Genomic DNA, 452,078 nt, shown 5'->3' with positions numbered 1-452,078 from the left:
TCCCAGCGGTCGGGGGCGTGGCTGGTGAGCGCCTCGTCGAGCACCGCCTTGGCGGCGATCTCGGCGATATGGAAGGCCGAGGTGGTGAACTGCCCCTGCGGGAAGTGCTTCATCGACCAGGCGACGCTGCCCACGCGGTAGGACTCCACCACCTCGGCCTCCAGCGCGTGGCCGATGATCATCTCGGTCGAGCGCCCGCCGATGTCCACCACCAGCCGGCGCTCGCGCGCCGAGGACTCGTTCTGCGGCAGCATGTGGGCCACGCCCTGGTAGATCAGCCGCGCCTCCTCGCGTCCGGGGATGACGTCGATGCCGAAACCCAGCACGGTGCGCGCGCGCAGCAGGAACTCGTCGCGGTTGCGGGCCTCGCGCAGCGTCTGGGTGGCGACGGCGCGGACCTGGGCGCGCTTGAAGCCGGCCAGGCGTTCGCCGAAACGCGCCAGCGTGTCCCAGCCGCGCTGCATGGCCTCGGGCGTGAGGTTGCGGTTGGCGTCGAGGCCGTTGCCCAGGCGCACGGTCTCCTTGAGGTATTCGGTGCGCCGGATTTGCTCGTGATCGACCTGGCCGATCTCGAGGCGAAAGCTGTTGGAGCCGAGGTCGATGGCCGCGAGGAGGGAGCCGTTTTGCATGGAGGAGGATGCGAAGAGGAGGGAGGAACGACCCGGCGGGCGAGGGCGATGCCCCGGTTCGGAGGGAGCCAGTGAGAACCTTTGATGGTATCTCCGGCCATCGCTCACGGCGGTGACAGTTGTGTGACGCCGTCACGACGTCCGGGCCGGTCCGCCGTGCTTTTCCCTCTGGAGATGCTTGTCACGAGGGCGTCACACAAGCTTTCTAAAGTCCGCCGCAATGCCGAAAACCCGTTCCGGGGAATCGGTGGAACCCCTTACAGGAAGCCTCATGACAACGACTTTCCGATTCGCCGCCGCCACGCTCGTCGCAGCCGCCGCCTCCTTCTCCCACGTCGCCTCCGCGCAGGACATCACCGGCGCCGGCGCCAGCTTTCCGGCGCCGCTCTACGCCAAGTGGGCTTCCGACTACAACAAGGCCACCGGCGTCAAGATCAACTACCAGTCGGTCGGTTCGGGCGCCGGCCTGAAGCAGATCGAGGCCAAGACGGTCGATTTCGGCGCCTCCGACGCGCCGCTGAAGGACGAGGAACTGCAGGCCAAGGGCCTGATCCAGTTCCCGACGGTGGTCGGCGGCGTCGTGCCGGTGGTCAACATCCAGGGCATCAAGCCCGGCGAGCTCAAGCTCAACGGCCAGGTGCTCGGCGACATCTACCTCGGCAAGATCACCAAGTGGAACGACCCGGCGATCAAGGCCCTGAACGGTTCGCTGGCCCTGCCCGACGCCACGATCGCCCCGGTGCGTCGCGCCGACGGTTCCGGCACCAGCTTCGCCTTCACCAACTACCTGAGCCAGGTCAACCCGGAGTGGAAGTCCAAGGTCGGCGAAGGCACGGCGGTGAACTGGCCCACCGGCGCGGGGGGCAAGGGCAACGAGGGCGTCGCCGCCTTCGTGGGTCGCCTGCCCAACTCGATCGGCTACGTCGAGTACGCCTACGTCAAGCAGAACAAGATGACCTTCGCCCAGCTGCAGAACGCCTCGGGCGCCTACGTCTCGCCCGACGACGACACCTTCAAGGCCGCCGCCGCCGGCGCCGACTGGAACAAGAGCTTCTATCAGATCCTCAACAACAAGCCGGGCAAGGACGCCTGGCCGATCACCACCGGCACCTTCATCCTGGTGCACAAGGTGCAGGACAAGCCGGCCAACGCCGCCGCGGTGCTGAAGTTCTTCGAGTGGGCCTACAAGAGCGGCGACAAGACCGCCATCGACCTCGACTACGTGCCGATGCCCGACAACGTGAAGGCGATCGTCGAGAAGGCCTGGACCGACAACGTCAAGGACGCGTCGGGCAAGCCCGTCGCCTTCAAGTAAAGCGCCCCCGCCGACGCGCATGAACGGCCCCACGCCCCCCGGCGCGTCGACCCCGTCACTTCCGGAGCGACCCTTGTCATCCACCTTCCCCGCCCCAGGCGCCGCGCTCGACCTCGCCGTCGAGCGCCCGCGCGCATCCGTCAATCCGCCGCCGGCCCGGCGCCCGCGCACCGGCGCCGCCACCGACCGGCTGTTCGGGCTGGCCGCCAAGGGCGCGGCGCTGCTGACGCTGGCGCTGCTGTTCGGCATCCTGCTGTCGCTCGTCGCCGGCGCCTGGCCCGCGATCGCCAAGTACGGCCTGGGCTTCCTGACCAGCACCGTCTGGGATCCGGTGCAGGAGGAGTACGGCGGTCTGGTGATGATCTACGGCACGCTCGCGACCTCGTTCATCGCCCTGGTGATCGCCGTGCCGGTGAGCTTCGGCATCGCGCTGTTCCTCACGGAGATGTCGCCCTCGTGGCTCAAGCGCCCGCTGGGCACCGCCATCGAGCTGCTGGCGGCCGTGCCGTCGATCGTCTACGGCATGTGGGGCCTGCTGGTGTTCGGACCGATCCTCTCGACCTACGTGCAGCAGCCGCTGCAGAGCCTGTTCGCCGGCGTGCCCTACCTGGGCGCGCTGGTCTCGGGTCCGCCGGTGGGCATCGGCATCCTGTCGGCCGGCATCATCCTGGCCATCATGATCATCCCGTTCATCGCCTCGGTGATGCGCGACGTCTTCGAGGTCACGCCGCCGCTGCTCAAGGAATCGGCCTACGGCCTGGGCTCCACCACCTGGGAGGTCGTCTCCAAGGTGGTGCTGCCCTACACCAAGGCCGGCGTCATCGGCGGCATCATGCTCGGCCTGGGCCGGGCGCTGGGCGAGACGATGGCCGTGACCTTCGTCATCGGCAACATGAACCAGCTCAATTCGCTGTCGGTCTTCGAGGCCGCCAACAGCATCACCTCGGCCCTGGCCAACGAGTTCGCCGAAGCCGGCGCCGGCCTGCATCAGGCCGCGCTGATGTACCTCGGCCTGGTTCTGTTCTTCATCACCTTCGTCGTGCTGACGCTGTCGAAGGTGCTGCTGCAACGCATGAAGAAGAGCGAAGGAACGACATCGTGAGCACCGCCGAGAAACTGCTGAGCGCGCGAGCGCTCGACGAGACCCGCGCCGCGCGCTTCGCCAGCCGCAAGCGCGTCAACCAGGTCGCGCTGACGCTGTCGCTGATGGCGATGGCCTTCGGCGTCTTCTGGCTGATGTGGATCCTGTGGGAGACGCTGCGCCTGGGCCTGGGCGGCCTCGCCCTGGCGACCTTCACCGAGATGACGCCGCCGCCCAACGAGCCCGGCGGCATCGCCAACGCGATCTTCGGCTCGCTGGTGATGGTCGGCCTGGCGACCTTCGTCGGCACGCCCATCGGCATCATGGCCGGCATCTACCTGGCCGAGTACGACCCCAAGGGCTGGCTCTCCTCGCTCACGCGCTTCGTCAACGACATCCTGCTGTCGGCGCCGTCGATCGTGATCGGCCTGTTCGTCTACGCCGTCGTGGTGGCCTACTTCAAGACCTTCTCGGGCCTGGCCGGCGCCCTGGCGCTGGCGCTGATCGTCATCCCGGTGGTGATCCGCACGACCGAGAACATGCTGCAGCTGGTGCCCCCGGGCCTGCGCGAGGCGGCCTACGCCCTGGGCACGCCGAAGTGGAAGGTGATCATCAGCATCACGCTGCGCGCGGCGCGCGCCGGCGTCGTGACCGGCATCCTGCTGGCCGTCGCCCGCATCGCCGGCGAGACCGCGCCGCTGCTGTTCACCGCGCTGAACAACCAGTTCTGGACCTCCGACGTGAGCCAGCCGATGGCCAGCCTGCCGGTGACGATCTTCAAGTTCGCGATGAGCCCGTACGAGAACTGGCAGAAGCTGGCCTGGGCCGGGGTCTTCCTGATCACCGTCGCGGTGCTGGGCCTCAACATCCTCGCGCGCGTCGTCACGCGCTCCAAACACTAAGACACCGACCGGCGCAACCACCATGCCCACCACACTCGTTTCCCCTCCCGTGCGCTCGAAGATCTCGGTCAAGGACCTGAACTTCTACTACGGCAAGTTCCACGCCCTGAAGGGCATCAATCTCGAGATCCCCGAGAACAAGGTCACGGCCTTCATCGGCCCTTCGGGCTGCGGCAAGTCGACCCTGCTGCGCACCTTCAACCGCATGTTCGAGCTCTATCCGGAGCAGCGCGCCGAGGGCGTCATCTCGGTGGACGGCGAGAACCTGCTGACCTCCAAGCAGGACGTGGCCATCATCCGCGCCAAGATCGGCATGGTGTTCCAGAAGCCGACGCCGTTCCCGATGTCGATCTACGACAACATCGCCTTCGGCGTGAAGCTGTTCGAGAACCTCAGCGCGAGCGACATGGACGACCGCGTGGAGTGGGCGCTGAAGAAGGCCGCGCTCTGGACCGAGGTGCGCGACAAGCTCCAGCAGAGCGGCTCGGGCCTCTCCGGCGGCCAGCAGCAGCGCCTGTGCATCGCGCGCGGCATCGCCATCAAGCCCGAGGTGCTGCTGCTCGACGAGCCGTGCTCGGCGCTCGACCCGATCTCCACCGGCAAGGTCGAGGAACTCATCGCGGAGTTGAAGAGCGACTACACCGTCGTCATCGTGACGCACAACATGCAGCAGGCGGCCCGCTGCAGCGACTACACGGCCTACATGTACCTGGGCGACCTGATCGAGTTCGGCGAGACCGAGCAGATGTTCTTCAAGCCCAAGCGCAAGGAGACCGAGGACTACATCACCGGAAGGTTCGGTTGAACGTGGCTCACCCCCAGGCTTCGCGCACTTCGTGCGCTTTCGCCTTCCCCCTTCGAGGGGGCAACACCGATCGCCCGGCAAAGCCGGTTCGATGGTGTTCCTTGCACTGACAGCGTGACGATCTTGGAGCAAATGTCATGACAGAAAAACACCTTTCCAGCCAGTTCGACAGCGAGCTCAACGGCGTGTCGTCGCGCGTGATGGAGCTCGGCGGGATGGTCGAGTCGCAGATCCACCAGGCGGTCTACGCGCTGTCGGAGTTCGACTCCGACGCCGCCGACCGCGTCGTGGAGACCGAGGCGCGCGTCAACGCGATGGAGATGGAGATCGACCGCGAGCTCTCGTCGATCATCGCGCGGCGCCAGCCGACCGCGCGCGACCTGCGCCTGCTCATCGCGATCTCCAAGACCACCGCCAACCTCGAGCGCGTGGGCGACGAGGCCAACAAGATCGCCCGCATGGTCAAGTCGATCATCGAGAGCGGCGCGGCACGGGCCTTGCCCTCGACCGAGCTGCGCATCGCCGCCGACCTGGCCTCGGGCCTGCTGCGCAAGGCGCTCGACGCCTTCGCGCGCCTGGACACCGCCGCGGCGCTGTCGATCCTCAAGGAGGACGACCAGATCGACCAGGAGTTCGACGGTTTCGTGCGCAAGCTCGTGACCTACATGATGGAAGACCCGCGCACGATCTCGGCCAGCCTCGACCTGCTGTTCCTGGCCAAGGCCATCGAGCGCATCGGCGACCACGCCAAGAACATCGCCGAATTCATCATCTACATCGTCAAGGGCGCCGACGTGCGCCACACGTCGATGGCCGAGATCGAATCGGCCTTGGAATAAGCTCGCCCCCAGGATGCGCGCACTGCGTGTCGCTCCTCCAACCCCCGGCCGGGGGCGACACCGGCGGCCCGGCGGAGCCGGTTCCGCGGTGTCCCGCGAAGAAATCCGGTCGAATTGAGCCGGTCAAGATTGGACCATCCGTCGTCATGAAGAAGCCCAGAGTCCTGATCGTCGAAGACGAGTCATCGATCGCCGAACTGATCGCCGTCAACCTGCGCCACAACGGCTTCGAGCCGATCTGGGCCGAGGACGGCGCGGCGGCGCAGCGCGAGATCGACACGCTCGCGCCCGACCTGATCCTGCTGGACTGGATGCTGCCGGGCCAGAGCGGCCTGCAGCTCGCCCGCCAGTGGCGCAAGGAGGCGCGCACCAAGGCGATCCCGATCGTCATGCTCACCGCGCGCGGCGACGAGCCCGACAAGGTGGCCGGCCTGGACGCCGGCGCCGACGACTACATCACCAAGCCGTTCTCCACTCAGGAGATGCTCGCGCGCATCCGCGCCGTGCTGCGCCGCCGCGCGCCGGAGGCACCGGACGAGCGCGTCGTCATCGGCGAGCTGATGCTCGACACCGCCACGCACCGCGTGACCTGGCAGGGCACGCCGTTGAAGGTGGGTCCGACCGAGTTCAAGCTGCTGGGCTACCTGATGCAGCACGCCGAGCGCGTGCACAGCCGCTCGCAACTGCTCGACAACGTCTGGGGCGACCACGTCTACATCGAGGAGCGCACGGTCGACGTGCACGTCAAGCGCCTGCGCGAGTCGCTGGGCACCGCCGCGCCGATGGTGGAGACGGTGCGCGGCGCGGGCTACCGCCTGACGGCGCAGGTCACGGTGTGACGCGCGGCCGACCACGGGCCGCCGGCGCTTCGCGCCCCGGGTGATCGGACGCCATGCCGTTTCGCATCGCGCTCTTCCTCCTGGCGACGCTCGCCGGCACGGTGTTCGTCGGCCTGACCTCCGGCTGGCCGCAGTCGGGGTGGGGCGCCTGGGCCGGGGCCGCCCTGTGGTTCGCGCTCGACAGCGTGCGCGGCCAGCGTTTCCTCCACGTGATGCGCAAGGACGTGGCCGGCCTGCCCACGCGCGGCGGCGGCATCTGGGGCGAACTCTCCGAACGCATCCGCAAGCTCCTGCGCGAGCGCGAGCAGCAGACCCGCCAGGCCGAGGAGCGACTGCAGGAGTTCCTGGCCGCCATCCAGGCCTCGCCCAACGGCGTGGTGCTGCTCGACGAGCAGGGTCGCATCGAGTGGTGCAACCAGACGGCGGCCGGGCAGTTCGGCATCGACGCCGAGCGCGACCTGCTCCAGCACCTGTCCAACCTCGTGCGCGATCCGGCCTTCATCGCCTACCTGGCCTCGCACAACTACAGCCGCGACGTCGTGATCGACGCCACGCACGCGCGCCACGGCGCCGGGCATCCGCCGATGCGCCTGTCGGTGCAGGTGCATCCCTACGCCGGCAACCGGCGCATGCTGCTCACGCGCGACATCACGGCGCTGGAACAGGCCGAGGCCATGCGGCGCGACTTCGTGGCCAACGTCTCGCACGAGATCCGCACGCCGCTGACGGTGCTCGCGGGCTTCGTGGAGACCCTGCAGAACCTGCCATTGGACGCCGAGGAGCGCGCGCGCTACCTGGCCCTGATGGCGCAGCAATCGCATCGCATGGAGACGCTGGTCAACGACCTGCTGACGCTGTCGCGCCTGGAAGGCAGCGCCGCGCCCAAGATCGGTCAGTGGACGCGCGTGCGGGCCCTGCTCGCGCAGTGCGAGGACGAGGCGCGCGGCCTGTCGAGCCGCCTGTCGCCGGGCCAGGCGCACCGGCTGGTGTTCGATCTCAAGGACGACGCCGAGATCGCCGGCGCGCCGACCGAGCTGCAGAGCGCCATGTCGAACCTGCTGAGCAACGCCATCCGCTACACCCCGGGTGGCGGCGAGGTGGTCGTGAGCTGGCGCGTGCTGGGCGACGGCCGCGGCGAGTACGCGGTGCGCGACAGCGGCCCCGGCATCGCGGCCGAGCACGTCCCGCGCCTGACCGAGCGCTTCTACCGCGTCGACCGCAGCCGCTCGCGCGAGACCGGCGGCACCGGCCTGGGCCTGGCGATCGTCAAGCACGTGGCGCAGCGCCATGGCGCCGAACTGCGCATCGAGAGCACGGTGGGCAAGGGCTCGCGCTTCGCGCTGCTGTTCCCGGCGTCGCGCCTGCGGCCGTTGCGCCCGGCGGCGACCGGCGCGGCCGTCAAGCCCGTCAGCGCGTCCGCCTGAGGGTGCGCAGGAGCAGCGCGGCGAACAGCAGCGCCGTCGCCGCCAGCGCCACCGCGCTCATGAGCCAGAAGGCCAGCGGCGAGCGCATCGCCTCCCACGGACCCAGACCGCGGTAGGCCAGCAGGTAGCTGCCGCCCAGGCCCACGCCCCAGAGCAGGCCGCAGTACAGGATCAGCGGCACCACCGTGATGCGGTAGCAGCGCAGGACGAACACGCACAGCGTCTGCACGGCGTCGGCGAGGTGGTAGAGCGCGGTCGCCAGCAGCAGCGTCGCCGCCATCGCGACCACGGCGGGACGCTCGGAGTAGACGCCCGCGAGCTGCCAGCGCAGCCCGACCATCGCCGTCGCCCAGACCAGCGCGCACAGCAGCGTGAGCTCGAAGCCGCGCCGGCAGGCCAGCCGCGCCCGTGCGTCGTCGCCCGCGCCGAGCCAGAAGCTCACGCGCGCGCTGGTGGCGATGGCCAGCGACAGCGGGAACATGTAGGCCACGGCGGTGAGGTTCGACGCGATCTGGTGCGCCGCCGAGGCCACCGTGCCCAGCCGGGCGATGAACAGCGCCATCAGCGTGAAGGACGTGACCTCCACCAGCACCGCCAGGCCGGCCGGAATGCCCAGTCGCGCGAACTGCGCGAGCGCGCGCCGGTCGGGTGGTTCCATGCGACGCCACAGGTCGTAGGCGGCGTAGAAGGACTCGCGCCGCAGCACGACGACGGCGCAGGCCAGCATGGTCCAGTTCACGGTCAGCGTGGCCCAGCCGCAGCCGGCCAGGCCCAGGGCCGGGACGCCCGCGCCGCCGAAGGTCAGCCACACCGACAGCGGCAGCTTGACGGCCAGCGCGCCCAGCTGCAGCCAGGTCACGAGCCGGGGCTTGCCCAGGCTCTGGTTGAGCGTGCCGAAGACGCGGAACAGCAGGGCCGGCGGCAGCGCGAAGGCCAGGATGGCGAGGTAGCGCTCGACGTCGCCGCGCAGGGTCGCCGGCACCTCGGTCCATTGCAGCAGCGCGCCGGGCATCAGCAGCACCGCCATGCCGACGGCGATGGCGAGGGCGCAGACGTAGAGCGACTGGCGCACCGAGCGGCCGACCTCCGCCGTGCGCCGCGCGCCGTGGAGTTCGGCCCACACCGGCAGCAGGGCCTGCACCACGCCCATGAGCGAGACGAAGACGCTGATGAAGATCGCCGAGCCCACCGACAGCGCGGCCAGCGCGCCCTCGGCGTAGCGGCCGGCCACGATGGTGTCGGTGACGCCGAAGGCCATCACCGCGAGCTGGCCGACCAGCACGGTGCCGGCGTGCCCGACGATCAGGCGACGCTCGCTGGCCGCCGGCGCGGTGCCGGCCGTCACGGGCCGGCGCGCTGGTAGAGCAGCAGGTCGTCGCTGGCGCTGCTCGGACGGCGCAAGGTGCCGACCAGTCGCCAGCGCTCGAAGCTGGCGACGTCCTTCAGACTGCCGATGGCGTCGGGGCCGACGACCATCCAGCCGCACGATGTGTCCGCCGCGAACGGCCGCAGGTCGAAATTGCCGTGGTGGCGCAGCGCCGCGATCTGCGAGCGCCCGACGCCCAGGAGCGCGAGGCAGGCGCCGGGCCGATCGCGCGCCGGGCCGTCGACGCGCTCGATGCGCTCGGCGATGGCGCGCACCTGCGGCGCGTAGCTCAGGGCGTAGTCGAGCGAGGGCAGCCAGAGCGTGGTGCCCAGCAGCCAGCACAGCGCCGCGCCGCCGCCGGGCAGCACCAGCGACTTCCACAGCGCCGCCCGGTGCCGGCCGCTGCGCCAGCGCACCAGCGCGCACCACGCCAGCGTCGCCGCGATGGCGAAGATCAGCGTGAGCCAGGAGAACTGCGGCACGAAGCCCGGCGTCAGCCGCGCGACGCTGGCGGCCATCTTGGGCGGCGTGCCGGTCTGCATGGCGATCCAGTAGCCCCAGATGATGACGGCGGCGCTGCTGAAGAAGAGCAGGGTGAACCAGTCGACCAGCGCCGCCACGCTGCGCCGCAGGGTCGGCAGCGCGAAGGCGGCCAGGGTGGCGATGGCGGGCAGGCCCAGCAACAGCGAGCGGTCGGTGAAGTCCGTGGTCCAGGTGGCCGCCAGGGGCACCGCCATGAACAGCAGCGGCAGCGCCAGGTGACGCGCGGCCAGTTGCCCGCGCCAGCGCCACAGCGTCCATACCACCAGCGGCCACGCCGGCCAGGTGAACCACAGCATCAGCCGGATCAGGCTGCGCAGGTCGGAGCCCAGCGACTTGCCCGGATCCGTGCCCGGCAGCGAGATCTGCCAGTGCCACAGCCCCAGCACGGCCCCGAGCCCGGCGACGGCCAGCGCGACGCCGCCGATGCGCAGCGCCGTGTCGGCGGGATAGAGCGGGGCCTCGCGCGTGATGTCGGCGTAGAGCGTGGTGGTGTCGCTCGCGCGGCGGGCATGGCGCCGGCGGTCGATGGAAACGACCGCGGCACCGCCCAGCCCGAGCGCCAGCGCCACGGCCGGCGCGCCGCTCAGGGTCAGCCCGAGCAGGCCGGCCGCGAGCGCGGCCCAGGCAACGCGCCGGTGGTAGGGCACGGCGGCGACGCCGTAGAGCAGCCAGGAAGCGAAGAAGAGCTGCGCCAGCGCCGGCGTGGTCTCGTGGCCGAGCTGCGCCAGGCCCAGGCAGGCGATCAGCGCCAGCAGCGCGCCGTCGGCGATGGCGCGGGCGTAGTCGGTGGGCCGCGCCTCGCCGCCGAAGGCGAAGGCGACGGGCTGCGCGTCGGGCGTGCGCGCCAGGTGGTAGACCGCGTACCAGGTCGCCGCGAAGACGCCCCACAGCAGCAGCGCGAAGGCGATGCGCACCGCGAGGTCGGGCGTGATCCAGCCTGGCGCGATCTTGATCGCCAGCGCGCCGAACCAGTAGGGGAAGAGGGCGGGCGTGTCGGGCCGCAGGCCCAGCAGCAGGGGATCGAACCAGCGCGCGAGGCCTTCGGAACTGCGCGCGAGTTCGGCCATGTAGCCGTAGCTGGCGATGTCGGCGCTCTTCCAGGGACCGCGCCCGAGCAGGCCGGGCATCAGGTAGGCGGCGCACAGCAGGAGCAGCGCGAGGCGCGGCATCCGGCGCGCGGCGCTCTGGGCAACGATCGCGGGCGTCGGTTGGCTCAAGGCAGGAGGAAAGGAAGAGGGATCGGGAAAGAAAAAGGGCAGCGCGGTAAACCGGGCTGCCCTCGACTGGAAGCGATCGCCTTACTTGGCGACGGCGCCGGTGGTCTTGCCGAAGCGGTTGCGGAACTTCTCGACGCGACCGCCCATGTTGTCCACCGACTTCTGGGTGCCGGTGTAGAAGGGGTGCGATTCGCTCGTGGTGTCGAGCTTGAACAGCGGCAGTTCGCGGCCGTCGTCGGTGGTGCCCATCTCGCGGGTGTTCGCGCACGAACGGGTCACGAACTTGAAGCCGTTCGACATGTCCTGGAACAGGACTTCGCGGTAGTTCGGGTGGATGCCTTCTTTTGCCATGGTGTGTTTCCTTGCGGGGTCGATGCGAGAGCCACAGGCCGGCGATCGTGCGTGATCGCGGACCGTCCCTGACGGGGCAGGACGGAGTTGCCCTGCTGCACTTTTCGCGGAGCCCATAATTATCGCATACTGAAGGAACATGAACACGTCGAACACGTCACCCCTGCGCGTCGGCCTCGTCGGCTACGGCTTCGCCGGCCAGACCTTCCATGCGCCGGTGCTGGCGTCCGTTCCGGGTCTGGAGCTGGTCGCCGTCGCCAGTTCGAAGCCCGAGCGCGTGCGCGCCGACTGGCCCGGCGTCGCCGTCGAGCCCGACGCCGCCGTGCTGTGCGCCCGCGACGACGTCGACCTGGTCGTGATCGCCGCACCCAACGACCAGCACCACCCGCTGGCGGCGCAGGCGCTGCGCGCCGGCAGGCACGTCGTGGTGGACAAGCCCTTCGTGCTCGACGCCGCGCAGGCGCGCGAACTCGCGGGCCTGGCGAAGACGCACGGCCGCGTGCTCTCGGTCTACCAGAACCGCCGTTTCGACGCCGACTTCCTGACCCTGCGCGACCTGCTCGCGAGCGGCGTGCTGGGCCGTCCGGTGTACTTCGAATCGCATTTCGACCGCTTCCGCCCCGAGGTGCGCGAACGCTGGCGCGAGCAGGCCGTGCCGGGCGCGGGCCTGTGGCTGGACCTGGGCTCGCATCTGCTCGACCAGGCCGTGCAGCTCTTCGGCCGCCCCGACGCCCTCCGGCTCGACACCGCCGCCCTGCGCGACGGCGCCGTGGTCGAGGACCACTTCCACGCCGTGCTGCGCTACGACGCCGGCCCCCACGCCCCGCTGCGCGTCGTGCTGCACGCCACCACGCTCGCCGCCCATGCCGCGCCGCGCTACGTCCTGCACGGCACCCGGGGCAGCTACGTCAAGCATGGCGTCGATCCGCAGGAGGACGCCCTGCGCGCCGGCCGGCGCCCCGGCGCCGAGGACTGGGGCGTCGACCCGCACCCCGGCGCCCTCAAGGTCGCGGCCTTCGAGAACTGGTTTCGCGACAGCACCGTCCCCAACCGCCGCGGCAACTACGCCGACTACTACGCCGCCGTCCGAGACGCCATCCGCGGCACCGCCCCCAACCCCGTCCCGCCCGAACAGGCCGTCGAACTCATGGAGTTGCTCGACGAAGGCCGGCGCAGCGCGGCCGAAGTGCAAGGCCAAGGCAGATCCGGCGCCTGACGGATCACGTCGTCCTGGCCCAGCCTCCACACCGCACGTCGGCCACGCGGCCGGCACGGTTCCAGACCATCCGGACCCAGACGCAAAAAAGCCCGTCGCAGACGGGCTTTTTCGTTCGCGGACATCGAGGAGCCGGCTCCGCCGGGCCTCCGGTGTCGCCCCCTGCAAGGGGGTAGGCGAAGCGACACGAAGTGCGCGCAGACTGGGGGTCAGCCACCTCTTCTCATCATGTCGAAGAACTCCACGTTCGTCTTCGTCGCCTTCATGTTCTTGAGCATCAGCTCCATCGACTCGATCTCGTCCATGTTGTACATGAGCTGGCGCAGGATGCGGGTCTTCTGCAGGATCTCCGGCGGCAGCAGCAGCTCCTCGCGGCGCGTGCCGCTGCGGTTGAGCTGGATCGACGGGAACACGCGCTTCTCGTAGAGGCGGCGGTCGAGGTGGATCTCGGAGTTGCCGGTGCCCTTGAACTCCTCGAAGATCACTTCGTCCATGCGGCTGCCGGTGTCGATCAGCGCGGTGCCGATGATGGTCAGCGAGCCGCCTTCCTCGACGTTGCGCGCCGCGCCCAGGAAGCGCTTGGGACGCTGCAACGCGTTGGAGTCCACGCCGCCGGTCAGCACCTTGCCCGAGGAGGGCACGACGTTGTTGTAGGCGCGGGCGAGGCGGGTGATCGAGTCCAGCAGGATCACCACGTCCTTCTTCAGTTCGACCAGGCGCTTGGCGCGCTCGATCACCATCTCGGCGACGTGCACGTGGCGCGCGGCCGGCTCGTCGAAGGTCGAGGCGATGACCTCGCCCTTGACGGTGCGCTGCATCTCGGTCACTTCCTCGGGCCGCTCGTCCACCAGCAGCACCATCATGTGCACCTCGGGATAGTTGGCGCTGATGGCGTGGGCGATGTGCTGCATCATCACCGTCTTGCCGCTCTTGGGCGGCGCCACCAGCAGGGCGCGCTGGCCCTTGCCGATGGGGGCGATGATGTCGATGATCCGGCCGGTGATGTTCTCGTCGCCCTTGACCCCGTCGCGCTCGAGCTTCATCTGCTCCTTGGGGAACAGCGGCGTCAGGTTCTCGAACATCACCTTGTGCTTGTTCTGCTCCGGCGGGCCGCCGTTGACGGCGTCGAGCTTGGTCAGCGCGAAGTAGCGCTCGCCGTCCTTGGGGGTGCGGACCTCGCCCTCGACCATGTCGCCGGTGTGCAAGTTGAAGCGGCGCACCTGGCTCGGCGAGATGTAGATGTCGTCGGTGCTGGCGGTGAAGCTGGTGTCGGGGCTGCGCAGGAAGCCGAAGCCGTCGGGCAGGATTTCGAGCACGCCGTCGGCGAAGACCTGTTCGCCGGCCTTCGCGCGCTTCTTGATGATCGCGAACATCAGCTCCTGCTTGCGCATCCGGCCGGTGTTTTCGATCTCAAGGGCCTCGGCCTGCTTGAGGACTTCAGACACGTGGAGTGCCTTGAGTTCGTTTAAGTGCATGGAGCGACCCCACACGGGGGCAATGTCGAACGGGAAACGGGGGGAGGTTCGGGAAGAGGCGAGAACGGCCTCGGGAACCGGGGAACTCAAACCGGGCGGGCCGGTGATCTGTTCGGGATTATGACAGGAAAAACCGGGGCGGCCGCCGCGTTGCGCGGGGGCCGCCGCTCCAGAACGCTCAGGCGAGCTGCTGGTCGATGAAGGCGGTCAGCTGCGCCTTGCTCATGGCGCCGACCTTGGTGGCGGCGAGCTGGCCGTCCTTGAAGATCATCAGCGTGGGGATGCCGCGGATGCCGAACTTGGCCGGGATGTCGCGGTTCTCGTCGACGTTCATCTTGGCGATCTGCAGCTTGCCCTTGTAGGTGTTGGAGACCTCGTCGAGGATGGGCGCGATCATCTTGCAGGGACCGCACCACTCGGCCCAGTAGTCCACCAGCACGGGCTGGCCGGACTTGAGCACGTCGGCTTCGAAAGAGGAGTCGGAGATGTGTTTGATGAGTTCGCTGGCCATGATGGGGGTCCTTGAAGCGCTGGGGGTACGGCGCCCGTCCGGGTACCGCTAAAGTGCGGTTCATTGTGACAGAAACGCCTCTGTCGACGTGCGGCGCGGGACACCGCGTTCGCTATGGGCGCCATGGGTGGGACGAGGGTGGAAACGCAGCGGTCCGCCCCCATGTCGCGACTCGCCCGCCCGCCGCGCCTCCCCCCCCGCTTCCTCTCCGATTCCCGATGACACCACCTCCCACCGTCCATCCCGTGCAGGCCCTCTGGTCCGACCCCGACCACGGCGTGGTGGCGCGCATCGACGAGGTCATGGCGCGCCACGGCGTGCGCCCGGCGCGCTGCGTCGTGCTCGTGCCCTATGCGCAGCTGATGGGCGTGGCCGGCGCGATGTGGGCGCGCTGCGCGACCGCCGGCGGCGCGCCGCGCTTCGAGACGACGCGCAACTGGGCGCGCGGGGCGGGCGAATTCATCCCCGCCGCGCACGACCTCTCCTTCGACATGGCCCGCGACTTGGTCACGGCCCAGGCGCTGCTGGCGCAGACCAGCTTCGGCGCCGACAAGCAGACGCTCGCCGGCAGCCTGGTCGAGCTGGCCTGCCAGCTCGCGCCGCTGGCCGCCGCGCGGCACCCCGACGCACGCGCCGCCTGGATGCTGGAACTGCAGTCGGCCCTGCGCATCGAGGGCGATGCCGAGTGGTTCAAGACCGAGGGCGCGCTCAACGCCATCGCGCTGGCCTGGGTCGCCACCACGGCCTACGCCACCGACGTGCTGCTGCAGGGGCCGGACGCGACGCACGTCGACCTGCTGATCGTGCTGGAGGGCCTGCAGGCCGATCCGCTCGCGCTCGCGCTGTGCGAGCGCTGGGGCGAGTCGGCGGAGCGCATCCCGTTCCCGGCCTGCGAGGCGCCGGCCGGGCCGGCCCGGCTGCACGCCGCGGCCGACCCCCAGGACGAGGCCGAGCGCGCCGCCGCCTGCGTGATGCGCCGGCTGGCCGAGGGCCACGACGCCGTCGCGCTGGTGGCCACCGACCGCGTGCTCACCCGCCGCATCGCCGCGCAGCTGCAGTCGCTGGGCGTGCCCACGCACGACGAGACCGGCTGGAAGCTCTCCACCACCCGCTCGGCCGCGACGCTGATGGGCGCATTGCGGGCCTGCGCCCGCGAGGCGACGAGCGACGAGGTGCTCGACTGGCTCAAGAGCACCGGCGACCTGCCGGCCGAGGAGGTCGACGCCCTGGAGACGCGCCTGCGCCGCGAGGGCCTGCGCGAATGGCGCCGCTGGTCGCGCGCCATCGCCGCCGGCACGCGCGACGAGGACGCGCCGTTGCGCCGCCTGACCGCCACCGTCGACGCGCGCCGCGCCGGCCTGTCGAAGGCGCGTTCGCTCGACGACTGGCTGCGCGACCTGCGCCGCCTGCTGGAGGCGACGGCGGCCTGGGACGCGCTGGCCGCCGACGCCGCCGGCGCCGGGGTCGTGACGGCGCTGTGGCTGGACGACGGCGGGAGCGAGGGCGACGCGACGCCCGTCGCCGGTGGGGAGGGCCGCGTCCACGGCGCGCCGGCAGGGGCGTCCGACGCCGGCCCCGCCGCCGCGCCCGGCCACCGCCTCTCCGACGGCCGCTTCACCCTCGGCGAATTCACCGGCTGGGTGCGCGACGTGCTGGAGGCCGGCAGCTTCGTGCCGCCGGCCGGCGGCGCCGCGTCGCACGTCATCGTGCTGCCGATGCAGCAACTGCTCGGCCGCGCCTTCGACGCGGTGGTGATGCCCGGTTGCGACGAGCGGCGCCTGCCGGCCTCGCCCGAGCCGCCCGGCGCCTGGACGGCGGCCCAGCGCCTGGCGCTGGGCCTGCCCTCGCGCGAGGCGCTCGAGGCCGCCCAGCGCGCCGCCTGGGCGATGGCGCTGTGCCAGCCGCGCTGCGAGCTGCTCTGGCGCGTGGCCGATTCGACCGGCGAGCCGATGCGCCCGAGCGCCTTGCTGCAGGCGCTGCGGCTCGACGGCGGCGCGGTCGACGGCGTCGACCCCCGCGTCGCCGACGCGATTGAACTGCGACCGACGGCGCGCCCCGCGCCCAGCGGCGCCGCCCTGCCGCTGGCCACCGTCTCCACCAGCGTCTACGAGGACCTGCGCCGCTGCCCGTACCGCTTCTTCGCCCTGCGCCAGCTCGGCCTGCGCAACGCCGACGAGATCGACTCGCAGGTCGACAAGCGCGACTTCGGCAACTGGCTGCACGCGGTGCTCGGCCACTTCCACGAAGCGCTGCGGCACGTCCCCGACGCCGACGCAGCGGCGCGCCTGGCGCTGATCGAGCAGGCGGCCGAACGCGCCACGCGCGAGGCGGCCCTGGGCGCGGCCGAGTTCCTGCCCTTCGCCGCCGCCTGGCCGGCGGTGCGCGACGGCTACCTCGACTGGCTGCGCGCGCACGAGGCCGAGGGCGCCGTGTTCGTCGAGTCCGAGCCCTGGATGCGCCAGCCGCTCGGCACGCTCGAACTGGTGGGCCGGCTCGACCGCATCGACCGCACCGCCGACGGCCGCGCCTTCGTCATCGACTACAAGACCGAGGCGCTCAAGACCACCGAGGACCGCGTCAAGGACCCGGCCGAGGACACCCAGCTCGCCTTCTACGCCGCGCTCATGGCCGACGACACCCTGCGCGCGGCCTATGTCAACGTCGGCGAGCGTTCGCCGGGCACGAAGACGGTGGAGCAGCCCGAGGTCGTCGCCGCGCGCGACGCGCTGGTCCACGGCCTGATGGACGACTTCGCGCGCATCGCCGACGGCGCCCCGCTGCCGCCGCTGGGCGAGGGCGCGGTGTGCGACCACTGCGACGCGCGCGGCCTGTGCCGGCGCGATTCGTGGAGCGACGAGGCCGTCGCCACCGCGCCGCAGGGCGGCGGGGGGCTGGCGGCCGACGACCGGGTGGCGGCGGCCGAGCCCTCGCCGCCGGAGGCCGAGGACCTGCCGGTGGCCGCCGCGCCGGCCTACGAGCACAACGGGCGACCGGTCGCGCGCGAGGCCTTCTACCGCATCGCCTGCGACCCGCGCCGCAACGTCGCGGTGGAGGCCTGCGCCGGCGCCGGCAAGACCTGGATGCTGGTCTCGCGCATCGTGCGCGCCTTGCTGGAGGAGGGCGAGGGCGCCTGCGAGCCGCACGAGATCCTGGCCATCACCTTCACCCGCAAGGCCGCCGGCGAGATGGGCGCGCGGCTCGACCAGTGGCTGGCGCAGTTCGCCGGCCAGACGCCGGAGGCATTGACGACCGAGCTGGTGCTGCGCGGCATGGCGCCCGGCGCCGCCGCCGCCGCCGCGCCGCGCCTGAAGGGGCTCTACCGGCGGCTGCTCGACGGCGGCCGGCCGGTGCAGTTCCGCACCTTCCACGCCTGGTTCGCCGGCCTGGTGCGCAACGCGCCGATGGCCGCGCTGACGGCGCTGGGCCTGCCGGCCCACTACGAACTGCTGGAGGACGACGCCGAGGCGCGCGGCCAGGCCTGGCGCCCGTTCTTCGAGGCCGTCGCCGCCGATGCCGACGCGCTGGCCGACTACCGCGCGCTGGTCGCCACGCACGGGCGCTCGCAGATCGCCAAGGCGCTGGGCGAGGCGCTGACGCGGCGCGTGGAGTTCACGCTGTCGGAGCCGGAGACGGCGGTGCAGCCCTTCGGCGTCCTGCACCCGTCGCTCGACGGCCTGCGCGAGCCCGCCGACGCCCTGGCCACCGAGGCGGCGCGGCGCGACTGGCTGGCGCGCGCCGCCGCGCTCGGCCGCGAGACCAACAAGACGCCGCAGAAGGCGGCCGAGGCGATCGTCGCGGTCTTCGGCGACGGCGTGCCGGCCACGGAGGACGGCCCCGCGGCGCTGGCGCGCCTGCGCAAGGCCTTCTTCGTCGCCGCCGAGGACCGCCTGACCAACCACCTGCGCAAGTACGAGGCCGCCCAGTCCGCCGAGGCCGATCTGCAGGTGCTGTGCGCGGCCCAGGCCCAGCACGCGGCGTGGTGCCACCAGCAGCGCATGACGCGGCTCACGCGGCTGCTGATCGACGCCTTCTCGCAGGTCAAGCGCCGCAACGGCTGGATCGACATGAACGACATCGAGCAGGCCGCGCAGCTGCTGCTGGGCCAGTCGGCGCTCTCGGGCTGGGTGCAGGAGCGGCTCGACGCGCGCGTCGCGCACCTGCTCATCGACGAGTTCCAGGACACCAACCCGCTGCAGTGGCAGGCGCTGCACGCCTGGCTGAGCGGCTACAGCGGCGCCGGCGCGCGGCCGCCGGGCGTGTTCGTCGTCGGCGATCCCAAGCAGAGCATCTACCGCTTCCGCCGCGCCGAGCCGCAGGTCTTCATCGCCGCCAAGGACTTCGTGCGCGCCGGTCTCGGCGGCGAGCTGCTGAGCTGCGACCACACGCACCGCAACGCGCGGCGCGTCGTCGGCCTGGTCAACCACGCGATGCGCGCGGCGCAGGCGCAGTTCGAGGGCTTCCGCGACCACAGCACCCAGCGCGACGACGACGGCGCCGTGCAGAAGCTGCCCGCCATCGCGCGCGACGCCGTGACGGCGCTGGCGGACGCCGACCCCGATGCGGGCGATGGCGCCCTGCGCTGGCGCGACAGCCTCGCGACCCCGCGCGTGCTGCCCGAGACGCGCCTGCTGCAGCTCGAGTGCGAGCAGGCCGCGCGCTGGGTCGCCGCGCGCATCGCCGAGGGTGTCGCGCCCCGGGAGATCATGGTGCTGGCCCGCCGCCGCAGCCGCCTGGCGGCCATGCAGGACGCCCTGCGCGCCCGCCGCATCGCCACCGAGCAGCCCGAGAAGAACGACCTGCACGACGCCCCCGAGATCCAGGACGTGGTCGCGCTGGTCGACGCGCTGGTCTCGCCGTCGCACGACCTGTCGCTGGCCCGCGCGCTGAAGTCGCCGCTGTTCGGGCTGGACGACGCGGCGCTGGTGGAACTGGCGCTGCGCCAGCGGGCGCGGAAGGGCACCGGCTGGTCGGCGCTGTTGGGCATCGACGAGGCGGCGGCGGACACCGCAGGCGCGTCGATGGATGCGGGCACCGAGGCGGGCGGGGGCGTGGAGGAGGTCGGAGACATCGCGATGCCTTCGATGGCCGGCACGGCCGACGTCGGCGCCGGATTCGATCCGGCGGGAGACGACCGCTTCGACGACGTGCCCGACTTCGGCGATGCGCTCGATCTCGGCGACGTGCCCGACTTCGGCGACCGGTCCGACGTCGAGGAGGGCCTGGGCGTCATGGCGCGCGAGGCCGACATCGACTTCGGGGACCCCGTCGACAGCGGCGTCGCCGCGCGCGCCAATGCCGATCGCGCCGTCGCCGCCGTGTCATCGAACGCCGGGCCGTCGAAGGTGCCGGCATCGTCGTCGACCGCACGGCCGCCATCGCCCCTGCCGCCCGCGCTCGCCGCCGTCGTGCCGGTGCTGCGCCGCTGGCGCGGCTGGCTGCGCGCTCTGCCGCCGCACGACGCGCTCAGCGCGATCTACGAGGACGGCGACGTGCTGGCGCGCTTCGGCGCCGCCGCGCCACCGACCCTGCGCGATGGCGTGCTGGCCAACCTGCGCAGCCTGCTGGGCGCGGCGCTGGACATCGAGGGCGGACGCTTCGCCACGCCCTACGCCCTGGTGCGCGCCCTGCGCGCCGGCGGCGTGCGCGCGCCGTCGGTGGCCGGACCCGACGCCGTGCGCCTGCTGACCGTGCATGGCGCCAAGGGGCTGGAGGCCGACCACGTCCTGATGCTCGACTGCGACGCCGCCGCGCCGCGCGCCCAGACCATGGGCGTGCTCATCGAGTGGAAGGGCGACCGGGCGCGGCCCGGCCGCTTCGTCTTCGTGGCCAGCGAGAAGCATCCGCCGGCCTGCGCCGCGACCCTGCTGGACGAGGAGCAAGCGGCGCGCCTGCGCGAGGAACTCAACGGGCTGTACGTGGCGACCACGCGCGCGCGCGACCGGCTCGTGCTGTCGTCGGTGCAGCCCGCGCGCCCGGCCGACGGCAGCTGGTGGCTGCGACTGCAGGGCCAGTGCGAGCCCGTGACCGCGCGGGAACCGCCGCGCGACACCGCCGCCGGGCACGCCGGCCGTGAGCGGCGCGGCGACGCCGTCGGCACCGGCTCCGGTGGCCTCGGCCATGAAGGCGGCGCGGACCGCGGCGCCGCCGCGACTTTCGTATTGAAGCGTCCGCCGCGCCGGCTGGCGTCGGCACGCCCGATGACGGCCCCGGCCGGAGGCGCCGCGACCGCGGCGTCACCGACCGGACCGGATGAACCTGTGACCCCTGAATGAACGACAACGAATCCCCTCCCGCTTCCGTCCCCACGTCCGCCGCCGCGTCGCCGCTGGCGTCCGTCCCGTCCCCCGTCGTCGTCGTCGGCGGCGGTCCCGCCGGCCTGATGGCCGCCGAGGTCCTGAGCGCGGCCGGCGTGCCCGTGCACGTCTACGACGCCATGCCCTCGGTCGGGCGCAAGTTCCTGCTGGCCGGCCGTGGCGGCCTGAACCTCACGCACGCCGAGCCCTTCGAACGCTTCGTCGCCCGCTTCGGCGAGCGGCAATCCGTCGTCGAGCCGATGCTGCGCGCCTTCGATCCCGACGCGCTGCGCGCCTGGGCCGCCGGCCTGGGCGTCGAGACCTTCGTCGGCACGTCCGGCCGGGTGTTCCCTGTCGGCATGAAGGCGGCGCCGTTGCTGCGGGCCTGGCTGCAGCGCCTGCGCGCGGCCGGCGTGCGCTTTCACATGCGGCACCGCTGGACCGGCGGCATCGACGTCGTCACCGCTCCGAACGCCGCCGATGCCCGGCCGGCATCCGCGGGCGATCCCGCCGTCGAGGCGGTCCCGACGGCGGCGTCCGGGCCGGTGCTCCGGCTGTGCTTCGATGCGCCGACCGGTCCCGTGGCGGTGGATGCCGGCGCCGTCGTCCTGGCGCTCGGCGGTGCGAGCTGGCCGCGCCTGGGGTCCGACGGCGCCTGGGTGCCCTGGCTGCGCGAGCGCGGGGTCGCCGTCGATGCGCTGGTGCCGGCGAACTGCGGCTTCGACATCGGCTGGAGCGCGCACTTCGCCGAACGCTTCGCCGGCCAGCCGCTGAAGTCGGTGGCCATCGATTTCACCGACGCCCGGGGCCGGCGCTTCGCGCGCAAGGGCGAGTTCGTCGCCACCGCCACCGGCATCGAGGGCAGCCTGGTCTATGCCGCCTCGGCCCTGCTGCGCGACGAGATCGCCGCCCGTGGCCACGCCACGCTGCACCTCGACCTGCTGCCCGACCGCGACGCGGCGCAGGTGCTCGCCGCCGTCGCCCACCCGCGCGGCTCGCGCTCGCTCGCCAGCCATCTCAAGGGCCGGCTGGGCCTGGAAGGCGTCAAGGCCGGGCTGCTGCACGAGGCGCTGTCGCGCGAGGCGATGCACGATCCGGCGCGGCTGGCGGCGGCGATCAAGGCGCTGCCGCTGCGCCTCGTGGCGGCGCGTCCGGTGGCCGAGGCCATCAGCAGCGCCGGCGGCGTGCGCTTCGAGGGGCTCGACGCCGGCCTGCAGGCCCATGCGCTGCCCGGCGTCTTCTGCGCCGGCGAGATGCTCGACTGGGAGGCGCCGACCGGCGGCTACCTGCTCAGCGCGAGCATGGCCAGCGGCCTGGCGGCGGCCCGCGGCGTGCTGCGCCGGCAGGGCATCGCGCCGTCCGCCTCGGACCCTGGGTAAGCCATCCGGCTAATAGGCAGACCGGACGCGACGCCGGACAATCGCCGGGTTCAGACAAAGGCCCGGCGCATGCATCCGCAAGTCGACATCACGAAGATCGCCGAGGGCGAGTACGGCTACAGCGTGAGCATGGCGGACGCCGACAAGCGCCACGTGCGCGAGGGCCTGGCGTCGATCGCCGAGTGCCTGCACGACGCCGCAACCGCGCTCGCGGGGCATTTCGACATCGCCGCGCTGAGCTTCGAGGGCCGTCCGCTCGGGGCCTATCACGTCGCGGCGATGGAGCACCGCACCCTCGCGCTGGCCGAGACCCTGAGGCTGCGGCTCGCGGCCCGGGACGTCCGGGGCCAACGCCCCTGAGGAGCGCCCCGCCGGGGGGCGAAACCTATAATCGACGGGCATTCCAGCCCCTCGAATCCAGCGGCCGGCGGGCCTTCCAGGACCGGCGGCGCGAGCACCTCCACATCCCATGAGCCAGCCCACCTTCACGGTCGCGGACATCCGCAAGACCTTCCTCGATTTCTTCGCCTCGAAGGGCCACACGATCGTCGCGTCGAGCCCGCTGGTGCCGGGCAACGACCCGACGCTGATGTTCACGAACTCGGGCATGGTCCAGTTCAAGGACGTGTTCCTGGGCGAGGACAAGCGTCCCTACGTGCGCGCCACCTCGGTTCAGGCCTGCCTGCGCGCCGGCGGCAAGCACAACGACCTGGAGAACGTGGGCTACACCGCGCGCCACCACACCTTCTTCGAGATGCTGGGCAACTGGAGCTTCGGCGACTACTTCAAGCGCGAATCGCTGCAGTGGGCCTGGGAACTGCTCACCCAGGTCTACCGGCTACCGGCCGAGCGCCTGCTGGCCACCGTCTACGAGGAAGACGACGAGGCCTACGACATCTGGACGAAGGACATCGGCCTGCCGCCCGAGCGCGTGATCCGCATCGGCGACAACAAGGGCGGGCGCTACAAGTCCGACAACTTCTGGATGATGGCCGACACCGGCCCCTGCGGCCCGTGCAGCGAGATCTTCTACGACCACGGCCCGCACATCCCCGGCGGCCCGCCCGGCAGCCCGGACGAGGACGGCGACCGCTTCATCGAGATCTGGAACAACGTGTTCATGCAGTTCGACATGGCCGCCGACGGCAGCGTCACGCGCCTGCCCGCGCCCTGCGTCGACACCGGCATGGGGCTGGAGCGCCTGGCCGCCATCCTGCAGCACGTCCACAGCAACTACGAGATCGACCTGTTCGACGCCCTCATCAAGGCCGCCGCGCGCGAGACCGGCACGACCGACCTGGGCCACAACAGCCTGCGCGTGATCGCCGACCACATCCGCGCGACCGCCTTCCTGGTGACCGACGGCGTGATCCCCTCCAACGAGGGCCGCGGCTACGTGCAGCGCCGCATCGTGCGCCGCGCCATCCGCCACGGCTACAAGCTCGGCCGGAAGAAGCCCTTCTTCCACAGGCTGGTGCCCGACCTGGTCGCGGTGATGGGCGAGGCCTACCCGAAGCTGGTGGCCGACGAGGCGCGCATCGTCGAGGTGCTGAGGACGGAGGAGGAGCGCTTCTTCGAGACGCTGGCCAACGGCATGGAGATCCTCGACGCCGCGCTGGGCGGCGGCGCGACGACGCTGCCGGGCGAGGTCGCCTTCAAGCTGCACGACACCTTCGGCTTCCCGCTCGACCTGACGCAGGACGTCTGCCGCGAGCGCGGCGTGAGCGTCGACGCCGCCGGCTTCGCCGCCGCGATGGAGAAACAGAAGGCCGCCGGTCGCGCCGCCGGCAAGTTCAAGATGGACCGCAACGTCGACTACGCCGGCCACGGCAACGTCTTCACCGGCTACGAGCGCCTGGAGGAGTCCGCCCGCGTCGTCGCGCTCTACGCCGACGGCGTGGCGGTCGGCGAACTGAAGGAAGGCCAGCCGGGCATCGTCGTGCTCGACACCACGCCGTTCTATTCGGAGAGCGGCGGCCAGGTCGGCGACCAGGGCGTCATCGGCGCCGAGGGCGTGCAGTTCGGCGTCGAGGACACGCAGAAGATCAAGGCCGACGTCTTCGGCCACCACGGCACGCAGACGCAGGGCACGCTCCGGGTCGGCGACGCGGTCCGGGCGGCGGTCGACGGCGACCGCCGCGCGGCCACGCAGCGCAACCACAGCGTCACCCACCTGATGCACAAGGCCCTGCGCGACGTGCTGGGCACGCACGTGCAGCAGAAGGGCTCGCTGGTCGACGCCGACAAGACGCGCTTCGACTTCGCCCACAACGCGCCGGTCACGCCGGCCCAGGTGTCGGAGATCGAACGGCGCGTCAATGCCCAGATCCTCGCGAACGAGGCCAACGTCGTGCGTGTCCTGCCCATCGAGGAGGCGCAGAAGACCGGCGCCATGATGCTGTTCGGCGAGAAGTACGGCGAGACGGTGCGCGTGATCGACATCGGCGACAGCCGCGAACTCTGCGGTGGCACGCACGTGCGGCGCACCGGCGACATCGGCCTGTTCAAGGTGACGGGCGAGGGCGGCGTCGCCGCCGGCGTGCGCCGCATCGAGGCCGTCACGGGCGCCAACGCGCTGCACTACCTGCAGGACCTGGAGTCGACCGTGCACAGCGTCGCCTCGACCCTGCGCACGCCGGCGGCCGAGTTGCAGTCGCGCCTGGGCCAGGTGCTCGACCAGATGAAGTCGCTGGAGCGCGAGATCGGTGCCCTCAAGGGCAAGCTGGCCGCCTCCAAGGGCGACGAGCTGGTGGGGCAGGCCGTCGACGTCGGCGGCGGCGTCCAGCTGCTGGTCGCCCGGCTCGACGGCGGCGACGCCAAGACCCTGCGCGACACCATGGACAAGCTCAAGGACAAGTTGAGCTCGGCCGTGCTCGTGCTGGCGGTGGTCGAGGGCGCCAAGGTGCAGCTGGCCGCGGGCGTCACCGGCGGCGCGCTGGGCAAGGTCAAGGCGGGCGAACTGGTCAACTTCGTCGCCCAGCAGGTCGGCGGCAAGGGCGGCGGCAAGCCCGACATGGCGATGGCCGGCGGCACGGACGCCGGCGCGTTGCCGGGCGCGCTCGCGTCGGTCCGGGACTGGGTGGCCGGTCGCCTCTGAACGTCGGCGACGCTCGCCGGTGCGGCGTCCGCGGCGCCGGCGACGTCCGGTGGCTGCCGACGCCGCGGTTTTCATTCCGCCTACACCCCGCACGGCCGACGCGGCCGATGAAACGCCTTTCGTCGATCCATCGACATGCGAAGGAGCGTTCCATGCCCAGAGGTGACAAGTCCGCCTACACCGACAAGCAGAAGCGGCAGGCCGAGCACATCGAGGAGAGCTACGAGCAGCGCGGGGTGCCCGAAGCGGAGGCCGAAGCACGTGCCTGGGCCACGGTCAACAAGGAGAGCGGCGGCGGCAAGAAGAGCGGTTCGGGTCGGGGCCGGCCCGAGAACCACGCGCCGTCCCGCGAGGGCGGCAAGGTCGGCGGGGCCGCATCGGCCGCCCGCACGCCGGAACAGCGATCCGCCTCGGCGAAGAAGGCCGCCGCGACGCGCAAGCGCAATGCCGCTGCCGCCGCCACGGCGTCATCCTGAAGTCGTGGCCGGGCACGGCCTCGACGATCGACGGCGGCCCGGTCACCCGTGCCTTCTGTCGGAACGGCGCCACGGTTTGCGGGCCAATGCAGGTCATCGCGTCACGAACCTGTGACGACCGACGGTGATCGATGACCAGCGTCGACCAAGGGGCAGGCTTGACGCCCGAAGAGTCCAATGTTGTGATTTAGTTCACACAACAATCGGAGCCTCTCCATGTACCCCCTCGATTCCTCGCGCCGCTCGTTCTTCCGTCTGGGCTACGGCGCGCTCGGCATGGCCGCCAGCCTCGGCGCCCTGTCGTCCCATGCCGCCGAGGGTCCGAAGACCACCATGACCCCGGCCCAGGCGCTGGCCAAGCTCAAGCAGGGTCACGAGGACTTCCTGAACGACAAGCCGACCCTGAAGACCGCGCGCGACAGCGATCGCCGCCTGGCCATCGCGCGCGCGCAGGTGCCGTTCGCGGTGCTGGTGGGGTGTTCCGACAGCCGCGTGCCGCCCGAACTGCTGTTCGACACCGGACTGGGCGAACTCTTCATCGTGCGCAATGCCGGCAACACCATCGACACGGTCGCCATGGGCAGCATCCAGTACGCCGTGCAGGTGCTCAACGTACCGCTGATCCTGGTGCTGGGCCACGAACGCTGCGGCGCGGTGGACGCGGCGGTGTCGGTGGTCGAGAAGAACACGGTGTTCCCGGGCAGCATCGGGCAGATGGTCGAGCCGATCATCCCGGCCGTGCTCAAAGCCAAGGCGATGGGCGCCGCGGCGGGCGAGGACCTGCTCGACGGCGCGGTGCGCGAGAACGTGCGCCGCACCGTCATGCGGCTGCGCACCGCGGAGCCGACGCTGGCCGATCCGATCCAGGCCAACAAGCTGATGGTGGTGGGTGCGCGCTACGACCTGGACGACGGCAAGGTCGACTTCTTTATTCAGTAGGCTCACCCCCAGTCTTCGCGCACTGCGTGTCGCTTCGCCAACCCCCTTCCAGGGGGCAACACCGGTGGCCCGGCGGAGCCGGTTCCACGGTGTTTCTGGTCTCTGGCCGTGACGGTTTCATGGCGCGCGCGGGCGCTGTCGGCTTCTTCTCAGCGGACGAAGACGAGGTCCCAGACGCCGTGGCCGAGGCGCAGGCCGCGGTTCTCGAACTTGGTGAGGGGGCGGTAGGCGGGCTTGGGGGCGTAGCCGGCGGCTGCCGATCCGTCCGCCGTGGCGGCGTTTGCCGGGGGCGCCGAGTTGCGCAGCAGGGGCTCGCCGGAGAGCACCTCGAGCATCTGCTCGGCGTAGGGCTGCCAGTCGGTGGCGCAGTGCAGGTAACCGCCCGGGGCGATGCGCTCGGCGAGCTTGCGCACCAGCGGCGGCTGGATCAGGCGGCGCTTGTTGTGGCGCGCCTTGTGCCACGGGTCGGGGAAGAAGATGTGCACGCCGGCGAGCGTGGCCGGCTCGATCATGTGGTCGAGCACGTCGACGGCGTCGTGGGCGCAGATGCGGATGTTGGTCAGGTTCTGCTCGCCGATGCGCTTGAGCAGCGCGCCGACGCCGGGCTCGTGGACCTCGCAGCACAGGAAGTCGGTCTCGGGCATCAGCGCGGCGATGTGCGCCGTGGCCTCGCCCATGCCGAAGCCGATCTCCAGCACGGTCGGCGCCCGGCGCGAGAAGGCGGCCTCGAAATCGAGCGGCTCGGCGCGGTAGGGCAGCAGGAAGCGCGGGCCGACCTGCTCGTAGGCGCGCTTCTGGCCGTCGGTGGTGCGGCCGGCGCGCTTGACGAAACTCTTGAGGCGGCGGTGCAGCGGGTGGGGGCTGTCGGGATCGAGGGCGGTGCGGGGAGCGTCGGCGTCCTCGGGGCGGCCGATGTCGGGGGGAGTTGGGTTCGTCACGGGCGCGGATTGTAGAGATCGCGCCACGGCGCGACCCAGCCCGCCAGGGCCGTGGCCGGATCGCGCGCCGTCCCGGCCGACGTGCACGCCGCATCGGGCAGCCCGAGCGCATGCGCCGCCGCCGCCAGCGCGGCGAGGGCCTCGGCCGGCGTGCCGGTGTCGATGGGTCGGGCGCCGTTCTGCTTGGAGAGCTTCTGCCCGTCGGCCGCCAGCACCAGCGGCGTGTGCAGGTAGCTCGGCGTGGGCAGGCCGAGGGCGCGCTGCAGCAGGATCTGGCGCGCCGTGTTGTCGGCCAGGTCGGCGCCGCGCACGACGTCGGTCACGCCCTGGTCGGCGTCGTCGACCACCACGGCGAGCTGGTAGGCCCAGGGGCCGTCGGCGCGCTGCAGCACGAAGTCGCCGACCTCGGCGACCACGTCCTGCCGCTGCGCGCCGAGTCGGCGGTCGGTCCAGTCGACGACGGCGTGGGCGTCCATGGGGATGTCGGCGACCGGTGCGTCGGCGGCGCCTGGCGTGCCGCCGGCCGCCGACACCGGGTCGTCGCACAGGCCGCCCGCGTCGTCGCCGAGCGGCCGCACGGCGAAGCGCCACGCGCGGGGCGGACGGCCGCGCAGACCGCAGCGGCAGGTGCCGGGATACACGCGCTCGCCGTGGCGCCGGTGCGCGACCCCCCGCCGCGCGAGGGCCTCGTCGATGTCCTTGCGCGAGCAGGCGCACGGGTAGGCGCGTCCGGCGGCGGCCAGCCGGACCAGGGCACGCTCGTAGCGGTCGGTGCGATCGGTCTGGCGCACGGGAGGCGCGTCCGGGACCAGTCCGCAGGCGGCGAGCTGGCGCAGGATGTGCTCGTCGAGCCCCGGCAGGCAGCGCTCGGTGTCGGCGTCCTCGATGCGCACCAGCCAGCGGGCGGCGGGGCCGCGCGCGCGCACGTCCAGCCAGCTCGCCAGCGCCGCGACCAGGGAGCCGGCGTGCAGCGGGCCGGTGGGCGACGGTGCGAAGCGGCCGACGGCGCGCGATCCGGTCGACCCGATCACACGCGTTCGCTCAGAGCGCGGCGAGCGCGAGCGAGAGTCCCGAGAGGAAGGCGTCCTCCACCCGGTGGCCCATGCACCAGTCGCCCGCCAGGCCGATGCGCGCCTTGGGGTCCCACAGGTGCGGCTGTCCCAGCGGCGCCTGCGTCTGGGCCTCGGGCCAGCAGCGCGCCCGCGCGTAGCTGGGCGTCGCGTGGATGCCGGTGATCTCGGAGAAGGCGCGCAGCAGCTTGGCCTCGACGCGCGCGGCATCGTCGCGCAGGTGCTCCTGCGACCACGCGGGGCTGGCCTGCAGGGTCCAACGCTCGACGGCGTCGCGCCCCGGCTTGGAGGATTCGCGCGCCAGCCAGGCCACCCGGTGGTGCGTGCTGCGCGCCACGTTCCACTGCGGCCCCAGGTGCGACAGCGTCGCCTGGTTGGCCTGCGGGAAGGCGATCATGAGCGTCCAGCAGGGTGAGGCCTGCACCTTGGCGATGGCGCGGGCGAGCGCCGCCGGCAGGGCGGACTTCGCCGTCGCCGCCGTGCCGGACGCCGTCGCGCCCGGGCCCAGCAGCAGGCGCGCGCAGGCCGGCGGCACGGTCAGCAGCACGGCGTCGAAGTTCGAATGCACGCCGGTCGCGCCGTCGGCACCCTCGGTGCGCAGCTGCCAGCGGCGGCGGTTGAGCGCGTCGGGCTCGATGCGCGTCACGCGCGCGCCGGACACCAGCCGCTCGCCCAGTGGCGCGGCCCAGCGTCCGACCAGCGCGCCCATGTTCGGCTGTGCCACCCAATGCTTCTCGAGCGAGGGCAGGGCGGCCTCGGCCACGCGGCCGTGGGGGTCGAGCACGCGCACGAGGTTGGCGCTCCACGGCTTGCACACGCCCGGCGCGGTCTTCAGCGCCAGTTCGAAGCGCGGGTCGCGCACGGTGAAGTACTGCGCGCCGCTGTCGAACGAGCCGAAGGGCGTCGACTCGCTGGCCATGCGGCCACCCGGGGTGGCTTCGCGCTCGAACACCGTGACCTCGTGCCCGGCCTGCAGCAGCGTGCGCGCGCAGGCCACGCCCGCGATGCCGGCGCCGACGACGGCGAAGCGGCGCGGCGCCGCCGCAGCGGCGTCCGGGGCCGGGGCGGGATCCGGCCGTGGGCGCGACGCGGCGGCGGGTGCGGGGGCGGCGGCGGCGGCGGGAGTTCGGTGGCGGTCGGGGCGGCGGCGGGTGGACATGGACGGGTCTCTTTCTTCGTGCTGACGTTCGATGAGGGGACGGAAGGAGGGGGCGCGGTTGACTCTACCTCGGCTTGCGACGCGCTTAGCGGTGGCGCTCGAGCAGCGCGCGGCGCGTGGCCTCGGGTTCGAGCCGCGCGAGCCACCATTCGAGCGCGCGGCCCGGCCGTCCCGTCGCCGGCGGGCGCCAGGCGATGTGCAACTGGCCGATCGGGTTGGCGCGCTCGGTACGGCGCTCGACCAGGTGCCCGGCCTCGATCCACGGTCGCGCCATCGGCTCCGACAGGAAGCCGCCGCCCAGTCCGCGCAGCTGCGCCTCCAGCTTGGCCTGCATGGTCGGGACAGTCAGCACGTCCTGGCCGCCGACGAGGTTGACCGTCATGCCCTCGCCGTCGCGCGCCGAGTCCGCCACGGCGACGGCCCGGTGCGCGCGCAGCGTGGCGTCGCCCAGCGGCTCCGGCTCGGTGGCGAGCGGATGGTGCGGCGCCACGGCATAGACGAAACGCAGTTCGCCCAGCGGCCGGGTGCGCACGCCCTGCGCCGTGAAGGCCAGGCTCGACGCGTCGAGCACCGAGCCGATGGCCAGGTCGGCCTGGCCGCTGGCCAGCGCGCCGATGGTGCCCAGCAGGGTCTCGTCGCGCAGCTTCAGGCGCGTGGGTAGGCGCTCGGCGTAGAAGTCGCCGACCAGGTCGAGCAGCGGGGCGCGCGCGACGACGCCGTCGAGCGCGATGGTGAACAGCGGCTCCCAGCCGGTGGCCACGCGCCGTACCCGGTTGGCGACCGCCTCCAGGTCGGCCAGCATGCGCGGCGCCTCGCGCAGCAGCTCGGCGCCGGCCTCGGTCAGGCGGGCCTGGCGCGCGCTGCGGTCGAACAGCAGCACGTCGAGCGCGTCCTCGATCTGGCGCACCCGGTAGCTCAGCGCGCTGGGCACCAGGCCGAGCTCGCGCGCCGCCCCGGCGAAGCTGCCGGCGCGCACCACGGTCTGCAGCATCGCGAGGGCGTCGGGCGTCAGGGCGTCGCGGGCGGCGGGCATGCGGTTTCCTTCATCAAAAAATTCGAATGATGCCTTCAAAGCGTGCCGCTCGCCAGCCGGCCCCGGCGTCCTAAAGTCACACACATCCGCCGCGCATCCGGCGCGGCATCCCGGAAAGGCCCTCGGGGCCAAGGAGTTCAACGATGTTGACGATTCGCAAATCCCAGGACCGTGGCCATGCCGACCACGGCTGGCTCGATTCCTTCCACAGCTTCTCGTTCGCCGGCTACCACGATCCCGCGCACATGGGTTTCGGCAACCTGCGCGTGATCAACGAGGACCGCGTCGCCGCGGGCGCCGGCTTCGGCACGCACGGCCACAAGGACATGGAGATCATCAGCTACGTGCTCTCGGGCGAACTGGCGCACCGCGACAGCATGGGCAACGTCGAGACGATCCCGCCGGGCGACGTCCAGCGCATGAGCGCGGGCCGCGGCGTGATGCACAGCGAGTTCAACCACAAGGCCGACGAGACCACGCACTTCCTGCAGATCTGGCTGCTGCCCAACCAGCGCGGCATCGCCCCGGGCTACGAGCAGAAGCGCTTCGACGCCGCCGACAAGCGCGGCCGCCTGCGCCTGGTGGCCTCGCCCGACGGCGCCGAGGGCTCGGTCACCGTGCACGCCGACGCCCGACTGTTCGCCGGCCTGTTCGACGGCGACGAGGCCGCCGAGCTGGCGCTCGACCCGGCGCGCAAGAGCTACGTGCATCTGGTGCGCGGCGCGCTGGAGGTCAACGGCCGCGAGCTCGCCACCGGCGATGCCGCGATGATCGAGGGCGAGTCGGCGCTCCGGCTCGCCGCCGGCCGCGAGGCCGAGGTGCTGGTGTTCGACCTGGCCGCCTGAGGCGCCGTTCGAACCGGGCCGACGTCCGCCCGCCGGAGGACGTCGGCCCGATGCCGGCCTGTCGTTTTTTTGTGTTCCACTTTTTCCTCTCAATCGAAGGAGTCCCTCCATGGCCAGCACCCTCTCCGCCTCGCGCTCCACCGGCGTGACCACCACCTCCAGCCGCGACGTCGTCGCGCTCGTCGCGCGCGTGCTGATCGCCGCGCTGTTCATTCCCGCGGGCTTCGGCAAGCTGATGAACTTCGCCGGCACGGTCGGCTACATCACCTCTGCCGGGCTGCCGCTGCCGCAGGTGGCCGCCGCCATCGCGATCGTGGTCGAGCTGGGCCTGGGGCTGCTGTTCCTGCTGGGCTTCAAGACCCGCTGGGTCGCGCTGGCGCTGGCGCTGTTCACCGTGGCCGCCGCCGTCGGCTTCCACCACTACTGGTCCCTGCCGGCCGACAAGGTCATGGTCAACCAGCAGATGTTCTTCAAGAACCTCGCGATCGCCGGCGGACTGCTCGCGTTCTGGGCCTTCGGACCCGGCCGCCTGAGCGTCGACGAGCGCTGAGACCGGCATCGCCTCCCGCCTCCCGCCTCCCGTCCCGTTTTCCCCTTCTCAGTTTTCCATCGCTCTTCCGAACCGCGCAAAGAACCATTCCATGTCGAACATCGCAGTCATCTTCCATTCCGGCTACGGCCATACCCAGCGCGTGGCCCAGGCCGTGGCCGAAGGCGCCGGCGCCGAACTCATCGCCATCGACGCCGACGGCAACCTGCCCGAAGGCGCCTGGGAGACCCTGGCCGCCGCCGACGCCATCGTCTTCGGTTCGCCGACCTACATGGGCGGGGCGAGCTGGCAGTTCAAGAAATTCGCCGACGCGTCGTCGAAGGTGTGGTTCGCGAGCGGCTGGAAGGACAAGCTGTTCGCCGGCTTCACCAACAGCGCCTCGATGAGCGGCGACAAGTACGCCACGCTGGCGGCACTGTGGACGCTGGCCATGCAGCACGGTGGCCTGTGGGTCGGCCTGGGCATGATGCCCGGCGGCAATACCAAGGTCGTGTCGCGCGACGCGCCCAACTTCGTCGGCGCCTTCGGCGGCCTGATGACGCAGTCGCCCTCCGACGCCAGCCCGGCCGAGATGGCGCGCGGCGACCTCGACACGGCGCGCGCCTTCGGCGAGCGCATCGCCCAGGCCGTGCGCGCCCGCGCCGGCGCCTGAGTCCCCGAGTCCTTTCCCGACCCTCCCCAGGAGAACACCCATGACCTCGCCCCAGCTGCTGCATCCCGCCGACAAGGACCTCGGCGGTGGCTTCAAGGTCCGGCGGCTGCTGCCGGCGGCCAAGCGCCGCTCGGTCGGGCCGTTCGTGTTCTTCGACCATTTCGGCCCGGCCACGGAGCGGCCCGGCGAGGCGCACGACGTGCGTCCGCACCCGCACATCGGCCTGGCCACCGTCACCTACCTGTTCGAGGGCGCGATGATGCATCGCGACAGCCTGGGCAGCGTGCAGGAGATCCTGCCCGGCGCCATCAACTGGATGACCGCCGGACGCGGCATCGTGCATTCCGAGCGCAAGCCCGAGCGCCTGAAGGGCGACGAGTACGTCAACCACGGCCTGCAGCTGTGGGCCGCGCTGCCGCGCGAACTGGAGGAGGTCGAGCCCGGCTTCTCGCACACCGGCAACGGCGAGATCCCGGAGCTCGACGAGCAGGGCGCGCGCGTGCGGGTGCTGATCGGCGAGGCCTTCGGCGCCGTGTCGCCGGTGCCCACGCTGATGCCCACGCTCTACCTCGACGTCGCGCTGCCGGCCGGCGCGCGCTTCGAGCTGCCGGCGCTGGCGCCCGAGCTGGCCGTCTACACGGTCGACGCCGACATCGTGATCGACGGCGTGGCGGTGGAGGCGCACACCATGGCGCTGCTGCCCGACGGCCGGGGCGCGACCATCGAGGCCGCCGCGCCCGCGCGCCTGATGGTGGTCGGCGGCGCGCCGCTCGACGGCCCGCGCTTCATCACCTGGAACTTCGTCTCCAGCCGGCGCGAGCGCATCCTGCAGGCCGGCGCCGACTGGCAGGCGCAGCGCATGGGCCGGGTGCCCGGCGAGACCGAGTTCATCCCGCTGCCGGGACCGCCGTTCCAGGTCGCGAGCCCGGCGCCGGACACGGGCACGACGCCGGTCTGACATCGGCGCACGGCGCGGCGACGCGAGCCCGGGACGGGGCCGGCGGCCCCGGCGTCGCGGCATTTTTTTCGTTGATGCCGCGGCATGTCGTCACGGCGTGACGGGAGCCTGATAGGGTGCGGGTCCCGCGACCGCCGCCGGTCGCGCGGAATTCCTCCCGTCCCGCCTTCTCGCTCCTTTTCATGCAGATCCCACGCTTCCCGTTCCTGGCGTCGCTCGTCCTGTCCACGCTCTGCTGCGCCGCCGGCGTGGCGACGGCCGCCGCCCCCGAAACCTCCGGCGAGGCCGAAGCCGACGGCACACCCGAGACGTGGAACCTCCACGGCCAGTCGACCTACATCCGCCAGTTCAAGTCCTCGCTGAATTCGCCCTATGCCGGCGCCAACAGCCTGTCGCCCGGCCGCGAGGGCAGCTACTCGTTCACGGCGACGGTGTTCGCCGGGCTGCGTCTCGCGCCGCAGACCGAGCTGTACTTCAACCCCGAGTTCGTCCAGGGCGTGCCGCTCTCGCGCCTGACCGGCCTGGGCGGCCTGACCAACAGCGAACTGCAGAAGACCGGCGGCCCCAACCTGATCGGCTACCGCGCGCGCCTGTTCGTGCGCCAGACCTGGGGCCTGGGCGGCGGCGACGACGCCGTCGAGTCGGGCGCCAACCAGCTCGCGGGCCGCTACGACAAGCGCCGCGTCACGCTCACCGTGGGCAACCTGGCGGTGTCGGACCTGTTCGACGGCAGCCGGTACGCGCACGACGGCCGCACGCAGTTCATGAACTGGTCGCTGCTCACTCACGGCGCCTACGACTTCGCCGCCGACTCGCGCGGCTATTCGTGGGGCGGGGCGCTCGAGTACCGCAACGGCGACGACTGGAGCCTGCGCGCCGGCCGCTTCGCGATGCCGATCGAGTCCAACGGCCTGAAGCTCGACCGCCACCTGATGGCGCGCCACGGCGACCAGGTCGAATTCGAGCACCGCCACACGATCGACGGCCGCGACGGCGCGGTGCGCCTGCTGGCCTTCCGCAACGTCGCGCGCATGGGCGGCTTCCAGGACGCGCTCGACTACGCGGCGCAGAACGGCACCGACCCGGACGTGGCGCCGGTGCGCAAGCGCCGCACCAAGGCCGGCGCCGGCATCAACGTCGAGCAGGAGATCGCCGACGGCGTCGGTGCCTTCGCGCGCCTGGCGACCAACAACGGCCGCTCCGAGACCTACGCCTTCGCCGAGATCGACCGCTCGTTCTCCGTCGGCACCGTGGTCACCGGCGGGCGCTGGGGGCGCGCCGACGACGCCGTCGGCCTGGCCTACGCGCAGAACCAGCTGTCGTCCTCGCACCGCGACTTCCTCGCCGCCGGCGGCTACGGCTTCTTCGTCGGCGACGGTCGTCTGACGTACAAGCCCGAGTCGATCGCCGAGGTGTACTACCGTGCCGGCTTCCGCGGCCCGCTGCGCCTGCAGAGCGCGCTGACCCTGGGCTTCCAGTTCATCCGCAACCCGGGCTACAACGCCGACCGCGGGCCGGTGCGCACGGTGGCGGCGCGGTTCCACACGGAGTTCTGAGCATTGGCAAAGGTCGGCCCCTGATGCCGGCCGGGCCGGCACCGTGGATCAACTCATGTTCGGCTGCCCGTTCGACGCCCCCAGGCCGCCGTCGACCGGCAGCATCACGCCGGTGACGAAGCTGGCGTCGTCGCTGGCCAGGAAGGCGATCACGGCGGCGACCTCGTGGGGCTCGGCCGGGCGGCCCATCGGAATGCGCTCTTTGAACTTGGCCATGAGCTCCTCGTTGTCCTCCATGTCCTCGGCCATGGGGGTGCGGGTGAAGCTCGGGCAGACGGCATTGACGCGCACGCCGTCGGCGCCGTGGTCGAGCGCCAGGGAGCGCGTCAGGTTGACGACCGCGCCCTTGGAAGCGTTGTAGAAGCCCATCGCCCAGTCGCCGCCCAGGCCGGAGACGGACGCCGTGTGGACGATGCAGCCCTTGCTCGCGATCAGGTGCGGCATCGCCGCCTTGGCGCCGTGCAGGACGCCGCCGGCGTTGACGCCCATCACGCGGGCCCAGTCCTCCAGCGAGCCGTCGACGGCCTTGCCCTGGACCGCGACGCCGGCGTTGCTCACCAGCACGTGCAGGGCACCGAAGCGCTCGACCGTGGCCTTTACCAGCGCCTCGACCTGGGCGTGGTCCGCGACGTCGGTCTCGTGGACCAGCGTGCGGTCGGCGGGCAGGTCGGCGGCGACCTTGTCGAGCTTGGCGCGCGTGCCGCCGGCCAGCACCACGCGGGCGCCTTCCTGCGAGAAGCGGCGGGCGGTGGCCTCGCCGATGCCGGAGCCGGCACCGGTGACGATGACCACGCGGTCGGTGAAGCGGTGGAGGCCGTGGCGGTTGCCGTCGCTGTGGGTTGCGCTGTCGTTCATGGTCGGATTCCTCGGTTGGACACAGGTCGGCGAGCCTGCGCAACGGGTCGTCCGAGCCGCGTCGGAGAAAGGCGATGCGGTCTGTCGCCTTCGGGGGCGTTCGCGACTGCCGACGCGTCGGCCCCGGCCGGTCCGCGCGTCGACGCGCCGGCTAGCGCTTGAGCGCCAGGTCCGGGTCCTCGGGTGCCCGCGCGCTGACCTCGCCGCCGGTGGCGCTCAGGTCCGGCGCCAGGGTGCGCCGGCCGTCGAAGACGAAGCAGTCGCCGTGGTAGTGCGCGCCGCCGACGTCCTCGAAGTACTTCAGGATGCCGCCCTCGAGCTGGAGCACGTGCTCGACGCCGACCTCGCGCATCAGGATGGCCGCCTTCTCGCAGCGGATGCCGCCGGTGCAGAAACTGACGACGGTCCTGCCGGCGAGCTCGTCGCGGTGCGCGAGGAGGGCGGCCGGGAACTGTGTGAACTTGTCGATGCGCCAGTCGATCGCGCCGTCGAAGCTGCCGTGGTCGACCTCGAAGGCGTTGCGCGTGTCGAGCAGCGCGATCGGCCGGCCGGTGTCGTCGTGGCCCTGATCGAGCCAGCGCTTGAGCGTCGCGGGCGCCACGCCCGGCGCGCGGCCGGCGGCCGGCTTGATGGCCGGGTGGTCCATGCGGATGATCTCGCGCTTGACCTTCACCAGCAGGCGCCGGAAGGGCTGCGCGGCCGACCAGCTCTCCTTGGTCTCCAGGGCGTCGAAGCGCGCGTCGGCGCGCAGTTCGGCGACGAAGCCGCGCACCGCGTCGGCCTCGCCGGCCAGGAACAGGTTGATGCCCTCGGTCGCCAGCAGGATCGTGCCCTTGAGGTCCAGGGCCGTGGCGCGCGCGAGGAGGTGCTCGCGCAGCAGGAGGGGTTCTTCGATGTCGCTGAAGAGGTAGGCGGCGATGTTGAGGATGGAGGGCACGGCGGCGATTCTAGGAGGCCGTGCATCGGCCCCTAGCACGGCGGGCGGCGCGGCGCAGGGGTGGGGGCGCGGCGTGGCTTCCTACAATGCCGCCATGTTTGTCCACCTGCGCCTGCACACCGAATTCTCCGTCGTCGACGGCACCAACCGCATCGACGAAGTCGTCCAGGCCGCCCGCGCCGACGGCCAGCCGGCCCTGGCGATCACCGACCTGAACAACCTGTTCGGCGCCGTCAAGTTCTACAAGGAAGCGCGCGGCGCCGGCGTCAAGCCGGTGCTGGGCGTGGAAGTGTTCCTCGAGGGGCTGGGCGCCGATGCCGCCGCCGTCACCCGCATCGTCCTGCTGGTGCAGAACACCACCGGCTACCTGCACCTGTCGGAGCTGCTGGCGCGCGCCTGGACGCAGAACGTCGGGCGCGGACAGTCGCAGGCGCTGGTCAGGCGGGCCTGGCTGGAGGAACTGGGCGAGGGCCTGATCGCGCTGTCGGGCGCGCAGGCCGGCCCGCTGGGCGCGGCCCTGCTGCAGGGCCACGCGTCGCGCGCTGACGACCTGGCGCGCCAGCTGGCGGCGCTGTTCCCAAACCGCTTCTACGTCGAGTTGCAGCGCGCCGGCCGGCCCGACGACGAGCCGCACGTCGTCGCCGCCGTGCAGCTCGCCGCCCGGCTGGGCCTGCCGGTGGTGGCGACGCACCCGGTGCAGTTCGCCACCGCCGACGACTACGAGGCCCACGAGGCGCGCGTGTGCATCTCCGAGGGCGAGATCCTGGGCAACCCGCGCCGCGTGCGCAAGTTCACCCGCGACCAGTACTTCAAGTCGGCCGCCGAGATGGAGGCGCTGTTCGCCGACGTGCCCAGCGCCGTCGCCAACACGTTGGCGATCGCGCGGCGCTGCAGCCTGACGCTGGTGCTGGGCAAGCCGCAGCTGCCGGATTTCCCCACCCCCAATGGCATGCCGATCGGCGAGTATTTCCGCCTGGCTTCGTTCGAGGGCCTGGAGGAGCGACTGGCGCACCTCTATCCCGACGCCAGGAAGCGCGACGCCGAGCGGCCGCGCTATGTCGAGCGGCTGGAGTTCGAGATCAACACGATCCTGAACATGGGCTTCCCCGGCTACTTCCTGATCGTGGGCGACTTCATCAACTGGGCCAAGAACAACGGCTGCCCGGTCGGCCCGGGCCGGGGCTCGGGCGCGGGTTCGCTGGTGGCCTATTCGCTCAGGATCACCGACCTCGATCCGCTGCAGTACAACCTGCTGTTCGAACGCTTCCTGAACCCCGACCGCGTCTCGATGCCCGACTTCGACATCGACTTCTGCCAGGGCAACCGCGACCGCGTGATCGACTACGTCAAGGACAAGTACGGGCGCGACGCCGTCAGCCAGATCGCCACCTTCGGCACCATGGCCGCGCGCGCCGCCATCCGCGACGTCGGCCGCGTGCTGGACATGAGCTACATGTTCTGCGACGGCGTGAGCAAGCTGATCCCCAACAAGCCCGGCCAGCCGGTGACGATCCAGTACCCGCCCGATCCTCCGGTGGCGGGCGACAAGAACAACTACGCCATCTCGATGGAGCCGCAGCTCGCCGCGCGCATCGAGAAGGAAGAGGAAGTGCGCATGCTCGTCGAACTGGCGCAGAAGCTCGAGGGCATGACCCGCAACATCGGCATGCACGCCGGTGGCGTGCTGATCGCGCCGGGCAAGCTCACCGACTTCTGCCCGCTCTACCAGCAGCCCGGCAGCGACTCCGCCGTGAGCCAGTACGACAAGGACGACGTCGAGGCCGTCGGCCTGGTCAAGTTCGACTTCCTGGGCCTGGCGACGCTGACCATCCTGGAGATCGCGCGCGAGTTCATCGTCGCGCGCCACAAGGACCAGCGGAACTTCAACTACGAGGACATCCGGCTCGACGATCCGGGCACCTACCGGCTGTTCTCCGACGGCAAGACCGAGGCCGTGTTCCAGTTCGAATCGCGCGGCATGCAGGGCATGCTCAAGGACGCGCGGCCGACGCGGCTGGAGGACCTGATCGCCCTCAACGCGCTCTACCGCCCGGGTCCGATGGACCTGATCCCCAGCTTCGTCGCCCGCAAGCACGGCCGCGAGCCGGTCGAGTACCCGCATCCGCTGGTCGCCGAGATGCTGTCGGAGACCTACGGGATCATGGTCTACCAGGAGCAGGTCATGCAGACCGCGCAGATCCTGGGCGGCTACTCGCTCGGCGGCGCCGACCTGCTGCGCCGCGCGATGGGCAAGAAGAAGGCCGAGGAGATGGCCGAGCACCGGATGATCTTCCGCGCCGGCGCGGCCAAGAACGACATCCCGCAGGAGAAGGCCGACGAGATCTTCGACCTGATGGAGAAGTTCGCCGGCTACGGCTTCAACAAGTCGCACGCCGCCGCCTACTCGCTGCTGGCCTACCACACCGGCTGGCTGAAGGTGCACTACACGGCCGAGTTCTTCTGCGCCAACATGACCGTGGAAATGGACGACACCGACAAGCTCAAGGTGCTGTTCCAGGACGCCGTGAAGCACTTCGGCATCACCTTCGAGCCGCCGGACGTCAACCGCGGGAACTACCGCTTCGAGCCGGTCACGGACAAGGTCGTCCGCTACGGCCTGGGCGCGGTCAAGGGCACCGGGCAGCTGGCGGTGGAGGCCATCGTGCGCGCCCGCGAGGCCGGCGGACCTTTCAGGAGCCTGTACGACTTCTGCGTGCGGGTGGACCGCCAGCGCATCAACAAGCGCACCGTGGACGCGCTGGTCAAGGCCGGCGCCTTCGACTCGATCCACGACAACCGCGCCTCGCTCATCGCCTCGATCGACCGCGCCTTCGAGTTCGGCGCCGCCACCGAGGCCAACGCCTCGCAGGTCGACATCTTCGGCGACTGCGACCACGGCTCGGCCGCGCAGGAGCCGGCGCTGGTGCCCGCCACCCCGTGGGGCGTCAAGGAGCGGCTGACCTTCGAGAAGACGGCCGTCGGCTTCTACCTCTCGGGCCACCTGTTCGACGAGGTCGCGCAGGAGGTGCGCCGTTTCTGCCGCCGCGAGATCGACGAACTGCTCGACAGCCGCGAGCCGCAGGTGATCGCGGGCATCGTGAGCGACCTGCGGGTCATCAACGGCCAGCGCGGACGCCTCGCCATCTTCAAGCTCGACGACAAGTCTCAGTCCATCGAGGCGACGGCCGACGAGGCGGTCATGAACGCCAACCGCAACACGCTCAAGGACGACGAGCTGGTCATCGTCAGCGGCCGGCTGCAGCCCGGGCGCGGCGGCTTCGAGGCCCGCTTCCAGGTGCAGCAGGTCTGGGACCTGGCGACGGCGCGCTGCCGCTTCGGCAAGTTCCTGCGCGTGGCCGTCAACGGCAAGGCGCCCGACATCGCGCGGCTGGTGAAAGAGCATCCGCCGCGCCTGGAGACCACGGAGGCCGGCGAGTTGCGCCAGGGCCTGCCGGTGCGGCTGTCGCTCGCGCGCAGCGGGGCGCGGGTCGACCTGCAGCTGGGCGAGCGCGCGAAGTTCTTTCCGACCGACGCCGCGCTGGCCAGCTGGGTCGCCCAGGCCGAAGCCGGGCAGGCCGCCATCGTCTACGAGTAGCCAATGCGTCGATTAGTGGGCATTTGCAGGCATTTGTAAACTTCTGCAAATTTTTTTGTCGTCGTGCAGTAAGCAGTTTTTATTAAAATCAGCACGCGCTTTGTAACAACAAATCACTTCACTTCGCAAGGCCGCTTTTCGTTCCATCCAAAAAGATCACCGGCCATGCACTGTTTCCAGGATTCCCCGTCGTTCAGCCAACTCGACCGTCAGCCTTTCAAGTTCGGCCACAAACTCCTGGGCCATCCCGCCCTGGGTCTCGAGAACCTGGCCAAGGTGCTGCCCGCATTGTCGAAGCAGCGCGTCCACTACTCCAAGGGCTTCCTGAAGAACGGCGACGATTTCGAGTCGGCCCTGTGCAAGGGGGAGCGGCGCGTCCTGACCATCGAGGAGACCATCGAGCAGATCCGCGTCTCCGACTCGTACATCATGGTCGACGGGCCCCAGGAGCACGCGTCGTTCGCACCGCTCTACCGCGAGCTGATCGGCGACGTCGAGGCCGTCATGCGGCGCTGCGGCGTCGGCCACCGGGTCGCCGATCCGCGCCTGTTCCTGTTCATCGCCTCGCCCAACAGCGTGACGCCGTTCCACATCGACCGGTACTCGAACTTCCTGATGCAGTTCCGCGGCAGCAAGGAGGTCTCGGTCTTTCCCCAGTGGGACGAGCGCCTCGTGTCGAGCGAGAACAAGGAGGCCTATGTGGCCCTGGCCAACACCAAGCTGCCCTGGAAGCCGGAATTCGACGCGCTGGGCACGAAGTTCGATTTCCGTCCGGGCGATGCCGTCCACATTCCGTTCACCGCCGGCCATCACGTGCGCAACGGCGCGGACGACATCTCGATCTCGCTGTCGATCTTCTTCAGCACCCGCGAGAGCCTGGCCTGGCAGAACGCCCTGCGTTTCAACCACGCGTCGCGCCGCGTGCTCCAGCGCGTCGGCATGAAGCCGGCGCCGGTCGGTCACCAGGCGTGGCGCGATGTCGGCAAGTCGTACATGTGGCGCGCGATGCGCAGCGTTCGTCAGAAGGTGCGTTGACGCGTCGGGCACCGCCCGCGGTGCCCGGACGGCGCGATGCGACGGACATCGGCGTCGGTTTTCTCGGACGGCGATTCGCGACAGATCGACGATCCGACCATCTTTACAAGACAAGGGATGGATGCCGACGTATCAATGAGTAAAAAAGGATTAGATTGCGTTGGAACGACGGAGATTTCCAATGCAATGCTTCGAGAACGGAACCGACTTCCTCAAGTTCGACCGCGCGGCCTTCAAGTTCCAGCACAGGCTGATGGGCCATCCGGCGCTGAGCCTCGAAAACCTCGCGCGCGTGATTCCCGCGTTGCCGAAGAAGCAGGTCATGCAATCGATGGGACGCCTGAAGAACGGCGACGACTTCGAAGGCACCTTTCGCGATCAGCCCAGGGACCGGAGCATCGAGCGGACGATCGAGGACATCCGCACCTCCGATTCGTACGTGATGGTGAGCAGCCCGGAGGTCGATCCGTCGTTCGCGCCCCTGCATCGCGAACTGGTCGCCGACGTCGAGGCGCTCATGCGGCAGCAAGGCGCCGGATCGCGGATCGTCGAGCCTCAGCTCTATCTCTTCATCGCCTCGCCGGGCAGCGTCACGCCGTTCCACATCGACCGCTACTCGACCTTCCTGATGCAGTTCCGCGGTAGCAAGGAGGTCAGCGTGTTCGATCAGTGGGACGACCGCGTGGTGAGCCCGACGCATCGCGAGGCCTACATGGCCTACGCCAACACGCGATTGCCCTGGTCGCAGGAGACCGACGCGCTGGGCACCTGCTTCAAGTTCAGTCCGGGCGAGGCCCTGCACATTCCCTTCGTCGCCGGCCACCACGTGCGCAACGGCGACGACGACGTGTCGATTTCGATGTCCATCATCTTCAACACGCCGCAGTCGATGGCGTGGCGCCGCGCGCTGGCGTTCAACCACACGGCCCGGCCGGTGCTCGGGCGCGTCGGTCTGGCGCCCGCGCCGGTCGGCGTGCAGCCGTGGCGCGACGCGGCCAAGTCGCGCCTGTGGGGTGCGGCGCAGTCCGCGCGGCGGACGCTGCACAGCCTGAAGTCGGGCGACGGCGGCGGCAAGGCGCTGCACCGACACCAGGGTTGAACCCAGCGTGGGCGGCGGTCCGGGCGACATCGCCACCCGGCTCCGCGAGGTCGCTCAGCGCTTGGGCTTGAGCTGCACGATCAGCGCCGGCGGCACGCGGCCGTCGATGTCGCGCGGCAGGCGCTCGGTCTTCTGCAGCGCGCGCAGGGCCGCCTGGTCCCAGGCGGGCAGGCCGCTGGACTTCACCAGCCGGGGCGTGCCGACGATGGTGCCGTCCGGCGCCAGGCGGACGTCGAATTCCGCGCCCGGATTGCCGCTGACCAGGTCCGCATCGGGGAACACGACGTTCGGCCGCACCGCCGCCGCGACGCGGCCGCCGTAGCTGCCCGACGGGCCGGAGGACTTCTGGGCATTGCCCGTGGCGCTGTCGTCGCCGCTGGCGCCGGCGAGTCCCTGCATGCGCTTGAGCGTGGCGGCACGGTCGGCGGCGGCCTGCTTGGAGGCCGCGGCGGCCGAAGCCGCTGCCGCCGCGTCGGCCTTGGCCTTGGCGTCGGCCTTCGCCTTGGCTTCCGCCTTGCGGGCCTCGGCCTGCTTCGCTTCCGCCGCCTGCCTGGCTTCGGCCTGTTTCGCCTCGGCCTGCTGGCGGGCCTCGGCCTCCTTCTTGCGGCGGGCGTCGGCCTGGGCCTTCTGCTGGGCTTCGCGGCGGTCCTCGGCTTCCTCCTCGGCGCGCCGCTTGGCTTCCTGTTCCTTCTTGTCCTGGGCGGCCTTCTTCGCCGCTTCCTTGGCGGCCTCGCGCTTCTTCTCCTGCCGCGCTTCCTCCAGGTCGCGCTCGCGCTCCTTCTGCTCCTTGAGCTTCTTCTCGCGTTCGAGCGCGATGTCGGGGGCGCGCGGGGCGGGGGTGGGATCGGGCGGGCGCACGGCCGGCGCCGGCGGGGGCGGGGGCGCCGGACGGGGCGCCGGCGCGGGAGCCGGTGCCGGTGGAGGGGGCGGGGGTGGTGGGGGAGGCGTGGGCGCGGGCGTGGGTTCGGGTGCCGGCGCAGGCGGCTGCGACAGGCGCGGCGCGGCGCGCTGCACGGTCGACGACCAGATCTCGGCCTCGACGGCGTCGCTCTCCTCGGCGTCGCGCTTCCAGCTGACGCCCCAGGTCAGCGCGGCGATGAGCACCACGTGCGCCAGCAGCGCGAACACCACCGCGCGCGGCGTGCCGCGCTGGGGCGGCGGCGCGAATTCGGGGCGGTCCGATGCGAGCGACATCCCTTACTTCGCGCCCGTGGTCGTCACCGAGAGGCCCACGCGCTCGACGCCTTCGCGCTTCAACTCGTTCATGGCCTTGACCACCGTCTCGTACTTCACCGACTTGTCGGCGCTGATGACCACCGGCCGCTGGGCGTCGCCGGCCTGCGCGGCCGTGACGGCCTTGCCGATCTGGCCGAAGGGCACGTTGCGGCCGCCCGAACCGGTGGACGGGTCCTTCTTGACCTGGATCTCGTCCTCGCTCTTGATGACGATCTCGATGGGCTTGTCGGGCTGCTTGTTGGCGCGGTCGACGCTGGGCAGGTTGATGACGCTGGGCGTGATGAGCGGCGCGGTGACCATGAAGATGATCAGCAGCACCAGCATCACGTCGATGAACGGGACCATGTTGATCTCGTTGATCGTGCGGCGGCCACGGCCTCGGGATGAAACGGCGGGCATGGGGTTCTCCGGTGCTTCGCGTGAGAGGTCGCGGCGCGGCTCAGCGGCCGGTGGCGGAGACGCCGCCGGCGGCCGGGGCCGGGTTGGCCTGCAGGTGCGTCGACAGGTTGCGCTGCAGGATGTTGGAGAACTCCTCGATGAAGGTCTCCAGGGCGATGGCGATCTTGTCGATCTCGCGGGCGAAGCGGTTGTAGCTGACCACCGCGGGGATCGCGGCGAACAGGCCGATGGCCGTGGCCACCAGGGCCTCGGCGATGCCGGGGGCCACGGTGGCGAGCGTCACCTGCGCCAGCGCGGCCAGGCCGGTGAAGGCGTGCATGATCCCCCAGACCGTGCCGAACAGGCCGACGTAGGGCGACACCGAGCCGACGGTGGCGAGGAACGACAGGTTGGATTCGGCCACGTCGAGCTCGCGCTGGAAGCTCGCGCGCATGGCGCGGCGGGCGCCGTCGAGCAGCGTGCCGGCGTCGGAGACGTGGCGCTCGCGCAGCTTCTGGTACTCGCGCATGCCGGAGGCGAAGATGCGCTCCATCGGGCCCGAGAGCTTGGCGTTCTGCGCCGCCGCCGAGAACAGCTCGTTCAGGCTGGTGCCCGACCAGAACTCGCGCTCGAACTCGTCGTTGAGCGCGCGCATGCGCTTGAGCGCGAAGAACTTGCGGAAGATCGCGGCCCAGCTGGCGACGGAGATGCCCACGAGCAGGAGCACGACCAGCTGCACGACGAAGCTCGCGTGCAGCAGGAGGGTGACGATGGAGAGGTCTTGGTTCATGGCTTGGATGGAGTGATTCATGGAGCGCAGTGGCGCTCCAGGGTTCCCGCGACGTGCCGGGGGATGCGCGCGGGCCGCAGCGACGCGGCGTCGACCCAGCCGATGCGGATGGCGCCTTCGCACAGCGGCGCGTCCGGCGCGGCCTTCGCCAGCACGCGCTGGGCGATGGTGAGGGAAGCGGCGCCGCGCTGGGTCAGCTCGGCCGTGACGACCAGCAGGTCGTCGAGGCGGGCCGGGCGATGGTATTTGAGCTGCGTCTCGCTGACGACGAACATGCCGCCGGTGGCTTCGCGCAGGGCGTGCTGCTCGATGCCCATGGCGCGCAGCCACTCGGTGCGGGCGCGCTCCATGAACTTCAGGTAGTTGGCGTAGAACACGATGCCGCCGGCGTCGGTGTCCTCCCAGTACACCCGGATGTCGAACGCGAAGCTCATGCGTGGGCCAGGGCCTCGAGGCGGCCGATGGCCTCCCGCAGGTGCGCCATCGAACTGGCGGTGGAGAAGCGCACGAAGTCCGCCGTCCCGGCATGGCCGAAGTCGCGCCCCGGCGTCACCGCCACGTGGGCGCGGTCCATGAGCGCGTAGGCCAGGTCCCAGCTGCCCTCGACGCCCAGCCCGCGGGCGAACGCGCGGCAGTCGGCCCAGGCGTAGAAGGCGCCGTCGGGCATCACCGGCACCGGCAGGCCGAGCGCCTCGAGCCGCGGGATGAACCAGTCGCGCCGGGCCTTGAACTCGGCGCGGCGGCGCTCGTATTCGGCGATGCTCTCGGCCTCGAAACAGGCCAGCGCCGCGTGCTGCGCCACCGTGCTCGCGCAGATGAAGAGGTTCTGCGCCAGCCGCTCGACCGCCGGCAGCAGGGCGTCGGGCACCACCAGCCAGCCCAGGCGCCAGCCGGTCATGTGGAAGTACTTGCTGAAGCTGTTGATGCTGACGACCTGGTCGTCGAGGGCCAGCGCGCTCCGGCCGAAGCGCTCGTCGTGCGACAGGCCCAGGTAGATCTCGTCGACCAGCGTGACGCCGCCGCGCCGCGTCACCACTTCGTGGATGCGCCGCAGTTCGTCGGGCGCGATCGAAGTGCCGGTCGGGTTCGACGGCGAGGCCAGCAGCACGCCGCGCGTGCGTTCGCCCCAGGCGGCCTCGACCTTGTCGGCGCTGAGCTGGAAGCGCTCGGCGGCGGTGGTCGGGATCAGCACCGGCGTGCCCTCGGCGGCGGTCACGAAGTGCCGGTTGCAGGGGTAGCTAGGATCGGGCAGCAGGATCTCGTCGCCGGCGTCGATCAGCGCCAGGCAGGCCAGCTGCAATGCCGCCGAGGCGCCGGCGGTGATCACGATGCGGCGCGCCGGCACGTCGATGCCGAAGCGCTGGCGATACCAGCCGGAGATGCGCTCGCGCAGCGGCTCCAGCCCGGTCGCGGCGGTGTACTGCGTGGCGCCGGCGCGCACGGCCCGCAGGGCCGCTTCCTGCACCAGCGGCGGCGCCGTGAAATCGGGCTCGCCGATGTTCAGGAAGATCATCGGCCGGTCGGTGTGGGCGACCTCGCGCGCCAGGGCGCCGGCCGCCTTGGCGACCTCCATCACGTAGAACGGCTCGATGCGCTCGGCGCGCCGCGAGATCCTCATGCGCGGGCCTTGCCCGTGGCGCGGTCGGCCTCGACCTCGCCGCCGCGCAACTGCGGCGCCAGGCCGTTCAACACGGCGTTGACGTACTTGTGGCCGTCGGTGCCGCCGAACTCCTTGGCCAGCTCGATGCACTCGTTGAGCACCACGCGCCACGGCACGTCCAGGCAGTGGCGGAACTCGTAGGCGCCGATCCACATGACGGCGTGCTCGATGGGCGAGATCTCGGCCATCTTGCGGTCGAGCAGCGGCACGATCAGCGCGTCGAGTTCGGCCTCCTCGCGGATCGAGCCGTGCAGCAGCGCGTCGTAGTGCGCCGCGTCGGCCTTGTGGAAGCCGGCGAGGTCGCGCGTGAAGTGGTCGATGTCGGTCGGGTCGTTGCGGCCCACCAGGTGCTGGTAGAGCGCCTGCAGGGCGAACTCGCGCGAGCGGCTGCGGTTGGACTTGGCCGAGGCCTTGCGGGCGCCGGTGCTGGTCAGGCCGCTGCGCGACTGGCGCGGCGGGCGGCCGTCGGTCGCGGCGGGGGAGGGGGTCGGGCGGGCGTCGTCGGTCATGAGAGTTGCGCCAGCAGCCGGACCATCTCGACGGCGACGCGCGCGGCGTCGCGTCCCTTGTCGGTCTGGCGGGCCACGGCCTGTTCGATGTTCTCGGTCGTGAGGATGGCGTTGGCGATGGGCAGCGCGTGGTCGAGCCCGACGCGGCTGACGCCGGCGCCCGACTCGTTGGCCACCAGCTCGAAGTGGTAGGTCTCGCCGCGCACGATGCAGCCCAGCGCGACCAGCGCGTCGTAGCCGCCGCGCTTGGCCATCGCCTGCAGCGCCACGGGCACCTCGAGCGCGCCGGGCACGAGGACGTGGTCGATGTGGTGGTCGGCGACGCCGAGGGCCGCGAGCTCGGCCATGCAGGCCTCGGCCAGGGCGTCGGTGATGTCGGCGTTGAAGCGCGCCTGCACGATGCCGATGCGCAGGCCGGTGCCGTCGAGCGCCGTCTCGGCGCCCTGGTTCGCGTGAAGCATGGGGATTCAGTCTTTCTTCTGGATGTAGCCGGTGATCTCGAGGCCGTAGCCCGCCGCCATGCTCGGCATGCGGCGCGGCGTGCCCAGCAGGTGCATCTTGTGGACGCCGCATTCGCGCAGGATCTGGGCGCCCACGCCGTAGCTGCGCAGGTCCATGCGGCCGCGCTCGGGCGCCTGCGCCGGCCGCGCGGTGCCCTCGAACTGCGCGAGCAGCTCGTCGCCCGATTCGCCGCAGTTCAGCAGCACGGCCACGCCGCGGTCCTGGGCGGCGATGTGGGCCAGGCTGGCGTCGAGGCCCCAGGAATGCATCGGCCGGCCGACCTCGAGCGCGTCGAGCACCGACAGCGGCTCGTGCACGCGCACGGCGATGGAGTCGTCCGCGCCCCAGGCGCCGCGCACCAGCGCCAGATGGACGCCGCCGCTGGGCTTGTCGCGGAAGGCGTGGGCGGTGAAGGTGCCCCAGGCGGTCCGGACGGCGCGCGAGCCGATCTTCTCGACCAGCGACTCGGTGCGGCTGCGGTGCTCGATGAGCGCGGCGATGGTGCCGATCTTCAGGCCGTGGACGGCGGCGAAGACCTGCAGGTCGGGCAGGCGCGCCATCGTGCCGTCCTCGTTCATGATCTCGCAGATCACCGACGCGGGCGAGCAGCCGGCCATGGCGGCGAAATCGCAGCCGGCCTCGGTGTGGCCGGCGCGCATGAGCACGCCGCCGTCGACCGCCTGCAGCGGGAAGATGTGGCCGGGCTGAACCAGGTCGGCGGCGACGGCGTCCCGCGCCACGGCGGCCCGGACGGTGCGGGCGCGGTCGGCCGCGGAGATGCCGGTGGTCACGCCCTCGGCGGCCTCGATGGAGACGGTGAAGGCGGTGGCGTGCTTGGCGCCGTTGCGCGCGACCATCGGCGGCAGGTGGAGCCGCTCGCACATCTCGCGCGAGAGCGTCAGGCAGATCAGGCCGCGCGCGTGGCGGGCCATGAAGTTGATGGCCTCGGGCGTGACGTGGTCGGCGGCCAGGACGATGTCGCCCTCGTTCTCGCGGTCCTCCTCGTCGACCAGGATCACCATGCGGCCGGCGGCCATCTCGGCGACGATCTCCTCGACCGGGGAGACGGGGGCGATCGGCGGCGCGGTCGTCGCGCTCGCGGGGCGTGGGAGGGCGGCGCCGATCGGGGTCACGGAAGCGTTCATGCGTACAGGTCCTTCGGCGCGGTCGGCGCCGGGGCCGGACTTGCCAGGGGTGGGATGCCAATCGCGCCGGCCTGGAGCATGCGCTCCACGTAGCGCGCGACCGTGTCGATCTCGAGGTTGACGCGGCCGCCGGCGGCCAGCGTGCCCAGCGCGGTGTTCTCGACCGTGTGCGGGATCAGGTTGATGCTGATCTCGGCGCCGTCCTCGGTGTCGCGCACGCTGTTGACGGTCAGGCTCACGCCGTTGACCGTGATCGAGCCCTTGTAGGCCAGGAAGCGGGCCAGCGACGGCGGGGCCAGCACGCGCAGCTCCCAGCTCTCGCCGACCGCCTCGAACTTCGCCACGGTGCCGATGCCGTCGACGTGGCCCGAGACGATGTGGCCGCCGAGCCGGTCGCTGGCACGCAATGCCTTCTCCAGGTTGACGCGGCCTTCGGCCTCGGCGAGACCGGCGGTCTTGTCGAGGGATTCGGCCGAGATGTCGATGGTGAAGGAGGCATCGCCCGGGTCGAGCGAGGTGACCGTCATGCAGGCCCCGTTGAGGGCGATGCTGTCGCCCAGGCCGACGTCGTCGAGGTAGCCGGCGGGCGTGGCGATGCGCAACCGCTTGCCGTGGGATAAGGAGCTTCCGAGGTCGTGGACGGCGGCGATACGCCCCACGCCGGTGATGATTCCGGTGAACATCGTTGCATTTTCGCACGGGCCGGAACACCGACCCGGGCACCGACCGATCCGCCCCTCCATGGAACTGCGCCAACTCCGTTATTTCGTCCGCGCCGTCGAGCTCGGCAGCCTGGGGCGCGCCGCCGTCGACCTGGGGGTGGTGCCGTCGGCATTGAGCCAGCAGCTCAGCCGGCTGGAGGGCGAACTCGCCACCCGGCTGCTGCAGCGCAGCGCGCGCGGCGTGCTGCCCACCGACGCCGGCGCCGCCTTCTTCCGCGAGGCGCAGCTCACCCTGCGCCATGCCGAGCAGGCCCAGCGCGCCGCGCGTTCGGCGCGGTTGACGGGCACGGTCAGCGTCGGCCTGGCGCCCACCACCGGGGCCGTGCTGGCCCTGCCGCTGATGCGCGCCCTGCGCGAGCGCTATCCGGACGTGCGCCTGCACATGGTCGAGAGCCTGTCGGGTCACCTCGCGGCCATGCTCGACGCCCGCCGGCTCGACCTGGCGGTGCTGTTCTCCACCCAGGCCGGCCGGCGCTGGAGCGTGATGCCGCTGCTCGACGAGAAGCTGCTGCTGATCCGGGCCCGGCGCCACATGCCCGCCGGGGCCGGCACCGGCACCCGGCCGGTGTCGCTGCGCGCGCTGGCCGCGCAGCCGCTGATCCTGCCCACCGGCGGCCACGGCCTGCGCGCGACCATCGACGCCGCCGCGCTGCGTGCCCGCGTGAGCCTGCAGCCGGTGGCGGAGATCGACTCGCTGGCCATGCTGATGGCCGCGGTGGACGCCGGCTTCGGCGCCACCGTGCAGCCCGGGGCGGCGGTCGGGCGCTATCCGGACGCGGCCGAGCGCTTCCACCTGGCGCCGCTGGCCGACCCGCAGGCGCACCGGCGCAACGCGATCTGCAGCCTGTCGGACGACGAACTCTCGCCGGCCGCGCTGGCGGTGCGCGTGGTGCTGGCCGACGTCGCGCGCGGACTGGTAGCCGCCGGGCAGTGGCCGGGCGCGACGCTGGTGCGGCCGGACTGACGGCGGCGACGCGGCCGCCGCCGGGCGCGGCGGGCCGTCACGGATCGTGACGGGGCCATGCCGGAACCGGGCTGTCGCGCCGGAACGCCGCGACCTAGAGTGACGGCTCTTCCGCGGCCTCGACGCCGCGGCTCCCCGCTTTCCCCACGAGACGACCATGGCCCTGAACGGCAACCCTCCACCGGCGGACGTGCTGGTGATCGGCGGCGGCAACGCCGCGCTCTGCGCCGCCCTCATGGCGCGCGAGGCCGGCGCTTCCGTGCTGCTGGTCGAATCGGCACCGCGCGCCTGGCGCGGCGGCAATTCCATGCACGTGCGCAACCTGCGCTGCATGCACGACGCGCCGCAGGACGTGCTGATCGAGGCCTACCCCGAGGAGGAGTACTGGCAGGACCTGCTCAAGGTCACCGGCGGCCTGACCGACGAGGCCCTGGCGCGGCTGGTGATCCGCCATTCGGCCGGCTGCCGGCCCTGGATGCGGCGCCACGGGGTGCATTTCCAGCCGCCGCTGTCGGGCGCGCTCCACGTGGCGCGCACCAACGCCTTCTTCATGGGCGGCGGCAAGGCGCTGGTCAACGCCTACTACCGCAGCGCCGAGGCGCTGGGCGTGCGGGTGCGCTACGACACGCCCGTCGAACGCCTGGAGCTCGACGGCGACCGTTTCGTCGCCGCCGTCACCGCCGGCGGCGAGCGCATCGCGGCGCGCAGCTGCGTGATGGCCTGCGGCGGCTTCGAGTCCAACCTGGCCTGGCAGCGCGAGGCCTGGGGCCAGAACGAGCGCGGCGAGTGGCCGGCCGAGAACTTCCTGGTGCGCGGCACCCGCTTCAACCAGGGCGTGCTGCTGAAGTTCATGCTGGAGGAGGCCGGCGTGGACGCCGTCGGCGACCCGACGCAGGCGCACTGCGTGGCCATCGACGCCCGCGCGCCGCGCTACGACGGCGGCATCTGCACCCGCATCGACTGCGTGTCGCTGGGACTGGTGGTCAACCGCGAGGCCGAGCGCTTCTACGACGAGGGCGAGGACTTCTGGCCCAAGCGCTATGCCATCTGGGGCCGGCTGGTGGCGCAGCAGCCGGGGCAGATCGCGTACTCGGTGATCGACCGCAAGGCCATCGGCCGCTTCATGCCGCCGGTGTTCGAAGGCACGCGCGCCGACACCCTCGAGGAACTGGCCGCGCTGCTGGGCCTGGACGTTGCCGCCTTCATGAAGACCGTGAACGACTACAACGCCGCCTGCCGCGTCGGCACCTTCGACCACACGACGCTGGACGACTGCCGCACCGAGGGCCTCGCGCCGCCGAAGACCCACTGGGCCCGGCCGCTGGACACGCCGCCGTTCTACGGCTATCCGCTGCGCCCCGGCATCACCTTCACCTACCTGGGCCTGAAGGTCGACGAGACCACCGCCGTGCGATTCGGCGGCCGGCCGAGCGGCAACCTGTTCGTGGCCGGCGAGATGATGGCCGGCAACGTGCTGGGCAAGGGCTACACCGCCGGCGTGGGCATGAGCATCGGCACCGCGTTCGGCCGCATCGCGGGGGTGGAGGCGGCGCGGTCCTGCGGCCATCGGCACGCGGGATTCGACGAGGAGATGAAGGCCGTCCGGTCGAGCGGATCGCCGTCTTCCCCCACCCGGACCACGACCACGACCACGACCCGGGAGGTGGCCCATGCCGACGCTCGCTGAGACCATCGAACGCGTCCGGGCCGAATCGGACCCGCTGGGCGAGGACGGCCGCCCGAGCACCAGCCCGCGCGTGATCCCGATCCGCCCGGCGGGGCCGCTGTCGGCGCCCGAGCAGGAGGTCGCGCGCATCCTGCAGATCTGCAACGCCTGCCGCTACTGCGAAGGCTTCTGCGCCGTGTTCCCGGCCATGACGCGGCGGCTCGAGTTCGGCAAGGCCGACACGCACTACCTGGCCAACCTCTGCCACAACTGCGGCGCCTGCCTGCACGCCTGCCAGTACGCGCCGCCGCACGAGTTCGCGGTCAACGTGCCGCAGGCCATGGCGCGGGTGCGGGTGCAGACCTACCACGACTACGCCTGGCCGCCGGCCATGGGCCGGCTCTACGAGCGCGCGGGGCTGACGGTCGCGCTGGCGCTGGCGGCGGGACTGGCGTTGTTCCTGGTGCTGGGACTGGCGATGGCCGGGCCGCTGCTGCACCGGCCGCTGGCGGGGAATTTCTACGCCGTCTTCCCGCACGACTTCCTGGCGCGGGTCTTCGGCGCGGTGTCGCTGTTCGTGGTGCTGGCGCTGGGGATGGGGGTGCGGCGCTTCTGGCGCGAGGTGACGCCCGCCGTCGGCGTGCCCGCCGCCGCAGCCGCCGAGGCCGCGCACGACGCGCTGCGACTGAAATACCTCGGCGGTGGCCACGGGCAGGGCTGCAACGACGCCGACGACGCGTTCACGCTGTGGCGCCGGCGCTTCCACCACTTCACCTTCTACGGCTTCATGCTGTGCTTCGCGGCGACGTCCGTCGCCACGTTCTACCACTACCTGCTGGGTTGGCACGCGCCGTATCCGCTCTTCAGCGCACCCGTGATCCTGGGCACGCTCGGCGGCATCGGCCTGCTGATCGGCCCGACCGGGCTGCTGTGGCTCAACCTGCGGCGCGATCCGCAGCACGGCGACGCGGCGCAGAAGCCGATGGACCGCGGCTTCATCGCCCTGCTGCTGCTGACCAGCGCCACCGGCCTGGCCCTGCTGGCCTGGCGCGACAGCGCCGCCATGGGCCTGCTGCTGGCGGTGCACCTGGGCGTGGTGATGGCGCTGTTCCTGACCCTGCCGTACGGCAAGTTCGCCCACGGCGTGTTCCGCAGCGCCGCGCTGCTCAAGTTCTCGATCGAGAAGCGCCTGCCCAGCCGGCTGCAGCTGGGCAGCGACTGAACCCGATCCGCGACCCGATCCCACCACGACGACCCCCGATGGAGACGAATCCCATGCCAATTCGACGACGAAGGCTGACCGCCGCGGCCCTGATGGGCCTGGGCGCGCTCGGCGCCACGGGCGCCATCGCCCAGACGGCCGCGACCGCGGACTTCCCGCCGAGGAAGCCCATTACCCTGGTGGTTGGCTTCGCGCCCGGCGGCGCCGCCGACGCCGCCGCGCGGCTCATCGCGAAGAAGCTCGCCGAGAACATCGGCCAGACCGTGGTGGTGGACAACCGGGGCGGCGCCGGCGGCAACATCGCGCACCAGTACGTCGCCCACGCGGCGACCGACGGCTCGGTGCTGCTGTTCGGCTCGATCGGACCGCTGACCATCGCCCCGCACCTGATGAAGCTGCCCTACGACCCGTTCAAGGACCTCGCGCCGGTGTCGGGCGGCGTCAATTTCCCGAACGTGCTGGTGGTGAACAAGGCCGTGGGCGCGAAGACGCTCGCGGAATTCGTCGCGCTGTCGAAGAAGAAGCCCGGCAGCATCGACTTCGCCTCCACCGGCGCGGGCTCGGCCTCGCACCTGGCGGGCGAGCTGTTCAACCAGCGCGCCGGCATCGACATGACCCACGTGCCCTACAAGGACGGGGCGCCCGCCCTGCAGGACCTGCTGGGCGAGCGCGTGGCGTCGTACTTCTCGGCGCCGCCCACGGCGATGCCGCAGGTCGAGGCCGGCAAGCTCGTGCCGCTGGCCACCACCGGCCTCGTGCGGCCGGCCTACCTGCCCGACATCCCGACCGTGGCCGAGGCCGGCTATCCCGGCTTCGAGGCGCTCAACTGGTACGCCTTCGTCGCGCCGGCGAAGACCCCCGCGCCGCTGCTCGACCGCTGGAACGCGGAGATCGTGAAGGTGCTCGTCGACCCCGGCGTCAAGGACGCCCTCGACAAGCATGGCCTGACGCCGCAGCCCATGACCCGGGCCGAGCTGGCGGCCTTCATGCGTGCCGAGTCGGACAAGTGGGGCAGGGTGGTGCGGGAGCGCAAGATCAGCGCCGAGTGAAGACGCGTCGGCGGGAGGGGCGGCAGAAGGACGAAGAGCACGGGCGGCATGACGCCGCGGATGGCCGCCGATGCGAGGTCGGCACTGGACCTGCCCAATTCCTCATAATCGATGGGAATCAGCATAATTTCCCATAATCGAATCGTCCCATGGCCGTGAAGTCCCTGTCTCTGCGGCGCGACCGCGAGCACATCTTCCACCGCACCAGGCCTTCTTCTACGCCCGCCAGGAGCACCTGCCCGAACTCGACGACACTTGCCTGGCCTGGGTGCTCGGTCATTCGATCCTCGGAAAGCACTTGAGCCTGGACGTGCTCCACGAGGCCTTCGAGATCTTCCACCGCACGGCCCGGCTGGGTCGCGACTTCACGCCCTTCGACGGCGCGGCGCTGGAGCATTACGCGGCATCGATGCGGGCGTCGGCGCCGGGCACCGACGTCGCCGTGCCGGGCCCGTCGGCCGTGCAGGTGGCGCTCGAGCGGCTGCGCAGGGAGTCGCTGATCTGGAACGCGGGCCGGGGCCTGTGGTTCGTCGAGGATTCCCGGCACGCCGCGTGGGCGCTGGCCGGCGGCGTCCCGCCCGACCTGCCCGCGAGGTGACGCCCGGATCCCGGGTTCACGCGGACGGGTACTTCATGTCCCGCGGACCGTGCGCGGCGATGTCGCGGCGCTGCTCGGCGATCGCCTCCCGATACGCCGGCCGGGCGAAGCAGCGGTCGCGATGCGCCGCGACGGCCGCGTGGCGCGCCAGCAGGTCCGTGTGACCGACGATCTTCATCACCGAGGACATCATCAGGTCGGCCACCGTGAAGGCGTCGCCCACCAGGTACGCCCGGTCCTGGAGGACCACGTCCAGCTGGCCGAGGCGCGTCTCGATCATCTCGATCACGCCCGGGCGCCGCCGGGCCTTGTCCGCCTCGTCCTTCATGAAGAAGTCGACCTCCGCGAGCTGGGCGAGGAAGAGCTCGACCGAGTTCAGGGCCGCGAACAGCCAGCAGACGGCGCGTGCGCGGTCGGCTTCGGCCTCGGGCAGCAGCCGGCCCGATCGCGTGGCGACGTCCAGCACGATGGCGCCGGTCTCGAACAGCGTCGGCCGGCCGTCCTCGCGCAACAGGGGAACCTGTCCGAAGGGCTGCTCCAGGCGGTAGCCGGGGTCCTGCTGGACGACGGTGTCGATCAGTTCCACCCGGTAGGGCCAGCCGACCTCCTTGAGCACCCAACGGATGCGGTGGTCGCGGACCTGGCCCTGTGCGAACGGCGGAACCCATTTGAGCGCGGTGAGGGTGATCATGAAAAGCTCCTGAAGTCGATCGGAGGCATCCATGCAGCGTCCGTGACCGGCGCTGCCGACGCTAGGGTGACGGAACCGCGAGTGTTCCGTGTCCGGCCACGCGCGCGAGGATGCGCAGGTCGTCTCCGACGCGGTCGACCGCCGTGAACGCCAGCGCCGTCGCATCGGCCAGCCGCGCGAGGGGCCCGCCCGCGAAGGGTTCGTGGGCCAGTCCCAGGCCGTCGCCCAGCAGCTTGGGCGCGAGGTAGAGCAGCAGTTCGTCGACCAGCCCCTCGCGCAGCAGCGAGCCGTTGAGCTTGTGGCCGGCCTCGACGTGCAGCTCGTTGACCTCGCGCGCGGCGAGGTCGCGCAGCAGGGCCGGCAGGTCGACCTTGCCGCGCGCGTCGCCCAGGCAGGTGACGGTCGCGCCGCGCGCCTCCAGCGCCGCCGCGCGGGCCTCGTCGCGGCGCGCGGCGTAGATCCAGACGCGGCGCTCCGGCACGTCGAACAGCCGGGCCGTGGGCGGCGTGGCCAGGTCGCTGTCGACGACGACGAGGTGCGGCTGGCGCGGCGTCCCGATCAGGCGGACGTCCAGGCGCGGATCGTCGTCGCGCACCGTGCCGACGCCGGTGAGCACCGCGCTCGCCCGCGCCCGCCAGGCGTGGCCGTCGGCGCGCGCGGGCTCGGCGGTGATCCACTGGCTGCTGCCGTCGGGCAATGCGGTGCGGCCGTCGAGCGAGGCGGCGATCTTCATGCGCACCCAGGGCGTGCCGCGCGTCATCCGGCTCAGGAAGCCGGGATTGAGTTCGCGCGACGCCTCGGCGCCGGGGCCGACCTCGACCGCGATGCCGGCCGCGCGCAGCCGCTCGAAGCCGCGCCCGGCGACCAGCGGATTGGGGTCGGCCAGCGAGGCGACCACGCGTGCGATGCCGGCGGCGACGAGGGCGTCGCAGCACGGCGGCGTGCGACCGTGGTGCGCGCAGGGCTCCAGCGTGACGTAGGCGGTGGCGCCGGCGACCGACCGGCCGTGCGCGGCCGCATCGCGCAGCGCCATCACCTCGGCGTGCGGGCCGCCCGCGCGCTGGGTGTGGCCGCGGCCGAGCACGGTGCCGTCGGGGGCGGCGACGACGCAGCCCACGCGGGGGTTGGGGTCGGTCAGCAGGAGCGCGCTGCGGGCCAGCGCCAGCGCCTCGGCCATGCAGTCTTCGGGCGTGAGTTTCATCGGTGGGGAAGCGGGGCGGAACAATGCCGCCGGTGCGGCGGGAGCGGCTCAGGAATCGACGGCGAGCGGTTCGCAGCGCTTGTCGCGCTCCGAAGCCGGTGTGCAGATCCGCAGGCGGCCGGTGCGCGCGATGAAGATGCGCCGGCTCTGCGTGAAGGCGTCGGTGCCGGAGACATCGTTCCTGGAGATGCTGATGCTGAGGTTGCTGGGGCTGTCGTCGGCCTTCTTGGCGAAGCCCGAGCCATCGTAGCGCACGTAGGCGGGGTTTCCCTTGAAGCTGCCGGTGCCCGCGATCGTCAGGTAGGGCGCGTCCAGCAGTTGCCTGAGCACGGTGAGGTCGACGCCTTCGGTGTAGCGGCCGTCGCGGTCGACGTCGACGAAGGCCACGAAGCCCCGGGTCCAGTCGCGGCGGCCGGGTTCGAGCGGCACGACCAGGGCCGGCAGGTTGCGCTTCATGGCCTCGGAGCGCGCCGCGTTGAGGCTGGCGACGAACGAATGGGCGGCGGACGCGAGTTGCGCATTGCGCAGGAAGGCCATGAAGCTCGGCGTCGCCAGGGCCAGCAGGAGGCTCATGATGGCCAGTACCACCATCAGCTCGACCAGTGTGAAGCCGGGCGAGCCGGTCCTTGCCCGCGGGTCCTCCGACGGACGGCGGATGCGGCGCATCAGGGCCAGCACGTGCGCGTTTCCGACCGGGCGGTGCCCTCGCAGCCCCGGGCGCCGGAGCTCTCCATCCAGAGCGTGTCGACGGCGGGGTCGGCGCGGGCCGGCGTCGCCTTGACGCGCACGCATTCGCCGAGCGACGGCGTGGCGCCGTCACCCGCGTCGCAGGCGGTGGCGCCCAGCAGGTAGGCGGCCGTGGCGGGATCGTCGCCCGAGTGGGTCTTGAACGGCGTGCCGGTCGCGCCGGGCGTCTTCACCGCCACGTAGGTGCCCGTCTGCGTCATCACGCGCTCCTGCTGCTGCAGGAGGTCGAGGATCGCCGCGCGCGCCTCGGCGCGACGCGCCTTCAGGACCGACGTCTGATAGGCCGGCAGCGCGATCGTCGCGAGCAGGGCGACGATCGCCACGGCGACGACGAGTTCGATCAGCGTGAAGCCGCGCGTTCCGGTACCTGCGCCGGCGTGGTCAGTCCCTGGCATGGTGGAGGGCCTGGTAGTTGGGGATGCGTCGCCAGCTCAGGGTGCCGAAGACGCTCGTCCGGGTGAGCGAGCCGAAATCGCCGGCGGCCGTCGAGCCCAGGGCGTCGTTGCCGCCGGAACCCCGCGCGACGACGCGGCCCCGGGTGGTGGTGGTGCCGCGGCCGGTGCCGTCGACCGGACCGTGGACCGACGGTCCGCTGCGCAGCACCATCGGCGTGCCCGGCACGCCCACGGTCGAGGCCATGGACCGGCCCTCGCCGGTGACGAGGCTCACCTGGTAGACGTTGCCGGAGCCGCCGCCGCACACGTCGCCCGTGGCGGCCGGTGGCACCAGCGAGGCGAAGACCAGCGTGTCGCCGAAGGTCGCCATGTCGCTGACCTGGCGTTCGCCCGCGGCGGGCAGGTCGACGTACCAGCCGGCGCGCCGGGTCGGGTCGTCGTCCTTTCCCGGGCGGCCCCAGGCGAAGGCCGGGACGGTGACCGCGCCCCCGCGCGCGACGCCGGCGGCGAGCCGGGACCGGCCGGCGATGGCCCCGCCGTCGCCGCCGTCCACGGCGGCCGAGGCATCGTCGTAGAGCACGTAGACGGACTGCCGCTGCGCCGATCCGGCGCTCTGGTTGTCGTCGGCCTCGAGGTACTTGCCCGTGCCGAAGGCCACCAGGATGCTCCGGTCCGGTCCGGCGATCAGTCGGGGCGCCGTGCCGATGGGTTGCGGCCGGCCGGCGGCCGATCCGTCGCCCGCGTCGCGGGCGACGAACAGCGGCAGCGCGGCGCCGTTGCGGGCGAAGGCCGAAAGCGCCGGCATCGTCCAGTCGGCGCTGCCCTTCCTCGAGAAATCGAGCTTCCAGAGGCGGCCGTGGAGGTCGCCGAAGTACAGCGACTCGACCTCGCCGGCGCGGCCGATCACGGGGTTGAAGTCCACGATGCCGGGCGCCACCGTCCGCGCCAGCGCGGCATCGACCGGCACGGACAGGCGGAAGTAGTTGGCGCCGAGCCGCCAGGGCGTGCCGACGGGCTTGGACAGATCGAGCAGGAAGATCGCCGGCGCGCCGTCGGCGCTCGCTCGGCCGTCGGGCCGGGCATTGTCGACGCCGCCGGCGACGACCACGTAGGTGCGGTAGGTCGGCGCACCCGTGGCGGCGACGGCGCTGGTGCGGAACTTCAGGATCTGCGGCCGCCCGATCACGTTCCCCAGGGCCGGATCGTCGCGGTCGGTGAACTCCCACAGGACCTTCGAGGCGTCGAAGGCGGCCGGATCGCTGACGTCCAGCGCGTAGACGCCCTGGCCGCCGCCGCCCGTGCCGCCGGCGAGCACCGTCTTCCAGCCGCCGTCGGCGGTCTCGGCCTCGGCCACGCGCGGTGTGGCGTCGACATAGGCGCGGTGCAGCCCGGCGTCGTAGGCCGGCGAGGTCAGCGTGGCGAGCTGCGGGCCCATCCAGCTCGGGATGTAGCCGAACAGCTCGTCGCCGGTGTCGGCGTCGAAGGCGTGGAGCATGCCGTCGTTGGCGCCGGCGAACACTGCCTTCCTGCGCCCGGCGTGGCGGTCGTGGAACGCGACGTACGACGTCGAGCCGTGGCGGGCCGTCGGCGCGCCGGAGAACGCGACGCCCGAGTTCACGAAGTCGCCCAGGCGGCTGGTGCGCCGGCGGAACCTGATGCCCTCCAGGCTGCGATCGCCGCGCAGGAAATCGACGCGCTGCGATCCCAGCGCGTCCGGCGGCGTCGCCGCGTCGATCCGGTCGAGCAGCGCCTTCGGACGGTCGGCGCCGCCGTCCTCCAGCAGTGCCCAGCGGAATTCGTCGGCCGTGCGCTCGGACGCGTCGACCCGCCCGATGAAGATCCGGCGCCGATCGGGGTCGAGCGTGGGGGCGTCGAGGCGTTCGGCCGCCGACCAGCGGGCCTCGGCCCGGGTGCTGCCGGCCTGCACGCGGCCCGTGGTGTCGAGCGCGAGCGGCAGGGCCAGCAGGTCGCCGCGCCAGCCGTCGCTGTCGAAGCTCGTGCGGTAGACGGAAGCCGTCTCGCCGGCCGTGAGCGCGGCGGTCGGGGCGTCGCCCGCGGCGATGGTGTCGCTGCGCGAGGCGAGGCTCGCGAAGATCTCGTCCAGGCCCTTGAGCACGTCGCCGGCGCTGCTCGCGAGGTAATAGGTGCGCGGATCGCCCTGGCCGGCGGCGCTCTCCCATGCGCCGTTGTCGAGCCCGCCCTTCTCGCCGACGAAGGGACTGCCCGTGCCCGACCGGTCCTGGAAGCCGCCGTACTTGGCCGCCAGGAAGAACTGGTTGCGCCGGCGGTCGTCGAGCCGGGTGCTGTCGCCGTATTCGTTCACGTCCAGCACGTAGGTCGTCACGCGCATGCCGGGGCGCTGCCGCGCCGGCTCGGCGGTCCACGAGGTGCCGCGGATGTCGTGCGTGCGGGCCCAGTACGCCATGCCGGCGATGTCGTAACCCGGGCCGATGGTCGCCAGGTCGGCGATCGGCGAGCGCGGCGAGCCGGCCGGGTTGGGATTGGCGCTGGCATGCGCCGGATCGCCGGGGTAGGGCACGCGCGTGTCCGACTCGAAACCGCCGACGACGCGCGTCCAGGCGGCGAAGTCGGGCTCGTTGCCCGAGGGGTCGGCGGGGCGCGCGAATTCCTCGGGGTCGGTGCTCGCGCGGCCGGGAATCGACGCGTCCTTGTGCGTGTGGATGTCGCCGATCACCAGGATGTTGTTGCGCAGGCAGGACTGGTCCCGCGTCGCGCTGCCGCCCGCGTGCGGGTCGTCCCAGCGGTCGTGGACGGGGAAGCCGTCCTTCATGGCGTCGGTCATGCCGGCGGTGGCCTGCGGGGTCGGCGGCAGACCCTGCAGGTAGCGCAGGGCCTCGTAGTAGAGCTCGCTCACCGGGTCGTAGCGCTTGTACATGCCGGGCACGGCCCCGGTGCGGCCGAACCGGTTGAGGTAGTTGACGACGCCGCTCACGCCCTCGGCCGCGCCGTCCGGGTTGGCGACGAACACGCCGGTCGACGGGTCCCATTCGACGTGCGGATTGGACGGCTGCCGCACGCCCGCCGCGTCGCGGCTCGTCGCGCCGACGAACTTCATCGGCGCGCGCAGCACGCCGCCGTAGCGCGCGTTGCTCGGATCGAGCAGGTAGCCGAAGGCGGCCACGCGCAGGCGGTCGGCGTATTTCTGCAGGTTGCCCACCGGCTTGAAGTTGCCCGCCGGCTGGAGCGCGCACAGGCCGGCGCGCGGATCGGTCAGCGCGCGCGCGCCGTCCGTCTCGCACACCCGCACCCGGGCGTAGAAGAAGCGGTCGCTCGACAGCCGCGTCGAGCCGTGCGCGGTCGTCGAGGTGCCGTCGAGCGCCGGCAGGCCGACGCCGAGATCGGCGTTGTCGCCCGGCGTGGTGCAGCTGCCGGTCCCGACGGTGCCGAACTCGACCCGGTCGAGGCAGTTGCCGATGAAGACGTCGCCGTCCCAGTCGCCCAGCAGCGCCCGGGGCACGGCGTCGGCGGCGGCGGCGCGCGCGAGCCGCTTGCGTGCGAAGTTGCCGTCGAAGGGCGCGTAGAGCACCGCGCGCTGCAGCACGGTCATCTCGGGCGTGTCGACGATGCGGTCGCCGCCGGTCAGGCCCAGGCGCAGCACGTCGATGGCCGAGCTCGTGGCCCAGTTCATGAAATTGCCGCTGAAGCCCGCCCCTCGGCAGCCGTGCGAGACCGCCGCGCCGATGCGGTCGAAGCGGCGCAACGCCGCGTCGGTATCGTCCACGTAGGCGTAGCAGCTCGCGGCGTCGAAGTAGCCGACGTAGGTGTCGCCGGCGTCGTAGACGGGGTTGAGGTACTGGGCGCCGACGGTCGGGTATTCGACCGACAGGGCCAGGGTGAGCGTCGGCCGCTGGCCACCGGCGCCGGCGTAGAGCGGCTCGGCGGACAGCTCCACCTGCCGGACGTCCGCGCTCTGGCCGAACGCCAGCCAGGAGGCGACCGATGCCAGCAGGAGGGCGAGCGGCGGCACCCATCGCACGACGATGTGGCGGGGAGGATTCTTCATGCGGTTCAGTCCTTCTTCCTGCGGTAGAGCGCCTGCACGACGGCCTGGATGTCGCGACGCGGTCCGAAGCCCATCGCGGTGATCCGGTAGACCTTGGGCGCCGGGCCCGACAGGTCGCCCAGCAGTTCCCGGTCGTCGACGGCCTCGACGACGTAGCGCGGCGCCATCGCCGGCCGCACGCCTTGCTCGACGCCCGCGCCGCTGGCGAAGGTGCGGCCGGTGAAGTCGCCGAAGCCGGCCGTGCGGGTGGTGTCGGTGAAGTCCACGTCCTGCCAGACCGGCTTGCCCGCGAGCTTCTGCACGCACAGCCCCCGGTTCCTGGGGCCGGTGCCGCAGCCTTCGACGAAATCGATGCCCGCGCCGTCGGCGAAGGCGTCGGCGCGCGCGACCGCACCGGCCGGACCGTCGATGTCGCGGATGGCGTCGGCCAGACCGGCGTCGGCGGCCTGGAGCGCCGACTGCGCGTCGCGGTCGTTGCGCGCGCCGCGTTCGTTCATCGTCGCGATCTGCGCCGCGCCGATGCCCAGGATCGAGACCAGCAGCAGCAACTGCAGCACGACGATCAGCGACAGACCGCGCTGCGCCGGCGCGGTTGGAATCCGTGCGCGCCTCATGGCAGGTCCTGCCGGTTGCGCAGGTGGACGGTGAACGCCGCGGTCCGGCGCAGTCGTCCATCGGCCTCCGGCACGAAGCGGGTGCCCGGGTCGTCCGTGGAGGACATGGCTTCGCCCAGCGGATACAGCGTGGGTCTCGACGTCCGGTCCTGTACCGCACCCGGCAGGCCGCGCAGCACCATGCCGATGCGCAGGGACCGCACGCGCGACCAGTTCTCTCGCGTCGCCGCGTCGTCGCCGGCCACCACCAGCTGATCGGCGCGCAGGTAGCGTTCCGCGACGCCGTCGGCCGGGGTGGCGGCCGGCGTCTTCGCGTTCGGCTGCACGCCGTCGACGCCGTAGAGCACCTGGAAGCTCTCGACGCCCTGGACGGTCGGTTGCGGCGGGCCCAGCGTCGCCCCGGACGCGCCCATCGTCCCGGCCGCGCACATCAGCGAGGGTTCGGCGTCGTTGCCGACGGCGACGTAGAACACGCTGACGCTCCGGTCGATGCGCTCGGCCGGGGGCGTCTTCACCGCGTCGCCCATGCAGTCGAGGGTGGCGTGATCGGTCTCGCCGGCGCCCGGCGCGCGCGCGGCGGCCTGGGTGCGCAGCACGAGGACGTCGCCGCCCTGGCGGCAGGACGCGCCGGCCGACGCCGTGCAGCCGCTGGCGCGGCTGCCGTTCACGCCCGCCGGGCCGAGGGCGTCGTCGTAGCCCTGGACGTCGCTCGGCGACGACGGCGCTCCCGCGAGGGGGAGGACGGTATGCCGCGTCTGCACGGCGTGGTCGTCCGCCAGATAACCGCTCTGGGCGGCGATCCGCTGCACGAGATCGACGGCGAAGCGCGTGTTGTCCTGCAGCTGGCCGACGGCGTCCACACCCTGGAAGCCGCGCCGCGTGGCCAGCAGGGCGGTCACGGCGGCGAGCACGACGACCAGCGCCAGGACCAGCGTCACCATCAGCTCGATCAGCGTGAGGCCGTGGTCGCGCCGCTTCACGGTGTCACCCCCGCCATCACCGGCACCGACACCGATGGGCGGCTGTCGGTGTCGTCGACGCGGTCGAATGCCGCGCCGCCGGTGCGGGAGCGGTCGGTGCTCGCGCGGCGCCATCCGAGCTTGATCTGCAGGACGTCGCCCGTGCCGCTGCAGCGCCAGACCGGCAGGCCGTCGCCGTCGTAGGGTTGCTCGTCGAAGCAGACCGTGACGCGCGCATCGGGCAGGCCGCCCTCCGGGGCGAACACGCGCTGCAGCCATTCGCCGATGTCCCACGCCGCGACCTGCTCCGGCGTGGCGCAGGTTGCGGTCACGCAGTCGGCCGTGGTGCCGGCCGGTGCCGCGCGCGTGCGCGACTGCAGGTAGGGGTTCGATCCGGGACTGCGGCGCAGGGCGACGACGGGGTTGCCGCGCATCCGCTCGGCCAAGTCCGTGGCGAGCCGCACGGCGCTCGCCTGCAGCCGTGCCTCGCGGTTGTTGCGCAGCGCGGTGGCCTGCAGGCCCGCCATGCCCAGCAGACCGAACGACAGGATGACGATCGAGACGAGGACCTCGATCAGCGTCGAGCCGGCCGCCTCCCGCGGCCGACGATGGCTTCTTTGTCGCACACGTTTCCCCAGCTTCTTGGTGCCGCCTCCCTGGATGGCGACTTGTGCGGGGGATTCTGGCCGCCCTCGGGGGCCGTTTCGCGCCGCCCGGCGAGGGCTGGGCGCCATTCGGCGGCCGGGCTCAGATGTCCTTGAGCAGCTGGCGGAACTCGTCGACGTCCTCGAAGCTGCGATAGACCGAGGCGAATCGCACGTAGGCGACCTTGTCCATGCCTTCGAGCTCGCGCATGACGAGGCCGCCGACATCGGTCGTGGCGATCTCGCGCAAGCCGCTCGAAAGCAGTTGCTGCTCGATGCGCAGCAATGCCCCGTCGATCTGTTCGATGCCCACCGGGCGCTTGCGCAGCGCCAGCATCATCGAGGCGCGCACCTTCTTCGAGTCGAAGTCGGCGCGGCTGCCGTCCTTCTTGACGACGACGGGAAAGCCCACGTCGGGGCGTTCATAGGTGGTGAAGCGCTTGTCGCAGGCGCCGCACTGGCGGCGGCGTCGCACGAAGTCGCCGTCCTCCGAGACGCGGGTCTCGACGACCTGCGTCTCGGCATGACGGCAGAACGGGCACTTCATGCGGTCGTGCCGGGCACGGCGGTCAGCGGTAGACCGGGAACCGGCTCGTGAGCGCGTGCACCTTGGCGCGGACCGCCTCGATGTTGGCGGCGTCGCGCGGGTTCTCCAGCACGTCGGCGATCAGGTTGGCCGTCAGGCGCGCTTCCTCGTCCTTGAAGCCGCGCGTGGTCATGGCCGGCGTGCCGATGCGCACGCCGCTGGTGACCATCGGCTTCTCGGGATCGTTGGGGATCGCGTTCTTGTTGATGGTCATGTGGGCGCTGCCCAGCACGGCCTCGGCTTCCTTGCCGGTGATGCCCTTGGCGCGCAGGTCGACCAGCATGACGTGGCTCTCGGTGCGGCCGCTGACGATGCGCAGGCCGCGCTCGGTCAGCGTGTCGGCCACGATCTGCGCGTTCTTCACGACCTGCTGCTGGTAGGCCTTGAACTCCGGCGCCATGGCTTCCTTGAAGGCCACCGCCTTGGCCGCGATCACGTGCATCAGCGGGCCGCCCTGCAGGCCGGGGAAGATGGCGCTGTTGATCGCCTTCTCGTGCTGCGACTTCATCAGGATGATGCCGCCGCGCGGGCCGCGCAGGCTCTTGTGCGTGGTCGAGGTGACGACGTCGGCGTGCGGTACCGGGTTGGGGTACACGCCCGCGGCCACCAGGCCGGCGTAGTGGGCGATGTCGACCATGAAGATCGCGCCGACGTCCTTGGCGACCTTGGCGAAGCGCTCGAAGTCGATGTGCAGCGAGTAGGCCGAGGCGCCCGCGATGATCAGCTTGGGACGGTGCTCGTGCGCCTTGCGCTCCATCGCGTCGTAGTCGATGGCTTCGTTGGCGTCCAGGCCGTAGCTCACGACGTTGAACCACTTGCCGCTCATGTTGAGGGGCATGCCGTGCGTGAGGTGGCCGCCCTCGGCCAGGCTCATGCCCATGATGGTGTCGCCGGGCTTGAGGAAGGCCAGGAACACGGCCTCGTTGGCCGAGGCGCCGCAGTGCGGCTGCACGTTGGCCGCGTCGGCGCCGAAGATCCGCTTGACGCGGTCGATGGCCAGCTGCTCGGCCACGTCGACGTGCTCGCAGCCGCCGTAGTAGCGCTTGCCGGGGTAGCCCTCGGCGTACTTGTTGGTGAGCTGGGAGCCCTGGGCGGCCATCACGGCGGGCGAGGCGTAGTTCTCGCTCGCGATCAGTTCGATGTGGTGTTCCTGGCGAGCGTTCTCGGCCTGGATGGCGGCGAAGAGTTCGGGGTCGGTCTGTTCGACCAGGATGTCGCGGTGGTACATGGCAGTCCTTTGAAGACGGTGGTCCTTGTTCTTCAAGCAAACAAGGGCTGCCCAGGCGAACGGCTGAACACCCGTCCGTTCATGGAGGGGCGGCACGCTTCCCAGTGGTGTTCCACGTCAGCGCCATCCGCCGGAAAAGGGGCGGCGCCTATCGCCAGTCGCGCACCCGACGAGTGTAGCCGAGGGCCCCATGACCGTCCGGCGGCACGGGCTCTCAGAAATCGGACAGCAGCGCGACCTTCTGCGGAACCGGCGCGGGTGCCGAAGCCGGCAACGGTGCCGCGTCGGCCTTGGCCGTCGGTGGCGTCGCGGCCGGGATTGCCTGGGCGCGCAGCAGCGGTGGGTTGGTCGTCGGCACGGAGGCGCCGCCGGCGACCTGGCGCAGCCGCTCGTGTTCGGCCAGCACCTTCGCGGCATAGCCACCGTCGCCCTCGAGGTTGGCGGCGCCGACGTAGTAGCGCAGACCGGCTTCCAGCGAGCCCGCACGGGCGATGCATTCCTGCAGCACCTTGACGCCCACGCGCATGTTGGTCACGGGGTCGAAGGCGGTGAGCGAACCGCCGGCGCGCTCGTACTTGTCGACGTGCACGCGCGTCATGACCTGCATCAGGCCCTGGGCACCGACGTGGCTCTGCGCGAACGGGTTGAAGCTCGACTCGACGGCCATGATCGCCAGGATCAGCGTCGGGTCGAGCTTGGTGCGCTTGCCGAGCGAATAGGCTTCGGACACCAGAACGCTCAACGGCTCGGCCGCCACGCGGTATTTCTTGCTCAGCCAGTAGGCCACCGCGGCTTGCGACTTGGGCAGTTCGTGCGGGCTGGCCGCGGTCGTGCGGTCGATGGCGGTGGGTTCCGGCGCCGTGGCATCGACCACCACGACCGGCTTGCGCGATTCGAGCCAGCCCATCAAGTGCTGCTCGCCGGTGGCGCGCAGGTCGGGGCGCGCCGTGAGGGCGAGCACGGCGAACACCGTCGCCAGGCCGACCAGCGCGGAACCGTTGTGGGTGATCTCGAAGAAACCGTCGACCACGTCGGACCCGAAGGTCCTGAGCCCTCGGCCCGTGGTCTTCAACGCCTCGTTCATCGCTTTCCTTTCGGTGCGGAGCTCCGGGGCACGGCGCACTTCGAGGAAGGACGACGGTCTCGGGGCAGGGCACTTGGATTGGCAAAAGCCAGGTCCGCGCGAGGACATCTTGGGAGTGAGCGCGGTCGCCTGACGGAGCCGACGTACGTTGTGGTCGGCAGCGGAGCCTGATGCTCTAGTACTTAGGTTGTACCGAGTGATTGGGCGACAGGCATTCTAAAAAGCTCTAAATAACGAGTCAAGAATAAAGAAATCTTTCTTTATGCATATAAATGACTTTCGTGTAGGCGCAGGCGACATGGGCTTGACATCGCCGTGACATCGGGACCCCGACGGCTTTGCGGCAAACTCGACCGATGGACGTGTCTTCGGTGAAACAGAACAAATGGGTACGACGCGGCGCGTTCGCGCTGATGGCGGTGCTCGCGACGGGGCTGCTGCTGTGGTTGGCGGTACCGCCGCTGCTGAAGGGTCAGCTGGAGCGCATCGGCAGCGAGAAGCTCGGCCGGGCGGTGACGGTCGAGCGGGTCGATTTCAAGCCTTGGACGCTCGAACTCAGCCTGGAAAACCTGCGCATCGCCGGGGCCGAGGGCGCCGAGCCGCAGCTGACGATCCGGCGCATCTACGCGAACGCGGAACTGCAGTCGATCGTGCGCCTCGGGCCGGTCATCGACGCCGTCGCGATCGAGGCGCCGGCCGTGCGGCTCACGCACCTCGCGGACGGCCGCTACGACGTCGACGACATCCTGGCGAAACTCGCCGCCGGCCCGGAAAAACCCGCCGGCGACCCGCTGCGCTTCGCGATCCACAACATCACCGTCTCGGAAGGATCGGTCGATTTCGATGACCGGACGGTCGGCCGCACACACGAACTGCGCGACTTCCGGCTCGACGTGCCGTTCCTGAGCAACTTCGGTGCGTTGCGCGACGTCGTGACCGAGCCCCGGCTGGCCTTCGTGCTCGACGGCAGCACGTTCGACTCCAGGGCGTCGAGCACGCCCTTCGCCGAGACGCGCAAGACCGACGCCAGCCTCGTCGTCAAGGACCTCGACCTCGCGCCCTACCTCGGCTACCTGCCGGCCGGGCTGCCCGTGCGCCTGCAGGCCGGGCGGCTCGACGCCGACCTGCGCATCGATTTCGAGCGCAGCGGCGGTTCCAGCCTGCGCATCGGCGGCACCGTGGCGGCGCGCGGCGCGAAGTTCGCCGATGCGCGCGCCAACGAACTGCTGAGCTTCGATTCGTTGAAGGTGACGCTGGCCGACGTGCGGCCGCTCGAAGGCGTGATCCACCTCGGCGAGGTCGCGCTCGCAGCACCGCGACTGAAGCTGGTGCGCGATGCGGCCGGCCGGCTCGAACTGCTGGCGACCGATCCGGCCACCGGCGCCACCCGCCCGGTCGCGACCCCGCGTCCGGCGGCCAGCGCCGCCGACCCGGCCGCGGTGCCGGCCGCCAAGCCCGCCCTGCGCGTGCAGGTCGACAGGGTCGCGCTCACCGGCGGCCACGTCGGCTGGCGCGACGAGACCACGCGTCCGGCGGCCGTCGTCGATGTCGACGAGCTCGCCCTCGACGTCGCCGCCATCGCCTGGCCGATGACGACGCCGGCGCGTTTCGAAGGCTCGGCCGCCGTCGGCGGCGCGCCGCTCAAGTTCGATGGCGAGGCCACCGACAAGGTCGCCCGCGCGCGCGCCGAGGTCGCCGACCTGCCGCTGTCGCTGGCCGCGCCGTACTTGGCGCAGAGCCTGGTGCCGACGCTCGACGGCAAGCTCGGCGGACAGGTCGACGTGGCCTGGGACGTGACCGCGACGCCGGCGCGGCTGACGCTGAAGGCGCCCCGCCTGACGGCCGACGGCCTGGCCCTGACCCAGGGCAAGACCGCGCTGGCGAGCGCCGGCCGCTTCGAACTGGTCGACGCCGAGGTCGACCTGGCCGACCACACGCTCGCCATCGCCTCGGCGACGGCCATCGCACCCAAGGTCCGCGTCGAGCGCGACAACGAGCGGCGCTGGATGTTCGAGCGCTGGCTGCGCACCTCCGACCGGCCCGACGCCGCCCGCGCCCCGGTCGCCGCGGCCAAGCCCGCCGTGGCCGCCGCCGCGCCGCCGTCGGGCGCCGACACCCGGCCGTGGCGGCTCTCGCTGGGCGCGCTGGCGGTCGACGGCGGGACGGTGTCCTATGCCGACGCGGCGGGCAGCGCGCCGGTGGCCGTCGAGGTCACGGCGCTGACGCTGGCGGCGCAGAAAATCGCGCCCGGCAGCGCGAACGTCTCGCCGGTGCGGCTGTCGGCCCGCATCGCGGCCGGCCGCGCCGATGCCGGGCGCCTCGACTATCAGGGCAACGTCGTGCTGCAGCCGCTCTCGGCCGAGGGCCGGCTCGACGTCGGCGGCTTCCCGGCGCACGCCTTCAAGGCCTACTACGGTGATCCGCTCAACGTCGACATCCGCCGCGCGTTCGCCAGCTACCAGGGCACGGTGCGCTTCGCGAGCGCCGCGTCGGGCATCACCCTGCGGCTGGCGGGCGACACCGCCGTCGAGGATTTCCGCGCCAACAGCGCCTCCCTCACGCAACCCGGCGCGCCGGGACTGGAGCGCGGCAACGACCGGCTGCTGAGCTGGAAGTCGCTCAACCTGCGCGGCTTCCAACTGGCGCTGGCGCCGGGCGCGCCGCTCTCGCTCGACGTGCGCGAGACCACGCTCACCGACTTCTTCGCCCGCGTCATCGTCGACCCGACCGGGCGCGTCAACCTGCTCGATCTGGGGCGTGGCAGCAAGTCGACGCCGAGCGCGCCGGTCGCGGCCGGCGCGGCGCCGCCGGGGGCGGTGGCCGTCACGCAGCAGCGCCTGCCCGACGGCGAGACCGTGACCCTCGCGGCGCCGGCCGCGCCCGCCGCATCGGGCGCGAGCGCCGCCGCCCCCACGGCGGGCGTCGCGTCCGCGAAGACCACCACGGCGGCGGCGTCCGGCCCGGCGGCCGTCCTGCGCTTCGGCCCGATGCGCCTGGTCAACGGCAAGATCGACTTCACCGACCTGTTCGTCAAGCCCAACTACTCGGCCGACCTGAGCGAGCTGACCGGCAAGCTGAGCGCCTTCACCTCGCGCCCCGGCGAGAAGGCCGAGATGGCCGACCTCGAACTGCGCGGCAAGGCGCAGCAGACGGCCTCGCTGGAGATCGTCGGCAAGATCAATCCGGTGGCCAAGCCGCTGGAACTGGACATCACCGCGCGCATGCGCGACCTCGACCTGGCGCCGCTCACGCCGTACTCGGTGCGCTTCGCCGGCCACGGCATCGAGCGCGGCAAGCTGAGCATGGACATCAACTACCGCATCTCGCCCGACGGCCGGCTCGCCGCGACCAACAAGCTGGTGCTCAACCAGCTGCGCTTCGGCGAGGCCGTGGAGGGCGCGCCCAACAGCCTGCCGGTGCGGCTGGCGGTGGCGTTGCTGGCCGACCGCAACGGCGTGATCGACGTCGACGTGCCCATCAGCGGTTCGCTCAACGATCCGCAGTTCAGCGTCGGCTCGCTGATCATGCGGGCCCTCGGCAACCTGATCGTCAAGGCCGTGACGTCGCCGTTCAGCCTCATCGCCCGTGGCCTGAGCGGCGGCGGCGGCGCCGGCGAGGCCAGCGTGGTGACGTTCGACACCGGCAGCGCGGTGCTCCCGGCGGCGGCGAAGGAGAGCCTCGACGGCATCGCCAAGGGCCTGCTGGAGCGGCCCACCCTGCAGATGACCGTGGTGGGCACGTCCAATCTGGCGATGGAGCGCGAGGGCTACAAGCGCCAGCGCCTGCGTCAGCTCGCGCAGGCCGAAAAGCGCCGGGCGGCGGCCCGCTCGGGCGAGGACGCGGCCGACGTGGCGCCGCTGACCGACGCCGAGTACCCGGCGCTGCTCGCTGCCGTCTACAAGCGCTCGGAGGTGACCAAGCCGCGCAACCTGATCGGTCTGGCCAAGGACCTGCCGGTGGCGGAGATGGAAGCGCTGCTGCTGGCCGACATCGCCGTCGACGAGGAGTCGATGCGCCAGCTCGCCGTGGCGCGCGGCGCGGTCGTGCGCGACCATCTGCTGGCTCAGAAGCTGCCCAGCGAGCGGCTTTTCATCGGCGCGGCGCGCGTCCGCACGGCGGCGGAGGAGGGCTGGAAACCCTCTGCCCAGCTCAATCTGGCGACCCGATGAAGACGGGGGGCCTCCGGTCGGTGAAAATGACGCCATTCACCGGCCGTCCGACCCCGGGACCGGCCCGGTTTTCCCTTCCATCCAGACAACGATTCAGCAGCGCGCAGTGACTTCCAATTCCTCCAAGCACCAAGACATCCCGTCCCTCGACGCCCTGACCGGCGGCGCCTTCACCGCGCCGACGTCGGGCGAGAGAGCCCAGCGCATCCGCGACTGGCTCGCGACGAATCCCACGACCGAGCAGATGCAGGGGGTGTTCAAGGAGCTGAGCGGCCGCGACAAGGGCGCCGCCCGGCTGCTGCGCGAGAAGCTCGACGAGATCAAGCGCGCCAAGGGCCAGGAGGCCATCGGCGCCGAATGGGCCGCCAAGGCCGAGACGCTCCTGGGCCAGTCCAAGCTCAACATCGCCGATGCGATGGCCTGGCAGCGCGATGCGGCCCGTGCCGGCGCGCCGCTGTCGCGCGAGCCGCTCGCCGGACTCAAGAACCGCCTGGCCGAGCGCGTCAAGAGCATCGAGGACCTGCAGCACCGCGCCCAGGTGCAGCGCGAGGCCGCCGTGCTGCTGGCGCAACGCTTCGAGGTGCTGTCCACCAAGGGCTGGCGCAACGCCCAGGCCGCCGAGGAAGCCCTGCGCGGCGACGTCGCCCACTGGCAGCAGCAGGTCGGCGAACTCGCCGGCGATCCCAACTGGAGCAGCCTCGACGCCCGCTTCGCGCCGCAGCTCGAGGCCTCCAAGGCCCAGTTGCTGGTGGTGTCGGACGCGTTCCACGTCGCGCTGGCCCAGACCGTCACGGCCGCCGCCGATGCCGCCGCGCCGCTGCCGCCGGTGCCCGTCTGGGCCGACGAGCTGCGCGCCGCGCGCGGACTGCCGACCGAAGCCGCCACGCACGCCGCCGCCACGGCCGCCGCGTCGGCCCCGGTGAAGACCGTCAAGACCGGATCGGCCAAGGCCGATCCCGAGAAGTTCGCCGCCGCGCAGACCGCCGTGGAGGGCGCGCTCGCCACGCTGGAGAAGGAAACGGCCGAGGGCCATGGCAAGGCCAGCGCCGGTGCCGCCGCCGCGCTGCGCGCCGTGCTCAAGGATCACGGCAAGCTGGTCGAGCCACCGCTGGAGGCGCGCGTGCATGCCGCGCTGGTCGCCGCCGGCGAACTCGAGGGCTGGCAGCGCTGGAGCGCCGACAAGGTGCGCGAGGAACTGGTCGCCAAGGCCGAGGGCCTGCTCAAGCGCCCCGAGGGCCAGGCCTTGGGCGGCCGCAAGATTCAGGAGAGCCTGCGCGCCCTGCGCGACCAGTGGAAGCAGGCCGACCAGGGCGGCATGCCCAACCACGCGCTGTGGAAACGCTTCGACGAAGCCTGCAACGAGGCGCACAAGGTCGTCGAGGCCTGGCTCGACAAGGTTCGTGCCGATGCCGCGGAGCACCGCGCCCATCGTCTTGCGTTGATCGAAGAGGTCAAGGCCTGGGCGGCCGAGCACGCCGACGCCGCCGACCTGAAGGCGCACAACCGCGCGCTGCACCAGTTCGCCGATCGCTGGCGCGACGCCGGCCACGTCGGCGAGAAGCTCTTCGCCGAGCTGCAGCCGCAGTGGAACGAGGCCTTCGGTGCCGCTCGCGCGCCGTTCGAGGCCGCCCAGAAGGCCAGCGTCGAGCGCCGTCAGGCCATGATCGCCGAGGCGGTCGAGCTGGGCGCCGCGCCGGTGCTGCGCATCGACGCCGTCAAGGCATTGCAGCAGCGCTGGCAGGCCGAGGCGCAGGGCGTGCCGCTCGACCGCCGCCACGAACAGAAGATGTGGGACGCCTTCCGCGCCCCCATCGACGAGGCCTTCAACCGCAAGACGGCCGAGCGCGAGAAGGCGTCGTCCGCCATGAGCGAGCACGACCGCCACGTGCTCGACGCCTCGAAGGCGCTGGAGGCGGCCAACGCCACCGGCGACGCGCAGAAGATCCGCGCCGCCATCGCGCGTCTCGAGGGCGCCATGCGCGGCGAGGCACCGCCGCCGGCGCCACCGGCACCCGCCGTGTCGACACCGCCGGCACCCGTGTCGGACAGCGACGGTCCCCCGGTCGGTGCGACCGAGGTCGTGGCCCCGGGTCAGGCCGCCGCCGAATTCGGCGAAGGCGCCCACGTGCAGCCGAGCGCCCAGGAAGCGGCCGTGCCGGCACCGCTGGAATCCGTCGAAGGCGAAGACGCGCCGGCGCCCGCCGCGGCGTCCGGCCCGGTCGACCTGATCGCCCCGGCCGACAGCTCCGACGCCGGCGCGCGCGCCGATGCCGGCGACAACGCGGCGGGTGCCGTGCCCGACGCGGCTCCCGCGCCGGTGGCGCCGCCCAAGCCGCCCGTCAAGGCGGTGGTGGCGCGGCGTGGCGACGACCGTCCCGCCACGCGCAAGGCCGAGGCGGTGCCCGCCGGTCGCGATGGCCGCTTCGGCGGCGATCGCCGCGACGGCCGCAGCGGCCCCGGTGGCCGGCCCAACGACCGTGGACCGCGTCCGGACGGCGGTCGCTCCGACGCCCGGGGTGGCCCGGGTGCCGGTCGCTTCGGCGATCGTCCCCCGCGCTTCGAGGATCGCGGCCCGCGTCTGGGCGACGCGGCCTTCCGCGCCCAGCGCGAGGCCCTGGAGCATGCCGAGATGTCGCTGCGCAAGCTCGCCGCGCAAGCGCACGGCGAAGCGCTCACGCAACTGCTCGGCGCCTGGGAGAAGCGCGATGCGGCCCAGCTGCCGAGCGTGCAGGAACTCGGCCGCGCCGTGTCGCCGTCGGTGCGCGGCAGCTGGTCGCAGGCCCTCGGTGCGGCGCCCGCCGCGTCCGCCGATGCCGCTTCCGAAGCGCTGCTGCGCCTGGAGATGGCCGCCGAGGTGCCGACTCCGGCCGACCAGATCGATGCCCGCCGCGCGCTGCAGCTCAAGCTGCTGACCCGCCGTGGCGACCCGGCGCCGGTCCAGACCTGGGGCGAGGACGCCGGCAAGGTGCTCGCCACCTCGCACGATGCGAACGCGGCGCGCCGCCTGCAGAACGCGCTGAAGGCGCTGCTGCGCAAGTAGACGGTCTGGCTCGGCCAGCGGGAACTCGACCAAGGTCTTACGCCTTTCCGAAAGACGACGACCGCGAAGGCGGCTCGATGGCTGTTGCAGGCCGCCGAGCCGCTTCTTTGTTCAGTCTCTCGCGGGTTCGAAGAACGCGTCGAACAAGGCCCGCACGGTCGGAAACTCGCGTTTGAAGACCGGCCGGTTCACGAAATAGGCCTCGCAGGCCACGGCGAAGAACTCGCTGATCGATTCGGCGCCATAGGCGTCGAGCCAGGGCGTCGCACCGCCGAAGCGCTCGGCGATCACGGTGCGCTCATGGAAGTCGTCGAAGGCCGGTCGCAGCACGGCCATCCAGGCCGCTCGTGCATCGCGCGCGCTCGCCGTGCCCAGGAAGCCCGGCGGCAGGGGCGGGCAGCCGTCAGCCTCGCCGCCGCGCATGTCAATCTTGTGGACGAACTCGTGGACGACGACGTTGTAGCCGGCGACCGAGCCGCTCGCGAGCACGTCCTGCCAGCTGAGCATCACCGGACCGCGGTCCATCGCCTCGCCGGCGACCACCTCGTCGTACTCGTGCACCACGCCCGCCTCGTCGGTGGTGCGACGCCGCGCCACCACTTCGGAGGCGTGGACGACGATGCCGACGAAGTCGTCGTACCAGGCGAGGCCGCCGTCGAGGTGCAGCACCGGCAGCACCGCCTGCGCCGCGATCGCCAGCGCGACCTCGTCGGTGATCGTGAAACCGCGCGCGCCGTGGAATTCCTTGTCGCGCAGGAACTCCGCGCTCAGAGCGCGCAGCCGGACGAGGTCGTCGGCGTCGCGGTCGGCGAGGAACGGGTAGCGCGCCAGCGTGGCGTGCCAGAGCGCGTCGGCGATGTCAGGAGCGGCGCGAAGGCCACGGAGCCAGCGGAACATGGCCGACCGGCTCAGCGCACGTCGACGCGCTGCGCCCCCACGGCCGACAGACACAGCAACTGTGCACGCGGCGGGTCGGCGGCGGCGTCCCAGTCGCTCAGGACGATGCGGCGGAAGGCGCCCATCGCGTCCATCGAGTGATCGGCCGGACGATGCGTGTGGCCGTGGATGAGCGTGTGCGAGCGCGTCTGTCGCAGCCAAGCGAGCGCGGCTGGCGTGTCGACATCGGCCCAGACGGCATCGGGATCGCGCTTGCGGTCCTCGCTGCGGGTGCGCATCGAGCGGCCGAGCGCACGGCGTTCCGCCAGCGGCCGGGCGAGGAAGTCGCGCTGCCACTCGGGCGAGCGGACGCGTTCGCGGAATGCGAGGTACTCGGTGTCGGCCAGGCAGAGGAGATCGCCGTGCGAGAGCAGCCAGCGTTCACGCTGGAAGATCAGCACGGTCGGATCGTCGACGAGCGTCATGCCGCACCGCGCCGCGAAGTCCGCGCCGACGAGGAAGTCGCGATTGCCGTGCATGAAGAACAGTGGCCTGCGCTCGGCGGCCTGCCGCAGGATGTCGGCGCATTCGGCCTCGAAGCCTGCCGCGTCCGCCGCGTCGTCGCCCACCCACAGCTCGAACAGGTCGCCCAGGAAGAAGACCGCATCGGCCGGGGTGGTCTCCAGGTAGCCGCGCCAGGCCTCGAAGGTCGCGGGCTCCGAGGCCTGCAGGTGCAGGTCGGAGAGCAGGTCGACGGTGCGCCAGGCCGCGGGCGCGACGATCTCGGCGAAGGGGTGGCCGGGCATGCCGTCGTCTCGCGGAAGCCTTACTCCGACAGGATGGTGGCTTTCTCGATCACCACGTCCTCGAGCGGCACGTCGTCGTGGAAGCCCTTGCGGCCGGTCTTGACGGCCTTGATCTTGTCGACCACGTCCGTGCCGCCGACGACCTTGCCGAACACGGCATAGCCCCAGCCCTGCGCCGACGGCGCGGTGTGGTTGAGGAAACCGTTGTTGGCGATGTTGATGAAGAACTGGGCGGTGGCCGAGTGCGGCGCGCTGGTGCGGGCCATGGCGACGGTGTAGGTGTCGTTCTTCAGGCCGTTGTTGGCCTCGTTCTCGATCTCGCCGGCCGTCGGCTTCTGCTGCATGCCGGGTTCGAAGCCGCCGCCCTGGACCATGAAACCCGGGATCACGCGGTGGAACACGGTGTTGTCGTAGTGGCCCTTCTTGACGTAGGCGAGGAAGTTCTCGACCGACTTGGGCGCCTTGGCGCGATCGAGTTCGAGCGTGATCGTGCCGTGGTTCTTGATGCTGAGTTCGACTTGGGGGTTGCTCATGGAAAGAAGCTCCTTCGTTATTTCGCCACGACGGTGGCGGACTGGATGGTGATGGGTTCGACCGGCACGTTCTGCATGCGGCCCTGGCCGGCGGTGCGCACCGCGCGGATCTTGTCGACCACCTCGGCGCCCGAGACGACCTTGCCGAAGACCGTGTAGCCGTGGCCGTCGGGGTTGGGCGCGTCGAGGTTGGCGTTGTCCTTCACGTTGATGAAAAACTGCGAGGTGGCGGAGTCGGGGTTGGCGGTGCGTGCCATGGCGACGGTGTAGCGCTCGTTCTTCAGGCCATTGCCCGCCTCGAGCGGGACCGGCGCGCGCGTGGGCTTCTCCTTGAAGTCGGCCGTGTAGCCGCCGCCCTGGATCATGAAGCCGTCGATCACGCGATGGAACACCGTGCCGTCGTAGTGCCTGTCGCGCACGTACTGCAGGAAGTTGGCGACCGTCTTCGGGGCCTTGTCGGGCGCGAGTTCGAGCACGATGTCGCCGGCCGAGGTCGCCAGCTTGACGCGCGGCGCGGCGCCCTGGGCCAGGACGGGTCCGGTCAGTGCGAGCGAGAAGGCCAGGAGGGCGGTGGCGCGCAGGACGATGCGGCGCGAGCGGCGGACGTACGACGAGGTGGACAAAGGCATGGACGGGACCTGATGGGATCGGAAGCGAGCCGGCGGAGACGAAGCCGGCTCAGCGATTGTTGTTCGGGACGCGGCGGGGCACCGGCGTGGCCGGGGGCAGGGCCCCCGAGGCGGGTGTCGCGAAGACCTGGCGCAGCGATGCGAGCTTGGGTGCGATCGTGGAATTGGCCGGTGCGAGCTTCTGCGCGCGGTCGTAGGTCTGGGCCGCCAGACGGGCGTACACGTCGCCGAGGTTCTCGTAGGCGGTCGAATAGGCGGGACTGAGCCGGATGGCGGTCTCCAGCGCGTCTCGGGCGCGTTCGAACTGGCTCTGCTGCGCGTAGAGCGCGGCGAGGTTGTTGTAGGGCTCGGGCAGCTCGGGGAAGTCCTGCGTGAGCTGCGTGAAGGCGAGCGTGGCATCGGCGGTGCGGCCCTGCTCGGTCAGGATCACGCCGCGCAGGAAGCGCATCTGCGGATCGCGCGGTTTGCCGGCGATGTAGGCGTCGGCCTTGGCCAGCGCCTCGGTGGGCGAACCCTGGCGCAGCAGCCGGTTGACGTCGCCGTAGTCGTCGGCGTGCGCGGCCAGCGCCAGGAGCGAGAGCACCGGAAACATCAGCGCGGCGGCCGACCGCCTCAGGGCGGCGCCGGACGCGAAGGAAGAGAGGGCGGCGTGCTTCATGGAGTCTCGAGGAAAGCGGCGTGCGCGGGAGTGAGAAAGACGACGCGGGCGGTGGGAGCAAGGCCCGGACGGAACCCGGAGGCCGGCCCGTCGAGGGCCGTTTATACTGGTCGGATTGTAGCCGAGGGGCCATGCCCAACCCCTCGTGCCGAGACCTCCCCCCACCTCTGAAAAACCGATCGCACGCCTGCTCCCGGCCAGGTGCGAATTGACGCTTCCCGAATCCCATGAGTTTGCGCATCTACAACACGCTGTCGCGTGAAATGCAGGAGTTTTCTCCGATGCAGCCCGGCCGTGTGCGCATGTATGTTTGCGGCATGACGGTGTACGACTTCTGCCACATCGGACACGCCCGTTCGATGGTCGCGTTCGACGTCGTGCAGCGCTGGCTGCGCACGAGCGGCCTGGACGTGACCTACGTGCGCAACATCACCGACATCGACGACAAGATCATCCGCCGCGCGGTGGAGAACGGCGAGACCGTGCGTTCGCTGACCGACCGCATGATCCGGGCGCTCCACGAGGACGCCGACGCGCTGGGTATCGAACGGCCTACGCACGAACCGCGCGCCACCGATCATGTTGCGCAGATGCTTTCGATGATCGGCACGCTGGAGGAGAAGGGACTGGCCTACCGCACGCCGTCCGGGGACGTGAACTACGCGGTGCGCAAGTTCGCGGGCTACGGACGTCTGAGCGGCAAGTCGCTCGACGAACTCCATGCGGGCGAACGCGTCGCCGTCCTCGGCGGCAAGGACGACCCGCTCGACTTCGTGCTCTGGAAGGGCGCCAAGCCCGAGGAACCGCAGGAAGTGAAGTGGGCGAGCGACTTCGGCTCCGGGCGGCCCGGCTGGCACATCGAGTGCTCGGCCATGGCCTGCGCGCTGCTGGGCGAGACCATCGACATCCACGGCGGCGGCGCCGACCTGCAGTTCCCGCACCACGAGAACGAGATCGCGCAGAGCGAGGGCGCGAGCGGTCACCCGCTCGCGCGCTACTGGATGCACAACGGCTTCATCAACGTCGACGACGAGAAGATGTCCAAGAGCCTGGGCAACTTCTTCCTCATTCGCGACGTGCTCAAGAGCTTCGACCCGGAGACCGTGCGCTTCTTCGTCCTGCGCGCGCACTACCGCAGTCCGCTCAACTACAGCGACGCGCACCTGAACGACGCGCGTGCCTCGCTCAAGCGGCTCTACACGGCGCTGCACGGCGTGACGCCGGAGCCGCTGACGCCGGCGTCGATCGACTGGTCCGAGGGACACGCCGCGCGCTTCAAGGCCGCCATGGACGAGGACTTCAGCACGCCCGAGGCCGTGGCGGTGCTGTTCGACCTGGCCGGCGAGGTCAACCGCACGCGCTCGGCGCCCCTGGCCGGCCTGCTGCGCGCGCTGGGCGGCTGCGTCGGCATCCTGCAGGACGACCCGCAGCGCTTCCTGCAGGCCGGCAGCATGCTCGACGATGCCGCCATCCAGGCACTCATCGGCCGGCGGGCCGAGGCCAAGGCGAACCGCGACTTCGCGGCGGCCGATCGCATCCGCGCCGAGCTGCTCGCCCAGGGCATCGTGCTCAAGGATTCCGCCAGTGGCACCACCTGGGCCACCGCGCAGTGAAGACACCCATCTCCCAGGTCGTCCTGGCGGCGACCGACATCCCGGTGCGGGTCATCACGCCCGACTACTGGGAGGAGGCCTGCCGCCATCTCTCGAAGAAGGACCGCGTGATGAAGCGGTTGATCCCGCAGTTCGGCGACGCGTGCCTCGAATCGCGCGGGGATGCCTTCATCACATTGGCGCGCAGCATCGTCGGCCAGCAGATCTCCGTGAAGGCGGCGCAGGCGGTGTGGGATCGCTTCGCCCGGCTGCCGAGCGACATGACGCCTGACAGCGTCCTGAAGCTGCGGGTCGACGACATGCGCGCGGCCGGTCTGTCGGCGCGCAAGGTCGAGTACCTCGTCGACCTGGCGATCCATTTCAATTCGGGTGCCGTGCACATCGACGCCTGGCAGGACATGACCGACGAGATGATCGTCGAGGAGCTGGTGGCGATCCGCGGCATCGGTCGCTGGACGGCCGAGATGTTCCTCATCTTCCATCTGATGCGGCCCAACGTCCTGCCGCTGGACGACGTCGGCCTCATCAACGGCGTGAGCCGAAACTACTTCTCGGGCGAGCCGGTGAGTCGCTCCGATCTGCGCGAGGTGGGGGTCGCCTGGGCCCCCTATTGCAGCGTGGCGACTTGGTATATTTGGCGGTCGCTCGACCCGGTGCCGGTCGCGTACTGACCACAACAAGGAGAAGACGTTGGCCAAACGAACCTTCCTGGACTTCGAGCAGCCCATCGCGGAACTCGAAGGCAAGATCGAGGAACTGCGCTACGTGCAGACCGAATCCGCCGTCGACATCTCCGACGAGATTGACCAGCTCGGCAAGAAGAGCCAGCAGCTCACCAAGGACATCTACAGCGACCTGACGCCCTGGAAAATCACCAAGATCGCCCGGCATCCGGAACGCCCCTACACGCTCGACTACATCCACGAGATCTTCACCGATTTCGTCGAACTGCACGGCGACCGGCACTTCGCCGACGACCTGTCGATCGTCGGCGGTCTGGCTCGCTTCAACGGCACGCCCTGCATGGTGCTGGGTCACCAGAAGGGTCGTGACACCCGGGAACGCACGCTGCGCAACTTCGGCATGAGCAAGCCCGAGGGCTATCGCAAGGCATTGCGTCTGATGAAGACGGCGGAGAAGTTCAAGCTGCCCGTGTTCACCTTCGTCGACACGCCCGGTGCCTATCCCGGCATCGACGCCGAGGAGCGCGGCCAGTCCGAAGCAATCGGCCGCAACATCTTCGAGATGGCGCAACTGGAGGTGCCGGTCATCGTGACGATCATCGGCGAGGGTGGCTCCGGCGGTGCATTGGCGATCTCGGTGGGCGACCAGCTGGTGATGCTGCAGTACTCGATCTACTCGGTCATCAGTCCCGAAGGATGCGCGTCGATCCTCTGGAAGACCAGCGACAAGGCGCAGGAAGCCGCCGATGCGCTGGGCATCACGGCACACCGCCTCAAGGCGCTGGGCCTGGTCGACAAGATCGTCAACGAGCCGGTGGGCGGGGCGCATCGCGACCACCGCCAGATGGCCGCATTCCTGAAACGCGCGCTCAACGACGCCTTCCGCCAGGTGAGCGACCTGCCGGTGAAGGAACTCCTCGCGCGGCGTTACGAGCGGCTGCAGGGCTACGGCCGCTTCTCGGACACCAAGACCGAGAACGCGCGCTGAGCGACGCGCGGTGCGCGGCATGCGCATCCGCGATTCCGTTCAACTCGCCACACGCGATGCCGCTGTCCAACCCCGCGTATCGCGCGTTGCTCGATTGGACGATTTCTGCAGATGAACCCCACCCCGGGATTTTCGTAGGCATTGCCTACAGCGGCGGAGCGGACTCCACGGCTTTGCTGCATGCCGCGGCACACCGTTGGCCGGGAAGGGTGCAGGCACTGCACGTGCATCACGGATTGCAAGCCGCGGCCGACGATTTCCAGCGTCATTGCGCGGCCGCCTGCGCCGCACTGGACGTTCCCCTGCACACGGGCCGTGTCGACGCACGTCATCGGCCGGGGGAAAGTCCGGAAGACGCCGCGCGGCGTGCCCGCTACCTGACGCTCGCCGATCTGGCCCGGTCGCGAGGTCTTTCGCACGTGCTGCTGGCCCAGCATGCCGACGATCAGGTCGAGACGATGCTGATCGCGCTCGGGCGCGGCGCCGGTCTCGACGGACTGGCGGGCATGCCGCGCGAGATGCAACGCCACGGCGTCGTCTTCCATCGGCCCCTGCTCGACGTGCGCGCCGATGCCCTGCGACGGTGGCTGCGCGAGACGGGAGTCTCCTTCGTCGAGGATCCGAGCAACGTCGACGAGCGCTACACCCGCAACCGCATCCGCGCGCGCCTGATGCCCGTGCTGGACGAAGTGCTGCCGCAGTTCCGCGAGACCTTCGCCCGCTCCGCGCGCAATGCCGCGCGGGCTTCTCGACTGCTCACGGCCGTCGCGATCGACGACCTGGCCGCGACCGGCACGCCGCCCGCCATCGACGCTCTGCGGCGCCTGCCCGAGGAACGCCGTGCCAACGCGCTGCGGCACTGGCTGCGCAGCGCTCACGACGCGGTGCCCAGCGAGGCCCAACTGCGCCAGCTCCTCGTGCAGGTGCAGGCGTGCAGCACGCGCGGCCATGGCATCCGTCTCAAGGTGGCCGACGGCTTCGTCGAGCGCGAGGGGGAGAAACTGCGTTGGTACAATGCCGCGCCTTCTCCCTGACCCTCGGCCCCGCGTCGATGCGGCCGACTTTTTTCCCCTGTCCTGATTTCTTTCATCCACATGGCATTGATCGTTCACAAATACGGCGGCACGTCGATGGGCTCCACCGAGCGCATCAAGAATGTCGCCAAGCGTGTGGCCAAGTGGTCGCGCGCCGGCCACCAGATGGTGGTGGTCCCGAGCGCGATGAGCGGCGAGACCAACCGCCTGCTGGGCCTGGCCAAGGAACTCGCCACGAGCAGCGCCGGCACCGAACACTTCCGCGAACTCGACATGCTGGCCTCCACCGGCGAGCAGGCCTCGTCGGCACTGCTGGCGATCGCGCTGCAGGCCGAAGGCGTGCCGGCGGTGAGCTACGCCGGCTGGCAGGTGTCGGTTCGCACCGACAGCTCGTTCACCAAGGCCCGCATCGAGCGCATCGACGACGAGCGCGTGCGCGCCGACCTCGAGGCCGGCCGCGTGGTCGTCATCACGGGCTTCCAGGGTGTGGACGACGCCGGCAACATCACCACGCTCGGACGCGGCGGCAGCGACACTTCGGCCGTGGCCATCGCCGCGGCGATGAAGGCGAGCGAATGCCTGATCTACACCGACGTCGACGGCGTCTACACCACCGATCCCCGCGTCGAACCCGACGCGCGCCGCCTGACCACCGTCAGCTTCGAGGAGATGCTGGAGATGGCGAGCCTGGGCTCCAAGGTGCTGCAGATCCGCTCGGTGGAATTCGCCGGCAAGTACAAGGTCCCGCTGCGCGTGCTCTCGAGCTTCACGCCCTGGGACATCGACATCGATGAAGAGGCCAAGTCCGGCACGCTGATCACTTTCGAGGAAGACGAAAACATGGAACAAGCCGTCGTATCCGGCATCGCATTCAATCGCGACGAGGCCAAGATCTCGGTGCTGGGCGTGCCCGACAAGCCGGGCATCGCCTATCACATCCTGGGTGCCGTCGCCGATGCCAACATCGAGGTCGACGTCATCATCCAGAACCTGAGCAAGGACGGGAAGACCGACTTCAGCTTCACGGTCAACCGCAACGACTACGCGCGCACGGTCGACCTGCTCAAGGCCAAGGTGCTGCCCACGCTGGGCGCGGCCGAGGTCGTCGGCGACACCAAGATCTGCAAGGTCAGCATCGTGGGCATCGGCATGCGCAGCCACGTCGGCGTGGCGAGCAAGATGTTCCGCGTGCTCAGCGAGGAGGGCATCAACATTCAGATGATCTCGACCTCCGAGATCAAGACCTCCGTCGTGGTCGACGAGAAGTACATGGAACTCGCCGTGCGCGCCCTGCACAAGGCCTTCGATCTCGACCAGCCGGTTGCATAAAGTCCTGACGAAGCCGGGAAATCGGCTTCGGAGATGGCATAATCGACGGCTCAGGAACTGTGACCGAGTGGCCGAAGGTGCTCCCCTGCTAAGGGAGTATGGGGTGTAGAGCCTCATCGAGGGTTCGAATCCCTCCGGTTCCGCCAAGACGAAGCCCTGCCGATCTCCGGATCGGCAGGGCTTTTTCCATGGGATCGACGATCGGTTTCAGGGTAATCGATGACAGGCCGGATCGGATGTCTCTGCAATAAACGACCCATGACCGACGACACCACGCCATCATCCGGCTTTCCGCCTTCCTTCCTGGCCGCCCGAGAAAGGGCGAACGCCGCAGCCGATGCGGAGCGGGGCGCCTGGGAAGCGCTGGCTCGCCGAACGGGCACGGGTCACGAGGAAACCCGTGCCTGGCAGAAGGCTCACGAAGAATCGCGTGCCGCGCAGGACGCCTTCGCCGACGAAGTCAAGGCTTGGTTCTCGCACACGACGCTTGACTGATCCCGCATCGCATCGCCGGCTGAGGGTCGATCAGCACCGATGCCGTTCCAGTTCGACGGCGACGATGCCGGCGACGTACCGCAGCGCATCGATCTGCCGGCTGCCCAGGGCCGAACGCGCGGCGTGGCTGATGCAGCACAGGGTGCCGTAGACGCTGCCGTCGCGCAGGACGACCGGTGTGCTGAGGTAGGCACCGATGTTCAGGGCTTGCGGGGAGGCGAGGAGTTCCGCCAGCAGGGGCTCGGCCCGCGCGTCCGCGAGTTGTTCCGGAAGGCGGCCGTCGACGACCCGCTGGCACAGCGTCGTTTCCCTGGGAACCGCATCGCCGGTCTTGACGGGCAGCTCGGCGTTGTCGGCATGGTCGATGTGGCGATAGATCTTGCGATCGTCGACGAACTCGGCGACGAATGCGATGTCCATCGCCAGCAGGACACGCAGGTTATGCAGCAGGTCGCGCAGCGCGTCCGCCGATCGGGTCGATGCATCGGCCGTGGCGATGATGAACTGGTTGGCGATGTCCACCGCCGCGAGAGGCAGGCCGGCGTCGGCAGTCGCTGCCATCTCGTCGCTTCCCGACTTCGGCGCCAACGTTGCAGGATCCAAGGTACCGAGGCGTCGGCGAAGCTCCGCTTCGTGGCGGCGTGCTTCACCGAGGGCGTCCGCATTGCCGGCGAGCGCGAGGCGTCGCCACTGGTGCGAATTGTCGATGAGTTGCTGGTCGGAGAGGTTGCGGGTGTTGGGCATGGAGGGTCACCGTCGCTCGGAGAAGGGGCAAGGGTCTTCGTCGACATATCGGCACCGGCAAGCGCATCTTGAGCACCGGCGTCGACTTTCCCCACCGCAATGCGCTGAACGCACCTACACGCCTTATCTCCGGAAAGGGCAGGCTGCAGTCATCTTTTCCGATCATTTCCACGCAAGGAGACCTTCCATGAGACACCTGTCCACGCTCGCACTCTGTTCGATCCTGGCCGCCACCGGCTTCCAGGTGCAGGCCCAGTCGACGCAGGCCAAGGCTCCGGCCGGCAGCACGGCGCAGTGCAACGACGGCAGCTATTCCAAGGAGGCGCAGCGTTCGTCGGCATGCACCGGGCACAAGGGAGTCAAGACCTGGCTCGGCGTCGCCGGAGAGGCGGTACAGACCCAATCGCCGGCCGTCAGCGCCACGCAGGCCGCTCCCACGACGGGCCTGCCGTCCCGCACGCCGGGCACGCCCGAGAATCCCGTGACGTCACCGGCACCTGCACCGCGCTCACTGCCGGCATCTGCGCCGAGGTGAGCGACAGGCCCGATCGTTCGCCCGGCGGGCCATGTGTCGAGCGAAGCGCAGGAGACCGCACGGTCGTTCCAATGTGATGCGCTTGTCGAATTCTGAAAACTTATTGACAAAAATCGCCAAATCTTTCGAGGTTCCTGGGAAAGTATGAACTAAATACTTCATTTTGGTCGCTGCATCTCTTACAAACGAGACGTTGTTGCCCATGGAACCCAAGAGATGACGAAGAACCACAGCGAATTGCGACGCCTTGCCTTGACCGTCGACGAACCCGTTCCGGGTCTGTACTTCTGGGTGGTGCAGGAAGAGGACGACGAGATGGGCATCTACGAGCCGATCGAGTCGGCGGAAATGCCGGTGGAAAGCTACGTCGCGGCGCTCGCCGCGGGCTATGTGGCCATGCAGGCCCTGTGCGGGCCGAACGGGCCGCGCCAAGGAGAGGTGGCACCGCCCTTGTTCATCAGCCCTTTCATGGAGCTGAGCCAAGGCAAGGGCACATTGCAATAGCGGTCGGAAAGTGGCGTTTTCAGTGCTGACGCGCGCCCTGAAAACGATCTCGCTCGAAAGAGAACAGGCCAGCGGGAATGGCATTGGCCGGCTCGAGCACCATCGGCATCGTGGGTGCGAACGCGACGCGATCGTGCAGCATGGCGCGTCGCTCGCGGGCTTGACGCAGGGCGACGCTGCGGCGGGCGACCAAGGTGCGCACGACCTCCTCGGCCGCGACCAGGGCCATCCGGGCACGTGCCATGGGGCTCGCCTTGACCGCTTCCGGCCACATCGGCACCGGTTGCAGGCCCCAGGAAGACTTGGTGTCGTCCTTCAAGGTCGCGTAGGCGCGGACGTCGGTGTCGTAGGCGATCTCCAGCGCCGCGACGGCCTTGGTGAAGTCAGTTTCCCATTGGTTCATGTGTCTCTCCGAGCAGATGGGCGTCAGTATCTGCGGACCGATCGTTCAACCACTGTCAAATTGTTCACGTTGAATTAGTAAAAAAACGCTCAGTTCTTTATAAAAAACTTTCGTATTACATACAAAAGATTATTTAGAAACGACGTTCGAAAGGCGACTCGGAACGTCCGGTGCCGTCGAGCGACGAGCTAGCGTTCCTCGCCGTCTTCCAGGCTCGCGCTCCAGCGGTTTCCCCAGCCGCGCGACGCGTCGTCGAGGTCGCGACGTTCACGCTTGGTCGGTCGCCCCTGGACGATGGAGAGGGCGGGTTCGCTGCCGAGGCGGCGCTGCTCGCGCGCCTGCTCCTGGGCCAGCAGACTCTCGGGCGTCTCCTCGTAGAGCAACTGGGCCGTGGGCGCCGGTCCGCGCTGCTTGCTCAATCCGCGCACGACGACCGTGCGGATCGTCGCGTTGTGGCGCACGGCCACCGTGTCGCCGGCCTTGACCTCGCGCGAGGCCTTGGCGATGTCGCCGTTGACCTGCACGCGGTGCTTGCCGATGTCCTCGGCCGCGAGCGAGCGCGTCTTGTAGAAGCGTGCGGCCCAGAGCCATTTGTCGATGCGGAGTCGATCCATCGTGTCCTTGGTTGATGTCGATGCGGTGGCCGGCGGGGAGCGCGCCTCAGTCCGGTTGTCGCGGCAGTCGCACCGTGACGTCCAGTCCTTCGATGCGATCGCCGGCCGAGCGATTGTCCAGCGCGATCCGGCCGTCGAGCGCCCGGACGATCTCCCGGCAGATGGTCAGTCCCAGTCCCGAGCCGCCGGGCATGCCGCCCGTCGCGAAAGGCGTGAAGAGGCGTTTCTGCAGGTCGGGCGGGATGCCCGGACCGTCGTCGCGCAGCCGGAGCACCGCCGTCGCCGAGTCCTCGCGACGCACCGCGACGCTCAGCGTGCCGCCCTGCGGGCTGTGGCGGATGGCGTTGTGCAGCAGGTTGCGGGTCAGCTCCTCCAGCATCCAGCGATGGGCGCGGACCGTCACCGGCGCGTCGTCGGTGTCGAGCCCGAAATCCAGCGCCCGCTCGGCGATCAGCGGCGAGACGTCCAGCACCACCTGCCGCACGATCTCCACGAGGTCCAGCGGTTGCGAGTCCGGCTGCTGGCGCAATTGTTCGACCTTGGCCAGCGAGAGCATCTGGTTGGCCAGCGTCGTGGCGCGCGCGACGGTGCGGTCGATCTCGGCGAGCGCCTGCTCGGCCGGGAGGTCGCCGCGACGCGCCGACTGCACCTGCACCCGGAGCACGGCGAGCGGCGTGCGCAACTGGTGGGCGCTGTCGCGCACGAAGCGGTTCTGGTGGTCGATGAGGCCCTGCAGCCGACCCATCACGCGGGTCGTCGCGTCGATCAGCGGGCGCAGTTCGCGCGGCGCGTCGGGCGCCTCCACCGGCGAGAGGTCGTCGGCGGCGCGGTGCTCGATCGCCTCGCCCAGGCGCCGCACCGGCAGCGTGGCGCGCTGCACGACGATCACCGTCACGGCCGCGATCACGCCCAGCAGCACGAGCTGGTGCCAGAGCGTGTCGACGAGCAGGCTGCGCGCCAGCGTCTCGCGCAGTTCCAGCGTCTCGGCCACCTGCACCACCGCCGTGCCGCGTCCGCGCCCGCTCGCCACCGGCTGCAGCAGCACGGCGACGCGCACCGGCTGGCCGCGGAAGGTCTCGTCGTAGAAGTCGACCAGCGACGCGTAGGGCGGCTTCATCGGCAGGCGGCCGTGCCAGAAGGGCAGGTCGGCGAAGCCCGAGACCATCTCGCCGTCGAGCGCCGAGACGCGGTAGTACATGTGGCTCTGGTTGTCGGCCTCGAAGGCTTCGAGCGCCGAGTAGGGCACCACCGAGCGCAGCAGCGCCTGCCCGTCGTAGCCCTCGACGTCGAGCTGCTCGCCGATGGTCTTGGCCGAGGCCAGCAGGGTGCGGTCGTAGGCCACGGTGGCGGCGGCGAGGCTGTCGCGGTAGAGGCTCACGCTGTTGATGCCGATGACCGCCGCCACGGGCAGCAGGATGCCCGCGAGCAGCCGCGTGCGCAGCGAGGCCGTCATGCGGTCGGGGCCGTGTCTTCGCGCAGCAGGTAGCCCAGGCCGCGCAGGGTCATCAGCACGGCGCCGGTGCCGGCGAGTTTCTTGCGCAGGCGATAGACGACGACCTCGATCGCCTCGTACTGCACCTCGGTCGCGCCCGGGAACACCAGCTCGAACAGGCGCTCCTTGGTCATCGCGTGGCCGGGCCGGACCATCAGCGCCGAGAGCAGCGCCAGCTCGCGCGGGGTGAGTTCCAGCACGGCGGCGCGGTGGTAGATGGCACCGCTGGAGGCCTCGTAGCGCAGGCCGCCGACGTCCTGCGGACCGGGCGGGGCATCACCGGCCGCGCCCTGGTGGCGCCGGCGCAGGGCGCGCAGCCGGGCCTCGAGTTCGTCGAGGTCGAAGGGCTTGGGCAGGTAGTCGTCGGCGCCGGCGTTGAGCCCGACGATGCGGTCGCCAACCGTGCCGCGGGCTGTCAGCAGCAGCACCGGGGTGCGCAGCCCGGCGGCGCGCGCGGCGGCCAGCACCTGCAGGCCGTCGACGTTCGGCAGGCTCAGGTCGAGTGCCACCACGTCGGGCTCCAGCGCCTGCCATTGCGCCAAGGCCAGCGCGCCGTCGCCGCACACGCGCACGTCGATGCGGCGGCGCTCGAGCGCGCGCTGCAGCGTCGACTGCATCGACGCGTCGTCTTCGACGAGCAGCAGCTTCATGGAGGGTCGGGTGAGTGTTAACCCCAGTCCGGCGGACAGCCAACTGACAGGAGCGCGGCGCATCATAGCGGCCGACCCGGCATTGCCGACAAACATTCCCAGGAGACACCCCCATGCGTCGCGATACCTTCCTCAAGTCACTGGCCGCACTCGCCGCCGCCGGTGCCCTCCCGCTGTCGGCCCGTGCCGCCACCAACGTCAAGATGATGATCCCGGCGAACCCCGGCGGCGGCTGGGACACCACCGGCCGCGCGCTGGGCAAGGCCATGACCGACGGCAAGCTGGCCGACACGGTCACCTACGATAACAAGGGCGGCGCCGCCGGCGCGCTGGGCCTGGCGCAGTTCATCAACGGCTCCAAGGGCGACCCGAACGCGCTGATGGTCATGGGCGCCGTCATGCTCGGCGGCATCATCACCGGCAAGCCGCCGGTCAACCTGTCGCAGGCCACGCCCATCGCCCGCATCTCCAGCGAATACAACGTCTTCGTGCTGCCGGCGAACTCGCCCTTCAAGACCATGGCCGACGTCGTCGCCCAGCTCAAGAAGGACCCGGGCAGCGTCAAGTGGGGCGGCGGCTCGCGCGGTTCCACCGAGCACATCGCCGCGGCCATGATCGCGCAGAAGGTCGGCGCCGATCCGTCCAAGATCAACTACGTCGCCTTCCGTGGCGGCGGCGAGGCGACGGCGGCCGTGCTCGGCGGCAACGTCACCGTCGGCGGCAGCGGCTACAGCGAGTTCGCCGAGTACATCGCCGCGGGCAAGATGCGCGCCATCGCCGTGACGTCGGCCAACCGCCTGCCTGGCGTCAACGTGCCCACCCTCAAGGAGCAGGGCATCGACGTCGAGATCGGCAACTGGCGCGGCGTCTACGGCGCGCCGGGCATCTCGGCCGAGCAGCGCCAGAAGCTGACCGACCTGGTGCTGGCGGCGCTCAAGACCCCGTCGTGGGCCGAGGCGTCGAAGAAGAACGACTGGACGCCCGCCGTGCTGGCCGGCGAACCCTTCGCCAAGTTCGTCGACGACGAGTTCGCGAGCCTGCGCGCGACCATGACCAAGTCCGGCATGGTCTGACCGGCCGGGTCGCACGGCCCCGGCACCCCCCGAAGGCACGTCGCGCGACGTGCCTTTTTTCAGTCCCCTTCCTCGCTGCTCCGGAGATTCCTCCATGACCCCTGCCGACGCTTCGGCGAATCCCTTCGCGCCGCACGATCCGCCGCCCGCCGCGGTGGCGACCTGGCCCCAGACGCTGGTGGGCGTCGGCGTGTTCCTCACCGGCCTGGCGCTCGCCTTCGGCGCGCTGAGCATCTCGTCGGACGCCGGCTACGGCGGCGTCGGCCCCAACTTCCTGCCGTGGCTGGTGTCGATCGTGCTGACGCTGTGCGGCGCCTGGATCGTCTGGGAGTCGCGCACCGGCGGCTTCCGCGAGATGGATCCGCCCTCGGACGCCGTCGGCGCCTACTGGCCCGGCTTCGTCTGGGTCACGGCCGGCCTGCTGCTCAACGCGGCATTGATCACCACGCTCGGCTTCATCCTGAGCTGCACGCTGTGCTACCTGCTGGCCGTGCAGGGCCTGCGCCGTGCCGCCGGCCAGCCGCAGGTGAATTCGCCGCGCGCCTGGATCGTCGACGCCGTCACGGGGTTGCTGATCGCCGCGCCAGTGTTCTGGATGTTCACGCAGTTCCTGGCCATCAACCTGCCGGGTCTCACTTCCACGGGATGGCTCTGACATGGAAATCTTCGACGCACTCATGGCCGGGTTCGCCTCGGCCATCACCCCGGCGAACCTGCTGTGGTGTCTGGTGGGCTGCGCCCTGGGCACGGCCGTCGGCGTGCTGCCGGGCATCGGCCCGGCGGTGGCGGTGGCGATGCTGCTGCCCATCACCGGCAAGGTCGACGTCACGGCCTCGATGATCTTCTTCTCGGGCATCTACTACGGCGCCATGTACGGCGGCTCGACCACCTCGATCCTGCTCAACACCCCCGGCGAGACCGCCAGCATGGTGACCGCGATGGAGGGCAACAAGATGGCCAAGAGCGGGCGCGCCGGCGCGGCGCTGGCGACGGCGGCCATCGGCTCGTTCGTGGCCGGCAGCATCGCGACGGTCGTCGTCACGCTGTTCGCGCCCTTCGTGGCCGAGTTCGCGGTCAAGCTCGGCCCGCCGGAGTACTTCCTGCTGATGCTGCTGGCCTTCACCACCGTCAGCGCGGTGCTGGGCAAGAGCACGCTGCGCGGCATGACGGCGCTGTTCATCGGCCTGGCCGCGGGCTGCATCGGCCTCGACCAGATCTCCGGCCAGGGCCGCTACACCGGCGGCGTGCCCGAACTGCTCGACGGCATCGAGATCGTGCTGGTCGCCGTCGGCCTGTTCGCGGTGGCCGAAGTCCTCTACGCCGTGCTCTACGAGGGGCGCGTCGTCGAGGGCCAGAACAAGCTGAGCCGCGTGCACATGAGCGCGCGCGACTGGAAGCGCTCGATCCCGGCGTGGCTGCGCGGCACCGCCATCGGCACGCCCTTTGGCTGCATCCCGGCCGGCGGCACCGAGATCCCGACCTTCCTGAGCTACGCGATGGAGAAGAAGCTGGCCAAGGATCCGGCCGACCGCGCCGAGTTCGGCACCAAGGGCGCCATCGAAGGCGTGGCCGGCCCCGAGGCGGCGAACAACGCGACCGTCACGGCCGCGCTGATCCCGCTGCTCACGCTGGGCATCCCGACCTCCAACACCACCGCCATCCTGCTGGGCGCGTTCCAGAACTACGGCATCCAGCCGGGTCCGCAGCTGTTCACCACCTCCGCCGCGCTGGTGTGGGCGCTGATCGCCTCGCTCTACATCGGCAACGTCATGCTGCTGGTGCTGAACCTGCCGATGGTCGGCCTGTGGGTCAAGCTGCTGAAGATCCCCAAGCCCCAGCTCTACGCCGGCATCCTGATCTTCGCGACGGTCGGTGCCTACGGCATGCGCCAGAGCGCGTTCGACCTGTTCCTGCTCTACGCCATCGGCGTGCTGGGCGTGATCATGCGGCGCTTCGATTTCCCGACCGCCCCGGTGGTCGTGGGCATGATCCTCGGTCCCCTGGCCGAGGCGCAGCTGCGCAACGCGATGTCGATCGGCGAGGGCAGCGCGATGGTGTTCCTGCAGCGGCCGATGTCGATCGCGCTGGTGATCGTCGTGCTGGCGGTGCTGACGCTGCCGCGCATCGCCAAGCGCATGAGCGAGCGCAAGGCGAGGGCGCTGGCGCAGGTCGACGCCTGACGGACCGGCCGGCCCGTCTTCCGGCAAGACGCCCCGCACCTTTCATGGGTGCGGGGCGTTTTTCTTGGCGCTTCGTCGCACCCGAAGCCATGCCGCCGCTCAGCGCGGCGTGCCGATCCCGTCGGCGGGCACCACGATGGTGGCGCGGCCGTCGCCCGAGGTCACGGTGTCGGAGCCCGCGCGCGGCGCGATCGAGCCGCTGGGTGCGATCACGGTGGCACGGCCGTCCTGCGTGTCGATCTCCGTGTTGGCGGGCGGGCCACCCAGCGTGCGGTCGAGCAGGAGGCCGGCGTTGCGGACGCAGGCGTTGCGCGCCGGCGTCGGCATGCCGCTGCCGTTGCATTCGGCGATGCGGGCCTCGTAGCGCCGCTGGGCCTGGGCCGGATCGCTCGTCGCGGGTGATGGCTGCGCGAAGCCGCTGCTCCCCATCACGAGGGCGGCGGCGACGGCGTATCGGATGCGGATGGCTACGGGCATGGCGAACTCCGGATTCTTGCGAGGAGATGGATGTTCACTGGCCGGCCGCCGGTCACGGGTGCGAACCCGCAGCGTGCGACGGTAGGAAGAGGACCGGTCGTGGCCGTCGCCGGTCGAGGAGCGGCGACGGCCTCTGGTTCACGACTCGCCGCGCGGCAGGGCGGCCCGGGTCGGAACGCCCGCCGGAGAAGACGCCGACCCGCCCGGCGGCGCCGCGTCGCCGTGCCCGCGCAGGCGCCGCACACCGCGCCGCAGCCACTGCTCCAGGTCGTCGACGTAGGTGAAGACGGCCGGCACCACCAGCAGGCTCAACACGGTCGAGGTGATGAGCCCGCCGATCACCGCCATCGCCATCGGCGAGCGGAAGCTCGAGTCGGCCGCGCTCCAGCCGAAGGCGATCGGCATCATCCCGGCGCCCATGGCGATGGTGGTCATCACGATCGGCCGGGCGCGCTTATGGCAGGCGTCGCGCAGCGCGTCCCAGCGGCTCATGGGCGCGACGACCGGATGGCCGTCGGCGCCGTCGTTGCCGCGCCGCGCGACGATGGCGTACTCCACCAGCAGGATCGAGTTCTTGGTGGCGATGCCCATGAGCATGATCAGCCCGATGAGGGAGGGCATCGACAGCGCCTTCTGCCCCAGCAGCAGGCCGACGAAGGCGCCGCCGAGCGCCAGCGGCAGCGCGCACAGGATGGTCACCGGGTGCAGGAAGTCCTTGAACAGCAGCACCAGCACGATGTAGATGCACAGCACGCCGGTCAGCATCGCCAGGCCGAAGCTGTTGAACAGCTCCGTCATGACCTCGGCGTCGCCGACCTCCGCCACGCGCACGCCCGGGGGCAGGGCGCGGATCGAGGGCAGGGCCATCGCCATCGTCTTGGCGTCGCCCAGGCCGACGCCGGAGAGCTCGATCTCGAAGTTGACGTTGCGCGAGCGGTCGTAGCGGTCGATGACGGCCGGTCCGCCCTCCATCGTCAGGTCGGCGACCTGGCCGAGCAGCACCGGCCCGCGCGCGCCGGGCACGGCCAGGCGTTCGAGCAATGCCAGGTCCTGGCGCGCCGAGTCCTCCAGCTTCACCACGATCGGCACCTGGCGCTGGGCCAGGTTGAGCTTGGGCAGCAGTTGGTCGTAGTCGCCCACGGTGGCGATGCGCAGGGTCTCGGCGATGGCCGAGCTGGTCACGCCCCGGTCGGCGGCGCGCGCGAAATTCGGGCGCACGGCGATCTCCGGGCGGATCAGGCTGGCGGTGGAGGTGATGGCGCCCAGGCCGGGGATGGTGCGCAGGTCGCGCTCGACGGCGCGCGCGGCCGTGGTGAGCGCCACCGGGTCCTCGCCGCTGAGCGCCAGGATGTACTTCTCGCCCGAGCCGCCCAGCCCGACCGTGCTGCGCACGCCCGGCAGCGATTCCAGCGCCGAGCGGATCTCGTTTTCCACCACCTGCTTGCGCGGGCGCTCGCCGCGCGGATCGAGCTTGACGGTCAGCGTCGCCTTGCGCGTCTCGGGCGTGCCGAAGCCGGCGAACGGATCGCCGCCGGCGCTGCCGCCGCCCACCGTGGTGTAGACGCTGCGCACGTGCGCCACCTTCATCAGGCGCAGGCGGGTCTCCTCGGCCGTGGCGCGGGTCTGGGCCAGCGTGGCGCCGGGGGGCAGCGAGAGGTAGACCTGGGTCTGCGAGTTGTCGTCCGGCGGGATGAAGCCGGTCTTGAGCAGCGGGATCATGGCGATCGAGCCGATGAAGAACAGCGTCGCCATCGCCACCGTGGCCAGCCGGTGGCGCATGCACCACTCGGCCATGCGCATGTAGACGCGCAGCCAGCCGGCCTCCTTCTCCTGGCCGACGATGGGCTTGAGCAGGTAGGCCGCCATCATCGGCGTGAGCACCCGCGCCACCACCAGCGAGGCGAACACCGCCAGCGAGGCGGTCCAGCCGAACTGCTTGAAGAACTTGCCCGCCACGCCGCTCATGAAGGCCGTCGGCAGGAACACCGCGATCAATGTGAAGGTGGTGGCGATGACGGCCAGGCCGATCTCGTCGGCCGCCTCCATCGCCGCGTCGTAGGGCGATTTGCCCATGCGCAGGTGGCGCACGATGTTCTCCACCTCCACGATGGCGTCGTCCACCAGGATGCCGATCACCAGCGACAGCGCCAGCAGCGAGATCACGTTGATCGAGAAGCCCAGCAGGTGCATGCCGACGAAGGCCGGGATCACCGACATCGGCAGCGCCACGGCCGAGACGAAGGTCGCGCGCCAATCGCGCAGGAACAGCCACACCACGACCACCGCCAGGATGGCGCCCTCGTAGAGCAGGTGCAGCGAGCCGTCGTACTCCTCCTGCACCGGCTCGACGAAGTTGAAGGCCTCGGTCAGCTGGATGTCGGGGTGCTGGGCGCGCAGTTCCAGCAGGGCCTGCTGGATCAGCGCGCCGACGGCGACCTCGCTCTGGCCGCGGCTGCGCGCGACCTCGAAGCCGACCACCGGCCTGCCGTCGAGCAGTGCCGCCGCGCGCGGCTGGGCGATGGTGTCGGTGATGCGCGCGACCTGGTCGAGCCGGATGCGCCGGCCGTCCGACAGCGGGATCTGGATGTCGCGCAGGGCGTCGGCCGAGCGCACGGTGGCCAGGGTGCGCACCGGCTGCTCGCTGCCGCTCAAGTCGGTGCGCCCGCCGGCGCTCTCGGTCTGCACCAGCCGCAGCTGGCGCGAGATGTCCGAGGCCGTCGCGCCCAGCGCCTGCAGCCGGGCCGGGTCGAGGTCGACGTGGACCTGGCGCGTGACGCCGCCCACGCGGTTGACCGCGCCCACGCCGGGCAGCGCCAGCAGCTTCTTGGTCACGTCGTTGTCGACGAACCAGGACAGCGACTGGTCGTCCATCTTCGACGACGCGATGGTGAAGGCCAGCACCGGCTGGGCGGCGAAGTCGAGCTTGGTGATGACCGGGTCGCGCACGTCGGCGGGCAGGTCGGCGCGCACGCGCTGCACGGCCGAGCGCACGTCGTCGACCGCTTCCTGCACGGGTTTCTCCAGGCGGAACTCGATGATCAGCGTGACCGCGCCGTCCTGCACCTTGGTCGTGATGTGCTTCAGGCCCGTGACGGTGGCGATCGAGTTCTCCAGCTTGCGCGCGACGTCGGTCTCCAGTTGCGAGGGCGACGCGCCCGGCAGCGCCGCCGACACCGTCACGGTGGGCAGATCGATGTCGGGGAAGTTCTGCACCTTCATGGCGTTGAAGGACAGCAGCCCGCCGAAGGTGAGCAGCACGAACAGCATCACCGCCGGGATCGGGTTGCGGATGGACCAGGCCGAGACGTTCATGGGGCCACCACCCGCACCAGGTCACCGTCGTTGAGGAAGCCCGCGCCCTGCACGACGACGCGCGCGTTCGCCGGCAGCGGCGTCAGCACCTCCACCCGGTCGCCGACGCGCCGCCCGGTCTCGATGCGCAATTGCGCGACCCGGTCGTCGCCCTGCAGCAGCATCAGGTGGTTGAAGCCGTCGCGCGGCACGACCGAGGCCTGCGCCACGGTGGCCGCGTTCGTGCGGCCGAGCTGGAAGTCGCCGCGCGCGAACATGCCGGCCTTGAAGCCGCCGCCGCCGCCCGACGCCGTGGCCTGCGGCACGGCCGGCAGGTCGACGTAGACCAGCGCGGCGCGCGTCTGCGGATCGACCGTCGGCGCGATGCTGCGCACCTTCCCCTGCAGCTGCGCACCGCTGGCGGCCACCACCACCGCCGGCGTGCCGATGGCGATGCGGCCTAGTTCGGTGGCGATGACCTCGGCGCGCCACTCGAGCCGGCCCTGGCGGATCAGGCGGAACAGCTCGGTGCCGGCGCCCACCACGCCGCCGACCGTCGCCGCGCGCGCCGAGATCACGCCGTCGTCCGGCGCCAGCACCTGCGTGTTGCGCCCGCGCACCTGCTGCGCCGCGAGCACCGCCTCGGCCGCCGTCACGCGCGCCCTGGCGGTCTGCTCGGCGGTCTGGTACTGGTTGATCTGCTGCTGGCTCAGGGCGCCGGTCTGCGCCAGCGTGCGGGCGCGCGCGGCGTTGCCGGCGGCGTCGGCGGCCGTCGCGCGGGCCTCGGCCAGCGAGGCGCGCGACTGGGCGACCTCGGCGTTCACCGTCTCCGGCGAGAAGCGCGCCAGCACCTGGCCCTTCTTCACGACGTCGCCGACGTTGGCGCGCACCTCGGCCAGGCGCAGCCCGTTCGACTCGGAGCCGACGATGGCCTCCTGCCAGGCCGCGACGTTGCCGTTGGCCGCCAGGGTGACGGTGAGCTCGGTGGTCTCCGGGGCGGCGACCGTGACGGTGAGCACCGGGCGCGCCGGGGCGCCCTTGCCGTCCTCGACCGCCGACGCGGCCTGGCCGCCCTCGGGCGTCCTGCCGCGCACGGACCAGAGGGCGACGCCGCCGGCCACGACGAGTGCGATCGCGAGCGCGGCGATCAGGGTGGAGCGTTTCGGGGTCTTCATGGGAGCTGGGCGGGGGAGGAGGCCGGGGTGCCGGGCGTGGTCGCGACGGGCGTCGACGCGGTGAGGGTGGTGGTGTCGGGAGAGGGGAGCGCGGCGACGGCGGCGCCATCGTCGCCCGGGCGCGTCCAGCCGCCGCCGGTGGCGCGGTAGAGCGCGACCCAGGCCTCGGCGCGCTCGCGCTGCAGCGCCACGCGCGCGGTCTGCGTGCCGAACAGCGTGCGGCGCGCGTCCTCCAGCTCGAACAGGCTGGCCAGGCCGCTGTCGTAGCGCGCCTGCGTGGCGTCGAACGAGACCTGGTAGTTGCGCACGGCGGTGTCGGCGTCGCCGGCGCGCGCCTCGGTGCCTTGCAGGTTGACCAGGGCCTCCTCGACCTCGCGCACCGCCTGCCGGGCGCCGGCGCGGTAGAGCGCCGCGGCCTCCTCGTAGCGGGCCCGGGCGGAGCGGGCGTTGGCCGCGCGCACGCCGCCGTCGAAGATCGGCAGGCTGAGCGCGACCGGGCCGAAGGTCCAGGTCTGCAGCGACTGGTGCACGCCGCCGCTGCGCAGCTGCAAGGCGGCGATCGAGCCCTGCAGCGTGAGGGCGGGATAGCGCTCGGCCTCGGCGGCGCCGACGTCGGCGCTGGCCGCCGCCACCGCCAGTTCGGCCGTGTAGACGTCGGGCCGCTGGGCCAGCACCCGGGCCGGCACGCTGGCGACGGCGGGCACCGGCGGCGGTCCGCGGTCGGCGGGCGCGGCGTCGAGCAGCGCGTCGAGCGCGCGGCCGTCGATGGCCGTCAGCGCGGTCAGACCCTTGCGCAGGAGGGTGCACTGCACGCGCTGCTGCGTCAGGCGGGCCGAGGCGTCGGCCGCGCTCGCGCGCGCCAGCGCGGCGCTCGCCGGCGCCGTGAAGCCTGCGTCGGCCGACAGGTCGGTCAGCCGCGCGGTCTCGGCGCGCGAGCGCGCGTCGGAGGTCGAGACGAGGAGCTGGCGCTGGCAGGCCCGCTCGCCGAAGTAGAGATTGGCCGTCTCCGCTGCGACCGAGACGCGCGCGTCGTGCCAGCGGGCGTCGGCGCCGCGCAGGCGGGCGTCGGCCGCGTCGCGACCGGCGCGCAGGCCGCCGAAGAGATCGAGTTCCCAGCGCGACTGCAGGCCGCCCTGCAAGGTCGTCAGGCCGGGCAGCGAGGCGCCGTCGCCGCCGGCCGCGACGCCGGTGCCGAAGGGCGAGTTGCTGCGCTGCGCCGACAGCGTGCCGTCGAGCGCGGGCAGCAACGCGGCGCCGGCCTGCGTGCGGGCACCGCGCGCCTCGGCGATGCGCGCGGCGGCGCTGGCGACGTTGGGATTCGCGGCCTGGGCGGCGTCGATCAGCACGGCCAGCGCCGGGTCGTCGAAACGGCGCCACCAGGCCGCCAGCGATGCCGTCGAGCCGCCGTGGGGCAGGGCGGAGGGCGGGACGCCGGGCTCGGTCGCCGGGGTCGGCGTGGCTGTCGATGTCGCCGGCGCCAACGAGGTCGCCGAGGTTCCGGGCAGCGGCGCGTTCCATCGCGTCGGCGTCGCGGCATCGATGCGCGCCGGAGGACGCGCGAGGCCGCACGCTCCCAGGAGCAGGCAGAGGGTCAGCGGCAGCGCGCGCCGCAACGGACCGGGAGTCGTCGCCGTCGGTGCGGGAGCGAGGGAGGCGAGCTTCATGGCCGGGCCTCCGCGACGGCGCCGCGCCGAACGGCCTCGGCCTCGATCAGCGCCATCGCATAGCCGTGCAGGCGTCGCGACCACGCGTCGACGGCCTCGGCCGAAGCGAGCAGCGCCGGGCGCAGCGTCCCGACCGCGTCCTGCATCACGAACAGCTGGATCGCCATGCCGATCACGGCCAGCGCCAGCCGGTGCACGTCGTCGTCGGCGCGCGGCAGGCCGAGGTGGCGGCACAGCAGCCGCACCATCGCCTCGTGCGGGCCGCGGATGTCGCGCTCGACCTCCTCGGCCCAGCGACCGGTCGGCTCGATCATCTCGCGCATGTGCAGGCGCATGCACTGGCGGGCGGTCTCGCCGTGCTTGAGCGGCGCCACGTAGGCGTCGAAGAAGGCCTGCAGGAGCGCCGACGTCTCCAGGCCGGGCGCATCGATCAGCGCCACCAGCTCGCCGACGCTGCCGCCCATGGGCTCGTTGAAGGTCGCCGCGTACAGGCCGGCCTTGTCGCCGAAGTAGTAGGCGATCGCCGCGATGTTGGTGCCCGCGGCCTGGGCGATCTCGCGGGTCGACGTGCCGGCGAATCCCCGGTCGGCGAACAGCGCCAGGGCCGTGTGGAGCAGGCGGTTGCGCGCTTCGGCGCCGTCGCTGCGTGTGGCGCGCGGCGGCGCGGCGGGAGGGGCGGGAGAGGCGGGGGGACGTTGGACGACGGTCGGCATGGACGTGGATTACAGCACGAGATCAATCGATCGATTGATCTTGGACGCCATCCGCCGACGAATCGGATAAAACAGCAAGGCCGCCCTCGGTCTCACCGACGAGGTGAGGCCGAGGGCGGCCTTCGTCCACGGCGCGGCGGATCGGCCCGATGCCGACCCGCCGCGCCGAAGGGGCGGGGAGCGACCGTCGCTTAGAGCGAGATCTCGCTGATCTTCGCGCCCTGCACCGACACGCCGGCTTCCAGGCCGACGTTGGTCAGCACGAAGCCGACCACGGGCTGGCGGATGGTGTTGGTGTCGACCGAGCCGTTGGCACCGATGGTGGCGAGGGCCACGGTGGCGTCGGCGCCGGCGGTCCAGCCCTTGCTGCTGCGGAACTTGGCCAGCGATTCCTGGGTGGTGAACAGGTAGATCACGGCCTTGGACTGGGCGCCGGCCTGGAAGCCGATGGAACCGGCCGTGGTGCTGTAGTAGGCCTGCGAGCGGCCGCCGGTGCGCAGCACGCCGCGGCCGTATTCGGCGCCGACGCCCAGGCTGGCGCCGACGACGGCCGGGAACACCAGCACGCCCTGCGACTTGGCGACCAGCTCGCGCGAGCCCGGCACGGTCTGGTAGAGCTTCGACAGGGCCGCGTCGGCCTGGGCGTCGAGCGAGGTGCGGGCCGACGAGGTCGATCCGGTGTCGCCCGGGCGCGTGGTGGTGCAACCGACGAAGGCGACGCTGCAGGCCGCGATGGCGGTGAGGGTGGCGAGGGTGCGAATGCGCGATGTGACTTGCATGAGACAACTTTCCTTTGAAATGAACCAGGCCTGTCGTCGCCGTGCTTGAGGTGGGCTGCCGGCCTGCCTGCGCATCCTAGTGGTCCGGATCGCCGGTTTTCGGCCGAACGGGACGATGCCGACGCTCGCCTACGCGAGGTCGCGCCATCGGCCCCCGTGTCTGCCGGGCCGTCGTCCGACCCCGATTTCGGCGTTCTTCGACCGAAACCCCGGGCTCGACCCGCCGGTCCCGCCCGGCCCGCGACACGCGAGCGGGCGCCGCCGACGACCGGTTCAGCGCGTCTTCTTGCCGCCGAAGATGCCCCCGAGCACGCCGCGCAGGATCTCCCGGCCGACGCTGGTGCCGATGGTGCGCACGGCCGACCGGGCCATGGTCTGCGCCAGGCCGTCGTGGCGGCCCCCGCGCGGGCCGGTGTGGCCGAACAGCAGGTCGTTGAGGCCGCCCATCAGCCCGCCGCCGGACGCGCCGTCCGCCGGGGCCCCGGCACCGATCGGACCGGCGGTGCCGACGGGACCCGCCGCGCCGGGCGACGCCGGCGCGGACGGCGCGCTCGCCGCGCGCACCTGCAGCTTCTCGTAGGCCGATTCGCGGTCGACGGCCTGCTCGTAGACGCCGGCGACCAGCGAACCGGCCATGAGCGCCTGGCGTTCGGCCGCCGTGATCGGGCCGAGCCGGCTGCCCGGGGGCAGGACGAACACGCGCTCGGTCACGCTCGGGCGGCCCTTGTCGTCGAGCAGGCTCACCAGGGCCTCGCCGACGGCGAGTTCGGTGATGGCGGCCTCCAGGTCGAGGCCGGGTTTGGGGCGCATGGTCGAGGCCGCCGCCTTGACGGCCTTCTGGTCGCGCGGGGTGAAGGCGCGCAGGGCGTGCTGCACGCGGTTGCCCAACTGGGCCAGCACGGTGTCGGGGATGTCCAGCGGGTTCTGCGTCACGAAGTACACGCCCACGCCCTTGGAGCGCACCAGTCGCACCACCAGTTCGATGCGCTCGACCAGCGCCTTGGGCGCGTCCTTGAACAGCAGGTGCGCCTCGTCGAAGAAGAAGGCCAGCACGGGCTTGTCGGGGTCGCCGATCTCCGGCAGGTGCTCGAACAGTTCCGACAGCAGCCACAGCAGGAAGGTGGCGTAGAGCCGCGGCGCGTTCATGAGCTTGTCGGCGGCCAGGATGTTGACCACGCCCTGGCCGCCGACGGTCTGCATCAGGTCGCGGATGTCGAGCATCGGTTCGCCGAAGAATTTACCGCCGCCCTGGCTCTCGATCTGCAGCAGGCCGCGCTGGATGGCGCCGATGCTCGCGGCGCTGACGTTGCCGTAGGCGGTGGTGAACCGGCTCGCGTTGTCGCCCACGTGCTGCAGCATGGCGCGCAAGTCCTTCAGGTCGAGCAGCAGCAGGCCGTGGTCGTCGGCGATGCGGAACACCAGGTTGAGCACGCCGGCCTGGGTGTCGTTGAGGTCGAGCATGCGCCCGAGCAGCAGCGGACCCATGTCGGAGACCGTGGCGCGCACCGGGTGGCCCTGCTCGCCGAACACGTCCCACAGCGTGACCGGGCAGGCGAGCGGGGCGGGCGGCTCGATGCCGCGCTCGGCCAGCGTCGCGGCCAGCTTGCCGGCGACGGCGCCGGTCTGGCCGATGCCGGCGAGGTCGCCCTTGACGTCGGCCAGGAACACCGGCACGCCGATGCTCGAGAGCCGCTCGGCCAGCGTCTGCAGCGTGACGGTCTTGCCGGTGCCCGTGGCGCCCGTGATCAGTCCGTGGCGGTTCGCCAGTCCGGGCAGCAGGAAGCATTCGGTGGCGGCGTGGCGGGCGATCAAGAGCGGGTCGGCCATGGGGGCTCCGGGGTGGTCGGGGCGGCCAGTCTAGCGAAAACCCCCTCCTATAATTCGCCGCCCTCGCGGGCATCCCGTGCAACCGTTTTCAGGAGCTTGCGTGTCATCGATTCCCCCTTCCGTTCCCGCCGTCGACAGTGCTTCCGGGCAGACGCCCCTGGAGCACGAGCTCGCCGTGCTGCTGGTCGATTCGCTCAATCTCGAGGTCGCCGCGGCGGACGTCGATCCCAACGCGCCGCTCTACGGCGAGGGGCTGGGCCTGGATTCGATCGACATCCTGGAAGTGGCCCTCGAGGTCTCGCGCCGCTACGGCTTCCAGCTGCGCTCGGACGACGAGCGCAACCAGCAGATCTTCCAGTCGCTGCGCACGCTCGCCACGCACGTCGAGCAGCACCGCGCGCCGGCCGCCTGAATGGTCCGCCCGCACGTGCGACGGGTCGGGTCGGCGGCGCGTTCCCGCAAGCGCCGCACGGCGCCGGACTGACCCATGTCGCGCGCGCGCCTGGCCTCGATGCTGCTGGCGGGAATCGTCTACGCCGGCCTGTCCCACTGGATGATGGTGTTCCATCCGCACGCGCCCTGGGCCATGGCGGTGCTGCTCGGCCCGCTGTGGCTGACGGCGCTCGCCCTGGGCGGCGCGCGTTTCGGCGGCTGGGGCGTGGCGGCGGCGGTCGCCGCCGGCGCGGCGGCGTTCTGGCTGATCGCGCGCGGCGCGGTGGGCGACCCCGACCGGCTCTACGTGCTGCAGCACTTCGGCATCAACGCCGTGCTGGGCTGCTGGTTCGGCGGCACGCTGCGCGGTGACCGGCTCTCCCTGATCGGCGAGTTCGCGAGCCGCGTGCAGTCCATGGAACCGGGCCTGCGCGCGTACACCCGGCAGGTCACCTGGGTCTGGACCGTCTACTTCGCGCTGACCGCGCTGGGCTCGATCGCGGTGTACCTGTGGTTGCCGTTCCCGGCCTGGTCGCTGCTGGCCAACGTGATCAGCCCGGTCCTGGTCGGCGTGCTGTTCGTCGGCGAGCACCTGCTGCGCCATCGCATCCACCCGGAATTCCAGCGCACCCGCATGATCGACGCGGTGCGGGCGTTCTACGGCGTGTCGTCGGTGGCCGAGCCGCCGGCCAAGTCCTGAAGGTCCGCGCCGTTCGCCACCCCGGTCGCACCGCGCGCCTTCAGCCCTTTCTCCAGTTCGCGGCTCCCGCAGACTTCGCAGCACCCGCACACCCCGGCATGTCGAACGAACCGTCCTCCACTCTTTCCTCCTCCCCGTCGTCCGCGACCGCCGCGGGTGCCGCCGGCCTGCCGGCCGCGCTGCTGCCGCTGCTGGCCGCGCGCGACCTGGACGCGCCGCTGGCCTGGTGCGCCGGCGTGCCCGTGAGCGGGCGCACCTACCTGAGCGACGTCGCCTGGCTGGCGGGCGGTCTCGCCGCGCGCATGCCCGCCGGGGGGCCGATCGTCAACCTGTGCAACGACCGCTACGCCTTCGCCGTCGCGCTGGGCGCCGCGCTGGTGAACGGGCAGCCCAGCCTGCTGCCGCCCGACGCCCGGCCCGACACGCTCGAACGCCTGCGCCGGTCGCACGGCGACCTGGTCGCCCTGACCGACGAGCCCTCGCTGGAGACGCACGACCTGCCGCGCGTGCTGGTGCCCTTCGGCGCGGCCGGGGCCGGCGGCGCGAAGGTCTCGACCGCGGGCGAGGGCACCGCATCCGACGTCCCCGTGCCCGGCATCCCGGCCGGCCTCCATGCCGTCAGCCTGCTGACCTCCGGCTCCACCGGCGTGCCGCAGCCGCACGCCAAGGCCTGGACCACGCTGTGCGGCGACGTCGCCGCCGCCGTCGGCCGCCTGGCGCGCTTCATCGGCCGGCCGTCGCTCGACGAACTGACCCTGGTCGCGACCGTGCCGGTGCAGCACAGCTACGGCCTCGAGTCCTCGGCGCTGCTGGCCCTGCTGGGCGGCGCCGCCTTCGACAGCGGCCGCCCGTTCTTCCCGGCCGACATCGCCGCTGCGCTGGCGTCCGTGCCGCGGCCGCGCGCGCTGGTCACCACGCCGTTCCACCTGAAGACCTTGCTGCTCTCGGGCATCGCGCTGCCGCCGGTCGATCTGATCCTGTCGGCCACCGCGCCGCTGTCGCCGCAGCTCGCGGCCCAGGCCGAGGCCGCCACGGACGGCGTGCTGGTCGAGATCTACGGCAGCACCGAGTCCGGCCAGGTCGCCGCGCGGCGGCCGACGGTCGGCGAGGTCTGGGAGACCTTCGGCGCGATCCGGGTGCGCGCCGACGCCGCGGCGGACCTTCCCGGTGCTTCCGGCGCTCCCGTCGGTGCCGGCGCCGCCGAGCGTTTCGTCTTCGAGGGCGACTTCATCCCCCAGCCCACGCCGATGGCCGACGTGCTCGAGCTGCTGGACGACCGGCGCTTCCGCCTGCTGGGCCGCTCCAACGACCTGATCCACGTCGCCGGCAAGCGCAGCTCGCTCGGGCACCTGAACTACCACCTCAACAGCATCGCCGGCGTGGACGACGGCGCCTTCTGGCTGCCCGACGAGCAGGCCGACGGCGTGGTGCGGCCGGTGGCCTTCGTCGTCGCGCCGACGCTCGGCGCGGCCGAGGTGGTCGCGGCATTGCGCCAGCGCGTCGAGTCGGTCTTCGTGCCGCGGCGCGTGGTGCACGTGGCGTCGCTGCCGCGCGAGGGCACGGGCAAGCTGACGGCGCGCGCATTGCGCGAGTTCGCGCTGGCGCAGCTCGCCGGCGACGACACGCCCGTGCGCGTCACGCACGAGGTGCCGGTCGACCATCCCGCCTTCGCCGGGCATTTCCCCGGCCAGCCGCTGTTGCCGGGCGCGCTGCTGGTGGCCGAGGTGACGGAGGTGCTGCGGCGCGTGCCGGCCATGGTGGCGCGACTGGGGCCGACGCCCACGCTCGCCGCCGTCAAGTTCCTGGCTCCGGTGCGCCCCGGCGCCGAACTCCTCGTCGAACTGCTGCCCGAGAGCGGCGCGGCGCGCGGCGTGCGCTTCGAGGTCCGCCTGGGCGACACGGTGGCCGCCAGCGGGCGCTGGGTCGCCGGCGCGGCGGTGCCCGTGGCGGCACCGGCATCGGCGGGAGCGCGCTGATGGAGCACACGGCGGGCGACTGGACCCGCAGGCCCGAGCGCAGCAACATGCTGGCGCTGCGCTTCATGTGCTGGATGGCGCTGACCTTCGGACGCCGCGCCACGCGCTGGCTGCTGCCGCCGGTGTGCGCCTACTTCCTGGTCTCCTCCCCGGCGTCCCGGCGTCACGTGCGGCACTACCTGCGCCGGGCGATCGGCCCGGAGGCCGGCTGGATCGACGCCTACCGGCTGTTCCACACCTTCGCCTCGACCCTGCTCGACCGCGTCTACCTGCTGCGCGGGCGACTCGACCTGTTCGACGTCCGCGTCGCCGGGCAGGCGCCGGTGGAGGCCGAGGCCTTCGCCGGCCGCGGCGCGTTCCTGATCGGCGCGCACTTCGGCAGCTTCGAGGCCCTGGGCGCCTGCAAGCGGCAGAGCGCCGACCAGGAGGCCCTGCGCGTGGCCATGCTGATGTTCACCAGCAACGCCCAGCGCATCGTCGCCGTCCTGGAGGCGATCAGCGTGCCCGAGATGCGCCCGCACGTCATCGCCCTGGGGCAGCCGCATTCGATGCTGGCGCTGCGCGACTGGCTCGACGGCGGCGGGCTGGGCGGCCTGCTGGCCGACCGCACGCTGCCGGCCGACGACGGCCCGTCGGCGCCGCCGCGCGAGCACCGCGGCGGCACGGTGGTGCTGCCGTTCCTCGGCCGGCCGGCGGCCTTCAACGACGGCCCGTTCCGGCTCGCGGCGCTGCTGCGGCGCAAGGTGTACTTCATGGCCGGCGTCTACCGCGGCGGTGCCCGCTACGATGTGACGTTCGAGCCGCTGGCCGACTTCGGCGAGCGCGTCAAGGACCCGGCCGAGCGGGAGCGGCGCATCCAGGCGGCCGTCCAGGCCTATGTCGCGCGGCTGGAATCCCTGTGCCGCGCCCACCCCTACAACTGGTTCAACTTCCATGATTTCTGGCTTGAAGACGCGCCTTGACGCGCTGCGGCGGCGGCGCTCCGGCGGCGGCATCCGGTCCTCCGCCATGCCCGGCGTTTCCGTCGCGCTGGCCGCGCTGCTGTGGTTGGCGGCGGCGCCGGCCTGGGCCTTCGACCTGCCCGAGCTGATGGGCCTGCTGGCCAAGCGCCAGCACGCCGAGGCGCGCTTCGTCGAGCAGCGCCACGTGCGCGGCTTCGACGGCCCGCTCAACGCCGCCGGCACCCTGAGCTTCACCGCGCCCGACCGGCTGGTGCGCCGCACCACCTCGCCGCGCGCGGAGACCATGGCCGTCGACGGCAACAACCTGACCCTCACGCGCGGCGGCCGCACCCGCAGCATGACGCTCGACAGCGTGCCCGAACTGCTCGGCCTGGTCGAGGCGATGCGGGCCACGCTGGCGGGCAACGGCACGGTGCTGGAGCGCTACTTCAAGCCGACGCTCGGCGGCAGCGCCGCGCAATGGACGCTCGACCTGGCGCCGGTCGACGCCCGCCTGGCGCAGCAGATCGACGCCTTCCGCCTGAGCGGCAGCGGCGGCGAGGTGCTGGGCGTGGAGATGCAGTTCCGCGGCGGCGACCGCTCGGTCATGACCATCTCGCCCGACCGATGAGGCGGCCGGCCGGTTCGCGCGTGCCGTCGCCGTCGGCCGGAGCCGGGCCGGGCCGGACGCGCCGTGCCGTGGTGCTGCTGGTGTGGCTGGCCCTGGTGCTGGCCGGCGCGGCGGTCATCGCGCGCACGCCCTTCAGCGCCGACCTCTCGGCCTTCCTGCCGGCCAGCCCCGACGCGCGCCAGCGCGTGCTGATCGAGCAGCTGCAGAGCGGCGTCGCCTCGCGCACGCTGATGGCGGGCGTGGAGGGCGGCACCGGCGCGGCCCAGCGCGCCGACGTCTCGCGCGCGCTGGGCAAGGCGATGCGCGCCAGCGGCCTCTACGAGCAGGTGCAGAACGGCGACACCACCGACTGGAAGGACGCCGGCACCTTCGTCTTCGACCGCCGCTACCAGCTCTCGCCCGACGTCGCCGCCGGGCGCTTCACCGCCGACGGCCTGCGCGACGCCATCGGCGACACGATCTCGATGCTGGGCACGCCGGCGGGCAACCTGATGCGCCCGCTGTTCGAGCGCGATCCGACCGGCGAGACCGCGCGCGTCGCCGAGGTGCTGATCCCGGCGACCTCGCCACGCACGGAGGAGGGCGTGTGGGTCTCGCGCACGGCGCCGCGCGCGCTGCTGCTGGCCACGACCAAGGCCTCGGGCAGCGACATCGACGCGCAGGCGGCGGCGGTGGCGCGCATCCGGGCCGAGTTCGATCGCGCGGTCGCCACGCTGGCACCGGCCCCCGCGGGCGCCGGCGGCGCGTCGGCCACGGCGCCCAGGCTGCTCCTGAGCGGCGCGCCGGTGTTCTCGGTGGAGAGCCGCGACAAGATCAAGGGCGAGGCGATCCACCTGGCCGTCGTCGGCGCCCTGGTGATGGGGGCGCTGCTGCTGGCGGCCTTCGCCTCGCCGCGCGCGCTGGTGATCGCGGTGCTGCCGGTGCTCACCGGCGTGGTGGCCGGCACCGCCACCGTGGGACTGGTCTTCGGCTCGGTGCACGGGCTGACGATGGGCTTCGGCAGCACCCTCATCGGCGAGACCGTCGACTACGCCATCTACTACCTGATCCAGGCGCGCGGCGCCGCCGTGCCCGGCACCGGCTGGCAGCGCTGGCGCGACCTCAACTGGCCGACCGTGCGGCTGGGCCTGCTGACCTCGGTGGTCGGTTTCGCGGCCTTGCTGTTCTCGGGCTTCCCGGGGCTGGCGCAGCTGGGCGTGTTCTCCATCGCCGGCCTGGTGGCCGCCGCCTTCGTCACGCGCCACGGCCTGCCGATGCTCGCGCCCGACGGCGCCACCGGGATGGGCATGCGCCACCGCATGGCGCAGCTCGCGGGCGGCATCGTGCGGGTGCTGCCGCGCCTGCGGAGTGTCTTCGTCGCGCTGGGCATCGGCGCGCTGGGATTGATGGCCTGGCAGGGCGGTCACCTCTGGCGCGCCAACCTGTCCTCGATGAGCCCGATCTCGCAGGCCGCGCAGGACCTCGACGCCAGCCTGCGCGCGGACATCGGCGCGAGCGACGGCGGCACGCTGGTGGTGGTGCAGGCCGACGACGTGCAGTCGGCACTGCGCGCCACCGAGGCCGCCGGCGAGCGGCTCGACGCGCTGGTCGCCGAGGGCCGGCTGGCCGGCTACGAGAGCGTCGCGCGCCTGTTGCCGAGCGAGGCGGTGCAGCGCGAGCGCCTGGCCAGCCTGCCCGACGCGGCGACCCTGCGCGCCCGGTTGGCCGAGGCCGCCACCGACCTGCCGCTCGCGCCCGAGCGCCTCGAGCCCTTCGTCGCCGCCGTCGAGGCCGCGCGGGCCATGCCACCGGTCACGCGGGCGGATTTCACCGACGGCACGCTGGCGCCGATCGTGCGGGCGCTGCTGTTCGAGCGCCCTGGCGGCGGCTGGGCCTCGCTGATCGCGCTGCACACCACCGAGCGCTTCGACGCCGCGAAGCTCGCCGCCGCGCTGGCGCCCCTGCCGCAGGTGCAGGTGGTCGACATCGGCCGCGAGCTGGGCAGCCTCTACGACCGCTACCTGCACGAGGCCTTCGTGCAGGTGCTGCTGGGGGCGACGGCGGTGGTCGTGCTGCTGGGGCTCTACCTGCGCTCGCCGCGCCGGCTGGTCGCGGTGTGCCAGCCGCTGCTGCTGGCGGTGGTCCTGACGCTCGGCGGGATGGCGGCGCTGCACGTGCCGCTGGGCATCCTGCACCTGGTGGGGCTGCTGCTGATCGTGGCGGTCGGCTCCAACTACGCGCTGTTCTTCGACCAGCTGCAGGTCACCGGCCGCGCCGACGAGGACACGCTGGCCTCGCTGATGCTGGCCAACCTGACCACCGTGGTGTCCTTCGGCCTGATCGCCGTCTCCGACATCCCGGCGCTGTCGGCCATCGGGCGGGTCGTGGCGCCGGGGGCGCTGCTGGCGCTGCTGCTGTCGGCCGCGTTCGCGCGCCGCGGTCCGTCGATCGGGGAGGGCGCGCGGGTGGACGCCGTGCCCCCGGTGCCGCGCTGAACCTCGTCGCACCGACCCACCCTCCACCGACCCGATTCCCTCCGCCCCGCCATGTCCTCTTCCGCCCCTGCCTCCGACACCGGCGCTCCGTCGCCTGGGCGCTGGCCGCTGCCGCGCCTGGTGACCGCCAGTGCCGGCCTGCACGTCGCCGCGCTCGGCGCCGCCGTGTGGGTCCCCGGCGCGGGGCCGTGGGCGCTGGGCGCGGTGGCGCTCAACCACGTCCTGATCACCGGCGTCGGCCTGACGCCGCGCAGCCGCTGGCTGGGCGCCAACGTCACGCGGCTGCCCGCGGCGGCCGTCGCGCGCCGCGAGGTGGCCCTGACCATCGACGACGGCCCCGACCCCGAGGTCACGCCGCAGGTGCTGGACCTGCTCGACGCGCATGGCCAGCGCGCGACCTTCTTCTGCATCGCCGAGCGCGCCGCCGCCCATCCGGCGCTCGCGCGCGAGATCGTCGAACGCGGCCACAGCGTGCAGAACCACACCGAGCGGCATCGCCACGACTTCTCCTTCCTCGGCCCGCGCCGCTACGCCGCCGAGATCGCGCGCGCGCAGGCGATGCTGGCCGGCATCACCGGCGAGACGCCGGGCTGCTTCCGCGCGCCGGCCGGATTGCGCAACCCGTTCCTCGCCCCCGTGCTGCACCGGCTGGGCCTGCGGCTGGTGAGTTGGACGCGGCGCGGCTTCGACACCCGCGATCGCGATCCACGGCGCGTGCTGGCGCGCCTGACGCGCGATCTGGCGCCCGGCGACATCCTGCTGCTGCACGACGGCAACGCCGCGCGCACTGCGCAGGGCCGGCCGGTGGTGCTCGAGGTGCTGCCGCGCCTGCTCGAGCGCTTCGAAACCGACGGCCTGCGCGCCGTCACCTTGACCCAGGGACTCTCCGAATGAAGGTCGACGCACCTCCGCCCGCCACCGTGACCGCCGCCACCGCGCCGCCGCCCACGGCCGACGCCGCCTGGCACCGCCTGCACGACGAGGCCACGGCGCCGTACCGCCAGGGCGGCCGCTTCGCCTGGCACTTCGCGCGCGGCAAGCTCGGGCGCGACCCGGTCTTCCGCGGCCTGATCGAGCGCGGGCTGATCGGCCCGCAGCGCGAGCGCGTGGTCGACATCGGCAGCGGCCAGAGCCTGATCGCCAGCCTGCTGTCGGTGGCCGCGGCGATGCAGGCGCAGGGCCGCTGGCCGGCGCGCTGGACCTCGACGCCCGCGCGCGTCGACTACACCGGCATCGAACTCATGCCCAAGGACGTGGCGCGCGCCCAGGCCTCGCTCGCCCACCTGCGGCCATCGCCGCACATCGTCTGCGCCGACATGTGCACGGCCGAGCTGCCGGCCTGCGACCTGGTGGTGATCCTGGACGTGCTGCACTACGTCGACCTGACGGCGCAGGAGGGCGTGCTCGTGCGGGTGCGCGACGCGCTCGGCTCGGGCGGGCGGCTGCTGCTGCGCATCGGCGACGCGTCGAGCGCGCGCGGCTTCGCGGTCAGCCAGTGGGTCGACCGCACCGTCACGCGCGTGCGCGGCCACCGCGTCTCGCCGACCTGGGGCCGCACGCTGCCCGAGTGGAAGGCGCTGCTCGCCCGGCTCGGCTTCACCGTGCAGAGCGTGCCCATGAGCGAGGGCACGCCGTTCGCCAACGTGCTGCTCGTCGCCGACCTGCCCGCCGCCCACGACACCTCCTCGCACCGCCCGACATGACGCAGCCCCAGACCCTCGACCGCGCCGGCATCGCCCGACGCATCCCGCACGGCGGCAGCATGTGCCTGCTCGACCGCCTCGAAGCCTGGGACGCCGAGGCCATCCACTGCGCGACCGCGAGCCATGCGAACGCCGACAACCCGCTGCGCACGGCCGGCGGCCTGCTGGCGCCCAACCTGATCGAGTACGCGGCGCAGGCCATGGCGCTGCACGGCGGCCTGCTCGCGCCGCCCGACGCCGAGCCCTCGGCCGGCTTCCTGGCGAGCGCGCGCAACGTGCGCTTCTCGGTCGCGCGCTTCGACGACATCCCGGGCGAACTGCGGATCCACGCCCGGCGGCTGTCGGGGGATGCGCAACAGATCCTCTACGAATTCGTGGTGAAAGACACGAAGGACGCCGTCCTGGCCGAGGGCCGGGCGGTGGTGGTGCTCAACCGGGCGATCCCGTGACCCACATCTGCCAGAATCCGTGTCGAATTGTGACCTGACCGGTCCACCGCGAAGAAGATCCCCATGAAAACCTTGTTGCGGCGCGCCCGCGCCCATCCCAAGTACGCCAAGATCTTCGAGTGGGGCATGCTGATCTCGGTCATGGGATCGGCCCAGATGATCGTCCAGGGCGTCGGCGTCCTCAGCGGCTTCCTGATCGTCCACATGCTCTCGACGCAGGAGTACGCCTACTACACGCTGGCCTACACCATGTTCGGCACGCTGGTGACGCTGGCCGACGCCGGCATCTCCAACGGCGTGTTGGCGCACGGCGCGCGCTGCTGGCAGGACAAGGCCGCGCTGGGCGAGGTGGTGGCCACCGGGGTCGAACTGCGGCGCAAGTTCGCCGCCGCCAGCCTGGCCGTGTCGGTGCCGATCCTGTTCGTGCTGCTGACCAAGCACGGCGCGGCCTGGCAGTTCGCCGTGCTGATCGTCCTGGCGTTCGGACCCACGTTCTACGCCGCGCTGACAGAGGACCTGCTGGAGGTCCCTGTGCGGCTGCACCAGGACATCATCCCGCTGCAGAAGAACCAGATCCAGGTCAACGTCGCCCGGCTCGCCCTGCTGGTCGCCGGGCTGTTCGCGCTGCCCTGGGCCGCCGTGGCCATCCTGTCCAACGGCCTGCCGCGCATCTGGGCCAACATCCGGCTGCGCAGGATCTCGGAGAAGTTCACGGACTTCTCCCGCCCGGCCGATCCGGTCGTGCGCAAGGACATCCTGAAGATGGTCAAGCGGGCGCTGCCCGGCGCCATCTACTACTGCCTGTCGGGCCAGCTGTCGATCTGGCTCATCTCGATCTACGGCAACACCGAGTCCATCGCCCAGATCGGCGCGCTCGGGCGGCTCGCGGCCATCCTGACGGTGGTCGGCTCCATGTTCTCGACGTTGGCCATCCCGCGCTTCGCCCGCCTGCAGGAGGATTCGGCCACGCTGGTCAAGGGCTTCGGCATCGTGATGGGCGTGCTGTTCGGGATCAGCGCGGTGGCGTCGCTGCTGGCCTGGTTCTTCCCGGCGCAGATGCTGCTGCTGCTGGGCAAGAACTACCAGGGGCTCGATTTCGAGCTGTTCCTGAGCGTGCTGGGCAACTGCATCTCGATGATCGTCGGCATCATCTACGGCCTCCTGATCGCCCGGACCTGGATCCTGATGCCGGTCATCAACATCGTCTCCAGCGTGCTGGTGCAGGTGCTGCTGATCATGACGCTCGACCTCTCCACGGCCGAGGGCGTGCTCGTCTACTCGCTGTGGAACGCCGTCTGGGGCCTGGTGATGTACCTGGCCTATTTCTTCTTCCGGATCGTCGTCCTGCGCAAGGCCGAGAAGACCGGCGCTCCGACCTGACCGACCGCCGCGACGCCGCCGTCCGATCCATCCACCCGACGTCCTTCTTCACCATGACCCTCACCGGCAAACGCGCCCTCGTCACCGGCGCCAGCGGCGCGCTCGGCACCGCCATCGCCCGCCGCCTCGCCCGCGACGGCGCCACCGTGCTGCTGCACGCCAGTTCGCGACCGGAAGCGGTCGAGGCCCTGGCGGAGGCCGTCCGCGCGGACGGCGGCACGGCCGAGTGCCACGTCTTCGACCTGCGCAGCGACGAGGCCACGGCCGCGGGCTGCGCGGCCATGCTCGCGGGCGGCCCGGTGCAGATCGTGGTCAACAACGCCGGCGTGCACGACGACGCCGTGATGCCCGGCATGCGGCCCGAGCAGTGGCACAAGGTGATCGACGTCTCGCTCAACGGCTTCTTCCGCGTCACCCAGCCGTTGCTGCTGCCGATGATGCGCACGCGCTGGGGCCGCATCCTGAACATCTCCTCGGTCGCCTCGCTCACCGGCAACCGCGGCCAGGTCAACTACGCCGCCGCCAAGGGCGCGCTCAACAGCGCCACCAAGTCGCTCTCGCTGGAGGTGGCCTCGCGCGGCGTCACGGTCAACGCCATCGCGCCGGGGATCATCGCCTCGCCCATGGCCGACGCCGTGTTCGACCCGGCGGTGATCCAGCAGATGGTGCCCATGAAGCGCGCCGGCACGCCCGACGAGGTGGCCGCGCTGACCGCCTTCCTGGCCGGCCCCGACGCCGCCTACATCACCGGCCAGGTGATCTCGATCAACGGCGGGATGATCTGAGCCCGCGCCCGGCGGCTCAGCAATTGGCGCGGATGCTGCGGATCACGGTCTGGTCGGCGACGCGCTCGGTCCGCACCAGCGCCACGCCTTCGCAGACGGAGCGCGTCGCGCGGTAGGTGTAGCGCGCCTCGACGGCGTGGGCGTCGATCTGACGGATCGAGCGGATCGACAGCGGCTCGCTGAACGAACCGTAGAACCGCGTCATGCGTTCCTTCGAGAAGCGACCGACGTCGCGCTTGGCCGGCGTGATGACCGCCGCCGCCGCCTCGCCGTCGCCGGCCGCCAGCGCGCCGTAGAAGGCCGCGACGACGCGGGCCGGGGCGTCGGGTCCGATGTCGTCGCGCGCCAGGGGCGCGGGGACCAGCGGCGTCAGCGGCGCCGGCGAGGACGACGGCGACGTGCCGGTCAGGCGCGGAACCACGCTGTCGACGAGTTCCTCGGCCTTGTCGAGCCATTCCTGGGGCGACGGGATCGCATCCGCCACCGGTACCGGAGGTGCGGCCGACACCGCAGCCGGTGCCGGGCGTGTCGCCGAGGATGCCGACGCGGCCGGCGCTGGATCTCGGGCGGCGCCGGCCGCCGCGAGGTTCTCGCTCGTCGACGTCGGCGTGCCGGCACCGGCGCGTCGGTCGAACAGGTACCCGCCGGCCGCCATCGCCACGGCGACCAGGCCCGCCAGGCCGAGCATCAGCCAGAACGCCGGGGTCTCGGCCACCGTCGCGACGCCGGCGCGCGGACGCTCCGCGCGGGCCGGCGTACGCACGGCGGGGGACGGGACGCCCATCGCCTCGAGGGCCGACGGTCCCGTCGCGACAAACGCCGGCAGACGTCCCGCGCAGCCGATGCAGAACATCGCCGTGTCGCGATTGGACGTTCCGCAAGTCTCGCAAACGACCGACATGCTGTCCACCTCCTTCATTCGATGAATGCTTTCAGCTTACTACTTATCAGGGTAAGCCCGGTGGCGGGATGTTTCCTGGGCGGCTCGACAGGAAGGCCGCACGGACGTGTCGCCCGTGGAATGCCGCCTCAACGCCACTGCAGCAGCAGCGACCAGGGTTGCCGGCTCAGGTGACGGTCGACGCAGCCGTCCGCGCCGACCGCGCAGCCGTCGGGCCGGTAGCTCGGATCGAGCCGACGGGTGCCCGGAGCGAACGCCAGGCGGCGCAGGGTGACGGATTGCAGCACGTTGCCGCCCACGGCGTCGAAGCCGTCGGCGTCCACGGCGGTCACGACGTCGCAATGCATCGGCACGGCCTCGCCGCCGGTCGGACGCTCGGCGAGCACGCGGCCCAGGGCGTCGAAGCTGTCGAGCCCGGCGCCGGCGCCGCGCGTCTGGCAGGCCAGGTCGCCGACGCGTGGCGGGGTCGTGGTCAGGTCGCAGGCCCGCAGGGCGGAGCGCGTGTCCTGGCCGGCCGCCTCGGCGACGCCGGCCCGCCACGCGGCACCGGCGTAGTCGGCATGCGCTTCGGAGAACGCGAACTCGCCGGCGTTCAGGCCGGCGGTGCGCGCCAGCCAGCTGACGAAGGCGGCCGACCAGGGCGTGTCCATGACCGCGACGCGGTCGAGCGCCACGCTCGCCGCGCGCAATTCGGTCGACTCCAGCCCCTGGCCGGGTCCGGCGCCCAGGCCGCGCAGGCGCGGTGCCGTGGCCTGGTCCAGCGCCTGGGTCAGCAGGCGACGTGAAGCCGGGCGCAACGCGCCGAAGCGCACCTGGTCGGGCAGGCCGGACGCTCGGCCGTCGGCATCCTGGACGGCCTGCCAGTAGCCGAGCACGCGCTCCCACGGCGCGGACGAGAGGATTCTGCGACGCCCCGGGAACATGTCCTCCGCCTCGGATGCGCCGGCACGCACCATCCGGCCTTCGGCATCCAGGGCCTGACCGCCGAACAGGGCGTGTTCGGCGGCCGCCGCCTCCGCCATGGCGATCGCGCGGGGCGGCGTGGGAAGCGTCGCCGTGTCGAGGCATCGTGAAGCCTGCGCCGAGGCCGTCCCGGCGGCGGCGAGCAGCAGGGCGCCGAGCGCCGGGGCGGCATGCGCGGCAGCCGTTCGAAGGCGTCGACCGACCATCGGCAGCGGCAGCGGCAGCGGCAGCGGCAGCGGCGACGGCGTGCCGGCCGGCCGAGCGCTCATGCGGGCCGCGTGAACGCCAGCACCGAGTTGCTGCCGCCGAAGGCGAACGAGCTGCTGATCGCGGCTCGGAGGTCGGGCGCCGCGTGGCCGGCATCGCGCATCAGGTTCAGGGGGATCGCCGGGTCCACGGTCTCGCAGTGGGCGTTGGGCGGCAGCTCGCCCCGACGCAGGGCCAGCACGGTGACGACCGCCTCCAGGGCCCCCGCCGCGCCCAACAGGTGGCCGTGCAGCGCCTTGGTCGAGCTGACGCGCAGCCGGTCGAGGTCGTCGCCCCAGACCTGCGCCAGGGCCTCGCTCTCCACGGCGTCGCCGATGCGCGTCGCGGTGCCGTGGGCGTTGCAGTAGCCCACGTCCTTGGGCGCCAGGCCCGCCATGGACAGGGCCGCGCGCAGGGCGCGGGCCTGACCGGCGGCATCGGGCTTGGTGAGGTGGGTGGCGTCGCAGCTCGCGCCCCAGCCGGCCAGCGTGGCGTGGCTGCGGGCGCCGCGCCGGGCGGCGTGGGCGGCGGACTCCAGGATCAGGAAGGCCGCGCCCTCGCCGAGCGCGAAGCCGCTGCGCTCGGCGGCGAAGGGCCGCACGGCGCTGGCGGCCTCGCCCGGAGCGAAGCCCGCGAGCGTCTGCATCGCCTGCCAGGCCAGCACCACGCCGGGCACGATCAGCGCCTCGGCGCCGCCGGCGATGGCCAGGTCGACCTCGCCGCTGCGCACCGCCTTGGCGGCCTCGGCGATGGCGATGGCCGACGACGCGCAGGCCACCGAGTAGCTCAGCACCGGTCCGTGCACGCCGTGGCGCATGGCGACGTGCGCGGCCGGCGCGTTGGGCATGAAAGCGGGGATGGTCAGCGGCGGCACGCGCGCGCCGCCGCGGTAGGCGGTCTCCAGGGCCGTGGCGCCGCCCATGCCGCAGCCGACGAAGACGCCGATGCGCGTGGCGTCGATGCCGTGCGGCGCGCCGGGCGGCAGCCCGGCGTCGGCCAGCGCCAGGCTCGACGCCGCGACCGCGAGCTGGCTGACGCGGTCGACGCCCGGCAACTGCAATTTGGTGAACCAGCGCCGAACGTCGAAGTCGACCGTCGCGGCGGCGGCCGGGCGGGGCAGCTCGTCGGCGAACACCGGCCGCAGGGCCGATTCGCCGCGCATCAGCGCCTCGAACACCCGCTCCGGATCGTCGCCGTGCGGCGCGGCGACGCCCAGGCCGGTCACCACGACCGCGTCGCGCGAGGAGGTCATGCGGGCGTCGACGCCTTCGCGTCCTTCGGGTCCCGCGCGAGTTCGTCGGTCGGGGCGACGGCGCCGTCGGCCGCATCGCCGCCGCTCGCCGGGTCCGACCCGGTCGGCTCGACCTTCGCGGCGGCGCGTTCGGTCTTGTCCGCCTTCTCGGCCTTTTCGACCAGCAGCCGGTCGACCACCGCCGCCAGGCCGCCGAGCGACATGATGGACGGATCGTCGTCCGGCACCACGACGTGGAAGTGGTCCTCGACCGCGAAGATGAACTCGGCCAGCGCGAGCGAGTCGAGGCCCTTGTCGCGCATGGAGGCTTCGGGATCGAGCTCGGACATCGGGATGTCGTATTTCTCGTGGATGAGGTCCTGCAGTGCCTTCAGCGAACTCATGATGTGTTTTCTTCCGTTTTCTGAGCGGGATTGGATGATATCGACGGCCAGCGGGCAATCCGCCATCGCGGCGCCGCGTCGTCGCGCGGGCGCCAGCGCATCGAGGGCACCGCGAAGGCCAGGCCCAGCAGCGCGCCGGCCAGGGCGTCGAGCGCGACGTGCTGGCGCGTCGCGAGTGTCGACCAGGCGATGGCCGCGAACCACGCGACGTTGACGACGCGCCAGGCCACGGGCACGCCGGCCGTGCGCAGGATCTCGGCGAGGCGCACCACCGTGAACATCGCCGCGGCCACGTGCATCGACGGACAGGCGTTGCCCGCCGCGTCGACGCCCTGCAGCAGGGCGAAGCCGGGGTATCCGGAGGCGTCGAAGCCCATCGGCGGCACGGCGGTCGGCCAGAGGTAGAACAGCACCAGCCCGGTGGCGCACATCGCCACGATCCACGCCGCGTAGGCCACCAGCGTCGCGAGACTGCGCTGCAGACCGGGGCCGAAGCCGACGTAGACCCACAGCGAGAGGTAGGCGAACAGCGCCTCGGGCCGGAAGGGAATCCACCGGTCGACGAACATCAGCGGCATCGTCGTCACGTCGCCGCCCGGGTGGCGCAACAGGTGGAAGTAGGCGACGAAGAACAGGCAGGTGAACGCCGTCGTGCCCGCGAACTTCAGCAGGAAATGTCGCCGCATGCGCAGCGCGATCTCCGCCGCCCAGGGCGATCGATCGGCGCTCAAGGCTGGAACGGCGGCCGTCGGCGCAGCCGCCGCGCCACCAGCAACGGCAGCCGCAGCACGAACTCGACCATCAGGCGGGCGTGCATCCAGCTGAGCAGGACGTTGTCGCGCAGGTAGTTGAAGTGCGAGACGCCGCCCTCAGCGGCGCTGAGGTACTTCACGGGCGCGTCGACGTTGAGCGGCTTCACGCCGTTCCAGACCAGGCGTACGACAGCCTCGGGGTCGAAGTCGAAGCGGCGCATCCAGGGCTGGCGCTCCATGACGTCGATCAGCGCCGGGATCGGATAGACCCGGAAGCCGTAGAGCGAGTCGCCGACGCCGGCCCACAGCGTCTCCAGGTTGGCCCAGCCGTTGGAGATCTTGCGACCGCGCACCCGCAGGAGCGGCGCGCTGGCGTCGAACACCGGCCGGCCGAGCACCATGGTGTCCGGGCGCTTCTGCGAGGTGCGCATGAAGTCGGGGATCAGTCCGGCCGGGTGCTGGCCGTCGGAATCCATGGTGAGCGCGTGCGTGAAGCCGGCCTCGCGTGCCAGGCGCAGGCCGTGCAGCACGGCGGCGCCCTTGCCCTGGTTCTGAGGCAGCAGCACCACGCGCAGGCCGGGGTCGCCTTCGGCCAGCGCGCCCAGGCGCTCGCCGGTGCCGTCGGTGCTGCCGTCGACCACGACCCAGACCGGGCTCCAGCGGGCCCGGGCCTCGCGCACGGTGGAGAAGAGGCGTTCGCCGGTGTTGTAGCTCGGGATCAGGACGAGGTGGGTGCGCGAAGGGTCTGGCATTCGGGAGGCGCTTCGGAGGGGCGCGGTTCCATGGTGTGGCGGAAGTACTGTTCGACCTGCTGCAGCAGCGCCGCGCTGTCGGAAGCCGGCGCGAAGCGTTGGCCGAGCCGCAGGGTGAAGACCAGCGGCAGCGGCGGCACGCGCCACAGCGGCCAGCCTTTGCCCAGGTAGGGCGAGTCGGTTTCGATGAAGACGGTCTGGATCGGCGCCTGCGCCAGCTTGGCGATCAGCGTCATGCCGGGGCGGAACGGGTTGAGCGGCGACTCGACGGTGCGGGTGGCCTCCGGGAAGATCACCAGCTGGCCGCCGCGGCGCAGGTCCTCGACGGCCAGGCGCACCATGCTGTGGGCCGAGTCGTTGCTGATGTAGTGCGCCAGCCGCGCGCCGGCGCCGATGAAGACGTTCTTCGTCAGCCCGGCCTTCATGATGCAGGCGCTGCGCGGCAGCCGCGCCACCATCAGCAGGGCGTCGAGCATGGTCGGATGGTTGGCCGCGAGGATCAGCCCGCGCTCGTCGCGCAGGGCGTCGAGGCAGCGCGCGTCGATCCGCATCATCCCGCAGGCCGTGGCCAGCGACCAGAACACCCGGTAGGCGAAGGAGATCATCCAGCGCCCGAGCGCACGGCCGCGTTCCGGCGACAGTAGCGGCCGCAGGACGAGGGCGACGACGTTCCAGCCCAGCGAGACCACGCCCAGGATCGACAGCAGCACGTAGAGCGGCACCGCCAGGAGCAGGCGGGCCGACTGGCGCAGCGCGCGCAGGAGGCGCGTCATCGGCGGGCGTCGCCGCGTCGCCGCGCCGGTGCGCGGGCGCATCCGCCGATCATGGGTGGCCCAGCGTGCCGGGCGCGGTGGCGTGCGCCTCGATCTCCACCAGCAGGTCCTGGCGGCAGATGTCGGCCTCGAGGTAGACCGCGTGACGCACGGTGTGCGCGTCGGCGCCCAGCACCTCGTCCAGCACCGCGCGCACCACCGGCGCGTCGGCCACGTGACGCACGTACACCACCGCCTCCAGCCGCGCCAGCTCGAAGACGGCGCTGGTGCGGTCGTTGGCCGCGGCGATCACGGCGGCGAGGTTGCGCAGGGTCTCGTGCGTCTGCGCGCGCACGTCGCCCAGGTGCACGGTTTCGTGACCGACGATGCTGGCGGTGCCGGAGATGAACAGCGCGACGTCGCCGCCGCCGAGCGCGGCCAGCGCGGCGCGCGAGAACGTGGGCGCGCGCGGGCCGTAGGTCTCGGGATAGCGGTAGGCCGAGACCTGGCGCGGGTTCTCCACCGGCACCGGCGCGACCTGGCCGGCGAGGAAGCGCACGCACAGCGATCCCTGGCGGATGCCCAGCGCGCACGCGGCCGGCGCGCCGTCGAACGCGGCCTGGCCGGCGTCGAGGAAGGCCTGCTGGCGGCCCATGTTGAACTGCCGGTAGCGCTCCAGTCCGCCGCCGTCGCCGTTGATCTGGGGCAGGTAGTTCCAGATGCGCTGCAGGTGCGGGCAGCCGGTCTCCTCGAGCGTGCGGAACAGGTCGTGATAGGCCATCTCCGACAGGTGCGCCAGGCCGCGGTGCTCGGCCGACTCGTCCAGGTCGATGGCGCCGAGCACCCAGTGGCCGTCGGTGCGCCAGCGCACCACGCCGGTCATGCCGGAGCGCACCGCGCCCTCGGCGTGCCAGATGTCCGCCATCGGGCCGCGCTCGGAGAGCACCCGGGCGTTGACCATCGGCATCCAGGGCAGGTCGTCGGGCGTGCCGTAGCCGAGGCCGCCGAAGGGTGCCGCGCCGCGCGCCGACAGGGCCAGGCCGTCGGTCAGCGACAGGCGCTCGATGCGCAGAGGGGGAAACACCGGATCGCGTGCACTCATTTCGGCTCCTGCATAGACATGGATGATTCCTTCCCCTGGAACGGGTTTTGCTCATGGATGAAGAATTCGCGTTCGATCGAACGACGTCTCCCGGCGGGCGCAGGCGGCGGATGGCCGCATTACCCATGCCGGGCCGGTGGATTATCTCCAATGCGTCCGGCGACGCGGCGAGCGGCCGGACCGTCGTGGGCCGGACAGTAAACTCGCCCCGGTATCAGAAACACGCGACAGCGAGAAGAGAGAGTCATGGCCGGACACAGCAAATGGGCGAACATCCAGCATCGGAAGGGGCGCCAGGACGAGAAGCGGGGCAAGCTCTGGACCCGCGCCATCCGTGAGATCACGGTGGCCGCGCGCACCGGCGGCGGCGACCTCAGCGCCAACCCGCGGCTGCGGCTGGCGGTGGAGAAGGCCAAGGCGGTCAACCTGCCGGCCGATACCGTCAAGCGCAACATCGACAAGGCCACCGGCAACCTCGAGGGCGTGAGCTACGAGGAGATCCGCTACGAGGGCTACGGCATCGGCGGCGCGGCCATCATCGTCGACACCATGACCGACAACCGCGTGCGCACCGTGGCCGAGGTCCGCCACGCGTTCAGCAAGTACGGCGGCAACATGGGCACCGAGGGCTCGGTGTCGTTCCAGTTCAAGCACTGCGGCCAGTTCGTCTTCGCGCCCGGCACCGACGAGGACAAGGTCATGGAGGTCGCGCTCGAGGCCGGCGCCGAGGACGTCGTGACCGGCGAGGACGGCGCGATCGAGGTGCTGACGGCCGTGGCCGACTTCGAGGCCGTCAAGAACGCCCTGGAGGCCGCCGGCCTCGTGCCCGAACTGGCCGAGGTGACCATGCGCGCCGAGAACACCATCGAACTCGCGGGCGAGGAGGGCGCGCGCATGCAGCGCCTGCTCGACGTCATCGAAGACCTGGACGACGTCCAGGACGTCTTCCACAACGCCGCGATATCGGAATGACGGGGAGCGAACCATGAAAGTCCTCGTGATCGGCGGCGGTGGCCGCGAACATGCGCTGGCCTGGCGGCTGTCGCAGTCCCAGCGGGTGTCCCGCCTCTACCTCGCGCCGGGCAACGGCGGCACGGCGCTCGACCGGCGCTTCGAGAACGTCGACATCACCGATGTCGTCGCGTTGCGCGAGTGGGCGCAGAAGGAGCGGATCGCGCTTACGGTCGTCGGCCCCGAGGCGCCGCTGGCCGCCGGCGTGGTCGACGAGTTCCGCGCCCACGGCCTGCGCATCTTCGGCCCCACGAAGGCGGCGGCGCAACTGGAGAGCTCCAAGGCCTTCTCCAAGGCGTTCATGAAGCGCCACCGGATCCCGACGGCCGCTTACGAAACCTTCACCGACGCCGCCGCGGCCCATGCCTACGTCGACGCCCGAGGCGCCCCGATCGTCGTCAAGGCCGACGGCCTGGCCGCCGGCAAGGGCGTGGTCGTGGCCACGACCCTGCAGGAAGCGCACGAGGCGATCGACTTCATGCTGGTGGACAACAAGTTCGGCGTCTCGCACAACGCCGGCGCCGACGGCCAGGCCGTGCCGCGCGTGGTCATCGAGGAGTTCCTGCAGGGCGAGGAAGCCAGCTTCATCGTGCTGTGCGACGGCCGCAACGTGACCGCGCTGGCGACCAGCCAGGACCACAAGCGCCTGCTCGCCGGTGACGAGGGCCCCAACACCGGCGGCATGGGCGCCTACTCGCCGGCGCCGGTGGTGACGGCCGAAGTCCATGCCCGCGCCATGCGCGAGATCATCCTGCCGACCGTGCGCGGCATGGAGAAGGACGGCATCCCCTTCACCGGCTTCCTCTACGCCGGCCTGATGATCGACGCGACCGGGCATCCCAAGACGCTCGAATTCAACTGCCGCATGGGCGACCCCGAGACGCAGCCGATCATGATGCGGCTCAAGTCCGACCTGTTCGAGCTGTTCTGGCACGCCACCGACGGCACGCTCGACACCGTCGACCTCGAATGGGATCGCCGCGTCGCGCTGGGCGTAGTGCTGGCCGCGCACGGCTATCCGGAAGCGCCGCGCAAGGGCGACGTCGTCCGCAACCTGCCGCCCGAGGCGCCCGACGCGGTCGTCTTCCATGCCGGCACCACTCTGGCCGACGGCGAACTCAGGACCAGCGGCGGGCGCGTGCTGTGCGTGACCGTGCTGGCCGACAACGTCCGCCTGGCGCAGCAGCGCGCCTACGAAGTCGCCGCGCGCATCCAGTTCGACGGCGTGCAGTACCGCCGCGACATCGGGCACCGCGCGCTCCAGGCCCGCGGCAACGGCTGATGCAGGCCGATCCGGCGGCGGTCGGCGACTACCTGCGCGGTCTGCAGCAGCGCATCGTCGGCGCCGTCGAGGCGGCCGACGGCGCCGTCGCCGTGCGCGACGCCTGGGAGAAGCCGCCCGGGGAGCCCTTGCAGGGCAGCGGCCTGACCTGCATCCTCGAAGGTGGCGCGCTGTTCGAGCGCGCCGGCTGCGGTTTCTCGCAGGTGCGCGGCCCCCGGCTGCCGCCCTCGGCGACGCAGCACCGCCCCGAACTCGCCGGCGCGCCCTTCGAGGCGATGGGCGTGTCGCTCGTCTTCCACCCGCGCAATCCCTACGTGCCGATCGTCCACATGAACGTGCGCATGCTCGCGGCGCTGCCCGCCGAGGGAGCGCCCGTGTGCTGGTTCGGCGGCGGGCTCGACCTGACGCCGATCTACGGCTTCGAGGAGGACGCGACGCATTTCCACCGCACCTGCCGCGAGGCACTGTCGCCCTTCGGCGCGGACAAGTACCCCCGCTTCAAGACATGGTGCGACGAGTACTTCTTCCTGAAGCACCGCAACGAGCAGCGCGGCGTCGGCGGCATCTTCTTCGACGATTTCTCGGAGCTGGGCTTCGAGGACAGCTTCGCCATGCTGCGCGCGGTCGGCGACGCGCTGCTGCCGGCCTACCTGCCCATCGTCGAGCGGCGCCGCGACATGCCCCATGGCGAGCGCGAGCGCGGATTCCAGCTCTACCGGCGCGGCCGCTACGTGGAATTCAACCTCGTGTGGGACCGCGGCACGCACTTCGGCCTGCAGTCCGGCGGTCGCACCGAGTCGATCCTGCTGTCGATGCCGCCACTGGCGAGCTGGGCCTACCGCAGCGAACCGGTGCCCGGCACGCCGGAAGCCGCGCTCTACAGCGACTTCATCGTGCGGCGCGAATGGGCATGACCCGGCGGCGCGTGGGCGTCTTCGGCGGCGCGTTCGACCCGCCGCACGTCACCCACGTCGCGCTGGCGCGGGCGGCCATGGCCCAGCGCGATCTCGACGCGTTGCGCATCTTTCCCACCGGCCACCCATGGCACAAGGCGCGCGTCCTGAGCGCCGCCGCGCACCGCATCGCGATGGCCGAGCTGGCGTTCGGCGACATCGCGGGCGTGGTCGTCGATCCCCGCGAAACCCTGCGCGCAGGCCCGACCTACACCCTCGACACCCTGCAGGAACTGCAGTCCGAGCAGCCCGACGCCGAGCTGGTGCTGATCATGGGCAGCGACCAGGCCCGGGCGTTGCCGGGCTGGCACGGCTGGCGGGAGATTGTCTCGGCCGCCGTCGTGTGCGTCGCCGAGCGACTAGAATCCGCCCCCTCCGTCGTCGCGGCCGAGCCGGCAGGCTCATCCACCCGGCCCGCGTCGCGTTTCGATCCCGCGATGCTGCCCGGCCTGCCTGCCGGAGCCCGCTTCGAGTTCCTGGAACTCCCGCCGGTGGCCACCAGCGCCACCGACATCCGAGCCCGCCTGGCGCGGCACCAGCGCATCACCGGTCTGGTTCCGCCAGCGGTTGAACGCTATATTGAACAACACCACCTCTACGCCCCCCCGCCTGATGACCACTGAAGCCGCCGCCAAGAAAGACACCCACAAGCTCCAGCGAGCCATCATCGACGGGCTCGAAGACGTCAAGGCGCAGGACATCCAGGTTTTCGACACCGAGCATCTGTCCCCGCTGTTCGAGCGCGTGATCGTCGCCTCGGGCACCTCGAACCGCCAGACCAAGGCGCTCGCCGCCAGCGTGCGCGACGCCGTGCGCGAGGCGGGCTTCCCCAAGCCGCGTACCGAGGGCGAGGACAACGGCGAATGGATCATCGTGGACTGCGGCGCCGCGGTCGCGCACATCATGCAGCCGGCGATCCGCCAGTACTACCACCTGGAGGAGATCTGGGGCGACAAGCCGGTGCGCCTGAAGCTGGGCGCCGCCAAGCCGGCCGCCGCCAGCGCCGAAGAGACCGCGCCCGCGAAGAAGCAGCCCGCCGCGGCCAAGACCCTGCGCCGCGCCAGCGCCGCCAAGACCGCCATCCGCGAGGCCGAACAGGTCGCCAAGGCCGAGAAGGCCGAACGTGCCCGCCCGGCCGCCCGCAAGACCGCGGCACGCAAGCCGGCCGCCGCGTCGTCGGCGCCGGCTCGCAAGCGCGCGGCAACGGCTTCCGCCGCTCCGGCCGCACCCGCCCGCAAGCGCGTGGCGGCGCCCGGGAGCGCATCCACGGCATCGGCCACGACGGCCGACCCGGCCACCCTCGCGGCACCGGCCAAGCGCACGACGAAGGCTGCCGGCACGGCCGCGCCGGCCAAGACGCCCGTCAAGGTCATCGGCAAGCCGGCCGCCCGCAAGGCCACGTCCGCCAAGGGCGCGGCCGCCAAGACCACCGCCGCGCCGCGCAAGGCACCGGCGCGCAAGGCCGCTCCGCGCAACCCATGAGGCTGCTGGTGGTCGCGGTCGGGCAACGCATGCCCGACTGGGCGCAGACCGCCTGGGACGACTACGCCAAGCGCTTCCCGCCCGAACTCAAACTGGAACTGCGCGCCGTCAAGACCGAGCCGCGCGGATCCAAGACGCTGGAGACCCTCTACGCCGCCGAGCGCGAGCGCATCGAGGGCGCCATCGCCCGCAACATGCGCATCGTGGCGCTGGACGAGCGCGGCACCGCGCTCACCACCAAGGCCCTGGCCGCGCGCCTGCAGGCCTGGCAGGGCGAGGGCGACGACGTCGCGCTGGTGATCGGCGGCCCCGACGGGCTCGACCCGGCCTTCAAGGCCGCCGCGCACGAGCGCATCCGCCTGTCCGACCTGACCCTGCCGCACGCCATGGCGCGCGTGCTGCTGGTCGAGCAGCTCTATCGCGCCTGGTCGGTCAATGCCGGTCACCCGTACCACCGCGAATAGGCGGATGCCCGCAATGCCCGGCGGCGGGACGGGCGCAGCATCGTCGTCGTCCGACATGCCATGAATTCCATGATCGCCATGCCCTTCATTTATCTCGCCTCGCAAAGTCCGCGCCGAGCCCAACTGCTCGACCAGCTCGGCGTGCGCCACGAACTCCTGCTGGCCGGTCCCGACGAGGACGCCGAGGCGCTCGAGGCCGTGCGTCCGGGCGAATCGCCCGGCGCCTACGTGCAGCGCGTCACCGCCCTCAAGCTCGACGCGGCGGTCGAGCGCCATCGGCGCCGGGGCCTGGCGGCCGCGCCGATCCTGTGCGCCGACACCACCGTCGCGCTCGGCCGTGCCATCCTCGGCAAGCCGGCGGACGCGGCCGACGCGCGGCGCATGCTCTCGCGCCTGTCGGGCGCCACGCACCGCGTGCTGACCGCCGTGGCGCTGCAGCACGGACCCCACCGCCACGCCGCGCTCCAGGTCTCGCGCGTGCGCTTCGCCGCGCTGTCGGACGCCGAGATCGTCGCCTACGCCGCCGGCGGCGAGCCGATGGGCAAGGCCGGCGCCTACGCGATCCAGGGCCGCGCGGGCGCTTTCGTCGAACACATCGCCGGCTCCCATTCGGGCATCATGGGACTGCCCCTCCACGAGACCGCGCGGCTGCTCCGGCAGGCCGGTTTCACGACCTGACCGCCCACGCGCCCACGCCATGCAAGACATCCTGATCAACTGGTCGCCCCAGGAAACCCGCGTCGCGCTGGTCGAGCACGGGGCGGTGCAGGAGCTGCACGTCGAGCGCACGCTGGAGCGCGGCCTGGTGGGCAACGTCTACCTGGGCAAGGTCTCGCGCGTGCTGCCGGGCATGCAGTCGGCCTTCATCGACATCGGCCTGGAGCGCACCGCGTTTCTGCACGTGGCCGACATCGTGGCGCCGTTCACGCCGGGCTCGCGGCCGTCGACGCAGGTGCCCGAGCGCGACCACCGCGGCCAGGCCACGACCGTGGTGCCGATCGAGAAGCAGGTCTTCGAGGGCCAGGCGCTGCTGGTGCAGGTGATCAAGGACCCCATCGGCACCAAGGGCGCGCGGCTGTCGACGCAGATCAGCATCGCCGGGCGGCTCCTGGTGTTCCTGCCGCAGGACAACCACATCGGCGTCTCGCAGAAGATTCCCGGCGACCTGCGCGACGCATTGCGCGCGCGGCTGCAGGTGCTCATCGACGCTGCGGCGGTGGCCGACGCCGCCGGTGCGCCGCCCGGTCCCACCGGCGGCTTCATCCTGCGCACCAACGGCGAGGATTCCTCCGACGCCGAGCTGGCCGAGGACATCGCCTACCTGCGCAAGACCTGGTCGCGCATCCGCGACCGCTCCACGCGCCTGCCGCCGGTGTCGCTGCTGCACCAGGACCTGAGCCTGCTGCAGCGCGTGCTGCGCGACCTGACGACCGAGGAGACGCAGACCATCCGCATCGACTCGCGCGAGCAGTTCGAGGCGCTGAGCGCCTTCGGCGCCGAGTTCATGCCGCAGGCCGTGGCGCGGCTGCAGCTCTACAAGGGCGAGCGGCCGATCTTCGACCTCTGTTCGATCGACGAGGAGATCGTCAAGGCGCTCGGGCGGCGAGTCGACCTGAAGTCGGGCGGCTACCTGGTGGTCGACCAGACCGAGGCGCTGACCACCATCGACGTCAACACCGGCGGCTTCGTCGGCGCACGCAACTTCGACGACACCATCTTCAAGACCAACCTGGAAGCGGCGCAGGCCATCGCGCGGCAGCTGCGGCTGCGCAACCTGGGCGGCATCGTGATCGTCGACTTCATCGACATGGCGCGCGAGCACCACCGCGAGCAGGTGCTGGCCGAGTTCAGAAAGCAGCTGGCGCGCGACCGCGTGAAGACCAGCGCCGGCGGCTTCTCGCCGCTCGGGCTGGTCGAGATGACGCGCAAGCGCACCCGCGAATCGCTCGCCCACATGCTGTGCGAGCCCTGCGTGGCGTGCGGTGGCCAGGGCATCGTCAAGACCGCGCGCAGCGCCGCCTACGACGTGATGCGCGAGATCCTGCGCGAGGCACGGCAGTTCACGCCGCGCGAGTTCCGCATCGTCGCCGCGCCGCAGGTGATCGAACTGCTGCTCGACGAGGAGAGCCAGCACCTGGCCGGTTTGAGCGACTTCATCGGCAAGCCGATCTCGCTGCAGTCGGAGCCGGCGATGGGGCAGGGCCAGTTCGACATCGTGTTGCTCTGACTCGCCCCCAGGCTCGCGCACTTCGTGTCGCGGCGCCCACCCCCTTCCGGGGGCAACGCCGGCGGCCGGGCTGAGCCCGTTCCGCGGCGTTCCTGACTCGCCTTCGGGCTTGCGCATTTCGTGTCGCGGCGACCACCCCCGTCGGGGGCAACGCCGGCGGCCGGGCTGAGTCCGTTCCGCGGTTCGGTTCCGGCTGGGCGCGGCTACACTCCGGGCGTCGAAATGGCAGGCTCGGTCTGGGTAGGCCCGGGCCCTTTCCCGATCCGGGAAAGCACTTTCCGCGCCGCGCAGGCGCGGTACCCGACAGTCCCGCGCCGCCGTGCGCTTTGCGGGCCTGATCGGTGCCATCGACGGCGATGTCGCTCCATCGGGCCTTCTCCCAGGAGCCCTTCCATGACCGTCGCCGATCCCTCCAGACCCCTCGTTCTCGTCCATCTCGCCACCGGCGTGCAGGGCAGCGCCGTCGTGCGCGCCGCGCTGGCGCGCGGGTTCCCGGTCCGGGCGCTGGTGCGCGACCGCGCCCGGGCGCCCGCGTTCCCGGCGGATCGCGTCGAATTCGTCGAGGGCGATCTCGACGACCCGGCCTCCCTGCACGCGGCCAGCGCGGGCATCGGCCACGCCGTGCTCCAGGTGCCCACCGGACCCGCCGAGACGATGGCCATGCGGGCGCGGCACGCGGCGTCCGCGTGCGTCGCGGCGGGCCTGCGCCACGTCGTGCTCAGGCTCGCCAGCGCCAGCCGGGCCGCGCCGTGCGCGGAGCCGAGCTTCGTGGGCAATGCCCGGGTCGAGGACGCGCTGCGGCAGGTCGGCCTGGCGTTCGCCGCCGTGCGGCCCACGATGTACCTCGACAACCTGCTCAAGCCCTCGGTGCGCGACGAGATCGCCGGCAGCGGCGTCTTCGCCCCGCCCGTCGACTCCGCGCAGCGCATCGCCTGGACCTGCGTGGACGACTGCGCCCGCGCGGCGATCGCGTTGATGGAACGAGGCGCCACCGGCGACCACCGCATCGCGGGTCCGCGCGGCCTGACCGGCGACGAACTCGCGGCGTGCCTCTCCGAGGGCCTGGGGCGCCGCGTCGCCTACCGGGCGCAGCCGATCGATGCCTTCGAGCGCGAGGTCGATGCCGCGATGGGTGCGGGCACGGGGCGCCGGGTGGCCTCCAAGTTCCGCTATTTCGCTCGCCATCCCGAGGAGGCCGATGCGATCCTCGCGAGACCGTTCGAACGTCAGGTCGGCTTGGCCGGCTTCCAGCCCACGGACGTGGCGACGTGGGCACGCCGGCACCGGCACGACTTCGTCGACGGTGCCGAAAGCGCGTAGCGCTACGCGTCCACGCCGACGAGCGCCAGGCCGTCGTCGCAGGCCTGCCGCAGCGTGGCGGCGAAGCGCATCGGAATGCCGAAGGCTTTCTCCGCCAGCGCCGACCGGGCGGCCAGGGCCGTGCGCCGCGCGTCGTCGGCCTCGACGCCGATCACGGCCTTGCAGCAGGCGCCCAGTGCCTGCTTGTTGTGCTTGAGCCAGATGCCCCGGCGCTTGCGGTCTTCGTGCGCTTCCTCCGCGCGCGCTCGGGGCTGTATCAACACGAAGGCCTCGCCATGGGCGACGAGCGCCTCCATCTCGCGCTCCCACCGGGCCGCGTAGCCGGGCGAGACGTCGCCGTGCGCCAGCACCAACGGGAAGCGCGAGACGTCGTGAAGGGTGAAATCTGCCGGATTCAAGGTCATGGTGTGTTCCTGCAAGGACGTTCGAAGGATCGGTGGTTCGAGGAATTCAGGCCCGCCGGCCCAGGCGCAGCGAGATCAGCCCGCACGTCAGCGCCAGGCCCGCGGCGACGAGGAAGGCGGCATGGCTGCCGGCCAGCGAGGCGCTGCGCGCGTCGATGCCCGCGGACTGCATCCGCGCGACCGCACCGGCCAGCGTGGCGAGCGCGGCCACCCCCAGCGCGCCGCCCAGCTGGCGCGCGGTGTTGGCCAGTCCCGAGGCCAGGCCGGCGTCCTCCATCGGCACGCCCGAGGTCACCGCGTGCGTGGCCGCCAGGATCAGCAGGCCCAGGCCGGTGCCCACCAGCAGCGTCGGACCCAGCACGTGCCGCGCGAACGCCGCCTGGACGGGCAGCCCGCCCAGCCAGGCCAGTCCCGCGGCGGCGGCCAGGGCACCCCACAGCGGCAGGTGCCGGACGGTGCCCGCGCCCATGGCTTTCGTGAACAGCAGCCGCACGGCCGCCAGCGCCAGGCCCATCGGCAGCAGGGCCAGTCCCGTCTCGCGCGCGCCGTAGCCCGCCACCTGCTGCAGGGTGATGGAGAGCAGGTAGATCGACGCCGCCAGCAGTGCGCCCAGGCACAGCATCAGCAGGTTGCCCGCGGCCAGGCCGGGCAGCCGGAAGATCGACAGGCGCAGCAGCGGACTGGCGCTGCGCCGCTCGATGGCGACGAACAGCGCGAACAGGCCCAGTGCGAGCACCAGCGCGCCCATCACGATCGGCGAGCCCCAGCCCCGCGCGATCGATTGCGTGATGCCGTAGACCAGCAGGGCGCTGCCCAGCGTAGACGCCAGCGCGCCGGGCACGTCCAGCCGGGGCCGGGGCACGCCGGCCGACGGCGCCAGCAGGCTGGCGGCGATGCCCGCCATCAGCGCCAGCCCGACCGGAACGTTGACGAACATCACCCAGCGCCAGCCCGCGCCCTCGGTGAGCAGGCCGCCGATGACCACGCCCAGCGCGAAGCCGGCCGAGTTCAGCGCCGCCCACAGCGACAGCGCGCTGGTGCGTGCCTGCCTGTCGTGGTGCGTCGCGGCCATCACCAGCGTCATGGAGGATGTCGCCAGCACCGCCGCGCCGACGCCCTGCACGGCGCGCGCCGCCAGCAGCAGCGCGGCGCCCGAGGCCAGGCCGCCGGCCAGGCTGGACAGCGTGAAGAGGAACAGGCCGGCCAGCAGCACCGGCCGCCGCCCGTAGAGGTCGCCCGCGCGTGCCGCCAGCAGCATGCAGCCGCCGAAGCTCAGCAGGTAGGCGTCGATCACCCACTGCTGGGCCTCGTGCGACAGCCGCAGGTCGTGTCGCATCGCGGGCAGGGCCACGTTCACGATGGAGCCGTCCATGACCACCATGAAGGAGGCGAGGGAGGCCATGGCGACGACGAGCCATGGCGGCAGGTGGGCGCGCAGCAGGGGCGCGGGGGCGGGCGGTGCGGCGGTGCGCATGGAAGGACTCCGGTGGTTCGAGAGGATCCAGTGTCCGGGCGGACCGGGTGATGCTGATAACGTCGTATGGACGTAAAACAATGGAATCCGGCCATGTCCGCAACCCGCGCGCCCGCCGCCGTCCCCGGCTCCGCCGTCTCGCCCAACGCGGCGCTGTTCGAACTCAGCGAACGGGCGGACGGCCCGGCACTGATCGCCGTCCGGGGCAGCGCGCAGATCGACAGCGAGTTCCAGCTCGGCACGCGCGAGACCGCCTGGCACCGTCACCTGCGCGGCCAGCTCTTCTGCATCGAGAACGGCCTGGTGCACGTGCGCACCCGGCAGGGTTCGTGGCTGCTGCCGCCGCACCGCGCCGGTTGGGTGCCGCCGGGCATGCCGCACATGGCCAGCATCAGCGGGGTGATGAGCGGCTGGAACGTGCTGGTGACGCCCGAGGCCGCGCGGGGGCTGCCCGCCGAGCCTTGCGTCGTGGGCGTGAGCGAGCTGTTGCGCGCGCTGGTGCGCCGCGCGGTCGGCTGGAGCGGCCAGGACCGGCTCACCGCCGCGCAGCGCCGGGTGACGGCCGTGCTGCTCGACGAGCTGCGCGACGCGCCCCGCGAGCCGCTGCACCTGCCCATGCCGACCGACCGGCGCCTGCTGCGCATCGCCGATGCCGTGCTGCGGGCACCCGGCGATGCGCGCACGCTCGACGCGTGGGCCGCCTGGGCGGGGCTGTCGCCCCGCAGCCTCACCCGCCTGTGCCAGGCCGAGCTGGGCATGAGCTTCGCGCAGTGGCGCCAGCAGGCGGGGCTGGTCCATGCGCTCGAGGCCCTGGCCCGGGGCGCATCGGTGGCCGGCGTGTCGGACGCGCTGGGCTACGCCACGCCGAGCAACTTCATCGCGATGTTCCGGCGCGCGTTCGGCGAATCGCCGGCCCGGTACTTCGCGAAGCGCGCGGCGCCGCACCCCGACCGATAGGCCCGGGCGCGTCGGCCGCCCACCGGAGCGGTTCGCGCCGCGGCGAAGGCGTCAGAGCGTCGGTGTCCGGCCGGCCGGCGTGGCGCGCACGGCGTTGTTCTGCAGCCGCGCGTAGAGCCCGTCGAGCGCCATGAGCTGCGCGTGCGAGCCCTGTTCGGCGATGCGGCCGCGCTCCATCACCACGATGCGGTCGGCATGCTGGATGGTGCTCAGGCGGTGCGCGACGATCAGCGTGGTGCGGCTCTGCATCAGGCGCTGAAGGGCGTCCTGCACCAGCCGTTCCGACTCGGTGTCGAGCGCCGAGGTGGCCTCGTCGAGCAGCAGCACCGGGGCGTCCTTGTAGAGCGCGCGGGCGATGGCCAGACGCTGGCGCTGGCCGCCGGAGAGCTGCGTCGCGTTGTGGCCGAGCACCGTGTCGATGCCCTGCGGCAGGCCCGCGACGTGATCGGCCAGGTTGGCCGCGGCGACGCAGCGCGCGACGCGCTCGCGGTCGACGGCCGCGCCCAGCGCCACGTTGGCCGCGAGCGTGTCGTTGAGCATCACCACGTCCTGGCTGACCATGGCGAACTGGGCGCGCAGGCCGGCCAAGCGCCAGTCCGGCAGCGCGTGGCCGTCGAGGCGCAGTTCGCCGGCGCTCGGCAGCACGAAGCGCGGCAGCAGGTTGACCAGCGTGCTCTTGCCCGACCCCGACGGCCCGACGAAGGCCACGATCTCGCCCGGCGCGATGTCCAGGCTGACGCCGTCGAGCGCATGGCCCTCGTCCTCGCCGCGGTAACGCACCCGCACGTCGCGCAGTTCGATCCGCCCTGTGGCGCGTTCGAGCGTGAAGCCGCCCCCGGACTCCGAGGGCACGTCGTCGACCAGTGCCAGTCCGCGCTCCAATGCCGCCAGGCCGCGCGTGATCGGGTTGGCCATGTCGGCGAGGCGGCGGATCGGCGCGATGAGCATCAGCATGGCGGTGATGTAGGCGACGAAGCCGCCCACCGTCAGTCCCTGCTCGCTGCTCTGCCAGAGGGCGATCATCACCACCACCGACAGCGCCACGGCGGCCAGCAGCTGGGTCAGCGGCGTCATGGCGGCCGAGGCGATGGTCGACTTGACGGCCAGGCGGTTGAGCGTGCGGCTCAGGCGCTCGAAGCGCTCGGCCTGGGCGGCCTCGGCGCCGTGCAGGCGCACCACCCGGTGGGCCAGCACGTTCTCTTCGACGACGTAGGCGAGGTCGTCGGTGGCCGTCTGGCCCAGTCGCGTGAGGTGGTAGAGGCGCTTGGAAAGCACCTTCATGATCCACGCCACGCCCGGCACCAGCAGGCCGACGATGAGGGTCAGCTTCCAGTTCAGGTAGATCAGGTAGCCCAGCAGCGCCACCAGCGTGAAGCCGTCGCGCGACAGCCCGAGCAGGGCCTGCACCAGCAGCATCGAGCCGGTCTGCACCTCGTAGACCACGGTGTTGGACAGCGTGCTGGCCGACTGCTTGGAGAACAGCGCCAGCTCCGCCGCCAGCAGGCGCTCGAACAGCATGCGGCGCAGGCGCTGCATGCCCTCGTTGGCGATGCGCGCCAAGGCGTACTGCGACACGAACTGCGCCAGACCGCGCACCGCGAACAGGCCGACGATGGCCGCCGGCACCATCCACAGGGCCAACTGGCCGCGTGTGAAGCCGCGGTCGAGCAGGGGTTTGAGGAGCGCCGGCATCAGCGGTTCGGTGACGGCGGCGAGGAGGGCGGCGCCCAGGGCGAGCGCCCACCAGCGCCGCGAGCCTCCGAACCAGGTCATCAGGCGGGCGAGGCGGCGGGTCAGGGGAGGCCGCGCGGCGTCGCCAGGGGGGGAAGGAGGCATGGCGGCGGATTCTAAAGGCGCCTTCCGCGCGCGCCGGACGTGCCATCCGGTCCCGCGAGACGCGCTGCTGCTGCCGGGGCGCCACGCCCGGTGTGTACCATGTCGCCTGCTCCCGACCGGTGAAACTTTGTTGCCGGCAACCTCTCCGAACCGCATGAACAAGCCGCTGCCCGATCCCTCCCGCACCCTTTCTTCATCGTTCCTCGCCCGCCGTGGCCTCGTCGCCGCCATGGCGGCCTCCCCCCTGGTTCCCGCGCTCGCCCAGTTCCGGGTCGAGGTCTCGGGCGTGGGGCTGACGCAGCTGCCGATCGCCCTGGCGCCCTTCAAGGGCCAGGACGCGTCGCCGCAGAAGATCTCCACCATCGTGCAGGCCGACCTCGAGCGCAGCGGCCAGTTCCGCGGCGTCGACGCCTCGGGTCAGGCGCTTGACGAGTCCTCCCGCCCCGACCTCACCCTGTGGCGCCAGCGCACGGCCGACTCGCTGGTGGTGGGCAGCGTGAACCGGCTCGCCGACGGCCGCTACGACGTGCGCTTCCGGCTGTGGGACGTGGTCCGCGGCCAGGACCTCGGCGGCCAGAGCTACACCGTGCCCCAGGGCGACCTGCGCCTGGCCTCGCACCGCATCGCCGACTACGTCTACGAGAAGCTCACGGGGGAGAAAGGCATCTTCTCGACCCGCATCGCCTACGTCACCAAGAACGGCGGGCGCTACAACCTCTGGGTCGCCGACGCCGACGGCGAGAACTCGCAGGCCGCGCTGGCGAGCCCGGAACCCATCATCTCGCCCGTGTGGTCGTCCAACGGCGGCCAGCTCGCCTACGTGTCCTTCGAGTCGCGCAAGCCGGTGGTCTACGTGCACAACGTGGCGAGCGGGCAGCGTCGGCTGCTGGCGAACTTCCGCGGCTCCAACAGCGCGCCGGCCTGGGCGCCGGACGGCGCCTCGCTGGCCGTCACGCTCAGCCGCGACGGCGGCTCGCAGCTCTTCACCATCCCGGCCGGCGGCGGCGAGCCCAGGCGCCTGACGCAGAGCAACAGCATCGACACCGAGCCGGTGTTCTCGGCCGACGGCGGCACCATCTATTTCGTCAGCGACCGGGGCGGCGCGCCCCAGATCTACAAGATGGGCAGCAGCGGCGGCACGCCCACGCGCGTCACGTTCAGCGGCACTTACAACATCTCGCCTTCCATCAGCGGCGACGGCCGGTGGTTGGCCTACATCTCGCGCGTCGGCGGGGCCTTCAAACTGCACGTCATGGAACTGGCGACGGGCAACGTCGCCGCCATCACCGACACGAGTGCCGACGAGAATCCGAGCTTCGCGCCCAACAGCAAGCTGATCGTCTACGCGACGCAACTGCAGGGCCGCGAAGCGCTGATGACCACCACGCTCGACGGCAAGATCAAGGCCCGACTGGCAGGGCAGGCCGGCGACATCCGGGAGCCGGACTGGGGTCCGTTCCAAAAGCAATGATTCATAAGAGGAGTTCGAAATGTTGAAACGTACGATCTATTCGCTCGCCATCGTGGCGCTCATCGCCGGTTGCTCGTCGGGCACCAAGCTCAACGACACGCCGGTGGTCGATCGCGTCGGCGGCATGGCCGGCCAGGGCAGTGGCAGCGGCGGTGCCGCCAGCGGCGTGGCACCGGTCACCATCGATCCCAACGCGCAGAACGCGGCCGGCCCGGTGGGCGTGGCGCGCATCGTGTACTTCGACTACGACAGCTACACCGTCAAGCCCGAGTACCAGTCGCTCATCGACGGCCATGCGCGCTTCCTGAAGGCCAATGCCCAGCGTCGCGTGTCCATCGAAGGCCACACCGACGATCGGGGCGGCCGCGAATACAACCTCGCGCTGGGCCAGAAGCGTTCCGAAGCCGTGCGTCGCGCCCTGACGTTGCTCGGGGTCAACGACGCCCAGATCGAAGCCGTCAGCTTCGGCAAGGAAAAGCCCTCGGTCCAGGGCGGCGGCGAATCCGCCTGGGCCCAGAACCGCCGCGCCGAGATCAGCTACCGTTGATGATGCACGGCACCCCTTTGAGCTGGAAGCGCGCGGCCCTGGCCGCCGCGCTGTTCTGCGCCTCGCTGGGTGCGAACGCCGCGCTGTTCGAGGACGACGAAGCGCGGCGCGCCATCCTCGACCTGCGCCAGCGCGTCGAGGCGCAGCGTGTGCAGACCGAGCAGCGCCTGACCGACGAGAACGCCCAGTTGCGGCGCAGCCTGCTCGACCTGCAGACACAGATCGAGGCCATGCGCGGTGATTTGGCACGCATGACCGGGCAGAACGAGCAGCTCACGCGTTCGGTGTCCGAGGTCCAGCAGCGCCAGACCGACGTCGACGAGCGGCTGCGCAAGACCGAGCCGTCGAAGATCACGGTCGACGGCCGCGAGTTCACCGCCGACCCGCGCGAGAAGGCCGAGTTCGATGCGGCGCTCGGCGTGTTCCGCTCCGGACAGTTCGCTCAGGCACAGACCGCGTTCGCCGATTTCGTGAAGCGCTATCCGCAGAGCGGCTACAACGCGTCGGCCCTGTTCTGGCTGGGCAATGCCCAGTATGCGACGCGCAACTACAACGAGGCGATCGCCAATTTCCGTTCCATGCTGTCGCTGGCGCCCGATCACGCCAAGGCGCCCGAGGCGGTGCTGTCGATCGCGAACTGCCAGATCGAATTGAAGGACACGCGCGCCGCGCGCCGGACGCTGGAAGACCTGACCAAGGCCTATCCCCAGTCCGAGGCGGCACAGGCGGGTCGCGAACGCCTGTCGCGGCTCAAGTGACGAGACCTCCGCATGGTCGATGCAGCCGGCGTTGAAGACGCCCTGGCCACGACGGCATCGTCCTTGCCGTCGAAGACTTCCGACAGCGTCGCGGACCCCGCCCGGCGGTTCGGCGGGCTCGAGCGGCTGTACGGCGTGCCGGGTGCCACGGCCATCCGTGCCGCGCACGTCATGGTGGTCGGCATCGGTGGTGTGGGTTCGTGGAGCGTCGAGGCGCTGGCGCGCTGCGGCGTCGAGCGCCTGACGCTGATCGACCTCGATCACATCGCCGAATCCAACATCAACCGGCAGATCCATGCCCTGGACTCGACGATCGGCCAGGCCAAGGTCGAAGCCATGCGGGACCGCATCGGCGGCATCAATCCGGACTGCCGGGTGCTGGCGATCGACGATTTCGTCGAACCAGCCAACTGGTTGGCACTGGTGCGATCGGCCGAGGAGGCGCAAGGGCCCATCGATGCCGTGATCGACGCTTGCGACCAGTTGAAGGCGAAGCTGGTGATGAGCCAATGGGCGCGTGGCCATCGATCGACGGCCTACGTCACCGTCGGCGCGGCGGGGGGTAAGCGACACGCGCACCGGGTGGAGATCGACGATCTCTCCGTGGTCACGCACGACCCGCTGCTGGCGCAGTTGCGTCATCGCCTCCGCAAGGAACACGGCGCGCCGCGCGATGGCAAGAAGATCAAGCTCGCCTGCGTCTTCAGCCGCGAAAGCGTGGCCGGACCGGACGCATCCTGCGCGGTCGAGGGCGATGGAACGCTGAACTGCAGCGGCTACGGCTCGGTGGTCAGCGTGACGGCCACTTTCGGCCAATGCGCGGCCGGATGGATCGTGGACAGGATCGCCTCGGCGAAGACGCTATAATCGCAGGCTTTGCCGGACTCGACGCTGGCGAAAATCAGAAGTCAGTCGGATTGCTCCTCGGTGATCCACGGGACGTTAGCTCAGTTGGTAGAGCAGCGGACTTTTAATCCGTTTGTCGTGGGTTCGACCCCCGCACGTCCCACCAACAACCCGAAGGGTCAGCCGGCCGATGCCCGCTGACCCTTTGTCTTTGGATCTGTGGCCTGATTGCCACCACACCGACATCGCAAGCGTGCATGCTTCGTGGTCATGGGTCGACCCTGTCAGGGCTTCCAGCGAGTGAACCACTCCGTCGCAGGAGGCTCCAAGGGTCTCGCATGAGGAAGCGGTTGCTTGCAAACCCGCCGATTGTGGGACGTTGTGCGACAAAGTAGCAATTTTTGTTTACATTTAAAACATAAAATTACGCGTGCCGTGATCGGCGTTCCTCTTTTCCAAGTCACCGAAACATTCAATCACGTATGTCTGCCGAGAGAAAAAAACTGCTGATCATCGGCTCCACGCAGGGCGTCTACGGGGGCATCGAAGCCTTCATGATGGCCGTGGCCGAGGCCGCCCAGAAGTGGCCGGAACTCGACGTGAAGGTGTGTTTCAAGCTGGTCAAGGGAGTCCAGGCCGACGAGCACATCGTCAGCATGGCACGCAAATACTGCCACTCGGTGCATTTCGTCCGCCGCGGTTCGCGCGAACTGATGAATCTCGTGCGGTGGGCCGACATCGTCCATGCGCAGAACATGCCGCCCGACATCGTGATTCCTGCCTTCCTGAAGCGCAAGAAGATCCTGCTGACGGTGCACAACAAGAAATTCCCGCAGGCGAGTCTTCATCGGTTGATGTGGGGTCTCACGATCCGGTTGGCCGACAAGCGATGGTTCAACTCCAATTTCGTCTGGAACACCTGGGAGCCCGGCGAGAAGGACAAGAACAGCGCCTGCATCCCGACGGTGTGCCGCTTTCCGGATGAATACGTTCCACCGCGAGACCGCAAGGGTTTTCTCTTCGTCGGTCGCTGGATCGAGAACAAGGGCCTCGAGGAACTGATCCAGGCCTACAAATCGATCGACAACCCGGAGTGGCCCCTGACGATCCTGGGCGATGGCCCTCTGCACGATCGCGTGCACGGCCTGATCGAGAAGACGGGTGTGGAGAACGTCACCCTGCCTGGCTTCGTGAGCGACAAGACCAAGCAGCAAATGATCGCCTCGTGCAAGTGGCTGCTGGCGCCGGCCAAGACCCAGGAGGACCTGGGACTGACGCCGATCGAGGCCCGTTGCGCGGGGGTTCCTTCCATCGTGACCCGCGACGGAGGGCTGCCCGAGTCAGGTGGCCGGGCCGCTCTGGTGGCGGAGCCGGGGAATGTCCAGGATCTGGCGCAGCGCATGAACGAGGCTATCCGCATGAGCGAGGAAGCCTATGCGAAGCGGAGCGCGTTGGCCAAGGCGTCGCTCGCCGAGTTCCTGAAACCGATGGAGTTCTACCGGAAAGCCTACGAGTGAGACGAAGGCTCAGGCCGCCAGATCGTCGATGCCCGACATCGACACGGAAGTCGTGAGCGACGTCACGATGCCGATGGCACTGGCCCTGAGCAACTCCTGCTTGATGGCGTTCTGGAGACGGTGACGAGCGGAGTTCGGCTGATCGTGGTCGTACTCCTCGTCGAGCTCGCAATGAAGGTAGTAGTCGACTTGCGCCATGAGGCGGTCGACCGAGGCGGCAAGCTCTGTGTTGTTCATCCGATATCTCTGTTGTTGAGCTTGGTAAGTCCTTCGTCAATGCCCGCTTGACGAACTGAATTCACAACTTCTTTCTACAGAGTATCACGGGTTCAGCTTTTGTTCAGTCTCGTGCGCGGTAACAGATGACGGCCGAAGGGGCGGCAGCAGGTGCTGCGCAGCCACGGCGACCCGCACGCAATCCTTGATGTGGTGCTCTCCCAGGGCCCTGAGGGCGGCATAGCCCAGCATCGCCGAGACGGCCTGGCCGGCGAGAGGCACGTATTTGGTGGCCTGCTTGGCCGTCAGTCGCATTCCGGCGTGCTTCGCCAGCGTGACGAGCAGGTCGCGCGTCACCAGCCGCCCCACCAGCAACGCACCCACCGTCCCCACCGCCTGCTGGATGCGCTCCTGCCTGTGCGGTGAGAGCCGGTCGATCTGCGTCGGCGACAGGCCGAATTCGGTGCTGATCTGCGGCACCAGACGGGACAGCAAGGCCGCATCGGCGGCCCAGTCGACGCCGGGCAGCGGCACCGCGCTGGCGGCCGCCGCGATCAGTGCCTTGCGGCCGATGAGGCGCCGGCTGCGCCGGATCGCCTCGATCAAGCGGGGATCGCCTCGTGCGAGTTCGATGGCGGAGGGCATGCGGCGGCTTTCTGTCGATGGGTCAGGCGGCCAACGTTTCGAGCTGGTCGGAAAGCGCGAGCCAGCGCTCTTCCAGCCGCTCGACCTCGCCGGCCAGGACCTTGAGCCGCTTGCCGACGTCGGCGATCTCGGCCGCCGGCAGGCGCTGCGCGAGGCGCTGTTCCAACGCGACCTTTTCCGTGCCGATGGCCGAGAGGCGTTCGTCGATGCGGGCGATCTCGCGCTTGAGCGGTTTTTCCTGTTCGGCGCGCTGCTGGCGTTCCTGGGCCCCGAGCCGGCGTTGGTCGCGTCCGGCGCCGGCGGTTGCTTCCGCGCGTTCGACCGCGGGCGCCTTGACGGGTGCGGAGGGCGCCGGCGTGGCGATTGCCGGAACGGCCGTCGCATCGCTCGCCGTCTTCCGCACCGTTTCCTTTGCTTCCTCGCGCTGGCGCTTGGCCTCGTCGAGCAGGTAGCGCTGGTAGTCGTCGAGGTCGCCGTCGAAGTCCGTCACGGCACCGCGGCCCACCATCCAGAACTCGTCGCAGACCGACCGCAGCAGCGCACGGTCGTGGCTCACCAGCATCAGCGTGCCTTCGAACTCGTTGAGCGCCATGGCCAGGGCCTCGCGGGTGGCGAGGTCCAGGTGGTTGGTGGGCTCGTCGAGCAGCAGGAGGTTGGGCCGCTGCCACACCATCATGGCCAGCACCAGGCGTGCCTTCTCGCCTCCGCTCATGGTGCCCACGGCCTGCTTGACCATGTCGCCGTTGAAGTTGAAGCTGCCCAGGAAGCCGCGCAGCGCCTGCTCGCCGGTCGGCTCCTTGGCCGCCGCGCCCAGGTCGCGCGCCATGCGCACCATGTGCTCGAGCGGCGTGTCCTGGGGACGCAGCACGTCGAGTTCCTGCTGGGCGAAGTAGCCGATGTTCAGGCCTTTGCCCTCGGTCACGGTGCCGGCGACGGCGCCCATCTCGCGCGCGATCGTCTTCACCAGGGTCGACTTGCCCTGGCCGTTGGCGCCCAGGATGCCGATGCGCTGGCCGGCCAGCACCGAGCGGTTGACGCCGCGCAGGATGGTGCGCGGCGCGGCGTCCTCCATCCGGTAGCCGAAGCTCGCGTTGCTGATCGACAGCATCGGATTGGGGATGTGGCCGGGTTCCTTGAACTCGAAGGTGAAGTCGGCCTCCGCCAGCAGCGGCGCGACCTTCTCCATGCGCTCCAGCGCCTTGACCCGGCTCTGCGCCTGCTTGGCCTTGCTGGCCTTGGCCTTGAAGCGGTCGATGAACTTCTGCAGGTGGGCGATCTTCTCCTGCTGCTTGCCGAAGGCGGCCTGCTGCTGCTCCATGTGCAGGGCGCGCATCTCCTCGAACTTGCTGTAGTTGCCGCCGTAGCGCGTCAACTGGGCATTGACGATGTGCAGCGTGACGGTGGTCACGGCGTCGAGGAACTCGCGGTCGTGGCTGATGACGATCATCGTGCCGGCGTAGCGCTGCAGCCAGGCCTCGAGCCAGACCAGGGCGTCGAGGTCCAGGTGGTTGGTCGGCTCGTCGAGCAGCAGCAGGTCGCTCGGGCACATCAGGGCGCGGGCGAGCTGCAGGCGCATGCGCCAGCCGCCGGAGAAGCTGTTGACCGGCAGGTCGAGTTCGTGGAGCTTGAAACCCAGGCCGAGGATCAGCGCCTGCGCGCGCGGCACGGCGTCGTGCTCGCCGGCATCGGCCAGGTCGGTGTAGGCATGGGCGAGCGCCATGCCGATGTCGGCGTCGTCCGGGTCGGCTTCGTAGGCGGCCTCGGTGGCGGCGAGCGCCTCGCGCAGCTCGACCAGGCGGGTGTCGCCGCCGACCACGAAGTCGGTCGCCGACTCGTCGGTCTCGGGCATGTTCTGCGCCACCTGCGCCATCCGCCAGTGACGCGGCAGCGAGAAATCGCCGCCGTCCTCGTGCAGAGTACCGTTGAACAGCGCGAAGAGCGTCGACTTGCCGGCGCCGTTGCGGCCCACCAGGCCGACGCGCTCGCCGGGGTTGAGGGTGACGTTGGCGCCGTCGAGCAGGACTTTGGCGCTCCGGCGCAGGACGACGTTCTTCAGATGGATCATGGACGGGACGGAATGAGGCTCGGGGCTTCGACCGCAGCCGGGACCGGGGACGGCCTGCGTGTCGTGGGCTTGGATGAAACGGTTTCCCGCCACGGTTTCATCGGGAAAACTCGGGGATCGGGCAGCGGGGGTGGGGCGGGCGTCCGGGGCGGCCGGTCTCGCCGGTGCCGCGAGGCCGTGCCGTGGAGGGCTTCGGATGCGAGCTCGCCAGCCCTCGTATTGTAGGTGGCGCACCGTGCGGCGTCGAAGACCCCGGATGGATGGGGGCCGCCCGAGACCCGGTCCGCGACCCGTGGCGCGGGGAAGGCGCCGTCAGCGCGGGGCCAGGTCGGCCAGCGCGTCGCGCGTCGCCAGCAGCACCTGGTCCTCGCCGGCGGAGGTGTCGAGCCAGAAGACTTCCAGCGTCGGGAAGGCGGCCTCGAAATGGTCGCGTTCGTTGCCGATCTCCAGCACCAGCACGCCGCGGGGACTCAGGTGCGCCGGGGCGTCGCGCAGCAGGCCGCGGACGAAGTCCATGCCGTCGGCGCCGCCGGCCAGCGCCAGTTCGGGCTCGGCGCGGTACTCCGCCGGCAGCGCGGCCATGCTCCGCGCGTTCACGTAGGGCGGGTTGCACAGGATCAGGTCGTAGGGGCCGCGCACGTCGGCCAGGCCGTCCGAGGCGAGCAGCGTGACGCGTTCGTCGAGCCCGTGGCGCGTGACGTTGATCGCCGCCACCTCGAGCGCCGGGGTCGACAGGTCGGCCGCGTCGACGACCACCTCCGGGTAGGTCAGCGCCGCCAGCACGGCGAGGCTGCCGTTGCCGGTGCACAGGTCCAGCACGCGCCGCGTGTGCTCGCCCAGCCAGTAGTCGATGGTGCCTTCGGCCAGCAACTCGGCGATGAAGCTGCGCGGGACGATGGCGCGCTCGTCGACGTAGAAGGGCACGCCCTGCAGCCAGGCCTCCTTCGTGAGGTAGGCGGCGGGCTGGCGGGTCTCGATGCGGCGCGCGACGAGCGCTTCCACCCGCCGCGCGTCGGCCGGCGACACGGGCTGCGCAGCGACGGCGTCGAGATCGTGCAGCGGCAGGCGCAACTGCCACAGCACCAGCCAGGCGGCCTCGTCGAAGGCGTTGGCGGTGCCGTGGCCGAAGGCCACTCCCGCCGCGTCGAGTCGCGCGGCGGCGTCTTCGACGAGTCCGATGACGGTCGGGGTCGATCCGGCGGTCATGCCGTCGCCTTCGGCTGCAGCGCCGCCAGGCCCTCGAGCGTGCGGCGGTAGATGTTCTTCAGCGGTTCGATGTCGGCCACGGCGACGTGTTCGTCGATCTTGTGGATGCTGGCGTTCACCGGTCCCAGCTCGATCACCTGCGTGCAGATGCGGGCGATGAAGCGGGCGTCGCTGGTGCCGCCACTGGTCGAGCGCTCGGTCTGGATGCCGGTCTCGTCGCGGATGGCCTGCTCCACGGTCGTGACCAGCTCGCCGGGCTGGGTCAGGAAGGGCAGGCCGCCGATGGTCCAGGCCAGCGTGTGCTCGACGCCGTGCGCCGCCAGCACCGACTCGACGCGCCGCTGCAGCGACTGCGGCGTCGATTCGGTCGAGAAACGGAAGTTGAAGTCGATCACGGCGGCGCCGGGGATCACGTTGCTCGCGCCGGTGCCGGCGTGGAAGTTGCTGATCTGCCAACTGGTCGGCTGGAAGTGCGCGTTGCCGGCGTCCCAGTCGCCCGACGCGTTGATGGCGACGAGCTCGGCCAGCGCCGGGGCGACGGCGTGCACCGGGTTCTTCGCCAGGTGCGGGTAGGCGATGTGGCCCTGCAGGCCGTGCACGGTGAGGCGGCCGCTCATGGTGCCGCGCCGGCCGTACTTGATCATGTCGCCGCAGCGTTCGACCGAGGTCGGCTCGCCGACGATGCAGTAGTCGATCGCCTCGCCGCGCGCGGCCAGCGCGTCGCAGACGACGACGGTGCCGTCGATGGCCGGGCCTTCCTCGTCGCTGGTCAGCAGCAGCGCCAGGTTCAGGCAGGGCCGCGGATCGTTCGCCAGGAATTCCTCGATGGCGACCACGAAGGCGGCCAGCGAGGTCTTCATGTCGCAGGCGCCGCGCCCGTACAGGCGGCCGTCGCGGTGCGTGGGCGCGAAGGGGTGGTGGGTCCACTGGTCGAGCGGGCCGGTGGGCACGACGTCGGTGTGGCCGGCGAAGGCGACGGTGCGCGGCGAGACGACGTCGGCGGCCGCCGGGCGAATGGCCCACAGGTTGGTGACCCGGGCGTCGGCCGGGCCGCTCTCGATGGTTTCCAGCCGGAAGCCCAGCGGCGCGAGCCGTTCGCCGATCAGGCGCTGGCAGCCGGCGTCGTCGGGCGTGAGGGAGGGCAGCGAGATCAGTTGCTCGGCGAGCTGCAGGGTGCGGGACATGGCGTGGGTGGAATCGGGTCGGAACGGAAAGCGGAGGGACGAAGGGTCAGAAGCGCACGTCGAGCGTGATGTCGGTGAACGAGGGCTCGTCGTCGAGCCGGTTCTGCTGCTGTTCGCGCTGCTCGTCGGCGCTGGGGGCCGATGGCGTCGCGCGGTTCTGCAGGCGCCAGGTCAGGTTGATCGGTGAATCGGCATGGGCGAGGCCTTCCTCGCGGGTGACGCTTCCGGTGTCGATCAGGCGGGCGATGTCTTCCTCGAAGGTCTGCGAGCCCTCGGCCATCGACTGCGCCATGGCCTCCTTGACGGCCGTGAAGTCGCCGGCCTCGATCATCTCGGCGATGAGCGCCGTGTTGAGCATGACCTCGACGGCCGGAACGCGCGAGCCCTGCGGCGTGCGCAGCAGGCGCTGCGCGACGATGGCGCGCGTGGCGCCGGCCAGGTCGCCCAGCAGCGTGGTGCGCACCTCCGCCGGGTAGAAGCTCAGGATGCGGTTGAGCGCGCGGTAAGCGTTGTTGGCGTGCAGCGTGGCCACGCACAGATGGCCCGACTGCGCATAGGCGATGGCCGCGCTCATGGTGTCGCGGTCGCGGATCTCGCCGATCTGGATGACGTCGGGGGCCTGCCGCAGTGCATTCTTCAAGGCGATGCGCAGCGACTGCGTGTCGCTGCCGACGTCGCGCTGGTTGACCACCGACTTCTTGTTGGTGAAGGTGAACTCGATGGGTTCCTCCACCGTCAGGATGTGGCCGGTGGCGTGGGCGTTGCGGTGATCGAGCATCGACGCCAGGGTGGTCGACTTGCCCGCGCCGGTGGACCCGACCATCAGGATCAGCCCGCGCTTCTCCATGATCAGGGTCTTGAGCACCTCGGGCAGCAGCAGCGCATCGAGCGAGGGGATGACCGACGCGATGTGCCGAACCACCACCGCGTAGCAGCCGCGCTGGCGCATGCCGCTGATGCGGAAGTTGCCCGCGCCCTCGATCTGCACGGCCATGTTGAGTTCGCCGGTCGATTCGAGCTCGGCGATCCGGCTCTCGTGCACCACCTCGGCCAGCAGGTTCAACGGCGCTTCCGGCGGCAGCAGCTGCGAATTGACCGGCACGCAGTTGCCGTTGATGCGCATGAGCACCGGCGCGTGCGGCGACAGGTACAGGTCGGAGGCCTTGCGATCGGCCATCAGCCGCAGGAATCGTTCCATCGTCTTCATGAGCGTGTTCCCGGGCCGGTGGCCGCTGCGGTTGGAGGGCGGGGCCGGCGACGATCCAGCGAGCTGCCGGTCAATCGCGCAGCAGGTCGTTCAGGCTGGTGGTCGAGCGCGTCTTGGCGTCGACCTTCTTCACGATGATGGCGGCGTACATGCTGTAGCGGCCGTTGTCCTTGGGCAGGCTGCCGCTGACGACCACCGAGCCGGCCGGCACGCGGCCGTAGGTGGTCTCGCCGGTGGCGCGGTCGTAGATCGGCGTGCTCTGGCCGATGTAGACGCCCATCGACAGCACCGAGTTCTCCTCGACCACCACGCCCTCGACCACCTCGGAGCGCGCGCCGATGAAGCAGTTGTCCTCGATGATGGTCGGGCCGGCCTGCAGCGGCTCCAGCACGCCGCCGATGCCCACGCCGCCCGAGAGGTGCACGTTGGCGCCGATCTGCGCGCACGAGCCCACGGTGGCCCAGGTGTCGACCATCGTGCCCTCGCCGACGTAGGCGCCGATGTTCACGTAGGACGGCATCAGGATCGCGCCCTTGGCGATGTAGCTGCCGCGGCGCGCGACCGCCGGCGGCACGATGCGCACGCCGGCTTCCTTGAGCTCGGCGGCCGACAGGTGCGAGAACTTGGTCTGCACCTTGTCGTAGAAGCCCAGCGCGCCGGCCTGGATCTGCTCGTTGTCCTTCAGGCGGAACGACAGCAGCACGGCCTTCTTGATCCACTGGTGCACGGTCCACTGGCCGACGGCCTCGCGCGTGGCCACGCGCAGGTGGCCGTTGTTGAGTTCGGAGATCACGTGCTCGACGGCCTCGCGCACCTCGGCCGGCGCCTGGGCGGGGGAGAGGTTGGCACGGTCGTCCCATGCGGCGTCGATGGTCTGCTGGAGTTGCTGGGTCATTGGAAGACTCTGGAAGTGAGAGGGAACGGATACGAGGGAAGGATGTGCAGTCGAGGCGCTTCAGCGCCGCACGAAGTCCACGATGCGGCGGGCGGCCTCGACGCATTCGTCGGTGCCCGCCACGAGCGCCATGCGGATGCGGCCACGGCCCGGATTGGGCGCCGGCGGTACGGCCACCGAAGGCGTGGGCGCCGGGGCGGCGCCGCTGCCGGCATCGCGGGCCAGGAAGCTGCCCGGCAGCACCGTCACATTGTATTGAGCGTAGAGCGCGCGGGCGAAGCCGGCGTCGTCGCCGTTCCAGGACGCCGGCACGCCGGCCCACAGATAGAAACCGGCATCGGGCAGGCGCACGTCGAGCACGGGTTCGAGCAGCGGCGTCACGGCCGCGAACTTGGCGCGGTAGAGTGCGCGGTTCTCCACCACGTGCGACTCGTCGCCCCAGGCCGCGATGCTAGCCGCCGCCACGGCGCCGCCCATGGCGCTGCCGTGGTAGGTGCGGTAGAGCAGGAAGGCCTTGATGAGCGCGGCGTCGCCGGCGACGAAGCCGCTGCGCAGGCCGGGCACGTTGCTGCGCTTGGACAGCGAGGTCAGCGCGATCAGGTTGCGGAAGTCGTGCCGGCCCAGGCGCTGGGCGGCTTCGAGGCCACCGAGCGGGGGCACGTCGCGGAAGTAGATCTCGCTGTAGCACTCGTCGGAGGCGATGACGAAGCCGTGGCGGTCCGACAGCGCGAAGAGCTTCTGCCACTCCTCCAGCGGCATCACGGCGCCGGTCGGGTTGCCCGGCGAGCAGACGAAGACCAGCTGGGTGCGGGCCCAGACGGCGTCGGGCACGCTGTCCCAGTCGACCGCGAAGTTGCGCTCGGGCACGCTCGGCACGTAGTACGTCTCGGCACCGGCGAGCAGGGCCGCGCCCTCGTAGATCTGATAGAACGGATTGGGCGACACCACGATCGGCCGGCGGCTGGCGTCGACCACCGTCTGCGCCAGCGCGAACAACGCCTCGCGCGAGCCGTTGACCGGCAGCACCTGCGTCGCCGGGTCGAGCGAGAGCCGGTAGCGCTTCTGCAGCCAGGCCGTGAACGACTGGCGCAGCTTCAGGTCGCCGGCCGTGGCCGGGTAGGCGGCCAGGGCGTCGAGCCCGCCGGCCAGGGCGTCGCGGATGAAGGCCGGGGTCGGATGCTTGGGTTCGCCGATGCCCAGGCTGATGGGGCGGTAGTCGGCATTGGGCACGACGCCCGCGAAGAGTTGGCGCAGCCGCTCGAAGGGGTAGGGCTGCAGCTTGGCGAGCAGGGGATTCATGGGACGGGATTATCGGTGGGGTCCGCCGCGGGCGTCGGCGGCCCCGCGGCCGATCCGGTGTCAGCGCGCGGCGGCGCGCCAGTCGACCTGCGCCGGCCGGCCTTCCAGCCGCAGCCGGGCCGTGGCCGGCGGCGTCTCGGCCAACAGCGCGCCCCGGCGGAACACCGCGAGCCGCGTCGCGCGCAGCCGGATCGCCTCGACCGGATCGCGCGCCTGCAGCAGCACGAAGCTGGCGTCGCAGCCGACCTCCAGGCCGTAGCGCGGCAGGTGCATGACCGCCGCCGCGTTCGTCGTCACGGCCTCGAAGCAGCGCCGGATGCCGGCCTGGCTGGTCATCTGCGCCACGTGCAAGCCCATGTGCGCGACCTCCAGCATGTCGCCCGAACCCATCCCGTACCACGGGTCCATCACGCAGTCGTGGCCGAAGGCGACCGTCACGCCGGCGGCCATCAGCTCCGGCACGCGCGTCATGCCGCGGCGCTTGGGGTAGGTGTCGTGGCGGCCCTGCAGCGTGATGTTGATGAGCGGGTTGGCGATCACGGCGACGCCGCTCTCGGCGATCAGCGGCAGCAGCTTGCTGACGTAGTAGTTGTCCATCGAGTGCATCGACGTGCAGTGCGAGCCGGTCACCCGGCCCTGCAGGCCCAGGCGATGGGCCTCGGCGGCCAGGGTCTCGATGTGGCGCGAGAGCGGGTCGTCGGACTCGTCGCAGTGCATGTCGACCAGCAGCCCGCGCGCGGCGGCGATCCCGCACAGCCGCCGCACGCTGTCGGCACCGTCGGCCATGGTGCGCTCGAAGTGCGGAATGCCGCCGACCACGTCGACGCCGAGGTCGAGCGCGCGCTCCAGGTTGGCGACGCCACCGGGCGAACGCAGCACGCCGTCCTGCGGGAACGCCACCAGTTGCAGGTCCAGGTACGGCGCGACGCGGCGCTTGACCTCCAGCAGCGCCTCGACCGCCAGCAGGCTCGGATCGCTGGTGTCGACGTGCGTGCGGATCGCCAGCAGGCCCTTGGCGACCGCCCAGTCGCAGTACGCCAGCGCGCGCTCGATCAACGCCTCCTGCTTGAGCAGCGGCTTGAGCTCGCCCCACAGCGCGATGCCCTCGAGCAGGGTGCCGCTCTCGTTGACGCGCGGCAGGCCGTAGCTGAGCGTGGCGTCCATGTGGAAGTGCGGGTCGACGAAGTGCGGCGCGACCAGCTGGCCGGCGGCGTCGAGCGTGCGCAGCGCCGGCGCGTCCAGGCCGGGCGCGACCTCGACGATCAGGCCGTCGCGCACGGCGATGGACATGCCGGTGCGGCCGTCGGGCAGGGCGGCGTCGCGGACGAGGAGCTGGAGCATGGCGGACGTTCTTTCGGCGGCGTTGAGGGGGACGGCGGGGCGGGGCGGCGGGGCGCCGACGATTATGTTGGCGGGGGCCGATGGCGTGCGGCACGTCGGGTATCCGAAGGAAGGTCGGCACGCATGCCGCCCCGCCCCTGCGTGTCGGCGACGGCTTCGCCCGTGCCGGAGCAGCAGCCGGCTCAGTCCAGCCGGAGGTCGCCCAGCCGCCGGACCACGAGGTCGTGCAGCGTCTGCGCCGCCACCGACAGGCCGCCCTCGCGGCGCCGCACCAGGTAGACGTCGCGCCGCAGCCCCGGCACCGGCAGGGGCCGCGTGACCAGCCCCTCGCGCCGGAAATGGAACAACGTCAGGGCCGGCACCACGCTGATGCCCAGCCCGGCCTCGACCAGCCCCATCACCGTGGACAGGTGCTCGACCTCGAACACGGCGTTCAGGCGCAGCGGATGCAGCGCCGCGTCGAGCGACTGCCGCACGCTGCTGTGGCGCGCCATCTGGACGAAGGGCCACGGCGCGAGCTTGCGGGCGGTGAGGGCCGGCTCGGCCGCCAGCGGGTGGTCGGCGCGGCAGACCAGATGGAAGCCGTCGCTGCACAGCCGGCGCCCGACCAGGTCGACCTCCGCGACGCTGCCGGCGCCCGAGGACGCCAGCGCGAAGTCGGCCCGTCCGTTGCGCACGTGGGCGACGCAGGCGTCGGACAGGGCATCGTCGAGTTCCAGCGCGATGCCCGGCCACGTCGCCATGAACTCCGCGAAGACCGCCGGCAGCCAGCCCGCCGCCAGCGAGGGCAGGGCCGCCACGCGCACCCGGCCCTTGCGGCGCTCCACGTGGTCGGCCAGGCCGGCCAGGGCCGCGCCCATGTCGTCGAGCAGGCGCCGGGCGGACGGCTCGAACAGCCGGCCCTCCGGCGTGAGCGCGACGCTGCGCGTGTCGCGGTCGAACAGCCGCGTGCCCAGCGCGTCCTCCAATGCCTTGATCAGCGCGCTGAAGGCCGGCTGCGACAGGTGGCAGGTCCGCGCCGCGCGGGTGAAGTTGCGCTGCGTCGCCAGGGCCAGGAAGGCGCGCAGTTGCCGGGCGGAGAGATCGGGAGCGGTCATGTGGCGATCCGGAAAACAGATGAATCGATCCGAATTTTCGATTTTACGGATGGCCGACCGCCTCCTACAGTGGCCGCTTCCCAGACCGACGACCACGAAGACGACGAGGAGACACGGGACCATGAACGATCCTGCCCGAACACCCCTGCCACTGCTGATCGGCTGCGCCGCCGGCTTCTCAGGCGACCGCACCGACGCCGCCGGGCCGGTGGTCGACACGCTGATCGCGCGGCTCGGCGCGGCGGCGTCGACCGATCCCGCCGCCGCGCCGCGCGCCTTCCTGATCTTCGAGACCCTGGCCGAGCGCACCCTGGCGCTGGCCCAGCTGCGCCGCCGCGCCGACCCCGAGGTGGGCTACGAACCCCTGCTCGATGCCATGCTGCGGCCGGTGCTCGCGCGCTGCCTGGCGCACGGCATCCGCATCGTGAGCAACTTCGGCGCGGCCAACCCGCGCGCGGCGGCGCGCCACATCGCGCGGATGGCGCGCGAACTGGGCCTGGTCGCGCCGCGCATCGCGGTGGTGGAGGGCGACGACCTGTCGGCGCCGGGCTTCCGCGCGCTGCTGCGCGAGCGGATCGGCACGGCGATGGACGGTCTGCGCATCGTCAGCGCCAACGCCTACATCGGCGCCGAGCCGATCGCCCGGGCGCTCGATGCCGGCGCGCAGATCGTCGTCTGCGGGCGCGTGGCCGATCCGTCGCTGACGGTCGGTCCGGCGATGTCGCACTTCGGCTGGCGCGCCGACGACTGGGAGCGGCTCGGCCGCGCCACCATGGCCGGCCACCTGCTCGAATGCGGCGCGCAGGTCTGCGGCGGCTACTTCGCCGACCCGGGCTTCAAGGACGTGCCGGGGCTCGGCCACGTCGGCTTCCCGATCGCCGAGATCGACGCCGACGGCCGCTGCACCATCGGCAAGGCCGATGCGACCGGTGGCCTCGTGACGGAGGCGACGGTCAAGGAACAGCTGATCTACGAGGTGCACGATCCGGCGGCCTACCTGACGCCCGACGTGGTGGCCGACATCGCCGAGGCGTCGGTGCGCTCGGTGGGTCCGGATCGCGTGACGCTCTCGGGCGTGCGCGGGCATCCGCGGCCCACGCACTACAAGGTCAACGTCTGCCACGAGGGTGGCTGGCTGGCCGAGGGCGAGATCTCCTATGCCGGCGCGCGTGCCGAGGCCCGCGCCCGGCTGGCGGCGGCGGTGCTGCGCGAGCGCCTGCCCGCGCTGGACCTGCGGGTCGACCTGATCGGCGCCGTCAGCATCCTGGGCGACGACGCCGGCCGCGCGCTGGCCGCCACGCCCGACGGCGGCGCGCGCGACGTGCGCCTGCGCGTCGCCGCGACCCACGCCGAGCGCGCCGTGGCCGAGACCCTGGGGCGCGAGGTGATGGCGCTCTATACCTGCGGTCCGGCCGGCGGCGGCGGCGTGCGCAGCACGCTCACGCCGCGCCTGAACACCGTCTCGTGCCTGCTGCCGCGCGATGCGGTGCCGGTCGGCTTCGAGATGATGGAGGCGGCCGCATGAACGCCGGTCGCACCGGACCCGTCGACGACGACATCGTCGTCGTCCCTCTCCACCGCGCGGCGCACGGCCGCACCGGCGACAAGGGCGACCGCTCCAACATCAGCGTGATCGCCTGGCACCCGGAGCTCTGGCCGTTGCTGCTCGACCAGGTCACGCCGGAGGCGGTGGCCGCGCAGTTCCGCCACCGCGCGCCCAGCCGCGTGCAGCGCTTCGTCATGCCGGGGCTGCAGGCGATGAACTTCGTGCTCGACGCCGTGCTCGACGGCGGCGTCAACGACGCGCTCAACCTCGACACGCATGGCAAGTCGCTGTCGTTCCTGCTGCTCGACCTGCCGCTGCGGGTGCCCGCGCACCTGCGGCACCGACTGGTCGGCCCGGACGACCACCGAGGCGCGACGGTTTTCCCTTTCCCCATTCCATAGAACCATCCAGGAGAAGAGACCCATGAACCCCTTCCGCCCGATCGCCCTCGCGGCCGCCGTGCTGAGTGCCGCCGCGCTGGTGCCCGCCGTCGCGCAGGCGCAGTCCTTCCCGGAGAAATCCATCACCTTCGTCGTGCCCTTCGCCGCCGGCACCGCCACCGACCAGATCGCCCGCGCGCTGGGCAACGGCGTCACCGCCGAGAGCAGGCAGGCGGTGATCATCGACAACCGGGCCGGCGCCAGCGGCTTCATCGCCTCGCAGTACGTCGCCAAGGCGGCGCCGGACGGCTACACCGTGCTCGTCACCACCAACACCACGCACGCGGCCAACGAGCACCTCTACAGGAAGATGCCCTACGACCCGGTGAAGGACTTCGCCCCGGTCGCGGCGCTGGGCAAGGGCGGCCAGATCATGGTGGTGCGTCCGGACTTCGCCGCCAAGACGGTGGCCGAATTCGTCGCGCTGGCGAAGAAGGAGCCGGGCAGGTACAGCTTCGGCAGCGGCAGCTCGTCGAGCCGCATGGCCGGCGAACTGCTCCAGCAGATGGCCGACGTCAAGCTGCTGCACGTGCCCTACAAGAGCAACACGCTGGCCGTGACCGACCTGCTGGGCGGCCAGATCGACATGATGATCACCGACACCGCGACCGGCCTGCCGCAGGTCAAGGCCGGCAAGCTGCGCGCCATCGGCGTGTCGAGCGCGGCGCGCTCGCCGCTCGCGCCGGACGTGCCCACCATCTCCGAAGCCGGCGTCAAGGGCTACGAGATGGGCTACTGGTTCGCCGCCTACGCCCCCGCGAAGACCCCGCCGGCGGTCGTCAGGCGCCTGAACGAGCTGCTGGTGAAGGCCGCCCGCAGCGAGGCCGCGAAGAGCGCCTTCTACGAGCCGACCGGCACCGAGGTCTTCACGACCTCGCCGGAAGAGCTGGCGAAGTTCCAGGCCGGCGAATCGCAGAAGTGGGGCCGCATCGTGAAGGCCGCCGGCATCGAGGCGGAATGAGCGGCGGCCCGCCGCGCGGCCCAGGCGCGGCTCCAAGAACACAAGATCGACCAACGGAGACAACGACATGCAACGCCACCCAGGACTTTCCACGCCCCGCCGCCGGGTCCTCCCGGGCCTGACGGCAGGCCTCGCCGCGCTGGTGCTCGCCGCGTGCGGCGGCAGCGACGGCGACGGCAGCGCCGCCGTGCCGCCGGCGACGACCACACCGACCACGCCCACGACGCCGGTCGCCGCCAAGCCGCAGCTCACGCTCACCATCGCCTCGACCGTCGACTATCCCGGCAGCTTCGGCGCCGTCGGGGCCTACGAGCAGGTCACCGGCACGATCGCCGGCGAGGTCGACCCGAAGGACGCGAAGAACGCCATCATCCAGGACCTCGAGCTGGCCCCGGTCAACGCGCGCGGCATGGTCGAGTACAGCGCCGACTTCACGATGCTCAAGCCCAAGGAAATGAGCAAGGCGGGCGGCGTGCTGCGCTACGACGCGCCCAATCGCGGCAACATCCTCACGGCGCCCAACCTCGCGGCCAATCCGGGCGACGCGATCTACTTCGAGCGCGGTTTCGTCTGGCTGTTCTCGGCCTGGCAGGGCGACGTGCCCAAGAGCTCGCCGCAACGCCTGACGGCGACGGTGCCGATCGCGAGGAACAAGGACGGCAGCGCGATCACCGGCCCCTACACCGCCGAGCTGCTGACCTCCGTCGCGGCGCCCGCGCTCACGCTGCCCGGCGGCGTGTTCAACGGCAGCATGATCCCGTACGCCCCGGCCAGCCTGGACAACACCCGGAGCGGCTACCTGCTGACCCGCCGCGTCAACGAGGCGGATCCGCGCATCCCCATCCCGGCCTCGGACTGGAAGTTCGCCAGCTGCAACGCGACCGACAGGCCGTTCCCCGGCACGGCCGATCCGGCCTCGGTCTGCCTCAAGGGCGGCTTCCAGCCCGACACCCTCTACGAGGTCAGCTACGTCGCCAAGGACCCGCGCGTCATGGGCGTCGGCCTGGCGGCATTGCGCGACACCGTCGACTTCTTCCGCAACGCCACCGCCGACGCCGCCGGCCGGCCCAATCCGCTGGCCGGCCGCATCAAGGCCACGATCGGGCAGGGCACCTCGCAGTCGGGCAACGCGCTCAAGACCTTCCTGCACCTGGGCTTCAACCAGTCGCTCGCCGGCGGCAAGGTGTTCGACGGCCTCTACACGCACGTCGCGGCGCGCCAGACCAACATCAACACCCGCTTCGCCGTGCCGGGCGGCGGCGGCGGCGTGCGCACCGACCACCGCGCGTTCGGGCAGACCGCGCCGCGCGGCCTGGCGGCCGACTACCGCGACGACGTGGCCGGCCGCACGGGCGGCGTCATGGCCCGCTGCCAGGCCACGGCCACCTGCCCGAAATACTTCCTGGGCCTGTCGGGCACCGAGTTCTGGCAGCTGCAGGGCTCGCCGGTGCTGACCGACGCCTGGGGCTTCCGCGACCTGGTCCAGCCGGACAACGCCCGCGTCTACTACTACGCCGGGACGCAGCACGGCGGCGGTACCGGCGGTCTGGAAGCCGGCATCGCCTACGCGCCGGCGGGCGCGGTCTACCCGCGCGGCAACATGGTCGATTTCGCCGACACCTTCCGGGCGCTGTTCGTGCAGCTGACCGACTGGGTGACCACCGACAAGGCCCCGTCGCCCAGCCAGACGCCCCGGCTCGCCGACGGCTCGCTGGTGCGTCCCGACCAGCTGCGCTTCCCGGTCATGAAGGGCGTGAGCTTCCCGCGCGCCAACGGCGTGGCGCTGCCCGACTTCGCCTACCGCGGTCTCTACAACGAATTCGCGCTGCTGGACTTCGGCCCGCTGTACCGGCCGCAGGACGAGTCGGGCATCCCGACACTGCTGCCGCCGGCGAACCTGGGGCGCAGCTACGCCATCCTGGTGCCCAACGTCGACGCCCGCACCGGCCTGCCCGTGGCGGGCATCCGCAACGTCGACGTGCAGGCGCCGCTGGGCACCAGCATCGAGTTCAACTACGTGCCGACCCCGGGCATCGTCGACCTCGTGAACCTGACCGGCGCCTACATTCCGTTCCACGCCACCGAGGCAGCGCGCCTGGCCGCCGGCGACACGCGGCCGTCGCTCGAATCGCTCTACGGCAGCCCGGCCGGCTACGTGGCGGCGGTGACGGCGGCGGCCGACGCGCTGGTCGCCCAGGGCTTCCTGCTGCGCGGCGACGCCGATCGCCGCATCGCGCGGGCGCAGGGCGTCACGTTCTGACTCCCGGTCTTCGCACTTCGTGCCGCCTGGCCAAGTCCCCTGCAGGGGGCGACACCGGCGGCCCGGCGGAGCCGGTTCCGAGGTGTTTCCGGGATCTGGAGGTGAGGGTTTCGCAGGAGCTGGTCCGTATGCCTTGCTTCCATTGCCGGGCCGGTGCGTGCAGACTCGGCGGGTTTCGCGGACCGTGCCGCGATCGACACCAGGAGAACGACGATGGCCGACGAGACATTCACGCTGTGCATCGAGCGCCGGATCGAGGCACCGGTCGCGCGGGTCTGGCAGGCGATGACCGAGCGCTTCGAGGAGTGGTTCTGTCCCCGTCCCTGGCGGGCCGAGGCCCGTGTGCTGGAGTGGCGTCCGGGCGGTCGGAGCCTCGTCGTGATGCACGGGCCCGACGGCGAGGAGATGACCAACGAGGGCACGGTGCTGGCCTTCGAGCCCCTCAGGCGCTTCGTCTTCATGGATGCCTTCAAGGGCGACTGGCTGCCCGCCGGGCCCTTCATGGTCGGCACTTTCGAGATCGAGGCCGACGGCGACGCGACGCGCTACCGCGCCAGCGCCCGCCATTGGACGCGTGAGGCCATGGAGCAGCATCGCCGGATGGGCTTCGAGGCCGGCTGGGGCGCTGCGGCGGACCAGCTCAAAGCCCTGGCGGAGACCTCCTGACTTCGCGACTTTCCGACGAAACGCTTCAACGACGAAGGCCCCGCGATGGGGCCTTCGTCATGTCTTCACGTGTCGAGCGAGCCCGTCCGGGGCTCGATCCGATCCTGCGTCAGCGGGCTGCTTGGCCCTGGCCTTCGGCCTCGGTCTCGATGTCGCGTTCGCCGAGCTTGCGGTTGATGAACAGTGCCGCCAGCGTCGCCGCGCAGCCCGACAGCAGGTAGACGCTGATGTAGGCCAGACCGAAGTGCGCCGACAGGCCCAGCACCACCAGAGGTGCGAAGGCCGCGCCGATCAGCCAGGCGACGTCGGCCGTGAGCGCAGCGCCGGTGTAGCGGTACTTGCCGGAGAAGTTCGACGTCACCGCGCCGGCGGCCTGGCCGTACGACAGGCCCAGCAGCACGAAGCCCACCAGGATGAAGACGTCCTGGCCGAGCGAGCCGCCGCCCATGAGCGTCAGGCCGAAGCCGCTGAAGACGGCGATCAGCACGGCCAGGGTGCCCAGCGTGTTGCGACGGCCGAAGCGGTCGGCGATCTTGCCCGAGGCCACCATGGCCACGCCGCAGAGCGCCGCGCCCACCAGCTGCACCACCAGGAACTCGCTCACGCTCTGGTCGGAGTAGAGCGTCACCCACGACAGCGGGAAGATCGTCACGACGTGGAAGAGGGCGTAGCTCGCCAGGGCGGCGAAGGCGCCGATCAGGATGTTCGAGCCCTGGGCGCGGAAGATCTCGACGACGCCGGTGGGGGCGAGTTCGCGCTCGTCGAGCAGCTTGACGTAGGTCGTCGCGGCCACCAGGCGCAGGCGGGCGAAGAGCGCGACCACGTTGATGGCGAAGGCCACGTAGAACGGATAGCGCCAGCCCCAGGACAGGAACTCCTCGCGCGTCAGGCTCGCCGTCAGGTAGGCGAACAGGGCGGCCGCGACGCCGAAGCCCAGCGGGGCGCCGAGCTGGCCGAGCATGGCGTACCAGCCGCGGCGGTTCTTGGGTGCGTTCAGCGCCAGCAGCGAGGGCAGGCCGTCCCAGGAGCCACCGAGCGCGAGGCCCTGCAGGATGCGCAGCACGCCCAGGAGCACGATCGACGCGTTGCCCAGGCTGTTGAAGCCCGGCAGGAAGGCGATGCCCGCCGTCGACGTGCCCAGCAGGAACAGGGCGATCGCCAGCTTGGCCTGGCGGCCGTAGCGGCGCTGGACGCCCATGGAGATCGCCGTGCCGAAGGGCCGCGCCAGGAACGCCAGCGAGAACACCGCGAAGGAATAGAGCGTGCCGGTCAGTGCGTCGGCGAAGGGGAAGAAGATCGTCGGGAACACCAGCGCGGAGGCGATGCCGTAGACGAAGAAGTCGAAGTACTCGGAAGCGCGCCCGATCACCACGCCGACCGCGATCTCGCCGGGTTCGACCTGACCGTGGTCGCCACCCACGGCATGCGCGATGTCCTTGTCGGTCGATGTGTTGCTGCCGTGTGGGCCGAGAGTGGACGTCGTCATGGTTCTAGGCGGAGTTTTCCGGTTGTAATTGCTGCACGCCCGAGCGTCGCACCGCTGGGCGATTGTGACCATAGGACAAAACGTCCAATGACAAAGTCGACTCATTGGCCGTAAATTCGCCGGGTGCTCCTGCAGCACGCTCTCCATTTTTACCGCATGCCCACCTTCAAGAACCTCCGCGGTCTGCTGATTGCCCCCGCCATGCTGTTGGCTGGTTGCAACACAGTCCTGCTCAATCCCTCCGGCGACATCGCCAACCAGCAGGGGCGGCTCATCGTCATCTCCACGGTGCTGATGCTGCTGATCATCATCCCGGTGATCTTCCTGGTGTTCTATTTCGCCTGGCGCTATCGCCACGGGAGCGAGACGGCGAAGAAGGAGTATTCCCCCAACTGGGACCACTCCGTGCAGCTGGAGCTGGCGATCTGGGGCGCGCCGCTGCTCATCATCATCGCGCTCGGTGCGGTGACCTGGATCAGCACCCACACGCTCGACCCGTACCGGCAGCTCACGCGGCTCGACGCCAAGCGTCCGATCCCGGCCGATGCCCAGCCGATCAACGTCGAGGTGGTGGCGCTCGACTGGAAGTGGCTCTTCATCTATCCCGACCAGGGCATCGCGCTGGTCAACGAGCTGGCCGCGCCGGTCGACGTGCCGATCCACTTCAAGATCACGTCGTCCTCGGTGATGAACTCGTTCTTCATCCCGGCGCTGGCCGGGCAGATCTACGCCATGCCGGGCATGGAGACCAAGCTGCACGCGGTCATCAACCAGCCCGGCGTGTTCGACGGCTTTTCCGCCAACTACAGCGGCGAGGGCTTCTCGGGCATGCGCTTCAAGTTCCACGGCATGAACGCGGCCGACTTCGGCCGCTGGGTGGAACGCACCAAGGCCGGTGGCGGCGCGCTCGACCGCGCGGCCTACCTGAAGCTCGAGCAGCCGAGCGAGCGTGATCCGGTGCGTCGTTACGGCACCGTGGCGCCGGACCTGTACCAGGCCATCCTGAACCGCTGCGTCGACACGACCAAGATGTGCATGAACCAGATGATGGCCATCGACGCGCAGGGCGGCATGGGCAAGCCCGGCGCGCACAACACGGCATCCAAGCCCTGGCAACCCGACAACAACAAGTCGCCGATGCGGACCTACGTCGCGGCGATGTGCACCCCTCGAGATTGAACATGCCCGAATCATCCGAACTGTTGAAGCTGATCTTCGGCCGCCTCACCTGGGAGGCGATCCCGCTGCACGAGCCCATCCTCCTGGTCACCTTCGCCGCCGTGCTGCTCGGCGGGGCGGCGGTGGTCGCGGGCCTGACCTATTTCCGCCTGTGGGGACCGCTGTGGCGCGACTGGATCACCAGCATCGATCACAAGAAGATCGGCATCATGTACATCATCCTAGGCCTGGTGATGCTGCTGCGCGGCTTCGCCGACGCCCTGATGATGCGCACCCAGCAGGCCATCGCCTTCGGCGACAACCCGGGCTTCCTGCCGCCGCACCACTACGACCAGATCTTCACGGCGCACGGCGTGATCATGATCTTCTTCGTGGCCATGCCCCTGGTCACGGGCCTCATGAACTTCGTCGTGCCGATGCAGATCGGCGCGCGCGACGTGGCCTTCCCGTTCCTCAACAACTTCAGCTTCTGGATGACCGCCTTCGGCGCCGTCCTGGTGATGGCGTCGCTGTTCGTGGGCGAGTTCGCGCGCACCGGCTGGCTGGCCTATCCGCCGCTGTCGGGCATCGCGTTCAGTCCTGACGTGGGGGTGGACTACTACATATGGTCGCTGCAGGTGGCGGGGGTGGGGACGACGCTCTCGGGCATCAACCTGCTCGCGACGATCGTGAAGATGCGCGCGCCCGGCATGACCTTCATGAAGATGCCCATCTTCACGTGGACCTCGCTGTGCACCAACGTGCTGATCATCGTGAGCTTCCCGGTCCTGACCGCGGTGCTCGCGCTGCTGTCGCTCGACCGCGTCGTCGGCACCAACTTCTTCACCAACGATCTCGGCGGCAACGCCATGATGTACGTGAACCTGATCTGGATCTGGGGCCACCCCGAGGTCTACATCCTGGTGCTGCCGGCCTTCGGCGTGTTCTCCGAGGTGGTGTCCACCTTCTCCGGCAAGCGGATCTTCGGCTACGCGTCGATGGTCTACGCGACGGTGGTGATCACCATCCTGTCGTACCTCGTGTGGCTGCACCACTTCTTCACGATGGGCTCCGGGGCGAGCGTCAACTCGTTCTTCGGCATCACGACCATGATCATCTCGATCCCGACGGGCGCGAAGATCTTCAACTGGCTCTTCACGATGTACAAGGGCCGCATCCGCTACGAGGTGCCGATGCTCTGGGCGATCGGCTTCATGTTCACCTTCACGATCGGCGGCATGACCGGCGTGCTGCTGGCCGTGCCTCCGGCGGACTTCGTGCTGCACAACAGCCTGTTCCTGATCGCCCACTTCCATAACGTGATCATCGGTGGCGTGGTGTTCGGCATGTTCGCCGGCATCACCTACTGGTTCCCGAAGGCCTTCGGCTACAAGCTCGACACGTTCTGGGGCAAGTGCTCGTTCTGGTTCTGGCTGGTGGGCTTCTGGCTCGCCTTCGCGCCGGTCTACGTGCTGGGCTTCATGGGCGTCACGCGCCGCCTGAGCCACTTCGAGGATCCGTCGTTCCAGATCTGGTTCCAGATCGCGGCCTTCGGCGCCTTCCTGATCCTGTGCGGCATCGTCTGCATGGGCATCACGCTGGTGGTGAGCTTCATGCGCCGTGAATCGCTGCGCGACCACACGGGCGATCCGTGGGACGGCCGTACGCTGGAGTGGTCGACCTCGTCGCCGCCGCCGGCCTACAACTTCGCGTTCACGCCGCAGATCCACGACAGCGACGCCTGGGCCGACATGAAGGCGCGCAACTACCAGCGTCCGAGCGCGGGCTTCATGCCGATCCACATGCCCAAGAACACCTGGGCCGGTTTCGTGATCTCGGCGCTGGCCGGAGCCTTCGGCTTCTGCATGATCTGGCAGATGTGGCTGCTGGCCGGCGCATCGTTCGCGCTGCTGGTGCTGGTCTCCATCGTCCACACCTTCAACTACAAGCGCGATTACTACATCCCCGCGGACGACGTCGTCCGCATCGAGGGCGATCGCACCCGCCTCATGGCCGCCCATGTCTGATTCCGCCGTCATGACCACTTCCTCCACCGCCACCAGCGTCGACGCGCCGGACAACCTGCGCTTCTACGTCCCGGGCGAGCATCACGTGGAGAACGGGACCCTGCTGGGGTTCTGGTTCTACCTGATGAGCGACTGCCTCATCTTCGCCTGCCTGTTCGCCATCTACGGCGTGCTGGGCCGCAGCTACGCGGCCGGGCCGTCGGGCGCGGACCTGTTCGACCTGAAGCTGGTGGCGATCAACACCTCGCTGCTGCTGTTCTCCTCCATCACCTACGGCTTCGCCATGCTGGAGATGCAGAAGCGGCAGAAGGGCAAGACGCTGGCCTGGCTGGCGATCACCGGGTTGCTCGGCTTGGGGTTCCTGGGACTGGAACTCTACGAGTTCGCGCACCTGATCCACGAGGGCGCGGTGCCGCAACGCAGCGCGTTCCTCTCGGCCTTCTTCGTGCTGGTGGGGACCCACGGCCTGCACGTGTTCTTCGGTTGCATCTGGCTGGTGGTGCTGATGGTGCAGGTCGGTCGCACCGGCCTCATCGCCGAGAACCGCCGCCGCCTGATGTGCCTGTCGATGTTCTGGCACTTCCTGGACGTGGTCTGGATCGGCGTCTTCACCTTCGTTTATTTGATGGGAGTGCTGAAATGAGCACCAGTCCGAGCGCCGCGGCGCCCTTCGAGAACAAGGCTCCGCGTGGCATCCATGCGCCGCCGGACAACGTCGACCACAGCCACGACAAGGACCACGGCCATGGCCACGGCCACGGCCACGACGACGATCACCACGACGGCGCCAGCCACAGCACGCTCAAGGGCTACGTGACCGGTTTCATCCTGGCGGTGATCCTCACGGCGATCCCGTTCTGGCTCGTCATGAACGACGTCATCGAGAGCCCGCGCACCACGGCGATCGTGATCCTCGCCTTCGCGGCGGTGCAGATCGTCGTGCACATGATCTACTTCCTGCACATGGACACGCGCTCCGAGGGCGGGTGGAGCCTGCTGGCCCTGATCTTCACGCTGGTCCTGCTCGTGATCATGCTGGCCGGTTCGCTGTGGGTGATGTATCACCTCAACACGAACATGATGCCCGGCATGATGGACCACGGGATGCACGCGCCGTCGTCTTGAGCGTCGAACCGGCGTCGCGGTCCCCGTCCGCCAGCATGGCTGCCGAACCGCATCGCCGGTCCGATGCCGGAGCGCCGCGCCGGCGGTCCGGCCCGTTGCTTCGCGGGCTGGCGGCGATCGTGGCGCTCGCCGTGTTCGCCGGTCTTATGGCACTGGGCACGTGGCAGGTCGAGCGCCGCATTTGGAAGCTGGCGCTCATCGAACGTGTCGAACGGCAGCTGCGCGCCGCGCCGATCGATCCCCCGACGACCATCGACCCGAAGCGCGACGAATACCGTCGCGTGCGCCTGACCGGCACCTTCCTGGACGACCGCGAGACCCTGGTGCAGGCCAGCAGCGAGCTCGGTGGCGGCTTCTGGGTGCTGACGCCGCTGCGCCTGGCCGATGGTCGGCAGATCCTGGTCAATCGCGGCTTCGTGCCGCCGGAGCGACGCGATCGTGCCGTGCGCGGCGAACGCACGCCGGCCATGGGTGAGGGCGGCACCGCGACGCTCGTCGGCCTGCTGCGCCTGAGCGAGCCCGGCGGCGGCTTCATGCGACACAACGACCCGGCCGCCGATCGCTGGCATTCGCGCGACGTCGCGGCCATCGCCCGGGCGCGGGGTCTGGGCGAGGTGCTGCCTTATTTCGTCGATGCCGAGGCGACCGCCGCCGAGCGTGCCCAGCCGCAGCTGATGGCCGACGCCGACCGCATCTGGCCGGCGGCCGGACTGACGGTCATCCGCTTCAACAACCATCACCTGGTCTATGCGCTGACGTGGTACGGGCTGGCGCTGATGGTGGCGCTGGCCGCCGGCTACGTCGGGCGCGAATGGTGGCGCGAGCGCCGCGCCGGCCCTGGCGCGCGAACGGTGGTCGCAGCCGGCGCCGGTCCGGACCGGCCATGATCCGCCTGCCTTCGCTGCGTCGCCTGTCGCGGCGCGAGGCCAAGCTGCCGCGCGGCGGCCACGCGATCGAGTCGGCCGCCGGCCTGCGCAACCTGGAGCAGCTCGTCCAGCTGCGCTGGATCGCCGCCTTCGGCCAGATCGTGACGATCGGCGTGGTGCATTTCGGCTTCGACATCCGATTGCCGCTGGACCAGATGACGATCGTGCTGGGCTGCCTGATCGTCTTCAATTTCCTGAGCCTGCAGCGCGCGCGGCTCGGCCGCAAGGTCACCAACGGCGAGCTGTTCCTGAACATGCTGGTCGACCTGGGCCTGCTCACCGCGCAGCTCTACCTGAGCGGCGGCACGACCAATCCCTTCGTCTTCCTCTACCTGCTGCAGGTCATCCTGGGCGCCGTGCTGCTCAAGGCCTGGTCGAGCGCAACCATGGCGGTGGTCACCATCCTGTGCCTGGCCGGGCTGGCGATCTTCTCGGTGCCGCTGCCGCTGGCGCTCGATCACGATCAGGGCCTCTCGAGTCCCTACATCCAGGGCCTGCTGGCGTGCTTCGCGTTGGACGCGGCGCTGCTGATCGTCTTCATCAGCCGCATCAACGCCAACCTGCGCTCGCGCGACGAGCGGCTGGCCGAATTGCGCCAGCGCGCCGCCGAGGAGGAGCTCGCCGTCCGCATGGGCCTGCTGGCCTCCGGCGCCGCGCACGAGCTGGGCACGCCGCTGGCCACGCTCTCGGTCATCCTCGGCGACTGGCGGCGCATGCCGGAGTTCAAGGGCAACCCGGAACTGCTGCAGGAGATCGGCGAGATGCAGGTGCAGCTGCAACGCTGCAAGTCGATCGTCAGCGGCATCCTGCTGTCGGCCGGCGAGGCGCGTGGGGAATCCTCGGCCGCGACCACGGTGGCGGACTTCCTCGACGACGTGGCGCGCGAGTGGCGGGCCACGCGGCCGGTGGTGGCCTTCGACTACGCCAACCATTTCGGCGAGGACCTGTCGATGGTGTCCGACTCGGCCTTCAAGCAGACCATCTGCAACGTGCTGGACAACGCCCTGGAGGCCTCGCCCCGCTATGTCGCGCTCGAGGCGACGCGCGCGGGCGACACGCTGGTCATCACCGTCACCGACACGGGCCGTGGCTTCGCGCCGCGCATGCTGGCGCAGCTGGGCAAGCCCTACCAGTCGAGCAAGGGGCGCCCCGGCGGCGGACTGGGCCTGTTCCTGGTGGTCAACGTGCTGCGCACGCTCGGCGGCAGCGTGACGGCCGCCAACCGGCCGGGCGGGATCGGTGCCATCGTGACGATGCGCCTGCCGCTGGCCGCGATCGCGCTCGACGACGAACTGGAGCAGCTGCTGGCTGCCGACAAGCAGAAAGGATCCGCCGATGGCCGATGACGACACTCCCGCGCGCCACCTCCTGATCGTCGAGGACGACGCCGCCTTCGCGCGCATCCTCGGACGCTCGTTCGAACGCCGCGGCTACACGGTGAGCCTGGCCGACAGCTTCGACCAGGTCGCCGCGCTGCTGCAGCGCGAGCCCGGACCGGGCTATGCCGTGGTCGACCTCAAGCTCAACGGCGAGAGCTCCGGCCTGGCCTGCGTGCGGCTGCTCAACGCGCACGATCCCGGCATGCTGATCGTGGTGCTGACGGGTTTCGCCAGCATCGCCACGGCGGTCGAGGCGATCAAGCTCGGCGCCTGCCACTACCTGGCCAAGCCGTCGAACACCGACGACATCGAGGCCGCCTTCGGCCGCGCCGAGGGCACCACCGAGGTCGAACTGACCAACCGCGCCTCGTCGATCAAGACGCTCGAATGGGAGCGCATCCACGAGGTGCTGGCCGAGACCGGTTTCAACATCTCCGAGACCGCACGCCGCCTGGGCATGCACCGGCGCACCCTGGCGCGCAAATTGGACAAGCAGCAGGTGAAGTAGGGCCCGGCGGGCGGGACCGGAGGGGTCAGTGGCCCGGCCGGTTCGCCTGCAGCGCGGCCTTCAGGCGCCGGACCTCGTGCTGGAGGTCGAGGATCAGCGCGGCGGCGTCGAGCTCGACGCCGAAGTCGCGCTGCAGCCGCCGCGCTTCCAGTGCGCGCTGCAGGTCGGCGTCGCGGAAGCGCCAGCGTTCGGGTTCGGTCCCGGCATCGGGCGGCGCGTGCTCGACGATGCCGATCTCCACCAGCTGGACCACCCAGGCGACCTCGGCGCCGCAGGCGTGCGCGAGATCGCGGGCGGCGAGCGACGGCGTGGCGTCGACCACCGAAGCGGTGACGGAGACGGCGCCGGCCGAGCGCGAGGCGGTCACCGACGAGACGGAAAAGCGGGCCATGGTGTTTCAGCCTTTCAGGTGTTGGCGCGGATCGAAGCCGGCGGTGGCGGCGGCGAGCTGGCGGTAGGCCTCGCGCGCGGCATCGTCGGTGGCGGGCGGCAGGGCGATGTCGAGAAGCAGGTAGAGGTCGCCCGGGGTCGTGCCCGGGAAGCCCCGGCCCCGGAGCCGCAGCTTCATCCCGCTGCGCGACTTCGCCGGCACGGTGACTTCCACCGCGCCGCCGCCGGGCACCGGCACCTCCACCGACGCGCCCAGCGCGGCCTCGCTCGGCGTCACCGGCAGCGTCATGGTCAGGTCGCGGCCGTCGATGCGGTAGAGCCGGTGCGGGGCGATGCGCACTTCCAGGAACAGGTCGCCGGCGGGCTCGCCGCCATGGCCGGGCATGCCCTGGCCGGCCAGGCGGACGTACTGGCCCGGATGCACGCCGGCGGGGATCTTCACCGCCAGGGTGCGCGTGGTGAAGGCCGGCTGGCCGTCGGCGCCGGTCTCGACCGCGCGCAACGAGATCTCGCGCTCGCTGCCGCGCAGGGCGTCCTCCAGCGTGATCTCGATGGCGGCGTGGTGGTCCTCGCCCTTGGCGCGATGGTTCTGCCGGGCGGCGCCGCGCCGTTCGGCCGCGCCGAAGAGCGAGGAGAAGAAGTCGCTGAAGTCGGCCTGGTCGGCCGGTCCGCCCGCGCCGGGGCCGGCGGCGCCGCGATGGAACTCGTAGCCTTCGTCCCAGCCGGGCGGCGGCTGGAAGTCGCCCTCGGGCCGGCCGCCGCGCGCCACGCGGTCGGCCAGCGCGTCGTAGGCGGCGCGCTTCTCCTTGTCGCGCAGCACGTCGTTGGCCTCGTTGACGTCGCGCATCTTCTGCTCGGCGTCGGCCTCCTTGCTGACGTCGGGGTGGTACTTGCGCGCGAGCCGACGGTAGGCCTTGCGCACGTCGTCTTCCGACGCCGTGCGCTCCAGACCGAGCACCTGGTAGTAGTTCTTGAAGTCCATGGCGTTGAACGTGGCGGTGGGAGTGGAAAAGAAAAGGGGCGGGCAGCGGCGGCGGTGCGGGACGCGGGGCGGATCGTTCAGGCGATGGCGGCGCCGGCGTCGCGTCCCCGCTCCTCGGGAAGGGACGGCAGGACCAGCGTCTCGACGCTCCAGGTCCCGTCGCGGCGCGCGAAGCGCAACGGCTGCGCGTTGCCGAGCGCGCCGGTTTCCAGCGCGACCCCCAGCAGCGCCGCCAGCGCGTAGAGCGTGCCGCCGTGGGCGACCACCAGCACCGGGCCGGGCAGCGCCAACGCCGCGTCGAGCGCGGCGCGCTTGCGCTCGACGAACTGCGCCAATGTCTCGCCGCCCTCGGGTTCGCAGGCCCAGTCGATGTTCGCCGACGAGGTGCCGATCAGCGCGCCGAAGTGGCGTTCGCGCAGGCGCGGCTGCGACGCCGGCACGAGCCCGAGCCGCGCCGCGACCGTGTGCGCCGTGTCGAAGGCGCGGCGGGCGTCGCTGCAGACCACGGTGCGGATCGGCTCGCCGGCCAGCCGCCCGGCCGCGCGCGCCGCCTGGGCGAGGCCCAGCTCGCTCAACGGCTCGTCGACGTCCTGGAAGATGCGCGCCGCGTTGCGGCCGGTCTGACCATGGCGCAGGAAGTAGAAGTGGTCGCAGCCCGGGTCGAGCGGATGGGCGGCGCCGAGCTGCACGATCTGCGCGAGTCCGGGAACGGCTTGGGGCATGGGACGGGTCATGGCGGGGTGGTCGTCGGAAGTGATGGTGTAGGAAAGTGGAGGAAAGCGTGTCGGACTCAGTAGGCCAGCCGCAGCGGCGGCCCCTCGCGCTGCGCGCGCACGTCCTCCGGGTGGAAGGGCAGCGGCAGCCAGCGCTTGGCGGCGAACAGCGGCAGCTGGTCGTAGGCGCGCGGCGAGGCCGGGTCGCTGCTCTGGCCGTAGGTGAGCAGACCCTGGGCCACGGGACCGCGGGCGTCGAAGGTCACGACCTGCAGGTAGCTGCTGCCGTAGTTGATGCGCCAGCCGCCCGGCGCGATGCGCGGCTGGCCCTGCGATTCGAGCTTGTTGAGCACGCCCTCGAACTCGTCGCCGCCATGCAGCGCCACGCGCCGGCCACGCACCTCGTGCCACTGCGCCTCGCCCAGCGCCGCGTCGGGCGCATAGCCGGCGGCGCGCAGGGCCGCCACGGCATCGCCCAGGGCCTCGAAGACGGCCTCGCGCGTGGCGGGCACGGCCATGTCGAGCCCGGACGGGGTCGTCACGGGCTGGCGCGCATCGAAGGGCACGCGCCAGACCTTCGGCACGTCCCGGGCCTGGCGCCAGAACTCGCGGAACAGGGGCGCGCCGCGCGCGTCGGCGTCGCTGGTGCGGTTCCAGCCGGCCAGCACGCGGCAGCCGGTGGCCTGGTCGGCGCTCAGGCCTGCATGGCCCGGGGAGCCGCAGGCGGCGACGAGGTCGTCCATCACCAGTGCGCCGGCCAGGTTGCGATTCCTGAAGATCACGCTGCGGACCTCGTCCGCACCCATGCGGTTGCCCGGCAGGCCATCGGTGCCGGCGAGCCGGGCGCGGATCTCCAGGATGCCGCTGCGCGTGCGCAGCCGCTGCGGCGTGCCCACCGGCCCGACCAGCGGCGAGACGTCGGCCGTCGGTGCGACGTCGGGGTTGCTCAGCCAGAAGCCGTCGTTGCTGTTCTGCACCCAGGCGTCGGTCACCAGCACCGGCATGCGCGCCGGCGGGATGCGTCCTGGCGCGGCGGCCGACGGGTCCTGGCGCCAGGCGCAGGCGCTGCGCGAGCCGTCGAGCACCGGCAGGCCGGCCGCCTTGAACAGCGCGGCGGCGGCGGGCGAGGGCGCGCAGGCGCGCAACTGCCCGGCCGACACGTCCGGCACGACCGACAGGTCGGCGTACAGCGCCCGGCCGTGACGGTCGGCCGCGAGGGTGTTGATCCACGGCATGCCCTGGTTGCCCATGGCGTCGCGCAGTCCGGTCACGTCGCGCGCCCGGGCCATGCGCATCCAGCTCTCGATGGAACGCACGTTCAGCGTGTTGGCGTCGCGCAGGGCATAGGCCTTCTGGGTGGTCCAGCCGAGGCCGGCGCGTGGCAGCGCGATGACCGGTCCCCAGTCGGTCGAAAAGAAGGTCTGCCGGAGGGTCGTCCCGCCGGGCAGCGGCACCTCGACCGTGCGCGCCGTCATCGTCCGGGGCTGGCCGTCGACGAGGTAGACGGTCGGGTCGGCCGGGTCGAGCGCGAGTTCGTAGAGCGTGAAGCGCTTGCCGGTGGAGACGGTGTGCGTCCAGGCGACGTCCTTGTTGAAGCCGATGGCGACCACCGGGCTCAGGCCGCCGGTCGCGCCCATGACGTCGACCTGGCCGGGAATCGTGAGGTGCAGCTGCCAGAAGCGGTTGGTGCCGTTCCACGGAAAGTGCGGGTTGCCCAGCAGCACGCCCTTGCCGTCGGGCGTGGCCTCGCGGCCGAAGGCCCAGCCGTTGGAGCCCGGCTCGCCGCCGTCGGGTCTGGCGTCGAAGCCGTGACGGGCGATCTCGATGGCGGCCTCGCGCGGGTCGACCGGCCGTTCGTCGGCGGGGGCGGCGCCCAGGGCCGTCGCCTTCGGTGGCGGCCTGGCGGCCAGCACCGCGCCGGCCAGGGCGCCCAGGCCGCCCTGGATCATCGACAGCTCGGTGGCGCGCGCCAGGTCGGCCGGCGTCATCGGTCGCACCCAGGGGCGGTCGCGGCAGGCCTCGGGCAGGCCGCCGGGGCCGACGTCGCGCAGGTGGCGGTTGTAGCCGGCGACGTAGCCGCGCAGGGCCGCGCGGGCGTCCGGGCCGAGCGCCTCGGCGGCGCGCGCCAGTGCATCGTCGTCCATGTGCCGGCGCACGAACAGGTCGATCTGCGCGTTCGACAGGCGCCCCAGGCCCAGGTCGCCCATGGCCTGCGGTCCGAGGAACAGCGAGCGCTCGCCGCGCACCGTGAGCAGGTGCTCGGCGGTCTGGCAGACGTTGTCCTGCGCGTGAGCGTAGGCCGTGCCGTAGGCCAGACCCTCGTGGTCCGGCGCGGTGACGTGCGCGATGCCGTGGGTCGTGCGCTCGATCACGACGCTGCGCGTGCCGTCGGCGGACGGCGGGGCGGCGCAGCCCGACAGGACCCCCGACAGCATGGCGATGCAGGACAGGAGCGGTCCGCACCGGCGCATCCGGTGGCGGCGGTCTGGCGGGGGCGGTGGGGTCATGGCGCGGCTCCTTGGCGGGTTCGGGCGGTTCGGCGGCCTCTTCGGATTCGTCGGCGCCATCGAGCGGCGGATCGTCCGCATCGCCGCCAGGTGATCGCGACCCCGTCGGTCAGAACTTCGGGATGCGCAGCGTCTTGCTGATCATCAGCGTGCCGGAGAGCGCGAACAGCAGCACCAGCGGATGCAGCACGGCCGGGCCGACGCTCCACGCGCCGCCCCAGATCGCGTCGCCGACGCGGCCCTGCCAGGCGGCCCAGGCCAGGACGCCCACCAGCACGACGCTGGTCGGGATCGGCGTGCCCTCGAAGTATTTGACCTTGTCGGCGCCCTCGGACAGCGCCTCGGCCGTGACGTTGTAGCGCGCGAGCCGGCTGACGCCGCAGCAGACGAAGTAGATCAGCGCGACGCAGTCCCAGCCGCCGTCGAGCCCGGCGGCGAAGGCCAATGCGGCCGGCGCCACACCGAAGGAGATCACGTCGGCCAGCGAATCGAGTTCGCGCCCGAGCGCCGAATGGGTCTGGCGCCAGCGCGCGACCCGGCCGTCGAAGACGTCGAAGACGAAGGCGGCCGGCGCCAGCGCGGCGGCCCAGAGGAACAGCTCGGTCGACCGGCTGGCGACATAGGCCATCGCCAGGAACACCGCGCCGACGCCGCAGGCAGCGTTGCCGAGCGTGAAGGCGTCGGCCAGGTGGAAGCCGCGGATCATCGAGAAATGCCGGGGCGCCGGGCGCGTGGCCGAGGGAGGAAGTGGAGCCATGGTGCGATCGATTGCCGGTGGACGAGGAAGGCCGTCACCTTAGCGCAAGCGCGCTCCGGGCCTTGTAGTCGCAGGTCGATCAGGCCGGCGTCGCGGCGGCGGCCGGGGCGCCCTGTGCCTCCGGCGCATCGGCGCCGCGCAGTGCCGTCTCGACGCGCCGGGCCACGATGGCCACCAGGGCCTGGCGCTGCGCCGAGGCGCTGGCGCGCCAGCGCGGGCCGTCGGCCTTCGATTCCCAGTCGGCATGGTTGCGCGCCGGTCGCGCCGCGCGCACCGCGAGGGCGATGTCGCGCATGCCCGGACCACCTGTGGCGGGTGCGCCCGCGACCGCGTCGGCCGCGTCGGCGACGACCGGCCCGGTGGCGCCGTGACCGCGGCGTTCCAGCGCCCGCACCAGCGCGACCTGCCACTCGGCGATCAGGTAGAGCGCGCCGTCCTCCACGCTCAGTTCGCGCACGTCGCGCAGCGCATTGACCATCTTGCGGCCGAGCGGTCCCCAGCCCTGCGCGAGCGCGCCGCCGATGGCGCCGCCCAGCGCCGCCCCGGCGCCCAGCGACAGCCCGCCCACGGCCAGGTCGGCCGCCACGCCGACGGCCACGCCCACCGCGGCGCCCTTGCCCAGGCGCAGGCCGGCGTCCTTCAGGGCCTCGGGGCTGAAGAAGTCCATCGACCAGCGTCCTTCCAGCAACGGCAGCGGCGCCTCGCTGGCATCGCCTTCGCGAAAGCCGTGCAGCGCCAGCAGGTCGGTGGCGCAGCGCTGCGCCTTGTCGAACACGTCCCGGCGCAGGGTCGCCAGCAGCGGCGCGCGGCGTGCCTCGTCGTCGAACTCGGCGACCGTGGCCGTCCGGCGCATGGCGGCGGCGTCGACCAGCAGCTCGGCGATGCGCTCGCCGGCGGCGGTCCGACGTGCGGCGGCTTCGCGCTCCAGGAAGGCGATAACGCCCTGGAGTTGGCCGCGCCGCTCGCGCAGCAGGGTGACCAGGTCCTGGTAGAGGTCGCGCTCGGCGCCGACGAAGGGCGCGGCGGCGTCGAAGCGCACCACCGCGTGCATGCCGTAGGCCGCCAGCAGGGCGCGCCATTCGGGCTCGCGGTGGTCGGCGGCGCGCACGAAGTTCAGCACCGGCAGCACCGGGCGGGCGCAGGAGCGGATCAGCTCGATCTCGTCGCGGAACTTGGGCAGCACCGGTTCGCGCGCGTCGATGACCAGGAAGGCCGCGTCGACGTCGAGCAAAGTGCGCAGCACCTTGGCCTCCTGCTCGAAGACGCCATGGGCCTCGGGACCGTCGAGAAAACGGCGGATGCGCTCGGGCGGCGTCGCGGCGGTGGCGGCACCTGCTGCCGCACCGTCGGCCGGGGTGACGCGCTCGACGTGCTCGCGCAGGGCGACGGCGTCCTCCAGCCCGGGTGTGTCGAGGAAGCGCACGGCGGCACGGCCGTCGACCGTCAGATCGATGCGCTCGACGTGGCGGGTGGTGCCGGGGCGATCGGACACCGCGCCGAAATCGACCCGCCGCGTCAGCGTGCGCAGCAGCGAGGTCTTGCCGGCGTTGGTGTGGCCGACGACGGCGATGCGCAGGGCCTCGGTCGTGCCGGCGTGGCTGGTCGTGTCGGGCGACGGACGCGGATTCATGCGATGGTTTCCGGGTGCGTGGCCGTCAGGGCGTCGGCCAGCGTATCGCTCGCCGCGATGGCGTCGAGCCCGGTGTCGACCAGCCACTGCCGCCAGCGGGCGCGCGACGCGACGTCGGCAGATGCGGCGGACGCATCGGACACCAGCCACAGGCGGCAGGCGCCGCTGTGGGCGAGCAGTTCCCGCAACAGGCGTTCGGTGCCGCGATCCGGGCTCGATGCCGCGCGGACTGCCAGCACCAGCGCGGCCGGCCGCAGGCGGGCGACGGCGTCGAGCAGCGCGCGGCGGCTGCGCGCATCGCCGTCGGCCTGGGGCAGTGCCGTCGCGTCCCGGGGCAGGTCGGCGGGAGGCCAGGGGTGGCCGGGCGCGAGTTCGAACGCCGCCACGGCGAGCGCGTCGCCGACGGCGGCGCCGTCGGGCGATGGCCGTGCAGCGGACGGCGATCTGCCAGGATCGGCATCGACGATGTCGGGCGGTGCCAGGGCCTCGAAGCGGGCCGCCAGGCGCCGGTAATAGGGCCGTGACAAGTCGGGGGCCATGGCGGTCCGGCGTGCACGCCACATCGCCAGACTCAGGGCCAGCAGCACCGCGCGCGGCAGCAAGCCGTAGACGACGATGCAGCCGACCAGCCACAGCGCCCAGGTGCGCTGCACGGTGGCATCGGTCGCGGCGGCGTCCGTGCGGGGCGCCAGCACGGCAACGGCGTCGGGCACCGGAAAACCCAGCCACGACGGCGCGTGGCCGAGGAATTCGACCGTGCGCTGGAAGAAGCGGGGCTCGAGGATGGTGGTCTCCCAGTCGAGCGTGTAGCGATGGAAGGCCAGCGCGAACAGCATGGCGCCGAGGACGGCGACGAACGAGAGCGTCCAGAGGCCGTGGCTGGCGATGCCGGTCGCCCAGGGCAGCAGCCGTGCCCGCGCCAGCAGCCGGCTCGCCGCGCGCACCAGCACCGGCGCCTGGCCCTGGCGGCCGCCGGCCACGCGCGCCGTGAGCGTCGCCCACAGCCAGCCCAGCGACGCGCGCGGGCGGTCGGACAGGCGCAGCGGCAGAACCAGGCCGAACAGCCAGGCGATCAGGGTGAGGAGATGCACGCCCAGCAGGCTCACGAGGGCGGCGATGACGTTGATGCGGCGGTCGCCGCCGCCGGTGACGCCGCCGGCCAGCGCCAGGCCGGCCGCCACGATCAGCACCACCAGGGCGGCTGCGATCCAGGGCGCCCAGTGCCGCGCGCGGTCGATCTCGTCGTCGAGCCCGATGCGCCGGCCCAGGATCCGGGCGCGCATGGCGATGCGTTCCTGCATCGTGCCGTCCGTCGCGTACGCCGTGCGCAGGGCGCCGTCGTCGTCGAGCGGTCCTGTTTCCTCGATGAGCCGGACGGCCTCGGTGACCAGCGCATCGCGGCGTGCCGATGGAATGGAAAAGTCGACGTCCGGTGCCATGTGATCGTCAGTGACGCGTCGGAAAACGAAACGGGGCCGCGATGGCGGCCCCGTGCGATCCCGGCATGCAGGACGTTGGAAAGAAAGGGTTCAGCGCAGGCCGAAGAACGACAGCACGGCCACCACGACCACGACCAGACCGACGATGTAGATGATTGAATTCATGAAGGCGCTCCTCGTGATTGACGATGGAATGACCTTCCCATCGTCGCGGAAATCGACTGTCGGCAACGGGCAATGAGCCATGTAGGACTTCCGACTTAATGGTCACTTCGCTAAACCATCGGTATTCAGGCATCCTCGCCAAGGAAGCCGCCGCTCTGGTGCGACCACAGGCGCGCATACAGGCCGTTCTGCGCCAGCAGCGAGGCATGGTCGCCTTCCTCCACCACGCGGCCCTCGTCGAGCACGATGAGGCGGTCCATCGCGGCGATGGTCGAGAGCCGGTGCGCGATGGCGATCACCGTCTTGCCCTCCATGAGGCGGTAGAGGCTGGCCTGGATCGCGGCCTCGACCTCCGAGTCGAGCGCGCTGGTGGCCTCGTCGAGCAGCAGGATCGGCGCGTCCTTGAGCATCACCCGTGCGATGGCGATGCGCTGGCGCTGCCCGCCCGACAGCTTCACGCCGCGCTCGCCGACATGCGCGTCGTAGCCGATGCGGCCCTTGGCGTCGCCCAGCGAGCGGATGAAGACGTGCGCCTCGGCGCGTTCGGCCGCGGCCTCGACCTCGTCGTCGCTCGCGTCCGGGCGGCCGTAGGCGATGTTGTCGGCCACCGAGCGATGCATCAGCGAGGTGTCCTGCGTGACCATGCCGATGTGCTTGCGCAGCGAATCCTGCGTGACGCGGGCGATGTCCTGGCCGTCGATCAGGATGCGCCCGCTCTCCAGGTCGTGGAAGCGCAGCAGCAGGTTCACCAGCGTCGACTTGCCCGCGCCGGAGCGTCCGACCAAGCCGATCTTCTCGCCCGGGCGCACGGTGAGGTTCAGGTCGTCGATGATGCGACGGCCGCCTTCCTTGCCGTAGGCGAAGCTCGCGTGCTCGAAGCGCACCTCGCCGCGCGGCACCGCGAGCGTGGGGGCGTCCGGCACGTCGAGCACGCTGCGCGGCTGCGACAGCGTCTTGACGCCGTCCTGGACCGTGCCGATGTTCTCGAACAGGCTGGTCATCTCCCACATGATCCAGTGCGACATGCCCTGCAGCCGCAGCGCCATCGCCGTCGCCGCGGCCACCGCGCCGACGCCGACCGTGCCCTGCGACCACAGCCACAGCGCCATGCCGGCCATGCCGGCGGTCAGGCCCATGCTGAGCGCGTGGTTGACGATCTCGAAAGCGCTGACCAGCCGCATCTGCGCGTTGCCGGTGACCTGGAACTCCTGCATGGCCTCGCGCGCGAAGCCGGCCTCGCGGTGCGTGTGCGAGAACAGCTTGACGGTGGCGACGTTGGTGTAGGCGTCGGTGATGCGACCGGTCATGAGCGCGCGCGCGTCGGCCTGCGCCTTGCCGACCTTGCCCAGCCGCGGCACGAAGAACCACAGCGCCGCGACATAGAGCACCAGCCAGACGGCGAAGGGCCAGATCAGCTGGCGGTCGAGCACGGCGGCCAGCACGATGATGGTCGAGACGTAGACCACCATGGCGATCAGCACGTCGGCCAGCACGAAGATCGTGTCGCGCACGGCGATGGCCGTCTGCATCACCTTGGCCGTGATGCGGCCGGCGAACTCGTCCTGGTAGAACGCCATGCTCTGGCCGAGCAGCAGGCGGTGGAAGTTCCAGCGCAGCCGCATCGGCAGGTTGATGGCCAGCGCCTGGTGCTTGACGATGGTCTGCAGCGCCACCACGAAGATGCTGGCGAACAGCGCGACGGCGATCCACGTCAGCGTCGTGCCGCGGTCCTCCCACAGGCGCGCCGGCGACTGGCTGCCGAGCCAGTCGACGATGCGCCCGAGCATGGCGAACAGCCAGGCCTCGAAGGCGGCGATGACGGCCGTCAGCAGGCCCATCGTCGCGATCAGACCCCGGGTGCCCTGCGTGCAGGCCCAGAGGAAGGGGATGAACCGGGCGGGTGGCACGGCCGGCTCGGCCGCGGGGTAGGGGGGAAGGAGCTTCTCGAAGAAACGGAACACGATCGGGGAATTCTCTGTGACGTGCCCCCCACCATGACGGTGCCGCCGTCCACCGCCGTAGACCGGATGGCGACGTCGAGAGCGCTTCAGCGGCGTCGCTGCAGCGCTTCGGGATTCACGATGTTCGTCGGATTGTCCTGCACGAAGTTGACGACATTGTCGAAGGCCTGACCGAAGTAGGACTCGTAGCTGTCGAGTTCGACATAGCCGAGGTGCGGCGTGCAGATGCAGTTTTCAAGGCGCAGCAGCGCATGGCCCTGCAGCGGCGGCTCGCTCTCGAAAACGTCCACCGCCCCCATGCCCGGCCGGCCGCGATTGAGCGCGGTCAGCAGGGCGTCGGGCTCGACCAGCTCGGCGCGCGAGGTGTTCACGAATAGCGCGGTGGGCTTCATGCGCGAGAGGTCGTCGAAGCCGACGATGCCGCGCGTGGACTCGTTCAGGCGCAGGTGCACCGTCAGCACGTCGGAGGTCTCGAAGAAGGCCTCGCGGCTGGGCGCGACCTGGAAGCCGTCGGAGCGCGCCTGTTCGCGGCTGGCCTCGCGACCCCAGATCACCACCTGCATCCCGAAGGCCTGCCCGTAGCGCGCGACCAGCTGCCCGATGCGCCCGTAGCCCCAGATGCCCAGCGTCTTGCCCTTGAGCACCGAGCCGAGACCGAAGTTCGGTGGCATCGAGGCCGACTTGAAACCCGACTGCTGCCAGGCGCCGTGCTTGAGGTTGCTGATGTATTGCGGCAGCCGGCGCATGGCCGACATGATCAGCGCCCAGGTCAGCTCGGCCGGCGCCAGGGGCGATCCGACGCCCTCGGCCACCGCGACGCCGTGGTCGGTGCAGGCGGCGATGTCGATGTGGGAGCCGGCGCGGCCGGTCTGGGAGATCAGCCGGAGCCGGGGCAGCTTCTCGATCAGCTGGCGCGAGATCGGCGTCCGTTCCCGGGTCAGCACGATCACGTCGGCATCCTTGAGCCGGATCGAGAGCTGGCCGATGCCCTTGACCGTGTTGGTATAGACCTTGGCCGTGTAGGGATCGAGCTTGGCGGCGCAGCGCAGCTTGCGCACCGCATCCTGGTAGTCGTCGAGGATCACAATGTTCATGGCGTGTCATTGTGCCTCGCCATTCGGAGCGCGATTTCCAGCGCCGTCGAAGGGAATCGGCCGCCCGTGCCGACCCGCCCGACGGCTCGTCCCGCTCAGTGCAGCGTGCCGGCGCTGCGCGACAGTTCGGCGGCTTCCAGGGCCGCGAGCCGGTCGAGTTCGGCGCAGACGTCGACCAGCCGGCCCGACAGCACCAGTCGTCCGGTCACGCCGCCGCAGCGCTGGGCGTCGACCGTGCGGACGACGCGCAGGGGCCGCGGCGTCGCGACGGCGTGCGGCGGCAGGCGGTCCGCTTCGACGACCGCCCCGGCGCGGGGGCCACGCAGCGGACGTGCCGGAACGCGACGTGGTTGCGCCGTGTCGTCGGGGCTCGACGGGCGCGTCGGCATCCATCGGTTGGCGAGGGACTGCAGCGGCGAGAGCAGGTCGACCAAGGCGAGCAAAGCGATTCCCATGCGGATCTCCAGTGGACTGAGGGGTTGTCGAACGGTGGCGGACACCGGCGGATTCAGGATCGTCGGGGCGTGACGGAGCCGTGGCCGGGCGCCCAGCGCCCGCCACCCGTCGTGCCGCAGGAGCGCGGACCGGCTACATGAGCATCGTGTTGCGGATCAGGCCGACCGCCAGTCCTTCGATCTCGAAGGGCTCGCCCGGCTGCACGAAGATGGTCGGGTAGTCGGGGTTCTCGGCATGCAGCTCGACGGCTTCGCCGGTGCGCTTGAGGCGCTTGACCGTGACTTCCTCGCCCAGACGCGCCACCACGATCTGCCCGTTGCGGGCCTCGCGCGTGGACTGCACCGCCAGCAGGTCGCCGTCCATGATGCCGGCGTCGCGCATCGACATGCCGCGCACCTTCAGGAGGTAGTCGGGCTGGTGTTGGAACATGGTCCGCTCGACGTAGTAGGTCTGTTCGACGTGTTCCTGCGCCAGGATGGGCGAGCCCGCCGCCACGCGGCCGACCAGCGGCAGCGGCAGCTGGGAGGTGCCGGGCAATGCCAACGAGAACTGGTTGTTGCGCGATGCGTTCAGCGAACGCAGGGCGTCGCCCTTGAGGCGGATGCCGCGCGACGTGCCGCTGACGAGTTCGATGGCGCCCTTGCGCGCCAGGGCCTGAAGGTGCTCTTCGGCTGCGTTGGCGGAACGGAATCCCAGCTCGGCCGCGATCTCCGCCCGTGTGGGCGGCGCCCCCGTGCGGGCGATGGCCGCGCTGATCAGGTCGAGGATCTGCTGCTGCCGGGTTGTAAGCTTGATGGGAAATGGCATGGAAGCTCCTTGCGGTACTGTCTGGACATCCAGTATCTGTATTTTTGAACAGTTTTTGAAAGTTTGCAAGACATGGTCGACAACCCTCTGAACCGAAGGTCGCGCATCGTGGTGCTCGGCACTGGCGGCACCATCGCCGGCAAGGCGTCCGCCACGGGCGACAACGTCGGCTATGTCGCTGGACAGATCGGCGTCGCGGACATGCTCCACGGCATCGACGCGCCGCCAGGCGTGGTGCTGGTCACCGAACAGATCGCGCAGCTCGACAGCAAGGACATGGATGCGGCGACGTGGCAGACGCTGGCGCTGCGTTGCGCCGCCTGGCTGGCCGAGGCGGACGTGGTCGGCGTCGTTGTCACGCACGGCACCGACACGCTGGAGGAGACCGCCTTTTTCCTGCAATGCGTCCTGGCGCCGATGAAGCCGATCGTGCTGGTCAGCGCCATGCGCCCGTCGACCGCGTTGGCGCCCGATGGTCCGCAGAACCTTCGCGACGCGATCGCCGTGGCCGCCACGCCGGGCGCGCGGGGCGTGTGCGCGGTCGCCGCCGGCGCCGTGCACGGTGCCCACGACGTGCGCAAGGTGCAGACCTACCGGCTCGATGCGTTCGATTCCGGCGATGCAGGAGTGCTCGGATACGTGGAGGAGGAGGTGCTGCGCCGGCTGCGTGACTGGCCGGAATCCGATCGGGACGCCGCGCGACGGCGTTTCGAGGCGATGGCCCGGATGCCGCCCGCGAATTGGCCGCGCGTGGAGATCGTGACCAGCCATGCCGGGACCGACGGCCGACTCGTCGATCTGTTGGTGCGCGAGAACGCGATGGGGGCTCCCGCCGACCGGCTGCACGGTCTGGTCGTCGCCTCGACCGGCAACGGCACCGTCCATCGGGATCTGCAGGCTGCGGCATTGCGGGCGCAGGCAGCAGGGATCGCCGTGCTGCGGGCCACGCGCTGCGCCGGCGGGCGGATCGTGAGCCCGCCCGGAGAGGAAGAGGCAGTGCCGGGCGAATCCGCTCGGCTGCGCAGCGCGAACGATCTCACGCCCGTCAAGGCGCGGATCGCGTTGTTGCTGGAGTTGATCGGTTCGAGGGACGCGTGACGGCGATCGACGACGACCTCGTCGCCATCGATCCGCCGCGTGTGCGTTCGATCGCCGGGTCATGCGCTCCCGGCGATCCGGGGGTCAGTCGCTCAGGGCCGCCAGCGCGCGCTGCGTGATCTCGTCCACGGTGCCGACGCCGCTGATGGCGCGGTACTTGGGCGCGGCGTCCGGTTCGTTTTGCGCCCATTGCGAGTAGTAGTCGACCAGGGGACGGGTCTGCTGGCTGTAGACGTCGAGTCGCTTGCGGACCGTGTCCTCGTGGTCGTCGTCGCGCTGGATCAGGTCCTCGCCGGTGACGTCGTCCTTGCCTTCGACTTTCGGCGGGTTGAACTTGACGTGGTAGGTGCGGCCCGATGCGGGATGCGAGCGGCGTCCGCTCATGCGCTCGATGATGTCGCCGAAGGGCACGTCGATCTCCAGCACGTAGTCCAGTTTGACGCCGGCGCTGCGCATGGCGTCGGCCTGGGGCAGGGTACGGGGAAAGCCGTCGAACAGGAAGCCGTTCGCGCAATCGGGCAGCGCCAGGCGTTCCTTCACCAAGTTGATGATCAGATCGTCGCTGACGAGCGCGCCCGAGGCCATGACGGCCGCGGCCTCGCGGCCCAGTGGCGTCCCGGCCTTGACCGCCGCACGCAACATGTCGCCGGTGGAGATCTGCGGAATCGAAAATTGACGGCAGATGAAGGCGGCCTGCGTGCCTTTGCCCGCGCCGGGGGCGCCCAACAAAATGAGTCTCATGGTGTCCTCGGACGTTTTTTGGAATTCTTTTTCGCCCCGTGAATACTTATTGATTCCACAAGGCAGGTTATCTTGAGAATAACATGCGTCAACATCAGTGAATTCCCGACATCGACACTCGCCGTCGACCGTCTCCGAAGATCAAGCCCGTTCGATCAAGGCGCGCACGCGGACGAGGTCTTCCGGTGTGTCGACGCCCGGACCGGGGCGCAATTCGCTCACATGCACAGCGATGCGGAATCCATGCCAAAGCGCACGCAGTTGCTCCAGGGCTTCGGTGGCTTCCACCGGTGCCGGTGCCAGAGTCGGAAATCGGCGCACGAAGCCGGCCCGGTAGCCGTAGATCCCGATGTGTCGCAACGGCGCGGGTGAAGTGGGCAGGGCGCGCAGCCCTGCCGCGTCCTTTGCGCCATCGCGCCACCAGGGAATCGGCGCGCGGCTGAAATAGAGCGCGTGGCCCCGCGCATCGAGCACCGCCTTCACGACGTTCGGATTGAGGAAATCCTCCAGCGAGTCGATGGCGTGCGCGGCTGTGCTCATGGCGACGTCGGTGTCGGACCGCAGGGTTGCCGCCACGGCGTCGACCAGCGCCGGATCGATCAACGGCTCGTCGCCCTGCACGTTCACCACGATCTCGTCGTCGTCCAGGGCGAGTCGGGCGCAGGCTTCGGCCAGGCGGTCGCTGCCGCTCGGATGGTCGTCGCGTGTGAGCAGTGCCTCCACGCCGTGCGTCTCGCAGGCCTCGACGATGCGCGGGCTGTCCGCCGCGACGACGACGCGGCGGGCCTGCGAAAGGCGGGCGCGTTGCGCGACGCGCACCACCATCGGCACGCCGGCGAGATCGGCGAGCGGCTTGTCGGGCAGCCGGGTGGAGGCGAGCCGGGCCGGGATCAGGACGACGAAGGGCGTCACCGGCGTCAGAGCCCGAGTTCGTCGTCGGACAGCGGGCGGGCCTCGTTCTCGAGCAGCACCGGGATGCCGTCGCGCACGGGGTAGGCCAGGCGCGCGCTGCGCGATGCCAGCTCCTGCCTCGCGGCGTCCCAGGTCAGCGGTCCCTTGGTCACGGGGCAGACGAGCAGTTCAAGCAGCTTGGAATCCATCGACCGATGATAGCTTCGCGTCCAGTGCCTCGAAGAAGGCCGGCTCGGGTTCGAATACCAGCGGCACGGCCAACGCAGCAGGCCACCGGCGCCACAGCTTGACGGCGTCCTTCTCGGTGCAGACGACGGTCGGTGGCGCCGCACCGGTGATGGATACCGGCGGCGTCCAGCCGGCGAAGTCGTCGTGGTCGGGGAGGGCCATGCACGCCATGGGCTCCAGTCCCCGCTCGCGCAGCATCGAGAAGAATCTCTCCGGCTTGGCGATGGCGGCGACCGCCACCAGCGGCAGGTCGCGCAGATCGGCCAGCGGCACGGTGGTGCCGTCGCCGCGCAGCGCGTGGTCGGCCAGGGCGCGACGCGCGCCGAAACCGGGGATGGCGCGGGCGGCCGACGTGTCGGCCCGTCCGCCGGTGTGCAGCACGAGGTCGCACGCGCGCGGCCAGGGTTCGCGCAAGGGTCCGGCCGGCAGCAGCCAGCCGTTGCCGACGCCGCGATCGTCGAAGACGCAGATCTCCACGTCGCGGCGCAGCGCCAGGTGTTGCAGGCCGTCGTCGCTGACGATCAACCGCACGCCGGGATGCCGTGCCAGCAGGGCGCGCGCCGCCTCCACGCGCCGACGCGCGACGAAGACCGGCGCCCCGGTGGCGCGCCGCAGCAGCGCCGGTTCGTCGCCGACCTCGCGCGGGTCGCTGTCGTCGTGTACCTCGCGGCAGTCGTCGGTGCTGCGGCCATGGCCCCGGGAGACGATGCCCACGGTCATGCCGCGCGCCTGGAAATGCCGCGCGATGGCCATCACGACCGGCGTCTTGCCGGCGCCGCCGGCCACCACGTTGCCGACGACGACGACCGGCACCGGCACGCCTTCGCGTTGGAGCCAGCCCAGGGCGAAGAACGCGCGTCGCAGCGCGGCGAGGACGCCGAACAGCCATGCCACCGGCCGCAGCGCCCAGGCCGCGGCGCCGCGCCGCGACCACACGTGCCGCAGCGCCACCTCAGCCGCCCGGTGCGTTCGACGAACGCGCGGCGAAGGTCACATGCGTCAGCCCGGCGCGGCGCGCGGCCTCCATCACACGGACGACGGATTGGTGAGTGGATCGCTCGTCGGCGTCGATGACGACCACGCTGTCCGGCCCGTCCGCCGCCGCGCCGATCGCGGTGGCCAGGGCGGCCACGCCGGACTCGGCCAGCGGCGCCTTGCCGATCAGGTAGCGCCCGTCGGCGGCCACGGCGACGACGACCTGCCGTGGCTGCTCGCGCCGGGTCTCGGTGTCGGCCACGGGCAGGCGCAGCTGGATCTCCGTGAAGCGGCTGTAGGTGGTCGACAGCATCAGGAAGATCAGCACCACCAGCAGCACGTCGATGAACGGGATCAGGTTGATCTCCGGTTCGTCGCGGGACGCGCGGCGGAACTGCATGCGTGGGCGCGTCATGGCCTCAGGTCCGCAGCGTGCCGAGGTGGCGGGCGAAGCGTTCGCCGGCCAGTTCCAGCTGCAGCAGGTAGCCGTCGACCCGGGTGCGGAAGTAGCGCCAGAACATCAATGTCGGAATGGCCACCATCAGGCCGAAGGCGGTGTTGTAGAGCGCGATGGAGATGCCCTGCGCGAGCTGGGCCGGATTGCCCGATCCCATGCCGCCCGCACCCGACTGCGAGCCGAAGATCTCGATCATGCCGATGACCGTGCCCAGCAGTCCCAGCAGCGGCGCGGCGGAGGCGATGGTGGCGAGTGCCGGCAGCCAGCGTTCGAGCTGGTGCGCGACGCGCCGGCCGGCGGCTTCCATGGTCGCGCGCAGGTCGTCGTCGGTGCAGTGCGGGTCGCTGACCAGGGCCCGGAAGCCGGCCGCCAGCACCTGCCCGAGGGCCGAGCTGCGTTCCAGCTTGGCGACCACCTCCGGCCCCGGAACGCCGTTGCGCGAAGCCGTGATGGCGTCGTCGAGCAGTCTGGAGGGCACGACGCGCGCGCGCTGCAGGCTCATGAAGCGCTCGATGACCAGCGCGAGCCCCAGGATCGAACAGGCCAGCAGGGGCCAGATCGGCCAGCCGGCGGCAACTATGATGGAAAACAAGACGGGTCCCTCCCAATGCGCGGCGATTATGACCGCCGTGCCGACCGCACCCCGGCATCCGAAAACGCCAACTTTGGCACACAGAATCTGTGGATAACTTTGTGAGCAAGTACGCTTGAAAGTCGCTCCGAGGCCCGCCGGCCGGGGCTCGCCTTAGGTCGAACGAATTTTGAGCACCACTTTTCCCAATCGAATCAACAAGTTGCACGACAACCCGGGCGATTCCCGCGTGTCTCCGTCCGCCCTTCCGCGCCCGTCGAGGGATTGTGGAAGAGTCGGCTTTTCCGCCGGAGCAGCGTCGTGAGCGCGCGTCCTCCGAACCCCCGTGTCTGGGACGTCGGCGCGCTGTGCCACGCGGTGGCGGATGCGCTCGACGCCCGGTTCAACCCGGTCGGCGTGCGTGGCGAGATCTCGGGCTTTTCGCGCGCCACCAGCGGGCACTGCTACTTCTCGCTGAAGGACGCGAGCGGGCAACTGCGCTGTGCGATGTTCCGGCGCGCGGCCAGCCTGCTCGACTTCACGCCACGCGAGGGCGACCAGGTCGAGGTGCGCGGCCGCCTGGCGGTCTACGAGCCGCGCGGCGATCTGCAGCTGATCGTCGAGAGCCTGTCCCGGGCCGGGCAGGGCGCGTTGTTCGAGCAGTTCCTGCAGCGCAAGGCGCGCCTGGAGGCGCAGGGCCTGTTCGATCCGGCTCGCAAGCGGGCCCTGCCGCCGATGCCGCACGCGGTCGGGCTCGTGACCTCGCTGGGTGCCGCGGCGCTGCACGACGTCGTTACGGCATTGCGCCGGCGGGTGCCGCACGTCCGGGTGGTGATCGCGCCGGCGGCGGTCCAGGGCGGCGGCGCCCCAGTCGCGTTGGTGGCCGCACTCGAGGCGCTTTACGCGCTCGATCCGCCGGTCGATGCGATCCTGCTGGTGCGCGGCGGCGGCTCGATCGAGGACCTGTGGGCCTTCAACGACGAGGCGCTGGCGCACACGATCGCACGCAGTCCGGTGCCGGTGGTCAGCGGCGTCGGCCACGAGACCGACTTCACGATCGCGGATTTCGTCGCCGACCTGCGTGCGCCCACGCCGACGGCGGCGGCCGAACTGGTCGCTGCGCCGCGCGAGACCTGGCTCGGTGCGCTGGACCTGATCGGACGCCGGCTGGCCGATGGCGTCGACACGCGCCTGGACACGCTCGGCCAGCGGCTGGACCTCGCCGCCGCGCGCCTGGGACGGCCCTCCCAGGCGGCGGTGCGCCAGCAGCTGCATCTGGCGCACGAGGCCCAGCGGCTGAGCCACGCCGTGGCCGCCCAGCGCATGCGGCTCGCGCTGCGCGAGCAGGCCCTGCGCGCAGCGCTGCCGGCGGCACTCGCCACCGACACGGGTCGACGCCGCGACCGCCTGGAGCGGGTGGCCGCGCGGCTGCGGCTGCTCGACCCGGCGCACGTCCTGCAGCGCGGCTACGCCTGGCTCGCCGACGGCGAAGGATGCGCCATCACGAGCGTGAGGCAGGTCGCGCCGGGCGAGGCCGTGTCCGCGCGCCTGGCCGACGGCGAACTGCCGCTGACGGTCGCCGGTCCGGCGCGGTCGCGGCCCGTGTCGCCGGACGGCGATTGATTCCTAGAATCCGGACGTCTCGGCAATCGCAGCGATTGCGGGATTCACACGAACACGAATCAACCCACGAGGAAAAAAGCATGGAACACACCCTTCCGCCATTGCCGTACGCGATGGACGCCCTGGCGCCCGACTATTCGAAGGAGACGCTCGAGTACCACTACGGCAAGCACCACAACGCCTACGTCGTCAACCTGAACAATCTCCAGAAGGGCACCGAATTCGAAGCCATGCCCCTGGAGGACATCGTCCGGAAGTCCAGCGGCGGCATCTACAACAACGCCGCCCAGATCTGGAACCACACCTTCTTCTGGAACTGCATGAAGCCCCAGGGCGGTGGTGCGCCGAGCGGCGCGCTGGCCCAGGCCATCGATGCCAAGTGGGGGTCGTACGACGCCTTCAAGGAAGCCTTCGCGAAGTCGGCCGTCGGCAACTTCGGCTCCGGCTGGACCTGGCTGGTCAAGAAGGCCGACGGCTCCGTCGACATCGTCAACACCGGCGCGGCCGGCACGCCGCTGACCACCGGCGACACGGCGCTGCTGACCATCGACGTCTGGGAGCACGCCTACTACATCGACTACCGCAACCTGCGCCCGAAGTTCGTCGAGACCTTCCTCGGCAAGCTGGTGAACTGGGAATTCGCCCAGAAGAACTTCGCCTGACCGACGCCTTCGGCGTCGGATGTGCGCCATCGCGCATCGGCCTGAGAGCCGGCTTCCGGGCCGGCTTTTTCCATGGCGACGGTGCGTCGGCCGGCGGTGACGTCAGCGTTGCGCGCCGTCGAACGGCCGGCCGCCGAGCTTCGTGCCGCTGCGCAGGTTCTTGCGTTCGAACCAGCCCTGATTCATCTCCAGCACGTAGCGCACGGGCTCCTTCGAGCAGTGCGAGTCCAGGGTCTGGGGTTGCATGTCGACCAGGTTGACGATGCGGCCGTCGTCGGCGACGAAGGCGGCCGTCAGCGGCAACAGCGTGTTCTTCATCCAGAAGCATTGCGTGGCCGGCTGCTCGAAGACGAACAGCATGCCCTCGGCCTGGGGCATCTCCCGACGGTTCATCAGGCCGATCTCGCGCTGGCGCGGCGTGGCCGCGACCTGGGCGTCGATCTGGTACATGCCGGCCGTCAGCCGGGTGCGCGGCAGGTCGAGCTGGGCATCCTGGGCGCTGGCGTTCGAGAGGGCGGCACAGGCGAGGGCGAGGGAAACGGCGAGGCGCGGGAACATGGGGGTCACTTTCGAGAGCGATGGAGCGGTGGCGGGAGTGCGCTTTGTAGCAGTGTCGACCCTTTCGCGGCCCTAGAATTCCGCGGCTCGCGGTCGGCCCGTCACAACGCTCGGGCATCGGCCGCCTTTTTCCCTCCCGTCGCCTCCCGTCCCAATTCCCAATGTCCAGCTACCAGCACATCCAGGTTCCCGCCGAAGGCCGGAAGATCACGGTCAACGCCGACAACTCGCTCAACGTGCCCGACGAGCCGGTGATCCCGTACATCGAGGGCGACGGGACCGGCGCCGACATCACGCCCGTGATGCTCAAGGTCGTCGATGCCGCCGTCGCCAAGGCCTACGACGGACGCCGGAAGATCCACTGGATGGAGGTCTACGGCGGCGAGAAGGCGACCCGCGTCTACGGTCCCGACGTCTGGCTGCCGGAGGAGACGCTGCACGCCGTGCGCGACTACGTGATCTCGATCAAGGGGCCGATGACCACGCCGGTGGGCGGCGGCATCCGCTCGCTCAACGTCGCGCTGCGCCAGGAACTCGACCTCTACGTCTGCCTGCGTCCGGTGCGCTATTTCGCCGGCGTGCCCTCGCCGGTGAAGCAGCCCGAGAAGATCGACATGGCGATCTTCCGTGAGAACTCCGAGGACATCTACGCCGGCATCGAGTTCGAGGCCGGCAGCGACAAGGCGAAGAAGCTCATCGCGTTCCTACGGGACGAGTTCGGCGTGCGCAAGATCCGCTTTCCGGCCACCTCGGGCATCGGCATCAAGCCGGTGTCGCAGGAGGGCACCGAGCGCCTGATGCGCAAGGCGATCCAGTACGCCATCGACAACGACAAGCCCAGCGTCACGATCGTGCACAAGGGCAACATCATGAAATACACCGAGGGCGCCTTCCGCGAATGGGGCTACGCCCTGGCCGCGAAGGAGTTCGGCGGCGAGCCGATCGACGGTGGTCCCTGGATGAAGGTGACGAACCCCAGGACGGGGCGCGACATCACCATCAAGGACAGCATCGCCGACGCCTTCCTGCAGCAGATCCTGCTGCGCCCGGCGGAGTACTCGGTGGTCGCCACGCTCAACCTCAACGGCGACTACATCTCCGACGCCCTGGCCGCGCAGGTCGGCGGCATCGGCATCGCGCCGGGCGGCAACCTGAGCGACACGGTCGCGATGTTCGAGGCCACGCACGGTTCGGCGCCGAAGTACGCCGGCAAGGACTACGTCAACCCCGGCTCCGAGATCCTCTCGGCCGAGATGATGCTGCGCCACATGGGCTGGACCGAGGCCGCCGACCTGATCATCGCGTCGCTGGAGAAGGCCATCGCCAGCAAGCGCGTGACCTACGACTTCGCCCGGCTCATGGAAGGGGCGGTCCAGGTCAGCTGCTCGGGTTTCGGCGACGTCATGATCGCCAACATGTAATCACTAAGTACGCGCGTGCTTCGGCTCGGCCGGATCGCGCCGGAATTCCGAGGGCCCCGGCACGACATGTGCTGGGGCTTTTTCGTTCGGCCTGGTTGATTCCTGCTGCCGCGTCTCCACTTCCCAGGCTTCCCACAGGGCGCGACAGGGCTCGATAGAATGATTTTCATGGCAACCAGAAACCCCACGAATCCCCCCACGCCGTCAGTGCAGAAGCCGGGCAAGGGAGATGGCGACTCGGTCGTCCTGGAGCGTCGTCCACTGAAGACCGCGCCTCCGCAGATGTTTCAGGTCGTCATGTTGAATGACGACTTCACGCCGATGGAATTCGTGATCGTGGTGTTGCAGGAATTCTTCAGCAAGGACCGCGAGACGGCGACGCAGATCATGCTGAAGATCCATCTCGACGGCCGCGGCGTCTGCGGGGTCTATTCCCGCGATCTCGCCGCCACTAAGGTCAACCAAGTGATGGAGGCCGCGCACCAAGCCGGACACCCGCTGCAGTGCGTCAGCGAACCCGTCGGCTGAACAAGGCTTGATTTCGGTGCGGGTCGACCCATATCCGAAAAGTTCTCAGAAGTTATTTACAGCAAGGCAAAAGGAAATCTCATGATTGCCCAGGAACTGGAAGTCAGCTTGCACATGGCCTTCGTCGAGGCCCGGCAGCAGCGTCACGAGTTCATCACCGTCGAGCACCTGCTGCTCGCTTTGCTGGACAACCCGAGCGCAGCGGAAGTCCTCCGCGCGTGCTCCGCCAACGTCGACGACCTGCGGTCGTCGCTCACCAATTTCATCAAGGACAACACGCCCCAGGTGGCCGGGACCGACGACGTCGACACCCAGCCGACCCTCGGGTTCCAGCGCGTGATCCAGCGCGCCATCATGCACGTGCAGTCCACGGGCAACGGCAAGAAGGAAGTGACCGGTGCCAACGTGCTGGTCGCGATCTTCGGCGAGAAGGATTCGCACGCCGTCTACTACCTCCACCAGCAGGGAGTCACGCGCCTGGACGTGGTGAACTTCATCGCCCACGGCATCAAGAAGAGCGATCCGCCCGAGGCCGCCAAGGGCGCGGCCGAGTCGTCTTCCAACGAAGGCGAAGAAGGCGGTGGCGAGAAGAACGAGAAATCGTCTCCGCTCGAGCAGTTCACGCAGAACCTCAACCAGATGGCCAAGGACGGCAAGATCGATCCGCTCATCGGCCGCGAGTACGAGGTCGAGCGCGTGATCCAGATCCTGTGCCGTCGGCGCAAGAACAATCCGCTGCTCGTGGGCGAGGCCGGCGTCGGCAAGACCGCCATCGCCGAGGGCCTGGCCTGGCGCATCACGCAGGGCGACGTGCCCGAGATCCTGGCCGAGGCGATCGTCTACTCGCTCGACATGGGCGCGCTGCTGGCGGGCACCAAGTACCGCGGCGACTTCGAGCAACGCCTGAAGGGCGTGCTCAAGTCGCTCAAGGACAAGCCCAACGCGGTGCTGTTCATCGACGAGATCCACACGCTGATCGGCGCTGGCGCCGCCTCGGGCGGCACCTTGGACGCATCCAACCTGCTCAAGCCGGCGCTCTCGAGCGGCCAGCTCAAGTGCATCGGCGCGACCACCTTCACCGAGTACCGCGGCATCTTCGAGAAGGACGCGGCCCTGTCGCGGCGTTTCCAGAAGGTCGACGTGGTCGAGCCGACGGTGCAGGAGACGGTCGATATCCTGAAGGGCCTCAAGAGCCGCTTCGAGGAGCACCACGGTGTGAAGTACGCGGTCGCCGCGCTGCAGGCCGCCGCCGAGCTAAGCGCCAAGTACATCAACGACCGGCACCTGCCCGACAAGGCGATCGACGTCATCGACGAGGCCGGCGCGGCCCAGCGCATCCTGGCGCCGAGCAAGCGCAAGAAGACGATCAGCAAGACCGAGGTCGAGGAGATCGTCGCCAAGATCGCGCGCATTCCCCCGGCCAACGTCAGCAACGACGACCGCGGCAAGCTGCAGACGCTGGAGCGCGACCTCAAGAGCGTGGTGTTCGGCCAGGACAAGGCGCTGGAAGTGCTGGCCTCGGCCGTCAAGATGGCGCGCTCGGGCCTGGGCAAGGGCGACAAGCCGATCGGCTCGTTCCTGTTCAGCGGCCCGACCGGTGTCGGCAAGACCGAAGCGGCCAAGCAACTCGCCTACATCATGGGCATCGAGCTGATGCGCTTCGACATGTCGGAGTACATGGAGCGCCACGCGGTCAGCCGCCTGATCGGCGCGCCTCCGGGCTACGTCGGTTTCGACCAGGGTGGCCTGCTGACCGAGGCCGTGACGAAGAAGCCGCACGCGGTGCTGCTGCTCGACGAGATCGAGAAGGCGCATCCGGACATCTTCAACGTGCTGCTGCAGGTCATGGACCACGGCACGCTGACGGACAACAACGGGCGCAAGGCCGACTTCCGCAACGTCATCATCATCATGACGACCAACGCGGGTGCCGAGACCATGAACAAGGCGACCATCGGCTTCACCAACCCGCGCGAGTCGGGCGACGAGATGGCCGACATCAAGCGCCTGTTCACGCCCGAGTTCCGCAACCGCCTGGACGCGACCGTGAGCTTCAAGGCGCTGGACGAGACGGTCATCCTGCGGGTGGTCGACAAGTTCCTGCTGCAGCTGGAGACGCAGCTCGCCGAGAAGAAGGTCGACGTCACCTTCACCGACGCCTTGCGCAAGCATCTGGCGAAGAAGGGATTCGATCCGCTCATGGGTGCGCGCCCGATGCAGCGCCTGATTCAGGACACGATCCGTCGCGCGCTGGCCGACGAACTGCTGTTCGGACGCCTGCAGGACGGCGGCCGCCTCACGGTGGACCTGGACGACAAGGGCGAGGTGCAGCTGGACATCCAGCCGCTGCCGAAGAAGGAAGGCCGGGCCAAGCCCGAGGCCGAGGAAGCCGCCACGGGCTGACCTCGGGGCTCGTGCCGATCGGTGCTCTCGAAGGAGCGCTGCGGAAGGCCGGTAGCATCGCGCTACCGGCTTTTTTTTCGGCCGTCCGATTCTTCCGTCCCGATCGCATCCGCATCTTGATCCTTCCCGAAATCAGCGCCGAATGGCGCACCGGCCTGTCCTTCGCGTGGAGCGGCTACATCGCCGTGCTGTCGATCTGGATCGTCATGCAGAAGCGCGCGCCGGTCTCGACGATGAGCTGGATCCTGTCGCTGGCATTGCTGCCGTTCGCCGGCTTCGTCATCTACTACTTCCTGGGACCGCAGCGCCTTCGCAAGCAGCGGCTGCGGCGCGTGCGCAGCCGGGCCAAGGCGCAGGCGCCGGCGGACGTCGCCAAGCTGCGCCAGGCGGCCGAGGGTGCGCCGCCCGCGCTGCGCCAGCTCGCCGAGCTGGGCACCGCGTCGTGCGGCATCCCGTTGTCGAGCGCGGTGCGGGTCGACCTGCTCTCGGGCGGCTCGCGCACCTTCGACGCGATCTTCGACGCCGTCCGCGCCGCCCGGGACCACGTGCATCTGGAGTACTACATCTTCGAGCCCGACCGCATCGGCACGGCCCTGCGTGACCTGCTGGTCGAACGCGCGAAGGCCGGCGTGGCGGTGCGACTGCTGGTCGACGCGCTGGGCTCCAAGCGCCTGGGCCGGCGGTTCATGGCGCCGATGCACGAGGCCGGCATTCACGTCGCGCTGTTCCACGACACCCGCATCGGACGCCGGCTGCGGCCGGTGACCAACTACCGCACCCACCGCAAGATCGTGGTGTGCGACGGGCTGGTGGGTTTCACCGGCGGCGTCAACATCACCGACGACGAGGACCGCCGCACGCGCCCCGACGCCTACCACGACGTGCACCTGCGCATCGAGGGCAGCGCGGTGCGCTGGCTGCAGGCGACCTTCCTGGAGGACTGGAGCTATGCCACCGGCGAGAACGTCCATCAGATGGTGGACGAGTCGATCGCGCGGATGATGCCGCCGAGCCAGGCCGGCGACATCGCCACGCAGATCGTCACCAGCGGGCCCGACACGCCGCTGGAGGCGATCCACCGCATGCACGTCGCCGCGATCCATTCGGCCAGCCACCGCGCCTGGCTGACCACGCCGTACTTCGTGCCGGGCGAGCCGGCGCTGATGGCGCTGACCAGCGCGGCATTGCGCGGCGTCGACGTGCGGCTGCTGGTGCCGCGCCGCAGCGACTCCCTGATCGTCAGCGCCGCGGCGCGCTCCTACTACGACGAACTGATGGCCGCCGGCGTCAAGGTCTGGGAGTACAAGGCCCGCATGCTCCACTCCAAGACGCTGGTGGTCGACGACCACTGCGCGATGGTCGGCACGGCCAACTTCGACAACCGCAGTTTCCGTCTCAACTTCGAGGTCATGGCCGTGGTCTACGGGCCGGCGCTGGCCGAGGCGCTGGAGCACCAGTTCAGGACCGACCTGCGCAATTCCTCACCGGTGCAGGCCAACCGCCGGCAACCCTTCGTGCGCCGGCTGGGCGATTCGCTCGCCCGGCTGACCTCGCCCCTTCTCTGACGCTTCCGATCGCAGGATCGAACGACAACCCCATGCCCGCCCACACCTTCCTCTGGCACGACTACGAAACCTTCGGCGCCGTGCCGCGCCGCGACCGGCCCTCGCAGTTCGCCGCCATCCGCACCGACGCCGACCTCAACGAGATCGGCGAACCGCTGATGCTCTATTGCCGTCCGGCGCCGGACTACCTGCCCAGTCCCGAGGCCTGCCTGATCACCGGCATCACGCCGCAGGTGGCGCTCGAGCGCGGTGTGCCCGAGCACGCGTTCGCCGCGCGCATCGAGCGGGCCTTCGCCGAGCCCGGCACCATCGGCGTGGGGTACAACACGATCCGCTTCGACGACGAGGTCACGCGCTTCCTGTTCTGGCGCAACCTGATCGAGCCCTATGCGCGCGAATGGCAGAACGACTGCGGCCGCTGGGACCTGCTCGACGTCGTCCGGCTGACCCATGCCCTGCGCCCCGATGGCATCCAGTGGCCCAAGAAGGAGGACGGACGTCCCAGCTTCAAGCTCGGCGACCTGACGCGCGCCAACGGTCTGGCGCACGAGGCCGCGCACGACGCGCTCTCCGACGTGCGCGCCACCGTCGCGCTCGCGCGCCTGATCAAGGAGAAGCAGCCGCGCCTGTTCGATTTCGCCTTCGGTCTGCATCGCAAGGACCGCGTCGCCAGCGAGATGGGCCTGCCGGCGGCGGTCGGCGCGACCAAACCCTTCCTGCACGTCTCGGGCATGTTCCCGCCCGAGCGCGGCTGCCTGGCCGTGATGTGGCCGCTCGCCGCCCACCCGACCAACCGCAACGAGGTCATCGCCTGGGACCTGGCGCACGACCCGTCGGAGCTGATCGACCTCGACGTCGCCACCCTGCGCCAGCGCATCTTCACGCGCGCCGCCGAGCTGCCTGAGGGCGTCGTGCGCCTGCCGATCAAGAGCGTGCACCTGAACAAGTCGCCGATGGTGGTGGGCAACCTGAAGACGCTCACGCCCGCGATGGCGCAGTGCTGGGGGATCGACATGGCCGCCGCCCTGGCCAACGCCGAGCGCGCCGCCGGCCTGCCCGACATGAGCGCCCTGTGGCCGCAGGTGTTCGAGCGGCCGAAGGCGGAGGGCGCGCCGGACGTTGACGAGGATCTCTACGGCGGTTTCGTCGGCGATGCCGACCGGCGCCGCCTGGTGCGCCTGCGCGCCCTGACGCCGGCCGAACTGGCGCTGGACCGGGGGGGCTTCGACGATCCGCGCCTGGCCGAGCTGGTGTTCCGCTACCGCGCGCGCAACTTCCCGGAGACGCTGTCGAGCGAGGACGCCGAGCGCTGGGAGGCGCACCGTGCCGCGAAGCTGCTCGAAGGTGAGGGCGGCGCGCGCAACGTCGACCAGTTCTTCGCCGAGATCGACACGCTGTCCGAGAACGCCGACGAGCGCGTCGAGGAACTGTTGGGGCTGCTGTACGAGTACGCCGAGGCGATCGCGCCGTCGATCTAGGCCGACGCGGGCGCCGGAACGACGACGGATCCGGCGGCTTCAGCGGTCGCGGGAACGGCAGGTGGACGGGTCTGCGGCGGGATCGGCCAGGCGACCGCTCGCCACGGCGTCGGCGACCACGTCCCAGAACGCCGTGGAGACCGTCGGATCGAGCGGTGCGTCGTGCGGGAGATCGTCCAGTACCACCAGGCGGCGCGGGCGCCGTGCGGCCTCGCAGAGCCGCAGGGCCTGCGCGAGCGGCACCACCTCGTCGTCGCGGCCATGGACGATCAGCAGCGGCAATGCGACGTCGGCCAGGCGCTTCTCGCTGTTCCACAGGTCGGGCAACACCCAGGCGGCCCAGGGCGCGACCAGTCCGGTCGCCACGGCCATCTCGCGGGCGGAGGCGAAACCGGCGGCGATCACCAACCCGTCGAGCCGGGGCCGGAGATGCTCGGCGACGTCGATCAGAACGGCCGAGCCGAGCGAGAAGCCCAGCGCATGGTGCGACGAGGCCCGCGGCGTCAGGGCGACGAACTGCGCGTGCGCGGCGTGCGCGTCCTGGGCGAGCCGCGCCACACCGGGCCGGCCGGTGCTGCCGCCATAGCCGCTGTAGTCGAAGACGAAGGACGACACGCCGGCTTCATACAGACGCGCCTGCGCGGCGGCCCAGCGAGAGATGTCCTCTTCGTCGCCGTGGAAGATCAGCAGCGCGGGCGCCTCGGGGCGGGACACCGCGACGAAGCTGGCGCGCAGGGTGCGGTCGCCGCTGGCGAAGGTCAGCTGCCGCGACGGCGCGCCGAAGCGGTCGGGCGTGAGGTGGCCGGCCGGCGGCGTGACGAAGGCTTCGCGCTCGACCAGCAGGAAGACGGCGTGGCGCGCAGCCAGTGCCAGGCATCCGAGCACGACCAGGACCACGATGCACCACAGCATCCGACGACGGCGCAGGGCCGTCGAAGGCGCGCGGTCGCGTGGATGGCCGGAATTCGACATCGGGCCATCCTGGTCCATCCGCGTATCGGCTCCCTCGAGAGCGCGTGGCCTACAGCGCCGCTTCCAGCATCGCCCGGTAGTCCTCGCGCGTGGCCAGGCGGGGATTGGTCTTGTGGCAGTGGTCGGCCATCGCGCCGTCGATGACTTGCTCGAAGACCGCCGGCGTGACGCCGACCTCGGCCAGGCCGGCGGGCAGGCCCAGCCGCGCGCCCATGTCGCGGATCGCCTCGCCGATGTCGCCGGCCGAATCCAGGTTCATCGCGCCGGCCATGCGCTGCAGGCGGCGGTCCTTCTTGACCGACTCGGCGCCGGCGTTGAAGGCGATCACGGCGGGCAGGAACAGCGCGTTGAGCGTGCCGTGGTGCAGGCGCGGGTCGACGCCGCCCAGGCTGTGGCTGAGCGAATGCACGCAGCCCAGGCCCTTCTGGAACGCCATGGCGCCCTGCATCGAGGCGCTCATCAGGTTCAGGCGCGCCTCGCGATCCGTGCCGTCCTTGGTGGCGCGCTCGATGTGGCTCCAAGCGCGTTCCAGGCCGTCGAGTGCGATGCCGTCGGCCGGCGGATTGAAGGCGGCCGACATGAAGGTCTCCATGCAGTGCGCGATGGCGTCCATGCCGGTGGCGGCGGTGAGCCGGGGCGGGAGGCCGAGGGTGAGCTCGGGGTCGCAGATCGCCACCTTGGGCATCAGCGACCAGCTGTGGAAGCCCAGCTTGCGGTGGTCGTCCACGATGAGGATGGCGCCGCGTGCGACCTCGCTGCCGGTGCCGCTGGTGGTGGGCACGGCGATCAGCGGGGCCACGTTCTCGGTGATCCTGGGCGAGCCGCCCTCGATGGTGGCGTAGGTCTTGAGCGGCCCCTCGTGCGTGGCGGCGATGGCCACGCCCTTGGCGCAGTCGATGGCGGAGCCGCCGCCGACGGCGATCAGGCCGTCGCAGCGGCCCTGCCGGTAGGCCTCGACGGCGGCGCGCACAGCGGCCTCGGTCGGGTTGGAGGGCGTCTGGTCGAACACCGTGGCTTCCAGATCGCCCAGGGCGTCGAGCGCCCGCTGCAACACGCCGGCCGCGCGCACGCCGGCGTCGGTGACGATCAGGGGACGCGTGATGCCCAGCCGGGTGCATTCGGCACCGAGCAGGCGGATGGCGCCGAATTCGAACTGGATCTGGGTCAGGTACTGGATGAGGGCCATGTCGGGAGATGGGTGTCTGAGGGGGAGAGGAGCGGAGGCGGGCGGTACGATGCGCGGCCCCCAATCTAGCCAACGGAGCCCGGCTTGCCCATGACCGAAACCCTACCCGTCCGTGTCGCGCGCGGCACACCCGCGCCATGCTGACGCCGAAGATGCACGGCGTGGTGGAGCGCATGGCGCGCGCCCGGCAGCCGGCGTTGCACACGCTCACGCCCGCCGAGGCCAAGGCCGCCTACGAGAAAGGCGCCGGGGTGCTGGAAGTGCCCAGGCCCGACCTGGGCCGTGTCGAGGATTTCGTGCTCCCGGCCCGCGACGGTTCCGCGCTGCCGGCGCGGCTGTACGCCCCGTCGCACGACCGGCTGCCGGTGCTGGTCTATTTCCACGGCGGCGGCTTCACCGTCGGCAGCATCGCCACGCACGACACCCTGTGCCGCGTGCTGGCGGTCAAGACCGGCTGCGCGGTCGTGTCGGTCGACTACCGGCTCGCGCCCGAGCACCGGTTCCCGACCGCCTCCGACGATGCCTGGGACGCCGTGCGCTTCGTCGCGCGCGAAGCGGCCGCGCTGGGGCTCGACGGCGCGCGCCTGGCCGTGGGCGGCGACAGCGCCGGCGGCACGCTCGCCGCCGTCTGCGCCGTGATGGCCCGCGACGCCGGCCTGCCCGTCGCGCTGCAGCTGCTGTTCTATCCCGGTACGACGGCGCACCAGGACACCGCCTCGCACCGCCGCTTCGCCTGCGGGCCACTGCTCGACGAGACGCTCATCGCTTGGTTCTTCGACCAGTACGTGCGCACGCCGGCCGATCGCGAGGACTGGCGCTTCGCGCCGCTCAACGCCGACGACGTCGATGGCGTGGCGCCGGCCTGGATCGGCCTGGCCGAGGCCGACCCGCTGGTCGACGAGGGCATCGCCTACGCCGACAAGCTGCGCGCCGCCGGCGTCGCGGTCGACCTGGAGATCTACCGGGGCGTGATCCACGAGTTCGTCAAGATGGGCCGTGCCATCCCCGAGGCATTGCAGGCCCACGAAGACGCCGCGCGCGCGCTGCGGCGAGCCCTTTTGCCCTGAATCTCCCGAATCCCTGGAGCCCCCGACACCATGAACTCCCCGATCGCGTCCGCCGGACGCCCCCGCCGCGCCGACTTCCGCTGTTTCCACCGCCTGCGCGTGCGCTGGTCGGAGATCGACATGCAGGGCATCGTCTTCAACGCGCACTACCTGATGTACTTCGACACCGCCGTCGGCGACTATTGGCGCGCGCTGGCGTTGCCGTACGCGGCGTCGATGGCGGCGCTGGGCGGCGAGCTCTACGCACGCAAGGCGACGCTCGACTTCCACGCCTCGGCGCGGCTGGACGACGTGCTCGACGTCGCGCTGCGCTGCGATCGCGTGGGCACCTCGTCGATCACCTTCGCCGGCACGCTGTTCCGCGCCGACGAGGTGCTGGCCCAGGTGGAACTGGTGCATGTCTTCGCCGATCCGGCGACGCAGAAGTCCAGGCCGGTACCCGACGCGCTGCGCGCCCTGTTCGAGCGCCACGAACGCGGCGCGCCGGCGTGCGAGGTGATCGTCGGCGACTGGCAGCGCGTCGGACGCGAGGCCGGCGTGCTGCGCCGGGCGGTGTTCGTGAAGGAGCAGGGCGTGCCCGAGGACCTGGAGTGGGACGCGCACGACGCCACGGCATTGCACGTCGTCGCGCTCAACGGGCTGGGTCGTGCCGTCGCCACCGCGCGCCTGGTGACGCAGGCGCCTGGCGTGGGGCGGGTGGGGCGCATGGCGGTGGACCGCGCCCTGCGCGGCGGCGGCCACGGCCGCACAATGCTGCGCGCGCTGGAGGACGCGGCCCGCGCGCGGGGCGACCACGAGATCGTGCTGCACGCCCAGCGCAGCGCGCAGTCGTTCTACGCCGGCCTGGGCTACGTGCCGCACGGCGATCCCTTCGAGGAGGCCGGCATCGCGCACATCGAGATGCGCCGGTCGCTGCGCCCGGCGTGACCGAGCGCCACGCGGCCGCCCCGGTCACCTCGCCCCGATGAACCTTCGCACCAAGATCGTCGCGCTGGCGGTCGCGCCGCTGCTGGTCGCGCTGGCGCTGGTGGCCGCGGCCGTCTGGCACCAGGAGCGCGACCTGGCGGCGCGGGAACGGTCGCTCGTGGAGCGCAGCCTGCTGGCGCAGCGGCGCTCCGAGCTGCGCAGCTATGTCGAGCTGGCCGTGAGCACGGTGCGTCCGCTCCACGACACCGGCCGCGACGACGCGGCCACGCGCGACGAGGCCCTGCGCCGGCTCGCCGCGCTCGACTACGGCGACGACGGCTATTTCTTCGTCTACGACCTGCAGGGCAAGTCGCTGATGCATTCGCGCCAGCACGAGCTCGAAGGACGCAATCTCTGGGACCTCACCGACTCGCGGGGCCGGCGCACCATCCAGGACCTGATCGCGCAGGCCGTGGCGGGCGGCGGCTACGTGGAGTACGAATGGCGCAAGCCGTCGAGCGCGCAGCGCGCGCCCAAGCTCGGCTATGTGACCGCGTTGCCGCGCTGGGGCTGGATGCTGGGCACCGGGCTCTACCTGGACGACGTCGAACTCGCCATGCAAGCCCTGCAGCAGCAGGTGGCGGACAACGTGACGACCACCATGCTCTGGATCGCCGCCATCGCCGCGGCGTGCCTGGGCGTGGTGAGCGCCGGCGGACTGCTGCTCAACCTGAGCGAGCACCGTGTGGCCGAGGCGCGGCTGCGCCTGCTGGCGCGTCAGGTGGTGCAGTCGCAGGAGGACGAGCGCGCCCACCTGGCGCGCGAACTGCACGACGGCGTCAGCCAGACGCTGGTGTCGGCCAAGCTGCTGATCGAGTCGGGCGTCGATGCCCTGGAGCGCGCCGACCATCCCGCGCCGCCCGCGCTGGCCAAGGCGCTGCTGCGCCTGAACGACTCGCTCTCGGAGGTGCGCCACCTGTCGCACCGGCTGCGCCCGGCGCTGCTCGACACCCTGGGGCTGCCCGCCGCGCTCGAGCACCTGGGCGCCGAGTTCGACGAGGAGGGGCCGCTGCGCGTCGACGTCGCCGTGCGCGGCGAATCGCTGGAGCTGCCGCCGGAGGTGAAGACGGCGCTGTTCCGCGTCGCCCAGGAGGCCCTGACCAACGTCCACAAGCACGCCCAGGCACGCCGCGTGGCCATCGTGCTGGACGCCGACGCGGCCGGCGTGCGGCTGGAGGTCAGCGACGACGGCCGGGGCTTCGACGCCGAGGCGCTGGCGCACGACCCGCGTCGCGGCATCGGTCTGCGCAACATGCGCGAGCGGCTGGACGCCATCGGCGGCGAGCTCACCGTGCGCACGCGCGACGGCGGCGGGGTCGGCACGCAGATCATCGCCGCCGTGCCGCTCGGCCTCTTGCACCTGGGAGCTTCCGCATGACGATTTCCGACCCGGTCGACACGACCTCGACCACCCCGGCCATCCGCCTGTTCCTGGTCGACGACCACCCCCTGGTGCGCGACGGCCTGCGCGCCCGCCTGGACAGCCTGCCGGGCCTGGAGATCGTCGGCGAGGCGGGTTCGGCGCAGGAGGCGCTGACGCTGGTCGATGCGGTACGACCCGATCTGGTGCTGACCGACGTCGGCATGAAGGACATGAACGGCATCGAGCTCGCCGGCCTGCTGCTGGCGCGCCAGCCGGCGCTGCACGTGGTGATGCTCAGCATGTACGACAACCCGGAGTATGTGCAGCGGTCGCTGCAGGCCGGCGCGCGCGGCTACGTGCTCAAGGACGCGCCGGCGGCCGAGATCGTCGCGGCGATCCACGCCGTGACGGCTGGCGGCACCTTCCTGAGCCCGGCGGTGTCGCAGCGGCTGTTCCGCAACCAGGCGCCGCGCCCGCTGCTCACGCCGCGCGAGAGCGAGATCCTGAGCGCCCTGGGCCGGGGCGCGTCGAGCAAGCAGATCGCGCGCGACCTCGACCTGAGCGTGCGCACGGTCGAGGCGCACCGCCAGAGCATCAAGCGCCGCCTGGGGCTGGAAGGCCAGGCCGAGCTGATCAAGTACGCGGTCGAGCACGCGCGGCAGTTCGACGGCGGCTGACGGGTCGGACACCCGGCACGGCACGCAGGGCCTCGGCGGGTTTTCCCTTACGAGGTGACGCGTACTCCCTGTGCGCGGTCCGACGGATGCCCCGGGGCGCCAAGGCGGGAACACTCCAGGAACTTTTCCTCTACTGGAGACAACACCGATGCCAAGCATCCGCCGCCACCTCGTGTGGTTCCTCGTCGCGATCGCCGGCGCCTTCTCGCTGGGCACCGTGGCGCTCTCGCGCGGCGAGGCCATCAGCGCCCTCTGGATCGTGGTGGCCGCCATGTGCGTCTACCTGATCGCCTACCGCTACTACAGCCTGTTCATCGCCGATCGCGTGCTCGGCCTGGACCCGTCGCGCAAGACGCCGGCGCACCGCCACAACGACGGCCTGGACTACGTGCCGACCGACAAGAACGTGCTGTTCGGCCACCACTTCGCGGCGATCGCCGGGGCCGGTCCGCTGGTCGGGCCGGTGCTCGCGGCGCAGATGGGCTACCTGCCCGGGCTCCTGTGGATCCTCGCGGGCGTGGTGTTCGCGGGCGCGGTGCAGGACTTCATCGTGCTGTTCATCTCGACGCGGCGCGACGGCCGGTCCCTGGGCGACCTCATCAAGCAGGAGATGGGCATCGTGCCGGGGATGATCGCGCTCTTCGGCACCTTCATGATCATGATCATCATCCTGGCGGTGCTGGCGCTGATCGTGGTGAAGGCGCTGGCCGAATCGCCCTGGGGCGCCTTCACGGTGGCCGCGACGATTCCGGTGGCGCTCTTCATGGGCGTCTACCTGCGCTACATCCGCCCCGGGCGCATCGGCGAGGTGTCGGTGATCGGCTTCGTGCTGCTGATGCTGGCCATCTTCGGCGGCCAGGCCGTCAGCCAGAACCCCGCGTGGGCGGCCATGTTCACCTTCGACGGCAAGGCCCTGACCTGGATGCTGATCGGCTACGGCTTCGTCGCCGCCACGCTGCCGGTGTGGCTGCTGCTGGCGCCGCGCGACTACCTCTCGACCTTCCTGAAGATCGGCACCATCCTGGCGCTGGCCATTGGCATCGTCTTCGTCGCGCCGACGCTGCAGATGCCGGCCGTCACGCAGTTCGCCCAGGGCAACGGCCCGGTGTGGTCGGGCAGCCTGTTCCCGTTCCTGTTCATCACCATCGCCTGCGGCGCGGTCTCGGGCTTCCACGCGCTGATCTCATCGGGCACCACGCCCAAGATGCTCGACAACGAATCGCATGCGCGCTTCATCGGCTACGGCGGCATGCTCGCCGAGTCCTTCGTCGCCGTGATGGCGCTGGTGGCGGCCTCGTGCATCGAGCCGGGCATCTACTTCGCGATGAACAGCCCGGCCGCGCTGGTGGGCGGCGATGCGGCCACCGTGGCGCAGACGATCTCCAGCTGGGGCTTCGTCGTCACGCCCGAGATGCTGATCCAGACCGCCAAGGACGTCGGCGAGACCACCATCCTGGGCCGCACCGGCGGCGCGCCGACGCTGGCCGTGGGCATGGCGCACATCCTGCACCAGGCGCTCGGCGGCCCCGGCATGATGGCTTTCTGGTACCACTTCGCGATCCTGTTCGAGGCCCTGTTCATCCTGACGGCCGTGGACGCCGGCACGCGCGCCGGCCGCTTCATGCTGCAGGACCTGCTGGGCAGCTTCGTGCCCGCGCTGGGCAAGACCGACTCGCTGCCGGCCAACCTGATCGCCACGGCCCTGACCGTCGCGGCCTGGGGCTATTTCCTCTACCAGGGCGTGGTCGATCCGCTGGGCGGCATCAACACGCTGTGGCCGCTGTTCGGCATCTCCAACCAGATGCTGGCCGCCGTGGCGCTGCTGCTGGGCACGGTGGTGCTGTTCCGCATGAAGCGCGAGCGCTACGCCTGGGTGGCCGTGGCGCCGACCGTGTGGCTGCTGGCCTGCACGCTGACGGCCGGCTGGCTGAAGATCTTCTCGGCCGACCCGAAAGTGGGCTTCCTGGCGCACGCCGCCCGGTACGCCGACGGCCTGGCGCAGGGTGTGCTGATCGCGCCGGCGAAGACGCCCGAGGCCATGGCCCGCATCGTCTTCAACGACCGGCTCGACGCCGGGCTGTGCGCGCTGTTCATGTTCGTCGTGCTCAGCGTGCTGGTCTACAGCGTCAAGGCCTGCCTGGCGGCCCGCGCGGCGAACCATCCGACGGTGCACGAGACCCCGTTCGAGGCGCTGGCGGCGATGCCGGCGAAAGCCTGATGACGGGCGGCGCCGCCGGCCTGGGCGGCATGAGCTTGCCGGAGGCCGGGCGCTACCTCGGTCGCTCGCTGGCCCGGTCGCTGCGGTTGATGGTGGGCCAGCCGGACTATGGCACCTACGTCGAGCACATGCGGCTCACGCATCCCGACCAGGCGCCGATGAGCTACGAGGCGTTCTTCCGCGAGCGCCAGGACGCCCGCTACGGCGGCGGAAAAGGCCGCTGCTGCTAGCTCGCCCCCCAGGTTTCGCGCACTGCGTGTCGCCTTCGCAGACTCCTTTCCGGGGCGGTGCCGGTGGCCCGGCGAAGTCGATGCCACGGTGCCCTCGGCGGCGCATGCGTCGGTCTCAGGCCACGCGAGTCAGATGTCGGCGAGCAGGGGGTAGGGCAGGGGCTCGACGGTCAGGGCTGGTCCGGCCGGGCTGCCGGCGTGCAGGGGGCCGGCTTCGGTCGCCGAGGTCTGCATCGACACCAGGGCCGACCAGCGGCCGTCGGGGGCCAGAGCCGACTGGACGACCGTGCCGACGGGCTGCTCGGCATCCTGGGCCGTGAACACCTCCTGGCCGGCTTCGACGGCGGCATCGGCCGCGACGAGGTAGGTGCGGCGCTTCAGGGTGCCGCGGAACTGGCTGCGGGCGACGACCTCCTGGCCCGGATAGCAGCCCTTCTTGAAATTGACGCCGCCGACGGACTCGTAGTTGAGCATCTGCGGGACGAAGGCCTCGACCACCGGTGCCGTCAGGGTGGCGATGCCGCTGCGGACCTCGCTCCACCGCCAGGTGGACGGTTCCAGCGCATCGCCCACCGGCGCGGCGGCGTCCGCCGGCGCGATCCACAGGGCCCGCGGCACGCCATCGGCCGGATACAGCGAGACGACCGAGGCCGGACCCGCGTCCACGCGTCGACCGGGGGACGCCGTGGCGTCGAGGCCGTTGGCCACCAGCGCCGTGCCGCCGAGGCCGTAGAGCGCGAAGTCGTCGCTGGCGTCGGTCAGCTTCACCTTGGCGCGCAGCACGAACATCGACAGGCGTTTCAAGGTCTGCGCCAGGATGTCGCGGCTCATGACCAGCAGGATCCGCTCGGGCGTCGGCCGGATGCCGACGAAGCTGGCGATCATGCGGCCCTTGGCCGTGCACAACGCCGCGAGCCGGGCCTCGGCCGGTGTCAGCAGCGCGAAATCCTGGGTCAGCTGGCCGTGGAGGAAACCGGCGGCATCGGGGCCTTCGGCGCGGATCACGCCGAGGTGCGAGAGGGTGGTTACACCATTCAAAACGACAGGGGTCATGGCTGAATTATCATGGTCGGCGTCGTGCCATCGAGACCGCAGGGCCAAGCGCCGGAGGGTCCGGTCGAGCGGGTCGGTCCTCCGATCCCGACACCTTTCACCACGCGACGCGACGGCCTTTCCGTCACGTCGCTCCCACTTCGTTCCCGACCCACTCCACAGCCCTGCCGTGCGCCGTTTTCTACTCACGCTGTTCCTGTTCGTCGCCTTCGTCGTGCTGGGCGGGGGGGCCCTGGGACTGTGGTGGGTCAACCGGCCGATCGCGCTGCCCGCATCCACCGTCGACCTGACCGTCGAGCCCGGCACCACGCCGCGTGGCATCGCCGAGGCGGTCGCCGCCACCGGGGCGCGCGTGCCGGCGCAACTGCTCTACGGCTGGTTCCGTTTCTCCGGTCAGGATCGCCGCATGCGCGCGGGCAGCTATGAACTCGAGACGGGCGTCACGCCACGGGGGCTGCTCGACATGCTGGTGCGCGGCGAGGAGGCCACGCGCAGCGTCGCCCTGGTGGAGGGATGGAACTTCCGCCAGGTGCGCGCGGCGCTGGCCAAGGCCGAGCAGCTCAAACCCGATACCGTCGGCGAGAGCGACGAAGCGCTCATGACGCGACTCGGGCGGCCCGGTGTCCATCCCGAAGGGCGCTTCTTTCCGGACACCTACACCTACTCGAAGGGATCGAGCGACTTCGCCGTCCTGCAGCGCGCCATGCGCGCCATGGACCGCAAGCTTGAAGCCGCCTGGGCCGCGCGCGGGAGCGACCTGCCGCTCAGGACGGCCGACGAGGCGCTCGTCCTGGCGAGCATCGTCGAGAAGGAGACGGGCCAGGCTCGCGATCGCGCCGAGATCTCCGCCGTCTTCAACAACCGACTGCGCGTGGGCATGCCGCTGCAGACCGATCCGACCGTCATCTACGGCATGGGCACGGCCTTCAGCGGCAACCTGCGCAAGAAGGATCTTCAGACCGACACGCCCTGGAACACCTACACGCGTGGCGGTCTGCCGCCGACGCCGATCTCGATGCCGGGAAGGGCGGCGCTGCTGGCGGCGGTGCAGCCGGCGCAGAGCAAGTCGCTCTACTTCGTCTCGCGCGGCGACGGCAGCAGCCACTTCAGCACCTCGCTCGACGAGCACAACCGGGCGGTGAACCGCTATCAGCGCGGCATCGAGGCGCCGTCGCCCGCCGCTTCGTCTGCGGCACCCGCGTCCGGTGCGGCGTTGGCGCCCGCTGGCGGCGTGTCCGGCGAAGCCGCCGCGACGTCCCCGGTGCCGGCCACACCGGCGTCAGCACCCGCATCGACACCCCGAACCGGTCCATGAGCAGCTCTTCCTCCTCCCTTTTCCTGACGCTCGAAGGCATCGACGGCGCGGGCAAGTCCAGTCACATCGACGCGCTGGAAGCCTTCTTCGCCCGCCATGGCCGGCGGGTCGTCCGCACGCGCGAGCCGGGCGGAACCCCGTTGGCCGAGACCCTGCGCGAGCTGATCCTGTCGCGGCCGATGGATGCCCTGACCGAGTCGCTCCTGGTCTTCGCGGCGCGACGCGATCACATCGAACAGGTCATCGCACCGGCGCTCGCACGGGGCGACGTGGTGCTGTGCGACCGCTTCACCGATGCCACCTTCGCGTACCAGGGTGCCGGTCGAGGGTTCGATCTCGATCTTCTGCTAACGCTCGAGAGGTGGGTGCAAGCGCCCGTGGAGGCGGACACGCGGAGCCTGGATGCGACGACCGGTTCGCTGCAGCCGGATCTCACGCTCTGGTTCGATCTGTCGCCCGAGACGGCGGCCGAGCGGCTGGCCGGAGCCCGGCTGCCGGACAAGTTCGAATCGCAACCGGTGGATTTCTTCCGCCGCGTGGCTGCCGGCTATGCCGATCGGGCCGCCGGCGCCGGTTCGCGTTTCGCCCGCATCGACGCGGCGTTGCCGCGCGAACAGGTCTGGACGCAGATCGAGACGGTGCTGCAGCGGCGCCTGGGGCTGGCATGACGCCTTCGCCGTCGGCCACCCGGATCTCGCCCTGGCTCGCGCGCCCGCTGGCCGAACTGCTGCGTCAGCGCGGCCATGCCTGGCTGCTCCAGGGACCGTCCGGCCTGGGTCAGTACGAGCTGGCGCTGTCCCTGGCGGCGGCCTGGCTGTGCGAGCGGCCGGGCGAGCAGGGCGCCTGCGGCCATTGCCCAAGTTGCCATGCCATCGCGGTGCGCACGCATGCCGACCTGTGCGTGCTGATGCCCGAGGTCGCGATGCTCGAACTCGGCTGGCCGCTCGACGAGAAGTCGCAGGCCGACATCGACGACAAGAAGCGCAAGCCGAGTCGCGAGATCCGGGTCGAGGCGATGCGCGAAGCGATCGGCTTCGCCCAGCGCACCAACGCACGCGGACGCGGCAAGGTGGTGCTGGTCTATCCGGCCGAGCGCATGAACGCCATCACGGCCAATGCGTTGCTCAAGACGCTCGAGGAACCGGTGGGCGACGTGCGCTTCGTGCTGGCGAGCGAGGCGGCATGGCAATTACTCCCCACGATTCGAAGCCGCTGCATCGGCTTCAATGTGCCCTGGCCCGACGCGATGGAGGCCACGGCGTGGCTGGTGTCGAACGGCGTGACCCAGGTCGATGCGCCGGCACTGCTCGGTGCGGCCGGCGGACGTCCGCACGAGGCGCTGCGCCGGGCCCGCGCCGGTCAGTCGCCGAAGGCATGGTCGCTGCTGCCCAAGGCGTTGCTGCGCGGCGAGGTCGCGGCGCTGGCCGATCAGGCACCGTCGCAGGCGATCGATGCGTTGCAGAAGGTGTGCCACGACCTGATGGCCGTCGGCGTGGGGGCCGAACCCCGGTTCTTCCTGCCGGCCGAACTCCCGCCGCCGCCGTCGCAGGGCGCGCTCGCACGCTGGTCGAAGTCGCTGGCCCAGGCAGCGCGGACCGCCGAACATCCTTTCAATGCGGGGCTCATGCTGGAGGCGCTGGTGAGCGAGGCGCGCGTCACCCTAAACTCGGTGACCCGCCCATGAGCATTCCACCGACGATCCCCGCCTACGAGCCGAGCCAGCGCGCGCCGCTCTCGCCGCGTCCGAGCGTGATCCAACTGGCGATCAGGGAGAAAGGCGCGCTGCATGCGGCCTACATTCCGCTGTTCGCCGAGGGCGGCATCTTCATTCCCACCGCGCGCGAGTACCGCCTGGGCGACGACGTCTACGTGCTGCTCACGCTCCCCGACGACACCCAGCGCTATCCCGTGGCCGGCAAGGTGGCCTGGATCACGCCGGCGCGCGCCACCGGCAACCGCGCGCCGGGTGTCGGCATCCGTTTTCCGGCCGACGAGAAGTCGCGCGAACTCAAGGCGCGGATCGAGAGTGCCCTGGGTGGCGCGATGGCTTCCGACCGGCCGACGCAGACCATCTGATCCCGGATCGACCGGTTCCTCTTCGTCCGTCCGAATCGACGTGCCCCTCATGCATCGTCGCCTCAGAAAACATCTCCCATGTTCACCGACTCGCACTGCCACCTGACCTATCCCGGACTGATCGAACGCATCCCCGAAGTGCGCGCCGCCATGGACGAAGCGCGTGTCGATCGTGCACTGTGCATCTGCACGCGGCTGGAGGAGTTCGACGCGGTGCAGGCACTGGCCGAGCGCTACGACAACCTCTGGGCCAGCGTCGGCGTGCATCCGGACAACGAGGACATCGCCGAGCCGACCGTCGACGACCTGGTCGAGCGATCGCGTCGCGCCAAGGTGATCGCCATCGGCGAGACCGGTCTGGACTACTACCAGATGGACGAGCGCAAGGGCGGACGCACCATCGCCGACATGGAATGGCAGCGGGATCGCTTTCGCGTCCACATCCGCGCCGCGCGGCAGGTGGGCAAGCCGCTGGTCATCCATACGCGCGAGGCGTCGGTCGACACGCTGCGGCTGCTGAGGGAGGAGGGCGAGGACGGCTCGGCCGGCTCGGCGGGTGGCGTGTTCCACTGCTTCACGGAGACCGCCGAGGTTGCACGCGCGGCACTGGACCTCGGCTTCTACATCTCGTTCTCCGGCATCATCACCTTCAAGAAATCCCAGGACCTGCGCGACGTCGCCGCCTTCGTTCCGCTCGATCGCATGCTGATCGAGACCGACAGTCCCTATCTCGCGCCGGTGCCTTACCGGGGAAAGACCAACAGTCCGGCCTACGTGCCGCTGGTGGCCCGGCAGATTGCGGAACTGCGCGGAACCGATGTCGAGGCCATCGCCGAGATCACGAGCCGCAATTTCGACGCCTTGTTCACTGGCGCCACATGATCGGAGATCGCTTGAAAAAACTGCTGTGCCTCATCGCGCTCGTCGCATCCTTCGCGTCGGACGCCGGATCGTTCGAGGACTTCTTCAGGGCCGTTCGCGCCGACAACGCCAGTGGGGTCGCGTCGCTGCTCAACCGCGGCTTCGATCCGAACACCCGAGACGAGAAGGGACAGACGGGCCTGTTGCTGGCGCTGCGCGAGCCCTCGCCCAGGGTCATCGACGTGCTGCTGGCTTCGAACAAGACCGACATCGACGCGCGCAATGCCAACGACGAGAGCCCTCTGATGCTGGCATCGCTGCGCGGCCAGGAGGATGTGGTTCGCAAGCTCATCGCGCGGGATGCGGCCGTCAACAAACCGGGCTGGACGCCGTTGCACTACGCCGCGACCAATGGCCACATCGCCATCATGAAACTGCTGCTCGAGAACCATGCCTTCATCGATGCGACATCGCCCAACGAAACGACGCCGCTCATGATGGCCGCGATGTATGGATCGAGCCAGGGCGTCGAACTGCTGCTGGCCGAAGGCGCTGATCCCTTGCAGAAGAACCAGCAGGGCATGACGGCAGCCGACTTCGCGAAGAGAGGTCAGCGGCCCGACGCGATGGAATTGCTGAATGCGGCCGTGAAAGCCAGAAAGCCTTCCGGCGGCACATGGTGACTTACAAGGTCAGAAGCTTTCGGGCATGGTCTCCATGAGCCGGCCATACTGACTCATCGAGTCCGGCTCGACGCCCAGCCACATCGCGACCTGCTCCGACGAGGTGCCGCGACGCAATTGGCGCAAGGCGAAGGTGTGACGCAGCCTGAAGGAGCCCCCTTCGATGCTGTCGATTCCTGCTTCTTCCAGCACCTTGTTGGCGCACATGTAGTGCGAATCGCGGCTCCATTGCTTGCCTGTGCGCGTCGACGGAAACAGGAAGTCGCCGACGATGGCGGCTTCCTGCCGGACCTTGACCCAATGGTGAAGCAATTCGCCGGCCCATGGAGCGATGGGAGTCTCGCGCGCCGGCCAGTTGCCATGGTTCGGTATCGCGATCTTCCAAGGTCTGTCCTTGACTCGGCCACCCTGGGCGATCGGCGATCGCAGGGTCAAGGCACGGACGTCGGCCGGTGTGAGTCCGCCGCCCAGTTGGAGACCGACCGCCGCACGGTTGCGTACCTGCTGCCAGCTCAGGCCGACCGGATTTTCGCGTGCCGACCCCGCAGCACCGGGTCGAGGGCGTGCTGCCGAGAGGAACGTGATCAGATGACGTGTCTCCGAGATCGACAGGAAGTCGGGGAGGGGATCGGCTTGGGACGCTTCCGCGTAGCGAACCTCCGGTTGAGCAGAAATCCATTCCGAAGCTGCCTCGTTCGCAGGCTCTCCGCTCTGCGCCGCCTGATGTTTGAGCACTCGATCCACGAGTCGCAGTAGACGGAGTGCGTGGCGAGGCGACAGGGATAGGTCGGAACTTTTCATGCCGAAGCGCGCCGTCTGGAAACTTTGGAGGTCGCTGACCGTGATGTGCGCCAATGTCACGGGCGGGGTCTGTGCCAGTGCCCAGCTCATGAATCCACCCCACATGTCCCGATAGACCTGGATGGACGACGGCTGTCTCAGTGTGCCTTGGGCCACCTGATCCGAAAGCCAATCCTCGAAGGGTTGTTTGAGACCTTCGAGGGGCGAGTCTTCTTCGAAAGGAAGTAGGGATTGCATGTATCTGCTAACGGCTTTGGCGACTCAAAGGTTATACCTTAGAAACTTACACAAAAAAGAGAAAATAACGTTAGCAGATTTAATTTGATCTGGCAGATGGCATTTCCCAAACGACCGACAGGCGCCGGTTCATTTGGGAATAGGGCGCTTGCAACCGGTGTTTGGAGATGGCCACTCGATGCGGGCAATGTGGTGGATCACAGGCGGCATACAGGTCACGCGCGTGAAGACGGCGCTGTTCAGCGTTACCCAGTAAATCACGACCACTGTCCATGAGCACGCGCAGAGGCACCGCATGGTCATCTGTGCTGGATGTCGACGCGGCCGCTGGGCGCTTTGAGGTGAGCGTCGATGGACGAGGCTTCGATGCCGAGGAACTGCCGCATCACGATGTGCAGGAGAACGTTGGCTTGCACCATGGCCGGTGGCTTGACTGGTTTCGAGATGGTTCATTTCGCACATCGTCGTCACGAACCTTACTTCCGCACATGCGTTCACATATCAAAAATACAATGTATATTATGTTAAACAACGGATATGCAGCCGAATTTTCCTGTCCTGTGGCCTTCCGTTCGCTTCAGAGCTTGGTCTGGCAACACTGGAGGCTTTCTGCTGATCAGCGCGCAAAAGCTGTCAGCCCCCCTGTCGCATGGAAATTGATGGTCGGTGCGCTCAGCTCGCTCAGTGGTGCGCCAAGACCGATCTGACCACTGCCATGAAGCACGCATTCGTCTCGCCGCAAGGCGATCTCAGTGCTCGAACCTGTGGAGTTCTGGAACTGCACCCACGTGCCATAAGTGCTCACATCCACGAGTACGCAGCTCCCCTTCCTCGATTCGATGCGTGCATGCAGTCTCGAGACACGCGGATCGTTCACGACGAACTCCGCATCGTCGACACGGCCTAGGTAGATGGGCAGTTGAGCCGCACTGAAAACCTGTCTCACGTCCATCCAGGTCAGCTCGATCTTTCCAAAAGAAGTTTCTGCGGGCCGATGCATCTGTGCCAAGGTCGCCGGCATCGTCAGAAATTCGACCGATTCGTCCTGCCAATCGATTCGGTGCACGATGGGCATTTCGTTCTTCCCTCGGATGTTGATCGGCCCCAGGCTGCGGTGACGAGCCTCATGCCCTTCGAGTTGATCGATGACCGATTTCGTCGCCCAGATCTGTCGCGGTCCTGCCAGATCGCTGAGTCTCGACGCGAGATTGACGGCATCTCCGTAGCAATCGCCATCGACTTCCAACACATCGCCGCTGGCCAAGCCGATCTGAAGTTCCATCCGTAATGCAGCCGGCCAATTCTGGAGCCGTTTTTGATGGTTGCGCTGCATCTCCAAGGCCGCACGTGTCGCAGCTCCGCCCGACTGGAAGATCGCCAGCACCCCATCGCCCAGCATTTTCACCACGCGCCCTTGATGGGCCTCGCAGACAGCCGCAATCCACTGCGTGAGACGTGTGACGGTTTCAGCAGCTCGTACGTTGCCCATCGACTCGAAGACACCTGTACTTCCTGTCAGATCTGCGAAAACTACGGTCGAATGAACACCCATATCGTGATTTTTTTGTTGGCAACTGTTGGTCGATTATGGCAACTCCACGCTTTGGAAAGTCCCGCGGCTCTCGATCGCGCATGAAAGAGACTTGTGCCCTCGGCGGATTGGCTGGTCAACCCAAGGCCCAGCAAAATCTCCATATTTCGCAAAAAACTGCACTATTTTTAAAACAAAAGAATTCATTATTCAGTCGAATTTTGAAGTGAGTGTGAGAAATGTGAATTTGCGGAAAGTTTTGTATTTCAGAGGTCTTGCTTGCCGCTCCGACCCGTCTTACCGTTGGACTGGTCTGTCGAAACCCCATCCTTGTCCATGTCTCGTCCCAGCTTACTTCGATTGCTCGCGCTTCCAGATTTTGTACAGCGTCGCACGAACGAGCATCGGTTCCGACACATCAGGGCAAGCATGCTTTCATTGCTCGAACCCTATGCCAGCGAACAGGTCAGCCGCGCCCGTCAGCGTGTCCTTTTCGCCCAGGATGTGGAAGCGCTTTGGTATTTGCGGCAGGACTTGGTTCTCGTACTGACCGAGTTCGAAGGCGACGAAGTGGCGCGCAAGAGAACCATGAAAATCAACGGATCTTTCCGGGGCCGTTTGCCGTCGACGATGAAACCCCGTTTACATCGTCGGCATGACCTGAAGCAGCAATAGCAGGCTCAATGCGTGTGTGAATGCCGATGTTCATGCGAGTGCATGTGCCCCCACATGATGACCACTTCCCTCCCCTGGCCCTCCATCGCGATCTCCGCACCTACCGGCAGCAGCACCTTGGTCGGTACATGTCCAAAAGGCAGTCCGGTCAGCACGGGCACATCGAGAAGCGATCGCAGCCGGTTGGAGACCGTTGTCAGGCTGAACCCCCGGTCGTTTGGCACTTTCTTGAACGCCGTGAACTGACCCAGCAGAATGGCTTGCTGACGCTGCAGCACTCCTGCGTGCCGTAGTTGATCCAGCATGCGTTCGATGCGATAGGGATGCTCTCCCACATCCTCCAGAAACAAGACTCCGTCCTGGATGTCCGGAAAGTGAGGGGTTCCTAGCAGACTCACCAGCACGGTGAGGTTGCCGCCCCAGAGTTTCGCGTGCCTGACGTGATCCAGATCCGGGGCATCTCCTTCGCGCGCCGGCAGCCGCCAGCCCGTACCTTCACCCTGCCCATCCAGCAAGTCCTCGAAGCAGGCTTCCATGATGTCGTCGGGGCCTCCAGCGGCTCCGAAATCCTCCCCCACCGAAGGTCCGGCCCAGGTGATGGAGCCGGTTTTCGTCAGCAAGGCATTCTGAAAAGCGGTGAAGTCGCTGAATCCCACGAACTTCATGCCGTGCTCGATGGCCTTGGCGACCTTCGCATAAGGAATGGCATCCAGGATGCGCGTGATCCCATATCCCCCGCGTGTGGTCAAAGCCACGTCGGCACCACTGGCCGCTGCACGACCGATCGCGGCCAACCGCGTGGCATCGTCACCCGCGAAGCGTTGATGAACCGCCAAGGCCGCTTCGTCGATTTCGACTTGATGGCCCTGAGCCTCCAGGCGCTTGACGCCCCTTTTGAAAGCTGACTTGTCGCGCACTGCGCTGGACGGTGAATAGATGTAGATATGTTTGCTCACGGGCGGCAGTATCCCATCGTGTCGGCCGCCCAGCCCGCGATGCCGTTGGCGATCCCTTCTGCCTGCTCAAGGGATGGACCGGAGGATGCTGCATCGGTTCGACCCAAGGCTCGCAAGGCGGCCTCGTGACCCCGATCAGGAAACGGTGCTCTCCAGATATCGGAAACGTCGCCTGTTTTCGCGTCCGGTATCGAAATGACGGATGTGGCGGCGAAAAGATCGGTACCTTCAGCCAGCAGCAGCTCGGCGAACGGTTCAGTCCCCTCTGCGCAAGCCAGAAGCATCGGCCCGGTCTCCAGGCTTTTCGCCCACTCGAGCAGCACATCGCGATGCCAACTCCATGCATGCACCGTTTCGCGCTTGGGTTTGTCGCTTCTGCCGAATCCGATCAAATCGGGGACGATGAAACGTATTTTTTTCATTGACATCAGACTTCGGAAGTAGTAACCCCATTGCCCAAAGCCATGAAGGCATAGAACAGAAACGCTGGAGCCGTTAGCAGAAGTATCGAGCCAATGCATGCGCCATCCTCGCTGCAAGGCCCCTCCCACAGACCAGAACGATCGCACTCCTTGATCGATCAATCCCGCGAAGCGCTCCTCCGGCGTGCGCAATGCATCGTCGCGCAAGGGCATGGATGCCTGACGCTTTTCCAAGCGTCGCCTTTGAAAGAAAGCCTGAAGCAGGCCGCCACAGGCATCGGAGAGAACCTGACCCTGGACTCGCGTGCGATGGTTGAGCTGTGGCAACCCGAACAGATCCACCACGGAACCGGCAGCCCCGGTCTTGGGATCGCGCGCCCCGTAGACCACGCGTGCGAGCCGTGCATGCAAGATGGCTCCAGCGCACATGGCGCACGGCTCTAGCGTGACGAAGAGTTCGCAACCGTCGAGTCGATGGTTCCCCAGCGCTGCGGATCCGGCCCTCAAGGCGTTGATTTCGGCATGCGCGCTCGGATCGTGAGAAGCCCGTGGCGTGTTGCGGCCCGTGGCGACGATCACGCCATCCTTTACCAGTACGGCGCCCACTGGCACTTCGCCCTCTGCGTCGGCCGCGTTCGCCTGCTCTAAGGCATGGCGCATCCACTGCTCGTCCGACGGCATCATGGCTCGCCCGGAATGTCTCGCGATGCGCGCATGACGGTGTCGAGGGAGCGCTGGATATCCTGCTGCACCTGCCGCGTCCGGACAGCGGTGTCCGATCCCGGAGAGATTGCACCGGCGCCAACTGCCATGGATCCCTCGTGTCCTGATGCCTGCTTCCTGGCCACGAATCCGACGATCACCAACACCAGTACGAGACCGACGAGTCCGAAGATGCGCACGCGATTTGCTCCTTGTTGAAAGGCGAATTGTCCCCCACCCCTGCAAGCCGACCCGGAAAGCGCTGACCTGCAACGCTACGAAGTTCGATCATCATCTCGGATCTAATTCGAGATCGATCATGCAGGATTCGCTTTTCCCGGAAGAAACCGATGCCGCCAAGGACGGTGGCGTCCATCGCGAGGCGAGCTGTCGCAAACCGCGCGTTCGACCCGATGTCGCGCCGCACCCGGCCGATGCGGAAGTGACGGCATCGGCAGCCGCGCTCGCCCCCGAGATTCGGCTGGGCACGTCGTCCTGGGGATTTCCGGGCTGGGCAGGCCTCGTCTGGGCCGAAACGTACACGACGACCCAACTGGCACGCCAAGGTCTGGCAGCCTACGCGTGCCATCCGCTCCTTCGTACCGTAAGCCTCGATCGCGCGTTCTACAAACCGCTGAGTATCGAGGAGTACGCAGGTCTGGCGGCGCAGGTGCCGGAAGACTTTCGTTTCGTCGTCAAAGCCCCCAGCATCGTCTCCGATGCGATGGTGCGCGACCATGGTCATGGCATGCGGCGCAATACGGATTTTCTCGATCCGGAGATCGCGATGCGCGAGTTCTTCCAGCCAGCGCTCGAAGGACTCGGATCGAAGATCGGCGCGATGGTCTTTCAACTCAGTCCCCTGCCCCCGTCGATGCTTTCAAGGATTCCGGAAGTTCTCGACAAGCTGACCGCCATGCTGGCCGCTCTCCCCCCACTGCACCCCATCGCGCCGGATGGCGTCGTGGCCGTGGAGGTGCGCAATCCCGAACTCGTCACGCCGGAACTGGCCGATGTGTTGCGGAACGCCGGCGCCACCTATTGTCTGGGTCTGCACGCCAAGATGCCTCCCATCGATGCCCAGTTGCCGATGCTGCGGGCGCTGTGGCCCGGTCCATTGGTCGCTCGTTGGAATTTGCATCAATTGCATGGCGCCTATGGCTACGAAACCGCGAAGGATCTTTACGAACCTTTCGACCGCCTGGTCGATCCGGACCCGGACACCCGCGATGCATTGGCTCGCGTCATCGCAGCCACGGCCGCGGCGCACCACCCGGTCTACGTCACGATCAACAACAAGGCTGAAGGGTCGGCACCCTTGAGCGTCATGGCGTTAGCCGAAGCTTTGCACAGTCGGCCTTGAATCGGCGCTCACCTCTATCGTGCTTCTCAAGATCAGCTTCGAACGGGATCGTTGGATGCGATCGAAACCGGAACGACCGTCGGATCACCCAGGGCAGGCATGTCCACCAGTTTCTCGCGAGACGTCACCTGATGGATCCGTACGATCCTCACCGCATCCGGCTGTGCCACGACGACGCACGCCTTGCCGGTGCGCTTGCAATGATCCTGCACCCGCCAATAGTCGTCGTGACTGAGGCAGCCCGTCTGGCAGATCACGAGATCGGCCTCCGCCAGGCTCGTTTCGAAGCCAACCGGATCTTCCACCGGCTCCGCTCCGCCGGTCGGCATCGCGATGGCTTCGGTCGGATCGGATGCAACAGTACCGGACATGACCGACGGGGGCGCGTGATCCGTCGAACGGCGCCATTGCCAGTGCAATCGTTCCCGCATCAACTCATGGACGCGTTCGACCAGTTGGTCGACCCGGCGCGCAAGCGCCATGCGACGCGGCAACCCGGGAATCAGCGCCCTCAATGCCGCCCGATCCTCACGTTCCCAAGCCAGGGTCGTTTCTCGAACGATGACGGCCGCGCGCAGACGCACCGCCTGCGACCGGAGTTCCACCAGTTCGGCTGCCTGGATACGCACCAGATCGCTGCAGCGCGCCTGCGCCCTGCCAAAGTGCCGCATCAACGTCCGATGCTCGTCGATCAGTTGGTCGATCTGGTTCGATGCGGATTTCATGGCGGCTGGATGGAAAGTGACAGTCGAAGAAGATATGAATGAGAATTTTTCTCATCCACGATACCTGACCAGTGCCTGGAAAGGCAAGACCACCGGAATCACCCGCCAGGAAAAGTCGTCATCCAGGGATGAACACCTCCTCCTGCACTACCCAGCCCCTGCTCATCGCGGTCGGACACGATTCAGGATCGATGGGTCGATGCCGAAATGCATGCAATGGCCGTTCGGCCGCGATCTCGCACGCCTTCACCCGAAGCACGGCGCTCTTCGATTGCCCTTCGAAAGCAGGCGCCGGTTCCTCTACATCGCGCGAGCGGCGATGGCCCATGAAAGATCCGATTTCACTCCCACTCGATCGTCGCGGGCGGTTTGGAGCTCACGTCGTAGGTCACGCGATTGATGCCACGCACCTCGTTGATGATCCGGCCCGAAACCTTCTTCAGCAAGGCATAGGGCAGCTCGGCCCAGTCGGCGGTCATGAAGTCGCTGGTCTGCACGGCGCGCAGTGCGACGACGTAGTCGTAGGTACGGCCGTCGCCCATCACGCCGACGCTCTTGACCGGCAGGAAGACCGTGAAGGCCTGGCTGGTCAGGTCGTACCAGCTCTTGCCGGTTTCCGGATCGTGGAAGTTGCGCAGTTCCTCGATGAAGATGGCATCGGCCCGGCGCAGCAGGTCGGCGTACTCCTTCTTGACTTCGCCCAGGATGCGGACGCCCAGCCCCGGGCCGGGGAACGGATGGCGGTAGACCATCGCGGGAGGAAGCCCCAGCGCCACGCCGAGTTCGCGGACCTCGTCCTTGAACAGGTCGCGCAGGGGTTCCAGCAGCTTCAGGCCGAGCTGCTCGGGCAGTCCGCCGACGTTGTGGTGGCTCTTGATGGTGACGGCCTTCTTGCTCTTGGCGCCGCCGGACTCGATCACGTCCGGGTAGATCGTGCCCTGAGCCAACCACTTGGCGCCCTTGGCGCCGGCGCTGGTGAGCTTGGCCGCCTCCTGCTTGAAGACGGTGACGAATTCGCCGCCGATGATCTTGCGCTTGGCTTCGGGATCGCTCACGCCGGCGAGCTTGCCGAGGAACAGTTCGCTCGCATCCACGCGGATGACCTTGGCGTGCAGCTTGCCGACGAACATGTCCATCACGGCATCGCCCTCGTCGAGCCGCAGCAGGCCGTGGTCGACGAAGACGCAGGTGAGCTGGTCGCCGATGGCGCGATGGATCAGCGCCGCCGCCACCGACGAATCGACGCCGCCCGAGAGCCCCAGGATGACCTCCTCGTCGCCGACCTGCTCGCGGATCTTCTCCACGGCTTCCGCGATGTGGTCGCGCATGACCCAGTCGGGCCGGGCCTGGCAGATTCCGAGCACGAAACGCTCCAGGATGGCCTGGCCCTGCTTCGTGTGCGTGACCTCGGGATGGAACTGCACCCCGTAGAAGCGGCGCGTCTCGTCGGCCATGCCGGCGATCGGGCAGTTGCCGGTCGAGGCCATCAGCCGAAAGCCCGGTGGCAGTTCGGTCACCTTGTCGCCATGGCTCATCCAGACGTCGAGCATGCCGAAGCCTTCGTCCGTCGTGGCGTCGGCGATGCCTTCGAGCAGCGCCGTGTGGCCGCGCGCCCGCACGGAAGCGAAACCGAATTCACGCTGATGGCCGCTTTCCACCTTGCCGCCGAGCTGGTGCGCCATCGTCTGCATGCCGTAGCAGATGCCCAGCACCGGCACGCCGAGTTCGAACACCGCCTGGGGCGCCTTGTCGGTCGACTCCTCGTAGACGCTGGCATGGCTGCCCGAGAGGATCACGCCCTTGAGCGAACCGTCTTTCGCATAGTCGCGGATCCACTCGTCGGTGACGTCGCACGGATGGACTTCGCTCAGCACGTGGGCCTCGCGCACGCGCCGCGCGATCAGCTGGGTGACTTGCGAGCCGAAGTCGAGAATGAGGATTTTTTGATGCATCGGTGGTGATCGCCGAAGCACGCCGGAACGCTGGTCCCGGCGTGCGAAGTGTGAATGGAGATGACGCGCTCAGGAAGCCCGGTAGTTCGGCGCTTCCTTGGTGATCTGCACGTCGTGCACGTGGCTCTCGCGGATGCCGGCCGAGGTGATCTCGACGAACTCGGCGCGCTCCTTCATCTCGTCGATGGTGGCGCAGCCGCAGTAGCCCATGCTGGCGCGCACGCCGCCGGCCATCTGGTAGATGATAGAGACGATCGAGCCCTTGTACGGCACGCGTCCCTCGATGCCCTCGGGCACGAGCTTGTCGGTGTTGGGATTGCCGGTGCTCGACTCCTGGAAGTAGCGGTCGGCGCTGCCCTGCTGCATGGCGCCGATGGAGCCCATGCCGCGGTAGCTCTTGTAGCTGCGGCCCTGGTACAGCACGATCTCGCCGGGCGCTTCCTCGGTGCCGGCGAACATGCTGCCCATCATCACCGTGCTCGCACCGGCGGCCAGCGCCTTGGCGATGTCGCCCGAATAACGCACGCCACCGTCGGAGATCAGCGGCACGCCGGTGCCCTGCAGCGCCGTCGCCACGCTGTCGACCGCCATGATCTGCGGCACGCCCACGCCCGCGACGATGCGCGTGGTGCAGATCGATCCCGGACCGATGCCGACCTTCACCGCGTCGGCGCCCGCGTCGGCCAGTGCCCGCGCGGCGTCGCCGGTGGCGATGTTGCCGCCGACCACGTCGATCTGGGGGTAGTTCTGCTTGACCCAGCGCACCCGGTCGATCACGCCCTTGCTGTGGCCGTGAGCCGTGTCGACCACGATGGCGTCGACGCCGGCGCGCACCAGCGCCTCGACGCGCTCTTCCGTGCCTTCGCCCACGCCGACCGCCGCACCGACGCGCAGGCGGCCGTTGGCGTCGCGCGCGGCGTTGGGAAAGGTGGTCTGCTTGGTGATGTCCTTGACGGTGATGAGCCCCTTGAGCTCCCAGTCGTCGTTGATGACCAGCAGGCGCTCGAGCTTGTACTTGTTGAGCAGCGCCTTGGCGTCCGCGAGCGTGGTGCCGTCGGGCACGGTGATGAGCCGGTCGCGCGGCGTCATGATCTCGCTGACCGGCACGTCGTGGCGGTTCTCGAAGCGCAGGTCGCGCCCGGTCACGATGCCGACCACCTTGCCGGCGTCGACCACCGGAAAACCCGAGATGCCGAGCTGGTCGGACAACGCCATCACCTGGCGCACCGAATGGCCCGGCGTGATGACCACCGGATCGCGCAGCACGCCCGACTCGTAGCGCTTGACGCGGGCGACTTCGGCCGCCTGCTGCTGCGCGGTGAGGTTCTTGTGCACGATGCCGATGCCGCCTTCCTGCGCGATGGCGATCGCGAGGCGGGCTTCGGTCACGGTGTCCATGGCCGCCGAGATGAGCGGCAGGTTCAGCGAGATGTTGCGGGAGAACCGGGTAGCGAGGGAAGTGTCCTTGGGCAGGACCTGGGAGAACGCTGGCACCAGCAACACATCGTCGAAGGTGAGCGCTTTGCCTAGAAGGCGCATGGGTGAGGCTCCAAAAGACGGATTGTAACGAGGGCGCCATGCGCTTCGACCCGCAGGGACCCGCCGTCGCCCTCGACCTCGGTGATCACCGATCGACGTTTCCGAGCATTCGGGATGGACAGGCGAGCGCTAAACTGCCGTGGATGAAAGTTTCCCACCTCCTGGTCGCGGCGTGCCTGGGCATGCTGTCGTTGGCAACCACCGCGCAGTGGCAATGGATCGACGGCAACGGCAAGAAGGTGTTCAGCGATCAGGCACCGCCGATCAGCGTTCCGGAGAAGGACATCGTGCGACGTCCCGGTGGGACATCCGCGCCTCGGATTCCGGCGCCGTCCCAGTCGCAGTCCCAGCCCCCATCGCAACCTGCCACCACCGCCGCATCGGCGGCCCTGCCGCGTGCGAGCGCATCGGCCGCACTTCCGAGGCCTTCGGGCGTGGACCGCGACCTGGAAGAGAAGACACGCCGGGCCGAGGACGCCGACAAGGCCCGTCAGGCGGCGGAAGCCGAACGCGTCGCCAGGGCCAAGGCCGACAACTGCGCGCGCGCCCGTCAGGGAAGATCGACCTTCGACAGCGGCATCCGCATGGCTCGCATCAATGCCAACGGCGAGCGGGAGATCATGGACGACACGGCGCGAGCGGCGGAAACCCAGAGACTGCAATCGATCATCGACAACGAATGCAGCTGAGCACTCGATCGAATACTCAATAGCCGGCTTTTCCGCCTTCCCGCCGGCGAGCGAAAAGTCCCGTGGCACGGGCCCCCTGGCGCTGGAAGCGTTCGCGCCGGGCGACCTTGGGATCGACGGTCAACGGTCGGCACAGTTCCAACCGATCGCCTTCGACGAGCACCCGGTCCCAATCGACGGGCTTGCCCCAGACGCCGGGCGTCATCGCCCGCCAGTCCAGGCCGGGATGGCACTCGTGCAACCGGCTGTCGGCCACCAGGGCCGCGGCCGTCGTTCCCGGGGCGATCTCGATCGTTTGTTCGAACACCTCGCGGGCGGCCGGCGAACACAGCAGCATGACGGCGATGGTCATGTCGGTCAGGGCGTCACGTCGCGCCGTAGACCTGCTCGGCGCGCTTGACGAAGGCCTCGACCAGACTCGACGCCACCTTGTCGAACACCGGTCCGACCACCGCCTGCAGCGCGAAGTTGCTGAAGCCGTAGCTCAGATCCAGGTCGACGCGGCAAGCGCGCTCGCCCGCTTCGCCGACCGGCTCGAACTTCCAGATGCCGTCGAGGTTGGAGAACGGGCCGTCGACGAGCTTCAGACGCACTTCGCGTCCGGGAACGTGCGTGTTGCGGGTCGTGAACTTTTGATGCATGCCGCCGAAGGAGAGCCCGATCTCGGCGGTCATGCCCGTCGCGTCCTCGTCGAGCACGCGGGTCTTGTCGCACCAGGGAAGGAATTCGGGATATCTCGCCACGTCAGTGACCAGGGAATACATCTCATCGGCGCTGTACCAGATGAGGACTGACTTGTGGACGGTTTTCATAGAATCGGCACGGTGTGTGCGCTTCGATTGTATTGATGCCATGCGACCCCACTTCAGACAGCCATGGCCACCAAGAAAACCCAAGACCCCTCCGCCCGCATCGCCGACAACAAGAAGGCCGCGTACAACTATTTCTTCGAGGAGCGCTTCGAGGCCGGCCTGGTGCTCGAAGGCTGGGAAGTGAAGTCGCTGCGCGAAGGCAAGGTGCAGTTGACCGACGGCTACGTGATGATCCGTGACGGCGAGATGTTCATCGTCGGCTGCCAGATCAATCCCTTGCGCAGCGCCTCCACGCACACCACGCCCGACTCGGTACGCACCAAGAAACTGCTGCTGCATAAGGAGCAGATCCGCAAGCTCACCGGCAAGATCGAGCAGAAGGGCTACACACTCGTGCCGCTCAACCTCCACTGGAAGGCCGGCAAGGTCAAATGCGAGATCGCCCTGGCCAAGGGCAAGGCCGAACACGACAAGCGCGACACCATCAAGGACCGCGAAGGCAAGCGCGAGGTCGAACGCGCCATGAAGAGCCGAAGCCGCTGACCTCCCAACGCCTCTCCACCGACTCCATTCCCATCGACCCGACCCACCTCATGGCACTCCAACCCCTCGACGCCGAGCAATCGAATCCCCTGGGGGGCGGTCCGAGCTTTCCCCTGTCCAACCGCCTGCTGCGCGCGCTCTGGATGCTCACCTGGGCGGTGCTCGCATCCTGGACGCCGCCGCCCCTGCGCGCCTGGCGCCGCTTCCTTCTGCGAACCTTCGGCGCGACGATGGCCGCGGGCAGCGACGTGCGCGGTACGGCCAAGGTCTGGTATCCGCCGCACCTCCACATGGACGAACGCGCGCTCATCGGGCCGCGCGTCAATTGCTACAACATGGCACCGATCCGCATCGGTCACGACGCGATCGTGTCGCAAGGCGCGCACCTGTGCGCCGGCTCGCACGACATCAGCTCGCCGGCCTTCCAGCTGACGACGCGGCCGATCACCATCGGCGCGCAGGCATGGATCGCCGCCGAGGCCTTCGTCGGACCGGGCGTGGACGTGGGCGAAGGCGTGGTGCTGGGTGCGCGGGGCGTGGCGTTCCGTTCGTTGGAACCCTGGGGCGTCTATGCGGGCAATCCCGCCAAACTGATCAAGCACCGCGAACTGCGACAGCGAGGCGGCTAGACTGCCCATGTCATCAGATTCCGTTTCGTTCTCGACCATCCACCCCAGGAGATATCCCATGAAACTGCTCAGCGCATCGATCCTCGCCGCCGCCCTCCTCGCCGGCTGCGGCAGCTATTCGCCGATGTCGAAGTCGGCGTCTTCCACGATGCCCGACACGCCCACGCGCACGGCCGACGGCGTGCTCGTCGGCCCGAACGGCATGACGCTCTACACCTTCAGCCGCGACACGGTGGGCAGCGGCAAGTCCGTGTGCAACGGTCCCTGCATCACCAACTGGCCCGCACTCACCGCGCCGGCGACCGCCAAGCCGATGGGCGACTACAGCATCGTGACGCGCGACGACGGCGCGAAGCAATGGGCCTACAAGGGCGCGCCGCTCTACTATTGGACCAAGGACACGAAGGCCGGCGATCGCACGGGTGACGGCGTCGGCGGCAACTGGAAGGTCGCACGGCCCTGATCCCCCCGATCCGAAGCCAATGAAAAAGCCGGCCCATGGGCCGGCTTTTTCATTGGAGCGAACGAGTCGACTCGGCACGCTGCTCGCCGGGCGCCACGCGCCCGGCGAAGACCGATCAGTCGCGGCTCGCGCGCTTGCGCTCGTGTTCCTTCAGGAAGCGCTTGCGCAAGCGCACGCTCTTAGGCGTGATCTCGACCAGTTCGTCGTCCTCGATGAATTCCACGCCGTATTCCAGCGTGAGCTCGATCGGCGGGGTGATCTTGATGGCGTCTTCCTTGCCGGAGACACGGAAGTTGGTCAGCTGCTTCGTGCGCGTGGCGTTCACGACCAAGTCGTTGTCGCGGCTGTGGATGCCCACGATCATGCCTTCGTACACCGGATCGTTCGCCTTGACGAACATGCGGCCGCGGTCGTCGAGCTTGCCCAGGGCGTAGGTGAAGATCTCACCGTCGTCCATGGAGATCAGCACGCCGTTCTTGCGGCTGGCGATCTCGCCCTTGTGCGGCTCGTAGCTGTCGAAGATGTTGGAGATCAGGCCCGAACCGCGCGTCAGGTTCAGGAACTCGTTGGTGAAGCCGATCAGGCCCCGCGCGGGGATGCGGTATTCCAGGCGCACGCGGCCGCGGCCGTCGGACTCCATGTTCACCAGCTCGCCCTTGCGCTCGCCGAGCGCCTGCATCACGCCACCCTGATGGTTCTCCTCGATGTCGGCGGTGACGAGTTCGATCGGCTCGTGCTTCACGCCGTCGACGTCGCGGAACACCACGCGCGGCTTCGACACGGCCAGCTCGTAGCCTTCGCGGCGCATGTTCTCCAGCAGGATGGTCAAGTGCAGTTCGCCGCGACCCATCACTTCGAAGATGCCTTCCTCGTCGGTTTCCTTCACGCGCAGCGCGACGTTGTGCTGCAGTTCCTTCTGCAGGCGGTCCCAGATCTGGCGGCTGGTGATGTACTTGCCTTCGCGACCGGCCAGCGGGCTGGTGTTGACGCAGAAATTCATGGTCAGCGTCGGCTCGTCGACCTTGAGCATGGGCATCGGCGCCGGATTGGACGGATCGGTGATCGTCACACCGATGCCGATGTCGGCGATGCCGTTGATCAGCACGATGTCGCCCGGGCCGGCTTCGGTCGCCTGCACGCGGTCGAGGCCGTGGAACTTCAGCACCTGGTTGACGCGGCCCTTGACGACCTTGCCGTCCGGACCTTCCATGACCACCACGTCCATCATCGGCTTGAGCGTCCCGGCGCTGATGCGGCCGACGCCGATGCGGCCGACGAAGGTCGAGAAGTCCAGCGCGGAGATCTGAAGCTGCAGGGGCGCGGCCGGGTCACCCTTCTGGGACGGTACGTGCTTGAGGATGGTGTTGAAGAGCGCGGACATGTCCGGGCCCCACTGCTCGTTGGGCGCGCCCTCTTCCAGCGACGACCAGCCGTTGATGCCCGAGGCGTAGACGACCGGGAAATCGAGCTGCTCGTCGGTGGCGCCGAGCTTGTCGAACAGGTCGAAGGCGGCGTTCACGACCTTGTCCGGGTTCGCGCCGGGCTTGTCGACCTTGTTGACCACGACGATGGGCTTCAGGCCGAGGGCGAGCGCCTTCTTGGTCACGAAGCGCGTCTGCGGCATCGGGCCTTCCTGGGCGTCGATCAGCAGCACGACGCCGTCCACCATGGACAGCGCGCGTTCCACTTCACCGCCGAAGTCCGCGTGGCCGGGGGTGTCGACGATGTTGATGTGGGTGCCTTCCCAGCTCACCGCGCAGTTCTTGGCCAGGATGGTGATGCCGCGCTCGCGTTCGATGGCGTTGTTGTCCATCACGGTGTCGACGACCTTCTCGTGGTCGGCGAAGGTGCCCGACTGGCGCAGCAGCTGGTCGACCATCGTGGTCTTGCCATGGTCCACGTGGGCAATGATGGCGATATTGCGGATTTGCTTGGTACTCATGGTGTCGTTTCGCAAAGGGTTGCGTTCACAGGTGCGTTCAAAAGGATCTGCTGGATTTCGATGGGGTTCAGCAAGCGCCCCGGGATCAGTTCGCGGGCCCGCGCATGGGCGGTCCCGAGGAATGCCGCCGGCTCGCTGCCGAACACAGCGATCGTTTCGGCATCGGCCCACGCTCCGCGCCGGCGCAGTCCGGAGAGGAAGCGCGCCGCATCTTCGGCGCCGAGCGTGACACGGTCGTGGCCGGCCACCAGCGACTCGACCGGCAGCAGTTGCGCCTGCCGTTCGTCTTGGCCCATCGCTTCGAGCGCGTCGAGCGTGACACAGCGCGCCACGTCGAAATCGCCCGTCGCCAGGCGCCGCAGCGAGCGCAGGTGCGCACCGCAGCCGAGTGCCTCGCCGATGTCCTCGCCGAGCGTGCGGATGTAGGTGCCCTTGCTGACGGTCGCGACGATGCGGATCAGGTCGGGCTCGATCATCGTCAGCGACAGCGAACGAATCACGACATCGCGCGGCGCGCGCTCGACCTCGATGCCGTCGCGGGCGTACGCGTAGAGCGCCTTGCCATCCTTCTTCAGGGCACTGTGCATCGGCGGGATCTGACGCAGGGGGCCGGTGAAACGTGCCTCGACACGGAAAAGATCGTCCGGCGTGACGCTCACGGCGCGTTCGGCGATCACGTCGCCCTCGGCATCGCCGGTGGACGTCTTGACGCCGAGCCGGGCCGTAGCCTCGTAGGTCTTGTCGGCTTCCAGATGGAGCTGACTGAATTTCGTCGCCGCGCCGAAGCACAGCGGCAACACGCCGCTGGCGAGCGGATCGAGCGTACCGGTGTGGCCGGCCTTCTCGGCGCGCAACAACCACTTGGCCTTCTGCAAGGCCTGGTTGCTGGAGAGACCGAGCGGCTTGTCGAGCAGCAACACCCCATGCACGGGGCGCCGCTGCACCCTCGTGCGTGGCGCGTTCATGACTAGTCGTCCTTCGAACGGGAGGCGACGGCCTGGGCGATGAGGGCGTTCATGTCGGCCGCACGCTCGGTGGTGCGGTCGAACACGAAATGCAGGGTCGGCACGGTGTGGATGTGCAGACGCTTGAACAGGCCGCTGCGCAGGAAACCCGCGGCTTGGCCGAGCGCTTCGGTCGTCTCCACCGGGTCACCGGTGAGGACGCTGAAGAACACCTTGGCGTGCGCGTAGTCGGGCGTGACCTCGACCGCCTGGATCGTGACCATGCCCACGCGCGGGTCCTTGAGTTCGCGCGCGATCAACTCGGTCAGATCGCGCTGGATCTGGTCGGCGACCTTGAACGAACGGTTGGGCGCGGCGGCTTTTCTCTTGGGCATGTGCGTCGATTCGCCGGCTTACAGGGTCCGGGCGATTTCGCGGATCTCGAAGAACTCCAGCTGATCACCTTCCTTGATGTCGTTGTAGTTCTTGAGCTTGATACCGCACTCGAAACCTTCGCGCACTTCGCGGACGTCGTCCTTGAGGCGCTTGACCGAGTCGATCTCGCCCGTGTAGACCACGACGTTGTCGCGCAGCAGGCGGAAATGCGCGCTGCGGTTGACCGAGCCCGAGGTGATGTACGAACCCGCGACCGTGCCGATCTTGGAAGCGACGAACACCGTGCGGATCTCGGCCGTGCCGATGACTTCCTCGCGGCGTTCCGGCGCCAGCATGCCCGACATCGCGACTTTGATCTCGTCGACGGCGTCGTAGATGATGCTGTAGTAGTTCAGCTGCACGCCATTGTTCTCGGCCAGCTTGCGCGCACCGGCATCGGCACGCACGTTGAAGCCGATCACGACCGCCTTGGAAGCGATCGCCAGGTTGATGTCGTTCTCGCTGATGCCGCCGACGCCGGCGTACACCACCTGCACCTTGACTTCCTCGGTCGCCAGCTTGAGCAGCGACTGGGCCAGCGCTTCCTGCGAACCCTGCACGTCGGCCTTGATGATCAGGCGCAAGGTCTGCACCTCGCCCGCCGACAGGTCGGTGAACACGCTCTGCAAGTTGGCGGCCTGCTGCTTGGCCAGCTTGGTGTTGCGGAACTTGCCGGCACGGTAGGTGGCGATCTCGCGCGCACGGCGCTCGTCGGCCATCACCATGAACTCGTCGCCGGCCTGTGGCACCTCGGTCAGACCCTGGATCTCGACCGGGATCGACGGACCGGCCGACTTGCTCGCGCGGCCGTTCTCGTCGAGCATGGCGCGCACGCGGCCATAGGTCGAGCCGGCCAGCACCACGTCGCCCGTCTTGAGCGTGCCGGACTGGACCAGCACGGTCGCGACCGGACCGCGACCCTTGTCGAGCTGGGCTTCGATGACCAGACCCTTGGCGGCGGCTTCGACCGGCGCCTTCAGTTCCAGCACTTCGGCCTGCAGCAGCACCTGCTCGAGCAGGTCGTCGATGCCCTGGCCGGTCTTGGCCGACACCGGCACGAACGGCACTTCGCCGCCGTACTCTTCGGGCACGACCTCCTCGGCCACCAGCTCCTGCTTGACGCGGTCGAGGTTGGCATCGGGCTTGTCCACCTTGTTGATGGCGACCACGATCGGCACACCGGCCGCTTTCGCGTGCTTGATGGCTTCCTTGGTCTGCGGCATCACGCCGTCGTCCGCCGCCACCACCAGGATGACGATGTCGGTGGCCTGGGCACCGCGGGCACGCATGGCGGTGAACGCCTCGTGGCCGGGGGTGTCGAGGAAGGACACCATGCCGCGGTCGGTCTCGACGTGGTAGGCGCCGATGTGCTGGGTGATGCCGCCGGCCTCGCCCGCAGCCACCTTGGCGCGCCGGATGTAGTCCAGCAGCGAGGTCTTGCCGTGGTCGACGTGGCCCATGACGGTCACGACCGGTGCGCGCGGCAACGACTCGCCGGCCTGGGCACCGACGTCCTCGTCGGTGAAGGCTTCCGGATCGTCCAGCGCGGCGACCACGGCCGTGTGGCCCATGTCCTCCACGATGATCATCGCGGTGTCCTGGTCGAGCGACTGGTTGATGGTCGCCATCATGCCCAACTTCATCAACTGCTTGATGACTTCCTGGGCCTTGACGGCCATCTTGTGCGCCAGTTCGGACACGGTGATGGTCTCGGGCACGTGAACTTCGAGCACGCGCACTTCCGCCGGTGCCGACTGGACGTGCTGATCGTCGTGGCCACCCCGGTCGTTGCTGCCACGGCGTCCACGCGGACCCCCGCGCCAGTTGCCTCGTCCGACACCGCCGCTGGCATCGCCACGGGTCTTGATTTCCTTCTTCTTGGCCGGATCGCCCGCCCAGCTCGACGAGAGCTTGGCCGACTTGACTTCCTTGCCGGCGGCCGCGCCGGGCGCCGCAGCGGCTCCCGGTGCGGCGGGCGCGCCCGGGCGGGCCGCGGGAGCGACCGGCTTGTGCAGCGTGCCCTTGACGGCGGGCTTGGGCACTTCCTTCTCGGGCGCCTTGTGCGGCACCAGCACGCGGGCCGGTGCGTTCATCATGGCGCGGATGGCTTCGGCTTCGGCCAGGGCCTTGCGGCGACGCTCGTCCAGGTCCTTGGCGCGCGCGGCTTCCTCGTCGGCACGGGCCTTGGATTCGGCGGCGGCCTTGGCCTTGGCATCTTCGCGCGACTGCGCTGCGGCGGCCGAGGCAGCCGCGGCGGCGGCGGCCTTCTCGGCAGCGGCCTTTTCAGCGGCGGCCTTCTCGGCAGCAGCCTTCTCGGCGGCAGCGGCGGCGGCGCGGTGCGACGGCGCGATGCTCTTTGAGAAGGCGTTGGTGGCGGCCGTCGCGGCGGCGGCGGCTGCGGCGGCCTTGCGACGCGCTTCCGCATCGGCTTCCACCTTGTCGCGGGCCTGGCGCTCGGCCAGTTCGGCCTGGTCGACACGCTCGGCCTGTTCGCGGGCGCGAGCTTCGGTTTCCTCGCGCTGGCGACGCTTCTCGGCCAGTTCCTCTTCCTGCCGGCGGATCAGCTCGGCCTGGCGACGCGCTTCTTCCTCTCGACGCGCGAGTTCGGCTTCGTCGACCTTGGGCACCACCGGCTCGGGCGCGGGCGGCTCGACCGGCATGGCCTGCACCGGCTCGGGTGGCGACGCCGGGGCGTCGTCGCGCTGGATGAAAGTGCGCTTCTTGCGCACTTCGACCTGGATCGTGCGTGCACGGCCCATGGCGTCGGCCTGCTTGATTTCGCTGGTGGATTTCTTCACGAGCGTGATTTTCTTGCGTTCCGGCTCGGCCGTGCCGTGGCTGGCCTTGAGGAAACCGAGCAGCCGCTGCTTGTCGGCTTCGGTCAGGGCGTCGGTGGGCGCCGCCTTGGGCACGCCGGCGCTCTTGAGCTGGTCAAGCAGGGTTTCGGGGGTCTTCTTGAGTTCGTTCGCGAACTCGGCGACTGTGGTGCTGGACATATGTGCTTCGTGCCTCCATGACCGTCACTCTTGGCCCGCGAACCAATGTTCGCGGGCTTTCAAGATGAGGGCTTTGGCGTCATCGGCGCTGTGGCCGGTGATCTCGGTGAGTTCGTCGACCGCGAGGTCGGCCAGGTCGTCGCGGGTATGGACACCCGCCTCGGCCAGTTTCGGAATGAGTTCGGCGTCGAGGCCTTCGAGGTCGCGCAGGTTCTGCGAGACGCCCTCGGCGCTTTCTTCCTTGGCGATTTCCATCGTGAGCAGCGCATCCTTTGCACGGGTGCGCAGCTCGTTGATCGTGTCCTCGTCGAAGCCTTCGATCTCGAGCAGTTCGGAGATCGGCACGTAGGCCACCTCTTCCAGACTGGTGAAGCCTTCGTTGATCAGGATGTCGGCGATCTCCTCGTCGACGTCGAGCTTCTCGATGAAGAGCTTGCGGCTCGAATCGGTCTCGAGCGCGAGCTTCTGGGCCGACTCGTTGGCGTCCATGATGTTGATCTTCCAGCCCGTGAGGTCGGAAGCCAAACGCACGTTCTGGCCGCCCCGGCCGATGGCGATCGCGAGGTTCTCCTCGTCGACCACCACGTCCATGGCGTGCTTTTCCTCGTCGACGACGATCGAGGAGACGTTCGCCGGCGCCAGGGCGCCGATCACGAACTGCGCCGGGTCCTCGCTCCACAGCACGATGTCGACGCGCTCGCCGGCGAGCTCGTTGGTCACGGCGTTGACCCGCGTGCCGCGCACGCCGACGCAGGTGCCGATCGGGTCGACGCGCTTGTCGTGCGAGAGCACGGCGATCTTGGCGCGCGAGCCGGGGTCGCGGGCGCAGCTCTTGATCTCCAGCAGGCCCTGCTCGATCTCGGGCACTTCCTGGCGGAACAGCTCGATCATGAATTCCGGCGCCGAGCGCGACAGGATGATCGGCGCGCCGCGCAGCGTCAGGTCGACCTCCATGATCATGGCGCGCACGCGGTCGCCGTTGCGCAGGTTCTCCTTGGCGATCATCTCGCTGCGGCGCAGGCGTCCCTCGACGCGGCCGGCCTCGACGATGATGTCGCCCTTGTCCAGGCGCTTGACGGTGCCGACGAAGATCTTGTCGCCGCGCGACATGAAGTCGTTGAGCAGCATCTCGCGCTCGGCGTCGCGGATCTTCTGCAGGATCACCTGCTTGGCCGCCATCGCGCCGATGCGGCCGATGGGCACCGACTCCACCGATTCCTCGATGTACTCGTCGACCTCGATGTCGGGCATCTCTTCCTTGGCCTCGAACAGCAGGATCTCCTGCTCGGGCAATTGCAGGCCGGCCTCGTCCGGGACCACGTGCCAGCGGCGGAAGGTCTCGTAGTTGCCGCTGTCGCGGTCCACCACCACACGGATGTCCACTTCGCCTTGATAGAGCTTCTTGGTGGCCTGCGCCAGCGCGGATTCGACCGCGCCGAAGACGACGTCGCGCTCGACGTTCTTCTCGCGCGAGATCGCATCCACCAACATCAACATTTCGCGATTCATTGCCACTAGCTCCTCTTGTCAGTCCGACACTTGCGTGCCGCCATCCTCCGAAGAGGCTCCATCCGGACCCTGCTCCGGCAACCCTTCGGCGGCCTTGGCCCTGCGGCCCTTGAAATCCACGATCGGCGCGAGCCGCGCTTCGCGCAGTTCGTCCAGCACGAAGCCCAGCGCCTGCAGCGGTGCGAGCGCGCGCTTCTTGCCGATCTTCTGTCCCGGCTTCACGGCCGGCGCGTCGCTCCAGACGATCTGCCAGCCTCCGTCGTCGGCGCGCTCGAGCGTGCCGCGAAACTTCTTGCGATTGGCCGCCACCTGGCCGCCCGCGGCGGCACCCATCGGCGCCTTGAGCGTCACGTCGACGACTTCACCGACGAAACGTTGAAAATCCTGTTCGTTGCGCAGGGGCCGGTCGATGCCCGGCGACGAGACCTCCAGCCGCTTGTAGTCGACACCGTCGACCTCGAGCGCGAACTGCAGCTGCCGGGTGACCTTCTCGCAGTCCTCGACCGTCACGAAGGGTTCGGGGACACCTGCCGCCACAGCTTCCGAGCTGGGGGCGGTCCAGGGCAAATCAATCGTGACACGCAGCAGTCCGCCCGCCGATCGTTCGATTTCGACGAGGTCGTAGCCGAGACCGGCCACGGTTTGTTCCACTGTCTGCTGCAATGCCACGTGTCTGTAATCGCCTTTGGAATGCGGGGGTGCGTCCGATGCCGCGTCGCCAGCCCGCGAACGCCACATCGGAAATGTTTCGACCCATAAAAAAACGGGCGGTGAGTACCCGCCCGTTTGGTCGTGAGCTTCGGATTATATGCCAAATGGTTACGTCGCCGAGCGGTCTCGGCCGATGTTCAGGCCCGGACCGCCTTCATTTCGCTGCGCGAACGCCACCAGACCCGGGCGAACAGCAGCGAGCCGATGCCCAGTCCCAGCGCGGCCACCAGGAGCGGCACCGCGAACGAGCCGGTGCGGTGCGCCAGCGGCGCCGCGAACAGCGGCCCCAGGATCTGCCCGACGCCGTAGGACGCGGTGGCGTAGCCGATCAGCCCGGCGGCGGCGTTGCCGCGCAGGCGCCGCGCGTCGCGCACGGCGAACAGCGTGATCGCGGTGAACGGCATGCCCAGCAGCAGGCTGCCCAGCGCGAATCCGGCCACCGTCGGCCAGGCGACCGTCAGCACCACGCCCAGTGCCTGCAGCGCATAGGCCACCGACAGCAGCAGGCGGTTGTCCCATGACGGCGGTGCGCGCGAACCGATCAGCGCGCCGGGCACGATCGCCAGGCCGAACAGCGGCCAGAAGAGGTCGGGCCAGGACGAGCCTGGCAATGCCTGGCGCGCGATCAGGGGCAGGAAGGTGGCCGTGATGATGTAGCCGAAGCCGGCGAGACCGTAGAGTCCGACGAGCCAGCCGGCATCGACGCGGTCGCGTGGTGACGCCGGAGGCGCGACCACGGACGGGTTCGCTCCCCCCGTCGCCGCCACGACGCCGTCGTCGAAGATGCGCCAGATCGCGGCGATCAATCCCAGCGCCAGGACGCCGAAGCCGATCCAGGCGGCGTCGGCGCCCCAGCGACCGGCAACGCCCCCCAGCAGCCCCGTCGCGGCGATGCCGATGCCCGGACCGCAATAGATCACGCCGGCGAGCTGCGACGCGCCGGTCTCGGCCAGGCGGCGCAGGCCCCAGCCGGAGGCGAAGACGAAGACCCAGGCGCTCATCACGCCGGCCAGGGTGCGCAGCGCGCCCCAGGCGGTGAAGCCGTGCAGCAGTCCCATGCCCAGCAACAGCGCGGCCGTGGCCAGCAACCCGCCGCGCACCATGTTGGCCGGTCGCACCCGCAGCGCGGCGCAGGTCACCGCGCCGAGGAAATAGCCCAGGTAGTTCAGCGACGCCAGCAATCCCCCACCTTGGAGGTTGATCCGTCCCTCGTGCAGCATGATCGGAAGCATCGGCGTGAAGGCGAAGCGGCCCAGGCCCATCGCCACCGACAGCGCCGCCATGCAGGCCAGCGCCGCGCGCCAGGCGGCGCGCCGGTCGTATACAGGGGTCGGCATACGCGTCTCCGTCCGTCTCCGTTCGATCTAGGCGAGCCGCGCGGCGGACACCAGCTGGCGGGTGTACGGGTGATCGGGCGCGTCGAGCACGCGAGCGACGGGTCCCGACTCCAGGATGGCGCCGTCCTTCATCACGATCACGCGATGCGCCATGGCGCGGATCACCTCGACGTCGTGCGTGATGAGCAGGTAACCCAGGCCGCGCTCGCGCTGCAGCCGCTGGAGCAGGCCCAGCACCTGCTTCTGGATCGTGACGTCGAGCGCGCTGGTGGGCTCGTCGAGCACCAGCAGGCGCGGGCCGACGATCAGCGCCCGCGCGATCGCCAGGCGCTGGCGCTGGCCGCCGGAGAACTCGTGCGGGTAGCGGTCGAGCAGCGCCGGGAACTGCGCCTCGGTCAGTCCGACGTCGGCCAGCGCCGCGAGCGAACGCACGCGGCGCCCGGCGAGATCGAGCGCGGGCTCGTGCACCGTCAGGCCCTCGCCGACGATGTGCTCGACCGTCATGCGCGGCGACAGCGACGAGAACGGGTCCTGGAACACGACCTGCATGGCGCGCCGCAGCGCCCGGTCCTCGTCGCGCCCGGCGCCCCACGGCCGCCCCTCGATCGCCAGGGAGCCGGTATGGCGCAGCAGCCCCAGCGCCGCCAGCGCGAGCGTCGACTTGCCCGAGCCGGATTCGCCCACCACGCCCAGTGTCTCGCCCGGCGCGATGTGGAGGTCGGCGTCCTTCACGGCGACGAAGGCGCCCTTCCGGAACCAGCCGCGCAGGCCCGGCAGCGGGATCGGGTAGGTGACGCGCAGGCCCTTGGCCTCGAGCAGAGGCACGGCCACTTCTTTCGCGGGTGGTGGCACGACATCGCGGGTCGGCAGGCTGTCGATCAGGCGGCGCGTGTAGGGATGGCGCGGCGCGTCGAAGACGCCGCCCACCGGGCCCTCCTCCACGATGCGCCCACGCTCCATCACGGCCACCCGGTCGGCGAAGCGGCGCACCAGGTTCAGGTCGTGCGTGATGAGCAGCACCGCCATGCCGTGGCGCCGCTGCAGGTCGGCCAGCAGCTCGAGGATCTGGGCGCGCACGGTGACGTCGAGCGCCGTCGTCGGCTCGTCGGCCAGCAGCAGGCGCGGCTTGCAGGCCAGGGCCATGGCGATCATGGCGCGCTGGCGCTGGCCGCCGGAGAGCTGGTGCGGGAAGGCGCGCGCGCGCCGCTCGGGCTCGGGGATGCCGGTGTCGGCCAGCAGCTTCACCGCGGCGTCGTGGGCATCGCGCTTGGACAGTCCTTCGTGCAGTTCCAGCACCTCGGCGATCTGGTCGCCGACGGTGTAGAGCGCGTTGAGGGCGGTCATCGGCTCCTGGAAGATCATGGCGATCTCCTTGCCGCGGATGCCGCGCAAGGCGTGCTCGGACAGGGACAGCAGGTCGCGCGACGCATCGGCCGCGCTGCCGTCGCCGGCTGCGGAGAAACGCGCGGTGCCGGCCACGTCGGCGTTGGCCACCAGCCGGAGCAGGCTCAGCGCGGTCACCGTCTTGCCGGAGCCGGACTCGCCCACCAGCGCCAGCTTCTCCCCCGGCGCGATGTGGAAATCGACGCCGTGCACCACGTCGCGCCCGCCGAAGCCCACGCGCAGGCCGCGCACGTCGAGCAGCAGGGGCGAGGTCGCCGGCGCGCTCATCGCTCGGCCTTCCGCGGATCGAGCGCGTCGCGCAGTGCGTCGCCCATGAAGGTCAGCAGCATCAGCGTGACCACCAGCACGGCGAAGGTGGACAGCGAGATCCACCAGGCGTCGATGTTGGCCTTGCCCTGGCTGAGCAGTTCGCCCAGCGAGGGCGTGCCCGGCGGCACGCCCAGGCCGAGGAAGTCGAGCGAGGTCAGCGCCAGGATGGCCGCGCTCATGCGGAACGGCAGGAAGGTGACGACCGGCGTCATGCTGTTGGGCAGGATGTGGCGCCACATGATCTGCAGGTTCGACACGCCCAGCGCGCGGGCGGCGCGCACGTAGTCCATCTGGCGGTTGCGCAGGAACTCGGCGCGCACGTAGTCCGACAGGCCCATCCAGCCGAACAGGCTCAGCAGGATCAGCAGCAGCGCGACGCTGGGCGCGAAGATGGCGCTGAAGATGATGAGCAGGTAGAGCTCGGGCATCGAGCCCCAGATCTCGATGAAGCGCTGGAACGCCAGGTCGGTCCGGCCGCCGAAGAATCCCTGGAGCGCGCCGGTGACCACGCCCAGCACCACGCCGATGACCGTCAATGCCAGCGCGAACAGCACGCTGACGCGGAAGCCGTAGATGAGCTGCGCCAGCAGGTCGCGCCCGCGGTCGTCGCTGCCGAGGAAGTTCTCGCGCGAGGGCGCCGCCGGATTGGGCGCGGAAGCGAAGTAGTTGAGCGTCTTCGGGCCGTAGGGATTGGGCGCGTAGACGGCCCAGTTGCTCCCGGCGGTGATGCGCTCGCGGATGAAGGGATCGAGGTAGTCGGCCGGCGTCTCGAAGTCGCCGCCGAAGGTCTTCTCCGAGTAGTCGCGCAGCACCGGAACGTAGGTCCGGCCCTCGTAGCGCACGATCAGCGGCTTGTCGGTCGACAGGACCTCGGCGAACAGGCTCAGCACCACCAGCACGCCGAACACCCACAGGCTCCAGAAACCCAGGCGGTTGCGCCTGAAGCGCTGCCAGGCGCGACGGCCCGGACTCACCGACACCGTGACCGGCATCGGGGACACCGGCGCGGGCACGACCGGCTCAATCGAACTTGACACGGGGATCGACCCAGACATAGCAGAGATCGGAGACGAGCTTGGTCACCAGCCCGATCAGCGTGAAGAAATAAAGCGTGCCCAGCACCACCGGATAGTCGCGCCGGATCACGCTCTCGTAGCTCAGCAAGCCCAGGCCGTCGAGCGAGAACAGGGTCTCGATGAGCAGCGAGCCGGTGAAGAACGCGCCGATGAAGGCCGCCGGGAAGCCCGTGACGATCGGGATCAGCGCGTTGCGGAACACGTGCTTCCACAGGACCTGCCGCTCGGCAAGGCCCTTGGCGCGGGCGGTCAGCACGTACTGCTTGCGGATCTCCTCCAGGAACGCGTTCTTGGTCAGCATGGCCGTGACGGCGAAGCTGCCCAGCACCATCGCCGTCACCGGCAGCGCGATGTGCCAGAGGTAGTCGACGATGCGCGCGCCCCAGCTCAGGCTCTCCCAGTTGGGCGAAGTCAGCCCGCGCAGCGGGAACCACTGGAGCTGGCCGCCGAAGATCACCAGCAGCGCCACGCCCAGCACAAAGCCCGGGATCGCGTAGCCGATCAGCACGAACAGCGTGGTCACGAAGTCGAAGCGCGAGCCGGCCCGCACCGCCTTGGCCACCCCCAGCGGCACCGCGACGAGGTAGCTGATGAGGAAGGTCCACAGGCCCAGGCTGATCGAGACGGGGAGTTTCTCCTTGATGAGCTGCCAGACGTCCTTGCTCTGGAAGAAGCTCTTGCCCAGGTCGAAGCGTGCGAACTGCTGGAGCATCTGCCAGAAACGCTCCGGCGCGGGCTTGTCGAAACCGTAGAGCGCCTTGATCTCCGCGACCTGCTTGGGATCGAGCGTGCGCACGCCGGGCCCGCTCGATGCGCGGTTCTCCTTGTTGGTGAGCTGGGAGAGCAGCTGCTCGGCCGGTCCGCCCGGCACGAACTGGACGATGGCGAAATTGATCAGCAGCACGCCCAGCAGCGTGGGGATGATCAGCAGCAGGCGTCGAAGGACATAGGCAGCCATGCGATGGGTCGATGTCTACTTTGCCGGATCGATCCACCACATCGTCAGCATCGCCGAATCGACGAGCAGGCGTTGCGGCAAGGCGGCGGCGGGACGCCGCATGTAGCGCTTGTGGGCCATGAAGTACTGTTTCCCGTAATACATCGGCACCACGTAGTGCTGATGCAGCAAATAACGATCGAGCACCCGCGCGGCCGCGGCGAGGGATCTGCGATCCGGACTGTCGACGATAACCTCCAGGATCTCGTCGATCACCGGATCGCTGATTCCGCTGAGGTTCTGACTGCCCTTCTCGGCCGCGGCCTTGGAGCCCAGATCGTCGAACAATTCGTTGCCCGGGCTCGTCGAACCGCCCAGGACGCTGATCGCCATGTCGAAGTCGAAATCGTCGAGCTTCTTCTTGAGCAGGCTGGGGTCGCGCAGACGATAGTTGAGCGTGATGCCGAGCTTGCCGAGGTTGCGGGCATAGGGCGCGAGCACCGTCCCCGAGCTCCTGTCCGCGATGTCGAGGTCGATCACGAACGGCTCGCCTGCCGGGTCGCGCAGTGCGCCGTCGCGGTAGGTCCATCCGGCTTCGCCCAACAGGGCCTGGGCTTCGACCAGGTTGCGCCGCAGACCCGCTGCGGTGTCGCCCGTGCTGGCAGGCCGGGGCAGTTCACCGCGCGTGTTGTCGAGGTAACGCTGCCGGCTCTTGAGGGCATCGATGATCGCCTGCTCGTCGGGGGTGACGTCGCGCCGTGCCATGAGGTCGTCGCTGTTCTGGAAATAGCTCGTCGTGCGGGCCCGACGACCGTAGAACAGGTGCTGGTTGAGCCAGTCGAAATCGAAGGCCAGCGCCAGCGCCCGGCGCACCCGGACATCGGTGAACCGGGGCTGTCGCAGGTTCACCGCGATGCCCTGCATGCCGGTGGCGCGACGGTGGGGAATCTCTTCCTTGATCAGTTCGCCCGAATCGAAGCGGCGCCCGGTATAGCGCCTCATCCAGGCGATGATCGATCGCTCTTCCAGCGCATCGAACATGCCCGCCTTGAAGGATTCCTCCTCGCCGAGCCGGTCCTTGAAGTACTGGTAGGACACCGTGGCGTAATTGAACATGCCCTTGCGCACGGGCAGGTCGGCCGCCCAGTAGTCCGCACGGCGGCGGTACGACACGTGCTTGCCGAAGTCGACCCGGTCGACGACGTAGGGGCCGCTCGCGATTGGCGGTTCGCTCACGATCTGGTCGATCGGCTTGCCGCCTCCCCAGGCCCGCGAGAACACCGGCATCTGCCCGATGATCATGTGCAGTTCGGAATTGCGGCGCTTGAAATCGAAGCGCACCGTGCGATCGTCGACCACCACCGCGCCCTTGATGTCGACCCAGTAGGAGCGGAACGTCGGCCCGGCCTGCTTGCTCACCAGCGTGTCGAAGGAATGCTTGACGTCCTGCGCCAGCACCGGCGAGCCATCGGAGAAGCGCGCCTTGGGGTTGAGCCGGTACGTGACGCTCAGACGGTCGGCGGCGAGTTCGACGTCCTCGGCGAGCAGGCCATAGCTGGAGAACGGCTCGTCCTCGCTGGGCGTCATGAGCGACTCGAAGACCAGCCCGTATTCCGAGAAGACGAAGCCGTTGGCGCTGTAGCCCATGCCCGCCGGGGGCACGCCACGCAAGGTGAACGGATTGAGCTTGTCGAAGGTTCCGCTGGCCGACAGCATGAGGTCGCCGCCCTTGGGAGCGTCGGGATTGACGTAGTCGAAATGCTTGAACGACGCCGGGTATTTGGGCTCGTATCCCATCCCCAGTCCATGCGCCGCCCAGGACGGGGACGCCGAGAAAGCCAGGAGCGCCAACGCCGAGAGCAGCCAGATTCGCATGCGAGAATTCTGCCCCACGATTTTCAGGAGACGGATCCATGGGTTTTCTCACCGGCAAGAAGCTGTTGATCACCGGCGTGTTGAGCAATCGCTCGATCGCCTACGGCATCGCCCGCGCGTGCCACCAGCAGGGTGCCGAACTGGCGTTCAGCTATGTCGGCGAGCGCTTCAAGGACCGCACCGCCGAGTTCGCGGCCCAGTTCGATTCCACGCTGATCTTCGACTGCGACGTCGCCGACGATGCCCAGATCGACAAGCTCTTCGCCGACCTGTCGCAGACCTGGCCGAAATTCGACGGCTTCGTCCACAGCATCGGCTTCGCGCCGCGCGAGGCGATCGCCGGCGACTTCCTCGACGGCCTCTCGCGCGAGGGCTACCGCATCGCGCACGACATCAGCGCCTACAGCTTCCCGGCCATGGCCAAGGCCGCGCTGCCCTACCTGAACGACAGGTCGGCCCTGCTCACCCTGACCTACCTCGGTTCCGAGCGCGCCCTGCCCAACTACAACACCATGGGCCTGGCCAAGGCCAGCCTGGAGGCCTCGGTGCGCTACCTCGCCGAGTCGATGGGACCGAAGGGCACCCGCGTCAACGGCATCAGCGCCGGCCCGATCAAGACCCTGGCCGCCAGCGGCATCAAGGGCTTCGGCAAGATCCTGTCGGTGGTCGCCGACGTGTCGCCGATCCGGCGCAACGTGACGATCGACGAGGTCGGCAACGTCGCCGCGTTCCTGCTGAGCGACCTCGCCAGCGGCGTGACGGCCGAGATCACCTACGTCGACGGCGGCTTCAGCCAGGTGGTCGGCGGCATCGCCGAGGCCTGAGAAGGCCGTCCATCCCGAGCGCCATCCTGGAGATCGACTTCCCCGTCGTTTCCTGATGCCCGAACGACGCGCTCTGCTCCGGGCGGCGATCGCCGCCCTGATCGCACCGGCGGTCCTGGCCAGCCGTGCGGCATCGCCGCCGGCGCTGATGCTGGCCGACGTCTACCGCCAGGGCGTACCGCTCGAAGACTACTGGGTCAGCGAGAAGTACGACGGCGTGCGCGGCTACTGGGACGGCAGCGCCCTGTGGACGCGCGGCGGCGAGCGTGTCGCGGCACCGGCCTGGTTCACGGCGCCGCTGCCGCGCATGCCGCTCGACGGTGAACTGTGGGCCGGGCGCGGCCGCTTCGCGCTCGCCGTCTCGACCGTGCGCAGCCAGACGCCCAACGACCTCGCCTGGCGCGAGATGCGCTTCATGGTGTTCGACCTGCCCAAGCAGCCGGGCGACTTCACGACCCGCCTAGCGGCATTGCGCAAGCTCCTGCCCATCGTCGGCGCGCCGTGGGTCGTGCCGGTGGCGCAGGAGCGCGCGACCACGCACGAGGCGTTGCACGCGCTCATGGACAAGACGGTGCAGATGGGTGGCGAGGGCCTGGTGCTGCACCGCGGCGCGTCGCTCTACCGCGGCGAGCGCAATGCCGACCTGCTCAAGGTCAAGCCCTACGACGACGCCGAGGCGCGCGTGGTGGCGCACCTGGAAGGCAAGGGCCGGCATGCCGGACGGCTGGGGGCGCTGCTGGTGGAGATGCCCGACGGCCAGCGCTTCCGGCTGGGCGGTGGCTTCACCGATGCGCAGCGCGACGATCCGCCGCCGATCGGCGCCTGGATCACCTACCGCTACAACGGCACGCACCCCGACGGGCTGCCGCGCTTCGCGCGTTTCCTGCGCGTGCGCGAAGACATGCCGGCAACGCCGGCGAACTGAACGCCCGGCCCGGGAGCCGACGGACCACCGGCCCGCCGCCCCCGTCTTCGACGGTCTTCAGTCCGGCTTGCGCACGCAGTCGGCGTAGTAGCGCTTCTTGCCGGTCTCGTCGATGCGCGCCACCAGGCCGTGGATGTCGGTCTCGAAACCCGGGCACTCGCGGTTGAACTCGCGGGCGAACTTCAGGTAGTCGACGATCTTCTTGTTGAAGACCTCGCCCGGGATGAGCAGCGGGATGCCCGGCGGGTACGGCGTGATCAGGCTGGTCGTGATGCGGCCTTCGAGCTCGTCGATCTCCACGCGCTCGGTCTTGCGATGCGCGATGTGGGCGAAGGCGTCGCTCGGCTTCATGGCCGGCGTCAGGTCGCTCAGGTACATCTCGGTCGTCAGGCGCGCGACGTCGTAGCGGGCGTAGAGCTTGTGGATGTGCTGGCACAGGTCGCGCAGGCCGAGCTTCTCGTAGACCGGGTGCTGCTGGCAGAACTCCGGCAGGATGCGCCACATCGGCTGGTTGCGCGCGTAGTCGTCCTTGAACTGCTGCAACGCCGTCAGCAGCGTGTTCCAGCGGCCCTTGGTGATGCCGATGGTGAACATGATGAAGAAGCTGTAGAGCCCCGTCTTCTCGACGATCACGCCGTGCTCGGCCAGGAACTTGGTCACCACGCTGGCCGGGATGCCGGTGTCGGCGAACTTGCCCTGCAGGTCCAGTCCGGGCGTGACGATGGTCGACTTGATGGGGTCGAGCATGTTGAAGCCGTCGGCCAGCTTGCCGAAGCCGTGCCAGTTGCGCTTGGCGCTCTTGGCCTTGCTGTCGGTGCTGCCCTCGCCCTTCATGATCCAGTCCTCGGCGCGGCCGATGCCCTCGTCGACGAGCTTCTCCGGGCCCCAGACCTTGAACCACCACTCGTCCTTGCCGAACTCCTCCTCCACCTTGCGCATGGCGCGGCGGAAGTCGAGCGCCTCCAGGATGCTCTCCTCCACCAGCGCGGTACCGCCGGGCGGCTCCATCATGGCCGCGGCGACGTCGCAGCTGGCGATGATCGCGTACTGCGGGCTGGTCGAGGAGTGCATCAGGTAGGCCTCGTTGAACAGGTCGCGGTCGAGCGCGCGGTTCTGCGAGTCCTGCACCAGCACGTGGCTGGCCTGGCTGATGCCGGCGAGCAGCTTGTGCGTCGACTGGGTGGCGAACACCAGCGACTCCTTGGGCCGCACGCGGCGCTTGCCCATCGCGTGGTAGGCGCCGTAGAACGGGTGGAAGGCGGCGTGCGGCAGCCAGGCCTCGTCGAAGTGCAGTGTGTCGACGTAGCCGTCGAGCATCGTCTTGATGGTCTCGGTGTTGTAGATCACGCCGTCGTAGGTCGACTGGGTGAGCGTCATCACGCGCGGCTTGACCTTGTCGTGGTCGACGCCGGCGAGCAGCGGGTTGGCCTTGATCTTGGCCTTGATCGCGGCGGGCTCGAACTCGCTCTTCGGGATCGGGCCGATGATGCCGAAGTGGTTGCGCGTGGGCTTCATGAAGACCGGAATGGCGCCGGTCATGATGATCGCGTGCAGGATCGACTTGTGGCAGTTGCGGTCCACCACCACCACGTCGTCGGGTGCCACCGTGTGGTGCCACACCATCTTGTTGCTGGTGCTGGTGCCGTTGGTGACGAAGAAGCAGTGGTCGGCATTGAAGATGCGCGCCGCGTTGCGCTCGCTCGCGGCCACCGGGCCGGTGTGGTCGAGCAGCTGGCCCAACTCCTCCACCGCGTTGCAGACGTCCGCGCGCAGCATGTTCTCGCCGAAGAACTGGTGGAACATCTGGCCGACCGGGCTCTTGAGGAAGGCCACGCCGCCGGAGTGGCCGGGGCAGTGCCACGAGTACGAGCCGTCCTCGGCGTAGTCGATCAGCGCCTTGAAGAACGGCGGCTGCACGCCTTCGAGGTAGCTCCTGGCCTCGCGGATGATGTGGCGCGCCACGAACTCCGGCGTGTCCTCGAACATGTGGATGAAACCGTGGAGCTCGCGCAGGATGTCGTTGGGGATGTGGCGCGAGGTGCGCGTCTCGCCGTAGATGTAGATCGGCACCTCGGCGTTCTTGCGCCGCACCTGCTCGATGAAGCTGCGCAGGTTGAGCACGGCCGGATCGAGGTCGGGGCCCGGCGTGAACTCCTCGTCGTCGATCGACAGGATGAACGCGCTGGCGCGGCTCTGCTGCTGCGCGAACTGGCTCAGGTCGCCGTAGCTCGTGACGCCCAGCACCTCCAGGCCCTCGCTCTCGATGGCCTGCGCCAGGGCGCGGATGCCCAGTCCCGAGGTGTTCTCGGCGCGGAAGTCCTCGTCGATGATGACGATGGGAAAGCGAAATTTCATGCGGCAAGGCTCCAGGAAACGGGCGACGGGACGGTGGTGGGGGATCGGGAAAGGCGCGAAGTGTACGGAATCCGCATGACAGAACGGGACGGACCGATGCGCCGAGAATGACAGCCATTGCGCAAGGAGGAACTGCACATGGCCAATTCCACTTTCTGGTGGCTGGTTTCAGGCGGCACGATCGTGCTGGAACTGCTCTCGGGCACGATCTACCTGCTGCTGCTGGGCATCGGCTTCGCGGCCGCCGCGCTGATGGCGCACGCGGGCTTCGGGCTCGGCGCGCAGATCTCGACGGCGGCGGTGGTGGGTCTCGGCGCGGTGGCCGCGTGGTACGCCATCCGCCGGCGCCGGCCCGCGCCACCGCCCAGCCGGGCCAATCGCGACGTCAACCTCGACATCGGCTCGCACGTCCACATCGAATGCTGGAACGCGGACGGCACCGCCAGCGTGCGCTACCGCGGGGCGCAGTGGACCGCCATCCCGCGCGACGGCCATGCGCCCGAACCCGGCGAACACCGCGTCGGCGAGATCGTCGGCAGCCGGCTCGTCGTCGACCGGCTCTGAGGCGTCGCCGGTCCATCGCCCCTTCACTTCCTCCACCGAAAGCGCCGCATGGAATATTCCGTTCCCATCGTCTTCCTCGTCATCGCCGTCATCTTCATCAGCCAGTCGGTGAAGTTCGTGCCGCAGCAGAACGCCTGGGTGCGCGAGCGCCTGGGCAAGTACCACAGCACCATGACGCCCGGGGCCAACTTCCTGATCCCCTTCATCGACAAGGTGGCCTACAAGCACAGCCTGAAGGAGATCCCGCTGGACGTGCCCAGCCAGATCTGCATCACGCGCGACAACACGCAGCTGCAGGTCGACGGCATCCTCTACTTCCAGGTCACCGATCCGATGCGCGCGAGCTACGGCTCGTCCAACTACATCGTCGCCGTCACGCAGCTCGCGCAGACCTCGCTGCGCAGCGTCGTGGGCAAGCTCGAACTGGACAAGACCTTCGAGGAGCGCGACGTCATCAACGCCCAGGTGGTCGCGGCCATCGACGAGGCGGCGCTCAACTGGGGCGTGAAGGTGCTGCGCTACGAGATCAAGGACCTGACGCCGCCCAAGGAGATCCTGCTGGCGATGCAGGCCCAGATCACGGCCGAACGCGGCAAGCGCGCCCTCATCGCCGCCTCCGAGGGCCGGCGCCAGGAACAGATCAACATCGCCACCGGCGAACGCGAGGCCTTCATCGCCCGTTCCGAGGGCGAGAAGCAGGCGCAGATCAACAACGCCCAGGGCGAGGCGGCCGCGATCACCGCCCTGGCCGAGGCCACGGCCGGCGCCATCGAGCGCGTGGCCGCGGCCATCCGGCAGCCCGGCGGCGAGCAGGCCGTGCAGCTCAAGATCGCCGAGCGCGCGGTCGACGCCTTCAGCAAGGTCGCCGCGGATTCGAACACCACCCTGATCGTGCCGGGCAACATGACCGAGACCTCGGCGCTGATCGCCTCGGCGATGCGCATGGTGCAGGCCGGCAAACCGACGACCATGAACTGAAACGCTGCTATAGTCGAGGGCTTCGCGGAGCGGTGGATGAGCGGTTTAAGTCGCACGCCTGGAAAGCGTGTGAGGGTTAACAGCCCTCCGCGGGTTCGAATCCCGCCTGCTCCGCCAGAAGACATCGAGACGAACGACCCGGCCTTCCAACCCGGATGTCGGACGCTCAGGAAAAGGCCCTTCACGGGGCCTTTTTTTTCGCCCCGACGAGACGGCCTCACGACGAGGCGGGATGCCCGCCTTCGAGACGTGCATTTCGAAAACGATATCCAATGGGACCTGCGACTCGCCGATCGGTGTCGCCGCCGTTCTCATCGTTGTCATCGACCGCCGTGCCCCCCTTCCTCGCCAACACCCTCATCGTCCTCGCCACCGTCGCCGGCATGGAGGTCTTCGCCTGGGTGGCGCACAAGTACGTGATGCACGGCTTCGGCTGGGGCTGGCACGCGTCGCACCACGAGGCCCGGCGCGGCTGGTTCGAGGCCAACGACCTCTACGCAATCGTCTTCGCGGGGGTGGCGATCGCATTGATCTGGTTCGGCACGCGGGGTGCCTGGCCGCTGCAATGGATCGGCGCGGGGATGACGCTCTACGGCGCGCTGTACTTCGTGGCGCACGACGGCATGGTGCACCGGCGCTGGCCATTGCGCTGGACGCCGCGCGGCGGCTACCTCAAGCGGCTCTACCAGGCGCATCGCCTGCATCACGCGGTGCAGGGGCGCGAGGGCTGCGTGTCCTTCGGCTTCCTGTGGGCCCCGTCGCCGCAGCGCCTCAAGCGGCAGCTGCAGGCGGCTCAGGTGCGGCGCGCCGACCAGCGGCGCCGTCCCGACCAGGAAATCTAGTTTCGCTCTGTCAGACCGGTCGCCGCCACAGCTGCGGCGCCCGCGAACGCGGCGGCAGCGCGCGCGACAGCAACGCCACCATGCCACCCCGCGCCACGAAGCGCAGCTTGTCCCAGCGCGACGTGGCGGCGCGCTGGTCCCAGGCCCGGGCACCCCGCTCGCGCACCAAGTGCCCGATGTGCCGGTACACGCCCCGTGCGGTGGCGATCGACCAGGCCGAGCGGATGGGCAGCGTGGCGATACCGGTCATGGACGAGCGGTAGTACGGCTCCGCCGCCTCCACCAGCCGCGCCGCCACGGTGGCCAGCGCCGCGCGGTGCTCGCGCCGCGCGAGCGCCGCCGGATCGCCCACCGGCAGCCCCGCCTCCCGCAGCCATTGGGCCGGCAGGTAGACGCGGCCGATGCAGGCGTCCTCCACGATGTCGCGCGCGATGTTGGTGAACTGGAAGGCCACGCCCAGGTCGCAGGCGCGATCGAGCACGCTCGCCGGCACCGCGTCGCCGCCGCGCGTGCCCATCAACAGCGCCATCATCACGCCCACCACGCCGGCGACGCGCCAGGCATAGCGCAAGGTGTCGTCGATCGACTCGTAGCGCACGTCCGGATCGACGTCCATCGCGAAACCGGCCAGGTGCTCCATCAGGTAGTGCTCGGGAATGCCGTGGGTCCGCACGATCTCCTGCAGGCCGACGAAGGCCGGGTGCGTCATCGGATCGCCACGGCAGGCGGCGCGCGTGAGGGCGCGGAGTTCGGCGATGCGCGCGGCGCCATCGCCGCGATCGCCCTCGACCTGACCGTGTCCGAGGGACTGGCCGTCGATCACGTCGTCGCAATGCCGGCACCAGGCATAGAGCTTGACGGCGCTGTCGCGCGTGGCCGGGTCGAACAGCCGGGCGGCCGCGGCGAAGCTCTTGGAGCCCTGGCGGATGGCCTGCTCGGCGTGGATCGAGGTGCTGTCGACACCGGGTCGACGCACAGCGGACCTCTGATTGCTCATGCACCCTCCTCCAGCATCAGCCCCGCCGTCGCCTTGGCCGACCCCACGACGCCCGGCACGCCCGCGCCCGGGTGCGTGCCGGCACCGGCGATGTAGAGGTTGCGGATCAGCCGGTCGCGGTTGTGCGGGCGGAACCACGCGCTCTGCGTCAGCAGCGGTTCCAGCGAGAAGGCCGAGCCCAGGTGCGCGCCCAGTTCGTCGCGGAAGTCGGCGGGAGTGAAGATTCGGCTGGTCACGAGGTCGGCCTGCAGATCGGGGATGTAATACTTTTCCAGGTATCGAAAGATACGGTCCCGGAAGCGCGGACCCTCGACGGCCCAGTCAATGTCAGCGTTGCCAAGATGGGGAACGGGTGCCAGCACGTAGTGCGCGCCGCAGCCCTCGGGCGCGAGCGACGGGTCGGTCACGCAGGGTGCGTGCAGGTAGAGCGAGAAGTCGTCGGCCAATTCCTTGCCGTGGAAGATCTCCTGGATCAGCTCCCGATAGCGCGGGCCGAAGCACACCGTGTGGTGACGCAGGTGCTCGTGTCGACGCTTCAGGCCGAAGTGGATGACGAACAGCGACATCGAGAAGTTCTTGCGTTTCAGACGCTTGCTCTCGAGCCGACCACGGGGCTCGTGGCCGAGCAGCGCCTCGTAGGTGTGGACCACGTCGGCGTTGCTCGCCACCATGTCGGCGGCGATGCGCTCGCCGGCCGATGCGCCGCCGAGCACCACGCCCGTGGCCCGGCGCTTCTCCAGCTCGATGCGCTCGACCGGCGCGTTCAGGCGCAGCGTCCCGCCCAGGTCCTCGAACAGGCGCACCATGCCCTGCACCAAGGCGCCGGTCCCGCCGCGCGGGAACCACACGCCCCATTCGCGCTCGAGCGCGTGGATGAGCGCGTAGATCGACGAGGTGGCGAACGGATTGCCGCCCACCAGCAGCGAATGGAAGCTGAAGGCCTGGCGAAGGTGCTCGTCCTTGATGAACTTCGACACCATGCCGTAGACGCTGCGCCAGGCCTGCAGCTTGGCCAGCGCCGGCCCGGCCTGCACCATGCTGCGGAACGACAGGAAGGGCACCGTGCCGAGCTTGACGTAGCCCTCGTCGAAGACGGCGCGCGAGTAGGCCAGGAAGCGCCGGTAGCCCTCGACGTCCTCGGGCGAGCGGGCGGCGATCTGGGCGTCGAGGTCGGCCTGGTCGTTGGCGTAGTCGAACGGCGGCGCGTCCTCCCAGCACAGGCGATAGAACGGCGCCACGGGCAGCAGTTCGACGTAGTCGGCCATGCGGCGGCCGGAGAGCGCGAACAGTTCCTCCAGGGCCGAGGGATCGGTGATGACGGTCGGCCCGGCATCGAAGGTGAAGCCCTGGTCGCGATAGACGTAGGCCCGCCCGCCGGGCTGGTCGCGCCCCTCGAGCAGGGTGGTCCGGACGCCGGCGGACTGGAGGCGGATGGCCAGCGCGAGGCCGCCGAAGCCGGCTCCCACGACGACGGCACTGCGGGCGGGTTTCATGACGTGTGTTCCTGGAGTTCGGGCGCGCCGCGCAGGTCGGTCGCCAGGGCGGCCCGCAGCGCGGCGCCCAGCGGCACCGGCGGCTTGCCCGTGAGAATTCGGAGTTGATCGGACAAGGTCGGCCGGGCCGCGTAGAAGCGGGCGATGAGCGGTGCCGGCAGGCCGTAGAAGCGTTGCATGACGCGCCAGCGCCGCGATGGCTCGGCGGCGCGGAACAGCATGCGGTTGAGCAGGCGGAAGAAGCCCCGGTCGTTCCAGGCGCGCAACGCGTGCCCGCGCACGGCTGCACGCACCGACGCCACGTCGACCGTGGGCAGCGCCGCGATCAGGTCGGCCAGGCGGACGGCGTCGGGCAGGGAGTAGCCGGTGGTCGGATGGAACAGCGCCGCCGCCAACCCGACCGGCACCGCGCCCTCGGCCGCGTCGCACCAGAAGGCCTCCATGTCGCCGGCCAGCACGATCGGCAGCACGCCGCGTTCCTCGCGCAGCACCTCGGCGATGCGCCAGCCCTGCGAGCGGGCGTAGTCGGCGATGCGCTCGCGCAGCACGGCGTCGTCGAAGTCGCCGCCGTCGGCGTAGTAGGTGTCCTCGACGAGCAAGGTGTCGGCCGTGAACGGCAGCAGGTAGACGAAGCGGTAGGCATCGTGCTGATCGACCGTCGCGTCCATGAGCACCGGCTCGGTCAGGCCGTGCGGTGCGGCCGTGCGGATCTCCTGGCCGAGGAATTTCTGGAAGCCGAGCGCGACGTGCGGACCCGGCCGCGCGCCGCGGCCGTCGAGCACGCAGCCGGCCGTCAGCACGCGGCCGTCGGCCAGGGTGACGGAGCGCGCATCCAGTCGCCGCACCTCGGCACCCAGGACCAGTCGGTCGCCCAGGCGCTCGCGCAGCACGGCGTCGAAACGCGCCGAGGGGATCGACGCATAGCCGCCCTCGACCCGGCGCCGGCGCTCCGGAAATCGCACGGCGTGGGCCGGCCAGCGATGCGCCACCAGGGGATCGACCCAGGCGTTCTGCGCCGCGTCGAGGTCGGCGTCGTGGAACGACCACGTGTGGTTCCCGCCGGCCGTGTCGCCGCGCTCCAGGACGATCACGCGCAGTTCGGGACGCCGCTGCGCCAGGCGCAGGGCGATCAGGCCATTGCTCAGGCCGCCGCCGACGAGCAGCAGGTCGCAGTCCGTCGCCGGCATCGTCGTCCGCTGCATCGTCGCCGGCGCGGCGGCCGGACGCTCGATGGCTCGCCCGGACAGCATCCGCTCGATCAGATCGGCCGCCAGCATCGTGCCGCCGGCCGCACGGACCGCCGGCGCCAGCGACCGCGCCGCCTCGGCGAAGCGGGGCTCGTCCAGCAGGCGCCGGAGCGCGTCGCGGATCGCGCCGGTGGTGGTCAGTCCCGGAAAGAGCCGCAGTCCCGCGCCCGCGTGCACCACCCGCGCCGCGCAGCCGGGCTGGTCGAAGGCGATCGGCAGCGCCAGCATCGGCTTGCCGGCGGCCAGGGCGTCCATGACGGTGTTGAGTCCGGCGTGGGTGACGACGACGTCCGCTCGTGCCACGGCGGCGTGCTGCGGCGCGAAGCCGGTGACCCACGTCGCTCCGGCGCGACGCAGGGCCTCGGCCTGACGCTCGTCGAGCCGGTCGCAGTGCGCCACCAGCAGCTGCGCGCCCAGCGCCCGGCAGGCGCGCGCGATCCGCAGGAACAGCCGGAACCGGCCACCCTGCAGCGTGCCCAGCGAGGCGAAGACGACGGGACGGTCGGCGACGAGGCCGGGCGCATGGCGCTCCAGCGTGTCCTGCTGTCCGGCCACACCCCGCAGGGGGCCGACCGCGTGCAGCGTCGGCGGCGCGGCCTCGCGCGCGAAGTCGAAGCCGTCCACCGTCTGCGCGATCTGCAGGGTCGGCGACAGGCACTGGTCGAGCCGCGTGCGCGGTGGCAGTCCGAAGGCGGCGGCATGGCGCGCGATGACCTCCGCGTGCGGGCGCATCAGCCAGTCGTACACCCGCTCGCTGCCCTGGTTCATCTGCAGCCCGGCCGGATCGGTGGCGGCCATCCAGTGCATCACCGGCAGGGGAATCCGGGGCTCGCGATCGACCGGCAGGGCACAGGCGACCGAGACGAACGGCAGCCCGAGGTGCGCGGCGACCAAGCCGCCGGCGGCCTCCATCTGGTCGGCGACGACCGCATCGACGCCCAGCGCCCGCAGCCGCGCGGGCGCCTCGCGGCAGAGCATGTCGGTGGTCGCGGCGACGTCGCGGATCACGCGTCGCAGGCCTGACGGCCCGCCCGGTCGGGCGGCGCGCGCCACGACAGCGTCGAGCGAGCCGGCCGGATGCGTGGCCGCGCCCAACGCATGGAATTCGATGCGGGGACTACGGATCAGCGCGCCGACGTCGGCCTGGTGGAGCCAGCTGACGCGGTGGCCGCGCTCGTGCAATGCATCTGCCAATGCCTCGAGGGCGCGAACATGGCTGGTGAAGGGAGGCGCGATGATCGCGAGGTGAGGCATGGAGGGCGGAGGGACGATCGGTCGATTCTGGGCAGTCGCGGGAGCGTGCGCTGTCGGCCGACACCGCTTTGACATTTGTCACGCTATAAAAAGCCGCTCATGCTGCCCTCCTCCGTCCTCCGCCCCTTCCCGGCACTCGATGTGATCGCGTCGATCGGTTTCGCAGCCCACGTGGAGGCCTTGCATGCGCGCATCGACGAACGCCTGCTGGCCTGGATCCCGGCGCCGCAGCCCGACACCGACACCGTCTCCCGCGCGATGCACGACTGCGCCCTGGCACCGGGCAAGCGGCTGCGCCCGCTGCTCCTGCTGCTGGCGGCCGGGGACCTGGGCGTGGAGGCCGGCGACGTGATCGACGCGGCCTGCGCGCTGGAAATGGTGCATGCCGCGTCGCTCGCCCTGGACGACCTGCCCTGCATGGACGACGCGCGGCTGCGCCGCGGCCGCCCCGCCCTCCACGTGCTCCACGGCGACGACATCGCCATCCTGGCGGCCGTCGCGCTGCTGGGCCAGGCCTTCGCCGCGGCGGGCAGCAGCACGCTGGCGCCCGCCGTGCGGGTGCGCTGCATGACGGTGCTGGCCGAGGCCATCGGACCGCGCGGACTGGTGGGCGGCCAATGCCGCGACCTGCACGATGGACGCATCCAGCGCAATGCCGAAGCGATCGTCCAGACCAACCAGCTCAAGACCGGCTCGCTGTTCACCGCCGCGGTGGAAATGGCCGCGCTGGCCGCGCAGACCGACGCCGCCACGCGGGTGGCGCTGGCGGCCTTCGCCGCCGAATTCGGCCAGGCGTTCCAGCTCGCCGACGACATCGCCGACGCCTGCGGGACCAGCGCGACGCTGGGCAAGGACGTCGGCCGCGACGCCGACAAGTCGACCCTCGTCGCGCTGCTGGGACTGGCGGCCACGCGCGGTCGCTTGGCGGAGCACATGGCGCGGGCCCAGGCCTCGCTGCTGGTGGCGCTGGGGCCCGACGCGTCGCTGGCGCGCTACGTGCGCCAGTTGATTCCCGACGGCGCCTGAGCCCGGGTCCGCGCCGGCGCGACGAAAAGCAAAAAAGGGGCGCGAGGCCCCTTTTTCCGTTGCGCACCGGCCCGGAGACCGGTGGAAGTCCGTCGCGCTCAGCGCACCACGGAGATCTGCGTGCGGGCGCCGCCCTTGTACGTGAAGAGCGTCAGGGCGCCGTTCTTGATGTCGCCCTTCTCGTCGAACACGATGGGACCGGTCAGACCCTTGTAGTCGATCTTGCCGACCTCGGGCAGGTACTTCTCCGGGTCGGCGGAGCCGGCCTTCTCCATGGCCGCGGCCAGGACCTGGACGGCGTCGTACACGTAGGGCGCGTAGATCTGCACGTCGACGCCGTTCTTCGCCTTGAACTTCGTCTTCCAGGCATCCAGCGGGCCCTTGAAGTCGCCGTCGACGCCACCGGCCTCGGCGCACACCACCATGTCCTCGCCGATGGCGTCGCCCGCGAGCTTGGCCAGCTCGCCCGTGCACAGGCCGTCGCCGCCCATGAACTTGACGTTCAGGCCCAGCTGCTTGACCTGCTTGAGCATCGGGCCGCCGACGGCGTCCATGCCGCCGAAGAACAACACGTCGGGCTTGGCGCCCTTGAGCTTGGTCAGGATGGCGTTGAAGTCGGTCGACTTGTCGGTCGTGAACTCGTGGCCGACGATGGTCGCGCCGGCGGCCTTGGCGGCTTTCTCGAACTCCTCGGCGACGCCCTGGCCGTAGGCCGTGCGGTCGTCGATGACGGCGATGTTCTTGGCCTTGAGCGTGTCGACCGCATAGCGGCCGAGCGTGCCGCCGAGCTGCGTGTCGTCGGCGACGACGCGGAATGTCGTCTTGAAGCCCTGGCGGGTGTACTTGGGGTTGGTGGCCGACGGCGAGATTTGCGGGATGCCGGCGTCGCTGTAGAGCTTGGAGGCGGGGATCGTGGTGCCGGAGTTCAGGTGGCCGACCACGCCGTTGACCTTGCTGTCGACCAGCTTCTGCGCCACGGCGGTGCCCTGCTTCGGATCGCCGGCATCGTCCTCGGGCAGCAGCTCGAACTTGGCGGTCTTGCCGCCGATCTTGATGCCCTTGGCGTTCAGGTCCTCGATGGCCATCTTGGCGCCCAACTCGTTGTCCTTGCCCAGGTGCGCGATCGCCCCGCTGACGGGAGCGACGTGGCCGATCTTGACGGTGATGGTCTCGCCCGCGGGGGCGGCGGCCGGTGCGGCGGCCGTCGGCGTCGCGGTGGGTGCCGCTGCCTCTTCCTTCTTGCCGCAGGCCACCAGGGTCAGGGCGGCCAGTGCGACCGCGGTCCATTTCAATTGCATGAGAAAACTCCAGGAAACGAGTTGAGAGTGACGGGAAACCGGTCGTTGAAACCACCTTGGGCAGCGGAGCAAGTTCCGCGCCGTCGTGCGTCCGGGCCCTTGCGTGCGTGGCCGAGCCGGGCGCAGTGTAGCCCGCGCGCGACGGGGTTCAGACGGCGGGCGACCGGGGGTTTTCCGCAAGTTCTCGCGCCATCGCCTCGCCGATCAGGACGCGCAGCGCGGCCTGCATGTCGCGGCGCAGGCGCGGCACCATGACGTCGAGCTGCGCCTCGACCGCGGCGGCCACGGCGTCGCCCAGGCGGGTTTCCAGTTCACCGTCGATCTGCGCCATGAGGCGCTGCAGGATGCGCTCCTCCATCGGGTCCGCGTCGGTGGTGTCGGCGCGGCCGGCTTCGATCACCGACGTCAACGTGGGCACGAAGCGCGGCGGCGTGCGGGTGGGAATCGGTTCGGTCATGCGCGGCCTCCGGCCTGGAAATCGTGCCGAGTGATGGCATAGCCGCGGTCGGCGTAGTGGCGCCAGCGCGCCCGCGCCGCCTGCCGGTCGGTCTCGTCGTCGCTGACGATGTCGATCAGGCGCTCGAAGCGGCCGAACCCGGCCGGGACCTCCGCGCCCAGGTTCAGCAGCACCTGGTGGTGCGGCACGCCCGCGTCGCCACCGGCGGCCGACAGCACCACGGGCGAGCGCGCGAGCATGCCGGACGCGGCGTCGGCGCGGCAGTGCGCGATGAAGTCGGCGGGCGACAGCTGCCACAGCGCGGCGTCCACGGCATCCAGCGTCGCGGCGTCGCCGATCACCACCACCCGGGCCCCATGCCCCGCCACGGCCTTGCGCAGCAGGCGGCAGGCGTGATGGACCTTGTCGGGCGTGTTGAAGTGGAAATCGATGCCGGTCACGGCGCGTTGCGCGCGGACTTCGCGGCGGACTGCGACGACTTGGCTGCCGCCTTGCGCGCGCTCTTGCGCGGCGTCTTCGCCACGGCCGGTTCCGCGGCGCCACCGTCCGTGCCGGCGACACCCGCTTCCGCCTGCGCCAGCAGGTAGGCCAGCAGCAGGCCCACCGGCCGGCCGGTCGAGCCCTTGGCCGCGCCGCTCTTCCAGGCCGTGCCGGCGATGTCGAGGTGAGCCCACGGGACATCGACGGCGAAGCGCTGCAGGAACTTGGCCGCGGTGATCGCGCCGCCGGCCCGGCCGCCGATGTTGGCGACGTCGGCGTAGCTGGTCTTCAGACCGTCGGCGTACTCGTCGTCCAGCGGCATGCGCCAGCAACGGTCCAGGGCGCGCTCGCCGGCCTCGGCCAGCGCGGTGGCGAGCGCGTCGTCGGACGCGAACAGGCCGCTGCGCACGCCGCCGAGCGCCACCACGCAGGCGCCGGTGAGCGTGGCGATGTCGATCACCGCGCGCGGCGAGAAGCGCTGGGCGTAGGTCAGGGCGTCGCACAGCACCAGGCGGCCCTCGGCGTCGGTGTTGAGCACCTCGATGGTCTGGCCGCTCATGCTGGTGACGACGTCGCCGGGCTTGAGCGCCCGGCCGCTGACCATGTTCTCGCACGAGGGAATCAGACCGACGACGTTGATCGCCGGCCGGATCTCGCCGAGCGCGCGGAACACGCCCAGCACGCTGGCCGCGCCGCACATGTCGTACTTCATCTCGTCCATGTCGGCGGCGGGCTTGATGGAGACGCCGCCGGTGTCGAAGGTGATGCCCTTGCCCACCAGCACGACCGGCGCCTCGCCCTTGCCCGCGCCCTGGTAGCGCAGCACGATGAAGCGCAGCGGCTCGTCGGAGCCCTGCGCGACGCCCATGAAGGAGCCCATGCCGAGCTTGGCGACTTCCTTGGGACCGAGCACCTCGCACTGGATGCGCGGCAGCGCGGCGAGTTCGCGCGCGGCCTCGCCCAGCAGGGTGGGCGTGGCGTGGTTGGACGGACGGTTGCCCCACTCCTTGGCCAGCTCGATGCCCGCGACCGTCGCCGAGGCCTGCGCGAACGCATCGGCCGCGGCGCCCGAATCGGGCAGGCCCAGCACCAACTGGCGCACGCTGCGCGCCTCGGCCTTGGGCTTGGTGGTGACGTAGACATAGGTGGCATCGGCCACGGCGAGCACCGCCGCGTGCACCGACGGCGGCTGCGTCGCGCCGGCGAAGACGATCGTCAGGCGCTTGGGATTGGCCGCCTTGACCGCGCCGACGCCCGCCAGCACGGCGCTGCGCACCGACCCCGGCAGGCCGTCGCCGGTCGAGACCAGCACCACGCGCGGTGCGGCGATGCCCGCTGGGCGGTAGAGCGACAGCAGCTTGCCCGCCTTGGCCGGCAGGTCGCCGGCCTCGCGGACCTGGCCGATCAGCGCGGCGAGCGCGTCGTCCTTGGGCGCGGCGGCAGAGGAGGAGGACTTCGCCACCGCCTCGACCCCGGGTTGTTCGGCGACGAGCACGATCAGTGCGTCGGTCTTGTCGTTCGCCGCCTGGGCGGTCGTGAGGGTCTTGAGCTGGAAGTCCATAATCCTTTTTTTCCTCCGACGATGTTATTTCATTCCTCCCTACGCAAGGAGCTGTCGCGCAGCTTCAGCGCCACCCTGGTGGTCCTGGCCACCATCGTGATGACCATGATGCTGATCCGCACGCTCGGCCTGGCGTCCAAGGGCAGCGTCGATCCGTCGGACGTGCTGCTGGTCATGGCCTACACCGTGCTCGGCTACATGCCCACCATCCTGAGCCTGAGCCTGTTCGTGGCCATCGTGGGCACGCTCTCGCGCATGTACGCCGACAGCGAGATGGTCATCTGGTTCTCCAGCGGTCGCGGACTGGTCGATTTCGTCAAGCCGCTGTTCCGCTTCGCCTGGCCGGTGCTGGTGCTGGTCGGCCTGCTGGCGGTCTTCGGCTGGCCCTGGGCCAATTCGCAGACTCAGGGCATGCGCGACCAGTACGAGCGCCGCGGCGACCTCGAACGCATCACGCCCGGCGAGTTCCGCGAGTCGGCCGGCCGCAACCGCGTCTTCTTCATCGACAAGGACACACCCGACGGCGCCACGGCGACGAACGTCTTCATTTCCTCGATCGAGCGTGGCAAGCAGCTCGTCACGTCGGCGCGCAGCGGCCGCATCGACACCATCGACGACGCGCGCTATCTGCTGCTGAGCAACGGTCAGCGGCTCGAACGCCCGCTCGCCGCCGGGCCTCTGAAGATCAGCGAATTCGGCACCTACGGCGCCAAGGTCGGGGGGGACGCGGCGAACTCGCTGCAGGCCAAGCCGGCGCGCTCGCTGCCCACGACGGCGCTCCTGGCCGATCCGACGCCGATCAACCGCGGCGAACTCGGCTGGCGCCTGGGCATGCTGCTGGCCGGCGCCAACTTCGTGCTGCTGGCACTGACCCTGACCAGCGTGAACCCGCGCGTGGGCCGCAGCGGCAACCTGATGCTGGCCTTCTTCGCCTTCGTGGTCTACCTCAACATGATCAACCTCGGCCAGAGCTGGGTCGGCTCGGGCCGCATCGGCATGGCCGCTTACCTCGTCGTGCTGCACGGCGGCGTGCTGGCACTGACCTCGCTCTGGCTGGCCAAGCGCAACAACAACTGGGTCCGACGCACGCGCCAGGCCGCCGTGCCCTCGACCCCGACCCCGGACCCGCGCCCGTGAGAACCATCCGCCGCCTGATCTACGCCGAGGTGCTGAAGTCGGTCGCCTTCGTCACCCTGGGCTTCCTGGCCCTGTTCTTCTTCTTCGACTTCATCGACGAGCTCTCCAGCATCGGCCGCTCCGACAGCCTCGACTACGGCGTGCCGCAGGCCCTGCTCTACGTCGCCCTGCTGGTGCCGAGCCATCTCTACGAACTGCTCCCGATCGCGGTGCTGATCGGCACCATCTTCGTGATGGCGCGGCTGGCGCAGAGCTCGGAATACACCATCCTGCGCACCAGCGGCCTGGGACCCTGGCGCGCCCTACGCACCCTGCTGCTGCTGGGACTGGGTTTCGTGGTGCTGACCTTCGCCGTCGGCGACTACGTCGCGCCCTATGCCGACCGCGCCGCGCAGCTGGTCAAGTCGCGCTACCGGGGCGAGATGTACGCGGCCGCGACCGGCATCACCGGCGCCTGGCTCAAGGAGAAGCAGGGCGACATGTCCTACGCGGTCAACGTCTCGGCCCTCAACCGCGACGGCATGCTGGTGGCACCGCGCATCTTCGAGTTCGACGCCAAGGGCTACGTGTCGTCGCAGACCTCGGCCGCCTCGGCGCGCATCGTCGACGGCGCCTGGGTGCTGTCGCAGGTCGAACGCCAGCGCTACGACACGCGCAACGCCAAGGACACGGCGAGCATCCAGACGACCACCCTGCCCGAATGGCGCTGGCCGACGTCGCTGACCAACGAGATGATCTCGGTGGCGCTGCTCAAGCCCGAGCGCATGCCCACCATCGACCTGTTCGAGTACATCCGCCACCTGGAGGCCAACGCGCAGACGGCGCAGCGCTACGAGATCCAGTTCTGGCGCAAAGTGTTCTATCCGCTGTCGTGCCTGGTGATGGTGGTGCTCGCCCTGCCCTTCGCCTACCTGCATTTCCGCCAGAAGGGCATCACCAGCTACGTCTTCGGCGGCGTGATGATCGGCATCAGCTTCTTCCTGCTCAACAACGTGTTCGGCTACATCGGCAACCTGAGCAACTGGCTGCCGTGGCTGACGGCGGCGGCGCCGGGGCTGATCTACACGGTGCTGTCGCTCGCGACCTTTGGCTGGCTGGTGCTGCGGCGCTAGCATGGCATCCGCGTCCTCGTCCTCGTCGCCACCCTCATTACCAACCTGCGGCCTCCGATGACCGACCTCCGATCCTCTTCCACGACCACGACCGCCGCCGCGCGCCGCGGCGTCCTGCTCTTCGCCCACGGCTCGCGCGACGCGCGCTGGCGCGAACCGGTCGAGGCCGTGGCCGCGCGCATCCGGTCGCAGGACCCGCAGGTCCTGGTCGCCTGTTCCTACCTCGAGATGGTCGAGCCCGACCTGCCCACTGCCGCGGCGCGACTGGCGGCCGAGGGTGTGACGACGCTGCGCATCGTTCCGCTGTTCCTGGGCATCGGCAAGCATGCGCGCGAGGACCTGCCGCTGCTGGTCGACGCCTTGCGCGCCGCGCATCCGTCGGTGGAGGTCGGCGTGGCGTCGGCCGTCGGCGAAGACCCGCGCGTGATCGATCTGCTGGCGCACATCGCGCTCGACGGCTGAATACAACAGTTCCTATAGATTCTTACGGCATAATGAATTACATATAAAAACAAATTCGTTATGAACCTGCATCAATTCAGATTCGTCCAGGAAGCCGTCCGGCGCAACCTCAACCTGACCGAGGCCGCCAAGGCGCTCCACACGTCGCAGCCTGGCGTGTCCAAGGCCATCATCGAGCTGGAGGAGGAGCTCGGCGTCGAGATCTTCGCGCGCCACGGCAAACGCCTCAAGCGCGTGACCGAGCCCGGCCAGCACGTGATCGAGAGCATCGGGCTCATCATGCGGGAGGTCGGCAACCTCAAGCGCATCGGCGAGCAGTTCAGCGCCCAGGACAGCGGCACGCTGTCCATCGCCACCACGCACACCCAGGCGCGCTACGTGCTGCCGATCCCGGTGGTGAACCTGCGGGAGGCCTATCCCAAGGTCAACGTCAGCCTGCACCAGGGTTCGCCCGACCAGGTGGCGCGGATGGTGATTGACGAGGTCGCGGAGATCGGCATCGCCACCGAATCGCTCGACGGCTATGCCGAGCTGGTCACGCTGCCGTGCTACGAGTGGCAGCACGTGCTGGTGCTGCCCAAGGAGCACCCCCTGGCGGCCAAGGAACGCCTGACGCTCGAGGACCTCGCGGCCGAGCCGATCATCACCTACCACCCCTCCTTCACCGGGCGCACGCGCATCGACCACGCCTTCGCGCAGAAGAAGCTGACGCCGCGCATCGCGCTGGAGGCGATCGACTCCGACGTCATCAAGACCTACGTGCGGCTCGGCCTGGGCATCGGCATCGTGGCGGAGATGGCGGTGCGCGACGACTCCAACGCCGACCTCGTGGTACGGCCGATGGGACAGCTCTTCGGCAGCAACGTCGCGCGCGTCGCCTTCAAGCGCAGCGCCTACCTGCGCAACTTCGTCTTCAAGTTCGCCGAGCTGCTCAGCGACCGGCTCGACCGCAACCTGATCGCCAAGGCCCTGAGCGGCCACCCCGAAGACTACGAACTGTGAGCATGCCGGCGATGTCGACCTCCTCCGTCTCCACACCCCGCACGCCGGCCGTCGCGACCAAGCTGCCCGCCGTCGGCACGACCATCTTCACCGTGATGTCGGCGCTCGCCACCGAGCACCGCGCCGTCAACCTCGGCCAGGGCTTCCCGGACTTCGGCTGCGACCCGGCCCTGCCCGCGGCCGTCGGCGCGGCGATGGCCGCCGGCCACAACCAGTACCCGCCGATGCCCGGCGTGCCGGCCCTGCGCGAGGCGATCGCCGCCAAGATCGAGGCGCTCTACGGCCACCGCTACGACCCGGGCAGCGAGATCACCGTCACCGCCGGCGCCACGCAGGCCATCATCACGGCGGTGCTCGCCGTGGTGCGCCCGGGCGACGAGGTGATCGTGCTGGAGCCCTGCTACGACAGCTACGTGCCTAACATTGAGCTGGCCGGCGGCACCGTCGTGCGCGTGCCCCTCACCCCCGGCACCTTCCGCCCCGACTTCGGCCGCATCGCTGCGGCGCTGACGCCCCGGACGCGCGCGATCGTCGTCAACACGCCGCACAACCCCAGCGCCACCGTCTGGAGCGCCGCCGAGATGCGCGCCCTGGAGGACCTGCTGGCGCCGACCGACGTGCTGGTGATCGCCGACGAGGTCTACGAGCACATGGTCTTCGACGGCGAGCGCCACCAGAGCGCGGCGCGCTTCCCCGGCCTGGCGGCGCGCAGCTTCATCGTCAGCAGCTTCGGCAAGACGTACCACGTGACCGGCTGGAAGGTCGGCTACGTGGCGGCGCCGGCGGCGTTGACGGCCGAGTTCCGCAAGGTGCATCAGTTCAACGTGTTCACGGTCAACACGCCGATGCAGCACGCGCTCGCGCACTACATGGCCGATGCGCGGCCCTACCTCGACCTGCCGGCGTTCTACCAGCGCAAGCGCGACCTGTTCGCCGCCGGCCTGGCGAAGACGCGCCTGAAGCTGCTGCCCAGCGCCGGCACGTACTTCCAGTGCGTGGACATCGCCCCGGTCACCGACCTCGACGAGGCGGCCTTCTGCCAGTGGCTGGTCGAGGAGATCGGCGTGGCGGCGATCCCGCTGTCGGCCTTCTACGGCGACGGTTTCGACCAGCGCGTGGTGCGCTTCTGCTTCGCCAAGCAGGATGCGACGCTGGAACTGGCGCTGGAGCGGCTGGCGCAGCTCTGACTCCCACGGCGGGCACCCACACCCGTCCGGGAACCGTGGGAAGGCCGTGCGCAGCGGCCCGCAGGCCGCCATCGGGGCGAGGCCTTCACATCGGCTCTCGGCGTCAGTTCCGATCCACCGAATTCCGGCTGGCGTTCGTCGGCTCGTTGACCCTGACCGGCACCGGCACCGGCACCGGTACCGACGCACCCCCCGACCGGCCGAACGCGAAGCCGCGCTTTCCGGCCGCCGGCGCGTCGACGACGACGGGCCGCTGCTGCGAATAGAAGTCGACCGTGCGGTAGAGCACCGCCGCCGCCGCGATGGCGGTCAGGAAATAGAGCACCGGCGACTTGAATCCGGTGCTGTCGAGCAGCGTGAAGATCGGGTAGTGCACGAGGTACAGCGGAAAGGAGATGTCGCCCAGCCACCGCATGACGTGCGACGGCGTGCGCTCCACGTCCGGCCGCAGCACGCGGGCGAACAGGTAGACCACGACCGCGAGCGTGGCCGCCTGCATCAGCAGGCTCCAGACGTCGCCGCTGAAGAACAGCGGCAGCTTGCCGTTCTTCAGCCGGAAGCCGAACTGGATCGTCGCCGTCAGCAGGATGTGCAGGCCGAACAGCAGGCCGATCATCTTCAGCACGGGAACCGTGGCATCCGGCCGCCGGGCCAGGCGGAGTCCGGCCAGCCAGATGAAGGCCAGGAACGGAAGGTTCAGGCCGTACCCCACGCCCGCATAGAAGTCCCAGTGGAACAGCGTCCGGCCGCAGGTGTAGACGCAGAAGGCGACAAAGGACGCGGCGATCAGACGCACGATGGTCTTGTCCGACAGGCCGAAGAGCAGCGGCGTCAGGCAGTAGAGCCAGAACTCCAGCGACAGGCTCCAGGCCGGCCCCACCAGCGAAGTCGAGGTGACGATCTGGTTGAGGAACAGGACGTTGACGACGACCTCCCAGAAACCGGGCCACTTGCCGCCCAGCAGGACCGCGGATACGCACACGATGACCATGCTCGCCAGGTAGACCGGATAGATGCGGCGGGCGCGCCGCCAGATGAAGCCCTTCGATTCCTTCTGATAGGACGCCCCGATGGAATAGCCGCTGATCACCAGGAATCCGGCGATGGCTTCGAAGGCGCCGAACATCGGGATGAACGCCCACACGCCCAGCGGCCCGAAATCCGAGAGGTGGGTGATGGCCACGATGGAGGCCAGCGCGAACCTCATCAATGCCAGAACGCTCCATTTGTCGTTGAAACAGCGGGACAGGTTGGATGCGTGCATGGAGGAATCAGAGGTGGAAGCAGGCAAGGCGTGCGGGTTTACCTTGATTGAATTCGTAGTACATCATGCCTACATCCGACCAAGTTGTTATTAAATGTTAACTATAAAGTTGTAGCCATGCCTTGTCGAGGCGCTTGACGCTGACGGGTTGAGGCGTTCGCAGTTCCTGTGCGAAAAAGCTCACTCGGAGTTCTTCGAGCAGCCAGCGGAACTCCAGCATGCGCTCGTCCACCACCCCTTTTCGCTCGGTGACGAGGCGCCAATAGCGCTGTTCCTGCGGCTGCAGCTCGGCCAGGCGCGCCGCGTCGCGCGCCGGGTCGCCACGCAGCTTGTCCAGGCGCAGGGTGATGGCCTTGAGGTAGCGTGCGAAATGTTGCAACTGCGCCCAGGGTGTGTCGGCGATGAAACGCTTGCCCATCAGCTTCTGCAGTTGCTGGGTGGCATCCGCCGTGGCCGCGGGCTGCGCCTTGGTGTCCTTGATCTTGCGCACCGCCGCCGCGTAGTCGACCAGGATCGTGCCGGCCAGCCGCGCGACCTCGACGGCGATGAGCGTGAGGCGGCCGCGTCCCTCGTCGAGCCGGCGCTTGAAGGCGAACTCGTCGGTCGGCAGCGGCTCCTGCAGGAAGGCGCGGTCGAGGGCCACGTCGACGATCTGCTGGCGCAGCTCCTCGGCCGTGCCCAGCGACATGTAGGCGGCGGCCATCTTCTGCAGGTCGGGGACGTTCTTCTCCAGGTACTTGAGGGCGTCCTTCAGCTGCAGCGCGAACAGTCGGCGCAGGCCGACGCGATGCTTCGCCGCGGCGACGGCGGGCTCGTCGAAGACCTCGATGCTCACGGCGTCGCCGCCGTCGACCAGCGCCGGAAAGCCGATCAGCGACTGCGCGCCGCGCCGCACCTCCATCAGTTCGGGCAGTTCGCCGAAGGTCCAGGCCGTGTAGCGGGCGCCGGCCGGCAGCGACGGCGTCGCCGGCGCGGCGGGTGCCGTCGCGGCCTTGCGCCGGGCGCCGGGTGCGCCCGGGGCATCGCCGCCGACCGGCGACGCCCCGGCGGCCTCGGCCGGCGTCGCGCGCACGTTGAGCCCGGCCAGCGCCTGGAAGGCCCCGCGCGCCTGGGCGCCGAGTTCGGCCTTGAGCGCGCCCAGGTTGCGCCCCATGCCCAGCTGGCGGCCGTGCTCGTCGACCACGCGCAGGTTCATGAACAGGTGCGGCGGCAGCATGTCGAGCTTGAAGTCGGCGCGCAGCACGTCGACGCCGGTGAGCTCGCGCACGCGCTTGAGCAGCGCGTCGGTCAATGAGCCGGCGCCGAACACCTCGGGCGCCGACAGCGCCTCGGTCAGCCGCGCGGCCGACTCGGGCAGCGGCACCAGGCGCGAGCGCGGGCGCTGCGGCAGGCTCTTGAGCAGCGCCTGCACCTTGTCGCGCAGCATGCCGGTCACCAGCCACTCGCAGCGCTCCTCGCTGACCTGGTTGAGCACGAACAGCGGCACGGTGGCCGTGAGGCCGTCCTTCGCATCGCCGGGCTCGTGCAGGTACGCCGCCACGCAGTCGACGCCGCCCAGGCGGATCGTCGGCGGGAACGACTGCACCGTGATGCCCGCCGCCTGGTGGCGCATCAGCTCGTCGCGCGAGAGATGCAGCAGGCGCGGCTGGGCGCGCGAGGCCTCGCGGTACCAGTGCTCGAAGGAGGCGCCGCTGGCCACGTCGGCCGGCAGCTGGGCGTCGTAGAAGGCGTAGATCAGCTCGTCGTCGACCAGCACGTCCTGCCGGCGCGACTTGTGCTCCAGCCCCTCGACCTCCTTGACCAGCTTGCGGTTGGCCGCCAGGAACGGCAACTTGCTCTCCCATTGCCCGCCGACCAGCGCCTCGCGGATGAAGATCTCGCGCGCACCGACCGGGTCGATGGCCGCGAAGTCCATGCGCCGGCCGCTGTAGACCACCAGCCCGTAGAGCGTGGCGCGTTCCAGCGCCGTGACCTGCGCGCCCTTCTTCTCCCAGTGCGGGTCGAGCAGCTGCTTCTTCAGCAGGTGGCCGGCGACCTGTTCCAGCCACTGCGGCTCGATGTTCGCGATGCCGCGTCCGAACAGGCGCGTGGTCTCCACCAGCTCGGCCGCGACGATCCAGCGACCCGGCTTCCTGCGCAGGTGCGCGCCCGGATGCGGGTAGAACTTGATGCCGCGCGCGCCCAGGTACTCGCCATTGCCGCCCGAGCCCGATGGTCGCCCCTGCCCGGCCGCCGGTGCCTGGCCGCCGGTGGCGACCGGGTCCTCCATCTTCCAGCCGACGTTGCCCAGCAAGCCGGCGAGCATCGACAGGTGCAGCGCCTCGTAGCTCGCCGCCTGCTTGCCGAGCGGCCACTTGTGCTCGGCCACCACCGTCAGCAGCTGCGAGTGGATGTCGCGCCACTCGCGCACGCGGCGGATGTTGACGAAGTTCTGCCGCAGCAATTGCTCGTACTGGCGGTTGGTGAGCTTGTGCGTGGGCTGCGCGGCGGCCTCGGCCGGCAATGCCTCCACGGTCGGGCGCGACAGGCGCTGCGCCACCGGCAGCACCGCCGCGCTGGCGCGCCTCGGCCCGCCCTGCTGCTGCGCCATCTCGCGCCGCGAGGTCGCCACGGGCGCGCCGCCGCGCGCGTCGTGCAGCCATTTCCACAACGTCAGGTAGCCGCTGAACTCGCTCTTCTCGTCGTCGAACTTGGCGTGCGCCTGATCGGCCTGCTGCTGGGCGTCCATCGGCCGGTCGCGCACGTCCTGCACGCTCAGCGCGGCGGCGATCACCAGCACCTCCTCCAGGGCGCCGCGCTCGCGCGCCTCCAGGATCATCCGGCCGACGCGGGGATCGAGCGGCAGCCGCGACAGTTCGCGCCCGACCGCCGTCAGCTCGTTGGCCTCGTCCACCGCGCCGAGCTCGGCCAGCAGCTGGTAGCCGTCGGCGATGGCGCGGCGCTGCGGCGGTTCCAGGAACGGGAAACGCTCGACGTCGCCCAGGTGCAGCGACTTCATGCGCAGGATCACGCCGGCGAGCGAGGAACGCAGGATCTCGGGGTCGGTGAAGCGCGGCCGGCCCTCGAAATCCTTCTCGTCGTAGAGCCGGATGCAGATGCCGTTGGCCACGCGGCCGCAGCGCCCGGCGCGCTGGTTGGCCGCCGCCTGGCTGATCGGCTCGACCAGCAGCTGCTCGACCTTGCTGCGGAACGAATAGCGCTTGACGCGCGCCGTGCCGGTGTCGATCACGTAGCGCGTGCCGGGCACGGTCAGCGAGGTCTCGGCGACGTTGGTGGCCAGCACCACGCGCCGGCCGGTGTGGCCCTCGAAGATGCGGTCCTGCTCGGCCGGCGACAGGCGGGCGAACAGCGGCAGCACCTCGGCATCGCGCATCACCGGCTGGTTGGCAAGGTGACGGCGCAGGTGGTCGGCGGCCTCGCGGATCTCGCGCTCGCCGGGCAGGAAGACCAGGATGTCGCCGGCGTTGTGCGGATCGCGCCAGAGCTCGTCGACGCCGTCGGCGATGGCGTCGTTCATGTCGTACTCGCGCGATTCCTCGAACGGCCGATAGCGCTGCTCGACCGGGAAGGTGCGGCCCGACACGTAGATGACCGGCGCCGGCACCATGTCGCCCCCACGCTCTCCCACTTCGTGCGGATCGCCGCCCCCCGAGGAGGCCGCGCCCGCCTTGGGACGGCCCGACGCCGGGCGAGCCGACCGGAAGTGCTGCGCGAAGCGCTCGGCGTCGATGGTGGCCGAGGTCACGATCACCTTCAGGTCGGGCCGGCGCGGCAGGATCTCGCGCAGGTAGCCCAGCAGGAAGTCGATGTTGAGCGAGCGCTCGTGGGCCTCGTCGATGATGATGGTGTCGTAGGCCTTGAGCAGCGGGTCGGTCTGCGTCTCGGCCAGCAGGATGCCGTCGGTCATCAGCTTGACCGAGGCGTCGCGCGAGAGCCGGTCCTGGAAGCGCACCTTGAAGCCGACGACGTCGCCCAGCGGCGTCTTGAGTTCCTCGGCGATGCGCTTGGCCACCGAGCTCGCGGCGATGCGCCGGGGCTGCGTGTGGCCGATCAGCCGGCCCTGCCCCGGCGGCTTGCCAAGCTTGCCGCGCCCGAGCTGCAGGGCGATCTTGGGCAGCTGCGTGGTCTTGCCCGAGCCGGTCTCGCCACAGACGATGACGACCTGGTTCTCGGCGATGGCCCGGGCGATCTCGTCGCGCCGGGCGGAGACGGGCAGCGATTCCGGGAATTCGATGGTGAGGGATTGCATTGCCGTCGATTATCGATGCCACACGAGTTCACGTGTTCTCGTGTAAAGTGAATCCTCTTTTTCGGAGGCCCGCATGTCCAACCTCACGATCTCCATCGACGACCACCTGATCAAGCAGGCGCGCGTGCGCGCCATCCAGCAGGGCACGTCGCTGAGCGCCAAGATCCGCGAGTACATCGCCGCCTACGCCAGCGGGACCGCCGACCGCCTCTCCGGCGACGCCACGACCGACCTGCTGCGGATGATCGACGACGTGCGCACGGAAGTGCGGCAGAACGCCGCCGCGGATGCTTCCGGTTCCGGCGCGGGTTCCGGGCCGTCCACCCCCGCATCCCGTTCGCTGCGGGAAGAACTCCACGAGGGCGACTTCAGGGCGCGCGACCGGCTCCGCGGCGCCTTGGCGGATCGGGCATGACCTCGGGCGACCGCTGCTTCCTCGACACCAATGTCCTGCTCTACGCGTTCGACGACACCCAGCCGACCAAGCAGGCCATCGCCCGGAAATTGATCGAGCGGCTGGGCCGCGAGCGCAAGGCGGTGCTGAGCACGCAGGTGCTCATCGAGCTCTTCCACGACCTGGTGCGCAAGTTCAAGGTGGCCGCCCCGACGGCGTCCCTGATGACGGCCGCCTTCTGCGAGTGGCCGGTGATCGACAGCGACAACGCACTGGTGCTCAAGGCCATGGCGCGCGCCTCGGAGCACGGCCTCTCGATCTGGGACGCGATGGTGGTCGAGGCGGCGATACGCTCGGGCGTCGGCACGCTCTACAGCGAAGACATGCCGCACGGCCAGCGCTTCGGCGACCTCGTCCTCCTGAACCCGTTCACCGCCCTCGCCTGAGGCGCACCACCGACAACCCTCCCACCCTCCCATGTCCGCCGTCTTCAACTTCACCTTCGTGCCCTGGTTCCGCTCGGTCGCGCCCTACATCCACACGCACCGTGGCAAGACCTTCGTGGTCGCCCTGGCCGGCGAGGCCATCGCGGCGGGCAAGCTGCAGAACATCGCCCAGGACCTGGCGCTCATCCAGTCGATGGGCGTGAAGATCGTGCTGGTGCACGGCTTCCGTCCGCAGGTCAACGAGCAGCTGCGCGCCAAGGGGCACGAGGCGCGCTACTCGCACGGCCTGCGCATCACCGACGAGGTCGCGCTCGACTCGGCCCAGGAGGCCGCCGGCCAGCTGCGCTACGAGATCGAGGCCGCCTTCAGCCAGGGCCTGCCCAACACGCCGATGGCCGGCTCGACCGTGCGCATGATCTCGGGCAACTTCATCACCGCCCGGCCCGTCGGCGTCATCGACGGCATCGACTTCAAGCACTCGGGGCTGGTACGCAAGGTCGACGCCGTGGGCATCCGCCGCACGCTCGACTTCGGCGCCATGGTGCTGATGTCGCCCTTCGGCTTCTCGCCCACCGGCGAGGCCTTCAACCTGACGATGGAAGAAGTCGCCACCAGCGTGGCCACCTCCATCCAGGCCGACAAGCTGATCTTCCTCACCGAGATCCCCGGCATCCGCGTCGACAGCGAGCTGCCCGAGAGCGAGGACAACCCGATCGACACCGAGCTGCCGCTGGACGTCGCGCGCAAGCTGCTCGCCACGCTGCCGCCGCCCCAGCGCCCCACCGACACCGCGTTCTACCTGCAGCACTGCGTGAAGGCCTGCGAGGCCGGCGTCGAGCGCAGCCACATCCTCCCCTTCTCGGTCGACGGCGCGCTGCTGCTGGAGATCTACGTGCACGACGGCATCGGCACCATGGTGATCGACGAGAAGCTCGAATCGCTTCGCGAGGCCACGGTTGACGACATCGGCGGCATCCTGCAGCTCATCGAGCCCTTCGAGCGCGACGGCACCCTGGTCAAGCGCAGCCGCACCGAGATCGAGCGCGACATCCACCAGTACACCGTGATCGAGCACGACGGCGTGATCTTCGGCTGCGCCGCGCTCTACCCCTACCCCGAGGCGCGCACGGCCGAGATGGCGGCGCTCACGGTGTCGCCGCAGGCCCAGTCGACGGGCGACGGCGAGCGCATCCTCAAGCGCATCGAGCAGCGCGCCAAGGCGCAGGGCTTCGACAGCATCTTCGTGCTCACCACGCGCACCATGCACTGGTTCATCAAGCGCGGCTTCGTGCAGGTCGACCCCGACTGGCTGCCCGAGGCGCGCAAGCGCAAGTACAACTGGGACCGGCGCAGCCACGTGCTGGTCAAGAAGCTGGGCTGAGGCCCGCCGCCGACCCGCCGGCCGGGCGGCCGCTATTGGCCGGTCAGTTCGCGGTAGGCCTTGCGCGTGGCGGGCGAGACCGAGTCGAGCAGCAGCGCGTACGAGGTCTGGTGGCGCGCCAGCATGCGCGCCGAGGCCACCGCCTTCGAACGGCAGTACCAGTGGCAGGTGTGCTGCATCAGGAACAGCTCGGCCGACATCGTGAAGGCGCGCGCCTTGGCACTGCGGCCCTCCCGCTGGGTCGCGGCCTCGGCGATGCCGCGCGCGTGGATCGCGAAGGCCTCGCGCACGTCGAAGCTCAGACCCGGGAAGACGTGGCCGGCATAGGGCAGCGCCACCGGCAGCCGGCTCACGCGGGCCTGCGCGGCGTCGACCTTGGCGAAGTCCCGGGCGAAGCGCCCGAACTGCGAGGCCAGCGACTTCTCGCTCGGCTCCAGCAGGGCCCAGATCTGTTCGCGCCGCACCGGATCGTCCTCGCCCAGGCAGCGCAGGTAGCCCTGCGTCACGGTCTCCATGAGCTTCTCGATCTGGTACTGCCCGAGGTGGCTGCCCAGCAGGGCGATGCGGCTGCGCTGCTGCTTCGACTTGAGCACGAAGGCGCCGGCGGCGAACAGGGCCGCCAGTAGGAAGAAGTCCATGAACGGGAGAAAGGCGGATGCCGGAGGAAAGGGTGGCCCTCATTGTCTCCGACGACGCGCACCCGACGCCCGGGACACCGCGCAACCGGCTCCGCCGCGCCGCCGGCGTCGCCCCTGGAAGGGGGCGGGCGAAGCGGCAGGCGGTGCGCGAAGACGGGGGGCGACCCCTCAACGCCTCATGGGCATGCGGTCGATCTCGGCGAACACCGTGGCCAGATCGACGTCCGATCCTTCGGTCATCTTGGTGCCGCCGTCCTTGCCCACGAGCACGAAGGTCGGCGCGCCTTTCGCGTCGAGCCCCAGGGCGGCGAGCAACGCCCGCGTCTGACGCTCGGTCAGGGGCTGGTCGTCGCGGCTGCCCCGACCGGCGACGACGGTGTAGAGCACCATCTCGCGGTCCCGGAAGGCCTCGCGCGTGGCGGTCTCGCGCAGCGCGGCCCGCACGCGGCGCAGCAGCGGATCGTCCTGCGACGGCACGACCAGCACCACCGGCCGCGTCTTCCAGCGCTCGGCGACCAGGGGGTTGTCACCGGCCGCCGACGCGGGCGCGGCGAACGCCGGCGCCAGCCAGAGCGGCGCCAGCGCGAAGGCGATCGCCAGGGTCCACAGCAAGGCGCGCAGTCCGGGAAACTTCGACGGGTTCATGGGCAGGGTCTCCAGGTCGGGGTGGGGGTCGGGTCGGAGCGCCATGCCGATCGGCTCGGCGCCAACGGAAGAAGGGCGCGCCCCGGATCGTTGCCGATCCGCGGCGCGCCCTCCTCGCGATCATCGGCGGCAACGATGCGTGCGGCGCTCGCCCCGCGCATCATCGCCGCCCGGCGCGAACGTCGATCACTTAGGCAGCAGGACCTTGTCGACGACGTGGATGACGCCGTTGGACTGGATCACGTCGGCGATGGTGACGTTGGCCGTGCCGCCCTTCTCGTCGGTGATCATGACCTTGCCGCCGCTGCTCTTGGCCGTCAGCGTGCCGCCGGCGACCGTCTTCAGCATGGCGGTGCCCTTGCCTTCGGTGATTTGCTTGGTCAGGGCGGCGGCGTCGATCTTGCCCGGCACCACGTGATAGGTCAGCACGCCGGTCAGGGCGGCCTTGTTCTCCGGCTTGAGCAGCGTGTCGACCGTGCCGGCCGGCAGCGCGGCGAAGGCGGCATTGGTCGGGGCGAAGACCGTGAACGGACCCGGGCCCTTGAGCGTGTCGACGAGACCGGCGGCCTTGACGGCGGCGACCAGCGTCGTGTGGTCCTTGGAGTTGACGGCGTTGTCGATGATGTCCTTGGTCGGCGACATCGGGGCGCCACCCACCATGACGTCGGCGGCCATGGCGGATACGGCACCCACCGACAGGGCGGCGGCGAGGGCGATGGAGGCGAGGCGGGAAAGCTTGGCTGGCATGGATGACTCCTGGGTTGGGATGGGTTCGGCTGTCACGGTTCGCGTGGCAGTTGTCATCCATACGGGCGCCCTCGCCCGGCGGATTCAATTTCCGTGAAAGATTTGCTGATTCGCTCGACGGCTCACTTGCGCAGTCCCTGCAACTTGGCGAACGCACTGGCCATCTGGCCGGCCGGCTGCGGCGATGCGTCGCGCCGCGGGGCGCTCGCCTGGCGGCCCCGGCCAGCGCTCTCGAAGCGGTTGTCGCGCGGGGCGTCGCGGCGCGCCGGGGCGGCGTCGAGCTTCATCGACAGCGCGATGCGCTTGCGCGCCGCGTCCACCTCCAGCACCTTCACGCGCACGATGTCGCCGGTCTTGACCACCTCGCGCGCGTCGGCGACGAACTTGTGCGCCAGCTGGCTGACGTGCACCAGCCCGTCCTGGTGCACGCCGAGGTCGACGAAAGCGCCGAACTGCGCGACGTTGCTCACGGTGCCTTCGAGCACCATGCCCTCGACCAAGTCGGCGATGTCCTCGACGCCGTCGTTGAAGCGCGCGACCCTGAAGTCCGGGCGCGGATCGCGGCCGGGCTTCTCCAGCTCGCCCAGGATGTCCTTGACGGTGATGACGCCGAAGGTCTCGTTGGCGAAGAGTTCCGGCCGCAGGGTGCGCAGCATCTCGGCGCGGCCCATCAGTTCGGCGACGGGCCGGCCGGTGCGCTCGATGATGCGCTGGACCAGCGGGTAGGTCTCCGGATGGACGCCGGTCATGTCCAGCGGATCGGCGCCGCCGCGGATGCGCAGGAAGCCTGCGCTCTGCTCGAAGGCCTTCGGCCCGAAGCCGCCGACGTCGAGCAGCTGGCGGCGGGTGGAGAAGGCGCCATGCGCCTCGCGCCAGCGCACCACCGCGCGCGCCACGCTCGGCGACAGGCCCGAGACGCGCGAGAGCAGCGGCACGCTGGCCGTGTTCAGGTCCACGCCGACCGCGTTCACGCAGTCCTCGACCACCGCCTGCAGGGTGCGGGCGAGCGCGCCCTGGTCGACATCGTGCTGGTACTGGCCGACGCCGATCGACTTCGGGTCGATCTTCACCAGCTCGGCCAGCGGGTCCTGCAGCCGCCGGGCGATGCTCGCCGCGCCGCGCAGGCTGACGTCGACGTCGGGCATCTCCAGCGAGGCGAACTCGCTGGCCGAGTAGACCGACGCACCGGCCTCGCTGACGACCACCTTCTCCAGTGCCTTCGCCCCCGACGCGGCGACGGCGCCGCCGGCGTCGGCCGCCTGCCTGGCCAGCCGCTTGATCAATTCGCCGGCGAGCCTGTCGGTCTCGCGGCTGGCCGTGCCGTTGCCGATGGCGATCAGGTTCACGCCGTGCTTGGCGCACAGCTTCTCCAGGGCGTGCAGCGCGCCGTCCCAGTCGCGGCGCGGCTCGTGCGGGAAGACCGTCGCCGTCTCGACCAGCTTGCCGGTGGCGTCCACCACGGCCACCTTCACGCCGGTGCGGATGCCCGGGTCCAGGCCCATGACGACGCGCGGCCCGGCCGGCGCGGCCAGCAGCAGGTCGCGCAGGTTGTCGGCGAAGACCTTGATGGCGGTCCGCTCGGCCTCCTCGCGCAGGCGGGCGAACAGGTCGCGTTCGGTCGACAGCGACAGCTTCACGCGCCAGGTCCAGGCGACGCACTTGCGGATCAGGTCGTCGGCCGGGCGCTTGGCGTGGCTCCAGCCCAGGTGCAAGGCGATGCGGCCCTCGGCGATGGAGGGCTGGCCGGGCTCGGGCTCGACCGGCAACACCAGCCGGGCGTCGAGGATGTCGAGCGCGCGGGCGCGGAAGACGGCCAGCGCCCGGTGCGAGGGCACGCGGCCGATCGGCTCGTCGTAGGCGAAGTAGTCGCGGAAACGGGCGACGTCGGCGTTCGCCTCGTCCTTGCCGCTCATGAGGCTGGCGCGGAACAGGCCCTCGGCCCACAGCCACTCGCGCAGGCCCTGCACCAGCACCGCGTCCTCGGCCCAGCGCTCGGCCAGGATGTCGCGCACGCCGTCGAGCACGGCGGCCACGGTGGAGAAGTCCGGGCCGGGCTTGCCGTCGTCGAGCGTCGTCGCCGGCCGCAGGAACGCCTGCGCCTCGACCGCCGGATCGCGCGTCGGGTCGGCCAGCAGCCGGTCGGCCAGGGGCTCGATGCCGGCCTCGCGCGCGATCTGGCCCTTGGTGCGGCGCTTCTGCTTGAAGGGCAGGTAGAGGTCCTCCAGCTCCTGCTTGGTGGGGGCGGCGGCGATGGCGGCACGCAGCGCGTCGGTCAGCTTGCCCTGCTCGTCGATGCCGCGCAGGACCACGGCGCGGCGGTCCTCGAGTTCGCGCAGGTAGGACAGGCGCGCCTCGAGCTCGCGCAGCTGCACGTCGTCGAGGCCGGCGGTGGCCTCCTTGCGGTAGCGGGCGATGAAGGGCACCGTGGCGCCGCCGTCGAGGAGGTCGACGGCGGCCTTCACCTGGTGCTCGCCGATCCGGATCTCGGTGGCGAGCTGGCGAATGATCTGTTGCATGGCTGGAGGGGTCCGAAGGAGACGCGGCAGGCGATGCCGGCCCGGTGAGGCGAACGAGACGGGTCGGCGGAGCCACGGGACTCCGGCGACGGAAGCCGGAAAGTTTGCCATAGCGCCCACGGACCGGAAGCCCGTCGCGTCGGGTCCCGGAGGACCCGGCATCGTGCAAGCTTTAGGCTACATTCCCTGCAGATGTCCGACGCCACCCCGCCCCCCAGCCCCGAGGACCGACGCCTCGACGCGCTGCGCCGGCTGGACCTGATGGACAGCCTCCCGGAGGAGGACTTCGACGACATCGTCACGCTGGCCTCGGAGATCTGCGGCACGCCCATCGGCCTGGTGTCGCTGGTCGACGGCGAGCGGCAGTGGTTCAAGGCCCGCGTCGGCCTGGCGGCGCAGCAGACGCCGCGCGACCAGGCCTTCTGCGCCCACGCCCTGCTCGAACCCGACCGCCTGATGGTGGTGGAGGACGCGACGCAGGACGCGCGCTTCGTGGGCAATCCGCTGGTCACCGGCCACCCCGACATCCGCTTCTATGCCGGCGCGCCGATCTTCTCGCCCGATGGCTTCGCGCTCGGCACGGTGTGCGTGATCGATACGGTGCCGCGCACCCTGACCGCCTCGCAGGCCGCCGCCCTGCGGGCCCTGGCGCGACAGACCTCGGCGCTGATCCGGCTGCGCGCCATGAACATCGCCCAGCGCCGGCACTCGGAGGAACTGCAGCGCCAGGTCACGGCCGCATTGACGGACGACTCCGGCGCCCACGCGGCATTGCAGCAGCGCCACCGCGTCGCCTCCATCGGCCAGCTCACCAGCGGCCTGGCGCACGACTTCAACAACCTGCTGCAGACCATCAACGGCAGCCTGCAGCTGATCCTGCGCAAGGCCGAGCGGCCCGACCTGAAGCGCTGGGCCGGCGGCGCCATGGACGCGGTGGCGCGCGGCGCCAAGCTCACCTCGCACCTGCTGGCCTTCTCGCGCTCGAACGTGGCGCAGCGCTCGGTGGTCGAGGTCGACGCCTTCGTCGCCGGCATGCGCGACCTGCTCGATCGCGCCCTGGGCCCGGAGATCCAGCTCACCCTGAGTCCCGGCGCCGCCGGCGTCACCGTGAACCTGGACGTGACGCAGCTCGAGGCGGCGGTGCTCAACCTGTGCGTCAACGCCCGCGACGCCATGTGCGGTGCCGGCGCGCTGCGCATCGCGACCTCGGTCGTGGAGTTCGAGGGCGACGCCACGCTGCCGCGCGACCGCTACCTGGTGCTGGAGGTCGGCGACAGCGGCCCGGGGATGCCGCCGGAGGTGGTGGAGCGCGCCTTCGAGCCTTTCTTCACCACCAAGACCGGCGCCGGCGGCACGGGACTCGGGCTGGCGCAGGTCTACGGCTTCGCGCTGCAGGCCGGCGGCACCGCCCGCATCCGGGTCGTCCCGGGCCGCGGCACGACCGTCGCGCTGTGGCTCAAGGCCTCGCCCGGCACCGGCGCGGCGCGCGGCGCCGCCGAGACGCCCCGCACCGCCGTGCCGGCCTCCGGCGCGCGCGTGCTGCTGGTCGACGACGACGCGGTGCAGTGCGCGACCTGGTGCGAGCTGCTGGTCGACGCCGGCTACCGGGCGCGCGGCGTGTTCACGGGCCGCGCGGCGCTCGATGCCATCGCCGCCGAGCCGCCCGACGTGATGATCGTGGACTGCGGCATGCCGGTCATGAACGGTTCGATGCTGGCCCAGGAGATCGGCGCGCGCTGGCCGGCGCTGCCGCTGGTCTTCGTCACCGGCCAGGCGGAGGTCGACGGCGTGCGCCCGTCGATGACCGGCGACGCGCAGCTGCTGACCAAGCCGCTGCTGCTCGAACAGGTCACGCACGCGATCGAGACCGCGCTCGGGCGCTGAAGGCACCCGGGCCGGGTCCGGCCGATCCCGCCGTCCGGCCCACAATGGCGGCCATGTCCGCCTTCCGCAAGCTGCTGCACGCCCTCGTCGGGGTCCTGCTCGTTCCGGTGCTGCTGTTCGAGGAATGGGGCTGGAACCCGCTGGCCGCGCAGGTGGCGAAGCTGGCGCGCCTGCCGCTGTGGGCGCGCCTGGAGCATCGCCTGCGCACCATGCCGCCGTGGGGCGCGGTGCTGGTGTTCCTGGTGCCCGTGCTGCTGCTGTTCCCCGTCAAGCTGCTGGCGCTGGTGCTGTTCGGCAACGGGCACTACGCGGGCGGCGTCGCGCTGCTGGCGGGCGCCAAGCTGGTCGGCACGGCGATGGTGGCGCGCATCTTCCAACTGGTGCAGCCGGCGCTGATGCACCTGCCCTGGTTCGCGCTCTGGTATCCGCGTTGGACGGCCTGGAAGAACCAGTGGCTGGGCATCGTGCGCCGCAGCGCGCCCTGGCGCGCGGTGCGGCGGTGGCGCTCGGGCACGCGGCGGCGCTGGCGGGTGTTCTGCCGTGGGTTCTGGCGGGTGTCCTGAAGCGGAATTTCAAGCATCAGTCGTCGGTGCCAAGCGCATCGATCACCGATGCGTGCTCGAACAAGGCATTTTCCCGATCCACTCAAGGCCAAAGCCTCGGCAAGCGAGAGCGCAGCCAGTCGAGACGCGACGGTGGCATGCGCACCCTCCTTTCCGGACCTTGGTCTTTCATGCGATAGGCAAGGGAATCATCCTCATATTTCAACGGAGTGACCGGCTCCCCCATGGCCAACAATGGACTGAAGAATCTTTCAGCGAGCAATTCGTTGTCCATGGACAGCACTCGGAGGCGCACTTCGTCGTCAGGAAAATTTTCCGGCTGAATGAATCCGTTGAGGCCACAGAGTTCGATCACGTACGGCACCCCTCGAAACACATGGACTCCACCTTTCATTTGCCTGGTATAAAAATCACATTGTCGATAATCATTCGAACTTGGCAACAATGCGAACCAAATCGCGCAAAAAGCAAGGACCGAAAAAAATACCGACGCCAACACCCCGGGAATAAATGCAATCTTTTCGACAATCCATTTTATCGAGAGATAATTGATGGAGACAAGGATCAAAATGAAAATCGCAGTTGGCAAGTAGAGGGAGAGAAATTCGCTGCCAGAAGGCACCGAGAATTCCCAATACAGAAGCATTGCGACGTAGGCGAAGGCATAGACAGGAACGGCACAAGCCAATAAAAAAATCGACTTGAAAACAGTAGTACACTTTTTTTTCATCTTACGTAATCGTGGTATCTTTCACCCAGATCGATGGTGATCGGCACCGGAAGCTTTACCATCTCGAGATCGGAAAATATCAAAAAATCGCCGCCTCTGTTTTTTTATTTGTCGCCAGCTTCTGAAATCACGATTCCTCACAGGATAAAAAACCTCTTTGTCCTTCAAACTGCTTCCCACATCGACTGGCTTGTCGAGATTCGGTGGGATAGGAGGAAGATACGACCTCGAATCATCTCCTGCTTTCAACTTCAATTTTTCGGCGGCATAGACGTCATAGGCAACAATGACACCATGACGATTCCAATGCCCAAGATACTGAGAAATATCAGTCTTATCATTGAATGAATAAATATCTTTCGCATACAAAAAAATGTGAGTGACCTCCGCCACGGTATGGCGTCGCACCTTCCAAGGATTTGTGCCGTAGTACATGTTCTGCGTCGTCGAAAATCTCGCTTTTGCAATCGCCGCATAAAAATTGAAGTTGGCCAGAGAAGCCGCCAAATCGTTCATTGGAGAAATTCCGCGCAATTCATTTTCTGCGATCTTCCATTTATCACCCACTGCATCGAGCATGGAAACACCAGCAAACTGAAACTGAAAATTCCTATGCAACTCCTGTATGTCTTTGTTGCATTTGTCCCAAGCATTCAGAACATCAGGACAACGATCGCGGTAGTGAGCCATGAAATCCTTCAATATTTTGGCCAGCTTCTCTCGAGCAGAATCGTTGTATATGTTTTGAGATTCGTTTTTCTTCAGTTTTGTTGACTGGAGGTGTTCGTATCGCCGCCGCACGGTACCAAACTTCAAGAGCCAGTTGATTTTTAGATTTTCGGCATCCACGTATTGCGGAAACTCGATGACCCTGGACCCGTCTGAAATTTCATGAGATTTGCCATTGAACCATCGTTCCGCACAACGCGCAGAATACTTGAAACCCAATTCATTCATGGCCTGCGGCAGATCCATCATATCGAAAGGCGGAAGCTGCGGACATTCTTCTTTCTTGTTCGAATTCATGTCTGACTGCAATGAATTCTTTGAGTCATTCGATACCAGCGATTTTGATTCAACCGTACCGCGACCATCCGTGCTCTTCTCGATAGACCGGGCATGCGCTGGCATGTGGGTTGGCCCGGCCAAGGGAATTTCCTTCGGAAGTGGCGCAGGATTTTTTTCCATGAGCATGGTTTTTTGAGTCTGTACGGGCCGACAGCCGTCAGCGCCTCGCATTACTTTCCATGCGACACCGAATAATCCTGCTTGCGGCATCAGATAAGGATGCCTGTCTCGATGAACTTCATCCAAATAATCCTGGAGATCCGACTTGATTTTTTCCAGAAACGACATCCCAATTCCTTGTATGTTTAATTCCAATTCCAAGACCAGCGATTCTATCGATCGCCATCCATATCAATCCATCGGAACCATTTCATTAACTATCGTGCATTGAACGTTTTGATATATACTTTTGCAGCAAGTCTCCAATCCAGAAAACTCGAATCTTCAAACAATTGCATTAACGATTTGCAAATCGAATCGAAGAGACATCTGGATTTCAAAGAATTGCTTCTACGTTCTCCGTTGCAGGCCGCCACCGCATGACCCCCACCCTCCACCCCACCCTCGCCGCCGGCGGCGAGCGCCCGCTCTGGAAGACCTTCGCCTTCTTCCTGGCGCCGATGCTGCTGAGCAACATCCTGCAGTCGCTCTCGGGCACGCTCAACAACGTCTACGTCGGCCAGATGCTCGGCGTGGGCGCGCTGGCGGCGGTGTCGAGCTTCTTTCCGGTGATGTTCTTCTTCATCGCCTTCACCATCGGCCTGGGCGCGGGGGCGTCGGTGCTGATCGGGCAGGCCTGGGGGGCGCGCGACACGGGGCGCGTCAAGGCCATCGCCGGGACCACGCTCGCGGTGGGCATCGCCTTCGGCCTGGCGGTGGCGGTGTTCGGCGGCTTCTTCACCACGCCGCTGCTGCGCTCGCTGGGCACGCCGCCGGACATCCTGGCCGACGCCACCCGCTACGCCCGCATCATGCTGATCGCGATGCCGGGCCTGTTCGTCTTCCTGCTGTCGACCGCCATGCTGCGCGGCATCGGCGACACGGTGACGCCGCTGTTCACGCTGGGTCTGTCGACCGCGCTCGGCCTGCTGCTGACGCCGGCGCTGATCCGCGGCTGGGGCGGCCTGCCGACGCTGGGCGTGGCCAGCGGCGCGGCTGCCACGGTGGTGTCCTTCGTCGTCGCCACGCTGTGGCTGGGGTGGCGCCTGCGCGCGCGCCGCAGTCCGCTGGCACCCGACGCCGAGTTCGCGCGCCACCTGAGGGTCGACCTGCCGCTGCTGCGCGCGGTGCTGAAGATCGGCGTGCCCACGGGCGTGCAGATGATCGTCATCGCCATCGCCGAGATCGCCCTGCTCGCGCTGGTCAACGGCTTCGGCTCGCAGGCCACGGCGGCCTACGGCGCGGTCAACCAGGTGGTCGCCTACGTGCAGTTCCCGGCGATCTCGATCGCCATCACGGCCTCGATCCTGGGCGCGCAGGCCATCGGCGCCGGCCGCGTCGACCGGCTGGGCGCCATCGCGCGCACGGGGCTCTTGATGAACCTCGTGCTGACCGGCGCGCTGGTGCTCGCGGGCTACCTGTTCTCGCGCCGGCTGATGGGCTTCTTCATCACCAGCGAGCCGGTGATCGAGGTGGCGCAGACGCTGCTGCACATCATGCTGTGGGGCACGGTCGTCTTCGGCATGGCCTCGGTGCTCTCGGGCGTGATGCGCGCCAGCGGCTCGGTGCTGGTGCCCACCGCGATCTCCATCGCCTGCATCGCGGTCATCGAGGTGCCGGTGGCCTGGTTCGCCAGCCGGCAGATCGGCCTGAACGGCGTCTGGGTCGCCTATCCGGTGACTTTCGTGGCGATGTTCGCGCTGCAGGCGGCCTACTACCGGCTGGTGTGGCGCAAGAAGCCGATCCGCAAGCTGATTTGACGTGTCGAACGACAATCAGTGTAACTATTTTAGCGATTTTGCAGCCAATTCGATGAAATAATGGCCTTCATGGCCCAGAAAACCGCCGCCTTGCTGCCCGTCACCGGAGAACTGCTGCGCCGGTTCGGCGATCGCCTGCGCCTGGCCCGGCTGCGGCGCCGGCTCTCCGCCAAGCAGGTGGCGGAGCGGGCCGGCATGGCGCCCATGACCCTGCGCAGCCTGGAGCGCGGCGGGTCGGGCGTGACCATCGGGGCCTACCTCGCCGTCATGCAGGTGCTGGGCATCGAGCAGGACCTCGACCTGCTCGGCCGGTCCGATCCCGTCGGGCGGGAACTCCAGGATGCGCGGCTGCCCGCACGCGCGAAGACGTCCCGATCCGACGGGCCAGCGACGGTCGGACGGCAGGCATCGGACCGGAGACCGTCGTCGCCCGCCAGCGATCCGCCGAAACGTCGCCCTGTCGGTGAAACCTCGCTGCACCCGCACGAGCCCGAGGTCATCGCGGCGCCCGACGAGCGGCTCACGGAAACGCCCCGCGCGCCCTCGGACACCGCCGTGCCGGACTGGATCACGGAAAGCGGTTTCACCAGCGCCGATGCCCTGGCCGGCCTGATCGAGCCTCCAGCGCCACCGAGGGACGAGGACCGCTGAGCCCATGGCCACGACCATCGCCGTCCATGCCGACTGGGTCGGCCTCGCGGGACCGTTGCGGCTGGGATGGCTGCATGCCCGGCGCGGCGCGGGCCGGGAGATCTTCGAGTTCGAGTTCGACGCCCCGGTACTGGCCCATCCCGCCATCGTGCGGCTGCACCTGGATCCCCGCCTGGGCCTTTTCGAGGGCCGGCAGCACCCGCCGCAGGGGCACGAGACCTTCGGCGTGTTCGCCGATGCGAGCCCGGATCGCTGGGGCCGGTTGCTGATGCGCCGCCGGCTGGAACGCGCGCAGCGCGCCGGGCAGGTCGGCAAGGACGTTCGCCTGCACGAATCGGACTGCCTGCTGGGCGTGCACGATGTCTATCGCTCCGGGGCCCTGCGTTTCCGGCTCGACGACGCCGGCGACTTCCTCGACGATCGACACGGCTCGGCCGCGCCACCGTTCGTGAAGCTGCGTGAACTGGAAGCCGCCAGCCTGGCGCTGGAACGGGACGCCGACAACATCGCCGCCGCCGGCGACGACTGGCTGCGCATGCTGATCGCGCCGGGCGGATCGCTCGGTGGCGCGCGACCCAAGGCCAGCGTGGTCGATCCCGAAGGACATCTCTGGATCGCCAAGTTCCCCAGCGTGCGCGACGAGCACGACGTGGGGGCCTGGGAGCTGCTGGTGCAGACCCTCGCCCGGGGCTGCGGCTTGGACGTGCCGCCGGGCCTGGCGCGCCGTTTCGCCAGCCCGCATCACACCTTCCTCGTCAAGCGCTTCGACCGCGCGCCCGGGGGCCGATTGCACTTCGCCTCGGCGATGACGCTGACCGGCCACGTCGACGGCGAGGACGCCGCCACCGGCGCGAGCTACCTGGAGATCGCGCGCGTGCTGATCGAGCACGGCTGCAGGACGGCCGAAGACCTGCGCGAGCTGTGGTCGCGGATCGTGTTCAACATGCTGGTGTCCAACGCCGACGATCACCTGCGCAACCACGGCTTCATCCTCGTGCCCGGCAAGGGCTGGCGCCTGTCCGAGGCCTACGACATGAATCCCGTGGCCGTTGCCCATGGCCTCAAGCTCAACGTGAGCGAGGCGGACAACGCCATCGACCTCGATCTGGCCCGCGCCGTGGCGTCGTATTTCCGGCTTCGCGGCCCCCAGGCCGACGAGGTCATCGCGCGTTTCCGCTCCGTCGTGAGGCAATGGCCGAGGATCGCCGAGCGTCTGGGGATTCCCGCACGGGAGCAGGAGCGCATGGCCGATGCCTTCCGACGGGCCGGTTGACCGGGGGCGCTCCCACGGTCCCGTTCCTCAGCCCCCCGGACAAGCCGCGGCCGGATCGGCCTGGAGCGCCTGGACGTGGCGCGCGATCTGCGCCGACACGCCGCCGGTCAGGCGCCGCGCGCCCAGCGCCAGCGCGTCAATGCCGCCGGCGGCGCTCTCGCTGCCACGCCACTGGCAGGCCGTGCCGCGCTCGACGTCGGCGCGGCGCACGGTCCAGGAGAACGACGCGTCGGCGCGTTCGCCCTCGACCAGGTCGAGCCGCTGCAGCTGCACCGCGATGCGCCAGGCCGGTGCCCCGGCCAGCCGCGCGCCCTTGGTGACGTCGACGGCGCCGAGCCGCGCCGCGATGCCCGCGCCGAGGGCGTCGCGCAGTTCGCTCTCGAACGAAGCGGTCCAGCGGTGCTGTTCCAGCAGCGCGACCTCGGCCGTCGAGGCGCCGCCGCGGCGCACCACCAGCTGCGGCCGCGCCAGGCGCTCGGGCATCGCGACAGGGGCGATGTCGATGAAGGTGGCGGAGGCCGACGGCAGCGACGTCTCGGCGACCGGCTCGGCCAGGGTGTAGTAGCGGTCGGGCGAGTTGGCGCAACCGGTCGCGAGCACCGCCATCACGGCCGCCAGCACGGTCGCCGCGGATCGGGCGGATTTCATCGTCATCGTTTTCATGGACCCCCTCTTCATTTCCTGTCCTCCGGTTTGCCGCGCAGCAGCGACTCGGGGTGGCGCTCCAGGTAGTCGGTCAGCACGCGCACCGAGCCGGCCGCGCGGGTGAGTTCCTGCATCGTCTGGCGGATGTCCTGCTGCAGCGGGGCGTCCTGCTGCAGCAGCGAGCGGTCGGCGCTGTCGAGGGCGCGGCCGGCGCTGTCGATGGTCTTGCGGGCGTCCTTCATGGCGGCCCTGATCTCGGGCGAGATGTCGTCGTTGAGCGTGCGCGTGAGCTTCTCGGCGCCCTTGAGCGTCTTGTCGAGCGTCGCCAGCGTGGTGCGCAAGTCGTTGCCGATCTGCTCGATGGGCACCTTGTTGAGCTTGGCGGCGATCTCCTGCACCTGCGACTGGATCTCGTCGAGGCTGCCGGGGATCGTCGGCAGTTCGACCGGGTCCTTGCTGAAGTCGATGGTCGCCTTCGGCGCCTTGGGGAAGAAGTCGATCGCCACGTAGACCTGGCCAGTCAGCAGGTTGCCGGTGCGCAGCTGCGCACGCAGGCCCTTGCCGACCATGTAGCGCAGGCGCTGCTCCTCGGTGTAGCGCGACTCGGGCGGCTGCGCGTTCATGCCGCGGCGCAGGCGCTCGGGGTAGATCTGCACCAGCACCGGCATGCGGAACTCGCGTTCGCTGCGGTCGAAGTCGATGCCGATGGACTTCACCTCGCCGATCACCACGCCCCGGAAATCCACCGGCGCCCCGGGCGAGAGCCCGCGCAGCGACTGGTTGAAGTACAACAGCACCGTCTGCGCCGGGCCGTCCGGGCGCTTCATGGCGGCGCCCTCGTCGCCGGCCAGCACGAAGGCGGTGTTCTCCGAGGCGATCGGACCGGCGCCCTCCTCCGGCGCGCCCAGGGCGATGCCGCCGAGCAGGATGGTCGCGAGCGACTGCGTGCGCAGCGTCAGGCCGCTGGCGCTCAGCTGCATGTCCAGGCCGCTGGCGTGCCAGAAGCGCGTGTTGGCGCCGACGAACTTCTCGTAGGGCGAATTGACGAAGACGCGCAGCGTCACGCCCTTGCCGTCGGGGTCGAGTTCGTAGGCCGCCACCTGGCCGACCTTGATGCGGCGGTAGTAGATCGGCGAGCCGACGTCGAGCGAGCCGATGTCGTTGGCGCGCAGCATGAACTGCCGCCCGGAGGCGTCGCGCGTGACGGTGGGCGGCGATTCGAGCCCGGTGAACTCCGAACTGCTCTCCTCGGAGACGCCGGCGTCGGCGCCGATGTAGGCGCCGGAGAGCAACGTGCCCAGCCCGGAGATGCCCGAGGTGTCCAGCCGTGGCCGCACGACCCAGAACGCGGTGTCCTGCGCGGTGAAGGCGTCGGCGTCCTTGTTGAGCTGCACGCGCACGCGCACGTGCGAGCGGTCGCGCGCGAGCCGCACGCTCTCGACCAGGCCGATCTGCACGTCCTTGTACTTGACGATCGTCTTGCCGGCCTCCAGCCCCTCGGCGGTGCGGAAGTTCAGCATGATCTCCGGACCGCGCCCGAACAGCGCCTTGGCCACCAGGGTGACGCCCACCAGCGCCGCCACCACCGGGATGAGCCAGATCAGCGAGGGCAGCCAGGCGCGGCGGCGCGCGACGCGCGGGCGCGACAGCGCGGGCGGCGCGGCGGCGACGGGTGCGCCGTCGTCGGCGGAAGGGGCGGCGGGCGGGGGCGCGGGAGGTTCGCGGTCGGTCATCGGTGGAGGGTCCTTGCGGGCGCGGTGGCCGGCATCTGTGGAACGGGTGCCGGGACGGCGTCGGTGACGGCGGTGGCGGGATCGTCGGCTTCGTCGTCGAGGTCGTCGGAGTCTTCGGGGTCTTCGGCGGCGCCGTCCCAGGTCAGCTTGGGATCGAAGCTCAGCGACGCCAGCATCGTCAGCACCACCACCATGCCGAAGGCGGCGATGCCGACGCCGGCGGTGATCTCGGCGAAGCCCTGGATGCGCACCAGCCCGGCGAGCAGCGCCACCACGAAGACGTCGAGCATCGACCAGCGGCCGATGATCTCGATGACGTGATAGAGCTTCGAACGCTCGCCGCGCCGCCAGTTGGTCCCGCGCTGGGCGTTGAGGACCAGCACGAACAAGGCCGCCAGCTTGAACAGCGGCACCAGGAAGCTGGCGATGAAGACGATGGCCGCGAGTTCGTAGTCGCCCGTGACCCAGAAATAGATGATGCCGCTGAGGATGGTGTCGTTCTGCGTGCCGAAGAGCGAGCGCGTGACCATCACCGGCAGCAGGTTGGCCGGCAGGTACATCGCGCAGGCGGCGATCAGGAAGGCCCAGGTGCGGTTCAGGCTGTCGCGCTTGCGGGTGCGCAGGGGCGTGCCGCAGCGCCCGCAGGGCGAGTCCTCGGCCGCGCCCTCCCACACCGTGCCGCACTGGCGGCAGCCGAGCAGGCCGACGTCGATGGCGCGCGGCGCGGCCGCCGCCTGCGCGCGCTCGTCGGCCGAGACGGGCCGCCGCAGGCCGCGCAGCGGAAAGGCCAGCCGCCGCAAGGTGCTCGCCTTCATGCGACGCGCTCCGGATCGATCGCGGCCGGCGGCGCGGGGACGTCCGTGTCGGCCGCCGGCGTGCTGTCGAGCTTGTGCTTGGCCATCTCCCAGAAGCCGCGCGGGTCGAAGGCCAGCACCGCCGTCAGCAGCAGCGTGAGCGCCACGAAGGCCCACAGCGCCGGTCCGGGCAGCACGCTGGCCATGCTGGAGAGCTTGACCAGCGCCACCAGCACGCCCAGCAGGAAGACCTCGATCATTCCCCACGGCCGCAGGGCCTGCATCAGCCGCACCAGCAGCGCGAAGCCGAGCGCGCGGCGATGCCGGCGCAGCGGCACCAGCAGCCAGACCAGGATCAGCAACTGCATCAGCGGGAACAGGATGGTGGTGGCCAGCACCAGGAACGCCACCAGCGACATGTCCTCCCCCGTCAGCGCGACGACCGCGCCGGCGAGCGTGGTGTGGCTGCGCAGGCCGCGCAGCTCGATCTCGACGATCGGGAACAGGTTGGCGATGGCGAACAGGATCAGGCAGGCGAGCGTGAGCGGGAGCATGCGCTCGCGCTGCGCGCCGGGATGGCGGTCGAGTTCGGTGCCGCAGCGCGGGCAGCGGGCGATCTCGCGCGCGTGCAGCGGCGTGCGGTGCCAGACCGCGTCGCAGCCGTCGCAGACGATCGCCGTGGGGACTTCCTTCATGGGCGGAGGGTGACTTGCATCGATTCGTAAGCCGTGAATCTAGGGGTGAACGACGGGTGCCGTCCTCAGACGCAGACTACTGAAGATGCCGGCCACCGCCGCACAGACCGCCGCCAGCACCAGGGCGATGAAAGGACCCCGGCCCTGGTGCGGGTTCCAGACGCTGAAGACTGCCGCCACCGCCACCGCGCCGATGGTCTGGCCCGTGAGCCGCGCCGTCCCCAGCATGCCGCTGGCCGCGCCGCTGCGATGGCGCGGCGGCGAGGTCACGATGGTGTGGTTGTTGGGCGACTGGAACAGCCCGAAGCCCGCCCCGCACAGCGCGAGCCGCCAGGCGATGTCGAGGTTCGACGGCGCCGTCGGCAATGCCGCGAGCAGCGCCAGGCCGGTGGCCAGCAGGCCCAGCCCGATGCCGCCGAGCAGGCCGTCCGGGTAGCGCCCGATGAGCCGCCCGGCGATGGGCGCCATCACCACGATCGCCAGCGGCCACGCCGTGATCAGCAGCCCGGCCTGCAGGTGCGTGCGGCCGTAGACGTCCAGCAGCAGGAACGGCAACGCGATGTACGACAGCATCTGGGCGCAGAACGCCGCCACCGAGGTGCCCATCGACAGCGCGAAGACCGGGATGCGCAGCAGGTCGACCGGGAACAGCGGCACGGCCAGCGTGCGCTGCCGGCGCAGGTAGACGAAGCCGACGCCCAGCCCGCCGGCCAGCAACGCCCAGGCGATCGGCTGCGCGCCTCCCGCCGCCGCGGCGTCGCCGCGCACGCCCAGGCGATCGACGCCGACGAAGATCAGCGCGAACATCAGCACGTTGAGCGCCACGTCGCCCCAGGAGAAGCGCGACCCGGCCGCCGGCTTCGCGACGTTGCGCGGCAATGCCCTGCGCCCGATCAGCACCACCGCCAGCCCCAGCGGCACGTTGAAGGCGAACAGCCAGGGCCACGACGCCACCGACAGGATGCCCGCGGCCACCGACGGCCCGGCCACCGAGGCGATCGCCACCACCATCGAGTTGATCGCCACCCCGCGCCCGAGCCGGTCGGCCGGGTAGATCAGCCGCACCAGCGCGGCGTTGACGCTCATGATCCCGGCCGCCCCCAGCCCCTGCAGCGTGCGCGCGGCGATCAGGGTGGGCAGCGAGTCGGCCAGTGTCGCGCCCAGCGACGACAGCGTGAACAGCGCCATGCCCCAGAGGTACACGCGTCGGTAGCCGACCAGATCGCCCAGCGAGGCCAGCGGCAGCAGCAGCACCAGCGTGGCGATCTGGTAGGCGTTGATGACCCAGATCGAATGCGAGGCGCTGGCATTGAGTTCGCGCGCGATGCCCGGCAGCGCCAGGTTGACGATGGTGCCGTCGAGCACCGCCACCGAGATGCCCATCACCATCACCACCATCGCGCGCAGGCGCTGCGGCTGCGGCAGGCCGTCCTGGACGGGCGGCGCCACGGCCGGGTCGGCGGAGGATGCCGCGGGACGGGCGCCGTGGACGGGAATGCTGTCGTCGGTTTTCATGTCGTGTCGGAAGTACGGGCCGGTGGCTGCTTCGGATGCGGATGGCGCTCAGTTCGCGGCGCAGGCCGCCGAACGCGCCGCGCCGCCCAAGGTGCCCCAGGTCAGCAGCCCCGCCACCAGCGCGCCGCCGGCCATGCCGGCGACCATGGGCAACGGCGTGCCGTCGGTGAACAGGCCCACCACGCCCATCACGATGGCACCGGTGAGCATCTGCAGCGTCCCCAGCAAGGCCGAGGCCGTGCCGGCGATGGCGCCGTGCTGCTCCAGCGCCAGCACCGCCGTGGTCGGGATCACCAGTCCCATGCAGCCGCTGGCGACGAAGTACAGCACGATCAGCACCCACAGGGCGTCGCCGCCCGCCGCGTAGTAGCCGAACATCGCCACCATGACGGCGCAGCATCCCGCGACGCCGCCCTTGACCACGCGCACGAGCCCGAAGCGCTCGCCCAGCGCGCCGGTGAACTGCGAGACGGCGATGAACGCCGCCGCGTTGACGCCGAAGGCGATGCTGTACATCGTCGGCGTGAGGCCGTAGTGGCCGATCATCACGAAGGACGAGTTGGCCAGGTAGGTGAAGAAGCCCGCCATCGCGAAGCTGCCGATGAAGACCAGTCCCAGGTAGTGGCGGTCGCGCAGGAGCAGCGCGTAGGCGGCCATGGCGCTGGCGAAGCCGCTCTCCACCCGGTCGGCCGCCGGGCGCGTCTCGCGCAGCGAGGTAGCGATCAGCACCACCCCCGCCAGTGCCGCCGCGCACACGAACCAGAACACCGCGCGCCAGCCCGCCAGCGCGATCACGGCGCTGCCCGCGAGCGGCGCCAGGATCGGCGAGACGCTGAAGACCAGCATCAGCAACGCCATCAGCCGCGCCGCGTCGTTGCCCGTGTGCAGGTCGCGCACCACCGCGCGCGGGATCGCCATCCCCGCCGCGGCGCCCAGGCCCTGGAGGAAGCGCATCGCGATCAGCGTGCGGATGTCGTCGGCCAGCGCGCACCCCACGCTCGCCACGCCGAACAGCACCAGCCCGAAGACCAGCGGCGCACGGCGCCCGACCATGTCCGAGACCGGCCCGTAGAACGGCTGCCCCACGGCCAGGGCCAGGAAGAAGGCCGTCAGGCTCCACTGCACGGCGCCGATCTCCGCGCCCAGGCTGGCGCCGATGGCCGGCAACGCCGGCAGGTACATGTCGATGGCGAAGGGTCCGATGGCCGAGAGCAGGCCCAGCACGAGGGCCATCTTGAGGAAACGCGAGGAAATCATCGGGACGATTGTCCTCGCCACGGAAATGCCGTGCATGGCGCCCCGCGCGATGTCGGCCGATGACATCCCGGAATCGATGCCGGAACGCGAACGAAACGATTAGAAAATCAATTCATCGATGCGTGAATCAATACAGACCAATGACAAGCGATGCAATGAATCAATGCCAAAAGAATGGCGGGGAGATATCGATCGGGCAATCTTCAGGGTAAATACGGGACTTAATCGAATCAAATCCACGGCCTATATTCGACCGGACCGGAACCCGACTCGATCGCAATTCCATTGCAATTCCAATTGCGACTCCAATTCCGATCGGTTCGCCTCATGCATTTCGATGGCCTTCCCGGATGGCATCGGGTCCCGGATCCAACCATGAAAGAGACGAACATGAATTCGATGAAGAGACTGGCAAGGGCCGGTGTGACCCTGCTGGCCGCCGTGTCCCTGCTGTGGGCTTGCGGCGGCGGATCGGACGAACCGGCCGGTGCATCGGCCCAGGCCAATCCGTCGGTGGTGACGACCAAGACCGATGCGTCCAAGACCGGTGCCACGCGCCTGGCCAAGACCGGCGACATCGCGCCGGACACCAGCCCCGACACCTCGGTGGCCTGGGTGATGACCTATTTCGGCCCCAACCAGGACCTGCCCAACGACTCGCTGCACCTGGCCTTCAGCACGGACGGCCTCCACTGGACCGGTCTGAACGACGGCAAGCCCGTCTACCAGGCGCCCACCACGATCGGCGGGGTCGACGGCTCCGGCCACATCCGCGATCCGTTCGTCCTGCGCAAGAACGACGGCAAGTTCGTCTACATCGCCACCGACTGGACATTGGCCGTCAACGACTCGAATTACTGGAGACGGCCGAGTTCGCGCATCTTCGTGGCCGATTCGGACGACCTGATCACCTTCACCAACCCCCGTTTCCTGAACCTGGCCCCGTCGGGACTGGGCGGCAACACCACGCCGCACGCGTGGGCGCCGGAGGCCTACTACGACGCGAGCAAGCGCAGCTACGCCATCGTGTGGACGGGCGACGCCGACCGCAACCGCACCTACGTGAGCTACACCCAGGACTTCGTCAACCTGCTCGATGCGACCCCGCAGGTCCTGTTCGATCCCGGCTACGACGAGATCGACGCCACGGTCGTGCCCCACGACGGCTACAACTACCTGTTCTACAAGGACGAGACGGGCTCGGGCAAGGACATCCAGGTGGCCAAGTCCTCCGGCTCGGGGCTGGTGGCGGGTTCCTTCACCCGCATCTCGCCCAACTACCTCACGCGCGGCGGCAACCAGGGCATGATGCAGGGGACCGAAGGGCCGCTGGTCGTCAAGGTGCCCGGCCAGCAGAAGTGGTACCTCTACGCCGACTACTACGGCAACGGCGGCGTCTTCGGCTGCTGGACGACCACCGACCTCGACGCCGACCCGGCCACCTGGACGAAGCTCACCGACGAGGTGGATTTCAACCTGCCCGCCGGCGTGCGCCACGCCAACACGGTGCGCGTGACCCAGGCCCAGCTCGACGCCCTGAAGGCGCGCTACGGCGCGGCGTCGCCGGCCACCCGCATCAAGACGACGTACGCCGAGGGCGGCGTACCGTTCTACGTCGCCCACTCCTGGTTCCACGGCATGATCACCACGCCCGACGACACCCGCAACGGCCAGTCGCCGACCGACTTCAAGTGGAAGGCCGTCCCCGGCCTGGCCAATCCCGGCGACGCCAACCTCGTGTCCTTCGAGTCGGTGGGCTACCCCGGCCGCTACCTGCGCATCGACAGCGCCGATTCCACCCGCTGGCCCGCCGGCGACAGCGCCAGCCAGGCCAACCGCGGCTACGGCCTGGACTGGGTGGCGACGGCCGACCGCAAGAACCTGACCTGGGTCGACACCTACGCGGACAACGCCGCCTTCAGGAGCGACGCCACGTTCCGCAAGACCGCCGCCCTCAACGGCGACACGGGCATGGTCTCGCTGCAGTGGTACGGGAACACCTCGCTCTACCTGCGGCACTTCGACTACCAGCTCCTGGCCATGCCGAGCACCGGCAACGCGCAGCAGAAGACCGACGCGTCGTTCACGCTGGAAACCCGCTGACGACCGCGCTCCGGGACGTTCCGGGAGCGATCGCGCGCCCTCAGGCGGGGGATGGTGTCCGCATCGGCAGCGCGCGCGGATGCAGCGCCACCGCCGCCACCAGGAAGTCCAGCACCGCCCGCACGCGCGCCGGCAGGTGGCCGGGCTTGCCGACGTAGACCGCGTGGATCGGCTCGACGTCGCGCGGATTGAAGTCGTCCAGCACCTCGACCAGCCGGCCGGCGTCGAGGTCGGCGCCCACGTGGTAGAGCGACAGCCGCGCCAGGCCGACGCCGGCCACGGCCAGGGCGCGGATCGCCTCGCCGTCGGCGGCGCGCACGCGGCCGGCCACCGGCAGCATCAGCGTGCGGCCGTCCACGCGCAGCGGCCAGTCGGCCACGTTGCGCCGGTACGACCAGCCGATGCGGTCGTGGTCCTCGAGATCGCGCGGCACCATCGGCGTGCCGCGCCGCGCCAGGTAGGCCGGCGCGGCGACGATGGCCTGCTCGGTCGCACCGAGCCGGCGCGCCACCAGATCGGACGCCGGCAGGCCGCCCCAGCGGATCGCGATGTCGGCACGCTCGTCCATCAGGTCGACCACGCGGTCGGTCAGGCCGATGTCCAGCGTGATCTCCGGGTGCAGCGCCAGGAAGCGCGGCACCAGCGGAATCAGCACCTGGTGGCCGAAGGAGACGCTGGTGTTGATGCCCACCCGCCCGCGCGGCGTGGCGCCGATGGCCGCCGCGCTGGCCGAGCGTTCGGCCTCGTCGAGGTCGGCCAGCACGCGCAGGCTGCGCTCGTGGAACTGCCGGCCCTCGGGCGTGAGCTGCAGCTTGCGGGTCGAGCGATGCACCAGCCGCACCGACAGCCGCGCCTCCAGCCGCGCGATCAGCTTGCTGACGGCCGAGGGCGTCATGCCCAGGTGGCGCGCCGCGGCCGAGAACCCGCCGCGTTCGACCACCTGCACGAAGGCCTCCATCTCGCCGGAGCGGTTGACGTCGGGACGTGGCATTCGTGACTTCGCCTCACAGGTGATGGTCGGGGCGGCATTCTAGTCATCGTCGCCAGGGGCGCGCACAGTCGCCCCACCATGCCCATCGCACTCCTCGCACTCACCGCCGGCGCCTTCGGGATCGGCACCACCGAATTCGTCATCATGGGCCTGCTGCTGCAGGTCGCGGCGGACCTCCACGTCTCCATCGCCACGGCCGGGCTGCTGATCTCGGGCTACGCGCTCGGGGTCGCGGTCGGCGCGCCGCTCCTGACCATCGGCACCCGCACCATGCCGCGCAAGACGGTGCTCCTGGTGCTGATGGCGATCTTCACGCTCGGCAACGCGGCCTGCGCGCTGGCGCCGGACTACGCCACGCTGATGGCGGCGCGCATCGTCACCTCGCTCGCGCACGGCACCTTCTTCGGCGTCGGCTCGGTGGTGGCGACCGGGCTGGTGGCGCCGGAGCGCCGCGCCTCGGCCATCGCCGTCATGTTCACCGGGCTGACCGCCGCGACGGTGCTGGGCGTGCCGGCGGGCGCCTGGCTGGGCCTGCACTTCGGCTGGCGCTCGGCGTTCTGGGCGGTCGCGGCCATCGGCGTGACGGCGCTGGCGGTGCTCGCCGCCTTCGTGCCGCGCGACCGCGCCGGCGAGGCGCCGGGTCCGCTGGCCGCCGAACTCGCCGTGCTGGCGCGCCCGCAGGTCTGGCTCGGCCTGGGCATGACGGTCTTCGGCTTCGCCGGCGTGCTGGCCGTCTTCACCTTCGTGCAGCCGCTGCTCACGCGCGTCACCGGGCTGTCGGCGGCGGCGGTGTCGCCGGCGATGCTGCTGTTCGGCGCCGGCCTCGCGGCGGGCAACCTGCTCGGCGGCCGGCTGGCCGACCGCGCGCCGATGCCGGCGGTGCTCGGCACGCTGCTGGCGCTGGCCCTGGTGCTGGGCTCGATGGACCTGTGGATCCACCTGAGCGTGCCGGCGATGGCCTTCCTGGTGGTGCTGGGCATCGCCGCCTTCGCCACCGTGGCGCCATTGCAGGTGCGCGTGCTCGACCAGGCCGCGGGCGCCGGCCAGAACCTGGCGTCGAGCCTGAACATCGCCGCCTTCAACCTCGGCAACGCGCTGGGCGCCTGGGTCGGCGGCCTCGTCATCGACCACGGACCCGGCCTGCGGGCGCTCGGCGCGGCCGGCGCGGTGCTCACGCTCGCCGGCCTGGGCCTGGCGCTGTGGAGCCGCGCGCTGGAGCGGCGCGACGCGGGAGTCGCCGGCGCTCCCACGCCCTCGCGGACCTGAGTTCCCGCATCGCCGGCGCCTCGTTCGCATCCCGATTCCCTTCCCACCCTCCCACCATCGAGGAGAACGTCATGGAACACCGTTTTCTCGGCCGCTCGGGCTTCAAGGTGCCCGTCCTGGGCTTCGGCGCCGGCACCTTCGGCGGCCAGGGCCCGCTGTTCGGCGCCTGGGGCTCGACCGACGTCGCCGGGGCGCGCCGCATCGTCGACTTGTGCCTGGACGCCGGCGTCAACCTGTTCGACACGGCCGACGTGTACTCGGACGGCGCCTCGGAATCGATCCTGGGCGCGGCGCTGCAGGGCCGGCGCCACCGGGCCATCGTCTCGACCAAGCTGTCGCTGCGCATGGGCGACGGACCCAACGACGTAGGCTCGTCGCGTCACCGTCTGCTCGAGGGCGTCGACGCGGCGCTCACGCGCCTGGGCACCGACCACGTCGACATCCTGCAACTGCACGCCTTCGACGCCATGACGCCGGTCGAGCAGGTGCTGCGCACGCTCGACGACCTGGTGCGCGCGGGCAAGGTGCGCCACATCGGCGTGTCCAACTTCTCCGGTTGGCAATTGATGAAGTCGCTCGCCGCGGCCGACCGGTTGGGGCTCGAGCGCTATGTCGCCAACCAGACCTACTACTCGCTCGCTGGCCGCGACTACGAGTGGGAGCTGATGCCGCTGGGCCTCGACCAGGGCGTGGGCGCGATCGTCTGGAGCCCGCTCGGCTGGGGCCGCCTCACCGGCCGGATCCGCCGGGGCCAGCCATTGCCCGCCAACAGTCGCCTGCACGAAACCGCCGGCTTCGGCCCGCCGGTGCCCGACGAGTTGCTCCATCGGGTGGTCGAGGCCATGGACGACATCGCCGGGGAGACGGGGAAGACCTTGCCGCAGATCGCCATCAACTGGCTGCTGCGGCGGCCGACGGTGGCCAGCGTGCTGATCGGCGCGCGCGACGAGGCGCAGCTCCGGGAGAACCTGGGCGCGGTCGGCTGGTCGCTGACCGCCGAGCAGGTCGGCCGCCTCGACGCGGCCAGCGCCGTGACGCCGCCCTACCCCTACTACCCGTACTGGAACGGCCAGGCCGCCGAGCGCAGTCCGGTGGCGGTGCTGCCGCCGGTCGCGGAGTGACCGATGAAACCCGAGGCGGGGCGCCTCAGCCCCGCAGTTGCGCCCGCAGCCGCTCGCCGATGTCCGGCCGCTCCAGGAACGGGTCGGCCGGGTTGGTGCCGGCGACGATGTGCTCCATGCGGCTCCTCACGTTGCCCAGGGCCTGGGGGTGGCTGAAGACGTAGAAGCGGTTCTCGGCCATGGCGTCGAACACCATCGCCGCGACGTCCGCCGCGCCGACCTTGCCGCTGCCCACGGCCTTGGCGATCATGGCGCGGCCGATCGCCTGGCTGCGGGTCTCCGCGCCGACGGGCAGCGCGCCGGGACGGTTGCGGTCGCTGGTGGTGATGCCGGTGGGCACGAAGTACGGGCACAGCAGGCTGGCGCCGACCTGGTCCGTCACCAGGCCCAGGTCCTGGTAGAGCGTCTCGGTCAGGCTCACGACCGCCGCCTTGGCGGCGTTGTAGATGCCCATGTTGGGCGGCGTCAGCAGGCCGGCCATGCTGGCGGTGTTGACGACGTGGCCGCGCCAGGCCGGGTCGCGCGCGGCGGCCTCCAGCATCATCGGCACGAACAGGCGCACGCCGTGGACCACGCCCATCAGGTCGACGCCCAGCACCCAGTCCCAGTCGGCGACCGTGTTTTCCCACACCAGTCCGCCGGCGCCCACGCCCGCGTTGTTGAAGACGAAGTGCGGCGCGCCGAAACGCTCCAGCACCGCCTGCGCGAGCGCCTCCATCTGCGCCGCGTCGGCGACGTCCACGCGGTGCGCCGTCACCGCCACGCCGGTGGCCTCGAGTTCGGCGCGCGCGGCGTCGAGCGCGTCGGGCTGCACGTCGACCAGCACCAGGTTCATGCCGCGCGCCGCACCGATGCGCGCCGCCTCGAGCCCGAAGCCCGAGCCCGCGCCGGTGATCACCGCCGTGCGGCCGTGGAAGTCGTCGATCATGGCGTGCCCACCTCGGCCAGCTTGAGCACGTAGCCGATGCGCGGGAAATGCACGTCGAGCGTGCCGGCGCGCGCGTCGGTGCGCCGCAACGTGTAGTGCATGCGCGAGGCGGCGACGAGTTCGCCGGCGGTCTCCTCGGGGCCGAAGGTCTCGGCACGCACGGTGACCTGGCTGCCCAGCGGAATGCCGTGGTCGTCCTGGAAGGTGCTGTCCGAGAGCAGCGTGTGCGGCGTCGCCGCGCGGGCGACCTCGATGGCCTCGGCCGAGGTCATCGGCGTCGACTCGCCGTGGCCGATGTCGGCCATGCGGTCCATCCAGTCGAGCACGGCGGGCGTGAGTTCGAGGATGTCCTTGAGCGCGTCGATGCGGCGCGTGTACCACAGCGGGTGGTAGGCCGAGAAGTCGGCGATGGACGGCACTTCGCCGAGCAGGAAGGGCTTGTCGTCGAGCATGTCCGAGAGCCGGCGCAGGTAGGACTTGTAGGCGCCCGCGGCGTCGGCCGGGCGCAGGCGCGTCATGCCGCTGCCGCTCATCTTCGCGCGGTCCTCGGCGAAGGCCTTGGCGGCCTCGGGCGGCATGTTGGCGAACAGCTCGGCGGCCCCCTTGGGCTGCAGGTTGAACGCCATCGCGGCCCAGAACAGGGTGGAATCGGCCCACTGCGCGAGGATGCGCGACATGCCCTTCTCGGGCTCGGGGTAGACGGTCGGCGTCGGCGCGAGGTGCTCCAGCACGTCGGCGATGAGGGCCGTGTCGCAGTAGATGTCGCAGCCCACCTGCAGCAGCGGCGTGCGGCGGTAGCCGCCGGTCAGCGCCACCACGTCGGGCTTGGGGCTGATCGCCGGGATCACGACGGACTTCCAGGCCAGCTGCTTGTGGCCCAGCAGCAGCCGGGTCTTCTCGGAGAACGGCGAGCGCGGGTAGTGGTGGAGGATCAGGTCGGGCATGGCGGGTTCCTTGATGCGGCGTGGTTCAGACGAGCTTCACCAGCTGCTTGCCGAAGTTGCGGCCCTTGAGCAGGCCCAGGAAGGCCTCCGGCGCCGATTCGATGCCCTCGGCCACCGACTCGCGCGGGCGCAGCTTGCCCGACGCCACCAGGCCGCCGAGTTCCTTCAGCGCCTCGGGCCAGACGTCCATGTGCTCGCTGACGATGAAGCCCTGGACCTTCAGGCGGTTGACCAGGATCAGCGCCGGGTTGGCCAGCGGCAGCGGCGCGCCGTCGTAGCCGGCGATCATCCCGCACAGGGCGACGCGGGCGAAGGCGTTGGTGCGCGAGAGCACGGCGTCGAAGATCATGCCGCCGACGTTCTCGAAGTAGCCGTCGATGCCGTCCGGGCAGGCTTCCTTGAGCGCCTTGCCCAGGCTCCTGGCGTCCTCGTGCCGCTTGTAGTCGATGCAGGCGTCGAAGCCCAGCGTGTCGGTGGCGTAGGCGCATTTCTCCGGCCCGCCGGCGATGCCCACCACGCGGCAGCCGCGCGCCTTGGCCAATGCCGCGAAGGCGCTGCCGACCGCGCCGGTGGCGGCCGAGACCACCACCGTGTCGCCCTCCTTCGGCGCGATGATCTTCACCAGCCCGTACCAGGCCGTCACGCCCGGCATGCCGACGGCGCCCAGGTAGTGCGACAGCGGCACGTGCGTGGTGTCGACCTTGCGCAGGGTGCCCGGCTGGTTGGCGTCGACCACGCTGTACTCCTGCCAGCCACCGAAGCCGACCACGAAGTCGCCCACGGCGTACTTCGGATGGCGGCTCTCCACCACCTCGCCGGCCGTGCCGCCCTGCATGACCTCGCCCAGCGGCTGGGGCTCGGCGTAGCTCTTCGAATCGTTCATGCGCCCGCGCATGTACGGGTCGAGGCTCAGGAAGTGGTGGCGCACCAGCACCTGGCCGTCGGCGAGCGCCGGGGTCTCGGCGGTCGCGAGGCGGAAGTTGCCGGCGACGGCCTCGCCCTCGGGGCGGTTGTCGAGCAGTTGCTGTCGGTTGGTGGGCATGTCGGGGTCTCCTGGGATCGGGGAATCGGTGGTGGATCGGTCAGTCGGTGGACGGCAGGCGCTGCGCGTTGGCGCTGGCCGGCCCGGTGGGCAGGCGGCGCTTGACGTACTTGAAGGTGCCGGTGGCGTGGGCGCAGAGCTGGTCCTTGTCGTCGAGGATCGAGGCCTCCACGAAGGCCAGCGTGGCGGTGCGGTGCATCAGGCGGCCGATGCCGCGCAGCGCGCCGACCGAGGGCCGCATGAAGCTGGTCTTCATCTCGATGGTGACGACGCCGAACTCGGGCGTGTCGCTGCGCGCGGCGGCGGCCATGGAGATGTCCAGCAGCGTCATGCAGGCGCCGCCGTGCGTCACGTCGAAGGTGTTGAAGTGCTCGGGCGCCGGCGTGTAGCGGATCTCGGAGAGCCCGCCGCCGAACTTCGCCAGCTCGAAGCCCAGCAGCCGCGCGAACGGGATCTGCTGCATGTAGGTGCCCAGGTCGGGCACGGGGTTGGCGGTCGGCGTGGTGTCTTCGTTCATGTCCGGTATCGGTTCAGGCACCGGTCACCACGCTCACGCCGCCATCGACCGCCAGCCACTGGCCGGTGATGTGCTTGCCGGCATCGCTCGCGTAGAGCAGCGTGATGCCCTTCAGGTCCTCGTCGTCGCCCAGCCGGCGCAGCGGCGCGTGGGCGGCCATCTTGTCCTCGCCCATGCTCTCGATGAGCACGCTCGCCATCTTGGTCTTGAAGAAACCCGGGCAGATCGCGTTGACGTTGATGCCGTACCTGCCCCACTCGGCCGCGAGCGTCCGGGTGAAGCCGATGACGGCGGTCTTGGAGGTGTTGTACGCCACGGTCTGCATCTCCGCCGGGTTGCCGTTGAGGCCGGCGATCGACGAGATGTTGATGATCCGGCCGCCCTTCCGGGGGATCATCCAGGCGTTGGCCACCTGCTGCGCGAGGATGAAATAGCCGCGCACGTTGAGGTTCATCACCTTGTCCCAGGCCGCCACCGGGTGCGACTCGGCCGGCGCGCCCCAGCTGGCGCCGGCGTTGTTGACCAGGATGTCGATGGCGCCCATGCGCTCGAGCGTCTGGTCGGCCAGGCGGCGCGCGTCCTCCTCCCTGGCGCAGTCGGCGGCGATCCAGCGCGCGTCGATGCCGGCGGCCTGGAGGTCGGCCGTGGCCTGCTCCAGGTCGTCGGCCTTGCGCGAGCTGAGCATCACGCGCGCGCCGGCCTCGCCCAGCGCGTGGGCCATCTGCAGGCCCAGGCCGCGCGAGCCGCCGGTGATGAGGGCGGTCTTGCCGGTGAGGTCGAACAGCTGGGAGACGGTGCGGGCGGTCGTGGGCGTCGTGGCGGTCATGGCGCTCTTTCCCCTCAGGCCTCGAAGTCGAAGACCGCGCGCGATTCGCGCAGCGTGCCCAGCGTGGTGGCCACCGACTGGTGCTTCGGATGGATCACGTACGACTGCAGGGCCGTGGCGTCGTCGAAGACCGAGTACAGCACCACGTCGTGATTGGCCTCCAGCCCCTCGCCGCGCACGGCGACCTCGAACTCGCGCATGCCCGGCACCAGGCCCTTGCAGGTCTCCAGCAGGCTCTTGAAGCGCGCCGCGTCGGCCGGGTCGTTGAGCTTCCACATGACGATGTGCTTGATCATGGTTCGTTGTCCTTGGTTGTCTGCGGTGAAGAGGAAAGGATGGGAGCCGCGCCGTGGCCGGGGGTCAGTCGAGCCGCGAACGGACGTAGATCAGCGCGATGCCCGTCGCCACGGCCAGGGCGCCGGGCACGCCGATCAGCCAGCCGAGGGCGGTGTCGGTGCGCGCGGTGTACCAGCCCAGCGCGGCGACGGAGATGCCGACGTAGATCAGGATCCACATCCATTTCTCCAGCCGGGCATGCGGCTTGGGCGCCTCCGGCGCGGCGGTGTCGGTGGGGTTGGCGGGGTTGGCGGTGGCGGGAGTGGGCTTGCGGGAATCGATGGCCATCAGAAGGCGTCCTCGGGGAGGGCCGTACAGGTCGGGTCGCGCCGCTCGACGACCTCGAGCCAGGCGCCGATCTTCGGCAGTTCGTAATGAAAGAAGTAGCGGGCCGCGCCCACACGACCCGCCGTGGCGGGCCGGGCGGCGTCCGCATCGCCTTCCAGCGATCGCAGCGCGACGTCCAGCCAGATCCAGGCGAGCACGGTGTGGCCGAAGGCCTGCATGTAGGGTACCGCGTTCGCCAATGCCTCCTTCGGATCGCCGGTGGACCAGGCCGCGCGAGTGGCCGCGACCACGCGTGCGAGCGCCACCTCCAGCGCCTGCGGGAAACCCGCCAGCGCCGCCACGCCCGCCGCGCGCGCGGCCGTGTCGCGGATGCGCCCGGCGAGCAGTTCCAGCCCCCGCCCCTCCTCCATCAGCACCTTGCGGCCCAGCAGGTCGGCCGCCTGGATGCCGTGCGTGCCCTCGTGGATCATGTTGAGCCGGTTGTCGCGCCAGTACTGCTCCACGGGAAAGTCGCGCGTGTAGCCATAGCCGCCGTGGACCTGGATGGCCAGCGAGTTGGCTTCCAGGCACCACTCGCTCGGCCAGCTCTTGACGATCGGCGTGAGCACTTCCAGCAGCAGCCGCGCGTCGTCGGCGGCCTGCGGATCGGCGGCGCCGGCGGTCTTCTGCTCGTCGACCAGCCGGGCGCAGTACAGCGCCAGCGCCAGCGCGCCCTCGCAGTACGACTTCTGCGCCAGCAGCATGCGGCGCACGTCGGCGTGCTCGACGATGCGCACCTGCGGCCGGGCCGGGTCCTTGCCTTCCGGACCGGTCGGGCGGCCCTGGGGGCGCTGCTTCGCGTAGGCGAGCGAGGCCTGGTAGCCGGCCATGCCCAGCATCGTGGCGGCCATGCCGATGCCGATGCGCGCCTCGTTCATCATGTGGAACATGCAGTGCAGGCCCTTGCCCGGCCGTCCCACCAGGTAGCCGACCGCGCCGGCCCGCCCCTCCACCGGGAACCGCCCCTCGCCGAAATTGAGCAGCGTGTTGGTCGTGCCGCGCCAGCCCAGCTTGTGGTTGAGGCCGGCGAGCGCGACGTCGTTGCGCACGCCGGTCAGCGCGCCGCCGGTGTCGACCAGCTTCTTGGGCACGATGAACAGCGAGATCCCGCGCGTGCCCGGCACCAGCCGCCCTTCGGCGTCGGGGATCTTGGCCAGCACGATGTGGACGATGTTCTCGGTCAGCTCGTGGTCGCCCGAGGAGATCCACATCTTGTTGCCGGTCAGGCGGTAGCGCGGGCCGAGCGGATCGTCGGCGAAGTCGGGGCCGTCGGGCACGGCGCGCGTGGCGACGTCGCTCAGCGACGAGCCGGCCTGCGGCTCCGACAGGCACATCGTCCCGGACCAGCGGCCGGAGAACTCGTTCTTCGCGAACACCTCGCGCTGCATCGGCGTGCCGTGGACCATCAGCAGGTTGGCGTTGCCGCTGGTCAGCATGCCCGAGCCGATGCTGACCGAGGCCATGGCGAAGAAGGCGTTGGCCGCCGCCTGCACCGTGTAGGGCAGCTGCATGCCGCCGATCTCGTAGTCCTGCGCCGCGCTGAGCATGCCCGAGCCCGCGAAGGCCGCGTGCGCGTCGTGCGTGGCCTGCGGCAGGATCACGCGCTCGCCGTCGAAGCGCGGCTCCTGCATGTCCACCGTGCGGTTGTGCGGCGCGTACTTCTCCCGCGCGATGCGCTCGCAGGTATCGAGCACCGCGTCGAAGGTCTCACGCGAGTGGTCCGAAAAGCGCTCCCGCTTCGCCAGGCCCTCGGCGTCGAGCCAGTCGTAGAGCAGGAAGTCGAGGGTCGGGCGGAAGGTCATGGCGAACGCTCGTTGACTTTCAAGGAAGCCTTGGCACTGCGCACCAGGAAAATCACGTAATCGACATCGCCCAGATCCAATTCAGCCTTCGCCCGTTGCCGCAGGATCTTGACCCTCAGATAGCAGCGCTCGATCACGTCCGAGACTGTTCGATCCTTGATGCGGCCTCCATAGTCGAGTCGGCGGTCGGGGCGTGAGAAACCACAAGTCGCAACGCCCTCCGGAAGGAAAGCTTCCAGCGGCGATGGCGAATTTGTCAGCGTATCGAATGCTTCGGTTTTCAAGTCGGCATAGAGCTTGGCGGCCAAAGAGCTCGACTCTTCGTCAAATACCTGTGTCCGGGTGGCTCCGAATTCCTGATTGATGCAGAACTCCATGAGGATCTGTTCAATGAAATTCAGTTCTCGCACGAGCCGACCCGCAATTGCATTCCTCAGATTCTTGTTGGCTTGATCCTTTTTCCAAGCATCGACACCCAACTCCAAGGCCTTCTTGCTGGCATCGAAGAGCCAATCAATCATTGCCCGGCTCCAGGAATGACTTCAAATACGCCCGCCGCGCCCATGCCGCCGCCGATGCACATCGTCACCAGCACCTTCTTGGCGCCACGACGACGGCCTTCGATCAGCGCGTGGCCCGTCAGCCGCTGGCCGCTCACGCCGTAGGGGTGGCCCACCGCGATGGCGCCGCCGTCGACGTTCAGGCGGTCGGCGGGGATGCCCAGCTTGTCGCGGCAATAGATCACCTGCACGGCGAAGGCCTCGTTCAACTCCCACAGGTCGATGTCGGCGACCGTCAGGCCCAGGCGCTTGAGCACCTTCGGGATGGCGAAGACCGGGCCGATGCCCATCTCGTCGGGTTCGCAGCCCGCCACCGCGAAGCCCAGGAAGCGGCCGAGCGGCTTCAGGCCGTGGCGCTCGGCATAGCGCTCGTCGACCACCACGCAGGCGCCGCCGCCGTCGGAGAACTGGCTGGCGTTGCCCGCCGAGATCACGCCGCCGGGAATGGCCGGGCGGATGCCGGCGATGCCTTCCTTGGTGGTGCCGGGGCGGATGCCCTCGTCGTTCTCGACCGTGACCTCCTTGGTGCGCAGGCCCATGACGGGGTCGGCCACGCCGGCCGTCACGGTAATGGGGGCGATCTCCTCCTTGAAGCGGCCCGCCTCCAGCGCGGCGGTGGCCTTCTGCTGGCTGGCGGCGCCGTACTCGTCCATGGCGTCGCGGTCGATGCCGTAGCGCTTGGCGACCTGCTCGGCGGTCTGCAGCATGTTCCAGTAGATCTCGGGCTTGTGCTTGACCAGCCAGGGGTCCGCGATCATGTGGCGGTTGGCCTCGTTCTGCACGCAGGAGATGCTCTCCACGCCGCCGGCCACGTAGACCTCGCCCTCGCCCGCGATGATCCGCTGGGCCGCCGTGGCGATGGTCTGCAGGCCCGACGAGCAGAAACGGTTGATGGTCATGCCCGAGGTGGTGATGGGCAGGCCGGCGCGCAGGGCGATCTGGCGCGCGATGTTCGAGCCGGTGGCGCCCTCGGGCGTGGCGCAGCCCATGATGACGTCGTCGACCTCGGCGCCGTCGATGCCCGCGCGGGCCACGGCGTGCTGGACCGCGTGGCCGCCGAGCGTGGCGCCGTGGGTCATGTTGAAGGCGCCCTTCCAGCTCTTGGCGAGCGGCGTGCGGGCGGTGGAGACGATGACGGCGCTGGTCATGGCGGGAGTCCTTCGGAAGAGGGGGAAAAAGAAGAATCGGAGTCGAAGCCACCGGCCGGCCGAAGCCGTGCCGGTGTCGCGAGCGGCGCGTTCGGCGCGTTCAGGAGAAGGTCTTGCCTTCGGCAACCCGCTGCTGGATCAGCGGTGCCGGCTCCCAGAACTTGCCGTCGTCGCGCGGATTGCGCGCGAAGCGCTTCATCGACTCGGCCACGTTGTAGAGCCCGACCTGGCCCGCGTAGTGCATCGGGCCGCCGCGCCACATCGGGAAGCCGTAGCCCGTGAGGTAGACCATGTCGATGTCGCTCGCCTTGCTGGCGATGCCGTCCTCCAGGATGCGCGCGCCCTCGTTGACCAGCGAATAGACCAGGCGCTGGACGATCTCCTCGTCGCTGATCTTGCGCGGGGTGATGCCCTCGTCCTTGCGGTGCTGCTCGATCAGGTCGTTGACGACCTGGCTCGGGATGGCGTCGCGCTTGCCCGGCTTGTAGTCGTACCAGCCGGCGCCGGTCTTCTGGCCGAAGCGACCGAGCTCGCACAGCTTGTCGGCCGTGCGGCTGTACTTCATGTCGGCGCGCTCGGTGGCGCGGCGCTTGCGGATCGCCCAGCCGATGTCGTTGCCCGCGAGGTCGCCCATGCGGAACGGTCCCATCGCGAAGCCGAACTTCTCGACCGCCCGGTCCACCTGCTGCGGCGTCGCGCCCTCGTCGAGCAGGAAGCCGGCCTGGCGGCTGTACTGCTCGATCATGCGGTTGCCGATGAAGCCGTCGCACACGCCGGAGACCACGGCCGTCTTCTTGATCTTCTTGGCCAGCGCCATCACGGTGGCCAGCACGTCCTTGGCCGTCTTCGCGCCGCGCACCACCTCGAGCAGGCGCATCACGTTGGCCGGGCTGAAGAAGTGCATGCCGACCACGTCCTGCGGTCGCTTCGTGAAGGCGGCGATCTTGTCGACGTCGAGCGTGGAGGTGTTGGAGGCCAGGATGGCGCCGGGCTTGGCGACGGCGTCGAGCTGCCTGAACACCTGTTCCTTCACGCCCAGTTCCTCGAACACCGCCTCGACGATCAGGTCGGCGTCCTTGAGGTCGGCGTAGTCGAGCGTGGTGCTCAGGAGCGCCATGCGCTCCTCGTACTTCTCGGCCTTGAGCTTGCCTTTCTTGACCTGCGCCTCGTAGTTCTTGCGGATGGTGGCGATGCCGCGGTCCAGCGCCTCCTGCTTGGTCTCCAGGATCGTCACCGGGATGCCGGCGTTGAGGAAGTTCATCGAGATGCCGCCGCCCATGGTGCCGGCGCCGATCACGGCGACCGCCTTGATCTCGCGCTTGGGCGTGTCCTCGGGCACGTCGGGGATCTTGCTGGCGGCGCGCTCGGCCATGAACAGGTGGCGCAGGGCCAGCGATTCGGGCGTGAACATGAGTTCGGTGAACAGGCGGCGCTCCTCGGCCAGGCCCTCGTCGAACTTCTTGCCGCTGGCCGCGGCCTTGACGGCATCGACGCACTTGAGCGGCGCCGGGTAGTTCTTCGACATGCCGCCGACCATGTTGCGGGCGAACTGGAAGTAGGCGTCGCCCTGCGGGTGGCGGCACGGCAGGTTGCGCACCAGCGGCAGGTCGGCCGGATCGCGCCCGCCGACCGACTTGGCGTAGATCACCGCCTCGTCGAGCAGCGACTCGCGCGACTGCGCCATGGCGTCGAACAGCTTCTGGCCCGGCAGGCCGGCGAGCACCTCGCTCTTGACGGCCTCGCCGCTGACGATCATGTTGAGCGCGGTCTCCACGCCCAGCACGCGCGGCAGGCGCTGCGTGCCGCCGGCGCCCGGCAGCAGGCCGAGCTTGACCTCCGGCAGCGCGACGCTGGTGCCCGGCGCGGCCACGCGGTAGTGGCAGCCCAGCGCGAGTTCGAGCCCGCCGCCCATGCACACCGAATGGATCGCCGCCACCACCGGCTTGGGCGAGGCCTCCAGCGCCAGGATCACGCTGAGCAGGTTCGGGTCCTGCAGCGCGCGCGGCGTGCCGAACTCCTTGATGTCGGCGCCGCCGGAGAACGCCTTGCCGGCGCCGGTGATGACCACCGCCTTGACCGCGTCGTCGGCGTTGGCCTGCGCCAGCCCCTCGGTGATGCCCTGTCGCGTGGCATGCCCGAGTCCGTTGACCGGCGGGTTGGCCAGCGTGATCACGGCGACCTCGCCGAGCACTTTGTATTCAGCCGTCATGCTGTGCGTTCCTTCGATGGTGAGAGAGGTTGCGGGAATGGATGGAAGACGACGGCGAGGGCGAGGCCGGTGGCACGCCCAGGTGCCGCGCCGGCCGCGGCAATCTCCGCGAAAGGTTCCCGAAGGAGAAAAGAACGAGTGTTCTTTTGCGTGAAATTCTAGGCATTCGACGCGGTCCGGACCATCGGGTCAGTCCCTGCCGCGACATGGGCTGGGCGGGAGGAAAACTCATGGGCCAGCTACTGGGCGTCGTCGAGTCCTACCAGAGCAATGCCGGCAGTATTGAGCGTGGCGAGGATCTTGTCTTTCACTGGATCGTCCTTCTGGTGGTTGGTGATCGATTGGTAGGTGACTTCCGCCGCTTCTCTCCGGCCTGATCGTCAAATGGTAGGGAGAGGTTTTTCGCGATCGTGTATTTCTGCTTCCACAGCCGCGACGCGCTGTCGCTCCAGATGAAGTGGTCGTCGTAGACCTCACGCGGCCAACAGCTGTCGGGCTTCAGGGTGCGCAGCGCCTCGCAGATCTGGTCGAATGACAACTTCGCCGCAGTGCCGGTGAAGCACCAGGGCAGCCAGGTCGCGAGGAGGCCCGGCGGCTTGCGCAGGTCGTCGGGCGCGGCGTTGGCCTGCACGACCTTGATCTCTTCTTCGTTGCCCTACGCGTTGACGAGCATGCCGACGCCGCCCTCCGGCTTCCCGGCGCCCGGCTCGTCGAGCAGGATGGCCAAGTGGTCGTACTGCAGGTTGGTCGCGATGCGGCTGTGCTTCTTCCCGCGGCTCTCGCCGTTTGCGACGATGGGCGCGTACATCAGGCCGGTGGACACGTGGATGGGCTCGACGTTCGTGTCAGCGATGGCTGCATCCAGGCGCGCGAGCAGCGCGGCGGCCTCGTCGCTGGCCTTCGCCATGCGGCTGTTGAAGACGATGTCGACGAGCGTACGGCCAACCTCGTAGCGCGCGTTCATGCAGTTCGCGCCGATCCACTTCGCGCCCAGTGCGGCGGCGCTGTTAGCGCTTGACATGCTGGCCTGCGGCGTTCTTGGGGTGCCCTGCCGGCGGCAGCTTGTCACTCAGCGACGGCGCGCCGGCTGCGAGTTGGTCGCCCGGGTACAGCACGCCGTTCATGACGATGTCGTCGGTAGCGCCGCACACGTCGCGGATGGTGTACCTACTTCCGTCCCTGGTAATGTTCGATGCGTTGACAACGCTGACGATGTGTACGCGCCGCTTAAGACTCTTGCCTGCCATATGCATTCCCTTTGTTTGAGATGTTCTGGGATGCCAGGAAGGCTCTAGCGAGCATGAATTTCAATCTGTCTCAGCAATACAAAGTGCCAACGTCAACCACCGCGCAAATCCACATTGCATTTTTTCGCATGAACTATCGAATTTTTTATCACCCCTCAGCCAGCAACGACAGCCACGCAGCAATCGCAACACTAAACAATGTTCAATTTAAAAATGCAGAGCATTACATAGATACAAATAATATCCGCATCCTAAATGACGTTTCGATTATTTTTTCATCTGAAACCGACTTACTAAGCGCGCTCAAATCAGGCAATATTTATGAGCTTCATACAGATGAGGGGAAAAAACTTTTAATAACCATTTCTCAACAGAATGGCTTAACTAAAAACGATGCAAATCAATACACCATGTATGCATCAGAGATATCAACGATTTAGTCGCGCCCCATCGCTTACGCTCGTTCGCCATAGCCGACTGCAGGCTTTTCGTGAGGATTGGCTGACTATTAGCGTCGAGCAGGCACTCCGTCTGGACGCAGTAGCAGCGGAACCGATTGCCGTTGGTGGCGTAGAAGGCACGGACATCTTCGCGCGAGTAGATACGGCCCGAGCGTGACGCGTGCCACGTGCGCGTCGTGGGCTTGAAGGCCGAGGTCCAAGGCAGCGCCGTCTTAATGCCTATCTGCTCCTTTGCGTTCTCGCTCACGTCCAGCCGCTCCATGATCTCGGCGCGCACCGCCTTCGGGTTCTTGCCCTCGACCACCGCGCGGCCTATGAGCCCGCCAGGTCGGAGCGGGTCTGTGAGGTCAGGCCGGTCCAGTACTCTTTCGAGCGCACTCGGGCGATCTGCGCGCGCGTGCGGTACGGCTTGCTGAAGACGACCGCTTGGTCTGCGCCGCCGCGTTCATAGGCTTGCTAGAAGTCTTTGAAGGTCAGCGTGCACTTGTAGCCGCAGGACTTCCAGGCGCCGGGCCGCTTGCCATCTAGGCCCATGGGAAAGGAGAACATGACCTCACGGGAGCGGATGGTGTCGGAGTCGGTCATGCCGACTCATGCTAGGGAGTGATAGCTCTTAGGATCAGTGCCTTCTCACCTTCTACCCCTTATGGCCAAACTTTCCCGCTTCGCATTTTTAGCCTTTCTCGCAAGCATCGTATGTGCTTCTTCCGTAGATGCAGAGCCCACCGAAGCCAAATCGTTGGCTCCTACATTTTCTTATCTCATTGATGAGCAAAATAAGCATCTTTCACGCATAAGCGACCAACTGCAAACCGTCATATCTGGCTTGCAAAAAGATGAAGGACAAGCCAAAAGTGAAGAAGCGAAAAACAAAATTGAGATTGAGGATCTAGAAGCGCAAAAAGATATGGCCCACTGGGCAAAGTGGATGTTTTGGATTACCTTGGTTAGCTCTTTTGGAGCTTTAGTAAGTCTCTATTTGTTATTTGGAAGCTTGCGTCAGAACCGCGCTTCAATCAAAGTTGCAAGCGATGGCTTAGATTTGGCCAAAACAACTTCTGAAGCACAACTCAGGGCCTACGTGGGTATAACAATTGACGAGTCTTACAAAGATCTTTTTGTCTATCCTCCGCGCCCCCATCTCACTTTAATTTATAAAAATCATGGCAGCACACCTGCTTTATTTTTAGGCACAGCCCGCGGGTACGAACCAAAACCTATCGACAGTTCTCACGAATATAACTACAAACATAAAATTGCTGACCCAAAATTAACGCAGATTCTTATGCCTGGCCAAGAGGTGAGATTAGAGCATGTATTTTTTGGAGACATAATGTCCACACTCATGCTAGTCCCCCTCCAAAAAAGTATGCTTCATGTAAATGCAATAGCAACTTACCAGGATGTTTTTGGCAATGCCCGCAAAACAACATTCAGATTCATTATTTATTGCGGTCCAAACAAAAAAGTTATGGGTTATTTGAGCGACGATGGGCAAAGTGCAACTTGAAAGACACCTCAAGCAAATATTCTTGCCTAAGGATGCATCGGTCCGTTGAATGCCCGTGCCGCAGCATCGACTTGGTCGTCGTACTTCCCAAACGGGAACAGCTGGCACTCGTCCGTGAACGCCTTATGACCCGCGCACCATCACAACATTGCTGGCGTTAATTTGGCTCGACAGCGGATCGGCCTGCGTCATCTTGTCCCATAGCTCCGGGCTGAAGTGCATGCTGTGGCCAGCCAGCAGCGCGGCGAGCACCTGCACCTGACTCTTGCCGGCCTGCCCCGGGTCTTACGGCAGGCTCTGCTTGTGGGCGCGACCGTCGCGCACCGCCGTGTTCTTGATAAGGGCGTCGCGCTAGTTCGTCTCGTACTGCTCGCGCACTAGGTCGGCGATGACGAAGCGCCTGTCGGCCATCCGGCCCAAACGCGCATTGGTAGTGAAGTCGCCCGATGCTGACGCGCCCAGGTCCCACCGCCGCACCACTTCACCACGTTCGCCGACACGGCCTCTACGATCTACAGCATGTCGGGCTGGATGACACCGCCGTCGGGCGTCGCCGGCCGCTGGCGGTACTGGCCGGCGGAGACGTAAGGCGACGCCTTCCCCATACGGCGCAGGTCCTCGGCGTTGTACTTCTACAAGTCTGGTTTAGACCACGCAAACCATGCAGGTCCCGCAGCCCTCACACCTCCAGCCATTCCTTCCGCGTCGCCGCGTCGGCGCGCAGTCCGTCGGGCGTGCCGTCGAAGACGATGCTGCCGTGGCCCATGACCAGCGCGCGGTCAGAGATCTGCATGGCGATGGTCAGCTTCTGCTCGATCAGCAGCACCGACACGCCCCGGTCCTTCAGCCGGCGCAGGTACTCGCCCACCAGCTCGACGATCTTGGGCGCCAGACCCTCGGTGGGCTCGTCGATGATGATCAGGTCGGGGTCGCCCATGAGCGTGCGGCACAGCGTGAGCATCTGCTGCTCGCCGCCGGAGAGCACGCCGGCCTCGGTGTGCTGGCGCTCCTTCAGGCGCGGGAACATGGCGTACATGTCGTCGAAGGACCAGCGGCTGGCCTTGGCCGCCTTGGCGCCCTTCTGGCCGAGCATCAGGTTCTGGTGCACCGTGAGCTTGGGGAAGATGTCGCGGTTCTCCGGCACGTAGCCGATCCCCAGGTGGGCGATCTCGTAGGCCTTGCGGCGCAGGATGTCCCGGTCCTTCCAGCGCAGCGTGCCCTCGGCGTGCACCAGGCCCATGATGGCCTTGGCGGTGGTCGAGCGGCCCGAGCCGTTGCGCCCGAGCAGCGCCACGATCTCGCCCGCGCCGACGGAAAACGACACGCCGTGGAGCACGTGGCTCTTGCCGTAGTAGGCGTGCAGGTCCTGCAGCTGCAGCATGCTCAGTGCCCTCCCTGCGCGTCGGCCACAGAGGAGCCCAGGTAGGCCTCCTGCACGCGCGCGTTGGCGCGCACGGCGGCCGGCGTGTCGAAGGCGATGACCTCGCCGTAGACCACCACAGCGATCTTGTCGGCGAGGCCGAAGACCACGCCCATGTCGTGCTCCACGGTCAGCAGCGTGCGGCCCACGGTCACCTCCTTGATGAGCGCGATGAAGTGCGCGGTCTCGGTCTTGCTCATGCCGGCGGTCGGCTCGTCCAGCAGGATCACGCCGGCACCGCCGGCGATGGTCACGCCGATCTCCAGCGCCCGCTGCTCGGCGTAGGTCAGGTTCATGGCCAGCACGTCGTGCTTGGGCTCCAGGCCGACCTGGCGCATCAGCTCCTCGGCGCGCGCGTTGGCGTCGTCCAGCCGAGAGAGGAAGCGCAGGAAGGTGTAGCGGTAGCCCAGGCTCCACAGCACCCCGCAGCGCAGGTTCTCGAACACGCTGAGCTTGGGGAAGATGTTGGTGATCTGGAAGCTGCGCGACAGGCCCAGCCGGTTGATCTCGTACGGGCGCAGGCCGTCGATGCGGCGGCCGTCGAGGCGCACCTCGCCGCTGGTGGGCGCGAGGCGGCCGCTGATGAGGTTGAACAGCGTCGACTTGCCCGCGCCGTTCGGTCCGATGACGGCGATGCGTTCGCCCGCGCGCACCGCCAGGTCGACGCCGCGGATGATCTCGGTCTTGCCGAAGTTCTTGCGCAAGCCCTTGAGTTCGAGCGCCCAGGCGCCCTCGCCGCCGGCCGCCGGGGTGGACGTCCCGCGGCTCATCGGGCGGCTCCCTCGGCGGGGGTGGCGCGGTGGCCCAGGCGGCGCTGGATCTCGGCCTCGATCGCCTCCTGCGCCTGGCCCCAGGCATGCACGAAGCGCCGCCGCACCAGCTCCAGCAGCACGCCGCCGACCACCAGCAGGGCCGCCGCCAGCGCCCAGCTCGACGCGGCGGAGGTGTCGAGCGTGAAGCCGAGGAAGCGCAGGTTCGGTCCGAGCGCGGCGTTGAGCTGCATGTGATAGATCATCTCCACCAGCGCCGCCGCGCCCGCCGCCGCCAGCGCGCCGGTGACCAGCAGCCCGGCGTACAGCGACCAGAACGGACCGAATCGGCCGAAGCGCGCCACCCGCAGGTTGGTCATGACCAGGCTGGCGACGCCGCCGGGGGCGAACATCACCATGAACATGAAGACCAGGCCGAGGTAGAGCAGCCAGGCCTTGCTCAGCTCCGACAGCAGGATCGAGGCGAACACCAGCAGCACGGCGCCGATGATGGGCCCGAAGAAGTAGGTCGCGCCGCCCAGGAAGGTGAACAGCAGGTAGCCGCCCGAGCGGATGCCGTTCAGGCTGTCGGAGGCGTTGACGATCTCGAAGTTGATGGTCGCCAGCCCGCCGCCGATGCCGGCGAAGAAGCCCGCGATGATGAAGGCCGTGTAGCGCACGCGCTGGGTGTTGTAGCCGATGAACTCGACCCGCTCGGGGTTGTCGCGTACGGCGTTGAGCATGCGCCCGAGCGGCGTGGCGGTGAAGGCGTACATCAGTCCGGTGCAGACGAAGCAGTACACCGCGATCAGGTAGTAGACCTGGATCTGCGGGCCGAACGTGAGGCCCAGGAACGGCGTGCCGTAGACGCGATTGGTGGTGATGCCGCCCTCGCCGCCGAAGAAGGTCGGGAACATCAACGCCATCGACGCCACCAGCTCGCCCAGGCCGAGCGTGATCATGGCGAAGGTGGTGCCCGACTTCTTGGTGCTGACGTAGCCGAACAGGACGGCGAAGAACATGCCGCCCAGCCCGCCCACCAGCGGGACGAGCACCAGCGGCACCGGCAGGCTGCCCTTGGCCGCGAGGTTCATGGTGTGGATGGCGATGAACGAGCCCAGGCCGGTGTAGACCGCGTGGCCGAAGCTCAGCATGCCGCCCTGCCCCAGCAGCATGTTGTAGCTCAGGCAGATGATGATCAGGTAGCCGATCTGCGAGAGCATGGTGAGCGCCAGGCTGCTGCGGAAGACCAGCGGCGCGACGGCCAGCACGAGGGCGAACAGCCCCCACGTCAGCACGCGCGTGGCGTTGAAGGGCTTGACGCCGTAGCGGTAGCCGGCGGGCCGGACGGCCCCGGATGCGAGGGTGTTCATGGCGTCAGTCCTCTCGCGTGCCCAGCAGGCCCTTGGGCCTGAAGATCAGGATCAGCACGAGCAGCAGGTACGGCAGGATCGGCGCGACCTGCGAAATGGTGAGCCGCAGCAGTTCGTAGCCCGGCGTCTGGTCGGTGACGGCCACGCCCAGGGCCTGCAGGCCGGTGGCGAGCGACTGGTCCATCGCCACCGCGAAGGTCTGCACGATGCCGATGAGCAACGACGCCAGGAAGGCCCCGGCGAGCGAGCCCATGCCGCCGACCACCACCACCACGAAGATGATCGAGCCGACCGAGGCCGCCATCGCCGGCTCCGTGACGTAGGTGTTGCCGCCGATCACGCCGGCGAGCGCCGCCAGTGCCGCGCCGCCGCCGAAGACCAGCATGAACACGCGCGGCACGTTGTGCCCGAGCGCCTCCACCATCTCCGGGTGCTTGAGCGCCGCCTGGATCACCAGCCCGACCCGCGTGCGCGTGAGCAGCAGCCAGACCGCGCCGAGCATCAGCAGCGCCAGCAGCATGATGAATGAGCGCGACTTGGGGAACTGCGTGCCGTAGAGCGTGAAGAGCGGTCCCTGCAGCTGCGTCGGCAGGCCGTAGGGCACGGTCGAGCGGCCCCACAGCAGCTGCACGATCTCCAGGATCAGGTACGACAGCCCGAAGGTGATGAGCAGCTCCGGCACGTGGCCGAACTTGTGCACCCGCCGCAGGCTGTAGCGCTCGAAGGCCGCGCCCAGCGCGAAGACGATCGCCGGCGCGATCACCAGCGCCGGCCAGAAGCCGACCAGTCCGGAGATCGTGTAGGCCAGGTAGGCGCCCAGCATGTAGAAGCTGGTATGGGCGAAGTTGAGCACGCCCATCATGCTGAAGATCAGCGTCAGCCCGGAACTCAGCATGAACAGCAGCAGGCCATAGCTCACGCCGTTCAACAGCGAGATGGCGAAGAATTCGACGTTCATCGATCGGTGGGAAAAGGTTCAGGCCGGTGCCTGGGCAGGCACCGGGGCCGCGCGCGGGAGCGTCGTCGCCTTCAGGAAGGCCGCTTCATCTGGCAGGACGTCGGCGTGCTGGCCACGTAGGCCTCGTAGTATTTCACCGGGTAGAGCGTGTAGCCGGTGTTCTCCGGGCTGTACGGGTTCTTGGCGTCGGTCTTCTGCCAGCGCGTGATCCACAGGCCCTGCTGGAGCTGGTGGTCCGTCTTGCGCATCTCGACGTCGCCGTTGAAGCTCTTGAACTTCAGGCCCTCGAGCACCGGCGCCACCTTCACGGGCTCGGTCGACTTGGCCTTCGCGAAGCCCTCGCCGAGCATCGCGAAGACGGTGTAGATGTCGGTGGTGTAGAGGTCGTCGTTGAAGCGCTTCTTGTAGTCGGCCATCAGCGCGGGCATCACGCCCGGCGCGTTGTAGTGGCTGTAGCCGACCGCGTAGACCTTGCCGGCGGAGGCCGCGCCCATGGCCGTGGGGGTGCCGGTGGTCACGGCGTAGTAGGTGTAGAACTTGACGTCGAGCCCGGCGTCGTTGGAGGCCTTGATCAGCAGCGCCAGGTCGGAGCCCCAGTTGCCGGTGATGACCGTGTCGGCGCCCGACTGCTTGATCTTGGCGATGTAGGGCGCGAAGTCGCGCACCTGGGCCAGCGGATGCAGGTCGTCGCCGACGATCTGCACGTCCGGGCGCTTGGCCTTCAGGTTCTCCTTGGCGAACTTGGAGACCTGCTGGCCGTGCGAGTAGTTCTGGTTGATCAGGTAGACCTTCTTGACGTCGGCCTGGTCCTTGATGAAGGTGGTGAGCGCTTCCATCTTCATCGAGGTGTCGGCGTCGAGGCGGAAGTGCCAGTAGCTGCACTTGCTGTTGGTCAGGTCGGGGTCGACGGCGGCGTAGTTGACGAACAGCACCTCCTTGCCCGGGTTGCGCGCGTTGTGCTTCTCCAGCGCGTCGATGATGGCCAGCGCCGGGCCCGATCCGTTGCCCTGCACCACGTAGCGCGCGCCCTGGTCCATGGCCGAGCGCAGCGCGCTGGTGGTCTCCTGGGGGCTGAGCTTGTTGTCGATGCCGATGATCTCGAACTTCACGCCGGCGACGTTCTTCTTGTTGAACTCCTCGGCCAGGAACTGGAAGCTCTTGAGCTGGTTGGTGCCCACCGCGGCCATCAGGCCCGACAGCGGATCGAGCCAGGCGATCTTGACGGTCTCGCCCTGCTGGGCCAGCGCCCCCGTGGTGCCGAGGGCGACGAGGGCCGCGGCGGCGAGGGCCGATCGCGTTGCGTTCACTGCGAAAGTCATGCGTGTCTCCGGGATGGTTCTGGTCTGCGGCGCAGGTTACAAGCCTTGGTCGGAGCACCCCTCAGGGAATGCCCGTAACGCTCCCGCGACAGGGCCTCCAGTTATCGCCAACGCGACAGACGTCCCCCGGGGACCGGCCCGCTCAGACCCCCGGCAGCACGTAGCCACGCAACTGTTCGCGCAGCTTCGTCTTCAGGATCTTGCCGGTCGCGCCGATCGGGATGGCGTGGAGGAAGATCACGTCGTCGGGGATCTGCCACTTGGCCGTGCGGCCCTGGTAGAAGGCCAGCAATTCCTCGCGCGTGACCTCGCTTCCCGGACGTCGCACCACCGCCACCACCGGGCGCTCGTCCCACTTCGGGTGCGCCACGCCGATGCACGCGGCCATCGCCACGCCCGGGTGCGCGACGGCGATGTTCTCGATGTCGATCGAGCTGATCCACTCGCCGCCGGACTTGATCACGTCCTTGCTGCGGTCGGTGATCTGCAGGTAGCCGTCGGCGTCGATGGTGGCGACGTCGCCGGTGGGGAACCAGCCGCGGCCCTGGGCGTCGGGCACCAGCGGGTCGCCGCCCTCGCCCTTGAAGTAGGCCTTCACGATCCACGGTCCCTTGACCAGCAGGTCGCCGTAGGCCTTGCCGTCCCAGGGCAGCTCGTCGCCCTGGCCGTCGACGATCTTCATGTCGACGCCGTAGATCGCGCGGCCCTGCTTCTGGCGGATCGCGTCCTGCTGGTCGGGCGGCAGCGCCAGATGCTTGTTCTTCAGCGTGCACAGCGTGCCCAGCGGGCTCATCTCGGTCATGCCCCAGGCATGCAGCACGTCGACGCCGTAGTCCTGCTGGAAGGCGTGGATCATGGCCGGCGGGCAGGCCGAGCCGCCGATGACGGTGCGCTTCAGGGTCGAGAAGCGCAGGCCCTCGGGCTTCATGTGCCCGAGCAGCATCTGCCAGACCGTCGGCACGCCGGCGGCGAAGGTGACGCGCTCGCGCTCGATGAGTTCGTAGACCGACCGGCCGTCGAGCGCCGGACCGGGGAACACCAGCTTGCAGCCGGTCAGCGCGGCCGAGTACGGCAGGCCCCAGGCGTTGACGTGGAACATCGGCACCACCGGCAGCACGGCGTCGCGCGCGGACAGGCCCATGACGTCGGGCAGCGCCGCCGCGTAGGCGTGCAGCACGCTGGAGCGGTGGCTGTAGAGGGCGGCCTTGGGGTTGCCGGTGGTGCCGCTCGTGTAGCACATGCTGGAAGCCGTGTTCTCGTCGAAGGTCGGCCAGGCGTAGTCGTCGCGCTGCGTGCCCATCCACGCCTCGTAGCTCACGAGATCGGGCACGCCGCTGTCGGCGGGCAGGCGGTCGGCGTCGCACAGCGCGATCCATCGGCGCACCGTGGGGCAGCGCGCGTGCACGGCCTGCACCAGCGGCAGGAAGCTCAGGTCGAAGCACAGCACCTGGTCCTCGGCATGGTTGACGATCCAGGCGATCTGGTCGGGGTGCAGGCGCGGGTTGACGGTGTGCAGCACGCGGCCCGACCCGGAGACGCCGTAGTACAGCTCCAGGTGCCGGTAGCCGTTCCAGGCCAGCGTGGCGACGCGGTCGCCGAAGGCCAGCCCCTCGCCGTCGAGCGCGTGGGCGACCTGCCGCGCGCGCCGGGCGATCTCCGACCAGGTGCTGCGGTGGATGTCGCCCTCCACGCGCCGCGAGACGATCTCGCCGTCGCCGTGGTGGCGGTCGGCGAATTCGATCAGCGACGAGATCGACAACGGTTGGTCTTGCATCAAACCCAGCATCGGGTGTCTCCTGTGATTGGAATCGGGAAAGCGAAGAATGCCGATCGGCGTGGTCCGGCCGACCGATCGGTCATTGTTGCGCGCTGCAATGTCGCGGCGTAGGGGGATTGCCCGCAAGCATCCGGGCGACACCCGCCTGCGGGGAAAATCCCGCCGATGAGTCCGCTCCATTCCGACGATCGCGTCGCCTCCATCGCCACCGACGCCACGACCGCGCCCGCTCCGGACGCCCCGCACGAAGGCATCGGCGGGATCGCCTGGACGCGGCGCTTCGCCGCGCTCGGCCCGGCCTTCTTCACCCACCTGCGCCCGACGCCGCTGCCCGCGCCCCGTTGGGTCGGCCGCAGCGAGGCCGCGGCGCGCGAACTCGGCCTCGCGCCGGGCTGGTTGGGCACCGAGGAGGCGTTGCAGGCGCTGACCGGCAACCTCGTGCTGCCCGGCAGCGATCCGCTCGCGAGCGTCTACAGCGGCCATCAGTTCGGCGTCTGGGCCGGGCAGCTGGGCGACGGCCGCGCGATCCTGCTGGGCGAGACCGCCGGCGGTTTCGAGGTCCAGCTCAAGGGCGCCGGCCGCACGCCCTACTCGCGCGGCGGCGACGGCCGCGCCGTGCTGCGATCGAGCATCCGCGAGTTCCTCTGCAGCGAGGCCATGCACGGTCTGGGCATCCCGACCACGCGCGCCCTGTCGGTCACCGGGTCCGACCAGCCGGTGCGCCGCGAGGCGATCGAGACCGCCGCCGTGGTCGCGCGCGTGGCGCCGAGCTTCATCCGCTTCGGCCACTTCGAGCACTTCGCCGCCGCCGGGCGCATCGACGAACTGCGCGCCCTGGCCGATCACGTGATCGACCGCTTCTATCCGGCATGCCGGACCACCGACGCCTTCGGCGGCAATGCCTACGCCGCTTTCCTCGAGGCGGTCAGCGAGCGCACGGCGGCGCTGATGGCGCGGTGGCAGGCGGTGGGCTTCTGCCACGGCGTGATGAACACCGACAACATGAGCATCCTCGGGCTCACCATCGACTACGGCCCGTTCCAGTTCCTCGACGGCTTCGACCCGGCGCACGTCTGCAACCACAGCGACACCCAGGGCCGCTACGCGTTCAACCAGCAGCCCAACGTCGCCTACTGGAACCTGTTCTGCCTGGCGCAGGCGCTGCTGCCGCTCATCGGCGAGCAGGACGTCGCCGTCGCCGCGCTGCAGTCGTACAAGACCGTGTTCCCGCGCGAGTTCGACGCCCGCCTGGGCGCGAAGCTCGGCCTGGACGACGCCGGTGCCGACGACCGGCCGCTGATCGACGACACCCTGCGGCTGCTGGCCGTCGAGCGCACCGACTGGACGATCTTCTGGCGCCGCCTCGCCGATGCCGCCGCGACCGGCGACCACGCCCCGGTGCGCGACCTGTTCGTCGACGTCGCGCGCTTCGACGCCTGGCTGCCGCTGCTGCTCGAACGCCGCGCGGCGGCCCCGTCCCGGACGCCGGCCGGTCGGGCGGCGGCGATGCGTGCGGTCAACCCGAAGTTCGTCCTGCGCAACCACCTGGGTCAGCAAGCCATCGAGGCGGCGCAGCACGGGGACTTCTCCGTCGTCGCGACCTTGCTCCGCGTGCTCGAATCCCCATGTGAAGACCACGCCGGCCACGATGCGTTCGCCGGCTTCCCGCCCGACTGGGCTTCCACGATCGAAATCAGCTGCTCGTCATGACCAACTCACGCTCATCCCACGTTCCCAGGATCCAGAAGACCGACGCCGAATGGAAGGCCATCCTGGCCGAGAAGGGCGCCGAGCGCGCCGCCTTCGAGGTCACGCGCCACGCCGCCACGGAGCGCCCCTTCACCGGCAAGTACGAGGCCGAGTGGGCCGACGGCACCTACCACTGCGTGTGCTGCGGCGCCAAGCTGTTCGACGCCGCCACCAAGTTCGACGCCGGCTGCGGCTGGCCGAGCTTCTCCAAGGAGGCCGTGCCGGGCGCCATCACCGACATCATCGACCGCTCGCACGGCATGGTGCGCACCGAGAACGTCTGCACCAACTGCGGCGCCCACCTGGGCCACGTGTTCCCCGACGGCCCGACCGAGACCGGCCTGCGCTACTGCATGAATTCGGCCTCGCTGGAGTTCGAGCCGAAGGCCTGAGGCCCGCCGCCGGCCGACGGGAGCGCCGGGTTGCCCCCGCCCGCCGGTCGGCTTCGTCCGGACCGGGGACGCGAACAGGTTCCAATACCCCTCATGAAATTCCTGCTCGACTTCCTTCCCATCCTGCTGTTCTTCGGCGCCTTCAAGCTCGCCGACATCTATGTCGCGACCGGCGTGCTGATGGCCGCGACCGTGGTGCAGATGGCCATCACCTACGCCATCGAGCGCCGCCTGCAGACCATGCAGAAGGCCACGCTGGTGCTGATCCTGCTGTTCGGCAGCCTGACGCTGCTGCTGCACGACGAGCGCTTCATCAAGTGGAAGCCGACCGTGCTCTACGGCGCCATGGCCATCGCCCTGGCCGTGGCGATGTGGGGCTTCCGCAAGAACTTCCTGCAGACCATGCTCGGCGCCCAGCTGCAGCTGCCCACGCGCATCTGGACGCACCTGAACATCGCCTGGATCGGCTACTGCCTCTTCATGTCGGCGCTCAACGCCTACGTGGCGGTCTACTTCAGCACCGAAGCCTGGATCAACTTCAAGCTCTGGGGCTATGCCTTCCCGCTGGTGTTCCTGGTCGCGCAGGGCCTCTACATCTCCCCCCACCTCAAATCGGGCGACCAGCCTTCCGCATGAACGACGCCTCCCCCACATCGCCGCCGAGCGCGGCCGACCTCGACGCCGCGTTGCGCGCGGCCCTGCGGCCCACGACGCTGGAGGTCATCGACGAGAGCGCGGCCCACGCCGGCCATTCCGGCGCCAACGGGCTGGGGCGCGGCACCCATTTCCGGGTCCGCATCGCCACCCCGCTGTTCGAGGGCCGCACCCGGGTGGCGCGACATCGCCTTGTGTATGATGCCCTGCGTTTTTTCATCGACCAGGGCGTCCACGCCATCGCCGTCGAAACGCTCTGACGAAGCGTCCCGGATCTCCCGGCGTCCGACGCGCCATCTCCCCCTCTCTTCCACCCTCCCTCCCTTCTCCTTCCTCGACTGCAGAAGCACATCCCATGAAGAAACAACTCCTGAAGACCGTTGCGGCCACCCTCGTCCTGGGTGTGGCGTCCGCGGGCGCCCTCGCCCAGAACATCGCCATCGTCAACGGCAAGCCGGTGCCCAAGGCGCGGGTGGATGCACTGGCGCAGCAGCTCGCCGCCAGCGGCCGCCCGGTCACGCCGGACCTGGAGCCGCAGCTGAAGGAGGAGATCATCGCCCGCGAGGTCTTCATGCAGGAAGCGCAGAAGCAGGGCCTGGAAGCCACGCCCGAGTACCGCGCCCAGCTCGAACTCGCGCGCCAGGCGATCCTGATCCGCACCCTGTTCGACACCTACCGCAAGCAGAACCCGGTGACCGACGCCGACGTCCAGGCCGAGTACGACAAGTTCGCCGCGGCCAACGGCGGCAAGGAATACAAGGCGCGCCACATCCTGGTCGAGACCGAGGCCGAGGCGCAGAAAATCATCGCGGACCTGAAGAAGGGCGCCAAGTTCGAGGACATCGCCAAGAAGCAGAGCAAGGACCCGGGATCGGGCGCCAACGGCGGCGACCTCGACTGGGCCAACCCGTCGAGCTTCGTGCCCGAGTTCTCCGAGGCCATGATCAAGCTCAAGCCGGGCGAGACCACCCCCGCGCCGGTGAAGTCGCAGTTCGGCTACCACGTCATCCGTGTCGACGAAGTCCGCTCGGCCCAGCTGCCCAAGGTCGACGAGGTCAAGCCACAGGTCACGCAGCAGCTGCAGCAGCAGCGCCTGCAGAAGTACCAGGAAGACCTGCGGGCCAAGGCCAAGATTGAATAGGCACTCGACCCCCAGTCTTCGCGCACTTCGTGTCGCTTCGCCGACCCCCTTGCAGGGGGCGACACCAGAGGCCCGGCGAAGCCGGTTCCTCGTGTCCTGGGATCACCCCCAGGCTTGCGCACTTCGTGTCGCAGCGCCTCCCCCCTTCAGGTGGCGACACCAGAAGCCCGGCGAAGCCGGTTCCTCGGTGTCTCTGGCGTGAATCGGCTCGCCTGACGGCTTTGCGCTCGGCTGTCGTTTCAAGCGGCCTGGAATTTGTTCTTCAACCGTGGACATGTCGTCGATGACGTCGTCGAGCCGGCGGGTAAACTGCATCCTGAGCGACTGCGACGGGGTGATCGTCGACAGCGAGGCGATCGCCGAAGAGGTGACGCTGGGCGCGTTGCGCGTCGCCTTCGGGCGGCCGGACCTGGAGGGCTTTCCGGTCGAGCTGGTCGGCCGGCGGCTGGTGGAGGTCGTCCGGTTCATGGAGGAGCGCGTGGGGATCGCGCTCGCGCCCGACGCGCGGACCGCGCTGCTGCGGGCCATCGACGCGGAAGTGGCCGAACGCACGAGCGCCATTCCCCATGTGGCCGAGGTCTACCGCGCGTTGAGCCTGCCGGTGGCGGTGGTGTCGAACAGCGCCTTCCCACGCCTGCATCGCAGCGTCGAGCGCGCCGGGCTGCTGCCGCTGGTGGGTGAGCACGTCCACAGCGCCGAGGACGTGGGCCGGCCCAAGCCGGCACCGGACGGCTACCTGCACGCGGCGCGCCGGCTGGGCGTGGCGCCCGCCCATTGCGTGGTGGTCGAGGACAGCGCGACCGGCGTGCGCGCCGCCCACGCCGCCGGGATGCGGGTCCTGGGGTTCCTGGGCGGCAGCCACGTCGTCGCCGGGCAGGCGGCCGTGCTGACGGCCGCGGGCGCTGTGGCGGTCTTCGCCGACATGCGAGAGCTGCCCGGCCTGCTGGCCGATCTCGCGCGGGACGCCGTCGACCCGGAACCGCTGCCGGCCTGAGTCCGGGCGCCGGGTCCGGCGGTCACCGGTGGCGGTCCGCGCGACCCTTCCGAGTCGTCCCAGGCCGCGGCCGCGGGTCATGCCGGCAGGCCGCCGCCCTCCAAACGGAAGCGCCGCACGGTGCCGGCGAGCTGGCCGGCCTGATCGCGCAGGCTCTGCGCCGCCGCGGCGCTCTCCTCGACCAGCGCGGCGTTCTGCTGGGTCATCTGGTCGAGCATCGACACGGCATCGTTGACCTGGCCGATGCCCAGGCTCTGCTCGCCGGCGGCGGCGGTGATCTCGCGGATCATCTGCGACACGCGCCGGGCCGATTCGACGGTGTCCCGGATCGTGTCGCCGGCCTCGGTGACCAGCGTCGCGCCGGCGTCCACGCGCTCGACCGAGGCGCCGATCAGTTTCTTGATCTCGCGGGCGGCCTCGGCCACGCGCTGCGCCAGGATGCGCACCTCGCTGGCCACCACCGCGAAGCCGCGGCCCTGCTCGCCCGCCCGCGCCGCCTCGACGGCGGCGTTGAGCGCCAGGATGTTGGTCTGGAACGCGATGCCGTCGATGACGCCGATGATGTCGACGACGCGCCTGGACGACTCGTTGATGCCGCCCATCGTGGCGACGATCTGCGAGACGACCTCGCCGCCGCGCTCGGCGGTCAGGGCGGCGGCGGCCGCCAGTTCGTCGGCCCGCTGCGCGGCCTGGGCGCTCTGGCGGATCGTGGCGGTGAGTTCCTCCATCGTCGCGGCGGTCTCCTCCAGGCTGCCGGCGGTCTGCTCGGTGCGCAGGCTCAGGTCGTGGTTGCCCGAGGCGATCTCGCCGCTCGCCAGGTCGATGTTGTCGGTCGAGACGCGGATGTCGCGGATCATGCCGGCCAGCGCGCCCTGCATCTCCGCCAGGGCCGCCAGCAGCTGGCCGGTCTCGTCGCGGGCGGTGTTCGCCGGCAGCGCGCTCAGGTCGCCGGCGGCCACCCGCTGGGCCTGCGCCACGGCGTCGCGCAGCGGCACCGTCACGCTGCGCGTGATCGCCAGCGCGAAGAATCCCCCCAGCAGCAGCGACAGCACGCCCAGCGCCAGCAGGTAGCGGCAGGCCGTGGCGGCGGACGACTCGATGTCGCGCGCGGTCTGGTCGATCTGGTCGCGCTGGAGCTGCAGCAGCGTCTGCAGGCTGGCCAGGTACTCCTTGCTGACGGGAATGAACGAGGCTTCGAACATCTGGCTGGCCTGGGCCGGATCGGTCGTCTTGAGTGCCGCGAGGCGGTCGCGCACGTCGACGTAGTTCTTGCGGATCTCCCCCAGCCGCGCGAATTCCCGCTTCTCGGCCTCCGTGCGCAGCAGCGCCTCGACCTGCTTCTGCATGGACGAACTCATGCGGCTGGACTCGGTGGCATCGGGCGCGAAGAAGGTGGCGAGCCCCGGGTCGGCGCTCTTCGCGATGGCCGTGGTCCGCCGCACGCTGGTGTGGATGGTGCGGTACCAGTCGGACACCAGGCGCTCCTTGGCCAGCGGCTCGGTCATCAGACCGCGCGTGGCGGCGGTGTTGCCGTCCAGGCGCCACCAGGCGATGGCGGTGATCACCGCCAGCAGCAGCAGCACGCTCGCGAACCCGGCCAGCAGCCGGGTCCTGATCTTGAATTGGTTCATGAGGATGGCGCCGGAGGAGGCGCTGCAATGCGTCGGGAGGAACGACCGGAGCGGTCTTTGGCAGGGATGTGCATTCCTTATCGACAGGCCGCGGGACTTCTTGATGGGCGGGCGTCACGGGTCGGTCACCGGCACGGTCTAGCATCCGCGCGCGCTCCCGCACCCCGTTCCACCTCCGACTGCACCGCATGACCTCCTCCACCGCGTTATCCGCTCCCGCGTCGCCGCGGCGTCCCTTCCGCCTGTCCGCCGTCCTGGCCGGCGCTCTGCTGGCGAGCGCCTGCGGGGGCGGTGACGGCGATGGCGGCGCCTCCTCCGCTGCCGCGACCGGCATCGCGCCGCTCAAGACCCTGGACGGCGGTGCGCCCTTGGTCATCGGCCACCGCGGACTCCCCGGCCTCTACCCCGAGGAGACCCGCGCCGCCTACGAGGCCGCCGCCGACGCGGGCGCCGATGCGCTGGAGCTCGACCTGCACCTGACCAAGGACTGCGTCCCGGTGGTGCGCCACAACCCCTGGCTGGCCGACAACACCAACATCGCCCAGGTGGCGGCCGGCAACGCCGCCGTGGCCGGCCGCAAGCGGACCGTGCCGGGCGTGCAGGTCGACGTGAAGTACCCGGCGATCGCCGCCAACGGTCCGTCGCGGTACCTGAGCGACCTGACCGACCCGAACGACCCGAGGTCGGTGCTGAAGTCACTGGTGGTCGATGGCGAGGACCACACCGGCGACTGGTCGATCACCGACTTCACGATGGCCGAGCTCAGGCAGTGGATCGGCGGCACCGCCTACGACGCCCGCTCGCAGCGCCCGAGCGAACTCGACGGCAAGCTGCCGATCCTGAGCTTCCAGGAGGTCATCGACATCGCCCGGGCCAAGGGCGCCGCGTCGGGCCGCACGATCACGGTGTACCCCGAAAGCAAGAACCCGTACTGGAACAACGCGCAGGCGATCGCCAACGGCTGCGGCGCGGCCGGGAGCCATCCGTTCGAGGACGCCATCCTGAAGGTCATGCGGGCCAACGGCCTCGACCGCAAGGACGCGCCGATCTTCGTCCAGAGCTTCGATCCGGCGAGCCTGAAGTACCTCCGCTCGGCCGGCATGACGGCCCGCGCGGTGCAGCTGGTGGACGGCAACGACATCGACTTCCGCACCGGCGCGATGATCTACGTCACCGACGACGCCTCCACCTTCGTGAGCGCCCGGCCCTACAGCTGGACCCTGGCGGGCGACCCGCGCACCTTCGGCGCGATGCTCACGCCGGCCGGCCTGGCGGAGATCGGGACCTACGCCGAGGGCATCGGCCCGTGGAAGCCGCAGGTGATGGCGCACACGATCGTGCCGTTCAGGACCTCGTCGTCATCGGCCACCGGCACGCTGGCCGAGGTCACGAACGTCGCGCCCACGAGCCTGATCGCCGACGCCCACCGGGCCGGACTGTTCGTGCACGCCTTCACCTTCAGGAACGAGCCGCAGTACCTCGCGGGCGTCTACAGGGGCGATCCGGCGGCCGAGTACGCGGCCTACTTCGCCGCCGGCATCGACGGCGTCTTCACCGACTTCGCCAACACCGCCGTCGCGGCCCGCAAGGCCTACCTCGCGAGCACCGGGCGCTGAGCCGTCGTGGCGGCCGGACGCCGCGCGCGGGTCGGCGGGCACCCGGCGGCGTGACGCTCAGCCGACCCAGCGGCGCGCGTTGCGCCAGATCCCCATCCAGGGGCTGTGCGCGGCGCGTTCGCCGTCGGTCCAGCTCATCTGGATATTGCGGAACACGCGCTCGGGGTGCGGCATGACGGCGGTGAAGCGGCCGTCGGCGGTGGTGACCGAGGTCAGGCCGCCGGCGCTGCCGTTCGGATTGAACGGGTAGCGCTCGGTCGGCTGGCCGTGGTTGTCGACGAAGCGCATGGCCGCGATGGCGCGCCCGGCGTCGCCGCGCCGCTCGAAGTCGGCGTAGCCCTCGCCGTGCGCCACCGCGATGGGCAGGCGCGTCCCGGCCATGCCGGCGAAGAACAGGCTGGGCGACTCCAGCACCTCGACCATCGACAGCCGGGCCTCGAAGCGCTCGCTGCGGTTGGTGGTGAAGCGCGGCCAGGCGTCGGCACCGGGAATGATGTCGGCCAGCTCGGCGAACATCTGGCAGCCGTTGCACACGCCCAGGCCGAAGGTGTCGCTCCGGCCGAAGAAGGCCTCGAACTGCGCCGCGAGCCGCGGGTTGAAGGTGATGCTGCGCGCCCAGCCGATGCCCGCGCCCAGCGTGTCGCCGTAGCTGAAGCCGCCGCAGGCGACCACGCCCTTGAAGTCGGCCAGGTCGGCGCGGCCGGCCTGCAGGTCGGTCATGTGGACGTCGAAGGCCTCGAAGCCGGCCTCGCCGAAGGCGTAGGCCATCTCGACGTGCGAGTTGACGCCCTGCTCGCGCAGGATGGCGACCCGGGGGCGGGACTGGAGGATGGCGGGAGCCTGGGCGGTGCAGGCCTCGGCCTCTTCCGGGGGGACGGGAAGGAAGACGTGCAGGCCGGGATCGGTCGGCTCGCCGGCGGCGGCGTGCTCGGCGTCGGCGCACTCGGGGTTGTCGCGCTCGCGGGCGATCTTCCAGCTCACCGAGTCCCAGACCTGGTGCAGGTCGTGCAGGCTGGCGCTGAAGACCGACTTGGCGTCGCGCCAGACTTCGACCTTGCCCTTGCCGGCGGCCAGGGTGGAGGCGTCGGGCCGGGTCTTGCCGACGAAGTGGCTGTGGGTGCTCAGGCCGTGGGCACGCAGCACCTGCATGACCTCGTTGCGCTCGGCGGTGCGCACCTGCAGCAGCACGCCCAGTTCCTCGTTGAACAGCGCCTGCAGCGTCAGCTCCTCGCGCCGCGCGCTCACCTGGCCGGCCCAGTTCTTGGCGTCGCCGTACTCGGCGCGGCTGTCGGAGATGCCGTCGCCCTCGGTGATCAGCATGTCGACGTTGAGCGCCACGCCGACGTGGCCGGCGAAGGCCATCTCGCAGGCGGTGGCGAACAGGCCGCCGTCGCTGCGGTCGTGCAGCGCCAGGATGCGGCCCTCGGCGCGCAACGCGTTGACGGCGCGCACCAGGTTCACCAGGTCCTCGGGGTGGTCGAGGTCGGGCACGCCGTCGGCGACCGGGCAGCCGCTCTGGCCGAGCGCCTGCGCCAGGATGCTGCCGGCCATGCGGCGGCGGCCGCGTCCCAGGTCGACCAGCACCAGCGTGGTGTCGGCCTCCTCGCGGTCGAGCTGCGGCGTCAGCGTGCCGCGCACGTCGGCCAGGGTGGCGAAGGCGGTGACGATCAGGCTGACCGGCGAGGTGACCTTCTTGGCCTCGCCGGCGTCGTTCCACTGCGTGCGCATCGACAGCGAATCCTTGCCCACGGGGATCGAGATGCCCAGCGCCGGGCACAGCTCCAGGCCGACGGCCTTCACGGTCTCGTAGAGCGCGGCGTCCTCGCCCGGCTCGCCGCAGGCCGCCATCCAGTTGGCCGACAGCTTGACGCGCGAGAGCTCGAACGGCGCCGCCAGCAGGTTGGTGATGGCCTCGCCCACCGCCATGCGTCCGGAAGCCGGCGCGTCGAGCGCGGCCAGCGGCGTGCGCTCGCCCAGGCTCATGGCCTCGCCCGCGAAGCCGGCGTGGTCGGCCAGGGTCACGGCGCAGTCGGCCACCGGCACCTGCCACGGCCCGACCATCTGGTCGCGGTGCGTGAGGCCGCCCACGGTGCGGTCGCCGATGGTGACCAGGAAGCGCTTGGACGCCACCGTCGGGTGCGAGAGCACGTCGATGGCGGCCTGCTGCAGCTCGACGCCGGTCAGGTCGAGCGGCCGGAACGTGCGCTCGACGGTCTTCACGTCGCGCAGCATCTTCGGCGGCTTGCCCAGCAGCACGTCCATGGGCATGTCGACCGGGTGGCCGTCGACGTCGCCGGCGCCGTCGGCCACGACCAATCGGCGCTCCTCGGTCGCGACGCCGACGACCGCGAACGGGCAGCGCTCGCGCTCGCAGAAGGCCCGGAACTGCGCCAGCGATTCCGGCGCGATGGCCAGCACGTAGCGCTCCTGGCTCTCGTTGCACCAGATCTCCTTGGGCGCCATGCCGGATTCCTCCAGCGGCACGGCGTCCAGGTCGAAGCGCGCGCCGCGGCCGGCGTCGTTGGTGAGTTCCGGGAAGGCGTTGGACAGGCCGCCGGCGCCGACGTCGTGGATCGCCAGGATCGGGTTGGCCGCGCCCTGCTGCCAGCAGTGGTTGATGACCTCCTGGGCGCGGCGCTCGATCTCGGGGTTGCCGCGCTGCACCGAGTCGAAGTCGAGCTCGGCCGCGTTGGCGCCGGTGGCCATCGAGCTGGCGGCGCTGCCGCCCATGCCGATGCGCATGCCGGGGCCGCCCAGCTGGATCAGCAGCGAGCCGGCCGGGAACAGGATCTTCTTCGTCTGCGAGGCATCGATGCTGCCCAGCCCGCCCGCGATCATGATGGGCTTGTGGTAGCCGCGATGCTGGATCTCGGCGGCGCCGTCGGCGCCCCGGCTGTCGATGGCCAGCTCGTACTCGCGGAAGTAGCCCAGTAGGTTGGGCCGGCCGAACTCGTTGTTGAAGGCGGCGCCGCCCAGGGGGCCCTCGGTCATGATCTGCAGCGGGCTGGCGATGTGCGCCGGCCGGCCGTAGTGGCCCGCCTCCGGCCAGAGCTTCGAGACCGTGAAGCCGGTCAGGCCGGCCTTGGGGCGCGAGCCGCGCCCGGTGGCGCCCTCGTCGCGGATCTCGCCGCCGGCGCCGGTGGAGGCGCCCGGGAACGGCGAGATGGCGGTCGGGTGGTTGTGCGTCTCGACCTTCATCAGCACGTGGGCCAGCGTCTCCTCCTTGCGGTAGGCGCCGCCCGAGGCGGCCGGCACGCCGCCGTCGGCGGAAGCGTCGGGTGCGCGCGGCACGAAGCGCTCGATGCGCCCGCCTTCCATCACCGAAGCGTTGTCGGCATAGGCGACCACCGTGTGCTGCGGGTTCTGGCGCTCGGTGTGGCGGATCATGCCGAACAGGCTGTGCGGCCGGGCCTCGCCGTCGATCACGAAGTCGGCGTTGAAGATCTTGTGGCGGCAGTGCTCGCTGTTGGCCTGGGCGAACATCATCAGCTCGACGTCGCTCGGGTTGCGCCCGAGTTTCGTGAAGGCGTCGACCAGGTAGTCGATCTCATCGGCGGCCAGCGCCAGGCCGAAGGTGGCGTTGGCCTCGACCAGCGCGGCGCGGCCCCCGCCGAGCACGTCGACCTGCGCCATCGGCGGGGCCGGCAGTTCAGCGAAGAGCGCCGCCGCGTCGTCGATGCCGCCCACCACGGATTCGGTCATGCGGTCGTGCAGCAGCGCCGCCACGGCCGCCGAGGCCTCGGCGCCGAGCATCGGCTGGGTGCCGCGCGCCTTGTCCAGCAGGCCGTCGAGCAGCGGCGCCTTCAGCGCGATGCGGTAGAGCACCACGCGCTCGACGCGGCGCAGCGCGAGGCCGCAGTTGTGGGCGATGTCGGTCGCCTTGGAGGCCCAGGGCGAGACGGTGCCCAGGCGCGGCGTGACGACCAGCGACACGCCGTGCCTCGACTCGGGCGCCTCGTAGCCCGGCCCGTAGTCGAGCAGCGCGGCGAAGCGTTCGCGCGCGGCGGCGTCGGGCGCGGTCTCGGTCACCACCAGGTGCACGAAGCGCGCGGCGATGGCGGCGATGCGCGGCTCGATCTCGCGCAGGCGGGGCAGCAGCTGGCGGGCGCGGAAGCCGCCGAGCGCGCTGCCGCCCTCGAACACGGTCACGATGGGCGGGGCGGTGTGGATGGGCTGCGTCACGGTCGGTGGGCCGGCGCGGAGGCCGGCGGGAGGGATTGAGGTGGAGAGAAAGGCCGGAGCGCCGGAGCGCCGCTGACTGGGGCGTTCCGTGGCGCGGACGCGCGGATTTTAGGCGATGCGTCGGCGCGGGCATGCGCGAGCGGCGCCTGCCGCCATGGACCCCCGATGGGATAATCCCGCCCCATGAGCATTACCTACAACGACGCTGCGGGCGTGGCCGCGATGCGCATCGCCTGCCGCCTCGCCTCCGAGGTCCTGGACTACCTCACCCCCTTCATCAAGCCCGGCGTGACGACCAACGAGATCGACCGTCTCGCGGCCGAGTACATGGTCGGCCAGGGCACGACCTCCGCCACCCTGGGCTACCAGGGCGCCAGCAGCGTGCCCTATCCGAAGTCGCTGTGCACCTCGCTCAACCACGTCGTGTGCCACGGCATCCCCAACGACAAGCCCCTGAAGAAGGGCGACATCATGAACATCGACGTCACCGTCATCAAGGACGGCTGGTTCGGCGACAACAGCCGCATGTTCATGGTCGGCGACGTCTCGATCGCCGCCAGGCGCCTGTGTACCGTGACCTACGAAGCGATGTGGCACGGCATCCTGCAGGTGCGTCCCGGCAACCGGCTGGGCGACGTCGGCCACGCGATCCAGAAGTACGCCGAGGGTCACGGCTTCACGGTGGTGCGCGAGTTCTGCGGCCACGGCGTCGGCCGCCAGTTCCACGAGGAACCGCAGGTGCTGCACTACGGCCGCCCGGGCACCCTGGAAGAACTGCGCCCCGGCATGATCTTCACCATCGAGCCGATGATCAACGCCGGCCGGCGCGACATCAAGGAAGACGCCAAGGGCGGCCAGTACGACGGCTGGACCATCGTCACGCGCGACCACTCGCTGTCGGCGCAGTGGGAGCATTCCGTGCTGGTGACCGAGACCGGCTACGAGGTGCTGACGCTGTCGGCCGGCAGTCCGCCGCCGCCGGCCTTCGTGCTGGAGGCCGAGGCCCGCGCCCAGGCCTCGGCCGGCGTCGCGGCCTGAGACCGGCGGACATCCCGCCGTGATCGAGGTCGCCAAGGTCGACACCGCCACGCTGCGCGAAAGCTACCGCGCCCGCAAGCTCGCGCTGTTCGACACCCTGCGCCTGTCGCGCGCGCCCACGCGCGCGGTGCATGCCGTGCTGCGCCAGCTCGCCGCGCTGGCCGACGAGACGCTCGTCGCGCTCTGGCAGGAAGCCGGTTTCGGCGGCGTGCCGGCGCTGGTGGCGGTCGGCGGCTTCGGACGCGGCGAGCTGTTCCCCTACTCCGACGTCGACGTGCTCGTGCTGCTGCCGGAGTCGCATGCCGAGTCCGTCGACCCGGCCTGCATCGAGGCCTTCATCGGCCAGTGCTGGGACGCGGGACTGGAGATCGGCTCGAGCGTGCGCACGCTCGGCGAGTGCCTGGCCGAGGCCGCCAAGGACGTCACCGTGCAGACCGCGCTGATCGAGTCGCGCCTGATCACGGGCGACAAGAAGCTCTACACGGCGTTCCGCAAGCGCTTCTTCGCCGAGATCGACCCGCGTGCCTTCTTCGCCTCCAAGTCGCAGGAGATGCGCCACCGCCACCACAAGTACGACGACACGCCCTACGCGCTGGAGCCCAACTGCAAGGAGTCGCCCGGCGGCCTGCGCGACCTGCAGACCATCCTGTGGGTGACCAAGGCGGCGGGCTACGGCAACCGCTGGGAGGACCTGGCGAAGAACGGCCTGGCCACGCCCTTCGAGGTGCGCCAGATCAAGCGCAACGAGGCGCTGCTCAGCCTGATCCGCGCGCGGCTGCACGTGACGGCCAACCGGCGCGAGGACCGCCTGGTGTTCGACCTGCAGACCGCCGTCGCCGCCACCTTCGGCTATGTCGGCGAGTCGCGGCGCAAGGCCAGCGAGGCCCTGATGCGGCGCTACTACTGGGCCGCCAAGGCGGTCACGCAGCTCAACCAGATCCTGCTGCTGAACATCGCCGAGCGGCTGCATCCGCTGCAGGAGGAACCCACGCGCATCAACGAGCGTTTCTTCGAGAAGGCCGGGATGATCGAGGTGGCCAGCGACGACCTCTACCTGAAGGAGCCCCAGGCCATCCTGGAGACCTTCCTGCTCTACCAGAAGACCGCCGGGGTCAAGGGGCTGTCGGCGCGCACGCTGCGCGCGCTCTACAACGCGCGGCCCGTGATGGACAGCCGCTTCCGCAACGACCACGTCAACCACGTCACCTTCATGCGCATGCTGGTGGAGCCGCGCGGCATCACGCACGCCTTTCGGCTGATGAACCAGACCTCGGTGCTCGGGCGCTACCTGCGCGTCTTCCGCAGCATCGTCGGGCAGATGCAGCACGACCTGTTCCACGTCTACACGGTCGACCAGCACATCCTGATGGTGCTGCGCAACATCCGGCGCTTCTTCATCGCCGAGCACGCGCACGAGTACCCGTTCTGCTCGCAGCTGGCCGCCGGCTGGGACAAGCCCTGGGTGCTGTACGTGGCCGCGCTGTTCCACGACATCGCCAAGGGGCGCGGCGGCGACCACTCCACGCTGGGCGCGCGCGACGTCGCCCGCTTCTGCCGCCAGCACGGCATCGAACGCGAGGATTCGAAGCTCATCGAGTTCCTGGTCGCCGAGCACCTGACGATGAGCACCGTGGCGCAGAAGCGCGACCTGAGCGACCCCGAGGTCATCGCCGCCTTCGCCAAGCACGTGGGCAGCGAGCGTTACCTCACGGCACTCTACCTGCTGACCATCGCCGACATCCGCGGCACCTCGCCGCGCGTGTGGAACGCCTGGAAGGGCAAGCTGCTGGAGGACCTCTACCGCGCCACCTCGCGCGTGCTCGGCGGCCACATGCCCGACCCGGACGCCGAGGTCGAGGCGCGCAAGCGCGAGGCGCTGGTCGAACTGGCGCTGCGCGCGATGCCCTTCGATTCGCACAAGGCGCTGTGGGAGACGTTGGACGTGGGCTACTTCATGCGCCACGACGCCTCCGAGATCGCCTGGCACACCAAGCAGCTCTCGCGCCACGTGCGGCTGCGGGCCGCCCCCGTCGACCCGGCCGTGCCGCCGATCGTGCGGGCCCGGCTCTCGCCGATCGGCGAGGGCCTGCAGGTGGTGGTCTACACGCCCGACCAGCAGGACCTGTTCGCGCGCATCTGCGGCTATTTCGAGCAGTCGTCCTTCAGCATCCTCGACGCCAAGGTCCACACCACCAGCACCGGCTGCGCGCTCGACACCTTCCAGGTCGTGACGACCTTCGTGCCGGAGCACTATCGCGACCTCATCAGCATGGTCGAGACCGGGCTGGCGAAGACCCTGGCCGAGGCCGGCGCCCTGCCCGCGCCGGGCAAGGGCCGCGTCTCGCGCCGGGTGCGCAGCTTCCCGATCCAGCCGCGCATCAGCCTGACGCCCGACGACAAGGCCCAGCGCTGGCTGCTCAACATCTCCGCCAGCGACCGCGCCGGCCTGCTCTATTCGGTGGCGCGCATCCTGGCGCAGCACCAGCTGCACCTGCAGTTCGCCAAGGTGACGACCCTGGGCGAGCGGGTGGAGGACACCTTCCTGATCAGCGGCCCGCAGCTGCAGGGCCAGCGGGCGCAGCTGGCGATCGAGCGCGAGCTGATGGACGTGCTGGCGGCCTGAGCGTCCTCGGCCGCCGCCTCAGGCCGGCGGCGTCCGCCGCGCGCTCCTGGCACGCTCGATCGCCCCGCACAGGGCGTCGATGTCCGGCGCCTTTGCGAGCTGGGCGGCCACGGCCGCGCATCGCTCGGCCACCGGACGCGAGGACAGCAGCGCCGCCAGCGCCGATGCCAGGATCGGCCCGGACGCGCGCGCGGCCCCGATCGATCGGCCCACGCCGAGCGCCTCCACCCGGGCGGCGTTGTCGAACTGGTCGTGCGCGAAGGGCACGAGGACCTGCGGGAGGCCCGCGCGCATGGCCTCGGCCGTCGTGCCCACGCCGCCATGGTGGACGATCGCCGCGGCCCGGGCCAGCAGGCCGCGCAAGGGCACGTGCGACTGCCACAGCACGCCCGCCGGCAACGATGCGGGCACCTGTTCGCCGAACGGCGTCAGGAAGACCGCCCGCCGGCCCAGCCGGAGGGTCGCGTCCAGCGCCCGCACGAAGTAGGCCTTCGCGTGCCGGTGTCCCGTCCCCGGCGTGAACACGAGCGGCGCGTCGCCTTCGGCGAGGAAGCGCTCCAGCGCATCGGGCAGCGGCCGTCCGGGCTGCGGCTCATGCAACGGGAACGTCCCAGCGTGCAGGGGCTGCGGCCAGTCCGGCGCGGTCGCCGCGAACCACGGCGGGAACAGGGTCAGGGACAGGTCCGGCACGTCGTGCAGATGCCCGATCAGGTGCGCCACCGGCGCGAGTCCGTGGCGATGCCGTTGCGCGTTGAGGTCGGCCAGGGCGACCGGGTCGACCAGCCCGACGTCGATGCGGCGCCAGATCCAGCGCCGCATGCCGACGGGCATCCAGGCCGGGATGCGCAGCGGTCCGATCGTCAGGGGGTCGTGGACGGTGCGCAGGTTGGCCGGCGCCAGGTACGCGCCGACGACGACCGCGCCGGGATGGGTGGCGCGCGCCAGTCCCGCCGCCGGAAGCAGCAGGGGATGCGCCAGCAGCAGTAGAGAGTCGTCGCACGGCAGGGCCGAGACGAAGGCGGGCACCTCCCGCAGCAGATCGCCGAGCATGCCGCGCCATAGCGTGGCGAACGCCTTGCGCGGATGCCACACGTCCGGATCGTCGACGAGCGCGAGGTGGTCCTCGCGGCGGCCCAGGGGATGGAACACCAGGCCGGCTTCCCGCACCACCTCCTCGTGGACGGCCGTCGTGAGGAACGTGACGCGGTGGCCGCGCCGCCGCAGGGCCACCGCGATGCCGATGAAGGGATGCATGTCGCCGAGCGTTCCGACCGTGAGCACGACGACATGCAGGCTCCCGTCCTGGGCGCCCGCCGACCCGATCGAAGACATCCTGGCGACTCCGCGAGATCTGGGCGGCATGGCGGCGCGACCGTATTCAGCCCGCCGCCAGCCGCCGCTCCAGCCACGCGCTGTAGCGCGACAGCCCGAAGCACATCGCCCAGTACACCCCGGCGATGAACAGATAGCCCTCCAGGTAGAACGGCCGCCAGGTCGGGTCGCCGCCCAGCGCCAGGCCCAACGCGCCGGTCAGCTCGAACAGGCCCACCACCGTCACCAGCGAGGTGTCCTTGAGCGTGCCGACCACCGTGTTGGTCAATGCCGGCACCACCAGCCGCAGCGCCTGCGGCAGCACGATGTCGCGCTGCACCGGCCAGCGGCCGAAGCCCAATGCCATCGCGGCGTCGACCTGCCCGCGCGGCACCGCCTGCAGGCCGCCGCGCACGATCTCGGCCATGTAGGCCGCCACGAACAGCGCCAGCCCGGCCAGCACGCGGATCAGCACGTCGGGCTGCCACCCCGCCGGCCACAGCAGCGGCAGCAGGAAGGACGCCATGAACAGCACCGAGATCAGCGGCACGCCGCGCACCAGTTCGATGTAGGTGGCGCAGAGGGCGCGCGCCGCCGGCCAGCGCGAGCGGCGCCCCAGCGCCAGCAGCAGCGCCAGCGGAAACGCCGCCGCCAGCGCGACCACCGCCAGCCCGATGGTCAGCGGCAGGCCACCCCAGCGATTCGTCGGCACCGGCTCGAGCCCCGCCACGCCGCCGAACATCAGCGCGACGAACAGCGCCAGCGCGCCGATCCACAGCGGCGCCAGCCACCAGCGCCAGCTGCGCGGCCAGGCGCTGAGCAGCGTCACGGCCGACAGCACGACGACCGCCACCGCCGGGCGCCATTGCGCGTCGTACGGATAGCGGCCGAACAGCAGCGGGCGCCACTTCTCGGCGATCACGCCCCAGCAGGCGCCCTGGCCGGGCGCCCGGCAGGCGTCGGCGTCGGGACGGAAGACGGCGCGCAGCACGGCCCAGTCGAACGCGTGCGCGGCGGCCCAGGCGACCACGACCAGCAGGACCACGCTGGCGAGCGCCCGCCAGGGCGTGCCGAACAGCTCCGCGCCCCAGCGGCGGGCCCAGGGCGCGGCCGGCGGCGGCGCCACGGCGCCCGGGCCGACCGGCAGGCCGTCGAGGTCGACGACCTGCGCGGATGCCGACGATGGCAGGACGCTCATCGGGGCCTCCGAGCCAGGACGATCGTCCGGCACACGCTCATCGCCAGCCCCGCAACGCGACGCGCGCGTTGTAGACATTCATGCCCGCCGAGATCGCCAGCGACAGCCCCAGGTACACCGCCATCACGATCGCGATGCACTCGAAGGCGCGCCCGGTCGCGTTGAGCGAGGTGTTGGCCACCGACACCAGCTCCGGATAGCCGACCGCCACGGCCAGCGACGAGTTCTTGGTCAGGCTCAGCAACTGGTTGGTCAGCGAGGGCACGATCAGGCGCAGCGCCTGCGGCAGCACGATCAGGCGCAGTTGCGCGCCGGGCTCCAGTCCCAACGCCTGCGCGGCCAGCTTCTGACCCGGCGCGACCGAGGCGATGCCGGCGCGCACGATCTCGGCCACGAAGGCCGCCGTGTAGAGCGCCAGGCCACCCACCACCGTCAGGTATTCCGGACTCAACGCCGCGCCGCCGACGATGTTGAAGCCGCCCTGCTCGGGCCACTCGAAGCCGCTCGGCCAGAAGGCGCCGGCCTCGCGCACCGGCCACGGCAGCGACAGCCCGCCCTTGCTCAGGAACACGCCCGGCGCCAGCCGGATCGCCTCGGCCGAATCGGGCAGCAGCTGCGTCAGCGCGAAGTACAGCATCAGGATCTGCACCAGCAGCGGCACGTTGCGCACCGTCTGCACGTAGACCGCGCACAGCCCGCGCACCAGCGCGTGCGGCGCCAGCCGGCCGATGCCCAGCAGCGTGCCGAAGACCACCGCCAGCACGGCCGCGGGCAGCGCCGCGCGCACGGTGTTGATCAGCCCGGCGAGGAGAGCGCGCCAGAACGGCTGGCCACCGTCGTAGTCGAGCCAGCCCTCGGAGATCTCGAAGCCGGCCGACTGGGCCAGGAAGTCGAAGCCCGAGCGCACGCCGCGTGCGCGCAGCACGTCGAGCGCGTGCTGCACGACCCAGAACAGGCCGCCGAGCACGGCCGCGACGAGCAGCGCCTGCAGCGCCAGGGCGAGCGCCGCCGAGCGCCGTCCGGGCGCCGCCGCGTTCATTGGACCGGGAGCGCGTAGAGCAGGCCGCCCTTGTTCCAGAGGTTGTTGGCGCCGCGCGGCAGCTTGAGCACCGAGTTCGCGCCGACGTTGCGCTCGAACATCTCGCCGTGGTTGCCCACCGCCTTGATGGCGCGGTAGGACCAGTCCTTGTCCAGCCCCAGCAGCTTGCCGAGGTCGTCGCCGGCGCCCACGAGGCGCTGCTGCGCCGGGTCCTTGCTGCCGGCCTTCAGGGCGTCGATGTTGGCCTGCGTGACGCCGACCTCCTCGGCCTCGATCAATGCGTTGGGCACCCACTTGGCGATGGCGAACCACTCGTCGTCGCCCCGGCGCACCACGGGCGCGAGCGGCGCCTTGGAGATCAGCTCCGGCAGGATGAGGTAGTCGTCGGGGTTGGACGCCTCCTTGTTGCGCAGGCCGGCGAGCCCTGACACGTCGGTCGTGAAGGCCTGGCAGCGGCCGGCGAAGAAGGCCTTGAACGAGGCCTCGAAGCTCTCGAAGACGACCGTCTTGACGGGGATGTTCTGGGCCCGGAAGTAGTCGGCGACGTTCTTCTCGTTGGTGGTGCCGGCCTGGGTGCAGATGGTGGCGTTCTTGAGCTGCTTGGCGCTCGTCACCTTGATCTTCTTCGGCACCAGGAAGCCCTGGCCGTCGTAGTAGTTGATGGTGGTGAAGTGGAAGCCCAGCGAGGCGTCGCGCGTGAGGTTCCAGGTCGTGTTGCGCGCCAGGATGTCGATCTCGCCGGCCTGCAGGGCCGAGAAGCGCTGCTGCGAGTTGAGCGGCACGAACTCGACCTTCTTCGCGTCGCCCAGCACCGCCGCCGCGATGGCGCGGCAGATGTCGACGTCCAGGCCCGACCACTGGCCCTGCGTGTCCGGCGCCGAGAAGCCGGCCACGCCGTTGGTGACGCCGCACTTGACGGCGCCGCGCTGCTTGACGGCGTCCAGGGTCTTGCCGGCGAAGGCCGGAGCGGCGCACAGCACGGCGGCGGCGGCACAAACGGCCGTCAGGACCCGATGGCGGGCGGATGGATGATGGCTCATGGGTGACTTTCTCCTCGCAAAAACGTGCCGTGCAGTTTACGAGGGTGCCCGGGTCCTTGCCGGCGGCGATGGACCACAATCCGGATCCCTTCCCACCTCCCGAAAGGCTCCTTCCCATGACCACTTCCGACGACACCGGCAAGCTCGTGCTGCGCCTGACCCTCGGCATCCTGATCCTCCTGCACGGCATCTCCAAGCTCAGCAACGGCATCGGATCGATCGTGGGCATGGTGACCTCGAACGGCCTGCCCGCCGCGTTCGCCTACGGCGTCTACGTCGGCGAGGTGGTGGCCCCGGCGCTGGTGATCATCGGCTTGCTGACGCGGCCGGCCGCGCTGGTCATCGCGTTCAACATGGGAGTGGCGTTCTGGCTGGCCCATGCCGGCCAGATCGCCACGCTCGGCAAGAGCGGCGGCTGGGCGCTGGAACTGCAGGGCATGTTCCTCTTCGCGGCGATTGCGGTGGCTTTCCTGGGCGCCGGCCGCTTCAGCATCGGCGGGATCGCCGGACGATACAACTGACGCGCGCCGGTCAGTCGTCGTCGGTGGCGTCGAGGCCGGGGAACAGCACCTCGGTGAAACCGAAGCGCATGAAGTCGCGGATGCGCATGGGGTAGAGCGTGCCCAGGAGGTGATCGACCTCGTGCTGGACGACCCGGGCATGGAAGCCGCTCACGGTGCGCTCGATGGGATCGCCATACGGGTCGAAACCGGCATAGTGGATCCTGGAGAACCGAGGCACCACCCCGCGCAGGCCGGGCACCGACAGGCAGCCTTCCCAGCCCTCCTCCTCCTCGTCGCCCACCGACGTGATCACCGGGTTGACCAGCACGGTGCGCGGCACGACCGGCGCCTCGGGATAGCGCGGATTGGGCGCGTCGGTGCCGAAGATCACCACCTGCAGATCGACGCCGATCTGCGGCGCGGCGAGTCCGGCACCATTCACGGCGCGCATGGTGTCGAACATGTCGGCGACCAGCCGATGCAGGGCGTCGGTGTCGAAGGCCTCGACCGGTTGCGCGACGCGCAGCAGCCGCGGGTCGCCCATCTTCAGGATGTCTCGGACGGTCATGTCGATCTGGTTTCGTCGTGCGATTCGCGTCGATGTCTCAAGGGTTCGGATAGAGGCCGGGCGCGAGCTGCTGGGGTGTCGGGTTGCCGGGCCTGGCACTGGGGCCGAAGTTGCCGCCGGACCGGTTCGCAGGAACTGCTGCTCCACCGCCGCCGGCGTTCGGCCAGATGCCCGGTGCGAGCTGCTGAGGTGTCGGATTGCCGGGCATGGCGCGCGGACCGGCGTCGTTTCCGGGCCGACGTCCCTGGTTGGGCCGGCCCGAACGTCCGCCGTCATAACCGGCTCGCGGCGCATAGCCACGTGGGTCACGGTCGTAGTTCGGTCGACCGTAGTACCCCGGCCGACCGTAGTAACCGGGATGGTCGTAATAACCGCCCTGGATGTAGACCGGGGCCGGCACCACCACGGGAGCCGAGCCGTAGTAGGACTGGGAATAGCCACCGTACGACGACGCTCCATAGCCATAGTCCCCATAGGCACCGGGCGCGGCGCAGCCGCCGAGCAGCAGCACTCCGCAGAGTCCGAGGGAGCCGGCGATCCAGCGCGTGTTCTTCATCATCATGGCGTTTCCTTTCGATCCCGTCGGGCGGCGCGGGATGTCCCCGGCGTCCGTCACGGCGTCGCGACGGCGTCCGGTCCCGGACCGTGATCGAGGATGTCGAGCATCCCCTGTTCATCGATCACCGCGACGCCCAACAAGTTCGCCTTTTCGAGCTTGCTGCCGGCTTCCGCGCCGGCGACGACGTAGTCGGTCTTCTTGCTGACCGAGCCCGCGACCTTGGCGCCGGCCGCTTCCAGCTTGTCCTTCGCCTCGTCGCGCGACAGCGTAGGAAGCGTGCCGGTGATGACGAAGGTCTTGCCCGCCAGCGGCCGGGGCGCGCGGACGGCGGGCGCGCCCTCCTCCCAGCGCAGCCCGGCGGCGCGCAGTTGATCGACCACCTCGCGGTTGTGCGGCTGGTCGAAGAAGGCGCGCAGGCTCGTCGCCACGACCGGGCCGACATCGTCGACCTCCAGCAGCTCCGCCTCGCCCGCCGCCATGATCGCGTCGAGGCCGCCGAAGTGCAGCGCGAGGTCCCTCGCCGTGCTCTCGCCGACGTGGCGGATGCCCAGCCCGAACAGGAAGCGCGGCAGCGTCGTGTCCTTGGAGGCCTCCAGCGCCGCGACCAGGTTGGCCGCCGATTTCTCCGCCATGCGCGGCAGCGCAGACAGGGTCTCCGCATCCAGCCGGTAGAGGTCCGGCAGCGTGCGGATGAGGTTCGCGTCGACCAGCTGCTCGACCAGCCTGTCGCCCAGCCCCTCGATGTCGACGGCGCGGCGGGCGGCGAAGTGCAGCACCGCCTCCTTGCGCTGGGCGGCGCAGAACAGGCCGCCGGTGCAGCGGTGGTCGACCTCGCCCTCCGCGCGCAGGGCGTCGGAGCCGCAGACCGGGCAATGGGCGGGCATCGTGAAGACCGTGCCGCGCTCGCCCTCGGGCCGCGCCAGGCTGGCGGGCGCGACGCCGACGACCTCGGGGATCACGTCGCCGGCGCGCCGCACGACCACCGTGTCGCCCACGCGCACGTCCTTGCGGCGCGCTTCCATCTCGTTGTGCAGGGTGGCGTTGGTCACCGTCACACCGCCCACGAACACCGGCGCCAGCTTGGCCACCGGCGTCAGCTTGCCGGTGCGCCCGACCTGCACCTCGATGGCCGCCACCTCGGTCAACTGCTCCTGCGCTGGGTACTTGTGCGCCACGGCCCAGCGCGGTTCGCGCGAGACGAAGCCCAGCCGGCGCTGCAGCGCGACCTCGTCGACCTTGTAGACCACGCCGTCGATGTCGTAGGGCAGCGCGTCGCGCTGGCGACCCATGGCCTCGTGGAAGGCGACCAGCTCGGCCGCGCCGCTCGCGCGCCGCGTCTGCGGCGCGACCGGGAAACCCCAGGCCTTCAGCTGCGCCAGCCAGTCGATCTGCGTCGGGCAGTCCGGCCCGCCCTCCTCCGGCGCCGAGACCTCGCCCAGTCCGTAGGCGAAGAAGCTCAGCCGACGCGACGCCGCGATGGCCGGATCGAGCTGCCGCACGGCGCCGGCCGCCGCGTTGCGCGGATTGACGAAGACCTTCTCGTTCTTCTGGCCGGCCGCGATCTTCTCGCGCTGGCGGTCGTTGAGCGCCTCGAAGTCGTCGCGCCGCATGTAGACCTCGCCGCGCACCTCGACCACCGGCGGCGGCGCGGCGTCGCCGTGCAGGCGCAGCGGGATCTGGCGCAGCGTGCGCAGGTTCTGCGTCACGTCCTCGCCGATCGCGCCGTCGCCGCGCGTGGCCGCCTGCACCAGCACGCCGTCCTCGTAGCGCAGGCTCAGGGCCAGGCCGTCGAACTTGAGTTCGCAGGCGTAGTCGACCGGTGCCGCGTCCTCCGCCAGTCCCAGCTCGCGCCGCACGCGGGCGTCGAAGGCGACGGCGCCGGCGGCGGTGATGTCGGTCTCGGTGCGGATCGACAGCATCGGCACCCGGTGGCGCACCTTGACGAAGCCCGCGAGCACCTGGCCGCCCACGCGCAGCGTCGGCGAATCGGGCGTGCGCAGCTCGGGATGCTCGCTCTCGATGGCCTGCAGGCGCTGGAACAGCCGGTCGTACTCGGCATCGGGCAGCGCCGGCGCGTCGAGCACGTAGTAGAGATGCGCGTTGTGACGCAGCTGCTGGCGCAGCTCGGCGGCCTCGCGCGCCAATGCCGCATCGGCGGGCAGGGATTCGCTCATGATTTCATCGTCGTTACAACTTCTCGTTCATGCAGGCGCATGCCTCGCCCGCGACTCATGCAAACCCGCGCAGCTCGAGGCCAGTGACACCGTGGAACCGGCTTTGCCGGGCCGCCGGTGTCGCCCCCTCGAAGGGGGTGGACGCTGCCACACGCAGTGGGCAAGCCTGGGGGTGAGCTCCATTCAACTGAACAGTCGACGCGCCAGCGGCGATCCGGCGGCGAGGTCGCGCGACTCCAGCGTGTCGTAGAGCTGCTCGAGGTCGGCGCCGATGGCGTCCATGGTCTCCTCGCGCAGCAGCTGGGCGTCGCCGTCGGTGACGACGCCGTCCATCTCCAGCGCCAGGGCGTCGGCGGCCTCGCGCATGCGCTGGAACGCCCGCTCGGCGCGGTCGACCTGCGGCACGTCGAGGCTCAGCGTGAGTTCGCGGATCGCCGACTGGGCCGGGTCGTCGGCCAGCGCGGCCTGGGTGTCGAAGGCCAGCCCGATCACCGGCGGCAGACCGGCCTCGCTCGCCGGCAGCACCATGCGCCCGGGGATGATGCCCGGCAGGAAGCCCAGCCGCGCCGCGTTCTGCTGCACGTAGCCGGGACTCCAGGCGGCGTGGCGGGCGCGCAGCACGAAGCCCAGCTGCGCGTCGTGGGCGCTGGCGAACTGGTCGAGTTCCTTCGCGCGCGCCACCTCGTCGAGCATCTCGGGGAATTCCGGCGATCCGTTGATGCCGTCGGCGAAGGCCTGGGCCTTGACGACGAACTCCGAATACTCGATCTCGTTAAGCGCGCCGGTGCGGTTGGCCAGCTGCACGCCGATCTGGAAGGCGCCGTAGCGCTGGCCGGCGACGGGCGGCTCCCATTCGCCGTTGTGCTCGTTAAGGCCCTCGACGGCCACCGGCTTGCTGCCGGCGCGCCGGGTGGCGGGCATGGCGGCGATGGCGGCGTCGCCGGAGACCAGGCCGTCGAGCGCGATCGGCGCGATGACGTCGATCAGCGGATCGAGCCCGCCGCGGCGCTCGCCCGCGAGCGCGCCGGGCAAGGCGCTGGGCGCGGGCAGGTCGGGGTCGAAGAGCGGTTCGTGGCGCGCGTTGCCCGGCACCGGATGCGGCTGGACGTGCAGCACCGGGCCGTCCTCGCCGTCGATGCGGCCGGCGGCGAGCGCGGCGGCGGAGCGCGCGGCGTCCTCGGCCAGCGCCTCGTCCAGGGCGTCGGGCTGGCGCGGGGTGTTGCGGCGCGACATCCAGGTGTTGTAGGCCACCAGGCCCGCGAGCACGAGCCCGCCGAGGATGGCGAGGGCGAGAGTGAGACTGCTCATGGGATCTGGGACTTTCAGGCTGCTGCGACCATCGACACGGCCGCTTCCATGTCCACCGCCACGATGCGCGAGACGCCCTGCTCCTGCATCGTCACGCCGATGAGCTGCTCGGCCATCTCCATCGCGATCTTGTTGTGGCTGATGAAAAGGAACTGGGTGCTCTGGCTCATGGCGGAAACCAGTTTGGCATAGCGTTCGGTGTTGGCGTCGTCCAGTGGCGCGTCGACCTCGTCGAGCAGGCAGAACGGCGCCGGATTGAGCTGGAAGATGGCGAAGACCAGCGCGATGGCCGTCAGCGCCTTCTCCCCGCCGGAGAGCAGGTGGATGGTCTGGTTCTTCTTGCCCGGCGGCTGCGCGAGCACCTGCACGCCGGCGTCCAGGATCTCGTCGCCGGTCATCACCAGGCGCGCGTTGCCGCCGCCGAAAAGCTCGGGGAACATGCGGCTGAAGTGCTCGTTGACGGTCTTGAAGGTGCCCCCGAGCAGGTCGCGCGTCTCGACGTCGATGCGGCGGATGGCGTCCTCCAGCGTGTCGATGGCCTCGTTCAGGTCGGCCGACTGGGCGTCGAGGAAATCCTTGCGCTCGCGCGCGCTGGCGAGTTCGTCCAGCGCGGCGAGGTTGACGGCGCCGAGCGCGGCGACCTCGCGGTTGAGCCGGTCGATCTCGCCCTGCAGGCCGGCGAGCCGCACCTTGCCGTCCTCGACCGAGCGCGCGACGGCGTCGAGGTCGGCCTGCGCGTCGGCCAGCAGCGCGGCGTACTGCTCGACGCCCAGGCGCGCGGCCTGCTCCTTGAGCTGCAGCTCGGTGATGCGCTGGCGCAGCGGATCGAGCTCGCGCTCCAGCCGCAGGCGGGCCTCGTCGCTCGCGCGCAGCTTCGCCGTCAGGTCGTCGTACTGGCCGCGGATGGCGGCCAGCGCCTGCTCGCGCTCCAGCCGCAGCGCCAGCGCGTCCTGCAGTCCGGCCTGCGCCGTGGCGTCGCTCAGGCGGCCGAGTTCGTCCTCGGCGCGCGCCTGTTCGGCGGCGAGCGCGGCCACCTGCTGCACGGCGGTGTCGATGGCGCGGGCGAGTTCGCCGCGCCGGGCCTCAACGCTGCGGCGCGCGAAGGCGGCCTCCTGGGCCTGACGCTCGAGCCGGCGGTGCTGCTCGCGGCTCGCATCCAGCACGCGGCCGGCCTCGACCACGCGCTCGTCGAGCTGCGCATGGCGCTCCTGGCCGTCGGCGAGCTGCAGGTCGAGCTCCTCGAAGCGGCCCTCGGCGTCGAGGCGACGCTCCTGCAAATCCTCGAGCTGGACGTCGACCTCGCCGATGTCGGCCGCGAGCTGCTCGCCGCGCACGCGGCGCTGCTCGGCGAGCTGGGCCAGGCGCAGGGTCTCGACCTGCAGCGCGTGCGCGCGCGACTGCGTCTCGGCGGCCTCGCGCCGCGCGCCGACCAGGCGCTGCGCCACGTCGGCATAGGCCGCCTCGGCGCGCGAGAGCGCGATGCGCGCCTCGTCGCTGAGGAGGGTCTGCGCACGCACCTGGCGTTCCAGGTTCTCGATCTCCTGCTGGCGCGCCAGCAATCCGGCCTGGGCCGAATCCGGCGCGTAGAACACCACGCCGTGCGCGGTGACGGCGTGGCCGTCGGGCACGTGGATCGTCTCGCCGGGCGCGAGCGTCGCGCGCCGCGCCAGGGCCTCGTCCAGCGTCGGCGCGACGAAGCAGCCGTGCAGCCAGTCGGTCAGCAGGGCCTGCAGGCCGGCGTCGTTCAGGCGCAGCAGTTCCGACAGGCGCCGCAGCGCGCCGTCCGGCGCCACGGCGCCGCCGGCCGCGGGCGGGGTGAAGAAGGCCAGCCGCACCGGCGGCGCGTCGGCGGCGAAGGCGCGCACGAGGTCGAGCCTGGACACCTCCAGCGCGCCCAGCCGCTCGCGCAGGGCCGATTCGAGCGCGTTCTCCCAACCGGGCTCGACGTGCAGGCGGCTCCACAGGCCCTGCAGGCCGTCGAGCCCGTGCCTGGCGAGCCAGGGCGCGAGCTTGCCGTCGGTGCGCACGCGCTCCTGCAGCGCCTTCAAGGCTTCGAGCCGGGCCGAGAACTCGGCGTGGCGCGCGCTCTCGGCGTTGGCGGCCTGCTGGCGCGCGCGGCGTTCGTCGTCGCGCTGCGGGGCCGCGTCCTGCCACTCCTGCAGGCGCGCCTCGGCTTCGGCGGCGGCTTCCTGCAGGGCGGCGAGCTGGTCCTGCAGGTCGACCAGGCGCGCGTCGTCCGGCGCGGCCAGGGCCTGCCGGTCGCCGCGCAGGCGCTCGCCGCGCAGGGTCAGCTGGCGGCGCTGTTCCTCGATGTGGCGCTGCTCGGCCGCCAGCACCTGGATCTGCTGCTGCACCTGCGCCACCGCGGCGCGCTGGGCGTCGGCCTCGGCCTGGGCCCGGCGCCGGGCGTCCTCCAGGCCGGGCAGGCGCGCGTCGTGCTCCTCCAGTTGCGCGGCGAGCAGCTCGGCCTGCTCCTCGGCGTCGACGCCCTGGCCGGCGAGCGCCTCGAGCTCGGCCTCGGCGGCCTCGCGGCGCTCGCTCCATTGGGCGAACTGCGCGCGCAGCTGGACCAGCCGCTGCTCGACGCGCTGGCGGCCCTCGACCACGAAGCGGATCTCGCCCTCCAGCCGGCCGACCTCGGCACCGGCCTCGTACAGCCGGCCCTGCGCCTGGGAGACGGTGTCGCCGGCGGTGTAATGCGCCTGGCGCACGGCCTCCAGATCGGCCTCGACGTGGCGCAGCTCGGCGGTGCGCGCCTCCAGGTCGACAAGCGCGCGGTCGGCTTCGGTCTTGACGCGGGCCTGGTCGGCCTCGCTCTCGACGCGCTTCATGAACCAGAGCTGGTGCTGCTTGCGGCTGGCGTCGGCCGTGAGGGCGTTGTAGCGCTGGGCGACCTCGGCCTGCTTCTCCAGCCGGTCGAGGTTGGCGGCGAGTTCGCGCAGGATGTCCTCGACGCGCGTGAGGTTCTCGCGCGTGTCGGCCAGGCGGTTGCCGGTCTCGCGGCGGCGCTCCTTGTACTTCGACACGCCGGCGGCCTCTTCCAGGAACAGGCGCAGTTCCTCGGGCTTGGACTCGATGATCCGGCTGATCGTGCCCTGGCCGATGATGGCGTAGGCGCGCGGCCCGAGGCCGGTGCCCAGGAACACGTCCTGCACGTCGCGGCGGCGCACCGGCTGGTTGTTGATGTAGTAGCTGCTGGTGCCGTCGCGCGTGAGCACGCGGCGCACGGCGATCTCGGCGAACTGCGCCCACTGGCCGCCCGCGCGATGGTCGGCGTTGTCGAACACCAGCTCGACGCTGGAGCGGCTGGCCTGCTTGCGCGTGGTGGTGCCGTTGAAGATGACGTCCTGCATCGACTCGCCGCGCAGTTCCGACGCCCGCGATTCGCCCAGCACCCAGCGCACCGCGTCCATGATGTTCGACTTGCCGCAGCCGTTGGGCCCGACCACCCCGACGAGCTGTCCCGGCAGCAGGAAATTCGTGGGTTCGGCGAACGATTTGAAGCCCGAGAGCTTGATGGAGTTGAGACGCACGGGAAGTCGTTGGGGCCTGGATCAGCGCCAAGCCATTGATTTGAAAGGAGAATCCGGCCGCCGGCCAGCGGTGGGCCGAGCCCGTGATGATAACGTGCGCCTCATGCACCGAATCCGCTTTCCGTCCCCTGTCTCCGCCGTGCGCCCGGCATCGGCCGCCGTCCTGTGCTGCGCGATCGGGCTGGCCGGCCTCGCGGGCTGCGCCGCCTTCCGCGAGACCGATCGTCGCGAGCCCTACGCCACGCAGGAGTGGGCGCAGTCGAGCGCCAACCGCCTCGCCAACCTGGCCGTGCGCGACAACCTGGAGTCGATCCGGCGCGTGCAGCTCTCGCTCTACCGGCGCAACCCGCGCGAGTGGCGCAAGTGGGCACCGAGCGCCGACGAGGCGATCGCGCGCACCTGGGACGCCGTGATGCACGACGCGCCGCCGCCCGACCTGCGCGGCGCCAAGGGCATCGACGCGGTGCGGCTCGCCTTCGACGCGGCGCCGCCCGCGCCCTACGCCGGCGACCGCGTCGCCGCGCTGGTGTTCGGCTGGGCCTCGATGCTCAAGGAGGCCAACGGCGGCACCTGGTCGCAGACGATGGTCGACGGCGTCGACGCCGAGAACGCCTACCGCGCGGCGCGCAACGTCGAGATCTCGCTGTGGCTCATCGGCTCGAAGACCGGCGCCGACGGCCAGCCCCTGCTGCTGGCCACCGAGGTCAGCGAGCGCGGCCGCAACCTGGTGGTCGACCGCGAACTGTCGAAGGTGGTCGCGCGGCTCGACCTGCTGGCCGCCCAGGCGGACGAGAAGTACCGGCGCGCGGCGCTGGACTTCACGCAGGGCTGGATGCTGGGCAACCTGGGGCCGTTCCTGTCGCTGGCCAAACGATGACCATGCACTGAATACCGGGCCTCCAGCCGCTCGGATCGCGGTTTTCCGCGAAATTCGTCACGCACGGACTTTTAGAATGCCGGGTGGTCTTTCGTTTCCACGCTCGTCCTTTCTCCATCCCCTTTCCTCCTTCCATCCCACACTCCATGAGCTCCATCAATTTCATCGGCGGCGAAAAAGGCGGCGTCGGCAAATCCGTCGTCTCGCGCGTCCTGGCGCAGTACTTCATCGACCACAGCCGGCCCTTCACCGGCTTCGACACCGACCGCTCGCACAGCTCGTTCGCGCGCTTCTACCAGGGCTTCGCCTCGCCGGTGGTGGTCGACAGCTTCGAAGGACTCGACACCGTCGTGAACGGCTTCGAGACCAACCCGCAGCAGAGCGCGATCGTCGACCTGGCCGCCCAGACGCTGGCGCCGCTGGCGCGCTGGATCAAGGAGTCGGACCTGCTGGGCGTGTTCGAGGAACTGGGCGTGGCCGTGAACTTCTGGCACGTGCTCGACGACGGCAAGGACTCGAGCGAGCTGCTCGGCACCCTGGTCGACACCTTCGGCAGCAAGCCCAACTACATCGTGGTGCAGAACTACGGCCGCGGCGGCGACTTCGCCCAGCTGCTGGGCTCGCCCTCGCTCGCCAAGGCCACCGCCAGCGGCGCCCACGTGATCGCCCTGCCGCGCCTGCACGAGGCCAGCATGCGCAAGATCGACGCCAACGACACCAGCTTCTGGAAGGCGATCAACGACCGCGAGAGCCCGCAGGCGCTCGGCCTGCTCGAACGACAGCGCGTGAAGACCTGGCTGGCCAACGCCTACGCGGCGTTCGACACGCTGCCGCTCTGAGTCGTCGTCGTCTCCGGCGCCGTCACGGGCCGCGGACCGTCCGAGGGCGGATCTGAGGCCTGCGGCTGCCGAGTCCGGGCCCAAGGTCCCGGGCCTTTTCAGACCATGCTCCGCTCTTGCCGAGCCGGCCTGCCGGTCACGGCGTGAGCCGTGACCGCAAAGCCCGATCATCACCGCAAAGCCGTTAGCAGATTGAAGATGGACAGAAGAACTTTCGCGCTGGGTCTGGCGCCGCTGCTGACCCTCGCGGCCCATCCGTCGCGGGCCCGGACGTCGCCGGCGGAGGTCGCGCGATCGCCGGCCGCGCCGACGGTGCTGGCATCGACCGGCACGCAACGTGCCCTGCGGCGCATCGAAGCCGCCGCCGGCGCCCGGCTGGGTGTCGCCCTCCTCGACACGGCCACCGGGCAGCGCGTCGGCCATCGCGCCGACGAGCGCTTTCCGATGTGCAGCACCTTCAAGTTCCTGGCCGCGGCGCTGGTGCTGCGGCGGGTCGACCAGGGCGTCGAATCGCTCGACCGCCCGGTCGCCATCGACGCCGCCCGGCTCGTGACCTACTCCCCCGCCACCGGCCGCCACGCCGGCGGCCACATGACGATGGGCGCGCTGTGCGAGGCCGCCGTCACCCTGAGCGACAACGGCGCCGCCAACCTGATGCTGGAGAGCTTCGGCGGACCGGCCGGCCTGACCCGCTTCGCGCGTTCGCTGGGCGACGACGTCACGCGCCTCGACCGCTTCGAGACCGCCCTCAACGAGGCGACCCCCAACGATCCCCGCGACACCACCTCGCCGGCGGCGATGCTCGACCTGATGCGCCAGCTGCTGCTCGGCCGCGCCCTCGCCCCGGCGTCGCGCGACCGGCTGCGCGGATGGATGCTCGGCAACACCACCGGCGCCACCAGCCTGAAGGCCGGCCTGCCCCCCGACTGGCTGATCGGCGACAAGACCGGCGCGGGCGGCCACGGCACGCGCAACGACATCGCGATCGTCCGGCCGCGCGGCGACGGCGCGCCGGTGCTCGTGGCGGCCTATCTGACCGGCGCGACCGCGCTCGACGACGCGGCGCAGCGCCGGGTGCTGGCCGAGGTCGGCGCGCTGCTGCCGGACTTCGTGGCGACGGCGTCGACCTCCGGCTGAACGGACGCGACGCCGGTCGCCCCGGCTACGTCCGCAGCCGGGGGCGCCGCGCCAGCGTCAACGCCAGCAGCAGCACCGCGAACACCGCGAAGCACACGAACGACCAGTTGGCGATCGACAAGCCCAGGAAGCTCCAGTCGACCTTGCTGCAGTCGCCGCTGCCGCGGAAGATCATCGGCAGCGCGCGCTGCAGCGGAAAGGTCTCGATCATTCCGTAGATGTCGCGCCCGCAGGTGACGACCTCCGGCGGGTACCACTGCAGCCAGCTCTGCTGCGCCGCCGTGTAGGCCCCGCCGACCGAGAACAGCAGCGCCAGCCCGGCGCCGGTGCGCTGCAGCGCCGGGCCGCGCGACAGGGCCGCCAGGCCGGTGAACAGCGCCACCCCGATCAACGCATAGCGTTGGACCACGCACATCGGGCACGGCTCCAGGCCGACGACGTGCTGCAGATACATGCCGAAGACCAGCATGGCGACGCAGGCGGCGCAGATGAACGCGAGCGCGCGCCGGGGCGCGCCGAAGAACCAGGAGATCACGGTGAAAAGCCCTCGAAGACGGAAAGATCCGGATGCGGGCGGCGTGACAGCGTCGGTCGCCGCCGGCCCGTCCGGGTGTGCGCGGATTATCGGAGCCCGATCCGGCGCCCGGGTTCCGGCGCCGTCGCGGCGATTCCGAAAACGTCCGGCGCCGGAAGGCGTGGCAGGCGCTGCGGCGACCCCGTCGATGCCCCCCGGAAGCGGCATCGACGCGCGGCGGGCGCCCTCGCCCCCGCCCCTCAGGCCGGCTGCACGAACAGCCGCACGTTGCGCGGCGTCGCCAGCACGCGGTCGCCCTCGCGCAAACCCGTGGCCTGGAACTGCTGGGACGGCATGTGCACCTCGATCACGGCCGGCGAGGCGGCGGCATGGGCGGCGTGCGAGGCCAGGGGTTCGAGTTCCAGCCGCGCGGTCGGGCCGACGACGATGGCGCGCGTGATGGTCGCGGCGATGCCGTTGCCGCCCTCGACCCAGGGCGCGAGCTCGAACTCGTGCGGGCGCACATAGGCCATCGCCTTGCCGTCGGCCACGTCCCGGTGCTCGGGCGCGTCGATGCGCAGACCGCCCACGCTCACCTCGCCGCTCTGCGCGCGGCCGTGGAACAGGTTCACGTCGCCCAGGAAGCTGTAGACGAACGGGCTGGCCGGGTGGTCCCAGACGTCCTGCGGCGAGCCGCTCTGCTCGATGCGGCCCTGGTTGATGACGACCACGCGGTCGGCCACTTCCAGCGCTTCCTCCTGGTCGTGCGTGACGAAGATCGAGGTGACGTGCAGTTCGTCGTGCAGGCGCCGCAGCCAGCGGCGCAGTTCCTTGCGCACCTTGGCGTCGAGCGCGCCGAAGGGCTCGTCGAGCAGCAGCACCTTGGGCTCCACCGCCAACGCGCGTGCCAAGGCGATGCGCTGGCGCTGGCCGCCCGAGAGCTGCGGCGGATAGCGGTCGGCGATCCAGTCGAGCTGCACCAGCTTGAGCAGCTCGTGCACCTTGGCCTTGATCTGCGCGTCCGAGGGACGCTGGTCGCGCGGCTTCACGCGCAGGCCGAAGGCCACGTTCTCGAACACCGTCAGGTGCCGGAACAGCGCGTAGTGCTGGAACACGAAGCCGACCTTGCGCTCGCGCACGTGGACGTCGGTGGTGTCCTCGCCGTAGAAGTGGATGCTGCCCGCGTCGGCCGTCTCCAGCCCCGCGATGATGCGCAGCAGCGTGGTCTTGCCGCAGCCCGAGGGGCCCAGCAGCGCGATCAGCTCGCCCGAATCGATGTCCAGGCTGACGTCGCGCAACGCCTGGAAATCGCCGAAATGCTTGCTGACGTTCCTGATTTCGATGCTCATGGTGTGTTTCTTCCCTGACGGTTCAATGCGCGGCGGCCGCGCCGGCGGCGGTGGCGGCGTCGACCGACGGCGGCCGCTCCGGCGGCAGGTCGGCGGCGGCCCTGAGGTCGCGCTCGTGGCGCCATTCGATCACCGACTTGATGACCAGCGTGACGATCGCCAGCAGCGCCAGCAGCGAGGCCACGGCGAAGGCCGCGACCGACTGGTACTCGTTGTAGAGCACCTCGACGTGCAGCGGGATGGTGTTGGTCTGGCCGCGGATGTGGCCCGAGACCACCGACACCGCGCCGAACTCGCCCATCGCCCGCGCGTTGCACAGGATCACGCCGTAGAGCAGGCCCCACTTGATGTTGGGCAGGGTCACGCGCCAGAAGGTCTGCCAGCCGGTCGCGCCCAGCACCATCGCCGCCTGCTCCTCGTCCGTGCCCTGGGCCTGCATCAGCGGCACGAGTTCGCGCGCGATGAACGGGAAGGTCACGAAGACCGTCGCCAGCACGATGCCCGGCACGGCGAAGATGATCTTGACGTCGTGCGCCGCGAGCCACGGCCCGAACCAGCCGTGCGCGCCGAACACCAGCACGTAGATCAGGCCGGCGACCACCGGCGACACCGCGAACGGCAGGTCCACCAACGTGGTCAGGAAGGCCTTGCCGCGGAACTCGAACTTGGCGATGGCCCAGGCCGCGCAGACGCCGAACACCAGGTTCAGCGGCACGGTGATCGCGGCCACCAGCAGCGTCAGCCGGATGGCGCTCCAGGCGTCGGGTTCCTTGAGCGCGGCGAAGAAGGCGTCGACGCCCTTGCTCAGCGCCTCGGTGAACACGGCCGCCAGCGGCAGCACCAGGAACAGGGCGATGAACAGCAGCGCCAGCCCGATCAGCAGGCGCCGCACCCAGGCCGATTCGGTGGTGCCGGCCATCGCGCGGCGCGCGGGGTTCGGCGCGCTCATGCCGAGGCTCCCGCGGAACGCCGCCGCTGCCACGCCTGCAGCCCGTTGATGACCAGCAGCATCGCGAAGGACACCACCAGCATCACCAGCGCCACGGCGGTGGCGCCGCCGTAGTCGTACTGCTCCAGCTTGCCGATGATGATCAGCGGCGTGATCTCCGAGATCATGGGCATGTTGCCGGCGATGAAGATGACCGAGCCGTACTCGCCGATGGCGCGTGCGAAGGCCATCGCGAAGCCGGTCAGCAGCGCCGGCAGGATGGTCGGCAGGACGACGCGCGTGAAGGTCTGCCAGCGCGTCGCGCCCAGGCAGGTCGCGGCCTCCTCCAGTTCCTTCTCGGAGTCTTCCAGCACCGGCTGCACCGTGCGCACCACGAAGGGCAGGCCGATGAAGATCAGCGCGATCACCACGCCGGCCGGCGTGAACGCCAGTTTGATGCCCAGCGGCTCCAGGTACTGCCCGATCCAGCCGTTGCCCGCCAGCAGCGCCGTCAGCGCGATGCCCGCCACGGCCGTGGGCAGCGCGAACGGCAGGTCGACCAGCGCGTCGACGATCTTCTTGCCCGGGAACTTGTAGCGCACCAGCACCCAGGCCACCAGCAGGCCGGCGAACAGGTTGACCACCGCCGCCAGGAAGGAGGCGCCGAAGGTCAGGCGGTAGGACGCCATCACGCGCGGCGCGCTGATGGCGGTCCAGAACTGATCCCAGGTCAGGGTGAATGTCTTGAAGACGAGCGTCGACAGCGGGATCAGGACGATCAGGCTGAGGTAGAGCAGCGTGTAGCCGAGCGTGATGTTGAAGCCCGGGAGCACGCGTCGGGAGACCCCGCGCCCGCCGGGGCGCGAGGTCGACCCCGCCGCCGGAGACGGCAGGGCCGTGATGGTGGCACTCATGGGATTACCTGGCGCCGGTGTAGATCTTGTCGAACTGGCCGCCGTCGTTGAAGTGGACCTTCTGCGCCTCGCCGAGGCTGCCGAAGATCTCCTGCACCGTGAACAGCTGCAGCGGCTTGAAGGTGCCGGCGTACTTCTTCAGCACCGCGGCCGAGCGCGGACGCAGCGCGTGCTTGGCGGCGATCTCCTGGCCCTCCTCGGAATACAGGAAGTCGAGGTAGGCCTTGGCGACGGCGCCGGTGCCCTTCTTGGCGACGGTGCGCTCGACGATGGCCACCGGGTTCTCGGCCAGCACGCTGATCGAGGGGTACACGGCGTCGACCTTGCCGGCGCCGAATTCGCGGTCGATCGACAGCGACTCCGATTCGAAGGTGATCAGCACGTCGCCGATGTTGCGCTGCAGGAAGATGGTGGTGGCGTCGCGCCCGCCCTTGCCCAGCACCGGCACGTTCTTGAACAGCTTGCCGACGAACTCGGCCGCCTGCGCGTCGGTGCCGCCCTTCTTCTTCACGTAGCCCCAGGCGGCCAGGTAGGCGTAGCGGCCGTTGCCACCGGTCTTGGGGTTGACCACGATGACCTGCACACCCGGCTTGATCAGGTCGTCCCAGTCCTTGATGTTCTTCGGGTTGCCGTTGCGCACCAGGAAGATCGAGGTCGACAGCGTGGGCGAGGCGTTGTCCGGGAAGCGCTTGGCCCAGTCCTTCGCGACCACGCCGTTGGCGGCGAGGAAGTCGACGTCGGTGGTGGTGTTGAAGGTGACGACGTCGGCCTCCAGGCCGTCGTTGACCGCGCGCGCCTGCGCGCTGGAGCCGCCGTGGGCCTGGTCGATCTTCACGTCCTGGCCGGTCGCCTTCTTGTAGCTGGCGATGAAGGCGGGATTGATGTCCTTGTAGAACTCGCGCGCCACGTCGTAGGAGGCGTTGAGGAGCGTCGTGGTCTGCGCGAGGGCGGCGCCGCCGAAACCGGCGGAGGCGAGCACCACGGCGGTGGCGAAGGTCTTGAAACGGAAATTCATCGAATTCTGAACAAAAGAGGAAGAGGAAGAAGCGGAAAAACGCGGCAGCGGCCGCGTTTCATGTCGTGGGGTGTCGGGACCGAACTACTTGTTGGGCTGCGGCGTCACGCGCAGGTAGGGTCGGACGGCCTTGAAACCCTTGGGAAAGCGTTCCGCCAACTCGGCCGGGTCCTGGATGCTCGGGACGATGACGACGTCGTCGCCGTCCTTCCAGTTGGCCGGCGTCGCGACCTTGTGGCTGTCGGTGAGCTGCAGCGAATCGACGACGCGCAGCAGTTCGTCGAAGTTGCGCCCGGTGCTCGCCGGGTAGGTCAGCGTGGCGCGGATCTTGTGCTGCGGATCGATCCAGTAGACGGTGCGCACGGTCGCCGTGGTGGAGGCGTTGGGGTGGATGAGGTCGTAGAGCTCGGCGATCTTGCGGTCCGGGTCGGCCAGGATCGGGAAGTCGACCGTGGTGGACTGCGTCTCGTCGATGTCGGCGATCCACTCGCGGTGCTTGTCCGCCGGGTCGACGCTGATGGCGATGGGCTTCACGCCGCGCTTGGCGAACTCGCTCGACAGCGCCGCCGTGCGACCCAGTTCGGTCGTGCACACCGGCGTGAAATCGGCCGGGTGCGAGAACAGGATGACCCATGAATCGCCGGCCCAGTCGTAGAAACGGATGGTGCCGGTGCTGGATTCCTGCGTGAAGTCGGGTGCGGTGTCGCCGATGCGAAGCGTGGCCATGGGATCCTCTCCTCGGAAGTTGGGCAGCGATTGTCGGAACGATCGCTCAGAAGGGGAACGAATATCTACTTGTTTGGATATTCGTTTTTGTGCATGAAGAGGACGGGGACATGCCAGCCGACGCCTTCAAACGCTCGGATCAGGACCGTCCGGGCCGGCTCGCCTCGGTCAGCACGTGCGGATCGTCGCCGTCGAGCCGTTCGGCCAGGAAATCGATCAGCGCGCGTACCGCCGGCACCAGGGCACGGCGCGGCGGGTACATGGCATGGACGATGCCCGGCGGCGGGCCCCAGCCCGGCAACACCTCGACCAGCGTGCCGGCCTTGAGGTCGGCGCGGCACATGTAGTCGGGCAGCAGGCCGGCGCCGACGCCCTGCAGGATGGCGCACTTGAGCGTGAGCAGGTCGTCGGCGACGAAGCGCGGCGCGTGCGCGGCCTCGTGCGTGCGGCCGTCGGGACCGAGGAGCGTGGTGGTGGCGCGGCCGTCGCCCACGCTCATCGACACGGTGTCGAGCCGGGCCAGGTCGTCCGGCCCGGCCAGCGGTCCGTGCGCGCGCAGGCGATCGGCGTTCATCACCAGCAGGCTGCGGCTGAGTCCGAAACGGCGCGCGGCCAGCGTGGCGCTGTCCTCGACCGTGGTGCGCACGCGCAGGGCCATGTCGACACCCTCCTCCACCGGATCGACCGGCCGGTTCACCACCCGCATCTCGATGCGCACGTGGGGATGACGCCGCATGAACAGCGGCAGCGACGGCCCGACGCTCGCCTGCGCCAGCGTCACCGGGCAGCTCAGGCGCACCGTGCCGCGCGGCTCGGTCTGCACCTGCGCCACCGCCTCGTCCGCCGCGACCGCGGCATCGCGCAGCGCCGTGCAATGGCGCAGGTAGATCTCGCCCGCCGGCGTGAGCGACAGGCGCCGCGTGCTGCGCTGGAGCAGCTGCACGCCCAGGTGGGCCTCCAGCTCGGCGACGTGGCGCGACAGCCGCGACTTGGGCACGCCCAATGCCCGGCTGGCCGCCGTGAAACCGCCGCGCTCGGCGACTTCGGCAAAGAACACCATGTCGTTGAGGTCTTGCATCCGACTCATTGTTCCACTGGAAGAACTCCTTTGGTCGTTTTCGAGCACTTATCGAAGACTCGATTCAAAAATAGAATGATTTCATCGTCTTTCCATCCTGACCTCTTCCACAGGGAGCTGCCATGAAACTGCTGCACATCGATTCCAGCGTCCTCGACGCCCAGTCCGTCTCGCGCCAACTGAGCGCCGAAGTGGTCGCCGAGTGGCGCCGCGTCCACCCCGACATCGAGGTCGAATACCTCGACTTGGCCGTCGACGCGCCCAGCCACTTCGACGCCCACTCGCTCGGCGCCAAGACCGGCGCGCAGGCCGAGCCCACCGAGCGCCAGGCGCACGAGAACGCGGTCTCCGAGCGTCTGGTGAGCCAGTTCCTGGCGGCCGACGTGGTCGTGGTCGGCGCCCCGCTCTACAACTTCTCGGTGCCGACCCAGCTCAAGGCCTGGCTCGACCGCGTGGCGCAGAAGGGCCGCACCTTCAACTACGGCGCGACCGGTCCGGTCGGCCTGGCCGGCGGCAAGACCGTGATCGTGGTGTCCACGCGCGGCGGCATGTACTCGACCACCGAGGGCGGCCGCGCGGCCGAGCACCAGGAGAGCTACCTGAAGGTGATGTTCGGCTTCTTCGGCATTACCGACGTGCGCATCGTGCGCGCCGAGGGCCTGAACATGGGCGAGGCGGCCAAGGCGGCGGCGATCGCGTCGGCGCGCGAGGCGATCGTGCGGACGGCGCGCGAAGAGGCCGAAGCCACGGCCTGATCCGCGCCCGGCGCCAGCGCCACGAATGGAAAACGCCCGCGATCGCGGGCGTTTCCTCTGGTGCCGTGGCCCCGGCGATCAGCCGTTGTGGATCTTCACCCAGGCGACGTACTTGTCGACCCAGGTCTGCAGGAACTTGCGGCTGTCCTCGCCGACGTGGCCCTTGTCGTCGAACAGGCCTTCCTTGTTCTGGATGAAGGCCTCGGGCTGGCCGAGCGTGGGCACGTCGAGGTAGGCCAGCACGTTGCGCAGGTGCTGCTGCGCCAGCGCGGTGCCGATGGCACCGACCGACACGCCGATCACGCCGGCGGGCTTGCCGCCCCACACGCTCTGGCCGTAGGGCCGCGAGGCATGGTCGATGGCGTTCTTGAGCACGCCGGGGATCGAGCGGTTGTATTCCGGCGTGATGAACAGCAGGCCCTGCGCCGACGCGATCTCGGTCTTGATGCGCTGCACGGACGGCGCCGGATGGCCGTCGTCGTCCTGGTTGTAGAGCGGCAGGTCGCCGATCTCGATGTGCTCGAAGGTGAAGTCCTCCGGGGCGAGGTGCGCCAGGGCGAGCGCGAGCTTGCGGTTGAACGAATCCTTGCGCAGGCTACCGACGACGACGGCGATCTTGTACTGGCTCATGGGCGATGGGCTCCGGTTGGAAGTGGATGGTTCGGACGAGCGTGACAGATGGCGCCGCGCTGTCTGTCAGACGCGGTCGGCCGGCACGCAGCCCAGGCGCGGCTGGATGCCGTTCTGCAGGCTGGCCTGCGTCAGGCTGGCGCCGGCGGGCACGTCGTGCGTGATCCAGACGTTGCCGCCGATGACCGCGCCGCGCCCGAGCGTCACGCGCCCGAGGATGGTGGCACCGGCGTAGATGACGACGTCGTCCTCGACCACCGGATGGCGCGCCAGGCCCTTGCGCAGCACGCCGTCGGCGTCGACCGGGAAGCCCTTGGCGCCCAGCGTCACGGCCTGGTAGACCCGCACGCGCTCCCCGATGACGGCCGTCTCGCCGATCACGACGCCCGTGCCGTGGTCGATGAAGAAGCCCGCGCCGATGGCCGCGCCCGGATGGATGTCGATGCCGGTCTGCGCATGCGCCAGCTCGGCGACGATGCGCGCGAGCAGCGGCAGCCCCAGCCGATAGAGCGCATGGGCGAGGCGGTGGTGGATCATGGCCAGCACGCCCGGATAGCACAGCAGCACCTCGTCGACGCTGCGCGCGGCCGGATCGCCCTGGAAGGCGGCGAGCACGTCGCTGTCGAGCAGGCGGCGGATCAGAGGCAGCTCGGCGCCGAAGGCGCGCACCGCATGCGTGGCCCCGGCATCCACCTGTGGGTCGTCGGCACCGTGCTGGCGCGCGACGTAGCGCAGTTCGAGCCGGGCCTGCGCCTCCAGGCGGGCCAGCGCGGCGTCGATGGTGTGGCCGACGTAGAAGTCCTCGCTCTCGTGGCGCAGCTCCGGCGGGCCCAGGCGCATCGGGAAGAGCGCGCCCTTGAGCGCCTCGACGATGTCCTCCATCGCCTCGCGGGACGGGAACTCGCGTCCCATGGGTTCGCGGGAGCGCTTGCGCGCGTCCCGCCATTCGTGGCGCGCCTCGCGCAGCGCGCGCACGATGTCGTCGATCTCGTACTGGGCCATCTGCCTTCCTCGTGATGTCCGCTCGCCGGCCCGATGCGGCCGGGATTGCGGGAGGAAGGAAGTATCCAACAAGGCCACGGCGCTCGTCGGATCGCGGCCCGCCACGCCTTACTTGACGGTGTAGATCTGGTCGAAGGACGCGTTGTCGGCGAAGTGGTCCTTGTCGGCCTTGGTCCAGCCGCCGAAGGCCTGGTCGACGGTGAACAGCGTCAGCTTGGCGAACTGCTTGTCGTACTTGGCCTTGGCCTTGTCCGAGGTCGGGCGGTAGTAGTTCTTGCCGGCGATGTCCTGGCCCTCGTCGGAATAGAGGTACTTCAGGTACTCCTCCGCCACGGCGCGGGTGCCCTTCTTGTCGACCACCTTGTCGACCACGGCCACGGTGGGCTCGGCCAGGATGCTGACCGACGGCGTCACGATCTCGTACTTGCCGGCGCCGAACTCCTTCTGCGCCAGGTAGGCCTCGTTCTCCCAGGCCAGCAGCACGTCGCCGACGCCGCGCTGGACGAAGGTGATGGTCGAGCCGCGCGCGCCGGTGTCGAGCACCGGCACGTTCTTGTAGAGGTTGGCGACGAATTCCTTGGCCTTGGCGTCGCCGCCGTACTTGCGCTTGGCGAACTCCCAGGCGGCGAGGTAGTTCCAGCGCGCGCCGCCGGAGGTCTTGGGATTGGGCGTGATGACCTGCACGCCGGGCTTGACCAGGTCGTCCCAGTCCTTCAGGCCCTTGGGATTGCCCTTCTTGACCAGGAACACGATGGTCGAGGTGTAGGGCGCCGAGTTGTGCGGCAGGCGCTTCTGCCAGTCGGCCGGCAGCAGGTTGCCGTTCTTGGCCAGCGCGTCGACGTCGGCGGCCAGCGCCAGGGTGGCGACGTCGGCCTCCAGCCCGTCGATGATCGAGCGGGCCTGCTTGCCGGAGCCGCCGTGCGACTGGCGCACCGCGACGTCCTGGCCGGTCTTGGCCTTCCAGTGCTTGGCGAAGGCCTGGTTGTATTCGACGTAGAGCTCGCGCGTCGGGTCGTACGACACGTTGAGCAGGTTGACGGTCTGGGCGAACGACGGCAGCGCCGAAAGGGCCATGCCGCCCGCGACGGCGGCACCGAGGGAAAGCTTGATAAAGTCGCGGCGAAGGCTCATGGGTCGGCTCGTTCTATGAAGGGCAGGTCGAAGAAGCCGCCGATTCTGAATCGGACGTTGCGAACCAGGAACGATTGAATTCTTGGTTCCAAATAACCAGATCAAATAAGGACCGCCCCGCGCGGTCCGTCCATCCCCCACTCGAACAGCAGGAAACAGAACAATGGCACGCATGGTCCAGTGCATCAAGCTCGGCAAGGAAGCGGAGGGTCTCGACTTCCCGCCGTATCCGGGCGAACTCGGCAAGCGCCTGTGGGAGAGCGTCAGCAAGGAGGCCTGGGCCGCCTGGCTCAAGCAGCAGACGATGCTGGTCAACGAGAACCGCCTGAACCTGGCCGACCAGCGCGCCCGCGAGTATCTCAAGCGCCAGATGGACAAGCACTTCTTCGGCGACGGCGCCGACGCGGTGCAGGGCTACGTCCCGCCCAGCGCCTGAACGCGGCCACGTCGCCTTCCGCATTGCCCGCGCCGCCCGCGTCGCCCGCTCCGATCGACCGGCGCCGACCGGACACGCCGTCGGACGTCGCGGACGACGGCGAGCCGTCCCGGCGCTGGCAGGGCCTCGCGCAGTGGCGCGTCCTCGACACCGGTTTCACCACGGGCGCGCGCTTCCTCGCCGCCTGGCGGGCGTGGTGTACCGATGCGCGGCGGCCCCGGATGCTGCATTGGGTGGCCCTGACGTCGCGTCCCGTACCGGCGGACGCCCTCGGCTCGCCCGCAGGCATGGACGATCCGGATGGGCTTCGAAGCCTGCTGGCCGACCAGTGGCACGGCCTGCTGCCGGGTTTCCATCGCCTTTCCTTCGACGACGGCCGCGTGCTGCTGACCCTGTGCGTCGGCGAGGTGCAGCCGATGCTGCGCGCGCAGCACTTCGAGGCCGACGAGATCGTCGTCGACGCCTCGACGCTGCGGGCGATCGATCCGGCATCGGCACCCGACGCGACCATCGGTCCGTCGTCGACCCCGACCACCGCCATCGACCTGGCCAAGGCCCTGGCCCGCTTCGCCCGGCCGGGCACCCGGATCCGGGCCGACGTCGAAGCGCCGGCTTTTCGCGCCGCGCTGGAGCCGCAGGGTTTCCGGCTGAGCGCGATCGGCGATGACGGTCGCACGGCCTCCACACCGGCCGGCACGCCGATGGCTTCCGACCCGATCGGCATCGACGTCACTGCCCGCCCCCACGGAGCGCCCCGTCCCGTCCACGCATCCGGCTTGGTCGGTGAATTCGCTCCGACGTGGAACGTGCGTGGGCGATCGGCCGCAGCGACCGGGAGCGGCGACGCCGTTCCCGGCCACTGCATCGTCGTCGGCGCCGGGCTCGCCGGTGCCGCCGTGGCGGCCAGTCTGGCGCGGCGCGGCTGGCGGGTGACGGTGCTCGACGCCGGAGCGCAAGCCGCGACGGGCGCCTCCGGCGTGCCGGCGGGCGTCTTCGCGCCGCACGTCTCGTCCGACGACGCCCTGCTCTCGCGCCTGACCCGCGCCGGGCTGCGCCTGACGCGCCAGCAGCTGCGCGCGCTCCTGCGCGAGGACGTCGACTGGCGCGACGGCGGCGTGCTGGAGCGCCGCGCAACCGGCGACGACCGGCTGCCCGCCGGCTGGCGGGCCGACGGCCCGAACGAATCCTGGCGCGCCACGCCGGCCCGGCTGGCCGCCCACGGCCTGCCGGCGGACGCCACCGCGCTGTGGCACGCGCGCGCCGGCTGGGTGCGGCCGGCCCGGCTGGTCGAGGCCTGGCTCGCATCGCCGGGCATCGCGCTGAAGACGCGGGCGAGGGTCGGCCGGATCGAGCGCATCGCGGACGGGGTCGAAGCGGATGGCCGCGAGGACCAGGGTGCCGACAACGGCGCCGTCGCCGATGCCCGCACCTTCGCCGGCAGCCATAGCGACGCCCCGGACGGCGCACGGCGCCGGGCGCGCTGGGCCGTGCTCGACGCCGACGGCCGACGCCTCGCCGAAGGCGACCGGGTCGTCGTCGCCGCCGGCTTCGAGAGCGCCGCCCTGGCCGGATCGCGGGTGCCGCTGCAGCGCGTGCGCGGTCAGCTCGCCTGGGGCCGCATGGACCTCGCCATCGGCCTGGCCGACACGCTGCCGACGACGCCGCTCAACGGCGACGGCCACCTGGTCGCCCACGTCCCCGACGCGGCCGGCGCCTTCTGGCTCACCGGCGCGACCTTCGACCGCGACCGCGGCGACGTCGGAATCTCGGCATCCGACACCGAGGCCAACCTGGCGCGCCTGGCGCGGCTGCATCCGGCCGCCCACGCGCTGCTGACGGGCGTCGCGACGCCCGCCGAGGCGCGCGAGACCTCGACGCAGCGGGACGGCAACGCGCCGCATCGGGCCGACGGCGTCCGCGCCTGGGCCGGCGTGCGCTGCGCGTCGGCCGACCGCCGTCCGCTGGTCGGGCCGCTCGACCCCGACCTGCCCGACGGACCGTGGCTCTGTACCGCGTTGGGGTCGCGCGGCCTGAGCTTCGCGGTGCTGTGCGCGGAGCTGCTGGCGGCGCGCTGGCATGGCGAGCCCCTGCCGCTGCCTGCGACGCTGGCGCAAGCGCTGGACACGGCCCGCACGGCGCGCGCGCCCCGCACGGCCGCCGTGCCGAGCGCGAAGGCTCCCAGGATCGTCTGACACCTGGCGCCGGACGACTGCGGCAGCGCCACGGCACGCACAAAGCTCCACCTCGTCGGTAGGACCGCTCCCGCATTCCGAAGCGACATGTGCCGCGCGCGCCCGGAGATCGGATGCCGCGATGGTGAACGTCCGGACATCGAGCGGGACGCGCCGTCCGACGCCATCTCGCCCGCATCCCGCTCACCTCTTCACCCCTCGACCAGGACATCCACCATGAACCAATCCTCCTCCGCATCCCACCCCGCCCGCGACGGGCGTCCCGACGACACGGACGCCGCCGACCGGCGCGTCGAGGACGACGCGGCGATCGACGCCATCGGGCCGCATGGCGTGGACGAGCCCACGGGCGATGCCGTCCTCGGCGGCGGCGGGCCCGACACGGCGCCGCTGAACTTCGACGACGACGAGATCTATTCGGGCCGGGGCAACAACGCGCGCACCGGCGGCACCACGCACGCCGCGGGCGGCGACAGTGGCCGGCTGGGCCCGCCGGCGGAGCAGCTCTCCGGCACCAACACGCCCAGCGATCCGGACGCGAAGAAGGCCGACCCGGACGACGCGGCCTGAATCTTGCACCGATGCCGGCGTGGCCCATGGCCATCCGGCATCGCGGTCGCCTGCCGGCACCGTCGGTCTGCCGCACCGCACAATCCCCCATGCCTACTCGCTACGACATCGTCCACACGACGCTCTACCGCTATTCGAAGCCGGTCACCTTCGGGGAACACCGCGTCATGTTCCGGCCCCGCGACAGCCATGACCTGCGCGTGCTGGCCACCGACCTGAAGGTCAGCCCCAACGCCATCGTGCGCATGATCCAGGACCCGCACTCCAACTCGGTGGCGCTGGTGCAGCCGCTCGGCCCGGCGACCGAACTGCGACTGGTGTGCTCCTTCACCATCGAGCGCGCCGACGTCATGCAGGACCTGTCGCTGCTGTCGCCGGCGGCCGAGTTCCTGCCCTTCGCCTACTCGCTGCAGGACCGGCTCGACCTGGAGCACTACCTGCGTCCGCACCACGACGACCCCGACGGCAAGCTCATCGCCTGGGCGCACCAGTTCTTCCTCAACGGCGGACCGACCCACACGCGCGACCTGCTCGCGCGCATGAACCAGCACATCTTCCAGCAATTCCGCTACGAGATGCGCGACGAACAGGGCACGCAGACCCCGCTGCAGACGCTCGCGCGCGGCAGCGGCAGCTGCCGCGACTACGCCCTGCTGATGATGGAGGCGGCGCGCCGGCTGGGCGTGGCGACGCGCTTCGTCTCGGGCTACCTCTACGACGCCGCGCTCGACGCCAACGCGATGCCCGGCGGTGTCGCCACCACCGGCGCGGGCGCCACGCACGCCTGGCTGCAGGCCTACCTACCGGGCGCCGGCTGGGTGGCGTTCGACCCGACCAACAACCTGCTGGGCGGCAACCAGCTCATCCGCGTCGCCGTGGCGCGCGATCCGGCCTTTGCGGCGCCGGTCTCGGGCAGCTGGTTCGGCGAGCCCGACGCCTACGTCGGCCTGGAGGCCACGGTCCAGGTGAGCCGGCGCGCCAAGTGACGGTCCAGCGTCCGACGCCCCGGCCGGTCGCGGCGCGTCGGCGCGACCTCCGGCGGCGTCTCGCGCAGTGAGCGCCGACCCCGCGCCACGCGCCCTCGTCTCCCGGTGGCGCCCGGTGTTTTCCTTCAGCAGCGGCCTTCGCGCGTGCGTAGAAAAGTCTTCATGGTTCTTCGCTGGATCGTTCTCCTGCTCGTCGCCGCGCTCGCCGCCGCGGCCTACGCGATCCATGTCGGCGCCTTCACCGTCCCGGCGCGGTACAACCCCTGGGCGCCATTGCAGGTCGAGGCCGAGCCCGACTGGCTGACCGACATCCGGCTCGCCCGCACCCGGCGCGATCCGGCGCTGTGCGCCGCCGCCCTGGCCAGCACCGGCATGCAGTACGACCCGGTGCCCGACCGCGCGACCGGTCCGGGCTGCGGCTTCAGCCACGCGGTGCGGCTGCGCACGGCGCCGGTGCGTTTCGGCACCGCGCCGCTCACGCTGAGCTGTCCGATGGCGCTGTCGTTCTACATGTGGGAGCGGCATGCGCTGCAGCCCGCCGCCGAGGCCCGCTACGGCCAGCGCGTGGCGGCCATCGAGCACCTCGGCAGCTATGCCTGCCGCAACGTCAACCTCGGCGAGGGCGCGGCGTCGGGCGCCTCGCGCAGCCGCCACGCGACGGCCGATGCCCTGGACGTCGCGGCCTTCGTGCTGGCCGACGGCCGGCGCATCTCGCTGGTGCGCGACTGGCGCTCGCCCGAGGTCGACGACGATCCGGCCGTGGTGTCGGTGCCCACCGCCGCGCTGCTGCTGCGCGATGCGCGCCGGGGGGCGTGCCGGTTCTTCGACGGCGTGCTCGGCCCCGACTACAACGCGGCCCACCGCGACCATTTCCACCTGGAGACGGGCGGCTTCGGGATGTGCCGTTGAACGCCCCTGCGCTGCGCGGCGCCGTCGGGTCCTGGACAATCGGGGTCCGCAGCGCCTTTTTTCCGTGTCGGCCCCGCCTCGATCGCCCTTATCCGGGAATCGGAGCTTTTCGCCCCGCAGCCCGCATGGAGACTGGCGAATATGCTTATCCGCATAAAGCGCGAATTAGAAAATAGTTTGTTTCCATAAGCCGCGCTTCTACAGTTCCGCCTCTCTTGACGGGCGCCCGCGCCGCATTCCAAGACCCCACCCACGATGTATCAATACACAGACTTCGACCGCCAGTTCGTGCGCCAGCGCGCCGACCAGTTCCGCGACCAGCTCGGCCGCTGGCAGACCGGCAAGCTCAGCGAGGAGGAATTCCGCCCGCTGCGCCTGCAGAACGGCTGGTACGTCCAGCGCTACGCGCCGATGCTGCGCGTGGCCGTGCCCTACGGCGAGCTCTCCAGCCGCCAGATCCGCGCCCTGGCCGTCATCGCCCGCGAGTACGACGAGCCCGAGGCCGAGGTCTACCGCACCGCCCTGGAGACGCAGGGCGCGCTGGGCACCGCGACCTTGCCCACGCACTACGCGCACTTCACCACGCGCACCAACGTCCAGTACAACTGGATCCCGCTGTCGAAGAGCGCCGACGTCATGGACCTGCTCGCCAGCGTCGACATGCACGGCATCCAGACCAGCGGCAACTGCATCCGCAACATCACCACCGACGAACGCGCCGGCATCGCCCGCGACGAGGTCGCCGATCCGCGCCCCTTCGCGGAGATCATGCGCCAGTGGTCGACGCTGCACCCGGAGTTCGCCTTCCTGCCGCGCAAGTTCAAGATCGCCATCACCGGCGCCACCGAGGACCGCGCGGCCACCGACTGGCACGACGTCGGCCTGAAGCTGGTGCGCAATGAAGCCGGCGAGCTGGGCTTCAAGGTGGCGGTGGGCGGCGGCATGGGCCGCACGCCGATGGTCGGGCCGGTCGTGCGCGAGTTCCTGCCCTGGAACCAGATCATGAATTACCTGGAAGCCGTGGTGCGGGTCTACAACCGCTACGGCCGCCGGGACAACAAGTACAAAGCGCGCATCAAGATCCTGGTGAAGGCCGAGGGGCAGCAGTACGTCGACGACGTCGAGCGCGAGTACCGCGAGATCGTCGAGATCGACGGCGGCCCGCACACCATCACGCAGGCCGAATTCAACCGCGTCGCCGCGAGCTTCGTGCCGCCGGCGCTGGCCGCGCGCCAGGACGCGATGCCCGCCGGCGAGCGCGACGCGCTGCTGCAGCGCCAGGTCGCCGCCAGCGTGCCCTTCGCGCGCTGGATCGCCCGCAACGTCGCCCTGCACGCCGACCCCGCCCTGCGCGCGGTCACGCTGTCGTTCAAGCGCCGCCTGCAGGCGCCGGGCGACGCCTCGGCCGACCAGCTCGACGTGCTGGCCGGACTGGTCGACCGCTTCTCCGCCGGCGAGGCCCGCGTGACGCACGACCAGAACATCCTGCTGCCCTGGGTGCACGCCGAGGACCTGTTCGAGCTCTGGCAGGCCGCCAGCGACGCCGGCCTGGCGAGCGCCAACGTGCACCTGCTCACCGACATGATCGCCTGCCCCGGCGGCGACTTCTGCGCCCTGGCCAACGCCCGCTCGATCCCGATCGCCGAGGCCATCACCGAGCGCTACCAGGACCTCGACGAACTCGACGACATCGGCGAGATCGACCTGCACATCAGCGGCTGCATCAACTCCTGCGGCCACCACCACAGCGGCCACATCGGCATCCTGGGCGTCGACAAGGACGGCAAGGAGTGGTACCAGGTGACCCTCGGCGGCTCCGACGGCAGCGCGCTGAGCGGCAAGTCGGCCGCCGGCAAGGTGATCGGCCCGTCGTTCTCGGCGCCCGAGGTGCCCGACGTGATCGAGGCCGTGCTCACCACCTACCGCGACACCCGCCTGGCCGGCGAGACCTTCATCAACACCGTGCGGCGCGTCGGGCTCGACCCGTTCAAGGCCGCCGCCAACGCCGCGCGCTTCGCCGTGGCCGCCCAGGAGAGCGCATCGTGACGCTGCAACCCATCCGCCTCGTCTCGGCCGAGGACCACGCCGACGGCGCCGTCGACGACCCGAAGGTCGTGCGCCTGCCCAACGACGCCGACCCGTACACGCTCAAGGACCGGCTCGACGCCATCGAGCGCATCGACCTCGACTTCCCGCAGTTCCACGACGGCCGCGCCTTCAGCCAGGCCTTCCTGCTGCGCCGCCGCCTGGGCTTCAAGGGCGACATCCGCGCCACCGGCGACGTGCTGATCGACCAGCTGGTGCAGATGGAGCGCACCGGCTTCTCCAGCGCGGCGCTCAAGCCGGGCGTGGACGCCGCCGACGCGCAACGCCAGTTCGAGCGCTTCCCGGCCTTCTACCAGGGCGACGCCGTGGAGATCGAGCCGCTCTTCGCGCGCGCCGAGGCCTGATTCCCGCGCGCATCCGGCCGCGCCCGCCCGTCGGGCCGCGGCACGCCCCGACAAGAAAACGCACCGCCCCATGAACGCCATCGTCCGATCCGCTTCCGCCACCGACATCGACCTCGCCGACGTCAACGCCCGCCTCGGCCGCGACGCCCAGGGCCTGGTGGACTGGGCCATCGGCCTGGACCGCCCGACCATCGTCACCACCAACTTCCGCCCCTTCGAGGCCGTGATCCTGCACATGGTGACCCGCGCCCGGCCGGACGTGCCGGTGGTGTGGATGGACAACGGCTACAACACCGAGGCCACCTACCGCTTCGCCGACGAGCTGGCGAAGCAGCTCGACCTCGACCTGCGGATCTACCTACCGCGCCGCTCGCGCGCGCACCGCGAGGCGGTCGACGGCGCCACCCCGGCGCTGGACGACCCGCGCCACGCCGCCTTCACCGAGGAGGTGAAGCTCGAGCCCTTCGCCCGCGCCCTGCGCGAGACGGCCCCGAAGGTCTGGTTCACCGCCCTGCGCGCCACCGACACCGCCGTGCGCGCCCAGATGGACCCCGTCAGCGTGAACCCCGACGGGCTGGTCAAGGTGGCGCCCCTGCTGCACTGGACCTCCAAGGACCTGCACGCCTACTGCCAGGCGCATGGCCTGCCCAACAACTTCGACTACGTGGATCCGACCAAGGGCGAGGACAACCGCGAGTGCGGCCTGCACCTGGCGCACTGAACCGGCGTCGCCCCCGTCTTTCTCCCTTTCCCTTCCAGACCCCCCGATCCATGAACGCCCGCTCCGAAGCCGACCTGCAGACGCAGGCCCGCACCGCCCCGGCCACGGCCCGCCTGTCCAACGCCCACCTCGACGCCCTCGAGGAGGAGGCCATCTTCATCCTGCGCGAGGTCGCCGCGGCCTTCGAGCGCCCGGCACTGCTGTTCTCCGGCGGCAAGGATTCGCTGGTGCTGCTCAAGTGCGCCGAGAAGGCCTTCGGCACCGGCCGCATCCCCTATCCGCTGCTGATGATCGACACCGGCCACAACTTCCCCGAGGTCACCGACTTCCGCGACTTCCGGGCGAAGGAACTGGGCGCCGAGCTGATCGTGCGCAGCGTCGAGGACTCGATGCTGCGCGGCACGGTGCGCCTGGCGCACGCGGGCGAGTCGCGCAACGCGCACCAGTCGGTGACATTGCTCGAGGCCATCGAGGAGTTCCGCTTCGACGCCCTCATCGGCGGCGCGCGGCGCGACGAGGAGAAGGCGCGCGCCAAGGAGCGCATCTTCTCGCACCGCGACGCCTTCGGCCAATGGCAGCCCAAGGACCAACGCCCCGAGCTGTGGACGCTGTTCAACACGCGCCTGTCGCCGGGCGAGCACTTCCGCGTCTTCCCGATCTCCAACTGGACCGAGCTCGACGTCTGGCAGTACATCGAGCGCGAGGCCATCGCCCTGCCGTCGATCTACTACACGCACCAGCGCCCGGTGGTCGACCGCCGCGGCCTGCTGGTGCCCGTGACGCCGCTGACCCCGCCGCGCGACGGCGAGGAGGTGCAGGTGCGCGACGTGCGCTTCCGCACCGTGGGCGACATCACCACCACCTGTCCGGTGCCCAGCCTCGCGGCCGATGCCGGCGACGTGGTGCTGGAGACGCTGTCGGTCGACGTCAGCGAGCGCGGCGCGACGCGCATGGACGACATGACGTCGGAAGCCTCGATGGAAAAGCGGAAAAAGGACGGTTACTTCTAGACCACCCCCAGGCTTGCCCGCTGCGCGTGGCAGCGCCCACCCCCTTCGAGGGGGCGACACCAGTGGCCCGGCAAAGCCGGTTCCTCGGTGTCTCTTGAATGGAGAAGAACGAATGAATGCTTTGACTGATTCCGGAACGGCCGACGTGGCCATCGACACGGGCGCGGCCCTGCGCTTCATCACCTGCGGCTCGGTGGACGACGGCAAGAGCACGCTCATCGGGCGGCTGCTGGTGGACAGCAAGACCGTGCTGCAGGACCAGCTCGCGGGCGTGCAGCGCGGCGGCGAGACCGACCTGGCGCTGCTGACCGACGGCCTGTCGGCCGAGCGCGAGCAGGGCATCACCATCGACGTGGCGTACCGCTACTTCGCCACCGCCAAGCGCAAGTTCATCATCGGCGACGCGCCGGGCCACGAGCAGTACACGCGCAACATGGTCACGGCCGCCTCCAGCGCCGACGCCGCCGTGGTGCTGGTGGACGCCACCAAGCTCAGGTGGGCGGCCGAGGTCGGCGACGGCGCGGTCGTGGCGCGCGAGCTGCTGGCGCAGACGCGCCGCCACACGCTGCTGTGCGGCCTGCTGCGCGTGCAGTCGATCGTCTTCGCGGTCAACAAGCTCGACGCCATCGACGACGCCGCCCTGGCCTTCGAGCGCATCTCGGCCGCCCTGAATGCCTTCGCCGAGAACGCCGACGTGCGGGTCGAGGCGATCGTGCCGGTGTCGGCGCTCAAGGGCTGGAACGTGGTCACGCGCCATCCCGACTGGGCCGGCTACGAGGGCCCGAGCCTGCTCGAACTGCTCGAGGGCCTGCCGGTGACCGTGCCCGACGAGAACGTGCCCTTCGCCTTCCCGGTGCAGTGGGTGGAGAAGTTCTCCGCCTCGGCCGACACCTCGCAGGGCCGGCGCGTGTTCTGGGGCCGCGTGGCCGCCGGCCACGTCGAGCCCGGCCAGCGCGTGACCGTGCTGCCCAGCGGGCAAAGCGCCACCGTGGCGCAGGTGCTCAGCCACACGCGCCAACCGAAGACCGTGCACGCCGGCCACAGCGCGGGCATCGTGCTCGACCGCGAGGTCGACGTCTCGCGCGGCGACTGGCTGCTCGCGCCCGACGCCTTCGCACCGGTGCGCGAGATCACCGCCACGGTCGCCTGGCTCGACGACGAGCCCCTGGTGCCGGGCCGCGTGTACTGGGCGCTGCAGGGCCACCGCTGGGTCAAGGCCAAGGTGGCGCGCATCGTCGACCGGCTGAACATCAACACGCTCGACGCCGAGCCGGCCACGCAGCTGGAGGCCAACGCCATCGGCGACATCGTGCTGGCGCTGCAGCAGCCCCTGGCCGTGCTGCCCTTCGCGCAGTCGCGCGCGCTCGGCTCGCTGGTGCTGGTGGACACCGCCTCGCACAAGACCGCCGCGGCGGTGCTGGTACAACCCCCCGCCCGCTGAAGAAGCCCGGGCCGGGCATCTAAAATGCCCGGCTACCCCCCGTTCAATTCGCCGCGACCCGCCGGCAACCGACCCCTCAGATTCCCATGACCCACGTCGTCTCCGAAAACTGCATCCGCTGCAAATACACCGATTGCGTCGACGTGTGCCCGGTGGACTGCTTCCGCGAAGGTCCGAACATGCTCGTGATCGACCCGGACGAGTGCATCGACTGCGCGGTCTGCATCCCCGAGTGCCCGGCCAACGCCATCTTCGCGGAAGAGGACCTGCCGGCCGACCAGCTCGCCTTCATCAAGCTCAACGCCGAGCTGGCCCTGGCCGACGGCTGGAAGAGCATCACCAAGCGCAAGCCCGCCCTGCCCGACGCCGACGAGTGGAAGGACAAGCCCAACAAGATCGCGGAACTGGTGCGCTGACCATGGCCGCGAACCCGGTCGACACCGACGCGCTGGTCATCGGCGCCGGTCCGGTCGGGCTGTTCCAGGCCTTCCAGCTCGGCCTGCTCGAGATCTCCTGCCACGTCGTCGACGCGCTGCCCCACGCGGGCGGCCAGTGCGTCGAGCTCTATGGCGACAAACCCATCTACGACATCCCCGGCACGCCTGCCACCACGGGGCGCGGCCTGGTCGATTCGTTGCTCGAACAGATCGCGCCGTTCAAGGTGCCGATGCACCTGGGCGAGCAGGTCGCCTCGCTGGCGCGCGAGCCGGACGGCCGGCTGCGCCTGACGACCGATCGCGGCACGGTCTTCGTCGCCAGGACCGTCTTCGTCGCCGCCGGCGTCGGCGCCTTCGTGCCGCGTCGCCTGACCATCGAGGGCATCGGCCGCTTCGAGGGCACGCGGCTGTTCTATCACCCCGATGCGCTGGACCGCTTCATCGGCCAGGACGTGGTGGTCCACGGCGGCGGCGACGACGCCCTGCGCACCGCGCTGGCCCTCGTCGCCCAGGCCCGTGACAGCGGCAGGCCCGCACGCATCACGCTGCTGCACCGCCGCGACGGCTTCCAGGCCGACGCGACGCTCGTCGCCGGGGTGCGCGCCGCCATCGCCGAGGGCGCGCTGGGCTTTGTCGTCGGCCAGCCCACGGGCTTCGACGACGAACACGTCGAGGTCACGCGGCCGGACGGCGACGTCGTGGCCGCGCCGGTCGACGCGTTCGTCGCCTGCCTGGGCGTCTCGCCGCGCCTGGGGCCGATCGCCGACTGGGGCCTGGACCTGGAGCGCAAGCAGGTGCCGGTCGACACCGCGCGCTACGAGACGCGCGAGCCGGGCGTCTTCGCCGTCGGCGACGTCAACACCTACCCGGGCAAGAGGAAGCTGATCGTCTGCGGCTTCCACGAGGCCACCCTGGCCGCCTGGGGCGCGACGTCGATCGTCTTCCCGGACAAGGCGGTGCCGCTGCAGTACACGACCACCAGCACGCGGCTGCACGAACTGCTGGGCGTGGCGCGGGACCGACCGCTCGGCGGAGCGCCTGAGACCACCGGACAGGCCTCGGTCGTGGCGCCGGCCGATCCGCTCGGCGGCGCAGGATAACCCTGAGCGGATGCATGCCCGCACCGGGCAAACTCGCGCCCGATGAAGCGCGACGGTGAGATCGGCATCGCGCGGCATCGGGCGCGCGCGATCCGTCGTGGGCACCACGACCGGTCGGCGGCGTGGAACTTCATCGGCATCCAGAAGAAACAACCCGCGAGACACATCCCATGACCCTGCTCGAAGACATCCGTGCCACGCGTCGCGGCCTCGCCCGCTCGCTGATCGCCGCGACGGCGCTCTCCATGGCCCTGCTGGGCTGCGGCGGCGGCGACGACGACGGCGGGACGCCCGCGCGGAGCGTCAGCCACGCCTCCTGGGCCGCCTCCATGATGGACGCCACCCAGGTGCGGGCCGGCACGACGCCCGTCGTGGAGGTCTTCGACAACCAGTCCGTGCGCCAGGTGCTGCGCCTGTCCCTGGGCGGCGACGCGGTCCGGGTCAAGGTGTCGAACCTGTTCGGCAAGGCGCCGGTCACGTTCTCGGGCGTGCAGATCGCCAGGAGCACCGGGGGGTCCGGCATCGACGCGACCAGCAGCCGGGTGGTGAGCTTCAACGGTCAGCCCGGCGTCACCCTGGCGGCGGGCGAGGAACGGCTCAGCGACGCCATCGCGTTCTCCGCCACACCCCTGAGCAACGTGGCCGTGACGATGTACTTCGCCGCCCCCGCCACCCTCGACACGACGCATGCCCTAGCACGCCAGACGGCGTACATCGGCGCCGGCAACCAGCTCGCCGCCGCCACGATCGCGGCCACGGAAGCCAACCAGCGCCAGTCCTACTACGGCCTGGCCGTGGTCGAGACCGCCAGCACCGAGCAGACGCGGGTCCTCGTCATGTTCGGCGACTCCATCACCGATGGCGACAAGTCCACGGTCGACGCGGCCAAGCGCCTGCCCAACCAGCTCGACGATCGGCTCAAGGCCGCCGGCGCGGCGCGCACGGGCGTGATCAACGCCGGTATCGCCGGCAACCGCTGGATCCTCGACGTCTTCGGCCCGAACGCGAACAGCCGGTTCGATCGCGACGTCCTCGGCGTCGCGGGCGTCACCCACACCCTCGTCTTCCTGGGCATCAACGACCTGCGCAACTCGTTCCGCTTTCCGGCGCAAGCCGTGACGACGGACCAGGTCATCGCCTCGATGACCACGGCCGTCGGCAAGGCCAGGGCCCGGGGCCTCAAGGTCCTGCTGGGCACGCTGATGCCGTGCAAGGGCGAGACCTACTGCCCGGCCTCGGTCGACGCCGACCGGCAGGTCGTCAACGCCTGGATCAGGAACAACCGGGACGTCGACGGCATCGTCGACTTCGACCGCGTGATGCGGAACCCCGTCGCTCCGGCGGAGATCAACCCGGCCTACGACAGCGGCGACCACCTGCATCCGAACGATGCGGGCTATGGCGCGATGGCCGCCGCCATCGACCTGGCGAAGCTGCAATGACGAGCCGATCGATGGCGGACCTTCGTCTTCGCCGTCGACGCTTCACGGCGAGCGCCGCCGCTCGCCCACCCGGTCGCGCCCCCTGATCAACGCCATCGCATCCGCCACCGCCTCGGCGAAGGCGCTCTCCGAATCGTCGTGGACGCCGGCGCTGACCAGCGTCACGCGGCCGTTGGGCGACACGATCTCGACGGCGCCCTCCCACATCCCGCCGATGGGCGTCAGCCGGGCGTGCGGGAAGTAGGTCTCGTCGCCGGCAAAGATCACCTCGTCCATGGAAACAGTCTGGGGCCGCGCGCCGGGGGCGGCAATGCCGTAAGCCCTGAGGCGTCGCGCGCTTTCCTGCCTACAATCCGCACCGAGCTAGGGGTGCTGCGTCGACCGGACGAACGATCGGGTCGACGTGGCTGAGAAAGTCCCTTCGAACCTGATTGAGTTAATCCTCGCGCAGGGAAGCCGGCCCGGTGGCCGACACGCCGATTCGCATCGGACGTGCCATGCCCTTCGTTCCCCACGAAGGGCGCCCCGGGCCCATCCCCCTGCCAGAAGGTCCTTTGCGCGGAGCAAAAGAACAATGGCGACACCCACCACCGATTCGAACGATCTCCAGGCCGGCGCCGATGCCGGCCGCACGCGCCTCAGGCCGCCGCCGGCAGGCGATGCGCCGGCACGGGCGCGAAGCCGTGGTTGAGCGGGCCGTTGCCGGTGCCGGTCGCGACACCGGCGCCCGCCGCGATGGCGCCGCGCACGAAATCGCGCGCGCGCACCACCGCCTCCGGCAACGCGTGGCCGAGCGCCAGGTGCGCGGCGACGGCCGAGGCCAGCGTGCAGCCGGTGCCGTGCAGGTTGCGGCTGACGATGCGCGGCGATGCATGCCGGCGATGGCCACCGCCGTCGCCCGCCACGGCCAGCACGTCGACCAGTTCGTCCCCCGCCAGGTGCCCGCCCTTGAGCAGCACCGCCCGCGCGCCCAGCGCCAGCAGCGCGTCGGCCGTGCCGTCGAGCGCGTCGATGCCCGCGACCGCGCGGCCGAGGAACCGCGCCGCCTCGTCGAGATTGGGCGTGACCAGCGCCACGCGCGGAAACAGCTCGCGCACCATCGCCCCGACCAGGCTCGGCGCGGCCAGCGCATCGCCGCTGGTGGCGGTCAGCACCGGGTCGAGCACGACGTGCGGCAGCGCGTAGCGGTCGATCGCCCACGCCACCACCTCGACGATCTCGCGCGTGTGCAGCATGCCCAGCTTGACCGCGTCGACGCCGATGTCCTCGACCACGGCGCGGATCTGCGCCTTGACGACATCGGCCGGCACCGGATGGAGCGCGGCGACGCCGTGCGTGTCCTGCGCTGTCAGCGCGGTGATGGCCGTCGTGCCGTAGCAGCCGAGCGCGGCGAAGGTCTTCAGGTCGGCCTGGATGCCGGCGCCGCCGCCGCTGTCGGAGCCGGCGATGGTCAGGACGCGCGCATAGCGCGAAGGGGTCGTCGGGGTCATGCCGGAAATTATGGGTGGCGCGCATGACGGCCGAGGCGACCGCCGCGCTGCCGTTCGCGTCGGCCCGCATCCTCGGCGCCGGCCTGATGGGCCGGCTCGTCGCGCTGGCCCTGGCGCGACGCGGCTGCCGGGTCGACCTGCACGACGCGCGGGGACCGGAAGCCGAGGGCGCCGCCGCGCGCGTGGCGGCGGCGATGCTGGCGCCGCTGGCCGAGTCGGCCGTGGCCCCGGCGCCGGTCGTGCGCATGGGCCGCCATGCGCTGGACCGGTGGCCGCGACTCCTCGCCGACCTGGCCGGGACGGCCCCGCCGGTGTTCTTCCAGCGCGAGGGCACGCTGGTGCTCTGGCACCGGCAGGACGCGGGCGAGGCCGAGCGCTTCTCGCGCGTGCTCGAGCGCACGCGCGGCTGGATCGGCGACGACCTGCCGCCGATGCGTCGCCTGGACGCCGCCGGCGTCGTCGCGCTGGAGCCGGCCCTGCGCGGCTCGCGTTTCGCGCAAGGCCTGTTCCTGGCCGGCGAAGGCCAGCTCGACAACCGCGCGCTGCTCGCCGCCCTGCGCGCCGCGCTGGAAACGGCGCCGGGCGTGACGCTGCACTGGCATTCCCCGATGTCGCCCGACGACCTCGATCCCGGCCCGGCCGAGCGCGTGATCGACTGCCGGGGCCTGGGCGCTCGGCCGCAGTGGGAGGCGTTGCGCGGCGTGCGCGGCGAGGTGATCCGCGTGCACGCGCCCGACGTCGCACTGAGCCGCCCGACGCGGCTGCTGCATCCGCGCTATCCGCTCTACATCGCGCCCAAGCCCGGGGGCGTCTTCGTCGTCGGCGCGACCGAGATCGAGTCGGCCGACATGTCGCCGGCCAGCGTGCGCTCGACGCTCGAACTGCTCAGCGCGGCCTATGCCGTGCACAGCGGCTTCGGCGAGGCGCGCATCCTGGAGATCGCCACCCATTGCCGCCCGACGCTGCCCGACCACCTGCCGGCCTTGCGCTGGTCGGCGCCGCGCGTGCTGCAGGTCAACGGGCTGTACCGCCACGGCTTCCTGATCGCCCCGGCGCTGCTGGACATGGCGCTGGAACTGCTCGCGACCGGCGAGTCGCCGCTGGCGGCGCGCTGCGGGCTCGACGCGCCGCGGGCGGCGACCGCAACGGAAGTCGCCGCATGACCGCCTCCATACCCCCGCCGCCCCTGAGCCTGCGCATCAACGACGTCCCGCACACCCTGGACGCGCCCGCCACCGTCGCCGACGCCGTGGCGCGCATCGGCGCCGTGGCGCCCTACGCCGTCGCGGTGAACCGCGCCTTCGTGCCGCGCTCGCTGCACGCGACGCGCGCGCTGGCCGAGGGCGACCGCGTCGAAGTGATCCGCCCGGTCACGGGCGGGTGAACCGAATGACACAGGACCCGCCGATGACCGCCACGAACACGATCCCGACCGACGACGACCTGGTCCTCTACGGCCGACGCTTCCCCGGCCGACTGCTGCTGGGCACGGCCCGCTATCCGTCGCCGGCCGTGCTGGAGGCCGCCGTTCTGCGCGCGCGCCCGGCCATGCTGACGGCGTCGCTGCGCCGGCAGACCGCCGCGCCCGCGGCCGACGGCGCGGCCGGCGCCGTCGGCGACTTCTGGTCGCTGCTGCGCCGCCTGGGCGTGCCGGTGCTGCCCAACACCGCCGGCTGCCACGGCATCGAGGAGGCCGTCGCCACCGCGCACATGGCGCGCGAGCTGTTCGACACGCCGTGGATCAAGCTCGAACTCGTCGGCGACGACTACACGCTGCAGCCCGACACGCTCAACCTGGTGGAGGCCGCGTCGCGCCTGATCCGCGACGGCTTCCTCGTGCTGCCCTACTGCACCGAGGACCTGGTGCTGTGCCAGCGCCTGGTCGACGTCGGCTGCCAGGCCGTGATGCCCTGGGCGGCGCCCATCGGCACCGGCCGCGGGCCCGTCAACCCCTACGCGCTGCGGGTGCTGCGCGAGCGGCTGGACGTGCCGCTGCTGGTCGACGCCGGGCTGGGCCTGCCCTCGCACGCCTGCACGGTGATGGAGTGGGGCTACGACGGCGTCCTGCTCAACACCGCCGTCGCGCTGGCGCAGGACCCGGTCGCGATGGCCGGCGCCTTCGCCGACGCCGTGGCCGCCGGTCGCGCCGCGCACCGCGCCGGCGCCATGACGGCGCAGGACGCCGCCCAGCCGAGCACGCCGGTGCTGGGCACGCCGTTCTGGCACCACGCCTGAGCCGATTCCTCCACCACCCGATCACCATGCCCCACGCCCCGACTTCATCGACCGCCGTCGCATCGGCCGTCTTCGCCGCCCACGCCGGGCGCTTCGGCGCGACGTCGCCGCCACCGGAAGCCGAGGCCGCCGGAACGTCGCCGGAGGGCGATCCGGACTCGGTCCGCGCCGGCGTCGAGGCGGCCTGCCGCGCGCTCGGCTTCATCGGGACCGACGCCCGCTGCCTGGCGGACGCCTGGCGCGCGCAAACGCGGCGCACGGGCGCGTTCGACGCGGCGGCGTGGCCCGCGACGCCGGCCGACTTCGGCATGCGCGAACGACCGGTGGCCGGCCGCGCCGACGCCTTCGCGCCCTGCCCGGCCGAACTCGGCCTCTATGCCGTGCTGCCCGACGCCGACTGGGTCGGCCGCATGGCGCGCGTGGGCGTGCCGACCGTGCAGCTGCGCTTCAAGTCGACCGACGCGCTCGCCATCGACCGCGAGGTCCGCGCCGCCATCGAGGCCGTGCGCGGCACCGGGGCGACGCTGTTCGTCAACGACCACTGGCGGGCCGCCATCGAGGCCGGCGCCTACGGCGTGCATCTGGGGCAGGAGGACCTCGACGCGCTCGCGCCGGCCGACCTGCGGCGCCTGCGCGAGGCCGGCCTGCGCCTGGGCGTGAGCACCCACGGCCCGGCCGAGATGGTGCGCGCCGACGCCGTCGGTCCCAGCTACGTCGCGCTGGGGGCCGTGTTCCCGACCACGCTCAAGGCCATGGCCACGGCACCGCAGGGCCTGGCGCGCCTGGGCGATTACGCGCGGCTGATGCGCGACTACCCGTGCGTGGCCATCGGCGGCATCGACGCCGCGCGCCGGCCGGCCGTGCTGGCTACCGGCGTCGGCTCGGTGGCGGTGGTGCGCGCGCTGGTCGCGGCCGACGACCCCGAGACGACCGCCCGGGCCTGGACCGCCGCCATCGCGGCCGGGCTGCGCCACCGGCGCGAAGGAAGGGCGACCTGACCCCGTCGACATCGCCCTCGCCCCGCTCGCCTCCCCCGCTCCCGTCCGCCCCGATTCCTTCCTTTCTTTTTCGATCCGACCCCATGACCTCCATCCGCCCCTCCCGCTCCGACCCCGCCGCCGCGCTCCGCCGCCGGGACGCCTTCACCGCGACGCCCGTCGCCCGTGCCGCCGCGACGCTGCTGTGGCTCGCGTCGGCGGCCGCTTCGGCGCAGACGCAGCCGGCCGCGCCGACGGGCGCCGGCGCCGAGGCCGCGCTCTCCACCGTCACCGTCGACGCGCGCGCCGCCGCTGCGCAGGCCGACGTCAGCGGCTTCAGCGACCTGCCACTGCGCGAGGTGCCGATCTCCGCCACCGTGGTCGACAGCGCCACGCTACGCGCTTCCGGCGCGCGTCGGCTGGCCGACCTGACGCAGTTCGATTCGTCGGTGACCGACGCGTACAACTCGGCCGGCTACTGGGACTACCTGACGGTGCGCGGCTTCGTGCTGGACAACCGCTTCAACTACCGCCGCGAGGGCCTGCCGATCAGCGCCGAGACCTCCATCGCGCTGGACAACAAGGAGCGCGTGGAGATCCTGCGCGGCACCAGCGGCATCCAGGCCGGCACCAGCGCGCCGGGCGGGCTGGTCAACTACGTCGTCAAGCGGCCGACCGAGCGCGACCTGCGCGAGGTGCGCGCCGAGGTCACCGGACGCGGCGGCGTGCTCGGCGCGGTCGACCTGGGCGGGCGCTTCGGCGAGGACCGGCAGTTCGGCTACCGGCTCAACGCGGCGGCCGAGAACCTGAAGCCGCGCACCTTCGACCTCGACGGCCAGCGCCACCTGTTCTCGCTCGCGGCCGACTGGCGCGTGACGCGCGATTCGCTGTTCGAGGCGGAGGTCGAGTATTCGAAGAAGACCCAGCCGAGCCAGAACGGCTTCAGCCTGCTGGGCAACGCGCTGCCCGCGCCGGTCGACCCGCGCCTGAACCTCAACAACCAGCGCTGGTCGCAGCCCTCGGTGTTCGAGGGCCTGACCGGCACGCTGCGCTTCACGCAGGCCATCGACGCCGACTGGCGCTGGAGCGCCCAGCTCGGCCAGCAGCGCCTGAAGAGCCAGGACCGCCTGGCCTATGCCTTCGGCTGCGGCGCCGAGGGCAACTTCGACCGCTACTGCTCGGACGGCACCTTCGACTTCTACGACTTCCGCAGCGAGAACGAGCGCCGCACGCAGACCGCCGGCAGCCTGAACCTGAAGGGCCAGGCCCGCACCGGCGACATCCGTCACGACCTGTCCTTCGGCCTGCTCGCGAGCCGCGTGCGCAACCGCTTCCAGGACCAGGCCTTCAACTACGTGGGCACCGGCAACGTCCAGGGCACGGCCGTGGTGCCGGCCGACCCGACGCTGACCGACCCGAGCACCGACCGCGACGAGCGCTCGACCGAGCTGTCGTTCCAGGACGCCATCCGCTGGAACGAGCGCCTGACCACCTGGGTCGGCCTGCGCCACACGCGCCTGGACCGCGACAGCATCCGCACCGACGGCTCGCGCCCGACCGGCTACGCCGACGGCATCACCTCGCCCTGGCTGGCGCTGAGCTACGCGCTGCGTCCGGGCCTGCTGGCCTATGCGAGCTGGGGACGCGGCGTGGAGTCGCAGGTGGTGCCGAACCGGGCATCGCAGTACGTCAATGCCGGCGAGGCGCTGCCGGCGGTGCAGTCGCGCCAGTGGGAGGCGGGCTTCAAGGGCGGCGCCGACGCCTTCGGCTGGCAGGTGGCGTACTTCGACATCGCGCGGCCGGTGACCAACGTGGACGCCTGCAACCGGCTCGACATCCGGCCTTGCCTGGGCGGTGCCGACGGCCGGGCGGTGCATCGCGGCGTCGAGGCCAGCGCGCAATGGGCGCAGGGTCCGTGGCGGCTGGCCGGCGGCGTCACCGCCATCGACGCCAAGCGCGAAGGCAGCTTGGTCGAGCCCGCCATCAACGGCGAGCGCCCGACCAACGTGCCGCGCCAGGTGCTGCGCGCGCAGGTCGCCTACCGCGTGGCCGCCGTGCCGGGGCTGGAACTGCAGGGCCGGATGTCGCACGAGGGCCGGCGCAGCGTGCTGCCCGACGGCTCGATCGAGCTGCCGTCGTGGACGCGCTTCGACGCCGCGCTGCGCTACGACACGCGCGTCAACGGCGTCGCCACCAGCTGGACGCTGGGTGTGGAGAACCTCGCCGACCGCCGCTACTGGAAGGAATCGCCCTACCAGTTCGGCCACGTCTATCTGTTCCCCGGCGCGCCGCGCACGCTGCGGCTGATGATGACCGCGGCGCTCTGAGCGACACGGCCCGGCGCGGCGCGCCGGCCCACGGGGAGGAAGGTCCGTCCGGCCGTCAAAGCTACCGATAATCGAGGCCGAATCTGAAGCAACCTTCCACCCCGGGGCGTGATCGATGAAGTTTCTCGAAGGCGGCGGCGAATCGGGCCGCCTGATGCGCACCCTCGACTGGTCGCGCAACCCGCTGGGCGAGCCGGCGACCTGGCCGCTGTCCCTGCGCACGCTGGTGGGCGTGATGCTGGCGGCGCGCCAGGGCATCCTGATCGTCTGGGGTCCGCAGCAGATCACGCTCTACAACGACCACTACGCCGAGATGCTGGGCGCGCGCCACCCGGCGGCCATGGGCCAGCGCTTCAGGGAGGTCTGGTACGAGATCTGGGACTTGGTCGACCCGATCATCTCCGCCGCCTACGCCGGCGAGTCGACCCAGATGGACGACATCGCCTTCGAGATGCTGCGCAACGGCTATCCGGAGGAGACGCACTTCTCCTTCTCGTACACCCCCGTGCGCGACGAGGCCGGCACGGTGACGGGCATGTTCTGCGCCTGCAACGAACTCACCCAGCGCGTGAACGCCGAGCGCCAGGTGCTCGCGCAGTCGACGCACCTGGCCTCGCTGTTCGAGGCCACGCCCAGTTTCATGGCCGTGCTCAACGGGCCGGAGCACCGCTTCAGCATGACCAACGCGCCCTACCGCGCGCTCATCGGCCACCGCGACCCGATCGGCCTGACCGTGCGCGAGGCATTGCCCGACCTGCAGGGCCAGTTCTTCTTCGACCTGCTCGACGAGGTCTACCGCACCGGCCGCGCCGCCGTGGGCAGCGGCACCGAGATCCTGTTCCAGCGCGCCGCCGACGCGCCGCTCGAGCGGCGTTACCTGGACTTCATCTACCAGCCGCTGCAGACCGACGCGACCGTCACCGGCATCCTGGTCGTGGGCACCGACGTGACCGACCGGAAGATCGTCTCCCTGCAGCTCGAGCAGGACAACGCCGCCCTGGCCCGCCGCGCCGAGGAGATCGAGGAGCGCCTGCGCCAGGCGCAGAAGATGGAGGCCGTCGGCCAGCTCACCGGCGGCATCGCGCACGACTTCAACAACATGCTCCAGGGCATCGTGCTGCCGCTGCAGGTGATCCGCAAGCGACTCGCGCAGCAGCGCCACGAGGGCCTGGACGACTACGTCGAGGCCGGCATCGCCTCGGCGCGGCGCGCCGCCTCGCTCACCCAGCGCCTGCTGGCGTTCTCGCGCCGCCAGCCGCTCGACGAGAAGGTCGCCGACGTCGCGCTGTCGATCCGCACGGTCGAGCCGCTGCTGCGCACCACCTGCGGTGAGAACGTCGCGCTGGGCGTCGAGCTGCCGGCCGACCTCTGGCCGGTGCGCACCGACACGCACCAGTTCGAGAGCAGCCTGCTCAACCTGGTGATCAACGCGCGCGACGCCATGCCACACGGCGGATCGATCCGCCTGGGCGCGGCCAACCTGACACTGGCGGCCGACGTGCTCGAAGGCACCGACCTGCCCGAGGGCGACTACGTCGAGGTCAGCGTGGCCGACGACGGCGTGGGCATGCCGCCGGAGGTGCTGGCGCGCGTGTTCGACCCGTTCTTCACGACCAAGCCGATCGGCCAGGGCACCGGCCTGGGGCTGTCGATGGTCTACGGCTACATCCGCCAGTCGGGCGGCTACGTGACGGTCGACAGCACCGAAGGCGCCGGCACGGTGGTGCGGCTGCGCCTGCCGCGCTCGCCGGAGCTGCCGCAAGCGGCGCGCGCGCCGGCGCCCCGCCCGTGCGACGCCGAGCGCGACGTCTACCGCGTGCTGGTGGCCGAGGACGACGACGTCGTGCGGCTGCTGGTGGTCGACCTGCTGCGCGACCGGGGCCACGCCGTGAACGAGGCCGTCAACGGCGGTCAGGCCATGACGATGCTCGACCAGGACGTCGCCTACGACCTGCTGCTGTCGGACGTCGGCCTGCCCGGACCCAACGGCCGCCAGGTCGCCGACTACGCCCGCGAGCGCCGGCCCGGCATCAAGGTGCTGCTGATGACGGGCTACGCCGCCGAGGTCGCCACCAACGCCAGCTTCCTCGGGCCCGGCATGGCGCTGATCGTCAAGCCCTTCGACTCCGACGCGCTGATCGCCAAGGTCGAGGAGGTCATGCGCGACCTGTCCGCGCCGGCGCCTCCCGATCCGGCGCCCGGCGAGCTCGCGCCGTCGCACGCCGTGTCCTGATCCGCATCCCGACCCGAAAGAGCCCCCCGTGACCTCTCGACGCATCCGCCCTTTCCCTGGCACCCTTCCCCGCCCGTTCCCGGGTCTCGCAGTCGCGCTCGCGACCGCCGCGGCGCTGGGCGCCTCGGGCGTCGTCCTGGCCGCCGGGCCGACCGGGACGGCTTCGGCGCCCGCACGCGGCACGACCGCCGCACCGACGGCCACGACGACGGCGGCCACGCCCGCCCCGGCGCGCCTGCCCGTGCCCGAGGGCGCCTACGACGTCGCCACGCCCGAAGCCTATCGCGCGATGGCGTCCCGCATGGGCACCGAGGCCGGCATCGACTACCGCTACGGCCCGGACGCCGCCGCCTACGGCACGCCGCGCGCGACCAACACCTACCCCGGCCCGCGCCCGAGCAAGAGCCTGCTGACCCTGTCGGGCCAGCGCGCCGAGAAGCAGCGCGACGGCATCGTCGGCGGACGCGGCTGCGCCCGCGACGGCTGGTGCGGCGAATACCAGATCGGCGACCGGCTGCTCGGCCTGCCGGGGGACTACAGCTCCAGCATCGTCAACGTCGCCTACCTGCCCGACGCCAAGCCCGGGCCTAACTTCCCGGAGGCGCGCTACTGGGGCGTGGCCAGCCTGCAGACGATCAACGTCGGCCACAACACCATCGCCTGGAAGCCCGAACCGAGCTGGACGACCTACATCAGCCCGCAGATGAACAACGCGGACAACGACGAGAACACCGTCCGCCTGGCCGGCGCACGCGGCGGCTCGCCCATCGGCACCGGCGACCTCGACGGCCGGCCGGTCGCGGCGGCGCGCGGCTACGGTCGCGGCGGCTGGGTCAACAACGTGCTGACCGTTTTCGCCAACGGCTGGATCACCAGCTCGGGCAGCAACACCTCGCACAACTTCGTGAAGCTCAAGCTGCCCGACGGCAAGACGCCCACGGCCATCGCCATCACCAACAGCGGCGAGTTCGCGCTGGTGACGGTATGGGACACGGCGGCGCTCAAGGGCCAGATCGCCGTCATCGCGCTGGCCGACGGCTGCCAGGGCTGCGAGACCCTGCCCGAGGCCCAGTGGAACGCCAACTGGGGCAGCCACCGCCAGGCCTACGCCGGCCTGCCCGGCCTGGGCAACTACCTCGGCGCCAAGCTGGTGGGCTTCGTCGACCTGCCCGACACCCTCAAGGCGCCGACCGAGATCAGCGCCACCACCGGCAAGACCAACGGCGACTACCAGCGCATCCAGAACTTCTTCCAGGACCACCTGCAGAGCGACCACAACCGCCGCAGGTACTTCGACGGCGACTGGACCCAGGCCATCGCGCGCAGCGGCCTGGCGGTGGTGGTGAGCAAGAGCGAGCGGCGCGCGGCCGTGGTCGACCTGCGCCCGCTGTTCCAGTACTACCGCAAGCAGTACTTCGACCAGGGCGCGTGGGAGTGGGGCACGATGATCTCCGGGCGCGGTCCGGGCCCCCGGCAGTGGCCGTTCACCTTCGAGGCGGCGCCGGTGCAGACGCCGGTGGTGGTCAAGGTGATCGACCTGCCCGAGCGCCCGACCGCCGTGAAGCTCACGCGCGAGCCGCCCTATCGCGCCTTCATCGCCACCCAGGAAGGCAAGCTGCGCGTGTTCGACCTCGGCACCCGCTACCTCGACCAGAAGGGCGAGGCCAGGGGCCGGCCGGAGGACATCGCGCCGATGTTCTCGCTCGACGTGGGCAAGAACCCGACCAGCATCGCCTACGTCAAGGAGAAGGCGATCCTCAACCCGACCGCCACCAGCGCCCTGTTCGGCCGCCGCCGGCCGGAGGACTTCCTGTGGGTGCTCTCGCGCGGCGAGCGCAAGGCCACCATGCTGCAGTTCGACCCGCGCTTCGAATCGGCCAAGGTGTTCAAGACGCTGCAGGACAGCCGGCTGGTCGACCCGATCGCCATCGAGGACGTGGACAACCACGGCACCGAGAGCTACATCCTCACCGTGGCCGACTACCAGGGCAGGACTGTCCATAACTACCCCTACGGCCCGATCGTCATGTGGACCTACGACGCCAAGACCGCGCCCTGCCCCCACCCCAAGGGCTGCGCCCTGCGCGACGGCCTGCCCTTCGAGTACGCCGGCGGCCACGTGTTGCCGGGCAAGCCGTTCCAGATGGGAGGGGCGAACATCAATTGAGGGTGGTGCGGGCGCGGATGTTGGTGGCGATCCGCGCCGCGAGGGTGTCGACCGCATCCTCGTAGCTGCGCGCCACGTCGTCGGATTTTCGGACCATCTCGTCGAAGCTGGTCCACACATGGCGCTCGTCGGCGGGCACGCTTCCCGACGTCGGCGGCCCCGCGTCGGCGTCGGCGCCGTAATAGATGCTCTCGCTGTAGAGATAGTCCTCGTCGCGGGGACGCAGGAATGCCACGCCCACGTTCACGCGCGGCTTGTACGCGAGCGAGAACCGCGATGAGTACATGCCGACGTCGTAGAAGTGCACGTGCAGGACCGGATCGTCGCCGGGGATGCGTGCGTAGTCGATGTCTTCGGGCGACTTCGCGGGGCGATCGACGCCGTCGAGCACCCGGGCCTCGAAGCCTTGCTCCTTCAAGCGACGCACCAGTGCCGCCGTCATGCGCGGCCCCATGTTTTTGCGCGTCTCATCCATCAGTTCCGTGAAGCTGTTGCTCTTGATGCGATCGGCGAGGGCCTGCCACAGCGCACCGACCGGGATTCCCTTGTTCTCGGTATAGAGCCGCTCGATCGGCCTCACGGGCAGGACGTTGATGCGATGGACGACGGGCAACGGTGCGGGAGGTGACGGGGTTCGAGAGGCACAGGCGGCGAGCAGGCCGGTGGTGACACACAGAAGAAGGGTCGGAAGTCGTCTGCTTCTGGAAGGCGCCATGCGCGCGGACGACGACATGGCCGGTTCCATGTGATAGCTGGTTCTCGCCGGTTCGTGGAATCGATTTGCTTTTGGATATGACATTGATGCTCCCTAGTTGATTTCTTGGTCGTTGCTATGGCACGGTGTTGGTCGGTTTGCGGTCGGTGCCTTCGTGACGACAAGCGCAATACGCGGGTCGACTTGCACTACCACGGCGAAGGTGGCGTTCGCTATCCATGATGGCGCCGTACTGGCTCAGATCGTTCTGGAAACGCCTGAGTCAGCAGGAGTCTGTAAAGGGGTGACTTGCTCGTGGATGAGGCGCTGCTCGTAGAAGCCATCCCACAGGCATTTGGTGACCATCGCGGGGTCGTGGACCAAGATCGCGAGAAGAGAGTTGCTAAAACCAGAAACTCTCAACGCAATCGGAATTTTCTATGTCCAGACTAATTTTCCATCTGGATATACCCAAACAGCTCCAGCCGGGGCAAAGATATACCACCATAAATTTTCAATATCCTTTTCCTCATCGTTTTTATCATATTCCTTGGGCCAGGCCGCCTCAAATATTTTCAATTGATTCTCGATAGACCCCTCCCAAATAATTCCATTATTGGCAAGTTTCAGGATCCCTTGGCGCATGAAACGCTCAGCTAAATAGAAAAATCCTTTTTTTGCCAAATCCAAGTCCCCGGCAAAAGGAGGATAATCTCTAGACCAATCCCAAATAGCGGCGATGGAATGACCCATGTCACAACTCAAAATATTTTGAATATATTTTTCTTCAAACATTTTATTTGAACTTTATTTCAGCTCTCTTTGCATCGATTCCAGCAGGAAGACCTGTAATGTCTATAGTCCACCTTGCAGCCGTTAAATCTTTCGAACTCGAGTAATCTCTCAAAATTATCGTTGAGCCTGCATATTCTCCTTGGACAATCTCGAAAGAATAAATCAGTTCTCCCTGCCTCAACGCATTCATCGATGGTGCAGGCATGACATCAATACCCGCAATCTGTCTGAAATATCCAGCGATTTCTGCATCTGTCGCTCCAACAAAAACCGGCGCACCCTTGCTTGCGGCAGCATCGGCCAGAAGTGTTCTCCCTCCCAATCTCAAAGTCATGTTGGCCGGCGTGATCGACTTGTCATTGAACTGATCCGCGATGTCCTGGAGTCGAATCCTTTGCTGCTCAACCAAGACGGCCGGCGCGCTTGCGGGCAAGCTCGCGTCCAGTGCGAGCGTTGCGACCCATACCGCGTGCCGGCCATTGCCAGAAGCCCAGCAGACAACGCTCCCTGCGCCGACGCATTGTTGCCAACCGCCCATCCCATCGCAATCGGACTCAACGGTCCTTCGCCCGGGTTGGCCGCCGTGCCGTCACCGACGATGCGGCCTCGCATCCACTCGGCCGCTTGCGTGAGGTCGCCCACGCTCATGTTGGGCACTGCGCCAGCGATGAAGTTCGTCCGGTAGGCGTCGTAGATCTCAGCGGCGCTGTATCTACCGTTCGATGCACCAGCCTGTGTGCGTGCCCAGGTCCAGATGTCGCCATCGGTCGGCAGGAAACTCGCCGCCGCCGCCGCCGCCGCCGCCGCAGCATAGTCGGAGCGAATGGCTTGGCAGGCAGTGCTCTGCGAACCGGCGCAACCGTTCAATGCCGCCGTGGTCGTGCTGTCCTGCGCGATCAGGTCCGCGAGTTGCTCTCGCTGGCTCGGCGTGCATTGGGTCTTACATGCATCGACCAGTTGACTCAGCGTTTTCGCGTCGTCGTGATTCAAGTAATTGTTCGCCGCCGCATTCGCCCCGGCCTGACTCGCCACGTTGGCTTCCTGCGCATCCGCCCCGCCCAAGGCAGCAGCAATCCCACCCATCATCGAAGCGAACTGTGTGGTGTCATTCCGGCGCCCGTAGGCCTCCGCCGCCATCTCACCCACCGCTGCCCCGATGGCGCCCGCGCCGCATCCGCTCTTGCTGTCCATACGCGCCGCACCCACCGCGCAGCCCGCGATCGCATGGGCCACTTTGTTGGTGAACGCATCGAGCGTGCCGGATAGAGCCGGCGCGGCTCGGCTCCATTGAACTTTTAAACCTTAAGCCCGTGCCCACACCGTCACACTTCCTTAGACGCCACCTTCACCGCCATTCCCGTCCTCACATCCAGCGAGAACAACTGCGTGCTCGTTCCCAGGCTGCATATCCGCACCTCGCAGCCTGCCACCCAATCGACCGCATCGGCCAGCACGCCCCACGGCATGGCCCGGTTCACGCTGCCATCGGGGTAGACCAGGGGAAACCGGGTGAATGGCTCGATCCATCTGGGCAAGCCTTGGTTGCGCACACTGCAGCGCTTGAACTCCCAATCGGTGTGCGGTCGGTCGATGCGGGTGACCTGCCAGACCACGCCGCCTTGCTCGGCCAGACGAAAGACGTTGCGATTGCCGTTGAAGACGTCCTGGCGCGTGGCCGGCGGATCGAAGTCGACCGTGAAGATGTGGCAGCCATCGGGCATGAGCAGGGCGCGCTGGAGATGGCCGTTGAGGAAACGATCACCGAGGTCCATTTCTGCAAATCCCCATCTTTATGTCATCGCATTCACGCCATGCGTCAAATCTTCTCCCGATATCGGATCACCAAGGCCTTAACCCCTTGGGCGTGATTTCCACAGCCACCCCCGTGTCCACGTCCAGAGAAAACCATTGACTGCCGATACCCAGGTTGGCCAGCTCTACGGCACAACCGGGAATCCAATCCATGCTTTCAGGAGGCATGCCGTTTTCCACGTTCGTTCTTCCGTCTAGAAATCTCAATTGGAAATACATGAAAGGCTCGATGCAACCAGGCAGTCCTTGCTTGCGCGCCAATTCATGCTTGAACTCCCAATTGGTTTCAGGGTAATCGATGCGCGTCACTTGCCACATTACACGACCATGCTTGTCCAAGCGAAAAACATTTCTGTTGCCGTCGTCGACTCCAGACTTATGCACGCTATTTACTGGAACATAGTAAAAACAAACAATCTTTCCGCCATCAGACATGTTTAATTTCCGAGAATCGTATTGCTTGAAGTCTTCAATTGACATTGATTGGCCTCACTAAATCAAACCATTCTTTGGGCAATGAACGTTGTTCCATAGGAATATAAAACTGCACCCCACCCCCACCCGGATTGTTGCCCAGCAATATCCCATTGGCCACGCTCGCCTGCAACTTGATACCCGGCGGAATCGTCACATCGCCCACGTTCATCGGCACGGCGGGCAAGGCGAACTTGGCGGCGATCTGCGCAGGACTGAGGCCGGCGATGTCTTCCGCTTTCATAACCCAATTCGCCGTTGCCTGAGATTGACCGCCCGACACGCGAACGAACTTTGTCTCCGTCGTCGTCGTGAATTCAAGGATCTGGGTACCCGGCATGTAGGACGGCTTGTAGTTGGGGTTGGCCTGCACGATGAGCTGATTCAACGCGTCGGCGCTGTAAGTCTGCGTCACCAACACGCCCGCCGGCAGCTTGTTGACCGCCATCGCATTGGCTTGGGGCGCACTGAATTCGGCGACCGACTTCCAAGGCCCGCTCGTAGACATGGGCAGGATCGGGTCGGCCATCCCGCCATCGCGATAAAAGTTGTTTTGGATGGACGCCACCACATCGGACGGCAGGGCCACGGTCTCCTGTTTCGTGGGCAACAACGCCTTTCGCATGTTGCCGATGCCGGTCGTGAAGCTGTTCCTGTCGATGGGCGCGGTGCTGGTGATGGCGCCGCCCAACAGATCGGTGTTGCCCTTGACCGTGCTGTCGAAGCCGCCGCTGCCCGCGGCGATGCCGCTCTGACCCGTGGCGCTCCGGTAGTTGTGGTCGACGCTTTGCTTCGCTTAGCAAAATTACCCCGCAAAACCTGCCATGTCGGGACGAACTCGATGCCCGGCTCGGCCTGTCTTTTCAGCTCTGCGTGGTATGTACCTGGCTTTCGTTTTGATTAAGGTCCAAGCAACCCAATAACTCTATCTCTATCCTGCGCATCGAAAACAACTTTGAAGTGGTGATCGTCTTCGTCATTCCAATCCAAAACGGCATCACGCAAAATTTCTAAATAAATTTTCAGATCATTTTCTAGAATATTGGGTAATCTAGAATGTTCAAGAACAATCCTTTTTTCTTTTATCCAAGATAGATCTGTTAAGCAATCGTACAAGGCATTCCAATTGAAACCGAAGTACCCTGGCAGCCAAAGCAGATAATATAAAGCTTGCAAAAGCCGCTCCGTCTCATAAATTTCTGGGCCAAGGCGAGCATAAAAATCTCTGCTTGTGTCGGATCCTAAATATTCAAAAGAAAATGGTATTGATTGACTCATGGCTTTTCACAGGGATAAAATTAAGGTAGTGATCCGGGGTGTAAAACATTTCACCGCTTTGTCCTGTAACGATGCGTTGAGGTCCTGCCCCATTGATTCCTGGTGTCGGTACGACGTACTCCGTGCAATAGCCAGGTGGTTTGGTTGGCAACAAAATCTGCCCCGTAGTCCGGTCAGGTAAATTTTTAAACACCGTACCGTCATTTCTTGACAAGCTCGTTGCCCCTGCAGCAATTCGATCGAAGGTAGGTTGAAGGTCAACCGTACCATTGAAAATGGCTCCGGTTCGTTGATCAACAACAGTGACGCCGTTCACAAATCGAGTGGTGATCGGGGAGCCGGTGGCGACAGCCGCATCAACCGCATTCACTCCCCCATTTGCCCCACTCTTCGCTTCCGCGTTCCCTGCCTCGTTCGCCCTCGCTCCACCCACTCCCATCGCCGCCGCACTCAACGCCCCATACCCATTGCCCAACGCCGCCTGCGCACTCGCAATGTAGGAGTTCAATCCGATGCGCTCGGTGTCCTCCAGCTTGACCCCTCTGGCTTTCAGATCCGTCTGCAAGGCCTGCATCTGCACCAACGACTCGGCCACGCAACCCGTGTCACCGCCGGCGCACCGGTTGTACGCATTGATGGCGTTGATCGTCGTAAGCATCGTCTCCGATCGATCGCTTACCAGCCGGTCGTAGCGCTCGTTCACGTCGTCGATGCAACCTGCCGCTCCCCGGCAGGCCAGGAGGTTCTGGTTCCTGGTGGCCGTGGTCTCCTGCGTGTTGAGCGCGCCGACGTTTCTCGGGTCCAGTGAGTTGAGCGCATCCAGGCGCCACATCTCTGACCGCGTCGATGGCTGCTACTAGAAAGATTTTCCATGTGCGTTTGATTGCAACTTGTTCAACTCAACAGAATCAATAATCTCATTAATTTTTTTTTGCAATTCACCAACCTCCTCCAATGTAGAGCCAATTCTTGTCTCAAATTCAAAAACATCCAATCCATTGACGACCTCATTCAGAGCACAATGAATGATCAAAAGCTGATCCAGATTCAACGATACACTGATAGAATCGTTATTTATTTCAACAATTTTCATTATCTTAGTCCTTGAAAGTATACTTGGCCATTTTTCGGTCTAAATGCGGTACCCCCATCAGTCGCTCGAGGATTCAGTATAACTACTGTTCCGGTACGATCATCCCAAAATGCCGAACGACCACCCGACAAAGATTTGGTTAAAGATGGACTATTGATAATTCCATTAATTAGTCGGCCAAATTCATCTGGCGTATTGATTCCAAATTCCGCGTATTCATTTTGTTTAATTACATGCTTGTCAAAAGCGTGCCCATTTGCAATTTGTCCTCCTATATTTTTTGTCCCCGCGTTCCCTGCCTCGTTCGCCCTCGCTCCGCCCACTCCCATCGCCGCCGCACTCAACGCCCCATAGACGAACAATGCCGGTGCCTGGATCTGTGCGTTCTTCAGCAGCGCCAAGGCCCGGGTGTATTCCCCGTTCGTGTTCGCGGCAACGGCCTGCTCCATGGCCTGGGCCGCCGCCTTGGCCGGGTCGCCATCGGCCTTGGCGCCGGTGGTGTTGTCGAGGTTCGTCGCGACGATGGCGACGTGGCGACCCTCGATGCCCTGGTCGGTGCCGGCGGTGGCGCCGTTGTCCACGGTGGCGGCCGCGAGGCTGGTGGTGCCGCCCGAACGGACGAGCGCGCCGCCGTTGCGCACACTGCCGCCGCCGGCGTCGACCTTCAGGTCGCCCACGGCCAGGGTCCGGCCGCCGCGGTTGTCCCAGGTAGCGCCGTTCGTGGCGATGGCCACGTCGGCCTGGCCCAGGACCACGCCGCCGGCCGCGTTGGTGAAGCCGCCGGTGATCGCCGTGAGCGTGCCGCCAGCGCCGATGAAGCCGGCGGTGTTGTCCGTCGCTCCCGCGTTCAGGACCAGCGTGCCTGCGCTGGCGATGCCGCCCTGACCCGAGGCATGACCGGCCGCGTTCGTGTTGACCAGCGCCTGGCCGTGCGTGTCCACGCTCATCGCGCCGCCCGACTGCACGAGGCCGCGGTCGTTGGTCAGCGCGCCGCTCGTCACGTCGAGGGCGGTCGCCGCCGCGAGCGTGCCCAGGGTGTTGTCCAGCGCGCCGCCGTTCGTGTCGACCGAGACGGCATGGCCGGTGACCTTGCCCTGAGTGTTGGCGAGGCCGCCATCGACGAGCGAGGTGCGGCCCGCGGCCTGCAGGGTGCCCAGGACGTTGGTCGTGAGGCCGGTGGTGGTGACAGCGAGATCGCCCTTGACGGCGCTCACGGTGCCCCGGGTGTTGTCCAGGGTCGTCGCGGCGAGGCTCGTGCCGCCGTTGGCCGCGAGGGTGCCGCCCACGTTGCTCAGCGAGCCGGACACGCGGACGCCGAGGTCGCGCACGGCCGTGACCGAGCCCGCGTCGTTGGACAGGCGCCCGGCGCGCAGCGTCAGGTCCCGAGCGGCGCCGACGACGCCCGCGTCGGCGTTGTCCAGGAGGTCGGTCGTGGTGACGTCCAGCGAGGCCGTGCCGGCGGTGCGCACGCTGCCGCCCCGGTTCGCGAGCGATGCCGCCGCGAGGGTCAGGTCGCCGTTGCTGGCGATGACGCCCCGGGTGTTGTCCAGCGCGCCGTTCACGCCGGTCAGGCCGATGCGGCCCGCAGCGTCGCCCGTCTGGACGATCGTGCCGCCGCGATTGCTCAGGGCGCCGGCGGTCAGCGTGATCCTGCGGGCCGTGCTCGTGCCGCCGTCCTGGTCGAAGGCGCCGGTGACGTCGGCCCTCCAGTCGCCGTTGGAGGTGATCTCGCCGCCGGCGCCGCCGTAGCGGCCGGCCGCGAGACTCAGGGTACCGGTGCCCGCATGCTGGATGCGCCCGCCCGCGCTGGAGAGCGAATCGGCCGAGATGCTCGCGTTGGTGCCGTTCGTGGCGATGGTGCCGCGGTCGTTGTCCAGCGTGCCGGTGACGGCCACGCGGGTCGCGCCTGCGCCGGTCTGGACGATCTCGCCCGAGCGATTGGACAGGCTGCCCGCTTCGATCGTGACCTGCCGGGCCGAGGCGATGCCTGCGTCCTGATCGAAGCCGCCAGCCACGCGGGCGAGCAGCGCACCGTTGCCGACGAGTTCGCCCCCGGCACCGTCGTAGCGGCCGGCGGTGACCTTCAGGGTTCCGTCCCCCGCGTGCCGGAGATGGCCGTCGCGGTTGAAGAGCGTCCCGCCGACGGCGAGTTCGACTTCGGTGGCGTTGGTGGCGATGGTGCCGCCGTCGTTGGTCAGCGCACCGGTCGTGGCGATGCGGGTGATGCCGGCGCCGGTCTGGACGATGGAGCCGGCCTTGTTGCTCAGGCTGGCCGCATCGAGGGTGACCCGAGCGGCGCTGGTGGCTCCACCGTCCAGGGCGAAGTCGCCACCGTGGGCATCGAGCACGCCATCGCTCGCGATCCGGCCCTTCGTACCCGAGAAGGCGCGCGTGACGCCGATCTCCAGGGTGCCGCTGCCGGCATGCTGCACGGTGCCCGCCGTGTTAAGGAAGGTGTCGGCCGACAGCGTGACGTCCGACCCGTTGCTGGCGATGGTGCCCGCGGCGTTGTCCAGATCGGTGGCGACTGCGATGCGGGTCGCGGCCGAGCCGGTCTGGGCGATGACTCCGCCGGCGTTGCGCAGCGATCCTGCCTCGATGGTGATCTGCCGGGCGGTGGTCGTGCCGCCGCTCTGGTCGAAGTCGTTCGCGACCTTGGCGATCAGTGCGCCATGGGTGACGAGTTCGCCGCCCACGCCGTCGTAGCGACCGGCCGCGACGCTGAGCGTGCCGGTGCCCGCATGCTGCAGATGGCCATCGGCGTTGGACAGCGCACCCGCCGAGAGGCTCAGGTCGATGCCGTTGCCGACGATGGTGCCGGCGGTGTTGTCCAGCGTTCCGGTGACGGCGATGGCGGTCGCTTCCGCACCCGTCTGCACGATCCGTCCCGCGTTCGTGTTCCGCAGGTTGGCGACCTGCAGGTCGAGTTGGCCCGCGTTCAGTGTCCCGGCGTCGTTGACCAGGGATCGATCCGACGACGCGTTCGCCGTCACGCGCAGGGTCCCCGGCGTGGTCACGCTCGCACGGCGGGTCGTCACGTCGTCGGTGGTGGCCGTGAGGGTGACGTTCGCGCCGCTGGCCTTGCCGCCCGTGAGATCGACGCTGGAACCCCGGGCCGCGATGTGGCCCGCCGCGATCAGGGTGCCCGCCGTCATGAGCGAGCCTGTCGTCGTGACGCTCAGGTCGCCGGCGGAGCCGAGCGTGCCGTCGACCGCGACGCCGGCGCCCAGCACGCCGGCGGCACCGCCGTCGAGGCGTCCGGCCGTGACGGTGGTGTCGCGGCCCGAGACGATGCCGCCGCCGTTGGCGAGCCCGTTCGCCACGGCGAGCGTGCCGTCGCGCTCGGCGCGCATCGTTCCGGTGTTGGCAAGGCTGCCGGCCCGAACCAGGAGGTCGGTGCCCGCGCCGATGCCGCCCCGGTCGTTCAGGAGTCGGTCGGCGACGGCCAGTCGCGTCGCGCCGGCGGCGGACTGCACCGCGCCGAGTGTGTTGTCCAGGACACCGGCGGCGATGTTCACCGCGGCGTTGCCGAGCAGCCGGCCCGCCGTGTTGTCCACGGCGCCTGCGACGGTGGCGTCGAGCGCATCGACGGCGGAGACGGTGCCTCGGGCGTTGTCGAGGCGGCCGCCCACGCCCAGGCGCGCCGCCCTGTCGCTCGCGAGCGTGCCGCCGCGGTTGTCCAGATCCCCGGTGGTCGCAATGGCGAGGGTGCCCGCCCGCAGGGTGCCGCCGGCGTTGTCGAAGCCGGCGACGTCGGCGGCGAAGGTGTTCGTCACATGGAGCGTGCCGCCGGCATTGTCGAAGACCGGTCCGCTCACGGCCATGCTCGCCACGCGCAGCACGCCGCCGGCGTTGTCCACGATCGGCGTGCGCAAGGTGACGTCGCCGCCGGCGTGGATCCTGCCGCCGTCGTTGAGGACGGCGCCGGCGGCCGTGAGCGTGCCGGGAGCGATGACGGTCGGGGTCGCCGCCGGGGTCGAGCCCGTGCCGCCGTCGCCGTCCGCACCGCCTGAACTGCCTGAACTTCCGGTGCCGCCGCTGCCACCGCTGCCACCGCTGCTGCCTGTCCCAGCGCTGCTGTCATTGCTGCCGGACGATGTCGGTGCGGTGGCGCTGCCACTGCCGCCCGACGCCGCTCCGGCCCCCGTCGTCGCCGACTGCGCCACCGGCGGCGCGCCGACGAAGCCCGCCTGCGTGTTGCTCAGGCGCGCCGCGCTGACCACGAGTGCCGCGGCGCTGGTCTGGCGCACGGTGCCGCCGCGGTTGTCGATGTCGCCCGCCGCGCTGGCGAGTTCGACCCGCGCGCCTTCCAGCGTGCCGCCGGTCGCATCGACGTGGTTGGCCAGCTCGCCCTGCGTGGCGATCCTCAGGCTCGCCGCGCTCTGCACGGTGCCGCTGTTGGCCAGGCCCGCCACGTCGATGGTGGCATCCGAGGCGGCCTGGATCATTCCGCTGTTCTCCAGCCGTCCGCTGGCCGACAGCGTGAGGCGTCCGGCACCGGTGAGGGTGTAGCCACCGGCGGCGGTCTGGATCGTGCCGGCATTGCGCGCGCCCACGCCGGCCTCGTTGACCACCAGGGCGATGTGGCCCGCATACATGCCGCCCAGGTGGGCGACGTCGATGGCGTAGGCCGGTGCCGCGCCTGTGCCGGCGATGGGCACGATGCCCACCAGATCGGCGTCGATGCGGTTCGCGCCGGCCACGACCTCAAGATCCGCCGCATGAAGGGTGGCGCTCAGTTCGAAGGCGCGCGCCAGGATGGCTAGCGAATCGGTGGCGCTCGCGTCCAGTCCGGCCCCGCCGATGCTCACCGTGCCCCCACGCACCAGGTAGCTCTCCAGACTGCCCGAGGCGCCGTACTGCGGAGCACCGGTGGTGAGCGTGGCCCGGTAGGCGTTGATGAAGCCGCCGCCATTGACCGAGATGCCCGAGGGATTGGCGACGATGACGTCGGCCCGTGAGCCCGCGACCTCCACGAAGCCGCGCAGGTACGTCGGATCGTTGCTGTTGACCTCGTTGACGATGACGCGCGCCGGGCCCCGCGCCAGCCACGGGTTGCCCTGAACGACGCCGCCGAGTTGGGTTTGGACGCTGGTGCGGCTGTTGTTGAGGATGACGCCTTTGGCGTCGATGTCGAACTGGCGATAGACGTTGCGCGAGACGCCCGCCGCCGAGGGCGTCTGGATGTCGACCAGCGGCACGCCGTTGGGCGCCAGCAGCACGGTCGCGCGCTGGCGTCCCGGGGCGTCGGGATCGGCGTGGATCTGCGCGTGCAGCGGCGCGCTGCTCGCCAGCGCGGCCAGGGTCGCCACCATGCTGACAGCGGCACCAGTGCCACCCCGGGTGGCCTTGCGCGTGCCGCGACCGATGCTGCGCGCCGTCTCTTGCACCACCATGCGCAGGCCGCGCGTGGCGTTGAAGACGATCCGATGGAAGTTCCTGTTCATGCCGTGGCCCTCCCCGGGCGCTCAGAAGCTATAGTTGAAATTGATGCCGCCCGCCGTCCTGGCGGTGCGGAAGCCCTCGGGCTTGCGGATCGGGGCACCGACGAACAGGTCGTAGGTCAGGCCCATGAACTGGCCTCGCATGCCGACGGCACCGCCGATCAGGTGGTGGCCCGGGGATCTCTCCGTCGACTCGCCGCTGACCTGCCCGTGATCGAGACCCGCGTAAAGTTCTGCCCCGCTCTGTCCCAGCGCGATGCCCAGATCGCTGCGCAGCAGGTTGCCGCGATCGCCTAGCAGGCTGGTCTCGCCGTCGAAACCGCGCACGGTGAATCGCCCGCCGATGGCGAAGCGGTCCTGCGGAACGAGCGGCGTGCGGTTCCACTGCGCACGCCACAGGGCCGTGTAGCGCAGCCTGTGGCCGGCCAGCTGGAACGGCGCGTTCACGCTCACGTCGGCCGTGTAGAGCTTCAGCCGGGAGGTGCCTTCGTTGAACAGCTCTTCCGATGCGGCGATGGCGCCGAAGGCACCCGTGCCGTGCCGGTAGGCCAGCGTGCCGTCCAGCGTGGCGTCGCCGATGAATTCACGGTGGTTGAGGCTCGTCTCCCAGCCGCCGACGATGCTGCGCTGACTCTCGTTTTCCGTGTCGTTGATGACGTGGGTCGAGGCGCGACGAAACCCGCGCAAGGCGATCGTCGTCTTGCGGTGCTGGTCACGGTGGACGAGATGCGACAGCCGCACCTCGGCGTTGCTGCTGGTTCCCGCGTAGATGTGGTCGACGTCGTAGCCATGGACCGTCTGGTGGTACCGGCTCCTGCTGGCGGTCACTCCGAACAAGGTGTAGCCGAACGGAATGGAATAGTGGACGGTCTGCCCGCCGGTGCCCCGGTCGTCGTGATTGAACGCGTCGTGGGTGATGCTCAGGTAGGCCAGGTCGTTGAGTCCAAGCGGGCCGTCCCAGGCCACGGTCGCGCCGATCTGCGTCTTGCCGGTGGCGGTGGTGCCGGTGTCGTCCAGGCTCAGCGTGGCGCGCAGCGGAAACTTCTGGTGGTACTTCACAACCAGGTCGCTGTCGCCGGGACGCGCATCGGACGCGGTCGACGGCGCGATCCGGACATCGGCGTCGACGGTGGGCAGTCGCTTCAGGTTTTCCAGCCCCTGCTCGATGGCCCGCAGTTCGAGCAGGTCGCCCGGCGACGAGGGGATGGCGTTGTGGAACTCCGTCGTCGCCGTACCGCCCTCGCCGTCGGAACGAATGTCGGAGACTCGCCCCGGCACCAGCGTCAGGGTCAAAGTGCCGGTGCTCAGGTCCTGGGGGCCGGCGAGCACGCGGGTCGTAATGTAGCCGCGCTCGACGATCGATTTCTGCACCCGCGCCAGGACGACGTTGATGCCCTCGGCGCCCAGGCACCGGCCGACCGGCGGATCGTCTCCGCCTTCTCCTGCGACATCGGCCAGACTCCACTCGAAACGCGCGGCCGAGTGACCCTGGAGTGCGAGACGGGCGATCGGGAAGCAAGGTGTCTCATCGCGGGGCAGATGTGCTGCGCCAGCCCTGCCGGCGGGAGTCAGACGCACATCGACGCCACGCTCCTGCCTTTCGCGCAGCAGTCGTTCTCGTTCCTGCTGACGCTGGTCTTCCACGAAGGGCTTCGGGGTCGAAGCCGTCTGCGCTTCGGCAATGCCCGATGTCAGGCAGGCACCGACGAGCGTCAGAAACAAAGAAGAAAGAATTCCGCGATGGAAATCGTGGCAACTTCGAAATGCAATTTTTTTCACGGCGGCATGACCGGCGTGATTTCTTTTATTTCAGGAAACTCGCCCGTGCGTCAGGAGGTAACCTTCCATTCTCATTGCAACGAAATTGCATCAATCTGAACTTTTGTCAAATCGAAACGAGACGACCGCGTCCGCCAAGATATTTCGTTAAAAAATTCCGGCGCCGAAGCCGGACCTTGCGAAAACTTTTCGCTCGTCATTTTTGTGACGATCAGTCAACAGGAAGCAGTAAACATCCGGAATCGTGTCGCCATGCCTCGACAGATGACCACGTTGCTCGGCACGAGGGATGCACGCACATGCGTCCGAAGCAGTCTTGGAAACCTCCGGAGACAGTCAACTTTCCGCAGACCTCTTCGTGCGAAACCGGAACCGAGGCAGATGATCTGCACGAAAGCGCGGAGCAATGAACCTGTGGTGGATTTGTTGCCATTCCCCCCGAGGAAAGACCCAAACGAAAATGCCCCGCTATCGAAGTGATAGCGGGGCATCCAGTGGCCTTGCGGCTTGTAGTGGCTCCTCGACCTGGGCTCGAACCAGGGACCTACGGATTAACAGTCCGGCGCTCTACCAACTGAGCTATCGAGGAACAAGCCTCAGATTATATCGTCGCTTTTTCCAGGTTGTCCACCCCATCTTGAAAATTTGTTGCATCGACTCGAGGACCCGCTTCGCATCTGTGTTCGTCTGCCCTTCGATCGTTGGCGAGAGGTCCGTCTCTCCCGGCCTTGTGTGCCGATGTGATGCAACTGCGAACGCTTGCCCTCGATGCTCGATCGCACTCGCCGACGAACATCGAGACAGAATCTCATCCTTGCGTTGGAAAATGCGAAACGCTTCGAACTTTTCGACTCGAAGAATTTGCTTGAGCGAATTCTCGATTTACCGGTCGAAGCCGCTTTTTCCATTCCCAGCGAAATCCTTCATCGCCTTTGATTGACCATCCTCTATCATCCACGACAAGCCACGATCGAAACCGCTGAAGGGAATTCAGTCGATGCCAAATTCATCCAAGGCTCCGTTTTATTCTGAGAATTCATGTATGGGCAAAATCGAATTGCCGATGCATATCGCATCATGACGACCAAACTTCCCTGGCTCGCGCCGAGTGAACATGTTCCCGAGCCTTTCAGCGCTTGGGGCGCACATGACCCGGTGCCGGGCCTGCTTGCTGCGGGGGGATCGCTCGACGTCGAGACATTGAGGGACGCCTATGGCAAAGCGGTGTTTCCATGGTTCAGCGATGGTCAACCGATCCTCTGGTGGAGCCCCGATCCCCGGATGACCCTTGCACCAACGTCTTTTCGGCTGCATCGATCGTTGCGCAAGTCGCTGCAGGCGTTTCGCGCAGACCCTCGCTGCGAGATCCGCATCGACCATGACTTCGAAGCCGTGATCAGTGCGTGTGCAGGGACTCCGCGCCAAGGTCAGACGGGAACATGGATCGTGCAGCCGATGATCGAGGCCTACGTCGCACTGCATCGCGCCGGCCTGGCGCACAGTGTCGAGACATGGGTCGATGGGAAATTGGCAGGCGGGCTGTATTGCGTCGCGCTGGGACACGCGATCTTCGGCGAATCGATGTTCGCGCGCCGCACCGACGCGTCGAAGACAGCGCTCGCGGCCCTCGTGTGCCTGTGTCTGCACGAAGGCGTCGAACTCGTCGACTGCCAGCAGAACACGGCACATCTGGCCAGCTTGGGCGCTGTCGAGATCTCGCGCGAACAACTCGTCGCGCATGTCGCGAACGCGCAGAAGAAAGCTGTGCTCGACTGGCATTTCGACCCCGTATACTGGTCCGAACTGTTGCAACGGCCATCCGCTTCGTCGACGTGACGCACCTCAAGGATCTCCCTTTCCACGCCCTGCAGTTCTATGCAACGGCGTCCTATCCGTGCAGTTACCTGCCGAATCGCCAGGCTCGTTCGCAGGTCGCCACGCCCAGCCACCTGATCCACAGCGACGCCTATTCGGATCTCGTGCGCGACGGTTTCCGTCGCAGCGGCATGTTCACCTACCGTCCGTATTGCGATGGCTGCAATGCATGCACACCGCTGCGCGTGCCAGTGGCCCGATTCAAGCCCAATCGCAGCCAGCGTCGTGCATGGACGCGACACTCGGACCTTCAGGTGCGCGTGCTCAAGCTGTGCTTCACGCCGGAGCACTACCAGCTCTATTTGCGTTACCAAAGCCATCGCCATGCCGGCGGTGGCATGGATCACGACAGCATCGATCAATACACCCAATTCCTGTTGCAGAGCCGCGTCAACTCGAGGCTCGTCGAGTTTCGTGAAAACCTGCCCGACGGTAGCGCCGGCAAATTGAAAATGGTTTCGATCCTCGATGTGCTCGACGATGGACTTTCAGCGGTCTACACCTTCTACGAGACCGATGCGGGCGCTGCTTACGGCACCTACGGCGTGCTGTGGCAGATCGAACAGGCACGTCGGCTGTGCCTGGCCCACGTCTACCTGGGTTATTGGATCGAGGACAGTGCCAAGATGGCCTACAAGAAACATTTCCAGCCGTGCGAGGTGCTGGTGGGTGGCCACTGGAAAGACGGAAGCGATTTCACCAAGTAAAATTGTGACCCAGTCTTCTTCGGGTTGCATCCATGACAAAGCCACATTCAGACATCCCTGCGACGCCTGTGATCCAGGTGATCGAGCGCATGTTCGCCCTCATCGATGTGCTGGCTTCCAGGACGGATGCGATCTCCCTGAAGGAAATCAGCGAGAAGACAGGGCTTCATCCTTCGACGACGCATCGCATCCTCAACGACCTGGCGGTCGGACGCTTCGTGGATCGTCCTGCGGCTGGCAGCTACCGACTCGGAATGCGGCTCCTCGAATTGGGAAATCTCGTCAAAGGCCGGCTCAGCGTTCGCGACGCAGCCCTGGCGCCCATGCGCGAATTGCACAAACTCATCCAGCAGCCGGTCAATCTCAGTCTGCGGCAAGGCGATGAGATCGTCTACATCGAAAGAGCCTTCAGTGAGCGCTCGGGCATGCAGGTGGTGCGTGCCATCGGTGGCAGAGCACCTCTGCACCTGACATCGACCGGCAAGCTGTTCCTGGCAGCGGAGGAACCGCAACGTGTGCGCAGCTATGCGACACGCACCGGTCTTTCAGGTCACACACGCAACAGCATCACGCAACTGCCGATTCTGGAAAGGGAACTGGCCAGAGCACGTCAGCAAGGCATCGCACGAGACAACGAAGAACTGGAATTGGGCGTGCGCTGCATGGCTGCAGGCATTTACGACGACCAGAGCAAGCTTATTGCCGGGCTTTCGATCTCGGCACCGGCGGATCGTCTCGATGACAACTGGCTGCCGAAGCTTCAAGCGACTGCCAACGAAATATCGAGCGCCCTGGGCTACAACGCGGATCCACCCTCTTCTGCTTCCTGAGCCCACATTGCCAGCTACGGCAACGACCGCTCGCGCGGTCAGACAGCAAAAGATCAATCTCCAGCAGAATGCGGCATTCCTGAAGCCTGGAGACCGGGCGCCATCAGGTGAGTGGCCTCCACCCAACGACGCACACGTTCTGCATCCCCGATGCGACTGAGCTTGCCGGCCGAATCCAGGAAAACCATGATGAGTTTTCTGCCAGCGATCTTGGTCTGCATCACGAGGCACTGTCCCGCTTCCGAGATGTATCCCGTCTTCTGGACACCGATGTCCCAATCCGGGCTTCTGACCAAACGATTCGTCGTGTTGTACTGAAGCGTCCGATTACCCACTGCCACCTGATAGTTGGGTGACGTCGAGAGTTCTCGCACCATGGAATTGGATGAAGCAGCATTCACCAGCAGCGCCAAGTCCTGCGCACTCGATTGATTGCGACTCGACAGGCCCGTGGGTTCCACGTAGACGGTGTCGCGCATCCCCAGCATCTTGGCTTTGGCGTTCATCATGCTGACGAACGTCGAGAGGCCACCCGGATAGGTCCGACCCAGGGCATGGGCCGCGCGGTTCTCGCTCGACATGAGTGCAAGATGCAAAAGTTCGCCACGCGACAGTGTCGTGCCGATGCGCAGGCGCGAACTGCTGCCTTTTTCCGTGTCGACATCGTCTTGCGTGATGGTGACGAACTCCTCCATCGGAAGACGTGCTTCACTGACCAGCAGACCTGTCATGAGCTTGGTGATCGATGCGATGGGCAAGACGGCATGATCGTTCTTGCTGAACAGGACTTCGCGCGTATCCTGATCGATGACGAGCGCTGCGCTCGACTTGAGGTCGAGTGCATCTTCGGTCCCGTGAAGTCCGGCGATCTGGCCGTACGAAAGCCTGGGCGTCTCGGCCAGCCGAACGACCGAGCGGCGTTCGACCGCCACGACCGTCTTGCCACCTCGCTTGCGCAACGTGGCGACGATGTTGCGGCCGCCACTCACCGATTTTTCCACCGCTACCGCATTCTTCCCAGACCGGGGAGACACGGCGACCAGCGCAGCGCCCTTGCGTTTGCTCTCGACCGAGACTTGAGTCTTCTTCGTCGGTGCGACTTTCTTGGTCGCCGCTTGGGCACCGGGCCAGAAGAGAGTCGTCGCACACAATGCAATGGTGATTGCACGAACGTTGGACATCAAACGCTGGCTTGAAACTCGGTTTGCACGGGCTTCTGACATCAAAACTTCTCCAGCGACGACGACTACGGTCCAGCAGTGTATCGAAATCGAAAAAAGCATGCAATGACAATTACTTGCGCTTCTTTCTTCATTCAGAAGCAAAAGACTACTTAAGAATCAATCGCCACGCTTGCCAAAGTCAGGATTTCGATGGAGGTACCCGTGCGGAAGAGACTTCACGGTTCGACGGCTGTCATTCATTCATTCATGTCGGCAACCGTCGATCGTTCATCAACGCGCATGGCTGCGGCATCGTCGACACGGGATCGCCGGACGACGAAATCAACCCTCTTCGAGGGTCGCCCGACGTCTGGACGCTTTCCTGCTCAGTTGTCTACGGTTGCGACGGGTCGAGCCTTGGCAACACCCTGCGCGCGGGCTCGCTCGAGTCCGCAGACGATGGCCTTGAGCGATGCCGAGATGATGTTCGCGTCCCGACCCACGCCGAACAGCGTGTGTTTCTCGTCGACACGCAATTCGAGATAGGCCATCGCCTGTGCATCGGCGCCCTCGCCGATCGCATGCTGGTGATAGTCGACGACACGGATCGAATGCCCGGTGGTGTGCGACAGGGCCTGGATGAAGGCGTCGATCGGCCCGTTGCCACGCCCTTCGATCGGATGCGTTTCGCCGTCCCAGGCCAGGTCCGCACGCAGCACGACGGTCGAGGCATTGCCTTCGCCCACTTCTTCGAGCACCCGATGCTGCGGACCCACGACGGTGCGCACCCGGTATTCGTCCTCGAACAGTTGCCACAGATCGGTGGCGGTCAGTTCCTTGCCGGCGACGTCCATCACGCGCTGCACCACCTGACTGAACTCCATCTGCAACCGACGCGGCAATTCGAGCCCGTACTCGCTCTCAAGCAGGTAGGCGATGCCGCCCTTGCCCGACTGGCTGTTGACGCGGATCACGGCTTCGTAACTGCGCCCCACGTCCTTCGGATCGATCGGCAGGTAGGGCATGTCCCAGATGTCGCCTTCCTTGCGAGCCGCGAAGGCCTTCTTGATGGCGTCCTGATGCGATCCCGAGAAGGACGTATAGACCAGATCACCGACATACGGGTGCCGCGGATGCACGGCCATCTGATTGCATTGCTCGACCGTGACCCGGATCTCGTCGATGTTGGAGAAATCGAGTCCTGGCGAGACTCCTTGCGTATAGAGGTTGAGTGCGACGTTGACGAGATCGAGGTTGCCGGTTCTCTCGCCGTTGCCGAACAGGCATCCCTCGATGCGGTCGGCCCCCGCCATCAATGCGAACTCGCCCGCCGCCGTTCCGGTACCCCGGTCGTTGTGGGGATGCACGCACAGCACGATGGCATCGCGCCGTTCGAGGTGGCGATGCATCCACTCGATCATGTCGGCAAAGATGTTGGGCGTCGAATGCTCGACGGTGGACGGCAGGTTGATGATGCACTTGCGCTCGGGCGTCGGAGCCCAGACTTCGGTGACTGCATCGACCACGCGCTTGGAAAACGCCACGTCGGTACCGGAGAACATTTCGGGCGAATACTGGAATGTCCACTGCGTTCCGGGCTGCTTCGCGGCGCATTCGTTGAACATGCGCGCATGCGTGGTTGCCAGTTCGACGATCTCGTCCTCGTCCATGCCGAGCACCACCCGGCGCATGATCGGCGCCACGGCGTTGTAGAGATGAACGATGGCACGCGGTGCGCCCTGGAGCGATTCGAACGTCCGCGCGATCAGGTGGTCGCGCGCCTGCGTCAGGACCTGGATCGTGACGTCGTCGGGAATGCGGTTCTCTTCGATGAGCTTGCGGACGAAATCGAACTCGACCTGCGATGCCGACGGGAATCCGATCTCGATCTCCTTGAAACCGATGGACACCAGCGTCTCGAACATCCGCATCTTGCGCGCGATGTCCATGGGTTCGACGAGGGCCTGATTGCCGTCACGCAGGTCCGTCGACAGCCAAATCGGCGCCTTGCTCAGGACGGCATCGGGCCAGGTGCGATCCTTCAGGCCGATAGGTGCGAAGGCGCGGTACTTGGTGTCGGGTTGCTTCAACATGACGGTTCTTTCGATGGAAGGAGAAATCCACCAGCAACCCCAAACAAAACGGCCCGTTGCTGGTGCGAACGGGCCGTTGGTGTGGAAACGCGCGTGCGCTACCTCATCCGCCCGTAGGGGATGATTAGTAGGGCCAGCGACATCTTGCTCATGGAACTGGCGAATGTAGCACAGGCCATTTCACTTGTGCAGCCCCCGCTCGTCGGGCTCGTCGGTCGACATGCTGATCAGACTGACCGGCGCGCCCTTGGCCTTGCGCCAGGCGTAGACCACGTAACCGCTCAGCCCATAGGCGACGAAGACCCCGAACAGCACGGTCGGCGGATGGATGTTGACCACGGCGATCGCCAGCGCGATCAACACGATGGACGCGAAGGGCACGCTCTTCTTCATCTGGATGTCCTTGAAGCTGTAGAACGGCGCATTGGTGACCATCGTCAGACCCGCATACAGCGTGAAGGCGAAGGTGATCCATGTGATCTGCCTCCATGACAGGTACAGCACCTCGTCGCCACGCTTGCCCCATTCCGTCATCAACCAGATGAAGCCGGCCACCAGGGCCGCTGCGGCCGGCGACGGCAGCCCCTGGAACCATCGCTTGTCGACCGTGCCGGTGTTGACGTTGAAGCGGGCCAGCCGCAGCGCGGCACAGGCGCAATACACGAAGGCCGCGATCCAGCCCCAGCGCCCCAGTCCCTTGAGCGACCACTCGTAGGCGATGAGCGCCGGCGCGGCGCCGAACGACACCATGTCGGAGAGCGAATCCATCTGCTCGCCGAACGCGCTCTGCGTGTTCGTCATGCGGGCGATCCGGCCGTCGAGGCTGTCGAGCACCATGGCTGCGAAGACGCCCAGGGCGGCGAGATCGAAGCGCGCGTTCATGGCCATCACGACGGCGTAGAAGCCGCCGAACAACGCCGCCAGCGTGAACAGATTGGGCAGGATGTAGATGCCCTTGCGGCGCTTGCGTGGCACCAGGTCGTCGGCCAGCGTGTCGTCATGCATCGAGGTCGCTCCTTGGTCGCGAAGGTGCCGCATCGACCGCGCACGGGGGCGCACCGAAACAGAATGTGAGGTTCATCGCAGTCAGTGTAGTTGAGCGTCCGGAACGCCAAGAACGGAAAAAGCCACCGCGAGGGTGGCTCCAAGAGGCCGAGTCCGGGGACTCAGTTGCGGGTCTGGTCGACCAGCTTGTTCTTCTTGATCCAGGGCATCATGTCGCGCAGCTTCTCGCCGACGACTTCGATCTGATGCTCGGCGTTCAGACGGCGGCGGCTGATCAGCGTGGGCGCGCCGGCAGCGTTTTCCAGCACGAAGCTCTTGGCGTATTCGCCGGTCTGGATGTCCTTCAGGACCTGCTTCATGGCCTTCTTGGTCTCCTCGGTCACGATGCGCGGGCCCGTGACGTACTCGCCGTACTCGGCGTTGTTGGAGATCGAGTAGTTCATGTTGGCGATGCCGCCTTCGTAGATCAGGTCGACGATCAGCTTGAGTTCGTGCAGGCATTCGAAGTACGCCATCTCGGGCGCGTAGCCGGCTTCCACCAGCGTCTCGAAACCGGCCTTGATCAGTTCGACCGTGCCGCCGCACAGAACGGCCTGCTCGCCGAACAGGTCGGTCTCGGTCTCTTCGCGGAAGTTGGTCTCGATGATGCCGGCCTTGCCGCCGCCGTTGGCAGCGGCATAGCTCAGGGCGAGGTCGCGGGCCTTGCCAGTCTTGTCCTGGTGCACGGCCACGAGGTGGGGCACGCCGCCGCCTTGCGTGTAGGTGCCGCGGACGGTATGGCCCGGTGCCTTGGGAGCGACCATCCAGACGTCGAGATCGGCGCGCGGCTGCACGAAACCGTAATGCACGTTGAAGCCGTGCGCGAAGACGAGCGAAGCGCCTTCCTTGATGTTCGGAGCCACGTCGTTCTTGTAGACGTTGGCGATCTGCTCGTCGGGCAACAGGATCATGACGACGTCGGCAGACTTCACGGCTTCGGCGACTTCCGCCACCTTCAGGCCGGCCTTCTCGACCTTCGGCCAGGACGCGCCGCCCTTGCGCAGGCCGACCACGACCTTCACGCCGCTGTCGTTGAGGTTCTGTGCGTGCGCATGGCCCTGCGAGCCGTAGCCGATGATGGCGACCGTCTTGCCTTTGATCAGGCTGAGGTCGGTGTCCTTGTCGTAGTAAACCTTCATGATGTTCTCCAGATAGATATGCAGATGCAATGTGGTGATGCCGTTCGTGTTGAGCCTGTCGAAGGGCTCAATGCGGTCCCCGCTCGCGCGAAGGCTTCGACAAGCTCAGTCCGAACGGACGGCGACTGAGCCCCGATGCATGGACGTCAGACGCGCAGGATGCGTTCGCCGCGTCCGATGCCGCTGGCACCGGTGCGCACGGTCTCGAGGATCGCACCCCGATCGATCGCTTCCAGGAAAGCATCGTTCTTGCCGTGATCGCCCGTGAGTTCCACGGTGTAGCTCTTGTCGGTGACGTCGATGATGCGGCCACGGAAGATCTCGGCCATGCGCATCATCTCCTCGCGCTCCTTGCCGACGGCACGGACCTTGACCATCATGAGCTCGCGCTCGGTGTAGGCACCTTCGGTCAAATCGACGACCTTGACCACCTCGATCAGGCGGTTGAGATGCTTGGTGATCTGCTCGATCACGTCGTCCGAACCCGCCGTGACGATCGTCATGCGCGACAGACTCGGGTCCTCGGTCGGTGCGACGGTCAGGGATTCGATGTTGTAGCCACGGGCCGAGAACAGGCCCACCACGCGGGACAAGGCACCGGCCTCGTTCTCCAGCAGGACAGCAATGATGTGTTTCATGAGTGCGGACTCCTCTTTTCGCCGCCCTCCCCCGCGCACGGTAATGCGCGGGCTCGGCGGGCAATAGATTCGTCGAAAAGGATGTGGGAAAACGGAACGCGATCGGACTCGACCGCGTCACAAACCGTGGATCAGAGGTCTTCGGAACCCAACAGCATCTCGGTGATGCCCATGCCGGCCTTGACCATCGGGAAGACGTTCTCGGTCGGGTCGGTGCGGAAGTCCATGAACACCGTGCGGTCCTTGAGCCTGCGCGCCTCGCGCAGTGCCGGCTCCACGTCCTGGGGACGCTCGATCAGCATGCCGACGTGGCCGTAGGCCTCGGCGAGCTTCACGAAATTGGGCAGCGCGTCCATGTAGCTGTGGCTGTAGCGGCCGGAGTACTCGATCTCCTGCCACTGGCGCACCATGCCCAGATAGCGGTTGTTCAGCGCGCAGATCTTGATCGGCGTGTTGTACTGCAAACAGGTGGAGAGTTCCTGGATGCACATCTGCACCGAGCCTTCGCCGGTGATGGTGAACACTTCGGACTCCGGCTTGGCCAGCTTAATGCCCATCGCGTAGGGGATGCCCACGCCCATGGTGCCCAGTCCGCCGGAGTTGATCCAGCGGCGCGGCTCGTCGAAACGGTAGTACTGCGCCGCCCACATCTGATGCTGGCCCACGTCGGACGTGATGTACGTGTCGGCGTCCTTGGTCATGTTCCAAAGCGTCTCGACCACGAACTGCGGCTTGATGACATCGGTGTTGCCACGGTCGTAGGCCAGGCAATCGCGGCTTCGCCAAGACTCGACGTTCTTCCACCAATCGGACAATGCACCCGCGTCGGGCTTCTGGGTGGCCTCGCGGATCATCGTGATCAGTTCGGTCAGCACGTCCTTGACGTCGCCGACGATCGGCACGTCGACCTTCACGCGCTTGGAGATGCTCGACGGATCGATGTCGACATGGATGATCTTGCGCTCGTTCTGCGCGAAATGCTTGGGGTTGCCGATCACGCGGTCGTCGAAGCGCGCGCCCACGGCCAGCAGCACGTCGCAGTTCTGCATCGCGTTGTTGGCTTCGATGGTGCCGTGCATGCCCAGCATGCCGAGGAACTTGCGGTCGCTCGCGGGATAGGCACCCAGGCCCATCAGCGTGCTGGTGACCGGATAGCCGAGCATGTCGACCAGCGTGCGCAGTTCGTTCGTCGCGTTACCGAGCAGCACACCGCCGCCGGTGTAGATATAGGGACGCTTGGCGTTGAGGAGCAGCTGCAGCGCCTTGCGGATCTGGCCGCCGTGCCCCTTGCGCACCGGATTGTACGAGCGCATCTCGACCTTGTCGGGATAGCCGGTGTAGGTTACCTTCTTGAAGGACACGTCCTTGGGGACGTCCACCACCACCGGGCCCGGACGGCCGCTGCGAGCGATGTGGAAGGCCTTCTTCATCGTCATCGCCAGGTCCTTAGGATCCTTGACGAGAAAGTTGTGCTTGACGATGGGGCGCGTAATGCCGACGGTGTCGCATTCCTGGAACGCGTCGAGGCCGATGGCGGCCGTCGGCACCTGTCCCGAGATGATGACCATCGGGATCGAGTCCATGTAGGCCGTGGCGATGCCGGTGACCGCGTTGGTCAAGCCCGGACCCGAGGTGACCAATGCCACGCCGACTTCGCCCGTCGCGCGTGCGAAGCCATCTGCTGCATGCACGGCCGCCTGTTCGTGGCGAACGAGCACGTGCTGGATGGTGTCCTGCTTGTAGAGCGCGTCGTAGATGTAGAGCACCGCGCCGCCCGGATAGCCCCAGACATACTGGACGTTCTCGGCCTGGAGCGCCTTGATGAGCACTTCGGCGCCCATGAGCTCCTGGGACGGATGACCGGAGGTGGCGGATGCGGCTGCTGCGGAAGCGAGTTCCGCCTTCGAGATTTCCATGATGAACCTTTGCGTTTTTTCGGGCACGAAAAACCTTGGGTGCCCCTTGCCAACCCTTGTGGGGTCGCGTCGGGACTTGAGGCCAAAGCCATGGACGAACTCGATGCGTTTCGCCGGACCGTGACCCGTTTGCCTTTTGACTTGCAATGCGCATTATGACATCGACGAGACATGGCTCGATGCCCCGCGTGAGGGCAGTGCCATAATCCGCGCCGAAAAGAACTCGATTGCCGCGGAAGACAGACCCCCACATGGCGCCACGATGCGCTCCTGCGACTTGGCTACCGAACAAGAACTTTCCGATTTTCTGAAAAGCGTCGAACGCCGGGCCTTCAAGCGCTCGGTCTATCACGTGAAGGACCAGGAAGCGGCACTCGACATCGTGCAGGACAGCATGATGAAGCTCGCCGAACATTACGGCGACAAGCCCCCCGGCGAATTGCCGATGCTGTTCCAGCGCATCCTCTCGAACTGCACGCTCGACTGGTTCCGGCGTCAGAAGACGCGACGTGCGTTGTTCTCCAACCTGAGCGATTTCGAAGCGCCCGATGGCGATGGGGACTTCGACCTGCTGGAGAACCTCGCCTCTCCGACCGATTCGCGCGAATCCGAAAGTGCCGAGGACGCCACGCGCCGCTCGCAGATCTTCAGAGAGATCGAAGAGGAGATCGCCGCCCTGCCGGGTCGTCAACGCGAGGCTTTCCTGATGCGTTACTGGGAAGAAATGGACGTGGCGGAAACCGCTGCGGCCATGGGCTGCTCGCAAGGCAGCGTCAAAACCCACTGTTCGCGTGCCGTCCACGCGTTGAGCAAAGCGCTCACGGCCAAGGGAATATCGCTATGAACACGTCGTCAATCACTTCCAGAGAAGCACTTTCACGGTTTTCGGCCGGTTCGGGCCCCGCGGGATCCGCGGATGAACGTTTTGCCCGGCGCCTGACCGCGCGCCTTTCCGCTGGCGCCCACGAGTTGCCGCACGACGTCGCCGAACGCCTGCGCGTGGCACGGACCCAGGCCGTGGCGCATCGCCGCCGACCGGTCCGGCAGACGGCGACCGTGGGAACGTCGGGAGGCGCGGCGCTCCTGGGCCTGGGTCAGGTCTGGTGGGCCCGGCTCGGAGCGGCCCTCCCCTTGGTGGCCCTGGTGGTCGGACTCATGGCCATCAGCATCGTGCAGGACGACGATCGCACCAGCGAGCTCGCGGACGTGGACTCGGCACTGCTCGCCGACGACCTGCCGCCGACGGCCTACGCCGACCCCGGTTTCGCGCAGTTCATCAAGAGCGACGCATCCACGCACTGATGCTCCGGCCGAGACGGTCGATCGACCTCCGGGTCCGCCGTTCGCGCGCTCATTGCCTTTCGTTTCTCTTTCCGCACTCACGGTCCACCACGGTGTCTTCCATCTCTTTCTCGCTGCGTTGCGGTCTGGGCATCGCGTTGCTCGGCGGTGCCACGGTCCTCGCCATGCACGGGAACGTGCAGGGTCAGTCGATGCCCGCCGCCCGGTCCGACGCAGTTGCCTCGCAGGCGAAGCCGGCCGTGCCCGCGACGCCGTCCCGGCCGGCCTGGCGCGAACTGACGGCCGAACAGCAGCAGGCGCTCCATCCGCTGGCGCCGGTATGGGACGAGCTGTCGGAACAGCACAAGCGCAAATGGCTGGCCCTGTCGCGCAACCATGCGAAGCTCTCGCCCGCCGAACAGGCCGTCCAGCACAGCCGCATGACGGAATGGGCCACGATCGGCCAGAGGGAACGTGCCCAGGCGCGCTTCAATTTCGCCGCGATCAAGCAGGTCCCCGCCGACGAACGCAAGGCCAAGTGGGAGGCCTACCAGGCGCTCAGCCCGGAAGAGAAGCGCCAGCTGGCCGAACGCGCCCCGGCCCGGCCGGCCGGCGTGGCCCCGACGATCTCACCCGTTCCTGCCCGCAAGCTCGCGCCGGTCGTCGCACCGACGCACAGGAACGGCACGACCGCCAACGCCGCTACGCCGATGCCATCGACGCAGCCCATGCCGCCCACGCGACCGGATCCGATTCCGGCCGGCGACCGACCGCTCTGAGATCGCGTCTTCGATGCGTCCGGAACCCGTCGTGCCCGACGTCGACATCGACGCGCATCCATCGCCGGCCCCTGCTCCGACGCCTGCCCTTTCGCCCTTCGGCCCCGTCCCCGGCCTCTGGCGCCGCATGGCCTGCTGGCTCTACGAAGGCATGCTGCTGTTCGCGGTCGTCTTCGTCGCCGGCTGGCTGTTCAGCACGTTGGGGCAGATGCGCGATGCGATGGATTCGCGACGCCACCTGCTCCAGGCGTTCCTCTTCGTCGTCTTCGGCATCTACTTCGGCTGGTTCTGGTCACGCGGACAGACCCTGGCGATGAAGACTTGGGGGCTGCGCCTGGTGGACCGGCACGGCCGGCCGGTGACCCAGGCCCGCGCGGGGCTGCGCTACCTCCTGTGCTGGATCTGGTTCCTGCCGCCGCTGGCGGCGATCGCGCCGTTCCGTCTGTCCGGCGGCGAATCGGCGTTGCTCGTGGCCGGCTGGGTGATCGTCTGGGCGCTGCTCGCACGCTTCCACCCGGAACGACAGTTCTGGCACGACGCCTGGGCCGGCACGCGCCTCGTGACGTCCAGGCCGATGAGCCGTCATTGAAAGACTCGACGACCTCATGAATCGCCATTGCAACGACGATCGCGCCGATGGCGGACAGACAGCGTCGAGGGCGGCCGGAGAAGCGGCGGACGGCACGCCACCACCCGGCCCGGCGAACCCGCAGAAGGCACGGCGTGGACTCGATCGCATCCTCCACGCCGGCCTGATCTCGATCGCCGGCCTGCGCGCCGGCTGGGGCGAGACGGCGTTTCGCCAGGAGGCCCTGGGCGCTGTGGTACTGCTGCCGATGGCCTTCTGGGTCGGGCGCGGCTGGATGGAAGTCGCCCTGTTGTCGGCCAGCGTGATGCTGGTGCTGATCGTGGAACTGCTCAACAGCGGCATCGAAGCCGCGATCGACCGCGTCGGCCCCGAATGGCACGCCCTGTCCAAGAAGGCCAAGGACCTGGGGAGCGCGGCCGTGCTGCTGTCGCTGCTGCTGTGCGGCGCCATCTGGGCGGCGGCCCTGTGGCAACGGTTCGGGACGACACCTTGACGCCCGACCATCGGTGCGGCCGTCGCCCGTCACACATTGGCGGCATGATCGCCGCATGAATCCTGCTTTTTCGATTTGCGTCTATTGCGGCTCGCGCCCCGGCGAGCGCCCCGAATTCACGGCCTCCGCCCGCGCCGTCGGTCACTGGATCGGCGAACGGGGAGGCCAGCTCGTCTACGGCGGCGGCCGGACCGGCCTGATGGGCACGGTGGCCGAAGCCACGCGCGAAGCCGGCGGCCGCGTCGTCGGCATCATCCCCCAGGCGCTGGTGGACAAGGAGGTCGCCAACCGAGCCTGCGACGAACTCCTGATCGTCGACACCATGCACGAGCGCAAGGCCTTGATGGGCGAGCGCGCCGATGCCTTCCTGGCGCTGCCCGGCGGCATCGGCACCTTCGAGGAACTGTTCGAGATCTGGACCTGGCGCCAGTTGGGCTACCACGACAAGCCGATCGGCATCCTGAATGTGGCGGGCTACTACGACGGCCTGCTCGCCTTCATGGCCCACAGCGTGAGCGAAGGTCTGATGTCGTCCTGGCAGATGGAACTGGTTCGCAGCGGCGATGCCCGCGAGCCGCTGCTGGAGGCCCTGATCGAGGAATCGCGGCACCGTCCGGGCGGGGATCGCCTGGCCGACGTCGTCTAGGCTGGCCTCCGTCGACCGGTCAGACCGCGGCTTCGTCCTCCTCGCCGGTGCGGATGCGCACCACGCGCTCCACGCTGGTGACGAAGATCTTGCCGTCGCCGATCTTGCCGGTGCGCGCGGCGCCGATGATGGCGTCCACGCTGCGGTCGAGGTCGCCTTCGTTGACCACGACCTCGATCTTCATCTTGGGCAGGAAGTCGACCACGTACTCGGCACCGCGATAGAGCTCGGTGTGGCCCTTCTGCCGGCCGAAACCCTTGACTTCCGTGACCGTGAGCCCGGAGACGCCGACCTCGGCCAGGGCTTCGCGCACGTCGTCGAGCTTGAAAGGTTTGACGATGACGGTGATGAGCTTCATGGGATGTGCTTCCTGAGGTTTCGTGGCGGGGGCAAAAGGAGAGATTAACGCGAATCGGCCGCTCGCCTGCACCGCCGCGCGCTCGCTGTTAACCTCGATCGGCGATGCGCCCCTCCCTTCCTGGCTCCACGGCCGCCGACGCCCCGGGCACCCCCGCCACCTCGGCACCGCCTCGGGCCGCGTTCCGGTGGTTCTCCGGCCAGCCCTACGTGCTGCTCGTCTTCACGATGCTGATCTGGGGCGCGAACGCGGTCGCCGCGCGCCTGGCGGTCGGCGAGGTTTCGCCCATGGTCGTGACCTTCCTTCGCTGGGCCGTCTGCTGCGTGGCGCTCCTGCTGACGTCGCGGCGCCAGATCGCCGAGCACTGGCACGTGCTGCGGCCTTCCTGGCGCTACGTCGCCCTCATGGGAGCGCTGGGCTTCACAGGCTTCAACGCGCTGTTCTATGCCGCCGCGCATCACACCACCGCCATCAACATCGCGATCATCCAGGGCACGATCCCCGTCTTCGTGCTGCTCGGCAGCCTGGTGGTCTACCGCACCCGCATCGGCGTGCTGCAGGTGCTGGGAGTGGCGCTGACGCTGGCCGGCATAGCGGTCGTGGCGTCGCGGGGACACCTCTCGGAGCTGGCCGGACTCGACTTCAATGCCGGCGACGTGTGGATGATCGTCGCCTGCGTCCTCTATGCCGGCTATGCGCTCGGCCTGCGCCGGCGTCCCGCCGTGCCGGCGGTGGTCTTCTTCGCCGCCACGGCGGCGGTGGCGGCGCTGGTCTCGCTGCCGCTGGTCGCGATCGAGATCGCCCGCGGCCAGGCCTTCTTGCCGACACCGACCGGCCTGGCGCTGGTGCTGTTCATCGGCCTGCTGCCTTCCTTCGTCTCCCAGTTGACCTTCATGCAGGCGGTGAGCTTGATCGGCCCGGCGCGCGCGGGCATGTTCATGAACCTGGTGCCGATCTTCGGGCCGCTCCTGGCCGTCCTGGTGCTGGGCGAGCCCTTGTCGACGTTCCACGCCGTGGCGCTCGCGCTGGTGCTGGGCGGCATCTACATCGCCGAACACCTGGGCGCCCACCGACGCCCCACCCCACCCGCCCCATGACCCAGCCGATCCTGCGCCTCCACGACGACCCCTCCGCCATCGATGCCGCCGCCTGGAACGGCCTGCTCGCCGCACAGACCGCGCCCAGCCCGTTCATGCGCCACGAATACTTGGCCGCCCTGAACGACAGCGGCAGCGCGACGCCCGAGAGCGGTTGGACGCCGCAGTTCGCGACGCTCTGGCGCGACGAGATCCTGCTCGCGGCCTGCCCGCTCTACGTGAAGGACCATTCGTATGGCGAGTACGTCTTCGACTGGGCCTGGGCCAACGCCTACGAGCAGCACGGCCTGAGCTACTACCCCAAGGCGGTCGTGGCGGTGCCGTTCACGCCGGTGCCCGGCGCCCGGCTGCTGGCGCGCGACGCGCAGAGCCGCACGCTGCTGGTCGACGGCCTGATCCAGTGGTGCCGACAGGCGGGGGTGTCGTCGCTGCACCTGCTCTTCGGCGCCGACGAGGACATCGCCGCCAGCACCGAGGTCGGACTGATGCTGCGCAACACCGTGCAGTTCCACTGGCACGATGCCGGCTACGCGGACTTCGAGGCCTTCCTCGCCAGCCTGGCGCACGACAAGCGCAAGAAGATCCGCCAGGAGCGCCGCAAGGTGCGCGACGCGGGCGTGACGTTCCGCTGGTCGCGCGGTGCCGACATCGCCGAGGCCGACTGGGATTTCTTCTACCGCTGCTACGCCCGCACCTACCGCGAGCATGGCAACGCGCCCTACCTGAAGCGCGACTTCTTCCGCCGCATGGCCGACACCCTGCCGCAGGCGTGGCTGCTGTTCATCGCCGAGCGCGAGGGCCGGCCGATCGCGTCGAGCCTGATCGCTCTGTCGGTCGATGGTGGCATCGACGTTGCCGGCCGACCCCGGGCGGCCTACGGACGCTACTGGGGCGCGATCGAGCGCGTCGACTGCCTGCATTTCGAGGCCTGCTACTACCAGCCGCTCGAATGGTGCATCGCGCACGGCGTGGGACGTTTCGAAGGGGGTGCGCAGGGCGAACACAAGATGGCGCGGGCCCTGATGCCGGTGAAGACGACCAGCGCACACTGGCTGGCCCATCCGTCCTTCGCCGATGCCGTGGAGCGCTTCCTGGAGCGCGAGGGCGCGGGCATCGGCAACTACATGGAACACCTGGAGGAACGCAGCCCCTTCAGGACGGCGGCGCCCACCCCGGCGCCGTCGGCGGCCGGGTCGTCGACCGGCACGGACTGAGTCCGCACCGGACCGGCCCCGCCGCCGGACTCACTTGTTGTAGTTGGCGATGCCGTCGAGGATTTCCTTCTTCGCGGCTTCCAGGCCTTCCCAGCCCAGCACCTTGACCCACTTGCCCGCTTCCAGATCCTTGTAGTGCTCGAAGAAGTGGCTGATGGCCTTCAGGCGCATCGGGTTGACGTCGTCGATCGAGTTCCAGTGGCTGTAGATCGGCAGCACCTTGGTGGTGGGCACGGCCAGCACCTTGCCGTCGACGCCGGCCTCGTCCTCCATCATCAGGATGCCCAGCGGACGGCACGGCACCACCACGCCCGGCAGCAGCGGGTACGGCGCGATGACCAGCACGTCGACCGGGTCGCCGTCGCCCGACAGCGTCTGCGGCACGAAGCCGTAGTTGGCCGGGTAGTACATGGCGGTGGTCATGAAGCGGTCGACGAACAGGGCGCCGGACTCCTTGTCCACCTCGTACTTGATCGGGTCCGAGTTCATCGGGATCTCGATGACCACGTTGAAGGCGTCGGGGATGTTCTTGCCGGGGGAGACTTTGTCGAGGGACATGTTCGTTGTCGGTGGAGTGGAAATGGGGGAAGAAAAGCCGCGAGCATGCGCATGCGACGGCTCGGACCGATCCGCAGTTTACTTTCCTGACCCGAGTGCGCCGTTGCCCCGGCGAGTCTGACCTGCGACCGGTCACCGTCGGGCCAGCGATTTCCCTGTGCCACGGGCCCAACGACGACGCCCGCACGGATGGCGGGCCTTCCCTCGAAGCGGTTCGATCAATCGCCCGTGGACGGTGCGGCGGGAGCGACGCCGTTCTCTCCCGCGTCGAGGGCTTCCTGCAGCGCCTTGCAAGACGGCGCGCAGACGCTCTGCGACTTGCCCAGCACCTGGCGCGTGCGCATCTGCGAGCGCAGCCGATGCTTGCCGCACATGAAGCACGACATGGTCGCGCCGCTGAACGAGGCCGAAGCCCGGAACGGCGAGCCGGAGGGCTTGGACTTGTAGCGCAGGCCGTCGGCCACCACGGCCGTCTTCACGTCAGCCTTGGACATCGGAAGCGCCCCCTTGGTCGGCTTCGGTGCGACGCATGGCGCGCGCGATGGCTTCGCGCGCCCGCATCTCGGCGGCGAGCGACACGTCCAGCGCGGTACGGCACAGGCCGGCATGCGCGTAGTTGACGTTCTCGTAGAGTTCGGCCGCGGCCGGATAGTGGTCGAGCAGGCGGCCGAGGGCCGGGCCCGACTCGACATCGGCGAACTCGTGCACCAGATGCATCACGACCGAGCGGTACTGGTCGGCACCGACGGGGACGGCACTCCGGTCGAGCCGTTCGAGCAGGTGCGCCAGCCTTTCGGCGACGTCCAGACCGGCATGGGGTGCCTTGGAAGTGGAAGAGCGTGTTGCGTTCATGCAGGCCAGTTGGGGCGCTTCGGAGACTTTGCAAGTGGCGCGGCGGTACCGGGTCGCCTTACCATGCACGCCCGTGCGCCACGCCCGCACCGATGCACCGTCCACCCCAGTTCCCCCTCCCGATCGCCATGCAGCTCAACCACATCGCCAACGCCGCCGTGCCCTCCTCCTCCGGACGCACGATCCCCGTCATCGACCCGTCGGACGGCCAGCCCTTCGACGAGATCCAGCGCGGCAACGCCGAGGACATCGACGCCGCCGTGCGCGCCGCGCGGGATTGTTTCGAGGGCGTCTGGCACAAGGTCAGCGCCGCCGAGCGCGGTCGCCTGCTCCATCGCCTCTCGCAGAAGATCGCCGAGCACGTCGACGAACTCGCCGCCCTGGAGCAGCGCGACTGCGGCAAGCCGGTGAAGCAGGCACGCGCCGACGCGCTGGCGCTGGTGCGCTACTTCGAGTTCTACGCCGGCGCCTGCGACAAGTTCCACGGCGAGACCATCCCCTACCAGGACGGCTACAGCGTCTTCACCTGGCGCGAGCCCCACGGCGTGACCGGCCACGTCATCCCGTGGAACTACCCGATGCAGATCTTCGGCCGCAGCGTGGGCGGCGCGCTGGCCGCGGGCAACGTCTGCGTGGTCAAGCCGGCCGAGGACGCCTGCCTGTCGCTGCTGCGCGTGGCCGAACTGGCGGCCGAGGCGGGCTTTCCGGCCGGGGCGCTCAACATCGTCACGGGCTACGGCCACGAGGTCGGCGACGCCCTGGCGCGCCACGAGGGCATCGACCACATCAGCTTCACCGGCAGCCCGACGGTCGGCACGCTGATCCAGCAGGTCGCGGCCGAACGCTACTGCCCGGTCACGCTGGAACTGGGCGGCAAGAGCCCGCAGCTCGTCTTCGCCGACGCCGACCTCGGCGCGGCCGTGCCGATGATCATCAACGCCATCGTGCAGAACGCCGGCCAGACCTGCTCGGCCGGCTCGCGCGTGCTGATCCAGCAGGACATCTACGAACTGCTGCTGGAGCGCCTGGGCCGCGCCTTCGAGGCGCTGCGCGTCGGCCCGGCGGCGATGGACCTGGACGTCGGCCCGCTGATCCGCCAGTCGCAGCAGCAGCGCGTCTGGGATTTCCTGTCGGACGCGCAGGTCGCCGGCATTCCGATGGTGGCGCAGGGCGTGGTGGTCGACGAGGCGCCGGAGACCGGTTTCTACCAGGCGCCGACCCTGCTGCGCGACGTGCCGGTCGACCACCGGCTCGCGCAGGAGGAGGTCTTCGGCCCGGTGCTCGCGGCGATGTCGTTCCGCGACGAGGACGAGGCCATCGCGCTGGCCAACGCGACGCAGTTCGGCCTGGTGTCGGGCGTCTGGACGCAGGACGGCGCACGCCAGTTCCGCATGGCCAAGCGCCTGCGCGCCGGTCAGGTCTTCATCAACAACTACGGAGCCGGTGGCGGCGTGGAACTGCCCTTCGGCGGCGTCAAGTCGTCGGGTTACGGCCGGGAGAAGGGTTTCGAAGCGCTCTACGGCTTCACGACGCTCAAGACCGTGGCCATCCGCCACGGTTGAGCCGGGACGGTACCGCCCGGACGGGCCGTAGTCAGCCCAGGGCCGTGTCCAGCAGCATCATCAGCACGAAGCCGACCATCAGACCGGCCGTGGCGAAGGCCTCGTGACCCTTGCGGTGCGATTCGGGAATGATCTCGTGGCTGATGACGAACAGCATCGCACCCGCCGCGAAGCCCAGACCCCACGGCAGCAACGCTGCCGAGTAGCCGACGATGGCGGCGCCGAACACCGCGCCGATCGGTTCGACCAAGCCCGAGGCCATGCCCAGCGCGACGGCGAACGTGCGCCGGTAGCCGGCCGACAGCAGCGCCACGGCCACCACCAACCCCTCGGGCACGTCCTGGATGGCGATGCCGGTGGCCAGCGCGTTGGCACGCACACCCTCGTTGCCGGCATAACCGACGCCGATGGCGAGTCCTTCGGGCAGGTTGTGCAGGGCGATGGCGATGACGAAGAGCCAAGTCCGGCGCAGCTTCTGCGCCGAGTGGCCTTCGCGGCCCTTGATGAAATGTTCGTGCGGCAGCAGGCGGTCCATGGCCAGGAGGGCCGCCGCGCCCAGCAGGATGGCGATGCCAATGACGCTGCCCGCCGCCCAGCGGCCACCCCCGAAGACGCCGATCGACTTGGCGGCCTCCAGCCCCGGAATCACCAACGAGAAAGCGCAGGCGGCCAGCATCACGCCGGCACCGAAGCCGAACAACGTGTCCTGCACACGGTCCGACAGACGCTGGGAAAACAGCACCGGCAAGGTGCCCAATGCGGTCGCCATGGCGGCGACCGAACCGCCGACCAGGGCCTGCATGATGACCGGATCGCCACTGGCGAGCAGCCAGGTCTGCGTCAGGACCCAGACGCCGCCTGCCAGCAGGAATCCGAGTCCGACGCGTTCGCGCAAGGAGCGCGGAACGCGTACCGTCTGCGCCGAAGTCCGATCTTCCATGTCTCGATTCACCTTCAGCGTCGCGGGAGTTGCAGGGATGGACGAAGCGAAACAGGATGTCCGCTGCGGCCGGCCTGCCCGTCGAGGCGGTCCGGTCAGCCGCGAGCCGCGGCGAAACGTCGGGCCACTTCGTTCCAGTCGATCACGTTATAGAACGCGGCGATGTACTCGGGACGACGATTCTGATACTTCAGGTAGTAGGCGTGCTCCCACACGTCCAGGCCGAGGATCGGCGTGTTGCCCGAACCGATGCCGGTCATGAGCGGACTGTCCTGATTGCCGCTGCTCTCGACGGCCAGCTTGCCGTCCTTGGACACCGTCAGCCAAGCCCAGCCGCTGCCGAAACGCGTGAGCGCCGCCTTGGTGAAGGCTTCCTTGAAGGCGTCGAGGCCGCCGAGGTCCGCATCGATCGCCTGGGCCAGCTCGCCCGTCGGCGCACCACCGCCCTGGGGCGACATCACGGTCCAGAACAGGCTGTGGTTGGCGTGGCCGCCACCGTTGTTGCGCACCGGCGCACGCAGCTTCTCGGGCAGTTGCTCGACGCCCGCGATCAGTTGCTCCACCGGCACGTCGGCATGCTCGGTGCCGTCGAGCGCGGCATTGAGGTTGTTGACGTAGGTCTGGTGGTGCTTCGTGTAGTGGATCTCCATCGTCTGCGCGTCGATGTGCGGCTCGAGCGCGTCGTAGGCGTAGGGAAGCTTGGGCAATGCGTAGGTCATGAGAATCCTTCGTTGAAGTTGATGGCGGAACTCGACATGGGATGATAGTTATTCTTAACGACTCTGTCGGACACGCCGCCAAGGCCATGCAAGGCGTCGTCGGCGCCTACGGCCGGGCAGTAACCACGCGAAGCGTCGAGCGACGACCCTTGGGTTAAATTGCTTCGCTGCCCATGATCGAAACCTTCGTCCCCATCGCCGACATTCGCCGTGCGCCCGCTTCGGTGCCGTCGCCGACCCTGCAGACACGCCCGTCCACGGGCGTCCTGCTCGACCGTCTGGGTCGCCCCCTGACCGACCTGCGCATCAGCGTGACGGACCGCTGCAACTTCCGCTGCAGCTACTGCATGCCCAAGGAGGTGTTCGACAAGAACCATCGCTACGTGCCGCATTCGGCGCTGCTGAGCTTCGAGGAGATCACCCGGCTCGCGCGCCTGTTCGCGTCGCAGGGCGTGCGCAAGATCCGCCTGACCGGCGGCGAACCACTGTTGCGCAAGAACCTCGAGGTACTGGTCGAGCAGCTCGCCGCCCTGCGCACGCCCGACGGCGCGCCGCTCGACCTGACGCTCACCACCAACGGTTCCCTGCTCGCGCGCAAGGCGAAGGCGCTCAAGGCGGCCGGCCTCAACCGCGTGACGGTCAGCCTCGACGCCCTCGACGACGCCGTGTTCCGCCGCATGAACGACGTCGATTTCCCGGTGGCCGACGTGGTCGCCGGCATCGACGCCGCGCTCGACGCCGGCCTGGGCCCGGTCAAGATCAACATGGTGGTCAAGGGCGGCACCAACGCGCAGGAGATCGTGCCGATGGCGCGCCGCTTCCGCGGCTCGGGCGCCACTCTGCGCTTCATCGAGTACATGGACGTCGGTGCCACCAACGGCTGGCGCATGCACGAGGTCGTGCCCTCGGCCGAGGTGGTGCGCCGCATCGCGGAGGAATTCCCGCTCGTGCCGCTGGAGGCCAGCGCTCCCGGCGAGACGGCGCAGCGCTGGGGTTACGCCGACGCCGCCGGCGACGCCGATCCGGCGCTGGGCGAGATCGGCGTCATCAGCAGCGTGACACGGGCCTTCTGCGGCGACTGCAGCCGTGCCCGGCTGTCGACCGAGGGCCAGCTCTATCTGTGCTTGTTCGCCGGTCGCGGCCACGATCTGCGCCCGCTGGTGCGTGAGCACGTCGGCATCGACGGTCGGCTCGCCTCGGCGGCGAGCGACGAACGCATCCTCGACGAGATCGCCGGCATCTGGCAGGGCCGCGCCGACCGCTACTCCGAACTGCGCGCCTCGCGCCCGAGCGAGCCGGCCGACGGCGCCGCGGCGCCGCGGCGCGTCGAGATGAGCTACATCGGCGGATGAATCCGATCGGGTCGCAGGACATCACGGGCCTCGTGCTCGCCGGCGGCCGGGGCACGCGCATGGGCGGCGTCGACAAGGGGCTGCAGGATCTCGACGGTGTGCCGCTGGCCCTGCATGCGCTGCGCCGGCTGCAGGTCCAGGTCGGCCGCGTCGCCCTCAACGCCAACCGCCATCGATCGACCTACGAAGCGTTCGGCGCGCCGGTCTGGTCCGACGACCTGCCCGACCATCCCGGACCGCTGGCCGGCTTCCTGGCCGGGCTCGGCCGGTGCGGGACGCCTTTCCTGCTCACCGTGCCCTGCGACACGCCACTGTTCCCGCTCGACCTCGCCGACCGGCTCGCGCGGGCGCTCGGCACGGCGGACGCGGAACTGGCCGTGGCCGGTGCCCCGCAGGCCGATCGCCACGGCACGGTCTCGCTGCGCCCGCAGCCCGTCTGCTGCCTGATGCGCGCCGACCTGATGGGCAGCCTGCGGGCGTTCGTCGCCGGAGGCGGTCGCAAGATCGACGCCTGGACCGCCGGCCACCGCACCGTGCTCGTGCCTTTCGACCGGCCCGGCGACGACCCGGACGCCTTCCGCAACGCCAACACGCACGACGAACTCGATGCTCTGCGCGGCCGGTCTTCCATCCTGGTCGGCGAGCCGGTGACCGACACGCCTCGTCCATGAGCCGCCTCGCCGACATCGCCGCCGCCCTGCCCGGCCATGACCCGACCGGCGTGCACGTCGACGTCGCGCTCGCCTTCCTCGATCGGCTCGTCGCCGCACCGGCCGCGCTGGCGGCGCGCGAGCTGCCGCTGCGAGACGCACTCGACCGCGTGCTGGCCTGCGACGTCGTCTCGAACGTCGACGTACCTCCGCACGACAACTCGGCCATGGACGGCTACGCCTTCGACGGCGACGTCCTGGCCGATGTCAATTCGATCGACGGCGACACCGTGCGGTTGCGCGTCGCGGAGGGCACCGCGCTGGCCGGCAGCGTGCGCGACGGTCGCGCGGGCGCCGGCGAGGCGGTGCGGATCATGACCGGCGCGATGATGCCGACGGGCCTCGACACCGTCGTGCCGCAGGAACTCTGCCGCGTCGCCGACGGCGTCGTGAGCTTTCCGCGCGCGCTCCTGGCGCGCGGCGCCAACCGCCGCCGCGCCGGCGAGGACCTGCGCGCCGGCCGGCCCGTGCTGCGGTCCGGCGACCGGCTGACGCCGGCCGCGCTCGGACTCGCGGCGAGCATCGGCCGGGCCACGCTGCCGGTTCTGGACCGCCTGCGGGTGGCGTATTTCTCCACCGGCGACGAGTTGCTGGGACCGGGCGACGCACCCCGCGCCGGCGCCGTCTACGACAGCAACCGCGCCGCCATCGGCGGCCTGCTGACGCGCCTGGGCTGCGAGGTGGTCGACCTGGGGCCGGTGCCGGACGACCCCGCGGCGCTCGAAGCGGCATTGCGCCGCGGCGCGCGAGAGGCCGATGCCATCCTCACCACCGGCGGCGTCAGCGCGGGCGACGCCGACCACACCCGGCGCGTGATGCACGAGCTCGGCGACGTCGCCTTCTGGAGCCTGGCGATCCGCCCGGGACGGCCGATGGCGGTCGGGCTGATCGCCGACGCCTCCTGCACCGCCGGGTCCGGCCGGCACGCCCTGCTCTTCGGGCTGCCGGGCAATCCGGTGGCGGCGATGGTCGCCTTCCTGGTCCTCGTGCGGCCGGCGCTGCAGAAGCTCATGGGCTGCAACGAAGCCGCCCGCCGCGCGCCCCCGCTGATGCGCGCGCGCCTCGCGGCGCCCCTGCGCAAGCGCGTCGGCCGTACCGAGTTCCCGCGCGGTTTCGTGACGGCGGTGCCGGGCGACTGGCCCGAGGTGCGCCTGGCCGACCACCAGGGCTCGGGCGTGCTCAGCGCGATGGCGTCGGCCAACGCGCTGGTCGTGCTCGGCCCGGGGGTCGAGGCCGTGGCGGCGGGCGAACTGGTCGACGTGATGCCCTTCGACGGCGCGATGTAGCGCGCCGCCACGGCGCGGCGTCGGGATCGTCCGTCCGACCTCGCGACACCGGTCGGATTCGCTCATAGCTGCTAGTACTTCCACGCCCTGTCCCGGCGGGCGACGCTGTCCACAATGGCCGTCAGGAAGACAAATCACCATGGCCATCGCCTACGACACCCTGCGCGACGTCAGCGCCCGGCTCTACGACCGCTCGCTGCGCGGCATTCCCGAGGACACGGACGCGGCCCTGCGGCGTGCCCTGGCGCACGACGGCAACGAGACGGCGCGCCACACGCTGAGGATCATGCTGCAGAGCGCCGAGGCGGCGGCGCGCGAGCAGCACTTCGTCTGCTCCGACGCCGGCGTGCCGGTGTACTTCGTGCGCATCGGCACCCAGGCCCGTTTCGCCGGCAACGTGCGCGCCGCGATCACCGAGGGCTTCGAACGGCTCGTGGAAACCATCCAGCCGCCCCTGCTGCCGCACGTGACCCACCCGCTGACGCTGGAGCGCGGCCACCGGGGCAAGGGCATGCCCATCGTCACCTTCGACCTGGTCGACGACTGCGATTTCGTCGACATCACCTGCTCGCCCAAGGCGCTGGGCTCCGGGCGCTGGGCGGCGCTGGAGATCTTCAGCTTCCCGGACCTGGCCACCATCGAGCGCTTCGTGCTGGAGACGGTCGTCAAGGCCGGCTCGCAGCCCTGCCCGCCGGTGGTGATCGGCGTCGGCGTGGGCGGCACCTTCGACTACGCGGCCAAGATGGCCAAGGAGGCGACGTTGCGCCCGATCGGCCAGTCGCACCCCGAGCCGCTGGTCGCCGCCATGGAGCGGCGCCTGGTGGAGGCCGTGAACGCCACCGGCTTCGGCCCGATGGGCACGGGCGGCGACAGCACCGCGATGGCCGTGCACGTCGACTACTGCGCCGGCCACGGCTTCACGCCGGTGGCGGTGGCCTTCAACTGCTGGATCAACCGCCGCACCCGCGCCCGCCTGTACAACGACGGCCGGGTCGAGACCGTGGAGTGAACGACATCGCCACCGCACCGCCATGACCATCCGCACCCACCGCCTGACCTTCCCCCTGAGCGAGGCCGACGCGCGCGGACTGCGCGCCGGCGACCTCGTCGTGATGGACGGCGAGATCATCGTCACCGCCGGCATCCCGACCCACGAGCGCATGCTGCGCTGCCTCGACGGCCACGAGACGCCACCGATGGAACTGCGGGGCGCCTCCATCTTCCACCTCGGCAGCTTCAGCCGCGAGACGGACGGCCGCTTCGAGGTGCTCTACGTCAACCCGACCACCAGCACGCGCTTCAACCCGGTCATGCCACGGTTGATCGAAGGCTTCGGCTGGCACGCCGTCGGCGGCAAGGGCGGACTCGACGCCGCCAGCCTGCCGGCGATGCGCGCGGCCGGCTGCGTCTACCTGTCGTTCCTGGGCGGCGGCTGCACGCTGCTGTCGGCGGCCGTCAAGGAGGTGCTGCAGATCGGCTGGAGCGACATGCTCACGCACTACCGGCTGGTGCGGTTGCGCGTCGAGGGCCTGGGGCCGGCCACCGTCGGCATCGACGCGCACGGCCGCAGCCTGTACGCGGAGGAGCAGGCCAGCGCGAAGGAACGCCTGCCGGAGATCCTCGCGCAGCTGGCGGCCCGGCGCGCCGAGGCCTGACCCCGACGCGATCGGCTCAGAGCCGTCCCTGGGCGCGCAACACGCCCTTGTTCGCCAGCATGTCGGCGCGCTCGTTGCCCGGATCGCCGGAATGGCCCTTGACCCAGCGCCATTCGATCTGGTGGCCGCTCTCGTGCACCAGCTTGTCCAGCCGCTGCCAGAGTTCGGCGTTCTTCACCGGCTGCTTGGTCGAGGTGCGCCAGCCCTTGGCCTTCCAGCCGTGGATCCATTCGGTGATGCCCTGGCGCACGTACTGGCTGTCGAGGTAGATGACGACCTTGCACGGCCGCTTGAGCGCGGACAGGCCCTCGATGACGGCCTCGAGTTCCATCCGGTTGTTGGTGGTGACGAGCTCGCCGCCGAAGATCTCCTTCTCGGTCGCGCCCGACTTGAGCCAGGCGCCCCAGCCGCCCGGGCCGGGATTGCCCTTGCAGGCGCCGTCGGTGTAGATCTGTACTTCGGTCAATGGAAATGCCCTCGTGTCGTGATGTCGTGATGGATGGGAGGCGACGGATGCGGCACCGTCCGCATGCGCCCGGGAATTCAGGCGTCGAACCTCAGGAAGACTCGGGCGGTTCCCGGTGGACGCGGCCGGCGACCGGCACCGGCGCGCCGGCACGCTGCACGCCACGCCGACGTTGGGTTCCGAGCAGCCGCAGCCCGCGCACCCGCTTGACCCCCACCATGAAATAGACCGCGCCGAAGATCGGCCACCAGCGCTCGCCGGCGGCGTCGAGCCAGCGGAAGCGCTCCAGCCAGGCCTCGGTGCGGAACGCCGGGCGGTAGACGCCGAAGCGCACCGACTCGACCTCGAAGCCCAGCAGCCGCAGCCAGTCGCGCATGCGCCAGTAGCCGATGGACTCGCCGCTCTCCGGCAGGAACGGCTCGCCGAAGCCCAGCCGCCGGCACAGGTGCGCGCGACGCTGGCGCATGGCCCAGAGGCTGGCCGGGTTGAAGCCGCACAGCATCACGCGGCCCTCGGGCACCAGCACGCGCTCGACCTCGCGCAGGGCGGCGTGCGGATCGTGGCTGAGTTCCAGCGTGTGCGGCAGCAGCACCAGGTCGAGGCTCGCCGCCTGGAACGGCAGGGCGTCGAACTCGGTCAGGAGCGCCGCGGCACGGCCCTTGCAGACGTCGCTCCGTGCGTCGGCGATCCAGCGGTGCGGCATCCGGTTGGCGCGCAGGCCGTCGACGCCGGCGCAGCCGAGCTGCAAGGCGTGATAGCCGAAGACGTCGGCCACGGCTTGGTCGAACTGGGCCTGTTCCCAAGCCAGCAGGTGGCGTCCGGGCGGGGTCTCGAACCAATCCTCCAAACCTATAATTTGACCGCTCATGACCCTCGTTCCGCTGCCCGCCCTCGCCGACAACTACATCTGGATGCTGCACGACGGGACCCACGCGATCGTGGTGGACCCCGGGGAATCCGGGCCGGTGTTCGATGCGCTGGCGCGCGACTCCCTGCAGCTGGCGGCGATTCTAGTCACGCACCATCACGCCGATCACACCGGCGGCGTGGCCGCCCTGCGCGACGCCACGGATGCCACCGTCTTCGGACCGGCGAGCGAACGCATCCCGGCGCCGTACGTGCCGCTCGCCCAGGGCGACCCTGCCGAGGTGGCGGCGCTCGGCCTGCGCTTCGAGGTGCTCGACATCCCGGGCCACACGGCCGGTCACATCGCGTTCTTCCTCCCCGCGGGCGAAGGCGCCGATGCCGAGGCGCCGCTCGTGTTCTGCGGCGACACCCTGTTCTCCGGCGGCTGCGGCCGCCTGTTCGAAGGCACGCCGGCGCAGATGCTGGCCTCGCTCGACGCGCTCGCCGCGCTGCCCGACGCCACCCGCGTGTGCTGCGGCCACGAATACACACTTGCTAACCTGCGTTTCGCCCGCGCGGTGGAACCGGCCAATGCCGATCTGACTCACTACACCGCGCAGTGCGAGGCACTGCGCGCGCAAGGGCGGCCCACGCTGCCCGCGCGACTCGGCCTCGAACGCCGGATCAACCCCTTCCTTCGCAGCCGCGAAGCCACCGTCCTCCGAGCGCTGCAGGCGCATGACGGACTTGCCGCCGACAGCGCGCAGGTCGACGTCTTCGCCGCGCTGCGCCAATGGAAAAACGATTTCCGATGAAACTTCTCACCGCGGCCCTCCTGGCCGGCGCCCTCTTCCTCGCGGGCTGCGCCAGCACGCCCACCTCCGTCGGCTCTCCCTCGGCCGGCGGCACGGCCCTCCAGAGCGGCACCGCCGCGCCGGTCTATCCCGACGGCACCCTCACCCCGATCACCGCCGGATCGACCCCCACGCGCAGCGTCGCCAACCTGGCGCCGCCGACGGACATGTGGGAGCGCATCCGGCGCGGCTTCAAGATGCCCGACCTGCAGAACGACCTGGTGCAGGACCAGGAGCAGTGGTATTCGAGCCGGCCCGACTACGTCCAGCGCATGACCGAGCGCTCCAATCGCTACATCTTCCACATCGTCGAGGAGCTCGAGCGTCGCGACATGCCCACCGAACTGGCATTGCTGCCGTTCATCGAGAGCGCCTTCAATCCGCAGGCCGTCTCCAGCGCGCGCGCGGCCGGCATGTGGCAGTTCATGCCCGCGACCGGCACCGACTACGACCTCAAGCAGAACATCTTCCGCGACGACCGGCGCGACGTGCTGGCCTCGACCCGCGCCGCGCTCGACTACCTCCAGCGCCTCTACACCATGTTCGGCGACTGGCACCTGGCGCTGGCGGCCTACAACTGGGGCGAAGGCAGCGTCGGCCGCGCCATCGCCAAGAACCAGCGCGCGGGCCTGCCCACCGGCTACACCGACCTCGCCATGCCGGCCGAGACGCGCAACTACGTGCCCAAGCTGCAGGCGGTGAAGAACATCGTGGCCGACCCGCAGCGCTTCCGGGTCGACCTGCCGGTGATCGCCAACCATCCCTACTTCCAGACCGTGACGCTCACGCGCGACGTCGACGTGGCGCTAGCGGCCAAGCTGGCCGACGTCCGCGTCGAGGACTTCCGCGCCCTCAACCCCGCCGCGCACAAGCCGGTGCTGCTGGCCGCCGGCACGCCGCAGTTGCTGCTGCCATGGGACAACGCGGCGGTCTTCCAACGCAACTTCGACGCCTACACGCAGGGCCAGTACGCGAGCTGGACCGCCTGGACCGTGCCCACCACCATGACGGTGACCGACGCCGCCCAGCGCTCGGGCATGAGCGAGGTCGACCTGCGCGCCATCAACAACGTGCCCCCGCGCATGCTGATCAAGGCCGGCTCGACATTGATCGTGCCGCGCGGATCGCGCGTCCTGGAGGACGTGGACGCGCTGGTCGCCGACACCGGTCATTTGAGCTTCCAGCCCGAGATCGTCACCCGCCGCACCCTCGTCAACGCCGGGCGCAACGAGAGCGTCGCGAGCATCGCGCGCCGCTTCCGCGTGAGCGCGGCCAGCGTCGCCGAATGGAACGACGTCAAGCCGACCCATGCCTTCCAGCGCGGCTACCAAGTGGTGGTATTCGTGCCGGTGCGCGCGGCGGGCACGTCCCGGGTCGGTGCGGGCACCGCCGTGAGCGCCGTCCGCACGGCCCCGGCGCCCGCCGCGCCCGCGCCCACCGTCGCGATCCCGGCGCAGAAGGGCGGCTCGTTCAAGAAGATGGCGTCGACACCCACGCCGGCGGCCAGGAAATCGCCACCGGCCGCGGCCGCCGCGCGCCAGCCGGTCGTGCGCGAGAAGCGCGCCGCCGCCGTCACGCCCGCCGCCACGTCCGCCAGGAAGAAGAACGTCGAGAAGCGCTGACGGCGTCGGCGCTCAGGCGTGGAAGCGGTCCTTCGCGCGCAGCGCGAAGCGGTTCGTGTAGGTCCTGTCGAGATCGATCCGGTCGCCCTGGATGGCGGGGTCGAAACCAGCCAGCGCGGCCAGCGCCGTCTTCGGGCCGTCGGACGGCACCATGCCGTCCACCGAGATCGCCTCGCGCATCTTGTCGAAGGCCGACAGGTACAGCGCGCGGTCGCCCAGCAGGTAGGCCTCCGGCACCGTCTTGATGATGTCGCCCGGCCCGGCCGTCTGCAGCCACTTCAGGCCGTGCACGACCGCGTTGGCGATCGCCTGGCAGGTGCGGGGATTCTTCTGCACGAATTCGGCCGGCGCGTACACGCAGGCCGCGGGCATCGGCCCACCGAACAGCTCGAGCGTGCCCTTCTGCGTGCGCGTGTCGCAGACGATCTTCACGTCGCCCTTCTGCTCGAGCATGGTCATCACGGGGTCGACGTTGCTGATGGCGTCGATCTGCCCGGCGCGCATCGCCGCCAGGGCGCCCGCCGCGATGCCGACGCCGACGAAGTTCGCATCGCCGGCATGCAGTCCGGCACGCGTCAGCACCAGGTTGGCCACCATGTGGGTCGACGCGCCCGGCGCGGAGACGCCGATCTTCCGGCCACGCAGTTCGGCGATGCCGCGGTAGCCCGGAAGGGCCCGCGTCGACACGCCCACGGCGATCTGCGGCGCGCGCGCCTGCAGCACGATCGACTGGAAGACCTGGCCCTTGGACTGCAGGTTGATGGTGTGTTCGTAGGCGCCGGCGCCGAGGTCCGCGGTACCGCCGATCACCGCCTGCAGGGCGCGCGCGCCGCCAGCGAAGTCGGCGATCTCGACATCCAGTCCCTCGTCGTGGAAGTAGCCCAGTTGCTGGCTGATGGTGAGCGGCAGGTGGTAGAAGGCCGACTTGCCACCCACGGCCAGGGTGACCCGATTCTTCTCCGGCCTGACCTGCGCCCGGACGCCGGGCCATGGGATGGAGGCGGCGCCGAGCGCTGCGGCGACATGGAGCAAAGTGCGGCGATTCGTCATTGAGCGTTGGTTCTCTCCGAAGCCGCGTCCGTTCGTCGCGCCCCGTCCGTTCATCGTGGTCTTGATCGAGCTTAGAGCGCGTGTCCGCGCCACGTCATCGGGAACATCCCGTGCGGGTTTCCACGCGACGACGAAGGCATTCGACTGGCCCGTCGCCGGCACCGTTTCCGCGGCGGTGCGACGCTGCTATCGCCCCGCGAAAAGGATGGCGACGTTCGCCAGGAATCCCAGGGCCCACACCGCGCTGCGCAGTCCGCCGATGCCGGCCACGTAGAGCCCGACGTAGACCACCCGCAGCAGCACGTAGGCACCGGCCAGCAGGTCGATGCGCCCTTGCGCGGCGCCCAGCTGGTGCGCGATCACGACCGCGCCGATGAAGAACGGCAACCCTTCGAAGCCGTTGGCCTGGGCCGCGTTGGCGCGCGAACGCCAGCCGCTCTGGCGCGACGCCCACTCGCGTGGCGCGGCGTTGTCGCGCGGCCCGTAGGCGCCGGCCTTGGCGAGGTAGGCGCTCAGGTAGGGCAGCACGGCGGCGATCAGAACGCACCAGTAGGCGAACGTCAGGGACGGAATGGTCATCGGGGATGTTCTTTCTTGGTCAGCGGCGGTCGACCAACGCGTGGGCGATCGTGCCCAGGTCGACGTACTCGAGTTCGCTGCCCGCCGGCACGCCGCGCGCCAGTCGCGTGACCGTGAGGCCGCGCTGGCGCAGCGTCTCGCCCACGACGTGTGCCGTGGCCTCGCCCTCGGCGGTGAAGTTGGTCGCGAGGATGACTTCGCTCACCACGCCGTCGAGCGCGCGATCGAACAGCTTCTGCAGGCCGATGTCGCGCGGCCCGATGCCGTCGAGCGGACTCAGGCGGCCCATCAGCACGAAGTAGTAGCCGCGGAAGGCGCCGGTGCGCTCCAGCGCGGCCTGGTCGGCCGGCGTCTCGACGACGCACAGTTTGGTCGCGTCGCGCCGCGGATCGCGGCAGACGTTGCAGAGCTCGCCTTCGGTGAAAGTGTTGCAGCGGTCGCAATGGCGCACGTGGGCCGCCGCTTGCTGCAGCGCGCGGGCGAGCAGATCGGTGCCGGCGCGGTCGTGCTGCAGCATGTGGAAGGCCATGCGCGAGGCGGACTTGACGCCCACGCCGGGCAGCCGGCGCAGGGCCTCGACGAGGGCGTCGAGCGAACTGGCGTCAGCCATGGTGCGGCGCGCTCAAAACGGCATCTTCATGCCCGGCGGCAGGCCGGCGGTGAGCTTGCCCATCTTCTGCTCGCTCACCTCCTCGGCCTTGCGCACGGCGGCGTTGAAGGCGGCGGCGACCAGGTCCTCCAGCATGTCCTTGTCGTCGGCCAGCAGGCTGGGGTCGATGGTGATGCGCTTGACGTCGTGCTTGCAGGTCATGAGCACCTTCACCAGACCGGCGCCGGATTCGCCCTCGACCTCGATGTGGGCGAGTTCCTCCTGCGCCTTCTTGAGGTTGTCCTGCATGGCCTGGGCCTGCTTCATGAGGCCGGCGAGTTGTCCCTTGTTGAACATGGTCTTGATCCTGAGAAAGGTGAATGGAAAGGAAAAGGAGGCGTCGTGCGCGTCGGCCGACTCAGGCCGGCTTGAGCGAACCGGGGACGATCTTCGCATCCCAGTCGCGCATCATCGACTGCACCTCGGGGTCGTTGTGGATGGCTTCCTCCGCCGCGCGCTGGCGGGCTTCGGCGGCGAGCCTGTTGCGCCGCGCCGGGCTGTCGGCGACGGCGCCGATCTCGATGGCGACCGTCACCGCGTGGCCGAGCCCGGCGAGCGCGGCCTGCAGCCGCTCGCGGCTGGAGGGCTGGTTGAGCGACTCGCGCTCGACGCGCAGCAGCCAGCGTTCGGCGTCGCGCGCGACCAGCTGCGACTGCAGCGCCAGTTCGCGCGCCAGGGCCGTGATGGCCTCGGCCACCACCATCCGCGTGACGGTGGCGTGCCAGAAGTCGCCCGTCTCGCTGGGCTCGATGGGTTGGGACGCGGCGCTCGCGCCGGGCATGCCGGCACCGGCCACACGGCGCACCGCGTCGCCCGCGTCGACCACCGATCGATCGCGCGGCGGCGTTTCGCGGCCGCGAGGCGGCGGCTGCACGCGCACCGGCATCGCCAGGACGTGATCGGCGGGCGGCAGGTCGTCCGGCGGCTCGCCGGCATCGGCATGCGCCGCGTCGGCCACGGCCACGGGCGCGGGCGTCTCGCGCACCGGCAGGCGATGGCCGTGCGGCGCGGTGGCACGGGAGACGAACGACGGCGCGGCCGTCGACGAAGAAAGCGGTGCCGTTGCAGCGGTCGGCGCGGTCGGTGCGGGCGCTTCATTCATCGACGCCGGTGAGGTCGTCGGGCGCGACATCGACGACATGGTCGCCATCGGACTCGATGCCGCGACGCCAGACGTCACCGGGGCATGCTCGGCCTCGGCAACAACGTCGACATCGACATCGACGTCGGTATCGACATCGGCCGCCGAGACTTCCGCGCCGCCGCGCTCGGCAGGCATCGGACGCGCCGCCGTCGCGGGCGGCGTCAGCCGGCGGTCATCCGGCGGAGTTTTTTTTTCCGTCTCGGTGCCCGCCGCCGCCTCGACGGGGCGCGTGCCCGCCGGCTTGAAGGCCAGCAGGCGCAGCAGCACCATCGTGAGGGCCGCGTACTCGTCGGGCGCCAGGCCGAGTTCGCCCCGGCCGTGCAGGCACAGGCTGTAGAGCAGTTGCGTCTCGTCGGCGGGCATGGCGGCGGCGAGGCGCGCGATCTCGGCGGCGTCGGGATCGGCGTCGTTCGAGGCCGCCGCGGCGGCGCGCGAGGGCACGGCCTGCAGCACGGCCATCGCCTGCAGCACGGCGGTCATCTCCTCCAGCGTCGACGCGGCGGCGATGCCGTCGCGGCGCAGCGCCTCGGAGGTCTCGACGACCGTGCGGCCGTCGCTGCGCGCCAGGGCGTCGATCAGGCCGAAGACGTGGCCCCGGTCGGCGCTGCCGAGCATCTGGCGCACGCCATCCTCGCGCAGCACGCCGTTGCCGAAGGCGATGGCCTGGTCGGTCAGCGAAAGCGCGTCGCGCATCGACCCGCGCGCCGCGCGCGAGAGCAGGCGCAACGCCTGCGGATCGGCCTCGACGTGCTCGGTCGCCAGCACCTGCGTCAGGTGCTCCAGCACGGTCTCCGGCGCCATCGGGCGCAGGTTGAACTGCAGGCAGCGCGACAGCACCGTGACCGGCACCTTCTGCGGATCGGTGGTGGCGAGGACGAACTTCAGGTACTCGGGCGGCTCCTCCAGCGTCTTGAGCATCGCGTTGAACGCGGTGTTCGTCAGCATGTGAACCTCGTCGATCATGAAGACCTTGAAGCGCCCCTGCACCGGCTTGTAGACCGCCTGCTCCAACAGGGCCTGCACCTCGTCGACGCCCCGGTTGGAGGCGGCGTCGAGTTCGGTGTAGTCGACGAAGCGGCCGGCGTCGATGTCGACGCAGGCCTGGCACACGCCGCACGGATGGGCCGTGATGCCGCCATGCCCGTCGGACCCCTGGCAGTTGAGCGACTTGGCCAGGATGCGCGAGACGGTCGTCTTGCCGACGCCGCGCGTGCCGGTGAACAGGTAGGCGTGATGCAGCCGCCCGGTGGTCAGCGCGTTCGACAGCGCCTGCACCACGTGCTCCTGACCGACCATTTCCTCGAAGTTGCGGGGCCGGTATTTGCGAGCGAGCACGAGATAGGACATCGGTGCGATTTTACGTGGGGCGGTGGGTCGGTCCGGCGACAGGGCGATGCGGGCGCACGACCTGTGGAGCGCCCGTCCAATGACCGGGATCGACGAGGGGCAAGCAAGCTTCGGTTTAGAATGCGTGCTGACGGGCCTCCCCGCATGGTGAAGCGGCCAACCGGGTCAGGTGGGGAACCAAGCAGCCCTAACTGCGTAGTCAGTGCCGGGGGTAAGGCTCGTCAACCTCATTCCAGTGCGATGGATCGATCAGCGAAGCAGATTGGTCTTCGCCAGCTCCAGCACCTCGTCCCCCCGCCCCGACAGGATCGCGCGCAGCGCGTACAGGCTGAAGCCTCTGGCCTGCTCGGCCTGGATCTTCGGCGGCATGATCAGTTCCTGCCGCGCCGCCACCACGTCGACCAATACCGGCCCGTCGTGCGCGAAGGCCGCCGTCAGCGCGGCCTCCAGGTTCTCCGAATCCTCGACGCGCAGGCCCAGCAGACCGATGGCGTTGGCCATGGCCGCGAAGTCCGGATTCTTCAGCGCCACGTTGGTCGACAGGTAGCCCGCCGCCTTCATCTCCATCTCCACGAAATCGAGCGAGCCGTTGTTGAGCACGACGATCTTGATCGGCAGCTTCAGCTGCACCGCGCTTAACAGGTCGCCCATCAGCATCGCGAAGCCACCGTCGCCGGACATCGAGATCACCTGCCGTCCCGGGAACGCCGCCTGCGCGCCCAGCGCCTGCGGCATCGCGTTGGCCATGGAGCCGTGGTTGAACGAACCGATGAGGCGCCGCCGGCCGTTCATTCGGAAGTAGCGGGCCGCCCAGACCACCGGCGTGCCGACGTCGGCGGTGAAGATCGCGTCGTCGGCCGCCAGCGCGTCGACCATCTTCGAGACGTACTGCGGATGCAACGGCTGGCCGGCCTCGCGCGGCGTCGCCAGGTCGTCGAGGCCCTTCTGCGCGTCCTGGAAGTTCCGGCGCGACGTCTCCAGGAAGGTCCGCGAACGGCCTTCGCCGATCTCCGGTGCCAGCAGCGCCGCGAATTCGCGCACGTCGGCGATCACGCCCAGCGCCAGCGGCGTGCGGCGGCCGAGCGCCGACGGATCGCGATCGACCTGGATGACCTTGGCGTCCTTCGGATAGAACGCCCGGTACGGGAAGTCGGTGCCCAGCATCAGCAGCACCTCGCAGTCCATCACGGCGGCGTAGCCCGACGACAGGCCGATCAGCCCCGTCATGCCGACGTCGAAAGGGTTGTCCCATTCGACGTGCTCCTTGCCGCGGTAGGCATGCACGACGGGCGCGGCCAGCCGGTCGGCCAGCGCGACCAGCTCGTCGTGCGCGCCCGCGCAACCGGCGCCGGCGAGGATCGTCACCTTGGTGGCGCCGTCGAGCAGTTCGGCCGCGCGCGCGATCTCCGATCGGGCCGGCACCAGGCGCGGCGCGGCCAGCACGGGAAAGTCGGTCGACACGCCCTTGGGCATCTCCAGCAGCGACACGTCGCCCGGAATCACCAGCACCGCCACGCCGTTCTGCCCGATGGCCGTGCGCAATGCCCGGTGCAGCAGCTCGGGCAGCTGCTGCGGGCTGGTCAGCATCTCGCAGAAGTGGCTGCACTCGCGGAACAGCTCGGTCGGATGCGTCTCCTGGAAGTACGACAGGCCGATCTCGGCGGTCGGGATGTGGCTGGCGATGGCCAGCACCGGCACGCGACTGCGGTGGCAGTCGAACAGGCCGTTGATCAGGTGCAGGTTGCCGGGGCCGCAACTGCCCGCGCACACCGCCAGCTTGCCGGTGGCCGCCGCCTCGGCCCCGGCCGCGAAGGCGCCGGCCTCCTCGTGGCGCACGTGCATGAATTCGATGCCGCCGTGCGCGCGCAAGGCGTCGTTGATCGCGTTGAGGCTGTCGCCCGTGACGCCCCACATGCGTTCGACGCCGACGCTGGCGAGGGTCTTGACGATGAATTCGGCGATCGTGTCGGCCATGGGGACGAGGCTCCAGTCGGTGGTGAAGCCCCGATTCTTGGCGCGCCGCATGCTGCACTGCGGCAGGACCGGGCCGCGTCGCGGTGTCTGCGGATGCGGACTGGGCCACTGCGATGTCGCGGGACCCGAAGCCCCTACAATCCGCCTCCGACGCGGGTGTAGCTCAATGGCAGAGCTGTTGCTTCCCAAGCAACTGACGAGGGTTCGATTCCCTTCACCCGCTCCATCTTCCTGAAGTCGTTGATTTATAACGATATTTTAGGGTAGCTGAAGAATCAAACTCACACCTGATACTCACACAGGCGCTGAAAATTTAGGCAGTTGGAGCCTCCAACATGCCGATCCACATGCCCCGGCTCATTCGGGACGCCAAGTCTGGTCTCTACTTCTTCCGGCTGGTGCTTCCTCGTTCTGTCGCTGGTCTGCAACAGAAGTCAATGTATTTCTCTTTGAAAACCCGCGAAAATAAGGTAGCACGGGCCAAAGCTGCCGTCCTTAATTTGCGAGTAGAAATGACCAAGCCCTACATTGATTTTGACAATATTCGTGAGCTAATTAATATTGACCTGAAAAATGGCATTTTTCAGGCAGACACGCCCGAAGAGCAGGAGCGGGGATTGAGAATCCTGCAAGCTATGGGCCAAGCCCAAGCAGGACAGCCACTGCCAGCAGTTGCATCGGTTCCCGTCAATAATATTAAAGTCACTCTTTATGATGAGGCAGTGCGTGATTATCTGAGTGAAATTACGCCGGCCCTGAAAGCTACCACTGTCTACAAGTACAAAAAATCCTTCGAATTTTTTAGGAATTATTTTTCCAATGTAGACATCAACTCCTATTCAAAAGAAGACATCAAAACCTTTAAGAATAAGATGCTGGCAGAAAAGAAGGTGCCTCATACCATCAATGGATTTTTGGGATGCCTCAAAGGTTTGTTTGATTACTCCATCAAGAACGGCTTGAGGGTGGAGCAAGTCAACCCGGTTGATGGGATGTACATCAAGAACAGCAAAAAGCAGTTGAAGGCTCGGGACCAGTTTTATGAAGATGACCTGAAAACCATCTTTGACTGGTCTACTTATAAGAGTTTTGCCAACAAGCCTGATTATTTTTGGGGCCCACTCATCTGTCTTTATACAGGAATGAGGCCAGAAGAAATTACCACTCTTGAAATTAGAAACATCAGGCAGGATGATGGCGTTTACTTTTTTCAGGTCAAAGATGCCAAAACTGCGGCGGGCATTCGTCCTGTTCCCATCCATTCCCAGTTGATTAAAATGGGGCTGTTTGACTATTTGGAGAAAATCAAGTCAAAAGAAAAGCTTTTTTGGTACTTGAAGAATGGTCACAACGGCACAAAAAAGAACCTGTCCAGAAAATTTTCTGAATATTTGGAAGAGGTCGGAGTCAAGGAAGATGACAATTGCTTTTACTCTTTGAGGCACACAGTCATCACAAGACTGGTTGCCCGTAAGGTAAACAACTCCACCATTTATGTGCTCTCGGGCCATGTCAGTGATAAATCAACTCACTACAATTATCTGCATGAACTGCCGATGACTGCACTCAAGGAAGCGATTGAGACATTGGACTGGCACAAGAAAATTGATTTTGATAACTTCGATTTTCTCAATGCTTACACGGTGTTTGACTGAAAGACGAGTAAAAGTAACATCGGAGCAGACTACAAAGAAACGGGCGTAGCGTAAAGATTTTGAAGCGTTACCCTTACACTTGAAAATCGAAAGTAACATCTGCGAAGCCAGAGCGCCGGATGGCGGAAAACAGGTCTTTTAAAAAAGGCCGTGCTTAAAATAAAGCTGCCAGTAGGCGGCTTTTTTTATGTGCGGAAGGCTGTTGGTATTTTGGTATTTCCCCGAAGGGGCGAACCCCCACGCAGTGGGGATAATTTACGCAGTAAATTGTGGAGTGAGTTCCACTTTACGTGGAAATTTTACAAAGCCCAAAAACCATATAAGATAAAGAGAGAATAAGAAGAAAACCGAAAGCAGGGATACCATGTACGCAATAATAAGAAAAAGAAAACACAAGTCAATAGCCAGTCTACAGTCAAGAGAAAATCACACCTACAGACGTGTAGAAACTCCGAACGCCGACCCTGCAAAGTTAAGTCGCAATAAATTGCTGCTGGGTCAAGAAAATTATGCAGAAGGTCTCAGAAATTTTCTCGAAAAATATGAGCAAGCTGGAAATAATATTCGAAAAAATGGAGTGCTTGCAATCGAATATTTGTTGACTGCGAGTCCAGAATTTTTTGACGAAGGTCCAAAAAATGAACGGGACGAAAGGTTAAAAAAATGGTGTGAAGCTCAAATTAACTTCATGAAAAAGGAGCATGGAGAAAAAAATATTCTTTGCATGTATCTTCATATGGACGAAAAAACTCCACACATCGAAGTTTTTGTAGTACCCATTGACCCAAAAGCCAAGTTAAATTGCAGGCATTTTTTAGGGGCCAGGAACGCATTGAGCGTTCTACAGACTAGGTATGCCACCCACAACAAAGATTTTGGCTTGCAACGTGGCTCCAAAGGCTCCAGAGCTACTCACCAAGAAGTTAAGAAGTTCTATGACCAAATCAAACAACCAGCCAAGGTAAGCACTGAGAATTTAAAGAAGATTGTGAAGCTGGATGCGCCTACGATAAAAAGTATGTTGAACCCCGAGGTTTATTTAAATGAGCAGGAAGCAAAAATAATCTCAAAAGTAGCCAGATTATTTGCCAGCACGGTCTATGAAAATAAATTAATTCAGCAGGCTAAGAAAATTTTGACCAATTGGAAGCGTGTTGAAGATGATGCAAAAAAGTTGCGATACAAGCTGGAAAGTGAAAAAGAAGCTCTTCAAGAAAAACTTAACAGACAAACAAAAGCCATTCAGCAGTTAGATCAGTTGCAAATAGATAACAAGGATTTGCAGAAAAAATTTTCTAATGTCTTGATTGAGAATGATATTTTAAGAAGAAACTCAAATATTCAAAATCTCAAATTGTAATTTGCGCAGCCGCTCCATTTATTTTCTTTAACTACATCTCTTGCAGAGTTCCAGCTTCGCCAGTCGAATACTAGTGCTTCGCCTCCATATTTACTCTGGTTTCACTCTAATTCTTACTTTGACTATTTTCAGTCCCCTGCCGGGTCCTGAAAATAGCTCACCCCAACCCAAATTTTTTAAAATTTTTCGGGGTGGGCTATGTTTCTTGGGTGTCTTCAGAGCAATAAAAATCTCTGTTGCCATTATCCTGAGTGAGAAGGTAAATCTCTCAACTTTTTACGATTCGCAGTATTCACACTGCTTGTGCCCGGTTCGCTTTAGCTTCGGTGAGACTATGCACAAAATCCGCTTTAATCCCTTCAGTCAGTATTTCTACCGCCTTGTGTCTGTAATCTTTTACTTTATTGGGTTCGGCTTAAGCGCTGGATTACCAGGTAGTTGCTATTGTTTTCCGCTTCGTCTACTGAATCAAACCTTCCTAAAGGAACTTACTGAGCAGGTAGAAACCGGGAGTCTGTCAGGACTGACGTGCACCACCTATTGACAAGACCAACTAAACAAATTTGTTCAAAAATGTCAAGCCAATAAAAAAACCACCTGATTAGGTGGCTTTTTCGTTGTCGTCACAATGTTGTTAGTGCCGTCAATCCTGACGATTCTATATTGACATATTCTGGTTGAAAGTCAACCCCTCCAATGTATAGTTCAAATTAACTATTGACAGGAAAAGCCTATAACCAATTTATGCATTCCTCTAGATTATCCGTCCAGTATCCTGTTTTTGAAGGTGGTACAGGTTGGAATATTTCGATCAAATTTGGGGTTGCAGGCCTGGGAAAAAGCCGAGTGCTCGGCGTGAACATAAATTTCGACCAATCGTTTGTTGATGGGTGAAGACAAACAGCTAATATATCGAATTCTCCGAATCGATAAGGCCTGGTACTTAAACCATCAGCATCTATGCCCGATCTGGTTTTCTGACATTCTGCCACCCACCAATTTTCAAACCCTGAGAATTTTCTCGCAGATTGCTGAGTTGCATATAGTGGGAACCCAAGTTTCATTCGTTGATTTTTGGCTTGAATTTTTACTTGTCTCCCACTGGAATGCTCTATTAATGCATCATAGGGAAGATCTCCGATTAGTGGAATATTTCTCCATCCCAATCGCTCCATCGGAGTTATGATATAATTTAAAAAGGTAAGTTCAGCAACGATGCCGCGCACTCCTCTTTTTGTTATATCTTGACTCCTGGCGATTGCTTCCAATATGAATTCCGCAGAAATATTCCATTGACTTTCGAGCGGGTGTATGGGATGAATTTTTCGTAATTCGATTTGCAAATGCTGTTGATCTTGCCAAGACAACGAGCCGATGATTGTATTTATCTCTTCAGGGGTCACGATGGGGCCTTGCGTTGGTGTTCGAAGCGCGCCAGACTTTGGCGTCTGTTAAAAATTAGGATGTCGCTAGATGACCACTGCCACTAACGAACAAGAAAGCTTGTTCAGTGCCGATATGAAGTCACCCGTTGAACTAGTCAAAGGTGTGAAGCCGTTTTATGAAACTCGAACGGGGATAGTCTTCCATGCTGATGCATTGGAAGTTCTTAAAAAAATCCCAGATTCTTCAGTTAATTTGGTTTTTACTTCTCCGCCGTACGCCCTCCATTTTAAAAAAGAATATGGCAATGTGAGTCAAGGCGACTATGTCGCTTGGTTCATGGAATTTGCCAAAGAGATCAAACGTATCCTAACCGACGATGGAAGCTTTGTTCTCAACATTGGTGGGACTTGGCAGAAGGGTCAGCCTACCCGTAGCATCTATCACTTCAAGCTGGTTGCAGCACTCGTAGAAGAGTTGGGCTTGCACTTGGCACAAGAGACCTTTTGGTACAACCCAGCAAAGATGCCTGCACCTGCTGAGTGGGTGACCGTACGCCGAATTCGTGTCAAAGATGCCGTTGAGTACGTGTGGTGGTTCTCCAAAACACCTTGGCCTAAGGCTGACAACCGCAAAGTTTTGAGGCCGTACTCAAAAGATATGCTTCGCTTGAATGCCAAAGGGGTGAAGTCCACTACCCGTCCATCTGGTCATAATATTAATGAATCTTGGGATAAAATTCATAGCGGTGGCTCAATTCCACCAAATATGATTGAAGATGAAATCCCTGTTGATATGTTTAAGATGGGAAATAATTCAAGCAATGATGGCTATACAAAAAAATGTAAAGCCGCAGGAATGAAAATTCATCCTGCCCGGTTTCCTGCCCAATTGCCGGAATTTTTTATCAAAATGCTGACTGATGAAGGTGATACGGTTGTAGATCCATTTGGAGGTTCAATGACAACAGGATTTGTTGCCGACGGTTTGAATCGAAAATGGATTGGAATTGATAACGTGGAAGAGTATCTTGAGGCTTCCAAATTTAGATTCGAATAAATTGATATAGTTACTCTGATAATTAGATGATGCCAATTATTTAGTAATTCAGTAATTAACAGCAAAAAAGCACCCTTGAGGTGCTTTTTTATTTCCTGTCTATCAAGTCCTACGTATCACAGCAGGGGTCAAGGACCAGCATTCACTGTCACAGTGGATGCGCTAGACTGGCTACTCACACATCTAACCCACACATTACTGCTTAAATAATAGGCAACTTTTGAGCTAAGTTGTTGATTTGATTAGGAGTGATGGTGAACGAAATTTTGTTCCCTTCACCCGCTCCACGGATTCGACAGCGTCGCGCCGCCTTCCCGCTCCCTCAGGCCGCCTGCGCCGCGTACAGCTCGGCCTCCCTCCCCTTCAGCACGTCCGCCAGGAACCAGTAGGCCTCGCCCCAGGCGGCGAGGACGTCGTCGTCGGCGGCATCGCCCAGGACGTCGCGGATCGCCGGCAGCAGGGCCTCGGCGACGGCGGGATAGTGCTCGGGCCGGATGTGCGTGCGGACGTGGCGGCTGGCGATGCCCTCGATGGCGCCGCCGAGCACGCCCAGGTCGTCGGCGTTCTGCGCGAACGCGAGGATCGCCCCGGCCAGTCGCCGGGGCTGGGCGCCCGAGGTCATGGCGGCCCGGTCGAACAGCGCCTCGATGTCGGGATGGGCGTCGAACAGCCGTTCGTACATCCGCGTCGTGATCGCCACGCCATGCGCCTGCATGACGGGAGCGGTGGACTTGACGATGGCGATGGTCCGGGGCGAAAGGGGCTGAGTCATGGTCCTGCTTCGTTGGGGTTGGTGATCGAGGGATGGGGAAACGATGTTGTGGGGGCATGGAGCGCTGCCTATCATGACCCTTCACACCGGATTTTCAATGGACGGACGAACGGACGCGAGACGATGCAAAGCCTGAGCCAGGAACTCGACAAGCTCTCCAAGGAGGAGATCGAGACGCTGTTCAAGCAGATCCTCGACGCCGTCCCCGACATGCTGCTCCTAAAGGCGCCCGGCTCGCGCCTGGTCTGGGCCAACGCCGCCTTCCGCGCCGCCTACGGGATGTCGAAGGAGCACTTCAAGAAGGTCGTCGACACCTCGCACTACCGCCCCGAGTACACGCGCCAGTACGTCGAGGCCGACGCCGCCGTCTTCAACGACCACCAGACCATCGTCGTCCCCAACGAGCCCCTGACGCGCGCCGACGGCGAGGTGATCCGGGTGCACACGACCAAGTCCCCCATCTGCGACGAGCACGGCAAGGCCGTGCTGCTGGTCGCGGTCTGCCACGACCTGGCCGAGCGCAACCGGCTGGAGGCGCGCCTGCGCCTGGCCGACCGCATGGCCTCGGTCGGCACGCTGGCCGCGGGCATCGCGCACGAGATCAACACGCCGATCCAGTTCGTCAACGACAGCGTGCATTTCCTGCGGCAGGCCTCCGACGACCTGCTCGCGTGCCTGGGGCACGTCGATGCATTGCGCCGGCAGCTCGGCGACGGCGCGGCGTCCCCGGGCCCGGACGGCCTGGAAGCCGCCGCCGCCGCGCTCGTGGGCAGCGCCGACGAGATCGACGTCGGCGATCTCGCCGAGCACATCCCCAAGGCCTTCGCGCGCTGCCAGGACGGCCTGGACCGCGTCAGCGCCATCGTCCGGGCGATGCGGGTGTTCGCGCATCCGGCCAACGACGTCATGGCGCCCTCGGACCTGAACCAGGCGATCCAGAGCACCCTGACCATCGCGCGCAACGAATACCGCTTCGTCGCCGATCTGAAGACCGATTTCGGCGCCCTGCCGCCGGTGGTCTGCCTGATCGGCGACATCAACCAGGTCATGCTCAACCTGATCGTCAACGCCGCCCATTCGATCGCCCAGAGGAACGCCGGCACCGACCGCCGGGGCACCATCGGGATCACCACTTCCTGCGACGCGACGCATGCGTTCGTCACCGTCGCCGACACCGGCACCGGCATCGCGCCGGACATCGCCTCGCGCGTCTTCGAGATGTTCTTCACCACCAAGCAAGTCGGCCAGGGCACGGGCCAGGGCCTGGCGATGGCGTGGTCCGTGATCACGGAGAAGCACGGCGGCGAGATCCGGTTCGAGAACAACGCGCACGGCGGCGTGACTTTCACCCTGCAATTGCCCATCGCGGGCAAGCCGGCCTGAACCCGATCCACTGCGGCCTGCGAACATGCCGGCAACAGCCTGAAAACCAACGTTCATGAATCCAGCCCCGAAACCTCACGTCCTGTGCGTCGACGACGAACCGCAGGTCCTGGAATCGCTCAAGCTCAACCTGCGCCGGCTCTACACGGTGTCCACGGCCGCCGGCGGCGCGGAGGCGCTGGCCCTCCTCGACGAGGCGCGCGACGTCGCCGTCATCGTCTCGGACATGCGCATGCCGTCGATGAACGGCGCGGCCTTCCTGGCGCAGGCGCGCCACAAGGCACCGGACGCGGTTCGCCTGCTGCTGACCGGGCAGTCGGACATCGAGTCCGCCATCTCGGCGGTGAACGACGGCCAGGTCTTCCGCTTCCTGAGCAAGCCCTGCGCGCCGACGGTGCTGCTCGACGCGGTGGCGTCGGCCGTGACGCAGCACCGGCTGATCACCTCCGAGCGCGTGCTGCTCCAGCAGACGCTCCTCGGCAGCATCCAGGCATTGACCGAGATGCTGGCGATGGTCAACCCGATCGCCTTCGGCCGCTCCGTGCGCATCCGCAAGCTCGCCGGCGAACTGGCCGACCAGGTCGGGATGCGGGAACGCTGGCAGCTGGAGGTGGCGGCGATGCTGTCCCAGATCGGCCACGCCACGCTGCCGCCGGACGTCGCGGAGAAGGCCTACTACGGCGCGCCGCTGTCGGCCGACGAGGAACGCCTGGTCCAGGGTCTGCCGGCCCTGGTGGAGAAGATGCTGGCCCACATCCCGCGGCTGGAGGTCGTGCTGGCCATCCTGCGCCTCTACCCCGTCGGCCACGGCGGCGCCGCCGACACGCGCGCCCTGGGCACGGCGGACGCGCTCGTCGCGCGGCAGGGCGCGAGCGTGCTCAGGCTCGCCATCGACCACGACATCCTGGAATCGGCCGACAACGGCACGCCCTTCGACGCCGTGCTGCGGACCCTGCGCGGGCGCGTCGGCACCTACGCGCCGGCCCTGCTCGACGCGCTGGAGGCGGTGCGCGGCGCCGGGGCGGAGACCGGGGTCCAGCACCTCACGATGCGCGAGCTGCGCGTGGGCATGGTGTTCGCCGAGGACGTCAAGACGCCCAACGGGGTGCTGCTGGTGGCGCGCGGCTACCAGATCACGGCGCGGGTGCTCGACCGCATCCAGGATTTCTCGACGGTGGGCGGGACGCAGGTGCGCTGGGCGGTCTACCGGTAGCCCGGCGCGCCGGGCCGCGTGCCGCGGCGCCCTCGCCCGTTCAGTTCAGCAGCTCAGTCCTGCGATCCGTCGTCGCTCGTCAGGCGCGCCATCACGTCGTCGGATCGACGCGGCGATGGCGCGTCGCCCCATTCGGGCAGGTCCAGCAGCAGGTACGCCGCGAGCGCGCGCAGGTGCGGCCGGCAGGTGCGCCGCAGCCGGCCGAGACGCTCGGCGGTGCCCGCGTCGGCGCCCCGGCCGGGCCACAGCGCCCGCAGCACCGGTGTCAGGTGCGCGACGTCGGCGGCGTCCGGCGCGCCCTCGGCCACGACCGATGCCGACGGCACGGCGACCCCCAGCGACCCCGCCACCACCCGCAGCGCGCGCCGCGCCGCCGTGAAGGTCGCCGCCGCCTGGGGCGGCCCGCCCGCCTCGTCGCCCGCGATTCCCAGCGCGCAGACGTCCAGCAGCACGGCCAGCGCCGCCAGCCAGGAATGGCCCTCGTGCTGGGAGCGGTAGAACGCCAGCATCGGATAGGCCGCGTGGCTCTCGACCAAGTCGCAGGCCCACAGCTCCCAGTCGCGCAGCCACGCGAGGAACGCGGCGGGGTCGTCCACCGCCGCGTGCCAGGCCAGCAGGCCCGCCACGGTGGGCGGCGTGTCGGCGCGCGCGGCCAGTTCGACGAGCTGGTAGTCGCGGCGCGAGAAGTGCTGGTAGAGCACCGGCAGGTAGGAGATCGTCAGCGCGATGAAGCCGAAGCCGGTGCCGGCCTCGAAAATCACCAGCAGGCGCCCGCTCGCGTGGTGCGGCACCACGTCGCCGTAGCCCAGGGTGAAGAAGGCGTCGCCGCTCACGCCCATGGCCTGCGCCAGCGTCATCGGCGGATCGCCGCCCAGCAGCTGCTGCAGCGACCAGTGCAGCAGGCCGAAGCCGAACATCAGCAGGATCGCCCAGGCGCTGAACAGCGCTACCATCGACAGCGGGCCGAACACGCCGGCGAAGTCCTCGCGCCGGCGCCCCGGCGGCAGCCGGCGGGCGAGCCACGCCCAGGCGGCCCAGGCGGCGGCGAAGAAGATCCGGTTGATGCGCCAGCGGCGGCGCACCGGGCGCGGCAGCAGCACGACCTCGAAGGCGTCGAGCAGCGTGAGCGTGACGAGGACGAGGCCGACGAGCGCGCCGAGCCAGGGCATGGCCCCCACTCAGGCGCTCTGCCCGCCGCGGCGGGCCATGTGCATCTGGTGCAGCGTGATCTTGCGCACCTCGGCTTGGCTGGTCGCGATGTGGGCGCGCAGCAGCATGGCGGCCTGGTCGCCGCGGTGGGCGCGCACGGCCTTCAGGATCTTGGCGTGCTCGTCGTAGGTGGCGTCGATGCGCGGCTGCTGGGTGAAGTCGAGCCGGCGGATGATGCGGATGCGCTCGGTCACCTCGCGATGCACGCGCGCCATCTCGGCGTTGCCGGCGGCGGCGACGAGCGCGCAGTGGAAGGCCTCGTCCCACTGCGCGACCTGCGCGGTGGCGCCGCTGCGCTCGGCGACGGGCACCAGCCAGATGGCCGCCAGGCCGTCGAGCAGGGCGTGGTCGATGCGGCGGTCGGTCTCGCACAGGCGGTGCACGGCGGTGGTCTCCAGCACCATGCGCAGGTCGTAGAACTGCTCGAACTGGTCGAAGTCGAAAGGCAGCACGCGCCAGCCGCTGCGGAACAGCACCTCGACGAAGCCCTCCTGCTGCAGCTTGAACAACGCCTGGCGCACCGGCGTGCGCGAGACGCCCAGGCGCTCGCCGATTTCGTTCTCGGTGAAGCGGTCGCCCGGCACGAGCCTGAACTCGGCGATGTCGCGCTTGAGCTGTGCATGCACCTCGTCGGCGCGCGTGCGGAAGACGGCGGCCTCGGCCGGGGGCGGTGAAGGAGGGGCGAGCGCGGACACGGCAGCGATGTTAGTCCCGCAGGGCCGACATCAGGGACGCGCCGGAGGCCGTCCAGCCGACGATGCCGCCCTGGGCGCAGATCATCTCCAGCGTCGCGGCCTTGAAGGCGGGGAAGTAGCTCTCGGTGCAGTCCTCCAGCAGCAGGCCCTCGTAGCCGCGGTCGTTGGCCTCGCGCATGCTGGTCTGCACGCAGACCTCGGTGGTCACGCCGCCGAACAGCAGGTGCGTGATGCCGCGCGCCTGCAGGGTCTCGTGCAGGCCGGTGGCGTGGAACATGCCCTTGCCGGGCTTGTCGATCACGAGTTCGCCCTCGACGGGCGCCAGCGCGTCGATGATCCGGCTACCGGGTTCGCCGCGCACCAGGACGCGGCCCATCGGCCCGACGTCGCCGATGCGCAATGCCGGATGGCCGCGATCGCGCTTGGACGGTGGGCAGTCCGACAGGTCGCTCAGGTGTGCCTCGCGCGTGTGCACCACCCACCCGCCTGCGCGCCGCCAGGCCTCCAGCACGGCGCGCGTCGCCGGCACGATGGCCTCGAGCAGCGACACGTCGTTGCCCAGCGACGCGCCGAAGCCACCGGGCTCGATGAAGTCGCGCTGCATGTCGATGAGGACCAGCACGGTGTGGGCGAGGTCGAATTCGTAGGGGAACGGTCGGGCGTCGTCGATGCGCATGGGCGGGCTTTCAGGGATCTGTCTTTGCCCTCTCCCGCGAGCGGGAGCAGGACCGGACGGCCACGTCGGGCCTTGGTCTTTCCCCTCTCCCCCCGGGAGAGGGCAGGGTGAGGGCTGCGGCGGTGGTTGGAGAACGCTTTTTCCACGGTCGCCGCCCTCACCCCCGCCCTCTCCCGCAGGCGGGAGAGGGAGCAAGACCGGCAGCCGGGATCTTCACGGCCCTTGCCCGTTGGCGCTCCCACAGGGGGGAGAGGGAGAGGGAGCAGGACCGGACGGCGGACGCGCAAGGGTAGGCGTCGATCTTTCCCCTCTCCCCCCGGGAGAGGGCAGGGTGAGGGCTGCGGCGGTGGTTGGAGAACGCTTTTTCCACGGCTGCCGCCCTCACCCCCTGCCCTCTCCCGCTGGCGGGAGACGGAGCAAGACCGGCAGCCGGGATCTTCACGGCCCTTGCTCGTTGGCGCTCCCGCGCGGGAGAGGGAGCAGGACCGGACGGCGGATGCGCAAGTCATCAATGGCCGCCGCCCATGTGGGCGCCCAGGACGTGGCGCTCGGCCGTGGCCGCCGGCGTCTCGAAGACGACGCGGCCCTCGCTCATGACGACGATGCGGTCGGACAGCGCCAGCAGCTCGTCGAGGTCCTCGCTGACCAGCAGCACGGCGCCGCCCTTCTCGCGCACCTGCACGATGCGCGCGTGGATCTCGGCGACGGCGGCGAAGTCAAGGCCGAACACCGGGTTGGCGGCGATCAGCACGTCGATGTCGCCGGCGAGCTCGCGCGCCAGCACGGCGCGCTGCACGTTGCCGCCGGAGAGACTGCGGATCGGCGCGCCCTCGCCCTGCGTCTTGACGCCGTACTCGGCGATCCAGGCGCGCGCGCGGCTGCGCCAGGCCGGGAAGTTCAGCAGCCCGCCGCGCGCCAGCGGCGCCCGGTCGAAGTCGCGCAGGGCCATGTTCTCGGCCACGCTGAGGTCGCCGACGCAGGCGTTGCGCAGCGGCTCCTCCGGCAGGCTGCGCACCTTGAGCTCGCGGTTCTCGCGCCGGCTGGCGGCGTAGGGCCGGCCGCGCACGGTCACCCTCCCCGACAGGCGCGGACGCTGGCCGACCAGCGCCTCGACCAGCTCGCGCTGGCCGTTGCCCGACACCCCCGCCACGCCCAGGATCTCGCCGGCGCGCACCGTCAGGCTCAGGTCGTGCACCGCCAGCGTGCCGCGGTCGCCCATCGCCTGCAGGCGCTCGACGGCCAGCGCGACGGGCGCGTCGCCGGCCAGCGCCTCGCGGACGGGCGCCGTGCCGCCGGCGACCGACGCCGCGCCGCTGGCGACCGCTGCCATGCCACCGGCGACCGGTGCCGTGCCACCCGGCATCGCGATGGCGGCGGGGACCGCGTCGGCAGGCGACGTGGCGGCGGCCGGATCACCTCCTGTCGCTCCTCGGACGCGCGACGTGTCGCCGCCGACGGCGAAGGCCGTGTCGTTCGCCGCCGGCGCCGCCGTCGATTCGCCCTCGGGCGGCGGCGGCACCGCCGTGGCGTCGTCCTGCGCCACGCCCATCATCGACGCCGCCAGCCGCGCCGGCGTGGTGCCGGCGACACGGCCGTGATGCACGGCCCGGCCGCGCCGCAGCACCGTCACGCCGTCGGCGTACGCCATCACCTCGCGGAACTTGTGCGTGATGATGAGGACGGTGCAACGGCCGCCGCGGGCGATGTCGCGGACGTGGCCGAGCACCTCGTCGGCCTCCTGCGGTGTCAGCACCGACGTCGGCTCGTCCAGGATCAGGAGGCGCGGGCGCAGGTAGAGCTGCTTGAGCAGTTCGAGCTTCTGCTTCTCCCCGGCCGCCAGCGAGGCCGGCGTGACGTCGAGGTCGAGCCGGAACGGCGTGGTCGCGAGGAAGGCCTCCAGCTCGGCGCGCTGGGCCCGCCAGTCGATCACCGCCGGCGTGCGGCCGCCGGCCAGCAGCAGGTTCTCGGCCACCGTCATGCCCGGGGCCAGCGTGAAGTGCTGGTAGACCATGCCGATGCCCAGCGCGCGGGCGACGATCGGGTTGGCGATGTCCTGCTCGCGGCCGTCGATCAGGATGCTGCCCTCCTCCGCGCGCTGGAAGCCGGCGACGCACTTGACCAGCGTGCTCTTGCCGGCGCCGTTCTCGCCCAGCAGCGCATGCACCGTGCCGGGCTCCACGCGCATCGTCACGCCGTCCATGGCGGTGAAGGCGCCGAAGCGCTTGGTCAGGCGGTAGGTGTCGAGCGCCAGGGCGCCGGTGCCGGCGCGCAGGGCGCCGATGGGGGTGGGGACGGCGTCGTTCATGGCGGCTCCGGACGGTTCACAGCGCGTCGAGCAGCGCGGCCGATTCGGCGTGCGCGCCGAAGACGCCGCCCTGCATCGTGATCATCTTCAGCGCCGCCAGGTGGTTGCCGTGGTCGGTGGCGGCGGTGCAGTCGGACAGCAGCAGGCACTCGAAGCCGCGGTCGTTGGCGTCGCGCATGGTGGTGTGCACGCAGACGTCGGTGGTGATGCCGGCGAGGATCAGGTTGGCGATGCCGCGCGTGCGCAGGATCAGCTCCAGGTCGGTGGCGTAGAACGAGCCCTTGCCGGGCTTGTCGATCACCACCTCGCCGGGCAGCGGCGCCAGCGCCGGGACGATCTCCCAGCCCGGCTCGCCGCGCACCAGGATGCGGCCGCACGGCCCGTCGTCGCCGATGCCCACGCCGTTCGCGCCGATGCGGCGCGAGCGCCAGCGCTTGTTGGCCGGCAGGTCGGCCAGGTCCGGGCGGTGGCCCTCGCGCGTGTGGATGACGTGATAGCCCAGCGCGCGCAGGCGCGCCATGACGCGTGCGATCGGCGCGATGGGCGCCTGCACCAGCGACAGGTCGTAGCCCATCACGTCGACGTAGCCGCCGACGCCGCAGAAGTCGGTCTGCATGTCGATGACGATCAGGGCGGTGTTGTCCGGGCGCAGGTCGCCGTCGTAGGGCCAGGCGTAGGGCGCGGCGTCGACGGTGCGCGGCGCGGCGCTCGTGGTGACGGTGGCGGATGTCACGAGCGCAGCGCCTTGCGGTGGGCCGAGTCGGGCGCTTCCTGCTCATCGGGCACGGTGCGCGGCACGTTCGTCGGCACCAGCGGGTGCGTGCCGGCGCCGCCGTAGGCGCGCACCGGTGCCGCGAAGCCGCAGGAGGTGCCGTCGACCACCTTCACGTCGTCGCTCCACGGCAGCCTGTACCGGCCGGCCGCCATGTCGCGCATGTAGGTGTACGGAAAGTCCTGGGCCCCGCCCTTCACCGCCACGTAGCCGCGGTGGTAGAGCTGGTAGATGTTGTTCTCCACGCCCCAGCCGGTGCGGGCCTCGCGCACCAGGTCGGGCCGCAGCTCGCAGGTGACGATCTCGTCGACGCGGCCGCCGCCCTCGACCATCACCGTGCCGTCGAAATTGCAGAACATGCCCTCGCCCATCGAGTCGAAGCTGCCGTCGCTGCCGCACATGCACACGCTGGCGGTGCAGGCCAGGTTGCAGAAGGCGTTGGCCTGGTTGGTGATCTTCCAGGCGTGGCGGATGGGCGCGGTGTAGCCGGCGGTGCGCAGGATGATCTCGGCGCCCTTGTAGGCGGCCTCGCGGGCCATCTCGGGCAGCATGCCGTCGTGGCAGATGAGGAGCGCCAGCTTGCTGCCGTTGGGGCCGTCGCACACCGGCACGCCCAGGTCGCCCGGCTCCCAGGGCTCCACCGGCACCCACGGATGCATCTTGCGGTAGTACAGCCGGATGGCGCCGGTGTCGTCGACGATCAGGCCGCTGTTGTAAGGATTGCCGCCGGGGTTGGCCTCCATGATGGAGAAGCAGCCCCAGATGGTGTTGTCGATGCACGCCTGGCGGAAGGCCGCGACCTCGGGGCCGTCGAGCGTGCACATGATCTCCGGCGACGTGTCCATCGACAGGCCGTGGAGCGAATACTCCGGGAACACCACCAGGTCCATGGTGCCCTGGTTGCGCCGCGCCTTGGCCACCAGCTCGACGATGCGCCGCGTCTGCGCGGCCAGATCGTCCGGCGTGCGCACCACCGGCAGCTGCAGCTGCACCAGGCCGATGACGACGCCGTGCGCCGATTTGTTCAAGCCACCCAATCCGCTCATGAGGAGATTTCCTTAACGATTCGAGGAGAGTTCACCCGGGCTGCCGGTGGCGACGCTGCCGGGGCGGCAGGTGAACATCAGGATCACCAGCGTGAGCACGTAGGGCACCGTGTTGAACAGGTGGTAGCCCCAGCCCACGCCGATGGATTGCAGCGCCGGGCCGATCGCCCCCGCGCCGCCGAAGAGGAAGGCCGCGCCCACGCAGCGCAGCGGGCTCCATCGCGCGAAGATCACCAGCGCCACGGCGATCAGGCCCTGGCCGCTGGAGATGCCCTCGTTCCAGCTGCCCGGATAGAACAGCGTGAGCGACGCGCCGCCGAGCCCGGCGATGAAGCCGCCGGCCGTCGTCGCCGCGATGCGGATGCCCGGGACCGAGTAGCCCAGCGCGCGCGTGGCGTGGGCCGAGTCGCCGGCCAGCCGCACCAGCAGGCCAGCGCGCGTGCGCGCGAAGGCCCAGGCCAGGAACACCGCCAGCGCCAGCCCGACGGGCACCAGCGCGTTGAGCTGCAGGGCCGAGCGCACCACCGCGTCGTCGCTCCAGAAACCGAGCGGGATCGCCGGCAGCTGTGGCGCCTGCGGCTGGATCAGCGGCTTGCCCAGGTAGAACGCCAGGCCGGTGCCGAACAGCATCAGCGCGATGCCGGTGGCGACGTCGTTGACGCGGTCGAGCGAGCACAGCAGGCCGTGCAGCAGCGCCAGGGCCGCGCCGGCGCCGGCGCCGATCAGCACGCCCAGCCAGGCCGAGTCGGTGAGGTACGCGCCGCCGAAGGCCGCCATGGCCGAGAGCACCAGCACGCCCTCGAGCCCCAGGTTGATGCGGCCGGACTTCTCCGTCAGGCACTCGCCCAGGCTCACGAACAGGAACGGCGCGCCCACGCGCAACGCCCCGCCGACGATGCCGGCGACGAGGGCGATCCATTGGTCCGGGGTCATGGCTGCTGCTCCTTCCCCTCCCGGGGGAAGGCCGGGATGGGGGCTGCGACGGTGGAGGAGATCGTGGAGGTGGATGCGCCGTCGGCCCCCACCCCGGCCCTCCCCCGGGAGGGGAGGGAGAGGAAGCGGCGCCAGTCGACCATGCGCAACCCCTCGCTCGCCAGGATCAACACGAAGGCGATGCCCTGGAGCACCAGCACCGACGCGTCGGGCAGGCCCAGGCGCCGCTGCAGCAGACTGCCCGCCGCGCCGAAGCCGCCGAACAGGATGGCCACCGGCACGATCGCCACCGGGTTGTGGCGGGCGATGAAGGACACCAGGATGCCGGCGTAGCCGTAGCCGGCGATGACCGACGCGTTGGCGTTGGTGTGCACGGCCGCGACCTCGACCGCTCCCGCCACCCCCGCGCAGGCCCCGCCCACGCCGCAGGCCGCCAGGATCAGCCGCGTCGCAGGCAGCCCCACCAGCTGCGCCGCGCGCGGGTTACCGCCCACCACGCGGACCGAGAAGCCCGAGGCCGTCATGCGCAGCCACAGCCCCAGGCCGACGCAGGCGACGACGCCGATCGCCAGCCCCCAGTGGATGTCGGAGCCGGCGATGCCGCCGATGCGCAGGCCCTCGCCCAGGGCGAAGGTCGAAGGCTTGTTCAGGCTCGCCGGATCGCGCAGCGGCCCCTCCACCAGGTGCTTGAAGATGCCGATGGCGATGTAGGCCAGCAGCAGGCTGCTGATGGTCTCGTTGATGCCGCGGTACTGGCGCAGCCAGCCGGCCAGCATGATCCACAGACCGCCGGCGACCGCGCCCGCGACGCACACCGCCACCGTACCGGCCGCGTTGTCCGGCAGCGCGACGGCGTAGGGCAGCGCCGCGCAGGCCAGGGCGCCCAGCACCAGCGCGCCCTCCCCGCCGATGATCACCAGCCCGGCGCGCGCCGGGATCGCCACGCACAGCGCCGTCAGCATCAGCGGCGCCGCGCGCTGCAGCGTGTTCTGCCAGGAGAACCAGCTGCCGAAGGCGCCGGTGAACAGCGTCGTCCACACGTCCACCGGATCGGCGCCCGCCAGCGCGCCCAGCAGCCCGAACAGCAGCAGCGCCATCGCGATGGCGAACACCGGCAGGGCGATTTCCTTCAGCGCGGAGGGCATGGCCGTGCGCTCAGATCGAGCCCGTCACGCCTTCGACCAGGTAGTTCATCTTCTCCAGCTCGATGTCGGCCTGCTTGAACGACTTGCCCGACGCGACGACCTCCTTGCCCTTGTTGTCCTTGAGCGGGCCCTTGAAGATGTCGAAGCCGCCGGCGACCATCTGCGCCTTGATGCCGTCGGCCTGCTTCTTCGCGGCGTCGGTCACGGCGGGGCCGTAGGGCGACATCTTCACGTAGCCCTCCTTCAGGCCGCCGCGCAGGAAGTTGGGATGCGGCTTGCCGGCCTGGGCGGCCTCGATGATGGTCTTGTACGCCGTCAGCCAGTTCCACTCGGCGCCCGTCAGGTAGGCCTGCGGCGCCAGCTTGGCCTGGCTGGCGTGGTAGCCGCAGACCATCTTGCCGCGCTTGGCGGCCGTCTCCACCACCACCTTGGGGCCGTCGACGTGCATCGTGAAGACGTCGCAGCCCTGGTCGGCCAGGCTGTTGGTGGCCTCGGCCTCCTTCACGGCCATCGACCAGTCGCCGGTGAAGATCACGCTGCAGGTGATGCCGGGCTTGACCGAGCGCGCGCCCAGCGTGAAGGCGTTGATGTTGCGCAGCACCTGCGGGATCGGCTTGGCGGCGACGAAGGCGATCTTGTTGCTCTTGGTCATGTGCGCGGCGATCACGCCGTTCAGGAACTGGCACTCGTCGATGTAGCCGAAGAAGCTGCCGGCGTTCTTGGGCATGCCCTCGCTCCACAGGCCGCCGCAATGCGAGAAGCGCACGTCGGGATTCTTGGGCGCCACGGCCAGGATGTGCGGGTCGAAGTAGCCGAACGAGGTCGGGAACAGCAGCTTGGCACCGTCCTGCTGGATCATGCCGCTCATGGCCTTCTGCACGGCCGCCGTCTCGGGCACGTTCTCCTCCTCCACCACCTTGATGCCGGGCATCTTCTTGACCTCGGCCGCCGCCTGGGCGTGGGCTTGGTTGTAGCCGTAGTCGTCGCGCGGGCCGACGTAGATCACGCCGACGGTCAGCGGTTTCGTCTGCGCGCCGGCCAGGGCGCTCCAGCCGCCCAGCGTGCCGGCGACGCCGAGCGCGGCGAGGGATTTGAGGGAGTCACGGCGATCGATCGGTTTCATGGGAAGGCTCCGCGTTGGAAGGTGTGGATCGGGAAAGACGGATCGGCGTCGAGGTCGCTCGATTTCTTGGATACAAGTCGGTGTGCAAATTCCATGCCCATTGGAATCAACCCAGCAGGCTGACGTGCGCGGCCACCACGCGCCAACCCTGTGCGGTGCGCATCCAGGTCTGGCTCTGGCGCCCCGTCCTGGCGCCGCCCTCGCGGCGGAACTCGCAGTTGGCGGTGGCGAAATCGCTCCCGTAGGTGGTGATCACGGTGCGCAGCAGCTCGCGCATCAGGCCCTGCGACGGCCGCGCGGCGCGGAAGGCGGCGATCTCGTCGGCGCCGTAGAGGTTCTCGGTCGCGCCGTAGCGCAGGGTGTGCGGACTGTCCCAGAACAGCGCGTCGAGCACCTCGACCTTGTTGTGCACCAGCGCGTCCTCGTAGCGCGCGAAGGCGGCGGTGACTTCGGCCAGCACGTCGGGCCGGTTGATCTCGGGTTCCATGGTCGTCCTCGAAGGATGGTTGGTCGTGTGTCGATGTCAGTCCAGCGCGGCGACCGGTGCGCGGGCGACGCCGGCGGCCTCGAGCGCCGCCGCCACGCGCAGCGCCAGGTCCTCGCGCCAGGGCGCCGCCACCACCTGCACGCCGATCGGCAGGCTCGGATGCGCCCCCCACACCGGCACGCCGCACACCGGCAGGCCGATGCAGGAGAAGGGCTGGGTCAGCACGCCCATGTTCGGGCGCACCGGCAGGCGCTGCCCGCCGAGGTCGAACCACTCCGCGCCGACGGGCGTGGCAGCGCACGGCGTCGAGGGCGCCAGCAGGATGTCGAAATCGCCGAACAGCCGCGCGACCTGCTCGGCGTAGAGCCGCCGCACGCGCTGGGCGCGCGCGACCCAGGCGGCCAGGATCAGCGCGCCGGCCAGGAAGCGGTCGCGCGACAGCGGCTCGAAGTCCCGCGCGCGGCGGCGCAGGTCGTCCAGGTGCAGCGCCGCGCCCTCGGCGTTGGTGATCAGGAACGCCGCCGCGCGGCCGGCCTCGACCATCGGCAGCGCGACGCGCCGGTGCGCGCCCAATGCCTCGGCCACGCGGTCGACGGCGGCCAGCGCCTCCGGCAGGGCGCGCTCGCGGAAGTAGCCGTCCAGCACGCCGATGCGCAGGCCGCCGGCGCCGCGGCCGAGGTCGGCGAGCGTGGGCGCGACGGCGCGCTGCGCGCAGCCCGGATCGCGCGGCGCGCCCTCTTCGTCCTCCGGCCCCTGCAGGGCGTCGTACACCGTCGCCAGGTCGCGCGCCGAACGGGCGAACGGCCCCAGGTGGTCGAGGCTGGAGATGAACGGATAGCTGCCCGTGCGCGGCAGCCGCCCGAAGGTCGGCTTGAGCCCGAAGACGCCGCACAGCGACGCCGGCACGCGGATCGAGCCGTTGGTGTCCGACCCCAGCGTCAGCGCGACCTGCCCCGCCGCCACCGCCGCCCCCGAGCCGCCCGACGAGCCGCCGGCGATGCGCGCGAGGTCGTGCGGATTGCGGCACGGCCCGACGTGGCTGTTCTCGGTCGTGAAGCCGTAGGCGTACTCGTCCATGTTCAGCGCGCCGACGAGCACCGCGCCGGCGCGCTCCAGCCGGCGCACCAGCGCGGCGTCGGCGCGCGCCGGGGCGCTTTCGCGCTCGATCTTCGAACCGGCGAGCGTCGGCAGGCCGGCGACGTCGAACAGGTTCTTGACGGCGAAGGGCACGCCCAGCAGAGGCAGCTCACGCGTGCGGTCGGCGGCGTCCGAGGCCAGAGACGCGTCGATCTGCCCGGCACGGCGCAGGGCGCGCTCGCGCACCACGTCGGTGAAGGCGTTGACGCGGCCGTCGGTGGCGGCGATGCGATCCAGGCTGGCCCGCGCCAGCGCCGTGGCGGAGACGGCGCCATCGCGCACGGCGTC

At 69.4% G+C, this 452,078-nt stretch carries 415 protein-coding genes, 5 tRNA genes, 1 other RNA gene and 1 riboswitch (2 of these 422 only partly in view); of the genes, 193 read left to right on the top strand and 228 right to left on the bottom strand.

The features are described from left to right. On the bottom strand, window positions 1-629 hold the beginning of the coding sequence (locus ABID77_RS04285; protein WP_429591361.1) for an exopolyphosphatase. The gene continues 886 nt to the left of window position 1, outside the view; 629 of the gene's 1,515 nt are visible here — the first part of the coding sequence; the start codon lies at window positions 627-629; its stop codon lies off the left edge, out of view. Window positions 630-900: 271 nt separating this feature from the next. Between ABID77_RS04285 and pstS the strand changes: the two genes are divergently transcribed. The 7 genes from pstS (at window position 901) to phoR (ending at window position 7,834) form a co-directional block, all read left to right on the top strand. Further along, entirely contained in the window at window positions 901-1,944 is a 1,044-nt protein-coding gene (pstS, locus tag ABID77_RS04280; RefSeq protein WP_429591358.1) for a phosphate ABC transporter substrate-binding protein PstS, read from the top strand. Between the two features lie 19 nt (window positions 1,945-1,963). After that, entirely contained in the window at window positions 1,964-3,046 is a 1,083-nt protein-coding gene (gene pstC / locus ABID77_RS04275; protein WP_429591355.1) for a phosphate ABC transporter permease subunit PstC, read from the top strand. Beyond that, window positions 3,043-3,927 carry a phosphate ABC transporter permease PstA gene (gene pstA, locus ABID77_RS04270; protein ID WP_429591352.1) on the top strand — a complete coding sequence of 295 codons (885 nt, stop codon included), beginning with the start codon at window positions 3,043-3,045 and terminating at the stop codon, window positions 3,925-3,927. Before pstC ends, pstA begins: the two co-directional genes overlap by 4 nt. Window positions 3,928-3,949: 22 nt before the next feature. Then, on the top strand, window positions 3,950-4,732 hold the full coding sequence (gene pstB, locus ABID77_RS04265; RefSeq protein ID WP_429591350.1) for a phosphate ABC transporter ATP-binding protein PstB: 783 nt from the start codon (window positions 3,950-3,952) through the stop codon (window positions 4,730-4,732). 137 nt (window positions 4,733-4,869) lie between these two features. Then, window positions 4,870-5,571 carry a phosphate signaling complex protein PhoU gene (gene phoU / locus ABID77_RS04260; protein WP_429591348.1) on the top strand — a complete coding sequence of 234 codons (702 nt, stop codon included), beginning with the start codon at window positions 4,870-4,872 and terminating at the stop codon, window positions 5,569-5,571. Window positions 5,572-5,717: 146 nt separating this feature from the next. After that, the gene (phoB, locus tag ABID77_RS04255) at window positions 5,718-6,410 is read left to right on the top strand and encodes a phosphate regulon transcriptional regulator PhoB (RefSeq protein ID WP_429591346.1); all 693 of its coding nucleotides are present in this window, start codon (window positions 5,718-5,720) and stop codon (window positions 6,408-6,410) included. A 53-nt stretch (window positions 6,411-6,463) separates the two neighbouring features. Further along, window positions 6,464-7,834, top strand: a complete 1,371-nt coding sequence (phoR, locus tag ABID77_RS04250; protein WP_429591343.1) for a phosphate regulon sensor histidine kinase PhoR — start codon at window positions 6,464-6,466, stop codon at window positions 7,832-7,834. Here the strand turns inward: phoR and ABID77_RS04245 are convergent. The 3 genes from ABID77_RS04245 to ABID77_RS04235 form a co-directional block, all read right to left on the bottom strand. Further along, window positions 7,818-9,179, bottom strand: coding sequence for an MATE family efflux transporter (locus ABID77_RS04245; RefSeq protein WP_429591340.1), 1,362 nt, complete (start codon window positions 9,177-9,179; stop codon window positions 7,818-7,820). The two genes, phoR and ABID77_RS04245, sit on opposite strands and share 17 nt — an antisense overlap. Further along, the gene (locus ABID77_RS04240; protein ID WP_429591337.1) at window positions 9,176-10,960 is read right to left on the bottom strand and encodes a hypothetical protein; all 1,785 of its coding nucleotides are present in this window, start codon (window positions 10,958-10,960) and stop codon (window positions 9,176-9,178) included. Before ABID77_RS04240 ends, ABID77_RS04245 begins: the two co-directional genes overlap by 4 nt. Before the next feature lie 81 nt (window positions 10,961-11,041). Continuing rightward, window positions 11,042-11,311 carry a type B 50S ribosomal protein L31 gene (locus ABID77_RS04235; protein WP_429591334.1) on the bottom strand — a complete coding sequence of 90 codons (270 nt, stop codon included), beginning with the start codon at window positions 11,309-11,311 and terminating at the stop codon, window positions 11,042-11,044. 139 nt (window positions 11,312-11,450) lie between these two features. Between ABID77_RS04235 and ABID77_RS04230 the strand changes: the two genes are divergently transcribed. Beyond that, window positions 11,451-12,527 carry an oxidoreductase gene (locus ABID77_RS04230; RefSeq protein ID WP_429591331.1) on the top strand — a complete coding sequence of 359 codons (1,077 nt, stop codon included), beginning with the start codon at window positions 11,451-11,453 and terminating at the stop codon, window positions 12,525-12,527. Between the two features lie 209 nt (window positions 12,528-12,736). Here the strand turns inward: ABID77_RS04230 and rho are convergent, their stop codons facing one another. After that, entirely contained in the window at window positions 12,737-14,002 is a 1,266-nt protein-coding gene (rho, locus tag ABID77_RS04225) for a transcription termination factor Rho (RefSeq protein ID WP_429591328.1), read from the bottom strand. Window positions 14,003-14,180: 178 nt separating this feature from the next. Beyond that, window positions 14,181-14,513 carry a thioredoxin TrxA gene (trxA, locus tag ABID77_RS04220; protein ID WP_429591325.1) on the bottom strand — a complete coding sequence of 111 codons (333 nt, stop codon included), beginning with the start codon at window positions 14,511-14,513 and terminating at the stop codon, window positions 14,181-14,183. A 218-nt stretch (window positions 14,514-14,731) separates the two neighbouring features. On the opposite strand from trxA, the gene ABID77_RS04215 reads away from it, so the two are divergent. From ABID77_RS04215 to ABID77_RS04190, 6 genes are all read left to right on the top strand, one after another. Beyond that, a complete protein-coding gene (locus ABID77_RS04215; protein WP_429591322.1) occupies window positions 14,732-20,785 on the top strand; it encodes a PD-(D/E)XK nuclease family protein in 6,054 nt (2,017 codons plus the stop codon). Next, a complete protein-coding gene (locus ABID77_RS04210) occupies window positions 20,782-22,185 on the top strand; it encodes a TIGR03862 family flavoprotein (protein WP_429591319.1) in 1,404 nt (467 codons plus the stop codon). The genes ABID77_RS04215 and ABID77_RS04210 overlap by 4 nt, the downstream gene beginning before the upstream one ends. Window positions 22,186-22,254: 69 nt before the next feature. After that, window positions 22,255-22,545: a hypothetical protein gene (locus ABID77_RS04205; RefSeq protein WP_429591317.1), complete on the top strand. Its 291-nt coding sequence runs from the start codon at window positions 22,255-22,257 to the stop codon at window positions 22,543-22,545. Window positions 22,546-22,654: 109 nt separating this feature from the next. Further along, on the top strand, window positions 22,655-25,282 hold the full coding sequence (gene alaS / locus ABID77_RS04200; protein ID WP_429591314.1) for an alanine--tRNA ligase: 2,628 nt from the start codon (window positions 22,655-22,657) through the stop codon (window positions 25,280-25,282). 152 nt (window positions 25,283-25,434) lie between these two features. Further along, window positions 25,435-25,758 (top strand): plasmid stabilization protein, encoded by a 324-nt coding sequence (locus ABID77_RS04195; RefSeq protein WP_429591311.1) that lies wholly within the window; start codon window positions 25,435-25,437, stop codon window positions 25,756-25,758. 216 nt (window positions 25,759-25,974) lie between these two features. After that, on the top strand, window positions 25,975-26,697 hold the full coding sequence (locus ABID77_RS04190; protein WP_429591308.1) for a carbonic anhydrase: 723 nt from the start codon (window positions 25,975-25,977) through the stop codon (window positions 26,695-26,697). Between the two features lie 149 nt (window positions 26,698-26,846). On the opposite strand, the gene trmB is transcribed toward ABID77_RS04190, so the two are convergent. The 4 genes from trmB to ABID77_RS04170 all read right to left on the bottom strand — a co-directional run bounded on the left by trmB (window position 26,847) and on the right by ABID77_RS04170 (window position 30,897). Continuing rightward, window positions 26,847-27,635, bottom strand: coding sequence for a tRNA (guanosine(46)-N7)-methyltransferase TrmB (gene trmB / locus ABID77_RS04185; RefSeq protein ID WP_429591305.1), 789 nt, complete (start codon window positions 27,633-27,635; stop codon window positions 26,847-26,849). Beyond that, window positions 27,632-28,666 (bottom strand): tRNA glutamyl-Q(34) synthetase GluQRS, encoded by a 1,035-nt coding sequence (gene gluQRS / locus ABID77_RS04180; protein ID WP_429591302.1) that lies wholly within the window; start codon window positions 28,664-28,666, stop codon window positions 27,632-27,634. Before gluQRS ends, trmB begins: the two co-directional genes overlap by 4 nt. Window positions 28,667-28,676: 10 nt before the next feature. After that, on the bottom strand, window positions 28,677-29,864 hold the full coding sequence (locus tag ABID77_RS04175) for an NAD(P)/FAD-dependent oxidoreductase (RefSeq protein WP_429591299.1): 1,188 nt from the start codon (window positions 29,862-29,864) through the stop codon (window positions 28,677-28,679). A gap of 85 nt (window positions 29,865-29,949) precedes the next feature. After that, window positions 29,950-30,897, bottom strand: coding sequence for a LysR family transcriptional regulator (locus ABID77_RS04170; RefSeq protein ID WP_429591297.1), 948 nt, complete (start codon window positions 30,895-30,897; stop codon window positions 29,950-29,952). Between the two features lie 143 nt (window positions 30,898-31,040). On the opposite strand from ABID77_RS04170, the gene ABID77_RS04165 reads away from it, so the two are divergent. The 5 genes from ABID77_RS04165 (at window position 31,041) to ABID77_RS04145 (ending at window position 35,458) form a co-directional block, all read left to right on the top strand. After that, window positions 31,041-31,742, top strand: coding sequence for a pirin family protein (locus ABID77_RS04165; protein WP_429591294.1), 702 nt, complete (start codon window positions 31,041-31,043; stop codon window positions 31,740-31,742). A 109-nt stretch (window positions 31,743-31,851) separates the two neighbouring features. Continuing rightward, a complete protein-coding gene (locus ABID77_RS04160) occupies window positions 31,852-32,292 on the top strand; it encodes a DoxX family protein (RefSeq protein WP_429591291.1) in 441 nt (146 codons plus the stop codon). A 91-nt stretch (window positions 32,293-32,383) separates the two neighbouring features. Next, the gene (locus tag ABID77_RS04155; protein WP_429591288.1) at window positions 32,384-32,944 is read left to right on the top strand and encodes a flavodoxin family protein; all 561 of its coding nucleotides are present in this window, start codon (window positions 32,384-32,386) and stop codon (window positions 32,942-32,944) included. A 40-nt stretch (window positions 32,945-32,984) separates the two neighbouring features. Beyond that, window positions 32,985-33,902 (top strand): pirin family protein, encoded by a 918-nt coding sequence (locus ABID77_RS04150; RefSeq protein WP_429591285.1) that lies wholly within the window; start codon window positions 32,985-32,987, stop codon window positions 33,900-33,902. A 182-nt stretch (window positions 33,903-34,084) separates the two neighbouring features. After that, complete coding sequence (locus ABID77_RS04145) at window positions 34,085-35,458, top strand: carbohydrate porin (RefSeq protein ID WP_429591282.1); 1,374 nt, start codon at window positions 34,085-34,087, stop codon at window positions 35,456-35,458. Between the two features lie 48 nt (window positions 35,459-35,506). On the opposite strand, the gene ABID77_RS04140 is transcribed toward ABID77_RS04145, so the two are convergent. Continuing rightward, the gene (locus tag ABID77_RS04140) at window positions 35,507-36,313 is read right to left on the bottom strand and encodes an SDR family NAD(P)-dependent oxidoreductase (RefSeq protein WP_429591279.1); all 807 of its coding nucleotides are present in this window, start codon (window positions 36,311-36,313) and stop codon (window positions 35,507-35,509) included. 151 nt (window positions 36,314-36,464) lie between these two features. Further along, window positions 36,465-37,250 carry a sulfurtransferase gene (locus ABID77_RS04135; protein ID WP_429591276.1) on the bottom strand — a complete coding sequence of 262 codons (786 nt, stop codon included), beginning with the start codon at window positions 37,248-37,250 and terminating at the stop codon, window positions 36,465-36,467. A 94-nt stretch (window positions 37,251-37,344) separates the two neighbouring features. On the opposite strand from ABID77_RS04135, the gene dnaE reads away from it, so the two are divergent. The 3 genes from dnaE (at window position 37,345) to ABID77_RS04120 (ending at window position 42,979) form a co-directional block, all read left to right on the top strand. Further along, window positions 37,345-40,845: a DNA polymerase III subunit alpha gene (dnaE, locus tag ABID77_RS04130; RefSeq protein ID WP_429591273.1), complete on the top strand. Its 3,501-nt coding sequence runs from the start codon at window positions 37,345-37,347 to the stop codon at window positions 40,843-40,845. 165 nt (window positions 40,846-41,010) lie between these two features. Then, window positions 41,011-41,880 (top strand): cupin-like domain-containing protein, encoded by an 870-nt coding sequence (locus tag ABID77_RS04125; protein WP_429591270.1) that lies wholly within the window; start codon window positions 41,011-41,013, stop codon window positions 41,878-41,880. Window positions 41,881-42,061: 181 nt separating this feature from the next. Continuing rightward, window positions 42,062-42,979, top strand: a complete 918-nt coding sequence (locus tag ABID77_RS04120; protein WP_429591267.1) for a cupin-like domain-containing protein — start codon at window positions 42,062-42,064, stop codon at window positions 42,977-42,979. A 54-nt stretch (window positions 42,980-43,033) separates the two neighbouring features. Here the strand turns inward: ABID77_RS04120 and tolA are convergent, their stop codons facing one another. Genes tolA through ABID77_RS04075 form a run of 9 tightly spaced genes read right to left on the bottom strand, consistent with a single transcriptional unit; the run spans window position 43,034 to window position 49,881 of the window. Further along, window positions 43,034-44,173, bottom strand: coding sequence for a cell envelope integrity protein TolA (gene tolA / locus ABID77_RS04115; RefSeq protein ID WP_429591264.1), 1,140 nt, complete (start codon window positions 44,171-44,173; stop codon window positions 43,034-43,036). Window positions 44,174-44,176: 3 nt separating this feature from the next. Then, on the bottom strand, window positions 44,177-44,614 hold the full coding sequence (locus ABID77_RS04110; protein ID WP_429591261.1) for an ExbD/TolR family protein: 438 nt from the start codon (window positions 44,612-44,614) through the stop codon (window positions 44,177-44,179). A 40-nt stretch (window positions 44,615-44,654) separates the two neighbouring features. Continuing rightward, window positions 44,655-45,383: a protein TolQ gene (tolQ, locus tag ABID77_RS04105; protein ID WP_429591257.1), complete on the bottom strand. Its 729-nt coding sequence runs from the start codon at window positions 45,381-45,383 to the stop codon at window positions 44,655-44,657. Window positions 45,384-45,400: 17 nt separating this feature from the next. Next, window positions 45,401-45,817, bottom strand: coding sequence for a tol-pal system-associated acyl-CoA thioesterase (gene ybgC / locus ABID77_RS04100; protein ID WP_429591254.1), 417 nt, complete (start codon window positions 45,815-45,817; stop codon window positions 45,401-45,403). Next, on the bottom strand, window positions 45,814-47,001 hold the full coding sequence (locus ABID77_RS04095; protein WP_429591252.1) for a pyridoxal phosphate-dependent aminotransferase: 1,188 nt from the start codon (window positions 46,999-47,001) through the stop codon (window positions 45,814-45,816). The genes ybgC and ABID77_RS04095 overlap by 4 nt, the downstream gene beginning before the upstream one ends. Then, a complete protein-coding gene (nusB, locus tag ABID77_RS04090; RefSeq protein ID WP_429591249.1) occupies window positions 46,998-47,552 on the bottom strand; it encodes a transcription antitermination factor NusB in 555 nt (184 codons plus the stop codon). Before nusB ends, ABID77_RS04095 begins: the two co-directional genes overlap by 4 nt. Next, window positions 47,549-48,013 carry a 6,7-dimethyl-8-ribityllumazine synthase gene (gene ribH, locus ABID77_RS04085; protein WP_429591246.1) on the bottom strand — a complete coding sequence of 155 codons (465 nt, stop codon included), beginning with the start codon at window positions 48,011-48,013 and terminating at the stop codon, window positions 47,549-47,551. The genes nusB and ribH overlap by 4 nt, the downstream gene beginning before the upstream one ends. A gap of 6 nt (window positions 48,014-48,019) precedes the next feature. Further along, the gene (ribBA, locus tag ABID77_RS04080) at window positions 48,020-49,198 is read right to left on the bottom strand and encodes a bifunctional 3,4-dihydroxy-2-butanone-4-phosphate synthase/GTP cyclohydrolase II (protein ID WP_429591243.1); all 1,179 of its coding nucleotides are present in this window, start codon (window positions 49,196-49,198) and stop codon (window positions 48,020-48,022) included. Then, on the bottom strand, window positions 49,195-49,881 hold the full coding sequence (locus tag ABID77_RS04075) for a riboflavin synthase (protein WP_429591240.1): 687 nt from the start codon (window positions 49,879-49,881) through the stop codon (window positions 49,195-49,197). The genes ribBA and ABID77_RS04075 overlap by 4 nt, the downstream gene beginning before the upstream one ends. 58 nt (window positions 49,882-49,939) lie before the next feature. Here ABID77_RS04075 and ABID77_RS04070 point away from each other — a divergent pair, with 58 nt between their 5' ends. From ABID77_RS04070 to ABID77_RS04050, 5 genes are all read left to right on the top strand, one after another. Then, window positions 49,940-50,884: a LysR family transcriptional regulator gene (locus tag ABID77_RS04070; RefSeq protein ID WP_429591237.1), complete on the top strand. Its 945-nt coding sequence runs from the start codon at window positions 49,940-49,942 to the stop codon at window positions 50,882-50,884. Window positions 50,885-51,041: 157 nt separating this feature from the next. Then, a complete protein-coding gene (gene tcuA / locus ABID77_RS04065; protein ID WP_429591234.1) occupies window positions 51,042-52,571 on the top strand; it encodes an FAD-dependent tricarballylate dehydrogenase TcuA in 1,530 nt (509 codons plus the stop codon). Further along, on the top strand, window positions 52,555-53,772 hold the full coding sequence (gene tcuB, locus ABID77_RS04060) for a tricarballylate utilization 4Fe-4S protein TcuB (RefSeq protein ID WP_429591231.1): 1,218 nt from the start codon (window positions 52,555-52,557) through the stop codon (window positions 53,770-53,772). Before tcuA ends, tcuB begins: the two co-directional genes overlap by 17 nt. A gap of 59 nt (window positions 53,773-53,831) precedes the next feature. Beyond that, window positions 53,832-54,821 carry a Bug family tripartite tricarboxylate transporter substrate binding protein gene (locus tag ABID77_RS04055; protein WP_429593275.1) on the top strand — a complete coding sequence of 330 codons (990 nt, stop codon included), beginning with the start codon at window positions 53,832-53,834 and terminating at the stop codon, window positions 54,819-54,821. 298 nt (window positions 54,822-55,119) lie between these two features. Next, complete coding sequence (locus ABID77_RS04050; RefSeq protein WP_429591229.1) at window positions 55,120-55,419, top strand: hypothetical protein; 300 nt, start codon at window positions 55,120-55,122, stop codon at window positions 55,417-55,419. Between the two features lie 16 nt (window positions 55,420-55,435). Here the strand turns inward: ABID77_RS04050 and ABID77_RS04045 are convergent, their stop codons facing one another. From ABID77_RS04045 to ABID77_RS03995, 11 genes are all read right to left on the bottom strand, one after another. Then, entirely contained in the window at window positions 55,436-56,110 is a 675-nt protein-coding gene (locus ABID77_RS04045) for a glutathione S-transferase family protein (protein ID WP_429591226.1), read from the bottom strand. A 61-nt stretch (window positions 56,111-56,171) separates the two neighbouring features. Further along, window positions 56,172-57,311, bottom strand: a complete 1,140-nt coding sequence (gene ribD / locus ABID77_RS04040) for a bifunctional diaminohydroxyphosphoribosylaminopyrimidine deaminase/5-amino-6-(5-phosphoribosylamino)uracil reductase RibD (RefSeq protein ID WP_429591224.1) — start codon at window positions 57,309-57,311, stop codon at window positions 56,172-56,174. A gap of 48 nt (window positions 57,312-57,359) precedes the next feature. Next, the gene (locus tag ABID77_RS04035; protein WP_429591221.1) at window positions 57,360-57,989 is read right to left on the bottom strand and encodes a GspH/FimT family pseudopilin; all 630 of its coding nucleotides are present in this window, start codon (window positions 57,987-57,989) and stop codon (window positions 57,360-57,362) included. Then, a complete protein-coding gene (locus ABID77_RS04030; protein WP_429591219.1) occupies window positions 57,977-58,453 on the bottom strand; it encodes a type IV pilin protein in 477 nt (158 codons plus the stop codon). The genes ABID77_RS04035 and ABID77_RS04030 overlap by 13 nt, the downstream gene beginning before the upstream one ends. Beyond that, window positions 58,440-62,477 (bottom strand): pilus assembly protein, encoded by a 4,038-nt coding sequence (locus ABID77_RS04025; protein WP_429591216.1) that lies wholly within the window; start codon window positions 62,475-62,477, stop codon window positions 58,440-58,442. Before ABID77_RS04025 ends, ABID77_RS04030 begins: the two co-directional genes overlap by 14 nt. Before the next feature lie 5 nt (window positions 62,478-62,482). Next, entirely contained in the window at window positions 62,483-63,091 is a 609-nt protein-coding gene (locus tag ABID77_RS04020; protein WP_429591213.1) for a pilus assembly PilX family protein, read from the bottom strand. Then, entirely contained in the window at window positions 63,088-64,071 is a 984-nt protein-coding gene (locus ABID77_RS04015) for a PilW family protein (protein ID WP_429591210.1), read from the bottom strand. The genes ABID77_RS04020 and ABID77_RS04015 overlap by 4 nt, the downstream gene beginning before the upstream one ends. Further along, window positions 64,068-64,676, bottom strand: coding sequence for a type IV pilus modification protein PilV (pilV, locus tag ABID77_RS04010; RefSeq protein ID WP_429591207.1), 609 nt, complete (start codon window positions 64,674-64,676; stop codon window positions 64,068-64,070). Before pilV ends, ABID77_RS04015 begins: the two co-directional genes overlap by 4 nt. Before the next feature lie 121 nt (window positions 64,677-64,797). Further along, the gene (nrdR, locus tag ABID77_RS04005; protein WP_429591205.1) at window positions 64,798-65,241 is read right to left on the bottom strand and encodes a transcriptional regulator NrdR; all 444 of its coding nucleotides are present in this window, start codon (window positions 65,239-65,241) and stop codon (window positions 64,798-64,800) included. A gap of 22 nt (window positions 65,242-65,263) precedes the next feature. Further along, window positions 65,264-66,508: a serine hydroxymethyltransferase gene (gene glyA / locus ABID77_RS04000; RefSeq protein WP_429591202.1), complete on the bottom strand. Its 1,245-nt coding sequence runs from the start codon at window positions 66,506-66,508 to the stop codon at window positions 65,264-65,266. A gap of 42 nt (window positions 66,509-66,550) precedes the next feature. After that, window positions 66,551-66,680, bottom strand: a riboswitch (ZMP/ZTP riboswitch). A gap of 42 nt (window positions 66,681-66,722) precedes the next feature. Beyond that, window positions 66,723-67,592 carry a transglycosylase SLT domain-containing protein gene (locus tag ABID77_RS03995; RefSeq protein WP_429591199.1) on the bottom strand — a complete coding sequence of 290 codons (870 nt, stop codon included), beginning with the start codon at window positions 67,590-67,592 and terminating at the stop codon, window positions 66,723-66,725. A 356-nt stretch (window positions 67,593-67,948) separates the two neighbouring features. Here ABID77_RS03995 and ABID77_RS03990 point away from each other — a divergent pair, with 356 nt between their 5' ends. Both ABID77_RS03990 and ABID77_RS03985 read left to right on the top strand, forming a co-directional pair. Continuing rightward, the gene (locus ABID77_RS03990; protein ID WP_429591196.1) at window positions 67,949-71,761 is read left to right on the top strand and encodes a DUF748 domain-containing protein; all 3,813 of its coding nucleotides are present in this window, start codon (window positions 67,949-67,951) and stop codon (window positions 71,759-71,761) included. Window positions 71,762-71,867: 106 nt separating this feature from the next. Next, complete coding sequence (locus tag ABID77_RS03985; protein ID WP_429591193.1) at window positions 71,868-74,801, top strand: DUF349 domain-containing protein; 2,934 nt, start codon at window positions 71,868-71,870, stop codon at window positions 74,799-74,801. 111 nt (window positions 74,802-74,912) lie between these two features. Here the strand turns inward: ABID77_RS03985 and ABID77_RS03980 are convergent, their stop codons facing one another. From ABID77_RS03980 to ABID77_RS03960, 5 genes are read right to left on the bottom strand one after another with little or no spacing between them, the layout of a single operon-like run. Further along, entirely contained in the window at window positions 74,913-75,698 is a 786-nt protein-coding gene (locus ABID77_RS03980; protein WP_429591190.1) for a zinc-dependent peptidase, read from the bottom strand. An 11-nt stretch (window positions 75,699-75,709) separates the two neighbouring features. Further along, window positions 75,710-76,483 (bottom strand): UDP-2,3-diacylglucosamine diphosphatase, encoded by a 774-nt coding sequence (locus ABID77_RS03975; protein WP_429591187.1) that lies wholly within the window; start codon window positions 76,481-76,483, stop codon window positions 75,710-75,712. A gap of 20 nt (window positions 76,484-76,503) precedes the next feature. After that, window positions 76,504-77,016, bottom strand: a complete 513-nt coding sequence (locus tag ABID77_RS03970; RefSeq protein WP_429591185.1) for a peptidylprolyl isomerase — start codon at window positions 77,014-77,016, stop codon at window positions 76,504-76,506. A gap of 17 nt (window positions 77,017-77,033) precedes the next feature. Further along, window positions 77,034-77,645 carry a peptidylprolyl isomerase gene (locus ABID77_RS03965; RefSeq protein ID WP_429591182.1) on the bottom strand — a complete coding sequence of 204 codons (612 nt, stop codon included), beginning with the start codon at window positions 77,643-77,645 and terminating at the stop codon, window positions 77,034-77,036. 49 nt (window positions 77,646-77,694) lie between these two features. After that, window positions 77,695-78,303 (bottom strand): tetratricopeptide repeat protein, encoded by a 609-nt coding sequence (locus ABID77_RS03960; protein WP_429591179.1) that lies wholly within the window; start codon window positions 78,301-78,303, stop codon window positions 77,695-77,697. Window positions 78,304-78,530: 227 nt separating this feature from the next. Here ABID77_RS03960 and cysS point away from each other — a divergent pair, with 227 nt between their 5' ends. The 7 genes from cysS (at window position 78,531) to ABID77_RS03925 (ending at window position 84,445) form a co-directional block, all read left to right on the top strand. Beyond that, a complete protein-coding gene (cysS, locus tag ABID77_RS03955; protein WP_429591176.1) occupies window positions 78,531-79,916 on the top strand; it encodes a cysteine--tRNA ligase in 1,386 nt (461 codons plus the stop codon). A 23-nt stretch (window positions 79,917-79,939) separates the two neighbouring features. After that, window positions 79,940-80,587: a DNA-3-methyladenine glycosylase family protein gene (locus tag ABID77_RS03950; protein ID WP_429593273.1), complete on the top strand. Its 648-nt coding sequence runs from the start codon at window positions 79,940-79,942 to the stop codon at window positions 80,585-80,587. Window positions 80,588-80,606: 19 nt separating this feature from the next. Continuing rightward, window positions 80,607-81,587, top strand: coding sequence for an acetyl-CoA carboxylase carboxyltransferase subunit alpha (locus ABID77_RS03945; RefSeq protein ID WP_429591173.1), 981 nt, complete (start codon window positions 80,607-80,609; stop codon window positions 81,585-81,587). 56 nt (window positions 81,588-81,643) lie between these two features. Next, window positions 81,644-82,621: a tRNA lysidine(34) synthetase TilS gene (gene tilS / locus ABID77_RS03940; RefSeq protein WP_429591170.1), complete on the top strand. Its 978-nt coding sequence runs from the start codon at window positions 81,644-81,646 to the stop codon at window positions 82,619-82,621. Window positions 82,622-82,681: 60 nt separating this feature from the next. Beyond that, window positions 82,682-83,950, top strand: coding sequence for an aspartate kinase (locus ABID77_RS03935; protein ID WP_429591167.1), 1,269 nt, complete (start codon window positions 82,682-82,684; stop codon window positions 83,948-83,950). A 53-nt stretch (window positions 83,951-84,003) separates the two neighbouring features. Beyond that, window positions 84,004-84,096: transfer RNA gene (locus ABID77_RS03930), tRNA-Ser, on the top strand. Window positions 84,097-84,208: 112 nt separating this feature from the next. Further along, window positions 84,209-84,445: a hypothetical protein gene (locus ABID77_RS03925; RefSeq protein WP_429591164.1), complete on the top strand. Its 237-nt coding sequence runs from the start codon at window positions 84,209-84,211 to the stop codon at window positions 84,443-84,445. Between the two features lie 30 nt (window positions 84,446-84,475). Here ABID77_RS03925 and ABID77_RS03920 read toward each other — a convergent pair whose 3' ends face one another. After that, window positions 84,476-85,189, bottom strand: coding sequence for a GAF domain-containing protein (locus tag ABID77_RS03920; protein WP_429591162.1), 714 nt, complete (start codon window positions 85,187-85,189; stop codon window positions 84,476-84,478). 187 nt (window positions 85,190-85,376) lie between these two features. Here ABID77_RS03920 and ABID77_RS03915 point away from each other — a divergent pair, with 187 nt between their 5' ends. Both ABID77_RS03915 and ABID77_RS03910 read left to right on the top strand, forming a co-directional pair. Further along, a complete protein-coding gene (locus ABID77_RS03915; protein WP_429591159.1) occupies window positions 85,377-85,724 on the top strand; it encodes a DUF3761 domain-containing protein in 348 nt (115 codons plus the stop codon). Between the two features lie 216 nt (window positions 85,725-85,940). Beyond that, window positions 85,941-86,228 (top strand): hypothetical protein, encoded by a 288-nt coding sequence (locus tag ABID77_RS03910; protein ID WP_429591156.1) that lies wholly within the window; start codon window positions 85,941-85,943, stop codon window positions 86,226-86,228. 19 nt (window positions 86,229-86,247) lie between these two features. Here the strand turns inward: ABID77_RS03910 and ABID77_RS03905 are convergent, their stop codons facing one another. The 4 genes from ABID77_RS03905 to ABID77_RS03890 form a co-directional block, all read right to left on the bottom strand. Next, window positions 86,248-86,631, bottom strand: a complete 384-nt coding sequence (locus tag ABID77_RS03905; RefSeq protein ID WP_429591153.1) for a hypothetical protein — start codon at window positions 86,629-86,631, stop codon at window positions 86,248-86,250. 188 nt (window positions 86,632-86,819) lie between these two features. Continuing rightward, a complete protein-coding gene (locus ABID77_RS03900; protein WP_429591150.1) occupies window positions 86,820-87,245 on the bottom strand; it encodes an RNA-binding S4 domain-containing protein in 426 nt (141 codons plus the stop codon). A gap of 46 nt (window positions 87,246-87,291) precedes the next feature. Beyond that, a complete protein-coding gene (locus ABID77_RS03895) occupies window positions 87,292-88,698 on the bottom strand; it encodes a sensor histidine kinase (RefSeq protein WP_429591147.1) in 1,407 nt (468 codons plus the stop codon). Next, window positions 88,695-89,387: a response regulator gene (locus tag ABID77_RS03890; protein WP_429591144.1), complete on the bottom strand. Its 693-nt coding sequence runs from the start codon at window positions 89,385-89,387 to the stop codon at window positions 88,695-88,697. The genes ABID77_RS03895 and ABID77_RS03890 overlap by 4 nt, the downstream gene beginning before the upstream one ends. Window positions 89,388-89,500: 113 nt before the next feature. Between ABID77_RS03890 and ABID77_RS03885 the strand changes: the two genes are divergently transcribed. The 3 genes from ABID77_RS03885 (at window position 89,501) to ABID77_RS03875 (ending at window position 92,640) form a co-directional block, all read left to right on the top strand. Continuing rightward, window positions 89,501-90,460: a Bug family tripartite tricarboxylate transporter substrate binding protein gene (locus ABID77_RS03885; RefSeq protein ID WP_429591141.1), complete on the top strand. Its 960-nt coding sequence runs from the start codon at window positions 89,501-89,503 to the stop codon at window positions 90,458-90,460. Window positions 90,461-90,554: 94 nt separating this feature from the next. Next, window positions 90,555-91,115, top strand: a complete 561-nt coding sequence (locus ABID77_RS03880; RefSeq protein ID WP_429591138.1) for a tripartite tricarboxylate transporter TctB family protein — start codon at window positions 90,555-90,557, stop codon at window positions 91,113-91,115. A gap of 1 nt (window position 91,116) precedes the next feature. Further along, window positions 91,117-92,640 carry a tripartite tricarboxylate transporter permease gene (locus ABID77_RS03875; RefSeq protein WP_429591135.1) on the top strand — a complete coding sequence of 508 codons (1,524 nt, stop codon included), beginning with the start codon at window positions 91,117-91,119 and terminating at the stop codon, window positions 92,638-92,640. A 99-nt stretch (window positions 92,641-92,739) separates the two neighbouring features. Here ABID77_RS03875 and ABID77_RS03870 read toward each other — a convergent pair whose 3' ends face one another. From ABID77_RS03870 to ABID77_RS03840, 7 genes are all read right to left on the bottom strand, one after another. After that, complete coding sequence (locus ABID77_RS03870) at window positions 92,740-93,117, bottom strand: hypothetical protein (protein ID WP_429591132.1); 378 nt, start codon at window positions 93,115-93,117, stop codon at window positions 92,740-92,742. Between the two features lie 138 nt (window positions 93,118-93,255). After that, window positions 93,256-96,429 (bottom strand): efflux RND transporter permease subunit, encoded by a 3,174-nt coding sequence (locus ABID77_RS03865; RefSeq protein WP_429591129.1) that lies wholly within the window; start codon window positions 96,427-96,429, stop codon window positions 93,256-93,258. Then, window positions 96,426-97,583 (bottom strand): efflux RND transporter periplasmic adaptor subunit, encoded by a 1,158-nt coding sequence (locus ABID77_RS03860; RefSeq protein WP_429591126.1) that lies wholly within the window; start codon window positions 97,581-97,583, stop codon window positions 96,426-96,428. Before ABID77_RS03860 ends, ABID77_RS03865 begins: the two co-directional genes overlap by 4 nt. Next, the gene (locus ABID77_RS03855; protein WP_429591123.1) at window positions 97,580-99,247 is read right to left on the bottom strand and encodes an efflux transporter outer membrane subunit; all 1,668 of its coding nucleotides are present in this window, start codon (window positions 99,245-99,247) and stop codon (window positions 97,580-97,582) included. Before ABID77_RS03855 ends, ABID77_RS03860 begins: the two co-directional genes overlap by 4 nt. Further along, window positions 99,244-99,960 carry a CerR family C-terminal domain-containing protein gene (locus tag ABID77_RS03850; protein WP_429591120.1) on the bottom strand — a complete coding sequence of 239 codons (717 nt, stop codon included), beginning with the start codon at window positions 99,958-99,960 and terminating at the stop codon, window positions 99,244-99,246. Before ABID77_RS03850 ends, ABID77_RS03855 begins: the two co-directional genes overlap by 4 nt. Window positions 99,961-100,151: 191 nt before the next feature. Beyond that, window positions 100,152-100,739 carry a BPSL1445 family SYLF domain-containing lipoprotein gene (locus ABID77_RS03845; RefSeq protein WP_429591118.1) on the bottom strand — a complete coding sequence of 196 codons (588 nt, stop codon included), beginning with the start codon at window positions 100,737-100,739 and terminating at the stop codon, window positions 100,152-100,154. A gap of 273 nt (window positions 100,740-101,012) precedes the next feature. Next, window positions 101,013-102,566 (bottom strand): helicase HerA-like domain-containing protein, encoded by a 1,554-nt coding sequence (locus ABID77_RS03840; protein ID WP_429591115.1) that lies wholly within the window; start codon window positions 102,564-102,566, stop codon window positions 101,013-101,015. Between the two features lie 109 nt (window positions 102,567-102,675). On the opposite strand from ABID77_RS03840, the gene ABID77_RS03835 reads away from it, so the two are divergent. From ABID77_RS03835 to fabG, 11 genes are all read left to right on the top strand, one after another. Next, the gene (locus ABID77_RS03835) at window positions 102,676-102,978 is read left to right on the top strand and encodes a phosphopantetheine-binding protein (protein WP_429593270.1); all 303 of its coding nucleotides are present in this window, start codon (window positions 102,676-102,678) and stop codon (window positions 102,976-102,978) included. A 75-nt stretch (window positions 102,979-103,053) separates the two neighbouring features. Further along, window positions 103,054-103,698: a hypothetical protein gene (locus ABID77_RS03830; RefSeq protein ID WP_429591112.1), complete on the top strand. Its 645-nt coding sequence runs from the start codon at window positions 103,054-103,056 to the stop codon at window positions 103,696-103,698. A gap of 98 nt (window positions 103,699-103,796) precedes the next feature. Beyond that, window positions 103,797-105,674: an AMP-binding protein gene (locus ABID77_RS03825; RefSeq protein WP_429591109.1), complete on the top strand. Its 1,878-nt coding sequence runs from the start codon at window positions 103,797-103,799 to the stop codon at window positions 105,672-105,674. Further along, complete coding sequence (locus ABID77_RS03820; RefSeq protein WP_429591106.1) at window positions 105,674-106,636, top strand: acyl-CoA synthetase; 963 nt, start codon at window positions 105,674-105,676, stop codon at window positions 106,634-106,636. The genes ABID77_RS03825 and ABID77_RS03820 overlap by 1 nt, the downstream gene beginning before the upstream one ends. Next, on the top strand, window positions 106,620-107,246 hold the full coding sequence (locus ABID77_RS03815) for a LolA-related protein (RefSeq protein WP_429591103.1): 627 nt from the start codon (window positions 106,620-106,622) through the stop codon (window positions 107,244-107,246). The genes ABID77_RS03820 and ABID77_RS03815 overlap by 17 nt, the downstream gene beginning before the upstream one ends. Then, window positions 107,243-109,720, top strand: a complete 2,478-nt coding sequence (locus ABID77_RS03810; protein ID WP_429591101.1) for an MMPL family transporter — start codon at window positions 107,243-107,245, stop codon at window positions 109,718-109,720. The genes ABID77_RS03815 and ABID77_RS03810 overlap by 4 nt, the downstream gene beginning before the upstream one ends. 51 nt (window positions 109,721-109,771) lie before the next feature. After that, a complete protein-coding gene (locus ABID77_RS03805) occupies window positions 109,772-110,614 on the top strand; it encodes a polysaccharide deacetylase family protein (RefSeq protein WP_429591098.1) in 843 nt (280 codons plus the stop codon). Then, the gene (locus ABID77_RS03800; protein ID WP_429591095.1) at window positions 110,611-111,423 is read left to right on the top strand and encodes a class I SAM-dependent methyltransferase; all 813 of its coding nucleotides are present in this window, start codon (window positions 110,611-110,613) and stop codon (window positions 111,421-111,423) included. The genes ABID77_RS03805 and ABID77_RS03800 overlap by 4 nt, the downstream gene beginning before the upstream one ends. Then, window positions 111,420-111,872 carry a hydroxymyristoyl-ACP dehydratase gene (locus ABID77_RS03795; protein WP_429591092.1) on the top strand — a complete coding sequence of 151 codons (453 nt, stop codon included), beginning with the start codon at window positions 111,420-111,422 and terminating at the stop codon, window positions 111,870-111,872. The genes ABID77_RS03800 and ABID77_RS03795 overlap by 4 nt, the downstream gene beginning before the upstream one ends. A 63-nt stretch (window positions 111,873-111,935) precedes the next feature. Beyond that, on the top strand, window positions 111,936-113,252 hold the full coding sequence (locus ABID77_RS03790) for a lipopolysaccharide biosynthesis protein (RefSeq protein WP_429591089.1): 1,317 nt from the start codon (window positions 111,936-111,938) through the stop codon (window positions 113,250-113,252). A gap of 53 nt (window positions 113,253-113,305) precedes the next feature. Then, window positions 113,306-114,037: a 3-oxoacyl-ACP reductase FabG gene (gene fabG / locus ABID77_RS03785; RefSeq protein WP_429591085.1), complete on the top strand. Its 732-nt coding sequence runs from the start codon at window positions 113,306-113,308 to the stop codon at window positions 114,035-114,037. A gap of 16 nt (window positions 114,038-114,053) precedes the next feature. Here fabG and ABID77_RS03780 read toward each other — a convergent pair whose 3' ends face one another. From ABID77_RS03780 to ABID77_RS03745, 8 genes are all read right to left on the bottom strand, one after another. After that, window positions 114,054-114,800 (bottom strand): hypothetical protein, encoded by a 747-nt coding sequence (locus ABID77_RS03780; RefSeq protein ID WP_429591082.1) that lies wholly within the window; start codon window positions 114,798-114,800, stop codon window positions 114,054-114,056. 266 nt (window positions 114,801-115,066) lie between these two features. Next, window positions 115,067-116,170, bottom strand: coding sequence for a DUF2272 domain-containing protein (locus tag ABID77_RS03775; protein ID WP_429591079.1), 1,104 nt, complete (start codon window positions 116,168-116,170; stop codon window positions 115,067-115,069). Continuing rightward, window positions 116,167-117,399 (bottom strand): beta-ketoacyl-[acyl-carrier-protein] synthase family protein, encoded by a 1,233-nt coding sequence (locus ABID77_RS03770; protein WP_429591076.1) that lies wholly within the window; start codon window positions 117,397-117,399, stop codon window positions 116,167-116,169. Before ABID77_RS03770 ends, ABID77_RS03775 begins: the two co-directional genes overlap by 4 nt. Beyond that, window positions 117,396-117,782 carry an acyl carrier protein gene (locus ABID77_RS03765; RefSeq protein ID WP_429591073.1) on the bottom strand — a complete coding sequence of 129 codons (387 nt, stop codon included), beginning with the start codon at window positions 117,780-117,782 and terminating at the stop codon, window positions 117,396-117,398. Before ABID77_RS03765 ends, ABID77_RS03770 begins: the two co-directional genes overlap by 4 nt. Then, window positions 117,779-118,513, bottom strand: a complete 735-nt coding sequence (locus ABID77_RS03760; RefSeq protein WP_429591070.1) for a phosphatase PAP2 family protein — start codon at window positions 118,511-118,513, stop codon at window positions 117,779-117,781. The genes ABID77_RS03765 and ABID77_RS03760 overlap by 4 nt, the downstream gene beginning before the upstream one ends. Continuing rightward, window positions 118,510-119,286, bottom strand: a complete 777-nt coding sequence (locus tag ABID77_RS03755) for a glycosyltransferase family 2 protein (RefSeq protein WP_429591067.1) — start codon at window positions 119,284-119,286, stop codon at window positions 118,510-118,512. The genes ABID77_RS03760 and ABID77_RS03755 overlap by 4 nt, the downstream gene beginning before the upstream one ends. Continuing rightward, entirely contained in the window at window positions 119,253-120,059 is an 807-nt protein-coding gene (locus ABID77_RS03750; protein ID WP_429591064.1) for a lysophospholipid acyltransferase family protein, read from the bottom strand. Before ABID77_RS03750 ends, ABID77_RS03755 begins: the two co-directional genes overlap by 34 nt. Before the next feature lie 49 nt (window positions 120,060-120,108). After that, entirely contained in the window at window positions 120,109-121,140 is a 1,032-nt protein-coding gene (locus ABID77_RS03745; RefSeq protein WP_429591061.1) for a Rid family hydrolase, read from the bottom strand. 246 nt (window positions 121,141-121,386) lie between these two features. On the opposite strand from ABID77_RS03745, the gene ABID77_RS03740 reads away from it, so the two are divergent. The 9 genes from ABID77_RS03740 (at window position 121,387) to ABID77_RS03700 (ending at window position 129,879) form a co-directional block, all read left to right on the top strand. Next, on the top strand, window positions 121,387-122,112 hold the full coding sequence (locus tag ABID77_RS03740; RefSeq protein ID WP_429591059.1) for a YebC/PmpR family DNA-binding transcriptional regulator: 726 nt from the start codon (window positions 121,387-121,389) through the stop codon (window positions 122,110-122,112). 13 nt (window positions 122,113-122,125) lie between these two features. Further along, window positions 122,126-123,433, top strand: a complete 1,308-nt coding sequence (gene purD / locus ABID77_RS03735) for a phosphoribosylamine--glycine ligase (RefSeq protein ID WP_429591056.1) — start codon at window positions 122,126-122,128, stop codon at window positions 123,431-123,433. Further along, complete coding sequence (gene hemF, locus ABID77_RS03730) at window positions 123,433-124,347, top strand: oxygen-dependent coproporphyrinogen oxidase (RefSeq protein ID WP_429591053.1); 915 nt, start codon at window positions 123,433-123,435, stop codon at window positions 124,345-124,347. Before purD ends, hemF begins: the two co-directional genes overlap by 1 nt. Further along, the gene (gene nadD, locus ABID77_RS03725) at window positions 124,344-125,009 is read left to right on the top strand and encodes a nicotinate (nicotinamide) nucleotide adenylyltransferase (protein WP_429591050.1); all 666 of its coding nucleotides are present in this window, start codon (window positions 124,344-124,346) and stop codon (window positions 125,007-125,009) included. The genes hemF and nadD overlap by 4 nt, the downstream gene beginning before the upstream one ends. Next, entirely contained in the window at window positions 124,999-125,868 is an 870-nt protein-coding gene (gene rsfS, locus ABID77_RS03720) for a ribosome silencing factor (RefSeq protein WP_429591047.1), read from the top strand. The genes nadD and rsfS overlap by 11 nt, the downstream gene beginning before the upstream one ends. Next, window positions 125,865-126,332, top strand: a complete 468-nt coding sequence (rlmH, locus tag ABID77_RS03715) for a 23S rRNA (pseudouridine(1915)-N(3))-methyltransferase RlmH (RefSeq protein WP_429591044.1) — start codon at window positions 125,865-125,867, stop codon at window positions 126,330-126,332. The genes rsfS and rlmH overlap by 4 nt, the downstream gene beginning before the upstream one ends. Window positions 126,333-126,401: 69 nt before the next feature. Further along, window positions 126,402-127,010 (top strand): Maf family protein, encoded by a 609-nt coding sequence (locus ABID77_RS03710; protein WP_429593267.1) that lies wholly within the window; start codon window positions 126,402-126,404, stop codon window positions 127,008-127,010. Between the two features lie 19 nt (window positions 127,011-127,029). Beyond that, a complete protein-coding gene (rng, locus tag ABID77_RS03705; RefSeq protein ID WP_429591041.1) occupies window positions 127,030-128,559 on the top strand; it encodes a ribonuclease G in 1,530 nt (509 codons plus the stop codon). Window positions 128,560-128,952: 393 nt separating this feature from the next. After that, window positions 128,953-129,879 carry an SDR family oxidoreductase gene (locus ABID77_RS03700; RefSeq protein WP_429591038.1) on the top strand — a complete coding sequence of 309 codons (927 nt, stop codon included), beginning with the start codon at window positions 128,953-128,955 and terminating at the stop codon, window positions 129,877-129,879. Window positions 129,880-129,881: 2 nt separating this feature from the next. Here ABID77_RS03700 and ABID77_RS03695 read toward each other — a convergent pair whose 3' ends face one another. Both ABID77_RS03695 and ABID77_RS03690 read right to left on the bottom strand, forming a co-directional pair. Further along, window positions 129,882-130,283 (bottom strand): hypothetical protein, encoded by a 402-nt coding sequence (locus ABID77_RS03695; RefSeq protein WP_429591035.1) that lies wholly within the window; start codon window positions 130,281-130,283, stop codon window positions 129,882-129,884. A 46-nt stretch (window positions 130,284-130,329) separates the two neighbouring features. Further along, a complete protein-coding gene (locus tag ABID77_RS03690; protein ID WP_429591032.1) occupies window positions 130,330-131,757 on the bottom strand; it encodes an MFS transporter in 1,428 nt (475 codons plus the stop codon). A gap of 93 nt (window positions 131,758-131,850) precedes the next feature. On the opposite strand from ABID77_RS03690, the gene ABID77_RS03685 reads away from it, so the two are divergent. Next, window positions 131,851-132,714 (top strand): AraC family transcriptional regulator, encoded by an 864-nt coding sequence (locus ABID77_RS03685; protein ID WP_429591029.1) that lies wholly within the window; start codon window positions 131,851-131,853, stop codon window positions 132,712-132,714. 51 nt (window positions 132,715-132,765) lie between these two features. Here the strand turns inward: ABID77_RS03685 and msbA are convergent, their stop codons facing one another. Then, window positions 132,766-134,550: a lipid A export permease/ATP-binding protein MsbA gene (msbA, locus tag ABID77_RS03680; RefSeq protein WP_429591026.1), complete on the bottom strand. Its 1,785-nt coding sequence runs from the start codon at window positions 134,548-134,550 to the stop codon at window positions 132,766-132,768. Window positions 134,551-134,779: 229 nt separating this feature from the next. On the opposite strand from msbA, the gene tolB reads away from it, so the two are divergent. The 6 genes from tolB (at window position 134,780) to ABID77_RS03650 (ending at window position 139,689) form a co-directional block, all read left to right on the top strand. Next, window positions 134,780-136,021 carry a Tol-Pal system beta propeller repeat protein TolB gene (gene tolB / locus ABID77_RS03675; RefSeq protein WP_429593264.1) on the top strand — a complete coding sequence of 414 codons (1,242 nt, stop codon included), beginning with the start codon at window positions 134,780-134,782 and terminating at the stop codon, window positions 136,019-136,021. Window positions 136,022-136,040: 19 nt separating this feature from the next. Further along, window positions 136,041-136,568 carry a peptidoglycan-associated lipoprotein Pal gene (gene pal / locus ABID77_RS03670; RefSeq protein ID WP_429591023.1) on the top strand — a complete coding sequence of 176 codons (528 nt, stop codon included), beginning with the start codon at window positions 136,041-136,043 and terminating at the stop codon, window positions 136,566-136,568. Next, window positions 136,568-137,326 (top strand): tol-pal system protein YbgF, encoded by a 759-nt coding sequence (gene ybgF, locus ABID77_RS03665; RefSeq protein ID WP_429591020.1) that lies wholly within the window; start codon window positions 136,568-136,570, stop codon window positions 137,324-137,326. The genes pal and ybgF overlap by 1 nt, the downstream gene beginning before the upstream one ends. A gap of 12 nt (window positions 137,327-137,338) precedes the next feature. Next, window positions 137,339-138,193 carry a tRNA threonylcarbamoyladenosine dehydratase gene (locus tag ABID77_RS03660; RefSeq protein ID WP_429591017.1) on the top strand — a complete coding sequence of 285 codons (855 nt, stop codon included), beginning with the start codon at window positions 137,339-137,341 and terminating at the stop codon, window positions 138,191-138,193. A gap of 69 nt (window positions 138,194-138,262) precedes the next feature. Next, window positions 138,263-138,338 (top strand) — tRNA-Lys (locus ABID77_RS03655). Between the two features lie 316 nt (window positions 138,339-138,654). After that, a complete protein-coding gene (locus ABID77_RS03650) occupies window positions 138,655-139,689 on the top strand; it encodes a glycosyltransferase family 4 protein (protein WP_429591014.1) in 1,035 nt (344 codons plus the stop codon). A gap of 9 nt (window positions 139,690-139,698) precedes the next feature. Here ABID77_RS03650 and ABID77_RS03645 read toward each other — a convergent pair whose 3' ends face one another. From ABID77_RS03645 to ABID77_RS03600, 10 genes are all read right to left on the bottom strand, one after another. Then, window positions 139,699-139,926 (bottom strand): hypothetical protein, encoded by a 228-nt coding sequence (locus ABID77_RS03645; RefSeq protein WP_429591011.1) that lies wholly within the window; start codon window positions 139,924-139,926, stop codon window positions 139,699-139,701. Window positions 139,927-140,010: 84 nt separating this feature from the next. After that, entirely contained in the window at window positions 140,011-140,550 is a 540-nt protein-coding gene (locus ABID77_RS03640; RefSeq protein WP_429591008.1) for a hypothetical protein, read from the bottom strand. 22 nt (window positions 140,551-140,572) lie between these two features. Then, on the bottom strand, window positions 140,573-142,615 hold the full coding sequence (locus ABID77_RS03635; RefSeq protein ID WP_429591005.1) for an ABC-F family ATP-binding cassette domain-containing protein: 2,043 nt from the start codon (window positions 142,613-142,615) through the stop codon (window positions 140,573-140,575). Window positions 142,616-142,927: 312 nt separating this feature from the next. Next, window positions 142,928-143,821, bottom strand: coding sequence for a 50S ribosomal protein L3 N(5)-glutamine methyltransferase (gene prmB / locus ABID77_RS03630; RefSeq protein ID WP_429591002.1), 894 nt, complete (start codon window positions 143,819-143,821; stop codon window positions 142,928-142,930). Then, window positions 143,818-145,005: a succinyl-diaminopimelate desuccinylase gene (dapE, locus tag ABID77_RS03625; protein WP_429590999.1), complete on the bottom strand. Its 1,188-nt coding sequence runs from the start codon at window positions 145,003-145,005 to the stop codon at window positions 143,818-143,820. Before dapE ends, prmB begins: the two co-directional genes overlap by 4 nt. Before the next feature lie 46 nt (window positions 145,006-145,051). Continuing rightward, the gene (locus ABID77_RS03620) at window positions 145,052-146,212 is read right to left on the bottom strand and encodes a PilT/PilU family type 4a pilus ATPase (protein WP_429590996.1); all 1,161 of its coding nucleotides are present in this window, start codon (window positions 146,210-146,212) and stop codon (window positions 145,052-145,054) included. Window positions 146,213-146,282: 70 nt separating this feature from the next. Then, on the bottom strand, window positions 146,283-147,107 hold the full coding sequence (dapD, locus tag ABID77_RS03615) for a 2,3,4,5-tetrahydropyridine-2,6-dicarboxylate N-succinyltransferase (RefSeq protein WP_429590994.1): 825 nt from the start codon (window positions 147,105-147,107) through the stop codon (window positions 146,283-146,285). Window positions 147,108-147,167: 60 nt separating this feature from the next. Then, window positions 147,168-148,406 carry a succinyldiaminopimelate transaminase gene (gene dapC, locus ABID77_RS03610; protein WP_429590991.1) on the bottom strand — a complete coding sequence of 413 codons (1,239 nt, stop codon included), beginning with the start codon at window positions 148,404-148,406 and terminating at the stop codon, window positions 147,168-147,170. A 60-nt stretch (window positions 148,407-148,466) separates the two neighbouring features. After that, window positions 148,467-149,747, bottom strand: a complete 1,281-nt coding sequence (locus ABID77_RS03605) for an amidohydrolase family protein (RefSeq protein WP_429590988.1) — start codon at window positions 149,745-149,747, stop codon at window positions 148,467-148,469. 182 nt (window positions 149,748-149,929) lie between these two features. Continuing rightward, window positions 149,930-150,844, bottom strand: a complete 915-nt coding sequence (locus ABID77_RS03600; protein ID WP_429590985.1) for a LysR family transcriptional regulator — start codon at window positions 150,842-150,844, stop codon at window positions 149,930-149,932. A gap of 121 nt (window positions 150,845-150,965) precedes the next feature. On the opposite strand from ABID77_RS03600, the gene ABID77_RS03595 reads away from it, so the two are divergent. From ABID77_RS03595 to ABID77_RS03575, 5 genes are all read left to right on the top strand, one after another. Further along, on the top strand, window positions 150,966-152,369 hold the full coding sequence (locus ABID77_RS03595; RefSeq protein ID WP_429590982.1) for an acyclic terpene utilization AtuA family protein: 1,404 nt from the start codon (window positions 150,966-150,968) through the stop codon (window positions 152,367-152,369). Next, window positions 152,366-152,791, top strand: a complete 426-nt coding sequence (locus ABID77_RS03590) for an AtuA-related protein (protein ID WP_429590980.1) — start codon at window positions 152,366-152,368, stop codon at window positions 152,789-152,791. The genes ABID77_RS03595 and ABID77_RS03590 overlap by 4 nt, the downstream gene beginning before the upstream one ends. Window positions 152,792-152,813: 22 nt before the next feature. Beyond that, entirely contained in the window at window positions 152,814-153,791 is a 978-nt protein-coding gene (locus tag ABID77_RS03585) for a Bug family tripartite tricarboxylate transporter substrate binding protein (RefSeq protein ID WP_429590977.1), read from the top strand. Window positions 153,792-153,858: 67 nt separating this feature from the next. Next, the gene (locus tag ABID77_RS03580) at window positions 153,859-156,051 is read left to right on the top strand and encodes an alpha/beta hydrolase domain-containing protein (RefSeq protein ID WP_429590974.1); all 2,193 of its coding nucleotides are present in this window, start codon (window positions 153,859-153,861) and stop codon (window positions 156,049-156,051) included. 213 nt (window positions 156,052-156,264) lie between these two features. Continuing rightward, window positions 156,265-156,717 (top strand): SRPBCC domain-containing protein, encoded by a 453-nt coding sequence (locus ABID77_RS03575; protein WP_429590971.1) that lies wholly within the window; start codon window positions 156,265-156,267, stop codon window positions 156,715-156,717. 109 nt (window positions 156,718-156,826) lie between these two features. Here the strand turns inward: ABID77_RS03575 and ABID77_RS03570 are convergent, their stop codons facing one another. Then, window positions 156,827-158,203, bottom strand: a complete 1,377-nt coding sequence (locus tag ABID77_RS03570) for an MFS transporter (protein WP_429590968.1) — start codon at window positions 158,201-158,203, stop codon at window positions 156,827-156,829. A 156-nt stretch (window positions 158,204-158,359) separates the two neighbouring features. Between ABID77_RS03570 and cyoA the strand changes: the two genes are divergently transcribed. Genes cyoA through ABID77_RS03535 form a run of 7 tightly spaced genes read left to right on the top strand, consistent with a single transcriptional unit; the run spans window position 158,360 to window position 165,326 of the window. Further along, on the top strand, window positions 158,360-159,382 hold the full coding sequence (gene cyoA, locus ABID77_RS03565; protein ID WP_429590965.1) for a ubiquinol oxidase subunit II: 1,023 nt from the start codon (window positions 158,360-158,362) through the stop codon (window positions 159,380-159,382). 2 nt (window positions 159,383-159,384) lie between these two features. Next, complete coding sequence (gene cyoB / locus ABID77_RS03560; RefSeq protein ID WP_429590962.1) at window positions 159,385-161,388, top strand: cytochrome o ubiquinol oxidase subunit I; 2,004 nt, start codon at window positions 159,385-159,387, stop codon at window positions 161,386-161,388. Between the two features lie 10 nt (window positions 161,389-161,398). After that, complete coding sequence (gene cyoC / locus ABID77_RS03555; RefSeq protein WP_429590959.1) at window positions 161,399-162,031, top strand: cytochrome o ubiquinol oxidase subunit III; 633 nt, start codon at window positions 161,399-161,401, stop codon at window positions 162,029-162,031. Continuing rightward, window positions 162,028-162,513: a cytochrome o ubiquinol oxidase subunit IV gene (cyoD, locus tag ABID77_RS03550; RefSeq protein WP_429590956.1), complete on the top strand. Its 486-nt coding sequence runs from the start codon at window positions 162,028-162,030 to the stop codon at window positions 162,511-162,513. The genes cyoC and cyoD overlap by 4 nt, the downstream gene beginning before the upstream one ends. Before the next feature lie 35 nt (window positions 162,514-162,548). Then, window positions 162,549-163,400, top strand: coding sequence for an SURF1 family protein (locus tag ABID77_RS03545; protein ID WP_429590954.1), 852 nt, complete (start codon window positions 162,549-162,551; stop codon window positions 163,398-163,400). Beyond that, window positions 163,397-164,785, top strand: a complete 1,389-nt coding sequence (locus tag ABID77_RS03540) for an ATP-binding protein (RefSeq protein WP_429590951.1) — start codon at window positions 163,397-163,399, stop codon at window positions 164,783-164,785. The genes ABID77_RS03545 and ABID77_RS03540 overlap by 4 nt, the downstream gene beginning before the upstream one ends. Continuing rightward, a complete protein-coding gene (locus ABID77_RS03535; protein WP_429590948.1) occupies window positions 164,775-165,326 on the top strand; it encodes a response regulator transcription factor in 552 nt (183 codons plus the stop codon). Before ABID77_RS03540 ends, ABID77_RS03535 begins: the two co-directional genes overlap by 11 nt. A 25-nt stretch (window positions 165,327-165,351) precedes the next feature. Here the strand turns inward: ABID77_RS03535 and ABID77_RS03530 are convergent, their stop codons facing one another. The 12 genes from ABID77_RS03530 to lexA form a co-directional block, all read right to left on the bottom strand. Beyond that, window positions 165,352-165,717, bottom strand: a complete 366-nt coding sequence (locus tag ABID77_RS03530) for a chaperone modulator CbpM (protein WP_429590945.1) — start codon at window positions 165,715-165,717, stop codon at window positions 165,352-165,354. 6 nt (window positions 165,718-165,723) lie between these two features. Then, a complete protein-coding gene (locus tag ABID77_RS03525) occupies window positions 165,724-166,698 on the bottom strand; it encodes a DnaJ C-terminal domain-containing protein (RefSeq protein WP_429590943.1) in 975 nt (324 codons plus the stop codon). A 77-nt stretch (window positions 166,699-166,775) separates the two neighbouring features. Continuing rightward, complete coding sequence (locus ABID77_RS03520) at window positions 166,776-167,420, bottom strand: histidine phosphatase family protein (protein ID WP_429590940.1); 645 nt, start codon at window positions 167,418-167,420, stop codon at window positions 166,776-166,778. Between the two features lie 68 nt (window positions 167,421-167,488). After that, window positions 167,489-169,918: a penicillin acylase family protein gene (locus tag ABID77_RS03515; RefSeq protein WP_429590937.1), complete on the bottom strand. Its 2,430-nt coding sequence runs from the start codon at window positions 169,916-169,918 to the stop codon at window positions 167,489-167,491. A 109-nt stretch (window positions 169,919-170,027) separates the two neighbouring features. Next, a complete protein-coding gene (locus ABID77_RS03510; protein WP_429590934.1) occupies window positions 170,028-170,675 on the bottom strand; it encodes a CDP-alcohol phosphatidyltransferase family protein in 648 nt (215 codons plus the stop codon). Window positions 170,676-170,754: 79 nt separating this feature from the next. Further along, entirely contained in the window at window positions 170,755-172,305 is a 1,551-nt protein-coding gene (locus ABID77_RS03505) for a GTPase/DUF3482 domain-containing protein (protein ID WP_429590931.1), read from the bottom strand. Then, window positions 172,302-173,744, bottom strand: a complete 1,443-nt coding sequence (locus ABID77_RS03500; RefSeq protein ID WP_429590928.1) for a DUF2868 domain-containing protein — start codon at window positions 173,742-173,744, stop codon at window positions 172,302-172,304. The genes ABID77_RS03505 and ABID77_RS03500 overlap by 4 nt, the downstream gene beginning before the upstream one ends. A gap of 90 nt (window positions 173,745-173,834) precedes the next feature. Next, window positions 173,835-173,975: a hypothetical protein gene (locus ABID77_RS03495; RefSeq protein WP_429590925.1), complete on the bottom strand. Its 141-nt coding sequence runs from the start codon at window positions 173,973-173,975 to the stop codon at window positions 173,835-173,837. A gap of 59 nt (window positions 173,976-174,034) precedes the next feature. Next, a complete protein-coding gene (locus tag ABID77_RS03490; protein ID WP_429590922.1) occupies window positions 174,035-175,870 on the bottom strand; it encodes an ABC transporter ATP-binding protein in 1,836 nt (611 codons plus the stop codon). Window positions 175,871-175,956: 86 nt separating this feature from the next. After that, complete coding sequence (locus tag ABID77_RS03485) at window positions 175,957-176,964, bottom strand: D-2-hydroxyacid dehydrogenase family protein (protein ID WP_429590919.1); 1,008 nt, start codon at window positions 176,962-176,964, stop codon at window positions 175,957-175,959. Window positions 176,965-177,059: 95 nt separating this feature from the next. Continuing rightward, window positions 177,060-177,419, bottom strand: coding sequence for a hypothetical protein (locus ABID77_RS03480; RefSeq protein ID WP_429590916.1), 360 nt, complete (start codon window positions 177,417-177,419; stop codon window positions 177,060-177,062). 133 nt (window positions 177,420-177,552) lie between these two features. Beyond that, on the bottom strand, window positions 177,553-178,227 hold the full coding sequence (gene lexA / locus ABID77_RS03475) for a transcriptional repressor LexA (RefSeq protein WP_429590913.1): 675 nt from the start codon (window positions 178,225-178,227) through the stop codon (window positions 177,553-177,555). 72 nt (window positions 178,228-178,299) lie between these two features. Here lexA and ABID77_RS03470 point away from each other — a divergent pair, with 72 nt between their 5' ends. Next, window positions 178,300-179,325: an asparaginase gene (locus ABID77_RS03470; RefSeq protein ID WP_429590910.1), complete on the top strand. Its 1,026-nt coding sequence runs from the start codon at window positions 178,300-178,302 to the stop codon at window positions 179,323-179,325. 84 nt (window positions 179,326-179,409) lie between these two features. Here the strand turns inward: ABID77_RS03470 and adk are convergent, their stop codons facing one another. The 6 genes from adk to ABID77_RS03440 form a co-directional block, all read right to left on the bottom strand. Then, window positions 179,410-180,066, bottom strand: coding sequence for an adenylate kinase (gene adk / locus ABID77_RS03465; RefSeq protein WP_429590907.1), 657 nt, complete (start codon window positions 180,064-180,066; stop codon window positions 179,410-179,412). Between the two features lie 141 nt (window positions 180,067-180,207). Continuing rightward, window positions 180,208-180,978 carry a 3-deoxy-manno-octulosonate cytidylyltransferase gene (gene kdsB / locus ABID77_RS03460; protein ID WP_429590904.1) on the bottom strand — a complete coding sequence of 257 codons (771 nt, stop codon included), beginning with the start codon at window positions 180,976-180,978 and terminating at the stop codon, window positions 180,208-180,210. Between the two features lie 5 nt (window positions 180,979-180,983). After that, window positions 180,984-181,166 carry a Trm112 family protein gene (locus tag ABID77_RS03455; protein ID WP_429590901.1) on the bottom strand — a complete coding sequence of 61 codons (183 nt, stop codon included), beginning with the start codon at window positions 181,164-181,166 and terminating at the stop codon, window positions 180,984-180,986. Then, window positions 181,147-182,157 carry a tetraacyldisaccharide 4'-kinase gene (gene lpxK / locus ABID77_RS03450; RefSeq protein ID WP_429590898.1) on the bottom strand — a complete coding sequence of 337 codons (1,011 nt, stop codon included), beginning with the start codon at window positions 182,155-182,157 and terminating at the stop codon, window positions 181,147-181,149. The genes ABID77_RS03455 and lpxK overlap by 20 nt, the downstream gene beginning before the upstream one ends. A gap of 1 nt (window position 182,158) precedes the next feature. After that, entirely contained in the window at window positions 182,159-182,581 is a 423-nt protein-coding gene (locus ABID77_RS03445) for an ExbD/TolR family protein (protein ID WP_429593262.1), read from the bottom strand. Between the two features lie 19 nt (window positions 182,582-182,600). Continuing rightward, window positions 182,601-183,230: a MotA/TolQ/ExbB proton channel family protein gene (locus ABID77_RS03440; RefSeq protein ID WP_429590895.1), complete on the bottom strand. Its 630-nt coding sequence runs from the start codon at window positions 183,228-183,230 to the stop codon at window positions 182,601-182,603. Between the two features lie 300 nt (window positions 183,231-183,530). On the opposite strand from ABID77_RS03440, the gene xseA reads away from it, so the two are divergent. Both xseA and ABID77_RS03430 read left to right on the top strand, forming a co-directional pair. Next, on the top strand, window positions 183,531-184,832 hold the full coding sequence (gene xseA / locus ABID77_RS03435; protein ID WP_429590893.1) for an exodeoxyribonuclease VII large subunit: 1,302 nt from the start codon (window positions 183,531-183,533) through the stop codon (window positions 184,830-184,832). Between the two features lie 80 nt (window positions 184,833-184,912). Next, on the top strand, window positions 184,913-185,494 hold the full coding sequence (locus ABID77_RS03430; RefSeq protein WP_429590890.1) for a superoxide dismutase: 582 nt from the start codon (window positions 184,913-184,915) through the stop codon (window positions 185,492-185,494). Window positions 185,495-185,596: 102 nt separating this feature from the next. On the opposite strand, the gene ABID77_RS03425 is transcribed toward ABID77_RS03430, so the two are convergent. Then, complete coding sequence (locus ABID77_RS03425) at window positions 185,597-186,052, bottom strand: DUF192 domain-containing protein (RefSeq protein WP_429590887.1); 456 nt, start codon at window positions 186,050-186,052, stop codon at window positions 185,597-185,599. Between the two features lie 161 nt (window positions 186,053-186,213). Between ABID77_RS03425 and icd the strand changes: the two genes are divergently transcribed. The 5 genes from icd to sbcB all read left to right on the top strand — a co-directional run bounded on the left by icd (window position 186,214) and on the right by sbcB (window position 193,447). Further along, window positions 186,214-187,473 carry an NADP-dependent isocitrate dehydrogenase gene (gene icd / locus ABID77_RS03420; RefSeq protein WP_429590884.1) on the top strand — a complete coding sequence of 420 codons (1,260 nt, stop codon included), beginning with the start codon at window positions 186,214-186,216 and terminating at the stop codon, window positions 187,471-187,473. A gap of 168 nt (window positions 187,474-187,641) precedes the next feature. Next, window positions 187,642-188,001: an ATP-dependent Clp protease adapter ClpS gene (gene clpS, locus ABID77_RS03415; protein WP_429590881.1), complete on the top strand. Its 360-nt coding sequence runs from the start codon at window positions 187,642-187,644 to the stop codon at window positions 187,999-188,001. Window positions 188,002-188,082: 81 nt separating this feature from the next. Further along, window positions 188,083-190,404 carry an ATP-dependent Clp protease ATP-binding subunit ClpA gene (clpA, locus tag ABID77_RS03410; RefSeq protein ID WP_429590878.1) on the top strand — a complete coding sequence of 774 codons (2,322 nt, stop codon included), beginning with the start codon at window positions 188,083-188,085 and terminating at the stop codon, window positions 190,402-190,404. A 116-nt stretch (window positions 190,405-190,520) separates the two neighbouring features. Continuing rightward, entirely contained in the window at window positions 190,521-191,969 is a 1,449-nt protein-coding gene (gene cls / locus ABID77_RS03405) for a cardiolipin synthase (RefSeq protein ID WP_429590875.1), read from the top strand. 32 nt (window positions 191,970-192,001) lie between these two features. After that, on the top strand, window positions 192,002-193,447 hold the full coding sequence (sbcB, locus tag ABID77_RS03400; protein ID WP_429590872.1) for an exodeoxyribonuclease I: 1,446 nt from the start codon (window positions 192,002-192,004) through the stop codon (window positions 193,445-193,447). Between the two features lie 39 nt (window positions 193,448-193,486). On the opposite strand, the gene ABID77_RS03395 is transcribed toward sbcB, so the two are convergent. Together ABID77_RS03395 and ABID77_RS03390 are read right to left on the bottom strand one after the other, a co-directional pair. Then, a complete protein-coding gene (locus ABID77_RS03395) occupies window positions 193,487-194,419 on the bottom strand; it encodes an alpha/beta hydrolase (RefSeq protein ID WP_429590869.1) in 933 nt (310 codons plus the stop codon). A 49-nt stretch (window positions 194,420-194,468) separates the two neighbouring features. Next, window positions 194,469-195,605, bottom strand: a complete 1,137-nt coding sequence (locus ABID77_RS03390; protein WP_429590865.1) for an iron-containing alcohol dehydrogenase — start codon at window positions 195,603-195,605, stop codon at window positions 194,469-194,471. A gap of 137 nt (window positions 195,606-195,742) precedes the next feature. Between ABID77_RS03390 and ABID77_RS03385 the strand changes: the two genes are divergently transcribed. The 6 genes from ABID77_RS03385 to ABID77_RS03360 all read left to right on the top strand — a co-directional run bounded on the left by ABID77_RS03385 (window position 195,743) and on the right by ABID77_RS03360 (window position 202,126). After that, window positions 195,743-196,672 carry an alpha/beta hydrolase gene (locus ABID77_RS03385; protein ID WP_429590863.1) on the top strand — a complete coding sequence of 310 codons (930 nt, stop codon included), beginning with the start codon at window positions 195,743-195,745 and terminating at the stop codon, window positions 196,670-196,672. A 30-nt stretch (window positions 196,673-196,702) separates the two neighbouring features. Beyond that, on the top strand, window positions 196,703-197,599 hold the full coding sequence (locus tag ABID77_RS03380; RefSeq protein WP_429590860.1) for a YbgC/FadM family acyl-CoA thioesterase: 897 nt from the start codon (window positions 196,703-196,705) through the stop codon (window positions 197,597-197,599). 37 nt (window positions 197,600-197,636) lie between these two features. Next, window positions 197,637-199,016 (top strand): cache domain-containing protein, encoded by a 1,380-nt coding sequence (locus ABID77_RS03375; RefSeq protein ID WP_429590857.1) that lies wholly within the window; start codon window positions 197,637-197,639, stop codon window positions 199,014-199,016. Continuing rightward, complete coding sequence (locus ABID77_RS03370; protein ID WP_429590854.1) at window positions 199,013-199,678, top strand: response regulator; 666 nt, start codon at window positions 199,013-199,015, stop codon at window positions 199,676-199,678. The genes ABID77_RS03375 and ABID77_RS03370 overlap by 4 nt, the downstream gene beginning before the upstream one ends. A gap of 148 nt (window positions 199,679-199,826) precedes the next feature. Further along, the gene (locus ABID77_RS03365; protein ID WP_429590850.1) at window positions 199,827-201,896 is read left to right on the top strand and encodes a carbon starvation CstA family protein; all 2,070 of its coding nucleotides are present in this window, start codon (window positions 199,827-199,829) and stop codon (window positions 201,894-201,896) included. Between the two features lie 29 nt (window positions 201,897-201,925). Further along, complete coding sequence (locus tag ABID77_RS03360) at window positions 201,926-202,126, top strand: YbdD/YjiX family protein (protein ID WP_429593259.1); 201 nt, start codon at window positions 201,926-201,928, stop codon at window positions 202,124-202,126. Window positions 202,127-202,255: 129 nt separating this feature from the next. Here ABID77_RS03360 and ABID77_RS03355 read toward each other — a convergent pair whose 3' ends face one another. After that, complete coding sequence (locus tag ABID77_RS03355; protein WP_429590847.1) at window positions 202,256-203,179, bottom strand: YgfZ/GcvT domain-containing protein; 924 nt, start codon at window positions 203,177-203,179, stop codon at window positions 202,256-202,258. A 169-nt stretch (window positions 203,180-203,348) separates the two neighbouring features. On the opposite strand from ABID77_RS03355, the gene mltG reads away from it, so the two are divergent. The 6 genes from mltG to ABID77_RS03325 all read left to right on the top strand — a co-directional run bounded on the left by mltG (window position 203,349) and on the right by ABID77_RS03325 (window position 208,114). Then, entirely contained in the window at window positions 203,349-204,494 is a 1,146-nt protein-coding gene (gene mltG, locus ABID77_RS03350; protein WP_429590843.1) for an endolytic transglycosylase MltG, read from the top strand. Beyond that, window positions 204,491-205,162, top strand: a complete 672-nt coding sequence (gene tmk, locus ABID77_RS03345; RefSeq protein ID WP_429590840.1) for a dTMP kinase — start codon at window positions 204,491-204,493, stop codon at window positions 205,160-205,162. Before mltG ends, tmk begins: the two co-directional genes overlap by 4 nt. Continuing rightward, window positions 205,159-206,178: a DNA polymerase III subunit delta' gene (locus tag ABID77_RS03340; protein ID WP_429590837.1), complete on the top strand. Its 1,020-nt coding sequence runs from the start codon at window positions 205,159-205,161 to the stop codon at window positions 206,176-206,178. The genes tmk and ABID77_RS03340 overlap by 4 nt, the downstream gene beginning before the upstream one ends. After that, window positions 206,175-206,570: a PilZ domain-containing protein gene (locus ABID77_RS03335; protein ID WP_429590834.1), complete on the top strand. Its 396-nt coding sequence runs from the start codon at window positions 206,175-206,177 to the stop codon at window positions 206,568-206,570. The genes ABID77_RS03340 and ABID77_RS03335 overlap by 4 nt, the downstream gene beginning before the upstream one ends. A 78-nt stretch (window positions 206,571-206,648) precedes the next feature. Further along, the gene (locus ABID77_RS03330; RefSeq protein WP_429590831.1) at window positions 206,649-207,452 is read left to right on the top strand and encodes a TatD family hydrolase; all 804 of its coding nucleotides are present in this window, start codon (window positions 206,649-206,651) and stop codon (window positions 207,450-207,452) included. After that, window positions 207,449-208,114 (top strand): ankyrin repeat domain-containing protein, encoded by a 666-nt coding sequence (locus ABID77_RS03325; RefSeq protein WP_429590829.1) that lies wholly within the window; start codon window positions 207,449-207,451, stop codon window positions 208,112-208,114. The genes ABID77_RS03330 and ABID77_RS03325 overlap by 4 nt, the downstream gene beginning before the upstream one ends. Window positions 208,115-208,123: 9 nt before the next feature. Here ABID77_RS03325 and ABID77_RS03320 read toward each other — a convergent pair whose 3' ends face one another. Together ABID77_RS03320 and ABID77_RS03315 are read right to left on the bottom strand one after the other, a co-directional pair. Next, entirely contained in the window at window positions 208,124-209,152 is a 1,029-nt protein-coding gene (locus ABID77_RS03320; RefSeq protein ID WP_429590826.1) for a tyrosine-type recombinase/integrase, read from the bottom strand. 616 nt (window positions 209,153-209,768) lie between these two features. Beyond that, entirely contained in the window at window positions 209,769-210,704 is a 936-nt protein-coding gene (locus tag ABID77_RS03315; protein WP_429590823.1) for an adenylate/guanylate cyclase domain-containing protein, read from the bottom strand. Window positions 210,705-211,112: 408 nt separating this feature from the next. Here ABID77_RS03315 and ABID77_RS03310 point away from each other — a divergent pair, with 408 nt between their 5' ends. After that, window positions 211,113-211,358, top strand: coding sequence for a hypothetical protein (locus tag ABID77_RS03310; RefSeq protein ID WP_429590820.1), 246 nt, complete (start codon window positions 211,113-211,115; stop codon window positions 211,356-211,358). 5 nt (window positions 211,359-211,363) lie between these two features. On the opposite strand, the gene ABID77_RS03305 is transcribed toward ABID77_RS03310, so the two are convergent. Genes ABID77_RS03305 through ABID77_RS03295 form a run of 3 tightly spaced genes read right to left on the bottom strand, consistent with a single transcriptional unit; the run spans window position 211,364 to window position 213,638 of the window. Continuing rightward, window positions 211,364-212,314: an LD-carboxypeptidase gene (locus ABID77_RS03305; RefSeq protein WP_429590817.1), complete on the bottom strand. Its 951-nt coding sequence runs from the start codon at window positions 212,312-212,314 to the stop codon at window positions 211,364-211,366. Beyond that, on the bottom strand, window positions 212,311-213,420 hold the full coding sequence (gene tadA / locus ABID77_RS03300; RefSeq protein WP_429590814.1) for a tRNA adenosine(34) deaminase TadA: 1,110 nt from the start codon (window positions 213,418-213,420) through the stop codon (window positions 212,311-212,313). The genes ABID77_RS03305 and tadA overlap by 4 nt, the downstream gene beginning before the upstream one ends. Next, window positions 213,417-213,638: a hypothetical protein gene (locus tag ABID77_RS03295; protein ID WP_429590811.1), complete on the bottom strand. Its 222-nt coding sequence runs from the start codon at window positions 213,636-213,638 to the stop codon at window positions 213,417-213,419. The genes tadA and ABID77_RS03295 overlap by 4 nt, the downstream gene beginning before the upstream one ends. Before the next feature lie 119 nt (window positions 213,639-213,757). On the opposite strand from ABID77_RS03295, the gene ABID77_RS03290 reads away from it, so the two are divergent. Further along, window positions 213,758-214,801 (top strand): DUF72 domain-containing protein, encoded by a 1,044-nt coding sequence (locus ABID77_RS03290; protein ID WP_429590807.1) that lies wholly within the window; start codon window positions 213,758-213,760, stop codon window positions 214,799-214,801. Between the two features lie 32 nt (window positions 214,802-214,833). Here the strand turns inward: ABID77_RS03290 and ABID77_RS03285 are convergent, their stop codons facing one another. The 3 genes from ABID77_RS03285 to guaB form a co-directional block, all read right to left on the bottom strand. Next, window positions 214,834-215,526, bottom strand: coding sequence for a DUF2325 domain-containing protein (locus tag ABID77_RS03285; protein WP_429590805.1), 693 nt, complete (start codon window positions 215,524-215,526; stop codon window positions 214,834-214,836). A 341-nt stretch (window positions 215,527-215,867) separates the two neighbouring features. After that, window positions 215,868-217,478, bottom strand: coding sequence for a glutamine-hydrolyzing GMP synthase (guaA, locus tag ABID77_RS03280; RefSeq protein ID WP_429590802.1), 1,611 nt, complete (start codon window positions 217,476-217,478; stop codon window positions 215,868-215,870). Window positions 217,479-217,547: 69 nt separating this feature from the next. Beyond that, on the bottom strand, window positions 217,548-219,017 hold the full coding sequence (gene guaB, locus ABID77_RS03275; RefSeq protein WP_429590799.1) for an IMP dehydrogenase: 1,470 nt from the start codon (window positions 219,015-219,017) through the stop codon (window positions 217,548-217,550). Between the two features lie 38 nt (window positions 219,018-219,055). On the opposite strand from guaB, the gene ABID77_RS03270 reads away from it, so the two are divergent. After that, window positions 219,056-219,706 (top strand): DUF4124 domain-containing protein, encoded by a 651-nt coding sequence (locus ABID77_RS03270; protein ID WP_429590796.1) that lies wholly within the window; start codon window positions 219,056-219,058, stop codon window positions 219,704-219,706. 16 nt (window positions 219,707-219,722) lie between these two features. Here ABID77_RS03270 and ABID77_RS03265 read toward each other — a convergent pair whose 3' ends face one another. Together ABID77_RS03265 and ABID77_RS03260 are read right to left on the bottom strand one after the other, a co-directional pair. Then, a complete protein-coding gene (locus ABID77_RS03265; RefSeq protein ID WP_429590793.1) occupies window positions 219,723-220,058 on the bottom strand; it encodes an RnfH family protein in 336 nt (111 codons plus the stop codon). 13 nt (window positions 220,059-220,071) lie between these two features. Further along, window positions 220,072-220,518 (bottom strand): type II toxin-antitoxin system RatA family toxin, encoded by a 447-nt coding sequence (locus ABID77_RS03260; RefSeq protein ID WP_429590790.1) that lies wholly within the window; start codon window positions 220,516-220,518, stop codon window positions 220,072-220,074. Between the two features lie 63 nt (window positions 220,519-220,581). On the opposite strand from ABID77_RS03260, the gene smpB reads away from it, so the two are divergent. Genes smpB through ABID77_RS03245 form a run of 3 tightly spaced genes read left to right on the top strand, consistent with a single transcriptional unit; the run spans window position 220,582 to window position 222,153 of the window. Continuing rightward, window positions 220,582-221,061 carry an SsrA-binding protein SmpB gene (gene smpB / locus ABID77_RS03255; RefSeq protein ID WP_296307849.1) on the top strand — a complete coding sequence of 160 codons (480 nt, stop codon included), beginning with the start codon at window positions 220,582-220,584 and terminating at the stop codon, window positions 221,059-221,061. Window positions 221,062-221,111: 50 nt separating this feature from the next. Then, window positions 221,112-221,690 carry a putative colanic acid biosynthesis acetyltransferase gene (locus tag ABID77_RS03250; protein ID WP_429590787.1) on the top strand — a complete coding sequence of 193 codons (579 nt, stop codon included), beginning with the start codon at window positions 221,112-221,114 and terminating at the stop codon, window positions 221,688-221,690. A 58-nt stretch (window positions 221,691-221,748) separates the two neighbouring features. Further along, entirely contained in the window at window positions 221,749-222,153 is a 405-nt protein-coding gene (locus ABID77_RS03245; RefSeq protein ID WP_429590784.1) for a COG4315 family predicted lipoprotein, read from the top strand. Between the two features lie 115 nt (window positions 222,154-222,268). Here ABID77_RS03245 and typA read toward each other — a convergent pair whose 3' ends face one another. From typA to ABID77_RS03190, 11 genes are all read right to left on the bottom strand, one after another. After that, the gene (gene typA / locus ABID77_RS03240) at window positions 222,269-224,095 is read right to left on the bottom strand and encodes a translational GTPase TypA (protein ID WP_429590781.1); all 1,827 of its coding nucleotides are present in this window, start codon (window positions 224,093-224,095) and stop codon (window positions 222,269-222,271) included. Continuing rightward, complete coding sequence (gene truB / locus ABID77_RS03235) at window positions 224,092-225,060, bottom strand: tRNA pseudouridine(55) synthase TruB (protein WP_429590778.1); 969 nt, start codon at window positions 225,058-225,060, stop codon at window positions 224,092-224,094. Before truB ends, typA begins: the two co-directional genes overlap by 4 nt. Before the next feature lie 2 nt (window positions 225,061-225,062). Further along, window positions 225,063-225,434, bottom strand: coding sequence for a 30S ribosome-binding factor RbfA (gene rbfA, locus ABID77_RS03230; protein ID WP_296307856.1), 372 nt, complete (start codon window positions 225,432-225,434; stop codon window positions 225,063-225,065). Between the two features lie 18 nt (window positions 225,435-225,452). Next, window positions 225,453-228,470 carry a translation initiation factor IF-2 gene (gene infB / locus ABID77_RS03225; protein ID WP_429590775.1) on the bottom strand — a complete coding sequence of 1,006 codons (3,018 nt, stop codon included), beginning with the start codon at window positions 228,468-228,470 and terminating at the stop codon, window positions 225,453-225,455. A 24-nt stretch (window positions 228,471-228,494) separates the two neighbouring features. Further along, a complete protein-coding gene (nusA, locus tag ABID77_RS03220; protein ID WP_429590772.1) occupies window positions 228,495-229,979 on the bottom strand; it encodes a transcription termination factor NusA in 1,485 nt (494 codons plus the stop codon). Between the two features lie 18 nt (window positions 229,980-229,997). Further along, window positions 229,998-230,648: a ribosome maturation factor RimP gene (gene rimP / locus ABID77_RS03215; RefSeq protein WP_429590769.1), complete on the bottom strand. Its 651-nt coding sequence runs from the start codon at window positions 230,646-230,648 to the stop codon at window positions 229,998-230,000. A 179-nt stretch (window positions 230,649-230,827) separates the two neighbouring features. Then, window positions 230,828-232,027, bottom strand: a complete 1,200-nt coding sequence (locus ABID77_RS03210) for a YbfB/YjiJ family MFS transporter (RefSeq protein WP_429590766.1) — start codon at window positions 232,025-232,027, stop codon at window positions 230,828-230,830. A gap of 27 nt (window positions 232,028-232,054) precedes the next feature. Beyond that, complete coding sequence (locus ABID77_RS03205; RefSeq protein WP_429590763.1) at window positions 232,055-233,698, bottom strand: ABC transporter ATP-binding protein; 1,644 nt, start codon at window positions 233,696-233,698, stop codon at window positions 232,055-232,057. Then, window positions 233,695-234,732 carry an ABC transporter permease gene (locus ABID77_RS03200; RefSeq protein ID WP_429593256.1) on the bottom strand — a complete coding sequence of 346 codons (1,038 nt, stop codon included), beginning with the start codon at window positions 234,730-234,732 and terminating at the stop codon, window positions 233,695-233,697. Before ABID77_RS03200 ends, ABID77_RS03205 begins: the two co-directional genes overlap by 4 nt. 28 nt (window positions 234,733-234,760) lie before the next feature. Further along, window positions 234,761-235,774 carry a microcin C ABC transporter permease YejB gene (locus ABID77_RS03195; RefSeq protein ID WP_429590760.1) on the bottom strand — a complete coding sequence of 338 codons (1,014 nt, stop codon included), beginning with the start codon at window positions 235,772-235,774 and terminating at the stop codon, window positions 234,761-234,763. A 15-nt stretch (window positions 235,775-235,789) separates the two neighbouring features. Continuing rightward, entirely contained in the window at window positions 235,790-237,469 is a 1,680-nt protein-coding gene (locus tag ABID77_RS03190) for an extracellular solute-binding protein (protein ID WP_429590757.1), read from the bottom strand. 197 nt (window positions 237,470-237,666) lie between these two features. On the opposite strand from ABID77_RS03190, the gene fabI reads away from it, so the two are divergent. Next, window positions 237,667-238,452, top strand: coding sequence for an enoyl-ACP reductase FabI (gene fabI, locus ABID77_RS03185; RefSeq protein ID WP_429590755.1), 786 nt, complete (start codon window positions 237,667-237,669; stop codon window positions 238,450-238,452). Between the two features lie 55 nt (window positions 238,453-238,507). Further along, window positions 238,508-239,377 (top strand): DNA ligase, encoded by an 870-nt coding sequence (locus ABID77_RS03180; protein ID WP_429590752.1) that lies wholly within the window; start codon window positions 238,508-238,510, stop codon window positions 239,375-239,377. A 57-nt stretch (window positions 239,378-239,434) separates the two neighbouring features. Here the strand turns inward: ABID77_RS03180 and ABID77_RS03175 are convergent, their stop codons facing one another. Beyond that, a complete protein-coding gene (locus tag ABID77_RS03175; RefSeq protein ID WP_429590749.1) occupies window positions 239,435-241,732 on the bottom strand; it encodes an Orn/Lys/Arg decarboxylase N-terminal domain-containing protein in 2,298 nt (765 codons plus the stop codon). 138 nt (window positions 241,733-241,870) lie between these two features. On the opposite strand from ABID77_RS03175, the gene ABID77_RS03170 reads away from it, so the two are divergent. The 4 genes from ABID77_RS03170 to ABID77_RS03155 all read left to right on the top strand — a co-directional run bounded on the left by ABID77_RS03170 (window position 241,871) and on the right by ABID77_RS03155 (window position 244,116). Continuing rightward, a complete protein-coding gene (locus tag ABID77_RS03170; RefSeq protein ID WP_429590746.1) occupies window positions 241,871-242,296 on the top strand; it encodes an NfeD family protein in 426 nt (141 codons plus the stop codon). Between the two features lie 48 nt (window positions 242,297-242,344). Further along, window positions 242,345-243,274 carry an SPFH domain-containing protein gene (locus tag ABID77_RS03165; RefSeq protein WP_429590743.1) on the top strand — a complete coding sequence of 310 codons (930 nt, stop codon included), beginning with the start codon at window positions 242,345-242,347 and terminating at the stop codon, window positions 243,272-243,274. A gap of 26 nt (window positions 243,275-243,300) precedes the next feature. Continuing rightward, window positions 243,301-243,391 (top strand) — tRNA-Ser (locus ABID77_RS03160). 215 nt (window positions 243,392-243,606) lie between these two features. Beyond that, window positions 243,607-244,116 (top strand): sterol desaturase family protein, encoded by a 510-nt coding sequence (locus tag ABID77_RS03155; protein WP_429590741.1) that lies wholly within the window; start codon window positions 243,607-243,609, stop codon window positions 244,114-244,116. A 10-nt stretch (window positions 244,117-244,126) separates the two neighbouring features. Here the strand turns inward: ABID77_RS03155 and ABID77_RS03150 are convergent, their stop codons facing one another. From ABID77_RS03150 to crtY, 3 genes are read right to left on the bottom strand one after another with little or no spacing between them, the layout of a single operon-like run. Beyond that, window positions 244,127-245,092 (bottom strand): phytoene/squalene synthase family protein, encoded by a 966-nt coding sequence (locus tag ABID77_RS03150; protein ID WP_429590738.1) that lies wholly within the window; start codon window positions 245,090-245,092, stop codon window positions 244,127-244,129. A gap of 17 nt (window positions 245,093-245,109) precedes the next feature. After that, on the bottom strand, window positions 245,110-246,606 hold the full coding sequence (locus ABID77_RS03145) for a phytoene desaturase (protein WP_429590735.1): 1,497 nt from the start codon (window positions 246,604-246,606) through the stop codon (window positions 245,110-245,112). Continuing rightward, window positions 246,603-249,107, bottom strand: coding sequence for a lycopene beta-cyclase CrtY (crtY, locus tag ABID77_RS03140; RefSeq protein ID WP_429590732.1), 2,505 nt, complete (start codon window positions 249,105-249,107; stop codon window positions 246,603-246,605). The genes ABID77_RS03145 and crtY overlap by 4 nt, the downstream gene beginning before the upstream one ends. A gap of 99 nt (window positions 249,108-249,206) precedes the next feature. On the opposite strand from crtY, the gene ABID77_RS03135 reads away from it, so the two are divergent. After that, complete coding sequence (locus tag ABID77_RS03135; RefSeq protein WP_429590729.1) at window positions 249,207-250,133, top strand: polyprenyl synthetase family protein; 927 nt, start codon at window positions 249,207-249,209, stop codon at window positions 250,131-250,133. A 98-nt stretch (window positions 250,134-250,231) separates the two neighbouring features. Here ABID77_RS03135 and ABID77_RS03130 read toward each other — a convergent pair whose 3' ends face one another. The 4 genes from ABID77_RS03130 to ABID77_RS03115 form a co-directional block, all read right to left on the bottom strand. Further along, a complete protein-coding gene (locus tag ABID77_RS03130; protein WP_429590726.1) occupies window positions 250,232-251,431 on the bottom strand; it encodes a branched-chain amino acid ABC transporter substrate-binding protein in 1,200 nt (399 codons plus the stop codon). Between the two features lie 148 nt (window positions 251,432-251,579). Continuing rightward, window positions 251,580-251,888, bottom strand: a complete 309-nt coding sequence (locus ABID77_RS03125) for a hypothetical protein (protein WP_429590723.1) — start codon at window positions 251,886-251,888, stop codon at window positions 251,580-251,582. Then, on the bottom strand, window positions 251,885-252,328 hold the full coding sequence (locus ABID77_RS03120; protein ID WP_429590720.1) for a DNA polymerase III subunit chi: 444 nt from the start codon (window positions 252,326-252,328) through the stop codon (window positions 251,885-251,887). The genes ABID77_RS03125 and ABID77_RS03120 overlap by 4 nt, the downstream gene beginning before the upstream one ends. After that, window positions 252,325-253,929, bottom strand: coding sequence for a leucyl aminopeptidase (locus ABID77_RS03115; RefSeq protein ID WP_429590717.1), 1,605 nt, complete (start codon window positions 253,927-253,929; stop codon window positions 252,325-252,327). Before ABID77_RS03115 ends, ABID77_RS03120 begins: the two co-directional genes overlap by 4 nt. 21 nt (window positions 253,930-253,950) lie before the next feature. Here ABID77_RS03115 and lptF point away from each other — a divergent pair, with 21 nt between their 5' ends. The 5 genes from lptF to ABID77_RS03090 are packed head-to-tail and all read left to right on the top strand — an operon-like array spanning window position 253,951 to window position 258,829. Further along, the gene (lptF, locus tag ABID77_RS03110; RefSeq protein ID WP_429590713.1) at window positions 253,951-255,066 is read left to right on the top strand and encodes an LPS export ABC transporter permease LptF; all 1,116 of its coding nucleotides are present in this window, start codon (window positions 253,951-253,953) and stop codon (window positions 255,064-255,066) included. Next, the gene (gene lptG, locus ABID77_RS03105; RefSeq protein WP_429590711.1) at window positions 255,063-256,178 is read left to right on the top strand and encodes an LPS export ABC transporter permease LptG; all 1,116 of its coding nucleotides are present in this window, start codon (window positions 255,063-255,065) and stop codon (window positions 256,176-256,178) included. Before lptF ends, lptG begins: the two co-directional genes overlap by 4 nt. Before the next feature lie 57 nt (window positions 256,179-256,235). Then, complete coding sequence (locus tag ABID77_RS03100) at window positions 256,236-256,640, top strand: sirohydrochlorin chelatase (protein WP_429590708.1); 405 nt, start codon at window positions 256,236-256,238, stop codon at window positions 256,638-256,640. Between the two features lie 60 nt (window positions 256,641-256,700). Then, complete coding sequence (locus ABID77_RS03095; protein ID WP_429590705.1) at window positions 256,701-257,642, top strand: CysB family HTH-type transcriptional regulator; 942 nt, start codon at window positions 256,701-256,703, stop codon at window positions 257,640-257,642. Window positions 257,643-257,653: 11 nt separating this feature from the next. Then, complete coding sequence (locus ABID77_RS03090; protein ID WP_429590703.1) at window positions 257,654-258,829, top strand: pyridoxal phosphate-dependent aminotransferase; 1,176 nt, start codon at window positions 257,654-257,656, stop codon at window positions 258,827-258,829. Window positions 258,830-258,932: 103 nt separating this feature from the next. Here ABID77_RS03090 and ABID77_RS03085 read toward each other — a convergent pair whose 3' ends face one another. Both ABID77_RS03085 and hrpA read right to left on the bottom strand, forming a co-directional pair. Beyond that, window positions 258,933-260,093 (bottom strand): acyltransferase family protein, encoded by a 1,161-nt coding sequence (locus ABID77_RS03085; protein ID WP_429590700.1) that lies wholly within the window; start codon window positions 260,091-260,093, stop codon window positions 258,933-258,935. Between the two features lie 97 nt (window positions 260,094-260,190). Then, window positions 260,191-264,342, bottom strand: coding sequence for an ATP-dependent RNA helicase HrpA (hrpA, locus tag ABID77_RS03080; protein WP_429590698.1), 4,152 nt, complete (start codon window positions 264,340-264,342; stop codon window positions 260,191-260,193). Window positions 264,343-264,415: 73 nt separating this feature from the next. On the opposite strand from hrpA, the gene ABID77_RS03075 reads away from it, so the two are divergent. Genes ABID77_RS03075 through argA form a run of 3 tightly spaced genes read left to right on the top strand, consistent with a single transcriptional unit; the run spans window position 264,416 to window position 266,563 of the window. Continuing rightward, window positions 264,416-264,757 (top strand): DUF6364 family protein, encoded by a 342-nt coding sequence (locus tag ABID77_RS03075; RefSeq protein ID WP_429590695.1) that lies wholly within the window; start codon window positions 264,416-264,418, stop codon window positions 264,755-264,757. Then, window positions 264,754-265,182, top strand: coding sequence for a PIN domain-containing protein (locus tag ABID77_RS03070; protein ID WP_429590692.1), 429 nt, complete (start codon window positions 264,754-264,756; stop codon window positions 265,180-265,182). The genes ABID77_RS03075 and ABID77_RS03070 overlap by 4 nt, the downstream gene beginning before the upstream one ends. A 31-nt stretch (window positions 265,183-265,213) precedes the next feature. Next, window positions 265,214-266,563 (top strand): amino-acid N-acetyltransferase, encoded by a 1,350-nt coding sequence (gene argA / locus ABID77_RS03065; RefSeq protein WP_429590689.1) that lies wholly within the window; start codon window positions 265,214-265,216, stop codon window positions 266,561-266,563. A gap of 32 nt (window positions 266,564-266,595) precedes the next feature. Here argA and ABID77_RS03060 read toward each other — a convergent pair whose 3' ends face one another. The 4 genes from ABID77_RS03060 to ABID77_RS03045 form a co-directional block, all read right to left on the bottom strand. Beyond that, window positions 266,596-267,201 carry a hypothetical protein gene (locus tag ABID77_RS03060; protein WP_429590686.1) on the bottom strand — a complete coding sequence of 202 codons (606 nt, stop codon included), beginning with the start codon at window positions 267,199-267,201 and terminating at the stop codon, window positions 266,596-266,598. A gap of 168 nt (window positions 267,202-267,369) precedes the next feature. Further along, on the bottom strand, window positions 267,370-267,891 hold the full coding sequence (locus ABID77_RS03055) for a DUF4174 domain-containing protein (RefSeq protein WP_429590683.1): 522 nt from the start codon (window positions 267,889-267,891) through the stop codon (window positions 267,370-267,372). 141 nt (window positions 267,892-268,032) lie between these two features. Beyond that, window positions 268,033-268,593 (bottom strand): fasciclin domain-containing protein, encoded by a 561-nt coding sequence (locus tag ABID77_RS03050; RefSeq protein ID WP_429590680.1) that lies wholly within the window; start codon window positions 268,591-268,593, stop codon window positions 268,033-268,035. A gap of 122 nt (window positions 268,594-268,715) precedes the next feature. Further along, window positions 268,716-271,109, bottom strand: coding sequence for a Tex family protein (locus tag ABID77_RS03045; protein ID WP_429590677.1), 2,394 nt, complete (start codon window positions 271,107-271,109; stop codon window positions 268,716-268,718). A gap of 192 nt (window positions 271,110-271,301) precedes the next feature. Between ABID77_RS03045 and ABID77_RS03040 the strand changes: the two genes are divergently transcribed. Then, window positions 271,302-272,993 (top strand): ATP-binding protein, encoded by a 1,692-nt coding sequence (locus tag ABID77_RS03040; protein ID WP_429590674.1) that lies wholly within the window; start codon window positions 271,302-271,304, stop codon window positions 272,991-272,993. A gap of 53 nt (window positions 272,994-273,046) precedes the next feature. Continuing rightward, a complete protein-coding gene (locus ABID77_RS03035; protein WP_429590671.1) occupies window positions 273,047-273,556 on the top strand; it encodes a hypothetical protein in 510 nt (169 codons plus the stop codon). Between the two features lie 82 nt (window positions 273,557-273,638). Here ABID77_RS03035 and ABID77_RS03030 read toward each other — a convergent pair whose 3' ends face one another. Continuing rightward, on the bottom strand, window positions 273,639-274,286 hold the full coding sequence (locus ABID77_RS03030) for a hypothetical protein (RefSeq protein ID WP_429590668.1): 648 nt from the start codon (window positions 274,284-274,286) through the stop codon (window positions 273,639-273,641). 21 nt (window positions 274,287-274,307) lie between these two features. After that, window positions 274,308-275,642, bottom strand: coding sequence for a DUF6402 family protein (locus tag ABID77_RS03025; protein ID WP_429590665.1), 1,335 nt, complete (start codon window positions 275,640-275,642; stop codon window positions 274,308-274,310). Window positions 275,643-275,893: 251 nt separating this feature from the next. On the opposite strand from ABID77_RS03025, the gene ABID77_RS03020 reads away from it, so the two are divergent. From ABID77_RS03020 to ABID77_RS03010, 3 genes are read left to right on the top strand one after another with little or no spacing between them, the layout of a single operon-like run. Beyond that, the gene (locus tag ABID77_RS03020) at window positions 275,894-277,273 is read left to right on the top strand and encodes an MATE family efflux transporter (protein WP_429590662.1); all 1,380 of its coding nucleotides are present in this window, start codon (window positions 275,894-275,896) and stop codon (window positions 277,271-277,273) included. Window positions 277,274-277,333: 60 nt separating this feature from the next. Further along, window positions 277,334-277,924, top strand: a complete 591-nt coding sequence (locus ABID77_RS03015; RefSeq protein ID WP_429590659.1) for a helix-turn-helix domain-containing protein — start codon at window positions 277,334-277,336, stop codon at window positions 277,922-277,924. Between the two features lie 4 nt (window positions 277,925-277,928). Continuing rightward, window positions 277,929-279,197: a type II toxin-antitoxin system HipA family toxin gene (locus ABID77_RS03010; protein WP_429590656.1), complete on the top strand. Its 1,269-nt coding sequence runs from the start codon at window positions 277,929-277,931 to the stop codon at window positions 279,195-279,197. A gap of 27 nt (window positions 279,198-279,224) precedes the next feature. Here the strand turns inward: ABID77_RS03010 and ABID77_RS03005 are convergent, their stop codons facing one another. The 6 genes from ABID77_RS03005 to ABID77_RS02980 are packed head-to-tail and all read right to left on the bottom strand — an operon-like array spanning window position 279,225 to window position 285,836. Continuing rightward, a complete protein-coding gene (locus ABID77_RS03005; RefSeq protein ID WP_429590654.1) occupies window positions 279,225-279,851 on the bottom strand; it encodes a PqiC family protein in 627 nt (208 codons plus the stop codon). Window positions 279,852-279,871: 20 nt separating this feature from the next. Next, window positions 279,872-281,575: an intermembrane transport protein PqiB gene (locus ABID77_RS03000; RefSeq protein ID WP_429590652.1), complete on the bottom strand. Its 1,704-nt coding sequence runs from the start codon at window positions 281,573-281,575 to the stop codon at window positions 279,872-279,874. Further along, entirely contained in the window at window positions 281,572-282,390 is an 819-nt protein-coding gene (locus ABID77_RS02995) for a paraquat-inducible protein A (RefSeq protein WP_429590649.1), read from the bottom strand. Before ABID77_RS02995 ends, ABID77_RS03000 begins: the two co-directional genes overlap by 4 nt. Continuing rightward, window positions 282,387-283,064: a paraquat-inducible protein A gene (locus tag ABID77_RS02990; RefSeq protein WP_429590646.1), complete on the bottom strand. Its 678-nt coding sequence runs from the start codon at window positions 283,062-283,064 to the stop codon at window positions 282,387-282,389. The genes ABID77_RS02995 and ABID77_RS02990 overlap by 4 nt, the downstream gene beginning before the upstream one ends. 39 nt (window positions 283,065-283,103) lie before the next feature. After that, window positions 283,104-284,579 (bottom strand): MFS transporter, encoded by a 1,476-nt coding sequence (locus ABID77_RS02985; protein WP_429590644.1) that lies wholly within the window; start codon window positions 284,577-284,579, stop codon window positions 283,104-283,106. Window positions 284,580-284,627: 48 nt separating this feature from the next. After that, window positions 284,628-285,836 carry a multidrug effflux MFS transporter gene (locus ABID77_RS02980; RefSeq protein ID WP_429590641.1) on the bottom strand — a complete coding sequence of 403 codons (1,209 nt, stop codon included), beginning with the start codon at window positions 285,834-285,836 and terminating at the stop codon, window positions 284,628-284,630. Window positions 285,837-286,226: 390 nt separating this feature from the next. Between ABID77_RS02980 and ABID77_RS02975 the strand changes: the two genes are divergently transcribed. Next, window positions 286,227-287,939, top strand: coding sequence for an AbfB domain-containing protein (locus tag ABID77_RS02975; RefSeq protein ID WP_429590638.1), 1,713 nt, complete (start codon window positions 286,227-286,229; stop codon window positions 287,937-287,939). A 40-nt stretch (window positions 287,940-287,979) separates the two neighbouring features. Here ABID77_RS02975 and ABID77_RS02970 read toward each other — a convergent pair whose 3' ends face one another. Beyond that, entirely contained in the window at window positions 287,980-288,930 is a 951-nt protein-coding gene (locus ABID77_RS02970; protein WP_429590635.1) for a LysR family transcriptional regulator, read from the bottom strand. 78 nt (window positions 288,931-289,008) lie between these two features. On the opposite strand from ABID77_RS02970, the gene ABID77_RS02965 reads away from it, so the two are divergent. Together ABID77_RS02965 and ABID77_RS02960 are read left to right on the top strand one after the other, a co-directional pair. Next, window positions 289,009-290,196 carry an MFS transporter gene (locus ABID77_RS02965; RefSeq protein WP_429590632.1) on the top strand — a complete coding sequence of 396 codons (1,188 nt, stop codon included), beginning with the start codon at window positions 289,009-289,011 and terminating at the stop codon, window positions 290,194-290,196. Between the two features lie 71 nt (window positions 290,197-290,267). Further along, entirely contained in the window at window positions 290,268-291,317 is a 1,050-nt protein-coding gene (locus ABID77_RS02960; RefSeq protein WP_429590629.1) for an aldo/keto reductase, read from the top strand. 25 nt (window positions 291,318-291,342) lie between these two features. Here ABID77_RS02960 and ABID77_RS02955 read toward each other — a convergent pair whose 3' ends face one another. The 14 genes from ABID77_RS02955 to ABID77_RS02890 form a co-directional block, all read right to left on the bottom strand. Then, a complete protein-coding gene (locus ABID77_RS02955; RefSeq protein WP_429590626.1) occupies window positions 291,343-292,245 on the bottom strand; it encodes an SDR family oxidoreductase in 903 nt (300 codons plus the stop codon). Next, window positions 292,242-293,189, bottom strand: a complete 948-nt coding sequence (locus ABID77_RS02950; protein WP_429590623.1) for a glutathione S-transferase family protein — start codon at window positions 293,187-293,189, stop codon at window positions 292,242-292,244. Before ABID77_RS02950 ends, ABID77_RS02955 begins: the two co-directional genes overlap by 4 nt. Before the next feature lie 25 nt (window positions 293,190-293,214). After that, window positions 293,215-294,231 carry an NADP-dependent oxidoreductase gene (locus ABID77_RS02945; protein WP_429590620.1) on the bottom strand — a complete coding sequence of 339 codons (1,017 nt, stop codon included), beginning with the start codon at window positions 294,229-294,231 and terminating at the stop codon, window positions 293,215-293,217. A 40-nt stretch (window positions 294,232-294,271) separates the two neighbouring features. Then, entirely contained in the window at window positions 294,272-294,748 is a 477-nt protein-coding gene (locus tag ABID77_RS02940) for a PaaI family thioesterase (RefSeq protein WP_429590617.1), read from the bottom strand. Between the two features lie 13 nt (window positions 294,749-294,761). Continuing rightward, window positions 294,762-295,574 carry an SDR family oxidoreductase gene (locus ABID77_RS02935; protein WP_429590614.1) on the bottom strand — a complete coding sequence of 271 codons (813 nt, stop codon included), beginning with the start codon at window positions 295,572-295,574 and terminating at the stop codon, window positions 294,762-294,764. 14 nt (window positions 295,575-295,588) lie between these two features. Further along, window positions 295,589-295,870: a Dabb family protein gene (locus tag ABID77_RS02930; protein ID WP_429590611.1), complete on the bottom strand. Its 282-nt coding sequence runs from the start codon at window positions 295,868-295,870 to the stop codon at window positions 295,589-295,591. A 64-nt stretch (window positions 295,871-295,934) separates the two neighbouring features. Beyond that, window positions 295,935-296,198: a hypothetical protein gene (locus tag ABID77_RS02925; protein ID WP_429590608.1), complete on the bottom strand. Its 264-nt coding sequence runs from the start codon at window positions 296,196-296,198 to the stop codon at window positions 295,935-295,937. Beyond that, complete coding sequence (locus ABID77_RS02920; RefSeq protein WP_429590605.1) at window positions 296,198-298,039, bottom strand: acyl-CoA dehydrogenase; 1,842 nt, start codon at window positions 298,037-298,039, stop codon at window positions 296,198-296,200. The genes ABID77_RS02925 and ABID77_RS02920 overlap by 1 nt, the downstream gene beginning before the upstream one ends. After that, a complete protein-coding gene (locus tag ABID77_RS02915; RefSeq protein WP_429590602.1) occupies window positions 298,036-298,560 on the bottom strand; it encodes a hypothetical protein in 525 nt (174 codons plus the stop codon). The genes ABID77_RS02920 and ABID77_RS02915 overlap by 4 nt, the downstream gene beginning before the upstream one ends. Further along, complete coding sequence (locus tag ABID77_RS02910) at window positions 298,557-299,747, bottom strand: acetyl-CoA C-acyltransferase (protein ID WP_429590599.1); 1,191 nt, start codon at window positions 299,745-299,747, stop codon at window positions 298,557-298,559. The genes ABID77_RS02915 and ABID77_RS02910 overlap by 4 nt, the downstream gene beginning before the upstream one ends. A gap of 100 nt (window positions 299,748-299,847) precedes the next feature. Next, window positions 299,848-301,956, bottom strand: coding sequence for a 3-hydroxyacyl-CoA dehydrogenase NAD-binding domain-containing protein (locus ABID77_RS02905; RefSeq protein WP_429590596.1), 2,109 nt, complete (start codon window positions 301,954-301,956; stop codon window positions 299,848-299,850). 307 nt (window positions 301,957-302,263) lie between these two features. Continuing rightward, window positions 302,264-302,587, bottom strand: coding sequence for a hypothetical protein (locus ABID77_RS02900; protein WP_429590593.1), 324 nt, complete (start codon window positions 302,585-302,587; stop codon window positions 302,264-302,266). Window positions 302,588-302,611: 24 nt separating this feature from the next. Continuing rightward, a complete protein-coding gene (locus tag ABID77_RS02895; RefSeq protein ID WP_429590590.1) occupies window positions 302,612-302,977 on the bottom strand; it encodes a hypothetical protein in 366 nt (121 codons plus the stop codon). Continuing rightward, window positions 302,964-303,203: a hypothetical protein gene (locus ABID77_RS02890; RefSeq protein ID WP_429590587.1), complete on the bottom strand. Its 240-nt coding sequence runs from the start codon at window positions 303,201-303,203 to the stop codon at window positions 302,964-302,966. The genes ABID77_RS02895 and ABID77_RS02890 overlap by 14 nt, the downstream gene beginning before the upstream one ends. 53 nt (window positions 303,204-303,256) lie before the next feature. Between ABID77_RS02890 and ABID77_RS02885 the strand changes: the two genes are divergently transcribed. Then, window positions 303,257-303,643 (top strand): hypothetical protein, encoded by a 387-nt coding sequence (locus ABID77_RS02885; protein WP_429590584.1) that lies wholly within the window; start codon window positions 303,257-303,259, stop codon window positions 303,641-303,643. Window positions 303,644-304,120: 477 nt separating this feature from the next. Here the strand turns inward: ABID77_RS02885 and ABID77_RS02880 are convergent, their stop codons facing one another. Beyond that, window positions 304,121-304,249, bottom strand: a complete 129-nt coding sequence (locus ABID77_RS02880; RefSeq protein ID WP_429590581.1) for a hypothetical protein — start codon at window positions 304,247-304,249, stop codon at window positions 304,121-304,123. 61 nt (window positions 304,250-304,310) lie between these two features. Here ABID77_RS02880 and ABID77_RS02875 point away from each other — a divergent pair, with 61 nt between their 5' ends. After that, window positions 304,311-305,174 carry a hypothetical protein gene (locus ABID77_RS02875; RefSeq protein WP_429590578.1) on the top strand — a complete coding sequence of 288 codons (864 nt, stop codon included), beginning with the start codon at window positions 304,311-304,313 and terminating at the stop codon, window positions 305,172-305,174. Window positions 305,175-305,297: 123 nt separating this feature from the next. Here the strand turns inward: ABID77_RS02875 and ABID77_RS02870 are convergent, their stop codons facing one another. The 7 genes from ABID77_RS02870 to ABID77_RS02840 all read right to left on the bottom strand — a co-directional run bounded on the left by ABID77_RS02870 (window position 305,298) and on the right by ABID77_RS02840 (window position 312,779). Continuing rightward, entirely contained in the window at window positions 305,298-305,432 is a 135-nt protein-coding gene (locus ABID77_RS02870; protein ID WP_429590575.1) for a hypothetical protein, read from the bottom strand. Window positions 305,433-305,853: 421 nt separating this feature from the next. Further along, window positions 305,854-306,555, bottom strand: coding sequence for an ABC transporter ATP-binding protein (locus tag ABID77_RS02865; protein ID WP_429590572.1), 702 nt, complete (start codon window positions 306,553-306,555; stop codon window positions 305,854-305,856). A 2-nt stretch (window positions 306,556-306,557) separates the two neighbouring features. Continuing rightward, the gene (locus ABID77_RS02860) at window positions 306,558-307,364 is read right to left on the bottom strand and encodes an ABC transporter ATP-binding protein (RefSeq protein ID WP_429590569.1); all 807 of its coding nucleotides are present in this window, start codon (window positions 307,362-307,364) and stop codon (window positions 306,558-306,560) included. Continuing rightward, window positions 307,361-308,716 carry a branched-chain amino acid ABC transporter permease gene (locus ABID77_RS02855; protein ID WP_429590566.1) on the bottom strand — a complete coding sequence of 452 codons (1,356 nt, stop codon included), beginning with the start codon at window positions 308,714-308,716 and terminating at the stop codon, window positions 307,361-307,363. The genes ABID77_RS02860 and ABID77_RS02855 overlap by 4 nt, the downstream gene beginning before the upstream one ends. Before the next feature lie 4 nt (window positions 308,717-308,720). Continuing rightward, a complete protein-coding gene (locus ABID77_RS02850; protein ID WP_429590564.1) occupies window positions 308,721-309,674 on the bottom strand; it encodes a branched-chain amino acid ABC transporter permease in 954 nt (317 codons plus the stop codon). A gap of 71 nt (window positions 309,675-309,745) precedes the next feature. After that, the gene (locus ABID77_RS02845) at window positions 309,746-310,993 is read right to left on the bottom strand and encodes a branched-chain amino acid ABC transporter substrate-binding protein (RefSeq protein WP_429590561.1); all 1,248 of its coding nucleotides are present in this window, start codon (window positions 310,991-310,993) and stop codon (window positions 309,746-309,748) included. A 142-nt stretch (window positions 310,994-311,135) separates the two neighbouring features. Then, complete coding sequence (locus tag ABID77_RS02840) at window positions 311,136-312,779, bottom strand: 3-(methylthio)propionyl-CoA ligase (RefSeq protein ID WP_429590558.1); 1,644 nt, start codon at window positions 312,777-312,779, stop codon at window positions 311,136-311,138. 156 nt (window positions 312,780-312,935) lie between these two features. Here ABID77_RS02840 and ABID77_RS02835 point away from each other — a divergent pair, with 156 nt between their 5' ends. The 6 genes from ABID77_RS02835 (at window position 312,936) to ABID77_RS02810 (ending at window position 317,700) form a co-directional block, all read left to right on the top strand. Further along, window positions 312,936-314,480, top strand: coding sequence for a protein adenylyltransferase SelO (locus ABID77_RS02835; protein ID WP_429590555.1), 1,545 nt, complete (start codon window positions 312,936-312,938; stop codon window positions 314,478-314,480). After that, window positions 314,477-314,911: a peptide-methionine (R)-S-oxide reductase MsrB gene (gene msrB / locus ABID77_RS02830; RefSeq protein ID WP_429590553.1), complete on the top strand. Its 435-nt coding sequence runs from the start codon at window positions 314,477-314,479 to the stop codon at window positions 314,909-314,911. Before ABID77_RS02835 ends, msrB begins: the two co-directional genes overlap by 4 nt. A 93-nt stretch (window positions 314,912-315,004) precedes the next feature. Next, window positions 315,005-315,547, top strand: a complete 543-nt coding sequence (locus ABID77_RS02825; RefSeq protein ID WP_429590550.1) for a septation protein A — start codon at window positions 315,005-315,007, stop codon at window positions 315,545-315,547. Further along, window positions 315,544-315,825, top strand: a complete 282-nt coding sequence (locus ABID77_RS02820; RefSeq protein WP_429590547.1) for a BolA family protein — start codon at window positions 315,544-315,546, stop codon at window positions 315,823-315,825. The genes ABID77_RS02825 and ABID77_RS02820 overlap by 4 nt, the downstream gene beginning before the upstream one ends. 95 nt (window positions 315,826-315,920) lie before the next feature. Further along, complete coding sequence (locus ABID77_RS02815; protein ID WP_429590544.1) at window positions 315,921-316,706, top strand: foldase protein PrsA; 786 nt, start codon at window positions 315,921-315,923, stop codon at window positions 316,704-316,706. 283 nt (window positions 316,707-316,989) lie between these two features. After that, window positions 316,990-317,700 carry an HAD family hydrolase gene (locus tag ABID77_RS02810; RefSeq protein WP_429590541.1) on the top strand — a complete coding sequence of 237 codons (711 nt, stop codon included), beginning with the start codon at window positions 316,990-316,992 and terminating at the stop codon, window positions 317,698-317,700. 77 nt (window positions 317,701-317,777) lie between these two features. Here the strand turns inward: ABID77_RS02810 and ABID77_RS02805 are convergent, their stop codons facing one another. Further along, window positions 317,778-319,331: a methyl-accepting chemotaxis protein gene (locus ABID77_RS02805; RefSeq protein ID WP_429590538.1), complete on the bottom strand. Its 1,554-nt coding sequence runs from the start codon at window positions 319,329-319,331 to the stop codon at window positions 317,778-317,780. A gap of 188 nt (window positions 319,332-319,519) precedes the next feature. Here ABID77_RS02805 and ABID77_RS02800 point away from each other — a divergent pair, with 188 nt between their 5' ends. After that, window positions 319,520-320,947: a glycerophosphodiester phosphodiesterase family protein gene (locus tag ABID77_RS02800; protein WP_429590535.1), complete on the top strand. Its 1,428-nt coding sequence runs from the start codon at window positions 319,520-319,522 to the stop codon at window positions 320,945-320,947. Window positions 320,948-321,004: 57 nt separating this feature from the next. On the opposite strand, the gene purL is transcribed toward ABID77_RS02800, so the two are convergent. Further along, on the bottom strand, window positions 321,005-325,129 hold the full coding sequence (gene purL, locus ABID77_RS02795) for a phosphoribosylformylglycinamidine synthase (RefSeq protein WP_429590532.1): 4,125 nt from the start codon (window positions 325,127-325,129) through the stop codon (window positions 321,005-321,007). Window positions 325,130-325,312: 183 nt separating this feature from the next. Between purL and map the strand changes: the two genes are divergently transcribed. Continuing rightward, on the top strand, window positions 325,313-326,167 hold the full coding sequence (gene map / locus ABID77_RS02790) for a type I methionyl aminopeptidase (protein WP_429590528.1): 855 nt from the start codon (window positions 325,313-325,315) through the stop codon (window positions 326,165-326,167). A gap of 19 nt (window positions 326,168-326,186) precedes the next feature. Then, complete coding sequence (locus ABID77_RS02785) at window positions 326,187-328,790, top strand: [protein-PII] uridylyltransferase (protein WP_429590526.1); 2,604 nt, start codon at window positions 326,187-326,189, stop codon at window positions 328,788-328,790. 18 nt (window positions 328,791-328,808) lie between these two features. Here ABID77_RS02785 and ABID77_RS02780 read toward each other — a convergent pair whose 3' ends face one another. From ABID77_RS02780 to ABID77_RS02765, 4 genes are read right to left on the bottom strand one after another with little or no spacing between them, the layout of a single operon-like run. Continuing rightward, complete coding sequence (locus ABID77_RS02780; RefSeq protein WP_429590523.1) at window positions 328,809-330,122, bottom strand: nucleotide disphospho-sugar-binding domain-containing protein; 1,314 nt, start codon at window positions 330,120-330,122, stop codon at window positions 328,809-328,811. Window positions 330,123-330,168: 46 nt separating this feature from the next. After that, the gene (locus ABID77_RS02775; protein ID WP_429590520.1) at window positions 330,169-331,299 is read right to left on the bottom strand and encodes an amino acid ABC transporter permease; all 1,131 of its coding nucleotides are present in this window, start codon (window positions 331,297-331,299) and stop codon (window positions 330,169-330,171) included. Between the two features lie 37 nt (window positions 331,300-331,336). Continuing rightward, window positions 331,337-332,338, bottom strand: coding sequence for an amino acid ABC transporter permease (locus tag ABID77_RS02770; RefSeq protein WP_429590517.1), 1,002 nt, complete (start codon window positions 332,336-332,338; stop codon window positions 331,337-331,339). Then, window positions 332,335-333,378: an amino acid ABC transporter substrate-binding protein gene (locus tag ABID77_RS02765; RefSeq protein WP_429590514.1), complete on the bottom strand. Its 1,044-nt coding sequence runs from the start codon at window positions 333,376-333,378 to the stop codon at window positions 332,335-332,337. The genes ABID77_RS02770 and ABID77_RS02765 overlap by 4 nt, the downstream gene beginning before the upstream one ends. A 116-nt stretch (window positions 333,379-333,494) precedes the next feature. On the opposite strand from ABID77_RS02765, the gene ABID77_RS02760 reads away from it, so the two are divergent. Further along, complete coding sequence (locus ABID77_RS02760; RefSeq protein ID WP_429590511.1) at window positions 333,495-333,899, top strand: DoxX family protein; 405 nt, start codon at window positions 333,495-333,497, stop codon at window positions 333,897-333,899. 10 nt (window positions 333,900-333,909) lie between these two features. Here the strand turns inward: ABID77_RS02760 and def are convergent, their stop codons facing one another. The 5 genes from def to smc form a co-directional block, all read right to left on the bottom strand. Then, window positions 333,910-334,449 carry a peptide deformylase gene (gene def / locus ABID77_RS02755; protein WP_429590509.1) on the bottom strand — a complete coding sequence of 180 codons (540 nt, stop codon included), beginning with the start codon at window positions 334,447-334,449 and terminating at the stop codon, window positions 333,910-333,912. A gap of 37 nt (window positions 334,450-334,486) precedes the next feature. Next, window positions 334,487-335,011 carry a hypothetical protein gene (locus tag ABID77_RS02750; protein WP_429590506.1) on the bottom strand — a complete coding sequence of 175 codons (525 nt, stop codon included), beginning with the start codon at window positions 335,009-335,011 and terminating at the stop codon, window positions 334,487-334,489. Window positions 335,012-335,061: 50 nt separating this feature from the next. Next, window positions 335,062-337,182, bottom strand: a complete 2,121-nt coding sequence (gene ligA / locus ABID77_RS02745) for an NAD-dependent DNA ligase LigA (protein WP_429590503.1) — start codon at window positions 337,180-337,182, stop codon at window positions 335,062-335,064. Between the two features lie 183 nt (window positions 337,183-337,365). Next, window positions 337,366-338,490: a cell division protein ZipA C-terminal FtsZ-binding domain-containing protein gene (locus ABID77_RS02740; RefSeq protein WP_429590500.1), complete on the bottom strand. Its 1,125-nt coding sequence runs from the start codon at window positions 338,488-338,490 to the stop codon at window positions 337,366-337,368. A gap of 14 nt (window positions 338,491-338,504) precedes the next feature. Beyond that, on the bottom strand, window positions 338,505-342,023 hold the full coding sequence (gene smc, locus ABID77_RS02735) for a chromosome segregation protein SMC (RefSeq protein ID WP_429590497.1): 3,519 nt from the start codon (window positions 342,021-342,023) through the stop codon (window positions 338,505-338,507). A 103-nt stretch (window positions 342,024-342,126) separates the two neighbouring features. Between smc and ABID77_RS02730 the strand changes: the two genes are divergently transcribed. The 3 genes from ABID77_RS02730 to bla all read left to right on the top strand — a co-directional run bounded on the left by ABID77_RS02730 (window position 342,127) and on the right by bla (window position 344,876). After that, window positions 342,127-342,900: a hypothetical protein gene (locus ABID77_RS02730; RefSeq protein WP_429590494.1), complete on the top strand. Its 774-nt coding sequence runs from the start codon at window positions 342,127-342,129 to the stop codon at window positions 342,898-342,900. A gap of 146 nt (window positions 342,901-343,046) precedes the next feature. Then, window positions 343,047-343,739, top strand: a complete 693-nt coding sequence (locus ABID77_RS02725; protein ID WP_429590491.1) for a mobilization protein — start codon at window positions 343,047-343,049, stop codon at window positions 343,737-343,739. Between the two features lie 198 nt (window positions 343,740-343,937). Continuing rightward, window positions 343,938-344,876 carry a class A beta-lactamase gene (gene bla, locus ABID77_RS02720; RefSeq protein ID WP_429590488.1) on the top strand — a complete coding sequence of 313 codons (939 nt, stop codon included), beginning with the start codon at window positions 343,938-343,940 and terminating at the stop codon, window positions 344,874-344,876. A gap of 25 nt (window positions 344,877-344,901) precedes the next feature. On the opposite strand, the gene ABID77_RS02715 is transcribed toward bla, so the two are convergent. The 7 genes from ABID77_RS02715 to ABID77_RS02685 form a co-directional block, all read right to left on the bottom strand. Beyond that, window positions 344,902-345,411 carry a disulfide bond formation protein B gene (locus ABID77_RS02715; protein ID WP_429590485.1) on the bottom strand — a complete coding sequence of 170 codons (510 nt, stop codon included), beginning with the start codon at window positions 345,409-345,411 and terminating at the stop codon, window positions 344,902-344,904. A 239-nt stretch (window positions 345,412-345,650) separates the two neighbouring features. Further along, window positions 345,651-346,739 carry a sulfate/molybdate ABC transporter ATP-binding protein gene (locus tag ABID77_RS02710; RefSeq protein WP_429590482.1) on the bottom strand — a complete coding sequence of 363 codons (1,089 nt, stop codon included), beginning with the start codon at window positions 346,737-346,739 and terminating at the stop codon, window positions 345,651-345,653. Between the two features lie 22 nt (window positions 346,740-346,761). Further along, window positions 346,762-347,688, bottom strand: a complete 927-nt coding sequence (cysW, locus tag ABID77_RS02705; RefSeq protein ID WP_429590479.1) for a sulfate ABC transporter permease subunit CysW — start codon at window positions 347,686-347,688, stop codon at window positions 346,762-346,764. After that, on the bottom strand, window positions 347,685-348,581 hold the full coding sequence (gene cysT / locus ABID77_RS02700) for a sulfate ABC transporter permease subunit CysT (RefSeq protein WP_429590475.1): 897 nt from the start codon (window positions 348,579-348,581) through the stop codon (window positions 347,685-347,687). The genes cysW and cysT overlap by 4 nt, the downstream gene beginning before the upstream one ends. A 4-nt stretch (window positions 348,582-348,585) precedes the next feature. Then, window positions 348,586-349,596, bottom strand: coding sequence for a sulfate ABC transporter substrate-binding protein (locus ABID77_RS02695; protein WP_429590472.1), 1,011 nt, complete (start codon window positions 349,594-349,596; stop codon window positions 348,586-348,588). 84 nt (window positions 349,597-349,680) lie between these two features. Beyond that, window positions 349,681-350,322: a peroxiredoxin gene (locus ABID77_RS02690; RefSeq protein WP_429590469.1), complete on the bottom strand. Its 642-nt coding sequence runs from the start codon at window positions 350,320-350,322 to the stop codon at window positions 349,681-349,683. Window positions 350,323-350,461: 139 nt separating this feature from the next. Next, on the bottom strand, window positions 350,462-351,400 hold the full coding sequence (locus tag ABID77_RS02685) for a LysR family transcriptional regulator (protein ID WP_429590466.1): 939 nt from the start codon (window positions 351,398-351,400) through the stop codon (window positions 350,462-350,464). 122 nt (window positions 351,401-351,522) lie between these two features. Between ABID77_RS02685 and ABID77_RS02680 the strand changes: the two genes are divergently transcribed. Further along, a complete protein-coding gene (locus tag ABID77_RS02680; protein WP_429590463.1) occupies window positions 351,523-352,155 on the top strand; it encodes an FMN-dependent NADH-azoreductase in 633 nt (210 codons plus the stop codon). 78 nt (window positions 352,156-352,233) lie between these two features. Here the strand turns inward: ABID77_RS02680 and ABID77_RS02675 are convergent, their stop codons facing one another. The 3 genes from ABID77_RS02675 to ABID77_RS02665 all read right to left on the bottom strand — a co-directional run bounded on the left by ABID77_RS02675 (window position 352,234) and on the right by ABID77_RS02665 (window position 354,918). Next, a complete protein-coding gene (locus ABID77_RS02675) occupies window positions 352,234-352,785 on the bottom strand; it encodes an NADPH-dependent FMN reductase (protein ID WP_429590460.1) in 552 nt (183 codons plus the stop codon). Window positions 352,786-352,851: 66 nt separating this feature from the next. After that, a complete protein-coding gene (epsC, locus tag ABID77_RS02670) occupies window positions 352,852-353,787 on the bottom strand; it encodes a serine O-acetyltransferase EpsC (RefSeq protein ID WP_429590456.1) in 936 nt (311 codons plus the stop codon). 108 nt (window positions 353,788-353,895) lie between these two features. Continuing rightward, complete coding sequence (locus ABID77_RS02665; protein ID WP_429590453.1) at window positions 353,896-354,918, bottom strand: sulfate ABC transporter substrate-binding protein; 1,023 nt, start codon at window positions 354,916-354,918, stop codon at window positions 353,896-353,898. Between the two features lie 163 nt (window positions 354,919-355,081). Between ABID77_RS02665 and ABID77_RS02660 the strand changes: the two genes are divergently transcribed. From ABID77_RS02660 to ABID77_RS02595, 14 genes are all read left to right on the top strand, one after another. Next, window positions 355,082-355,354, top strand: a complete 273-nt coding sequence (locus ABID77_RS02660) for an oxidative damage protection protein (protein ID WP_429590450.1) — start codon at window positions 355,082-355,084, stop codon at window positions 355,352-355,354. A gap of 23 nt (window positions 355,355-355,377) precedes the next feature. Beyond that, window positions 355,378-357,546, top strand: coding sequence for an FAD-dependent 5-carboxymethylaminomethyl-2-thiouridine(34) oxidoreductase MnmC (gene mnmC / locus ABID77_RS02655; RefSeq protein ID WP_429590447.1), 2,169 nt, complete (start codon window positions 355,378-355,380; stop codon window positions 357,544-357,546). A gap of 216 nt (window positions 357,547-357,762) precedes the next feature. Next, window positions 357,763-358,116, top strand: a complete 354-nt coding sequence (locus ABID77_RS02650; RefSeq protein ID WP_429590444.1) for a hypothetical protein — start codon at window positions 357,763-357,765, stop codon at window positions 358,114-358,116. 89 nt (window positions 358,117-358,205) lie between these two features. Further along, entirely contained in the window at window positions 358,206-359,102 is an 897-nt protein-coding gene (locus ABID77_RS02645) for a transglutaminase family protein (protein WP_429590441.1), read from the top strand. 162 nt (window positions 359,103-359,264) lie between these two features. Further along, a complete protein-coding gene (locus ABID77_RS02640; RefSeq protein WP_429590439.1) occupies window positions 359,265-360,011 on the top strand; it encodes an extensin family protein in 747 nt (248 codons plus the stop codon). A 255-nt stretch (window positions 360,012-360,266) separates the two neighbouring features. Continuing rightward, window positions 360,267-362,057: a nitrite/sulfite reductase gene (locus ABID77_RS02635; protein WP_429590436.1), complete on the top strand. Its 1,791-nt coding sequence runs from the start codon at window positions 360,267-360,269 to the stop codon at window positions 362,055-362,057. Beyond that, entirely contained in the window at window positions 362,054-362,461 is a 408-nt protein-coding gene (locus ABID77_RS02630) for a DUF934 domain-containing protein (protein WP_429590433.1), read from the top strand. Before ABID77_RS02635 ends, ABID77_RS02630 begins: the two co-directional genes overlap by 4 nt. Before the next feature lie 70 nt (window positions 362,462-362,531). Next, the gene (locus ABID77_RS02625; RefSeq protein ID WP_429590429.1) at window positions 362,532-363,182 is read left to right on the top strand and encodes a phosphoadenosine phosphosulfate reductase family protein; all 651 of its coding nucleotides are present in this window, start codon (window positions 362,532-362,534) and stop codon (window positions 363,180-363,182) included. Window positions 363,183-363,232: 50 nt separating this feature from the next. Further along, window positions 363,233-364,192: a sulfate adenylyltransferase subunit CysD gene (gene cysD, locus ABID77_RS02620; RefSeq protein WP_429590426.1), complete on the top strand. Its 960-nt coding sequence runs from the start codon at window positions 363,233-363,235 to the stop codon at window positions 364,190-364,192. 112 nt (window positions 364,193-364,304) lie between these two features. Continuing rightward, on the top strand, window positions 364,305-365,633 hold the full coding sequence (locus tag ABID77_RS02615) for a sulfate adenylyltransferase subunit 1 (protein ID WP_429590423.1): 1,329 nt from the start codon (window positions 364,305-364,307) through the stop codon (window positions 365,631-365,633). Between the two features lie 86 nt (window positions 365,634-365,719). Continuing rightward, the gene (gene fdxA / locus ABID77_RS02610) at window positions 365,720-366,049 is read left to right on the top strand and encodes a ferredoxin FdxA (protein ID WP_429590419.1); all 330 of its coding nucleotides are present in this window, start codon (window positions 365,720-365,722) and stop codon (window positions 366,047-366,049) included. A gap of 2 nt (window positions 366,050-366,051) precedes the next feature. Continuing rightward, complete coding sequence (locus ABID77_RS02605) at window positions 366,052-367,170, top strand: NAD(P)/FAD-dependent oxidoreductase (RefSeq protein ID WP_429590416.1); 1,119 nt, start codon at window positions 366,052-366,054, stop codon at window positions 367,168-367,170. Window positions 367,171-367,212: 42 nt separating this feature from the next. Next, on the top strand, window positions 367,213-367,344 hold the full coding sequence (locus ABID77_RS02600) for a hypothetical protein (RefSeq protein WP_429590413.1): 132 nt from the start codon (window positions 367,213-367,215) through the stop codon (window positions 367,342-367,344). After that, window positions 367,341-368,612 carry an SGNH/GDSL hydrolase family protein gene (locus tag ABID77_RS02595; RefSeq protein WP_429590410.1) on the top strand — a complete coding sequence of 424 codons (1,272 nt, stop codon included), beginning with the start codon at window positions 367,341-367,343 and terminating at the stop codon, window positions 368,610-368,612. Before ABID77_RS02600 ends, ABID77_RS02595 begins: the two co-directional genes overlap by 4 nt. 42 nt (window positions 368,613-368,654) lie before the next feature. On the opposite strand, the gene ABID77_RS02590 is transcribed toward ABID77_RS02595, so the two are convergent. After that, window positions 368,655-368,888, bottom strand: coding sequence for a hypothetical protein (locus tag ABID77_RS02590; protein ID WP_429590407.1), 234 nt, complete (start codon window positions 368,886-368,888; stop codon window positions 368,655-368,657). Window positions 368,889-369,250: 362 nt separating this feature from the next. Continuing rightward, entirely contained in the window at window positions 369,251-370,102 is an 852-nt protein-coding gene (gene thiD / locus ABID77_RS02585; protein ID WP_429590404.1) for a bifunctional hydroxymethylpyrimidine kinase/phosphomethylpyrimidine kinase, read from the bottom strand. A gap of 23 nt (window positions 370,103-370,125) precedes the next feature. Between thiD and ABID77_RS02580 the strand changes: the two genes are divergently transcribed. The 7 genes from ABID77_RS02580 (at window position 370,126) to ABID77_RS02550 (ending at window position 380,041) form a co-directional block, all read left to right on the top strand. Continuing rightward, complete coding sequence (locus tag ABID77_RS02580) at window positions 370,126-371,265, top strand: FAD-dependent oxidoreductase (RefSeq protein ID WP_429593253.1); 1,140 nt, start codon at window positions 370,126-370,128, stop codon at window positions 371,263-371,265. Next, a complete protein-coding gene (thiS, locus tag ABID77_RS02575) occupies window positions 371,262-371,486 on the top strand; it encodes a sulfur carrier protein ThiS (RefSeq protein ID WP_429590401.1) in 225 nt (74 codons plus the stop codon). Before ABID77_RS02580 ends, thiS begins: the two co-directional genes overlap by 4 nt. 23 nt (window positions 371,487-371,509) lie before the next feature. Beyond that, window positions 371,510-372,337 carry a thiazole synthase gene (locus ABID77_RS02570; RefSeq protein WP_429590398.1) on the top strand — a complete coding sequence of 276 codons (828 nt, stop codon included), beginning with the start codon at window positions 371,510-371,512 and terminating at the stop codon, window positions 372,335-372,337. A gap of 26 nt (window positions 372,338-372,363) precedes the next feature. Further along, the gene (locus tag ABID77_RS02565; RefSeq protein WP_429590395.1) at window positions 372,364-373,335 is read left to right on the top strand and encodes a thiamine phosphate synthase; all 972 of its coding nucleotides are present in this window, start codon (window positions 372,364-372,366) and stop codon (window positions 373,333-373,335) included. Between the two features lie 83 nt (window positions 373,336-373,418). Next, window positions 373,419-375,641 (top strand): TonB-dependent siderophore receptor, encoded by a 2,223-nt coding sequence (locus ABID77_RS02560; protein ID WP_429590392.1) that lies wholly within the window; start codon window positions 373,419-373,421, stop codon window positions 375,639-375,641. Window positions 375,642-375,756: 115 nt separating this feature from the next. Then, entirely contained in the window at window positions 375,757-377,874 is a 2,118-nt protein-coding gene (locus tag ABID77_RS02555) for an ATP-binding protein (protein ID WP_429590389.1), read from the top strand. Between the two features lie 28 nt (window positions 377,875-377,902). Continuing rightward, window positions 377,903-380,041 (top strand): hypothetical protein, encoded by a 2,139-nt coding sequence (locus ABID77_RS02550; RefSeq protein ID WP_429590386.1) that lies wholly within the window; start codon window positions 377,903-377,905, stop codon window positions 380,039-380,041. Here the strand turns inward: ABID77_RS02550 and ABID77_RS02545 are convergent. The 7 genes from ABID77_RS02545 to ABID77_RS02515 all read right to left on the bottom strand — a co-directional run bounded on the left by ABID77_RS02545 (window position 380,034) and on the right by ABID77_RS02515 (window position 384,405). Then, on the bottom strand, window positions 380,034-380,786 hold the full coding sequence (locus ABID77_RS02545) for a hypothetical protein (RefSeq protein ID WP_429590383.1): 753 nt from the start codon (window positions 380,784-380,786) through the stop codon (window positions 380,034-380,036). The two genes, ABID77_RS02550 and ABID77_RS02545, sit on opposite strands and share 8 nt — an antisense overlap. A gap of 387 nt (window positions 380,787-381,173) precedes the next feature. Beyond that, window positions 381,174-381,530, bottom strand: a complete 357-nt coding sequence (locus ABID77_RS02540) for a DUF596 domain-containing protein (protein ID WP_429590380.1) — start codon at window positions 381,528-381,530, stop codon at window positions 381,174-381,176. A gap of 1 nt (window position 381,531) precedes the next feature. Beyond that, window positions 381,532-381,864: a hypothetical protein gene (locus tag ABID77_RS02535; RefSeq protein ID WP_429590377.1), complete on the bottom strand. Its 333-nt coding sequence runs from the start codon at window positions 381,862-381,864 to the stop codon at window positions 381,532-381,534. Continuing rightward, window positions 381,861-382,721: a hypothetical protein gene (locus ABID77_RS02530; protein ID WP_429590374.1), complete on the bottom strand. Its 861-nt coding sequence runs from the start codon at window positions 382,719-382,721 to the stop codon at window positions 381,861-381,863. Before ABID77_RS02530 ends, ABID77_RS02535 begins: the two co-directional genes overlap by 4 nt. 131 nt (window positions 382,722-382,852) lie before the next feature. Further along, entirely contained in the window at window positions 382,853-383,302 is a 450-nt protein-coding gene (locus tag ABID77_RS02525) for a hypothetical protein (protein ID WP_429590371.1), read from the bottom strand. Window positions 383,303-383,369: 67 nt separating this feature from the next. Beyond that, window positions 383,370-383,822, bottom strand: coding sequence for a hypothetical protein (locus ABID77_RS02520; protein ID WP_429590368.1), 453 nt, complete (start codon window positions 383,820-383,822; stop codon window positions 383,370-383,372). Continuing rightward, complete coding sequence (locus ABID77_RS02515; protein WP_429590365.1) at window positions 383,812-384,405, bottom strand: hypothetical protein; 594 nt, start codon at window positions 384,403-384,405, stop codon at window positions 383,812-383,814. The genes ABID77_RS02520 and ABID77_RS02515 overlap by 11 nt, the downstream gene beginning before the upstream one ends. A gap of 13 nt (window positions 384,406-384,418) precedes the next feature. Here ABID77_RS02515 and ABID77_RS02510 point away from each other — a divergent pair, with 13 nt between their 5' ends. Further along, window positions 384,419-384,571: a hypothetical protein gene (locus ABID77_RS02510; protein ID WP_429590362.1), complete on the top strand. Its 153-nt coding sequence runs from the start codon at window positions 384,419-384,421 to the stop codon at window positions 384,569-384,571. Window positions 384,572-384,716: 145 nt separating this feature from the next. On the opposite strand, the gene ABID77_RS02505 is transcribed toward ABID77_RS02510, so the two are convergent. The 6 genes from ABID77_RS02505 to ABID77_RS02480 all read right to left on the bottom strand — a co-directional run bounded on the left by ABID77_RS02505 (window position 384,717) and on the right by ABID77_RS02480 (window position 393,999). After that, the gene (locus tag ABID77_RS02505) at window positions 384,717-385,094 is read right to left on the bottom strand and encodes a barstar family protein (RefSeq protein ID WP_429590359.1); all 378 of its coding nucleotides are present in this window, start codon (window positions 385,092-385,094) and stop codon (window positions 384,717-384,719) included. Beyond that, window positions 385,066-385,926, bottom strand: coding sequence for a ribonuclease domain-containing protein (locus ABID77_RS02500; protein WP_429590356.1), 861 nt, complete (start codon window positions 385,924-385,926; stop codon window positions 385,066-385,068). Before ABID77_RS02500 ends, ABID77_RS02505 begins: the two co-directional genes overlap by 29 nt. A gap of 24 nt (window positions 385,927-385,950) precedes the next feature. Continuing rightward, on the bottom strand, window positions 385,951-386,187 hold the full coding sequence (locus tag ABID77_RS02495) for a hypothetical protein (protein ID WP_429590353.1): 237 nt from the start codon (window positions 386,185-386,187) through the stop codon (window positions 385,951-385,953). Beyond that, window positions 386,187-391,634: a filamentous hemagglutinin N-terminal domain-containing protein gene (locus tag ABID77_RS02490; RefSeq protein ID WP_429590350.1), complete on the bottom strand. Its 5,448-nt coding sequence runs from the start codon at window positions 391,632-391,634 to the stop codon at window positions 386,187-386,189. Before ABID77_RS02490 ends, ABID77_RS02495 begins: the two co-directional genes overlap by 1 nt. Before the next feature lie 21 nt (window positions 391,635-391,655). Beyond that, window positions 391,656-393,353 carry a ShlB/FhaC/HecB family hemolysin secretion/activation protein gene (locus tag ABID77_RS02485; protein WP_429593250.1) on the bottom strand — a complete coding sequence of 566 codons (1,698 nt, stop codon included), beginning with the start codon at window positions 393,351-393,353 and terminating at the stop codon, window positions 391,656-391,658. A gap of 570 nt (window positions 393,354-393,923) precedes the next feature. Further along, window positions 393,924-393,999: transfer RNA gene (locus ABID77_RS02480), tRNA-Asn, on the bottom strand. Between the two features lie 488 nt (window positions 394,000-394,487). Here ABID77_RS02480 and aat point away from each other — a divergent pair. Genes aat through ABID77_RS02465 form a run of 3 tightly spaced genes read left to right on the top strand, consistent with a single transcriptional unit; the run spans window position 394,488 to window position 396,822 of the window. Next, the gene (aat, locus tag ABID77_RS02475; RefSeq protein WP_429590347.1) at window positions 394,488-395,246 is read left to right on the top strand and encodes a leucyl/phenylalanyl-tRNA--protein transferase; all 759 of its coding nucleotides are present in this window, start codon (window positions 394,488-394,490) and stop codon (window positions 395,244-395,246) included. After that, window positions 395,243-395,992, top strand: a complete 750-nt coding sequence (locus tag ABID77_RS02470; protein WP_429590345.1) for an arginyltransferase — start codon at window positions 395,243-395,245, stop codon at window positions 395,990-395,992. Before aat ends, ABID77_RS02470 begins: the two co-directional genes overlap by 4 nt. 32 nt (window positions 395,993-396,024) lie before the next feature. After that, window positions 396,025-396,822, top strand: coding sequence for an IclR family transcriptional regulator (locus tag ABID77_RS02465; protein ID WP_429590342.1), 798 nt, complete (start codon window positions 396,025-396,027; stop codon window positions 396,820-396,822). Window positions 396,823-396,875: 53 nt separating this feature from the next. Here the strand turns inward: ABID77_RS02465 and ABID77_RS02460 are convergent, their stop codons facing one another. The 6 genes from ABID77_RS02460 to ABID77_RS02435 form a co-directional block, all read right to left on the bottom strand. Then, entirely contained in the window at window positions 396,876-398,045 is a 1,170-nt protein-coding gene (locus ABID77_RS02460; RefSeq protein WP_429590339.1) for a serine hydrolase, read from the bottom strand. Window positions 398,046-398,371: 326 nt separating this feature from the next. Further along, a complete protein-coding gene (gene leuA, locus ABID77_RS02455; protein WP_429590336.1) occupies window positions 398,372-400,078 on the bottom strand; it encodes a 2-isopropylmalate synthase in 1,707 nt (568 codons plus the stop codon). A 180-nt stretch (window positions 400,079-400,258) separates the two neighbouring features. Beyond that, complete coding sequence (gene pssA, locus ABID77_RS02450) at window positions 400,259-401,083, bottom strand: CDP-diacylglycerol--serine O-phosphatidyltransferase (RefSeq protein WP_429590333.1); 825 nt, start codon at window positions 401,081-401,083, stop codon at window positions 400,259-400,261. A gap of 161 nt (window positions 401,084-401,244) precedes the next feature. After that, on the bottom strand, window positions 401,245-402,261 hold the full coding sequence (ilvC, locus tag ABID77_RS02445) for a ketol-acid reductoisomerase (protein WP_429590330.1): 1,017 nt from the start codon (window positions 402,259-402,261) through the stop codon (window positions 401,245-401,247). A 146-nt stretch (window positions 402,262-402,407) separates the two neighbouring features. Continuing rightward, window positions 402,408-402,899 carry an acetolactate synthase small subunit gene (gene ilvN, locus ABID77_RS02440; protein WP_296307214.1) on the bottom strand — a complete coding sequence of 164 codons (492 nt, stop codon included), beginning with the start codon at window positions 402,897-402,899 and terminating at the stop codon, window positions 402,408-402,410. 131 nt (window positions 402,900-403,030) lie between these two features. Beyond that, complete coding sequence (locus tag ABID77_RS02435; RefSeq protein ID WP_429590327.1) at window positions 403,031-404,815, bottom strand: acetolactate synthase 3 catalytic subunit; 1,785 nt, start codon at window positions 404,813-404,815, stop codon at window positions 403,031-403,033. A gap of 277 nt (window positions 404,816-405,092) precedes the next feature. Here ABID77_RS02435 and ABID77_RS02430 point away from each other — a divergent pair, with 277 nt between their 5' ends. The 6 genes from ABID77_RS02430 to ABID77_RS02405 all read left to right on the top strand — a co-directional run bounded on the left by ABID77_RS02430 (window position 405,093) and on the right by ABID77_RS02405 (window position 408,603). After that, window positions 405,093-405,659 (top strand): RNA polymerase sigma factor, encoded by a 567-nt coding sequence (locus ABID77_RS02430; RefSeq protein ID WP_429593247.1) that lies wholly within the window; start codon window positions 405,093-405,095, stop codon window positions 405,657-405,659. An 11-nt stretch (window positions 405,660-405,670) separates the two neighbouring features. After that, window positions 405,671-406,117 carry a DUF3619 family protein gene (locus ABID77_RS02425; protein WP_429593244.1) on the top strand — a complete coding sequence of 149 codons (447 nt, stop codon included), beginning with the start codon at window positions 405,671-405,673 and terminating at the stop codon, window positions 406,115-406,117. 92 nt (window positions 406,118-406,209) lie between these two features. Then, window positions 406,210-406,875 carry a DUF3106 domain-containing protein gene (locus ABID77_RS02420; protein ID WP_429590324.1) on the top strand — a complete coding sequence of 222 codons (666 nt, stop codon included), beginning with the start codon at window positions 406,210-406,212 and terminating at the stop codon, window positions 406,873-406,875. Between the two features lie 13 nt (window positions 406,876-406,888). Continuing rightward, entirely contained in the window at window positions 406,889-407,464 is a 576-nt protein-coding gene (locus tag ABID77_RS02415) for an RDD family protein (protein ID WP_429590321.1), read from the top strand. A 16-nt stretch (window positions 407,465-407,480) separates the two neighbouring features. Further along, on the top strand, window positions 407,481-407,957 hold the full coding sequence (locus ABID77_RS02410) for a diacylglycerol kinase (RefSeq protein WP_429590318.1): 477 nt from the start codon (window positions 407,481-407,483) through the stop codon (window positions 407,955-407,957). A gap of 55 nt (window positions 407,958-408,012) precedes the next feature. After that, window positions 408,013-408,603 (top strand): TIGR00730 family Rossman fold protein, encoded by a 591-nt coding sequence (locus ABID77_RS02405; RefSeq protein WP_429590315.1) that lies wholly within the window; start codon window positions 408,013-408,015, stop codon window positions 408,601-408,603. A 19-nt stretch (window positions 408,604-408,622) separates the two neighbouring features. Here ABID77_RS02405 and ABID77_RS02400 read toward each other — a convergent pair whose 3' ends face one another. After that, on the bottom strand, window positions 408,623-408,961 hold the full coding sequence (locus tag ABID77_RS02400; RefSeq protein WP_296310682.1) for a P-II family nitrogen regulator: 339 nt from the start codon (window positions 408,959-408,961) through the stop codon (window positions 408,623-408,625). 104 nt (window positions 408,962-409,065) lie between these two features. On the opposite strand from ABID77_RS02400, the gene ABID77_RS02395 reads away from it, so the two are divergent. Together ABID77_RS02395 and ABID77_RS02390 are read left to right on the top strand one after the other, a co-directional pair. Then, window positions 409,066-410,058, top strand: a complete 993-nt coding sequence (locus ABID77_RS02395; protein WP_429590312.1) for a DMT family transporter — start codon at window positions 409,066-409,068, stop codon at window positions 410,056-410,058. Then, a complete protein-coding gene (locus ABID77_RS02390; RefSeq protein ID WP_429590309.1) occupies window positions 410,055-411,272 on the top strand; it encodes a GNAT family N-acetyltransferase in 1,218 nt (405 codons plus the stop codon). Before ABID77_RS02395 ends, ABID77_RS02390 begins: the two co-directional genes overlap by 4 nt. Window positions 411,273-411,302: 30 nt before the next feature. On the opposite strand, the gene ppa is transcribed toward ABID77_RS02390, so the two are convergent. The 3 genes from ppa to ABID77_RS02375 all read right to left on the bottom strand — a co-directional run bounded on the left by ppa (window position 411,303) and on the right by ABID77_RS02375 (window position 412,682). Then, on the bottom strand, window positions 411,303-411,830 hold the full coding sequence (gene ppa, locus ABID77_RS02385) for an inorganic diphosphatase (RefSeq protein WP_429590306.1): 528 nt from the start codon (window positions 411,828-411,830) through the stop codon (window positions 411,303-411,305). Window positions 411,831-412,048: 218 nt separating this feature from the next. Continuing rightward, complete coding sequence (locus ABID77_RS02380) at window positions 412,049-412,324, bottom strand: hypothetical protein (RefSeq protein WP_429590303.1); 276 nt, start codon at window positions 412,322-412,324, stop codon at window positions 412,049-412,051. Further along, window positions 412,311-412,682, bottom strand: a complete 372-nt coding sequence (locus ABID77_RS02375; protein ID WP_429590300.1) for a hypothetical protein — start codon at window positions 412,680-412,682, stop codon at window positions 412,311-412,313. The genes ABID77_RS02380 and ABID77_RS02375 overlap by 14 nt, the downstream gene beginning before the upstream one ends. Before the next feature lie 128 nt (window positions 412,683-412,810). On the opposite strand from ABID77_RS02375, the gene ABID77_RS02370 reads away from it, so the two are divergent. Beyond that, entirely contained in the window at window positions 412,811-414,244 is a 1,434-nt protein-coding gene (locus ABID77_RS02370; protein ID WP_429593241.1) for an aldehyde dehydrogenase family protein, read from the top strand. A 31-nt stretch (window positions 414,245-414,275) separates the two neighbouring features. On the opposite strand, the gene ABID77_RS02365 is transcribed toward ABID77_RS02370, so the two are convergent. Then, window positions 414,276-415,139 carry a ZIP family metal transporter gene (locus ABID77_RS02365; protein ID WP_429590297.1) on the bottom strand — a complete coding sequence of 288 codons (864 nt, stop codon included), beginning with the start codon at window positions 415,137-415,139 and terminating at the stop codon, window positions 414,276-414,278. 140 nt (window positions 415,140-415,279) lie between these two features. Further along, entirely contained in the window at window positions 415,280-415,903 is a 624-nt protein-coding gene (locus ABID77_RS02360) for a superoxide dismutase (RefSeq protein ID WP_429590294.1), read from the bottom strand. 173 nt (window positions 415,904-416,076) lie between these two features. Here ABID77_RS02360 and moaA point away from each other — a divergent pair, with 173 nt between their 5' ends. The 5 genes from moaA (at window position 416,077) to ABID77_RS02335 (ending at window position 420,906) form a co-directional block, all read left to right on the top strand. Beyond that, window positions 416,077-417,255 (top strand): GTP 3',8-cyclase MoaA, encoded by a 1,179-nt coding sequence (moaA, locus tag ABID77_RS02355; protein WP_429590291.1) that lies wholly within the window; start codon window positions 416,077-416,079, stop codon window positions 417,253-417,255. Continuing rightward, the gene (gene mobA / locus ABID77_RS02350; RefSeq protein ID WP_429590288.1) at window positions 417,252-417,926 is read left to right on the top strand and encodes a molybdenum cofactor guanylyltransferase MobA; all 675 of its coding nucleotides are present in this window, start codon (window positions 417,252-417,254) and stop codon (window positions 417,924-417,926) included. The genes moaA and mobA overlap by 4 nt, the downstream gene beginning before the upstream one ends. Then, window positions 417,923-419,251, top strand: a complete 1,329-nt coding sequence (gene moeA / locus ABID77_RS02345; RefSeq protein WP_429590285.1) for a molybdopterin molybdotransferase MoeA — start codon at window positions 417,923-417,925, stop codon at window positions 419,249-419,251. Before mobA ends, moeA begins: the two co-directional genes overlap by 4 nt. A gap of 139 nt (window positions 419,252-419,390) precedes the next feature. Next, entirely contained in the window at window positions 419,391-420,260 is an 870-nt protein-coding gene (locus tag ABID77_RS02340; RefSeq protein ID WP_429590282.1) for a fumarate hydratase, read from the top strand. Window positions 420,261-420,282: 22 nt separating this feature from the next. Beyond that, a complete protein-coding gene (locus ABID77_RS02335) occupies window positions 420,283-420,906 on the top strand; it encodes a fumarate hydratase C-terminal domain-containing protein (protein ID WP_429590279.1) in 624 nt (207 codons plus the stop codon). A 16-nt stretch (window positions 420,907-420,922) separates the two neighbouring features. Here the strand turns inward: ABID77_RS02335 and rnhA are convergent, their stop codons facing one another. Then, on the bottom strand, window positions 420,923-421,372 hold the full coding sequence (gene rnhA / locus ABID77_RS02330) for a ribonuclease HI (protein WP_429590276.1): 450 nt from the start codon (window positions 421,370-421,372) through the stop codon (window positions 420,923-420,925). A gap of 91 nt (window positions 421,373-421,463) precedes the next feature. Further along, window positions 421,464-422,240: a class I SAM-dependent methyltransferase gene (locus ABID77_RS02325; protein ID WP_429590273.1), complete on the bottom strand. Its 777-nt coding sequence runs from the start codon at window positions 422,238-422,240 to the stop codon at window positions 421,464-421,466. Here ABID77_RS02325 and gloB point away from each other — a divergent pair. Next, window positions 422,239-423,033: a hydroxyacylglutathione hydrolase gene (gene gloB, locus ABID77_RS02320; RefSeq protein WP_429590270.1), complete on the top strand. Its 795-nt coding sequence runs from the start codon at window positions 422,239-422,241 to the stop codon at window positions 423,031-423,033. The two genes, ABID77_RS02325 and gloB, sit on opposite strands and share 2 nt — an antisense overlap. Then, on the top strand, window positions 423,030-424,694 hold the full coding sequence (locus ABID77_RS02315) for a transglycosylase SLT domain-containing protein (RefSeq protein WP_429590267.1): 1,665 nt from the start codon (window positions 423,030-423,032) through the stop codon (window positions 424,692-424,694). Before gloB ends, ABID77_RS02315 begins: the two co-directional genes overlap by 4 nt. Before the next feature lie 12 nt (window positions 424,695-424,706). On the opposite strand, the gene ABID77_RS02310 is transcribed toward ABID77_RS02315, so the two are convergent. The 5 genes from ABID77_RS02310 to dnaX all read right to left on the bottom strand — a co-directional run bounded on the left by ABID77_RS02310 (window position 424,707) and on the right by dnaX (window position 429,463). Then, window positions 424,707-425,744, bottom strand: a complete 1,038-nt coding sequence (locus ABID77_RS02310) for an ABC transporter substrate-binding protein (RefSeq protein WP_429590264.1) — start codon at window positions 425,742-425,744, stop codon at window positions 424,707-424,709. Between the two features lie 186 nt (window positions 425,745-425,930). Beyond that, entirely contained in the window at window positions 425,931-426,323 is a 393-nt protein-coding gene (locus tag ABID77_RS02305) for an MAPEG family protein (RefSeq protein ID WP_429590261.1), read from the bottom strand. 19 nt (window positions 426,324-426,342) lie between these two features. Next, the gene (gene recR / locus ABID77_RS02300) at window positions 426,343-426,933 is read right to left on the bottom strand and encodes a recombination mediator RecR (RefSeq protein ID WP_429590258.1); all 591 of its coding nucleotides are present in this window, start codon (window positions 426,931-426,933) and stop codon (window positions 426,343-426,345) included. Between the two features lie 12 nt (window positions 426,934-426,945). Next, on the bottom strand, window positions 426,946-427,269 hold the full coding sequence (locus ABID77_RS02295) for a YbaB/EbfC family nucleoid-associated protein (protein ID WP_429590255.1): 324 nt from the start codon (window positions 427,267-427,269) through the stop codon (window positions 426,946-426,948). A gap of 61 nt (window positions 427,270-427,330) precedes the next feature. Then, a complete protein-coding gene (gene dnaX / locus ABID77_RS02290) occupies window positions 427,331-429,463 on the bottom strand; it encodes a DNA polymerase III subunit gamma/tau (protein ID WP_429590252.1) in 2,133 nt (710 codons plus the stop codon). Between the two features lie 129 nt (window positions 429,464-429,592). Here dnaX and ffs point away from each other — a divergent pair. Beyond that, window positions 429,593-429,689: signal recognition particle sRNA small type (ffs, locus tag ABID77_RS02285), an RNA gene on the top strand. Between the two features lie 23 nt (window positions 429,690-429,712). On the opposite strand, the gene poxB is transcribed toward ffs, so the two are convergent. Further along, the gene (gene poxB / locus ABID77_RS02280) at window positions 429,713-431,437 is read right to left on the bottom strand and encodes a ubiquinone-dependent pyruvate dehydrogenase (RefSeq protein ID WP_429590249.1); all 1,725 of its coding nucleotides are present in this window, start codon (window positions 431,435-431,437) and stop codon (window positions 429,713-429,715) included. A 152-nt stretch (window positions 431,438-431,589) separates the two neighbouring features. Between poxB and ABID77_RS02275 the strand changes: the two genes are divergently transcribed. The 3 genes from ABID77_RS02275 to mobV all read left to right on the top strand — a co-directional run bounded on the left by ABID77_RS02275 (window position 431,590) and on the right by mobV (window position 434,452). Further along, a tRNA-Gly gene (locus ABID77_RS02275) sits at window positions 431,590-431,663 on the top strand. A 109-nt stretch (window positions 431,664-431,772) separates the two neighbouring features. Continuing rightward, window positions 431,773-433,092, top strand: coding sequence for a tyrosine-type recombinase/integrase (locus ABID77_RS02270; RefSeq protein WP_429590246.1), 1,320 nt, complete (start codon window positions 431,773-431,775; stop codon window positions 433,090-433,092). A 364-nt stretch (window positions 433,093-433,456) separates the two neighbouring features. Further along, the gene (gene mobV, locus ABID77_RS02265) at window positions 433,457-434,452 is read left to right on the top strand and encodes a MobV family relaxase (protein ID WP_429590243.1); all 996 of its coding nucleotides are present in this window, start codon (window positions 433,457-433,459) and stop codon (window positions 434,450-434,452) included. 731 nt (window positions 434,453-435,183) lie between these two features. Here the strand turns inward: mobV and ABID77_RS02260 are convergent. After that, the gene (locus ABID77_RS02260) at window positions 435,184-435,855 is read right to left on the bottom strand and encodes a hypothetical protein (protein WP_429590240.1); all 672 of its coding nucleotides are present in this window, start codon (window positions 435,853-435,855) and stop codon (window positions 435,184-435,186) included. Between the two features lie 70 nt (window positions 435,856-435,925). Here ABID77_RS02260 and ABID77_RS02255 point away from each other — a divergent pair, with 70 nt between their 5' ends. Then, the gene (locus tag ABID77_RS02255) at window positions 435,926-436,894 is read left to right on the top strand and encodes a DNA-methyltransferase (protein WP_429590237.1); all 969 of its coding nucleotides are present in this window, start codon (window positions 435,926-435,928) and stop codon (window positions 436,892-436,894) included. 322 nt (window positions 436,895-437,216) lie between these two features. On the opposite strand, the gene ABID77_RS02250 is transcribed toward ABID77_RS02255, so the two are convergent. After that, window positions 437,217-437,666 carry a globin domain-containing protein gene (locus ABID77_RS02250; RefSeq protein WP_429590234.1) on the bottom strand — a complete coding sequence of 150 codons (450 nt, stop codon included), beginning with the start codon at window positions 437,664-437,666 and terminating at the stop codon, window positions 437,217-437,219. A gap of 123 nt (window positions 437,667-437,789) precedes the next feature. On the opposite strand from ABID77_RS02250, the gene ABID77_RS02245 reads away from it, so the two are divergent. Together ABID77_RS02245 and ABID77_RS02240 are read left to right on the top strand one after the other, a co-directional pair. Next, a complete protein-coding gene (locus tag ABID77_RS02245; RefSeq protein ID WP_429590231.1) occupies window positions 437,790-439,049 on the top strand; it encodes a PAS domain-containing sensor histidine kinase in 1,260 nt (419 codons plus the stop codon). A 55-nt stretch (window positions 439,050-439,104) separates the two neighbouring features. Then, window positions 439,105-440,262 (top strand): response regulator, encoded by a 1,158-nt coding sequence (locus ABID77_RS02240; RefSeq protein ID WP_429590228.1) that lies wholly within the window; start codon window positions 439,105-439,107, stop codon window positions 440,260-440,262. A gap of 53 nt (window positions 440,263-440,315) precedes the next feature. Here the strand turns inward: ABID77_RS02240 and ABID77_RS02235 are convergent, their stop codons facing one another. The 11 genes from ABID77_RS02235 to ABID77_RS02185 form a co-directional block, all read right to left on the bottom strand. Next, complete coding sequence (locus ABID77_RS02235) at window positions 440,316-441,431, bottom strand: potassium channel family protein (RefSeq protein ID WP_429590225.1); 1,116 nt, start codon at window positions 441,429-441,431, stop codon at window positions 440,316-440,318. A gap of 9 nt (window positions 441,432-441,440) precedes the next feature. Continuing rightward, a complete protein-coding gene (locus tag ABID77_RS02230; RefSeq protein ID WP_429590221.1) occupies window positions 441,441-442,166 on the bottom strand; it encodes a GntR family transcriptional regulator in 726 nt (241 codons plus the stop codon). A 10-nt stretch (window positions 442,167-442,176) separates the two neighbouring features. Further along, a complete protein-coding gene (locus ABID77_RS02225) occupies window positions 442,177-442,842 on the bottom strand; it encodes a cysteine hydrolase family protein (protein WP_429590218.1) in 666 nt (221 codons plus the stop codon). Between the two features lie 508 nt (window positions 442,843-443,350). Then, window positions 443,351-445,147 carry an ABC transporter ATP-binding protein gene (locus tag ABID77_RS02220; protein WP_429590215.1) on the bottom strand — a complete coding sequence of 599 codons (1,797 nt, stop codon included), beginning with the start codon at window positions 445,145-445,147 and terminating at the stop codon, window positions 443,351-443,353. Window positions 445,148-445,163: 16 nt separating this feature from the next. Continuing rightward, the gene (biuH, locus tag ABID77_RS02215) at window positions 445,164-445,880 is read right to left on the bottom strand and encodes a biuret amidohydrolase (protein ID WP_429590212.1); all 717 of its coding nucleotides are present in this window, start codon (window positions 445,878-445,880) and stop codon (window positions 445,164-445,166) included. Then, the gene (locus tag ABID77_RS02210) at window positions 445,877-446,965 is read right to left on the bottom strand and encodes a formamidase (protein ID WP_429590209.1); all 1,089 of its coding nucleotides are present in this window, start codon (window positions 446,963-446,965) and stop codon (window positions 445,877-445,879) included. The genes biuH and ABID77_RS02210 overlap by 4 nt, the downstream gene beginning before the upstream one ends. Before the next feature lie 12 nt (window positions 446,966-446,977). Next, a complete protein-coding gene (locus ABID77_RS02205) occupies window positions 446,978-447,898 on the bottom strand; it encodes an ABC transporter permease (RefSeq protein WP_429590206.1) in 921 nt (306 codons plus the stop codon). Further along, a complete protein-coding gene (locus ABID77_RS02200) occupies window positions 447,895-449,043 on the bottom strand; it encodes an ABC transporter permease (protein ID WP_429590203.1) in 1,149 nt (382 codons plus the stop codon). The genes ABID77_RS02205 and ABID77_RS02200 overlap by 4 nt, the downstream gene beginning before the upstream one ends. Window positions 449,044-449,053: 10 nt before the next feature. After that, the gene (locus tag ABID77_RS02195; RefSeq protein ID WP_429590200.1) at window positions 449,054-450,166 is read right to left on the bottom strand and encodes a BMP family ABC transporter substrate-binding protein; all 1,113 of its coding nucleotides are present in this window, start codon (window positions 450,164-450,166) and stop codon (window positions 449,054-449,056) included. A gap of 106 nt (window positions 450,167-450,272) precedes the next feature. Then, window positions 450,273-450,653, bottom strand: a complete 381-nt coding sequence (hpxZ, locus tag ABID77_RS02190) for an oxalurate catabolism protein HpxZ (protein WP_429590197.1) — start codon at window positions 450,651-450,653, stop codon at window positions 450,273-450,275. A gap of 36 nt (window positions 450,654-450,689) precedes the next feature. Continuing rightward, on the bottom strand, window positions 450,690-452,078 hold the 3' portion of the coding sequence (locus ABID77_RS02185; RefSeq protein ID WP_429590194.1) for an AtzE family amidohydrolase. 45 nt of this gene lie beyond the right edge of the window; the window shows 1,389 of its 1,434 coding nt (coding positions 46-1,434); its start codon lies beyond the right edge, outside the window; it ends in the stop codon at window positions 450,690-450,692.

The sequence above is a fragment of the Variovorax sp. PvP013 genome (assembly GCF_050435945.1).
Lineage (GTDB): Bacteria > Pseudomonadota > Gammaproteobacteria > Burkholderiales > Burkholderiaceae_C > Variovorax.
Note: the sequence above shows the minus strand (reverse complement) of the source record. Positions and strands in the feature narration are given on the sequence as shown.

Coding starts and splice junctions, on each gene's coding strand:
- pstS (WP_429591358.1), top strand. CDS start 901: ATGACAACGACTTTCCGATTCGCCGCCGCCACGCTCGTCGCAGCCGCC.
- pstC (WP_429591355.1), top strand. CDS start 1,964: ATGAACGGCCCCACGCCCCCCGGCGCGTCGACCCCGTCACTTCCGGAG.
- pstB (WP_429591350.1), top strand. CDS start 3,950: ATGCCCACCACACTCGTTTCCCCTCCCGTGCGCTCGAAGATCTCGGTC.
- phoU (WP_429591348.1), top strand. CDS start 4,870: ATGACAGAAAAACACCTTTCCAGCCAGTTCGACAGCGAGCTCAACGGC.
- phoB (WP_429591346.1), top strand. CDS start 5,718: ATGAAGAAGCCCAGAGTCCTGATCGTCGAAGACGAGTCATCGATCGCC.
- phoR (WP_429591343.1), top strand. CDS start 6,464: ATGCCGTTTCGCATCGCGCTCTTCCTCCTGGCGACGCTCGCCGGCACG.
- ABID77_RS04235 (WP_429591334.1), bottom strand. CDS start 11,311: ATGGCAAAAGAAGGCATCCACCCGAACTACCGCGAAGTCCTGTTCCAG.
- ABID77_RS04230 (WP_429591331.1), top strand. CDS start 11,451: ATGAACACGTCGAACACGTCACCCCTGCGCGTCGGCCTCGTCGGCTAC.
- rho (WP_429591328.1), bottom strand. CDS start 14,002: ATGCACTTAAACGAACTCAAGGCACTCCACGTGTCTGAAGTCCTCAAG.
- trxA (WP_429591325.1), bottom strand. CDS start 14,513: ATGGCCAGCGAACTCATCAAACACATCTCCGACTCCTCTTTCGAAGCC.
- ABID77_RS04215 (WP_429591322.1), top strand. CDS start 14,732: ATGACACCACCTCCCACCGTCCATCCCGTGCAGGCCCTCTGGTCCGAC.
- ABID77_RS04210 (WP_429591319.1), top strand. CDS start 20,782: ATGAACGACAACGAATCCCCTCCCGCTTCCGTCCCCACGTCCGCCGCC.
- ABID77_RS04205 (WP_429591317.1), top strand. CDS start 22,255: ATGCATCCGCAAGTCGACATCACGAAGATCGCCGAGGGCGAGTACGGC.
- alaS (WP_429591314.1), top strand. CDS start 22,655: ATGAGCCAGCCCACCTTCACGGTCGCGGACATCCGCAAGACCTTCCTC.
- ABID77_RS04195 (WP_429591311.1), top strand. CDS start 25,435: ATGCCCAGAGGTGACAAGTCCGCCTACACCGACAAGCAGAAGCGGCAG.
- ABID77_RS04190 (WP_429591308.1), top strand. CDS start 25,975: ATGTACCCCCTCGATTCCTCGCGCCGCTCGTTCTTCCGTCTGGGCTAC.
- ABID77_RS04175 (WP_429591299.1), bottom strand. CDS start 29,864: ATGTCCACCCGCCGCCGCCCCGACCGCCACCGAACTCCCGCCGCCGCC.
- ABID77_RS04170 (WP_429591297.1), bottom strand. CDS start 30,897: ATGCCCGCCGCCCGCGACGCCCTGACGCCCGACGCCCTCGCGATGCTG.
- ABID77_RS04165 (WP_429591294.1), top strand. CDS start 31,041: ATGTTGACGATTCGCAAATCCCAGGACCGTGGCCATGCCGACCACGGC.
- ABID77_RS04160 (WP_429591291.1), top strand. CDS start 31,852: ATGGCCAGCACCCTCTCCGCCTCGCGCTCCACCGGCGTGACCACCACC.
- ABID77_RS04155 (WP_429591288.1), top strand. CDS start 32,384: ATGTCGAACATCGCAGTCATCTTCCATTCCGGCTACGGCCATACCCAG.
- ABID77_RS04150 (WP_429591285.1), top strand. CDS start 32,985: ATGACCTCGCCCCAGCTGCTGCATCCCGCCGACAAGGACCTCGGCGGT.
- ABID77_RS04145 (WP_429591282.1), top strand. CDS start 34,085: ATGCAGATCCCACGCTTCCCGTTCCTGGCGTCGCTCGTCCTGTCCACG.
- ABID77_RS04140 (WP_429591279.1), bottom strand. CDS start 36,313: ATGAACGACAGCGCAACCCACAGCGACGGCAACCGCCACGGCCTCCAC.
- dnaE (WP_429591273.1), top strand. CDS start 37,345: ATGTTTGTCCACCTGCGCCTGCACACCGAATTCTCCGTCGTCGACGGC.
- ABID77_RS04125 (WP_429591270.1), top strand. CDS start 41,011: ATGCACTGTTTCCAGGATTCCCCGTCGTTCAGCCAACTCGACCGTCAG.
- ABID77_RS04120 (WP_429591267.1), top strand. CDS start 42,062: ATGCAATGCTTCGAGAACGGAACCGACTTCCTCAAGTTCGACCGCGCG.
- tolA (WP_429591264.1), bottom strand. CDS start 44,173: ATGTCGCTCGCATCGGACCGCCCCGAATTCGCGCCGCCGCCCCAGCGC.
- ABID77_RS04110 (WP_429591261.1), bottom strand. CDS start 44,614: ATGCCCGCCGTTTCATCCCGAGGCCGTGGCCGCCGCACGATCAACGAG.
- tolQ (WP_429591257.1), bottom strand. CDS start 45,383: ATGAACCAAGACCTCTCCATCGTCACCCTCCTGCTGCACGCGAGCTTC.
- ybgC (WP_429591254.1), bottom strand. CDS start 45,817: ATGAGCTTCGCGTTCGACATCCGGGTGTACTGGGAGGACACCGACGCC.
- ABID77_RS04095 (WP_429591252.1), bottom strand. CDS start 47,001: ATGAGGATCTCGCGGCGCGCCGAGCGCATCGAGCCGTTCTACGTGATG.
- nusB (WP_429591249.1), bottom strand. CDS start 47,552: ATGACCGACGACGCCCGCCCGACCCCCTCCCCCGCCGCGACCGACGGC.
- ribH (WP_429591246.1), bottom strand. CDS start 48,013: ATGCTTCACGCGAACCAGGGCGCCGAGACGGCGCTCGACGGCACCGGC.
- ribBA (WP_429591243.1), bottom strand. CDS start 49,198: ATGAACGCTTCCGTGACCCCGATCGGCGCCGCCCTCCCACGCCCCGCG.
- ABID77_RS04075 (WP_429591240.1), bottom strand. CDS start 49,881: ATGTTCACCGGAATCATCACCGGCGTGGGGCGTATCGCCGCCGTCCAC.
- ABID77_RS04070 (WP_429591237.1), top strand. CDS start 49,940: ATGGAACTGCGCCAACTCCGTTATTTCGTCCGCGCCGTCGAGCTCGGC.
- tcuA (WP_429591234.1), top strand. CDS start 51,042: ATGGCCCTGAACGGCAACCCTCCACCGGCGGACGTGCTGGTGATCGGC.
- tcuB (WP_429591231.1), top strand. CDS start 52,555: ATGCCGACGCTCGCTGAGACCATCGAACGCGTCCGGGCCGAATCGGAC.
- ABID77_RS04045 (WP_429591226.1), bottom strand. CDS start 56,110: ATGATCACCCTCACCGCGCTCAAATGGGTTCCGCCGTTCGCACAGGGC.
- ribD (WP_429591224.1), bottom strand. CDS start 57,311: ATGAAACTCACGCCCGAAGACTGCATGGCCGAGGCGCTGGCGCTGGCC.
- ABID77_RS04030 (WP_429591219.1), bottom strand. CDS start 58,453: ATGCCAGGGACTGACCACGCCGGCGCAGGTACCGGAACGCGCGGCTTC.
- ABID77_RS04025 (WP_429591216.1), bottom strand. CDS start 62,477: ATGAAGAATCCTCCCCGCCACATCGTCGTGCGATGGGTGCCGCCGCTC.
- ABID77_RS04020 (WP_429591213.1), bottom strand. CDS start 63,091: ATGAGGCGCGCACGGATTCCAACCGCGCCGGCGCAGCGCGGTCTGTCG.
- nrdR (WP_429591205.1), bottom strand. CDS start 65,241: ATGAAGTGCCCGTTCTGCCGTCATGCCGAGACGCAGGTCGTCGAGACC.
- glyA (WP_429591202.1), bottom strand. CDS start 66,508: ATGTACCACCGCGACATCCTGGTCGAACAGACCGACCCCGAACTCTTC.
- ABID77_RS03995 (WP_429591199.1), bottom strand. CDS start 67,592: ATGAACGAGGCGTTGAAGACCACGGGCCGAGGGCTCAGGACCTTCGGG.
- ABID77_RS03990 (WP_429591196.1), top strand. CDS start 67,949: ATGGACGTGTCTTCGGTGAAACAGAACAAATGGGTACGACGCGGCGCG.
- ABID77_RS03980 (WP_429591190.1), bottom strand. CDS start 75,698: ATGTTCCGCTGGCTCCGTGGCCTTCGCGCCGCTCCTGACATCGCCGAC.
- ABID77_RS03975 (WP_429591187.1), bottom strand. CDS start 76,483: ATGCCCGGCCACCCCTTCGCCGAGATCGTCGCGCCCGCGGCCTGGCGC.
- ABID77_RS03970 (WP_429591185.1), bottom strand. CDS start 77,016: ATGAGCAACCCCCAAGTCGAACTCAGCATCAAGAACCACGGCACGATC.
- ABID77_RS03965 (WP_429591182.1), bottom strand. CDS start 77,645: ATGCCTTTGTCCACCTCGTCGTACGTCCGCCGCTCGCGCCGCATCGTC.
- ABID77_RS03960 (WP_429591179.1), bottom strand. CDS start 78,303: ATGAAGCACGCCGCCCTCTCTTCCTTCGCGTCCGGCGCCGCCCTGAGG.
- cysS (WP_429591176.1), top strand. CDS start 78,531: ATGAGTTTGCGCATCTACAACACGCTGTCGCGTGAAATGCAGGAGTTT.
- tilS (WP_429591170.1), top strand. CDS start 81,644: ATGCCGCTGTCCAACCCCGCGTATCGCGCGTTGCTCGATTGGACGATT.
- ABID77_RS03935 (WP_429591167.1), top strand. CDS start 82,682: ATGGCATTGATCGTTCACAAATACGGCGGCACGTCGATGGGCTCCACC.
- ABID77_RS03925 (WP_429591164.1), top strand. CDS start 84,209: ATGACCGACGACACCACGCCATCATCCGGCTTTCCGCCTTCCTTCCTG.
- ABID77_RS03920 (WP_429591162.1), bottom strand. CDS start 85,189: ATGCCCAACACCCGCAACCTCTCCGACCAGCAACTCATCGACAATTCG.
- ABID77_RS03915 (WP_429591159.1), top strand. CDS start 85,377: ATGAGACACCTGTCCACGCTCGCACTCTGTTCGATCCTGGCCGCCACC.
- ABID77_RS03910 (WP_429591156.1), top strand. CDS start 85,941: ATGACGAAGAACCACAGCGAATTGCGACGCCTTGCCTTGACCGTCGAC.
- ABID77_RS03905 (WP_429591153.1), bottom strand. CDS start 86,631: ATGAACCAATGGGAAACTGACTTCACCAAGGCCGTCGCGGCGCTGGAG.
- ABID77_RS03900 (WP_429591150.1), bottom strand. CDS start 87,245: ATGGATCGACTCCGCATCGACAAATGGCTCTGGGCCGCACGCTTCTAC.
- ABID77_RS03895 (WP_429591147.1), bottom strand. CDS start 88,698: ATGACGGCCTCGCTGCGCACGCGGCTGCTCGCGGGCATCCTGCTGCCC.
- ABID77_RS03890 (WP_429591144.1), bottom strand. CDS start 89,387: ATGAAGCTGCTGCTCGTCGAAGACGACGCGTCGATGCAGTCGACGCTG.
- ABID77_RS03885 (WP_429591141.1), top strand. CDS start 89,501: ATGCGTCGCGATACCTTCCTCAAGTCACTGGCCGCACTCGCCGCCGCC.
- ABID77_RS03880 (WP_429591138.1), top strand. CDS start 90,555: ATGACCCCTGCCGACGCTTCGGCGAATCCCTTCGCGCCGCACGATCCG.
- ABID77_RS03875 (WP_429591135.1), top strand. CDS start 91,117: ATGGAAATCTTCGACGCACTCATGGCCGGGTTCGCCTCGGCCATCACC.
- ABID77_RS03870 (WP_429591132.1), bottom strand. CDS start 93,117: ATGCCCGTAGCCATCCGCATCCGATACGCCGTCGCCGCCGCCCTCGTG.
- ABID77_RS03865 (WP_429591129.1), bottom strand. CDS start 96,429: ATGAACGTCTCGGCCTGGTCCATCCGCAACCCGATCCCGGCGGTGATG.
- ABID77_RS03860 (WP_429591126.1), bottom strand. CDS start 97,583: ATGAAGACCCCGAAACGCTCCACCCTGATCGCCGCGCTCGCGATCGCA.
- ABID77_RS03855 (WP_429591123.1), bottom strand. CDS start 99,247: ATGAAGCTCGCCTCCCTCGCTCCCGCACCGACGGCGACGACTCCCGGT.
- ABID77_RS03850 (WP_429591120.1), bottom strand. CDS start 99,960: ATGCCGACCGTCGTCCAACGTCCCCCCGCCTCTCCCGCCCCTCCCGCC.
- ABID77_RS03845 (WP_429591118.1), bottom strand. CDS start 100,739: ATGCAAGTCACATCGCGCATTCGCACCCTCGCCACCCTCACCGCCATC.
- ABID77_RS03840 (WP_429591115.1), bottom strand. CDS start 102,566: ATGGCCGACCCGCTCTTGATCGCCCGCCACGCCGCCACCGAATGCTTC.
- ABID77_RS03830 (WP_429591112.1), top strand. CDS start 103,054: ATGTCGCGCGCGCGCCTGGCCTCGATGCTGCTGGCGGGAATCGTCTAC.
- ABID77_RS03825 (WP_429591109.1), top strand. CDS start 103,797: ATGTCGAACGAACCGTCCTCCACTCTTTCCTCCTCCCCGTCGTCCGCG.
- ABID77_RS03820 (WP_429591106.1), top strand. CDS start 105,674: ATGGAGCACACGGCGGGCGACTGGACCCGCAGGCCCGAGCGCAGCAAC.
- ABID77_RS03810 (WP_429591101.1), top strand. CDS start 107,243: ATGAGGCGGCCGGCCGGTTCGCGCGTGCCGTCGCCGTCGGCCGGAGCC.
- ABID77_RS03805 (WP_429591098.1), top strand. CDS start 109,772: ATGTCCTCTTCCGCCCCTGCCTCCGACACCGGCGCTCCGTCGCCTGGG.
- ABID77_RS03800 (WP_429591095.1), top strand. CDS start 110,611: ATGAAGGTCGACGCACCTCCGCCCGCCACCGTGACCGCCGCCACCGCG.
- ABID77_RS03795 (WP_429591092.1), top strand. CDS start 111,420: ATGACGCAGCCCCAGACCCTCGACCGCGCCGGCATCGCCCGACGCATC.
- ABID77_RS03790 (WP_429591089.1), top strand. CDS start 111,936: ATGAAAACCTTGTTGCGGCGCGCCCGCGCCCATCCCAAGTACGCCAAG.
- fabG (WP_429591085.1), top strand. CDS start 113,306: ATGACCCTCACCGGCAAACGCGCCCTCGTCACCGGCGCCAGCGGCGCG.
- ABID77_RS03775 (WP_429591079.1), bottom strand. CDS start 116,170: ATGAGCGCTCGGCCGGCCGGCACGCCGTCGCCGCTGCCGCTGCCGCTG.
- ABID77_RS03770 (WP_429591076.1), bottom strand. CDS start 117,399: ATGACCTCCTCGCGCGACGCGGTCGTGGTGACCGGCCTGGGCGTCGCC.
- ABID77_RS03765 (WP_429591073.1), bottom strand. CDS start 117,782: ATGAGTTCGCTGAAGGCACTGCAGGACCTCATCCACGAGAAATACGAC.
- ABID77_RS03755 (WP_429591067.1), bottom strand. CDS start 119,286: ATGCCAGACCCTTCGCGCACCCACCTCGTCCTGATCCCGAGCTACAAC.
- ABID77_RS03750 (WP_429591064.1), bottom strand. CDS start 120,059: ATGACGCGCCTCCTGCGCGCGCTGCGCCAGTCGGCCCGCCTGCTCCTG.
- ABID77_RS03745 (WP_429591061.1), bottom strand. CDS start 121,140: ATGAGTGCACGCGATCCGGTGTTTCCCCCTCTGCGCATCGAGCGCCTG.
- ABID77_RS03740 (WP_429591059.1), top strand. CDS start 121,387: ATGGCCGGACACAGCAAATGGGCGAACATCCAGCATCGGAAGGGGCGC.
- purD (WP_429591056.1), top strand. CDS start 122,126: ATGAAAGTCCTCGTGATCGGCGGCGGTGGCCGCGAACATGCGCTGGCC.
- hemF (WP_429591053.1), top strand. CDS start 123,433: ATGCAGGCCGATCCGGCGGCGGTCGGCGACTACCTGCGCGGTCTGCAG.
- nadD (WP_429591050.1), top strand. CDS start 124,344: ATGACCCGGCGGCGCGTGGGCGTCTTCGGCGGCGCGTTCGACCCGCCG.
- rsfS (WP_429591047.1), top strand. CDS start 124,999: ATGACCACTGAAGCCGCCGCCAAGAAAGACACCCACAAGCTCCAGCGA.
- rlmH (WP_429591044.1), top strand. CDS start 125,865: ATGAGGCTGCTGGTGGTCGCGGTCGGGCAACGCATGCCCGACTGGGCG.
- ABID77_RS03710 (WP_429593267.1), top strand. CDS start 126,402: ATGATCGCCATGCCCTTCATTTATCTCGCCTCGCAAAGTCCGCGCCGA.
- rng (WP_429591041.1), top strand. CDS start 127,030: ATGCAAGACATCCTGATCAACTGGTCGCCCCAGGAAACCCGCGTCGCG.
- ABID77_RS03700 (WP_429591038.1), top strand. CDS start 128,953: ATGACCGTCGCCGATCCCTCCAGACCCCTCGTTCTCGTCCATCTCGCC.
- ABID77_RS03695 (WP_429591035.1), bottom strand. CDS start 130,283: ATGACCTTGAATCCGGCAGATTTCACCCTTCACGACGTCTCGCGCTTC.
- ABID77_RS03690 (WP_429591032.1), bottom strand. CDS start 131,757: ATGCGCACCGCCGCACCGCCCGCCCCCGCGCCCCTGCTGCGCGCCCAC.
- ABID77_RS03685 (WP_429591029.1), top strand. CDS start 131,851: ATGTCCGCAACCCGCGCGCCCGCCGCCGTCCCCGGCTCCGCCGTCTCG.
- msbA (WP_429591026.1), bottom strand. CDS start 134,550: ATGCCTCCTTCCCCCCCTGGCGACGCCGCGCGGCCTCCCCTGACCCGC.
- tolB (WP_429593264.1), top strand. CDS start 134,780: ATGGCGGCCTCCCCCCTGGTTCCCGCGCTCGCCCAGTTCCGGGTCGAG.
- pal (WP_429591023.1), top strand. CDS start 136,041: ATGTTGAAACGTACGATCTATTCGCTCGCCATCGTGGCGCTCATCGCC.
- ybgF (WP_429591020.1), top strand. CDS start 136,568: ATGATGCACGGCACCCCTTTGAGCTGGAAGCGCGCGGCCCTGGCCGCC.
- ABID77_RS03660 (WP_429591017.1), top strand. CDS start 137,339: ATGGTCGATGCAGCCGGCGTTGAAGACGCCCTGGCCACGACGGCATCG.
- ABID77_RS03650 (WP_429591014.1), top strand. CDS start 138,655: ATGTCTGCCGAGAGAAAAAAACTGCTGATCATCGGCTCCACGCAGGGC.
- ABID77_RS03645 (WP_429591011.1), bottom strand. CDS start 139,926: ATGAACAACACAGAGCTTGCCGCCTCGGTCGACCGCCTCATGGCGCAA.
- ABID77_RS03640 (WP_429591008.1), bottom strand. CDS start 140,550: ATGCCCTCCGCCATCGAACTCGCACGAGGCGATCCCCGCTTGATCGAG.
- ABID77_RS03635 (WP_429591005.1), bottom strand. CDS start 142,615: ATGATCCATCTGAAGAACGTCGTCCTGCGCCGGAGCGCCAAAGTCCTG.
- prmB (WP_429591002.1), bottom strand. CDS start 143,821: ATGACCGCCGGATCGACCCCGACCGTCATCGGACTCGTCGAAGACGCC.
- dapE (WP_429590999.1), bottom strand. CDS start 145,005: ATGTCCCGCACCCTGCAGCTCGCCGAGCAACTGATCTCGCTGCCCTCC.
- ABID77_RS03620 (WP_429590996.1), bottom strand. CDS start 146,212: ATGAAGACGATGGAACGATTCCTGCGGCTGATGGCCGATCGCAAGGCC.
- dapD (WP_429590994.1), bottom strand. CDS start 147,107: ATGACCCAGCAACTCCAGCAGACCATCGACGCCGCATGGGACGACCGT.
- dapC (WP_429590991.1), bottom strand. CDS start 148,406: ATGAATCCCCTGCTCGCCAAGCTGCAGCCCTACCCCTTCGAGCGGCTG.
- ABID77_RS03605 (WP_429590988.1), bottom strand. CDS start 149,747: ATGCTCCAGCTCCTCGTCCGCGACGCCGCCCTGCCCGACGGCCGCACC.
- ABID77_RS03600 (WP_429590985.1), bottom strand. CDS start 150,844: ATGACCGCTCCCGATCTCTCCGCCCGGCAACTGCGCGCCTTCCTGGCC.
- ABID77_RS03595 (WP_429590982.1), top strand. CDS start 150,966: ATGAACGATCCTGCCCGAACACCCCTGCCACTGCTGATCGGCTGCGCC.
- ABID77_RS03590 (WP_429590980.1), top strand. CDS start 152,366: ATGAACGCCGGTCGCACCGGACCCGTCGACGACGACATCGTCGTCGTC.
- ABID77_RS03585 (WP_429590977.1), top strand. CDS start 152,814: ATGAACCCCTTCCGCCCGATCGCCCTCGCGGCCGCCGTGCTGAGTGCC.
- ABID77_RS03580 (WP_429590974.1), top strand. CDS start 153,859: ATGCAACGCCACCCAGGACTTTCCACGCCCCGCCGCCGGGTCCTCCCG.
- ABID77_RS03575 (WP_429590971.1), top strand. CDS start 156,265: ATGGCCGACGAGACATTCACGCTGTGCATCGAGCGCCGGATCGAGGCA.
- ABID77_RS03570 (WP_429590968.1), bottom strand. CDS start 158,203: ATGACGACGTCCACTCTCGGCCCACACGGCAGCAACACATCGACCGAC.
- cyoA (WP_429590965.1), top strand. CDS start 158,360: ATGCCCACCTTCAAGAACCTCCGCGGTCTGCTGATTGCCCCCGCCATG.
- cyoB (WP_429590962.1), top strand. CDS start 159,385: ATGCCCGAATCATCCGAACTGTTGAAGCTGATCTTCGGCCGCCTCACC.
- cyoC (WP_429590959.1), top strand. CDS start 161,399: ATGACCACTTCCTCCACCGCCACCAGCGTCGACGCGCCGGACAACCTG.
- cyoD (WP_429590956.1), top strand. CDS start 162,028: ATGAGCACCAGTCCGAGCGCCGCGGCGCCCTTCGAGAACAAGGCTCCG.
- ABID77_RS03545 (WP_429590954.1), top strand. CDS start 162,549: ATGGCTGCCGAACCGCATCGCCGGTCCGATGCCGGAGCGCCGCGCCGG.
- ABID77_RS03540 (WP_429590951.1), top strand. CDS start 163,397: ATGATCCGCCTGCCTTCGCTGCGTCGCCTGTCGCGGCGCGAGGCCAAG.
- ABID77_RS03535 (WP_429590948.1), top strand. CDS start 164,775: ATGGCCGATGACGACACTCCCGCGCGCCACCTCCTGATCGTCGAGGAC.
- ABID77_RS03530 (WP_429590945.1), bottom strand. CDS start 165,717: ATGGCCCGCTTTTCCGTCTCGTCGGTGACCGCCTCGCGCTCGGCCGGC.
- ABID77_RS03525 (WP_429590943.1), bottom strand. CDS start 166,698: ATGGACTTCAAGAACTACTACCAGGTGCTCGGTCTGGAGCGCACGGCG.
- ABID77_RS03520 (WP_429590940.1), bottom strand. CDS start 167,420: ATGCCCCAAGCCGTTCCCGGACTCGCGCAGATCGTGCAGCTCGGCGCC.
- ABID77_RS03515 (WP_429590937.1), bottom strand. CDS start 169,918: ATGACCCCACCGCCCCCGCCAGACCGCCGCCACCGGATGCGCCGGTGC.
- ABID77_RS03510 (WP_429590934.1), bottom strand. CDS start 170,675: ATGGCTCCACTTCCTCCCTCGGCCACGCGCCCGGCGCCCCGGCATTTC.
- ABID77_RS03505 (WP_429590931.1), bottom strand. CDS start 172,305: ATGAATCCGCGTCCGTCGCCCGACACGACCAGCCACGCCGGCACGACC.
- ABID77_RS03500 (WP_429590928.1), bottom strand. CDS start 173,744: ATGGCACCGGACGTCGACTTTTCCATTCCATCGGCACGCCGCGATGCG.
- ABID77_RS03485 (WP_429590919.1), bottom strand. CDS start 176,964: ATGAACATTGTGATCCTCGACGACTACCAGGATGCGGTGCGCAAGCTG.
- ABID77_RS03480 (WP_429590916.1), bottom strand. CDS start 177,419: ATGGGAATCGCTTTGCTCGCCTTGGTCGACCTGCTCTCGCCGCTGCAG.
- lexA (WP_429590913.1), bottom strand. CDS start 178,227: ATGCCATTTCCCATCAAGCTTACAACCCGGCAGCAGCAGATCCTCGAC.
- ABID77_RS03470 (WP_429590910.1), top strand. CDS start 178,300: ATGGTCGACAACCCTCTGAACCGAAGGTCGCGCATCGTGGTGCTCGGC.
- adk (WP_429590907.1), bottom strand. CDS start 180,066: ATGAGACTCATTTTGTTGGGCGCCCCCGGCGCGGGCAAAGGCACGCAG.
- ABID77_RS03455 (WP_429590901.1), bottom strand. CDS start 181,166: ATGGATTCCAAGCTGCTTGAACTGCTCGTCTGCCCCGTGACCAAGGGA.
- ABID77_RS03445 (WP_429593262.1), bottom strand. CDS start 182,581: ATGCAGTTCCGCCGCGCGTCCCGCGACGAACCGGAGATCAACCTGATC.
- ABID77_RS03430 (WP_429590890.1), top strand. CDS start 184,913: ATGGAACACACCCTTCCGCCATTGCCGTACGCGATGGACGCCCTGGCG.
- ABID77_RS03425 (WP_429590887.1), bottom strand. CDS start 186,052: ATGTTCCCGCGCCTCGCCGTTTCCCTCGCCCTCGCCTGTGCCGCCCTC.
- icd (WP_429590884.1), top strand. CDS start 186,214: ATGTCCAGCTACCAGCACATCCAGGTTCCCGCCGAAGGCCGGAAGATC.
- clpS (WP_429590881.1), top strand. CDS start 187,642: ATGGCAACCAGAAACCCCACGAATCCCCCCACGCCGTCAGTGCAGAAG.
- clpA (WP_429590878.1), top strand. CDS start 188,083: ATGATTGCCCAGGAACTGGAAGTCAGCTTGCACATGGCCTTCGTCGAG.
- sbcB (WP_429590872.1), top strand. CDS start 192,002: ATGCCCGCCCACACCTTCCTCTGGCACGACTACGAAACCTTCGGCGCC.
- ABID77_RS03395 (WP_429590869.1), bottom strand. CDS start 194,419: ATGTCGAATTCCGGCCATCCACGCGACCGCGCGCCTTCGACGGCCCTG.
- ABID77_RS03390 (WP_429590865.1), bottom strand. CDS start 195,605: ATGGCCCTCATCCAGTACCTGACCCAGATCCAGTTCGAATTCGGCGCC.
- ABID77_RS03385 (WP_429590863.1), top strand. CDS start 195,743: ATGCTGACGCCGAAGATGCACGGCGTGGTGGAGCGCATGGCGCGCGCC.
- ABID77_RS03380 (WP_429590860.1), top strand. CDS start 196,703: ATGAACTCCCCGATCGCGTCCGCCGGACGCCCCCGCCGCGCCGACTTC.
- ABID77_RS03375 (WP_429590857.1), top strand. CDS start 197,637: ATGAACCTTCGCACCAAGATCGTCGCGCTGGCGGTCGCGCCGCTGCTG.
- ABID77_RS03370 (WP_429590854.1), top strand. CDS start 199,013: ATGACGATTTCCGACCCGGTCGACACGACCTCGACCACCCCGGCCATC.
- ABID77_RS03365 (WP_429590850.1), top strand. CDS start 199,827: ATGCCAAGCATCCGCCGCCACCTCGTGTGGTTCCTCGTCGCGATCGCC.
- ABID77_RS03360 (WP_429593259.1), top strand. CDS start 201,926: ATGAGCTTGCCGGAGGCCGGGCGCTACCTCGGTCGCTCGCTGGCCCGG.
- ABID77_RS03355 (WP_429590847.1), bottom strand. CDS start 203,179: ATGACCCCTGTCGTTTTGAATGGTGTAACCACCCTCTCGCACCTCGGC.
- tmk (WP_429590840.1), top strand. CDS start 204,491: ATGAGCAGCTCTTCCTCCTCCCTTTTCCTGACGCTCGAAGGCATCGAC.
- ABID77_RS03340 (WP_429590837.1), top strand. CDS start 205,159: ATGACGCCTTCGCCGTCGGCCACCCGGATCTCGCCCTGGCTCGCGCGC.
- ABID77_RS03335 (WP_429590834.1), top strand. CDS start 206,175: ATGAGCATTCCACCGACGATCCCCGCCTACGAGCCGAGCCAGCGCGCG.
- ABID77_RS03330 (WP_429590831.1), top strand. CDS start 206,649: ATGTTCACCGACTCGCACTGCCACCTGACCTATCCCGGACTGATCGAA.
- ABID77_RS03325 (WP_429590829.1), top strand. CDS start 207,449: ATGATCGGAGATCGCTTGAAAAAACTGCTGTGCCTCATCGCGCTCGTC.
- ABID77_RS03320 (WP_429590826.1), bottom strand. CDS start 209,152: ATGCAATCCCTACTTCCTTTCGAAGAAGACTCGCCCCTCGAAGGTCTC.
- ABID77_RS03315 (WP_429590823.1), bottom strand. CDS start 210,704: ATGGGTGTTCATTCGACCGTAGTTTTCGCAGATCTGACAGGAAGTACA.
- ABID77_RS03310 (WP_429590820.1), top strand. CDS start 211,113: ATGCTTTCATTGCTCGAACCCTATGCCAGCGAACAGGTCAGCCGCGCC.
- tadA (WP_429590814.1), bottom strand. CDS start 213,420: ATGATGCCGTCGGACGAGCAGTGGATGCGCCATGCCTTAGAGCAGGCG.
- ABID77_RS03290 (WP_429590807.1), top strand. CDS start 213,758: ATGCAGGATTCGCTTTTCCCGGAAGAAACCGATGCCGCCAAGGACGGT.
- ABID77_RS03285 (WP_429590805.1), bottom strand. CDS start 215,526: ATGAAATCCGCATCGAACCAGATCGACCAACTGATCGACGAGCATCGG.
- guaA (WP_429590802.1), bottom strand. CDS start 217,478: ATGCATCAAAAAATCCTCATTCTCGACTTCGGCTCGCAAGTCACCCAG.
- guaB (WP_429590799.1), bottom strand. CDS start 219,017: ATGCGCCTTCTAGGCAAAGCGCTCACCTTCGACGATGTGTTGCTGGTG.
- ABID77_RS03270 (WP_429590796.1), top strand. CDS start 219,056: ATGCGCTTCGACCCGCAGGGACCCGCCGTCGCCCTCGACCTCGGTGAT.
- ABID77_RS03265 (WP_429590793.1), bottom strand. CDS start 220,058: ATGACCATCGCCGTCATGCTGCTGTGTTCGCCGGCCGCCCGCGAGGTG.
- ABID77_RS03260 (WP_429590790.1), bottom strand. CDS start 220,518: ATGAAAACCGTCCACAAGTCAGTCCTCATCTGGTACAGCGCCGATGAG.
- smpB (WP_296307849.1), top strand. CDS start 220,582: ATGGCCACCAAGAAAACCCAAGACCCCTCCGCCCGCATCGCCGACAAC.
- ABID77_RS03250 (WP_429590787.1), top strand. CDS start 221,112: ATGGCACTCCAACCCCTCGACGCCGAGCAATCGAATCCCCTGGGGGGC.
- ABID77_RS03245 (WP_429590784.1), top strand. CDS start 221,749: ATGAAACTGCTCAGCGCATCGATCCTCGCCGCCGCCCTCCTCGCCGGC.
- typA (WP_429590781.1), bottom strand. CDS start 224,095: ATGAGTACCAAGCAAATCCGCAATATCGCCATCATTGCCCACGTGGAC.
- truB (WP_429590778.1), bottom strand. CDS start 225,060: ATGAACGCGCCACGCACGAGGGTGCAGCGGCGCCCCGTGCATGGGGTG.
- rbfA (WP_296307856.1), bottom strand. CDS start 225,434: ATGCCCAAGAGAAAAGCCGCCGCGCCCAACCGTTCGTTCAAGGTCGCC.
- infB (WP_429590775.1), bottom strand. CDS start 228,470: ATGTCCAGCACCACAGTCGCCGAGTTCGCGAACGAACTCAAGAAGACC.
- nusA (WP_429590772.1), bottom strand. CDS start 229,979: ATGAATCGCGAAATGTTGATGTTGGTGGATGCGATCTCGCGCGAGAAG.
- ABID77_RS03210 (WP_429590766.1), bottom strand. CDS start 232,027: ATGCCGACCCCTGTATACGACCGGCGCGCCGCCTGGCGCGCGGCGCTG.
- ABID77_RS03205 (WP_429590763.1), bottom strand. CDS start 233,698: ATGAGCGCGCCGGCGACCTCGCCCCTGCTGCTCGACGTGCGCGGCCTG.
- ABID77_RS03200 (WP_429593256.1), bottom strand. CDS start 234,732: ATGCCGGTCACGGTGTCGGTGAGTCCGGGCCGTCGCGCCTGGCAGCGC.
- ABID77_RS03195 (WP_429590760.1), bottom strand. CDS start 235,774: ATGGCTGCCTATGTCCTTCGACGCCTGCTGCTGATCATCCCCACGCTG.
- ABID77_RS03190 (WP_429590757.1), bottom strand. CDS start 237,469: ATGCTGTCGGCCAGCGGAACCTTCGACAAGCTCAATCCGTTCACCTTG.
- fabI (WP_429590755.1), top strand. CDS start 237,667: ATGGGTTTTCTCACCGGCAAGAAGCTGTTGATCACCGGCGTGTTGAGC.
- ABID77_RS03180 (WP_429590752.1), top strand. CDS start 238,508: ATGCCCGAACGACGCGCTCTGCTCCGGGCGGCGATCGCCGCCCTGATC.
- ABID77_RS03175 (WP_429590749.1), bottom strand. CDS start 241,732: ATGAAATTTCGCTTTCCCATCGTCATCATCGACGAGGACTTCCGCGCC.
- ABID77_RS03170 (WP_429590746.1), top strand. CDS start 241,871: ATGGCCAATTCCACTTTCTGGTGGCTGGTTTCAGGCGGCACGATCGTG.
- ABID77_RS03165 (WP_429590743.1), top strand. CDS start 242,345: ATGGAATATTCCGTTCCCATCGTCTTCCTCGTCATCGCCGTCATCTTC.
- ABID77_RS03145 (WP_429590735.1), bottom strand. CDS start 246,606: ATGAAACCCGCCCGCAGTGCCGTCGTCGTGGGAGCCGGCTTCGGCGGC.
- crtY (WP_429590732.1), bottom strand. CDS start 249,107: ATGCCTCACCTCGCGATCATCGCGCCTCCCTTCACCAGCCATGTTCGC.
- ABID77_RS03135 (WP_429590729.1), top strand. CDS start 249,207: ATGCTGCCCTCCTCCGTCCTCCGCCCCTTCCCGGCACTCGATGTGATC.
- ABID77_RS03130 (WP_429590726.1), bottom strand. CDS start 251,431: ATGCAATTGAAATGGACCGCGGTCGCACTGGCCGCCCTGACCCTGGTG.
- ABID77_RS03125 (WP_429590723.1), bottom strand. CDS start 251,888: ATGACCGAACCGATTCCCACCCGCACGCCGCCGCGCTTCGTGCCCACG.
- ABID77_RS03115 (WP_429590717.1), bottom strand. CDS start 253,929: ATGGACTTCCAGCTCAAGACCCTCACGACCGCCCAGGCGGCGAACGAC.
- lptF (WP_429590713.1), top strand. CDS start 253,951: ATGTTATTTCATTCCTCCCTACGCAAGGAGCTGTCGCGCAGCTTCAGC.
- ABID77_RS03100 (WP_429590708.1), top strand. CDS start 256,236: ATGACCGACCTCCGATCCTCTTCCACGACCACGACCGCCGCCGCGCGC.
- ABID77_RS03095 (WP_429590705.1), top strand. CDS start 256,701: ATGAACCTGCATCAATTCAGATTCGTCCAGGAAGCCGTCCGGCGCAAC.
- ABID77_RS03090 (WP_429590703.1), top strand. CDS start 257,654: ATGTCGACCTCCTCCGTCTCCACACCCCGCACGCCGGCCGTCGCGACC.
- ABID77_RS03085 (WP_429590700.1), bottom strand. CDS start 260,093: ATGCACGCATCCAACCTGTCCCGCTGTTTCAACGACAAATGGAGCGTT.
- hrpA (WP_429590698.1), bottom strand. CDS start 264,342: ATGCAATCCCTCACCATCGAATTCCCGGAATCGCTGCCCGTCTCCGCC.
- ABID77_RS03075 (WP_429590695.1), top strand. CDS start 264,416: ATGTCCAACCTCACGATCTCCATCGACGACCACCTGATCAAGCAGGCG.
- ABID77_RS03070 (WP_429590692.1), top strand. CDS start 264,754: ATGACCTCGGGCGACCGCTGCTTCCTCGACACCAATGTCCTGCTCTAC.
- argA (WP_429590689.1), top strand. CDS start 265,214: ATGTCCGCCGTCTTCAACTTCACCTTCGTGCCCTGGTTCCGCTCGGTC.
- ABID77_RS03060 (WP_429590686.1), bottom strand. CDS start 267,201: ATGGACTTCTTCCTACTGGCGGCCCTGTTCGCCGCCGGCGCCTTCGTG.
- ABID77_RS03055 (WP_429590683.1), bottom strand. CDS start 267,891: ATGGCGCTCCGACCCGACCCCCACCCCGACCTGGAGACCCTGCCCATG.
- ABID77_RS03050 (WP_429590680.1), bottom strand. CDS start 268,593: ATGCCAGCCAAGCTTTCCCGCCTCGCCTCCATCGCCCTCGCCGCCGCC.
- ABID77_RS03045 (WP_429590677.1), bottom strand. CDS start 271,109: ATGCAACAGATCATTCGCCAGCTCGCCACCGAGATCCGGATCGGCGAG.
- ABID77_RS03040 (WP_429590674.1), top strand. CDS start 271,302: ATGTCCGACGCCACCCCGCCCCCCAGCCCCGAGGACCGACGCCTCGAC.
- ABID77_RS03035 (WP_429590671.1), top strand. CDS start 273,047: ATGTCCGCCTTCCGCAAGCTGCTGCACGCCCTCGTCGGGGTCCTGCTC.
- ABID77_RS03030 (WP_429590668.1), bottom strand. CDS start 274,286: ATGAAAAAAAAGTGTACTACTGTTTTCAAGTCGATTTTTTTATTGGCT.
- ABID77_RS03025 (WP_429590665.1), bottom strand. CDS start 275,642: ATGTCGTTTCTGGAAAAAATCAAGTCGGATCTCCAGGATTATTTGGAT.
- ABID77_RS03020 (WP_429590662.1), top strand. CDS start 275,894: ATGACCCCCACCCTCCACCCCACCCTCGCCGCCGGCGGCGAGCGCCCG.
- ABID77_RS03015 (WP_429590659.1), top strand. CDS start 277,334: ATGGCCTTCATGGCCCAGAAAACCGCCGCCTTGCTGCCCGTCACCGGA.
- ABID77_RS03010 (WP_429590656.1), top strand. CDS start 277,929: ATGGCCACGACCATCGCCGTCCATGCCGACTGGGTCGGCCTCGCGGGA.
- ABID77_RS03005 (WP_429590654.1), bottom strand. CDS start 279,851: ATGACGATGAAATCCGCCCGATCCGCGGCGACCGTGCTGGCGGCCGTG.
- ABID77_RS03000 (WP_429590652.1), bottom strand. CDS start 281,575: ATGACCGACCGCGAACCTCCCGCGCCCCCGCCCGCCGCCCCTTCCGCC.
- ABID77_RS02995 (WP_429590649.1), bottom strand. CDS start 282,390: ATGAAGGCGAGCACCTTGCGGCGGCTGGCCTTTCCGCTGCGCGGCCTG.
- ABID77_RS02990 (WP_429590646.1), bottom strand. CDS start 283,064: ATGAAGGAAGTCCCCACGGCGATCGTCTGCGACGGCTGCGACGCGGTC.
- ABID77_RS02985 (WP_429590644.1), bottom strand. CDS start 284,579: ATGAAAACCGACGACAGCATTCCCGTCCACGGCGCCCGTCCCGCGGCA.
- ABID77_RS02980 (WP_429590641.1), bottom strand. CDS start 285,836: ATGATTTCCTCGCGTTTCCTCAAGATGGCCCTCGTGCTGGGCCTGCTC.
- ABID77_RS02975 (WP_429590638.1), top strand. CDS start 286,227: ATGAATTCGATGAAGAGACTGGCAAGGGCCGGTGTGACCCTGCTGGCC.
- ABID77_RS02970 (WP_429590635.1), bottom strand. CDS start 288,930: ATGCCACGTCCCGACGTCAACCGCTCCGGCGAGATGGAGGCCTTCGTG.
- ABID77_RS02965 (WP_429590632.1), top strand. CDS start 289,009: ATGCCCATCGCACTCCTCGCACTCACCGCCGGCGCCTTCGGGATCGGC.
- ABID77_RS02960 (WP_429590629.1), top strand. CDS start 290,268: ATGGAACACCGTTTTCTCGGCCGCTCGGGCTTCAAGGTGCCCGTCCTG.
- ABID77_RS02955 (WP_429590626.1), bottom strand. CDS start 292,245: ATGATCGACGACTTCCACGGCCGCACGGCGGTGATCACCGGCGCGGGC.
- ABID77_RS02950 (WP_429590623.1), bottom strand. CDS start 293,189: ATGCCCGACCTGATCCTCCACCACTACCCGCGCTCGCCGTTCTCCGAG.
- ABID77_RS02945 (WP_429590620.1), bottom strand. CDS start 294,231: ATGCCCACCAACCGACAGCAACTGCTCGACAACCGCCCCGAGGGCGAG.
- ABID77_RS02940 (WP_429590617.1), bottom strand. CDS start 294,748: ATGAACGAAGACACCACGCCGACCGCCAACCCCGTGCCCGACCTGGGC.
- ABID77_RS02935 (WP_429590614.1), bottom strand. CDS start 295,574: ATGACCGCCACGACGCCCACGACCGCCCGCACCGTCTCCCAGCTGTTC.
- ABID77_RS02930 (WP_429590611.1), bottom strand. CDS start 295,870: ATGATCAAGCACATCGTCATGTGGAAGCTCAACGACCCGGCCGACGCG.
- ABID77_RS02925 (WP_429590608.1), bottom strand. CDS start 296,198: ATGGCCATCGATTCCCGCAAGCCCACTCCCGCCACCGCCAACCCCGCC.
- ABID77_RS02920 (WP_429590605.1), bottom strand. CDS start 298,039: ATGACCTTCCGCCCGACCCTCGACTTCCTGCTCTACGACTGGCTCGAC.
- ABID77_RS02915 (WP_429590602.1), bottom strand. CDS start 298,560: ATGATTGATTGGCTCTTCGATGCCAGCAAGAAGGCCTTGGAGTTGGGT.
- ABID77_RS02910 (WP_429590599.1), bottom strand. CDS start 299,747: ATGACCAGCGCCGTCATCGTCTCCACCGCCCGCACGCCGCTCGCCAAG.
- ABID77_RS02905 (WP_429590596.1), bottom strand. CDS start 301,956: ATGACGGCTGAATACAAAGTGCTCGGCGAGGTCGCCGTGATCACGCTG.
- ABID77_RS02895 (WP_429590590.1), bottom strand. CDS start 302,977: ATGTCAAGCGCTAACAGCGCCGCCGCACTGGGCGCGAAGTGGATCGGC.
- ABID77_RS02890 (WP_429590587.1), bottom strand. CDS start 303,203: ATGGCAGGCAAGAGTCTTAAGCGGCGCGTACACATCGTCAGCGTTGTC.
- ABID77_RS02885 (WP_429590584.1), top strand. CDS start 303,257: ATGAATTTCAATCTGTCTCAGCAATACAAAGTGCCAACGTCAACCACC.
- ABID77_RS02880 (WP_429590581.1), bottom strand. CDS start 304,249: ATGACCGACTCCGACACCATCCGCTCCCGTGAGGTCATGTTCTCCTTT.
- ABID77_RS02875 (WP_429590578.1), top strand. CDS start 304,311: ATGGCCAAACTTTCCCGCTTCGCATTTTTAGCCTTTCTCGCAAGCATC.
- ABID77_RS02865 (WP_429590572.1), bottom strand. CDS start 306,555: ATGCTGCAGCTGCAGGACCTGCACGCCTACTACGGCAAGAGCCACGTG.
- ABID77_RS02860 (WP_429590569.1), bottom strand. CDS start 307,364: ATGAGCCGCGGGACGTCCACCCCGGCGGCCGGCGGCGAGGGCGCCTGG.
- ABID77_RS02855 (WP_429590566.1), bottom strand. CDS start 308,716: ATGAACACCCTCGCATCCGGGGCCGTCCGGCCCGCCGGCTACCGCTAC.
- ABID77_RS02850 (WP_429590564.1), bottom strand. CDS start 309,674: ATGAACGTCGAATTCTTCGCCATCTCGCTGTTGAACGGCGTGAGCTAT.
- ABID77_RS02845 (WP_429590561.1), bottom strand. CDS start 310,993: ATGACTTTCGCAGTGAACGCAACGCGATCGGCCCTCGCCGCCGCGGCC.
- ABID77_RS02840 (WP_429590558.1), bottom strand. CDS start 312,779: ATGCTGGGTTTGATGCAAGACCAACCGTTGTCGATCTCGTCGCTGATC.
- ABID77_RS02835 (WP_429590555.1), top strand. CDS start 312,936: ATGAGTCCGCTCCATTCCGACGATCGCGTCGCCTCCATCGCCACCGAC.
- msrB (WP_429590553.1), top strand. CDS start 314,477: ATGACCAACTCACGCTCATCCCACGTTCCCAGGATCCAGAAGACCGAC.
- ABID77_RS02825 (WP_429590550.1), top strand. CDS start 315,005: ATGAAATTCCTGCTCGACTTCCTTCCCATCCTGCTGTTCTTCGGCGCC.
- ABID77_RS02820 (WP_429590547.1), top strand. CDS start 315,544: ATGAACGACGCCTCCCCCACATCGCCGCCGAGCGCGGCCGACCTCGAC.
- ABID77_RS02815 (WP_429590544.1), top strand. CDS start 315,921: ATGAAGAAACAACTCCTGAAGACCGTTGCGGCCACCCTCGTCCTGGGT.
- ABID77_RS02810 (WP_429590541.1), top strand. CDS start 316,990: ATGACGTCGTCGAGCCGGCGGGTAAACTGCATCCTGAGCGACTGCGAC.
- ABID77_RS02805 (WP_429590538.1), bottom strand. CDS start 319,331: ATGAACCAATTCAAGATCAGGACCCGGCTGCTGGCCGGGTTCGCGAGC.
- ABID77_RS02800 (WP_429590535.1), top strand. CDS start 319,520: ATGACCTCCTCCACCGCGTTATCCGCTCCCGCGTCGCCGCGGCGTCCC.
- map (WP_429590528.1), top strand. CDS start 325,313: ATGAGCATTACCTACAACGACGCTGCGGGCGTGGCCGCGATGCGCATC.
- ABID77_RS02780 (WP_429590523.1), bottom strand. CDS start 330,122: ATGTCTTCGATCGGGTCGGCGGGCGCCCAGGACGGGAGCCTGCATGTC.
- ABID77_RS02775 (WP_429590520.1), bottom strand. CDS start 331,299: ATGAGCGTCCTGCCATCGTCGGCATCCGCGCAGGTCGTCGACCTCGAC.
- ABID77_RS02770 (WP_429590517.1), bottom strand. CDS start 332,338: ATGAACGCGGCGGCGCCCGGACGGCGCTCGGCGGCGCTCGCCCTGGCG.
- ABID77_RS02765 (WP_429590514.1), bottom strand. CDS start 333,378: ATGAGCCATCATCCATCCGCCCGCCATCGGGTCCTGACGGCCGTTTGT.
- ABID77_RS02760 (WP_429590511.1), top strand. CDS start 333,495: ATGACCACTTCCGACGACACCGGCAAGCTCGTGCTGCGCCTGACCCTC.
- def (WP_429590509.1), bottom strand. CDS start 334,449: ATGACCGTCCGAGACATCCTGAAGATGGGCGACCCGCGGCTGCTGCGC.
- ABID77_RS02750 (WP_429590506.1), bottom strand. CDS start 335,011: ATGATGATGAAGAACACGCGCTGGATCGCCGGCTCCCTCGGACTCTGC.
- ligA (WP_429590503.1), bottom strand. CDS start 337,182: ATGAGCGAATCCCTGCCCGCCGATGCGGCATTGGCGCGCGAGGCCGCC.
- ABID77_RS02740 (WP_429590500.1), bottom strand. CDS start 338,490: ATGAGCAGTCTCACTCTCGCCCTCGCCATCCTCGGCGGGCTCGTGCTC.
- ABID77_RS02730 (WP_429590494.1), top strand. CDS start 342,127: ATGCACCGAATCCGCTTTCCGTCCCCTGTCTCCGCCGTGCGCCCGGCA.
- ABID77_RS02725 (WP_429590491.1), top strand. CDS start 343,047: ATGAGCTCCATCAATTTCATCGGCGGCGAAAAAGGCGGCGTCGGCAAA.
- bla (WP_429590488.1), top strand. CDS start 343,938: ATGGACAGAAGAACTTTCGCGCTGGGTCTGGCGCCGCTGCTGACCCTC.
- ABID77_RS02710 (WP_429590482.1), bottom strand. CDS start 346,739: ATGAGCATCGAAATCAGGAACGTCAGCAAGCATTTCGGCGATTTCCAG.
- cysW (WP_429590479.1), bottom strand. CDS start 347,688: ATGAGCGCGCCGAACCCCGCGCGCCGCGCGATGGCCGGCACCACCGAA.
- cysT (WP_429590475.1), bottom strand. CDS start 348,581: ATGAGTGCCACCATCACGGCCCTGCCGTCTCCGGCGGCGGGGTCGACC.
- ABID77_RS02695 (WP_429590472.1), bottom strand. CDS start 349,596: ATGAATTTCCGTTTCAAGACCTTCGCCACCGCCGTGGTGCTCGCCTCC.
- ABID77_RS02690 (WP_429590469.1), bottom strand. CDS start 350,322: ATGGCCACGCTTCGCATCGGCGACACCGCACCCGACTTCACGCAGGAA.
- ABID77_RS02685 (WP_429590466.1), bottom strand. CDS start 351,400: ATGCAAGACCTCAACGACATGGTGTTCTTTGCCGAAGTCGCCGAGCGC.
- ABID77_RS02680 (WP_429590463.1), top strand. CDS start 351,523: ATGAAACTGCTGCACATCGATTCCAGCGTCCTCGACGCCCAGTCCGTC.
- ABID77_RS02675 (WP_429590460.1), bottom strand. CDS start 352,785: ATGAGCCAGTACAAGATCGCCGTCGTCGTCGGTAGCCTGCGCAAGGAT.
- epsC (WP_429590456.1), bottom strand. CDS start 353,787: ATGGCCCAGTACGAGATCGACGACATCGTGCGCGCGCTGCGCGAGGCG.
- ABID77_RS02665 (WP_429590453.1), bottom strand. CDS start 354,918: ATGAGCCTTCGCCGCGACTTTATCAAGCTTTCCCTCGGTGCCGCCGTC.
- ABID77_RS02660 (WP_429590450.1), top strand. CDS start 355,082: ATGGCACGCATGGTCCAGTGCATCAAGCTCGGCAAGGAAGCGGAGGGT.
- ABID77_RS02650 (WP_429590444.1), top strand. CDS start 357,763: ATGAACCAATCCTCCTCCGCATCCCACCCCGCCCGCGACGGGCGTCCC.
- ABID77_RS02645 (WP_429590441.1), top strand. CDS start 358,206: ATGCCTACTCGCTACGACATCGTCCACACGACGCTCTACCGCTATTCG.
- ABID77_RS02640 (WP_429590439.1), top strand. CDS start 359,265: ATGGTTCTTCGCTGGATCGTTCTCCTGCTCGTCGCCGCGCTCGCCGCC.
- ABID77_RS02635 (WP_429590436.1), top strand. CDS start 360,267: ATGTATCAATACACAGACTTCGACCGCCAGTTCGTGCGCCAGCGCGCC.
- ABID77_RS02625 (WP_429590429.1), top strand. CDS start 362,532: ATGAACGCCATCGTCCGATCCGCTTCCGCCACCGACATCGACCTCGCC.
- cysD (WP_429590426.1), top strand. CDS start 363,233: ATGAACGCCCGCTCCGAAGCCGACCTGCAGACGCAGGCCCGCACCGCC.
- ABID77_RS02615 (WP_429590423.1), top strand. CDS start 364,305: ATGAATGCTTTGACTGATTCCGGAACGGCCGACGTGGCCATCGACACG.
- fdxA (WP_429590419.1), top strand. CDS start 365,720: ATGACCCACGTCGTCTCCGAAAACTGCATCCGCTGCAAATACACCGAT.
- ABID77_RS02605 (WP_429590416.1), top strand. CDS start 366,052: ATGGCCGCGAACCCGGTCGACACCGACGCGCTGGTCATCGGCGCCGGT.
- ABID77_RS02600 (WP_429590413.1), top strand. CDS start 367,213: ATGAAGCGCGACGGTGAGATCGGCATCGCGCGGCATCGGGCGCGCGCG.
- ABID77_RS02595 (WP_429590410.1), top strand. CDS start 367,341: ATGACCCTGCTCGAAGACATCCGTGCCACGCGTCGCGGCCTCGCCCGC.
- ABID77_RS02590 (WP_429590407.1), bottom strand. CDS start 368,888: ATGGACGAGGTGATCTTTGCCGGCGACGAGACCTACTTCCCGCACGCC.
- thiD (WP_429590404.1), bottom strand. CDS start 370,102: ATGACCCCGACGACCCCTTCGCGCTATGCGCGCGTCCTGACCATCGCC.
- ABID77_RS02580 (WP_429593253.1), top strand. CDS start 370,126: ATGACGGCCGAGGCGACCGCCGCGCTGCCGTTCGCGTCGGCCCGCATC.
- thiS (WP_429590401.1), top strand. CDS start 371,262: ATGACCGCCTCCATACCCCCGCCGCCCCTGAGCCTGCGCATCAACGAC.
- ABID77_RS02570 (WP_429590398.1), top strand. CDS start 371,510: ATGACCGCCACGAACACGATCCCGACCGACGACGACCTGGTCCTCTAC.
- ABID77_RS02565 (WP_429590395.1), top strand. CDS start 372,364: ATGCCCCACGCCCCGACTTCATCGACCGCCGTCGCATCGGCCGTCTTC.
- ABID77_RS02560 (WP_429590392.1), top strand. CDS start 373,419: ATGACCTCCATCCGCCCCTCCCGCTCCGACCCCGCCGCCGCGCTCCGC.
- ABID77_RS02555 (WP_429590389.1), top strand. CDS start 375,757: ATGAAGTTTCTCGAAGGCGGCGGCGAATCGGGCCGCCTGATGCGCACC.
- ABID77_RS02545 (WP_429590383.1), bottom strand. CDS start 380,786: ATGGAACCGGCCATGTCGTCGTCCGCGCGCATGGCGCCTTCCAGAAGC.
- ABID77_RS02540 (WP_429590380.1), bottom strand. CDS start 381,530: ATGTTTGAAGAAAAATATATTCAAAATATTTTGAGTTGTGACATGGGT.
- ABID77_RS02535 (WP_429590377.1), bottom strand. CDS start 381,864: ATGACTTTGAGATTGGGAGGGAGAACACTTCTGGCCGATGCTGCCGCA.
- ABID77_RS02530 (WP_429590374.1), bottom strand. CDS start 382,721: ATGGACAGCAAGAGCGGATGCGGCGCGGGCGCCATCGGGGCAGCGGTG.
- ABID77_RS02525 (WP_429590371.1), bottom strand. CDS start 383,302: ATGGACCTCGGTGATCGTTTCCTCAACGGCCATCTCCAGCGCGCCCTG.
- ABID77_RS02520 (WP_429590368.1), bottom strand. CDS start 383,822: ATGTCAATTGAAGACTTCAAGCAATACGATTCTCGGAAATTAAACATG.
- ABID77_RS02505 (WP_429590359.1), bottom strand. CDS start 385,094: ATGAGTCAATCAATACCATTTTCTTTTGAATATTTAGGATCCGACACA.
- ABID77_RS02500 (WP_429590356.1), bottom strand. CDS start 385,926: ATGTGGCGCCTGGATGCGCTCAACTCACTGGACCCGAGAAACGTCGGC.
- ABID77_RS02495 (WP_429590353.1), bottom strand. CDS start 386,187: ATGAAAATTGTTGAAATAAATAACGATTCTATCAGTGTATCGTTGAAT.
- ABID77_RS02490 (WP_429590350.1), bottom strand. CDS start 391,634: ATGAACAGGAACTTCCATCGGATCGTCTTCAACGCCACGCGCGGCCTG.
- aat (WP_429590347.1), top strand. CDS start 394,488: ATGACGACCAAACTTCCCTGGCTCGCGCCGAGTGAACATGTTCCCGAG.
- ABID77_RS02465 (WP_429590342.1), top strand. CDS start 396,025: ATGACAAAGCCACATTCAGACATCCCTGCGACGCCTGTGATCCAGGTG.
- ABID77_RS02460 (WP_429590339.1), bottom strand. CDS start 398,045: ATGTCAGAAGCCCGTGCAAACCGAGTTTCAAGCCAGCGTTTGATGTCC.
- leuA (WP_429590336.1), bottom strand. CDS start 400,078: ATGTTGAAGCAACCCGACACCAAGTACCGCGCCTTCGCACCTATCGGC.
- pssA (WP_429590333.1), bottom strand. CDS start 401,083: ATGCATGACGACACGCTGGCCGACGACCTGGTGCCACGCAAGCGCCGC.
- ilvC (WP_429590330.1), bottom strand. CDS start 402,261: ATGAAGGTTTACTACGACAAGGACACCGACCTCAGCCTGATCAAAGGC.
- ilvN (WP_296307214.1), bottom strand. CDS start 402,899: ATGAAACACATCATTGCTGTCCTGCTGGAGAACGAGGCCGGTGCCTTG.
- ABID77_RS02435 (WP_429590327.1), bottom strand. CDS start 404,815: ATGGAAATCTCGAAGGCGGAACTCGCTTCCGCAGCAGCCGCATCCGCC.
- ABID77_RS02415 (WP_429590321.1), top strand. CDS start 406,889: ATGCGTCCGGAACCCGTCGTGCCCGACGTCGACATCGACGCGCATCCA.
- ABID77_RS02410 (WP_429590318.1), top strand. CDS start 407,481: ATGAATCGCCATTGCAACGACGATCGCGCCGATGGCGGACAGACAGCG.
- ABID77_RS02405 (WP_429590315.1), top strand. CDS start 408,013: ATGAATCCTGCTTTTTCGATTTGCGTCTATTGCGGCTCGCGCCCCGGC.
- ABID77_RS02400 (WP_296310682.1), bottom strand. CDS start 408,961: ATGAAGCTCATCACCGTCATCGTCAAACCTTTCAAGCTCGACGACGTG.
- ABID77_RS02395 (WP_429590312.1), top strand. CDS start 409,066: ATGCGCCCCTCCCTTCCTGGCTCCACGGCCGCCGACGCCCCGGGCACC.
- ABID77_RS02390 (WP_429590309.1), top strand. CDS start 410,055: ATGACCCAGCCGATCCTGCGCCTCCACGACGACCCCTCCGCCATCGAT.
- ppa (WP_429590306.1), bottom strand. CDS start 411,830: ATGTCCCTCGACAAAGTCTCCCCCGGCAAGAACATCCCCGACGCCTTC.
- ABID77_RS02380 (WP_429590303.1), bottom strand. CDS start 412,324: ATGTCCAAGGCTGACGTGAAGACGGCCGTGGTGGCCGACGGCCTGCGC.
- ABID77_RS02375 (WP_429590300.1), bottom strand. CDS start 412,682: ATGAACGCAACACGCTCTTCCACTTCCAAGGCACCCCATGCCGGTCTG.
- ABID77_RS02370 (WP_429593241.1), top strand. CDS start 412,811: ATGCAGCTCAACCACATCGCCAACGCCGCCGTGCCCTCCTCCTCCGGA.
- ABID77_RS02360 (WP_429590294.1), bottom strand. CDS start 415,903: ATGACCTACGCATTGCCCAAGCTTCCCTACGCCTACGACGCGCTCGAG.
- moaA (WP_429590291.1), top strand. CDS start 416,077: ATGATCGAAACCTTCGTCCCCATCGCCGACATTCGCCGTGCGCCCGCT.
- mobA (WP_429590288.1), top strand. CDS start 417,252: ATGAATCCGATCGGGTCGCAGGACATCACGGGCCTCGTGCTCGCCGGC.
- moeA (WP_429590285.1), top strand. CDS start 417,923: ATGAGCCGCCTCGCCGACATCGCCGCCGCCCTGCCCGGCCATGACCCG.
- ABID77_RS02340 (WP_429590282.1), top strand. CDS start 419,391: ATGGCCATCGCCTACGACACCCTGCGCGACGTCAGCGCCCGGCTCTAC.
- ABID77_RS02335 (WP_429590279.1), top strand. CDS start 420,283: ATGACCATCCGCACCCACCGCCTGACCTTCCCCCTGAGCGAGGCCGAC.
- gloB (WP_429590270.1), top strand. CDS start 422,239: ATGACCCTCGTTCCGCTGCCCGCCCTCGCCGACAACTACATCTGGATG.
- ABID77_RS02325 (WP_429590273.1), bottom strand. CDS start 422,240: ATGAGCGGTCAAATTATAGGTTTGGAGGATTGGTTCGAGACCCCGCCC.
- ABID77_RS02315 (WP_429590267.1), top strand. CDS start 423,030: ATGAAACTTCTCACCGCGGCCCTCCTGGCCGGCGCCCTCTTCCTCGCG.
- ABID77_RS02310 (WP_429590264.1), bottom strand. CDS start 425,744: ATGACGAATCGCCGCACTTTGCTCCATGTCGCCGCAGCGCTCGGCGCC.
- ABID77_RS02305 (WP_429590261.1), bottom strand. CDS start 426,323: ATGACCATTCCGTCCCTGACGTTCGCCTACTGGTGCGTTCTGATCGCC.
- recR (WP_429590258.1), bottom strand. CDS start 426,933: ATGGCTGACGCCAGTTCGCTCGACGCCCTCGTCGAGGCCCTGCGCCGG.
- ABID77_RS02295 (WP_429590255.1), bottom strand. CDS start 427,269: ATGTTCAACAAGGGACAACTCGCCGGCCTCATGAAGCAGGCCCAGGCC.
- dnaX (WP_429590252.1), bottom strand. CDS start 429,463: ATGTCCTATCTCGTGCTCGCTCGCAAATACCGGCCCCGCAACTTCGAG.
- poxB (WP_429590249.1), bottom strand. CDS start 431,437: ATGGCCGACACGATCGCCGAATTCATCGTCAAGACCCTCGCCAGCGTC.
- ABID77_RS02270 (WP_429590246.1), top strand. CDS start 431,773: ATGCCGATCCACATGCCCCGGCTCATTCGGGACGCCAAGTCTGGTCTC.
- mobV (WP_429590243.1), top strand. CDS start 433,457: ATGTACGCAATAATAAGAAAAAGAAAACACAAGTCAATAGCCAGTCTA.
- ABID77_RS02255 (WP_429590237.1), top strand. CDS start 435,926: ATGACCACTGCCACTAACGAACAAGAAAGCTTGTTCAGTGCCGATATG.
- ABID77_RS02250 (WP_429590234.1), bottom strand. CDS start 437,666: ATGACTCAGCCCCTTTCGCCCCGGACCATCGCCATCGTCAAGTCCACC.
- ABID77_RS02245 (WP_429590231.1), top strand. CDS start 437,790: ATGCAAAGCCTGAGCCAGGAACTCGACAAGCTCTCCAAGGAGGAGATC.
- ABID77_RS02240 (WP_429590228.1), top strand. CDS start 439,105: ATGAATCCAGCCCCGAAACCTCACGTCCTGTGCGTCGACGACGAACCG.
- ABID77_RS02235 (WP_429590225.1), bottom strand. CDS start 441,431: ATGCCCTGGCTCGGCGCGCTCGTCGGCCTCGTCCTCGTCACGCTCACG.
- ABID77_RS02225 (WP_429590218.1), bottom strand. CDS start 442,842: ATGCGCATCGACGACGCCCGACCGTTCCCCTACGAATTCGACCTCGCC.
- ABID77_RS02220 (WP_429590215.1), bottom strand. CDS start 445,147: ATGAACGACGCCGTCCCCACCCCCATCGGCGCCCTGCGCGCCGGCACC.
- ABID77_RS02210 (WP_429590209.1), bottom strand. CDS start 446,965: ATGAGCGGATTGGGTGGCTTGAACAAATCGGCGCACGGCGTCGTCATC.
- ABID77_RS02205 (WP_429590206.1), bottom strand. CDS start 447,898: ATGACCCCGGACCAATGGATCGCCCTCGTCGCCGGCATCGTCGGCGGG.
- ABID77_RS02200 (WP_429590203.1), bottom strand. CDS start 449,043: ATGCCCTCCGCGCTGAAGGAAATCGCCCTGCCGGTGTTCGCCATCGCG.
- ABID77_RS02195 (WP_429590200.1), bottom strand. CDS start 450,166: ATGAAACCGATCGATCGCCGTGACTCCCTCAAATCCCTCGCCGCGCTC.
- hpxZ (WP_429590197.1), bottom strand. CDS start 450,653: ATGGAACCCGAGATCAACCGGCCCGACGTGCTGGCCGAAGTCACCGCC.